This window comes from Alcanivorax sp. DSM 26293 (assembly GCF_900107995.1).
Classification (GTDB): domain Bacteria; phylum Pseudomonadota; class Gammaproteobacteria; order Pseudomonadales; family Alcanivoracaceae; genus Alcanivorax.
The window spans coordinates 198,013-614,718 of the sequence record NZ_FNUM01000002.1 but is presented as its reverse complement, the minus strand read 5'-3'; the positions used below and the strand labels follow the sequence as shown (position 1 = coordinate 614,718).

Annotated in this window: 365 protein-coding genes, 13 tRNA genes and 1 pseudogene (1 of these 379 only partly in view); 221 read left to right on the top strand and 158 right to left on the bottom strand. The window is 58.5% G+C overall.

All coding sequences use genetic code 11. From position 1 onward, the window contains the following. Positions 1-41: 41 nt before the first annotated feature. The 5 genes and pseudogenes from C4S63_RS06350 to C4S63_RS06330 all read left to right on the top strand — a co-directional run bounded on the left by C4S63_RS06350 (position 42) and on the right by C4S63_RS06330 (position 2,343). The gene (locus C4S63_RS06350; RefSeq protein ID WP_103917039.1) at positions 42-554 is read left to right on the top strand and encodes a DUF1566 domain-containing protein; all 513 of its coding nucleotides are present in this window, start codon (positions 42-44) and stop codon (positions 552-554) included. 319 nt (positions 555-873) lie between these two features. Next, positions 874-1,151 (top strand): annotated as a pseudogene (locus C4S63_RS06345) (type II toxin-antitoxin system RelE/ParE family toxin). A gap of 10 nt (positions 1,152-1,161) precedes the next feature. Continuing rightward, positions 1,162-1,449 carry a HigA family addiction module antitoxin gene (locus C4S63_RS06340; RefSeq protein WP_103917038.1) on the top strand — a complete coding sequence of 96 codons (288 nt, stop codon included), beginning with the start codon at positions 1,162-1,164 and terminating at the stop codon, positions 1,447-1,449. 15 nt (positions 1,450-1,464) lie between these two features. Beyond that, the gene (locus C4S63_RS06335) at positions 1,465-1,884 is read left to right on the top strand and encodes a hypothetical protein (RefSeq protein WP_103917037.1); all 420 of its coding nucleotides are present in this window, start codon (positions 1,465-1,467) and stop codon (positions 1,882-1,884) included. Between the two features lie 87 nt (positions 1,885-1,971). Beyond that, positions 1,972-2,343 carry a hypothetical protein gene (locus C4S63_RS06330; protein WP_103917036.1) on the top strand — a complete coding sequence of 124 codons (372 nt, stop codon included), beginning with the start codon at positions 1,972-1,974 and terminating at the stop codon, positions 2,341-2,343. Between the two features lie 65 nt (positions 2,344-2,408). Here C4S63_RS06330 and C4S63_RS06325 read toward each other — a convergent pair whose 3' ends face one another. Then, entirely contained in the window at positions 2,409-3,167 is a 759-nt protein-coding gene (locus C4S63_RS06325) for an SDR family NAD(P)-dependent oxidoreductase (protein WP_103917035.1), read from the bottom strand. A gap of 357 nt (positions 3,168-3,524) precedes the next feature. On the opposite strand from C4S63_RS06325, the gene C4S63_RS06320 reads away from it, so the two are divergent. Further along, positions 3,525-4,319 (top strand): hypothetical protein, encoded by a 795-nt coding sequence (locus tag C4S63_RS06320; protein WP_103917034.1) that lies wholly within the window; start codon positions 3,525-3,527, stop codon positions 4,317-4,319. Between the two features lie 101 nt (positions 4,320-4,420). Here C4S63_RS06320 and C4S63_RS06315 read toward each other — a convergent pair whose 3' ends face one another. The 3 genes from C4S63_RS06315 to metG form a co-directional block, all read right to left on the bottom strand. Further along, positions 4,421-5,761 (bottom strand): oxygenase MpaB family protein, encoded by a 1,341-nt coding sequence (locus C4S63_RS06315; RefSeq protein WP_103917033.1) that lies wholly within the window; start codon positions 5,759-5,761, stop codon positions 4,421-4,423. Between the two features lie 274 nt (positions 5,762-6,035). After that, a complete protein-coding gene (locus C4S63_RS06310; RefSeq protein ID WP_103917032.1) occupies positions 6,036-6,821 on the bottom strand; it encodes a class II aldolase/adducin family protein in 786 nt (261 codons plus the stop codon). Between the two features lie 202 nt (positions 6,822-7,023). Next, entirely contained in the window at positions 7,024-9,057 is a 2,034-nt protein-coding gene (gene metG / locus C4S63_RS06305) for a methionine--tRNA ligase (RefSeq protein WP_103917031.1), read from the bottom strand. Positions 9,058-9,316: 259 nt separating this feature from the next. On the opposite strand from metG, the gene C4S63_RS06300 reads away from it, so the two are divergent. Continuing rightward, the gene (locus tag C4S63_RS06300; protein WP_103917030.1) at positions 9,317-11,404 is read left to right on the top strand and encodes an ATP-binding protein; all 2,088 of its coding nucleotides are present in this window, start codon (positions 9,317-9,319) and stop codon (positions 11,402-11,404) included. Here C4S63_RS06300 and C4S63_RS06295 read toward each other — a convergent pair. Next, positions 11,371-14,169, bottom strand: coding sequence for a hybrid sensor histidine kinase/response regulator (locus C4S63_RS06295; RefSeq protein WP_234999944.1), 2,799 nt, complete (start codon positions 14,167-14,169; stop codon positions 11,371-11,373). The genes C4S63_RS06300 and C4S63_RS06295 overlap by 34 nt on opposite strands. Positions 14,170-14,299: 130 nt before the next feature. Between C4S63_RS06295 and C4S63_RS06290 the strand changes: the two genes are divergently transcribed. The 7 genes from C4S63_RS06290 (at position 14,300) to C4S63_RS06260 (ending at position 25,407) form a co-directional block, all read left to right on the top strand. Next, positions 14,300-15,712 carry an alkaline phosphatase D family protein gene (locus C4S63_RS06290; protein ID WP_103917028.1) on the top strand — a complete coding sequence of 471 codons (1,413 nt, stop codon included), beginning with the start codon at positions 14,300-14,302 and terminating at the stop codon, positions 15,710-15,712. Positions 15,713-16,054: 342 nt separating this feature from the next. Next, complete coding sequence (locus C4S63_RS06285; protein WP_063508552.1) at positions 16,055-16,369, top strand: DUF2288 domain-containing protein; 315 nt, start codon at positions 16,055-16,057, stop codon at positions 16,367-16,369. Positions 16,370-16,861: 492 nt separating this feature from the next. Beyond that, positions 16,862-21,664, top strand: coding sequence for an NAD-glutamate dehydrogenase (locus tag C4S63_RS06280; protein ID WP_103917027.1), 4,803 nt, complete (start codon positions 16,862-16,864; stop codon positions 21,662-21,664). A 166-nt stretch (positions 21,665-21,830) separates the two neighbouring features. Further along, on the top strand, positions 21,831-22,886 hold the full coding sequence (locus C4S63_RS06275) for a PA0069 family radical SAM protein (protein WP_103917026.1): 1,056 nt from the start codon (positions 21,831-21,833) through the stop codon (positions 22,884-22,886). A gap of 166 nt (positions 22,887-23,052) precedes the next feature. After that, entirely contained in the window at positions 23,053-23,814 is a 762-nt protein-coding gene (locus C4S63_RS06270) for an SDR family oxidoreductase (RefSeq protein ID WP_062816283.1), read from the top strand. A 349-nt stretch (positions 23,815-24,163) separates the two neighbouring features. Beyond that, positions 24,164-24,781: a TetR/AcrR family transcriptional regulator gene (locus tag C4S63_RS06265; RefSeq protein WP_103917025.1), complete on the top strand. Its 618-nt coding sequence runs from the start codon at positions 24,164-24,166 to the stop codon at positions 24,779-24,781. Then, the gene (locus C4S63_RS06260) at positions 24,778-25,407 is read left to right on the top strand and encodes an alpha/beta family hydrolase (protein WP_103917024.1); all 630 of its coding nucleotides are present in this window, start codon (positions 24,778-24,780) and stop codon (positions 25,405-25,407) included. The genes C4S63_RS06265 and C4S63_RS06260 overlap by 4 nt, the downstream gene beginning before the upstream one ends. Before the next feature lie 139 nt (positions 25,408-25,546). Here the strand turns inward: C4S63_RS06260 and C4S63_RS06255 are convergent, their stop codons facing one another. After that, entirely contained in the window at positions 25,547-26,020 is a 474-nt protein-coding gene (locus C4S63_RS06255; RefSeq protein ID WP_062816280.1) for a hotdog fold domain-containing protein, read from the bottom strand. Between the two features lie 130 nt (positions 26,021-26,150). Here C4S63_RS06255 and C4S63_RS06250 point away from each other — a divergent pair, with 130 nt between their 5' ends. Together C4S63_RS06250 and C4S63_RS06245 are read left to right on the top strand one after the other, a co-directional pair. Next, complete coding sequence (locus C4S63_RS06250) at positions 26,151-29,084, top strand: DUF748 domain-containing protein (RefSeq protein WP_103917023.1); 2,934 nt, start codon at positions 26,151-26,153, stop codon at positions 29,082-29,084. A 2-nt stretch (positions 29,085-29,086) separates the two neighbouring features. Further along, positions 29,087-29,833, top strand: coding sequence for a class I SAM-dependent methyltransferase (locus C4S63_RS06245; RefSeq protein WP_103917022.1), 747 nt, complete (start codon positions 29,087-29,089; stop codon positions 29,831-29,833). A 163-nt stretch (positions 29,834-29,996) separates the two neighbouring features. Here the strand turns inward: C4S63_RS06245 and C4S63_RS06240 are convergent, their stop codons facing one another. Then, the gene (locus C4S63_RS06240) at positions 29,997-31,955 is read right to left on the bottom strand and encodes a transglycosylase SLT domain-containing protein (protein WP_103917021.1); all 1,959 of its coding nucleotides are present in this window, start codon (positions 31,953-31,955) and stop codon (positions 29,997-29,999) included. A gap of 182 nt (positions 31,956-32,137) precedes the next feature. Between C4S63_RS06240 and C4S63_RS06235 the strand changes: the two genes are divergently transcribed. After that, positions 32,138-33,112, top strand: coding sequence for a methyltransferase (locus C4S63_RS06235; RefSeq protein WP_062816276.1), 975 nt, complete (start codon positions 32,138-32,140; stop codon positions 33,110-33,112). A 118-nt stretch (positions 33,113-33,230) separates the two neighbouring features. On the opposite strand, the gene C4S63_RS06230 is transcribed toward C4S63_RS06235, so the two are convergent. Continuing rightward, entirely contained in the window at positions 33,231-34,211 is a 981-nt protein-coding gene (locus C4S63_RS06230; RefSeq protein WP_103917020.1) for an SDR family oxidoreductase, read from the bottom strand. A gap of 165 nt (positions 34,212-34,376) precedes the next feature. On the opposite strand from C4S63_RS06230, the gene C4S63_RS06225 reads away from it, so the two are divergent. After that, positions 34,377-34,450: transfer RNA gene (locus C4S63_RS06225), tRNA-Gly, on the top strand. Between the two features lie 54 nt (positions 34,451-34,504). Here C4S63_RS06225 and C4S63_RS06220 read toward each other — a convergent pair. Next, complete coding sequence (locus C4S63_RS06220) at positions 34,505-34,786, bottom strand: hypothetical protein (RefSeq protein ID WP_062816274.1); 282 nt, start codon at positions 34,784-34,786, stop codon at positions 34,505-34,507. A gap of 201 nt (positions 34,787-34,987) precedes the next feature. On the opposite strand from C4S63_RS06220, the gene C4S63_RS06215 reads away from it, so the two are divergent. Together C4S63_RS06215 and umuC are read left to right on the top strand one after the other, a co-directional pair. After that, the gene (locus tag C4S63_RS06215; protein WP_062816273.1) at positions 34,988-35,392 is read left to right on the top strand and encodes a LexA family transcriptional regulator; all 405 of its coding nucleotides are present in this window, start codon (positions 34,988-34,990) and stop codon (positions 35,390-35,392) included. Between the two features lie 5 nt (positions 35,393-35,397). After that, positions 35,398-36,669: a translesion error-prone DNA polymerase V subunit UmuC gene (gene umuC, locus C4S63_RS06210; protein ID WP_103917066.1), complete on the top strand. Its 1,272-nt coding sequence runs from the start codon at positions 35,398-35,400 to the stop codon at positions 36,667-36,669. A gap of 30 nt (positions 36,670-36,699) precedes the next feature. Here umuC and C4S63_RS06205 read toward each other — a convergent pair whose 3' ends face one another. From C4S63_RS06205 to C4S63_RS06190, 4 genes are all read right to left on the bottom strand, one after another. Further along, positions 36,700-38,160 (bottom strand): DUF3336 domain-containing protein, encoded by a 1,461-nt coding sequence (locus tag C4S63_RS06205; RefSeq protein ID WP_062816271.1) that lies wholly within the window; start codon positions 38,158-38,160, stop codon positions 36,700-36,702. A gap of 170 nt (positions 38,161-38,330) precedes the next feature. Further along, entirely contained in the window at positions 38,331-38,639 is a 309-nt protein-coding gene (locus tag C4S63_RS06200) for a hypothetical protein (protein ID WP_062816270.1), read from the bottom strand. 197 nt (positions 38,640-38,836) lie between these two features. Continuing rightward, on the bottom strand, positions 38,837-39,865 hold the full coding sequence (locus C4S63_RS06195) for an AraC family transcriptional regulator (RefSeq protein WP_103917019.1): 1,029 nt from the start codon (positions 39,863-39,865) through the stop codon (positions 38,837-38,839). Further along, on the bottom strand, positions 39,865-40,566 hold the full coding sequence (locus C4S63_RS06190) for an SIMPL domain-containing protein (protein ID WP_103917018.1): 702 nt from the start codon (positions 40,564-40,566) through the stop codon (positions 39,865-39,867). The genes C4S63_RS06195 and C4S63_RS06190 overlap by 1 nt, the downstream gene beginning before the upstream one ends. Before the next feature lie 189 nt (positions 40,567-40,755). Between C4S63_RS06190 and apbC the strand changes: the two genes are divergently transcribed. Together apbC and dcd are read left to right on the top strand one after the other, a co-directional pair. Continuing rightward, entirely contained in the window at positions 40,756-41,841 is a 1,086-nt protein-coding gene (apbC, locus tag C4S63_RS06185) for an iron-sulfur cluster carrier protein ApbC (RefSeq protein WP_103917017.1), read from the top strand. Positions 41,842-41,936: 95 nt separating this feature from the next. Next, complete coding sequence (gene dcd / locus C4S63_RS06180; RefSeq protein ID WP_062816266.1) at positions 41,937-42,506, top strand: dCTP deaminase; 570 nt, start codon at positions 41,937-41,939, stop codon at positions 42,504-42,506. 56 nt (positions 42,507-42,562) lie between these two features. Here dcd and C4S63_RS06175 read toward each other — a convergent pair whose 3' ends face one another. Genes C4S63_RS06175 through purM form a run of 4 tightly spaced genes read right to left on the bottom strand, consistent with a single transcriptional unit; the run spans position 42,563 to position 45,639 of the window. Further along, a complete protein-coding gene (locus C4S63_RS06175; RefSeq protein ID WP_062816265.1) occupies positions 42,563-43,273 on the bottom strand; it encodes a DUF3108 domain-containing protein in 711 nt (236 codons plus the stop codon). A 2-nt stretch (positions 43,274-43,275) separates the two neighbouring features. Continuing rightward, the gene (locus C4S63_RS06170; RefSeq protein ID WP_103917016.1) at positions 43,276-43,998 is read right to left on the bottom strand and encodes a DUF3108 domain-containing protein; all 723 of its coding nucleotides are present in this window, start codon (positions 43,996-43,998) and stop codon (positions 43,276-43,278) included. After that, positions 43,958-44,599: a phosphoribosylglycinamide formyltransferase gene (purN, locus tag C4S63_RS06165; protein ID WP_063509133.1), complete on the bottom strand. Its 642-nt coding sequence runs from the start codon at positions 44,597-44,599 to the stop codon at positions 43,958-43,960. Before purN ends, C4S63_RS06170 begins: the two co-directional genes overlap by 41 nt. Continuing rightward, positions 44,596-45,639, bottom strand: coding sequence for a phosphoribosylformylglycinamidine cyclo-ligase (gene purM, locus C4S63_RS06160; protein WP_103917015.1), 1,044 nt, complete (start codon positions 45,637-45,639; stop codon positions 44,596-44,598). The genes purN and purM overlap by 4 nt, the downstream gene beginning before the upstream one ends. A 147-nt stretch (positions 45,640-45,786) precedes the next feature. On the opposite strand from purM, the gene C4S63_RS06155 reads away from it, so the two are divergent. The 3 genes from C4S63_RS06155 to C4S63_RS06145 all read left to right on the top strand — a co-directional run bounded on the left by C4S63_RS06155 (position 45,787) and on the right by C4S63_RS06145 (position 52,119). Beyond that, positions 45,787-46,785, top strand: coding sequence for a DUF2066 domain-containing protein (locus C4S63_RS06155; RefSeq protein WP_103917014.1), 999 nt, complete (start codon positions 45,787-45,789; stop codon positions 46,783-46,785). 3 nt (positions 46,786-46,788) lie between these two features. Beyond that, positions 46,789-47,478, top strand: a complete 690-nt coding sequence (gene hda / locus C4S63_RS06150) for a DnaA regulatory inactivator Hda (protein ID WP_103917013.1) — start codon at positions 46,789-46,791, stop codon at positions 47,476-47,478. Between the two features lie 162 nt (positions 47,479-47,640). Continuing rightward, the gene (locus C4S63_RS06145; RefSeq protein ID WP_103917012.1) at positions 47,641-52,119 is read left to right on the top strand and encodes a choice-of-anchor Q domain-containing protein; all 4,479 of its coding nucleotides are present in this window, start codon (positions 47,641-47,643) and stop codon (positions 52,117-52,119) included. Here C4S63_RS06145 and C4S63_RS06140 read toward each other — a convergent pair. Further along, positions 52,081-52,377: a hypothetical protein gene (locus C4S63_RS06140; RefSeq protein WP_103917011.1), complete on the bottom strand. Its 297-nt coding sequence runs from the start codon at positions 52,375-52,377 to the stop codon at positions 52,081-52,083. The two genes, C4S63_RS06145 and C4S63_RS06140, sit on opposite strands and share 39 nt — an antisense overlap. A gap of 147 nt (positions 52,378-52,524) precedes the next feature. Between C4S63_RS06140 and sthA the strand changes: the two genes are divergently transcribed. Further along, positions 52,525-53,922 (top strand): Si-specific NAD(P)(+) transhydrogenase, encoded by a 1,398-nt coding sequence (sthA, locus tag C4S63_RS06135; RefSeq protein ID WP_062816257.1) that lies wholly within the window; start codon positions 52,525-52,527, stop codon positions 53,920-53,922. Positions 53,923-54,076: 154 nt separating this feature from the next. Here sthA and smrA read toward each other — a convergent pair whose 3' ends face one another. Continuing rightward, positions 54,077-54,670, bottom strand: a complete 594-nt coding sequence (gene smrA / locus C4S63_RS06130; RefSeq protein WP_103917010.1) for a DNA endonuclease SmrA — start codon at positions 54,668-54,670, stop codon at positions 54,077-54,079. A 90-nt stretch (positions 54,671-54,760) separates the two neighbouring features. On the opposite strand from smrA, the gene C4S63_RS06125 reads away from it, so the two are divergent. After that, positions 54,761-55,084: a hypothetical protein gene (locus C4S63_RS06125; RefSeq protein ID WP_146063357.1), complete on the top strand. Its 324-nt coding sequence runs from the start codon at positions 54,761-54,763 to the stop codon at positions 55,082-55,084. A gap of 82 nt (positions 55,085-55,166) precedes the next feature. On the opposite strand, the gene C4S63_RS17360 is transcribed toward C4S63_RS06125, so the two are convergent. Continuing rightward, positions 55,167-55,325, bottom strand: a complete 159-nt coding sequence (locus C4S63_RS17360; RefSeq protein ID WP_156478260.1) for a hypothetical protein — start codon at positions 55,323-55,325, stop codon at positions 55,167-55,169. Between the two features lie 419 nt (positions 55,326-55,744). Further along, positions 55,745-56,503, bottom strand: coding sequence for a glutathione S-transferase N-terminal domain-containing protein (locus C4S63_RS06115; protein ID WP_103917009.1), 759 nt, complete (start codon positions 56,501-56,503; stop codon positions 55,745-55,747). Positions 56,504-56,790: 287 nt separating this feature from the next. On the opposite strand from C4S63_RS06115, the gene C4S63_RS06110 reads away from it, so the two are divergent. Together C4S63_RS06110 and C4S63_RS06105 are read left to right on the top strand one after the other, a co-directional pair. Next, positions 56,791-58,002: an acetyl-CoA C-acetyltransferase gene (locus C4S63_RS06110; RefSeq protein WP_063508727.1), complete on the top strand. Its 1,212-nt coding sequence runs from the start codon at positions 56,791-56,793 to the stop codon at positions 58,000-58,002. Positions 58,003-58,031: 29 nt separating this feature from the next. Further along, complete coding sequence (locus C4S63_RS06105) at positions 58,032-60,197, top strand: 3-hydroxyacyl-CoA dehydrogenase NAD-binding domain-containing protein (RefSeq protein WP_103917008.1); 2,166 nt, start codon at positions 58,032-58,034, stop codon at positions 60,195-60,197. 67 nt (positions 60,198-60,264) lie between these two features. Here the strand turns inward: C4S63_RS06105 and C4S63_RS06100 are convergent, their stop codons facing one another. Continuing rightward, positions 60,265-60,675, bottom strand: a complete 411-nt coding sequence (locus tag C4S63_RS06100; protein ID WP_103917007.1) for a VOC family protein — start codon at positions 60,673-60,675, stop codon at positions 60,265-60,267. A 281-nt stretch (positions 60,676-60,956) separates the two neighbouring features. Here C4S63_RS06100 and C4S63_RS06095 point away from each other — a divergent pair, with 281 nt between their 5' ends. After that, a complete protein-coding gene (locus C4S63_RS06095; RefSeq protein ID WP_062816249.1) occupies positions 60,957-61,772 on the top strand; it encodes a polyphosphate kinase 2 family protein in 816 nt (271 codons plus the stop codon). Positions 61,773-61,781: 9 nt separating this feature from the next. Continuing rightward, complete coding sequence (locus C4S63_RS06090) at positions 61,782-63,305, top strand: Na/Pi cotransporter family protein (protein ID WP_103917006.1); 1,524 nt, start codon at positions 61,782-61,784, stop codon at positions 63,303-63,305. Between the two features lie 9 nt (positions 63,306-63,314). On the opposite strand, the gene C4S63_RS06085 is transcribed toward C4S63_RS06090, so the two are convergent. Continuing rightward, positions 63,315-63,710, bottom strand: coding sequence for a response regulator (locus C4S63_RS06085; protein ID WP_062816247.1), 396 nt, complete (start codon positions 63,708-63,710; stop codon positions 63,315-63,317). Positions 63,711-63,984: 274 nt separating this feature from the next. Here C4S63_RS06085 and C4S63_RS06080 point away from each other — a divergent pair, with 274 nt between their 5' ends. Both C4S63_RS06080 and purU read left to right on the top strand, forming a co-directional pair. Continuing rightward, complete coding sequence (locus C4S63_RS06080; RefSeq protein WP_062816246.1) at positions 63,985-65,004, top strand: AraC family transcriptional regulator; 1,020 nt, start codon at positions 63,985-63,987, stop codon at positions 65,002-65,004. Between the two features lie 30 nt (positions 65,005-65,034). Next, positions 65,035-65,907 carry a formyltetrahydrofolate deformylase gene (gene purU, locus C4S63_RS06075; protein ID WP_062816245.1) on the top strand — a complete coding sequence of 291 codons (873 nt, stop codon included), beginning with the start codon at positions 65,035-65,037 and terminating at the stop codon, positions 65,905-65,907. Between the two features lie 83 nt (positions 65,908-65,990). On the opposite strand, the gene C4S63_RS06070 is transcribed toward purU, so the two are convergent. Further along, a complete protein-coding gene (locus C4S63_RS06070) occupies positions 65,991-66,662 on the bottom strand; it encodes an outer membrane beta-barrel protein (protein ID WP_160052724.1) in 672 nt (223 codons plus the stop codon). A gap of 60 nt (positions 66,663-66,722) precedes the next feature. Between C4S63_RS06070 and rlmM the strand changes: the two genes are divergently transcribed. The 3 genes from rlmM to tusA are packed head-to-tail and all read left to right on the top strand — an operon-like array spanning position 66,723 to position 69,261. Then, on the top strand, positions 66,723-67,784 hold the full coding sequence (gene rlmM, locus C4S63_RS06065) for a 23S rRNA (cytidine(2498)-2'-O)-methyltransferase RlmM (RefSeq protein WP_103917004.1): 1,062 nt from the start codon (positions 66,723-66,725) through the stop codon (positions 67,782-67,784). A gap of 2 nt (positions 67,785-67,786) precedes the next feature. Continuing rightward, positions 67,787-69,028, top strand: a complete 1,242-nt coding sequence (locus C4S63_RS06060; protein ID WP_103917003.1) for an MFS transporter — start codon at positions 67,787-67,789, stop codon at positions 69,026-69,028. Continuing rightward, a complete protein-coding gene (tusA, locus tag C4S63_RS06055) occupies positions 69,025-69,261 on the top strand; it encodes a sulfurtransferase TusA (protein WP_062816241.1) in 237 nt (78 codons plus the stop codon). Before C4S63_RS06060 ends, tusA begins: the two co-directional genes overlap by 4 nt. A gap of 163 nt (positions 69,262-69,424) precedes the next feature. On the opposite strand, the gene C4S63_RS06050 is transcribed toward tusA, so the two are convergent. Next, positions 69,425-70,111 (bottom strand): hypothetical protein, encoded by a 687-nt coding sequence (locus tag C4S63_RS06050; RefSeq protein ID WP_103917002.1) that lies wholly within the window; start codon positions 70,109-70,111, stop codon positions 69,425-69,427. Positions 70,112-70,264: 153 nt separating this feature from the next. On the opposite strand from C4S63_RS06050, the gene C4S63_RS06045 reads away from it, so the two are divergent. Then, complete coding sequence (locus tag C4S63_RS06045; RefSeq protein ID WP_103917001.1) at positions 70,265-70,720, top strand: gamma-glutamylcyclotransferase family protein; 456 nt, start codon at positions 70,265-70,267, stop codon at positions 70,718-70,720. A gap of 145 nt (positions 70,721-70,865) precedes the next feature. Here the strand turns inward: C4S63_RS06045 and C4S63_RS06040 are convergent, their stop codons facing one another. Further along, complete coding sequence (locus tag C4S63_RS06040; protein ID WP_103917000.1) at positions 70,866-72,245, bottom strand: MATE family efflux transporter; 1,380 nt, start codon at positions 72,243-72,245, stop codon at positions 70,866-70,868. A gap of 16 nt (positions 72,246-72,261) precedes the next feature. Here C4S63_RS06040 and C4S63_RS06035 point away from each other — a divergent pair, with 16 nt between their 5' ends. Further along, the gene (locus C4S63_RS06035; protein WP_103916999.1) at positions 72,262-72,858 is read left to right on the top strand and encodes an elongation factor P hydroxylase; all 597 of its coding nucleotides are present in this window, start codon (positions 72,262-72,264) and stop codon (positions 72,856-72,858) included. A gap of 239 nt (positions 72,859-73,097) precedes the next feature. Here C4S63_RS06035 and C4S63_RS06030 read toward each other — a convergent pair whose 3' ends face one another. The 9 genes from C4S63_RS06030 to arsC are packed head-to-tail and all read right to left on the bottom strand — an operon-like array spanning position 73,098 to position 81,110. After that, on the bottom strand, positions 73,098-74,408 hold the full coding sequence (locus C4S63_RS06030) for a DUF58 domain-containing protein (protein WP_103916998.1): 1,311 nt from the start codon (positions 74,406-74,408) through the stop codon (positions 73,098-73,100). After that, the gene (locus tag C4S63_RS06025) at positions 74,405-75,376 is read right to left on the bottom strand and encodes a MoxR family ATPase (RefSeq protein ID WP_103916997.1); all 972 of its coding nucleotides are present in this window, start codon (positions 75,374-75,376) and stop codon (positions 74,405-74,407) included. The genes C4S63_RS06030 and C4S63_RS06025 overlap by 4 nt, the downstream gene beginning before the upstream one ends. Further along, positions 75,373-76,680: a DUF4350 domain-containing protein gene (locus C4S63_RS06020; RefSeq protein WP_103916996.1), complete on the bottom strand. Its 1,308-nt coding sequence runs from the start codon at positions 76,678-76,680 to the stop codon at positions 75,373-75,375. Before C4S63_RS06020 ends, C4S63_RS06025 begins: the two co-directional genes overlap by 4 nt. After that, positions 76,673-78,175, bottom strand: a complete 1,503-nt coding sequence (locus C4S63_RS06015; RefSeq protein WP_103916995.1) for a DUF4129 domain-containing protein — start codon at positions 78,173-78,175, stop codon at positions 76,673-76,675. The genes C4S63_RS06020 and C4S63_RS06015 overlap by 8 nt, the downstream gene beginning before the upstream one ends. Then, positions 78,156-79,145 (bottom strand): stage II sporulation protein M, encoded by a 990-nt coding sequence (locus C4S63_RS06010; protein WP_103916994.1) that lies wholly within the window; start codon positions 79,143-79,145, stop codon positions 78,156-78,158. The genes C4S63_RS06015 and C4S63_RS06010 overlap by 20 nt, the downstream gene beginning before the upstream one ends. Further along, on the bottom strand, positions 79,142-79,822 hold the full coding sequence (locus C4S63_RS06005; protein ID WP_103916993.1) for an RDD family protein: 681 nt from the start codon (positions 79,820-79,822) through the stop codon (positions 79,142-79,144). Before C4S63_RS06005 ends, C4S63_RS06010 begins: the two co-directional genes overlap by 4 nt. Further along, positions 79,812-80,153 (bottom strand): DUF2069 domain-containing protein, encoded by a 342-nt coding sequence (locus tag C4S63_RS06000; protein WP_062816341.1) that lies wholly within the window; start codon positions 80,151-80,153, stop codon positions 79,812-79,814. The genes C4S63_RS06005 and C4S63_RS06000 overlap by 11 nt, the downstream gene beginning before the upstream one ends. A 2-nt stretch (positions 80,154-80,155) precedes the next feature. After that, entirely contained in the window at positions 80,156-80,749 is a 594-nt protein-coding gene (gene wrbA, locus C4S63_RS05995) for an NAD(P)H:quinone oxidoreductase (RefSeq protein WP_197463364.1), read from the bottom strand. 7 nt (positions 80,750-80,756) lie between these two features. After that, entirely contained in the window at positions 80,757-81,110 is a 354-nt protein-coding gene (arsC, locus tag C4S63_RS05990; RefSeq protein ID WP_103916992.1) for an arsenate reductase (glutaredoxin), read from the bottom strand. Positions 81,111-81,187: 77 nt separating this feature from the next. Between arsC and C4S63_RS05985 the strand changes: the two genes are divergently transcribed. From C4S63_RS05985 to C4S63_RS05965, 5 genes are all read left to right on the top strand, one after another. Next, positions 81,188-82,480 (top strand): YihY family inner membrane protein, encoded by a 1,293-nt coding sequence (locus C4S63_RS05985; protein ID WP_062816230.1) that lies wholly within the window; start codon positions 81,188-81,190, stop codon positions 82,478-82,480. Further along, the gene (locus C4S63_RS05980) at positions 82,464-82,739 is read left to right on the top strand and encodes an acylphosphatase (protein WP_103916991.1); all 276 of its coding nucleotides are present in this window, start codon (positions 82,464-82,466) and stop codon (positions 82,737-82,739) included. The genes C4S63_RS05985 and C4S63_RS05980 overlap by 17 nt, the downstream gene beginning before the upstream one ends. Then, positions 82,736-83,611, top strand: coding sequence for an alpha/beta fold hydrolase (locus C4S63_RS05975; RefSeq protein WP_103916990.1), 876 nt, complete (start codon positions 82,736-82,738; stop codon positions 83,609-83,611). The genes C4S63_RS05980 and C4S63_RS05975 overlap by 4 nt, the downstream gene beginning before the upstream one ends. A 328-nt stretch (positions 83,612-83,939) precedes the next feature. Continuing rightward, positions 83,940-85,442, top strand: coding sequence for a fumarate hydratase (locus tag C4S63_RS05970; RefSeq protein ID WP_103916989.1), 1,503 nt, complete (start codon positions 83,940-83,942; stop codon positions 85,440-85,442). Positions 85,443-85,518: 76 nt separating this feature from the next. Next, on the top strand, positions 85,519-86,355 hold the full coding sequence (locus C4S63_RS05965; RefSeq protein WP_103916988.1) for a hypothetical protein: 837 nt from the start codon (positions 85,519-85,521) through the stop codon (positions 86,353-86,355). A 293-nt stretch (positions 86,356-86,648) separates the two neighbouring features. On the opposite strand, the gene C4S63_RS05960 is transcribed toward C4S63_RS05965, so the two are convergent. Together C4S63_RS05960 and C4S63_RS05955 are read right to left on the bottom strand one after the other, a co-directional pair. Then, complete coding sequence (locus tag C4S63_RS05960) at positions 86,649-89,306, bottom strand: RND family transporter (protein ID WP_103916987.1); 2,658 nt, start codon at positions 89,304-89,306, stop codon at positions 86,649-86,651. A 25-nt stretch (positions 89,307-89,331) separates the two neighbouring features. After that, a complete protein-coding gene (locus tag C4S63_RS05955; protein WP_062816225.1) occupies positions 89,332-89,763 on the bottom strand; it encodes an SRPBCC domain-containing protein in 432 nt (143 codons plus the stop codon). Between the two features lie 211 nt (positions 89,764-89,974). On the opposite strand from C4S63_RS05955, the gene C4S63_RS05950 reads away from it, so the two are divergent. After that, positions 89,975-90,994, top strand: coding sequence for an AraC family transcriptional regulator (locus tag C4S63_RS05950; RefSeq protein WP_103916986.1), 1,020 nt, complete (start codon positions 89,975-89,977; stop codon positions 90,992-90,994). 97 nt (positions 90,995-91,091) lie between these two features. Next, entirely contained in the window at positions 91,092-92,156 is a 1,065-nt protein-coding gene (locus C4S63_RS05945; protein ID WP_103916985.1) for a transporter, read from the top strand. Between the two features lie 65 nt (positions 92,157-92,221). Here C4S63_RS05945 and C4S63_RS05940 read toward each other — a convergent pair. The 7 genes from C4S63_RS05940 to C4S63_RS05910 all read right to left on the bottom strand — a co-directional run bounded on the left by C4S63_RS05940 (position 92,222) and on the right by C4S63_RS05910 (position 99,304). Continuing rightward, a tRNA-Thr gene (locus tag C4S63_RS05940) sits at positions 92,222-92,297 on the bottom strand. 61 nt (positions 92,298-92,358) lie between these two features. Further along, positions 92,359-93,870 (bottom strand): 4-hydroxyphenylacetate 3-hydroxylase family protein, encoded by a 1,512-nt coding sequence (locus C4S63_RS05935; RefSeq protein ID WP_103916984.1) that lies wholly within the window; start codon positions 93,868-93,870, stop codon positions 92,359-92,361. A gap of 304 nt (positions 93,871-94,174) precedes the next feature. Next, positions 94,175-94,603 carry a peptide-methionine (R)-S-oxide reductase MsrB gene (msrB, locus tag C4S63_RS05930; RefSeq protein ID WP_103916983.1) on the bottom strand — a complete coding sequence of 143 codons (429 nt, stop codon included), beginning with the start codon at positions 94,601-94,603 and terminating at the stop codon, positions 94,175-94,177. Further along, positions 94,600-95,226 (bottom strand): peptide-methionine (S)-S-oxide reductase MsrA, encoded by a 627-nt coding sequence (gene msrA, locus C4S63_RS05925; protein WP_103916982.1) that lies wholly within the window; start codon positions 95,224-95,226, stop codon positions 94,600-94,602. The genes msrB and msrA overlap by 4 nt, the downstream gene beginning before the upstream one ends. A 156-nt stretch (positions 95,227-95,382) precedes the next feature. Next, positions 95,383-96,525, bottom strand: coding sequence for a CaiB/BaiF CoA-transferase family protein (locus C4S63_RS05920; protein WP_103916981.1), 1,143 nt, complete (start codon positions 96,523-96,525; stop codon positions 95,383-95,385). 18 nt (positions 96,526-96,543) lie between these two features. After that, positions 96,544-97,152, bottom strand: a complete 609-nt coding sequence (locus tag C4S63_RS05915; RefSeq protein WP_103916980.1) for a hypothetical protein — start codon at positions 97,150-97,152, stop codon at positions 96,544-96,546. 169 nt (positions 97,153-97,321) lie between these two features. Continuing rightward, positions 97,322-99,304, bottom strand: a complete 1,983-nt coding sequence (locus C4S63_RS05910; protein ID WP_103916979.1) for a neutral/alkaline non-lysosomal ceramidase N-terminal domain-containing protein — start codon at positions 99,302-99,304, stop codon at positions 97,322-97,324. A 244-nt stretch (positions 99,305-99,548) separates the two neighbouring features. On the opposite strand from C4S63_RS05910, the gene C4S63_RS05905 reads away from it, so the two are divergent. The 4 genes from C4S63_RS05905 to C4S63_RS05890 all read left to right on the top strand — a co-directional run bounded on the left by C4S63_RS05905 (position 99,549) and on the right by C4S63_RS05890 (position 104,758). Further along, on the top strand, positions 99,549-100,640 hold the full coding sequence (locus tag C4S63_RS05905) for an OmpA family protein (protein WP_063508598.1): 1,092 nt from the start codon (positions 99,549-99,551) through the stop codon (positions 100,638-100,640). Positions 100,641-100,663: 23 nt separating this feature from the next. Then, positions 100,664-102,085: a thrombospondin type 3 repeat-containing protein gene (locus tag C4S63_RS05900; protein WP_231866004.1), complete on the top strand. Its 1,422-nt coding sequence runs from the start codon at positions 100,664-100,666 to the stop codon at positions 102,083-102,085. A gap of 192 nt (positions 102,086-102,277) precedes the next feature. Next, a complete protein-coding gene (locus C4S63_RS05895) occupies positions 102,278-104,362 on the top strand; it encodes a transporter substrate-binding domain-containing protein (protein ID WP_063508596.1) in 2,085 nt (694 codons plus the stop codon). A 108-nt stretch (positions 104,363-104,470) separates the two neighbouring features. Next, complete coding sequence (locus C4S63_RS05890; protein WP_062816213.1) at positions 104,471-104,758, top strand: hypothetical protein; 288 nt, start codon at positions 104,471-104,473, stop codon at positions 104,756-104,758. A 105-nt stretch (positions 104,759-104,863) separates the two neighbouring features. Here C4S63_RS05890 and C4S63_RS05885 read toward each other — a convergent pair whose 3' ends face one another. Then, complete coding sequence (locus C4S63_RS05885; RefSeq protein ID WP_103916978.1) at positions 104,864-105,790, bottom strand: alpha/beta fold hydrolase; 927 nt, start codon at positions 105,788-105,790, stop codon at positions 104,864-104,866. A 210-nt stretch (positions 105,791-106,000) separates the two neighbouring features. On the opposite strand from C4S63_RS05885, the gene C4S63_RS05880 reads away from it, so the two are divergent. The 7 genes from C4S63_RS05880 to C4S63_RS05850 all read left to right on the top strand — a co-directional run bounded on the left by C4S63_RS05880 (position 106,001) and on the right by C4S63_RS05850 (position 116,257). Next, positions 106,001-107,800: a M61 family metallopeptidase gene (locus tag C4S63_RS05880; protein WP_103916977.1), complete on the top strand. Its 1,800-nt coding sequence runs from the start codon at positions 106,001-106,003 to the stop codon at positions 107,798-107,800. 132 nt (positions 107,801-107,932) lie between these two features. Then, the gene (hrpA, locus tag C4S63_RS05875) at positions 107,933-111,817 is read left to right on the top strand and encodes an ATP-dependent RNA helicase HrpA (protein ID WP_103916976.1); all 3,885 of its coding nucleotides are present in this window, start codon (positions 107,933-107,935) and stop codon (positions 111,815-111,817) included. 267 nt (positions 111,818-112,084) lie between these two features. Next, positions 112,085-113,215 carry a beta-ketoacyl-ACP synthase III gene (locus C4S63_RS05870; protein ID WP_062816210.1) on the top strand — a complete coding sequence of 377 codons (1,131 nt, stop codon included), beginning with the start codon at positions 112,085-112,087 and terminating at the stop codon, positions 113,213-113,215. 192 nt (positions 113,216-113,407) lie between these two features. After that, complete coding sequence (locus C4S63_RS05865) at positions 113,408-113,704, top strand: hypothetical protein (protein WP_103916975.1); 297 nt, start codon at positions 113,408-113,410, stop codon at positions 113,702-113,704. A gap of 17 nt (positions 113,705-113,721) precedes the next feature. Then, a complete protein-coding gene (locus C4S63_RS05860; protein ID WP_103916974.1) occupies positions 113,722-114,579 on the top strand; it encodes a DUF692 domain-containing protein in 858 nt (285 codons plus the stop codon). Continuing rightward, positions 114,576-115,346, top strand: coding sequence for a DUF2063 domain-containing protein (locus C4S63_RS05855; protein ID WP_103916973.1), 771 nt, complete (start codon positions 114,576-114,578; stop codon positions 115,344-115,346). Before C4S63_RS05860 ends, C4S63_RS05855 begins: the two co-directional genes overlap by 4 nt. A 113-nt stretch (positions 115,347-115,459) precedes the next feature. Beyond that, a complete protein-coding gene (locus C4S63_RS05850; protein WP_103916972.1) occupies positions 115,460-116,257 on the top strand; it encodes a VacJ family lipoprotein in 798 nt (265 codons plus the stop codon). A 169-nt stretch (positions 116,258-116,426) separates the two neighbouring features. Here the strand turns inward: C4S63_RS05850 and C4S63_RS05845 are convergent, their stop codons facing one another. The 3 genes from C4S63_RS05845 to dusA all read right to left on the bottom strand — a co-directional run bounded on the left by C4S63_RS05845 (position 116,427) and on the right by dusA (position 119,110). After that, a complete protein-coding gene (locus C4S63_RS05845; protein ID WP_063508589.1) occupies positions 116,427-116,864 on the bottom strand; it encodes a TerB family tellurite resistance protein in 438 nt (145 codons plus the stop codon). Continuing rightward, positions 116,861-117,835 carry a transaldolase gene (locus C4S63_RS05840; protein ID WP_103916971.1) on the bottom strand — a complete coding sequence of 325 codons (975 nt, stop codon included), beginning with the start codon at positions 117,833-117,835 and terminating at the stop codon, positions 116,861-116,863. Before C4S63_RS05840 ends, C4S63_RS05845 begins: the two co-directional genes overlap by 4 nt. A gap of 276 nt (positions 117,836-118,111) precedes the next feature. Beyond that, complete coding sequence (dusA, locus tag C4S63_RS05835; protein ID WP_103916970.1) at positions 118,112-119,110, bottom strand: tRNA dihydrouridine(20/20a) synthase DusA; 999 nt, start codon at positions 119,108-119,110, stop codon at positions 118,112-118,114. Between the two features lie 284 nt (positions 119,111-119,394). Here dusA and C4S63_RS05830 point away from each other — a divergent pair, with 284 nt between their 5' ends. The 3 genes from C4S63_RS05830 (at position 119,395) to C4S63_RS05820 (ending at position 122,273) form a co-directional block, all read left to right on the top strand. Further along, positions 119,395-120,879 carry a SulP family inorganic anion transporter gene (locus C4S63_RS05830; protein WP_103916969.1) on the top strand — a complete coding sequence of 495 codons (1,485 nt, stop codon included), beginning with the start codon at positions 119,395-119,397 and terminating at the stop codon, positions 120,877-120,879. A gap of 21 nt (positions 120,880-120,900) precedes the next feature. Next, positions 120,901-121,749: a universal stress protein gene (locus C4S63_RS05825; protein ID WP_103916968.1), complete on the top strand. Its 849-nt coding sequence runs from the start codon at positions 120,901-120,903 to the stop codon at positions 121,747-121,749. Positions 121,750-121,937: 188 nt separating this feature from the next. Next, entirely contained in the window at positions 121,938-122,273 is a 336-nt protein-coding gene (locus tag C4S63_RS05820; RefSeq protein ID WP_062816200.1) for a YnfA family protein, read from the top strand. A gap of 75 nt (positions 122,274-122,348) precedes the next feature. On the opposite strand, the gene C4S63_RS05815 is transcribed toward C4S63_RS05820, so the two are convergent. Further along, entirely contained in the window at positions 122,349-122,924 is a 576-nt protein-coding gene (locus C4S63_RS05815; RefSeq protein ID WP_063508583.1) for a DUF4399 domain-containing protein, read from the bottom strand. Positions 122,925-123,087: 163 nt separating this feature from the next. Here C4S63_RS05815 and gltX point away from each other — a divergent pair, with 163 nt between their 5' ends. From gltX to C4S63_RS05800, 3 genes are all read left to right on the top strand, one after another. After that, on the top strand, positions 123,088-124,572 hold the full coding sequence (gltX, locus tag C4S63_RS05810; RefSeq protein ID WP_103916967.1) for a glutamate--tRNA ligase: 1,485 nt from the start codon (positions 123,088-123,090) through the stop codon (positions 124,570-124,572). A gap of 321 nt (positions 124,573-124,893) precedes the next feature. Then, positions 124,894-124,969, top strand: a tRNA-Ala gene (locus C4S63_RS05805). A 5-nt stretch (positions 124,970-124,974) separates the two neighbouring features. Beyond that, positions 124,975-125,050 (top strand) — tRNA-Glu (locus C4S63_RS05800). A gap of 236 nt (positions 125,051-125,286) precedes the next feature. Here the strand turns inward: C4S63_RS05800 and C4S63_RS05795 are convergent. Genes C4S63_RS05795 through C4S63_RS05785 form a run of 3 tightly spaced genes read right to left on the bottom strand, consistent with a single transcriptional unit; the run spans position 125,287 to position 127,206 of the window. Then, positions 125,287-126,042, bottom strand: coding sequence for a TIGR01458 family HAD-type hydrolase (locus C4S63_RS05795; RefSeq protein WP_103916966.1), 756 nt, complete (start codon positions 126,040-126,042; stop codon positions 125,287-125,289). Between the two features lie 58 nt (positions 126,043-126,100). Continuing rightward, positions 126,101-126,808, bottom strand: coding sequence for an RES family NAD+ phosphorylase (locus C4S63_RS05790; RefSeq protein WP_103916965.1), 708 nt, complete (start codon positions 126,806-126,808; stop codon positions 126,101-126,103). Beyond that, the gene (locus tag C4S63_RS05785) at positions 126,799-127,206 is read right to left on the bottom strand and encodes an MbcA/ParS/Xre antitoxin family protein (protein ID WP_062816193.1); all 408 of its coding nucleotides are present in this window, start codon (positions 127,204-127,206) and stop codon (positions 126,799-126,801) included. The genes C4S63_RS05790 and C4S63_RS05785 overlap by 10 nt, the downstream gene beginning before the upstream one ends. 161 nt (positions 127,207-127,367) lie before the next feature. On the opposite strand from C4S63_RS05785, the gene C4S63_RS05780 reads away from it, so the two are divergent. Then, entirely contained in the window at positions 127,368-128,384 is a 1,017-nt protein-coding gene (locus C4S63_RS05780) for an amidohydrolase family protein (RefSeq protein WP_103916964.1), read from the top strand. 57 nt (positions 128,385-128,441) lie between these two features. Here C4S63_RS05780 and C4S63_RS05775 read toward each other — a convergent pair whose 3' ends face one another. From C4S63_RS05775 to gltA, 3 genes are all read right to left on the bottom strand, one after another. Further along, positions 128,442-129,320, bottom strand: a complete 879-nt coding sequence (locus C4S63_RS05775) for an NAD(P)-dependent oxidoreductase (RefSeq protein ID WP_103916963.1) — start codon at positions 129,318-129,320, stop codon at positions 128,442-128,444. Next, a complete protein-coding gene (locus tag C4S63_RS05770; RefSeq protein ID WP_103916962.1) occupies positions 129,307-130,419 on the bottom strand; it encodes an SMP-30/gluconolactonase/LRE family protein in 1,113 nt (370 codons plus the stop codon). Before C4S63_RS05770 ends, C4S63_RS05775 begins: the two co-directional genes overlap by 14 nt. A 263-nt stretch (positions 130,420-130,682) precedes the next feature. Further along, positions 130,683-131,966 (bottom strand): citrate synthase, encoded by a 1,284-nt coding sequence (gene gltA / locus C4S63_RS05765; RefSeq protein ID WP_062816189.1) that lies wholly within the window; start codon positions 131,964-131,966, stop codon positions 130,683-130,685. Positions 131,967-132,431: 465 nt separating this feature from the next. On the opposite strand from gltA, the gene sdhC reads away from it, so the two are divergent. The 9 genes from sdhC (at position 132,432) to sucD (ending at position 143,819) form a co-directional block, all read left to right on the top strand. Beyond that, entirely contained in the window at positions 132,432-132,806 is a 375-nt protein-coding gene (sdhC, locus tag C4S63_RS05760) for a succinate dehydrogenase, cytochrome b556 subunit (RefSeq protein WP_062816188.1), read from the top strand. Beyond that, positions 132,800-133,171, top strand: coding sequence for a succinate dehydrogenase, hydrophobic membrane anchor protein (gene sdhD, locus C4S63_RS05755; protein ID WP_062816187.1), 372 nt, complete (start codon positions 132,800-132,802; stop codon positions 133,169-133,171). The genes sdhC and sdhD overlap by 7 nt, the downstream gene beginning before the upstream one ends. A gap of 3 nt (positions 133,172-133,174) precedes the next feature. Next, complete coding sequence (gene sdhA, locus C4S63_RS05750; protein WP_062816186.1) at positions 133,175-134,950, top strand: succinate dehydrogenase flavoprotein subunit; 1,776 nt, start codon at positions 133,175-133,177, stop codon at positions 134,948-134,950. A gap of 12 nt (positions 134,951-134,962) precedes the next feature. Beyond that, a complete protein-coding gene (locus C4S63_RS05745) occupies positions 134,963-135,679 on the top strand; it encodes a succinate dehydrogenase iron-sulfur subunit (protein ID WP_063509462.1) in 717 nt (238 codons plus the stop codon). A 384-nt stretch (positions 135,680-136,063) separates the two neighbouring features. Next, positions 136,064-138,898, top strand: coding sequence for a 2-oxoglutarate dehydrogenase E1 component (locus tag C4S63_RS05740; RefSeq protein WP_062816184.1), 2,835 nt, complete (start codon positions 136,064-136,066; stop codon positions 138,896-138,898). Positions 138,899-138,911: 13 nt separating this feature from the next. Further along, positions 138,912-140,171, top strand: coding sequence for a 2-oxoglutarate dehydrogenase complex dihydrolipoyllysine-residue succinyltransferase (gene odhB, locus C4S63_RS05735; protein WP_062816183.1), 1,260 nt, complete (start codon positions 138,912-138,914; stop codon positions 140,169-140,171). A gap of 93 nt (positions 140,172-140,264) precedes the next feature. After that, complete coding sequence (gene lpdA / locus C4S63_RS05730) at positions 140,265-141,704, top strand: dihydrolipoyl dehydrogenase (RefSeq protein ID WP_062816182.1); 1,440 nt, start codon at positions 140,265-140,267, stop codon at positions 141,702-141,704. 73 nt (positions 141,705-141,777) lie between these two features. Then, the gene (gene sucC, locus C4S63_RS05725; RefSeq protein ID WP_062816181.1) at positions 141,778-142,947 is read left to right on the top strand and encodes an ADP-forming succinate--CoA ligase subunit beta; all 1,170 of its coding nucleotides are present in this window, start codon (positions 141,778-141,780) and stop codon (positions 142,945-142,947) included. Next, on the top strand, positions 142,944-143,819 hold the full coding sequence (gene sucD / locus C4S63_RS05720) for a succinate--CoA ligase subunit alpha (protein ID WP_062816180.1): 876 nt from the start codon (positions 142,944-142,946) through the stop codon (positions 143,817-143,819). Before sucC ends, sucD begins: the two co-directional genes overlap by 4 nt. Positions 143,820-143,867: 48 nt before the next feature. Here sucD and C4S63_RS05715 read toward each other — a convergent pair whose 3' ends face one another. Then, positions 143,868-144,104, bottom strand: a complete 237-nt coding sequence (locus C4S63_RS05715) for a PA3496 family putative envelope integrity protein (RefSeq protein WP_062816179.1) — start codon at positions 144,102-144,104, stop codon at positions 143,868-143,870. 414 nt (positions 144,105-144,518) lie between these two features. Between C4S63_RS05715 and C4S63_RS05710 the strand changes: the two genes are divergently transcribed. The 5 genes from C4S63_RS05710 (at position 144,519) to sixA (ending at position 150,889) form a co-directional block, all read left to right on the top strand. Then, positions 144,519-146,141, top strand: a complete 1,623-nt coding sequence (locus C4S63_RS05710; protein ID WP_103916961.1) for a hypothetical protein — start codon at positions 144,519-144,521, stop codon at positions 146,139-146,141. Further along, a complete protein-coding gene (locus tag C4S63_RS05705) occupies positions 146,138-147,040 on the top strand; it encodes a TIGR01777 family oxidoreductase (protein WP_062816177.1) in 903 nt (300 codons plus the stop codon). Before C4S63_RS05710 ends, C4S63_RS05705 begins: the two co-directional genes overlap by 4 nt. A gap of 122 nt (positions 147,041-147,162) precedes the next feature. After that, entirely contained in the window at positions 147,163-149,010 is a 1,848-nt protein-coding gene (gene htpG, locus C4S63_RS05700) for a molecular chaperone HtpG (protein ID WP_103916960.1), read from the top strand. A gap of 374 nt (positions 149,011-149,384) precedes the next feature. Next, entirely contained in the window at positions 149,385-150,416 is a 1,032-nt protein-coding gene (locus tag C4S63_RS05695; RefSeq protein WP_062816175.1) for an NAD(P)H-dependent glycerol-3-phosphate dehydrogenase, read from the top strand. Continuing rightward, on the top strand, positions 150,413-150,889 hold the full coding sequence (gene sixA, locus C4S63_RS05690; RefSeq protein WP_062816174.1) for a phosphohistidine phosphatase SixA: 477 nt from the start codon (positions 150,413-150,415) through the stop codon (positions 150,887-150,889). Before C4S63_RS05695 ends, sixA begins: the two co-directional genes overlap by 4 nt. Before the next feature lie 306 nt (positions 150,890-151,195). On the opposite strand, the gene C4S63_RS05685 is transcribed toward sixA, so the two are convergent. The 4 genes from C4S63_RS05685 to xthA are packed head-to-tail and all read right to left on the bottom strand — an operon-like array spanning position 151,196 to position 154,853. Continuing rightward, positions 151,196-152,410 (bottom strand): serine/threonine-protein kinase, encoded by a 1,215-nt coding sequence (locus C4S63_RS05685; RefSeq protein WP_200819508.1) that lies wholly within the window; start codon positions 152,408-152,410, stop codon positions 151,196-151,198. 43 nt (positions 152,411-152,453) lie between these two features. Beyond that, entirely contained in the window at positions 152,454-152,957 is a 504-nt protein-coding gene (locus C4S63_RS05680; protein WP_062816172.1) for a two-component system response regulator, read from the bottom strand. 51 nt (positions 152,958-153,008) lie between these two features. Next, positions 153,009-154,034: an ion transporter gene (locus tag C4S63_RS05675; RefSeq protein WP_103916959.1), complete on the bottom strand. Its 1,026-nt coding sequence runs from the start codon at positions 154,032-154,034 to the stop codon at positions 153,009-153,011. Positions 154,035-154,037: 3 nt separating this feature from the next. Beyond that, positions 154,038-154,853, bottom strand: coding sequence for an exodeoxyribonuclease III (xthA, locus tag C4S63_RS05670; protein WP_062816170.1), 816 nt, complete (start codon positions 154,851-154,853; stop codon positions 154,038-154,040). A gap of 142 nt (positions 154,854-154,995) precedes the next feature. Between xthA and C4S63_RS05665 the strand changes: the two genes are divergently transcribed. The 6 genes from C4S63_RS05665 to C4S63_RS05640 all read left to right on the top strand — a co-directional run bounded on the left by C4S63_RS05665 (position 154,996) and on the right by C4S63_RS05640 (position 160,056). Beyond that, a complete protein-coding gene (locus C4S63_RS05665; protein WP_103916958.1) occupies positions 154,996-155,808 on the top strand; it encodes an alpha/beta fold hydrolase in 813 nt (270 codons plus the stop codon). After that, the gene (locus tag C4S63_RS05660; RefSeq protein ID WP_103916957.1) at positions 155,808-156,656 is read left to right on the top strand and encodes an alpha/beta fold hydrolase; all 849 of its coding nucleotides are present in this window, start codon (positions 155,808-155,810) and stop codon (positions 156,654-156,656) included. The genes C4S63_RS05665 and C4S63_RS05660 overlap by 1 nt, the downstream gene beginning before the upstream one ends. Before the next feature lie 108 nt (positions 156,657-156,764). Then, on the top strand, positions 156,765-157,226 hold the full coding sequence (locus C4S63_RS05655) for a MaoC family dehydratase (protein ID WP_103916956.1): 462 nt from the start codon (positions 156,765-156,767) through the stop codon (positions 157,224-157,226). 289 nt (positions 157,227-157,515) lie between these two features. Further along, positions 157,516-158,469 carry a hypothetical protein gene (locus C4S63_RS05650; protein ID WP_063509469.1) on the top strand — a complete coding sequence of 318 codons (954 nt, stop codon included), beginning with the start codon at positions 157,516-157,518 and terminating at the stop codon, positions 158,467-158,469. Next, positions 158,462-159,550 (top strand): diguanylate cyclase domain-containing protein, encoded by a 1,089-nt coding sequence (locus C4S63_RS05645; protein WP_103916955.1) that lies wholly within the window; start codon positions 158,462-158,464, stop codon positions 159,548-159,550. Before C4S63_RS05650 ends, C4S63_RS05645 begins: the two co-directional genes overlap by 8 nt. Beyond that, positions 159,547-160,056 (top strand): DUF2505 domain-containing protein, encoded by a 510-nt coding sequence (locus C4S63_RS05640; protein ID WP_103916954.1) that lies wholly within the window; start codon positions 159,547-159,549, stop codon positions 160,054-160,056. The genes C4S63_RS05645 and C4S63_RS05640 overlap by 4 nt, the downstream gene beginning before the upstream one ends. 94 nt (positions 160,057-160,150) lie before the next feature. Here the strand turns inward: C4S63_RS05640 and C4S63_RS05635 are convergent, their stop codons facing one another. Next, positions 160,151-160,948, bottom strand: a complete 798-nt coding sequence (locus tag C4S63_RS05635; protein ID WP_103916953.1) for an SDR family NAD(P)-dependent oxidoreductase — start codon at positions 160,946-160,948, stop codon at positions 160,151-160,153. Positions 160,949-161,049: 101 nt separating this feature from the next. Here C4S63_RS05635 and C4S63_RS05630 point away from each other — a divergent pair, with 101 nt between their 5' ends. Next, on the top strand, positions 161,050-161,259 hold the full coding sequence (locus tag C4S63_RS05630; protein WP_103916952.1) for a hypothetical protein: 210 nt from the start codon (positions 161,050-161,052) through the stop codon (positions 161,257-161,259). On the opposite strand, the gene C4S63_RS05625 is transcribed toward C4S63_RS05630, so the two are convergent. The 5 genes from C4S63_RS05625 to C4S63_RS05605 form a co-directional block, all read right to left on the bottom strand. Next, positions 161,244-162,572 (bottom strand): dicarboxylate/amino acid:cation symporter, encoded by a 1,329-nt coding sequence (locus C4S63_RS05625; protein ID WP_103916951.1) that lies wholly within the window; start codon positions 162,570-162,572, stop codon positions 161,244-161,246. The two genes, C4S63_RS05630 and C4S63_RS05625, sit on opposite strands and share 16 nt — an antisense overlap. Before the next feature lie 98 nt (positions 162,573-162,670). Beyond that, a complete protein-coding gene (locus C4S63_RS05620) occupies positions 162,671-163,288 on the bottom strand; it encodes a hypothetical protein (protein ID WP_063509202.1) in 618 nt (205 codons plus the stop codon). Next, positions 163,285-164,580 (bottom strand): ammonium transporter, encoded by a 1,296-nt coding sequence (locus C4S63_RS05615; RefSeq protein ID WP_062816159.1) that lies wholly within the window; start codon positions 164,578-164,580, stop codon positions 163,285-163,287. Before C4S63_RS05615 ends, C4S63_RS05620 begins: the two co-directional genes overlap by 4 nt. 174 nt (positions 164,581-164,754) lie before the next feature. Then, positions 164,755-165,234: an EVE domain-containing protein gene (locus C4S63_RS05610; protein WP_103916950.1), complete on the bottom strand. Its 480-nt coding sequence runs from the start codon at positions 165,232-165,234 to the stop codon at positions 164,755-164,757. Next, a complete protein-coding gene (locus C4S63_RS05605) occupies positions 165,231-165,611 on the bottom strand; it encodes a hypothetical protein (protein WP_062816157.1) in 381 nt (126 codons plus the stop codon). The genes C4S63_RS05610 and C4S63_RS05605 overlap by 4 nt, the downstream gene beginning before the upstream one ends. Before the next feature lie 211 nt (positions 165,612-165,822). Between C4S63_RS05605 and prmB the strand changes: the two genes are divergently transcribed. The 3 genes from prmB to C4S63_RS05590 all read left to right on the top strand — a co-directional run bounded on the left by prmB (position 165,823) and on the right by C4S63_RS05590 (position 169,308). After that, positions 165,823-166,749, top strand: coding sequence for a 50S ribosomal protein L3 N(5)-glutamine methyltransferase (prmB, locus tag C4S63_RS05600; protein ID WP_103916949.1), 927 nt, complete (start codon positions 165,823-165,825; stop codon positions 166,747-166,749). Between the two features lie 69 nt (positions 166,750-166,818). Beyond that, on the top strand, positions 166,819-167,904 hold the full coding sequence (gene aroC / locus C4S63_RS05595) for a chorismate synthase (RefSeq protein ID WP_062816155.1): 1,086 nt from the start codon (positions 166,819-166,821) through the stop codon (positions 167,902-167,904). A gap of 258 nt (positions 167,905-168,162) precedes the next feature. Then, positions 168,163-169,308 carry an MFS transporter gene (locus C4S63_RS05590; RefSeq protein WP_062816154.1) on the top strand — a complete coding sequence of 382 codons (1,146 nt, stop codon included), beginning with the start codon at positions 168,163-168,165 and terminating at the stop codon, positions 169,306-169,308. Between the two features lie 22 nt (positions 169,309-169,330). On the opposite strand, the gene C4S63_RS05585 is transcribed toward C4S63_RS05590, so the two are convergent. After that, positions 169,331-170,206 (bottom strand): LysR family transcriptional regulator, encoded by an 876-nt coding sequence (locus C4S63_RS05585; protein ID WP_082810792.1) that lies wholly within the window; start codon positions 170,204-170,206, stop codon positions 169,331-169,333. 159 nt (positions 170,207-170,365) lie between these two features. On the opposite strand from C4S63_RS05585, the gene leuC reads away from it, so the two are divergent. The 21 genes from leuC to C4S63_RS05480 all read left to right on the top strand — a co-directional run bounded on the left by leuC (position 170,366) and on the right by C4S63_RS05480 (position 194,261). Beyond that, a complete protein-coding gene (leuC, locus tag C4S63_RS05580) occupies positions 170,366-171,784 on the top strand; it encodes a 3-isopropylmalate dehydratase large subunit (protein ID WP_103916948.1) in 1,419 nt (472 codons plus the stop codon). A gap of 10 nt (positions 171,785-171,794) precedes the next feature. Then, positions 171,795-172,433 carry a 3-isopropylmalate dehydratase small subunit gene (gene leuD, locus C4S63_RS05575; RefSeq protein ID WP_062816152.1) on the top strand — a complete coding sequence of 213 codons (639 nt, stop codon included), beginning with the start codon at positions 171,795-171,797 and terminating at the stop codon, positions 172,431-172,433. Positions 172,434-172,476: 43 nt separating this feature from the next. Beyond that, complete coding sequence (locus C4S63_RS05570; protein ID WP_103916947.1) at positions 172,477-172,917, top strand: hypothetical protein; 441 nt, start codon at positions 172,477-172,479, stop codon at positions 172,915-172,917. 26 nt (positions 172,918-172,943) lie between these two features. After that, on the top strand, positions 172,944-174,020 hold the full coding sequence (gene leuB / locus C4S63_RS05565) for a 3-isopropylmalate dehydrogenase (RefSeq protein WP_062816150.1): 1,077 nt from the start codon (positions 172,944-172,946) through the stop codon (positions 174,018-174,020). A 62-nt stretch (positions 174,021-174,082) separates the two neighbouring features. Then, a complete protein-coding gene (asd, locus tag C4S63_RS05560) occupies positions 174,083-175,195 on the top strand; it encodes an aspartate-semialdehyde dehydrogenase (protein ID WP_062816149.1) in 1,113 nt (370 codons plus the stop codon). Positions 175,196-175,321: 126 nt separating this feature from the next. Then, on the top strand, positions 175,322-176,335 hold the full coding sequence (locus C4S63_RS05555; RefSeq protein WP_103916946.1) for an aspartate-semialdehyde dehydrogenase: 1,014 nt from the start codon (positions 175,322-175,324) through the stop codon (positions 176,333-176,335). 164 nt (positions 176,336-176,499) lie between these two features. Beyond that, positions 176,500-179,637, top strand: a complete 3,138-nt coding sequence (locus C4S63_RS05550) for a FimV/HubP family polar landmark protein (protein ID WP_103916945.1) — start codon at positions 176,500-176,502, stop codon at positions 179,635-179,637. A gap of 69 nt (positions 179,638-179,706) precedes the next feature. Beyond that, a complete protein-coding gene (truA, locus tag C4S63_RS05545; protein ID WP_063509935.1) occupies positions 179,707-180,510 on the top strand; it encodes a tRNA pseudouridine(38-40) synthase TruA in 804 nt (267 codons plus the stop codon). Between the two features lie 83 nt (positions 180,511-180,593). Then, positions 180,594-181,250 (top strand): phosphoribosylanthranilate isomerase, encoded by a 657-nt coding sequence (locus C4S63_RS05540; protein WP_062816145.1) that lies wholly within the window; start codon positions 180,594-180,596, stop codon positions 181,248-181,250. Next, the gene (gene trpB, locus C4S63_RS05535; protein ID WP_062816144.1) at positions 181,243-182,454 is read left to right on the top strand and encodes a tryptophan synthase subunit beta; all 1,212 of its coding nucleotides are present in this window, start codon (positions 181,243-181,245) and stop codon (positions 182,452-182,454) included. The genes C4S63_RS05540 and trpB overlap by 8 nt, the downstream gene beginning before the upstream one ends. A 9-nt stretch (positions 182,455-182,463) precedes the next feature. Beyond that, positions 182,464-183,267 (top strand): tryptophan synthase subunit alpha, encoded by an 804-nt coding sequence (gene trpA / locus C4S63_RS05530; RefSeq protein ID WP_103916944.1) that lies wholly within the window; start codon positions 182,464-182,466, stop codon positions 183,265-183,267. Between the two features lie 12 nt (positions 183,268-183,279). Then, positions 183,280-184,161 carry an acetyl-CoA carboxylase, carboxyltransferase subunit beta gene (gene accD, locus C4S63_RS05525; RefSeq protein WP_062816142.1) on the top strand — a complete coding sequence of 294 codons (882 nt, stop codon included), beginning with the start codon at positions 183,280-183,282 and terminating at the stop codon, positions 184,159-184,161. Further along, the gene (locus tag C4S63_RS05520) at positions 184,154-185,389 is read left to right on the top strand and encodes a folylpolyglutamate synthase/dihydrofolate synthase family protein (protein WP_103916943.1); all 1,236 of its coding nucleotides are present in this window, start codon (positions 184,154-184,156) and stop codon (positions 185,387-185,389) included. The genes accD and C4S63_RS05520 overlap by 8 nt, the downstream gene beginning before the upstream one ends. Then, complete coding sequence (locus tag C4S63_RS05515) at positions 185,382-185,978, top strand: SPOR domain-containing protein (RefSeq protein ID WP_231866052.1); 597 nt, start codon at positions 185,382-185,384, stop codon at positions 185,976-185,978. Before C4S63_RS05520 ends, C4S63_RS05515 begins: the two co-directional genes overlap by 8 nt. 148 nt (positions 185,979-186,126) lie before the next feature. Continuing rightward, positions 186,127-186,612, top strand: a complete 486-nt coding sequence (locus C4S63_RS05510; RefSeq protein WP_062816139.1) for a CvpA family protein — start codon at positions 186,127-186,129, stop codon at positions 186,610-186,612. A gap of 68 nt (positions 186,613-186,680) precedes the next feature. After that, positions 186,681-188,204 carry an amidophosphoribosyltransferase gene (gene purF / locus C4S63_RS05505; RefSeq protein ID WP_062816138.1) on the top strand — a complete coding sequence of 508 codons (1,524 nt, stop codon included), beginning with the start codon at positions 186,681-186,683 and terminating at the stop codon, positions 188,202-188,204. Positions 188,205-188,233: 29 nt separating this feature from the next. Then, the gene (locus C4S63_RS05500; RefSeq protein ID WP_062816137.1) at positions 188,234-189,445 is read left to right on the top strand and encodes an O-succinylhomoserine sulfhydrylase; all 1,212 of its coding nucleotides are present in this window, start codon (positions 188,234-188,236) and stop codon (positions 189,443-189,445) included. A gap of 91 nt (positions 189,446-189,536) precedes the next feature. After that, the gene (locus C4S63_RS05495; protein WP_062816136.1) at positions 189,537-190,448 is read left to right on the top strand and encodes a MoxR family ATPase; all 912 of its coding nucleotides are present in this window, start codon (positions 189,537-189,539) and stop codon (positions 190,446-190,448) included. A gap of 2 nt (positions 190,449-190,450) precedes the next feature. After that, a complete protein-coding gene (locus C4S63_RS05490; RefSeq protein ID WP_103916942.1) occupies positions 190,451-191,407 on the top strand; it encodes a DUF58 domain-containing protein in 957 nt (318 codons plus the stop codon). Positions 191,408-191,415: 8 nt separating this feature from the next. Further along, positions 191,416-193,458, top strand: a complete 2,043-nt coding sequence (locus tag C4S63_RS05485) for a DUF3488 and transglutaminase-like domain-containing protein (protein WP_103916941.1) — start codon at positions 191,416-191,418, stop codon at positions 193,456-193,458. Between the two features lie 68 nt (positions 193,459-193,526). Next, entirely contained in the window at positions 193,527-194,261 is a 735-nt protein-coding gene (locus C4S63_RS05480; RefSeq protein ID WP_062816133.1) for a TenA family transcriptional regulator, read from the top strand. A gap of 112 nt (positions 194,262-194,373) precedes the next feature. Here C4S63_RS05480 and C4S63_RS05475 read toward each other — a convergent pair whose 3' ends face one another. Next, complete coding sequence (locus C4S63_RS05475) at positions 194,374-194,940, bottom strand: hypothetical protein (protein ID WP_062816132.1); 567 nt, start codon at positions 194,938-194,940, stop codon at positions 194,374-194,376. A 143-nt stretch (positions 194,941-195,083) separates the two neighbouring features. Here C4S63_RS05475 and hrpB point away from each other — a divergent pair, with 143 nt between their 5' ends. Then, entirely contained in the window at positions 195,084-197,534 is a 2,451-nt protein-coding gene (gene hrpB / locus C4S63_RS05470; RefSeq protein WP_103916940.1) for an ATP-dependent helicase HrpB, read from the top strand. Positions 197,535-197,731: 197 nt separating this feature from the next. Here the strand turns inward: hrpB and acnB are convergent, their stop codons facing one another. After that, a complete protein-coding gene (acnB, locus tag C4S63_RS05465) occupies positions 197,732-200,332 on the bottom strand; it encodes a bifunctional aconitate hydratase 2/2-methylisocitrate dehydratase (RefSeq protein WP_062816130.1) in 2,601 nt (866 codons plus the stop codon). A 182-nt stretch (positions 200,333-200,514) separates the two neighbouring features. Further along, a complete protein-coding gene (locus tag C4S63_RS05460) occupies positions 200,515-201,372 on the bottom strand; it encodes a lysophospholipid acyltransferase family protein (RefSeq protein WP_234999943.1) in 858 nt (285 codons plus the stop codon). A 237-nt stretch (positions 201,373-201,609) separates the two neighbouring features. Here C4S63_RS05460 and C4S63_RS05455 point away from each other — a divergent pair, with 237 nt between their 5' ends. Together C4S63_RS05455 and C4S63_RS05450 are read left to right on the top strand one after the other, a co-directional pair. Further along, positions 201,610-203,496, top strand: coding sequence for a hypothetical protein (locus C4S63_RS05455; protein ID WP_200819507.1), 1,887 nt, complete (start codon positions 201,610-201,612; stop codon positions 203,494-203,496). 96 nt (positions 203,497-203,592) lie between these two features. Next, entirely contained in the window at positions 203,593-204,201 is a 609-nt protein-coding gene (locus C4S63_RS05450) for a tRNA-(ms[2]io[6]A)-hydroxylase (protein WP_103916938.1), read from the top strand. 147 nt (positions 204,202-204,348) lie between these two features. Here C4S63_RS05450 and C4S63_RS05445 read toward each other — a convergent pair whose 3' ends face one another. From C4S63_RS05445 to C4S63_RS05435, 3 genes are read right to left on the bottom strand one after another with little or no spacing between them, the layout of a single operon-like run. Continuing rightward, positions 204,349-205,080: a UDP-2,3-diacylglucosamine diphosphatase gene (locus tag C4S63_RS05445; RefSeq protein WP_063508345.1), complete on the bottom strand. Its 732-nt coding sequence runs from the start codon at positions 205,078-205,080 to the stop codon at positions 204,349-204,351. Between the two features lie 2 nt (positions 205,081-205,082). Next, positions 205,083-205,679, bottom strand: a complete 597-nt coding sequence (locus C4S63_RS05440) for a peptidylprolyl isomerase (protein WP_062816126.1) — start codon at positions 205,677-205,679, stop codon at positions 205,083-205,085. A 4-nt stretch (positions 205,680-205,683) separates the two neighbouring features. Continuing rightward, complete coding sequence (locus C4S63_RS05435) at positions 205,684-206,181, bottom strand: peptidylprolyl isomerase (RefSeq protein ID WP_062816125.1); 498 nt, start codon at positions 206,179-206,181, stop codon at positions 205,684-205,686. Between the two features lie 160 nt (positions 206,182-206,341). Here C4S63_RS05435 and C4S63_RS05430 point away from each other — a divergent pair, with 160 nt between their 5' ends. After that, a complete protein-coding gene (locus C4S63_RS05430) occupies positions 206,342-208,024 on the top strand; it encodes a glutamine--tRNA ligase/YqeY domain fusion protein (protein ID WP_062816124.1) in 1,683 nt (560 codons plus the stop codon). Between the two features lie 50 nt (positions 208,025-208,074). Here the strand turns inward: C4S63_RS05430 and C4S63_RS05425 are convergent, their stop codons facing one another. Further along, the gene (locus C4S63_RS05425; protein WP_062816123.1) at positions 208,075-208,410 is read right to left on the bottom strand and encodes a YegP family protein; all 336 of its coding nucleotides are present in this window, start codon (positions 208,408-208,410) and stop codon (positions 208,075-208,077) included. 185 nt (positions 208,411-208,595) lie between these two features. Further along, positions 208,596-209,441, bottom strand: coding sequence for a bifunctional methylenetetrahydrofolate dehydrogenase/methenyltetrahydrofolate cyclohydrolase FolD (gene folD / locus C4S63_RS05420; RefSeq protein ID WP_063508346.1), 846 nt, complete (start codon positions 209,439-209,441; stop codon positions 208,596-208,598). A gap of 205 nt (positions 209,442-209,646) precedes the next feature. Between folD and C4S63_RS05415 the strand changes: the two genes are divergently transcribed. From C4S63_RS05415 to C4S63_RS05370, 10 genes are all read left to right on the top strand, one after another. After that, a tRNA-Pro gene (locus C4S63_RS05415) sits at positions 209,647-209,723 on the top strand. Between the two features lie 25 nt (positions 209,724-209,748). Next, positions 209,749-209,825 (top strand) — tRNA-Arg (locus C4S63_RS05410). A 43-nt stretch (positions 209,826-209,868) separates the two neighbouring features. Next, positions 209,869-209,944: transfer RNA gene (locus C4S63_RS05405), tRNA-His, on the top strand. A 368-nt stretch (positions 209,945-210,312) separates the two neighbouring features. Beyond that, positions 210,313-211,626 (top strand): trigger factor, encoded by a 1,314-nt coding sequence (tig, locus tag C4S63_RS05400; RefSeq protein ID WP_062816121.1) that lies wholly within the window; start codon positions 210,313-210,315, stop codon positions 211,624-211,626. A gap of 280 nt (positions 211,627-211,906) precedes the next feature. Then, positions 211,907-212,563 carry an ATP-dependent Clp endopeptidase proteolytic subunit ClpP gene (gene clpP / locus C4S63_RS05395; RefSeq protein ID WP_103916937.1) on the top strand — a complete coding sequence of 219 codons (657 nt, stop codon included), beginning with the start codon at positions 211,907-211,909 and terminating at the stop codon, positions 212,561-212,563. A gap of 131 nt (positions 212,564-212,694) precedes the next feature. Continuing rightward, positions 212,695-213,975 (top strand): ATP-dependent Clp protease ATP-binding subunit ClpX, encoded by a 1,281-nt coding sequence (gene clpX / locus C4S63_RS05390; protein ID WP_062816120.1) that lies wholly within the window; start codon positions 212,695-212,697, stop codon positions 213,973-213,975. A gap of 28 nt (positions 213,976-214,003) precedes the next feature. Further along, the gene (gene lon / locus C4S63_RS05385; protein WP_062816119.1) at positions 214,004-216,400 is read left to right on the top strand and encodes an endopeptidase La; all 2,397 of its coding nucleotides are present in this window, start codon (positions 214,004-214,006) and stop codon (positions 216,398-216,400) included. Positions 216,401-216,585: 185 nt separating this feature from the next. Next, positions 216,586-216,858 (top strand): HU family DNA-binding protein, encoded by a 273-nt coding sequence (locus tag C4S63_RS05380; protein WP_035244197.1) that lies wholly within the window; start codon positions 216,586-216,588, stop codon positions 216,856-216,858. 10 nt (positions 216,859-216,868) lie between these two features. After that, positions 216,869-216,945: transfer RNA gene (locus C4S63_RS05375), tRNA-Asp, on the top strand. 165 nt (positions 216,946-217,110) lie between these two features. Then, a complete protein-coding gene (locus tag C4S63_RS05370) occupies positions 217,111-219,042 on the top strand; it encodes a SurA N-terminal domain-containing protein (protein ID WP_103916936.1) in 1,932 nt (643 codons plus the stop codon). Positions 219,043-219,114: 72 nt separating this feature from the next. On the opposite strand, the gene C4S63_RS05365 is transcribed toward C4S63_RS05370, so the two are convergent. The 8 genes from C4S63_RS05365 to gloB all read right to left on the bottom strand — a co-directional run bounded on the left by C4S63_RS05365 (position 219,115) and on the right by gloB (position 229,844). After that, positions 219,115-219,915 (bottom strand): enoyl-ACP reductase, encoded by an 801-nt coding sequence (locus C4S63_RS05365; protein ID WP_062816334.1) that lies wholly within the window; start codon positions 219,913-219,915, stop codon positions 219,115-219,117. Positions 219,916-220,048: 133 nt separating this feature from the next. Further along, the gene (locus C4S63_RS05360; protein ID WP_103916935.1) at positions 220,049-221,623 is read right to left on the bottom strand and encodes an ABC transporter ATP-binding protein; all 1,575 of its coding nucleotides are present in this window, start codon (positions 221,621-221,623) and stop codon (positions 220,049-220,051) included. Further along, entirely contained in the window at positions 221,620-222,672 is a 1,053-nt protein-coding gene (locus C4S63_RS05355) for an ABC transporter permease (protein WP_063508541.1), read from the bottom strand. Before C4S63_RS05355 ends, C4S63_RS05360 begins: the two co-directional genes overlap by 4 nt. Further along, positions 222,672-223,748, bottom strand: a complete 1,077-nt coding sequence (locus C4S63_RS05350) for a microcin C ABC transporter permease YejB (protein WP_103916934.1) — start codon at positions 223,746-223,748, stop codon at positions 222,672-222,674. The genes C4S63_RS05355 and C4S63_RS05350 overlap by 1 nt, the downstream gene beginning before the upstream one ends. Then, positions 223,745-225,577 (bottom strand): extracellular solute-binding protein, encoded by a 1,833-nt coding sequence (locus C4S63_RS05345; protein WP_103916933.1) that lies wholly within the window; start codon positions 225,575-225,577, stop codon positions 223,745-223,747. Before C4S63_RS05345 ends, C4S63_RS05350 begins: the two co-directional genes overlap by 4 nt. 12 nt (positions 225,578-225,589) lie before the next feature. After that, positions 225,590-227,383, bottom strand: a complete 1,794-nt coding sequence (locus C4S63_RS05340; protein WP_234999942.1) for an extracellular solute-binding protein — start codon at positions 227,381-227,383, stop codon at positions 225,590-225,592. 16 nt (positions 227,384-227,399) lie between these two features. Continuing rightward, complete coding sequence (locus C4S63_RS05335) at positions 227,400-229,001, bottom strand: LysM peptidoglycan-binding domain-containing protein (protein WP_103916931.1); 1,602 nt, start codon at positions 228,999-229,001, stop codon at positions 227,400-227,402. 69 nt (positions 229,002-229,070) lie between these two features. After that, entirely contained in the window at positions 229,071-229,844 is a 774-nt protein-coding gene (gene gloB / locus C4S63_RS05330; protein ID WP_103916930.1) for a hydroxyacylglutathione hydrolase, read from the bottom strand. Positions 229,845-229,898: 54 nt separating this feature from the next. Here gloB and C4S63_RS05325 point away from each other — a divergent pair, with 54 nt between their 5' ends. The 3 genes from C4S63_RS05325 to dnaQ are packed head-to-tail and all read left to right on the top strand — an operon-like array spanning position 229,899 to position 231,872. After that, positions 229,899-230,675, top strand: coding sequence for a class I SAM-dependent methyltransferase (locus C4S63_RS05325; RefSeq protein ID WP_062816111.1), 777 nt, complete (start codon positions 229,899-229,901; stop codon positions 230,673-230,675). 4 nt (positions 230,676-230,679) lie between these two features. After that, positions 230,680-231,135, top strand: a complete 456-nt coding sequence (rnhA, locus tag C4S63_RS05320; protein ID WP_103916929.1) for a ribonuclease HI — start codon at positions 230,680-230,682, stop codon at positions 231,133-231,135. Then, positions 231,135-231,872 carry a DNA polymerase III subunit epsilon gene (dnaQ, locus tag C4S63_RS05315; protein WP_062816109.1) on the top strand — a complete coding sequence of 246 codons (738 nt, stop codon included), beginning with the start codon at positions 231,135-231,137 and terminating at the stop codon, positions 231,870-231,872. The genes rnhA and dnaQ overlap by 1 nt, the downstream gene beginning before the upstream one ends. Positions 231,873-231,887: 15 nt before the next feature. On the opposite strand, the gene nhaB is transcribed toward dnaQ, so the two are convergent. Continuing rightward, a complete protein-coding gene (nhaB, locus tag C4S63_RS05310) occupies positions 231,888-233,477 on the bottom strand; it encodes a sodium/proton antiporter NhaB (RefSeq protein ID WP_062816108.1) in 1,590 nt (529 codons plus the stop codon). Positions 233,478-233,974: 497 nt separating this feature from the next. Between nhaB and C4S63_RS05305 the strand changes: the two genes are divergently transcribed. The 6 genes from C4S63_RS05305 (at position 233,975) to C4S63_RS05280 (ending at position 240,540) form a co-directional block, all read left to right on the top strand. Next, entirely contained in the window at positions 233,975-235,654 is a 1,680-nt protein-coding gene (locus tag C4S63_RS05305; RefSeq protein WP_103916928.1) for a hypothetical protein, read from the top strand. Then, positions 235,654-236,460 (top strand): NAD(+) diphosphatase, encoded by an 807-nt coding sequence (gene nudC / locus C4S63_RS05300; RefSeq protein ID WP_234999941.1) that lies wholly within the window; start codon positions 235,654-235,656, stop codon positions 236,458-236,460. Before C4S63_RS05305 ends, nudC begins: the two co-directional genes overlap by 1 nt. Before the next feature lie 12 nt (positions 236,461-236,472). Continuing rightward, positions 236,473-237,120: a hypothetical protein gene (locus C4S63_RS05295; RefSeq protein ID WP_062816106.1), complete on the top strand. Its 648-nt coding sequence runs from the start codon at positions 236,473-236,475 to the stop codon at positions 237,118-237,120. A 134-nt stretch (positions 237,121-237,254) separates the two neighbouring features. Beyond that, a complete protein-coding gene (gene sohB, locus C4S63_RS05290) occupies positions 237,255-238,307 on the top strand; it encodes a protease SohB (protein ID WP_082844625.1) in 1,053 nt (350 codons plus the stop codon). Positions 238,308-238,476: 169 nt separating this feature from the next. Beyond that, entirely contained in the window at positions 238,477-239,466 is a 990-nt protein-coding gene (locus C4S63_RS05285; protein ID WP_062816105.1) for a YhdH/YhfP family quinone oxidoreductase, read from the top strand. Between the two features lie 117 nt (positions 239,467-239,583). Then, complete coding sequence (locus C4S63_RS05280; RefSeq protein WP_063508225.1) at positions 239,584-240,540, top strand: zinc transporter ZntB; 957 nt, start codon at positions 239,584-239,586, stop codon at positions 240,538-240,540. A gap of 35 nt (positions 240,541-240,575) precedes the next feature. Here C4S63_RS05280 and C4S63_RS05275 read toward each other — a convergent pair whose 3' ends face one another. The 3 genes from C4S63_RS05275 to C4S63_RS05265 all read right to left on the bottom strand — a co-directional run bounded on the left by C4S63_RS05275 (position 240,576) and on the right by C4S63_RS05265 (position 243,120). Next, positions 240,576-241,067, bottom strand: a complete 492-nt coding sequence (locus tag C4S63_RS05275; RefSeq protein WP_062816103.1) for a DUF934 domain-containing protein — start codon at positions 241,065-241,067, stop codon at positions 240,576-240,578. Continuing rightward, on the bottom strand, positions 241,060-242,706 hold the full coding sequence (locus C4S63_RS05270; protein ID WP_062816102.1) for a nitrite/sulfite reductase: 1,647 nt from the start codon (positions 242,704-242,706) through the stop codon (positions 241,060-241,062). The genes C4S63_RS05275 and C4S63_RS05270 overlap by 8 nt, the downstream gene beginning before the upstream one ends. A gap of 180 nt (positions 242,707-242,886) precedes the next feature. Beyond that, positions 242,887-243,120, bottom strand: coding sequence for a DUF2970 domain-containing protein (locus C4S63_RS05265; protein ID WP_103916927.1), 234 nt, complete (start codon positions 243,118-243,120; stop codon positions 242,887-242,889). Between the two features lie 201 nt (positions 243,121-243,321). On the opposite strand from C4S63_RS05265, the gene nfuA reads away from it, so the two are divergent. Further along, entirely contained in the window at positions 243,322-243,918 is a 597-nt protein-coding gene (nfuA, locus tag C4S63_RS05260; protein ID WP_062816100.1) for a Fe-S biogenesis protein NfuA, read from the top strand. Between the two features lie 153 nt (positions 243,919-244,071). On the opposite strand, the gene C4S63_RS05255 is transcribed toward nfuA, so the two are convergent. From C4S63_RS05255 to C4S63_RS17605, 3 genes are all read right to left on the bottom strand, one after another. After that, positions 244,072-244,863 carry a M48 family metallopeptidase gene (locus C4S63_RS05255; protein WP_103916926.1) on the bottom strand — a complete coding sequence of 264 codons (792 nt, stop codon included), beginning with the start codon at positions 244,861-244,863 and terminating at the stop codon, positions 244,072-244,074. Then, positions 244,860-245,069: a hypothetical protein gene (locus C4S63_RS17265; protein ID WP_146063356.1), complete on the bottom strand. Its 210-nt coding sequence runs from the start codon at positions 245,067-245,069 to the stop codon at positions 244,860-244,862. The genes C4S63_RS05255 and C4S63_RS17265 overlap by 4 nt, the downstream gene beginning before the upstream one ends. A 69-nt stretch (positions 245,070-245,138) precedes the next feature. Further along, complete coding sequence (locus C4S63_RS17605; protein ID WP_160052721.1) at positions 245,139-246,560, bottom strand: haloalkane dehalogenase; 1,422 nt, start codon at positions 246,558-246,560, stop codon at positions 245,139-245,141. 89 nt (positions 246,561-246,649) lie between these two features. Between C4S63_RS17605 and C4S63_RS05245 the strand changes: the two genes are divergently transcribed. Beyond that, positions 246,650-246,973: an SET domain-containing protein gene (locus C4S63_RS05245; protein ID WP_062816097.1), complete on the top strand. Its 324-nt coding sequence runs from the start codon at positions 246,650-246,652 to the stop codon at positions 246,971-246,973. A 39-nt stretch (positions 246,974-247,012) separates the two neighbouring features. Here the strand turns inward: C4S63_RS05245 and C4S63_RS05240 are convergent, their stop codons facing one another. The 3 genes from C4S63_RS05240 to C4S63_RS05230 form a co-directional block, all read right to left on the bottom strand. Beyond that, a complete protein-coding gene (locus C4S63_RS05240; RefSeq protein ID WP_063509755.1) occupies positions 247,013-247,690 on the bottom strand; it encodes a pseudouridine synthase in 678 nt (225 codons plus the stop codon). A 91-nt stretch (positions 247,691-247,781) separates the two neighbouring features. Beyond that, positions 247,782-250,154, bottom strand: coding sequence for an endopeptidase La (gene lon, locus C4S63_RS05235; protein ID WP_103916924.1), 2,373 nt, complete (start codon positions 250,152-250,154; stop codon positions 247,782-247,784). Positions 250,155-250,208: 54 nt separating this feature from the next. After that, positions 250,209-250,844, bottom strand: coding sequence for a methyltransferase (locus tag C4S63_RS05230; RefSeq protein ID WP_103916923.1), 636 nt, complete (start codon positions 250,842-250,844; stop codon positions 250,209-250,211). A gap of 96 nt (positions 250,845-250,940) precedes the next feature. On the opposite strand from C4S63_RS05230, the gene C4S63_RS05225 reads away from it, so the two are divergent. Further along, a complete protein-coding gene (locus C4S63_RS05225) occupies positions 250,941-252,227 on the top strand; it encodes an AarF/ABC1/UbiB kinase family protein (protein WP_234999940.1) in 1,287 nt (428 codons plus the stop codon). A gap of 46 nt (positions 252,228-252,273) precedes the next feature. Here C4S63_RS05225 and C4S63_RS05220 read toward each other — a convergent pair whose 3' ends face one another. From C4S63_RS05220 to rimO, 3 genes are all read right to left on the bottom strand, one after another. Continuing rightward, positions 252,274-253,224, bottom strand: coding sequence for an alpha/beta fold hydrolase (locus C4S63_RS05220; protein ID WP_103917060.1), 951 nt, complete (start codon positions 253,222-253,224; stop codon positions 252,274-252,276). 123 nt (positions 253,225-253,347) lie between these two features. Next, positions 253,348-254,193, bottom strand: a complete 846-nt coding sequence (locus C4S63_RS05215) for a DMT family transporter (protein ID WP_062816093.1) — start codon at positions 254,191-254,193, stop codon at positions 253,348-253,350. Between the two features lie 4 nt (positions 254,194-254,197). Then, positions 254,198-255,523: a 30S ribosomal protein S12 methylthiotransferase RimO gene (gene rimO, locus C4S63_RS05210; RefSeq protein ID WP_062816092.1), complete on the bottom strand. Its 1,326-nt coding sequence runs from the start codon at positions 255,521-255,523 to the stop codon at positions 254,198-254,200. Positions 255,524-255,653: 130 nt separating this feature from the next. Here rimO and thpR point away from each other — a divergent pair, with 130 nt between their 5' ends. After that, positions 255,654-256,160: an RNA 2',3'-cyclic phosphodiesterase gene (gene thpR / locus C4S63_RS05205; RefSeq protein ID WP_103916922.1), complete on the top strand. Its 507-nt coding sequence runs from the start codon at positions 255,654-255,656 to the stop codon at positions 256,158-256,160. Positions 256,161-256,251: 91 nt separating this feature from the next. Next, a complete protein-coding gene (locus tag C4S63_RS05200) occupies positions 256,252-256,881 on the top strand; it encodes a YbhB/YbcL family Raf kinase inhibitor-like protein (RefSeq protein ID WP_103916921.1) in 630 nt (209 codons plus the stop codon). 73 nt (positions 256,882-256,954) lie between these two features. Here C4S63_RS05200 and C4S63_RS05195 read toward each other — a convergent pair. Further along, positions 256,955-257,031, bottom strand: a tRNA-Pro gene (locus C4S63_RS05195). 142 nt (positions 257,032-257,173) lie between these two features. Between C4S63_RS05195 and C4S63_RS05190 the strand changes: the two genes are divergently transcribed. Continuing rightward, entirely contained in the window at positions 257,174-258,280 is a 1,107-nt protein-coding gene (locus tag C4S63_RS05190) for a methyltransferase (RefSeq protein WP_103917059.1), read from the top strand. A 104-nt stretch (positions 258,281-258,384) separates the two neighbouring features. On the opposite strand, the gene mtnC is transcribed toward C4S63_RS05190, so the two are convergent. From mtnC to C4S63_RS05165, 5 genes are all read right to left on the bottom strand, one after another. Next, positions 258,385-259,059 (bottom strand): acireductone synthase, encoded by a 675-nt coding sequence (gene mtnC / locus C4S63_RS05185; RefSeq protein WP_103916920.1) that lies wholly within the window; start codon positions 259,057-259,059, stop codon positions 258,385-258,387. 206 nt (positions 259,060-259,265) lie between these two features. Continuing rightward, the gene (locus C4S63_RS05180) at positions 259,266-259,808 is read right to left on the bottom strand and encodes an acireductone dioxygenase (protein WP_103916919.1); all 543 of its coding nucleotides are present in this window, start codon (positions 259,806-259,808) and stop codon (positions 259,266-259,268) included. A 4-nt stretch (positions 259,809-259,812) separates the two neighbouring features. After that, positions 259,813-260,448: a methylthioribulose 1-phosphate dehydratase gene (locus C4S63_RS05175; protein WP_103916918.1), complete on the bottom strand. Its 636-nt coding sequence runs from the start codon at positions 260,446-260,448 to the stop codon at positions 259,813-259,815. A gap of 4 nt (positions 260,449-260,452) precedes the next feature. Beyond that, positions 260,453-261,481, bottom strand: a complete 1,029-nt coding sequence (gene mtnA / locus C4S63_RS05170) for an S-methyl-5-thioribose-1-phosphate isomerase (RefSeq protein ID WP_103916917.1) — start codon at positions 261,479-261,481, stop codon at positions 260,453-260,455. After that, positions 261,471-261,926 (bottom strand): PGPGW domain-containing protein, encoded by a 456-nt coding sequence (locus C4S63_RS05165; protein WP_103916916.1) that lies wholly within the window; start codon positions 261,924-261,926, stop codon positions 261,471-261,473. The genes mtnA and C4S63_RS05165 overlap by 11 nt, the downstream gene beginning before the upstream one ends. Before the next feature lie 121 nt (positions 261,927-262,047). Here C4S63_RS05165 and C4S63_RS05160 point away from each other — a divergent pair, with 121 nt between their 5' ends. After that, positions 262,048-262,521, top strand: coding sequence for a DUF2489 domain-containing protein (locus C4S63_RS05160; RefSeq protein ID WP_103916915.1), 474 nt, complete (start codon positions 262,048-262,050; stop codon positions 262,519-262,521). 60 nt (positions 262,522-262,581) lie between these two features. On the opposite strand, the gene C4S63_RS05155 is transcribed toward C4S63_RS05160, so the two are convergent. Continuing rightward, positions 262,582-263,319, bottom strand: coding sequence for a DUF3108 domain-containing protein (locus C4S63_RS05155; protein ID WP_234999939.1), 738 nt, complete (start codon positions 263,317-263,319; stop codon positions 262,582-262,584). Positions 263,320-263,347: 28 nt separating this feature from the next. Here C4S63_RS05155 and C4S63_RS05150 point away from each other — a divergent pair, with 28 nt between their 5' ends. Together C4S63_RS05150 and C4S63_RS05145 are read left to right on the top strand one after the other, a co-directional pair. Next, a complete protein-coding gene (locus tag C4S63_RS05150; protein ID WP_103916914.1) occupies positions 263,348-264,025 on the top strand; it encodes a hypothetical protein in 678 nt (225 codons plus the stop codon). Next, positions 264,015-264,404, top strand: a complete 390-nt coding sequence (locus C4S63_RS05145) for a PilZ domain-containing protein (RefSeq protein WP_231866101.1) — start codon at positions 264,015-264,017, stop codon at positions 264,402-264,404. Before C4S63_RS05150 ends, C4S63_RS05145 begins: the two co-directional genes overlap by 11 nt. 56 nt (positions 264,405-264,460) lie before the next feature. Here the strand turns inward: C4S63_RS05145 and C4S63_RS17355 are convergent, their stop codons facing one another. Next, positions 264,461-265,090: a hypothetical protein gene (locus C4S63_RS17355; protein WP_160052719.1), complete on the bottom strand. Its 630-nt coding sequence runs from the start codon at positions 265,088-265,090 to the stop codon at positions 264,461-264,463. Between the two features lie 264 nt (positions 265,091-265,354). On the opposite strand from C4S63_RS17355, the gene C4S63_RS05135 reads away from it, so the two are divergent. Further along, a complete protein-coding gene (locus C4S63_RS05135; RefSeq protein ID WP_103917057.1) occupies positions 265,355-266,272 on the top strand; it encodes a 5'-nucleotidase in 918 nt (305 codons plus the stop codon). Positions 266,273-266,399: 127 nt separating this feature from the next. On the opposite strand, the gene C4S63_RS05130 is transcribed toward C4S63_RS05135, so the two are convergent. Beyond that, positions 266,400-267,197: a sulfite exporter TauE/SafE family protein gene (locus C4S63_RS05130; RefSeq protein ID WP_103916912.1), complete on the bottom strand. Its 798-nt coding sequence runs from the start codon at positions 267,195-267,197 to the stop codon at positions 266,400-266,402. Positions 267,198-267,369: 172 nt separating this feature from the next. Here C4S63_RS05130 and cysB point away from each other — a divergent pair, with 172 nt between their 5' ends. Continuing rightward, a complete protein-coding gene (gene cysB, locus C4S63_RS05125) occupies positions 267,370-268,344 on the top strand; it encodes an HTH-type transcriptional regulator CysB (RefSeq protein ID WP_103916911.1) in 975 nt (324 codons plus the stop codon). Between the two features lie 198 nt (positions 268,345-268,542). After that, the gene (gene thrH / locus C4S63_RS05120; RefSeq protein ID WP_063509563.1) at positions 268,543-269,160 is read left to right on the top strand and encodes a bifunctional phosphoserine phosphatase/homoserine phosphotransferase ThrH; all 618 of its coding nucleotides are present in this window, start codon (positions 268,543-268,545) and stop codon (positions 269,158-269,160) included. A 92-nt stretch (positions 269,161-269,252) separates the two neighbouring features. Here the strand turns inward: thrH and pabB are convergent, their stop codons facing one another. Then, a complete protein-coding gene (pabB, locus tag C4S63_RS05115) occupies positions 269,253-270,407 on the bottom strand; it encodes an aminodeoxychorismate synthase component I (RefSeq protein WP_103916910.1) in 1,155 nt (384 codons plus the stop codon). A 305-nt stretch (positions 270,408-270,712) separates the two neighbouring features. On the opposite strand from pabB, the gene C4S63_RS05110 reads away from it, so the two are divergent. The 16 genes from C4S63_RS05110 to C4S63_RS05020 all read left to right on the top strand — a co-directional run bounded on the left by C4S63_RS05110 (position 270,713) and on the right by C4S63_RS05020 (position 293,215). Further along, on the top strand, positions 270,713-271,546 hold the full coding sequence (locus C4S63_RS05110) for a DUF6160 family protein (protein WP_103916909.1): 834 nt from the start codon (positions 270,713-270,715) through the stop codon (positions 271,544-271,546). Positions 271,547-271,721: 175 nt separating this feature from the next. After that, positions 271,722-272,531: a C39 family peptidase gene (locus tag C4S63_RS05105; RefSeq protein WP_103916908.1), complete on the top strand. Its 810-nt coding sequence runs from the start codon at positions 271,722-271,724 to the stop codon at positions 272,529-272,531. A 45-nt stretch (positions 272,532-272,576) separates the two neighbouring features. Continuing rightward, positions 272,577-273,605 (top strand): transporter, encoded by a 1,029-nt coding sequence (locus tag C4S63_RS05100; protein ID WP_103916907.1) that lies wholly within the window; start codon positions 272,577-272,579, stop codon positions 273,603-273,605. A 30-nt stretch (positions 273,606-273,635) separates the two neighbouring features. Next, the gene (locus C4S63_RS05095; RefSeq protein ID WP_103916906.1) at positions 273,636-275,303 is read left to right on the top strand and encodes an OmpP1/FadL family transporter; all 1,668 of its coding nucleotides are present in this window, start codon (positions 273,636-273,638) and stop codon (positions 275,301-275,303) included. Positions 275,304-275,359: 56 nt separating this feature from the next. Then, a complete protein-coding gene (locus C4S63_RS05090; RefSeq protein WP_146063355.1) occupies positions 275,360-276,280 on the top strand; it encodes a hypothetical protein in 921 nt (306 codons plus the stop codon). Positions 276,281-276,645: 365 nt separating this feature from the next. Next, positions 276,646-278,346 (top strand): hypothetical protein, encoded by a 1,701-nt coding sequence (locus tag C4S63_RS17260; RefSeq protein ID WP_146063354.1) that lies wholly within the window; start codon positions 276,646-276,648, stop codon positions 278,344-278,346. Positions 278,347-278,443: 97 nt separating this feature from the next. Next, a complete protein-coding gene (locus tag C4S63_RS05065) occupies positions 278,444-279,139 on the top strand; it encodes a GntR family transcriptional regulator (protein ID WP_103916900.1) in 696 nt (231 codons plus the stop codon). Between the two features lie 72 nt (positions 279,140-279,211). Beyond that, positions 279,212-280,099, top strand: coding sequence for a methylisocitrate lyase (prpB, locus tag C4S63_RS05060; protein ID WP_103916899.1), 888 nt, complete (start codon positions 279,212-279,214; stop codon positions 280,097-280,099). Positions 280,100-280,185: 86 nt separating this feature from the next. After that, entirely contained in the window at positions 280,186-281,316 is a 1,131-nt protein-coding gene (gene prpC / locus C4S63_RS05055) for a 2-methylcitrate synthase (protein ID WP_062816067.1), read from the top strand. Positions 281,317-281,484: 168 nt separating this feature from the next. After that, complete coding sequence (gene acnD / locus C4S63_RS05050) at positions 281,485-284,076, top strand: Fe/S-dependent 2-methylisocitrate dehydratase AcnD (protein WP_062816066.1); 2,592 nt, start codon at positions 281,485-281,487, stop codon at positions 284,074-284,076. Positions 284,077-284,192: 116 nt separating this feature from the next. Further along, positions 284,193-285,371 (top strand): 2-methylaconitate cis-trans isomerase PrpF, encoded by a 1,179-nt coding sequence (gene prpF / locus C4S63_RS05045; protein WP_103916898.1) that lies wholly within the window; start codon positions 284,193-284,195, stop codon positions 285,369-285,371. 166 nt (positions 285,372-285,537) lie between these two features. Continuing rightward, positions 285,538-287,022, top strand: a complete 1,485-nt coding sequence (locus C4S63_RS05040; RefSeq protein WP_103916897.1) for a bifunctional 2-methylcitrate dehydratase/aconitate hydratase — start codon at positions 285,538-285,540, stop codon at positions 287,020-287,022. Positions 287,023-287,423: 401 nt separating this feature from the next. Beyond that, a complete protein-coding gene (locus tag C4S63_RS05035) occupies positions 287,424-288,743 on the top strand; it encodes a hypothetical protein (protein WP_146063353.1) in 1,320 nt (439 codons plus the stop codon). A 104-nt stretch (positions 288,744-288,847) separates the two neighbouring features. Further along, positions 288,848-289,540: a hypothetical protein gene (locus C4S63_RS05030; RefSeq protein ID WP_146063352.1), complete on the top strand. Its 693-nt coding sequence runs from the start codon at positions 288,848-288,850 to the stop codon at positions 289,538-289,540. A gap of 44 nt (positions 289,541-289,584) precedes the next feature. After that, positions 289,585-291,834 carry a DUF6160 family protein gene (locus C4S63_RS05025; RefSeq protein ID WP_234999938.1) on the top strand — a complete coding sequence of 750 codons (2,250 nt, stop codon included), beginning with the start codon at positions 289,585-289,587 and terminating at the stop codon, positions 291,832-291,834. 34 nt (positions 291,835-291,868) lie between these two features. Then, positions 291,869-293,215, top strand: a complete 1,347-nt coding sequence (locus C4S63_RS05020) for a hypothetical protein (RefSeq protein WP_200819505.1) — start codon at positions 291,869-291,871, stop codon at positions 293,213-293,215. A gap of 281 nt (positions 293,216-293,496) precedes the next feature. Here C4S63_RS05020 and C4S63_RS05015 read toward each other — a convergent pair whose 3' ends face one another. Beyond that, positions 293,497-294,315: a pyruvate, water dikinase regulatory protein gene (locus C4S63_RS05015; RefSeq protein ID WP_062816059.1), complete on the bottom strand. Its 819-nt coding sequence runs from the start codon at positions 294,313-294,315 to the stop codon at positions 293,497-293,499. A 464-nt stretch (positions 294,316-294,779) separates the two neighbouring features. On the opposite strand from C4S63_RS05015, the gene ppsA reads away from it, so the two are divergent. Both ppsA and C4S63_RS05005 read left to right on the top strand, forming a co-directional pair. Next, entirely contained in the window at positions 294,780-297,152 is a 2,373-nt protein-coding gene (gene ppsA / locus C4S63_RS05010; RefSeq protein WP_062816058.1) for a phosphoenolpyruvate synthase, read from the top strand. Positions 297,153-297,372: 220 nt separating this feature from the next. Continuing rightward, positions 297,373-297,675: a Rieske 2Fe-2S domain-containing protein gene (locus tag C4S63_RS05005; protein ID WP_063509914.1), complete on the top strand. Its 303-nt coding sequence runs from the start codon at positions 297,373-297,375 to the stop codon at positions 297,673-297,675. Positions 297,676-297,767: 92 nt separating this feature from the next. Here C4S63_RS05005 and C4S63_RS05000 read toward each other — a convergent pair whose 3' ends face one another. After that, positions 297,768-298,415 carry a lytic transglycosylase domain-containing protein gene (locus C4S63_RS05000; RefSeq protein WP_062816056.1) on the bottom strand — a complete coding sequence of 216 codons (648 nt, stop codon included), beginning with the start codon at positions 298,413-298,415 and terminating at the stop codon, positions 297,768-297,770. A gap of 360 nt (positions 298,416-298,775) precedes the next feature. Here C4S63_RS05000 and gorA point away from each other — a divergent pair, with 360 nt between their 5' ends. Next, positions 298,776-300,140, top strand: a complete 1,365-nt coding sequence (gorA, locus tag C4S63_RS04995; protein WP_103916893.1) for a glutathione-disulfide reductase — start codon at positions 298,776-298,778, stop codon at positions 300,138-300,140. Between the two features lie 63 nt (positions 300,141-300,203). Here the strand turns inward: gorA and C4S63_RS04990 are convergent, their stop codons facing one another. Beyond that, a complete protein-coding gene (locus C4S63_RS04990) occupies positions 300,204-301,547 on the bottom strand; it encodes a cytochrome P450 (protein WP_103916892.1) in 1,344 nt (447 codons plus the stop codon). Between the two features lie 473 nt (positions 301,548-302,020). Between C4S63_RS04990 and C4S63_RS04985 the strand changes: the two genes are divergently transcribed. From C4S63_RS04985 to C4S63_RS04965, 5 genes are all read left to right on the top strand, one after another. Beyond that, positions 302,021-302,803: a ParA family protein gene (locus tag C4S63_RS04985; RefSeq protein WP_062816053.1), complete on the top strand. Its 783-nt coding sequence runs from the start codon at positions 302,021-302,023 to the stop codon at positions 302,801-302,803. Next, a complete protein-coding gene (locus C4S63_RS04980; RefSeq protein WP_103916891.1) occupies positions 302,793-303,203 on the top strand; it encodes a YkvA family protein in 411 nt (136 codons plus the stop codon). Before C4S63_RS04985 ends, C4S63_RS04980 begins: the two co-directional genes overlap by 11 nt. Further along, positions 303,187-303,783, top strand: coding sequence for a DUF805 domain-containing protein (locus C4S63_RS04975; protein ID WP_103916890.1), 597 nt, complete (start codon positions 303,187-303,189; stop codon positions 303,781-303,783). Before C4S63_RS04980 ends, C4S63_RS04975 begins: the two co-directional genes overlap by 17 nt. Before the next feature lie 142 nt (positions 303,784-303,925). Next, a complete protein-coding gene (locus C4S63_RS04970) occupies positions 303,926-304,720 on the top strand; it encodes a hypothetical protein (protein WP_103916889.1) in 795 nt (264 codons plus the stop codon). An 80-nt stretch (positions 304,721-304,800) separates the two neighbouring features. Further along, positions 304,801-305,562, top strand: a complete 762-nt coding sequence (locus tag C4S63_RS04965) for a hypothetical protein (RefSeq protein WP_234999937.1) — start codon at positions 304,801-304,803, stop codon at positions 305,560-305,562. An 87-nt stretch (positions 305,563-305,649) separates the two neighbouring features. Here C4S63_RS04965 and C4S63_RS04960 read toward each other — a convergent pair whose 3' ends face one another. Continuing rightward, positions 305,650-306,774 carry an alpha/beta fold hydrolase gene (locus tag C4S63_RS04960; RefSeq protein WP_103916888.1) on the bottom strand — a complete coding sequence of 375 codons (1,125 nt, stop codon included), beginning with the start codon at positions 306,772-306,774 and terminating at the stop codon, positions 305,650-305,652. 137 nt (positions 306,775-306,911) lie between these two features. Between C4S63_RS04960 and C4S63_RS04955 the strand changes: the two genes are divergently transcribed. The 3 genes from C4S63_RS04955 to C4S63_RS04945 all read left to right on the top strand — a co-directional run bounded on the left by C4S63_RS04955 (position 306,912) and on the right by C4S63_RS04945 (position 309,256). Then, positions 306,912-307,382 carry a PaaI family thioesterase gene (locus C4S63_RS04955; RefSeq protein WP_234999936.1) on the top strand — a complete coding sequence of 157 codons (471 nt, stop codon included), beginning with the start codon at positions 306,912-306,914 and terminating at the stop codon, positions 307,380-307,382. Beyond that, a complete protein-coding gene (locus C4S63_RS04950; RefSeq protein ID WP_035244352.1) occupies positions 307,379-307,828 on the top strand; it encodes a PaaI family thioesterase in 450 nt (149 codons plus the stop codon). Before C4S63_RS04955 ends, C4S63_RS04950 begins: the two co-directional genes overlap by 4 nt. A 315-nt stretch (positions 307,829-308,143) precedes the next feature. Then, positions 308,144-309,256, top strand: a complete 1,113-nt coding sequence (locus tag C4S63_RS04945) for a ferritin-like domain-containing protein (RefSeq protein ID WP_103916886.1) — start codon at positions 308,144-308,146, stop codon at positions 309,254-309,256. 79 nt (positions 309,257-309,335) lie between these two features. Here C4S63_RS04945 and C4S63_RS04940 read toward each other — a convergent pair whose 3' ends face one another. Continuing rightward, positions 309,336-310,112 (bottom strand): patatin-like phospholipase family protein, encoded by a 777-nt coding sequence (locus C4S63_RS04940; protein ID WP_103916885.1) that lies wholly within the window; start codon positions 310,110-310,112, stop codon positions 309,336-309,338. Here C4S63_RS04940 and C4S63_RS04935 point away from each other — a divergent pair. Further along, on the top strand, positions 310,103-311,371 hold the full coding sequence (locus C4S63_RS04935; protein WP_103916884.1) for an MFS transporter: 1,269 nt from the start codon (positions 310,103-310,105) through the stop codon (positions 311,369-311,371). The two genes, C4S63_RS04940 and C4S63_RS04935, sit on opposite strands and share 10 nt — an antisense overlap. A gap of 132 nt (positions 311,372-311,503) precedes the next feature. Here the strand turns inward: C4S63_RS04935 and C4S63_RS04930 are convergent, their stop codons facing one another. The 3 genes from C4S63_RS04930 to C4S63_RS04920 form a co-directional block, all read right to left on the bottom strand. Then, on the bottom strand, positions 311,504-312,409 hold the full coding sequence (locus C4S63_RS04930; protein ID WP_103916883.1) for a DNA-3-methyladenine glycosylase: 906 nt from the start codon (positions 312,407-312,409) through the stop codon (positions 311,504-311,506). After that, a complete protein-coding gene (gene ada, locus C4S63_RS04925; RefSeq protein WP_103916882.1) occupies positions 312,385-313,482 on the bottom strand; it encodes a bifunctional DNA-binding transcriptional regulator/O6-methylguanine-DNA methyltransferase Ada in 1,098 nt (365 codons plus the stop codon). The genes C4S63_RS04930 and ada overlap by 25 nt, the downstream gene beginning before the upstream one ends. A 136-nt stretch (positions 313,483-313,618) precedes the next feature. After that, complete coding sequence (locus tag C4S63_RS04920; protein WP_062816043.1) at positions 313,619-314,287, bottom strand: OmpA family protein; 669 nt, start codon at positions 314,285-314,287, stop codon at positions 313,619-313,621. Between the two features lie 344 nt (positions 314,288-314,631). Between C4S63_RS04920 and C4S63_RS04915 the strand changes: the two genes are divergently transcribed. The 5 genes from C4S63_RS04915 (at position 314,632) to C4S63_RS04895 (ending at position 320,809) form a co-directional block, all read left to right on the top strand. Beyond that, complete coding sequence (locus C4S63_RS04915; RefSeq protein WP_103916881.1) at positions 314,632-316,239, top strand: FAD-binding oxidoreductase; 1,608 nt, start codon at positions 314,632-314,634, stop codon at positions 316,237-316,239. 12 nt (positions 316,240-316,251) lie between these two features. After that, entirely contained in the window at positions 316,252-317,751 is a 1,500-nt protein-coding gene (locus tag C4S63_RS04910) for a glycerol-3-phosphate dehydrogenase/oxidase (protein WP_103916880.1), read from the top strand. Further along, positions 317,748-319,307: an FGGY-family carbohydrate kinase gene (locus C4S63_RS04905; RefSeq protein WP_103916879.1), complete on the top strand. Its 1,560-nt coding sequence runs from the start codon at positions 317,748-317,750 to the stop codon at positions 319,305-319,307. The genes C4S63_RS04910 and C4S63_RS04905 overlap by 4 nt, the downstream gene beginning before the upstream one ends. 139 nt (positions 319,308-319,446) lie before the next feature. Next, a complete protein-coding gene (locus C4S63_RS04900; protein ID WP_103916878.1) occupies positions 319,447-320,385 on the top strand; it encodes a hypothetical protein in 939 nt (312 codons plus the stop codon). Between the two features lies 1 nt (position 320,386). Then, positions 320,387-320,809 (top strand): MerR family transcriptional regulator, encoded by a 423-nt coding sequence (locus tag C4S63_RS04895; protein WP_103916877.1) that lies wholly within the window; start codon positions 320,387-320,389, stop codon positions 320,807-320,809. A 1-nt stretch (position 320,810) separates the two neighbouring features. On the opposite strand, the gene C4S63_RS04890 is transcribed toward C4S63_RS04895, so the two are convergent. Next, on the bottom strand, positions 320,811-322,703 hold the full coding sequence (locus C4S63_RS04890) for a sodium:proton antiporter (protein ID WP_103916876.1): 1,893 nt from the start codon (positions 322,701-322,703) through the stop codon (positions 320,811-320,813). 317 nt (positions 322,704-323,020) lie between these two features. Here C4S63_RS04890 and C4S63_RS04885 point away from each other — a divergent pair, with 317 nt between their 5' ends. Next, entirely contained in the window at positions 323,021-324,226 is a 1,206-nt protein-coding gene (locus C4S63_RS04885; RefSeq protein WP_103916875.1) for a multidrug effflux MFS transporter, read from the top strand. Positions 324,227-324,243: 17 nt separating this feature from the next. Here the strand turns inward: C4S63_RS04885 and C4S63_RS04880 are convergent, their stop codons facing one another. After that, complete coding sequence (locus C4S63_RS04880) at positions 324,244-326,661, bottom strand: ABC transporter permease (RefSeq protein ID WP_103916874.1); 2,418 nt, start codon at positions 326,659-326,661, stop codon at positions 324,244-324,246. After that, positions 326,654-327,331 carry an ABC transporter ATP-binding protein gene (locus tag C4S63_RS04875; protein WP_103916873.1) on the bottom strand — a complete coding sequence of 226 codons (678 nt, stop codon included), beginning with the start codon at positions 327,329-327,331 and terminating at the stop codon, positions 326,654-326,656. Before C4S63_RS04875 ends, C4S63_RS04880 begins: the two co-directional genes overlap by 8 nt. Between C4S63_RS04875 and C4S63_RS04870 the strand changes: the two genes are divergently transcribed. Both C4S63_RS04870 and C4S63_RS04865 read left to right on the top strand, forming a co-directional pair. Then, positions 327,330-327,965, top strand: coding sequence for an arylesterase (locus C4S63_RS04870; RefSeq protein ID WP_103916872.1), 636 nt, complete (start codon positions 327,330-327,332; stop codon positions 327,963-327,965). The genes C4S63_RS04875 and C4S63_RS04870 overlap by 2 nt on opposite strands. Further along, positions 327,958-328,572: a DUF924 family protein gene (locus C4S63_RS04865; RefSeq protein WP_103916871.1), complete on the top strand. Its 615-nt coding sequence runs from the start codon at positions 327,958-327,960 to the stop codon at positions 328,570-328,572. Before C4S63_RS04870 ends, C4S63_RS04865 begins: the two co-directional genes overlap by 8 nt. 21 nt (positions 328,573-328,593) lie before the next feature. Here the strand turns inward: C4S63_RS04865 and C4S63_RS04860 are convergent, their stop codons facing one another. The 6 genes from C4S63_RS04860 to C4S63_RS04835 all read right to left on the bottom strand — a co-directional run bounded on the left by C4S63_RS04860 (position 328,594) and on the right by C4S63_RS04835 (position 334,604). Further along, a complete protein-coding gene (locus C4S63_RS04860; protein ID WP_103916870.1) occupies positions 328,594-329,070 on the bottom strand; it encodes a DUF4442 domain-containing protein in 477 nt (158 codons plus the stop codon). Continuing rightward, positions 329,063-331,627 (bottom strand): DUF349 domain-containing protein, encoded by a 2,565-nt coding sequence (locus C4S63_RS04855; protein ID WP_103916869.1) that lies wholly within the window; start codon positions 331,625-331,627, stop codon positions 329,063-329,065. Before C4S63_RS04855 ends, C4S63_RS04860 begins: the two co-directional genes overlap by 8 nt. 63 nt (positions 331,628-331,690) lie before the next feature. After that, complete coding sequence (locus C4S63_RS04850) at positions 331,691-332,581, bottom strand: acyltransferase (RefSeq protein ID WP_063509326.1); 891 nt, start codon at positions 332,579-332,581, stop codon at positions 331,691-331,693. 170 nt (positions 332,582-332,751) lie between these two features. Then, positions 332,752-333,414, bottom strand: coding sequence for a TIGR04211 family SH3 domain-containing protein (locus tag C4S63_RS04845; protein WP_063509333.1), 663 nt, complete (start codon positions 333,412-333,414; stop codon positions 332,752-332,754). A gap of 132 nt (positions 333,415-333,546) precedes the next feature. Continuing rightward, positions 333,547-333,846: a YciI family protein gene (locus C4S63_RS04840; protein ID WP_062816029.1), complete on the bottom strand. Its 300-nt coding sequence runs from the start codon at positions 333,844-333,846 to the stop codon at positions 333,547-333,549. A 23-nt stretch (positions 333,847-333,869) separates the two neighbouring features. Further along, a complete protein-coding gene (locus C4S63_RS04835; protein ID WP_062816028.1) occupies positions 333,870-334,604 on the bottom strand; it encodes a VC0807 family protein in 735 nt (244 codons plus the stop codon). A gap of 193 nt (positions 334,605-334,797) precedes the next feature. On the opposite strand from C4S63_RS04835, the gene C4S63_RS04830 reads away from it, so the two are divergent. The 6 genes from C4S63_RS04830 (at position 334,798) to rluB (ending at position 340,450) form a co-directional block, all read left to right on the top strand. Further along, entirely contained in the window at positions 334,798-335,619 is an 822-nt protein-coding gene (locus tag C4S63_RS04830; RefSeq protein ID WP_255361690.1) for a PHP domain-containing protein, read from the top strand. A gap of 101 nt (positions 335,620-335,720) precedes the next feature. Further along, entirely contained in the window at positions 335,721-336,344 is a 624-nt protein-coding gene (locus C4S63_RS04825) for an L-threonylcarbamoyladenylate synthase (protein ID WP_063509324.1), read from the top strand. Positions 336,345-336,498: 154 nt separating this feature from the next. Next, entirely contained in the window at positions 336,499-337,713 is a 1,215-nt protein-coding gene (locus C4S63_RS04820; RefSeq protein ID WP_103916868.1) for a tryptophan--tRNA ligase, read from the top strand. Positions 337,714-337,741: 28 nt separating this feature from the next. After that, the gene (locus tag C4S63_RS04815; protein WP_062816024.1) at positions 337,742-338,680 is read left to right on the top strand and encodes a ScpA family protein; all 939 of its coding nucleotides are present in this window, start codon (positions 337,742-337,744) and stop codon (positions 338,678-338,680) included. A gap of 2 nt (positions 338,681-338,682) precedes the next feature. Further along, entirely contained in the window at positions 338,683-339,612 is a 930-nt protein-coding gene (scpB, locus tag C4S63_RS04810) for an SMC-Scp complex subunit ScpB (protein WP_103916867.1), read from the top strand. Next, positions 339,605-340,450 carry a 23S rRNA pseudouridine(2605) synthase RluB gene (gene rluB, locus C4S63_RS04805; protein ID WP_062816022.1) on the top strand — a complete coding sequence of 282 codons (846 nt, stop codon included), beginning with the start codon at positions 339,605-339,607 and terminating at the stop codon, positions 340,448-340,450. Before scpB ends, rluB begins: the two co-directional genes overlap by 8 nt. A 96-nt stretch (positions 340,451-340,546) precedes the next feature. Here rluB and C4S63_RS04800 read toward each other — a convergent pair whose 3' ends face one another. Continuing rightward, a complete protein-coding gene (locus C4S63_RS04800) occupies positions 340,547-341,263 on the bottom strand; it encodes a 16S rRNA (uracil(1498)-N(3))-methyltransferase (RefSeq protein ID WP_103916866.1) in 717 nt (238 codons plus the stop codon). Positions 341,264-341,526: 263 nt separating this feature from the next. Between C4S63_RS04800 and C4S63_RS04795 the strand changes: the two genes are divergently transcribed. The 18 genes from C4S63_RS04795 to C4S63_RS04710 all read left to right on the top strand — a co-directional run bounded on the left by C4S63_RS04795 (position 341,527) and on the right by C4S63_RS04710 (position 361,714). Further along, positions 341,527-342,369 carry a MoxR family ATPase gene (locus C4S63_RS04795; RefSeq protein WP_103916865.1) on the top strand — a complete coding sequence of 281 codons (843 nt, stop codon included), beginning with the start codon at positions 341,527-341,529 and terminating at the stop codon, positions 342,367-342,369. An 18-nt stretch (positions 342,370-342,387) separates the two neighbouring features. Continuing rightward, entirely contained in the window at positions 342,388-343,566 is a 1,179-nt protein-coding gene (locus C4S63_RS04790; RefSeq protein WP_062816019.1) for a VWA domain-containing protein, read from the top strand. A 290-nt stretch (positions 343,567-343,856) separates the two neighbouring features. Then, on the top strand, positions 343,857-345,077 hold the full coding sequence (locus C4S63_RS04785) for a hypothetical protein (RefSeq protein ID WP_103916864.1): 1,221 nt from the start codon (positions 343,857-343,859) through the stop codon (positions 345,075-345,077). A 306-nt stretch (positions 345,078-345,383) separates the two neighbouring features. Beyond that, positions 345,384-346,460 (top strand): efflux RND transporter periplasmic adaptor subunit, encoded by a 1,077-nt coding sequence (locus C4S63_RS04780; RefSeq protein WP_160052716.1) that lies wholly within the window; start codon positions 345,384-345,386, stop codon positions 346,458-346,460. Further along, the gene (locus tag C4S63_RS04775) at positions 346,460-349,594 is read left to right on the top strand and encodes an efflux RND transporter permease subunit (protein ID WP_103916862.1); all 3,135 of its coding nucleotides are present in this window, start codon (positions 346,460-346,462) and stop codon (positions 349,592-349,594) included. Before C4S63_RS04780 ends, C4S63_RS04775 begins: the two co-directional genes overlap by 1 nt. Before the next feature lie 186 nt (positions 349,595-349,780). Further along, positions 349,781-351,211 (top strand): cytochrome-c oxidase, cbb3-type subunit I, encoded by a 1,431-nt coding sequence (gene ccoN / locus C4S63_RS04770; protein ID WP_103916861.1) that lies wholly within the window; start codon positions 349,781-349,783, stop codon positions 351,209-351,211. 10 nt (positions 351,212-351,221) lie between these two features. Beyond that, positions 351,222-351,857, top strand: a complete 636-nt coding sequence (gene ccoO, locus C4S63_RS04765) for a cytochrome-c oxidase, cbb3-type subunit II (protein WP_103916860.1) — start codon at positions 351,222-351,224, stop codon at positions 351,855-351,857. After that, positions 351,854-352,006: a cbb3-type cytochrome c oxidase subunit 3 gene (locus C4S63_RS04760; protein WP_062817332.1), complete on the top strand. Its 153-nt coding sequence runs from the start codon at positions 351,854-351,856 to the stop codon at positions 352,004-352,006. The genes ccoO and C4S63_RS04760 overlap by 4 nt, the downstream gene beginning before the upstream one ends. Beyond that, positions 352,003-352,914, top strand: coding sequence for a cytochrome-c oxidase, cbb3-type subunit III (ccoP, locus tag C4S63_RS04755; RefSeq protein WP_103916859.1), 912 nt, complete (start codon positions 352,003-352,005; stop codon positions 352,912-352,914). Before C4S63_RS04760 ends, ccoP begins: the two co-directional genes overlap by 4 nt. 81 nt (positions 352,915-352,995) lie before the next feature. After that, complete coding sequence (gene ccoG, locus C4S63_RS04750; protein ID WP_063525740.1) at positions 352,996-354,414, top strand: cytochrome c oxidase accessory protein CcoG; 1,419 nt, start codon at positions 352,996-352,998, stop codon at positions 354,412-354,414. Then, entirely contained in the window at positions 354,383-354,901 is a 519-nt protein-coding gene (locus C4S63_RS04745) for a FixH family protein (RefSeq protein ID WP_062817329.1), read from the top strand. The genes ccoG and C4S63_RS04745 overlap by 32 nt, the downstream gene beginning before the upstream one ends. After that, complete coding sequence (locus C4S63_RS04740; RefSeq protein ID WP_103916858.1) at positions 354,898-357,270, top strand: heavy metal translocating P-type ATPase; 2,373 nt, start codon at positions 354,898-354,900, stop codon at positions 357,268-357,270. The genes C4S63_RS04745 and C4S63_RS04740 overlap by 4 nt, the downstream gene beginning before the upstream one ends. Beyond that, positions 357,249-357,470, top strand: a complete 222-nt coding sequence (gene ccoS / locus C4S63_RS04735; RefSeq protein ID WP_082810888.1) for a cbb3-type cytochrome oxidase assembly protein CcoS — start codon at positions 357,249-357,251, stop codon at positions 357,468-357,470. Before C4S63_RS04740 ends, ccoS begins: the two co-directional genes overlap by 22 nt. Continuing rightward, a complete protein-coding gene (locus tag C4S63_RS04730; RefSeq protein ID WP_234999948.1) occupies positions 357,470-358,252 on the top strand; it encodes a sulfite exporter TauE/SafE family protein in 783 nt (260 codons plus the stop codon). The genes ccoS and C4S63_RS04730 overlap by 1 nt, the downstream gene beginning before the upstream one ends. A 66-nt stretch (positions 358,253-358,318) precedes the next feature. Next, entirely contained in the window at positions 358,319-359,692 is a 1,374-nt protein-coding gene (hemN, locus tag C4S63_RS04725; RefSeq protein WP_103916856.1) for an oxygen-independent coproporphyrinogen III oxidase, read from the top strand. A gap of 47 nt (positions 359,693-359,739) precedes the next feature. Next, positions 359,740-360,486 (top strand): fumarate/nitrate reduction transcriptional regulator Fnr, encoded by a 747-nt coding sequence (gene fnr / locus C4S63_RS04720; RefSeq protein ID WP_103916855.1) that lies wholly within the window; start codon positions 359,740-359,742, stop codon positions 360,484-360,486. Further along, a complete protein-coding gene (locus tag C4S63_RS04715) occupies positions 360,483-361,400 on the top strand; it encodes a universal stress protein (protein ID WP_103916854.1) in 918 nt (305 codons plus the stop codon). The genes fnr and C4S63_RS04715 overlap by 4 nt, the downstream gene beginning before the upstream one ends. A gap of 17 nt (positions 361,401-361,417) precedes the next feature. Next, the gene (locus tag C4S63_RS04710) at positions 361,418-361,714 is read left to right on the top strand and encodes a hypothetical protein (protein ID WP_062817324.1); all 297 of its coding nucleotides are present in this window, start codon (positions 361,418-361,420) and stop codon (positions 361,712-361,714) included. A 109-nt stretch (positions 361,715-361,823) separates the two neighbouring features. Here the strand turns inward: C4S63_RS04710 and yaaA are convergent, their stop codons facing one another. Then, positions 361,824-362,597: a peroxide stress protein YaaA gene (gene yaaA, locus C4S63_RS04705; RefSeq protein WP_062817323.1), complete on the bottom strand. Its 774-nt coding sequence runs from the start codon at positions 362,595-362,597 to the stop codon at positions 361,824-361,826. A gap of 74 nt (positions 362,598-362,671) precedes the next feature. Here yaaA and C4S63_RS04700 point away from each other — a divergent pair, with 74 nt between their 5' ends. Continuing rightward, entirely contained in the window at positions 362,672-363,154 is a 483-nt protein-coding gene (locus C4S63_RS04700; protein WP_062817322.1) for a hypothetical protein, read from the top strand. A 384-nt stretch (positions 363,155-363,538) separates the two neighbouring features. Continuing rightward, complete coding sequence (locus tag C4S63_RS04695) at positions 363,539-364,372, top strand: MBL fold metallo-hydrolase (protein ID WP_103916853.1); 834 nt, start codon at positions 363,539-363,541, stop codon at positions 364,370-364,372. Positions 364,373-364,584: 212 nt separating this feature from the next. Here C4S63_RS04695 and corA read toward each other — a convergent pair whose 3' ends face one another. Beyond that, positions 364,585-365,535: a magnesium/cobalt transporter CorA gene (corA, locus tag C4S63_RS04690; RefSeq protein ID WP_062817320.1), complete on the bottom strand. Its 951-nt coding sequence runs from the start codon at positions 365,533-365,535 to the stop codon at positions 364,585-364,587. Positions 365,536-365,598: 63 nt separating this feature from the next. On the opposite strand from corA, the gene C4S63_RS04685 reads away from it, so the two are divergent. Continuing rightward, a complete protein-coding gene (locus C4S63_RS04685) occupies positions 365,599-366,246 on the top strand; it encodes an alpha-ketoglutarate-dependent dioxygenase AlkB (RefSeq protein WP_103916852.1) in 648 nt (215 codons plus the stop codon). Here the strand turns inward: C4S63_RS04685 and C4S63_RS04680 are convergent. Beyond that, positions 366,228-367,451: a nucleoside recognition domain-containing protein gene (locus C4S63_RS04680; protein WP_103916851.1), complete on the bottom strand. Its 1,224-nt coding sequence runs from the start codon at positions 367,449-367,451 to the stop codon at positions 366,228-366,230. The two genes, C4S63_RS04685 and C4S63_RS04680, sit on opposite strands and share 19 nt — an antisense overlap. A gap of 284 nt (positions 367,452-367,735) precedes the next feature. On the opposite strand from C4S63_RS04680, the gene C4S63_RS04675 reads away from it, so the two are divergent. Next, positions 367,736-369,838 carry a carboxy terminal-processing peptidase gene (locus tag C4S63_RS04675; RefSeq protein ID WP_062817318.1) on the top strand — a complete coding sequence of 701 codons (2,103 nt, stop codon included), beginning with the start codon at positions 367,736-367,738 and terminating at the stop codon, positions 369,836-369,838. Positions 369,839-369,885: 47 nt separating this feature from the next. Here C4S63_RS04675 and C4S63_RS04670 read toward each other — a convergent pair whose 3' ends face one another. Continuing rightward, entirely contained in the window at positions 369,886-371,028 is a 1,143-nt protein-coding gene (locus tag C4S63_RS04670; protein WP_063509660.1) for an oxygenase MpaB family protein, read from the bottom strand. Positions 371,029-371,109: 81 nt separating this feature from the next. Further along, the gene (locus C4S63_RS04665; protein ID WP_062817316.1) at positions 371,110-371,880 is read right to left on the bottom strand and encodes an alpha/beta fold hydrolase; all 771 of its coding nucleotides are present in this window, start codon (positions 371,878-371,880) and stop codon (positions 371,110-371,112) included. A 148-nt stretch (positions 371,881-372,028) separates the two neighbouring features. Between C4S63_RS04665 and C4S63_RS04660 the strand changes: the two genes are divergently transcribed. From C4S63_RS04660 to C4S63_RS04645, 4 genes are all read left to right on the top strand, one after another. Beyond that, positions 372,029-373,456: an AarF/ABC1/UbiB kinase family protein gene (locus C4S63_RS04660; RefSeq protein WP_200819504.1), complete on the top strand. Its 1,428-nt coding sequence runs from the start codon at positions 372,029-372,031 to the stop codon at positions 373,454-373,456. Positions 373,457-373,856: 400 nt separating this feature from the next. Then, positions 373,857-375,089: a Re/Si-specific NAD(P)(+) transhydrogenase subunit alpha gene (locus tag C4S63_RS04655; RefSeq protein WP_062817314.1), complete on the top strand. Its 1,233-nt coding sequence runs from the start codon at positions 373,857-373,859 to the stop codon at positions 375,087-375,089. Next, entirely contained in the window at positions 375,089-375,364 is a 276-nt protein-coding gene (locus C4S63_RS04650) for an NAD(P) transhydrogenase subunit alpha (RefSeq protein ID WP_103916849.1), read from the top strand. The genes C4S63_RS04655 and C4S63_RS04650 overlap by 1 nt, the downstream gene beginning before the upstream one ends. 3 nt (positions 375,365-375,367) lie before the next feature. Further along, the gene (locus C4S63_RS04645) at positions 375,368-376,741 is read left to right on the top strand and encodes an NAD(P)(+) transhydrogenase (Re/Si-specific) subunit beta (RefSeq protein ID WP_062817312.1); all 1,374 of its coding nucleotides are present in this window, start codon (positions 375,368-375,370) and stop codon (positions 376,739-376,741) included. Between the two features lie 267 nt (positions 376,742-377,008). Here C4S63_RS04645 and C4S63_RS04640 read toward each other — a convergent pair whose 3' ends face one another. After that, entirely contained in the window at positions 377,009-377,782 is a 774-nt protein-coding gene (locus tag C4S63_RS04640) for a YdiY family protein (RefSeq protein WP_062817311.1), read from the bottom strand. An 11-nt stretch (positions 377,783-377,793) separates the two neighbouring features. Beyond that, complete coding sequence (locus C4S63_RS04635) at positions 377,794-378,612, bottom strand: mechanosensitive ion channel family protein (RefSeq protein WP_062817310.1); 819 nt, start codon at positions 378,610-378,612, stop codon at positions 377,794-377,796. A gap of 288 nt (positions 378,613-378,900) precedes the next feature. On the opposite strand from C4S63_RS04635, the gene metH reads away from it, so the two are divergent. Continuing rightward, positions 378,901-382,629: a methionine synthase gene (gene metH, locus C4S63_RS04630; RefSeq protein ID WP_103916848.1), complete on the top strand. Its 3,729-nt coding sequence runs from the start codon at positions 378,901-378,903 to the stop codon at positions 382,627-382,629. Positions 382,630-382,753: 124 nt separating this feature from the next. On the opposite strand, the gene C4S63_RS04625 is transcribed toward metH, so the two are convergent. Genes C4S63_RS04625 through C4S63_RS04615 form a run of 3 tightly spaced genes read right to left on the bottom strand, consistent with a single transcriptional unit; the run spans position 382,754 to position 386,342 of the window. Continuing rightward, complete coding sequence (locus C4S63_RS04625) at positions 382,754-383,551, bottom strand: DUF2189 domain-containing protein (protein ID WP_103916847.1); 798 nt, start codon at positions 383,549-383,551, stop codon at positions 382,754-382,756. 30 nt (positions 383,552-383,581) lie between these two features. Continuing rightward, the gene (locus tag C4S63_RS04620) at positions 383,582-385,594 is read right to left on the bottom strand and encodes a PEP-utilizing enzyme (RefSeq protein ID WP_103916846.1); all 2,013 of its coding nucleotides are present in this window, start codon (positions 385,592-385,594) and stop codon (positions 383,582-383,584) included. After that, on the bottom strand, positions 385,584-386,342 hold the full coding sequence (locus tag C4S63_RS04615) for a DUF1461 domain-containing protein (RefSeq protein ID WP_062817306.1): 759 nt from the start codon (positions 386,340-386,342) through the stop codon (positions 385,584-385,586). The genes C4S63_RS04620 and C4S63_RS04615 overlap by 11 nt, the downstream gene beginning before the upstream one ends. Positions 386,343-386,389: 47 nt before the next feature. On the opposite strand from C4S63_RS04615, the gene C4S63_RS04610 reads away from it, so the two are divergent. Continuing rightward, positions 386,390-388,078, top strand: a complete 1,689-nt coding sequence (locus tag C4S63_RS04610; protein WP_234999934.1) for an alpha/beta hydrolase — start codon at positions 386,390-386,392, stop codon at positions 388,076-388,078. Between the two features lie 113 nt (positions 388,079-388,191). Here C4S63_RS04610 and C4S63_RS04605 read toward each other — a convergent pair whose 3' ends face one another. From C4S63_RS04605 to uvrY, 21 genes are all read right to left on the bottom strand, one after another. Next, on the bottom strand, positions 388,192-389,460 hold the full coding sequence (locus C4S63_RS04605) for a hypothetical protein (RefSeq protein ID WP_103916845.1): 1,269 nt from the start codon (positions 389,458-389,460) through the stop codon (positions 388,192-388,194). A gap of 1 nt (position 389,461) precedes the next feature. Continuing rightward, positions 389,462-389,977, bottom strand: coding sequence for a type II secretion system protein GspM (gspM, locus tag C4S63_RS04600; RefSeq protein WP_103916844.1), 516 nt, complete (start codon positions 389,975-389,977; stop codon positions 389,462-389,464). Further along, on the bottom strand, positions 389,974-391,110 hold the full coding sequence (gene gspL, locus C4S63_RS04595; RefSeq protein WP_103916843.1) for a type II secretion system protein GspL: 1,137 nt from the start codon (positions 391,108-391,110) through the stop codon (positions 389,974-389,976). Before gspL ends, gspM begins: the two co-directional genes overlap by 4 nt. A gap of 68 nt (positions 391,111-391,178) precedes the next feature. Continuing rightward, complete coding sequence (gene gspK / locus C4S63_RS04590) at positions 391,179-392,228, bottom strand: type II secretion system minor pseudopilin GspK (protein ID WP_103916842.1); 1,050 nt, start codon at positions 392,226-392,228, stop codon at positions 391,179-391,181. Beyond that, entirely contained in the window at positions 392,219-392,854 is a 636-nt protein-coding gene (gene gspJ / locus C4S63_RS04585) for a type II secretion system minor pseudopilin GspJ (RefSeq protein ID WP_103916841.1), read from the bottom strand. The genes gspK and gspJ overlap by 10 nt, the downstream gene beginning before the upstream one ends. Next, positions 392,854-393,234, bottom strand: a complete 381-nt coding sequence (gene gspI, locus C4S63_RS04580; protein WP_103916840.1) for a type II secretion system minor pseudopilin GspI — start codon at positions 393,232-393,234, stop codon at positions 392,854-392,856. The genes gspJ and gspI overlap by 1 nt, the downstream gene beginning before the upstream one ends. Then, positions 393,231-393,860: a type II secretion system minor pseudopilin GspH gene (gene gspH, locus C4S63_RS04575; protein WP_103916839.1), complete on the bottom strand. Its 630-nt coding sequence runs from the start codon at positions 393,858-393,860 to the stop codon at positions 393,231-393,233. Before gspH ends, gspI begins: the two co-directional genes overlap by 4 nt. A 1-nt stretch (position 393,861) precedes the next feature. Further along, positions 393,862-394,287, bottom strand: a complete 426-nt coding sequence (gspG, locus tag C4S63_RS04570; protein ID WP_103916838.1) for a type II secretion system major pseudopilin GspG — start codon at positions 394,285-394,287, stop codon at positions 393,862-393,864. Positions 394,288-394,295: 8 nt separating this feature from the next. Continuing rightward, positions 394,296-395,516, bottom strand: a complete 1,221-nt coding sequence (gspF, locus tag C4S63_RS04565) for a type II secretion system inner membrane protein GspF (protein ID WP_062817297.1) — start codon at positions 395,514-395,516, stop codon at positions 394,296-394,298. 15 nt (positions 395,517-395,531) lie between these two features. Continuing rightward, on the bottom strand, positions 395,532-397,034 hold the full coding sequence (gene gspE, locus C4S63_RS04560; RefSeq protein WP_062817296.1) for a type II secretion system ATPase GspE: 1,503 nt from the start codon (positions 397,032-397,034) through the stop codon (positions 395,532-395,534). 1 nt (position 397,035) lies between these two features. Further along, positions 397,036-398,172 carry a response regulator gene (locus C4S63_RS04555; protein WP_062817295.1) on the bottom strand — a complete coding sequence of 379 codons (1,137 nt, stop codon included), beginning with the start codon at positions 398,170-398,172 and terminating at the stop codon, positions 397,036-397,038. Positions 398,173-398,179: 7 nt separating this feature from the next. Continuing rightward, complete coding sequence (locus tag C4S63_RS04550) at positions 398,180-398,761, bottom strand: chemotaxis protein CheB (protein WP_234999933.1); 582 nt, start codon at positions 398,759-398,761, stop codon at positions 398,180-398,182. Next, the gene (locus C4S63_RS04545) at positions 398,758-399,240 is read right to left on the bottom strand and encodes a two-component system response regulator (protein WP_063508679.1); all 483 of its coding nucleotides are present in this window, start codon (positions 399,238-399,240) and stop codon (positions 398,758-398,760) included. The genes C4S63_RS04550 and C4S63_RS04545 overlap by 4 nt, the downstream gene beginning before the upstream one ends. Before the next feature lie 13 nt (positions 399,241-399,253). Beyond that, complete coding sequence (locus C4S63_RS04540; protein WP_062817292.1) at positions 399,254-400,117, bottom strand: protein-glutamate O-methyltransferase CheR; 864 nt, start codon at positions 400,115-400,117, stop codon at positions 399,254-399,256. A gap of 18 nt (positions 400,118-400,135) precedes the next feature. Then, positions 400,136-403,807: a response regulator gene (locus C4S63_RS04535; RefSeq protein ID WP_103916836.1), complete on the bottom strand. Its 3,672-nt coding sequence runs from the start codon at positions 403,805-403,807 to the stop codon at positions 400,136-400,138. Positions 403,808-404,069: 262 nt separating this feature from the next. Then, positions 404,070-404,155, bottom strand: a tRNA-Leu gene (locus C4S63_RS04530). A gap of 22 nt (positions 404,156-404,177) precedes the next feature. Beyond that, positions 404,178-404,251, bottom strand: a tRNA-Cys gene (locus C4S63_RS04525). Between the two features lie 54 nt (positions 404,252-404,305). Beyond that, positions 404,306-404,381 (bottom strand) — tRNA-Gly (locus tag C4S63_RS04520). A 173-nt stretch (positions 404,382-404,554) separates the two neighbouring features. Beyond that, entirely contained in the window at positions 404,555-405,154 is a 600-nt protein-coding gene (gene pgsA / locus C4S63_RS04515) for a CDP-diacylglycerol--glycerol-3-phosphate 3-phosphatidyltransferase (protein WP_082810885.1), read from the bottom strand. A 246-nt stretch (positions 405,155-405,400) separates the two neighbouring features. Next, positions 405,401-407,224, bottom strand: coding sequence for an excinuclease ABC subunit UvrC (gene uvrC, locus C4S63_RS04510; RefSeq protein WP_103916835.1), 1,824 nt, complete (start codon positions 407,222-407,224; stop codon positions 405,401-405,403). Positions 407,225-407,310: 86 nt separating this feature from the next. Next, positions 407,311-407,964: a UvrY/SirA/GacA family response regulator transcription factor gene (uvrY, locus tag C4S63_RS04505; RefSeq protein WP_062817289.1), complete on the bottom strand. Its 654-nt coding sequence runs from the start codon at positions 407,962-407,964 to the stop codon at positions 407,311-407,313. A 257-nt stretch (positions 407,965-408,221) separates the two neighbouring features. Here uvrY and C4S63_RS04500 point away from each other — a divergent pair, with 257 nt between their 5' ends. Genes C4S63_RS04500 through C4S63_RS04490 form a run of 3 tightly spaced genes read left to right on the top strand, consistent with a single transcriptional unit; the run spans position 408,222 to position 411,186 of the window. Beyond that, positions 408,222-409,895 (top strand): carbon starvation protein A, encoded by a 1,674-nt coding sequence (locus tag C4S63_RS04500; RefSeq protein ID WP_063508276.1) that lies wholly within the window; start codon positions 408,222-408,224, stop codon positions 409,893-409,895. After that, the gene (locus C4S63_RS04495) at positions 409,895-410,164 is read left to right on the top strand and encodes a cory-CC-star protein (RefSeq protein ID WP_103916834.1); all 270 of its coding nucleotides are present in this window, start codon (positions 409,895-409,897) and stop codon (positions 410,162-410,164) included. The genes C4S63_RS04500 and C4S63_RS04495 overlap by 1 nt, the downstream gene beginning before the upstream one ends. Beyond that, the gene (locus C4S63_RS04490; RefSeq protein ID WP_103916833.1) at positions 410,164-411,186 is read left to right on the top strand and encodes an ArsA family ATPase; all 1,023 of its coding nucleotides are present in this window, start codon (positions 410,164-410,166) and stop codon (positions 411,184-411,186) included. The genes C4S63_RS04495 and C4S63_RS04490 overlap by 1 nt, the downstream gene beginning before the upstream one ends. A gap of 161 nt (positions 411,187-411,347) precedes the next feature. On the opposite strand, the gene C4S63_RS04485 is transcribed toward C4S63_RS04490, so the two are convergent. Next, positions 411,348-411,435 (bottom strand) — tRNA-Ser (locus tag C4S63_RS04485). 418 nt (positions 411,436-411,853) lie between these two features. Here C4S63_RS04485 and C4S63_RS04480 point away from each other — a divergent pair. The 5 genes from C4S63_RS04480 (at position 411,854) to C4S63_RS04460 (ending at position 414,525) form a co-directional block, all read left to right on the top strand. Beyond that, the gene (locus C4S63_RS04480) at positions 411,854-412,534 is read left to right on the top strand and encodes a Bax inhibitor-1/YccA family protein (RefSeq protein WP_062817286.1); all 681 of its coding nucleotides are present in this window, start codon (positions 411,854-411,856) and stop codon (positions 412,532-412,534) included. Then, positions 412,534-412,893 carry a sulfurtransferase complex subunit TusD gene (gene tusD, locus C4S63_RS04475; RefSeq protein WP_062817285.1) on the top strand — a complete coding sequence of 120 codons (360 nt, stop codon included), beginning with the start codon at positions 412,534-412,536 and terminating at the stop codon, positions 412,891-412,893. Before C4S63_RS04480 ends, tusD begins: the two co-directional genes overlap by 1 nt. After that, a complete protein-coding gene (locus C4S63_RS04470) occupies positions 412,886-413,188 on the top strand; it encodes a hypothetical protein (RefSeq protein ID WP_146063351.1) in 303 nt (100 codons plus the stop codon). Before tusD ends, C4S63_RS04470 begins: the two co-directional genes overlap by 8 nt. Before the next feature lie 4 nt (positions 413,189-413,192). After that, positions 413,193-413,444, top strand: a complete 252-nt coding sequence (locus C4S63_RS04465) for a hypothetical protein (RefSeq protein ID WP_103916831.1) — start codon at positions 413,193-413,195, stop codon at positions 413,442-413,444. A 79-nt stretch (positions 413,445-413,523) separates the two neighbouring features. Next, entirely contained in the window at positions 413,524-414,525 is a 1,002-nt protein-coding gene (locus C4S63_RS04460) for a glycosyl transferase family protein (RefSeq protein WP_103916830.1), read from the top strand. A gap of 112 nt (positions 414,526-414,637) precedes the next feature. Here C4S63_RS04460 and cysG read toward each other — a convergent pair whose 3' ends face one another. Together cysG and serS are read right to left on the bottom strand one after the other, a co-directional pair. Next, the gene (gene cysG / locus C4S63_RS04455) at positions 414,638-416,029 is read right to left on the bottom strand and encodes a siroheme synthase CysG (RefSeq protein ID WP_103916829.1); all 1,392 of its coding nucleotides are present in this window, start codon (positions 416,027-416,029) and stop codon (positions 414,638-414,640) included. A gap of 32 nt (positions 416,030-416,061) precedes the next feature. Beyond that, positions 416,062-416,706 carry the 3' portion of a serine--tRNA ligase gene (serS, locus tag C4S63_RS04450; RefSeq protein ID WP_103916828.1) on the bottom strand. It continues 648 nt past the right edge of the window, so only the last 645 of its 1,293 coding nucleotides appear in the window; the start codon falls outside the window, past its right edge; its stop codon occupies positions 416,062-416,064.

Below are 416,706 nucleotides of genomic sequence, written 5' to 3'. Positions count from 1 at the left end.
TGGACACTCAAGAGTGAATTGTGGCCTGAATTCGATGGCAGATGCCTGTTGAGGATCGTAAAAGCGAAAAAAGCGAGTTATTCAGACCTTCCCTAACCTTTGCTAGAGCTGAATGTTTTGGTGAGACCTGGACTCCTCATGACCGATTTGAAATTAACGGCAGTGAGGTGGTTGATAAAGATACGGGATTGGTGTGGAAGCGTTGCCCTGAAGGCTTTGAGTGGAGTGGGGCTACGTGCAGCGGGCACCCTGAAAAAATGACATGGGATTATGCTATGGAAAAGTATAAAAGTTCGGGTAAGGGCTGGAGATTGCCTAATAAAGATGAATTGGCGACTCTCAGGGCTGGCGATTATTACAAGAAAGTAGGCTGTTGGTTGCCGGCAATTAATGCCCGGATTTTTCCGGGGGAGGGGCAAGATAGTTGGTTCTGGACGTCATCTCCATATGTGAAAAAAAGTAGTGATGCATGGTATGTCCATTCTGGTAATGGGCTTGTTTTCAGTTTTTCCAAGCTTAATGAAGGAAGTGTTCGTTTAGTACGAGAAAAATAACGACAGAACGGTGGATTGATCAGGTCTTGCCCAGCGGGAAGCCCATGAATAGGGCGATGTCCTACATTAATCCCCGTTCTTTTCTGATATTTGGTTGCCCGTAAAGGGGCTATCTTCAAGTCATGGCTTGGCAGGGAGTCTGCGTATAAGAAAGCCCGCCATGCCCGGGTTGCCCACAAAAGACCTCTTATTAGCAATGCCTTCGCCGTTGTCTCAGACCGGCGTTTCTGTGTGACAGGGGCAATGAACAATCCCTCCTGGATCGCCCAGTTCCAATATCTCAATTGGACACCTGATACGTTACAGATCACAATTAACGGTGATACGAAGCTTCAGACATAAAGGTTTGGCCCGATTCTTTCGGTCTGGTAATACCGCAGGTATTCAGGCGGCCCATGCCAAGAGGCTTCGTCTTATTCTCGGCAGGTTGCATGCCGCATCAGATGCCCGGGACATGGACTTGCCGGGCTCAGACTGCATCCACTTATGGGCAACCGTATCGGGGTATGGTCGGTGACGGTAAGTGGTAACTGGCGAGTGACGTTCCGTTTCGAAGACGGCGATGCCGAGATCGTGAATTACGAGGATTATCACTGAGGTAGTACCCATGTTGATGCACAACCCTCCCCATCCCGGTGAAATCATCAGAGAGCTCTGTCTGGAGCCTCTTGGCTTGTCTGTGACTGCTGCTGCCGATGGGCTTGGGGTGAGCCGTAAAACCCTGAGCGCCATTCTGAACGGAAAGGCGGGTATCAGCCCGGAAATGGCGATCCGGCTGTCTATTGCCTTTGATACCTCGGCGGAAAGCTGGCTTACCCAGCAATATCAGTATGAGCTCTGGCATGCGGAGCAGCGCCGAAAAGACCTTAAGGTCAAGAAGCTGGTTGCGGCGTAGAAGCTGGTGGGATTTATGCGACTTCTTTTATTCGTGATTTTGTTCTTTTCTTCACCCATGAGTCTGGCTGAGGGTGGCCCGGCTCGGGACAAGATGTTGTGGGGATATGCCGAGTTCCTGACAGCGGTGCAAGCCGGGGACTGGGAAACCGCTGAAAGATTTGTATCCGACGAGTCCCGAATCGGTTTTGGACCAGCGGAGGGAAAAGCCGGGTTCCAGGAGCAGGTTGTTGATGATGCTGAATGCCTGAAGGATCTGGTCTTCGCTCTCAAGCAGGGCTGTCGTTTGGATACGGCTAATCAGGATTTGGTATGTGTTGCTCCTCCACAGTTTGCTGACCCTGATGTCCTTTATATGGGGCCACGAGTCAAAATGATCTACGACAAGGGCAGAGAATCTGTTTTTGTCCAGTATCTGGTATGTGGTGGTGATTGATTAGCATCGTTGTTACGCTCTGCCCGTAACGAGAAATACCCCCGCATTGTGATAAAGTCCCCACACAATCCCAACCCGGACCACGATATGCTCCTCTACCTCCTCGTCGCCTCCGATCGCCTGGATGAAAAGCAGGAAAAGAAGCTCAAGCGCAACCTGCCTGACCTGCAAGCGGCGCTGCAGGCCTATGTGGATGAGAACGAAGCAGACAACGTCACTCTGATCAATGAATGCGACAGTGACGATTGTGAGGACTGGCGGTTGGGCATCAGCCTGTCGGTGAAGAAGAAAGCCCAGATCAAGACGCCGGTGACCCTGTTTAATGACCTTGCCAGGCAATATGGCATTGATTGCGAGGTGGGCTCTATCGAGAACGGTGAGCATGACCCGGTGAGTTATTTCGGCAGCCGGGAAGGTCAGGGGGATGCGTTTCTGGTCGGGGAGTATCTGGGGCTGTAGTGGGTTTGTAAGTTTTGCCAGGCCCTGAACCACGGTCCAGTGGTTCAGGGCCTGGTGCTCTCTGGTCAGCGAGCGGTCATTCCGCCATCCACGGCCAGGGCTTGCCCGGTCACGAAGCTTGCCAGTGGCGAGGCCAGCCAGATCACGGCATTGGCCACTTCCTCGGGGGTGCCCATGCGGTTCATGGGGTGCAGGCCGGCAAACTGGCTTTCGGTTTCCGGTTCCTTGCCGGTAATCCGGTCAATCATTTCTGTTTTTATGGCGCCGGGGCAGACCGCATTGACGCGGATGTTCTGCTCTGCGTATTCCAGGGCAGCGGTTCGAGTGAGCTGCACCACACCGCCTTTAGACGCGCAGTAAGCGGGTAACCCCGCAAACCCCACCAGGCCGGCAACGGAGGCCATGTTCACAATGGCCCCATGGCCTTGTTTTGCCATCAAGCCCAGTTGGGTTTTCATGCACAGAAAGACCCCGCGCAGGTTGGTGGCAAGGGTGGTGTCGAAGTTGTCCAGTTGGCACTCCGCGGTGGGAGCCATTGCCCCCTCGATACCGGCGTTGTTGCAAGCCGCGTCCAGTCGGCCAAAGTGGGCAAAACCGCGCCGGTGTAACTCGTTCACGTCCTGCGGGTCGCTCACGTCGGCACTGACAAACAATATGTCCCGTCCGGTGGCTTCGCGCAGCGCCTCGGCGGCTTCTTCGCCACGGCGGGCATCCTTGTCGGTGAGTATCAGGTTGCAACCCGAGCGGGCAAAGCCTTCAGCGATGGCGTAGCCGATGCCGGTTGCCGACCCGGTTACCAGTGCAACCGCAGATTCACAGAACATGGAACTCTCCTGCATTCACGGGGGCTTCCCTTCACTGTATGCCCGCGTGGTCGCTGGCATTTGATCTGAAGCAAGGTTTCTTCTGATACGGCGTTGAGGACGGGCGGAGCGCTCAACGGGGACTGGCGACGACGTGAGTGATTTGGCCAGGGCGTGATTACTGGCAAAACCGCTGCGAAAGAGGATTAAGAGCCTGTCATATTCAGGTTATTTTCCGGGAGCCCTTTACGGCGGCCGGGGTGCAGCGGCGGCATGCATTTATGGTTACAGATTTCTCACCAAAGATAACGAAGCGGTTTGCCTAGCTGGCTATGCTTGTTGATGAGGGATTTTTCGAATGTATCAAAGGGGTAGGGAATGAAAACGTATCGTATTGGGTTGTCATCGGCCATAGACGGCTCGGTCATGGCTGTGAAAGTGTTGTTATTGGGCTTGAGTGCAGTGTTGACCGCTTGTGCGATGGCTCCGTCGATTGATGCGGAATCGGCGTCCAGAGCTTATGGACATATCCAGGTGAGAGGCGATGAAGGATCGAAGTCCTTGACGTCCGTAGAAGTGGTTTTTGATTCTCTGCCTGAAGGCATTAGTACCAGTGCCTGTGTGATCAATGATAATGGGTTGATCGCCATGGGCGATGCGGACTATGCCGTTTATAACCGCTCTTATGGTCGAATGCATCGCATCGGTGCCAATGCGATCCATTTCAGTACGGTCTGTTCCATTATGTCAGCGGCCTCTGATCTGGTGCATGGTCGGTCGGTTGCGCCTTTTGTGGGTATGAAAGAACAATACTGGCAGCTTAATGGCAGCTATAGCCTGAGCAGAACATACTGTGAAAACTGGTCTGGCTTCGTGGGGATGCAACCGGAAGAGATGCGCCCCCCATGCCGGGAAAAAACAGAACGTGCTGGCACTTTCACCAATAGTTGGGATGGCGAGTGGCTGAAGTATGGGTTGGGGGGTAAGTCGGTCACGGTCAGGTTTGACCAGGGGAAACAGAACGTGCCTGCTGTGGTGGATTTTCGCAATGCCGATGGAGAGTCTGTGCGTTTTGAGCGTATGAATGCCCCTGTGGCGGGCAAGGGGCTTTCCGGGGACACGCTAACGGCACGCTCATTGAGTCGGGCTATGAGTCGTGGGGAAAGCCTGTAACGGCGCAGTCACCATGATGGTGACAAAACCTTTAGACGTATAACCGATTACAGCGATAAAAAGGCCCTCATTCGATAATAAGGGCCTTTTTATGGCTGCATTCAGGCCGTTTCCCTGGTGGTTGGTTTGTACTGGTTTGCATCCGTGGTGAATTCCGCATGGCCGTAGTCTACCAGCAGCTCGTTGATGCGCCGGACCAGTATCTTGTCCGCGATCCTGTTGGCCACGGGGATGTCTTGCAGGGTCCGGTAGGCGATCAGGCGGGGCATGATGAACAGCGTGCCGATGCTGGACAGGGCGTAGTCGAGCAGGTGCGGTTCCACGCCCATTTCTTTCGCTTTTGATTTGTCATTCTTGCCAAGAAAGGCCTGGGTGAAGAACACCTTGGAGACGCTGCGCTCCACCAGGTTGTGGACCTTGCTGGTGAACTTGTTGTCCTTCGGACGATAGACGGACATGGTGGCGCGGGTGAGTTCGCCACAGGTTTCGTCGTCGTAGCCCTCGCGCAGGGTACCGGAGTAGGTGAGCATGGTGTCGATAATGTCCGGCGCCTCGGCGGGCAGCAGCTCTTCGGGCAGGCCCAGCAGGAAACACTGGTAGCGGGACAGTTCGACGATGGCCCGCTCGTTGCGGGTGAAGTGCTTGCGGCCCTTGCGCATGGCCTTGAAGGCGGCCAGGTAGGCGGGCATGGTGCCGGCGGGCATCTGGTCTACCTGGGGAATGGGGATGCCATAAATGGCCGGGTCCCATTTCTTTACCCGCTTGAGAATGTTGAAGCGGACCATTGAGTGCATCAGGCGGACCATGGCGGCGGCCTTGAAGCCGGGCCCGAAGCGTTCCAGGGCACCGGGCAGGGTGGCGGTGGTGAAGAAGCTGGCGGTTTCGTTGATGCGCCGGTTCACCGAATCGCTGGCCAGGGTGCCGGTGATGGCCATGGGCAGGCCGGAGTACTTGTTCATGAAGGTGGCCACAAAGGCGCCACGGATCACGTAGGGGGCCAGGTTGGCCATCTGGTTGCGGCTCAGGCGGGCGCCTTCACGGACCAGTTCCATGTCCACCCAGTCCGGGGTGGTTTCCATGGCGGTAATAAAGTCCACCAGTTCCTGGGGGGCATCCGGTATCGCGTCGAGTCCTTCGTCGCAGGCTTTCTTCAACATGCTGATCAGGTCACGAAAGCTGTATTCCGACATCAGGGCTGCGTAGGCATCGGCCACGGTGTCACCCAGCAGGGTGTAGGCGCGGGCCCGGTCCACTTTGTTATGGTCGGCGAGGATTTTCTTGCGGTACTTCCTGGCGAAGTGGGGCGGCAATGTACTGCGGACATCCATGGAATCCGTGAATCGCTCCGGGGTGATATCAAAGTCGATATCGCCGTAGAGAGAGGGGATCCGGGTTTTCTGGGCGCGGACCTTTTCCCAGAGAGCGTCCAGTGACTGTGTCATCGGTAACCTCGGTAGACAGTGTCTTTGAATACCCTACACATTGCGTATACCTGCATGGCAAGACAATTAACGGAAGTCGCCTTTCTGTATAGGTTGGCCGGTTTTGGCCCGCTTTGACAGGGGAAATCAGGGAAAGGAAACAGAGTTGTGTGGGGTGTTTGGGCTTGGGCTCCCCCTGTAGAAGCTATGCTTGCATGGCAAAAGGTGCGGAGTGGTTCGCCATGCAAGCATAGCTCCTACAGAGGCAGGCTTGGTGCTGCAGGAGCATGAGAATTTATTTCTCGTAGCCCGGGTTCTGGCGATCCAGTTTGCGCAGCAGGCCGGGCCAGGCCAGGTTGCCGCCCATGCCCTTGGTGACCTGGGAGGCTTGCTGCTTGATGGTGTTGACGATGCCATCCGGGATCGGGATCAGCGGGCGATTGCCGGACAGGGCCTGAAGCTGGATTTCGCAGGCGCGCTGGAGGATGAACATGCCCAGGAAGGCATCGGCAATGCTGCTGCCCACGGTGAGCAGGCCGTGGTTGCGCAGGATCATGAAGCTGGCATCACCCAGATCGGCCTGCAGGCGGGCCTTTTCGTCCTCGCGCAGGGCCACGCCTTCGTAGTCGTGGTAGGCCAGGCTGGCCAGCGGGAACAGGCTCTGTTGCGACAGAGCGAGCAGGCCTTCCTGCTGGGCGGACACGGCCACACCGGCGGTGGTGTGGGTGTGCATCACGCAGTTGGCATCGTCGCGCACGGCGTGGATGGCGCTGTGGATGGTGAAGCCCGCCGGGTTGATATCGAAGTCACTGTCATCGAGTTTGTTGCCGGCCTGGTCCACGCGCACCAGGCTGGAAGCGGTGATCTCGTCGAACATCATGCCGTAGGGATTGATCAGGAAGTGATGCTCGTCGCCGGGGATGCGGGCAGACAGGTGGGTAAAGATCAGGTCGTCCCAGCCGTGCAGGGCGATCAGCCGGTAGGCGGCGGCCAGATCCACACGCAGTTGCCATTCTTCTGCGCTGACGGAGTTTTTCTTGGACTGGATGGCATCCGGGGTCAATGTTGCCTGACGGTTCATGGTAGCGCTCTCCCTTGTTTTTCGTTTTTACAGTGTAGAGGGAAAGACCTTATCCGGGGCAAGGGGAAAGCGATTGTACGTCGTGGCTGGCCGGAAAGATGGCGGTAACGGCACAGGGGAGGGATGTGGAGGTGAGTTCGGGAAGGAAAGCATTTGCGGTGGCACCCCCGCTCCCACGAGGGGAGCGGGGATCGGTGCCGGGTTAGCGCACTTCCATACCGGGCAGGGCGCCGCTGTCCGGGCTGAGGATGTGGATGTCGTCACCGCCGGGGCCGGCGGCCAGCACCATGCCTTCGGAGACGCCGAATTTCATCTTGCGCGGGGCCAGGTTGGCCACCAGCACCACCAGTTTGCCTTCCAGGTCTTCCGGGCTGTATTTGGCCTTGATGCCGGCAAACACATTGCGCTCGCCCAGTTCGCCCACGTCCAGGGTGAGCTGCAGCAACTTGTCGGCGCCTTCTACATGGGCGGCTTTGGCCACGCGGGCCACGCGCAGTTTCACCTTGAGGAAGTCATCGATGCTGATGGTGTCGTCTGCCACGTCGTCCGCCTGTTTCGGTTCGCTTTTGTTGCCGGCGGGTTTGGCCGCGGGCACGTCTTCTTTCGAGGCATTGAGCATGGCCTCGATCTGCGCCATGTCGATGCGGTTCAATAGCGGCTTGAACTTGGCGATCTCGTGGCCCAGCAGCAGGGTGTCGCTGTCTTTCCAGGTCAGCGGTGCCACCTGCAGGAAGGCTTCCGCCCGTTCGGCCAGGGCCGGCAGTACCGGCTTCAGGTAGATCACCAGCAGACGGAACACGTTGATGGCGGTGGTGCAGATGGCCAGCACTTCCTGTTCCTTGCCGTCTTCTTTGGCCAGGGTCCAGGGCGCCTTGTCGGCGATGTAGCCGTTGGCGTGATCCGCCAGGGCCATGATTTCGCGCATGGCTTTGCCGAATTCGCGCTTTTCGTAGAACTCGGCCAGGCGCGGGGCGGCTTCCTGTACTTCGCGGACCAGTAGCGGGTTGTCCAGCTCGTCACTGAGGGTGCCGCCGAATTTCTTCACGAAGTTGCCGGTGCGGCTGGCGATGTTCACCAGTTTGCCCACCAGGTCGGAGTTTACCCTCTGGGCGAAGTCTTCCAGGTTCAGGTCGAAGTCATCCACCCGGCTGGAGAGCTTGGCGGCGAAGTAGTAACGCAGGTATTCCGGCCCCAGGTGATCCAGGTAGGTGCGCGCCTTGATAAAGGTGCCACGGGACTTGGACATCTTGGCGCCGTTCACGGTGACGAAGCCGTGACTGTAGATGGCGGTGGGCTTGCGCAGGCCGGCACCATCCAGCATGGCGGGCCAGAACAGGCCGTGGAAGTTGATGATGTCCTTGCCGATGAAGTGGTACAGCTCGGCGGTGGATTCCTTGCCCCAGTAGTCGTCGAAGTTCAGGCCTTCGCGGTCGCAGTAGTTCTGGAAGCTGGCCATGTAGCCGATGGGGGCGTCCAGCCAGACGTAGAAGTACTTGCCCGGGTAGCCGGGGATTTCAAAACCGAAGTAGGGGGCTTCGCGGGAAATATCCCAGGGCTGCAGGTCTTCGATCCATTCCTGAAGTTTGTTGGCCACCTGCTCCTGCAGCGCGCCGGAGCGGGTCCACTCGCGCAGCAGGGGCTCGAATTTGGGCAGGTCGAAGAACAGCTGGGTGGTTTCCTTTTCCACCGGGGTGGCGCCACTGACGGAGGAGTAGGGCTTGATCAGCTCCGCCGGGGTATAGGTGGCGCCGCACACTTCACAGTTGTCGCCGTACTGGTCTTCGGCCTTGCACTTGGGGCAGGTGCCCTTGACGAAACGGTCCGCCAGGAACATGCCTTTCTGCGGGTCGTAGAGCTGGGTAATGGTCTTCTCGACGATATAGCCGGCGTCCTTGTTGCGCTGGAACACCATTTCCGACAGCGCGCGGTTTTCCGGGCTGTGGGTGCTGTAGTAGTTGTCGAACTGGATCTGGAAGTCGGCGAAGTCCTTCTCGTGGTCCGCTTTCACTTGCGCAATTTGTTGCTCCGGGGTGATGCCGTTTTCTTCGGCCTTGAGCATGATGGCGGTGCCGTGGGCATCATCCGCGCACACATAGGTGCACTGCTCGCCGCGCAGTTTCTGGAAGCGTACCCAGATATCGGTCTGGATGTATTCCAGCAGGTGGCCCAGGTGAATGGGGCCATTGGCGTAGGGAAGGGCACTGGTCACCAGGATTTTGCGGGGCGTGTCACTCATGGGGTCGACGTCGTCATTCCGGAAAAAGGGTGGCCTATGATACGGGTGCGGCGGGGCTTTTTCATCCTGTGGGTGAACGGCTGTGCGGCATCTCCCACCACGGATGATTGCCGGGGCCCGCTTTGGGGGATCTTGTGCTAGGGTTTCGGCTTAAAACAATTCTTTCAAGACAATGTTACCGGGCGCTGAGCTTATGCAGGCCATGGGGCGGCCCCTTTTGCCGTCAGGCCACCCGGTCAGGGGAAGGGTGAAAGTAACGATGTCACTGAGAGTGCGCATTCGGTGGTTGCTGGTGGTTTCCGCAGCCTGTTGTGTGGTGCTGGCTACCGTGGCGCTGTATTGGGTGAACCTGTCGCTGGTGGACACGCTTACCGAGCGCAACGCCGAGCGGGAGCTGGAAAAGGTGGAGGCCGCCTTTCTGGACCAGCTGTCCATCCTTCGGGTGCGGGCACAGGACTGGAGTCAGCAGCCGGATCAACCACCCACCAATCAGGGCGGGGTGGGGTATCTGGATCTGATGATGGAGCTGCGTGGCCGCTCGGTAGTGTGGAATAACGGCGCCGATAAGGTTTCTTCCCCGGTGTTTGAGACCCTGGCGACTCGCTTTGACGAGCAGGGTTGCATGCCGATCTGGGGCGTCGTGCAGGTGGAAGGGCGTCCCCTGTTGTTCAGCACCGCGGTGGAGATGGGCTGCCAGGCCTACCTGCTTGGGGTGTGGCTGGACAGCGACTGGATGAGCTATTTGTCGGACCGGGTGGGCCATGCCTTGTATGTCCGCCAGGTGCCGGACTCGCTGAACCCGCAACGGGGCCTCACTGTGGCCGGGAGCGATCAGCTGCTGGGGCGGTTCCCGGTGCCGGATTTTCTCGGCGGCAACCCTCTGGAAGTGGTGGTGGAGCTGCCCAACGATGGGTACAAATCCCTGAACCTTTCGGTGCTGGTGATCGGTTTGATCATGGCGTTGCTGGCCGGGCTGACCGTGGTGGTGATCAATTACCGGATTCAGCCGATGCTGTTCGGGCGCTTGAATCTGGTGCATAACGCGGTGCGGTCCATTGCCCGGGGTGGGGCGCTGGATCAGCGGGTGCCGGTGCTGGGCAATGACGAAATTGGCGCCCTGGCGGAAGATTTCAATGCCATGGTGGACAGCATCAACCACGCCCAGAATCAGCTCGCGGATGCCCGTCGCCAGGCGGAGGAGGCGAGCCAGACCAAAAGCCAGTTCCTGGCCAATATCAGCCACGAAATCCGCACTCCGATGACGGCGATTCTTGGCTATACGGAGTTGCTCCGTGATGGCTCCCTGAGCCACGCAGACCAGAGCCGTTACCTCACCATCATTCAGCACAACGGGGATGCGCTGCTGGCGCTGATCAATGATGTGCTGGATCTGTCGCGCATCGAAGCGGGCCAGCTGCAGCACGAACAACGGCTGTTTTCCGTGACGGAGCTGCTGGATGAAGTGGTCGACAGCCTGACGTTACGGGCCTCGGAGAAGCAGATTGATCTGACCCTGTCCTACGTGACCGAGCTGCCGGCTACCGTCAGTGGTGATGCCTTCCGCTTGCGCCAGATTCTGGTGAACCTGGTGGGCAATGCGGTGAAGTTTACCGAGGAAGGCAGTGTGCGGGTGCGTGCCGGTTGGTCCGAGTCGGCGCAGCAACTGGAGGTCTCCGTGGAAGACACGGGTATCGGTATCAGTGAGAGTGAGGTGCAGAAAATCTTCCAGCCGTTTTCCCAGGCCGATGCGTCTCATTCCCGCCGTTACACGGGCACCGGGCTGGGCCTGAGCATTGCCCGTCAACTGGCCCGTTCCGAAGGGGGGGATATCACTGTTTCCAGCGAACTGAACAAGGGCAGTCGCTTTGCCCTTAATATGCCGTTGTCCCTGGCCTGCGAATTAGACGCCAGTGAATCCGCCGAACCGTTGCCCCAGCTGGCAGGCAGCTCCATGGCCCTGAACGGCCGGGCCCTGCTGGTAGAAGACAATACCGTGAACCGGATCTTTGTGCGCAAGGTGCTGGAAAAGGCCGGTATGCAGGTGGTGGAAGCGGAAGATGGCCGGGAGGCTTGCCGGCATTATGGCCAGGACAGTTTCGACCTGGTGGTACTGGATATGCAGATGCCGGTGATGGATGGCTACGAAACCGCCCGGGCCCTGCGCGACCGTGGCTTTAGCGGCCCGATACTGGCGCTGACGGCCAATGTGCTGGCGGTGGACCGCCAGCGCTGTCTGGATGCCGGTTGCGATGCCTTCCTGGGCAAGCCGATCCGGGTCAAGCAACTGCTTACCGTGTGTGCCGGCCTGCTGGCTCAGCCGGAAATTCCGGAGGGGCTGGATACCTGACCGCGACCCAGGGCCTCGCGAACCTGCTGCTGGGAAACCGGCTTGCTCAGATAGTCATCCACTCCGGCGTCGCGGGCTTTTTGGACATAGTCGCCGGTGGCGTGAGCTGACAGGGCGATGATCCAGGCATGGTGGTGGGTGGTCGATGCCTGTTCCAGGCTGCGGATTTCACGGGTGGCCTGGTAGCCATCCATCACCGGCATTTCGCAGTCCATGAAAATGATATCCCAGTAGCCGGGCTGTTCGCGGACCAGATCCAGGGCCTGCTCACCGTCGCTGACCAGGGTGGCATGGATACCGAGGGATTTGAGAATGCTGTCGATCACCAGCTGATTCACCGGGTTGTCCTCGGCCACGATCACATTCAGGGCGCTGCCCTTTTCCAGCACGACGGTGGGTTCTTCTGCCGCCTGTTGGGCAAGGTGCTCGTCGTGGCCGGTGAGCAGGCTGCGTTTGAGGGCCTGGCAGGAGAACGGGGTTTCGATCAGCAACAGGTCTTCGGGCAAATTGTCACTGAGCGGTTTGCCGGTGGGGTGCAGTAACACCAGTACCGGGTTACTGAAATGCTGGCGCAACCGCTGCACATATTGCGGGTTTTCCATCACCGCATGCTCAGCGATGACAAAATCCACCGGCCGGGAGGGGTTGGCCGGGTCCAGGGCACTTTCCACATCGCGGTATTCCAGGGTCTTTGCGCCCCAGCGTGTAAGGATCTGGGAAAGGCTGAGCAACTGGGCCGGAGTGTTGGAAATCAGCAGGGCGCTGCGATTCTTCAGGACCGGTTTGCTCTGGGGTTTTTCCACTTCCACCGGCAGTGACAACCAGAAGGTGGCGCCCCGGCCCAGCGAACTGGAGACCCCGATATCCCCATTGAGTAGTTCGATCAGGCGTTTGCAGATCACCAGCCCCAGTCCGGCACCGGTGTGTTTGCCCTTGCCGGAGAGTTCGTGGAATGCCTGGAACAAACTGTTTTGTTGCCCTTCGTCCAACCCCACACCGGTATCCACCACTTCAAACATCAGTACGCACAGGTTCTTTTCGTTAACCGGTTGTTTCACGGTGACATGCAGCGAGACATTGCCCCGCTCGGTGAACTTGAAGGCATTGCTGAGCAGGTTGGTGATGATCTGTTTGAGACGGATCGGATCGGTCTTGATGCGTTCCGGCACGCGGCTGTCGATATGGATATACAGCGGCAGTTTCTTCTCGCTGGAGCGCAGGGCAAACAAGCGCACGCAATCGTCCACAATGCTTTCCAGAGGCACGCTCTGGTAATCCAGCTCCAGCTTGCCGGATTCGATCTTGGAATAATCGAGAATGTCGTTGATGACCGTGAGCAGGGACTGGGTGGATTGGTAAATGGTGCCCACATACTGGGCCTGCTGCTGGGTCATGGAGGTCCGCCGCAGCAGGTCGGTCATGCCCATGATGCCATTCATGGGGGTGCGGATTTCATGGCTCATGGTGGCCAGAAATTCGCTCTTGGCATGGTTGCGGGCGCCGGCCTTGAAGGCTTCCATTTCCGCGATGGCCTTTTCGCGAATGGAGTCCGAATGGGCTTCCTTGAGGCGGCTGATGCGTCGGGCCAATGCCAGGGATAGCAGGATCACTTCCAGGAAAACGCCGGTCTGAACCAGATTTTCCGTGAGGGCGGTGCGCGGCAGTACGCCGTACTTGTTCAGCGCCATGGCCGCCACGCCGGTGATGAAGCAGGCCCAGGCAATAGTGAAGATGCGGGCATCCGGATCACCCGCGCGGGCGCGCAGCAGACCCACCACCAGAATGCTGAAATCCATCACCAGAATGGCGCTGACGGAAATCGGAATCAGAAAGCCGCGGCTGGTAAACGGAGCGGCAAGGAACAGCAAGGTGCCAATCCCCACCAGGCCTTTCAGCCATGCCGCCAGTCGCGGTGCTTTTTCCTGCAAGGACAGGAAATGCAGGGTAAACAACGGCGGCAGTAATACGATCAACGGCAGCAGATAGTGAATGATGTACTGGCTGACAAGCGGGGAGTGTGGCCACAGGTAGCGGTGGGCATAGCCGTGCAGTACCGCCAGGAACAGGGTCACCACTGCGGACCAGCACACGTACAGCAAATACACCTTCTCGCGAATGGAGAAGAACAATGACAGGTTGTAGAGAATCATCACCAGCATGCCGCCGAAAAAGATGCCCTGGATAATGGTCTGGTTCTGTGCGGAGCGGGCGAACTGTTCGTGGGTAAGCAAGCGTATCGGTAACTGGATGCTGTGCGGTGACGTTACCTTGAGATAGAAGGTGCTGTCCTTGCCACTGGGCAGTGAAAGGGGAAATGCCGGAGTGGGGTAGTTCCCCGGTCGCACGGCAAAATCCCGGTCCATGCCGGCCTGGTAATGGCTGATCAGATTGCCGCCGGCATCCAGCTGGTAGAGATCCAGTTCGCCGAGCATGGCGTAATCAACCAGCAGTTCCCAGTCGCTGTGTCGCGGGTTCTGGTTGCGCACGGCGAAGCGGAACCAGCAATGCTGATTGGTAAATCCCAGGTTGGGCATGTCTCCGCGGCTGGACTGCCAGGGAAGCGTCGGTTGTTTCTGCAGTGCGTTGATGGTCGGCGACTGCGCCGCGGGTGTGCAGAAATAATCCAGCCCTTGATAGGGCTGTAGTTCTTCCTGATTTTCGCCAATAATCTGCAGCTCGGGGCCGTTGGCCAGGACAGCCGGGGTCAGCCCGATCGAAAAGAAGGCAACAAGCAGAACAAAGGCAGTTTTCGCATCCTTGAACAACGTTTTTATTCCTGACAGAGGGTGCTGTTTATTGAGGGCCTGGAACAGTGGCCATAGCGTTTGTTTGCACCGCGTATCAGTGATGCTAGCAGCGTGGGCCGGGGGGCTCAATGCAGGGGGGACATAAGCCATGAGTCAGAGTGTAAACCGTTTTGCGGTGGGACCGGTGGTGGGTGAGGCAGGGGATTCCCATGTTCGGGTCTTCGGTGGCTTGCCGAAAGGGAAACTGTCGGCCGGAGAAAAAGGGTTGTGGGGGCGTATCCGCTGGCGACGGGCGGGGGAGATGGACTGGTCACCGCCAAGGGCGTTCCGGCTCAATGGCAACTTCGATGGCTCTGGTGTGGTGATCCTCAACCAGCTGCAGCCAGGCACCCGCTACGAGTTCCAGGCGGGCTGGGTGAACAGACAAGAGGATGTGGCGCTGGACTGGAGCGCCGTAGAACAGGGGCAATTTCTTACCAACCAGCCGGATGCCAGCGCCACCCGCTTTTTTTTCGGATCCTGTTGCTATCGCTTTGTTGGCCTTGATGGCGAGATTCAGGATGATCGGGCAGACAAGATCTTTGCCGAGATGTCATCCCGGGCAACGTCTTCGAAACCGGATTTTGTCCTTTTCGGCGGGGATCAGGTGTACGCCGATTCCATGTATAAATTTGGTGCCGCCTCCACGCGAGAGGACTTTGACGCGCTTTATCGGGAAAGCTTTTCCCAGCCCCATCTGGCCAAGTTGCTGCGCGAGACCAACAGCTACATGATCCTCGATGATCATGAAATCGAGAATAACTGGCCGGCTCGGGCCAATGCAGAGCTGTGGACCAGCAAATACCCGGCCGCGATCAAGGCCTATCAGATTTATCAGGCCTCTCACTCGCCGGCGGCCCCTCTGAACCAGGCCGGCACCTATCTGGATCGTGACCCGGACCGGTTCTGGTACACCTTCTCCCGGGGGCCGGCGGATTTCTTTGTCATGGATGTGCGTACCGAGCGGGTACTGAGCCGCTGGCCCTGGCAGCGCCGCATGATCGGTGATAGTCAGGAAAAGGCGTTTATCGAGTGGCTGGATCGTGATCCGGAGCGCATCAAGGTGCTGGTGACCTCGGTGCTCTTGTTCCCGGAACAACGCAGGCCGTTTCGTGGCAAGGATGCCTGGGAAGGCTTCATGCACCAGCGCCAGCGTCTGCTGGAAGCCATGGGCCGCAGCCCTAGCGACAAGTTGGTGGTACTGAGCGGGGATGTGCATGCCTCCCTGTATGCCTGTCTGACCTTGAAGGATGGCAAGCAGGTACATAGCTGGACCTGCTCGGGCCTGTTCTGGCCCACCGCGCTGCGGGCGTTCCGCTGGTATCGCCCGATGATCCGGGTGCCGGGCGTATTGCATGGTGGCTGGGGCAAACCCCTGGGCAAAGTGGAGGTACCAGGGGAGGTGTTTAGTGACAACGCCTTCTCCGAGGTTACGTTTGATGCCGAGGGTGCCAGCTTCCAGCTGTTCGACCGCAGGCAGCGGCCGATCAGCGAGACAAGCCAGAAGATTCGCTGGCGCTGACCCGAAGTGATGAGAGGCTGTTTTGCAGGCGCGGCGCTTGAGGCCTGGTCGGTCTGAAGGGCACAGCGCGCGCCGCTGCTATCGTCTCTTCTCCAGCGATCTGGCCAGAACGGCATTGCTTCAATGGCAAATGGCTTACAGAAACTGTAGCGAATCGCGTCTTATCTTCCGGGTGGGACTCTCCTAAAGTGGATCTCGCAAGGACGCAATCGAACATGGATGTTCAATTTCGGCCCCGGTACAGCCCGCCCGCCATCCCCAAGTGGCGGGCGTTCTTTTCCTGCACTTTGATTGCCCCCCTCCGAATACGGATAATGCACGGCCCTGAACACGGAGCCGCCCATGTCTGATCCATCCGCAGATCGCGATATTCTCAAAGCCAAACTCAACCAGGAAACCGCCAAGGCGAACTGGAAAGAACTGCAACCCTTCTTTGCCCGCGGCCAGACGGTGTATGTGGCGCCGGAGCTGGACCTGATCGAGGTGGCCCTGGCGTTTTCCGAAGACCAGGCCGATACCCTGTCTTTGTGGCGGGACAAGGGTCAGGTGGACAAGGTTGCCGATGCGCAGGCCGGCCAGTGGTTCGAGGCCGACCAGGCACTGTGGACCGTGGTGGTAATGCCCTGGGTGCTGGTACAGCCGGTGCAGGTACAGTAAGACGCCTGGGGCCGGAGCGTAGGGTGCACTGAATCTTAGGCGAACTGCACCCTACGTATTGGTAAGGCCTGTTTGGAGCCTCTGTCACTTCCCTTGTCATCCCACTGTCGCGGTCTGCTGATCTAATCACGGCACCGGGCTGGTATTGATCTCTTCCTCCGGTATAGAGTGAAAGGAGGGAGCTTCTGGACAACTCCTTGCATGCTCAGGCTTCCAGGCTGGCTCACAATCTAGGCGCAATGTTAAAGGTGTGTGTCCACCCATCGAGACATTGCAACAACGAGTGTGGGCCAGCCTGGAAGCCCCGGAGGGCGAGGCCTGAAGGGCACATCTGCTGCGCTTTGCCGCCAGGAAAGGGATCCACCCTGACCGTTACGACAAAACACAACAGCTGCACCCTTCAGGCCACGCTGAGTACGCAAGGAGTTGTCCAGAAGCTCCCAGGGCCGCTGGCGCCTTGCCGGCGCGCCTGAACGGATGCCGGAGGATTCGATGCAGGATGACGTCGCGCAGCGCCAGGCCCTGTTACAGGCCCAGCTGGAAGCACTGGTTACCGCCCACGTCGGGGTTGAGCATCAACCCCTGTTCCGCAGTTTCATGGCGGCCTATTTCGAGATGAGCAGCCAGGCCGCGCTCACCGCCAGAACCCCCGAACAGCTTTTCCATATCGCCCAGCAACACTGGATGATGGCTTTCCAGCGCCACCCGGAAGAAACCCTGATCCACCTGAAACCTCCCACCCGGTCCGGGGGGCTGGCCGCCCTGAGGACGGTGACCGATGACATGCCGTTTCTGGTGGACTCCATTGCCATGGCGGTGCGTGATGCGGGCACGGCCATCGACTGGACGATTCACCCGGTGATCCAGGTGCTCCGCGATAATCACGGCCACATGACTCGGGTGGTGGGGGTTGGCGATGGTGAGCACCCGGCGGAATCACTGATCTATGTGGAATTCGAGCCGCTGGCCGACGATGACGCCTATCAGCATCTGCAGGAACATCTGGAACAGGTGCTGGGGGAGTTGCGGGTGGTGGTGCAGGATTTTCCGGCCATGCTGGATAATCTGGAAACCACCCAGCGCAATCTCTCGGCGGAGTTTCCCAACCGGGACCAGGAAGAGCTGGCCGAAGCGCGAGCCTTCATCGACTGGCTCTCCCAGGATCATTTCACCTTTCTCGGCTATGCCCGTTCCCGGGCGGAGCCCGTGGCAGATGGCATCAAGCTGACCCTGGATGATGATGCGGGTCTGGGCCTGGCCCAGGCCGGTAGCCGTTACGCCAATGCGGAAGAATTTATCGCCCCCCATGACGAGATGGCAAAGTACATTTCCCATGGCCGTCTGGTGGTGGTGACCAAGGCCAATGCCCGCTCGCCGATTCATCATCCCCACTATATGGATGTGGTGTCGGTGAAACGCCTGGCCGAAGACGGCACGGTGGAAGGGACGGATCGCTATATCGGCTTGTTTTCCCTGGATGCCTACATCAACCGGCCCCGTGATATTCCGCTGATACGTCGCAAGGTCAACTATGTACTGGAGCGCTCCCGCCTGCCCGAGCGCTCCCACTCCGGCAAACATCTGCGCGATATTATCTATCAACTCCCCCGGGACGAGTTGTTCCAGTGCAGCGAGGAAGAGCTTTATCACACCTGCATGGGAATTCGCGCGCTGCGTGATCGCCATCATCTCAGCCTGTTCATGCGCCGTGATCGCTATGGCCGTTTCTATTCCTGCATGGTGTATCTCAGCCGCGAGCGTTATTCCCGAGAGCTGCGCGACCACGTCACCGCCGAGCTGAAAAGTCTTTGCAACGGGAATTCGGTGGAGCGCACCGTGGACTTCCTGCGCGAAGGGCTGGCCCGAATCCACTGCATTATCCGCATTCCCCAGGGCACTCGCCTGGCCATGTCCCAGGAACAGGTGGAAGAACGGTTGCTGGCGGTGACCCGGACCTGGGCGGACCAGCTTCGCGATATTCTCAAGAAGGACGGGGAAGAGGGTGCGGCGTTATCCCTGCGCTATGGCGATGCCTTTTCGGTGGGATATCAGGAAAACACCCGCCCCATGGAAGCAGCGGCAGATATTCAGTACCTGGCCCAGTTGCACGATGCCCAGCCGGTGCTGCCTTCCCTGTCGATCAACAGTCAGGACGGTGCGGCGTGTCCCACCAGTTTGCGTCTCTATAGCCAGAAGAAACCCATCGCCCTGTCAGAAGTCTTGCCGGCACTGGAAAATTTTGGACTGAGAGTGGTGAGGCAAGAGCCCACCCAGGTCATGCCCCGCGAGGGTGATGCCCAGTGGATTCAGGTTTTTGATGTTCAGGTGCATGGCGATTGCGCCCTGGGGCCGGTGCAGCAGAAGCGCTTTTTTGAAGAGGCGTTCCTGGAATGCTGGCACGGTCATACGGAGAACGATGGGCTGAATCGACTGGTGCTGCTGGCCGGACTGAACTCCCGGCAAATCGTCTGCCTGCGTACCTTGACCAAGTATCTGGTGCAGACCGGCTTGCCGTATTCCCAGGGCTACATGGAGCAGTTGCTGGCGGACCATGCCAGGATCGCCCGGTCCCTGGTGCAGCTATTCGAGATCCGCTTTGATCCTGCCGTTAGCGATGAGCGCCGTAAAAATGAGGGCATCACCCTGGCCCAGACTCTGGATCACCAGCTGGATCAGGTGGCCTCCCTGGATGCGGACCGGGTGTTGCGGGCTTTTCTCAGTGTGGTGCGGGCCGGGTTGCGGACCAACTTTTATCAGCCGGATGCCGCCGGCCGTGACAAGTCCTATGTGAGTCTGAAACTGGACCCGAGTCAGGTATCGGAATTGCCGCCGCCGCTGCCCATGTATGAAACCTTTGTCTATTCTCCCCAGATGGAGGGGATTCATCTGCGTGGCGGTCCGGTGGCCAGGGGTGGGCTGCGCTGGTCTGACCGGCGAGAGGATTTCCGCACCGAGGTATTGGGCCTGGTGAAAGCGCAGATGGTGAAAAACGCCATTATCGTGCCGGTGGGGGCCAAGGGCGGATTCGTCCTCAAGCGCGGCAACCCGGCGGACCGGGAGGCCTGGCAGAAACTGGGCATCACCTGTTACAAGGAATTCATTCGCGGCCTGCTGGACATCACCGACAACCGGGTTGGCGACCAAGTGGTGCCGCCTGAATCGGTGGTCCGTCATGATGGCGACGATCCCTACCTGGTGGTGGCGGCGGACAAGGGGACGGCGACCTTTTCTGATATTGCCAATGGTCTGGCCGAGGAATACGGCTTCTGGCTGGGGGATGCGTTTGCCTCCGGCGGCAGTGCCGGCTACGACCACAAGAAGATGGGCATCACCGCCCGTGGCGCATGGGAAAGCGTCAAGCGACACTTTCGCGAAGCGGGAAAGGATATTCAGACAACGCCCTTTACGGTGGTGGGCATTGGCGACATGGGCGGCGACGTGTTCGGGAACGGCATGCTGTTGTCCGAACAGATCAAGCTGGTGGCCGCATTCAACCACATGCACATCTTTATTGATCCGGACCCGGACCCGGCAACCACCTTTGCCGAGCGGCAGCGTCTTTTCACCACCCGCGGTACCACCTGGGAGGATTTCGATGCTTCGCTGATTTCCGAAGGGGGGGGCGTCTGGTCGCGCAGCGCCAAGAGCATCACCCTGAGCCCGCAGGCCTGTGAGGCCCTGGGGATCGAACAACGGACCCTGACCCCGGCAGAACTGATTACTGCCATTCTCAAGGCGCCGGTGGAGTTGCTCTGGAACGGCGGCATCGGCACCTATGTGAAAGGCAGCAATGAAAGCCAGGCCCAGGTGGGGGACCGGGCCAATGATGCCATCCGGATTAACGGCCGCGACCTGCGCTGCCAGGTGGTGGGCGAGGGCGGCAACCTGGGGCTGACCCAGCTGGGCCGCATCGAATACGCATTGAACGGCGGCTGTATCAACACGGACGCCATTGACAACTCCGGCGGCGTGCACAGCTCCGACCGGGAAGTGAACATCAAGATTCCACTTAACCAGCGGCTGCGCGATGGTCGTCTGGATCGGGAAACCCGGGATCCGCTGCTGGAACGGATGACCGATGATGTGGCCAGCGCCGTGCTGCGCGACAACTATGTGCAGTCCCTGGCCCTCAGCCTGCTGGAATTCAATGCGCCCAGTCGTCTCGACGAACACGCCAACCACCTGCGCACCCTGGAGCGCCAGGGCATGCTTACCCGGTCGGTGGAATACCTGCCGGATGACGAAGGACTCAGCGAGCGGCGCACCCGGGGCAAGGGGCTGACCCGGCCGGAACTGTCGGTGCTGTTGTCCTACACCAAGAACGCCCTGTTCGATGCCATGCTGGCCACCGATGTGCCGGACGATCCGTTCTTCGATCAGGACGTCCTCAACTACTTCCCCAGCGAGCTGGTGGAATCCTACCGCGAGGATTTGCTGGCCCATGGCCTGCGACGGGAACTGATTGCCACCGTGCTTTCCAATGCGGTGGTCAATCGTATGGGGTTCTCCTTTGCTCATCGTTACGCGGACGAACACGGCTTGTCATTGCATCGCATCGTCAAGGCCTACGCCATGGCCCATGCGGTGTTTGACGGTGACCTGTACTGGGCGCCGGTGGATGGGCTGGATGGCAAAGTGGACAGCCAGGTACAGCTGCGACTTTATGGCCGTGTCATCGGCCTGATGAAACACGTCACCACCTGGCTGATCCATTACAAATGGGGGCGCCGTCCGGTGGCGGAAGCGGTCAATCGTTATCGCCAGTCCATTGGCGAACTGGAAGCCATGCTGCCGGACATCCTGCCGGGCAGTTACCGTCAGGAGTGGGATCAGGCCGTGACCGGTATGGGCGACGATGGTGTACCGGAAAAAGAGGCTCGCCTGCTCGCCAACACCATGGTGCTGGGTAGCGCCCCGGACGTGATCGAGCTGGCCTCACAGGCCCAGGTGCCACTGAAGCTGGCGGCGGAAGTCTATTTCCTGGTGGGTGATCATCTGCAGATTCTCTGGCTGTTGTCTTCCATCATCGACTTGAGCGTACAGGGCCGCTGGCAGGCCCTGGCCCGCGCCAACCTGCGAGAAGACACCTATCGCCTGCACCGTCAGGTCGCGGCCAAGGTGCTGGAGCATGAGGGCGACAGCGCCACCGCCCGTTTCGAGGCCTGGGAGGACAAGGCCAGCCGCAAGGTTGCCTTCGGCATTCACCGCCTGCAAACCCTGCAGGCCGACAGCCCTCACGATTTCATGACACTGGCGGTCGGGGTAAGGGAGCTGCGCAAGCTGCGGAGTTTGTGAGGGCCCTTTATGTCCCGCCCTCATTTTATGTCCCGCCCTCATTTCCCCGTTGGCGCCTTGCTCGCAAGGCGCCAACGGAGTGGGTGGGTAGCGTTGGGTAAAAAGTATTGAGTCCGGGCTCGTCTCGATATACTGTACAAAAAGACAGTATTCGACAGGAGCCATTATGCCTGCTGTGAACCGGGGTACCCTCAGCCAGATACCGGGGCGCTTTGCCGTCAGCCACACTGACAGGGATGACGCGCCGGTGAACCGACCCACCCGCTATCACCGTGAACAGGCGAAAAGCCTGATCATGACCAACCGCAGTCCGGACCTGCCCTTCGAGCAGAGTATCAATCCCTACCGGGGTTGTGAGCATGGTTGCATCTACTGTTACGCTCGCCCCAATCATGCCTATGTGGATCTATCACCCGGGCAGGACTTCGAGAGTGAAATCTTCTGCAAGGACAATGCGGCGGAAGTGCTGCGCGATAGTCTGCGCAAGCCTTCTTACCGTTGCCGCCCCATTGTGCTGGGCACGGTGACAGACCCTTACCAGCCCATTGAAAGAGAGCGTCGTATCACTCGCGAATTGCTGCAGGTGCTGGTGGATTGTGAGCATCCCTTCAGCCTGATTACCAAGAGCACCCTGGTGCTCCGGGATCTGGATCTGATTGCGCCCATGGCTCGTCAGGGCAGGGCCTCGGTGGCGGTGTCCGTGACCACGCTGGACAACCGTCTCAAGGGGCAGCTGGAGCCGAGGGCCAGTGGTGGCCGAGAGCGGATCAAGGTGATTCGTGAGTTAAGCCGGGCCGGTGTGCCGGTGACGGTGCTGGTGGCGCCGGTCATTCCCTTTATCAATGATCACGAACTGGAAGATATCGTCGAGCAGGTGGCCCAGGCGGGGGCGCAGCAGGCAGGGTATGTGGTGCTGCGCCTGCCCCATGAGGTGGGGCCGCTGTGGCAGGAATGGCTCCATGAGCATTACCCGGAGCGGGCGGAAAAGGTGATGTCGGTGATGCGGGATCTCCATGGTGGCGCCATTTACGATAGCCGCTGGCATCAGCGACAGAGCGGTCAGGGAGCCTGGGCGCATCTTTTACGGCAGCGATTTGCTTCCGCCTGCAAGGGGGCCGGCCTGGAAGCCAGGGAAGCGCAATCCCTGGATACCAGTGGCTTTGTGCCGCCGGGCCCCCATGGTCAGCTCAACCTCTGGGGGGTGGCCGAGGGGGCGATCTGAAGCGATGGCGCTGTTGGAACTTTGCTCGCAAAGCGAAGATTCCTATGAAAACCCGGGCTCTCAAGGGGTAGTGGCAAGGCAAATGGGTTAAGTGACCAGCGGTTATTTACAGGGCAGTGAGTTTTCTCTAAATTAGTGACCACTGGTTACTTAATGGAGAGAAGACATGCAAGCAGTCGTTATTACTGGCGCCAGCGCCGGCATTGGTAAGGAATTTGCCCGGCAACTGGCGGCGGAAGGGAAGAGCCTGGTACTGGTTGCCCGGCGACTGGATCGGCTGGAAGCGCTCGCGGCTGAGCTGCGTGACGGGCACGGCATTGAGGTGGCGTGTATTGCTTCGGATCTGGCGCAGCCACAGGCATCTGCAGAACTGGTCAAGGCGCTTGAAGAACAGCAGATTGCGGTGACCGGCCTGATCAACAATGCCGGCTTCGGTGATCGGGGGCAGTTTGCCGACCTGGATCTGCAGCGCCAGCTCGATATGGTTCAGGTGAATGTGACCGCCCTGGTAGATCTGACCTGGCGCCTGGTGCCGGCTCTCAAGCAGGCTCAGGATGCGTTTGTCATCAATGTGGCGTCCACGGCGGCGTTCCAGGCTGGTCCGAACATGACTATCTACTATGCCACCAAGGCGTTTGTCCTTTCGTTTTCCGAAGGTCTTCATGAAGAGCTGAAAGCAAGCGGCGTGGCGGTGAGCGCCCTGTGTCCTGGCGCCACCGACTCCGAGTTCGCCACCGAAGCACACATGACCGACACCCTGTTGTTCAAGGCAGGCACCATGAGAACGGACGCGGTGGTGAAGAAATCCCTGGCGGCACGCCGTCGTGCCATTGTGATTCCCGGGCTGAAAAACCTGCTGCTGGTGTGGATGGGCAAACTGTCCCCCCGTATGATTACCCGCCGACTGGCAGGCATGCTGCAGGCGTAATCTGCAGACGACTTCTCCCATGGGAAGCATTGGGGCCGGGGCGAGCTGCATCCGAAATATTGAGCATTGATAGCGCGAGGGATAGTGCCGTCATTGGCTAAACCAGGAGGCCGCAGTGGCACTTTAGCGCGGCTTCCGGGTGTTCCGACCAGGCGGCGTTTGTCTCCGTGCTTATCAATGACCCAGTCCCAATGACCCATGTAAGGGTGTGGGTGTTGTTCGTCTGAGGCCAATTGCACCCTATTGTCATGCCGCCCTGCAGGGTAATGACGGGATAGCCGTTTCGGTGGAAATCAGGCCGGCATGATGCAAATGCAGGCCTGCTACCCGACTCAATCAGAGGTTCTCTATGGCCGAATGTCCTTTTCAACGCGCCCGCTCCCCGGAGCAGAAGGCGGAACGGCGAGCCCAGATTCTTGCGGCAGCGGCCACCTTCTTCGAGCAGGAGCGTTTTGAAGCGATCAGCCTCGCGTCCATTGCCCGCAAGGCGGGCGTTACCAAAGCGGCCTTGTATCGTTATTTCTCTTCCAAGGAAGCCCTGTTTCTGGGCCTCTACCTGGACGAGCTGGAGCAGGTGAGTCTGACGCCGGTGAATGACAGCCTGCCGCTGTGGCAGGCCCTGTCCGAGCTGCTGGTGGCGCGGCCGTTGTTTTGTCGTCTGACAGCGATCCTGCATTCGGTGCTGGAACAGAATCTGGAGGAAGACGCGGCCCGTGAGTTCAAACAATCGCTGCTGTCCCGTTTTACGGTCCTGGCGCAACGGATACAGCAGGCCTATGCCCTGACGGGGGATCAGGCGGCCACCTATCTCATGCAGGTGCAACAGACTCTGATCGGTTGCTGGGCGGTCAGTCATCCGGCACCGGTGGTAGAGAAGATACTTGATACACCGGGGCTGGATCTTTTCCGGGTCGATTTCAAAAGGGCGTTGCAGGCTCAGCTCAAGGCGTTGGAGATGGCGTTGTGATAGAGCTGTTGTGGAATCGTGCCGAGCAACCTTCTGCCTTGTTGTTATTGGCCCATGGCGCCGGTGCACCCATGGACAGTGACTTCATGAACCTGATGGCTGAGGCCATTGCCGGGCGGGGGGTCTCAGTGGTCCGGTTCGAGTTCCCCTACATGGCGCGCCGGCGTCAGGAACAGCGCAAGTTTCCTCCCAATCGCGCCCCCCAGTTGCTGGCTCACTTCCGGGAGGTACTGGCGGTGTTGCCGGAGGATTCTCTGCCCGTGTGGATCGGCGGCAAGTCCATGGGCGGGCGTATGGCCTCGCTGCTGGCAGCGGAAGCAGACTGTCCCCCCATCCACGGGGTGGTGGCCTTGGGCTATCCGTTTCATCCTCCGGGCAAACCTGAGAAAACCCGCACCGAGCATCTGCGGCATCTGACGGTGCCCATGCTGATATGCCAGGGTGAGCGTGACCCTTTCGGTAAGCCGGAGGAAGTGGCGGGTTATGGCTTGCCGGGGAACGTTCGGGTGCACTGGCTCGCTAGTGGCGATCATGATTTCAAACCCTTGAAGCGCAGTGGCCTGATTCAGGCAGACTTGATTGAAGAGTCCGCGGTGGCGGCAGCAGGATTGATTCAGGGAGGCTAGCGCTTCCACCAGAGGTTGGCGGAAAACGTCGCCCAGGAAACACAAGAGGCCGCGCCGGGATATCCGGGCGCGGCCTCTTGCGTTTTCACTCAACCCCGGGTGTATTGAGGGCAGGGCGGTACCTGATCATTCTCAACGATCAATTGCCCTTCTTGGGTTTCTCGCTGATCCAGAGATTGATGGTGCCTTCCACGACTACAGTGCCGTCATCACGCATGGCCTTCACGGTGACGGGCAGGTCGCCGGGTTTCCAGTCTTCCGGGTTGGCCTCGGCGGTAGCAGTGATGTCGCTGGTGGCCTTGGCGGTGTAATTCACATTCATCCCTTTGGGGATCCAGCGCAGGTGTTTGGGCACGGACGCTTCCGCCATGGCGCCCATGGCGCATTCCAGGGCGTTGCAGATAGCGATCACATGCACCGTCTGGATGTGGTTTTCCACACCTTTACGTTTCTTGAACTTTACCTCACAGAAATTGGGGCGAAGTTCGCTGATGGTCGGGGTAATAGTAGCGAAGTAGGGGGCTTTGCGGCTGAACACCATGGAAAACAGCTTGCGGCCAGCAGGCAGCTTGAGGGCTTTTTCATACATGTTCAGAAGGTAGTTGTCGCTCATGGCAGGACTCCTGTGCAAGATGCGCCCATTTTCCACAGCCGTCCGGGTGGCGCAATGGGTTTGGGGCGCCACTGGCGCGCGCAACTGCTACCATGGCGTCAACATTGAAAGGTCTTGAAAGGAGGCAGTTGTGAAGGTGCTACAGGCCTGGAAAAGCAGTAGCTGGAAAGTGAAAACCCTGATTATTCTGGCTAGCCTTTATCTGCTTTATGCCTTGCTGGGGTTTTTCCTGGCACCGGGCCTGGTCCGGGATAATGCCAGGCAGGCACTGGCAGACCTGACCGGTCGGCAAGTCACCATTGAGGAGGTGAAGATCAACCCTCTGGTGCTGAGCGCCACGGTGAAAGGTTTCTCCATTGAAGACGACCAGACCGAGGTGTTGCTCGGGTTCAACCAGCTGTATGTGAATTTCCAGCTGTCTTCCCTGTTCCGCTGGAGCTGGCATTTTGATGAGATCATGCTCGATGCCTTGACGGTGCGGGCCCAGCGCAACCCCGGTAATACCTTCAGCTTTGATGATGTGCTGAGCCATATCCAGACGCAGCTTGCCCAGACTCCGGAGGAGGAAGCCGCGGAGCCGGAGCAGGAAGAGCCGGGGTTGCCGGCCATTTCCATAGCCAGCCTCAGTCTTGCCGATGGCGATCTGCGTTTTACCGAGGCCACCGGTGACGAGCCAGAGACTTTGGTGCTGCCGCTGGCTTTCACAGTGAGCAACTTCTCTACCAAGAGCAAGGACGAAAACAGCAATGACTACGCCATTCGCCTGGAAGGGCCGGACGGTGGCGTCCTTGACTGGCAGGGCCGTTTCGAATTTACCCCCTTCAGCGCGCAGGGCCACTTGAATGTGGAAAAGGTCGATCTGGTCCCGCTGGCGCGCCTGCTCAAGAACGAAGTGCGTTTTACGGTGCCGTCTGGTGAGCTGGATGTGGAAACCGCGTATCAATTCAACGCGGAGCCTCAACCCAGGGTGCTGCTCAGCGACGGCCAGTTGATATTGCGACAGCTGCAGCTGTTAAAACCCGGCGAGGACACGCCCAGTGTCTCCCTGCCGCAGGTTCGCGTTGAAGGCGTGGCGCTGGACTCCCATGCCCAGGAACTGACGATCCCCAATGTGACCGTCACCGATCCCGGTGTCACTGTGGTACTGGATGGTCAGGGCATTGATCTGGCAACGTTGTTCCTGCCTGTTGATCGGGAGGCGGCGGAGGAGCGCGTCGAGGAAGTCAAAGAGAAGGCAGAGCAGGCGGCCCAGAAAGTTCAGCAAGGTAAAAGCGAATGGATTGTTCGCCTGGAGAACGTGCAGGTTGCCGGCAGTGGACTGCGGTTCACCGATCGCACCCTGCAACCGGCTCAGACCCTGGCGCTGTCCGACGGCACCCTGACCCTGAAAAACCTGATTATCGGCGAGCCAGCCACGTTTAGCTGGGAAGGCAGTAGCAAGATCCAGCAGAGCGGCACCCTGAACCATTCCGGTGAAGGCAATCTGACGCCTTTCAGTATGGATGCCCAGGCCGGGCTGAAAGGGTTGTCGTTGACACCCTTCTCGCCATGGCTGGAACGGGAAGCGCCGCTGGTGCTGGCCGACGGACTGTTGTCCCTGGATACCCGGGCCAGCGTGAAAGGTGAGAACGCGGATGTGTCGGTCAATGCCTCCGCCACGGTGGAAAATGTCAGTTTGCTGGAAAATGGCCAGTCCCTGCTGAAGATCAACCAGGGCCGCGTGACAGACCTGTCACTGAGCACGGCTGAACAGGTTGTGCGTATCGGTGAGGTGGGCCTCACCGGGATGGATCTGGCCAACCGGGTGGATGCCCAGGGTCGGGATGTGGCCGCACGGATTCAGGCGGGTATGCCTTCCAGTAATTCTCCGGATAAAGCCAACAGCCAGGGTCAGAGCGACCCCTGGCAGGTCACTGTGGATCGTGTGCGGCTGGTGGGCAGCCAGATTCGCCATGAAGATTTGTCCCTTAGCCCGAATTTCCGGATCGGCCTGTACCAACTGTCCGGTAATCTGCGCAATCTGGATACCCGACCGGGTAGGCGGGCCAGGATTGATCTGAGTGCGCAGGTGGATCGCTACGCACCCCTAACGGTGAACGGGTCGCTGACACCGGAGCCTCTCTTCACGGATCTGAATGTCTCCCTGCAGAACTATGAAATGACCGGATTGACTCCCTACACCGGTCAATACCTGGGCTACAAGGTGGAAAAAGGCCAGCTGGGTGTCACCACGGGAGTCTCCATCGAAAAAAATCAGCTCAGTAGTGATACCAATATTCGTGCCAATGAGTTCTATCTGGGTGAACAGGTCCCCAGCGAACAGGCGGTGAAAGCTCCCGTTAAACTGGGGCTTTCCGTCCTGCGAAACCGGTCCGGCGAAATTACCCTGCCCGTTACCATGGCCGGCAATCTGGATGATCCCAGTTTCAGCGTGGGCGGCATGGTGCTCAAGGTCTTGAGCAATATCGTGGTGAAGGCAGCCACGGCACCGTTCTCCGTGCTGTCAGCGCTGGCCGGTGGCAAAAATCTTGAGACCATTGCCTTTTCGGCAGGGGATGCCGAGATCCAGTCGGACACAGCCTCAGCCCTGGATGCGCTTGCCAAAGTGCTCAATGAGCGCCCGCAGCTCAGGGTGGGGCTGGTCGGCACGACCAATGAAGCGGACCGTACTGCGCTGGCAGCGCAGGCCATTGGACGGGATGTGGCTGATGAGGACTGGTTGGGTATCGATGACGCCTTGCTGGAGAAGAAGTGGCGCCGCAAATTGATTCGGCGCTATGAGTCCAGCACCGACCGTGACGTGGAGAGTCTGGTCAGCGACCCGCTACCCGAAGACGATGAACAGCGGGAAACGATTCTGGCCAGGGCTGCCTGGGAATCCATGCTGGCAGCCGACGCCCGGGCGCTGGAACGGGCGCAACTCACCGAACTGGCACGTCTGCGGGGTGAAAATGCCAAAGCGGCCTTGGTACAAACCCTGGGAATTGATCAGAACCGGGTGTTCCTGAACGAAACCACCGTCGATGGCAATGTGGCTGGCCTGACCCTGACTCTGGAAAAATAAGTGTGGCGTTGATCTGGAAAACCGACCTGCAAGGTGTGCATTACGAAGTGCGTCGAGCAGGCCGGACCCTGCGGCTGTATGCCAATGGCGTTCAGCATTCCGAGTTTCATCCCAAGCGCCTGCTCACTGGCAGTGTCTGGGATCTGCTCTGGCTGCCGGCTCTGCTGCATGAGCCTTCCCGGTTTCGCCGGGTGCTGGTACTGGGGCTGGGCGGGGGATCACTGATCCCGCCGATTCGACGTTTGTTGAACCCGGAGACGCTGGTTGCCGTAGAGCTGGACCCTGCCCATTTGCAAGTGGCGCGGGAGGTGTTTGGCATGGCGGCGTTCAGCGTGGATACCCATGAGGGGGATGCCCAGGCCTGGTTGCGAGCCTATCAGGGAGAACCGTTCGACCTGATTATCGAAGACCTGTTTGCCCCCAGTAATGAGCAGGTCAGCCGCGCGGTGGCAGCAGACAGGCCGTGGCTAGAGTGTCTGGCAGACAATCTGGCACCCGGCGGTACCCTGGTGATGAACTTTGGTGACTGGAAGGAATACCGGGAAAGCCCGGCGGCCACCGATGAGGCCATGGTCGGCTATGCCAGCCGTTTCCGGTTGTCATGCAGTGACTGTCACAACGCGATCATTGCCTTCACCCGGGAACCGGCTCGCAGCATCCACCTGCGCCGGCGGGTGGAGGCGACCCCGCTGCTGTCCACCCGCGATGCCCGAGCCCGGCTGGATTACCACATCCGGCAGCTGGACTGAGGGAGAAGAGGCAGAGCGAGTGACGAGTAGCGAGTAACGGAAACCGAATCGGAATTCCCGTTTTTGCCTTTCGCTTCTCGCTTCTCGTAACTCGCAACGAACCTTGCTTTGTTCGGCTTATGTCCGGGCGCAAAGAGCGGAGCGCCCCTCCGTCAAATCACGCTCAATCCAGCATCGAGACGGAATACAGAACCTGGCTTTCCTTTTCGGTGAGCAGTTGTGAGGTGCGTGCCTGGTTGTCGTGCAGCCCTACAAACAATGCCCGGTAGGTGAGTACAGCCTGGACATAATCCCGGGTTTCCCGAAACGGGATGGATTCGATCCAGACATCCGCGGGCACGGCATCGTCTTCCTCTCCCAGCCAGTTATTCACCCGATGCGGACCGGCATTGTAAGCCGCCAGGGCCAGCACCCGGTTGCCGTTGAATTCGTCCAGCAACTCTGCCAGGTAACGGCTGCCGAGCTGGATATTCAGATCAGGGTTCTGCAGGGTCTGGTTGGTGGGCCGTCCCAGATTGGCGTCCTTGGCAACCTTGCGAGCGGTGGCTGGCATCAATTGCATCAGGCCCATGGCCCCTACCGGGGAGCGAGCCTGGGGATTGAAGGCACTTTCCCGTCGCGCCACTGCCATGGCCAGCCAGGGGTCCAGGTCATGGGCCGCCGCCATCCGTTCAAAATCGTTCTGGAATGCCGGCGGGAAACGCCAGGCCAGCACATCCCAGGCCTTGGCCTGGATGGATGCCTGTACCGCCAGGTCATACCAGTGTTGTTCCAGTGCATGCTGGGCAAGCTGGCGAACCTTGGCATCATCGTTGTGCCACATCAGCCACAGCCACTCCTGACGGGCCGCATGATCCTCGCCCAGTTCCCGCAGCTGTTTCACTCTGGTGATGGCGGGAGGAGGCGTGAAATCGTCGGAGGACGCAACCCTGGCATTGGAGAAATGGTAGGGCTCGCCAAGCCGGTCGGCGGCCATAAAGGCAAAAAAGTTTCTCTGTCTGGCCGCTTGCTGGTAGAGGGCCCGGGCCCGATCGGATTGGTCCAGTTCTTCCAGGGCTCGGGCACGCCAGTAGAGCCAGCGTGAGTCCTGCTGTTCGTTTTCTGGCAAACGGCTAATCCACTGCTCCGCGCTACTCCAGTCCTGTTCAATGATGGTACGCCGGGCGCGTTGGTCCAGCAGCTCCCCATCCGGGTTGGCCACCAGCCAGTTGTCCAGCCATTGGCGATTTTCTTCAATGCCCCGGATGGTGGAATACCAGGCAATGCGTCGACCGGCTTCTGCCCGGATGGTGTCATCGCGAAGACCGTGACGACGGCTGTGCTCATCGAACCACTGGCGAGCGGCTACCGTGTCCTTGTAAGCCCACCGGTGAAGGGCTGCGGCCAGCAGTTGCTGGCGTTGTTCCGGCTTGATGGCGGTGGGCAGGTTGTCCACCTTGTCGGGATCACGATAGAGCGTTTCCAGCCAGTCACTGGCCGTTTCATAATCGGTGTCCTCGAGTTTCTGTGCCAGGTAGCGGATCAGGCCACGGCTGTTGGCCTTGAAGGCCAGCAGCTGCCTCTCCCAGATAGCGGCATCGTCAATCACACCCTGTGCCTGAGCCTGATCAAACAGGGGGTCACACTGATTGGGGCGAGATTGTCCACTGGCCCAGATTTGGGCAGCAGCTTGCAGGGCGGTGTCGTCCCCATTGGCCAGTTTGGCCTGGTAGTAGTAGCACTGGCGGGCAGTGGCAGAGGGGGCATCGCTGATGACAGCCAGCAGGGCGTCCCACTTTTTCGCCTTGCCATAGGCCACGGTAGCCAGCTGACGAATATCGTTAGGCAGGGGCGAATCCGGGTAGCGCCGAGCGTAGTCGTTGATCCTGTCCGGGGCCAGGTCCGGCAATGCCGCCCGCAGCCGATGGAAATCCAGATAGGCTTGCAGAGGATGATCGTCTCCCAGCTGTTTTTCCATCCGGGTCAGGGTATTCCAGTCATCATTGCGTGCTGCGTCCAGTGCCTGGCGGAAAGCGCCGCTATCCGTAGCGGCGGCCACCAACGAAGAAAACAGACAACAACTAAACAGTGCCACAGCGCGAAAATAGGCAACAGCGCGAATGCAGGGTCCTGCGCTTACCATTTAAGTCTCCACATCGTCGGGTTGATTCAGTGATTCTACCGGTGTGGCCGGTTCGTTGGCGTGGAGAATGTGTAAAACTTGAAGCCTAATACCAAAGGGTGAGAGCCCGTTGCGACTGACATGAAAAGGCGTGCTGCTCTATACTGCGCCGCACTTTATTCCACCGGTTCGAGCTCGCTGCTATGGAAAATACGACACAGTTATTATTGCGCCAGGCAGGGGCCCTGTCGGGCCGTCAGGTATTGGTGGTGGATGCGGATGACCCGGCACTGAAAAACCTGGATGCGGATGCCCAGGTGCATTTGCATGCGGATGATTTCACCGTAGGTGCCCAGCAGTGGGCAGCGGCACCCACGGTCCCCCCCGAGGTGGATCTGCTGGTTCTTCCCTTGCCCAAATCCATTGAGCGTTTACGGTTTCTGCTTAACTGGCTGGCCGGTGAAATCAGTCAGCCGGTGGAGTTATGGCTGATCGGACCGGCCAAGGGAGGCATCCGTGGCGCCCTGAAACACATGCAGTCACATGTGGATGATGCGGTATTGGTGGATAGTGCGCGCCACTGCAAGTTGTATAGTGGCCAATTACAGCCCGGGGAAACACAGACGCTGGCGGCCTGGGGGCAGGCGATACCGGTTGGGGATCTGGAGATCGTCAGCTATCCGGGCGTGTTCAGTCATGGCCGCCTGGACGAGGGGACCCGGCTATTGCTGGAGTTGATGGCCGCGCATCGCTTGCCTGGCCCGGGAAGCATGATCGATATGGGCTGCGGCGCAGGAGTGATCAGTGCCAGCCTGGCCAGCCAGGGATGGAAGGTGCAGGCGGTGGATGTGAGTGCCTGTGCGGTGGCGGCGACCACCGCCAGCCTGGCCCGTAATGGTTTGCAGGGGCGAGTGATTGGCGGCGATCTGTTTTCTCCGATCTCCGGTCGGGTGGACATGATTGTCACCAACCCTCCCTTTCATGACCGTCGTCAGCGCACCACGGATATCACTCGCCGGTTGATCGCCGAGGCACCGGCTTACCTGAACAAGGAGGGAGAAATGTGGCTGGTGGCAAACCGCGAGTTACCCTACGCCCAGTGGCTGGATGAGGCCTTTTCCCATGTGCAGGTGGCCGGGGAGACTACGCGTTTTCGGGTATATCGGGCGGTGGTATGAATCAGAACAGGGCATTGCTGCCCTGATGCTTTTTCCCGTAACGGTTTTTCTGTAGGAGCCATGCTTGCATGGCGAACCGCCCACACAGGCAAACAGGTTCGCCATGAGAGCATAGTGACTACAGGCGTTTCTCCTGCCTCATCCAGCGAATACAGTTTGCGATCATGGTGGCCAGTGGCACCTGATCGTTAAAGCCTAATTCCTGGACGGCTTTACTGCCGTCGGCATGCACCCGGCTGGTTACCAGCGCCACCTTTTCCGGTGTCAGACGGGGTTCATTGCCGGTAAACAGGCTGCCAATGGGGTATAGCTGTCCGGCCAGTTTCAATACTGCCGGAGGCACGGTGCGGGTCGGGGCTTTTTTGCCCAGTTGCCCGGCAATGGTCTGCACCAGTTCCAGAAAGCTGGCTTCCACTCCGGCCAGGATATAGCGCTCACCGCATTGGCCCCGTTCCAGCGCCGCCAGGTGCGCGTTGGCCACCTCTTCAACGGCGCAGAAATTGCCCCCGCCCGGTGGCACCCCCGGCAGCTTGCCGTCCTGAATCAGTTTGATCATCTGCGACCAGTTATGGGTGTCGCCGGCGCCGATAATCCCGCAGGGATTCAGGATGACGGCGTCCAGCCCCTGGCGGATACCGTTTTCCACCTCTTGTTCGGCCAGATACTTGCTGCGGTTATAGCCGATCCAGTCGTTGGCGGCATTGGAGGGTGTCTGTTCATTGATGGGGGTGTCCTGGATACCCCAGGCAGAAATCGAGGAGGTATGCACGAAGCGGCCCGCCACATTTTTCAGCGCCGCGCTGACCATGGCCCGGGTCCCCAGGACGTTATCCCGGTACTGCTGCTCGTTGCCGCGTCGCCACAAACTGGTATTACCGGCCACATGAAACACCGCGTCCGGGGCTGCCGGCATCACCAGGGCCAGCTCGGTGGCATTGTCCAGCGGAGCCTGTACCACCTGAACGCCCTTGGCCTGGAGTGCTGCCGCATCACTGTAGGGTCGGATCACGGCGGTAACTTCCCAGCCCCTGGCCAGCAACTGATCGACGATATGCCCACCGAGAAAGCCCCGGGCCCCACTCACAAATGCCATTGGCATGGCCATGCTCCTCTTTTCATTCTCATCGTTACGGGGCCCCTGAGTATGCAATGCATGATTCAGAAGCGGTTAATGCAGTGTAGCCCAACCTTTCTATTATGACGTATTTGCCCACATCAGCACTGGCAAAGACACATCCTTTTGACTATATTGCCGGTTGTCAAAGCGGGTGTAGTTCAATGGTAGAACGGCAGCTTCCCAAGCTGCATACGAGAGTTCGATTCTCTTCACCCGCTCCATATTGAAAAGCCACCCAGCGGGTGGCTTTTTGCTTATGGGGATATCGGTGTTTGTCAGATCGGATAAGCCAGAAATTTCCCGCCAAGCCGGAACAGTACCTGTACCTGCATCCCTTCTTCCAGGTCCTGAGCGGCGTCCCGCGCCAGCATGATGTAGGGGTAGCGGCGCGCCCAGGCGCATGGCTTCACATAGTGAGTCAAGGATGGGGCAGGGGCGTCGGCGACAAAGCTGTCATTTTCCCGATGATAGAGCACATAGCCCTGAAAAACGGCGTTGGCCGGCAGTCCCATTTCTTCCAGAAAGTCGGACATCCAGCCCGGGTTCCCTTCAAGCATATGACTGCATCCTGATCATGGATTCTTAATGCCAACCCTAAGGCAGCCATGGTGATGGTGTGGATATGCCTTTCTTTGCGTTTTGTTGTTTTCCTGTGTGTTCAGTCAAGGGGGTATCCGGAAATACGGGTGCACTATATAACTGTACATAAAGACAGTATTTGATAGCATGGTGCTATCGCTGTTTTCCTGTGGTGTCCCATGACTGCGTTGCCTTTTTTTACCGAACGTGTTGCCGCCGGGTTCCCGTCTCCTGCCCAGGGATATCTGGAGGCGCCGCTGGATCTGAACCAGCTGTGCATCGGCCAGCAGGAAGCCACCTTCTTGCTTCGTGTGGAGGGGGATTCCATGCGCGACGCCGGCATTTTTGCGGATGACATTCTGGTGGTGGACCGCTCTCTGGAGCCGGCCCACGGGGATGTGGTGGTGGCGTCGCTGAACGGGGAATTCACCGTGAAGGAATTGCGGTTGCGACCGCAGCCCGTATTGATGCCTCGCAACCCCTGCTATGCGCCGATACCGCTGGCCGATCAGGAGTGGGAGCTGTTCGGGGTGGTGACATTCTCGCTCCATGCGCACCGGCCAGTGGCCCGCTCCGGACGATGACTGCCATGTTTGCGCTGGTGGACTGCAACAGCTTCTATGCTTCCTGTGAGCGTATTTTTCGCCCGGACCTGCGGGGGCGCCCGGTGGTGGTGCTATCCAACAACGATGGCTGCATCGTGGCGGGATCCGCCGAGGCCAAGGCACTGGGGGTGAGAACCGGGATGCCCCTGTTCGAGGCGCGGGATCTGATCCGCAAGCATCAGGTCGCGGTGTTTTCCTCCAACTATGGACTGTACGGCGATATCTCCCGGCGGGTCATGGCGTCGCTGGCGACGCTGGTACCCGCTGTGGAGGTGTATTCCATTGATGAGGCGTTTCTGGATCTGTCTCTGATGCGACCCGAGGAGCTTCAGCCACTGGGGCAGGCCTTACGCGAGCGGGTTGGCAAGTGGGTGGGGGTCCCCGTATGTGTGGGGGTGGCGCCGACCAAGACCCTGGCCAAGCTGGCCAACCATGCGGCCAAGAGGTATCCGCAAACGGGGGGCGTGCTGGTACTGACGGATCCGCAGAGGCGTCAACGGCTGCTGGCACGTACGCCGGTATCGGCGGTGTGGGGGATCGGCCGACGTCTGGGGCGGCGTCTCAATGATATGGAGATTGAGACTGCGCTGGACCTGGCGCAGACCGATTACCGCCTGATCCGCAAGCGCTTTTCCGTGGTGCAGGAACGGGTGGTGCGGGAATTGAATGGAGAAAGCTGCCTGCCCCTGGAAACCCGCCTGGAACCCCGTCAGCAGATCATCCATTCCCGTTCTTTCGGGGAGCCGGTGGCCTCGCTGGTGGCCGTGCGTCAGGCGGTCAGTGATTTTACCGCCCGGGCCGCGGAAAGCATGCGTGCCGAAGGACTCAGTGCCGGTGCGATCAGTGTGTATCTGCGCACGGCTCCGGTGGGCAAACCACAGCAGTTATTTCCCCATTCCGCCCGGGCGACCCTGTCGCCGGCCACGACAGACACCCGGGTGATGGTTCGCCATGCCATGGAAATGGTGTCAGCCCTGTGGCAGGCCGGTTACCGCTATGGCAAGGCGGGAGTCATGCTGACGGATCTGGGCCCGGCGGGGCGTGAGCAGGTCACCCTGTTTCGCGAAGATGACAACGCAGAGAAAGGGAAGGCGTTGATGGCGGTGATGGATACCATCAACCGGAGCGGCAAGGGCAAAGTCTGGTTGGCAGGGAGAGGGGTCAATCAGGCGGCGCGCTGTGTCTGGGCCATGCGTCGGGCGCATTTGTCACCGGCCTATACTACCCGCTGGAACGATCTGCCCCGGGCCCGTTAACCCGGGCGGCGGGGCAGAGAATGACGCCTGTCAGACGGCGGTCATCGGTACCTGATCGAGCATGCGTTCCTCGATACGGTCCAGACGGGCGCGGCAGTCGCGGAAGGTGCGACTGATGGCGGTAGTGTTGGCCACCATATCGAGCTTGGGCCAGGTCGCCTTTTCCCCCTTGCGGATGTAGTTGCGTACATCCTGCAGGGTCGGGTTGCTCAAGACTCTCAGGGCGTTCATGGGCTGGCGCGGCGGGATCATGTTGATATCGCCGATGTATTTCTGGGTGACCATGCTTTTGGCCTTGTCGAACATCAGGCCCACGTCGTTGGACTCCACCCGGCGCTGCATCAGTTGTAAAGCATAGCGCAGGTTCATGGACACGTTTTTCAGGCCCCAGTCTGCCAGGGTGCTCAGGGAACTGTCGGTGTTCTCGTTACGGGACAGGAAGGGCACCACATGGGGGTTGGTCTGGCTGACAATGGAGTGGTTGACGCCATACAGTCGTGACAGGCGGCGGATGGGCAGGTCGTCGACGATGGAGCCATCCACGAACTTGCGGCCGGGGATATAGGGCACCCGCTCGCCATCGATATTCTTGGCCCACAGGGAGACCGGCGGGTAGATGCCGGGAATCGCGCAGGACGCCAGGGACGCCTTGCGGATCAGCACATTGGGCGAGGTACGCCAATTAAGCAGACGGGCGTGCTGATTGCGGTCGTAGGGGCTGACGGTGATGTTGATTTCACGACCGGTGTGGCGGTAGGCCTCCTCGAAGGTCATGTCGAGGATGTTCTCTTCCAGGCAGGCTTCCAGGTGGTCGCCGTCCAGTACTGGCGTGCCGCGCACGATGCCCTTCCAGCCCAGCACCTTGAAGGCTTCCAGATAAATGTTTTCCGGTTCCAGCTTGAGCTTCAGCTCTTCATCGTTGTGGGTCCCCACAACGGACGCAATGATGCTGCCGGCACTGGAGCCGGAGATCACGGAAGGCAGTAGGCCTTGCTCCCAAAGACAACGGGCCACGCCGATATGGAACAGTCCCAGGGCGGCGCCACCGGACAGCATCAGGCAGCTCTGGCCAAAGGCCTGGCCGGTGGTTTCGAAGAAATCCAGTTTTTCCTTGAGCCCGAATTCCTTGAAGTTGGTATCACACAGGTAATTCAGGGCGATGGTGACTTCTTCGAGATAATTCTCGATCAGACGCTTGGTGCCTACCCGGGTCTGCTGATAAAGGCGCGGGTTGGAGATATTGCCCAGGTTGCCGTGCAGGCCTTCGTGTAAATGGAACACCAGCTTGTTCACGTCATGGCGTTCACGGGCCTGACGAATCTGCCACAGGCGATTACGGATCAGCTCATAGTCGTAATGGGGCGAGCGATCGATTTCCTTCCATTCATCCGCACCGGAAAGACGGTCGTGTTCGCGGCTGGCTTCGTACCATTCTTCGTAGGTTTCTGCGCGCTCGATGGCCCGGTCCAGTTGCTTGAGAGTGCCTTTCATGCAGGTCTCCGCTCATTATTGTCATTGGCTGATGTCAGTATAGCCATGACTGGAGGCCGGGTTTAAGGCTTTGTAGGACAAAAAGAACGCGGCCGAAAAGAAAAGGCCGCGTTTATATGGGCAGAATTGCCTATCAGGCGATCAGCGCAAGCTGATGGGGGGCAGGCCGGTCAGCCGGGTAAGGCCCGGGCCACGTCTTCCAGAACCCGGATCATGTTCATGGCACGGAATGGATGGGACAGGGTGAAGGGGGCATTGGGTCGGTTCTGGGAGCTGGGGTATACCACGATGCAGGGTTTGTCCCCTTTGCCGGCGGGAAGATGACGTGCCTCACTGGCGGCGACCAATAATACGTCGGCTTGTCCGGGGTCGGCATTTTCCCAAATAACGCTGCAACGACCATTGATGATGCCCATCATGGAGACAAAGGCGCTGGCAGAGTCATGAGTCAGGCCACTGACGGAGATTTTGCGGTTCATGGTACGTCCCTGTAGAGGTTCCTGAAACCGATGGGCTCGGTGGTTTGGGGGAACGTCGCGATCCCTTGGGGACTGTTGTAGTCAAACCGTGGAGGCACGGGCAAAGCGATAACGACCGGTGGCGGTGGGGTAGATACCGAACGGGATTATGATCCAATGCGCATAAGAGAAAGCCGATAAATTTTGTAAGCTATCTCTTACAAATCGGACTTGTGCCGGGTGCGGAACTGACCCGGGGTGATGCCGGTATGTCGCTTGAAGCTGCGCTGGAAAGAGCGGATATCCGAGTAGCCCAGGGCTTCGGCAATCTCTGCCTGGGGAGCCGGGCTCTGGCAAAGCAGTTGCCGGGCCCGGTGCAGGCGCACCTCATCCAGCAGTTTTTGCCAGTTGTGGCCTTCATCGGCCAGGCGACGGTGGAGCGTGCGAACATTCATGCCAAGTCGTTCGGCGATGGTTTCCTTGCGGGGCAGGGAATGGCCAATGGCATCCTGGATGCACTGCTTGACCCGCTGGCCCAGGCTGGTTTCCACGCCCAGCTGGTTGAGTTGCTGGATCGCGTGGGCTTCCAGGGTAGACAGCAATAGTGGGTCCGGTTGACGGATGGGTTGTTGCAGCAGGTCCGGTGGGCCGATCAGGGCCGAGCAGGGCTGGGCAAACCGCACCTCGCAGAGAAACACTCGCTGGTATTCCTCCACCAGCGCCGCTCTGGGTCGGGGATGTTCCAGCCAGACCTGGGCCGGGGCCAGTTTTTCATTTCCGGTCAGCCAGCGGGCATAGCGGACCCAGGACCCCAGCACATTGTCGATCAGGTGCTGGCGTGCGGGTTGCTGGACGTAGCGGCATTGCCAACGGATGGCCGCCTGATTATCGGTGACTTGCGTGTCGGTGGTGCCCATGTCGCCTACCAGCTTTTCGTAGAGACTGACCTTGGACAAGGCCTCCTGCAACGTGCTGGCGCTCATGGCAATGTAGCCCATCACGTTATAGGAGCCGGGTTGCACGAACTCGGAAGTGTGCAGCCCGAACAGGGGGTCTCTGGCCTGGTCAATCAGTGTGTGCAGCAAGGTCTGGAAGCTGACACCGGGTATGCGGGCATCCGGCTGGCGGATCCGTTCCGCATCCAGGTTGGCAGCATCCAGTGCCGCAGCAATATCCAGCCCCCGGGCCTCACCGTGGGAGAGATATTGCTGCAGCGCCGCGCTGCAGATTTGACCCAGGTTATCCATCAATCCAGTTCGAAGGTGATCTGTACCCGGGCGGTGATGTCGGTTTCACCGGGGCGATAGCTGTCGGCGTTTCCGCTTTCCTTGCTGCGAGCCATCATGATCACCGGCTGCGGAGATTGCACGTCCTGCGCATGGATCTGGATGGCCTTGCCCAGTTCCCGGTCAGCGGCCTCAGCGATGATGCGGGCGCGCTGGCGGGCGTCGGCCACGGCTTTTTCCAGGGCCCGGTTGGCGAGCTCGTCAGCATTACTGACCTCGGTGCCAGCAGGACGAATGTCGCGTACGCCTTGTTTGGCCAGGCCTTCCAGCAACCGTGTGTAGGTGTCCAGACCGTTGGCACGGAAGATCACGTCACGGCTGACTTCATGGCCGATGAGTTTGCGTTCAGGCTGGTACTGCCATTGTGGCTGGACGTGCAGGTCACTGGCGCGGACCTGTTTCTCTTCGATGTCCAGGTCATCGGCCAGGTCAAGCATGTCGGCCACCGCGTCATCAACGCGGGACTTCATGGCGGCAATATCATCGCCTTGCTCGCGGGCCGTCGCGGCCACCCGAAAAATATCCGGCTGGGCAGCGATTTCGCCATTGCCGGAAACCGTAATACTGTCGGGTCCGGTGCTGAGCATCTGGTGTGTATCGCTACAGGCGGTAAGGGTCAACGCTCCCAGGGCGATCAGGGATGCGGCGGTGATGCGTTTCATGGACTCTCCTTGTACTGCCGTCCAATCGGCAGGATTCTATTTTGCGTATTTATCACGGGATAACCACCCCAAGGTTTGTGTTTGTGTGAGGGCGTCCATGATTTGGCGCTCAACGGATAACATCCATGGGGTGACTTGGTTGTTCCCGGCTTAGCCCCTATCATCGCAGCTCGCGAAACGGAGGCCATCATGAGTTCAGCCGAGCAACGCATTCGACAGCAATTGGGCGAATTTATTCCCGAGGATCTGGGCGTCAGCCTGGCATCGGTGAATGCCATTGAATCACTGGCGGTGGATGACCGCACCGTCCACGCCCGAATCGTTCTGGGATTTCCGATTGACGGTATCCGTGAGCAATGGATAGCGCAGATTCGGGAGTATCTGGAGCCGGTGCTGGAAGGCCGCGAGCTGGCGTTGACCCTGACGGCGAAGATCATTCCGCATCGGGCCCAGAGCAGCCTGCCGGCGCTGGACCAGGTCGCCAATGTGATTGCCATCGCTTCCGGTAAAGGCGGGGTGGGGAAATCCACAACGGCGGTGAATCTGGCGTTGGCGCTGCAGGCGGAGGGCGCCCGGGTGGGGCTGCTGGATGCGGATGTGTTTGGCCCCAGCCAGCCGTTGATGCTGGGCTTGCCGGACGGCACTCGTCCAGAGGTTCTTGAAGGCAAGTACTTCGTGCCGGTGGAGGCCTATGGGTTGCAGACCATGTCCATGGGGTACCTGACCACCAAGCAGACCCCGGTGGTCTGGCGGGGGCCGAAAGCCAGTGGCGCGCTGGTACAAATGATGGAGCAGACCCGCTGGCATGAGCTGGATTATCTGTTGGTGGATCTGCCCCCGGGCACTGGCGATATCCAGCTGACGCTGGCCCAGAAAATTCCCGTCGCCGGTGCGGTTGTGATCACCACGCCCCAGGATATTGCCCTGTTGGATGCCATCAAGGGGGTGGAGATGTTTCGCAAGGTGGATATCCGGGTATTGGGCATTGTGGAAAATATGGCGGTGCACATTTGCAGCCAGTGCGGCCATCAAGAGCATGTGTTCGGCCAGGGCGGCGGTGAAAGGATGGCCCGGGAGTATCACACTGACGTGCTGGCGGCCCTGCCGTTGTCACTGCGGATCCGCGAACAGGCTGATAGCGGCCAACCGGTGGTGGCGGCCTGCCCGGACAGCGAGGAGGCCGGGCTGTACCGGCAGGCCGCCCGCCGTCTCGCGGCCAGGCTGTCATTGACGGAAGCCGGCAAGCGGTCATTTCCCAAAGTGACACAGCATTGAGAAAGGCCGTGAACTTGGCCTGCTGCGTGCGGCGTTTCATGCTGCTACCATTGGCCGCTTGAACGCCAATTACCCCGGAACATTGAGGCGCAATAATGACGATTAAATCGGATCGCTGGATTACCCGTATGGCCGCCGAAAAAGGCATGATCGAGCCCTTCCAGGCCGGCCAGATTCGTGCCGACGAGAATGGCGAAAAAATGATTTCCTACGGCGTGTCCAGCTATGGCTACGATGTGCGCTGCGCGGATGAGTTCAAGGTGTTCACCAATATTCACTCCGCCACGGTGGACCCCAAGGCCTTCGACGAGCGCAGCTTTGTGGATATCAAGGGCGATTACTGCATCATCCCGCCCAATTCCTTTGCACTGGCCCGCACGGTGGAGTACTTCCGCATTCCCCGCAATGTGCTGACCATCTGCCTGGGCAAGTCTACCTATGCGCGTTGCGGCATTATCGTCAATGTGACGCCGCTGGAGCCGGAGTGGGAAGGGCATGTGACGCTGGAATTTTCCAATACCACTACCTTGCCGGCGAAGATCTATGCCCATGAAGGGGTGGCACAGATGCTGTTTTTCGAGTCCGATGAGATGTGCGAAACGTCCTACATGGACCGGGGCGGGAAATATCAGGGGCAGCGCGGTGTGACCCTGCCGCGGGCGTAAAGGCAGCCGGCTGAGCTTGCCATGGGAGCGTCGCCAGCGACGCTCCCGAACAGGCGTTATCCGCTGACTTGATCCGGGCCGGCGTAATCAATCATGATCAGTTCCGCCTTGAGCAGGGTGCTTTCAATGTGCCTGGCTTTCACCACCATGTAATCCAGGCTTGGCGCTACCCAGAACAGGGTGCGACGCTTTTCCTTGCTGTCTCCCTCACGCTTTTTCTCCACCAGCAGGGTATCGATCTTGCCCAGTGGGGTGTCGATTTCTTCCCGGTCGATGATTTCGAAATGGTGGGTACGGAGTTTATCGCCGTAGGCACTGGTGACCTTGTAGGCCTTGTCACCGGTGGCAAACACGCAGCGCCCGCGGAGCAGAATGGTCAGCTCATCCAGGGTGTTCTCCGGGATTTCCAGGCTTTCCTGATCGTCTTCCGACTCGTTGTGGACCATGGGCGGGTCCCACTGAAAATCCATGTGATGGTAGCGGTGCTGGCCGAAGCCCTTGAACTCGTGCACATAGTGGGTGGTCCGGGGCTGGCAGTCGCGCCAATGGAAATAGCTCTCTTCCGTGTTGGTGAGCAGGAACGACTTGGCCTTGAGCAGCATGCGGTAATAGTCTTTGCCCTCGGCAGGCTCCAGGACCAGATCGGCCTTGACGGGGGTGGGCAGTTTATTCACATAAATGCGGAATTCAGCGGCGAAGGGCGCCAGTGGTTCGGCGGAGGCAAGGCTGCTGGTTATCAATAGCAGGGCAAGTAATATCCGTTGCACCGTTATAATCCTTCCATAGATTGCAGTGTCATCACGTGGTCGCCATCACTGTTTTCCTGCAAGAGTTGCACAAGCAGGTAATCATGCTGTGGCGCAAACCACATATAGGTCTGTCGTTTGCTGTTGGCGCCCCGCTGGCGTTGTACTTTTACGGTTTCAATCCGCTGGCCGTCAATCTCCAGGGATTCTTCGCCGACTACCCGGTAACGGTGGGTTTCCAGGGAGCGCTCGTCAGCCACCTGTAACTTGATATCCTGTTGCCCTGCTTGCAGGGAGCACTGCAAGGCCAGGGAGACAGACAGCTCGTCTGTCGCTTCATCGGTGATCGGATAGCTTCGCGTGGGTTTGTCGGTGCGTTCGCTGGCGGCGACACCGGCTTCCCGGTCCAGATGCAGCTTGGCTTCCTTCACCCGGCCCAACCCGCGCCGATAGTAGCCGTAGTAGGTGCTCTCGGGAATGCACTGCTGCCAGTCAAACAGGGTGATTTCACGGATTTCGCCCAGCCAGTTCTTGGCTTGGACCTGCATTTCCCACAGGCCGTTTTTTACCGGCTTGAGCGTGCGGGTAGCGGTGACCGTAAAGGGAATGCCCTCGCTTTTGAGATGGTAATCCAGCGTGAAGGGGGCCACCGGCGGTCCGGCGTGGCTGGCCGGCGCCACCAGGGTCAGCATCAGCAGAAGGCTGCTAGACCAGTTGATAACCCTGTTCAGGGAGGGGTTTGCCATCCAGCTTGACTCCGTCGTGATCCAGTTCCAGGCGCTGTTCGGCGCGCCATTGCAACACCAGAGGATAAAGCAGGTGTTCGCGTTGTTGTACGCGTTTGGACAAGGAATCAACGGTATCGTTCGCAAGGACGTCCAGGGGAGCCTGGGCGATCAGTGGGCCACCATCCAGCTCTTCGGTCACGAAATGGATAGAGCAGCCATGTTGTGAATCGCCGGCTTCCAGAGCGCGGGCATGGGTATGTAGCCCGCGATATTTGGGCAACAGGGAAGGATGGATGTTTATCAGCTGTCCAGCATAGTGGCGCACAAACAGGGGCGAGAGAATGCGCATGAACCCGGCCAGTACCACCGTGCCGGGCTGATAATGATCCAGGGCCGTTATCATGGCCTGGTCAAAGGCTTCCCGGCTGTCGTACTGGCGGTGGTCCAGGACTTCGGTGGCAATGCCGGCATGCCGGGCACGGCTCAGGCCGCCGGCATCGGCACGGTTGGACAGCACCACGGCGATTTCCGCATTCAGGCGGCCACTATCGATGGCCGCCATAATGGCCTGCAGATTGGTGCCGGAGCCGCTGATCAGGACAGCAAGGCGGTGCGTCACTCTGCCAGGCCTTCCAGTACCACTTCCGGTTCCCCTTCACCGGCCTGTATTTCTCCCATCAGGAAGGCCACTTCGCTTTCGGCTTCCATGAGCGCCAGGGTGGCATCCACCTGGTCTGCGGGGACGGCAATGACCATGCCCACACCACAGTTGAAGGTACGGTACATCTCGAAAGCGGGTACCTGGCCTTCCTGTTGCAGCCACTGGAAGACGGCTGGGAATTCCCAGCTACGGGTATCAATGACCGCACGGGTATTCTCCGGCATGACCCGGGGCAGGTTTTCCGGCAGACCGCCGCCGGTAATATGGGCAAGGGCGTGGACCGGTACCTGCTCCAGCAGTTTCAGCAAGGGCTTTACATAGATGCGCGTGGGGGCCAGCAGGTGCTCCATCAGGGGTTGGCCGTCCAGGTCAATATTGATGTCGGACTGGGCCATGATGCGGCGGATCAATGAGTAGCCATTGGAGTGGGGGCCGGAGGAGGCCAGGCCAATGAGCTTGTCGCCAGCTTGTACCTTGCTGCCGTCCAGCACACCGTCCTTTTCCACCACGCCCACGCAGAAGCCGGCCAAATCGTAATCTTCACCTTCATACATGCCGGGCATTTCCGCGGTTTCGCCACCAATCAGGGCGCACCCGGCCATTTCACAGCCTTCGCCGATGCCGGTCACCACGCTGGTGGCGGTGTCCACATCCAGTTTGCCGGTGGCGTAGTAGTCGAGGAAAAACAGTGGCTCGGCGCCGCCGACGATCAGATCGTTGACGCACATGGCCACCAGATCGATGCCCACCTTGTCATGGCGACCGGTATCAATGGCCAGGCGCAGCTTGGTACCGACCCCGTCGGTTCCGGCCACCAACACCGGGTTCTTGTAGCGGCTGGGCAGCTCGCAAAGGGCGCCGAAGCCACCCAGACCGCCCAGCACCTCGGGACGACGGGTGCGTTTGGCCACAGGGGCAATACGTTTTACCAGCTCGTTACCAGCGTCGATATCGACGCCGGCGTCACGGTAGGTCAGCGGCCGTTTCTGATCGGTCATGGGGGGCTCCGGATTGGTGAAGGCGCGTATTTTAAGGGCGGGGGACCCATCTTTCCACCGCTGTCTTCACCTGAAAATCCGGTTCGCGTGGTGGGAGGGAATAAGTGATAATAGCGCGCTTGAATTTTCAGGTTGGAATGGGCGGTCATGCGTTTTCTTGGAATCGTGGCATTGTTGTTGGGATTGTGTCTGGTGGCCCGGGCAGAATCCCTGAATACGGTTGTGCAGTCCGTGGATGGCCGTGGCGACAGCGAGCGCCAGCAGGTCTTGCAGCAGGGGCTCAGGGATATGCTGGTACGGCTGAGTGGCAAGCAGCAGGTGCTTGATCAGCCAGTGACAGAGCAGGCACTGGCCCAGCTGGATCGCTGGGTGACCCGTTACGATTATGACGGCGACAACCTGGTGGTCCGCTATGACACCCGGGGGCTGATGGATTTCATGGCCTCGGAAGGTGCTTCGGTCTGGGGATTTCCGCGTCCCCAGGTGCTGATATGGCTGGTGGATCAAGGCGCCGGGCGCGGTGAACTGGTGGCCGGCGATCATGCCCTGCGCGAGGCACTGATCGGCGAAGCCAGACGGCGGGGGTTGTCCCTGGTGGTGCCGGAATGGGATAGCCAGGACCGTAGTGCGGTTACCGTGGCGGATATCCGTGGCCGTTTCGATGGTCAGTTACTCGCCGCTTCCGAGCGTTATCCCCATGAACTGGTGGTCGCTGCCGTGATGTATCGAGGCTCGCCGACCAAGGTCAGCTGGCGTGTACTGCAAGACCAGAAGACTCTGGATCAGGGCCGCGAGGAAAGCGCGTCCGCCGGGGAGGCTGTAAAGACGCTGGTGGATGCGGTCACTGACCAGCTCGCCCAGCGTTATTCGGTGGCCAGCAGTGCGTCCCGGGGGCTTACCCTGCTGGAGGTTGAGCGGGTGGACGCGCTGGCAGACTGGCATCAGTTGCAGGGCTTTCTGGCCGGGCTGAGCGGCATGCGGTCCGTGTCACTGGTGCAGGTGTCAGATCAGGGTGTGACCTTCGGCCTGGACTTCGGTGCCAGCGATTCCCAACTCCGCAGTTTGCTGGAGCTGTCCCGTCAATTGCGCCCCTGTCCGGACGATGCGGTCGCCGGGCCGCAGTGGCGCTACTGCTGGCGCTCCTGATTCATGAGCGCACAGCTGCCCCTGGCGCTGCAACTGCGTGAGGGAAATGATTTGTCGAACTTCCTTCCCGGGCCCAATGGGGCTGTGCTGGCCGGTGTCCGTGAAGTGGTACTGGGCGATGACCGCCAGGCCTTTGTCTGGGGGGGCGCACAACAGGGCAAAAGTCATCTGCTGGAAGGGGCCGTTCGCCTGGCCCAGCAGCAAGGGATGGATGCCTGTCTGCTGCCTGCCAGCGAGCTGCTTCCACTGGTCCCGGCGGTGCTGGAGTCCATGGAACAGTTTGATCTGTTGGCGCTGGATGACTGCCAGCGTTTTGCAGGTGATGCGGCCTGGGAAGAAGCCCTGTTTCACCTCTACAACCGTCTGATGGCGAGGGGAGGGCGCCTGCTGGTAACCGCTGATGCGTCCCCGACCGCCGCAGGCCTGTTGTTGCCGGATCTGGCCACCCGGCTGGCCGCCGGCCCGGTATACAGAATGTCCCCTTTGGTTGATGAGGACCTGCAGGCCCTGTTGCAGGCGCGAGGCAGAGCCCGTGGACTGAGAATCGAGCAGGATGTTGCTCACTATATTGCCATGCGCAGTGAAAGAAGCCCCGGTGCGCTGATGGCGCTGCTTGACCGTCTTGACCGGATGGCCCTCGCGCAACAACGCTCGGTCACTATTCCCTTTGTCAAGGATGCGCTGGGGTGGTAAAAAGGGGCGCTTAACGAAGAAGCAACAGTTTGATACGCAAGTAACCGGTATATTGATGTTTGCTTACATCAGGTTACGTTTTCGGTGGTTCGTGTATCGCCGGACTTTGGATCCAGATTAGAACAATAACGCCAGGCACAAAAAAGCCTGCAGGAGCACAACATGCGCCACATCGCGCTTTGGCAATCCCTTGTTGGCTGCGCCCTTATTCTCGCGGCCGCCTCTTCCCAGGCCACTGTCTACAAGATCGAGACCACGGATGATGTGGCGGTAACGGTTGATGAACGTCCCGGTGACGCCTCCCCTGAACAAGACCGCTATGAGGTTAATCCCACCACCAGCGGCGCCCAGTGCCGCCTGCGTGAAGCTATCTATGCCATCAATTATCAGACCCCGGTTGGAGCCTGTGAAGCGGGGACGGGTAATGACACTATTCGCCTGCTTGAAGGGAAAACCTACCTGCTTACGGAAGGTGAGCTTCCCATCGGTGGCAGTAAGATCAAGTTTGTTAATAAGACAATCATGGTTCCGGATCCTGAATGTCCCCCGGGAGATGTTTGTGAAGAGATAGAGCAAGTCGTTCTTGATAGTGAGGGGAACCCGGAGAAGGTGCCTGTGACTGATCCCGAGGACGACACTGCCATTTCCCCCAACATCAGGGTCGATGTGTTTCTCGACACCTTTGAAGAGCCGGAAGAAAAAGAGAAGCCTGTTATCTCTGCCGCCGGCAATAGCCGCTTGTTCCGCCTGGATCGCGGTTCCCTGACTCTCGGCAATCTTGTTTTGCAGGATGGCTCAGCCAATAACGAAGTCGACCCGGCAGACAGAAACGGGGGATTGATTCTGGCCAATGGTGGTCTTGGCTTCTCGGAGAATCTGGAGTTGCGCGGCGGCCAGGCAGTCAACGGCGGCGCGATCTACCTTGATAAAGGCGCCAACCTGGTTTTCCCGGAAAGCGCTCTCTTCGAGGATAATGTGGCCAGCGGCAACGGAGCTGTGATCGCCACGTCTGCCGAGTTTGCCGGTGAGATCACCGGCCATCGGTTTTACATGACAGGGAATGAGTCCCAGTCCGATGGCGGCCTGTTCTATCTGGATGGCGATGAAGACAACACGATGGCCGTTGATCTGACCAATGGCACCATCACTAACAATGTGGGTGGCGTGATTCAATTGGTGGCGCCAAAGCATCAACTGGTCATGCAAAACATGACCCTTGCCTTTAACGATGGCCTGGCGCTTTACCTGGACGAGGCGGAGCTGGACGTTCCGGAAGACCCGGAAACAGATCCACCGGAACCTACCAGCACCGCCTTTATTGTCAATACGGTGCTGGTGGGGAACAGCGGTGGAGCGTGTGCGGGAACGGCCCTGGATGGTACGGACGACGCTGACGCCAGGCTGCTCTACACCATTACAGATGATGCCGCCTGCCCCTTGCCCCGTGAGCAGACAGAGGGAACACCGGTCACATCCGATCCGAACGGAGCCACGGCAGAAGTGCTGCTCGGCTGGGATGAGACGGCCGGCGCTCGTCGCGTCTGCACCGGCACCGGTCAGGGAAGCTGTATGCCTATCCCTGCCGACGAGCTGGGCGGGAACTTCCCCGGCTTTCTGCCCAATCCGGAGCCTGCCGGCCTGGACCCGGCAATGTCGGCGGCCACTCCCAGTCTGTTTGACCGCGGAAACCCGGAAACCGTCGACCAGTGCGCCAAAGAGGATATGCGGGGTGAGTCCCGTGGTGGTGCCGGGGGGCGTTGTGATGTGGGCGCAGTGGAATTCCTCCGTGCCTTGGCGCAACCGGATGAGGTCGATCTGATTAGCGGGCGAACCGTGCTGGGTGATGTGCTGAGCAATGACATGAACGACACCCGGGTGGATTGCGGTCGTCTCGAGCCGATCATTGTTGATGAAGGCACCTGTGCCGCCAGTGATGAGGCCTGCCTGGAGCAGCAAGTGCTCAATCGCTGCATGACAATTATTGTTGCGCCTGAGCGTGGCATGGCATCGGTGGAAATCGATGATCAGGGCTACCCGCGTGTCCGTTATACCCCAGCCAGCAGTTTTCATGGTGTGGACAGTCTGGCATACATGGTGGTGGCAGAAGCCTTTGCAGGTGGAACGGATCTTGGCCTGCAAATTGGTGAAGACGTTAATTTGGTTGCGCAGCCAGCCAGTGGTCTGACGGAATCCAAGAGTATTCTGGATGGAAGCAGTGGTGGTTCCGTACCGGGTCTGACGTTGCTGATGCTGGTTGTAGGTGGATTACTGCGTCGTTGGCGTGCAGGCATCGTTGCCTGTGCGATGACTGTATCGGGCACGGCACTGGCAGCGGATATCGAGGTGAACTCCCTGCTGGATCATAACCCGCCGATTCCCAATGATGGCCTCTGCACACTGCGTGAAGCCTTGGCAAATGCCGCCACTTTCAGTAGCCCGGATTGTGAATTTGGCGCCAAAGGCGAAGATCGCATTCTCCTGCCTGCGGGGGAAATCCAGCTGGTGGATACGCTGTTGATCCAAGGTGGCAGTGTGGAGCTGGTGGGCAAAGGGGTTCGCAATGCGGACGATGCGGACCCGGCGGATGAAGATACCATCACCCGCATCATCGGCGATGGACAGAGCCGATTGTTTGAAGTTCGGGCACCGGTGAGCAACGGGCACCCCAGCGTGGCGTTTCGCTATCTGACGCTGGAAGATGGCAATGCCTCCGTACCAGGAGCGACGCCTGTTGGTGATCAGGGATTCGGTGGTGTCATCATTACCGGCGGCTCGGTGGTATTTGACCGGGTCGTTCTGCAGAACAACCGGGCAGATCGTGCTGGTGGGGTGATCTATGTGCGGGCCAATGCCGGCAATGAAAAACAGGTGTCCTTCAACCGTGCCTATGTGACCGGGAATGAGGCGGTGCTGTCTGGTGGCGTTATGGCAACCACGGCGCAGAATGGGGAGAGCTTCCGGTTTGCCGCTGTGGACACCACGTTTGAAAACAATAGTGCCGGTACTGAGGGCGGAGCCTTTGATTTGAATGTTCCTACCGGCAATTTCATAGCGTTTTCCAACTCTACGTTTGTGGATAACAGTGCACCGCAGGGGTCGGCTCTGGACTTGGGTGGCGTTGATATCAATGTTCGCCTGATGAATCTGACCTTTGTGAATAATGCTCCGGGGAATGGCATTGAGTTGGGTGATTCTGAGGCCTCGGTCAGTCTGGCTAACAGCATTGTAGCGGCCAGCGGCGCCAGTTGCTCCACAGGCACCGGGGAATTGCACGATAGCGTGTATAACCTGTTTTCCGACACTGCCTGCACGGCAAGTAATACAGATGAAAACAATGATGACGGAGCAGGTGGAACTGCGGGAGTGTCTCCTGACCTTGGTGGTGAGGCTGGCACTTCAACGGATTATACGCCCCCGTACCTTGCTGCTGAGGACCTGAGCGATCCATTGATCATTGATGCCGGCAACGATGAAGGCGATCTGCAATCCGGTACCTCCACCCCGCTGCGCTGCCGCGCGACGGACTTGCGGGGAATTGCCAGAACGTCCGGGGGGCGTTGTGACCGGGGGGCGTTCGAGTATCAACAAATTACCGCTTCAGATGATGAAGCCGATAACCAGCGTGCACCGGATCGCCGTGTTCTGGTCGACGTACTTGATAATGATTTGCCCAGCGATGGCGCAGAGATTCAGCTTCTTGATGAAAACAATGTATTCCTGAATGACCGCTTTGTTTTCTCGCCTGCCCAGATTGATATGGTTGGCGAGGACGAAGAAGTGAACCCGGCCGCCGGCTCCTACACGTACGACCCGGCCACAGGTCGTTATGTTCTGGGCGGGAGTGGCACCCAGGCTGATGGCACGACCATCGAGTTTGTCTGGGAATTTTATAGCGAATCCATTGATGGCTATGATGTGAAATGTGGCGAGCCGCTACCCCAGCGTTTCATTAATCGCAACCCGGACGACTATGAAGATGGGGACGTGGCAAAGAATTGTATCGTTCTTTATACGCCATCCAATAGTGGCTTTATTCCTACCCCGGGTGCGTCTGACGTTGATGCCACCTGCGAAACTGACACAAACCCTGTTGATCCGGAAGATGAGGATTATGAGTGGGAGGCGCCACGTATCGTTTTTCTCTATGGCTTTAGTGACAGTGAGAACGAAACTGTTCTGCCCGGTGATGAAGCGGCGGTTATGATGACTATCACCAATAAGGCACCGACAATTACCGGCCAGACCCGAGCCAGTCGCCCTGGTGAATCGGTAACCTTCAAGATCACAGCGGAAGATCCTGACGGCGACGAAAGCTCGATTAATTGGGAGTCGCTAACGCTCAAGGATAAACCCGGCTTCAGTAAGCGGGACCCTGAAACAGGAACGGTTCTGGGCACTGGTATCATTATCGACTATGACGCCCGTACAGTGACTTACATATCGGATAGTAACTTTAGTCCTTTCAAGGACAGTTTCACCTTGGAGGTTAGTGACGATTGCGGGGGCACCTCTTCGGCGGCCACATTCACCATCACCTACCCGGGTGAGCAGGAAGACAACAGCGCGGGTAGCTGGAGTCTTGGCCTGCTCTCCGGCCTGCTATTACTGTTCTGGCGTCGTCGACGCTTTGCGGCGGCGTAGCAGGCCTCGCCGCAATAGTTCCCAGATCAGTCCACCGGCCAACATGCTGGCCAGTAAAAGCAACAGTTTGGGGATGTCCACCAGTGTCCAGAAAAGGATATCGATGCTGGTGGGCTCCAGATTCTGAAGCACGATAATGGCCAACAGCAGCACTGCCAGAATCTGCAAGGCCCCTACGGGGTGGGTCACCAGCCAACGCCCTGTTGTCTTGCCACCACGGGCCAACCGAGAGGTCTTGTGTTCTCTGCGCTCATCCATGTCAGACTCCTTTTTTGATTGAATCACTCTCTTTCTTCATCCCCATCATGCCAGCCTCGATGGCTATGACCAGACCTCGGCTTTGGTCTTACTCGTACCCATTGTGCGGCATGCCTATAATAGTCGCGTGGTGGAAAGGAGAAGTGAATGGATATCAGTGCAGGTTGGGATCTGGTGGTGATTGGCAGTGGGCCGGCGGGTGAAGCGGCGGCCATGCAGGCGACAAAGAAAGGCCTGCGTGTGGCCATTGTCGAGGATCAGAAATCTCTGGGTGGAAACTGTACACACTGGGGGACGATCCCTTCCAAGGCGCTTCGTCACCTGGTACGCCAGGTGATTCGTACCCAGCGCAATCCGTTGCTGCGCGGCATCCTCAATCCCCGTGAGGTCCGTTGGCAGGATCTGATCACCCGAACCCGAGAAGTGATTGATTCCCAGGTCCAGGTGCGTACGGATTTCTATATTCGTAACCGGGTGACCGTATTCGGAGGGCGGGGAGAGCTGCTCAGCAACAACGAAGTGAAAGTGCAGGATCGGGAAGGGCGACTGCATCTGCTGAAAACCCGTAATGTGGTCATCGCCACCGGCTCAAGGCCCTATCACCCGGATGACGTGAATTTCGACCATCCACGGATTTACGACTCCGATACCATTCTGACTATGGACCATACCCCAAGGCATATCATTATCTACGGGGCCGGGGTGATCGGGTCGGAGTATGCCTGCATTTTTACCGGGCTGGGGATTCGGGTCGATCTGGTGAATTCACGCCAGCATCTGTTGGACTTTCTGGATACAGAAATTTCTGACGCGCTGAGTTATCACTTGCGTGAGCAGGGCTGCACGATTCGTCAGGATGAAGAATACAAGCGGGTTGTCGCTGATGATCATGGTGTCACTCTGGAGCTGCAGTCCGGCAAGAAACTGCGGGCGGATGCCGTGCTGTGGTGTAACGGCCGGTCCGGTAACACCCAGGACATGGGATTGGAAACCGTTGGCCTGAAAGCCAACAGCCGTGGTCAGCTGCAGGTCAATGAGCGTTACCAGACAGAAGTCGACGGGATCTATGCCGTCGGTGATGTGGTGGGGTGGCCTTCACTGGCAAGTGCCTCCTACGATCAGGGGCGTTTCTGCGCGGCGGCCATCGCCGGAGATGAAGTGCGGCAAGTGACCGATGTGCCCACCGGAATTTATACCATACCGGGGATCAGCAGCGTGGGGCGCACAGAGCAGGAACTCACCGAAGCCAAAGTCCCCTATGAAGTCGGGCAGGCCTTCTTCCGCAATCTGGCCAGGGCACAGATTACCGGTGAGCGAGTGGGCATGCTCAAAATCCTCTTTCACCGGGAAACCCTGGCCGTACTGGGCATTCATTGCTTTGGTTATCAAGCCATGGAAATCGTGCACGTGGGTCAGGCAATCATGCGCCAGCCCGGTGAGCTGAACACCCTGGAGTATTTCATCGATACGACCTTCAACTATCCGACCATGGCAGAAGCGTATCGGGTGGCAGCGATCAACGGGATCAACCGGATAAGGCGGTAGGGTAGTTAACAGTTAACAGTGAATAGTTTCGCGAAGCAGGTTATCTGTTTCGTGAGCGCAAGAGGCCGCGCCCTGAGTATGGACGCGGCCTCTTGCATTTCAGACAGGGATGCGCAGCCAAGCGCGCTATTAACTGTTCACTGTTAACTATTCACTATCTCTGCTGCTTTCCCGCCTCCATAAAGAATTCCCTATTACGCTGTCGTGACTGACTGCTTTTCCGTATCAGCACATAGGTGGCGCCACTGCCGCCCTGATTCTGGGGGGCGGAGTGGTAGGCAAGGACCAGATGGCTTTCCTCAAGCCAATGCATGACATAGCTCTTGAGAAAGCCCGGGCGTTCACTGTGCACGCCTTTGCCATGACTGATCAGGACGGAACGCAGGCCTTGCTCGTGGGCTTTCACAAGAAAGGTTTGCACCCGGTCCCGGGCGTCCATCAAACGTACCCGGTGCAGGTCCAGCACGTCCTGGGCGTCGTACTTTCCCAGTCGTAATTTACGGTAAACCCCTTCCTGAACACCGTTTTTCTTCACACCGACTATGTCGGTGGGGCCAACGGGAGGAACCTGTTCCGGTACAGTGAGGGGATTGTTGTCCTTGCGATCATCCATGGCAGCGGCGCGGCGAAGCTGTTCGCGCAGGCTGTCCGGTCGCTTGACGCGGGGCAGAGTTGCCCGATTATCCGGCTTGATCGGTGTCACATCCGCCATTTCCTGGCGGAACAGATCATCGTCATTGGTGGCCATGGGACTGCTCCACAAAACCCGTTAGTTCATGCTTGCATGGTACACAAAGCGGGCAGAAACTGGCAGTGAGCCCCTTCCCGAGAGGTAGTTATGGAGCGACGACGTTTCCGCAGGCCTCGACTGAGACTCAATGTGCAGGCTTCCATCCACCGACAGCCCGTGGGGCATGTTCTCAATCTGACCGATGAAGGGCTTTGCCTGACCGGTCGGGGCACGCCGCCACAAGGCTGCCAGCCCCTGCTGCTGCAATTACCCCTGACTTTATCGGGTTGCCGTGAATTGACGGTGATGGCGGAGCCCCGCTGGCATGATTATTTGCCCAATGGACATTGGCGTGGCGGATTCAAACTGCAGTCGGATGCAAAAACCGCCGCCGCATTGACCACCCTTGCCAGCCGTTACGGTGATAATTAGTCAAAAAGGGGGAACCAGGGCTTCATCCGTGAAGCCCGGTTTTCAGACCATGAGGCGAATGCCTCAGGGGAAGAAACGCGTTTCAGTAAGGGCGTGAATCGCGACCGTCGCGTGATTCACTTTTTTCCTCTGAATCGTGCCGATGTCGCTTGGCATCGCGTTTGCGACGTTCACGTTCGGCGCGCTTGTGCTCTTCTTTCCAATCGTCCGGTTCATAGTCATCAAAATGTCGACGACCCATGGTGCTGCTCTCTTTCCAGAATTAAAGGGGTACTCAGTGCTTTATATAGCATTAATCCAGAGAGGGGAGAAGGGGGAAACCCCTGAATAGCACCTTGCGTGCTCAGCGTGGTGTGAAGGGGGGCAGGGGCTATATTTTCTGGTGATGGACAGGGTGGTGCCCTTTCCCGGTGTCAAAGCGCCGCAGATCTGCCCTTCAGGTCACCTTTTCCGGGGCTTCAAGGCTGACCCACACCCGCTATTGCATGTTGACGTTGAAACGCTGATGGAGAGGCATCTCTCGATTCTCCTTAAGGGGGTAGCGTCAAAATTGCGCCCCTCGTTACCTGGCCGAGGGGCGACCAGCCTCAAAGACGGGGCATGCAAGGTGTTACTCAGAGGCTCCCTGGGCGCACCATTTGTTGATGCGCCGGATTGCCATTATCGACCGTAAGTCTGGTCCAGATAATCGAGAATATCCGCAGACTCGAACAGTTCAGTGCCCGTATTGGGATCGACCAAGTAAGGAACGGCGATACGGCCGGCCCGCTCCATCAGAGCGATGCGGTTTCGCTGACGGGGTGAATAGTCACTGAGAAGATGCCTGCGCATCGGCGGCAACACCCAGTCCTGCCACTGATCCCGTCCGCACTGGCGTAGCAGGTAGGGAAGCTGAAGCTCGGTGAGGCGTTCGCGAACCAGGCGGGCGAAGGGGCTGGCCTCAAAAGAGTAGAGTTCCAGCGCCTGCTCCGGCGTTTTGCTATCCAGGGCGTGCAGGCCCCGTGACGCGCGGGGGAGAGAAGCGGACACCGCCGCTGCCGTGCGCAAACTGCGTACCAGCCAGCGGCGAGGTGCCGGGCGACCACCGTATTCCCGGTAAAGGTAGTCGATGATATCCGCGGATTCGTAAAGGGCAGCCCCGGTATTCGGATCCATCAGGTAGGGGAACTGCTGGCGCCCACCCAGGCGCTCAACCAGGGGGCGATAACGCTCCCCCCCTTTGGGACAGGGGAAAATCAGCACATCCAGGTCCAGATCCGTCAATGCTTCACGGACCAGGCGGCAGAACGGACACCCTTCCATGTCATACAGTTCAAGGGGCTCCTGGGGGGTCTTGCGGTGGCCTTTGCTGGCAATGCCGCGGCCCTGTTGCAGGGCGGAAGCGGCCAGGGAGCGCAGCACCTCGGTGTTATGGGACATAGCGAATTCTCCTGAAACGAATGTCCGGACCTTAGCATCTCTGGGGCGCCCCGCATTGGCCCTTAAGACACCTTGCATATCAAGCGGTTAACCACTGCCCGTTCCGCTCACCCCGGCTGTTAACTCCTGTCATTGAGTGACGGGCGCGGGTAGGGCAATCTCTCGGGTCTACATTTGGCCGGCACCTGTCACTTTGTTACGCATGATCCAACACATGCACAGACAGGTGCTGCCCTTCACAACCCGTCAGCTGAGCTGACATCTGCCTGAGGCAAGAGGAAGGTTCCATGACCGAAGCCTATATTTACGATGCCATCCGTACTCCCCGTGGTCGGGGCAAAAAAGATGGCTCACTGCATACGGTGAAGCCGCTGGACCTGGTGGTCGGCCTGATCGATGAAGTGAAAGCCCGTTTTCCCAATATGGACACCAACCGTATTGATGACCTGTTGTTGGGCGTGGTTACCCCGGTGGGCGATCAGGGCGCCTGTATCGCCAAGACTGCGGCGCTGGCTGCGGGCCTGCCGGATACCGTGGCGGGTTACCAACTGAACCGCTTTTGTGCTTCCGGCCTGGAAGCGGTGAATACCGGCGCCCAGAAAGTGGCCTCCGGGTGGGATGACCTGATTCTGGCGGGTGGTGTCGAAGCCATGAGCCGGATTCCCATGGGCTCCGACGGTGGCGCCTGGGCCATGGATCCGGTGACCAACTACAAGACCGGTTTCGTGCCCCAGGGCATCGGTGCAGACCTGATCGCGACCATCGAAGGTTTTTCCCGCCGTGATGTGGATGAGTTTGCTGCCGAATCCCAGGCGCGCGCTGCCACTGCCTGGGAAAAAGGCTACTTCGGCAATTCTGTGGTACCGGTGAAAGACCTCAACGGCCTGACCGTTCTGGATCGTGACGAGCATGTCCGTGCCGGCACCACCGCCGATGGCCTGGCGGGCCTGAATCCCTCTTTTGCCATGATGGGCGAAATGGGTGGTTTCGATGCGGTAGCGCTGCAGAAATACCACTGGCTGGAAAAGATTGATCACGTTCACCACGCCGGTAACTCTTCCGGCATCGTGGATGGCGCGGCACTGGTCGTACTGGGTAACGAGCAGGTCGGCAAGGATTACGGCATGAAGGCCCGTGGTCGCATTGTCTGCACCGCCATCAGCGGGGCGGATCCCACCATCATGCTGACCGGTCCGGGCCCGGCTGCCAGGAAGGCGCTGGCAAAAGCCGGCCTCAAGGCCAGCGACATCGATCTGTGGGAAATCAACGAAGCGTTCGCCGCTGTGGCCATGCGTTTCATGAAGGACATGGATATCACCCCGGATGTGACCAACGTGAATGGTGGTGCAATTGCCATGGGCCACCCCCTGGGTGCCACCGGCGCCATGATTCTGGGCACCGCGCTGGATGAACTCGAACGTCGCGACAAGAAGTACGCGCTGTGCACCCTGTGTGTGGGCGGTGGCATGGGTATCGCCACCATCATTGAGCGTCTGTAAACCGCGTCGAACGAATTCGGAGAAATGAAATGAGTGAACAAACTGCTATCCGTTGGGAACAGGACGCGGACAACATCGTTACCCTGATTCTGGATGATCCCAATCAGTCCGCGAACACCATGAACGAGCTGTACGGCAAGTCCATGGCCGCCACCGTAGAGCGTCTGGAAAAAGAGAAAGACAACATTGCCGGCGTCATCATCACCTCTGCCAAGAAGACCTTCTTTGCCGGCGGTGATCTCCGTGACCTGCTCAAGGCGAAAAAGGAAGACGGCCAGGTATTCCTGGATAACGTGACGGAGATCAAGCGCCAGCTGCGTGTGCTGGAAACCCTGGGCAAGCCGGTTGTGGCAGCCCTGAACGGTACGGCTCTGGGCGGCGGTCTGGAAATCGCTTTGGCCTGTCATCACCGTGTTGCCATCAACGATAAATCGGCCCAGTTCGGTCTCCCTGAAGTGACCCTGGGTTTGCTGCCCGGTGGTGGCGGTGTGACCCGCGTAGTGCGCATGCTGGGCATCCAGGACGGCCTGATGAAGGTGTTGATGCAGGGCCAGCGGATGAAAGCCGACAAGGCCCAGAAAGTGGGGCTGATCGACGAATTGGCCGCCGACCGTGATGAGATGCTGGCCAAGGCCCGCGAATGGATCAAGGCCAACCCGAAAGCCCAGCAGCCCTGGGACCAGAAGGGTTACAAGATTCCCGGCGGGGACCCCAAGAATCCCAAGTTCGCCATGAACCTGCCGGCCTTCCCGGCCAACCTGAAAAAGCAGATCAAGGGTGCCAACTACCCGGCCCCGCTGGCGATCATGTCGGCGGCCGTGGAAGGGGCCCAGGTGGATTTCGATAATGCCTCCACCATTGAAGGCCGCTACTTCGTGTCCCTGGTCACCAGCCAGGTGGCCAAGAACATGATCACCGCCTTCTTCTTCAACCTGCAGGCGATCAACGCCGGTGCCAGCCGTCCCAAGGATGTGCCGAAATTCCGCGCCGAAAAAGTCGGTATTCTCGGTGCGGGCATGATGGGTGCAGGTATCGCCTACGTGACCGCTCGCAGTGGTGCCCAGGTGGTGCTGAAAGATATCTCCCAGGAAAACGCGGAGAAGGGCAAGGACTACTCCCGTAAACTGCTCGACAAGGAAATCTCCCGGGGCAAGATGACCGAGGAGAAGAAAGAGCAAATCCTGTCCCTGATCCACGCCACGGCGGATGCCAAGGATCTGGAAGGGGTGGACTTCGTGATTGAGGCGGTGTTCGAGAGCACCGAACTGAAGCACAAGGTCTTCCAGGAAATCGAGGATGTGGTGAAGCCGGATGCGGTGCTGGGTTCCAACACCTCGTCTCTGCCGATTACCGGCCTGGCCAAGGGTGTGAAGAAGCAGGACAACTTTATCGGTATCCACTTCTTCAGCCCGGTGGACAAGATGCCGCTGGTGGAAATTATTTCCGGCAAGGACACCAGCCCGGAAGCGCTGGCGAAAACCTACGATTACTGCCAGCAGATCAAGAAGACCCCTATCGTGGTCAACGATGCCCGTGGCTTCTTCACCACCCGCGTGATTGGCACCTTTGCCAACGAAGGTATTGCCATGCTGGGTGAGGGCATTAACGCCCAGTCCATTGAGCAGGCGGCCATGCAGGCGGGTTATCCGGTAGGCACCCTGAACCTGATCGATGAGATCAACATGGAAACTGCCCTGAAGATCGGCAAGGCAGCCCGTGATGATGCCAAGCGTGAAGGCACAGAGCTGCCGCCGGAGCATCCTGCGGAAGTGGTCATGAAGAAAATGGTCGAAGAGCTCAATCGTCCGGGCAAAGCCCAGGGCAAAGGCTTTTACGAATATCCGGAAAACGGCAAGAAGCACCTTTGGTCTGGCCTGAAAGACGCTTTTGGTGGTGACAAGGAAATCCCGTTCGAAGATATCAAGGAACGGATGATGTTCGTGGAAGCCATTGAAGCGGTGAAATGCTTTGACGAGGGAGTGATGGAATCCGTGGCGGACGCCAACATCGGCTCCATCTTCGGTATCGGCTTCCCGGCCTGGACCGGTGGCGTGATCCAGTACATTAACCAGTATGAGGGTGGCCTGCGCGGTTTTGTGGCTCGTGCCCAGGAGCTGGCCAAGCTGTACGGTGATCGCTTCAATCCGCCGGCTTCCCTGGTGGAGAAAGCGGAAAAGGGCGAAATCTACAAATAACGTGGATGTCGTCTGTTAAAAAGCCCGGCCCTGTGCCGGGCTTTTTTATGTCTATCCGTTGCTGATACTAGCGAGGTCCAACCCAGAAGTGCGGGTTGCAGGCGACTTCCCAGAGATGGCCATCCGGGTCGGCAAAGTAGCCGGCGTAACCGCCCCAGTCGGTGGGCTGGCCGGGTTTGATCCGTTGTGCGCCGGCTTCCCGGGCCTGGGCGAGCAGCTGGTCAACCTGCTGTGGGCTTTCCACATTGTGAGCCATCGCCACTCCCCGAAAACCCTCACCGGCTGCTCCAACGCCGGCATCAGCCGCCAGGTCGTCATGACCGAACAACCCCAGCCAGGTGCCGTTCAATTCAAAGAACGCCACCGGCGCATCGTCGGGACCGGGGCGGCGAGGCAGGCCCAGGCCCTGTTCATAAAAGCGGATCGCCGTAGCCAGATCCCTGACGCCAAGGGTGATCATGCTGATGCGTGGTTCCATGAAAATCTCCTGTTTGCGTGCGGGGCTTCTGGATCACGCCATGCGTACTCGCGCGGCCGATATGCCTTTCAGGCATCTTCTGCTGGCGCTTCCAGGCTGACTGGCACTCGTTGTTGCGGTTTTTCGGTGGATGGACATACACTTTCAAAACCGCGCATTCTGTGCTCTGCGAGTGGGGATTGCGACCCAGCCTGAAAGACTGAGCATGCAAGGAGTTATTCAGAGGCTCCCGAGATCACGCTGCCCATTATGCTCAATTCGGTATACCCAAGGGAGTCAGCATGGAACTGGACCGCTTTGGTTGGCCCTCAGGACCGACCCTCAACGTGCAGAGTTTGCCAACACGTTTTCCGGACTCTCCGGAGCCGTGCCTGGATACGGCACTGGCCGGCCTGCAAGAATACCAACGGCGACTGTTTGCCAATCGGCGTAATGGGGTGCTGCTGGTTGTGCAGGGTCTTGATGCTTCCGGCAAGGATAGTTTGATTCGCACCCTGGCCGGAGCAATGGATCCGGCCGCGTTCCGGGTGCATGGATTCAGTCGCCCCCTGGGTGAGGAGGTGGACCATGATTTTCTCTGGCGAGTATGGCGTCATTTGCCGGCCAGGGGGGAAGTGGTGGCATTCAATCGCAGTCATTACGAATCGGTACTGGCCGAACGGTTATGGCCGGTCACCGAGCACAGTAGTGATGACTGGCCACTGAAATATGAGGCCATCAACGCGTTCGAACAACACCTGCATCGGGAAGGCACCCGGATCATCAAAATCTGGCTGAACACCTCTCGCGAAGAACAGCGCCGCCGGCTGTTGAAGCGACTGGACAAGCCTCGCAAGCGCTGGAAGTTCGATCCCGCCGATGTGGAAAGCTGGATGGCGAGGGAATCCTATCTAACGCTGGTCAATGAGACCCTGACGGCAACCCATACCCTTCATGCTCCCTGGCATCTTATTCCCAATGATGACAAGCACCGTGCCAGAGCGGCTGTGGCACAGTTGTTGTTGTCTACGCTTCAGGAGCTGGCACCAGAATATCCCCGTGAAGACCTGCAGTGTATTGAGCACTATCGCCGGGAACTGATGAAAACGCATGATTGAGTTGCAGGTATGAACAGTGTGCTGACCATGATTGCCGGGCTGGGGTTGTTCCTGTTTTCCATGCAATTGGTGGAGCAGGCGGTGCAGACCCTTTTCAGCGAAAAGGCCTCACACTGGCTGCAACGGTCCACCAACACTACGCTGAAAGGCGTTGTGGCAGGTGCGTTGATAACTGCCGTGATGCAGAGCAGCTCCCTGGTCGGATTGCTGGTCCTGGCATTCGTGTCGGTGGGCATCCTTCCCCTGCGCCATGCCATGGCAGTGATGCTGGGTGCCAATCTGGGCACTACGGTTACCGGCTGGCTGGTGACACTGCTGGGTTTCAAACTCTCGCTCTCTGCGGTGAGCTTGCCACTGGCGGGGGCCGGTGCTCTTTGCTACGTGCTTTTGCCGAAAGGGCTGTGGCGCTCTGGCGGCCTGTTTTTGCTGGCATTCGGATTGCTGATTTTCGGTCTGGATACCATGAAGGTGGCGGTTGAAGGCGTCGGCCAGCGTTTTGATGTGAGCTGGCTGCAGGGTTACCCACCACTGGTATATCTGCTGGCCGGCGTGCTGCTGACCGCCATCATCCAGTCGTCGTCGGCGGCCATGTTGATTACGCTATCGGCGCTCAATGGCGGTTTGATCGCCTTGCCGGAAGCCCTCGCGTTGGTGATTGGTGCGGATCTGGGTACCACGAGTACCTTGTTGCTTGGCGCGATCAAGGGCTCCGTGCAGAAGAAACAGGTGGCGGCCTTTCATGTGTTATATAACGTGGGAACGGCCCTGATGGCGTTTTCTCTGATGATGCCTGTATGGCCACAAGTGGCGGTCTGGCTTGGTGTCAATGATCCGTTATATGGCCTGGTGGCCTTTCATACCGGTTTCAACCTGATCGGGATCGTCGTGTTCGCGCCGTTTCTGGCCGCCATGGAAAAGGGGATTGAGAAACACATTGGTAAGCGAGCACATCATGACCTGTTTGCCGATATCAGCCCGCAATCGGTGGAGCCGGCGTTACTGGTGCTGAGTCGTGAGACGGACAGTCTCATTGAGCGGGTCCGCAACTATTGCCGTTACCCCCTGCAGGGGCGTTCCTTGTCGCGTTTCCTGGAGGAGTATGAGCAGGTAACAGATCAGGAAATGCAGTTGGCGGATTATGCCAACCGGCTGGCTCAACAGACCCTGACCGAGGGGCAGGAACAGCGCCTCCAGCGGCTCCGGGCTCGGGTTCGTGAGGCCGTTTATGCCTTGAAAGCGTTGAAGGATGTGGCCGATGATCTGGCGCTTCTTGCAGAAAGCCGGGACCCCGGCCTGAAGGGATTCAGTGAGCAGATTTTGCTGGCGCTGGACAGGCTTTACCAGGCATCGCCCGGCGCTGAGCTGGCGGCTGAGCATCGTCTGGCCATGGAGAAACTCCAGCGTGAGGCCTATTCGCTGGTCTCAGGCGCTCGTTTACGGGGTATCAGCGTGTTGAATCTGGCCCGGGAAGTGGATGAGAGCGGGCGGCACTGGTTACGCAGTCTGGCGGTGACAAATGACGTTAGGCAATGAGGGCTGAGGTCAAGCGGAGGCGTCAGAGGGGGCAAGGTTGCCGGCAGCTAACTGGCTGAAAGCCATTTCCAGCCAGCGCCGCAATTCACTGGGTCGCAGGGGTTTGGGCATCAAGGTCTCGCCGCCAGCGTCCAGGCATTGTTGCCGATAGGATTCGCTGTTGTTGCCGGATATAAAAAGGATGGGAGTATGGCCATTCTGGTTGCGGATTTCCCGGGCGACGCTGAAGCCGTCCAGAGACGGTAGTTCCACATCCAGAATCAGCAGATCCACCTTCCGTTGTCGAAAAAGGCGAAGCGCCACCTCACCGTCGGCGGCCAGCACATATTCATGGCCCAACTCTTCAATGATACGGCAAATGATCAGACTGACAGCTTTATTGTCTTCGACAACGAGAACATTCATGGATGATTTTGTAACGTAATGACGGGTGGATAACAAGGGTGAAAGATGCGTCAAGGCGATTTTTGTTATTTCCACGTACAATGGCACGGTCGGACCGGGTAAACACTATGTCAATTATGGCGAGTTTCTTTATTATTGACGGCCCGGATTCCGTGCTGAGGATTCGAGAGACAAGCCCGTTGGACAACAATGATGAACGGGTAACCATTTCAGGATACTGAATAAGCGGTTAAGCCGTTTTTTGGCATTGCCAGCGGTGTGAGGGTGGCGGTCGATGTACCAGCGCAGAACAATCAATATCAATCGCGTCGTAAAATTGCTCCAGGGGGCGGCCCGGTCTGGTGCCAGCATTCCCGATCTGTTGGATCAGTGCGACATTCCCCGACAGTTGCTCGATGACCCGAACGGGAGCATTGAGCGCGACACCTTTATCAAGATGATGCTGCTGATCATGCAGCAGACCCAGGACGAGTTCCTCGGTTTCGGCCAGGGGCGCAAATCCAAGCCCGGCACCTTTTCCATGATGGCCCATGCGGTCATCAATTGCCCGACCCTGGGGGCAGCCGTTGAGCGGGGTATCCGTTTTTACGATTTGTTCGAGCTGAGCATGTATTCCCGCATTACGCGAGAAGGCGACATCGCCAGGTTGGTGGTTCACGCGGACCCCCGTCTGGATTTTCGGGAAGTGATCATCGAGACCTCCCTGTTTGTGTGGCTGCGCTTCATGAGCTGGCTGGTCGGCAAGGCCATTGAGCCGAAACTGGTGAAACTGGATTACACCGATGTGAGAAACGACGAAGAACATCGTTTCCTGTTTGATTGCCCGATTGAGTACAGTGCCGACGAGAGTTCGGTGACCTTCCGGGCCGACTTTCTTGATCTGCCGCTGGTGCAGAATGAGTTGTCCCTGTCCAAGTTCCTGAAGGATTCCCTGACCCAGCTGTTTAACGGCAATATTCATAATGTGGGCCTGCCAGCGCAGATACGGGCCATTATCTCCAACGAATACGGCAACAGTTTCCCCGATTTCACGGAAATCTGCGGTAAACTCAACATGACGCCGCAAACCCTGCGCCGGAGGCTGAAAGAGGCCAATACCAGCTACCAGGAGATCAAGGATTCCATCCGCAAGGATGCCTCGGTCTACTACCTGTCCAAGCCGGATCTGAGCATTGATGAAATTGCCCTGTTGATGGGCTTCAGCGAGGCCAGCTCTTTCCACCGTGCTTTCAAGAAGTGGACGGGCAAGACCCCATCCAGCTTCCGCAAGGAGCACTTCGGCGTCAGTCAGTAATTTGTGCCGACCCGTTAATCAGGACCTGCAATGACAGTGCAAGACGCCAATACGGCGCGCCTGCTGGTGACCTGTCCGGACAAGCCGGGCATCATCAGCGCCGTCAGTACCTTTCTGTTCAATCACGGTGCCAACATCACCGATTTCGACCAGCATTCCAGCGATGCCCGTGGCGGCACCTTCTTTCTGCGGCTGGAATTCCAGACGCCGGAGCTGGACTGCTCCCGGGAGGCCCTGCGTAACAACTTCGCCAGCCGGGTTGCCGAACCCTATGGCATGCAGTGGCAAATCAGCTATGCCAGCGAGAAAAAGCGCATGGCGGTGATGGTGTCACGCCATGACCACGTGATCATGGACCTGTTGTGGCGTACCTCCCGGGGCGATTTGCCGGCCACCATTCCCATGGTGATCAGCAACCATGAAGACCTGCGCGGCGAAGTGGAGCGCTTTGGTATTGAGTATCACCATATTCCTGTCAGTGGCGACAACAAGGCCGAGGCGGAAGCCAAGGCATTGGCGCTGCTCGAGGGCCAGGTGGATGTGATCGTGCTGGCACGCTACATGCAGATCTTGAGCAGCGATTTCGTTTCCCATCACCCGCACCGCATTATCAATATCCACCATTCTTTCCTGCCGGCCTTTGTGGGGGCGAATCCCTATCAGCAGGCCCACGATCGCGGCGTCAAACTGATTGGTGCCACCAGCCATTATGTGACCGAAGATCTGGATCAGGGGCCGATCATCGAGCAGAACGTGCAGCGGGTAAGCCATCGCCATTCCGCCGAGGAGCTCAAATCGCTGGGGCAGGATGTGGAGCGTCAGGTGATGCTGCGAGCGGTCCGTTGGCACCTGGAAGACCGGGTGATCGTGGATGGCAACAAGACCGTGGTGTTTGTGAAGTAGCAGCAGAGAGTGGTCTGCTGTGGGATGAAAAGGCGTGGCGCGGTTGGAGCCTTACAAGCAAAGGCACCAACCGCGTTTTCGAATCAGTTGGAAAAACGCAGCCCGACACCAAAGGTGCCATAGTTTTCGGATTCCAATTGCGTTTGGCGGTAATCCGCGGTGACGGACAGCTTGTCCAGAACCGGGATGGCCAGGCCTACGCCGAGATAAGGGGCGATACCACTTTGGCTGTCGTTCGTTGGGGCTTCGTTCACGCTGGCAACCGTGTCTGAATTATCGTCAAGAAATGCCCGTTGCTGACGGTTTTCGAGCTTGAAATCGTAGATATAAGCACCGCCTTTCAGATAGACCCAGCGTTTGGTTTGCCAAACAACTCCCACTGTAATGCCGTTAAGGCGAAGGGAGTTCTCTTCGTTGATTCGGACAGTGTCGATGGGAGTGCCATTAATCGGGGTTTCGTTGGATTCTGGGGCTCGTTCAAGCTGACGGCCGTTCGAGTCTTCGCTGTGACGCAGGAAGCCCGCCTCCAGTCCCAGCCGAGAGTCTCCACCGATATCAACGCTGTTGAGCCACATGCCCAGACGAATATCCAGGCCGTCGGTGGTATCAAAGCCGTAGGGCGCCAGGTCGGCGCGCAGCATCTGCGCCTCGGCGTAGAAATCCACATCCGGTGGCGCCAGTTCCTCTTCAGCGTGTACAAAGGGGGAGAGCAGGGCAGCGCCAAGGCCCAGGGTCAGCGGCAATATTGTTTTCATTATTGATCCAGCCGTTGTGATAAGGACAATGTGCCACATTGTAACCACCGCGAGACCGACATGCACAGTGACTTGCAGCACGCCCATGATGAAACCCTGCTGGGGTTGTGCCGACCCGGCTTCGAGAACGACCTGGCTGCGGAGCTGAATTACCATGCGGCTGAGCAGATGATCGGCGGTTATCCCCGTACCACCCCGGACAGCGGCTATGTGCTCTGGCACAGCCAGCAGGGCTCCATGGCTCCACTGCTGCAGAGTGGGCTGATTTTTGCCCGCAGTCTGAGCCTGGCCGAGGGGCAGTTTGTGAATATCGGCGATGACAGGATCGCCGAGCTGTGGCCATTACTGAAACAGGCCGCGCCTTTCCGTGAAGTGTTTCTGGAGCACCCTGACACCAACGACGGCCGGGAAATGCAGCGGTTTCTGCGTGGCTTTCGCAAGGCGCTGGAACCTCGCCTGAAAAAAGCCGGCCTGTTGAAAGCCAATGCCCGGCAACGGGTACATCTGTTCTTTAGTGATTCCCACAATGGCTGGGTGACCAGCAGCCCGACGTCGGTGCCGCTTGCCGAAGGCGGGGTGCGGCGGCTGAAACTGCCGGCCGAAGCGCCCAGCCGATCTGCCCTCAAGGTGGAAGAGGCGTTACTGCGCTTTTTCGGTAGCACCGACAGCCTCACTGCGAAAACGGCTGTGGATCTGGGTGCCGCGCCGGGAGGCTGGAGCTGGCAACTGGCCAGGCGCGGTATCAAGGTTCAGGCAGTGGATCACGGCAAACTCGATGGGCGTCTGCTGGATGAATACCCGGTAGAGCATATTCATGGTGATGCCTTTACCTGGCGGCCCCGCAGCAGTGTGGACCTGGTGGTCTGCGATGTGGTGGACAAGCCGGCACGTACCCTGCAGCAGATGGAAAAGTGGCTTACCCAGGGCTGGTCCCGGGCTGCCCTGTTCAATCTCAAGCTGCCCATGAAGCGCCGGTTCCAGGAAGCCTGGCAATTGCTGGAAAAGCTGACCGCTGCCATGGAACGTCATGAGCACCTGGGTGTACCCGAGATCAAGGCTGCCCAGCTCTATTATGATCGTGAGGAAATCACCGTCTGGGCCGCCTTCCACCGGGATTACTGATCATGTCAGCCCCCCGTGCCACCCCGGCACTCTTTGTCACTCTGGGCATGCTCTACTTTGCCCAGGGCCTGCCCGCCGGGTTGTTGGGCAAGTCCATGCCGGCCCTGGCCAGGGACGCAGGTCTGTCACCGGAATGGATTGGCCTGCTGGCGTTGCCGGCGCTGCCGTGGGTACTGAAGTTTCTCTGGGCGCCCTGGGTGGACCGCTGGGGCAGCGGCAAGCCCAATCACCGCAAGCGCTGGATTCTTGCCTGCGTGTTGGCGGTAATGCTGGTGTTGGCAGTCACCGCCCTGTTTCCCCGCGAATGGTTGTTCGGGCCCGGCTTTGCGTTGCTGGTGGTGCTACTTTTCCTGCTCAACCTGTTCAGCGCCACCCAGGATATCGCCACTGACGGCCTGGCCACGCGCTTGCTGACACCGGACCTGCGTGGGTTAGGTAACAGTATTCAGGTGAATGGCTACAAGATTGGCATGATTCTCGGCAGTGGTGCCCTGTTGATCATGGTCGGTCACTGGGGCTGGCAGGGTACTCTGGCCAGCCTGATGCTTGCCCTGTTGCTGGTGGCGCTGGTTGTCTGGCGGTTTCATGAGCCACCGGAGCAGATCCGGCCCCGCCGACCGGTGACGTTACGCTGGTGGCGCCGGCAATTGACCCTGTTCTGGTGGCGCCCGGGTATGGCCGTTTGGTTGATCATTCTGCTGGGCTACAAGGTCGGTGATGGTTTTGGTACCCGTATGATCAAACCCTTTCTGGTGGATCGGCAATGGACGCTGGAAGCCATCGGTCGTCTGGATCTGGTGTCATCCCTGGTCGGGCTGGCCGGGGCGGCGCTGGCCGGGGTGCTGATGATGCGCCTGTCGCGCAAACTGGCCCTGTTCGGGTTTGCCGGGTTGCAGGCCCTGTCTTTTTTGGGTTGGTGGGCGGTGGCCAGCAGCCCGGCGGATCACTGGATCTGGCCGGTGGCGCTCTTCGAGCAGTTCGCCGATGGCCTTTCCACCGTGGCCCTGTTTGTGTTGATGATGGACTACTGCCGCAGTGGCCATGAGGGAAGTGACTACACCATGCAGGCGTCCGTGCAGTTGTTTGCGGTGGGGGCCTTTACCCTGGCCAGCGGCTTCAGTGCGGCCTGGCTGGGATATGCTGGCCATTTCCTGCTGGCTGCGATTCTCTGCACAGCCGTTATAATGGCCGCCTTTTTCTGGCAAGCGCCCCTTGTTGGCAACGCAAAAAAGGTAACTCCATGAGCCATGACGCCCAACACCACCTCGACGCCACCGGCCTGCTGTGTCCGGAACCGGTAATGATGCTGCACAACAAGGTGCGTGACATGGACCCCGGCGAGGTTCTGGAAGTGCGAGCCACGGACCCGTCCACCGAACGGGACATTCCCAAGTTCTGTCAGTTTCTTGGCCACACCCTGCTGGGGCAGGAGCAGGAGGGGGAGCTGTTTGTGTATTGGATAAAGAAGAAGCAGTGAACAGTTAATAGTTAACAGTGAATAGTTGCGCGCCCAAGCGCATTGAAAGTTGAACGCAAAGAGGCCGCGCTCAAGCCATGGGCGGGGCCTCCTGTGTTGTGGATTCTCTCACGGATCAATCCGCGTAGCTGTTCACTATTCACTGTTAACTATTAACTGCCTTTCAACTCCTTGCCAGCATTGCCACCGCCGCCAGGGCCTCCGGATCCCTTTCCTTGAGTTTGTTGGCGATGCCGTGTTGGAAAAAATAGCGGAAGTCCGGGAGTTGCTGGGCCTGGATCAGACACCCGGCGCCTGGCAGGACCGGGGTTTCCACCAAGCCATTTTCCTCCGCCACCATGGCAGCCAGACTCCCGTCGGCGGACAGTTGCCAGCTCACCACTTCCATCAGGCTGATGGTGTGGAAGTCATCCTCGGAAAATACCGCGTGGGTGCCGATCGTGTCGGGAATTTCCTGAATCGTCTGATGCCCGGGCTGGGGCTTGCCGAAGAAGCTGATGGCCGCATCCAGTTCCTGCACCTTGTGTGCCGGGGCATCAATAAACAGGTAATCGCTTTCCGGCAGGCGGTAACCTTCCCAGCGACCGTTCAATGGATCCGCCAGGGCCATGGCGGTCACCGGCTCTTTCAGCCAGGGAACCATGGCCACGGTGTCGCCATTGGCGAGACGGGCCCAGGCCAGAATTTTCAGTGAGAAGAGTTTATCCGGGTGATGATCATTGGCGTACAACAGCTCGATGCCATCGTATTCCGGGGAGAGACGCAAAATGGGGGGCTGTGCCGCTTTGCGGCGTGGAGAGAAAGGAACCACATTGTTCCCGCCAGGGTGTTGCCGGTGAGCCTGAGTCATGGGCACCTCCCGGTACAAGTCCTTGGCGCCGCCAGCCCGACACACAGTGTTCGTTCTGCACGGCCCGTTAATTCACGTTAGCCTGTACGGGCCGGCCATGCAAGCCGCTGCAGATAACCGGCTTATCGTGGCATTCTTCTTCAGGAGGCGAGTGTGCAGTGTGAGTATTATTTTGCCTATGGCTCGAACATGAATCCGTCCCGCATGGCGGTGCGGGGGATGCAGTATCAGGATTCCATGGCGGCGCGGCTGGAAGGGTGGGCGCTGGCCTTCAACAAGCGAGCCCACGGTCTGCAGGGTATTGCCTACGCCAACATCGTGCCGACGGATGGGGTCGTGGAAGGGGTGTTGTACCGCTTGCGCGATCACCAGGAAATAGAGCGAATGGATCCCTATGAGGGCCACCCGGTGCGTTACCGGCGTGAATGCCTGCCGGTGCAGACCGGCGCCGGTGAAGTGCTCACCTGGGTTTATATTGCCAACGCCGACTGGCAGGCGGAAAACCTGAAACCGGAGCGCTGGTACCTCAACCATTTGCTGAGCGGGCGGCCCTGGTTGAGCGACAGCTATTATCGACGTTTATTGCAGGTCCCGGTCTTTGAACCCTGACAACCAAGGATTAACGTGCAAAACCTAAATGCTCAGGTTTCCTGCCCCGAAACTGTGTTCGCGTCTCGTAGGGTGCACTGAGCCTAGGGCGAACTGCACCATTCAGACGCCGGATAGGTGCAGTTCGCCTTAGGCTCAGTGCACCCTACCGAGATGCCGTAGGTGAAACGTCAGCCGTCGGTGACAGGGTTTGCCGCATCCGCCAGCGCAGCCGCCATCCCAGCAGAATGGCGGCCACGGTCAGGCCGGCTACCAGGCCGATCCAGAACCCTGCCGGCCCCATGGGTTCGCCGAACCAGTGGGTCAGGCCCAGGCCGTACCCCAGTGGCAGGCCCACACCCCAGTAAGCGAACAGGGTCATGATCATTGGCCAGGCGGTGTCTTCAAAGCCGCGCAGGCAGCCGTTGGCACATACCTGCAGGGCATCGGATACCTGGTACAACGCCGCGAACAGCAATAGATAGGTGGCCAGCTCAATGACGTCCCGGTTATTGGTATAGATATGGGGGATCCAGCCTCTTGCCAGGACCAGCGCCGCTGCCGCTGTCACGCCCACCACGGTGGTGATACAGAGTGCCACCTGCACCGCATGTCGCAGCCCCTGCTCGTCGTGGCGTCCCCTGGCATGGCCCACTCGCACGGAGGCCGCCAGGGAAAAGCTGAGCGGTACCATGAAAATCAGCGAGGTGAAATTCAGGGCGATCTGGTGGCTGGCTACGATCTGGGCGCCCAGGCTGCCAATCAGCAGGGCAATCACGGCAAAGATGCTGACCTCGAAAAAGATCGATAAGCCCACCGGCAGTCCCAGACGCAACATGTACCCCAGACTGGCCATCTCAACGTGGCGCCGGCGCAGATTCAGCGGAGCATGCTGGTACACCGGGTGGCGGTGGGTATAAAACAGCATCATCAGTGCCATGGACCACATCACCAGGGAGGTCGCCCAGCCACAGCCCACGCCGCCCATGGCGGGAAAGCCCAGCTTGCCGTAGATCAGCACATAGTTGCTGGGAATATTGATCAGCAGGCCGATCACACTGAACAGCAACACCGGGCGAGTGTGATTAATGGATTCCGTGTAGCTTCGCATGGCCAGCATCAGGGCGGCACCGGGCATGCCCCAGCTGAGCGCATCCAGATAGCCACTGACCAGCGGGCGAATGGCCGGGTCCACGTCCATCCACACCAACACCGGTGCGATGCTGCGCAGGATCATGGCACAGAGCACCCCCAGCCCCAGGCCCAGCCAGATGCCCTGCTGGGCGAGCGGGTTGATGCGATGGTAAGCTTCGCCGCCGAGATGGCGGGACAGAATCGGCGTGGCACTCATCAGCACGCCGGTCATGAACAGAAACAGGGGCACCCAGATGCTGGCACCCACCGCCACTGCCGCCAGATCATTGGCACTGACCCGACCGGCCATCATGGTATCCACGAAGCCATTGGCGGTCTGGGCCAACTGGCCGCCGAGAATGGGCAGGGCAAGGGTGAGCTGGGCGACGAGCTCCTGACGACGGGATGACATAGGCGCGACGAATCTTATGGGTGATCTTGGCGGTAAACCACAGGGCCAAACAAAGGCGGCTACCATACCGCAAAGCGCTGTTCGGGGGCATCGTAGCGAAGACCTGGACAGACTGTTTAGGGCCACTTTTTTTCATTCCCACACCACCGTGCTGGAAGGCGGCGCGGACGAACCCGTGTATCGTCCGGGCAATCCCCATCGTATCTGCTATACCCGTGACTATTTCCGCAGCGCCCTGCACGAAATCGCCCACTGGTGCGTGGCAGGTCCGGCGCGCCGTCAGCAGGAAGATTATGGCTACTGGTATGCCCCGGATGGCCGCAATGCGGAGCAGCAGGCAGAGTTCACCCGGGTAGAAGTGTTGCCCCAGGCCTATGAGGCGCTTTTCTGTGCGGCCTGTGGGCATCCGTTTCGGGTGTCACTGGATAACCTGGATGGGGAGGCGGGGGATGAGAGGGTCTTTGCAATGAAGGTGCATGATAAGGCGCTTTCCTTACTGGGAAACGGCCTTCCTGAACGTCCCCGGCACTGGTGTCAGACCCTGGTAGATTTCTACGGTCGGACGTCTATTTCCCTGGAGGAGGGGCTTGGCGAGGTTTTTGATTGCCCTTGATCAGTGGACTGGAGAGTTTCAGTTAACAGTGAATAGTTAACAGTGACGCGACCGGGCTTTTCTGGTGCTGCAACGGAAAAGGCCGCGCTCATGATGTAAACCAGTTTCGAGTAGCGAGAAGCGAGTTCCGAAAAGCCGCCAACCTTATTGTGTTGTGCCTTTCGAAACTCGCTTCTCGTACCTCGCAACTGTTTTGATCGCGCCGCCAGCGACGCTCCTACGGCGGGGCGGGATTGGATCTATAAGCGTCCGCTGCGTTTCAGCATCAGGTAAAGGTTGTTGAGCTGCGCCGGCATGTGCTGCGGGGTGGTTGCCGTGACCAGGGCGCCGGCATGACGCAGGCGGGTATGCAGGTCGTGGCGGGCCTGTTGTTCCTGAGCGTCGGCACAGACTTGCAGGGCCTGATCAAAATCATGGCCCACCGGTTGCCGTGACAGTTGTTCCTGCTCCGGCAGCAGCATGTCGGCAATCAGCACCAGATGGTGGCGACGCAGCAGCGACACGGCGCTTATCAAGTCATCCAGATCTTCCTGCTGCAGGCGGGTAACCAGAACCACCAGGGCTCGCCGGCGGCTGCGGCGGACCAGTTGCCGGGCGGCCAGGCTGAAGTCGCTGGCATGCTGGCTGGGGTGCAGATCGTAGAGTCCGTTGAGCAGGTGGTTGATACCCTGCTGGCCCTGCACCGGCGGTAGCCAGCGTGGCTGGTCACCGGAAAAGAGCATTGCCCCGGCCTTGTCCTTTTGCTTCAGGGCGCTCCAGGCGAGCAGCAGTGCGGCGTTAAGGGCGTGATCGAAACCGGTCAGTGAGCCCACCGGCATGCCCAGACGGCGGCCGCCATCCAGCATTATCAGCACCTGTTGATTCTGTTCATCCTGGTATTCCCGGCTGATCAGGCTGCGCCGTCGGGCGGTGGCCTTCCAGTCGATTTGCCGCAGGCTGTCACCCGGGTGGTATTCGCGTAGCTGGTGAAACTCCATGCCTTCGCCGCGGCGTGGTTGCAGGCGGGTGCCGGTGAGCAGGTGGGCATGGCTGGCATCCAGTCCGCTGTGGCTGAGCCGGGAAAAGTCCGGGTAAACCGGCACGGTGCAGGCGGCGTCGCACACCTTGCGTACCTGCCACAGCTTCAGGCGGCTGGGGAACCAGAACACCAGATCGCCGAACTGTACCGGGCCGCGGCGGCTGGGCCGGTAATGATAGGTCAGCTCGGTCAGTTCTTCTTTTGCGCGCGTCAGGGTGGCCGGCAGGCCGGTGTGGGGATCATCACCGGGGTGCTGGTCGGCCAGCTCCACGCTGTCTGGCAGGCTTGCCGAGGAAACCCGGACTCGTACCGGGTGCGGCTGTTGCACCGACAGGGCAGTGGGTAGTTCCCGGTGCGCCTGCGGGGCGGGCAGGCGGCGGGCGTGCCACAGATCCAGCAGCGCAATCACCAGGGCCAAGCCGCCCAGGGCCCACCACAGGGCCACGGCCAGCATGCCGGGTATGACCAGCAACGGCAGAGACAGTAGCGCCCACAGGCCGGCGAGCAGGAGAAGACGCGGCGCAGGCTTCATTGCTTCGGCGCTTCCACCTGTTCCAGCAGTCGACCCAGGGCGGTTTCCGGAGTCTGGCCTTCGATTTCCGCATCGGCGCTGAGCTGGATACGGTGCCGCAGTACCGGGCGGGCCACCTGCTGTACATCGTCCGGGGTGACGAAGTCTCGGCCCTCGAACAGGGCCTGCACCCGGCTGGCCCGGGCCAGGGCGATGCTGGCGCGGGGGCTGGCGCCGTGACTCAAACCGCTGAAGTCCCGGGTGGCGCGAACGATGCGCAGGGCATAGTCGAGCACCTCGTCATCAATCAGCACGCCGTCGCTCAGGGTCTTCATGGCTTTCAGACCGGCGGCATCGGTGACGGGAGTCAGGCTTTCCACATCCAGGCTGGCGCGGATGGTGCCGTCCAGCACCATGTTCACCAGGCGGGTTTCGTCCGCATGATCCGGGTAGTCGATCAGCACCTTGAACAGGAAGCGATCCAGTTCCGCTTCCGGCAGCGGGTAGGTGCCTTCCTGGTCCAGCGGGTTTTGGGTGGCCAGCACCATGTAGGGCTCATTCAGGGTGAACGCCTTGCCCTCGATGGTGATCTGCCGCTCCTGCATGACTTCCAGAAGCGCCGCCTGCGTCTTGGCCGGGGCCCGGTTGATTTCATCGGCCAGCAGCAGTTGCGTAAAGGCGGGGCCGCGGCGAATGCGGAATTGCTCGCTTTTCTGGTCGTACATGGCATGGCCGGTGACGTCCGTGGGCATCAGGTCCGGGGTGAACTGGATACGGTTGAAGTCCAGTTCCAGCGCCTTGCCCAGGCTGCGCACCAGCAGGGTTTTGCCGAGCCCGGGCACCCCTTCAATCAGCACATGGCCGCCGGATACCAGGGCAATCAGCACTTCACGAACCACCTGACGCTGACCGATCAGCACCTGATTGAGATGGTGTTCAATATCCTGGGCCAGGCGGGTGGCATCGGCCAGGGTGGTGGGCTGTGTCATGTTTCACTCCTTAGAGCCTGCAGCAGGCTTACTTGCTGGGTGAGCTGGTCGCGGTTTGCCGGTGGCTGTGTCAGTGCATGGTCCAGTTGTGCCACGGTGACCTTCAGATGCGCGGCGGCGCGTTCCAGGGCCTGCTGGCGCTGGTGATGGTAACGGTTGAGTCGGGCTTGTGCCTGCTGGCGCAAGGCGGTGAGCAGGGTGTCCTGCTGTTCGGTGCGCCACTGGAAATAACCACTGGCGTGTAGATGCTGCAGGTAATCCCGATGGTTGTCTTCGGCCACGGGCTGAATCGGGCCGCGGCGGGGAATCCGTGACCACAACCACAGGCCTAGCAGTAACAGCAAGGCGGTTCCCAGTTCCGGGGCGCGAAGCCATAACCATTGCAGTAGGGGGGGCATGGCCACGGAGCGCACGAACCATACCGGCTGATCGCCGGTGAGCCAGGCCAGCAGCCAGGCATGGTCGAAATAATGCAGATTCTGGTTATTCCATAGTCCCAGGTCGGTGAGCACGGTGATCTGGCCGTCGCCCAGGGATAACTGGACCAGTTGGCTGCCGTAATCATTGTCCGCATAGGCGGAGACCTCCACCGGCCACTCGGGGAGAAACTCTGCCGGGGTGTCTTCCTCGTTCCAGCTGTCGTGCCAGAGTACATGCTGGCTATGCAGCTGGATGCGTCGGGAGGGTTGATCATCACCGGCATGCAGCAGCAGTGGCTCCGGTTGTGGGGGCGCCTCGCAGGCCAGTGCTTCGCAGGTTTCCCGCAGTTCGTCGTTATCGGTCAGCAGGCAGTATTGCAGGGGATTACCGGCAAAGGCCGGTAGCGCATCCAGCAATTCGAAAAACGGGTCCAGCGCTTCGTCGACGGTTTCCTGTTCACTTTTCCAGACCGTGATTCCCAGGCTGAAGAGGAGGGGATCGTTGTCCTGCCACTCCCTCTCGGTGGCGGTATCTTCATCCCGGGATTTTGGCAATGGGCGTGCTTCGACGATCAGTTCACCGCCAGCTTCCACCCATTGCAACAGTGAGCGGACCTGACCGGTATTGAGCAAGCCGCGCTGTTTGTCGATGATCAGGGTGGTGTCTTCTTCCGGCAACGGGAACAGGGCTGCGGCACTCAGTATGCGTGTGCTGGGCTGGCCTCGCTGTGTCAGCCAGTCCTGGGCAGCGCTGTAGGGATTGCGTTGAATGGCGCTGTCCGGCGCCGCTCTCTGGATCACGGTGACCGGCTCGGTCAGTGCGTAATAAGCGATCGTAAGCGCCACTACGAGCAGGGTGCCAAGCCAGGGAAGCTTTTTACGCATTGGCGGCCTCCTCTGCGCTGATTTGCTCCCAGTCAGCCAGCAGGGTGCGCACCGTCTCGGCGTCCACCGGACGATGGGCCCAGGCCGTGCTGATCCAGGCCTGGATCAGGCGTTGCAGATAGAGAATCGGCAAGGGTTCACCATGGGCGGCCTGGAGGTTGCGCAGGCATTGCTGTTCGGTGCTGCCGGCGGCCAGTGCCACCGGATAGCGGCGCAGCAGCTCGGCCAGGGCACTGCGCAACATCAGCGACAGGGCCAGGCGAATGTCGTTGGCACCGAGCGCTTGTTCCGTGGCGTCGCGCAGGTTCTTCGGCAGGCTCTGGCGGCGAATATCCATGCCGGCCACATGGGTAGGAATCACCGGGGTGCTATCCCGATTGCGGCTCCCCAGCCCCAGCTGATCCATGACCTTGATCAGCAGCCAGATCGCCAGCCCGGCGAAGACACCCCAGAACAGTATCCATAGCACCGCATCTGGGATATCAAAGGGGCTGTCGGAGGGTTCCTGTTGCTCATCATCGTCCAGGTTATCGAAGAAGTGTTTCCAGAATTTTTCCAGCCAGCTATCGCTGTCGTCGTCTCGATCTTTCCATTGCCGTTCGGTGCGTTCTTCGAAGGGCATGTAGTCCGGGCCGGCCAGTAGTTCGATGACCTGCTGTTGCTCTTCATTATTGCGGGGGGAAGGTTGTGCCGTTACCGGTTCAGGCAAGGGCAGCAACAGGGCCAGCAGCATTAGCAGGGTGGAACCGGTGCGGCTTGCCCGGTGGCGGCCCAACCGGGTCAGGCCCAGTTGCAGGTCCCAGCCTTCCAGCCAGGTGCGCTTGTTCAGATAGAGGGCAAAGCCACAGGCCACATAGAGTGGTTCGGTGACACACATGACCAGGTACAGAGTAGCGCTGGCAATGGCCATCTGCAGGGCACCTTGATCGTAGAACCAGTCACTCCATTCCAGGCTGAATTGCCAGGGCACCAGGGTGTAAAGCAGTACCATCAGCCCCATGGCCATGAACTGCTCCAGATGCAGCACCACGATGGTCATGATGCCGGCCCGGTTGGAGGGGTAGCTGTTCAGTGCCCGCAAACGCTGGCTGAGTTGTTCTCCCTTGGCGCCCTCCAGTTGCCAGACGCAGGTGTTGAAACTGCGTGCCGGGCTGAAACGGCGCCAGGTGAGCTGGCTGGCCAGGCCGGGCAGGGCGTACTGGCGCCAACGCTGGAACAGTTGCTTGAGCGTGAGGGTTTCCGCAAACAGGGCATGGCTGTACCAGGCCAGCACCGGTCGCTCCCAGAGGGGTTTGAGCCACCAGAACAGGAACAGCGGCCACAGGGTTTCTGCCAGCAGCGACCAGCCAAGCATTAGTCCGAAAGGGACCAGCGTGAATGCCAACCATACCCATAGCACGGGGGCGGCCCATTGCCGATACAGTTTTGTGCCCAGGTCCACCGCCTGCCAGGGGCTACGTGGTGCCAGGCGGGCGCTAGCTTTCTCGAGTTCCATTACGTCCCCCGAAGAAAAGATAGAGATAAAGCAGAGCCCAGCAGGCCGCACCGACGCTGTATTTTATGGTGGCGTCGAAGTCTCTGGGCGACCAGAACGCCTCGATGAAAGCGGCCAGCAGCAACAGAGCGAAGACCCCGTACATGGTCGGCAAGGCATCCCGTGCTGCCAGGCGCAGGGCATCCAGCCGTGACCATTGTCCCGGTGCAATAATCGACCAGCCCAGTCGCAAGCCGGCGCCGCCGGCCAGCACGATGGCGGTGAGTTCCGGGGCCCCATGGGCGATGACGAAGGTAAAGAAGGCCTCATGGCCGCCGGTGTTGATCAGGTGGCCGGCGATGGCGCCAAAGAAACTGCCGTTGAACAGCATGACAAAGATGGCACCCACGCCCAGCAGCAGACCGCCGGCAAAGGTACGAAAGGCAATGCCGATGTTGTTCTTGATGTAGTAACCGAACATCAGCACATCATCCTCGCCCTCTCGCCCGGCATGGATGTCGCTGCTGCCCGAATCCTCCGGCTGATACATGAGCTCCAGATCCGAGAGCATGGCTTCGTCTACTACGGTGTAGATCATCTCCGGTTGCTGCTGCACCAGAATCCAGGCGAGGGCGATGGACAGAACGAAGCTGAGGGCGCTGACCAGGTGCCACTTCCATTGCCGTCGCACGGCGGCGGGAAAGCCATGGGCAAAGAATGCGCCAATACGATCCGCCAGGGGCGGGTTGTAGCGGTACAGCTGGCGGTGGGCGCGCAGCACCAGATTGTTCAGGTATTGCTGAAGTTCCAGACTGTAGGCGCGCTCCCGGGCCAGCGCCAGTTGATGGCACAGCTGGCGGTAATCCGCCACGAAGCGGTCCAGTGGCAGGCGTTTCTTGCGCGACACCCGCAGCGCTTCCAGTTGCTCCAATTGCTGTTCCAGCGACTCCCATAGAGGTCGGTACTGTTGTTCGAAGCGAGCCTGTTTCACCGTGCCCCCTCAAGCAAGTAACGGGTTACGGCTCGCAGGCGTTGCAATGCCTGGGACGGGTTCAGTTCCGGGAAAGCCAGTTGCGCCAACTCCTGCTGGCGGGCTTCGGAGAATTGATCCTGGCGTTCGTGGAAGGCCAGCAGAGCCAGCTGGTCCTGGGCGCTGAGTGGCCAGTCCGGCGGATTGGCCGGGCCGCTGTGTTGCTTGCGGGTGGTCCCGGTTTGCTCGATATGGACGACCAGGGTGTTGGCCGCCATGTCCCCCAGGCGCTGATAGCGCGGACTGATCAGGGTGGTGATAAAACCGAGCAGATAAAATAGCGGGAAAGCATCTGCAGTGCGCAGCAGATTCCGGATCAGACTGCCGTTAAAACTGAGTGGACTCCCGTTGGCGTGGACCACGGCAATGCCCATGGCTTTCTTGCCCGGGGTCTGGCCATGACGCAACGCCTCGAACAGGGTGGGGTAAAACCATTCCAGGGCAAAGCCGATAATCAGCAGCAGGCCAATGCCCATTTTGCCAAGCATGCCCAGCACAAACGCCAGGACCGCGAAAATCAGCAAACGAAGGAGGAGGTCGATACCGTAGGCCATGGCCCGGGTTACCGGGCCCGCCAGGGACAGGCTGAGCATGGCCCCTTCCGGTGTCTCCACCTCATACCGTTCGTCAATCAGCATTTTGCCCCTGGCGAATCTGCAGGGCAGAGAATACAAACAGCATCACCGTCAGCGAGGTCTTGGCGATGGCCAGGGTGCGCACCGGCGGCGGATCCAGTAGCTGGACAGCATAGCCGCAGAAATAGAACAGCAGAATAAAGCACAACCAGGTGGCCTGGCGCTTGTTGCCACTGATCACGGCCGGCAGCATCAGCACCAGCGGCGCGTAGAGAATCGCCGCAAAGATGATGCTGGAAAGAGGATGGACATCCGGCGGCGCCAGGCTGAACAGCCCGGTGATGCCCACAAACAGCAAGAGTGCGTAGCTGATACGCAGAAGCAGAAGATTCATTGTCAGGCCTTGAGTTGGCGGGCCAGGGTCGCCAGGCGTTTGCCCAGCGCCCGTGCCAGGGAGATTTCATGATCGGTCAGCGACGGGTCCGCATCGATACCGGCAACGTGGGTAGGACCGTAGGGAGTGCCGCCACTGCGGGTATCCAGCAGCGCCTGTTCGGAATAGGGCACCCCGGTTATGACCATGCCGTGATGCAGCAGCGGGGTCATCATGGATAGCAGGGTACTTTCCTGGCCACCATGCAGACTACTGGTGGAACTGAATACGCCGGCGGGTTTGCCGATCAGGGTGCCTTTCATCCACAGATCGCTGGTCTGGTCGACAAAGTATTTCAAGGGTGCCGCCATATTGCCGAAGCGGGTGGGGGATCCCAGCGCCAGACCACTGCATCCGGCCAGGTCATCCAGGCTGGCGTAGGGAGCCCCCTGTTCGGGTACGGCGGGTTCACTGGCTTCACTGTTGGCGGAGACTGCCGGTACCGTGCGCAGTCGCGCCTCCATGCCGGTGCTTTCGATACCACGGGCAACCTGTTGCGCCAGGTTGGCTACGCTGCCGTTGCGGCTGTAGTAAAGCACCAATACATAATCCGTCATGATGGTGTCAGTCCAGCAGGTTAAGGGCGTTTTCCGGGGGACGCCCCAGTACCGCCTTGTTGCCCCGTACCAGGATGGGACGCTCAATCAGTTTCGGGTACTGCACCATGGCAGCAATGACCTCATCGTCGTTGCTTTCCGCGGACAAGCCGGCCGTTTTATAGTCGGCTTCCTTGTTACGCACCAGATCATGGGCGCTGGGTAAGCCGAGTTTCTTGACCAGAGTTTTCAACGTGGCGGCGTCCGGGGTGTCGTCCAGATACTTTACGATAGTGGGCTGGATGCCGTTGTCTTCCAGCAATGCCAGCGTCTGGCGGGATTTCGAGCAGCGTGGATTATGGAAGAGGGTGTAGTCCGTCATGAGTTTTGCATATTCTGTGGATGAGGGTGTCATTGTAAGGCGCTTGAATCCGCTGGCAAGGAGAGGATGCCGATAGCATGGAAACTGATGAAGAGGTCATTCCGGTCCGCGCCAGGCTGGATTCCATTCGTGCCTTTTTTGCCTTGCTGGTGCGTCAGTTCAAGGAAGATGGCTGTCGGGAAAGCGCTGCCGCACTGACTTACACGACGCTCTTTGCCATCGTGCCGGTGATGACCGTGAGCTTTTCGGTACTGGCCTCGGTGCCTGCACTGAAGGGCAAGGGGATTCAGCTCCAGCAATGGGCGTTTGAATACTTTGTGCCGTCGGCGGGCAATATGCTGTTGGAGCACCTGCAGTCGTTTGCCCGCCAGGCCACCAATCTGACCGGCCCGGGGGTGATTATTCTGATCATCACCTCGGTATTGATGCTGCGGACCATCGAACAGACCGTGAATCGAATCTGGAAGGTGCGCACTGCCCGTAAGGGGCTTACCAGTCTGATGATGTACTGGGCGGTGTTGTCACTGGGGCCGATCTGTCTGGGTGCGGGGCTGGCGATCTCGTCCTATCTCACCTCCCAGGCTATTTTCAGTGACACCGTGCACTATCTGGGTGGGGTCAGGCTGTGGTTGTCGTTGCTGCCTTTCCTCTTCACCACGGCCATGCTGACGTTGCTATACACGGTGGTTCCCAACACCAATGTCCCTTTGCGTCAGGGCATGCTGGGTGCGGCCTCTGCAGCATTGCTGTTTGAACTGGCAAAAAGCGGTTTTGCCTTTTTTATCCGCCAGGCCCCCAGCTATGAAGTGGTGTACGGGGCGTTTGCGGCGGTGCCGCTGTTTCTTCTGTGGGTGTACATTTCCTGGATCATTGTGCTCGGTGGCGCGGAGCTGGTTCGGGCCCTGGTGGTATTCCAGGAGCATCGACGTCGGGTGCCGAGAATGCATGCGCTGATGCGTTTACTGCATGCTTTCTGGCTACGTCAGCAACAGGGCAAGGTGCTGCGCAGCAAGGAAGTGCGTCAGGTGATGCGCGATTGCGGAGTCAGTCAGTGGGATGAGTTTCGCAACTTATTGATGGACGCCAAGCTGATACGGCGCACGGACGAGGGCGGTTATATGCTATCCCGGGATCTGCGCAACCTGACACTGGGACAGCTGGTAGCTATGCTGCCGTGGCCGGCCCATACCCAGCTTCGGGTGCGCCTGGGCAATGATGAATCCGCCTGGGAGCAGGTATTGAAGGAAAAGATGGATCAGGCCCGTGACGGTATGATGGCGCCGCTGGATATGCCGCTGGATACACTCTTTCACCGTCGTGACAGTATTACCGACGAGGAGATTGGGGAGAGCAATGATGGCGATCACTAAACATGTACTGGTGAGCGGCAGGGTTCAAGGGGTAGGCTACCGGGCCTGGACCCAACACCAAGCCAGCCTGCGAGATCTTGCCGGTTGGGTACGTAATTGTGATGACGGTCGTGTGGAAGCCATCCTGCACGGCCCGCCGGATGCGGTATCGGCGATGCTGGACGCTATGCGCCAGGGGCCGGCCATGGCCCGGGTGGAAGAGGTAATCACCCGGGATTCAGAGGCGCCGCTGACCCGGCACTTTGAGGTAACTCGATGAAACAAGTTGAACTGGTAAACGGTGACTTGCGTTTTCCGGCGCTGATGGCCGGCAGTGGCGAGCCCGTGATTTTGTTGCATGGGTTTCCGGATACCCATGAAAACTGGGCGGTGCAAATCAATGCGCTGGCGGAGGCAGGTTATACCGCCATTGCGCCAGCGTTGCGCGGCTATGCCCCGGGCTGCCAGTCCGGAAGCGGCGATTATTCTCTGTATGCCGCAGTGGACGACCTGATGGTGTTTGCCGCTCAGCTGGGTGGCCGTGTGCACCTGATCGGTCATGACTGGGGGGCGGCGGTGGGCTACCTGGCGTGCGCCCAGTCCCCGGAAACCTTCTGCTCTTTCAGTGCTCTGGCCATACCGCCCCTGCGCCGGATTCCCCAGGCACTGCTCAAGGTTCCCGAACAGGTGCTGCTCAGTGGCTACATGCAGTTTTTCCAGTTGCCGATGGCCCCGGAGGCCTGGCTCAAGCGCGGCGATCTGAGTGGTGTGGAAACCCTCTGGCGGCGTTGGTCGCCGGACTGGGACCCGGGGCTCTACCTGGACAATGCCAAGCACACGTTGGCGGAGCCGGGGGTGATCAGTGCAGCGCTGGCCTGGTATCGGGCCATGTTCAAGCTGTGGAAGAAGGAGCAGCGTAAGGCCCTGACCTGGCTGGGGCAGGATATCGCCACGCCCACCCAGATTCTGATCGGCGAAAATGACGGCTGCATGAGTCCCAAACTGCTCGAACATACTCTGGTGGACACTGACTTCAGCGGCGGCGTGGAGTTGCAGCAGATTGCCAATGCCGGGCATTTCCTGCATCTGGAGCAGCCGGAAGTGATCAACGATCATCTGCTGCGTTTGCTCAACAATACCCGCTGCGACTGAGATGAGCTACGAGCTACGCTCGTTGGATGGGGACAGGGTGGAAAGTCCCCAAGACCTTGGCATTTCTACGAAGCCGCTGTAGGAGCGCCTGTCGAGGCGCGAACCGAGCGGCGCGAGGCAATAAGGACGATTGTCCGTCATTCTTTCTGGAGCCTGTCGAGTTCTGCGATTCCTGATCGCCCTGCGGGTGATTTCCGCGCAAGCGCGGTTCGCACCTCAAGAGGTGCTCCTACGGGTGCCTTTGGTAGGGGCGTCTAGGTAAAATTCTCAGGCTTCACACTCTGCGCTATACTACGCGCCCCCAAATTGTCCCAGCAGGAGTAATCCCATGACGGTGATTCGCCAGGATGACCTGATCCAGAGCGTGGCTGATGCCTTGCAGTACATCTCTTACTACCATCCGGTGGATTTCATTCGTGCCGTCACCGAAGCCTACGAGAAGGAAGAGAGCAGGGCTGCCAAGGACGCCATGGCGCAGATCCTGGTCAATTCCCGCATGTCTGCCATGGGCCGTCGGCCTATTTGCCAGGACACCGGTATCGTGACCGTATTCGCCAAGGTGGGCATGAATGTCACTTTTGAAGGCGACATGAGCCTGGATGACATGATCAACGAAGGTGTACGCCGGGCCTACAACCATCCGGAAAACGTCCTGCGCGCTTCGGTGCTGGCGGACCCGGACGGCAAGCGGGCCAACACCAAGGACAACACCCCGGCAGTGATCAACTATTCCATCGTGCCCGGTGACAAGCTGGAGATTGACGTGGCGGCCAAGGGCGGCGGTTCCGAAGCCAAGTCCAAGTTTGCCATGCTCAACCCTTCTGATTCCGTGGTTGACTGGGTGCTGGAGCAGGTTCCCAAGATGGGGGCCGGGTGGTGCCCGCCGGGCATGCTGGGCATCGGCATTGGCGGTACCGCTGAGAAGGCCATGCTGCTGGCCAAGGAATCGCTGATGGACCCCATCGATATTCACGAGTTGCAGGCCCGTGGCCCGCAGAACCGCTCTGAGGAGCTGCGTCTGGAACTGTTCGAAAAGGTCAATGCATTGGGCATCGGTGCCCAGGGTCTGGGCGGCCTGACCACCGTCCTGGACGTGAAAGTGGCCGATTATCCCACCCACGCGGCCAACAAGCCGGTGGCCATCATTCCCAATTGTGCTGCCACCCGCCATGCCCATTTTACCCTGGACGGCACGGGGCCAGCGGACCTGAAAGCGCCGGATCTGGAAGAATGGCCGGAGATTGCCTGGGGCAATGATGAGGGCGCCAAGCGCGTCAATCTGGATACCGTGACCCCGGAAGAAGTGCAGACCTGGCAGCCCGGTGACACCCTGCTACTGTCCGGCAAGCTGCTCACCGGCCGTGATGCGGCCCACAAGCGCATGGTAGACATGATTTCCAAGGGCGAAAAACTGCCGGTGGACTTCACCAACCGATTTATCTACTACGTGGGTCCGGTGGATCCGGTGGGCGATGAGGTGGTTGGCCCCGCTGGCCCGACCACAGCCACCCGGATGGACAAGTTCACCCGCACCATGCTGGAAGAAACGGGGCTGATCGGCATGGTCGGCAAGGCCGAGCGTGGCGATACCGCTATCGAGGCCATCAAGGACAACAAGGCGGTGTATCTGATGGCCGTGGGCGGCGCCGCCTATCTGGTGTCCAAGGCTATTCGCAAGTCACGCGTAGCGGCTTTTGAAGATCTGGGTATGGAAGCCATCTACGAGTTCGAGGTGGAAGACATGCCGGTGACCGTGGCAGTGGACTCCAAGGGCGAATCCGTTCACAAGACGGGACCGGTGATCTGGAAAGAAAAGATCGCTGCACGTTAAGGTTCTGCATGTCTCGGAGGGGGTAGTCTGGCTACCCCCTTTCTTTCTGTCCCGATGCCACAGGCGACGTTCTGTTTTGCGTATTGTTCCGGCTATTCTCATTGGGTGTCTGGCAGCCGCGGTCAGCGGTTGCAGTTCCCTGGTGCCGGCCACGGCCAACTGGCTGGGCTGGACCCGTGCCCCGACCCTGGTGGATGGTCTCGACTACGATGAGATCGACGCACTGGGTGCCCGGACAGGAGCGTGCCTTTCTCTCTATCAGCTCTATATCGACGGCCGTTACCTGAGACAGCAGCAGGGGGCGGTATGGCATGAGGAGTGTAAAGAACGCATTGCCCAGGCCCGCAAGGCCCGAGAATATGCCCGACAGGTGGATCAGGAAGTGGAGATCGCCTGGCAGGCGCTACTGGACCGCAAGGAAGCGCAGCGGCAACAGGCCCAACGGCGCCGCCAGATCCGTGAGGACATGCGTCAGGCCCAGCAAATGGCGGAAACCCTGCGAAATGCCGAAGAGGAACAGGAGAAGGCACAGAATCAGCGGTTGGAGAGGCTGGACGGGGCCAATATTCATAACCTCATGCTGGAGGTGCCCAACCTGCCACTGGCGTTCACGGTAGGGTCCCCCTCGGACATGACCCTGAAGCGCTTTCTGGCCTGTCTGGAAGTGCTATATCCCAATGAGGGCTATCAGATACGCCGCAATGGCGACAAGCTGACGGTGAAGGCCGAGCGGGCCACCATGATGCGTGGCGATGTGCTGCTGGAAAGTCGCTATACCCGGATCTGGGATAACTGGACCCTGCAGTACCTGTCGGTGGGAGAGATCCGGGCGGAGAGCGCCCAGGACCGCTACGTGCTTGCCCGGAATCTGCTGGGTTCCCAGTGTCAGCCGGACCGGCAAGACGATCAATGAGTCTGGCTGTTTCATGGTGCCAATGAATCGGCCCACTCCTTCTTTCCCTTTACCTTTCCCAATCTCGCCTTTCCGATCTATCGAATAAGTCCGGGAGCCCGGCCCCATCCCTGGGGCTACGGAGATCAATCAGGTCTTCCTGGGGTCACAGTACGAAGGCCTGGGGCCGCCCGGACAATCAATATACTGTTCATTTGGTCAGTGGTCAATTAAAGGCAGTGACGAGTCGCGAGAAGCGAGTTTCGAAAGGCGGGGTGGTTTGCTTTTCGAGACTCGCTTCTCGCAACTCGTTCCTATCCCGCCCGCAGCTTCGGTTTCACCGAGATCAGCAGTGCCGGCAGCAGCGTCAGGTTGCTGAGCAGGGCGACCAGCATGGCCAGGCCGGTGAGCAGGCCGAAGTACACCGTGGGGTTGAAATTGGAGAACGCCAGGATCGAGAAGCCGGCAATGATCGTCAGCGAGGTGTAGTACATGGCCTTGCCGATGGAACCATGGCAGCGCTTCATGGTGGCCACGTAGTCATTATCTTTCGGCAGCTCCTCATGGAAGCGGTGGATATAGTGAATGGTGTCATCCACGGCGATGCCGATGGTGATGGCGGTGATGGTAATGGTCATCAGGTCCAGCGGCAGGCCAATCCAGCCCATCAGGCCCAGCACCAGAGATGCGGAGATCAGGCTTGGCACCATGCTGATAAGCGCCACCGGCAGGCTGCGGAAGAGGATCAGCAGCATTACCAGAATGGCGGCAAACACATAGCCCAGGGTCTTGATCTGGGAATCGAACAGGCTTTGCAGCATGTTGTTGTAGAGCACCATGGCGCCGGTGAGATTCACCTGCTCGGGTTGCAGGCCAAAGTCGCTTTCCAGGTCGGTGCGGATCTTGGCCAGCAGCTCGTTGCGGTTAAGGTTCTGGTCCGAATCGATCACCCTTACGCTGAAACGCACCTGGTTGCCGTCGTCGGACAGGTAGGGACGCACCAGCTGATCACGCAGGTCCTCGGGAATAAAGCTGGCCAGCAGCATCAACTGGACATAGCTGAGCGGTCCCTCGTTGAGTTTTTCCGCCACCTTGTAGGTGGTAGCGATGGACAGCACCTTGCCGGTTTCCGGCAGGGACTGCAGGTAATTCTGGATTTCCACCAGCTGGGCCAGACGTGCCGGGGTAAACCAGTAGGCCCCTTTCAATGGATTGGGCTTGGCCTGCTGGGATTCGGCAAACGGATCGGCAGAGGGCGCGCTTGCAAAGGGATCGTCGCCGCCTGAGCCAGCGGAGAAGGGGTCGCTATCGGCAAACGGGTCCGGCTCTGCAGTGGCAAACGGGTCGCTATCGCCACCCGCCGCGAACGGATCTGTTGCGGCGCTGTCGTCCATGGATTCACCGTCCCAGCCGGTGGCAGGCCCGGATGACGCTGTCGCACTCCGGGCGTCACTACTGGGCGCATCGATGACGATGTCCAGCGGCGTTGTGCCCCCGAGCTTGCGATCAATCTGCAGCATGCCCTGATAGATTTCCGTGTCTTTCTGAAAGTAGTCGATAAAGCGGTTTTCCACCGTCAATCTGCTGATCCCCCACAGGGAGGCGACCACGGTGACAATGGCCAGCACCATCAGGGTAGGGCGGTGCCGTTCGGTAAAGTCGGCAAAGGCCAGGGTGAACTTGCGGCTGAAGTCGCGCCCCTGTTGCGGTTGGCCGGCCTTCAACGGACCCAACAGGGCCGGGAAAACCAGAAAACAGACCACCAGGGCCACGCCCAGGCCAAAGGTCATCATCCAGCCGAAGTCGATCACCGGGCGAATGCCACTGATCACCAGGGACGAGAAGCCCACCATGGTGGTGAGGATCATGTAGATCATGGGCCGCATCATATGGGCGGCGGTTTCCCGGATCAGCCATTTCTGGCTGGCCTCCGGGTTCTCCTCATGGAGCTCCCGGAAACGCACGGTCAGGTGAATGGTGATCGACATGGTGATGATCAGTAGTAACGAGATGTAGTTACTGCTGATCACCGAGACTTTCCAGTCCATCCAGCCCAGCCAGCCGGTCACGGTCAGCACGGTGACACCACAGCAGGCCAGGGGGACGACTACCCAGCGGGGTCGGCGGAAAATCATGAACAGGGTAACGATCAGGAACGCCAGCACGCCGATGCCGAAGATTTTCAGGTCCGCACGAATAAAGCGCACCAGATCCGTGGCGATCATGGGCACCCCGCCGAGGAACAGTTTTGCCTCGTCCCGGTAGCTGTCCATGATATGACGCACCTGATCAATCTCGCCGGCGGTGCGTTCCTGAATCTGACTGCTGTAGTCACTGAAGGCCTGGGAGGCCTCTTCCAGCGCCTGTTCGCCGTCTTCGTCCAGCTCGCCCTCGTGTTGCTGGGCACGCAGCTCATTACGGCGGTAAAGCAGGTCGTAATATTTTTCGTCGCGCTCGAAGCTCACCAGCAGGGCGGTGGTGTTGCCGTCGTCGCTGACCAGCAGATCTTCATAGAGCGGGTTTTCTTCGGTGAATTCCTTCTGCGCCAGTGACAGGTCCACATCCTCGTCAGTGAGGGTCCGGTAGTCGTTGGCCAGGTCACTGAACTCCACCTGGGGGCTGAACAGCAGGGGGACATCCAGCATGCTGTACACCGAACTGACCCGGTCGACCTGTTTCAGATCGTTCTGCAATGCCTGCAAGTGCGCCAGGGTATCGCGCTGGAACAGCGGCGCCTGGGACGGGGTGTAAGTGATGATCAGGAAATCACTGCCCCCGTAGCGCTTGGAAATCTTCCGGTAGTACTGCAATGCCTCATCGTTCTCGAGCACCAGCGAATCCGCCGATGCATCAATCTTGAAGTCCCGGGCCTGCCAGGCGGCGACCGAACAGATAAGCGCCAGCAGAGCCAGCCAGAAAACCGGGTGAGCCAGCACAACCCGGCAGTAGGCATTAAACAGTCGATGCGTCATGAAGGAATCCGTTCAGGGTCAACAATCAGAACATGGCAGCGTATTCTGCCGCAAAGCGGGTATCGAAGCGGTGAATCAGTTTGCCGGCGGGCCAGGCCAGCAGGGTGAGCAGCCCTTCAGTCCATTCTTCCTGGTGGACGCGACAGCCACCCTGGCCGTCATCGATAAAGGTGAATCGATGGGTGATACGCGCGAAGGGAAGATGCAAGCCCCAGGTGATACGCTCGTTTTCCTTGTATTCCATCACCCGGACCACCACCGGCGCCGGCGGCAGCCCGGGCAAGTCTGCCACGAACAGTAGCAGGGCGCCGGGGCGCCAGTTGCCATTCAGCAGTCGGGCATGACGCACCACCGAGCACCAGTTCTGCCAGTTGGTTGCGTCGGTGAACAATTTGAAGGCCTGTTTGCGCGAGGCCCGGGTGTCGGTGACCTCGTCGACCAGATAGCGTTTGAGCATAATCGATCCGGTTGTTGATTGGGGTAACAGCAGGAAGCTGAATGAGGTGTTACACCTATGCCCTGACCCGCTTAGCGAGGGGGTTATTCAGGGCTCTCTAGAGTACTCACTGTCCGAGGGAACCTCCAGTAGGTCAAACGGGCCAATCCCCGGCCGCTGGTTGACCTGCCCGATACCTTTGCCTAGTTTCTGGGGATTGCGAGGAAACACCATGAACACAACGTTGCTTCCGGCTTCCATTCTTCCCGGCCTTCTTGAAGTCTCCCTGCGCGGGCGTCTGGATGTGCAGTCCCTGTTCGAACGGGCAGGTATTGATGCGGACATTGTCGGACGCAATGACCGGTTCATCAGCCTGCTGCAGCTGGATGAACTGCTTTATTCCGCGTTCAGTGAAAGCGATGATCCCTTGTTCGGTTTGCAGGTGGGGGCCGATAATCATTACGGCAACCTGGATCTGCTGGGTAACCTGATGGCAACGGCCGACACCCTGAAACAGGGGTTGGCCATGCTGTTTCGGTACAAGGATCTGGTGGTTCCGTACCTGGATTTCTCTCTGACGACCAGCGGCGACGAAGTGATGCTGGCAGTGGCCAGCAAGGATCCGAGCCTGCGCTTTACCGCCACCCGGACCCATAATGAAGTGGTGGTGGCCACCATGGTGGCCATCGGACGCTCCTTGCTGGCGGGTGACATGCCAGTAAGGAGTGCCTGGTTTCTCCATGACGAGCCGCTGGCCGAACACGTTGCGGTTTACCAGCGGTTTTTCCAGTGCCCGCTGTACTTCGCCCAACAGCACAATGCCATCACGATTCCGGGCAGTCTGTTAGCCGAGCCGTTGCCCCGGGCCTATCCCAAGTATAATGAACGTCTGCGCAAATCCGCGGATCAGGTGTTGTCCGGTCTGTCGCGGGCTGCGGGCGTCTCCGGTCAGGTGATCAAGCAGCTGGAAATCATGCTGGGAGGCCAGACGGTGACCATGGAAGCGGTAGCCGATGCGCTCGCCATGACCCCTCGCACCCTTCAACGACGGCTTCAGGAGGAGGGCACCCGCTTCGCCCAGCTCCGCGACCAGGTCCGTCATCAGCATGCCTGTCAGGCACTGCGCGGCCCTGGCTGTGACATGCAGGCACTGGCCATGGAGCTGGGCTTTTCCGATACCGCCAATTTCTACCATGCCTTCAAGCGCTGGCAGGGTTGTGCCCCCGGGCAATATCGCAAGCAATTCTCCTGATACAGGCGCCCCTCACCGCTGCGACGTTTTGCCACATTGGTTTTGCCCGCAGCATCGTTAGGCTGCCCACTTCTGTTATTCAGTGGGGAGGCGACACATGCCCAAGACAGCGAAATTTCTCGTGGTGGCAACGGCCATGGCCAGCGTGGGCCAGGTCCAGGCTCATTATGATGGCGGTCGGGCCGACAGCCATGCGCCGATTTCCGTGATGGGGGACCACACCCATGGCAAAGGCGAATGGATGCTGTCCTATCGTTATATGGGCATGGGGATGAGTGGTGCCAGGTCCGGCAGTGAATCCCTGAGTACCAACGAGGCCTTCGACGAGATTCCCGGCATGGGCATGATGAACATGAAAGCATTGCCCGACGAGATGACCATGCACATGCACATGCTCGGGGGCATGTACGCGCCGACGGACAATCTCACCCTGATGGCCATGCTGCCGTATACCACCAACAAGATGACCACCAAAACTCGCATGACCATGATGATGAACACCATGGATGACGAGTTCGACACCGAAACCTCCGGTATTGGTGATGCCAGCATCGGTGGCCTCTACAAGTTCTTCGACCACGACGGCTATCGTCTTCATTTGAACCTGGTGTTGGGGTTGCCCACCGGCTCCATTGATGAAGAAGACTATGTGCCCATGCAGGGCAAGGAGATCCAGTTGCCATATCCCATGCAGTTGGGGTCTGGCAGCTACGAGGCACGCCCGGGCATTACCCTGAACAAGCAATACCAAACCTGGAGCTGGGGTGCGCAGGTGAGTGCCAGAATCGCACTGGATGAGAATGATCAGGGTTACAAACTGGGTTCCCGACGTTACCTGACGGCCTGGGCAGCGAAGCCAGTCAGTCCCTGGGCCTCTGTCTCTCTGGCGGCCTACAAAAGCTGGTGGTCGGACATTCATGGCCAGGCGGAAGATCTGACCATTTCACCCAACATGAATCCTGCCGCCGATCCGGACGCCAAGGGTGGGCAGCGACTGGATATCGGCTTGGGGCTGAACCTGTTGGGCAAGAACGGCACACTGAAGGGCCATCGTTTGGCGCTGGAATACAAGGCCCCGGTTCACCAATCCCTGCATGGTGTCCAGATGGAAACCGACTACACCTTCACGGTGGGTTGGCAGAAGGCCTTCGGCGGGAAATAAGAGGCTGTCGCAGGATGGACCAAAACAAAAAAGCCGCCTTAAAAGGCGGCTTTTTTATGATTCGATGGTGCCGGAACGCGGAATCGAACCGCGGACCTACTGATTACGAATCAGTTGCTCTACCGACTGAGCTATCCCGGCATGCCCGTTATTCAGAGCGGCGCTAGTTTAGCAGGACGCCCCGGGCTGGCAAGTAGCGGCGTCAAGAAACCTGCTTGATGCCGGCCAGTTTGCGGGCGTGCCATTTCTTGGCGTCCACATCCATGCCGCGCAGGATCTGTATGCGCTGTGCCTGGGGGCTCCCGGCGCCGTGCATGGATTCGGTGAGGTACCCGACGGCGTTACGACCCAGCGTCATGTTTTCGATCAGGCGCAGGATGCGCATGCGGTCTTCGGTGGGAATGTCGTCCCGCCCTTTCAGGAAACGGCGGATAATGTCGCCGGCTTCCTGGTTTTCCAGGTCTTTCTCGCTGGGCATGGTGACCATGATGCCGCCGGCCAGATCCTGTGCCAGTCGGGAGATTTCATAGGGAAAGCGGGTCACGTTGTGCTTGCACACGTTGGACAGCATGGCGTCGTTCATGAAGATGCCGCTGGGCATCTGCTTGGCCTCGTGGGAGCTGGCGATGCCTGAGGAGTAGATGGTTTCGTTCAGGTGCACCATTTCCACCAGCTTGTCGCGAATATGGCTGATTTTCTCCAGGCCGTTGTATTCGGCAATGGACGCGGCGGCACCCACCAGCACATCGCCCAGGCCGGTTTTGCACACATAGCTGGCCCGGTGATAGGCGGTGAAACGGGCCACCATGTCCTGGGCAAATTCGTACTCGCCGTCCATGAAAACATGCTCATGGGGAATAAAGACGTCATCGAAATAGACCAGGACTTCCTGGCCGCCATATTCGGCATTGCCCTGATCGATGTCGCCACCTTCCATAGCCCGGGTATCGCAGCTCTGGCGGCCGTAGATATAGGTTATGCCTTCCGCGTCGCCGGGGATCATGCCGACCACCGCATAATCCCGGTCGTCTTCAGTCAGGTTCATGGTAGGCATGACGCAGATCCAGTGCTGATTCCAGCCACCGGTCATATGGGCTTTCACGCCTTTCACGTAAATGCCCTTGTCCGTGCGACGGGTCACGCGCATGAACATGTCCGGATCACTCTGCTGGGCCGGGCGCTTGCTGCGATCGCCCTTGGGGTCAGTCATGCCGGCGGCGATGAGGATGTTCTTGCGCTGCGCTTCTGCGAGAAAATCCAGGAAACGCTGGTGATACTGTGTGCCATGCTTTTCGTCGATCTCGTAGGTAATCGAATGCAGCACGCTGATGGTGTCCAGGCCGGTGCAACGTTGAAAACAGGTCCCGGTAATCTGCCCCATGCGGCGTTGCATCTTGTTCTTTTTCACCAGGTCTGCCGGCGATTCCACGATGTGCAGAAAGCGGTTTACCTGAGCATCAATCAGCGGTGACCAGGCCGTGGCCAAGTCCGGATCCTCAATGGCCAGATCGTAACTGGCACGCAGGGCATTGATGCTGGGTTTGATGATCGGGTGGTCAGCGGGTTCGTCGATCAGCTCGCCGAACAGGAATAGGCGGGTGCCGCGGTTGCGCAGGCTAGCCAGGTAATCCTCACCGGTTTTCAGGACAGAAAAGCGATTCCAGCGCTGTTCGGCGCTTTCCTCGCGGCGCGGGGCAGGGGTCGCGGCGTTCATGTTGCCTCCTGTGATTTCCATTGTTCTGGCAGTTGCCAGGGTGTCGTGACTTGGGGGTCACTTCCGATGGTATACAGGGTGTTACAGGAGGCAATGACAGAAACTGCCGCTGTACGCTGCGGTCAAGTCAGGGGTGCTGTGGGGTAAGGGCTAATGAGTTGAAAGTTCAAAGTTGAAACGCGGATAACCGCCGTGCTGACGGAAACTCTGTGCTACGCGTTGCAACCCGCATAGGTACGCGGGCAAAGCAAGTCTGTTGAATGAGGAAGCCATCCCGCGCTTTTCAACTTTGAACTTTAAACTTTCAACTTGCCTTGAACACCATCGACGCCGAATTCAGGCAATAGCGCAGGCCGGTAGGGGGCGGTCCGTCCGGGAAGACATGCCCCAGGTGGCCGTCGCAGCGGGCACAGCGGATTTCCACCCGGACCATGCCATGGCTGGTGTCGCGCAGTTCGCGGATATGCTCCGGGTCAAAGGGCTGGTAAAAGCTGGGCCAGCCCGTACCGGATTCGAATTTGGCGCTGGCGGCGAAAAGTGGCAGCTCGCACAATTTGCAGTGGTAGACGCCATTTTCCTTGTTGTCGAGCAGGCCGCCGCAGAAGGGAGGTTCCGTGCCCTGATTGAGGAGAATGCGTCTTTCCTCGGCGGTGAGGCTTTCCGCGCGTTGCTGTTTTTCCGTGTCACTGAGAGGGGTCAGATCATGACCGCTGGCGGAATGTGTTGCGCTCATTGGGTGTCCCCCTTGAGCAGATCGGGAAAGGCGTGGATGAGCTTTTCCACCTTGGGCTTGGCCACGTGAACGATATAGCCCTGATTCGGGTTGTGACTGGCGAAGTTCTGGTGGTAATCCTCGCCCCGGTAGAAAGTTTCCAGGGGTTCCAGTGTGGTCACGATGGGAGCGGTAAAGGCCCCGGCGTTTTCCAGCTGCTGGATATAGGCCCCGGCCACCGCTTTTTCTTCCGCACTCTGATAGAAAATGGCGGAGCGGTACTGGGTGCCCCGGTCGTTGCCCTGGCGATCTTTCTGGGTCGGGTCGTGGGCGACGGAGAAGAACACCTTGAGCAATTTACCATAGCTGATCACCTTGCTGTCGTAGGCGATTTCCACCGCTTCCGCGTGACCGGTGGTGCCGCTGCAGACCGCCTCATAATTGGCGCGGGAGGCATGACCACCGGTATAACCAGAAGTGACCGCCAATACGCCGTCCAGATTGAGGTAAACTGCTTCCACACACCAGAAGCACCCCCCCGCCAATATGGCTTTGCGGATGCCATCCGTTGGCAGGTCGTCCACCGGATCCGGGAAGCGTTCCGGATGAATGGCCAGGGATGTTCCGGGTATTACTGCACTCATGGAGTCCTCCGCGGGTAAGAATGTCCCGGCACGTGGCCGGGGGCTACTGGCCTGAAACTGGCTGTTGGAGCTTTGCTTGCAAAGCGAAGGTTTCAGGTTGCACCGCACTTGATCAACCCCTTCCCCTTGCAAGCCAGGCTGCAACAGTCGCTCAGGTCAGTCCTGCTTCACTGCGCCGCTATTGATCAATCTGTCGATCTGTTCGTCACTGAAACCGGCCTGGCGCAGTACCGCCTGGCTGTCGGCTCCGGCGCTGGCCGCGGGTTTGATATCGCTGGCGGCGCTGCGCGAAAAGCGCGGTGTCGGGGCCGGCTGTACGGTGTTGCCAACAGTGACAAAGGAACCTCTTACCACGTTATGCGGGTGTGAAGGCGCCTCTTCAAGGCTCAATACCGGTGCAAAGCACACGTCGGTACCTTCCATCAACGCGGTCCATTCATCACGGCTCTTGAGTTTGATGACCGCCGCCAGTTTTTGTTTCAGTTCCGGCCATTTGGCCGGGTTCATTTGCTGAGCAAAGTCCTCGGCGGGCAACTCTGCGATGCGGCACAGCTCGGCGTAGAACTGCGGTTCGATACTGCCGATGGACACGAATTTGTCGTCCGCGGTTTCGTAGACTTCATAGAAGTGGGCGCCGGAATCGAGCATGTGGGTGCCGCGGTTTTCGCTGAACATGCCCTGGGCCTTGAGGCCATAGAACATGGCCATGAGGGCGGCGGAGCCTTCCACCATGGAGCTGTCGACCACCTGGCCTTCGCCGGAGCGCTGGGCTTCCAGGGCGGCACAGACCATGCCGAAGGCCAGCATCATGCCGCCGCCGCCGAAATCACCCACCAGGTTCAGCGGAATGGCGGGCTTTTCCCCCTGACGGCCCATGGCATGGAGGGCACCGGACAGGGAGATGTAGTTCATGTCGTGACCGGCCGCTTTGGCCAGCGGACCCGTCTGGCCCCAACCGGTCATGCGGCCGTACACCAGTTTCGGATTACGGGCCAGACACTGTTCCGGGCCAATGCCCAGGCGCTCGGTCACGCCCGGCCGGAAGCCTTCGAACAGGCCGTCGGCGGTTTCACAAAGCTTGAGGACGGTTTCGATGCCTTCCGGGCTTTTCAGGTCCAGGGCCAGGTTCTGCCGATTGCGGAACAGCACGCTATGGCCGATAGCCGCATGGGGGTTGCCGCCGGGGCGGTCAATGCGAATCACGGTGGCACCCATGTCCGCGAGCATCATGCCGCAGAAGGGGCCGGGGCCGATGCCGGCCAGTTCGATAAAGGTCAGTCCGTTCAGTGGGCCAGTCATAGTCTTGGTTTTCCGTTGTCAGGGAATTAACGCGTTTTCTTTGAGTGTTTTGCGCAGGGCCGTACATTGGCTCTTGGCAATGGCAACGGTATTGCTGGCTTCGTGGGTGGTCGCGATGCCGGTCCACAGCGGCTTGCCGTCGGCGTTGATCAGCTCGGCACCATGTTGACGCAGGGCCTCGGGCACGTCCTCCGGGGCCAGCTCGCCACCGATACCGACTTGCCAGGTCGGCGTCATCTCGCCGGCGGACTGGTCCATGGGGTTGAGGCGATTGCCCGCCGTGGGCGGCGCCGCGGCATCAATCAACAAGTGGGTCAGTTCCACCACCAGAATCCGTTGCACATCTTTGCTTTGCGCCCAGTCGAGAATGCGGTTTTTTCCGCCTTCGTACCATAGCGGTAATTCCTGGTGGCTGAGCAAAATGGTCAACGAACCACTTGAAAATATTTCCTTGCAGGTCAGTTCCCAGGTTTCGCGGGTGTTGCCTTCCGGGGTGTGGGCCACCAGCAGCAATCTGCCCTGAGGAGGGTGGCTTTCGTCGGCGGTAAAGCGGGTGGTGACCTGGGTGGTGCTGGCACAGCCGGCAACGAGAAGGGCGGGTAACAGAAAGCGAAACAGCGGGCGCATGGCGGATCTCCGGGAGAAAAACGGTGCCGTCTGGCACGGCATCAGTGTAGCAGTGCCGCGGGTTTGGCTCACCCGTTACCGCGTTACCCTGTTCGGGGTTGTGACGGTGTCGTCAGCCAGTAAGGGCCGCCTCGCAGAACCCGGCAAATCCGTGCGGTTCCGGCACGGATCAGGGCACGGGCGCGGAAAACAGCGGTTGCCTCTCGCCGGTACCGACGGCAAAGCGACAGGGCCGGGACGGCGGCTGTGTGCCGGGGTACCAGCGCACTTCATAGCGACCGGTTTCCTTTTCGGTATCGCGCAGGTGCAGAAGCTGCAGCTCGGCACTGTCATCGGTAATCACGTGATCATGGCAGTGAATCGCCAGCAGCGGACGATCCAGTGCCATCCGGTTGGCAGCTTCTGCAGACAATTCCAGGCTCCAGTAAGGGCCGGTGGTGGCGTTACCCTGATGATGCGTGGGTGCATTTACCCAGCGACGTGGGCCCGGCGCTGTCAGCATTTCAGGAAAATACTGTCGGCTCAGCAGGGAAAAGGTCTGTTGGCGCGGAATCTGGTCGATGTTGCCCTGTTGTTGTAAATCCCGGCTCAGCCTGACGCTTTGCTGTATCAGGAAATCCAGGGTGTGGGGGCCATACAGGGTGTGCCCGCCCTCGTAGTACTGAAGCGCGTATTCCTCCGGGGTCACGGCATAGCCGAAATAGCCATTGGCCAGGCTGGAAATTTCCACCTGCCAGTCGGGGCCCTCAGGCAGGGTAGCGGCTACCGCCTGTCGAATCCGGTTGCCGCTTTCCAGGGTGATTTCCCAGGGCAGGGGGACCAATACCAGCTGATTGATGCGCACGATCTGGAAAAGGGCCTGGTGGGGGAAGCGCTCGGCAGGTAATAACAATTGCAGTTTGGACAACATCCATTGCTTCACGCCCTGGCAGTTATCGGTAAAAAACCGGCGCGGCCAGTTCTCCGCGAGAAACGGCAGGTAAGACACCGGGAAAACCTCATCGCCGTTGGCTGCGCCTGCCACGGAGGCCCCGGCAATCGCCCGCTCGCAAAGCTCGAAGCGCCCCCCCTCTATGTCGTCAAGCAGGTCCAGCTGGCGACTGGCGATGGCGGTGGTCAGGGTGGGGGAGAGCCGGGTTTCGAGAGAATGAAACAGCCGGATGGCATGGTTCCCCAATGCCTTGCCGATACGTTCTGCCTCCAGGTCGCCACGTAAATCCGCCTGCCAGGCCGGGTTGTTGTCCGCATGGGTGGCCTGGGCAACCCCGTGGATGAATCGTGAGTGTTCACCGGCGAATTCTCTTTCCAGTTCTTCACTGATCCAGTGCCAGACATCTGCATGATAGGGGCGGGTGAAGGGAGGGATGGCAGTGCCATGGATGGAATAGAGGCTGAGTGCTCCGGCGGGCTCGAAACGATCACCCTGGCGTTGATCAATCCGCAACAGTGTCATGGTCGGATTGACTGCCTGCATGGGGTCTGCCGTTGATTGATCCTGATCAGGAAAGTTATTGGCCCAGGCCGCCATGGAGCGGTTGCGGGTAACGCCGAACAGGTCGCTCTGGCCCACCGCAAAGCGGGCTTCGCGCCGGGATTCATAGGCATCGATCACTGCATCGGCAATTCGCTGGCTGAGAAATTCGAACAGGGCCGGGTCGAAGCCGGGTTTATTGCTGCCAAACACGTTATAGAAGTCGCTGCCCAGATACTGGCCGGGGCCCGAGTGGGTATGGGTAACCAGAAGGGTCAGCGCATGGGCGGGCACATCAGTGCGTTCCATGACCAGTTCTGCCACCCGGTGGCGCAGCACCAGCGAGCCGGAGCCGAGGTCCAATTGAACAATGGCAAGCGGAGTCTGCCCCGGACCACTCAGATAGAACGCTCTGGCCTTGAGACGCGTGCGGAAGCCATCAGCATCCCTGGCCCAGGCGGAATAGCCGAATTTGGGCATGCCGATGGGCGGCGTAATGTCCCGTTCGGCGATACCGGCTTTCGCGACGGCCCCCTCAGCTGTTATCGGTTGTGCAGGGAAGGCGAAAGACAGGGTCTGGCGGGGGTAAAACAGGAAAGGCCAGGCGGCATGCAACGCAGCGCCAAGGATAGCGGTCCCCAGGAGGGTTAGCAGTAAAGTGCGGGTGCGGGGTTTGCGCATGGGTAGGTAATCCCTTTTATTTTGTACCATGGTGCCATATTTCGTTTCCAAAGGGACATAAATCCGCTAAAAGTGTCCTCATTGGTTGGTTTTGATACGAAAAGATACGCTCAGAAACAAATGCTGTTGCCAGCAACTATTCGGCAACATTAAAGCAACGTAACGGCACTCGTTGATGGTTTCAAAGCGCGCGCAATCCTATTTCAATAATTGCACAGATCAATCATACCCGAGGGGGGTAACCATGAAAGGATGCATTCGACTCTCTGCACTTGCACTTTCTGTGGCCGTGGCTAACCAGGCGTTCGCAGAAAACAAGTCAGAAGACACTACTCGCCAGTATCTGGCACCCATGGCCAGCTATCTGGTTTTGGACGAAGACCGTGAAATCTCTCGCAAGGGATTGGGTGCAAGCCTGATTTACGGCCGTGAACTGTCTGAACACTGGTGGTGGGAGACTGAAGGTGCCGCATACGGCCTGGATAGTGGCGTCGATGGTGCCACGGATTTTTACCAGTACACCGCCAGCACGGGTCTGGCCTATGCATTCGGTGACCGTGAAGGTTTCACCCCCTTCGTATTGGCCAATATCGGGGCGATCTACAACGATGTGGTGCCGGATGATGACGATGGCGTAGACCTGCATGCCAACGTTGGTATCGGTGCAGTAACGGGGCCCATCTTCGATAACGGCCTGAAACTGCGCGCGGAAGCGCGTTATATGTATGACGACTTTGACGGTGTCACTGGCACCCTGTCCGAAGATGAGGGCGGTTTCAACGACTGGCGTTTCTCTCTGGGTCTGGAAGTGCCGCTTGGCGTGACCAAGGTCGTTGAAGTCGAGAAGATCGTTTACGAAACCCGTGAAGTGGAAAAAATCGTCGAGAAACCCTTCGTGGACAGCGACGGTGACGGTGTGCCGGATGACCGTGACAAGTGCCCGGATACCATCCAGGGCGCCAAGGTCGATTCTGATGGCTGCATGATCACCAACCAGACCATCACCTTCAACAACATCAATTTCGAACTGAACTCCGCGGAGATTACCGCAAGCTCAGGTCCTTCTCTGAATCGTGTGGCCAAGGCGCTGCAGGCCCAGCAGAACTTCAACGTTGAGATTGCCGGCCATACTGACAGCACCGGTTCTGCGTCTTACAACGAGAACCTGTCTGACCAGCGTGCCAAATCCGTACGCCAATACCTGATTGAGCAGGGCATTGATGCCGATCGCCTTACCGCTCGCGGTTACGGTGAACTGGAGCCCATTGCCAGCAACGAAAATCAGTCTGGTCGTGCCATGAACCGTCGCGTTGAATTCCGCGTCAGTGAGAAATAGGGGATAACGATATGAACTCGCAAATGAAATTCTTGTTTGCCATTCTCCTGACCGCTCTGCTGGGCATGGGACTGGCAGGCTGTGAAGCGGAAGGTGATGGAAGCAGTGGTGGGAACAACAACCCTGTGACCCGTGATAACGACCAGGACAATGATGGTGTGCCGGATGACGTGGACAACTGTCCCGCTAACGCAAACGCCATGCAGGAAGACCAGGACGGCGACGGCATCGGTGATGTGTGTGATGACGACCGTGATGGTGACGGTGAAGACAACCCCACCGATAACTGTCCGCTGGTTGCCAACCCGAACCAGGAAGACACCGACGGTGACGGTATTGGTGATGCCTGTGACATGAACAACGATCAGGACAACGACGGTATCGATGACGGCGTTGATAATTGCCCGACGATCTTCAATCCTGAGCAGGGTGATGTTGATAACGATGGTATCGGTGATGTCTGTGATGATGATGCCGATGGCGATGGCATCGACAACAACAACGACAACTGCGTATACACCCCGAACAATGATCAGGTGGATACGGATACTGACGGCATCGGTGATGCCTGCGAAGACGATCGCGATGGTGACACCATTCTGGACCCGAATGACAACTGTCTGAACACCCCGAATACGGATCAGGCGGATCAGGATCTGGACGGTATCGGCGATGTGTGCGATGACGACCGTGATGGTGATGGCATCCCCAATGACACCGATAACTGCCCGTTCACTGCCAATGCGGATCAGGCTGATTCCGATGGCAATGGTATTGGCGATGTCTGCGACGGCGGCGGCGGTGATCCCACCGACACCGACGGCGATGGCATTCCGGACGTCAACGATAACTGTCCGATGATTCCGAATGCGGATCAGGCAGACGCGGATGGCGACGGCAAAGGTGACGTGTGTGATGACGACGGTTTCACTTGCTCCGCGGCTACCACTTACCAGCCGCTGACCAATGCGGATTTCACTGCAAACGGTGGTGTGCTGGGTGTTTGCCTCGGATGTAGCGTTGACAGCCCGGAACTGAGCATCGACAACAACAACAGTACCTTTGCCCAGATCAACATTGGCGCGGCACTGGTGTACGGCGGTGGCTTTGTGGCTGCAGTAGCCAACGATACGTCCGTGGATATTGCTGACAGCGTAGTGGGCTTTGTGGTCAGCGACCCAACGTCCCAGCTTGTAAATCTGGAACTGCTCGGCAACTTCACCACCATCCGCTTCTTCAACGATGGAGTAGAGGTTGACAGTGCAACCGTTGGTGGAGGTCTTCTGGATCTGGATCTGCTGGGTCTGGGTGCGAACTCCGATCAGCGATTCATTGCGGCTCCGGCGTCCAGCCAGGCGTTTGATTCCATTCAGCTGGATTACGCTGGCCTGGTGAATGCCAACAAGTCCTTCCGCGTACACGATGTCTGTGTCGGGACTCCCTGATTACTCACGGGAGTGAAAAAAGGGGCCTTCGGGCCCCTTTTTTTGTCTGCGCATTTCTCCAAACGGGCTTTCACGTGACCGCGGCGCAAGCATTGACAAAATAATCGCCTACTTCGTCCTGAATGGTTACCCTGTCAGTAAGCGCCTTACTGGCCGTTAAGAATGACAATCAGAGCAGTAAAGGGGGGCTCCATGCGACGCAGTATTCTCCTGACAGTGTGCCTGATGATTTCCCTGTTGACCGGTTGTGAAAAGGAACCGGGGGTCGGTGAAGTCGTCAGTACCTTCAACAACTATGAAGAAACCGGCGACTTACCTGCCTTGCAGGAACACGGCTTTATTCGCCTGCTTGCCCCGCGTTTCGATGAGCCCTCCGGCTTGCCCCGGGAGGGAGTTCCCGCCAGAGAGTACCAGGCGCAGGCTGAGGAATTTGTCAGGCACCTGGGGCTGGAGCCCCGCTGGGTTTATGCAGACAGCTTCGCGGAGCTGGGTCAGCTGATCAACGCCGGCGCTGCCGATATCATCGTCACCAACTATTCGGTGACCAAGGCACGACAGAAGGACCTGGCATTTTCGACCCCCGTCAATGCGGTTCAGGAAAAACTGATCGTGCCTGCCGATCAGGCAGGCATTGCCCTGACCAAGCTGAAAAATCTCACCATTTCAGTCCCGGAAGGGACGGCTTACCAGGAGACGGCCGAAAAACTCGCCCGTCGCCATGACAATATTTCGGTGGATGTTCTGGACGCTGACCTTTCCGATGAAGAGCTCGTTGAGGGAGTGGAGTCCGGTGACCTGGGTGCCACCATCATTGACAGCAATATGCTGGATATCCTGATTACCCCTGACTCTGCTGCGGGAATTGGTCCGGTGGTGAACCGCAAACGGCGCATTGCCTGGGCCGTGCGGCAGGACAGTACCGAGCTGTTGGATCGTATCAACCAGTTCATCACCAGCCAGCGGGTCATGTCGTCCGTCAAACAGCAGGAAAAACGCGATTGGGCGGCAATCCAGGAGCAGGGAGTTCTGCGTGTCATTACATCCAACAACCCGGCCAGCTACTTCATGTGGCGAGGAGAGTTGATGGGGTTTGACTACGACCTGATCAATGATTTCGCCAAGAAACACCGGCTCAGGGTCAGTGTGGTTGTTCGTGACAGTCCGTCTGCCATGTTTGCCGCGCTGGAAGCCGGGGAGGGAGATGTGATTGCGGCTTCCATGACCATCACTGAAGACCGTCAGCGCCAGGGCTGGATGTTCAGTGACCGCTATCTGGAGGTGAATGAGCAACTGATCGGTCGTGCTGATGAGTCGCCGCTGGAAAACATCGGGCAGCTTGCCGGTCGTACTGTGGCGGTCAATCCGGAAACGGCCTATTACGATACTCTGCAGCGACTTCGTGAGAGTGATTTCCCCTTCATCGTTCAGGAGGTGCCGGGCGCCAGCACAGAGATGCTGATCAATGCCGTCGCCAATGGAGAATACGACCTGACTATGGCTGACAGTCACCTGGCTGCCATGGAGTCCACTTACCGGGACGATATTGCGGTGTTGTTTGAATTTGAGCCTGCCAAGGAAATTGGCTGGGGCTTGCGTCCGGAACAGACCGCGTTGAAAGAGCAGCTTAACAGCTATATTGCCCGTCATTATCGTGGGCTGAATTACAATATTACCTATAACCGCTATTTCCGCGAGAAAAAAACCATTAACACCCACGAGGCGTATCGTGTGGGGTCCGGAAAAGCCATTTCTCCCTACGATGACCTGGTCAAAAGCGAGGCGCTGAAGTATGGACTGGACTGGCGCTTGATTACCTCGCAGATGTACCAGGAAAGTCGCTTCAACCCGAAGGCGCGCTCTTTTGCCGGTGCCCAGGGGTTACTGCAGGTAATGCCGAGAACCGGTCGTCAGTTTGGTTACAGCAACCTGACGCGCCCGGAAAATGGGGTTGCCGCAGGGGTGGCCTATATGGATTGGCTGGAGCAACGGTTCCCGGCGCGTCTCGACCTGGCAGAGAAACTGTATTTTACCCTGGCGGCCTACAATGCCGGCCACGGCCATGTGGAGGACGCCCGACGTCTTGCCGAGCGACTGGGCAAGGATCCGGATAAATGGTTCGGCCATGTGGAAGAGGCCATGTTGCTGCTTTCCCGGCCGGAATACGCGCGTCAGGCCCGATATGGCTATGTGCGGGGCGCCGAGCCGGTGAAGTATGTCAGACAGATCAAGAACCGTTATCTGGGCTATGTGTCTGCGCTGGAGGAAGAAGAGGGCTAGATTTAGCCGGGACGGCGACAAAGTAAAGGGATGTTTTACAAAGTTGCCATGGAAAAGCCCTTTGTCAGCCCCATGATAGAGGTACCCATTCATTGAAAGGAGATTGTGATGGATCGCAATGCTTTCATCGAAAAGATTAAAGGTAAGCTTAACGAACTGGATAATGAATTCGACCAGTTGCAAGTCAAGGCGGACAAAGCCAGTGAAGACGTTCGTCACAAGTGGGAAAGTCGCAAGCTGGAGCTGAAGGAAAAACGCCAGGAACTGGCGGCCCGGCTTGATGAGTTGCGTAACGATAGCAACGCCCGCTGGGAAGATGTGAAGGCCAGCGTGGAAAAAACCTGGGATAGCACCCTGGATGGCCTCAAGGACATCAAAAACAATTTGTTCAAGTAACGGTGTAGCAACGAGCTACACACAAAAAAGCGGGCTTGTTAAAGCCCGCTTTTTTTATGATCCATTAGCGGTGAAATGGCGCTGACCTGACGCCTGTCATCATCGCTACCCCGCCAGGGGATCAAGCCATTGGCGCAATGCATCCAGTACCTGCTCCCGGCAGTGATCATTGAGAAGTTCATGGCGTCCGTCAGGCCAGAAGTGCGCGGTCAAGGGTTGCTCCATGGTATGCAGGACTTGCTCAAGGGCCATCATGCCCTTGCCCATATCACTCATGGGATCCTGCTCACCGCCTAGCAGTAACACCGGTAACGCATCGGGGAGTTCGGCAAGATGCTGGATGCTGTGGATCTGACGTAGTCCGTCGATCAACTGGCACCAGGACTCGGTGGTGCAATCGAAACCACACAGATCATCATCCAGATAACGTTGTACCTGGTCCCGGTCGTTGCTCAGCCAGTCGAACTCACTGCTGGGGTCGGGCACGCGTTTGGCCCAGGCGCCAAACGTCATTCTGCGAATCAAGGGGCTGACACCGCGCTTGCCATTACGGCGCCGTGCCAGTTTCACGGGCAGCCCCATCAGGGTGTAAAACGTTGCCGGGTGATAGTCGCTGGCACAGAGCACCAGTCCGGCCAGGTTCTCGCCGGTCTGTTGGGCCGCTGCCAGGGCAATGAACGAGCCCATGCTGTGGCCGCCAAGCACGCAGGGAAGCCCCGGGTGGGTTTCACGGGCCATGGTGATCACGGCAATCGCATCCTGTACCAGGCAATCCCAGCCGTTTTCATCACCGATATGGCCTTTCGGGCAAGCCTCGCTGATGCTCAGGCCGTGGCCACGGTGGTCCGGGCAATACAGATGCCAGCCCTGGTCGTTCAGCGCTTTCGCCAGGGCCTCATAACGGGCACCATGCTCCGCCATGCCGTGCAGCCACACCATAATGCCCTTTGACGTGGCGGCTTCGGTGGGCCAGTGATGAATGGCGGTGGAATGGCCGTCGCCCGTATTCAGGTAGCGCATCTGCTTGCTCATAACATTCTCCGGCGGCGCGGTCAGTGGACAGGTTGGATGCCTGTGGCGTGCAGGCGTTGCTGGCGAGGGAAAACGTTCCCGCGGCAGCCTGTCGGACAGGTTGCCTGAGCCCGTCACGGACCATGGCATAATAACAGCTATGGCAACAGGGTGATGCAGCAACTACCATGCCGGACGCTGTTGCACGCTGCCCGATTTCCAGGAGAAACCATGATCGAATACCGGATTCGCCCACTGCGCCCTGAAGCCCATCTTTTTGAAGTGACGCTGACCGTGGCGAAGCCGACCCCGGAAGGGCAGGCGTTTACGCTGCCGGCCTGGATTCCCGGCAGCTACATGATCCGGGATTTCGCCCGCCATCTGGTCTATCTGGAGGCCAGTTGCCAGGGTGAGACGCTGCCCGTGGCGAAAATCGACAAGCAAACCTGGCAGGTGCCACCTTGCGATGGTCCGGTGCAGCTGCAATACCACGTTTACGCCTGGGACCTGTCCGTGCGTGGCGCCCACCTGGATACCACCCACGGTTATTTCAATGGCACCTGTGTATTCCTGGCACCCATGGGGCATGAGGATCAGCCCTGCGAAGTGGATATTGACGCACCGGAAGGTACCGCCTACCTGGGCTGGCACCTGGCTACCGGGCTGCCCCGGCTGACCGGCTCGGAGCTGGGTTTTGGCCGTTTCCGGGTGGACAACTACGATGCCCTGATCGACCATCCGGTGGAAATGGGCCCCTTCGAGTATGCCCAGTTCGAAGCCTGTGGTGTACCGCACTGGGTGGTGATGGCCGGTCGTCACAAGACCGATATGGCGCGGCTGTGCCGGGACCTGAAGCCGATCTGCGAACACCATATCCGCATGTTTGGCGAACCGGCGCCCATGGATCGCTATGTGTTTATGACGTTGGTCACCGGCAACGGGTACGGCGGTCTGGAACATCGTAATTCCACCAGTCTCATGTGTGCCCGCGACGACCTGCCCAAGCGCACCGACGAGCCCGGCAAGGTACGCGATGGCTATCGCAATTATCTGGGCCTGTGCAGCCACGAATATTTCCACACCTGGAATATAAAACGGATCAAGCCGGCGGCGTTCACGCCCTTTGATCTGTCTCGGGAAGTGCACACGGAACTGCTGTGGGCTTTCGAGGGTATCACCAGTTATTACGATGACCTGTCGCTGACCCGTACCGGCCTGATTCCGCCGCAGAGCTATCTGGAGCTTCTCGGGCAAACGCTCAGTCGGGTCTATCGTGGACAGGGCCGTCACAAGCAGACCGTTACCGAATCCAGCTTCGATGCCTGGACCCGCTTCTACAAGCAGGACGAAAACGCTCCCAATGGCATCGTCAGCTATTACACCAAGGGCTCATTGGTGGCGCTGGCGCTGGATCTGACCCTGCGAAATCTGACCGCCGAGAAGAAGTCCCTGGATGACCTTATGCGATTGCTCTGGGCCCGTTACGGCCAGACCGGCGAAGGCGTACCGGAGCAGGGCATCCAGCCCCTGGCCGAGGAAGTGGCCGGTTGCGAGATGACAGACTTTTTCGAGCAGGCGCTCTACAGCACCGAAGATCTGCCACTGGCGGAACTTTTGGCTGAGCGGGGCGTAGAGCTGAACTGGCGCAGTGCGGCCAGCCATGGTGACAACGGTGGCAAGCCGGGCAAGGAGGGTATTGCCAATCTGGGCGCGCGGCTGGTTGCCGACCCCATGGGCGCGAAGATTGCTGTCGCCTTCGAGCAGGGCCCGGCCATGGCAGCCGGATTATCCGCCGGGGATGTGATCATCGCTGTGGATGGCCTGCAGGCCACACAGGGCAATATCGACAATTTGCTGGCCAACTTCCTGCCCGGCGAAATGGTGGAAGTGCATGCTTTCCGTCGCGACGAGCTGATGAAGTTCAACGTGAAAGTGGCGCCCACCGAGCCGAGTACCGCGTATCTGACCATTGCCAAGGGCGGGTTAACCGAGAAGGGCAAGGCCTGGCTGCATTGGCAAGGCAATGAATAGCGCAAACCCTGGAGTGTGAAGTGACTGTAGGAGCGGCGCTCGAGCCGCGAACCTGCTTGCGAGGGTTTTCCCAAGTACGACCCGCGGCTCGGGCGCCGCTCCTACGACGTTTTATGGTTGATTGAATTTTTCATGTCTTTGAAGCCACTCTACAGCCAGCTGGGTAACGTTCGCAGAGCGGATCATTTTCGCTTGAAAAAGCGGATCGATGGTCTGTCTCGCTTGCCTGCTGACAAGCGCAATGACCAGGCCGTGGAGAAGGTATCCAAGGCCATTGCCGCTTCCATTGCCAATCGGGAAAAACGTCAGGCGTCCCAGCCCGTACTGAACTGGCCGGACCTGCCGGTGGTGGCCAGCCGTGAGGAGATCAAGACAGCGATCCGCGACCATCAGGTGGTGGTGATTGCCGGGGAAACCGGCTCCGGCAAGACCACCCAGCTGCCGAAGATCTGCCTGGAGCTGGGGCGGGGCATTGAGGGCACCATCGGTCACACCCAGCCAAGGCGGCTGGCGGCCCGTGCCGTGGCCAGCCGGGTAGCGGAAGAGCTCAACAGCCCGCTTGGCAGTGCCGTTGGCTTCAAGGTGCGTTTCGCCGAGCAGGTCAGCGAGACCAGTCTGATCAAGGTGCTCACCGATGGCATGCTGCTCAATGAAATCCAGCAGGATCGCTTTCTCAACCAGTACGACACCCTGATTATCGATGAAGCCCACGAACGCAGTCTGAACATCGACTTTCTGCTCGGCTATCTCAAGCAGCTGTTACCCAGGCGTCCGGACCTGAAACTCATCATTACCTCGGCCACCATCGACCACGAACGTTTTGCCCGGCATTTCGGTGAGGCTCCGGTGTTGGAGGTTTCCGGGCGGACCTACCCGGTGGAAATGCGCTACCGGCCTCCCGCTGAAGGCCAGGAACTGTCGCGTCAGATTGAAGACGTGCTGCAGGAAATCCAGCGCGAGGAGCGCCGCGAGGGCCTGCCCGTAGCACGGGATGTTCTGGTTTTTCTGGCCGGCGAGCGGGATATTCGCGATGTGCATCATCACTTGAAGCGCTGCGAACTGAGAGACACGGAAATCCTGCCGCTCTATGCGCGATTGAGCCAGGCGGAGCAACACCGCATTTTTGCGTCCCACCGGGGTCGGCGAGTGGTGCTCAGTACCAATGTGGCGGAAACGTCCCTGACCGTGCCGGGTATTCGTTATGTCATCGATGCCGGCACCGCCCGCATCAGCCGTTACAGCGTGCACTCCAAGGTGCAGCGGCTGCCGGTGGAGCCGGTCAGTCAGGCCAGCGCCAATCAGCGGGCCGGGCGCAGCGGGCGGATCATGCCGGGTATCTGTTTTCGGCTGTACGAGGAAGACGACTTCCTCAATCGTCCCGCTTTCACCGACCCGGAGATTCAGCGCACCAACCTGGCAGCGGTGATTCTGCAGATGGCCGACCTGAAACTGGGCCGGGTGGAGGATTTTCCCTTCATTGAGCCGCCGGACGGGCGCCTGATCCGTGACGGTTACCGGCTGCTGGATGAGCTGGGCGCGCTGACGCCGAAACAGACCCTTACCCCCCTGGGCCGGCAGTTGGCCCGCTTTCCGCTGGACCCGACCCTGGGGCGGATACTGGTGGCGGCGTCCCGGCAGAAGGTGCTGCGCGAAGCGCTGATCATCGTGTCCGCTCTGGCCGCCCAGGACCCCCGCGATCGGCCCCATGACAAGCAGCAGCAGGCGGATCAGGCCCATCAGCCGTTCACCGACAAGGACTCGGATTTCCTGTTTTTCGTCAAGTTGTGGCAATGGGCGGAGAACCAACGGGAGTCCCTCAGCCGCAACCAGTATGAGAAGCTGCTGAAGAAAACCTTCCTGTCGCCCACTCGCATGCGCGAGTGGCGAGATACCCACCGCCAGCTGCTGTTGCTGTGCAAGGAGCAGGGCTGGGAGCTGAACCCGCCGGCCATGAACGAGCAGGGGCTGGCCGACGGTGCCTACGGGCCCCTGCATCAGGCCCTGTTGCCCGGGTTGCTGGCCAACGTCATGCAGCGCACGGACGAGGGGGAGTGGCTGTCCACCCGTAATCGCAAGCCGCTGATCTGGCCGGGCTCGTCCCTGTCGAAAACCAAGGCCCGCTGGCTGATGGCGGCGGAGCAAGTGGAAACCAGTCGGTTGTTTGCCCGTACTGTGGCGCGAATTGAGCCGGAATGGGTGGAAGCTGCCGCCGCTCACCTGGTCAAACGCCAGTATTTCGAGCCCCACTGGTCGAAGAAGCGGGGGTGTGCCATGGCCAAGGAGCAGGTGAACCTGTTCGGCCTGATTCTGGCCAGCGGTCGGCGGGTCAACTATGCGCCCATTCATCCCCAGGAAGCCCGCGAATTGATGATTCGCGAAGGGCTGGTGATGGGAGAGTTGCACCGGGAGCCGCCCTTCGTGAAGGCCAACCGGGAGCAATTCGAAACCCTCGAGGAGATGGAACACAAGTTGCGCCGGCGCGATATCCTGGTGGACGAGGAGGCCCGGGTGGCCTTTTACGATGAGCGGTTGCCGCAGGACGTGACCAGCCTGGCCGGGCTGATGAGCTGGTATAACAAAAAGGCCTCGCCGGCCCAGAAAGAAGCACTGCTGATGCCGCGGGATTTCCTGTTGTCACGGAGCCCGGATCTGGGCAGCGACCAGTTCCCGGATCAGCTGCGCCTGGATGGCATCAGCCTGCCGCTGGAATACAGCTTCGATCCCACCGGGGAGCGCGACGGCGTCACGTTGATTGTCCCGCTCGCGGTCCTCAATCAAGTGCCGGACACACGGCTGGACTGGCTGGTCCCCGGGTTGCTGCGGGAAAAACTGGAAGCCCTGATCCGTGCGTTACCCAAGGCCCGCCGCCGTCATTTTGTTCCCGTGCCGGACTTTGTCGGCGCGCTTCTGGATACCCTGGATCCCCAGGAGCCGTTACTGTCGGCCATGACCCGTGAATTGCAACGAATGACCGGTGTGCGGATCGAACGGGAAGAGTGGCAGGATGCCACGCTGCCCGACCATCTGCGCATGTTTATCCAGGTGGTGGACCGGGTGGACGGTAACCGGAAAGTGCTGGCCCAGGGACGCCACCTGGACGAAGTCCGTGACAAACTGGCTGGTGTCACCGCTAACCTGCCGGAACCGGCGGCACAGGAACCAGTACCGCGAGGGCAGGATTGGCTGTTCGGTCGCCTGCCGGACACCCACGAACAGGATCTGGGTGGCATGGTGGTGCGCCGCTATCCCGCCCTGGAAGATGATGGCGACGCGGTGGAGCTTCGCTACCGTGATGATGTGGATGAGGCCCGCTGGAACCATCAGTGGGGTACGGCACGGCTGTTGGGCTTCAAACTCAGTATCCAGCTGCGTGACCTGCGCAAACAGGCCTCACAGATGCCCGGTTTTCAGAAGCTCAAGGGCGAGAAGGGCGCCATGGCCCGCCAGGCACTGGATCATGCGGTACTGCGTCTGCTGGCAGAGCATTTCCGGCTGGACGAGCCGGTACGCGATGAGGCTGCCTTCCGGGCCCGTCTGGATGCCCATCGGGGGGATTTCGTGCCCTGGGCAGGCCAGCAATTGAGCGCTTTCGGCAAGCTGTTCGCCGATTATCGGCAGCTGATGGGCAAGCTGGAAAAAAACTTCCCGCTGGCCTGGGCCCATGCCCACCGGGACCTTAAGCAACAACTGGGCAACTTGTTCCGCGACGATTTCCTGCTGCAGGTGCCCTGCCCCTGGTTGATGGAATACCCGCGCTATCTGGAGGCTATCAGCCACCGTCTGGACAAACTGGGTGGCCAGATTGGCAAGGACCGCACCCTGACCGCAGAGCTGGAGGCCTTTGACAAGCAATACGCCACTCGTGCTGCGGGTATGCCCCTGTGGCAGCAGCCGACGCCTCTGCAAGAGTATTTCTGGATGTTGCAGGAATACCGGGTGAGCCTTTTTGCACAACAGCTTGGCACCCGGGTCCCGGTCTCTGCCAAGCGTCTCAACAAGCAGTGGGAACTCTGCTGATCAGTCAACCCCTCTACGAAGCCGCTGTAGGAGCGCCGCTTTAGGCGCGAACCTCGCGTGCGAGGAAACACACGGAAGACGATCAGGCACAGAAGAACGTTACGCCCGATTCGCGCCTCAAGCGGCGCTCCTGCATTGACTCCGTAACAAGCATAACAACTATCCACCCACGCCCTTTGCGCTGGCCACTCCGAATCCGGATAATCGACCCATTATCCCATTTGTGGAACGGGGCCCTTTACCCCGTTCGAGTGCGAGGACTCGCTTGTGAGCTATTCTGTAGTAATCAGTGGCACCGGCCTGTGGACCCCGGAGCAGACCATCACCAACGATGAATTGGTGGAATCCTTCAACGAGTATGTGAAGCGGTTCAATGCGCGTAACGCCGAGGCCATCGAGGCCGGCGAAGTGGATGCCCTGGGTCCTTCAGACAGCGCCTTTATCGAAAAGGCCTCCGGTATCAAGCAGCGCTTTGTCATCGACAAGAGCGGGATTCTTGATCCGGACCGGATGGCTCCCCGCATCGCCGAGCGATCTGACGATGAGGTATCCATTCAGGCGGAAATTGCTGTCAAAGCGGCCAGGCAGGCCCTGGAACATGCCAACCTGACCGCGGACGATCTGGATGCTGTCCTGGTGGCCTGTTCCAACATGCAGCGCCCGTATCCGGCCATGGCCGTGGAAGTCCAGGCGGCCCTGGGCATGGAGCACGGCTGGGGCTATGACATGAATGTGGCCTGTTCCAGCGCCACCTTCGGGATTCAGGCCGGTGTGGATGCCATCCGTAATGGCAGCGCCCGTCGGGTGCTGATGGTCAATCCGGAAATCTGTTCCGGTCACCTGGCCTGGGAAGATCGCGACTGCCATTTCATTTTTGGTGACGTGGCCACCGCGGTGATTCTGGAGCGCAAGGAAGACGCCACCTCCGACAACCAGTGGGAAGTGCTGGGCACCCGGTTGCAGACCAAGTTTTCCAATAATATCCGCAACAATTTCGGTTTTCTGAACCGTGCGGATGAAAGCGGCATTGGCGCTCGCGACAAGCTGTTCCGCCAGGAAGGGCGCCGCGTTTTCAAGGAAGTCTGCCCCATGGTGGCCGAGCAGATTGCCTCGCATCTATCTGATACCGGGGTGCCGGTGGAGGCCCTCAGCCGGATGTGGCTGCACCAGGCCAACCTGAGCATGAATGAACTGATTTCCAAACGGGTCCTGGGACGCCCGGCTTCCCGTGAGGAAGCCCCGGTGATTCTGGATGACTATGCCAACACCAGTTCCGCCGGTTCCATCATTGCCTTCCATAAGTACAACGCGGATCTGCCGGTGGATACCAAAGGCGTGATCTGTTCCTTTGGGGCCGGTTACTCCATCGGTAGCGTGATTGTGAACCGAATCAAGTAACTGCGTCCGGGTTTCACGTTTGCTTCACGAAGGCCGCATTTTGCGGCTTTTTTTCATGCTGCCTGTAACGTTTACCTCACGGCTTCATCTCTATATTGTCTGAGACAGGCGCTACGCAAACAAACGTGGTTTGCCTGAGCCGCAGAGTGCGGTTTCGGATACAACCTCAATAATGATGGATGGAGACTGAACATGGCTAAGTTGAGCAAACTGAACCCCCTGGCCGCCACTGTTGGTGCCGCTGTTGTTGCTTCCGCGCTTTCCGTGCCGGTTGCTACTGCTGCTGAAAACCCCTTTGCCGCTTCCGACCTGCAAGCCGGTTACCAACTGGCTGGTGACCACGCTGAAGGCAAGTGTGGCGAAGGCAAGTGCGGTGACAAGAAAGGCGAAGGCAGCTGTGGTGAGAAAAGCGGTGAAGGCACATGCGGCGCCGATGACAAAAAAGGTGAAGGTAAATGTGGTGAAGGCAAGTGCGGTGGTGATGCCTAACAGGCAGGAGCCAACGTATGAAACCTGAGACACCAGTGTCCGGAGTGGGCCTGGGTCTTCGGCGGGCCCTCATGGGCCCGCTTTCCCCGACCCTGGATTCCCCGGAAAGTGCCCCTTTCGATTTTATGGAAGTTGCACCGGAGAACTGGATCCCCATGGGTGGGCGTCTGGCGAAGGATTTCCGTGCCTTCACCGAACGTTTCCCCTTTGTTACCCACGGTTTGAGCCTGTCATTGGGTGGGCCTGAGCCGCTGGATTTTGAATTGCTGAAAGCGGTGAAAGGGTTCCTCAAGGAACACAACATTCGTCGTTATACCGAGCACTTGAGTTATTGCAGTGACCACGGTCACCTTTACGATTTGATGCCGATTCCCTTTACCGAAGAGGCCGTTCACTACGTGGCAGACCGGGTCCGGCAGGTGCAGGATTTTCTCGAACAACCCATCGGTATCGAACACGTCAGCTACTATGCTGCGCCCGGTTCCGAAATGTCGGAAATCGACTTCGTTAATGCGGTGCTGGAAGAGGCAGATTGCCAGCTGTTGCTGGATGTGAACAACGCCTACGTGAACAGCATCAATCATGGCTATGATCCCCGTGAATTTATCAGTGCCTTGCCCGGCGAGCGTATTTGCTACCTGCATATCGCCGGTCACTTTGATGAAGCGGAAGATCTGAAAGTGGATACCCACGGCAGCGCGGTCATTGATCCGGTCTGGCAACTGCTTGAGCATGCCTATCAGGAATTTGGTGTACTACCCACCTTGCTGGAGCGGGACTTCAACTTTCCCGGTAACGATGTGCTGTTTGGGGAGCTCGGGCAGATCCGCCAATATCAGCATCAACCGTATTCAGCGACTCGGAAGCTGGGATGAGTCAGACAGATTTCCAGGCCCTGCAACGTCACTTTGCGGCGCACTTGCGTAACCCGCAGACGCACTCTGCGCCAGACGGAATTGAAGAGCGCCGCCTGGCGATTTACCGCAACCTGTTTTTCAACAACGTTAACGGGTTTATCAGCCAGGGCTTCCCGGTGCTGCATTCCCTGCTGGATGCGGAACGCTGGCATCGGTTAGTGCGGGCCTTCTTTGACCAGCACGCCTGTCAGACACCGTATTTTCTCGAAATTCCCCAGGAATTTGTCAGCTTTCTGGCATCCGGTCAGGGCAGGGAAGAGGGAGATCCGCCTTTCCTGCTGGAGCTGGCACATTACGAATGGATGGAGTTGGTGCTGGATGCGTCCACCGAGGTCTTTCCCAAAACCGGATTTCATCCCGAGGGGGACCTGCTTCGTGCCATCCCCCAGCTAAGCCCCTTGCATGTGGTGCTCAGCTATCAGTACCCGGTCCACGAAATTTGCGTGGACTTTCAGCCGCAGACCCCATTGCCACAGCCGCTCTGGCTGCTGGTCTACCGGGATCGTGATGATCAGGTTCGCTTTATGGAAATCAATGCACCTACCGCCCGGTTGTTGCAATTGATCGAGGAGAACCCGAACAGCACCGGTTTTCAGGTGGTTGGCCAATTGGCGGAAGAACTGCAATTTGCGGATGTGGAGAAACTGGCCGAGTTTGCCCGGGATATCCTGCTGCAAATGCACCAGCGGGACATCCTGGTCGGTGCCAGTCTGAAGAGCTGCTGATGCCGCTTCAGGCTGTGGGTCCGATCTGTTCACCCGCTCTCGCTGTAAAATCCGCCAGGAAGCCGGACCGTTCGGTTCGTGGCCCTGTTCGGGCATGCGACGGGCTGGCTATAATGCAGCGTCGACGACATACCGGGGTGACCGTGCGTTATTTACTGCTGACCATATTGCTGAGCATTTCCTGTACCGTGATGGCGGAAGAGGAAGACTGGGGAGACGCGTCCACTGCGTTTGATGCGCCCCAGAGCAGTCAGGCCAAGGATGACGACCCCTGGGAAGACATCAACCGCAAGATCTTTGCCTTCAACGAAGCACTCGACAAGTATGCCCTCAAGCCTGCGGCCAAGGGCTATCGCAAGGCGACGCCGGGCTGGTTCGATGACACGGTAACCCGCTTTTTTGAGAACCTGCGGGATTTTCGCAGCAGTCTCAACAGTGTGCTGCAGTGGCGCTGGGGGCATGCCGGTCACAACTTTGGTCGTTTCGCGGTCAACAGCACTCTGGGTATCGCCGGCTTGTTTGATGTGGCCAGCAAGGTGGACCTGGAAAAGCACAATACCGATCTGGGACTGACCTTTGCCCGCTGGGGGATCCCGGAGGGCAACTATCTGGTGCTCCCGTTCTGGGGGCCATCCACTGTCCGCGATGCGGCAGCGATTTTCCCGGAGGACTACATGCGCCCCAGGCACTACATCCAGCATGACCTGACCCGCTACAGCGTCACGGCGTTGTACGTGGTGGACTTGCGCGCCGACCTGCTGGATCTGGAGCGCAATATCGTCGGCGACCGCTACACCTTCCTGCGCAATGCTTACCTACAACGTCGCCGCTTCGAATCCGGTGATGCACCGTCCCTGCGTTTCCCGGACATAGAACAGCGGGATTCGGAGCCGGAGGACGAGGGGTGGTGAAGGCAATTAATAGTGCAATTAATAGTTAATAATGAATAATTAATAGTTGCGCGAGCAGCAGCGATATTGGTTCAAACGCAAGAGGCCGCGCCCATAGGTTGGGCGCGGCCTCTTGCGTTTAAAAAAGATAAAGCTGAGTCGCGAGTTATTAGTTATTCATTATTAACTATTAATTATTAACCGCCTTCATCTTTGCTCTTATATAGTCCCCATGGGACACATACAGCAGGTCACTGACCCGTCGGATCAGGTGTTCTTCGTGGACATCCACATGGCCGTCAGCGGCGGCCATGGCCCACATTTCCTCAATCAGTGTGACCCTGGGCTCCGGTCCCCAGTGGTCTCGGAGGGGACGGGTGAATTCGAACAGGTCAGTGGCCTGGTCCACACGGGTTTCCAGTTCGCTGAGGATGTCATCCATTTCCTGGGGGTCCAGATGCCAGTGCGTCTTTACTGCCTGAATCAGACGTTGTGATTCTTCCGGTGCCACGGTGCCGTCAGTACGGGCCACTTCCAGAAGCAGGGCAGCAGCCGCCCGGTGCAGGTCGTGCTCGTTTGTCTGTTGCTGGGGCTGGTCGGGGCGAAAGAGTCGGTTAAGCCAATTCAAATTACACCTTCCTCCTGCAATAGCGCTTCCAGCGCCAACTGGTCGTTGGCGAAGCGGCGGATGCCATCGGCAAGCAGGTCGCTGGCCATGGCATCGTCATTGAGTTGCCAGCGGAACGCGGCCTCGGTAACGGCCTGCCAGTCGTCCTCCGGGGCCACCAGTTCCGCATCCAGTACCCGGGTCAGACTCCCGGTATCGGCAGCCAGTTCCCTGAGCAGGGCCGGGCTGATGGTGAGCTTGTCGCAACCGGCCAGAGCTTCGATCTGGCCGGCATTGCGGAAGCTGGCGCCCATGACGATGGTTTCCAGACCCCGGGCCTTGAAGGTGCGATAGATCTGGCGCACGGACTGGACTCCCGGGTCGTCATCCGGGGTGGCAATCTCCATGCCCTGTTTACGGTGCCAGTCGAAGATGCGGCCCACGAAGGGGGAGATCAGGGTAGCGCCGGCTTCTGCCGCAGCCAGACCCTGAGCCTGGTTGAAGACCAGCGTCACATTACAGCGGGTGCCTTCCTCCTCGAGGACTTCCACGGCGCGGATGCCTTCCCAGGTGGCGGCGGTCTTGATCAGGATGCGGGATGGGTCCACGTCCAGTTCCCGGTAGATGGCCATCAGACGACGGGCCTTTTCCACCGTGGCGCGGGTATCAAAGGACAAGCGCGCATCCACCTCACTGGAAACACGGCCGGGAATCCGCTCCAGGATGGCCTGGCCGGCCAGGCAGGCATAGCAGTCGGTCAGCCAGTCCATCTCCCCGCCATGGCCCAGTGTGCGACACAGATCGGCTGCCTGTTGCAGCAATGGCCGGTAACGTTCGTCTCGTGCTGCTGCCAGCAGCAGGGAGGGGTTGGTGGTGGCATCTTCCGGTGCCAGTTCGGCGATCATGTCCAGATCACCGGTATCGGCCACCAGAGAGGTCCATTGGGCTAGCTGTTCGCGTTTGTTCACGGTATCCGTTCCTTTCAGTGTCATGGTGGGGCACGTTAAGGCGTTGCCATGACAGTATGGTGTTAGCTTGCAGTAATCATGTCCCGATGTGGGTGAAGAGAGTTGCAAGTTGAAAGTTCAAAGTTGAAACGCGGCGACGGATCGTACCAACCGACTACGATGTTGGCCGCGCTTTACCTGGGGAGTGAGCGCGGGCAGGACATTTCCCTTACTGATGGGCTTTCACGCGCTTTTCAACTTTGAACTTTCAACTTGTAACTCAACCACGATTCTTGCTAAGAATTGCGGGTTCATTACAGCCTAAGGCAGTTGTGCCAAAGCGTCCATGAGCACTTGCGGGGTGGTGCCGGGCTTGTGCATGTTTTCGCTCAGGTGACGGCGAAAACGGCGGGCGCCGGGTTCGCCCTGGAACAGGTTAAGGATATGACGCAGGGAATGTTTGGGGGCATGACCCAGCGCGTAGCGACGTTCTACATAGGGGAGAAATTGCTCGGCGATGTCCCGGCGGCTGGGCACGGGGTGATCGTCGGCAAACACGATGCGATCCGCATCGGCGAGAAAATAGGGATTTTGGTAGGCCTCGCGACCAATCATCACCCCATCCACGTCGCCCATGTGCGCATGCACTTCGTCCAGAGTCTTCACGCCACCGTTGAGAATGATTTCCATATGGGGGAAGGCCTGCTTGATGGCGTAGGCCCGCTGATAGATCAGCGGCGGAATCTCCCGGTTTTCCTTTGGGGACAGCCCGGAGAGGATGGCCTTGCGGGCATGGATGGTGAGACTGGTGCAGCCGGCCTGCTCCATGCGGGTAACAAACCGGTAGAGAAAGTCGTAATCATCCTGGTCATCGATGCCGATGCGGGTCTTCACCGTCACTGGAACGCGGACCGCCGCCTGCATGGCTTCCACGCACTGGCCCACCAGTTCCGGCTCGGCCATCAGAATGGCGCCGATCTTGCCCTGCTGCACCCGGTCCGACGGGCAGCCAACATTGAGGTTGATCTCGTCGTAACCGTATTGTTCGGCAATTTGTGCGGCTTCCGCCAGATCCTGCGGTTCGCTGCCGCCCAGTTGAAGCGCCACCGGGTGCTCTTCGTCATTGAATGCCAGAAACCGCTCACGGTCCCCGCGCAGAATCGCCTGGGCCACCACCATTTCGGTGTAGAGCAGGGTGTGGCGGGTAATCAGCCGGGCCAGAAACCGGTAGTCGCGGGTGGTCCAGTCCATCATCGGGGCGACGGACAGGCGCCGATCAGGCTGAAGCGACGGGGCTGTTTGGATCAAGGAATCATTCATGCAAGACGATAACACGGGTATTGGGTCAACTATTGTCGCATGTTGCGGCGCTGCGGCGTAGGGCGGGCGGCGGCGTTGCCTGTCAAAGGCCTGCCGGCTCTGCTAGACTCAGCGCCTTTCCGAACCACTCGAGACTGTTCATGATCCTCTCCCGGCTGAGTCCGCCCTAGTAGACAGCCCGTCTCCGGCTTTGCCGTATGGTGCCCTGCGCCATGTCATCCCGTGTTCTGTTGCCCTTGAGCAGCATCCTTGTCTGTCGTATTTGCAAAACAGGATTGTTCTTCATGCTTCGATCTATTCAGCAGGAATGGTTCAGTAATATCCGTGGTGATTTACTGGCGGGTTCCGTTGTGGCCCTGGCCCTGATTCCGGAGGCGATTGCCTTCTCCATCATTGCCGGTGTGGACCCCAAGGTGGGGTTGTATGCATCTTTCTGTATCGCCGTTGTCATTGCGTTTGTCGGCGGCCGCCCGGGGATGATTTCGGCGGCAACCGGGGCCATGGCGCTGGTGATGGTGACGCTGGTCAAAGACCATGGCCTGCAGTATTTGCTGGCGGCGACGGTGTTGACCGGGATGCTGCAGATTGTTGCGGGCTTTCTGCAGCTTGGCAATCTCATGCGCTTTGTCTCCCGCTCCGTGGTCACCGGCTTTGTGAATGCCCTGGCTATCCTGATTTTCATGGCGCAGTTGCCGGAGCTGGTCGGGGTAACCTGGCATGTGTATGCCATGGTGGTCGCCGGCCTGGCGATCATTTACCTGCTGCCGCTGCTGACCACCGCAGTACCATCACCCCTGATCTGTATTGTCGTGATGACCGGGATTGCCATGTATCTGGGTCTGGATGTGCCCACCGTCGGTGACAAGGGTGATCTGCCGGACAGTCTGCCCGTATTCCTGTTGCCGGATATCCCGCTTAACCTGGAAACCCTGAAAATCATTCTGCCGTACTCTCTGGCCCTCGCCGTGGTAGGTCTGCTGGAATCCATGATGACGGCAACCATCGTGGATGATCTGACCGATACCGATAGCGACAAGAACCGCGAATGCAAAGGGCAGGGCGTGGCCAACATTTTCTCCGGGTTCCTGGGGGGCATGGCCGGGTGTGCGATGATCGGCCAGTCCGTGATCAACGTGAAATCCGGTGGCCGCAAGCGCCTGTCCACCTTGTTTGCCGGTTGCTTCCTGCTGGTGCTGGTGGTGTTCCTGGGTGAATGGGTGTCCCAGATTCCCATGGCCGCGCTGGTGGCGGTGATGATCATGGTGTCCATTGGTACCTTCAGCTGGGAGTCCATTACCAACATGGCCAAGCATCCGGCGAGCAGCACCGTGGTGATGCTGGCTACGGTGTCGGCCACCGTGGCGACCCATAACCTGGCCATTGGTGTTGGCATCGGGGTGGTACTGAGTGCGCTGTTCTATGCAAACAAGGTGGGGCGCGTTTTCTATGTGCGCTCGGATCTTGATGAAACTAACAGCAGCCACCGCCGCTACGAGGTCCTGGGGCAGGTATTTTTCACCTCTGCGGATCAGTTCATCGCTTCCTTTGATTTCAAGGAAGCTCTGGATAAAGTGACTATTGATGTGCACCGTTCCCACTTCTGGGATATCACCGCCATCGGAGCGCTGGACAAGGTGATCATCAAATTCCGTCGTGAAGGGACCGAGGTGGAATTGATCGGTCTGAACGAGGCCAGCGCCACCCTGGTGGATAAATTTGCCGTGCACGACAAGCCTGAGGCGGTCGAAAAACTCATGGGCGGCCACTAGTCCCCTGCCAAGGAGAAAACAATGAGTGATGTTATTGCCTGTATTGATGGTTCTCCGGCCGCGGCTCGGGTGTGCGACTATGCGGTGTGGGCGGTGCAGCGGTTGAATGCCCCCTTGACCCTGCTGCATGTGCTGGATCACTCCCGCTATCCGGTGGAAAGTGATCTTAGCGGCAACCTGCTGCTGGGCGGTCGCGAAGCCCTGCTCACCGAGCTCTCCGAGCTGGATGCCAAACGGAACAAGCTGGCCCTGGAGCAGGGCAAGCTGATGCTGGAAGCCGCTGCTGCCCGTGCCATCGAAAAAGGGGTGGTTGAGCCCAAACAGCGACAGCGCCACGGCGGCCTGGTAGAAACTCTGGCCGGCATGCAGGAGCAGACCCGCATTCTGGTGATTGGCAAACTGGGTGAAGAGCACACCGGTGAGGCAGAGCAGGTGGGCGACCATGTGGAGCAAGTGATTCGCACCATGCACAAGCCGATTATGGTGGTGCCCTCGGATTTCACTGAGCCACGCAAGGTGATGCTGGCCTTCGATGGCAGCCCGACCTGCCGTGAAGGAGTGAAAATGCTGGCCGCCAGTCCGCTGTTCCTGGGCCTGCCATGTCACCTGGTGGCGGTGGGCAAGGACAAACAGCTGGGGGAGGATCTGGCCTGGGCCCGTGACACCCTGGAGCAATCCGGTCACGAGGTGGAAGTGGCGCAGTTGGAAGGGGACGTGGAGCCTTCCTTGCACCAGTACCAGCAAGACAACCATATCGATATGGTGGTCATGGGCGCCTACGGGCATTCCCGTATCCGCGAGTTCTTTGTGGGTAGCACCACCAGCAAGATGATCAAGCATGCCACGGTGCCCCATTTGCTGCTGCGATAAGTCGCCGGTCCGGCGCACCGCAAAGCGCTCAGGGAAAGGAAAATGGTGCGGGCAGAACCGCATCGCGTCGGCCTGACTTTTCTGGCAGACCGATTGGTCCCCGGGATGGGTGATTGTCCCGTCAGCGTGTGCTGTACTGAGCATGCCAGTGTCTGCGTATTGATTCGAGCCTATACCGGGAGGTTGTCTTGCCGGAATTGAAAATTCTGGGGCTGTTTCTGATCACGGCGGTCGCCGAGATCGTGGGCTGCTACCTGCCTTATCTATGGTTGCGTGAGGGGAAGTCTGCCTGGTTGTTGGTGCCTGCTGCACTGAGCCTGGCGGCCTTTGCCTGGCTGTTGTCTTTGCATCCCACGGCGGCGGGGCGGGTCTATGCGGCCTACGGCGGCGTGTATATTTTTGTGGCCATTCTCTGGTTGTGGGGCGTGGACGGTATTCGTCCCACGGGCTGGGATATTGTCGGGTCGCTGGTGGCGCTGACGGGGATGGCGATCATCATGTTTGCGCCTCGGCAGATGGGGTGATGCCAGAGGCTTGATGCCGGACGTTTGACGCTGAAAGACAAGCCCTTCTGGCGTCCGACGTCCGGCGTTTAATGCTTACTCCACCGTAATGGTGATCTTTTCGGACATTACCGGCGGTTCATGGGGCACATGCATGTGGTCTCCCAGCAGCAATTGCAGGGTGTGTGTGCCCGGCTCCAGTTCCAGTTCGGTCTGGGTCTGGCCCTTGCCGAAGTGCACCACGTTGTCGTTGGCCGGCAGCGGGAAGTCCATGGCAGGCATGGACTCCTGATCCAGGTCGATCAGCAGGTGGTGGTGGCCGGCATGCTCCTGCTGGGTGCCGGCGGGTACCACCTCCATGCCTTCCAGGCCGAACTCCACGGTAACCGGGCTGGTCACGGTGGCACCATCTGCAGGGCTGAGAATGGTGGCGCTGGCCCCTTCCGGTGCCGCGCTACGGGTTATGCCGTTGTTGCTTGCCGTTTCTTCGGTGCTTTCTTGGGCGCTCTCTTTGCTGCTTTCTTTGGCGCTTTCACCGGCATTGTCCATGGCGGGTGCTTCCGCAGCCGGGGTATCGGTTTTTGCTTCCTCTTTATTGTCAGAGCAGCCCTGGAGCAGGGTGGCACCGGCAATCATGGCTACCAGCAGGGAGTGTTGAAAGGGAATACGCATGGTCTTTTCCTTTACGTCCTGTCGAGTGGGTCAAGCCCGCCGGTGGCCCGGCGGGCGAAAGCATGAGTCGCGTTCAACCTTAGCAGAAAGCCGCCGGCCCGTGTCTATAAGCTTCCTGTTTTGACAGGTATAATCCGCGCCAGTTTGCATTATTGGAGTCAGCATGACCGTCCGTACTCGCGTAGCGCCGTCACCCACCGGTGACCCCCATGTAGGCACCGCCTATATTGCCCTGTTCAATCGCTGTTTTGCCCACCAGCACGGTGGTCAGTTTATTCTGCGTATTGAAGATACGGACCAGACCCGTTCCACCGATCAGTCCGAGCAGATGATTCTGGATTCGCTCAAATGGCTGGGGCTGAGCTGGGATGAAGGCCCGGATGTGGGTGGCCCCCATGGCCCGTACCGGCAGAGTGAACGCAAGCATATGTATCGGGAGTATGCCGAGGCGCTGATCGAGAAAGGCCATGCCTTCAAGTGCTATCGCACCAGTGAAGAGCTGGACAGCCTCCGTGCGGCACTGAAAGAGCAGGGCGAGAACCGCGCGCTGAAGCCGATGGATCTGGAACTGCCGGCGGAAGAACAGGCAAAGCGGGAGGCGGACGGGGCGCCCTACGTGATTCGCATGCGCGTGCCCACCGATGGCCGCTGCGAAATCCAGGACATGCTGCGCGGTACCGTGGAGCTGGATTGGGCGCTGGTGGATGCCCAGATCCTGCTCAAGTCCGACGGCATGCCCACCTACCACCTGGCCAATATCGTGGATGATCACCTGATGGAGATCACCCATGTGATCCGTGGTGAGGAATGGCTGAACTCCGCACCCAAGCACAAGTTGCTCTACGAATATTTCGGCTGGGAGATGCCGGTACTTTGCCATATGCCGCTGCTGCGCAACCCGGACAAGTCCAAGCTCAGCAAGCGCAAGAACCCCACCAGCATCCTGTTCTACCAGCGTATGGGCTACCTGCCGGAGGCGCTGGTGAATTACCTGGGCCGGATGGGCTGGTCCATGCCGGATGAGAGCGAGAAGTTCACCCTGGCGCAGATGCAGGACGCTTTCGATATCAACCGGGTCTCCCTGGGTGGCCCCGTTTTTGATGTGGAAAAGCTGAGCTGGCTGAATGGCCAATGGCTGCGTGAGCAGAGTGATGAGCAGTTTCTGGATACCTTGCTCGATTGGGCCTACAACCGCGATTACGCCATGAAGATCATTCCCCATTTGCGCCAGCGAGTGGAAACCCTGTCGGACGTGGCGGACAAGGCGGCATTCTGTTTCAACGGCATGCCGGCGATCAGCGAAGCCAGCTTCGAGCACAAGCAGTACGGTGGCGAGGATATGAAAGTGTGGCTCCAGTACCTGCTGTGGGCCTACGAGGCGCGCAATGACTGGAACCGTGACGGTCTGTTTGCGGATGCCAAGGCCATTGCCGATGCCCTGGACGTGAAGATCAAGGACTTCCTGTTTCCGGCCTTTGTCGCCATTGCCGGCACCAGCGCCAGCTTCTCGGTGGTGGACTCCATGGAAATCATCGGCGCCGACCTGAGCCGGGCCCGTCTGCGTAACGCCATCGAGGTGCTGGGCGGGGTGTCCAAGAAACAGATGAAGAAGCTGGAGAAGGCCTACCGGGATTTGCCGGTAGGCTGAGGCCTGAGTCGCTGGCGGCGCGATAAGACCAGTTGCGAGTAACGAGTGACGAGAATCGAAAATCATCGGGCTTTCCCGGGATTTGGGGTTTGTCTTTCGAAACTGGCTTCTCGCAACTCGAAACCGGGGTTATCGCGCCGCCAGCGACGCTCCTACGGCAGAGGCTGTGGATTTTCGCCCAGTTTTTCAGCAGCTTGTTCAGGATGTAGTCAAATGGACTTCATTCTGAAAAAAACCACAGGTCTACGCTTGACAGAGTAGGGGTGCTGGGTAGAATACGCCGCACCAACCGGGACGCACCTTGTCTTGATTGATGTATTTGGGGCCATAGCTCAGCTGGGAGAGCGCAACACTGGCAGTGTTGAGGTCGGCGGTTCGATCCCGCCTGGCTCCACCAAATACGTCCCCTTCGTCTAGTGGCCCAGGACACCGCCCTTTCACGGCGGTAACAGGGGTTCGACTCCCCTAGGGGACGCCATATAGAAAAGCCCTGCTCGAAAGAGTGGGGCTTTTTTATTGCTGGAAAGCCGATTGGTGTGACCGTTTGCCTTGGCTTGATGCGTATTGGTTCAAGCGCTCCGCGGTGCACTTTCCCGTTCCCCAGCTCCGTTTTTCCGCCCGGGTCAGTTTGCTCTCTTGATGGGCGTGTCGGCCTGAGGTGGGGAGCCTTGATGGAAGTGTCCACGCCAAACCTGTCTACGAGGATGCGCTGGATCAACGTGTTATGGATCGTGACAGGGCATCGATATCCGCTTCCAGCCGGAATGTGCCGGCAATCCTGTTTTCATCCCCATGGCGATATTTCCCGGTTTGCACCAGGCAGGCCTGCATGCCGCTGTTCAGGGCACCTTCCACGTCTCCATGGACATCGTCTCCGACCATCAGGGTGTCTTCCGGCCTTGTAGCCAGGTCGGCCAGCACCTGTTCGAAAAAGGCGGGGGAGGGTTTGCCGGTGATGATGGCCCGGCAGTCGGCGGCATACTCCAATGCCCTGACAAAAGGGCCCGCATCCAGATGCAGGCCGTCATCCAGCTGGTAATAACGGTTCTCGCCGATGGCTATCAGCGGTGCGCCGTCCTGCAGCAAGCGAAACGCCTGGTCCAGATGCTCATAATTGAATTTTCTGCCGGCATCACCGAGTAGCACTGCATTGGGTGGCTTGCCTTCCAGATCGGAAAATTCCTCTTTCAGGTTCGGATGAAACAGGCAGTAGGGCGTGAGCTGATGGCGGGTCAGGTAGTCGTGGGCTGCTTGCGGGGCGGTAAACAGTTCTGACGCGTTCACAACCAGATTCAAGCTGGCCAGGTCGCTGAGAATTTGGCTGCGGTTGCGTTGGGAGGTGTTGGTGACAAAGCGCAGGGGCAAACCGGTGGCGCGCAGCCGTTCAAGGGCGTTCAGGGCGCCGGGGAGCAGGCGCGGGCCCTGATAAAGTACGCCAGCGAGATCCAGGCAGATGGCACGCAGCGGCATGGCATTCCTCCGAGAGCGACTCTGAATAGCCTGTTAGAGCATAGGCTCGGCGGTGTGGTCAGCTCAAGCGGCGAATGGTCAGCGTGTGGGCAATTTTCTCGCCATCCCAGATGTATTCATAGTGGGCGCTGGGAGTGATGGCTTCGATCGGTTGGGGGGTGAGCAGGGCGTAACAGTGGCTGCCTGGAGCACGGACGGATTCGTAGTGAAGGCCGGTTTCGCGTAGCTGGTAAAGCTGCTGGCCGAGCTGTTGTGGGGCCTGGTAGTGGTCCGGGTCATGCCACTGTGGATAGCGGCTGGCCGGGGTGATATCGCACAGGGTGGCCGAGAAGTGGATCTTGAGGCCCCGCATGACAATGCGATCGTATTTCAGGCCCTCTACTCGCTGAAAATAGCGTTGCTGATGGTACCGGGTTTCGGCAATGGCGGTGGCCATGCGGTCTGCGCAGTAGAAAACACCGTAGGCACCATCGGAAAACCGGGAGCCGGCCGGGTTTACGTGGACAAAGGGGCCCAGGGCATAGTTGCAGCCGGGAATGCCCCAGGGACGCTCTGCGGCGGGTACCCGGTTCAGGTCGCCCACTTCGTTCTGCAGGCGCGGGTTGGTCAGGGCCTGCACGGCAAAGAGCGCATCGAAGTCAGCCTGGTCCGCCACATCATCAAAGATGGCAATGGGCGGGTATTTGCCGTTGACCAGCCGGTAAGCCGCCTGGGATGGGAAGGCTTGTCGGGGCAGGGCGTGGATCTCTGTGTCGCTCACCCCCATTGCCCGCCCCGCAGACTGTCCAGTTGACGGTGCACTTCGTAGAGACTGGCCACGCGGCCGTTGCTCATGATGTCCATGGGGGTGGCCCCGTTGAAGAACGGGTTGTGGTTGGCCATGCGAACGAAGCCATAGACGTTTTCCCGGTTGCCAAACAAGGTGCGCAGCGCCTGATGGATGTTCAGCAAGTAGCTGAGGCGCTCCAGCAGGTCGTTGCCCACCCGGGCACTGTCCGGCTGACTCTGGTACTTGTGCAGGGTGGAGCGACCCACGCCAAGCAGTGCCATCTTTTCCTTCTCGCTGCACTGCCAGTGCTCCAGCAGTTTGAGAACTGCGCGCAGTGCTGCATGGCGCGCACCGTCGTTCACTGCCAGCGTTGTCTGTTGTCTGGCTGCTTCCATAACGCCTCCTGACCTAACTCATGGTTCAATAATGGCCCTTTTTTCATTTGTTGTCTATATGTGGATATACAGAGAGATCCGGGTCGCAGTTTATGAGAATGGTCAGAACTTGAGCCGGGTTTCCCGGTCCCTGACAGCGAGATGACAGACAGGGCATTGTGATGGGAAAGACAAGGTTGTCGATATGGGTATTGCTGATACTGCTGGGCAGTCCCGGGCTTCAGGCCAGGACGCTGACAGATGCGCACCTGCACTACGTGGATTTCATGCAGGACAGTGAGGGCAGCGAGGCCATGCTGGCGGCGATGGATCAGGCCGGGGTGGAGACGGCCTGGCTGTTCGGTTTGCCGGTGATGAAGAAGTGGCAGGCGGAGGCGCCCCGCAAACCCCGCTATTACCTGGGGGATGAAGCGCCGCTGTATTACTACAGCGCCACCGATGACATTGTGGCGCAGGCGGTTCTTGCCTTGCCAGAGTCACAGCAGAAGCGGCTCAAACCTTTTGTCAGCGGCGTTAACCCCACGGACATGAATGCCGCGGATCAGATTGAGGCGCTGATACAGCGCTATCCGGGATTGTGGTTCGGCATTGGCGAAATCCTGACTCGTCATGATCAGCTGACGGCGTTGACCGAAGGCGAAACCCCCAGGGCCAACCACCCGGCTCTGATGCGGGTTTACAAGCTGGCGGCCCGCTACGATCTGCCGGTGTTGCTGCACAGTAATCTGACATCGCTGCGGGAAGAGACGCCGATTTTCCTGGAAGAGCTGGAGGCGGCGTTGTCCGCCAACCCGCAGACCCGCTTTGTGCTGGCCCATGCGGGTACCAGTGGTGGGGTGGAAGAGCGACAGGCGCCCCTGGAGACCCTGGTGCCAATCCTGCGGGCCTTACTGAGCCGTTATGCACATTTTTATGTGGATCTCTCCTGGAGCGTCAAGGATCACTATTTATTGAAGAACGACAAACCCGCATCGGAATGGGTTGAACTGATCCGGGATTATCCGGACCGTTTTGTCCTCGGTTCGGACCTGGTGGGGCACTTCGACAGCATGAAACGGCTGATGGATGACTACCAACCGCTGCTGGATGCCTTGCCCCAAAAAGTGGCGGAGCAACTGGCAAGCGGCAATGCTGCTGCGCTTGTGCCCGAAAAAGGTGCGCAATATCGGCGTGATTGAGGGGCATGAAATGTTCCGTTGTTGCCTTGGTGAAAAGGCAACAACGGCGGTGGCGGGCTACTCGGATTTTTGCAGACGGCGCAGCAGGGCGGAGGTATCCCAGCGTCCGCCACCCATGGCCTGGATCTCCCGATAGAAATCATTGACCTGGGCCGTCACCGGCAAGAGGGTGCCGTTGCGGGCAGCTTCTGCCAGGCAGATATCCAGATCCTTGCGCATCCAGTCCACCGCGAAACCATGTTCGTACTGGTCGTCGATCATGGTCTGGTGGCGGTGGGTCATTTGCCAGGAGCCGGCGGCGCCATGCTGAATGGTCTCGAAGACTTTGCCGGCATCCAGTCCGGCATTCCGGGCAAAGGCGACGCCTTCGGCGAGGGCTTCTACCAGGCCTGCCACGCAGATCTGGTTGACCATCTTGGTGAGCTGCCCACTGCCCGCCGGGCCCATCAGATTGACCGCTTTGGCATAGTGGTTCAGCACGGGAACCGCGCGCTGATAGGCCGCATCGTCGCCGCCACACATGATCGATAGCTGGCCGTTTTCGGCCCCCTGCTGGCCGCCTGACACTGGTGCATCGATAAAGTCTGCCTGGCGATCCCGGCAGGCGGCGTCCAGCTCCCGGGCCACGGCGGCGCTGGCGGTGGTGTGATCCACCAGCAGGGCGCGTTCGCTGAGCGTTTTCAGCACGCCGTCAGGTCCCTGGGTGACCTGGCGCAGATCATCGTCATTGCCCACGCAGACAAACACCATGGCAGCGCCCGCGGCGGCTTCTGCTGGCGTATCCGCGGTGCGGCCACGGAAATCCCGGGCCCACTGTCGGGCGCGGCTGGCGGTTCGGTTGTAGACGGTCACGGACAGCCCGGCCTCGGCCAGGTGGCCGGCCATGGGATAGCCCATGGTGCCGAGCCCGATAAAAGCGGCGTTAATCTGTGACATTGCGGGTGTCCTGCTCCGTTACGGTGGCGGGGTCATTGGCCGGGAGTGGATAGGCGGCAAAGCGGGGGGCGGTGAGGCTGCCCAGGTACAGGGTATTGCCGTGTTGCTCCACGCTGGTGATGGGGGCGAAGGCGTCGGCGCTGGTGTCCTGCAAGTTGTGCGTGACGTCACCCTGTTCGTTCAGGCCCAGAACGAAGCCGTGGTGGGCAGGCTGGGGCTGGAGGAAGGATGGCAGTCGGAAGGCCACCTTGCGCAGCTGGGGCTTGTCGGACATGGCGTCCAGCATGGCATTGCGCGGGCTGAACAGGGCCACCCAGAAGGTGCCATTGCCGTTGGCGGAGACGCCGTCGGGAATCCCGGGCAGGTTGTCGAAGAACACATCATGGCTGCCGGCTTTGTCGCCTTTCAGCCAGTAGCGGACGATCCGGTAACTCCCGGTTTCATTGACCAGGACAAAGTCCTCGTCCTGGGACAGTGCAACGCCGTTGGCGAATTGCAGGCCATCCAGCAGGACTTCGGCTTTCTCTGTCGCCGGGTCATAACGTAGCAGGCGGCCATGACCGCCGTGTTCGAGAATATCGTCGCGGGCGTGCAGGGCGGGACCGAATTTGCTGGATGCATCGGTAAAGTAGATGACCCCATTGCTGTCCGCGTCCACATCGTCGGTGAACCGGTAATCCACACCATTGGCCCGTTGTGACAGGGCGGCAATGGCGCCGGAGGGGCTGATGCTGAGCAGGCCCTTGTAGCCGTCGGCCACGATCAGATTGCCCTGGGGGTCGAAATCCAGACCCAGCGGACGCCCCTTGGTGTCGGCTATCAGGTCCGGGTTGCTGCCATCCGGGTCAAACCGGACGATGCGCCCGTCCACATAGCCAACGTAGAGAAAGCCGTCGTCATCAATGGCCACGTCTTCCGGGCCGACACCTTCATCCACTGCCAGAGAGCGGCTTTTTGCCAGGGCGGAGTTGCTGGCGTAGGGGCCTTCCAGTGCTGGCGCTTCGGGGGCTTGCCAGGCAACAGGGTCAATGGATACCGGCCAGAACAACAGATAGCCAACCAGAATGACGAGAATCAGCAGTGCGATGTTTTTTATCATTGGAATCCGGAAGATCAATTAACGGAAAGCTGATGCTTGCATGCACGGGGCAACCACGCAAATGCAGGGCGGTAATAGCGTGTAATCAGCGCGGTGAAGTCTGTGTTGGCTGGTGAGCGAGAAGCGAGTTTCGAGGAGCGAAAGGCGGAGTCACGAGAGGGGTTTGGGGTTCGTGGCTCGCAACATTCAACTCGTAACTGCTTTTCTTCCGGCACAAAAAAAACCGCCCGGAGGCGGTTTTTTTGTCTGGCGATAACGGGCGCTTATTTGCGCTCGTTGACCGGTACGAACTCGCGTTCGGTCTCGCCGGTGTACAGCTGACGCGGACGGCCAATCTTGTACGGGTTGGAGATCATTTCGTTCCAGTGTGCGATCCAGCCCACGGTGCGGGACAGGGCGAAGATCACGGTGAACATGGAGGTCGGAATACCGATCGCCTTGAGGATGATGCCGGAGTAGAAATCCACGTTCGGGAACAATTTCTTCTCTTTGAAGTAGGGGTCGCTCAGAGCGATCTCTTCCAGCTTCATGGCCAGTTCCAGCTGCGGGTCGTTGACACCGAGTTCGGCCAGCACTTCGTGGCAGGACTCGCGCATTACCGTGGCACGCGGGTCGTAGTTCTTGTAGACGCGGTGACCGAAGCCCATCAGCTTGAACGGATCGTTCTTGTCCTTGGCCTTGGCGATGTAGGTGTCGATGTTATCCAGGGAGCCGATTTCATCCAGCATGTTCAGCACGGCTTCGTTGGCGCCACCGTGTGCCGGGCCCCACAGGGCAGAAATGCCGGCAGCGATACAGGCGAACGGGTTGGCACCGGAGGAACCAGCCAGACGCACGGTAGAGGTAGAGGCGTTCTGCTCGTGATCAGCGTGCAGGATGAAGATGCGATCCATGGCCTTGGCCAGGGTCGGGCTGATCTTGGATTCTTCGCAGGGGTTGCCGAACATCATGTGCAGGAAGTTCTCTGCGTAACCCAGGTCGTTGCGCGGGTACATGAAGGGCTGGCCCAGCGCGTACTTGTAGCACATGGCCGCGATGGTGGGCATCTTGGCGATCAGGCGGTATGCGGTGATTTCACGGTGCTCGGGATTATTGATGTCCAGAGAGTCGTGGTAGAAAGCGGACAGGGCGCCCACTACGCCACACATGATGGCCATGGGGTGAGCATCGCGGCGGAAACCGTTGAAGAAATTGCGAATCTGCTCATGCACCATGGTGTGGTTCTTAACGGTGCTGACAAATTGCTCTTTCTGCTCAGCTGTCGGCAACTCGCCGTAGAGCAGGGTGTAGCACACTTCCAGGTAGTCGGACTTACCAGCCAGTTCCTCGATGGAGTAGCCGCGGTGCAGCAGCTTACCCACTTCACCATCAATAAAGGTGATCTTGGATTCACAGGAAGCGGTGGAGGTAAAGCCCGGGTCGAAGGTAAAGACACCATTGGCTACCAGTTTGGACACGTCGATAACGTCGCGGCCCAGGGTGGGGGAGTAGATAGGCAGGTCCAGGTCCTTACCATCTACCTTGAGAGTGGCTTTCTTCTCGGTCATGGGAATCTCTCCATTGGCGGACGAGGGAACGTTCCTCAAGGCAAGGAAGGTCCTCCAAAGCGCGGGGGAAGGTAAAGTTTTGACACACCTTTGTCAACGCGAACCCGGGAACCGGTGAGTCAGACTTTTGTAGGGTAAACAGCTTGTTACGGCCATAAACCCGTTTTGCATCAGGGTGGTGCAGGCTCTTTTCGTGGCGCTCACATCCGGTGCGGCATTGTAAATCAAGGCGTTAGGAGAAAGATACTTTGTCTTAATCGCCTGTTTAAGGTGCTCGGCGTTTGTTTTGCTCAGGGCGCGGCGATATACTGCCGCCCGGCAGAAACCTCTGACTGGGGGTTTTGTGCGGGCCCACCCCGGCCCGGGCGAGGTTGTTAAGATCAGACTTCACGTTTTGATCTCAACAACTTTGCCAAAGTTCCCGACAACCGCCCCAACCTGGGGCCCGGCTATAAGTAGGCTACCGTGAACGATAAGCGACCCGTTAACCTCGATCTGAGCACGATCAAGTTCCCGGTCACGGCTATAGCATCTATCACCCACCGTGTAACCGGCGTTGCCATTTTCCTGGCGTTGCCGATTCTGCTGTGGATGCTGGATCGCTCCCTGGCGTCTCCCGAGAGCTTTGCGGACCTGAAAGAACTGATGACCTCCCCGCTGGTGAAGCTGGTGGTATGGGCCATTCTGGCAGTACTGCTGTATCACCTGGTGGCAGGTATTCGCCACCTCGTTATGGACGCTGGCGTGGGTGAGAGCCTGGAAGGCGGCCGACGTGGTGCCAAGCTGGTATTCATCATTTCTGTAGTACTGATTCTGCTGGTAGGAGGCTGGATATGGTAACCAGTGTGACGAGCCTGGGCCGTAACGGCCTGTATGACTGGCTCATTCAACGTGTATCCGCCGTGATCATCGGGGTCTACCTGATCGGCATGCTCGGCTACCTGATGGTTGCCGGCGATCTGGACTATGGCAGCTGGAAAGCCCTGATGGGCTCTGTCTGCATGCAGATTGCCAACACCCTGCTGGTAGTTTCTGTTGCAGCACACACCTGGGTAGGTCTGTGGGGCGTAACCACCGACTACCTGACCAGCTTGACCTTCGGTAAAGCCGCCACTGGCGTTCGCCTGATTGCCCAGCTCGCAATTGCACTGGCTCTGGTGGTGTACCTGCTGTGGGGTCTGGTTCTGATCTGGGGAGGGGCGTAATCCATGTCCATTCGCACTATTACGTTTGACGCTATCGTCGTAGGTGGTGGTGGTGCCGGTATGCGCGCCTCACTGCAGATGGCCCAGTCCGGTTTCAAGACCGCGCTGATTTCCAAAGTTTTCCCGACCCGTTCGCACACCGTTTCCGCCCAGGGCGGCATTACCTGTGCGATCGCGTCTGCCGATCCCAACGATGATTGGCGCTGGCACATGTACGATACCGTCAAGGGCTCCGACTACATCGGTGACCAGGACGCTATCGAATACATGTGTAATGTGGGCCCGGAAGCGGTATTCGAGCTGGACCACATGGGTCTGCCGTTCTCCCGTACCGAAGAAGGCCGTATTTACCAGCGTCCTTTCGGTGGTCAGTCCAAGAACTTCGGTGAGGGTGGCCAGGCGGCCCGTACCTGTGCGGCCGCTGACCGTACCGGCCACGCGCTGCTGCACACCCTGTACCAGCAAAACCTGAAAAACGGCACCCAGTTCTATAACGAGTGGTACGCCGCCGAGCTGGTAAAAGACGCTGATGGCAATGTCTGTGGCGTGATCGCCATCGACATCGAATCCGGCGAAACCGTGTTCTTCAAGGCCAAGGCTACCGTCTTTGCCACCGGGGGCTCCGGTCGTATCTACGCCTCCACCACCAATGCCCTGATCAACACCGGCGACGGCGTTGGCATGGCCCTGCGTGCGGGTCTGCCGGTTCAGGACATTGAAATGTGGCAGTTCCATCCCACCGGCATTGCCGGTGCCGGTGTGCTGGTGACCGAGGGTTGCCGGGGCGAGGGTGGCTACCTGATCAACAAGGACGGCGAGCGCTTCATGGAGCGTTATGCGCCGAACGCCAAAGACCTGGCATCCCGTGACGTTGTGGCCCGCTCCATGATGATGGAAATCCTGGATGGGCGTGGTGCCGGCCCCAATGGCGATCACGTGTTCCTGAAGCTGGATCACCTGGGTGAGGAAGTGCTGCACAGCCGCCTGCCGGGCATCTGTGAACTGGCTATTACCTTTGCCCAGACCGACCCGGTGAAAGAGCCGATTCCGGTTGTTCCCACTTGTCACTACATGATGGGCGGCATTCCCACCAATGTTCACGGTCAGGCGATCAAGTTGTCCGGTGGCCATGAGGGCGAAGACCAGTTTGTTAACGGTCTCTTCGCGGTGGGCGAGGTAGCCTGCGTATCTGTACATGGTGCCAACCGTCTGGGTGGCAATTCGCTGCTGGACCTGGTGGTATTCGGTCGTGCGGCCGGTCTCTTTATCGAAGACCAGCTGCGTCAGGGTATGACCCAGTATGAGCCTTCCGATTCTGATATCGAACAGGCTCTGTCCCGTGTGCGTCGCTGGGATGAGTCCAGCGGTGGAGAATCTGTTTCTGCCCTGCGCAAAGAGCTGCAGAGCGTGATGCAGAATCACTTCGGGGTGTTCCGTAAGGGTGACCTGATGGCGGAAGGTGTGGCCAAACTGGCGGATCTGCGTGAGCGGATTTCCAAGGCGCATCTGGATGACAAGAGCAAGCCGTTCAACACCGCGCGTATCGAAGCGCTGGAGCTGGACAATCTGCTCGAGGTGGCGGAAGCCACTGCCATCGCTGCAGAAGGCCGTACCGAAAGCCGTGGCGCGCATTCCCGCTACGACTACCCGGATCGTGATGATGAGAACTGGCTGTGCCATTCCATCTTCGACCCCACTGCCAAGAAGCTGGGTAAGCGCGAGGTGAATTTCAAGCCGAAGACCGTTGACACCTTCCAGCCCAAGGCGCGGACCTACTAAGGGGAGCTAACGATGAAAGTCAGTATCTATCGCTACAATCCGGAAACGGACCGCGAGCCGACCATGAAGGAGTATGAGGTCGATACCCAGGGTAAAGACCTCATGGTGCTGGATATCCTGGCTCTGGTGAAAGAGCAGGACGAATCCATGTCCTACCGTCGCTCCTGCCGTGAAGGCGTGTGTGGTTCCGATGGTATGAACATGAACGGCAAGAACGGCCTGGCCTGTATTACGCCGCTGTCCCAGGTGGCGCCGGGTGTCCTGGAAGGCAAGAAGCCGCTGATCCTGCGTCCCTTGCCCGGCCTGCCGGTGATCCGTGACCTGGTCGTAGACATGGGCATGTTCTACAACCAGTACGAAAAGGTGCAGCCGTTCCTGCAGAACAGCACCCCGGCACCGGCCATTGAGCGCCTGCAGACTCCGGAAGATCGTGCCAAGCTGGATGGCCTGTATGAGTGCATCCTGTGCGCCTGCTGCTCTACCAGCTGTCCGAGCTTCTGGTGGAACCCGGACAAGTTCCTGGGTCCGGCGGCCCTGTTGCAGAGCTACCGCTTCCTGGCGGACAGCCGCGATACGGCCACTGAAGAGCGATTGAGCAAACTGGACGACCCGTTCAGCCTGTTCCGTTGCCATGGCATCATGAACTGTGTCAGCGTGTGTCCGAAAGGGCTCAACCCGACCCGGGCCATTGGCCATATCCGTTCCATGCTACTGGAACGGGGCATCTGACCCGAACGAAGGAGGCGGCCATGTGGCCGCCTTTTTTGTTTCTGGTGTTGAGCAATACCGCTGTCTATTCGACGTTTCGCCAATGCAGTGACAGGCATAAAAAGTGTTACCTTATTTTATCAAGACGGCGTCTAACAAAAGCGAAATAAAAGGGCTACACTAGACGTCGGTTCGAGGTAATCCCTCGTCGAGACGTGGCATAACACTCACTCTCACCAACCCGGTGAAGATGGGTGGTTTTGTTGCATCTCATGGGTGGGGCAGGGCTTAAAAGGCGCTGTCCCGGACAATACAAAGCGTACGGGAACAGGGTCGCCCCCCTGTGGTCGCAGTGACACCAGTTACCACAGAGTGTGACACCTCCCGCTGAAGGAACGAGCTGACATGCAAGACAGTTCCATGCAGCGCCAATGGCAGTCCTCCCACATTGGAGGAGCCAACGCCGCCTATGTCGACGAACTGTACGAATCCTATCTGACTGACCCCAATTCTGTGCCGGAAGACTGGCGCGTCTACTTCGAAAAACTCCCCAGTGTTGATGCCGCCGTCGAGTCCGACGTGCCCCATGCGGCTGTTCGCGAATATTTCCTGCTACAAGCCAAGAATCGCTCCCGTGTGCAAAAGTTTGGCGCCAGTGCTGTCAGCACTGAGCACGAGCGGCGCCAGGTGCGTGTGCTGCACCTGATTGCGGCGTACCGCAACCGGGGCCATCAGGTGGCCAAGCTGGATCCGCTGGGGATTATGGAGCGTGAAGCGGTACCGGATCTGGAGTTGTCACACCACGGGTTAAGTCCCGCGGACCTGGATACCGTATTCCAGACCGGTAACCTGTTTATCGGCAAACCGGAAGCCACCCTCCGTGAAATTGTTGACTGCTTGCAAGGCACCTATTGTTCCAGTGTCGGTGCCGAATATATGCATATCGTCAACACTGCGGAAAAACGCTGGTTGCAACAGCGTATGGAAGGGGTGCGCAGCCATCCGGAATACGGCGAAGACGTCAAAAAGCATATCCTCGAACGTCTCTCCGCCGCGGAAGGCCTGGAAAAATACCTGGGCAGCAAGTACCCAGGCACCAAACGTTTTGGGCTGGAAGGCGGTGAATCCCTGATTCCGCTGATGGATGAAATCATCCAGCGGGTCGGCAGCTACGGGGCCAAGGAACTGGTCATCGGTATGGCCCACCGGGGCCGCCTGAACGTGCTGGTCAACACCCTGGGCAAGAGCCCCAAGGATCTGTTCGAGGAATTTGACGGCAAGAGCTTTATTGAAACCGGTTCCGGTGATGTGAAGTATCACCAGGGGTTTTCCTCCAACGTGCAGACTTCCGGTGGCGAAGTGCACCTGGCCATGGCCTTCAACCCGTCTCACCTGGAAATCGTGTCTCCGGTGGTGGAGGGCTCGGTACGGGCCCGTCAGGACCGCCGTGAGGATTTTGAAGGCGAGCAGGTGGTGCCGATCTTGCTGCATGGTGACGCGGCTTTCGCCGGCCAGGGTGTGGTCATGGAAACCTTCCAGATGTCACAGACCCGCGGCTTCAAGACCGGCGGGACCCTGCATGTGATCATCAACAATCAGGTCGGTTTCACCACCAGCCGACGTGAGGATGCCCGTTCCACCGAATACTGCACCGACGTGGCGAAGATGGTTCAGGCGCCGATCTTCCACGTCAATGCGGACGACCCGGAAGCCGTGTACTTCGTTACCCAGCTGGCCGTGGACTACCGCATGCAGTTCAAGAAGGATGTGGTTATCGACCTGATCTGTTATCGCCGGCTTGGTCATAACGAGGCGGATGAGCCGTCTTCCACCCAGCCGTTGATGTACAAGAAGATCAAGTCTCACCCGACCACCCGTACCCTGTACGCGGAACGTCTGGTCAGAGAGGGCGTAGTCAGTGAACAGGCTGCGCAGAAAACGGCTGACGATTATCGCAACATGCTGGACGCGGGCGACCATGTGGTGAAATCGCTTGTACGCGAGCCGAACAAGTCACTGTTTGTGGACTGGTCACCGTATATCGGTCATCAGGTGGAAGATGACTGGGATACCAGCTATCCGCTGAAAAAACTGCAGGATCTGGCTACCCGTCTGGAAACGCCGCCGGAAGGCTTTGTGGTTCAGCGTCAGGTCAAGAAGATCCTTGAAGACCGACGCAAGATGACGGCCGGGGCCTTGCCGCTGAACTGGGGCTATGGGGAAACCCTGGCCTATGCCACCTTGATTGATCAGGGCTTTAATGTCCGTATCACCGGCCAGGATTCCGGCCGCGGGACCTTCTCCCACCGTCATGCGGTTCTGCATAACCAGAAAGACGGTGAGCAGTATGTGCCGCTGCAGCATCTCTATGACGAGCAGCCGCGCTTCGACATTTATGATTCCTTGTTGTCGGAAGAAGCGGTGCTTGGTTACGAGTACGGCTATTCCACCACCACCCCCAAGACCCTGGTGATCTGGGAGGCGCAATTCGGCGATTTCGCCAATGGTGCCCAGGTGGTGATCGACCAGTTCATCTCCTCCGGGGAAGCAAAGTGGGGCCGCCTGTGTGGTCTCACCATGCTGTTGCCCCATGGCTACGAAGGGCAGGGGCCGGAGCATTCCTCCGCTCGACTGGAACGTTTCCTGCAGCTGTGCGCAGAGCACAACATGCAGGTATGCGTGCCCAGCACCCCGGCCCAGATTTACCACCTGCTGCGCCGTCAGGCAGTCCGCCCGTTGCGCAAGCCGCTGGTGATCATGAGCCCGAAGAGTTTGCTGCGGCACAAGAAAGCCATCTCCACACTGGAAGAGCTGGCCGACGGTATTTTCCGTACCGTGCTGGATGATCCTGCGGAGCTGGATCGTGACAAGGTGAAACGGGTAGTGATGTGCTCTGGCAAGGTGTACTACGACCTGCTGGAAAAGCGGGACAGTGATGATTTGAACGACACTGCGCTGATTCGTGTCGAGCAGCTTTACCCGTTCCCGGAACAGCGTCTTCAGCAAGTGCTGGAGGGATACCCCAATCTGGAAACCCTGGTGTGGTGTCAGGAAGAACCCATGAACCAGGGCGCCTGGTATTGCTCGCAACACCATATGTATCGGGTGGCCCGTGAGGTCGGAGACCTGCGGGTGCATTACGCAGGTCGGGATATGGCTGCCGCGCCGGCGGCCGGGTCCATGGCCCTTCATGTGGAACAACAGCAGCGTCTGGTCCAGGACGCCTTCGAGATCAAGTAAATAAGGATTAGGCATGGCGACTGATATCAAAGCACCGCAGTTTCCCGAATCAGTAGCGGACGGCACCGTAGCCACCTGGCACAAGCAGGAAGGTGAAGCGGTCAAGCGTGATGAGCTGCTGGTGGATATTGAAACCGACAAGGTGGTGCTGGAAGTAGTGGCACCGGCTGACGGTGTAGTCAGCAAGATTCTCGCCGGTGAAGGCGACACGGTTGAGAGCCAGCAGGTGCTGGGTCATTTCGAAGAGGGCGCCAGCGGTGGTGCTGCGCCGTCCGGTGACAAGGCCGATTCGGCACCGGCGGAAGAAGAGAAAGAGGAACCGGCAGAAGCACCGGCGAAAGCCAGTGAGTCTGCCAGTGATGATGACAGCGCGTCGGACCAGGCGGGTCCGGCTGCCCGCAAGTTGATGACCGAGCACGGCGTGGCCGCGGAACAGGTAACGGGTACTGGCAAGGGTGGCCGTATTACCAAGGCGGATGTGGAAAAAACCATCAGCGCCAAGGAAGAGAAGCGGGCCAGCCAGCCGGCTCCGCAGCAGCCCGCTACCGTGGATGTGCCGGCAACGCCGGGCGAGCGCGAAGAGCGTCGGGTACCGATGACCCGCCTGCGCAAGCGTATCGCCGAGCGTCTGGTGTCTGCCCAGCAGAACTCCGCCATGTTGACCACCTTCAACGAGGTCAACATGAAGCCGATCATGGATATGCGCAAGCATTACCAGCCGGAATTCGAAAAGGCCCACAACGTGCGTCTGGGCTTCATGGGCTTCTTTACCCGTGCCTGTGTGGAAGCGCTGAAGCGTTTCCCGGCGGTGAATGCCTCTATCGACGGTGAGGATATCGTGTACCACGGTTACTACGACGTGGGTGTGGCGGTGTCCACCGAGCGCGGGCTGGTGGTGCCGGTGATTCGCGATGCGGACCAGCGTGGTCTGGCAGAAGTGGAATCACAGATCATCGAGTTCGGTCAGAAGGCCCAGAAGGGCAAGCTCTCCATTGAGGAAATGACCGGTGGCACCTTCACCATTTCCAATGGCGGGGTGTTCGGGTCACTGATTTCCACGCCCATTCTCAACCCGCCGCAGACCGCCATCCTCGGTATGCACAAAATCCAGGAACGTCCCATGGCCGTGGACGGCAAGGTGGAAATCCTGCCGATGATGTACCTGGCGCTGTCCTACGATCACCGCTTGATTGATGGCAAGGAAGCGGTGCAGTTCCTGGTGGCAGTGAAAAACTTTATCGAAGATCCGGCGCGTTTGCTGCTGGATATCTGAATGTATGCCTGCACGCATCACGTCGGCACGCAACCACGCTAAGGGCGTGCCAGCGTGTTGCGTGAAGCGTGCCAGCGATTGAAGGAATAGATCATGGCTGACAAGTACGACGTCATTGTCATCGGTGGTGGCCCCGGCGGTTATGTGGCTGCCATTCGTTGTGCGCAACTGGGTTTCAACACGGCCTGCATTGAAAAACGGATCAACAAACAGGATGAGCCGGCACTGGGCGGTACCTGCCTGAACGTGGGCTGCATTCCCTCCAAGGCGTTGCTGGATTCTTCCTGGAAGTATCACGAAGCGCAGAGCTCTCTGGCGGACCATGGCATCAAACTGGGTGATGTGAGCCTGGATCTGGATGCCATGCACAAGCGCAAGGACACCATCGTCCGCAACCTGACCGGTGGTATCGCCCAGCTTTTCAAGGCTAACAAGGTGACCTGGCTGCAAGGCTCCGGCCAGCTGAAAAGTGGCAAGCAGGTGGAGTTTACGCCGCTGGAAGGGGATGCCCAGACCTTGCAGGCCGAGAACATCATTCTCGCCGCAGGTTCTGTGCCGGTGGAAATTCCGCCCACTCCGATCGATCAGAAGCTGATCGTCGACTCGACCGGCGCGCTGGATCTGCCCGAAGTGCCCAAACGTCTTGGCGTGATCGGTGCAGGCGTGATCGGGCTGGAGCTGGGCAGTGTCTGGGCCCGGCTCGGCAGTGAAGTGGTGGTTCTGGAAGCGGTGGATACCTTCCTGCCCACGGTGGATCAACAGATCGCCAAGGATGCCCGGAAACAGTTCAGTAAACAGGGTCTGGATATCCGCCTTGGCGCCCGGGTCACCGGGTCCGAGGTGAAAAAGAACCAGGTCGTGGTCAACTTTACCGATAAAGACGGGGACCAGCAGGAAACCTTCGATCGGTTGATTGTCGCGGTGGGCCGTCGCCCCTACACCGAGGGCCTGCTCAGCCAGGATGCCGGTGTCAGCCTGGACGAGCGTAATTTCGTCTACGTGGACAGCCAGTGCCGCACGGATGTGCCCGGTGTCTACGCCATCGGTGATCTGGTGCGCGGTCCGGCGCTGGCTCACAAGGCCATCGAAGAAGGTGTGATGGTGGCCGAGGTGATTGCCGGTGAGCACACTCAGGTCAACTACGATGCCGTCCCGGGGGTGATCTATACCCATCCGGAAGTGGCCTGGGTGGGCAAGACCGAAGAAGAAGTGAAGGAATCCGGGGAAGCCTACAAGACCGGTGCGGTGCCATTTGCGGCCAATGGTCGCGCCATGGCGGCTGGTGAGACCGGGGGCATGGTGAAGTTTGTGGCGGATGAAAAGACCGACCGCATTCTCGGCATGCATGTGGTCGGTCCTCAGGCGTCCGAGTTGATCCAGCAAGGCGTGGTGGCGATGGAATTCGGCGCCACCATCGAAGATTTGCAACTGATGGTGTTCGGTCATCCGAGCCTGTCGGAAACCGTTCATGAAGCCGCCCTGGCCGTGGATTACAAGGCAATCCACGTGGCGCAGCGTCGGCGCAAGAAATAACGCCGCAGAACGGTCGCGAAGTGACGGCGTCCGGACACGGGCGCCACTCATTCATTGATATGGAAGTATTGGCATGAATCTCCATGAATATCAGTCAAAGCAGCTTTTTGCTGATTATGGTCTGCCAGTTTCTACCGGTTTCGCCTGCGATACTCCTGAAGAGGTCGCAGCCAAAACCAGAGAAATTGGTGGTGACAAGTGGGTGGTAAAAGCCCAGGTGCACGCGGGTGGCCGGGGCAAAGCCGGGGGCGTGAAGCTGGTCAACAGTCCGGAAGAAGCGGCGGAGTTTGCCAAGCAATGGCTGGGCAAAAACCTGGTCACGTTCCAGACCGATGAACACGGTCAGCCGGTGTCCAAGATTCTGGTGGAAACCTGCACGGATATCGCCAAGGAACTCTATCTGAGCGCGGTGTTTGACCGTGCCTCCCGACGAGTCGTGTTCATGGCCTCCACAGAAGGTGGCGTGGATATCGAAACCGTTGCGGAAGAGACCCCGGAAAAGATCCTCAAAGCAGAGGTGGATCCGCTGGTGGGTGCACAGCCCTACCAGGCCCGTGAGATCGCTTTCAAACTCGGCCTTGAGGGCAAGCAGGTCGGCCAGTTCGCCAAAATCTTTGTGGGCCTGGCCAAGCTGTTTGAAGACAAGGATCTGGCATTGATTGAGGTGAACCCCCTGGTGATCACGGACCAGGGCGATCTGCATTGCCTGGATGCCAAGATCAACGTGGATGGCTCAGCACTGTACCGCCACCCGGACATCAAGGCCCTGGAAGACCCCAGCCAGGAAGACGAGCGTGAGCGCCGTGCTGCAGAGTGGGATCTCAACTACGTGGCCCTGGACGGCAACATCGGCTGCATGGTCAACGGTGCCGGCCTGGCCATGGGCACCATGGATCTGGTCAAGCTCAAAGGCGGTGCGCCGGCCAACTTTCTGGATGTGGGCGGTGGCGCCACCAAGGAGCGGGTCACCGAAGCCTTCAAAATCATCCTCTCCGATGATCAGGTAAAAGGCGTTCTGGTAAACATCTTCGGTGGTATCGTTCGCTGCGATCTGATCGCCGAGGGTATTATCGGAGCCGTGGAGGAAGTGGGTGTGACCGTACCCGTGGTGGTTCGCCTGGAAGGTAACAATGCGGAGCTGGGCTCCCAGAAGCTGGCAGAAAGTGGCATGAACATCATCGCCGCGCAAAGTTTTGACGACGCTGCCGAGCAGGTAGTGAAAGCAGTGGGAGGTGCCGCATGAGCGTACTGATCGACAAGAACACCAAAGTCATCTGCCAGGGTTTCACCGGCAGCCAGGGCACCTTTCATTCCGAGCAGGCCATCGAATACGGTACCAAGATGGTTGGCGGTGTGACTCCGGGCAAGGGCGGCCAGACTCACCTGGGCCTGCCAGTGTTCAACACCGTGGCTGAAGCGGTTGCCGAAACTGGCGCCACTGCCAGTGTGATCTATGTGCCGGCACCGTTCTGTAAGGACTCCATTCTGGAAGCTGCCGATGCAGGGGTGGAGCTGATCGTCTGTATTACCGAGGGCATTCCTGCGCTGGATATGCTGTACGTGAAGGAATACATCACTCGCAAGGGCGGCGTACGCCTGATCGGCCCCAACTGCCCAGGTGTGATCACTCCCGGTGAGTGCAAGATCGGTATCATGCCCGGTCACATTCACCAGCCGGGCAAGGTGGGTATCGTATCCCGCTCTGGCACCCTGACCTATGAGGCGGTCAACCAGACCACCAAGCTGGGTTTTGGTCAGTCTACCTGCATCGGTATTGGCGGCGACCCGATTCCCGGCACCACCTTTATCGATGCCCTGGAACTGTTCCAGAACGATCCCCAGACCGAAGCCATTGTCATGGTCGGTGAGATCGGGGGCACTGCAGAAGATGAAGCGGCAGCCTATATCAAGGAGCACGTGACCAAGCCGGTAGTCAGCTACATTGCCGGTGTGACGGCGCCTCCGGGTAAGCGCATGGGGCATGCTGGCGCCATCATTGCTGGCGGCAAGGGGACTGCGGACGAGAAGTTTGCTGCTCTGGAAGCGGCCGGAGTGACAACTGTGCGGAACCCTGCGGAAATCGGCAAGGCTGTCAAAGAAGCGACGGGCTGGTAAATCGCCCCCCCGCATCGACAAAAAGGCCGGCATTTGCCGGCCTTTTTGTTAGTGGAGTACGTCGTCGTCCAGATTAAAGAACTCGTATTCATTGAGTTCCTTTTTCAGGCGCCGCTCCTCCAGGCGATCTTCGATGCGATGGCGCATGTCCATGTTGAAAGCCCTGGAGCGCGCGCTGCGCTCTTCCTGCTCCTCATCGTCCATGTCGTCATCCAGAATATCGAAATCTTCGTTCATCAGCAGATCTTCCGAATCAAGGTCTTGCTCATTACGACGGTTACTCATGGTGGCCTCCTGTGTCTGACCTCCTCAAACAACCTGTTAATCGGCTAGTCAGGCCCGGAGTACCGGTTTCCTAACGTCCTCAGCGCCTATATATCTGCTGATTTTCTGCCTTACAAGTTTTTTTTTATTTCCGATGATGAGTGGTGGTGGCAGGCGCGCCCGACGGCGCCGGGGGCGTTGCCCCGGCCGCTGCAGACAATGCCGAATGTGATGGAGATCATACCTGGCTGCCGGATAGCAAAATCAGTCACTTAAGTGCTGGAATGCCCGGGCGCGGCTTTGTAAAGTGGAGCCAACGGGCCAACGCTATGTCTGTAACCGGCAGACTCTGGTCTGAAGGTTAGTGCGGCAAACATGCTTCAAGAAGCCTGCTCAACGCTCCGTTGAGGAATCATCCGCTGAGAGAATAAGAAGATGGCAGAACTGCTGATCATTATTGGGGTAAGTGGCTTTATCATCAGCACCCTGGGACTGATGCACGAGGCCGCCAGTCGGGGGCATAGCGCCCTGTTTTTTCTGGTGCCACTGGCAAGCCTGGGGCAGGTACAGCAGCACTGGGAAGAGTACCGGTGGTGGGCGCTGGGCCGTGTTGCGTCGCTGCTGACGGCCGCGGTTGGCGTTGCCTTGTTCCTGGCAACCGGACAAACCCTGTTGGAGCCGTCTACCCGGCAGAATCTGGCGGGCCAGGCTGGCCAGGTGTTGCGGGGCGATAATATGGCGTCCAGTACTTCTTTCGTGACCTCCGAGAAAGCGGCGTTGCTGGTGGTAGAGGGGCAGGGCAAAGCCCTCTCGGGGCGCCTGCACGGTCAACGGTTTCGCTATGATCGGGTGGCATTGATTGATGGCGTGCTGACCGCCAGTCAGGGGGAAGGCTTTCTTCCCGAGTTGGAAGTGCGCATTCTGCTGGGCTGGAATCCCCAAGACATTACCGAGCGCCGTTCATTGTTGGTGAACCCGTCCGATGAAGAGGCGCCGGTAGTGCATCTTTCCTGGAAGCCAGATGGCCAGGATTACCCGGAAACCCGTATCTTTTCCGGGGGCTACCGTCTGGAACTGGCCCTGGCCCCGCTGGATACCGGCCAGCTTTCCGGGTCCATGGTCCTTGTCATGCCGGACAGTTTCAAAAGCTACCTGGTCGGCGACTTCACGGCGTATTCCAACCACCTTCGTTATCGTAATGGGGAGGTTGATCTGCACTTCGATCACGATGATACCCTGGCCCATGTGGCCGAAGAGTATCTGGTGACCCAGTTCCCGGAGGGGCTGCTGGAATCCGTCAAGGCTGAGCATGTCCAGCTGAGGCGTGCCGAGGCCAGTGGTCAGGTAATGGCCCGGGTGGTGTTGACCAATGGTGCGGTGGAGCAACGGCATGTCCGCCTGGAGAAAAGCGAGGTTGGCTGGGCAGTGGTGCCGGGCTCGATGGAAACACGGGTGATTACACCACCGTCAGAGGGTGGCGCCACGCTGGTCACCCCCACCTTCGAGAAAGCGGCACCAGAACAGCCAAAGGCGCAGCCGCCGGTGGAAAAAACTTTCCCGGAGCTGATTGCTTATGTGGACAAGAAAGTGCTGCTGGAAACCCAAAGTGGTCGACAGCTTGATGGCGTACTACGACGGGTCAGCGGTAATCGTCTGTGGCTCGTCATGAATGTTGGCAGCGGCAATGTGGAGCGTAGTGTGTCAGACGAAGAGCTCAAATCCGTGACCTTGTCCAATGGACAGCGGATTGATCTGATCTCGGAGTCGGACACTGACAGTGAGGTGGTCATTGCCCCTGACAATGAGGCAGCGCCAGTCCAGCCTGAGCGGTTGCAGCAGGAGCAGCAGCCGGAAGAGGCCATTTCCGCCAAGCTCAGGGAATTGCGTGCCCTGGTCGGCAAATCCGTGACTATTACTGCCGCCGGGGTCGCTACACGGACAGGCATCCTGCAAGCGGTGAGCGAGGATCATTTGACCTTGAGTGTGGCGATGGGAGCAGGCAACATCGAATACTTCTATGACATGAACAGCATTCAAAAAGTTGAGGCGATACGTTGAAGATACTGATAACCGGAGGCAGTGGTTTTATCGGCCAGCATTTGTGCCGGCGCCTGGCGGCCCATGGGCACGAACTGGTTGTGCTCAGTCGGCGCCCGCGCCGGGCAGCCAAGGTGCTCCCGGAGGAAACCCGTATCGTGTCGAGCCTGGACGACATTGCCGATGATGATGCCATTGACGGTATCATCAACCTGGCCGGGGAAAGCCTGTTTGCCGGTCGCTGGACGGAGCGTCGCAAAAAGGTGCTGTTCGATTCCCGTATCGGTGTCACCCAGCAGCTGGTCAGCCTGGTGTCCCGGTTGCAGCGCAAGCCGGCAGTCATGGTATCCGGCTCGGCGGTGGGTTTTTATGGTGATGCGGGCAATGCGGAACTGACCGAAGACAGCTCTGCCCGCAAGCGTGACTTCGGATACCTGCTTTGCGATGCCTGGGAGCAATCGGCGCGACCGGTTTCCCGGCAGGGTGTTCGGCTTTGTCTGGTGCGCACCGGCATTGTGCTGGGGCGTGATGGCGGCATGCTGGGCAAGCTGCTGCCGGTTTACCGCCTTGGCCTTGGCGCCATGCTCGGCGACGGTAGCCAATGGCTGAGCTGGATCCATATTGATGACATGGTCGCGATTCTGGTCCGGGCGGTAGAGACCCCGGGGATCGATGGCGTGTTCAACGCGACTGCGCCTGGCCCTGTCACCCAGCGCGAGTTTCATCGCTCGCTGGCCAGTGCCGTGAAGCGTCCTGCTTTTTTGCGCGTCCCGTCAATCGCCTTGCGTACCGGGTTGGGTGAGCAGTCAGACATCCTGCTGGGTGGGCAGCGGGTCTATCCCCGTCGTCTGGAGCAGCAGGGTTTCGTGTTCCGCTTTCCGGATTTGCAGTCGGCCCTGGCCCAGCAGATCAAACGATGACCTTCCCAGGGCGCCTCTGAAAGACCGAGCTTGCAAGGCGTTACTCAGAGTCTCCCTGGCCCTTGAAAAAAGTCCGGCTGCCCCTATTACTCCCGGGTGATTAATGCCCATAGGAGTCAGCCGTGTCCGTAGAAAAACAAACCCATGGTTTTCAGGCAGAAGTCTCCCGCCTGTTACACCTGATGATTCATTCCCTGTACAGCAACCGGGAAATTTTTCTTCGCGAACTGATCTCCAATGCCTCGGATGCTTGCGACAAATTGCGTTTCAAGGCATTGGATGAGCCGTCCCTGCTCGAGTCCGGGAGTGACCCTGCCATCAGCCTGCGGATAGACAAGGCGGCGAGCACCCTGACCATTGCCGATAACGGTATTGGCATGAACCAGGAGGAAGTGATCGAGAACCTGGGCACGATCGCCCGTTCCGGCACCGAAAAATTCCTGGCCTCGCTCAGTGGTGATCAGAAGAAAGACGCCCAGCTCATCGGTCAGTTTGGTGTGGGTTTCTACTCCGCCTTCATTGTGGCCGATCGGGTAACCGTAGAAAGCCGTAAGGCCGGTACCGATGCGTCAGCGGGTGTGCGCTGGGAAAGCGATGGCCAGGGCGAGTTTACCGTAGAGACCATTGAGCGGGCCGAGCAGGGTACGGCGGTGATTCTGCATCTACGCAAGGATGCCCGTGAGTTTCTGGATGATTTCAAGGTTCGCCAGGTGGTTCACCAGTATTCGGATCATGTGGCATTTCCGATCACGCTTGTTACCCCGGGCGATGATGGGGAAGAGGAGAAAACCGAGACTCTCAATTCGGCCACGGCCCTGTGGCAGCGCCCTCGTCAGGAGATCAGTGATGAGGAGTACCAGAATTTCTACAAGCATATCAGCCATGATTTTCAGGATGCCCTGAGCTGGAGCCACAACAAGGTCGAGGGCAAGCTGGAATACACCAGTCTGCTTTATATCCCTGCCCGGGCGCCTTTTGATCTTTACCACCGCGATGCCAATCGTGGCCTTAAGCTCTATGTGCAACGCGTTTTCATCATGGATGATGCGGAGCAGTTCCTGCCGCAGTATCTGCGTTTTATCAAAGGGGTCATTGACGCGCCAAACCTGCCTCTGAACGTGAGCCGGGAGTTGCTGCAGGACTATGGTCCGGTACAGAAAATCCGTGCCGCCCTGACCAAGCGGGTGCTGCAGATGCTCAAGAAACTGGGTAAGGACGAGGAAAAATACGCCACCTTCTGGTCCCAGTTTGGTCAGGTTATCAAGGAAGGCATTGGCGAAGACCGGGACAATCAGCAGGCGATCGCTGCGCTGTTGCGGTTTGCCAGTAGCAAACAGCCAGGCAAGGCGGCCACCTCACTGGATCAGTATCTTGAGAACAAACCCGCGGATCAGGACAAGATCTATTATCTGCTTGCCGACAGTCCATCCGCGGCGGAAAACAGTCCGCACCTGGAAGTATTCCGCAAGAAGGGCATTGAGGTGTTGTTACTCAGCGACCCGGTGGATGAGTGGATGGTCAGCTACCTGGACAGCTATCAGGACGTGAAGCTGGTCAATGCGGCCCGTGGCGAGCTGGATCTGGGGGATCAGGAGGAAAAAGCGGATAACGATAATCCGTTGATTGCCCGCCTGGGATCCACCCTGGCTGAACGGGTAGAAGCGGTCCGCGCCACCTCACGCCTGGTGGATTCCCCCGCATGTCTGGTGTTGGCCGAAGATCAGCTGGGGCCGCAAATGCGCCGCATGCTGGAAGCTGCCGGTCAGCCGGTACCGGAAAACAAGCCGGTGCTGGAGGTGAATCTGGATCACGGTCTGTTGCAGGCGTTGGCAGGGATGGAAGAGGGCGAACGGTTTGACGATCTGGCCGCACTGCTGCTGGACCAGGCCATGCTGGCGGAAGGGCAGTTGCCCAAGGACCCGGCGGCCACCGCACGACGCCTGCAGGAGCTTCTTGTCAGAGCGTTGTGATAGCCCCCTTTAGGAGCGCTGACTATTCGCTTCGCTCACCCCTTCGGGGCTGCCTTGCAGGCGTTCCTTCGCTTCGCTTGGTGAGGCGCGAACCGAGCGTAGCGAGGACAGCGGTATCTTTGCCTTGTCCTTTCTATTGGCACATGTTGAGCTCTGACAGGCTTGATCGCCTGCGGCGATTTCCTCGCTGGCGCGAGGTTCGCGCCTCAAGAGGCGTTATTCGCTTCGCTCACCCTTCGGGCTGCACTCCGTGCATTACTCCGCTGCGCTGCGTTCCTACAGGTGGTTTCGATCCAGGCTTGATGAGGCTTCCGTTGTCTCTGCTTCGATGGGCGCTTATGATGCCTCAAAAGCTGCTATACAAGGCGTTCCGTATGGAGCAGGAAAGACATAACGCAACAATTCTCGGCGGTGGCAGCTTTGGCACCGCCATGGCCAGTATCCTGGCCGCCAACGGTCATCGAGTGAATATCTGGGTGCGAGACCCGGAAACCGCTGCCGCGATCAATATGGACCGCGAGAACAGCCGTTATCTGCCCGGCGCAGAACTGCCCGCCGGAGTGAACGCCACTGATAGCCTGGAAGAGGCCTTGCACCAGGCCTCTCTGGTGTTTGTGGCGATCCCCAGCAAGGCGTTCGTTGAGGTTTTGCGTCAAGCGAAAGAGTGGGTCCCCGCCGATACCCTGGCCATCAGTTGTACCAAAGGCATATATGCAGAAGGTTTTCTGCTGATGAGCGAAGTGCTTCAGCAGGAGTGGCCCCACGCGCGAATCGGTGCTCTCAGTGGTCCCAATCTGGCAAAGGAAATCGTGGAGCAGAAGTTCAGTGGTACCGTGGTGGCAAGCCCGGATGAGACGCTTTGCCAAGTGGTGCAGACAGCCCTCAGCTGCGATTACTTTCGGGTTTATGACAACCCGGATATCTACGGCGTGGAGCTTGGTGGCGCGTTAAAGAATATTTATGCAGTGGCGTCCGGCATGGCTGCGGCCATCGGCGTCGGTGAAAACAGCCGCAGCTTCATGATTACCCGCGCCCTGGCGGAAATGAGCCGTTTTGCTGTGGAGCTGGGTGCCAACCCGATGACGTTCCTGGGTCTTTCAGGGGTGGGGGATTTGATTGCCACCTGTAGCTCCTCCCTGTCCCGCAACTATCAGGTGGGGTTCCAGCTGGGGCAGGGCAAGACCCTGGAAGAGGCGATAGAAAGCCTTGGCCAGACCGCAGAGGGTATCAATACCATCAAACTGGTGGCGGACAAGGCCGCCGAGCTGGGGGTCTACATGCCGTTGGCCACGGCGCTCTACCAGATCGTCTACCATGGCCAGCCACTGGAACTGGTAATCCAGCAGCTGATGAGTGGGGAATACAAGCACGATGTGGAGTTCCAACTGGCGGGACCCGGGTTGTGAGGTTGTATCTCAGCCGACATGGCCAGGCTGTTTCCCAGGCCCCCACCGATGCTGAGCGGCCATTGACCGAAACCGGCAGGGCAGCCTTGCTGGCGCATTGGCAGCAGATGCGCAGCAGCGGCATTACCGTTTCAGCGCTGATTGCCAGTCCTTATGTGCGGGCCCAGCAGACGGCTGACTGTATCCAGCAGGTCTATGGTGATCTGCCACGAGTCACCTGTGAGCAGTTGGTTCCGGATGCCCACCCCGGAGAGCTGTTCGATTGGCTGCTTGCGAATCCCCCCGCGGAGAATACCGCGCTGGTCAGTCATATGCCGTTAGTGGCGCAGCTGACGGCAAGCTGGACCGGTTCCGCAGAGCGTATTGGTTTCAATGTGGGAACGGTCGCCAGCCTGGATGTGGACGTGGCTGCCGCAGGGGGTGCCCGACTGTTGTGGCTGCGTAGCCCGGGAGAGGCGGTGGCTGGCCGCTGATCCGCCAAACGCTACCCCTGATAACACACTCTCTACCGTTCGCCGTAATCCGCTGGTCAGGCCCGTTGTGATTGTCCTAGTCTGACCCTGATGGCACCGGAACGCATGGCAGACTCCTGAAGGGTGTCATCGGAACCACCTAAGGGGGGGAATGCGATGTCTCCTTGCGTCGCATCAACTTAGGCAGATCCTAGAGCACCAACCCGTGTTGGTGCTTTTTTTATGTCCGCAGTATTGTCCGTTATTCCCTGACCCGTCAGCGACGAAGCTTACAGCGCCTTGTGCGGCAAGGATTCATGAGGTGTGCTAACCCGATTCGGATTCCGGCTCCCAGGCCAGCCTCTCGATGGGTTGGCCATCGGCAGCCACCAGGTTTAGCTGCATTGGCAGGCGGCCCAGGAACGCCAGATCATCGGACTGGCGAAGTTCCTTGAGATACTGTTTTACCCGGCCGCTGATCCAGGGGTGCAGGGTCGCTTTGATCGTGACGCTCTTGCAGCGTGAGCCTCTTTGTTGATGCCAGTCCTGAAGGGCGGAGCGCAGTACCGGGAAATGAGACTGGAATTGCTCGAAGTCGTCGGCAACCAGATAGATGTCGTACTGGTAGAGATTGCCTCTCCAGCTCATTCCCGCCTTGGTTTCCTTGAGTCGCAGGCGAGGCGCCAGGGCACCGTTGATGCCCGTTTCCTGTGGCCGGTAGCGGGCCCGTTCCCGGGTGTAATGTTCCGGTGACTCCAGATTATCGAGCAGCTCGGTAATGGCGGTGCCACTTTGTGGTCGGTCCGCGGGCGACTTGGCCAGTAACTGGCGGAGTAACGGCTGATAGTGGCGGAGTTTGACCGGTAGCAGGGGAATGGGCTCGCGCTGATGGGCCTGGGCCATGGCGCTGGCATCATCCCCCGTGTAGGGCGGCTTGCCAGTGAGCATTTCGTAGAATACGCAGCCCAGAGAGTAAAGATCGGATTGTGGTGTCAAAGGCTGGCGGCGATGCTGCTCCGGGCTCATGTATTTGGGCGTGCCCATGACGCTGGTGCTGCCGGTGACGGAGGTATCACGAAGGATGTTTGCGGCGATACCGAAATCCATCAACAGGGCAGAGCCGTCGGCCCGGAACATCACATTGTCCGGCTTCACATCCCGGTGAATAAAACCGTGCTGGCCGGCATAGTCCAGTGCGCCGGCCAACTGACGGAGAACCGTCTCAGCCTGCCGGGGCTCCAGCCCGTCCCGGATGCGCTGTTTCAGGCTGCCCCCGGTGACGTACTCCATGCTCAGATAATAATAGCCCTCGTGTTCGCCCACATCGTAAACCGGCACGATATGCGGGTGATTAAGGCTGGCAACGGTGCGGGCTTCCTGCATGAAGCGCTCGGCAAAACTCGGCTCCAGGGCAAGGGAGGGGGAGAGAATCTTGATGGCAACCTGGCGTTCGAAGGAATGCTGTGTTGCCAGAAACACATGGGCCATTCCGCCCTTGCCAAGGCGCTCGGTAATGCGGTATCCGGGAAGTCTGATGGCCATGCTGTTTTTTCGGGTCGTCCTGACCGTTTGTTGTGGGGCCCGTTTACTCGGGCGGCTCGCCGTAAAGCGCTTTCATCTCGGCTTCCGAGCGACGGGCCTGGGCCAGTTTCGCTTCCAGCCGCTTCTTCTGTTGGTCAAGGCTGAGGAAAAAGCTGACCTTGCTTTGCAACAGTTGAGGATCGATGGGCTTGAACAGATAGTCTACGGCACCACTGCGATAACCTTGCTGCACAAAGCGTGTTTCTTTCGAGATGGCAGTCACAAAAATGATCGGCACAGTCTGGGTACGCTGGTGAGAGCGCATGATATCTGCCACCTCAAAACCGTCCATTTCCGGCATTTGTACGTCCAGCAGAACCAGGGCGTAATCGTGCTTGAGCAGCTTGGCCAGGGCGGCATTGCCACTGGTGACACTGTCCAGATCGCAGTCCATGTCTTCCAGCACAACTTCCAAAGCGACCAGATTCTGCGGGGTATCATCCACAAGCAGAATGCGGGAGCGAGGCAGTTGCAGATTGTCGTCGCTGGATTCGGTGTTGGTGCTCATGCTGTGATCCGGTTGGCGTAGCCGCTGAGACTTTAGTCCTAGACGATGGTATCAACTTTTTTCGGGGCCGTCTTGCTCTTCCAGCTTCCATTGTTGCACGGCTATCTGGGCTTTTACCTGCTCCAGCACATCCATCAGGGTATCGCGGATCAATTGATCCAGCTGCTCCCCTTCGCCCTTGGCGGCGCCGATCAGGTCATGCAGCAGTTGCTCCAGTTGTTGCCGGTTGGCCGGTGAGGCCAGGTCGTCGACCAGCTGGTCCACAAAGGCGGTACCGGTTTCCCGGACGGCTTCGCCAAGCAGTGCGATGGCGCGGGGCCCGGCGACCGGTATGGCCGCCAACCGCTTGCCCGCCTGGGTGCGTGTCAGTGATTCGTCGGTAAGATGCGCGAAATATTCCGCCAGTTGATCCCGGTACTGGCCGTGGCTTTTCTGGGTAGCATCGGCGATGCGCGTGGCGATGAAACTGACCAGTTTGTCCTGGCGTGGGGCCAGCACCTGGGACTCAATGCGATGAAGCAGGGGGCTGCCACCCCCAATTTCCCGTTGCGCGCCGCTCAGGACATTGATCACTACCCGGTCAGAAATCTCCTCCACCACAATGTTGTAGTACTTGAGAATGGTCTGGCCCAGCCAGGTTTGCGAGAGGTCGATGATTCCCATGCGCTGCAAGCGCATGAGCAGGCCAACCACCCTCAGGATCCGCAACCAGCGGAAGCTGCCCACCGGGATACAACCAAGCAGGTCGTACCAGTGGGCAAAGGGATAGAAAAACCAGCGGTGGTAGGTGCCCCTGGCAATGGCGACGATCCAGCGGATCACGAACTCCGTCAGGTAGACGGCCACGAAACAGAGGTCGTAGAACAGGACGTTGCTGTGAATCGTGTCCCGGTAGAAAGCATGAAACCCTGGCGTCATCCCGGCCAGGAATTCCTGGACAGGGGGAACCTGGAAAAGCCAGTCAAATAGGATCAGCCCGAGGTTGAGTATCACCAGACCGATCATGAACAGGTCGATGATAAAACCGAGGGTATCCAGATTGAGCTTGAGCTTTTCCGGGTACAATTTGATTTTCATGGTTCAACCGCGAAACCGTGCCCAGACCGGGCAGTGATCAGAGGGCTTTTCCATGCCGCGTAGCTCGTAGTCAACGCCGGTGCTGTCCAGTTTTTCCAGCAACGGCGCGGTGGCCAGCACCGTATCAATGCGCAGGCCCCGGCGTGGTTCTCGCTCGAACCCCCGGGAGCGATAATCAAACCAGGAAAAAATATCATCGGTGTGCGGATTCTGATGCCGGAAAGTGTCAGTCAGACCCCAGTCAATCAGGCGCTGCCACCATTCCCGTTCCTCCGGCAGGAAGCTGGTTTTGCCTTCGCGAAGCCAGCGTTTACGGTTGGCCTCGCCGATGCCGATATCCCGATCGGTGGAGGAAATATTGAAATCGCCCATCACCGCCACCTGCTCGCCGGGTTGGTGATGGCTATCCAGGTATTGCTGCAAGTCCTGGTAGAACTTTTCCTTGGCAGGAAATTTGGTCGGGTGCTCGCGGTTTTCCCCCTGGGGGAAATAACCATTGAGTACCGTTATGGCAGAGCCATCGGTGTGCCGCAGGGTGCCGATGATCATACGACGTTGGGCGTCTTCCTCGTCGGAGGGGAAGCCGTACTGCACGGATTCAAGAGGCTCACGGGTTATCAGTGCCACGCCATAATGGCCTTTCTGCCCGAAATAGTAAGGGTGGTAACCCATGTCGCGGACAGCCTGTTCGGGAAATTCCGGGTCATGGACCTTGGTTTCCTGCAGGCCGATAACGGCCGGCTGATATTTATCGATGACGGCCTGCAATTGGTGCAGACGGGCGCGAATACCATTGATGTTGAATGAAATCAGGGTCATGGAGCCTCCTTTGTGCCGGCATTGTACACCAACAAAAGATGGCGAAGGCAGGCAACGCTGTGGCGTTTTCGGACATGGTCGAGGGTGAACAGATGGGGCTATGATGTCTCTTTTTATTCGATCCGCAACCCAGGGAGACACCATGTCAGCAGTTTCTGCCGGTCGCCAGACGCTGGTCTTCGCCCACGCCAACGGTATACCCGGACACAGTTACGACACCTTCCTGGCGCCATTGGCGGATGAATTTGATATCACCATCATCGATCGCCTGGGCCACAACCCGGCGTATCCGGTGGATACGGGTTGGCACAGTCTGAGCCTGGAGTTGGAAGCCAGCCTGGCATCGTTGCCCAAGCCGTTGGTTGGCGCAGGACACTCGCTGGGTTCGGTGGTGATGTATCTGGTCGCGCAACGGCGGCCGGAGTGGTTTTCCGCGCTGATTATGCTGGACCCACCGATGATGAATGGCTGGCACGGGACCTTGATGCAGGTGGCCAAGCTGACCGGCATGATTGACCGGGTAACCCCGGCGGGCAAAAGCAAGGGCCGCCTGGATTACTGGCCGAATTGGGACGCCGTGGAAAGTTACTTTTCCACGCGTGGCCTGTTCAGGGCCTTTGATCCCCGTTGCCTGGCAGATTATTTGCGTGCGGGTCTGGAGCCTTGGGAGGGCGGTTGGCGATTGCGTTTTCGCCCGGAGGTGGAAGTCGATATTTTTCGCCATACCCCTACGACTGCCACCCGTATGCCAAGGCTGAAAGTGCCGGGGGCGATTATCACCGGCAAGGGATCGCCATCTCCCTTCCTCGACAGTGCCAGGCGGCATGTGCGCCGTCACGGCATGCTTCACCGCATTGCAGAGGGATCGCACATGTATCCACTGGAGAAGCCTGAACAGACCCTGGCCCTGTTCCGTGAAACCCTGCAAACGCTTCAGCAGGGGGAGGCGAGTTAATGGCTGCAAAAGAGAAGAAATTTCACGTTTTCGGACAAACCCTGGCTGCCCTCAGCTGGGACGGCCAGGGTGAGCCGGTGTTGGCTCTGCATGGCTGGCTGGATAACGCCGCGTCCTTTATGCCGCTGGCAACACAGTGGCAGCGTCCCATGGTGGCCCTGGATTTCTCCGGCCATGGTCATTCTGATCATCGTCCGGATGGCGTAGTGACGCACCTGGTGGACCATGTGCGCGATGTGCTGGCTGTGGCCGATCAACTTGGCTGGCAGCGATTCACTCTGGTGGGACATTCCATGGGAGCCGGGATTGCCTGTCTGTTTGCCGCGGCATTGCCGGAACGGGTCTCCCGGTTGGTATTGATTGAAGGGCTGGGGCCTCCCACCACCCCCGCTGAAGATGTGGCCAAAACCCTGCGCAAGGCACTGGATGACATGATGGCGCTGGCCGACAAGCGCAAACCGGTGTACACGGAGATTGCCGATGCGGTCGAGGCTCGCACCCGGGGTTTTGGAGGCTTGAGTCGGGATGCATCCGCATTACTGAGCGAGCGGGGTTTAATGCCGGTGGACGGTGGCTGGACCTGGCGGGCGGACAGCCGCCTGCGGCTTACCTCATCGCTGCGGCTCACTGAAGAACAGGTGGAGGGGTTTGTGCGTGCCATTCAGGCCCCCGTCTGCCTGATTCTTGGCGAGCAGGGGATGGGGGGCAACGGTATGTTTGATCACCGTCTTGAGTGGCTGTCGAATGCCACGGTGGTGCGCTTGCCGGGCCGACATCATTTGCATATGGAAGCCCCGAAAGAGGTGGCGCATGCAATGAATGTTTTTCTTGATAACAACAACGGTTGACTGACCAAAAGCACCAGACCGGATCGGGCTGATATCTGAAAGGGTCATGTATTGACTTGCTGAGGAAGGCTAAGCTTCGGGAAAAACACATTTGAGGAGCGCGTTACGATGAAAGTGGTTGAGGTTGCCTCGCTGACCGAATACGTAGGAAAGGAATTGGGCGCGTCTGATTGGTTTCAGATCGATCAGGACAGAATTAACGCTTTCGCCGATGCGACTCTGGATCATCAGTTTATTCATGTGGATCCTGAACAGGCAAAGAACACCCCGTTTGGCACCACCATTGCCCATGGTTATCTGACCCTGTCCCTGCTGCCTTACCTGCAAGCGTCCATCGACGATTTTCTTATGCCCAAGGGCATGAAAATGGCAATGAACTATGGCTTCGACAAGCTGCGGTTCATGGCTCCGGTAAAAGAGGGGAAGCGGGTTCGTGCCGTGGCGACCCTGCTGGATGCGAAAGAAAAACGCGATGGCCAGTGGTTGCTGACTTTTTCCTTTACCGTTGAGATTGAAGGCGAAGACAAACCCGCACTCATTGCAGAATGGTTGTTGATGTACTTCGTCTGACCGAAAAATCCCTTCCAATAGTCGTATCCCCCTCTCCTGGTCAGGCCTGTCGTGTTGCGCGCGTCAGGCCTGTTTTTTTCGCTCGGGCGGGTTTAAATTCCTGTCATCGTTTGCCGTGCAAAGTTCGGGTTCTACACAAGGTTGATCAAATAAGCTGCTGATTTGGCTCAGTTTGATTTTCTGTTTTGGCCACTTTTGCTGCTGGCAAAAGACCGCATTTCGACGTACTGTAAGGGGGAACTTTCGTAGTAGGGCGAGTTTGCCGCCACCCTTTTATCAGGGCTTTCCCATGTTGCATCGTCCCCGACAATGGCTTCGCCGTCTGGTAGACAACCGATCTGCCATACGCCGCGATTTGCGCCTCAGCCTGACCCATGCGGCGGATATCCCGCGCATGGTGCTGCCTGTTGGCCGCGAGCCGGGTATCCGCTCGGAACTGGCCTGGTCGTCTTATACCAGCCGCGGTGAAGCGGTATTCTCGCTACTACAGTTGTTGGTGCCTGCCACGCGCGAATCCATCAGCCAGGGTACCCTGGTGTGTCATCCTCCGAGAGCTACCGCTGAAGCCCGTTCTTCACGCTGGTTCTTTATCAATGGCATGGGCACAGCGGGACCGGTGGCATTGCTCAATGCCAGCGAGATCGCGCGTATTTTCCGACGTCCGGTCCACCTGATTCATACTCCCACCTGGGGGCTGATTCGCGATGTGGCGGAATCCATCACTGCGCGGACGTTGCGCAAGGATGGCAAGTTGTCCCGCCCGGCACTGAATATCCTCGTGGAAGCACTGGAACACAACGATCAGGTGGTACTGCTCTGCCACTCTCAGGGCACCATTGTGGCCAGCTATATCGTTCGTAAACTGCTCCGCCACCCCAGTGCCCGGGAACTGGTCAAGAAGCTGGAAATCTATTGCATCGGCGGCGTGGCTGACAGTCTGGAAATTGATCCGCAACTGACCCTGGCGGCAGGACATCCCGTGCCCTATGTGGAGCACTTTGCCAACGGCCGCGATTATCTGGCGCAGATCGGCATTCTCTCGCATCTGGACAGTACCGCCGGGACCGTTTACTGCCTTGCTGATCGACCGGGCCATCTTCTCAACGAGCATTATTTGCCAGCCATTGCGCGCGGTGATTTCTGCCAGCGCCGCTCCCGGCTTTACGGGTATGTGCGAGGACGGGAACCCGGCCCCAAAGGGGCGCTGTCTGTATTCAACAAGGAAGTGAAATTACATGGATAACAATAACAAACCGGTACTGTTGTTTGTCGATGACTCCAAGGTGATGCGTCTGGCAGCCGACAAGATGCTGGGCAGGGAATTTCGCGTGGAGGTTGCGGAAAACGGGGTCGCAGCCTGGGAGATGATCTGCCATAACCCGAGCATCAGCGTGGTCTTTTCGGATCTGGCCATGCCGGAGATGGATGGCTTTACGCTACTGAAAAAAATCCGCACCAACGAGGATGACGGCATTGCCGGGTTACCGGTGATTATCGTCACCGGTGCCGAGAATGATGAGGAAGCGCGTAGCGAAGCCCTGCGGCTGGGGGGGACCGATTTTATCAGCAAGCCGTTCAATTCCACCGACTTGTTGGCCCGCGCGCGCGCCCATGCCCATTATCAGCGTGAGCGCAAGGAGCTGGTCCGCCAGGCCATGATCGATCCGTTAACCCGGCTTGGCAACCGTCGCTATCTGCAACATCGCCTGCGTCAGGAGCTGGCACTGGCCAGTCGGCAGCAAATCCCCCTGTCGGTTGTGCAACTGGAGATTTACCAATTCAATCAACTTTTCGTACAGCTCGGTAAACGCAGAATCGATATGGTGCTGATGAAAATGGCGCAGCTGATGCGGGGAGTGGTGCGCAAGGAAGATTCGCTGGCGAGAAGCAGCGTGGCCCAGTTCACCATTCTGCTGCCCAGTGCCGGGGCGAATGGTGCGCAGCGATTTGTGGAGCGAGCGTTGAAAGTCAGTGAGAAACTGGCCTTCCAGTTCCGTGGCAAACCGCAGCAGCTGCCTTTGTCGGTGGTGATCCACACGCCCACCGCGCACACCGGCCTGATACCTCGTCAAGTACAGGCGGTACTGGATCAACAAATGAAGAAGGCCCGTCTGGCGGGGCCCGGAGCAGTGGTGACGGATGGTCCCGACGAGCCTCTGGCCACCGCCCGGGCGGTGCCCTCGATAACCATAGAGCAGGCACTCACCCTGTTGCGGGCAGGCAAGTCCCGTGTGGTGGTGAATGCATTGCCGGATTTGAAACGCCAGCTGGCGCCACTGCTGAAACTGATAGAGCAGACGCCGGCGGGTCAGGAGACAGCATGAAGGTAATGGTTGACCGGGAATTTCCTGTCGGCGTGGACCGGCTTTATGAAATTCTCACCAGCAAGGCCTATTTCGAACAGCGTTTCGAGTGGGGCAAGGTAAATGACTACCGTTTCCAGGCATTTCAGGATACCGCGGAAGGGTTGTTGATACAGATCGTTCAGCCGATCCAGATTCGCACGGACAAGGTGCCGTCATTTGCGCGGCGGTTGCTGCCTGGTCAGGCAGATCTGTTAACCGAGTTTCTCTGGCAGAGCACGGGGCAGCCGGGATCTTATCAGGCCCGCTATCGCTTTCAGCTTGGTAATGTTCCGTTAAAGATCAGTGGGACCATGCGGCTCAGCGCTGACAGTGAAAACCAGTCGATTCAACAAACCCAGGTGGAAATCACCTCATCGGTTCCGCTGGTGGGCAAGAAACTGGTGGATCTGGTGGCCCCCAAAATTGATGACGCACTGGCCGGGGATTACCGGCACACCCTGCGTTATGTGGAGCAGTTCGCCTGACAGTCAGCCGTTGCGAGACGCGGGATTCGGGTCACAAAACCGGCACAGGGCCCAGGATCCTCGCAAGCCCCCTGCGGTTCCGGCGCTTGTCTCCCTAGCGCCGGTATTTGGCGCCCAATGCCCGTAAGCCTCGCTCCCAGCGTTCCCTGAACCAGCGTTTGCGTCGCCACTTGCTCCGGGTGTGGCCCGAGGCAATGTGCAGGGCGCTGTCACTGTCCAGTGCCCGCAGAATTTGCTGGCTGAGTTCCTGGCGGGTGACCGGGCTGCGGGCAAGCTTGCGTTGGAAGCGGGCGTCGCTGAGCGGGTCCGTGGCGCACAGGTTATTGGCCTGTTCCGCATACAGGGGAATCACCACGGTGGTTACCTGGATACCGCTGCTGTGCAATTCGCTGTTAAGACTTTCTCCCATTGCCACGATGGCGGCGCTGGCGGCGCTTTGTGCCGCAGCCAGCGGGCCCGGCAGAATGCCGTATTCCGGCACCACATTGAGAATCCTGCCGCCTTCCTGGCGGTGCATGGCGCTGATCGCACTCTGACACAGGTTCACCGTATCCATCAGTTGCTCATCCAGCACCCGCTGCCAATGGGAGGCCTGGGTGGCCTCGAAGGGCCCCAGGGTCAGCGGGGCCGGCAGGTTGATGACGGTGTCCAGTTGCTGCCAGCGACGTAAAACCCGCTCCACGCCCCGTTGCCGGTCTCGGGCGCTGCCGGGCAGGCAGTCCAGGAAAAGGGCTTCCCGGCCGTTACCGTGCAGGTCGGCACACAGCTGGTTTCCGAGCTGCCCATCAGCGTCTGCCAGGGCCACCCGAAAATGCGCTGCGGCGTCACTGACCAGGGTCTGGCCAAGCTCGGAACAGGCATTGCTGATAAGCAGGGTAGGCTGATGTTTCAAGGGATCTCCGCGGCAAATCGATCAATAGTGAACAAGTGTTGACTTTCTCTTTTTGTGAGTTAACATGTGTTCACTAAAACAAGTTCAGAGGAGCATTTCCCATGACTATTATCTCTCGTCTCTGCAAAGATGTTTTCGCTCTGGTTGTGGCTGTTATGTTCACCGTGCTGATGGTAGCCGGTCTTGCCGATCAGGGGAAAAGTCTGTTTCCAGCCATGCTGGCGTTTGCCGCCATGGTCCCGGTAGTGGGCAGTGCGGCGGTAGCCATCAAACGTGACTGGGACAACCGCGACCATCACCTGTCAGTCTGACCCTCGCTGGCGCGGGCGCCTGCCGCCTGCGCCGCTCTCTCTGCTTCGGCCACTGACAACGTCAGCACCTTCTCTTCCCCTTCGCTGCGAGCCAGCAACACCGTGACGACACTGTCCCCCCACACGTTGACGGCGGTGCGGAACATGTCCAGCAGACGATCCGTGACCAGAATCAGGCCAATGGCTTCCGCCGGCAGGCCGATGGCGGCCAGTATCACCGTAATTGCCACCAGCGAGGCGGCGGGAATGCTGGCCACGCCAATGGAGGTGAGTACCGCGGTGATCACAATCATGAATTGTGTGGCCAGTGACAGATCCATGCCATAGGCCTGGGCAATGAACATGGCCGCCACGCACTCGTACAGGGCGGTACCATCCATGTTCACGGTGGCCCCCAGGGGGAGCACAAAGCTGCTGCTTCGTTGGGACACGCCGGCACGATTCTGCACGCATTCCATGGTCAGCGGCAGGGTGGCTGCGGAGCTGGCCGAGGAAAAGGCGGTGAGCAATGCCGGGGTCATGGCCTGAAGGTGTCGAAGTGGGGAGCGGCGGGCCAGGAAAAACACCAGTGCCGGCATGAAAACAAAGGCATGGAGGGTGAGCGCCACCACCACAGAGACAAAGAACCAGGCCAGCGGCTCAATGGCATCCAGGCCGGTACGGGTCACCGTAGCGGCAATCAGGGCAAAAACCCCTATTGGTGTGAAGCGAATCACCAGCATGGTGATTTTCATCACTACCTGGTATATCCCCTCGATCAAATCTCGCAGGCTGCGGCCGGCAGCATTGCGTTCCGTGCGCAGGAAATAGCCGAAAAGAAGGGCAAATACGATCAGGCCTAGCATCTGGCCTTCTGCGGCGGCGGCGATCAGATTGGGCGGCAGCATTTGCATGAGAATCTGGGTGAAATCCCCGGCACCACGCCCTTCGATCCCCGCCAGTACGGCCTCGGTGTCGCTGGCCAGGCCAAGCATGTCCCTGGCCGGTTCACCATTGACGACGCCGGGGGTCAGCAGATTGACGATGACCAGACCGATGGTGACCGCGACCACGGTGGTGGTCATGTACAAGGAGACGGTCTTGAGCCCCATGCGCCCCAGGTTCTTGCCATCACCAACGCTGGTCATGCCATTGATGATGGCCGTGACAATCAGCGGCACCACCACCATTTTCAGCCCATTGATAAAAAGACTGCCCACCAGATCGTAACCGGCCAGTACCGGGACCCCGAACAGGGTGGTGGACTCGCTGGTCAGGCTGCCGGCCAGGGCGCCGGCCAGCATGGCAATAAAGATCTGGTGGTGTAGCTTCATGGTGCTCCCTATCGGTTGTTGTCGGGTTCAACGCGCGAACAGGATTACAAGCCTACCTGATCCTTGTTGGTGTCACAGGGGGGAAATGGCGGGAACGGTTACAGGAGCTGGCGAAGTGCCGCCGGCGCAACCTGGCGTGCCAGGGCCTTCTGGTAAGCCGCCTTCAGCTGTTGATCGGCTTCCACCGGGCCGAGTCGTTCGCACAGCAGGACATAGGTTCGGTTCAGTTGGTCACGCAGGGGGGGCAGTGCCAGTGGCGCCAGTGGGCGCTCCGGCGATTGCAGCCAGTATTCCATGGTCAGACGGACCTCGGCACCTACCTGCTGACTACGAAGCTGGGCGGCCAGGTCCAGGCGAAGCTGGCTGGCAGCTGCAGCCCCGATGCCCTCCCACAACGCATGCATCATCTGTTCAAAAGCCCGGCTGCAAGGGTGCTCCTCCACGGGGCTCTCGTCGCTGCTGGCCAGGGGATCGTCGGCCAGTTCCTGTTCGGAGAGTGTCATGGCCTGTACCAGACTCATATGAATCTGGTGACGCCGTTCACCCAGATCAAACAGCTGGCACAGCTCACTGACGAACCCTTGCAATGAAAACCGTGGCCGTTCGGCATAGTTCTGCTGCCAGAGGCTGATAGCCTCAAGCAGCAGGGGCTCATTCATGTAGGGCATGAGTCCGGTGACAATGGCACGCCGTCGGCGTTGCAGTTCCTGACTCATGAACGCGACTCCACAGGGTTGCTCATATCACTGTTGTAGAGGGTGTTCTGGGGAAACTCCGGATAGCCACTCTCGGCATGTTCGCTCAGGTCCAGGCCTCGCTGTTCATGGAGCGCGGGAGCGCGCAGGCCGGCCAGCAGTGAAACCAGCATATACATGACCAGGGCAGTGAAGAATGCCCAGCCAAACGCCACCACGATGCCGAGCAGTTGCACGGTAATCCGTTCCGGGTTGAACAGGTCGCCTTCGTAGAAGAGGCCAGCGGCCAGGGTGCCCCAGGCGCCGGCGAAGGCATGCACCGGTACCGCGCCGACCACATCATCCAGGCGAAATGCCAGCAGGACTCTGGCACCGAACGCGGCCAGGGCCCCGGCCACCAGGCCGGTGAGGACCGCAAACCCCGGGGTCATGACTGCACAGCCGGCCGTCACTGCTACCAGACCGGCCAGGCTGCCATTGACGGTTTCCGTCAACAGAATCGGGCGGCGGCTGACCATGCGGTAGACCACGCTACCCACTGCGCCCGCGGCGGCAGCGAGCTGAGTGTTCAGGTTTACCTTGGCGATATCCACGCTGGCCGCCAGGGTGGAGCCACCATTAAAGCCGAACCAGCCGAACCAGAGGATAAAACCGCCCAGGGCCACGTAGGACAGGTTATGGCCAGGGATTGTGCGAGGTTGGCCGTGGCGGTCGAAACGGCCGAGCCGTGGCCCCACCACCAGTACCCCGGCCAGGGCGCACCAGCCACCAATACTGTGCACGACAGTGGAACCGGCAAAATCGATAAAGCCCAGTTTTGCCAGCCAGCCATCACTGTTCCATGCCCAGTGGCCGTATAGCGGATAGATCAGACCGGTGATAATCACCGCCCCGCACAGGTAGCCCACGTAGCGGGTGCGTTCGGCCATGGCCCCGGAGGCGATGGTAGCGGCGGTGGCCGCAAACATGATCTGGAACAGCAGCATGGCCCAGGTGCTGGCATCCGCCTGGCTGAGCATAAACTGGTTCTCGCCGAACCAGCCGGTGCTACTGGTGCCAAACATCAGCCCGAAACCCACCCCCCAGAACACCAGCGTCCCCACGCACAGGTCCATGTAGTTTTTCATCACCACATTCAGGGCGTTTTTGGCTCGGCTCAGGCCGCTTTCCAGCAAGGCAAAACCGGCCTGCATGAAGAACACCAGGGCAGCGGCGACGGCAATCCAGACCGTGTCGACGGCGCTGAGTGAGTCGGCTCTGGCAAGCCCGGGCAAGAACAACAGGACACACCAGGGTAGGCGGCGCAGCGGCATGAGATGAACCTCATTCGTGGATAGTGACGAAGGGTCAACTGCAACGGCTGTGCCAAGCCGGGCGGACGAGGAAATCCGCGGGGTAGTCGTTCTTTTTTCGTATCTCCCGGCCCTGTTTTGGGGCGAAGCATCACAATGGTGCGCGGTGATGCGCCGTAATGATTCCGCTGACAGTCAGGCGCTGGCGCGCGTGGACTGACAGCATTGCTGGATATGCTGAAATTGCCGCTCAGTGACTTTCTGTACTGACAGGCGAGGACGAACGACCAGTTCCATATCGGCAAATTCCGGATCCTGGCGCAGGGTTTTCAGGGGTAGCGGCTGTGGATACATGCATACAAAGCGAATATCCACCTGACACCAGCGTGGGGTGTCCGGTGTACTGCGGGGATCGTAGCCCGTTGAGTCGGGATCAAACTGGCTGGGATCCGGATAGGGGGCACTGGCGACCTGGGCTTCGCCGACAATGGCCGGTTCGGCGCAACTGGAGTGATAGATCAGCACGGCATCGCCGTTGCCCATTTCGTCGCGCAGTCGGTTGCGGGCCTGATAATTGCGCACTCCGTCCCAACCGCTGGTGCCATCCGGGCAGGCTTGCAGGTCTTCAATGGAAAAGGTGTCAGGTTCAGTTTTCAGTAGCCAGATTTTGCTCACTTTTCCCCCGGGGCGTAGTTTTCCTGCAGCCAGGCCTTGGCCTGGCTGAGGCTGCCGCAGACGTGGACCGGAAACTGCGGTTTATTGAGCGTCAACATCATATTGGCAAAAGTCCGGTTTAGCATGTTTTCCAGTACCAGGACTTTGGCCTCGGTAATTTGTTCAAAATCTTCACCGCAGGCGTAGCGGGCGGCAGTGAAATCCAGTCCACGGATACGACCCAGATAGATGGCAAGCTGTTTGCGCTGGCGATTCATGTTGAACAGGGTCAGCCGCTGCCGATAAATGGACAGTTCCACACGCATGTCTACCAGGGTGCCGTTTTTCAGATCTACCAGGGTGAAAGGGCCATCTTGTGACACGGTAACTGCAGTCATGCTTATCCTTTCATAAAGTCTATCCGCACTTTATACGCAATCCTTGCTCGGCTGAAAATGATGGCACTGAATTCTGTTCGGATGGCTGAAGAGAATACCTGCGTGACCATCGACGCCCCCTGTGTCTTTAAACGGGCCAGCAAGGCATTCTCTGGCAGGTCCTCCTCATGGATTCTGTGCTAACCTTCGCCGCCTGCTTGAGGAGGATGCCGTGATTAGCCCGCAACAACACCAGGAAGCCGTGACGGCGCTACAGACAGTGAGGGATTGCCTGCGCTTCGGTGAAAGCGCGCTGCGTGCCGGTGACGTCTTTTTTGGCCATGGTAATGATGATCCCTGGGATGAGGCCCTGGCCTTGCTGATGCACACCCTGTCGCTGCCGTTGCAGAGCGACCCGCGTATCCTGGATGCCCGCTTGCTGCCCTCCGAGGTCAGTGACTATCTGGACCTCTTGTCACGGCGGGTAAATGACCGGGTCCCGGTGCCGTATCTGACCCATGAAGCCTGGTTCTGCGGGTTGCCCTTTTACGTGGACGAGCGCGTGCTGATCCCCCGTTCGCCGCTGGCGGAGCTCATCGAGCAATCTTTCACTCCCTGGGTGGACCCTGAGCAGGTCCATGCGGTGCTGGATCTGTGTACGGGCAGCGGCTGTATTGCCATTGCCTGTGCCTATGCGTTTGAGCAGGCGAGGGTGGACGGCAGCGATATCAGTGAAGAGGCCCTGGCGGTCTGTGAAGAGAATATTCGCCGTCACGGCCTGGCAGGGCAGGTGAGAGCATTGCATTCCGACGGTCTTGCCCAGGTGGACGGTCCCTATGACCTGATTGTCTCCAACCCCCCCTACGTGGATGCGCAGGATATGGCCAGCCTGCCGGATGAATACCGCCATGAGCCGGAGTTAGCGCTGGCCTCCGGAGAGGATGGGCTGGATTTTACCCGCCGCTTGCTGCGTGAGGCCCCGGATCAGCTCTCCGACCATGGTGTGTTGATCGTGGAAGTGGGCAACAGTTGGGAAGCCATGGTCAATCAGTGGCCCCAGGTGCCGTTCTTCTGGTTCGAATTCGAGCGCGGCGGTCACGGGGTATTCATGCTTACCCGCCAACAGCTGCTAGAATACCGCCAACAGTTTTCTTCCTGAGCCTCTGATGCTCCTTTCATCCGACCGGTGAAGGGAGTCAGCAATGGCCCAATGCTTTAGAGGATCCGCATGTCCGGCAACAGTTTCGGTGAACGTTTTCGCATCACCACCTTTGGTGAGAGTCATGGCCTGGCATTGGGGGCCATTGTGGATGGCTGCCCGCCAGGGCTGGAAATCAGCGAGGAAGACCTGCAGGTGGAACTGGACCGGCGCAAGCCCGGCACCAGCCGTTATACCACCCAGCGTCGGGAACCGGATCAGGTGAAGATCCTTTCCGGGGTGTTCGAGGGCAAGACCACCGGCACGTCCATTGGACTGTTGATTGAAAACACGGATCAGAAGTCCAAGGACTATTCCGATATCGCCACCACCTTCCGGCCCGGGCATGCGGATTACACCTATACCCAGAAATACGGCTTCCGGGATTACCGGGGCGGTGGTCGTTCCTCTGCCAGGGAAACGGCCATGCGCGTGGCCGCCGGCGCCATTGCCCGCAAGTACCTGGAACAGACACAGGGTATCCGCATTTACGGTGGCTGTACCCAGATCGGGGCCATCAAGGCCGAGCAGTTCGACTGGTCAACGGTAAACCGCAATCCGTTTTTCTTCCCGGATGCCGACAAGGTGCCGGAGCTGGAAGCGCTCATCAATGCCCTGCGCAAGGACGGTTCTTCCATTGGCGCGCGGGTGGAAGTGTTTGCCGACGGTGTCCCGCCGGGTTGGGGGGAGCCGGTATTCGACCGCATCGACGCAGACCTGGCCAAGGCGATGATGTCCATCAACGCAGTCAAAGGTGTGGAAGTGGGCGATGGCTTTGCGGTCGTCAACCAGCGTGGCGAAGAACATCGTGATGAGATGACGCCGGACGGGTTTCTCAGCAACCATGCCGGCGGGGTCCTCGGGGGGATCAGCTCCGGGCAGACCATTCGTGTGGCCATGGCACTCAAGCCCACTTCCAGCATTCTGATTCCCGGCAAGAGCATTGATCTGCAAGGGAATCCGGTGGAGGTGATCACCAAGGGGCGTCACGACCCATGCGTGGGGGTGCGTGCCACCCCCATCGCCGAAGCCATGCTGGCCCTTGTGCTGATGGATCACTGCCTGCGCCATCGGGCCCAGAACGGCGATGTGACGCCACCGTTTCCGGCGATTTAAATGACGAATGCCTGATGCCAGGTCAAGGCGCCGGGATTCGTAGGGCGGAAATGGCCGTCAGCCCATTTCCGCCGATCTCGTGCCATAGTGAGTAGGGTGTACTTAGCCCAAGGCGAACTGCACCATCAAGCGCCGGATCGATGCAATTCGCCTTGGGCTCAGTGCACCCAGCAAAAAAAACGCGGGACTGCCCGAACAAAAAAGCGGCCGCCGCACAATGTCTCGCTCACGTTCCAAGCCAAGAGCAAGGTTCGCTCCATGCCCTATTACTGGCGACTGTCAGGCTTCTATTTTCTCTATTTCGGACTGCTGGGCACCCTGGTGCCTTACTGGTCCTTGTATCTGAAAGACCTGGGATTCAGTGCTGCTGCCATCGGTCTGTTGATGGCGATTCCGCAACTGACCAAGATCGGCGCTCCCAATCTTTGGGGCTGGCTGGCGGACCGCAGCGGCCAGCGTCTTCGTATCATCCGGGCCGGCAATCTGCTGGCGGCAGTGGTATTCCTGCCGGTGTTCTGGATCGATCAGTTCTGGTCCATGGCCGCACTGCTGGTGTCGTTCAGCTTCTTCTGGAACGCGGTGCTGGCCCAGTTTGAAGTGCTCACCCTGCAATCTCTCGGGCGTCAGTCTCATCGCTACAGTCTGGTACGCCTGTGGGGCTCGGTGGGTTTTATCCTGGCAGTGCTGGTGCTTGGTGAGGCTCTGGACCGGTTTGGTACTGAGCTGCTGCCCTGGGTGTTAAGCGCTCTGCTATGGCTGCTGTGGCTGGGTACGCTGACGTTGCCGGCCGGTGACGGGGTGGCGCGTCAGCGGAAACAGGGCGAGCCCTCTGTATGGCGCGTATTGCGCCGTCCCGCCGTTTCCCTGTTTCTGGTGTCGGCGTTTCTGATGCAGCTTTCCCACGGGCCTTACTACACCTTCTACAGCATCTATCTGCAGGATCTGGGGTTCAGCAAGTTTGTGGTGGGGAGTCTGTGGGCGTTGGGCGTACTGGCGGAAGTGGGGCTGTTTCTGGTCATGCACCGGTTGATGCGGCGTTTCTCCATACCCTGGATTCTGGTGGCCAGTCTGTTTTTGGCCGCCCTCCGTTGGCTGCTGATTGGCGTGGTGGCCGATTCCCTGTTCTGGCTGGCCTTTGCCCAGCTGCTCCATGCGGCCAGTTTCGGCAGCTTCCACGCGGGCAGTATCGCCTGGGTGCACAAACAGTTCGGGGCGTCACTGGGCGGTCAGGGACAGGCTCTCTATTCCAGCCTGGGCTTTGGTGCAGGGTGGGCCGCCGGGGCCGGACTGTCCGGTTTGCTCTGGCAGCAGTGGGGAGTCCATCTGTTCTTCGGCGCTGGGCTGGCCGCCGTGCTGGCGGCCATGTTGCTGATGGTTGGCGGTGTAACGCGTTCCCGCGATTAGCGGGACGCTGCGGTGGTAAGGGTTATAGCCCGGACGCCTCAAGGGCCTGCAAAAACGCCTTGGCGGCGTTGGAACGGGTGCGGGCCGGGTGGATCACCACGCCCAGTTCCCGTTCCGGCAAGGGCACGTCCACGGCCAGTTCCACCACCGAACCATCCACCATGGTGGCGGGCAGAACACTCCAGCCCAGGCCGATGGAGACCATCATGTGGATGGTTTCCAGATAGTTGGTGGACATGGCGATATTGAGCTTCAGGTTATGCTCGTCAAACAGCCGCTCCACAATGCCGCGGGTAAAGGTGACCGGTGACGGCAGGATGGCGCTGTAGCCGGTGAGGGTTTCCAGGGTGATATTCTCCACCTTCGCCAGCGGATGCTCCGGGGCGCACATGAATACCAGTGGATCGCGCCAGATCACGTCACTCTGCAGACGGTCATCCGGTTGCGGGGGCAGGGTGACCACACCCATTTCCAGTTCCCCGTGCAGCACCCCCTCCCAGGCTTCCTCCGAATCAATAAAATGGATATCCAGCTCCACCTTTGGATAATCCCGGGAAAACTGGCGCAGTACCGGTGGCAGGCGATGCAGGCCGATGTGGTGGCTGGTGCCGATACGCAGTTTGCCGGTGACGGAACCGGACAGATCATGGATGGCCCGGGCCATATCTTCCACATCCATCAGCACCTGGCGGGCGCGGGGCAGCAGGGATCGGCCGGCTTCGGTAAGCTGAATCTGGCGGCCCACCCGGTCAAACAGACGGGCGCCAAGCTGCTGTTCGAGCAGGGCAATACGCTTGCTGATGGCGGGTTGGGTGATGTAAAGGCGCTCTGCGGCAGCAGAAAACGAGCCGGTTTCGGCCACCGCCATGAAGGCGCTGAGAGTCGGCGTGTCTATCATTCCCGGTGCGTCCAGTTATTCGGTTGCGAGATAATAATTGGTTATCTTAAAAATGAAAAATATGAATTGGATTTATTGATGGGTGAACCCTACATTAATAGTTATTGACAAACCAGTCGCAATGGTGAAGTTGCTGCACCGCGACACAGGGAGAGACACATGGCCGGCAAAACCCTCTATGACAAATTGTGGGACGCTCACCTCGTCACCGAGCGTGAGGATGGCTCCGCACTGATCTATATCGATCGTCAGATCATTCATGAGGTGACGTCGCCACAGGCCTTCGAGGGCTTGCGTCTGGCGGGTCGCAAACCCTGGCGTACGGGTGCCAGCGTGGCCACCATCGATCACAACGTGCCGACCACCCCATTCAAATCCGCAGCGGAAATTGTGGATGAAACCTCCCGCATCCAGGTGCAGACCCTGCAGGACAACACCAAGGAGTTCGGCATTACCGAATTCGGTATTGGCGATGTTCGCCAGGGCATCGTCCATGTGATGGCCCCGGAACAGGGCGCAGTTGTCCCCGGGATGACGGTGGTCTGCGGTGATTCGCACACCTCTACCAATGGCGCGCTTGCCTGTCTGGCCCATGGTATTGGCACCAGCGAGGTCGAGCACGTGTTGGCTACCCAGACCCTGGTGGCGAAAAAAATGAACAATATGCGTGTCAGCGTGGAAGGGGAGCTGGGTCCCGGTGTCACCGCCAAAGATGTGGTGTTGCATATCATCGGGATTATCGGCACCGCCGGGGGTACCGGGTATGCGCTGGAATTTGCCGGCAGTGCCATTCGCAGTCTTTCCATGGAAGGCCGGATGACGATCTGCAACATGTCCATTGAAGCCGGTGCCCGTGCCGGCATGGTGGCGGTGGATGATGTCACCATTGATTATGTGAAGGGCCGTCCCTTTGCCCCCAGCGGCGCAGACTGGGACAAGGCCGTGGAATACTGGCGCACCCTGGTTTCCGATGCCGATGCGCAATTCGACCAGGACATCACCATCGATGCGGCGGACATCAAACCCCAGGTTTCGTGGGGGACCAGCCCGGAGATGGTCGTGCCAGTGGATGCCAATCTGCCGGATCCCGCCGCCGAGAGCGATGAGGTGAAGCGCTCGGGCATGACACGTGCCTATGCCTATATGGGGCTCAAGCCGGGTATGCCGGTGACGGATATCAAAGTGGACCGGGTGTTTATCGGTTCCTGCACCAACTCCCGTATCGAGGATTTGCGTGCCGCTGCCGAAGTGGCCCGGGGCCGCAAGAAGTCAGCGTCGGTTAAGCAGGTGCTGGTGGTGCCCGGTTCCGGCCTGGTCAAACGGCAGGCGGAGCAGGAAGGTCTGGACAAGATCTTTATCGAAGCCGGCTTCGAGTGGCGTGAGCCAGGCTGTTCCATGTGTCTGGCCATGAACCCGGACCGTCTGGAAGCCGGGGAGCATTGTGCATCCACGTCCAACCGTAATTTTGAGGGACGCCAGGGCAACGGCGGCCGCACGCATCTGGTGAGCCCTGCCATGGCAGCCGCCGCGGCAGTGGCCGGTCACTTCGTCGATATTCGCGAACTCGACCGGGCCTGAGGAGAACATCATGGAAAAATTTATTCGTCAGGAAGGGCTGGTCGCACCGTTGGATCGTGCCAATGTGGACACCGACCAGATCATTCCCAAGCAGTTTCTCAAGTCCATCAAACGCACGGGTTTCGGGCCGAATCTGTTTGATGAGTGGCGCTATCTGGATGAAGGCTTTCCTGGCCAGGACAGTAGCCAGCGGCCGAAAAACGAAGACTTCGTGCTCAACCAGGCACGCTATCAGGGCGCCAGCATTCTGCTTACCCGTCGCAACTTCGGGTGCGGCTCCAGCCGTGAGCATGCCCCCTGGGCGCTGATGGATTTCGGTTTCAAGGCCATCATCGCGCCGAGCTTTGCAGATATCTTCTACAACAACTGCTTCAAAAACGGATTGTTGCCCATTGTGTTGTCTGAGGATAACGTGGAAGCCCTGTTCAGAGCGGTGGAAGGGAAGGAAGGCTTCCGGATCACCATTGATCTGGAGCAGCAGCAGGTAATCCCGGAAAACGGAGAGCCACTGCCGTTCGAGATTGATGAGTTCCGCAAGCATTGTCTGCTCAATGGTCTGGATGAAATCGGCCTCACACTGAATGAGGCGGACACCATTCGTGCCTATGAAGCACGCCGCGCCGAGCGTGAACCCTGGATTTTCCAGTAACAGAGTCCGGGACCATTAAAAGAAAAAACCAGGAGGCGACACCATGTTGCGAATTTTATCTCTGCTGTCAGTACTGACTCTGGCCGGTTGTGCGACCGGTATGTACAACGAACCGGACGCAGGAGATGCGGCCAAACTGAGCGTGGATAACCAGCTCTCCGTCGCGTCTCAGGATGAGAATGCCGGTGGTTGGCAGATGCCTACCAGCAGCGCCGCCAAGGCAGAAATCTTCAAGGTCGATGGTGACCGGATTTCCGAGCAGGGCGGGGTGGAATCGGTGTTCATTGATGCCGGTGAGCGTTCCGTTGAAGTGTTCGCCGATCAGGGCGGCATTCTGCGGTTCGGTAAATTCCGCCATACCTTTGAAGAAAAGGGTATCTACCAGGTGCGGATCAAGCCGTCTTCCGGCACCAAGGGCGATTACACCCTGGAGCTGGTCAAGGCCTCCGCACCGAATGATGTGCTGGTAAGCAAAAACTTTTAACCCCAGAGAGTAAACAGGAAGCAGGAATGAGCAAGGTACTGGTGTTGCCCGGCGACGGTATCGGCCCGGAAATCGTGAATGAAGCGGTGAAAGTGCTGAATGTCGCCAAGCAGAAGTTTGGCCTCGAGGTTGAGCTGGATGAGGCCCTGGTGGGCGGCGCGGCGGTGGATGCGGAAGGTGATCCGCTGCCGGAAGGTACCCTGGACAAGGCCCGCGCTGCGGATGCGATTCTGTTTGGCTCTATCGGTGGCCCCAAGTGGGACACCATTGAGCGGGACAAGCGCCCGGAGCGGGGGCTGCTGCGCCTGCGTTCCTCGTTGGGCCTGTTCGCCAATTTGCGCCCGGCGATCCTGTTTCCGCAACTGGCGGATGCATCCAGCCTCAAGCCTGAAGTGGTTTCCGGTCTGGATATTCTGATTGTGCGCGAGCTGACCGGTGGCATCTACTTCGGTCAGCCCCGCGGAATCAGGGAAGAGAACGGCGAGCGCGTGGGTTTCAATACCTATGTCTACACCGAGTCGGAAATGCGCCGCATCGCCAAGGTGGCGTTCGAGCTGGCCATGAAGCGTGGCAAGCGAGTCTGTTCGGTGGACAAGGCCAATGTGCTGGAAGTCACTGAGCTCTGGAAAGAAGTGGTCACCGAGGAGGCCAAGGCCTATCCGGAGATCGAGTTGTCTCATATGTATGTGGACAATGCGGCCATGCAGTTGGTGCGTGCGCCGAAACAGTTTGATGTGATTGTCACCGGCAACCTGTTTGGTGACATTCTCTCCGATGAAGCCGCCATGCTCACCGGCTCCATCGGAATGCTGCCCTCCGCGTCCCTGGACGAGAACCGCAAGGGCTTGTACGAACCCTGCCATGGCTCGGCACCGGATATTGCCGGCCAGGGTATTGCCAACCCGCTGGCGACCATCATGTCGCTGGCCATGCTGATGCGTTACAGCCTGGAGCGCGGCGATGTGGCGGATGCCATCGAAGCGGCGGTAGAGCGGGTACTGGATCAGGGGTTGCGTACTGCGGACATCTACACCGAGGGCACTCGCAAAGTGGGCACTGAAGAGATGGGTAGCGCCGTGGCCGAAGCTCTGGCCCAGGCTTAATAACGCGTTCACCCGTTTATTCACAGATAGAAAGGGCAATCCTTTCAGGAGACTGTTTTCCAATGAAGAAAGTCGGTTTTGTCGGCTGGCGTGGCATGGTGGGTTCCGTTCTGATGGAACGCATGATTGCCGAAAATGATTTTGCAGATATCGAACCGGTCTTTTTCTCGACCTCCCAGGTCGGACAGGCGGGCCCCGATGTGGGCAAGGACATTCCTGCCCTGGGTGATGCCAAGAGCATTGATGAGCTGAAAAGCCTGGATGTGATCGTGACCTGTCAGGGCGGCGATTACACCAATGAGGTCTATCCCAAACTGCGTGAAGCTGGCTGGGACGGTTACTGGATTGATGCCGCTTCGGCCCTGCGCATGGCGGACAACAGCGTTATCGTGCTGGATCCGGTGAACCGCAAAGTGATTGATAGCGCCCTGGAAAAGGGTGTGAAGGATTATGTGGGCGGCAACTGCACCGTGAGCCTGATGCTGATGGCCCTCGGTGGTCTGTTCAATGAAGGCCTGGTGGAATGGGCCAGCGCCCAGACCTATCAGGCGGCATCCGGTGCCGGCGCCCAGAACATGCGCGAGCTGATTGCCCAGATGGGCAAGATCCACGGCGATGTGGCAGACAAGCTGGCGGATCCGGCCAGCGCGATTCTGGATATCGACAGCCAGGTGGCGGCCACCATGCGTAGCAGCGATCTGCCTGCAGAACATTTCGGTCACTCCCTGGCGGGCTCTTTGCTGCCCTGGATCGACAAGGAAATGGAGAATGGGCAGAGCAAGGAAGAATGGAAGGCTCAAGCGGAAACCAACAAGATTCTGGGTCGTGGTGCGGATCCCATTGCTCTGGACGGTACCTGTGTGCGCATCGGTGCCATGCGTTGCCATGCCCAGGCCATCACTGTGAAGCTCACTCGTGATGTGCCGCTGGAGGAAATCTACCAGATCATTGGCAAGGCCAATGACTGGGTGAAAGTGGTGCCCAATGAGAAAGAGGCGACCCTTCGGGATCTGACCCCCACGGCGGTGACCGGTACCCTGAGCATTCCGGTGGGCCGGCTGCGCAAGCTCAACATGGGCGGCGAGTACCTGAATGCCTTCACCGTGGGCGACCAGCTGCTGTGGGGCGCCGCGGAGCCGCTGCGTCGCATGCTGCGCATCCTTATGGAGCGCTAAAAAGCAGTTAAAAGGTGAAAGTGGAAAAGCGCGGGCAGGGCCGAGGTAGTATCAAGGCCGTGCCCGCGTTTGTATTTGTGGGGGACGTGATCCGCGTTCCCGCAGCATCGTTGTAGCGGGGTTTCTATGCGCTCTATCAATCTTGCCATTGTCGGTGCAACCGGACTGGTCGGTGAGGCGATTCTCAAATTGCTTGCGGAGCGACAGTTCCCGGTCGGCGAGCTTTTTCTTCTGGCGTCAGACAATGGTGCGGGCGCCAAGGTGTCATTTGCCGGAAAATCGGTGATCGTCAAAAAAGCCGAAGATTTTGACTTTTCCCGGGTGGAGGTGGCGCTCTTTGCTGCGGGTGCCAGCGTCAGTCAGCAGCTGGCTCCCCGGGCCGCAGAGGCCGGGGCCGTGGCGGTGGACCTGTCACCGGCGTTTCGATACGAATCCGACGTGCCGTTGCTGGTTGCCGACGTCAATGACGAGCTGCTGGCCCAGGCCCGGGAGAACAACCTGGTTGCGTGTGCCGATGCGGCCACCGTCCAGCTGGTCCGCACACTCAAGCCCCTGGCCGACCTGGCTCCGCTCCAGGAAGTGGTGGTGACCCAGTTTCAGGTGGTGTCCGCCACGGGCAAAAGCGGGGTGGATCAGCTTGCACAGCAGAGCGTACGGTTGCTCAATGGCCTCTCTCCCAGCGAGGCGGCCCAGGCCCAGATCGCGTTCAATGTGCTGCCGGTCAGTGGCCAGGTCCAGGAAAATGGCTTTACCAGCGAAGAGCTCAAATTGATGCTGGAAACCCGCCGCATTCTGGCTGACCAACCCCTGTCGGTGCAGGTCACCACGGTGCGGGTGCCGGTTTTCTATGGGCATGGCCAGAGTGTGTCGGTTCGTAGCATCCAGCCGCTGGCCATGGCGCAGGCGCTTACCGTCTGGGAAGCGCAGAACGACGTGGATGTGCTGGACAATGAGGATCCACAGGCCATGTCTCCGGTTGCCTCGGTGGAAGGGGAGCCGTGCCTGCGGATTTCCCGAACCCGGGAAGACATGGAAGGCAGCGGCGGTTTGAGCTATTTTAGCGTCGCCGACAATGTCCGTTGGGGGGCCGCGCTGAATGCGGTGAAGGTGGTCGAGAAGTTGCTAAAAGACTATCTGTAATGGATACTTACTGACATTATGTGACGCGGTTTCTAGGTTTTGACCCCAGCCTGGGGCAAAATGTGTGACCAGCGTCATAGGACTGCTTGCCGCCTCGGGTTCGTCCGGTAGCGCCCGCGGGATCGGGCTGAGCGCGGGAAACATAATAAATAAAGGGTTCGACCATGCTTCGAAAACTTGGGTTTGGCTTAACCGCACTGGTCATCATGTCACCAGGCGTTGCGGCAGCTTTAGGGGTTGGGGAATACGAGCTGAATTCCTACCTTAATCAGCCCCTGGATATGGAAATTTCCTTGCATGAGGTTGGGGATCTGACCGAAGAGGAAATTCTCGTGAATCTGGCGTCGCAGGCCGAATTTGATGCGGCGGGGGTGGATCGCGCCTATTTTCTCAACCGTATGGATTTTGCGGTGGAGAAGCAGGGGGCTGACAAAGCACGACTGCGTATCACCACGGACCAACCGGTTCGTGAGCCCTACCTGAATTTCCTGGTGGAATTTCTCTGGCCTACCGGCCGACTGATGCGTGAGTACACGGTGTTGCTGGACCCGCCCAGCTACGCGGACAGTGCAGCGACCACCGCGCCAACGATCAGTCGTGCGCCCCAGCCGGTTTCTCGAAGCGAGCCGCAGGTGCAGCCCTCTCCCCAGCGCCCGGTTTCGCCGGCTCCGGCACAGCCCGCGCCAGCCGAACCGGCCGCACAGCCGTCTGTACCGGCTTCACCGATGGCCGACAGCGGTGCTCGTAATTCGTACACGGTGAAAGCCTCTGACACGATGTGGCGTATTGCTCTGGATAATCGTCCGGCTGACAGTGTCTCCGTGCAGCAAATGCTGGTCGCCATCCAGACCATGAATCCGGATGCGTTCATTAACAACAATGTGAACCTGGTACGGGAAGGCACCGTGCTGCGCATTCCCAACGAGCAGGAAGTGCGCACCATCTCAACCCGCAACGCCATCGTTGAAGTGGCGGACCAGAACCGCAAATGGCGCGAAATGCTCGAGGCCCGTGGCATTCAGGCCCCCCAGCAGCGCGCCCAACTGGATGGCAGCCGTCAGGTTGCCGATAGCGATGAAGATGACCGGGGCCCAACTACCGGCCAGGTGAAACTGGTTTCCCCGGAGTCTGCGGCCGGTGTGGATGACGGTGACAGCACTGGCTCTGCCAGTGACGGGAATGCCAACACGGCGGTGCTTGAGAATGAACTGGCCATTCGCGATGAAAATCTGGACCGTCTTGATCGCGAAAACGCAGAACTGAAATCCCGCCTGGGTGACCTGGAAGAACAGACTCGTACCAGCGAGCAGCTCCTGAAACTGCGTAACGACCAGATTGCCCAGTTGCAGGAAGAACTCCGCAAGCTGCGTGAGCAGGAAGGCGTCGTTGTGGACGGGGAAGACCCGCTCATGGAAGCGCCTGCCGAACCGGAAGTGGTTGAAGTGGAAGCGGGCACTGATGGCGCGGCTGACAGTGATGTCGTTGCGGGCACTTCCGAACCGGAATCCGCAGAAACCTTGCAGGGTGGTGATTCTTCGGACGCAGGCCTCGACGACAGCGCCTCTGCGGCGGCAGCGGATACCGGGGCAGCGAATCAGGATGAAAGCGTTGACGGCAGCGAGTCGGCAGAAGGGGACGCCACGGTTGTTGCCGACGGCGAGCCGACAACGGCAAAAGCACCGGAAGTGGCAAAACCCGAACCGGTAGCCCCGGCACAGCCTCCGGTTCAGCAGCAGGGCGGCATTGTATCTCTGTTGCTTGATAACCTGATGTATATCGCCCTGGCTCTGGTTGCCATGCTGCTGCTGGTATTCGTGCTGCTTCGCAGCAAGAAGAAAGACGATGCTGACCAGGATTCTGAGGGCGCCCTGTTCGAAGATCTTGATGATGAGGGTCAGGATGAGTTTGGCCTGAACCTGGATGATGACAACGCGGCCACTGGCGCCATCACGGATCATGATGATGACGACGATGCGCCGGAGCAGGGTGGCAGCCAGGATCCGCTGGAAGACGTGGAAGTCTATGTGGCCTATGGCCGTTACCCGCAGGCCGTGGATTTCCTGCGCAATGAAATCAACAAGCACCCCCAGCGAGATGACCTCAAGGTCCGTTTGCTGGAGCTGCTCAAGGAAATGAATGACGATGCTGCTTTCCAGCAGCAAACCAGCATTTTTGCCGGCACCTCCCCCGAGGTCGATGATGCTATCGCCCGCCTTGGTGGTAGCGTGGCGTCAGACGCTTCTGCAGCGGATGATGACGCCTTGTCTCTGGACGATCTGGAAATGGGGCTTTCTTCCGGTCTGGACGACGATGTGCCGACCATGCAGGCGGATGAGCCTGAATCCGGCACCACGGACCAGGACCCGGAGCCGCAGGGTGATGAGCTGGCTGATTTCGATTTCGAACTCGATGAGAACGGCGACGACGAAGATCACACCGTGATGCTGGACTCTTCCGAGGAGAATACCGCTTCGCTGGATGACGACTTCAGCCTGGATTTCGAAGACGACAGCAAGCCGCAAACCGAGCAGGAAGAGGAAGCACCGCTTTCCGATGCCGACAAGCAGTCTCTGGGCGCCAGCCCGGTGCTGGAGCTGGACGATGTAAGCAGCGCCTCCATGGGCGACGATGACACCGAGTTCGGCGATTTCAACCTGGACGACATGAGTCTTGAGTTCGATGAGTCCGGTGACAGTGAAGACAGCAAGGAAGAACTGGACCTGTCCCTGGATGATCTGGATCTGGATGGTGGCGCGGATGACAACGCGGATGACACTCTGACGGATCTGGACCTGGAACTGGATGAGGCCGAAAAATCGCTGGCCGAATCGGCGGGAAGTGGCGTTGAGGCTGATGCTGCCAAGGATGATCTTGCCGATCTGGATCTGGACGAGCCAGCAGAGCCGGAGGCGCCGGCTGCCGACAAGGCCGATTCACTGGAAGACCTGTTGGGCGATGACGATCTGGAGATCGAGGAACAGGGCGAGAGCCTGTCTCTGGAAGAGGAGCCTGCCCGGGAAGATGCGCCGGTGGCAGAACCGGAAATCCCTGCCGTCCCGGTGCCGCAGGCCGATGAGCTGGGGTCGTCTGCACCGCAAGAATCCGCTGACGTCCTGGGTGACGAGGATGATTTCGATTTCCTCGGCGAAACCGACGAGAACGCCACCAAGCTGGACCTGGCCAAGGCCTACATCGATATGGGGGATACCGAAGGTGCCCGCGATATCCTTAATGAGGTGATCTCGGAAGGCAATGATCAGCAACAGGCGGAAGCCCGTGAGCTGATGTCCCAGGTCGGCTGATACTGGCTGAGCTAGGAAAAAAGGGGGCGATGCCTTAAGGTATCGCCCCCTTTTTGTTTTGGTGGAACCATGGCCCGCATCGCCCTGGGAATTGAATACGACGGTACTGATTTTCGCGGCTGGCAGACCCAGCAGCCCGGCGTCAGAACCGTGCAGGAATGCCTCGAGGAGGCATTATCGAAAGTGGCGGATCATCCGGTATCGGTGGTGTGTGCCGGACGCACCGATGCGGGTGTCCATGGCACCGGGCAGGTGGTGCATTTTGACTCTGATGCGCCCAGGGAAATGAAGAGCTGGATCATGGGCGGGAACACCAACCTGCCCCGGGACGTGACCGTGCGCTGGGCGAAACCGGTAAGCGATGAGTTTCATGCCCGGTTTTCTGCGGTCAGCCGACGCTATCGATACGTGATCTACAATCACTCGCGACCGCCAGCCCTGTACCGCAATCAGGTGACCTGGAATTACCGGCCACTGGATCTGGACGCCATGCGTGAAGCTGCGTCTTGTCTGGTCGGCAGTCATGATTTTACCGCTTACCGAAGTGTGCACTGTCAGGCCAAGTCTCCCCACAAGACACTACACAGTCTGAAACTGCACCAACACGGCAAGGTCATCGTGCTGGAAGCCCATGCTAACGCCTTCTTGATGCATATGGTGCGTAATATGGCGGGTGTATTAATGACAATCGGTGCCGGCAAGAGGCCGGCCACCTGGGCCCGCGAAGTCCTGGAATCCCGAGATCGTCGCAAGGGGGCAGCCACGGCGCCCCCCTATGGTTTGTATCTGGTGGAGATCGAATACCCGGATCAATTCGATTTGCCCAGAGAGCCGCTTGGTCCTCTGTGGTTACCCGATTCCCTTGAGGCATAATGGCAGAGGGTGAGTACAGTCTGGCTCGCTCACGCCCCGGAAATATCCCTAATCCATCGGGCTTTTGATACACTGGAGAACCCATGACCATACCCCGGGTCAAAATCTGTGGCATTACCCGCATTGAGGACGGACTGGCGGCGGCAAACGCCGGTGCCGATGCCATTGGTCTGGTTTTTTACGAGCCCAGTCCCCGTTTTGTGACGGTCGCCAGGGCAGCAGCAATTTGTGCCAGCCTGCCTCCGTTCGTGACTACCGTCGGCCTGTTCGTGAATGCCACACAGGCGGATATAGAGAATGTGCTGAGCCAGGTACCGTTGGATCTGCTGCAATTTCATGGCGACGAGCCTGCAGAGTTCTGTTCCCGTTTTTCGCGCCCCTGGATCAAGGCGGTACGCATGAAAGACGATGTGGATCTGTATCAATGCGCGGTTCAATACCGGCAAGCAGCTGGGTTACTGGTGGATAGCTATGTGGCCGGTATTCCGGGGGGGACCGGTGAGACGTTCAATTGGGACAGGTTGCCTAAGGACCTGTCCCTCCCCGTGGTGCTGGCCGGTGGCCTGCAACCGGGTAATGTGGCCGATGCCGTAGCACAGGTGCGGCCATGGGCGGTGGATGTGAGTGGTGGCGTTGAACAGAAAACTGTTCAGGGTGGCCGCAGTGGCGGGATCAAGGATCCTGCCGCCATCCGCGCCTTCATCAAAAGTGCGAAAACACGAGGAGTAGCTGGTGTCTGAACGCCCTGATTTTTCTGCTTTTCCTGACGCCCGAGGCCACTTCGGCCAATTTGGCGGCTGTTTTGTATCCGAGACCCTGATGGGGGCTCTGGACGATCTGGCCGCCATGTATGAGCGTCTCAAGGATGATCCGCAGTTCCGTGCGGATTTCGACTATGATCTGGCCCATTATGTCGGCCGCCCGTCTCCACTGTATCTGGCGGAGCGATGGTCGAAGCAGCTCGGCGGCGCAAAAATCTGGCTCAAGCGTGAGGACCTGAACCACACCGGGGCCCACAAAGTGAACAACACCATTGGCCAGGCGCTGCTTGCCAAACATATGGGCAAGCCACGGGTGATTGCGGAAACCGGGGCAGGGCAGCATGGGGTGGCAACTGCCACCGTGGCCGCCCGGCTGGGGCTCAAGTGCCAGGTGTATATGGGCGCCGAGGATGTGGAGCGACAGAAGCTCAACGTTTACCGCATGAAGTTGCTGGGTGCCGAGGTGATTCCGGTCACCTCCGGTTCGAAAACCCTGAAAGATGCCATGAACGAGGCCATGCGTGACTGGGTCACCAATGTGGATGACACCTTTTACATCATCGGCACCGTGGCAGGCCCGCATCCTTACCCGTTGCTGGTGCGCGATTTCCAGTGCGTGATCGGTCGTGAAGCCCGTGAGCAGAGCCTGAAGCAGGCCGGTAAGCTCCCGGATGCATTGGTGGCCTGTGTCGGTGGTGGCTCCAATGCCATTGGCCTGTTCCACCCCTTCCTCAATGATGATGGGGTGGCCATGTACGGCGTAGAAGCGGCCGGCGACGGGATTGAAACCGGTCGCCATGCGGCTCCGCTGAGTGCAGGGCGCCCGGGTGTGCTGCACGGCAACCGCACTTATCTGATGGAAGACGACAACGGCCAGATCATTGAAACCCATTCCGTGTCTGCCGGCCTGGATTACCCGGGTGTCGGTCCCGAGCACGCCTGGTTGAAGGATCTGGGACGGGTAAATTATGTGTCAGCAGACGACACGGAAGCCCTCTCTGCGTTTCGTGAGTTGACCCGGGTGGAAGGCATCATGCCGGCTCTGGAATCGGCCCATGCGCTTGCCTACGCTCGCAAGCTGGCTCCGACCATGACCCCGGATCAGGACATCGTTATCAACCTGTCCGGTCGAGGGGACAAGGATATTCTGACTGTCGCTGCCATCGATGGCATTGAATTTTAAGGAGCAGTAATGCGTCGTATTGAAAGCTGTTTTCAGCGGCTGGCCGAGCAAAAACGCAAGGCATTGATTCCTTTCGTGACCGCCGGTGACTCCAGTAAGGAAGTGACGGTGCCACTGATGCATGCCATGGTGGAAGCCGGTGCCGACATCATCGAGCTGGGTGTGCCTTTTTCTGACCCCATGGCTGACGGGCCGGTGATCCAGAAGGCCTGCGAGCGGGCCCTGGCCCATGGCACTTCCACTCATGACGTGCTGGCAATGGTAAAGGCATTCCGTGAGCGCGATAGCGAGACACCGGTGGTCCTGATGGGCTATCTGAATCCGGTGGAAGCGCTCGGCTATGAAAACTTTGCCAAGGCGGCCTCACAGGCCGGCGTGGATGGCATCTTGCTGGTGGACTTGCCCCCGGAAGAGGCCCTGGAAATCAAGCCGGTGATGGATGCCTACGAGCTGGACATGATTTTCCTGGTGGCCCCGACCACCTCGGATGCCCGTATCAAGCTGATTGGCAAGGCCGGTTCCGGCTACCTGTATTACGTCTCTCTCAAGGGGGTGACAGGCTCGGCCTCCCTGAATGTGGACGAAGTGGCCGGTCGGGTTGAAACAATTCGCAACCTTGCTCAATTGCCCATTGGTGTCGGCTTTGGTATCAAAGACGCTGAATCTGCACAGGCGGTAAGTCGAGTGTCTGATGGTGTGGTTGTCGGGAGTGCCCTGGTGAATCAGATTGCGGCCAATCCGGACAACCCGGAAGCGATCAACCAGTCCATCAGTGACATTCTGGCCGCCATGCGTAACGCTATGGATCAGTAACGGGACCTTTGCATGAGCAACAGCAACTGGCTGGAAAAAATCCTGCCTGCAGTACGCCGCCCCCAGGAAAATCGGCGCAACAGCATTCCCGAGGGGTTGTGGCGCAAGTGCCCACGCTGCGACGGGGTGGTGTATCGGCCCGAACTGGACCGCAACATGGATGTTTGCCCGAAGTGTGAGCATCACCTGCGCATCAATGCCCGGCGGCGGCTCAAGCTGTTTCTCGATGAAGGCGTGCAGACGGAAATCGGAGCGGAACTGGCCCCGGTGGATCGTCTCAAGTTCAAGGACTCCAAGAAATACAAGGATCGCCTGGTCGCTGCCCAGAAAGCCACCGAGGAAAACGACGCCCTGATAGCCTTGAAAGGGACGTTGCACGGGGAACCCCTGGTGGCCTGTGCCTTCGAATTCAACTTCATGGGCGGCTCCATGGGCTCTGTGGTCGGTGAGCGGTTTGTCCGTGCCGTAGACGTATGCCTGGAGCAAAAGCTGCCGCTGGTCTGTTTTTCCGCCAGCGGTGGGGCGCGCATGCAGGAAGCCCTGTTCTCCCTGATGCAGATGGCCAAGACCAGCGCGGCGCTGGAAAAGTTGCGGCAGGCGGGTCTGCCGTTTATCTCCGTACTCACCGATCCGGTTTATGGTGGCGTGTCCGCGTCCCTGGCCATGCTGGGTGATGTGAACGTGGCTGAGCCCAATGCCCTGATCGGTTTTGCCGGACCTCGGGTCATTGAACAGACCGTGCGGCAGAAATTGCCTGAAGGTTTCCAGCGTAGCGAGTTCCTCTTGGATCATGGTGCCATCGACATGATCGTGGCTCGCCACGATATGCGCGATACCCTCCATCGCCTGCTGGCGAACATGATGGGCTGGTCCCTCCAGACTGTCGATGACTGACGATCCTGCCGCATCCGCTCTGGCCGCCTGGCTGGAGCGGATCGAGGCCATGCATCCCACCGAAATTGAACTGGGCCTGGAGCGTATTCGCCAGGTGGCCAGTCGTCTCGGGGTGAGCACAATGCCTGTGCCGGTGATCACCGTGGCTGGCACCAATGGGAAAGGCTCCACCCTGCGCCTGATGCAGGTTCTGGCGGAGCGTCATGGCCGAAGAGTCTGTCTTTATACCTCCCCTCATCTGCATCGTTTCAATGAGCGCGTTCGCCTGCCTGATGGTCTGGCGTCTGATCAGCAGCTCTGTGAAGCGTTTGAACAGGTGGAGCAGGCGCGCCAGGACATTTCCCTGACCTATTTCGAGTTCAGTACCCTGGCGGCGCTGTGGCTGTTCCGGCAGAGCGGGGCGGATCTGGTACTGCTGGAGGTGGGCCTCGGGGGCCGACTTGATGCGGTCAATATCGTCGATCCGGATGTGGCGGTGGTCACCTCGGTGGGGCTGGATCACCAGGACTGGCTGGGTGAGACCCGGGAAGCCATTGCCGGTGAAAAATGCGGGATTGCCCGATCCGGCAAGCCGCTGGTCTTTGGTGAGGCAGACTGGCCGCAAAACCTGCTGGAGCTGGCAGGACAGTATGCCGCGGTGCCGGTGTTTGCCGGCCGGGATTTCCGTCTTGCCCGGCAGGGAGTCACTCTCTGTGATGGGCGTGACCTGGGTTTTCCCGACCGGGTAGTGCTGGGTCGGGATAATCTGGCGACGGCTTGCCAGGCCCTCAGCCTGGCGGGGGTGCAGGTCGACACAGCGGACTGCCAGGCCGTGGCTGAAGTGACCCTGTTCGGGCGCTGTGAATTCCGACAGATTCAGGGCCGTGCCTGCTGGTTTGACGTGGGCCATAATCTGCCCGCGGTTGCGCGTTTCCTTCAGATGCTGCCCCACTGTGAGGGGGCGCGACACCTGGTGTTCGGGATGATGGCCGACAAGCCGATCGATGACGTGGTGGCGCTCTTCACCGGACAGCCGGTGAGCTGGCATCTGGCCGCGCCTGCGATTGCCAGGGCCGCCCCCGCGACCAGGCTGGCCGCTGCCTTGCCGGAGCAGGCATCCTGCCGCCAGTACGCTAGTGTCCGTGAGGCGTTGCAGGGTGCCCTTAACGCTGCACAGGCCGACGATCAGGTGCTAATCTTCGGGTCTTTCTATACCGTTGCGGAAGCGAGGGGAGAGCAAGGTGGATAAACGAACCCGTCAGCGCATTGTCGGCGTTGTTCTGTTGTTGGTCCTGGCGGCTGTGCTGGCACCCTTTGTGTTCCGGTCGCCGGAACAGATCCGCAATGCCCTGGATATGCAAATTCCTGATCAGCCGGAGATGACGGCGGTCAACGTGGATCCTGTGGTGACAACCGAGATGGAGGAGGCCGCGGCGGAGCGCATTGAGTCGGAGAGAGAGGCGGTCAGAGCTGCTGCGCAGGAGCATTTGCAGGCGAATCCAGACAGTGCCGAGCCGCCGCCAGCCAAGGATCCTGTGGTGACGGAGGATGCGCCAGTGCCACCGCCGGCAGATCCGGATGACGGTCCGGTGCTGGCCGGTTTTGTGGTTCAGGTGGGCAGCTATTCCAGTGTCGATAACGCCGAGGCCGTGGTGGAGAAGCTGAAAGCCGCCGGTTACCGGGCATACAGCGAGACTGACAGCCACCAGGGCAAGGTCGTTCACCGTGTCATGGTGGGGCCGGAAATCCACAAGAAAGATGCCGAACGAACCCGCCAGCAGCTGGCGGATGACAGCCGTTTCGGCTTCAAGGGGCTGGTACGGATTTACGCCCCCTGATTGCCGCCATCCACGGGCTGTATCCATGGGCAAGTGGGTCAGCCTCTGTTAAACTTCGCGCTCTGAATTTTCCGGGTGTCCCGCCGCTGGCTGCAGCGCAAGGGCACCCCCGGACGAGCGTTTATCCGCCGGTGAGAGCACGCTTTACATGAATCTGGCAGACGCCATCATTCTGATTGTCATCGCAATTTCCGCTTTGCTGAGCGTGCGCCGAGGCTTCACCCGTGAAGCCTTTTCGTTGCTCACCTGGGTGGCGGCCTTTATCATCGCGCGCCTGTTCAGCCCGGCCCTGGATCTTCTTCTTCAGGACCAGATTACCACTCCCAGCCTGCGTGCCGCTGTTGCTTTCGGCCTGCTGTTTGTCTTGACGCTGGTGGTCGGTGCCCTCATTAACCATTTGCTCGGTGAGTTGATTCGTGTCACCGGGCTGAGCAGTACTGATCGATTGCTGGGTATGGTCTTCGGCGCCATGCGAGGTGTGCTGCTGATGGTTGTGCTGGTAGCCCTGGGGCGGCACCTGTTTGGTGCCGATCCATGGTGGCAAGAATCCACCCTGGTTCCGCATCTGGTCATGATGGAAGCGTGGACCCGGGACATGGGCGAAAAACTACTCGCTCTGGTCATGAACGTATAAGCAACGAGGGGCTGCAAGACATCGTTCAGATGAATGCGGTTAACAGCCCCTAACGAGAGGAAAGTACCATGTGCGGCATTGTGGGCATTGTCGGCCATAGCTATGTGAACCAGGGTATCTATGATGCGCTGACAGTCCTTCAGCATCGGGGGCAGGATGCAGCCGGTATCGTTACCTGTGACGGGGATCGTCTTTATCTGCGCAAGGACAACGGCATGGTGCGTGATGTGTTTCGCACCCGCCATATGCGCCGTCTGGTGGGCAACATGGGCATCGGTCATGTGCGCTATCCCACTGCGGGCAGCTCAAGTTCCGCGGAAGCCCAGCCGTTCTATGTCAACTCTCCCTACGGCATCACCCTGGCCCACAACGGCAATCTCACCAATGCCGAGGAATTGGCCGAGCATATCTTCCGGGCGGATCTGCGCCATATCAACACCACCTCCGATTCCGAGGTGCTGCTGAATGTGTTTGCCCACGAACTGCAGAGTCGTGGCAAGTTGCAGCCGGAGCCGGACGATATCTTTGACGCCGTCGCCGCTGTTCACAAGCGGGTGGAAGGGGCCTATGCGGTGGTGGCCATGATTACCGGCTATGGCATTCTGGCGTTTCGTGATCCCCACGGCATTCGTCCGGTCTGTTTCGGTCGCAAGGACACCCCCAATGGTCCCGAGTACATGGTGGCGTCGGAATCTGTGGCTTTGTCTTCCCTGGGTTTTCATATCGAACGGGATCTGGCGCCTGGTGAAGCCATCTACATTACTGCAGAAGGGGAGATGCACACCCGTCAGTGTGCCGACAATCCCAGTCTGCATCCCTGCATTTTCGAGCAGGTTTACCTGGCCCGGCCGGACTCCATCATCGACGGTATTTCGGTGTACAAGGCGCGCCTGCGCATGGGCGAGAAGCTGGCGGAGAAAGTCGAGCGGGAATGGCCGGACCACGACATCGACGTGGTGATCCCGATCCCGGATACCAGTCGTACGTCTGCCCTGCAGATGGCGAACCATCTGGGCGTCAAATACCGTGAGGGGTTCATCAAGAACCGCTACATTGGCCGAACCTTCATCATGCCGGGCCAGCAGCAGCGCAAGAAATCCGTGCGCCAGAAACTCAATGCCATTGAGCTGGAGTTCAAAGGCAAGAATGTGCTGTTGGTGGATGACTCCATTGTCCGCGGGACGACCTGTAACGAGATCATCCAGATGGCCCGGGAAGCCGGCGCCCGCAAGGTCTATTTCGCCTCTGCGGCGCCTGCGGTGCAGTATCCCAACGTCTATGGCATTGATATGCCGGCCGCCCAGGAGCTGATTGCCCACGGCCGCACCACTGAGGAAATCGGCAAATTGATCGGTGCCGACAAGTTGATTTACCAGGATCTGGAAGATCTGGTGGAGACGTGCAAGGAAGGTAATCCCGGGGTGGAGTCCTTCGACTGTTCCGTGTTCAATGGAACCTATCTGGCGGGCAACATCACCCCGGAATATCTGGCCGGTCTGGAAGCCCGTCGTAACGATATGGCCAAAGGCAGTAGTGAGAAAACCCGCGCATTGGCAGATAACGAGATTATCGATTTGCACAATCCGAACTGAGCAAGACCGAAGGAAAACCGAGGCTATCAATGAACGATCTGGATCCGACACAACTTGATGTGGAAACCCTGGCTATCCGCACGGCACAGTTGCGTACGGACGAGATGGCACACTCGGATCCGATTTTCCTGACCTCGAGTTTTGTCTATGAGAGCGCCGCCCAGGCTGCGGCCCGATTCGGAGGCCAGGAGCCGGGTAATATCTATTCCCGCTTTACCAATCCCACGGTACGCGCCTTCGAGCAGCGGCTGGCAGCGCTTGAAGGGGGCGAAGCCTGTGTGGCGTTTGCTTCTGGCATGGCCGCCATCAGTGGGACTTTCTTTTCGCTGTTGTCTCCGGGCGATCACATTGTCAGCTCACGCAGTGTGTTCGGTACCACCAATGTGGTGTTCGACAAATACCTGGCCAAGTTCGGTATCGAAACGTCATTGGTGGATCTGAGTGACTTGCAGGACTGGGAAGCGGCAATACGGCCGGAGACCCGGATTCTCTATCTGGAAACCCCGTCCAACCCGCTATCGGAAATTGGCGATATTCGCGCCCTGGCCAAGTTGGCCCATGACAATGGCGCACTGCTGGTCGTGGATAATTGCTTCTGCACCCCTGCGCTGCAAAAGCCCCTGGCGCTTGGCGCTGATATCGTCATCCACAGTGCCACCAAGTATCTTGATGGCCAGGGGCGTTGCCTCGGTGGTGCCGTGGTAGGCCCGAAAGCCGAAATGGAAGAAGTGCTGGGTTTTGTTCGTTCCGCCGGTGCCTGCATGAGCCCCTTCAACGCCTGGGTATTTCTCAAGGGCCTGGAAACACTATCCCTGCGGATGGAAGCCCAGAGCGCCCGTACCCAGGAGCTGGCCGAGTGGTTGGAAAAACAGCCTGGCATTGTGCGGGTGCATTATGCGGGCCTGAAACATCACCCTCAGCATGCTCTTGCCGGAAAACAGCAGTCCGGTTTTGGCGCTGTCATGTCCATTGAAGTGGAAGATGCTGCGGGAAACCGGGACCGGCAAGCAGCCTGGCGCTTTATTGATGCCACCCGGCTGATTTCCATCACCGCCAACCTGGGTGATGTTAAAACGACGATTACCCACCCGGCATCCACAACCCACGGGCGGGTTAAAGAGGAAGAAAAACAGCGGGCAGGGGTCACTGAAAACCTGATTCGTCTGGCCATTGGTCTGGAATCGGTGAACGACCTGAAGGCAGACTTGAACCGGGGTCTACAGGCGATCGCCAGCGCATAACAACAAGCGCCGGCGTAGGCTGGCCAATCGGGTTAAAAAGACGCCTGTACTTCATCTGTCGCGCCCGCAATAAATAGAATCAAGGGGAACCATGCAGGCACTGGATAAAGTTCTGGCCCAGGTGGGCCGTGTTGTACTGGGCAAAGAAGAACAACTCAAGCTCGCACTTACCTGCATGCTGGCCAATGGTCACCTGCTTATCGAAGACCTGCCCGGCATGGGTAAAACCACGCTCGCGCATGCCCTGGCCAGGGTCTTCAAGCTTGAGTACCGACGGGTGCAGTTCACCAGCGACATGCTGCCTGCGGACATTCTTGGCGTCTCTGTGTTTGACCCTGCCACACAGCAATTCTCCCTGCGCGAAGGGCCGGTTTTCACCCAGTTGCTGCTTGCCGATGAGATCAATCGCGCCACACCGAAAACCCAGAGTGCATTGCTGGAAGCCATGGAAGAGCGACAGGTGACTCTGGATGGGGTGACCCGGGATCTGCCACAACCATTCTTCGTTGTCGCCACCCAGAATCCGGTGGACCAGGCCGGCACCTTCGTGCTCCCGGAATCCCAACTTGACCGTTTCTTGATGCGAATTTCCCTGGGCTATCCCGCGCCGGAAGTGGAGCTGCAATTGCTGGCCGGTGGCGACTTGCGCGAACAGGTGCGGGAGTTGCAGGCCGTCATAAACAGTGAAGGCCTCATCAAGCTGTCACGGGTCGTGGGGAAGGTGCGCGCCAGCCACGAACTGCTGGACTATGTACAACGGCTACTGGATGCCACCCGATCTGATGACCGTTTTGTCTCCGGGTTGTCTCCCCGGGCAGGTCTGGGGCTGCTCAAGGCGGCCCGTGCCTGGGCCCTCATCAGTGGGCGTGATTATGTCTTGCCCGAGGATGTACAGGCAGTGTGGCCCTCTGTGGCGGAGCATCGTCTCAGTGCCCGGCAGGGTGGCAGTGTGGCCGCCACCACCCAGTCTTTGCTGCAGTCCGTTCCCGTTATACGCCGTTAGCCATGCTGATGCCGGCGCCGATACGGAACCTTTATGAACGCTGGCTGGCGCGGCGCTTACCGCCGGCCAGACAGGTGGTGCTGGATCAACGGCGCATCTTTATTTTTCCCACCGGCTACGGTTTCTTCTATCTGTTGGTGTCCGCCCTGTTGTTCATCGGCGGCATCAATTATGAAAACAATCTGATCCTGGCCCTGGCGTTCCTGCTTGCCAGCCTGTTCATGGTGGCAATTCTGCATACCTTCCGGAACCTGTCCGCCCTGGGCATGCGTAACGGTGATAGTGAATCCGGCTTTGCGGGGGAAGAAGGGGCACTGGAAATTGTGCTGTTTGCCCAACGTCGCGATCACCATTGTGTCTGGCTACGCTGGCCGGACCAGGATGCTCAACAGATCAGCATCCGCAGGGGCGAGGAAGAAAGCCTGTGGCTGAACCTGCCGTTGCCCGAACGGGGCAGGGTGACGGCGCCCCGGTTAAGGGTAGAAAGCCGCTTCCCGCTGGGACTGCTGCGAAGTTGGTCCTATGTGTCCATGGACCATTACTGCCTGGCCTGGCCGCGCCCGCAGGAAAGCCCGGATTGCCCGGCCGATGGCGGCAAGGAAAATCAGCAGTCATTCAGTAGTGGTCAAACGGGCAATGACGAATTCCAGGGGTTGCGAAACTACACAGCGGGGGACTCCCTGCGACGGGTCGACTGGAAAGGGTACGCGCGGGGCCGTGGGCTGAATACCAAGCAGTTCGAGGAACCGGTCGGTGGTCGTCTGTGGCTGCGCTGGGACCGTCTGCAGGGCCTGGGGGAGGAGCAACGCTTATCCATATTGTGCTACTGGATTTTGCAACTGGATCCGCAGCGCCAACCCTATGGTCTGGAGTTGCCCGGGCTGACACTGGCTCCGGATACCGGTGACGTGCATCGCTGGCGGCTGCTGGATGCATTGGCCAGTTATCCGGATTTCTGAGGTTCTCCATGGCGCGCATCTATCAGGTTCCATCCCATACCCGACTCTGGCTGGCTCTGGCTGTCGTGCTGTGCTCCATCCCGCAACTGGTCAAAGGCGTTCTCTGGCAGACCGGTTTGCTGGCGTTGGTGATCCTGATCCGCTGGCTGGTGGATCATCAACGTCTGACACTGCCGGGCCGGATAGTGCGTTCCCTGTTGTTGATCGGTGCTGTCGGTCTGACGTTTTTCAGCTTCGGTCGACTGTACGGGCCCGAAGCCGGGGTCGCTCTGCTGGTGAGCCTGTTCGCGCTGAAGTATCTGGAAGTGGTGCAGCAGCGTGACGCCTATGTGGTGATTGTGCTCGGTTATTTTGTCTGTGCAACCGCGCTATTGTTTTCCCAGACCCTGGGCATGTTTCTCTATGTGCTGCTGTGCATGATGGTCCTTACCACCTGCCTGGTCGGGATCAACCACAGTGATACCCGTGCCAGTGGCTGGGTACATGGCAAGCGTGCGGCGATGATGACCTTGCAAGCGATTCCCATGATGGTGGTGCTGTTCCTGTTGGTACCCCGGGTCGCGCCGTTATGGAATATGCAGGTGGGGGGAGACAAGGCCCGCACGGGGATGAGCGACAGCATGTCGCCGGGACAGATCAGCGAGTTGTCGGAGTCGGCGGAGCTGGCGTTTCGGGTGGACTTTGAGGGAGAGATGCCGTCGCGGGGCCAGCGTTACTGGCGGGGCCTGACGCTGAGCCACTATGACGGTCGAACCTGGCAGCAGGCGATCCCCCAGGGGATCCCGGAATCGCAGTACCTGTACCGGCCAGGCAATAACAAACCGGACTGGTACCAGCGGATAGCAGAGCAGCGGGAGTCAGGGCTGCCCGGTTACCGCTATCAGGTGATCGCGGAACCCACCCAGCGGCGCTGGTTGTTCAGCCTGGATGTGCCTTTCCCGATCTATGGCGATGTGGCCCTGGCCAAGGATATGCGTCTGGTGGCCAACCGGCCGGTTTCCGAGCGATTTGCCTATCGCGTGGAAAGCGTGCCTGCCGTGGCCGAAGAGATTGACCTGACCCGGCTGGAGCGACAATTGATGTTGTCGATACCGGAGGACGCCGGGGTCAAGGCACGTGGCCTGGCGCAACAGTGGCGTCTGGAAAGTCCTTCGGCGGAGGGCATCGCCCAGCGTGCCCTGCAATACTTCCGGGAGCAGCCTTTTCACTACACCCTGCGGCCCCCACGGCTTGCCATGGATCCGGTGGATGATTTTTTATTCCGAACCCGGCGGGGGTTTTGTGAGCACTATGCGTCCAGCTTTACCTTTCTGATGCGCGCTGCAGGGGTGCCGGCCAGAGTGGTGGTTGGCTACCAGGGGGGTGAGCGTAACGAGCTGGGCTCACATTTACTGGTGCGCCAGTATGACGCCCATGCCTGGAGTGAAATCTGGCTTGAAAACAAAGGGTGGACCCGTGTGGATCCCACCGCCGCGGTTGCCCCCGAGCGCATTGAGTTTGGTCTGAGAGAGGCCCTGGAAAACAGCGAGGAGGGCAGCGATCTGCTGGATGATCTGGGGCTGCGTCGTTTCTCGGATGGCGGCGTACTGGCGCTGGTCAGCCAGTGGATGGACTATGTGGATTTCCGCTGGCAGACCTGGGTGTTGGGCTACGACAGTGTCTTCCAGTCCGAATTTCTCGGAGACCTTCTCGGCGCGGTTTCGCCAACGCGCATTGCCATTGCCCTGATTGTCTCTGTCGGCGTGCTGATGGGGCTCTATGCGCTGTTTCTGCTTTGGCGAACCGGCAAGGCAAAACAGACGCTGATGGAGCGGGAATACTGGCGGTTACATCAACGGGCCAGTGAACGGGGGCGCCCCCTGGTAGTCGGCCTGAGCCCCATGCAGCTATGCGATGCGATCAGCGAGCAATGGCCCCAGGCGGCTGGCGCTGCCCAAAGTTGGGCAAAATACTACCAGAAGCTCCACTACGATCCCGCTTCGCCACCGAATAAACAGCAACGGCGTCATTTACGCAGGCTCCGAAATCGCTTATACAAATTATTGGACTAGTGTGTTATCTGTATAGGATAGCTCTCTGATCCAACGCTGCGATAACTGGTTGTTATGGAGAACGACAAATGCGCGCCGCAAATTATAAGAAAGGGCTCGAACTCACCGATCACAGCCCCTGGGCCCAAACTTTCTGGGACGATCTGGTACCGTTGAAAAATCAGGTGGTGGAGCATCCGGTCTTTGTGGAAATGGGGGCCGGGACACTCAGCTTGCCCCGTTTCCGCAGTGCCTTGCTGAATTTCTATCCGCTGGTGGAAAACTTTCCCAAGTACATGGGGCTGAATCTGGCCAAGACCCAGCCAGGCCGGTATCCCGGCCACGAAGAAAGCAAGAACTGGTTGATCAGCAATATCAAGGTCGAACAACGCCATGCGTACTGGTATCAGGACTGGGCCATGGGCTTTGGTATTACTCTGGAAGAGCTGGAGTTTGTCACGCCGCCGCCAGCCATGGATGCGGTAAACCATTATCTCTGGCACATGGGCAGACAGGCCAGCCTGGAAGAAGGCATTGCCGCCACCAATCTGGCCATAGAGTGGGCCACGGGGGAGTGGAGCCAGAGCGTGGTCAAAGGCATGCAGGCCTATCAGGAAAACGGGGTGGCCACCATTAACCGCCATTCCATGGCCTGGCTGCGAGCCCACGCCTCCTACGATGATGCCCATCCCCACGAGGCCATGGAGCTCATCAAGCTCACCTGTGTCGATCAACAGAGCCGGGAAAGAGCCTTTGCGGCAGCGGTGAAAGGGCTGGAGTACTATGTCCTGGCACTGGACCACTGCTACGCTCAGTCAGACTGAATAGACTTGATCACGTCTACACATCCGGGAAAGCCATCTCTGGTGTTTGGTGGTTCTTCCCGGTCCGGTTTGTTTTCGCTGTTAACTCTTCACTATTAGCGGTTCACTGCCGTTACATGTACACCTTCAGCTTGTCGCGGATGACGCGCTGTATGGCTTTGATTTCCATGGGCGAGCGATCAGACAGTCTGGAGGGTTGAATACGATGCAGGTGGAGGCAGGGAAAATCCTTGCGAAAGGCCCGTAAATCCCCTTTGGTGATGACCGGGAGGAAGGGGATGGTAGTGGATTCCTTCTTCATCAGCGCCCACAGGCCCACTTTCAGAGGCACCGGTTTGATAACCCGCTTGCCATACTTCAGTAGCCGTAACGTCAGAAAAAGCCCTTCCTTACCGAACAAATCTCCAGGCACGATATACATGCCGGTGGCGTGAACACTATGATCCCCAATACTGTTGAACGTATCGTGGTATGCATAGGGATTGGGCAGAATCACCAGTGAGCGATCGTCATCCGGTGGTATGGAAATATCGTAATTGGTATAGAGCTGTTCCACCGGCGCACTGTATACGCACAGCGTATCCTGAAACTGTTTGATGAAATTGACCGCCCGCTGGTGGTTGTCAAAGTCATTCAACTTCCAGATCAGGTGCTCAGGAATCCCCAAGTCATTCAGCATATATCACTACAGAAAGTCATTATTAATTATTAGTCGATGATGAGCAGAATATAGCATAGGTCCGTTTCCCCACCAGCGGTATTGATTCACCAAGTTGACCAGAAGTGACCGCCGTCACGGCGCCTCAGCAATGGACGTAACAAATGCAGAACGAATTTCCCGTCGATGATGTGGTGGCGCCACTCCTTGAAGCCCTGCAGCAATCCGGCTGTGCCATTCTGGAAGCGCCTCCGGGGGCCGGGAAATCGACCCGTGTGCCGTTGTCACTGCTCGAGCGTTTCGGCTCCCGCCCGGGGCGCATTCTGATGCTGGAGCCCCGTCGGGTTGCCGCCCGTTCCGTGGCGACCTTTATGGCTTCCCAGCTCGGTGAGCCGTTGGGGCAGACTGTTGGTTACCGAACCCGGACCGATACCCGAGTCAGCGCGGCCACCCGGCTGGAGGTGGTCACGGAAGGGGTGCTGACCCGCATGGCGTTGAGTGACCCGGAGCTCCAGGGTATTGCGCTGGTCATCTTTGATGAATTTCATGAACGATCCCTGAATGCGGACCTGGGGCTGGCTCTGGTCAGGGAAATCCGAGAGGCCTTCCGCCCGGATCTGGGGTTGCTGGTCATGTCCGCGACGCTGGACTGTGGGCCCCTGGAGGCCATGCTGGAGGCGCCGGTCATTCGCAGTGAAGGGCGCAGTTACCCGGTGGAGGTTCTCTATCGCCCGCCGGCATCACGTCAGGATTGGCGCGACCACTGCGTGCAGCAAATTCTGTCCGTGACGGCTGACGCCCAGGTGATACTGGTGTTTCTTCCGGGCCGGGGGGACATTCGCCGGGTAGCCCGGGGTTTGTCCGAATCCGGATACGGTTTGCCAGTGAGAGAATTGCATGGGGGGTTGCCGCTGGCGCAGCAACAACAGGTGCTGGAAGCAGCCGCAAACGGTGAGCCTCTGGTGGTGTTGGCCACCAATGTGGCGGAAACCAGCCTCACCATTGAGGGGGTTACCCATGTGATTGATAGTGGCCTGGCCAGGGAGCCCGTCTATGACCCGGCCCGCCACCGTAGCCGTCTGGTGACTCGCAGGATCAGCGAAGCCAGTGCTCGTCAGCGTAGCGGTCGGGCGGGGCGGTTAGGCCCCGGCTGCTGTGTGCGGCTATGGTCAGCCTCAGAGGTCATGGCCAGCCACCAGAAGCCGGAGATTGCCCGGGTGGCGCTGGACCCTCTGGTGCTGGATCTGGCCCGCTGGGGATGCCGGGAACCTCAGCAGATGCAATGGCTGGACCTGCCCCCTGTGGCAGCCTGGAACAGTGCGGTGGCGAGGCTGCGCGACGGTGGGGCGCTGGATGCTCAAGGTGGGCTTACCACGTTTGGCGCTGCGATTGCCGGCCTGGGTGTTGAACCCGCTCTGGGGATGCTGATTCTGGCCGGCCGGGAGCAGGGGCTGCCCGTTTGTGCCGCCCGGGTCGCCGCGTTGCTTTCAGAGCGAGACATCCTGAGCCAGGGTGTGGATTTGCGCAGCCGGCTGCAGGCCCTGGAAACCAGTCCGGATCGTCACCGTTCGCTGCTGCTCGAAGCACAACGTCTGCTAGCCGGCGACCCACAGGATCGACAGGACTGGCGCCAGAGTCTGGGGGCGTTGCTGGCCCGGGTATACCCGCGACAGCTGGCTCGACTGCGCCAGGGAGAGGGTAACCGCTACCAGATGATGGACGGCCCGGGTGTGCAACTGCCCCCCGGGGACAGTTTGTCCGGGACATCATGGTTACTGATTCTGGACACCGACGGCCAACCCCGGGATGCCCGTATCCGGCTCGCCATGCCGCTGGATGAGACGGACCTGGACTCGGTTCTGGGGGACCATGCCCAGTGGCACGAACAGATCGGGTGGGATCGTCAGCGTCAGCGGGTAACGGGCTGGCGCCAACGGCGTCTTGGCGCCATTGTCCTGCACAGTCAGCCCATGGCGTCGCTTACCGCTGGGCAACAGGTACAGGGACTGCTGGAGGGGCTGCGGACGGATGGCCTGGGGTTGTTGCCCTGGTCCGAGGACTGTCGGCAGTGGCAGGCCAGGGTGGCAACGCTGGCGGCGGTGGAGGGAGAGCATTGGCCGGATGTGAGTGATGAGGCTCTGCAGGAAAACCTGGAAAGCTGGTTGGCGCCTTTTCTCGCCGGGATGCGTACCCTTCAGGATCTCAAACGGGTGCCGCTACGTGATGCCCTGAACCTGCTATTGACTGCGGATCAGCGCAAGCAGCTGCAAAGGGATATGCCGGAGGCGATCACCATTCCCACCGGACGACGGGTGTTGCTGGATTACACGGGGGAAACCGTGGTTCTGGCGGTCAAGTTGCAGGAATTGTTTGGCCTTACCCGCTTGCCAGCCATTGCCGGAGGAAAGCGGACCATCAGCGCCCATCTCCTCACCCCGGCGGGACGGCCTGCCGCCATTACCGATAACCTGGAACGATTCTGGCGGGAGAACTACCCGGCTGTGCGCAAGGATCTGCGTGGCCGATATCCCAAGCACCCCTGGCCGGAAGATCCTCTGGCGGCAGATGCAACCGCGCTCACCAAACGGCGCCTGAGTGGCAGTGGTGGTCAGTAGTCGGTTGAAATGACGGCAAGGAAGGTGGGTGGCCCTGGATAGGGCAAAGTGCGGATGGAGGTTGCTGCTGGAACAGGATTGCCTCAAGCGTTGATGCGATGGCCGCCAATTCGTGCTGAATCCATTTATTTCCTGTTAAAACGCGAAACGCCCGGCACAGGCCGGGCGTTTCGGGTTCGCAAAGCGATTATCCGGTCTTAGACAGACTGGGCAACCGGGATCTTCACGGTATCGGCCACGTCCTGGTACTCCGGCATCTGGTCGAAGTTCAGGTAGCGGTAGATGTCAGAAGACATGGAGTCGATGGTGTTTGCATACTCCATGTACTCTTCCGGGGTCGGCAGCTTGCCGAGGATGGACGCCACAGACGCCAGCTCAGCCGATGCCAGGTACACATCCGCACCCTGACCCAGACGGTTCGGGAAGTTACGGGTGGAAGTGGATACCGCCGTGGACTTGGGCGCGATGCGAGCCTGGTTACCCATGCACAGGGAGCAGCCCGGCATCTCAGTACGCGCACCGGCGCTGCCGAAGATGTTGTAGTAGCCTTCTTCGGTGAGCTGGTGCTGATCCATCTTGGTCGGCGGTGCGATCCACAGACGGGTGGGCATGGTGCCGCTTTCCACTTTCTGCAGCAGTTTACCCGCCGCGCGGAAGTGACCGATGTTGGTCATGCAGGAACCGATGAATACCTCGTCGATCTTGGCGCCAGCCACCTCGGACAGGGTCTTGGCATCGTCCGGATCGTTCGGGCAGCACAGTACCGGCTCCTTGATCTGATCCATGTCGATTTCGATGACGGTGTGGTACTCGGCATCGGCGTCGGCACGCATCAGGCTCGGGTTGGCCAGCCACTCTTCCATGCCCTGGATGCGACGCTCGATGGTACGGGCATCGCCGTAACCGTTGGCAATCATCCACTTGAGCATGGTGATGTTGGACTTCAGGTACTCGGTCACGCTGTCTTCAGACAGGGTGATGGTACAACCGGCGGCAGAACGCTCGGCGGAAGCATCAGACAGTTCGAATGCCTGCTCCACAGTCAGATCGTCCAGACCTTCGATTTCCAGGACCCGACCGGAGAACACGTTGACCTTGCCGGCTTTGGCAACGGTCAGGTGACCGTCTTTGATCGCCTGCAGCGGGATGGCGTGTACCAGGTCACGCAGGGTGATGCCCGGCTGGCGCTTGCCCTTGAAGCGAACCAGTACGGATTCCGGCATATCCAGCGGCATGACACCGGTGGCGGCAGCGAAGGCTACCAGGCCAGAACCTGCGGGGAAGGAAATGCCCATGGGGAAACGGGTGTGGGAGTCACCACCGGTGCCCACGGTGTCAGGCAGCAGCATACGGTTCAGCCAGGAATGGATGATGCCGTCGCCCGGACGCAGGGACACACCGCCACGGTTCATGATGAAGTCGGGCAGGGTATGCTGGGTTTCGACGTCAACCGGCTTGGGGTAAGCGGCGGTGTGGCAGAAGGACTGCATCACCAGATCCGCCTGGAAGCCCAGACAGGCCAGATCTTTCAGCTCGTCACGGGTCATCGGGCCGGTGGTGTCCTGGGAACCCACGGTGGTCATCTTCGGCTCGCAGTACATGCCGGGGCGAACGCCTTCCAGGCCGCAGGCCTTGCCGACCATCTTCTGGGCCAGGGTGTAGCCCTTGTTGGAGTCACCGGGCTGCTCCGGCTTGCGGAACAGGTCAGACGGGGCCAGACCCAGCGCTTCGCGGGCCTTGGTGGTCAGGCCGCGGCCAATGATCAGGTTGATACGGCCGCCGGCGCGCACTTCGTCCAGCAATACCTGGGAGCGCAGTTCGAATTCGGCAATCACTTCGCCGTTCTTCTCGACCTTGCCTTCGAACGGATAGATGTCGATCTGGTCGCCGGTTTCCATCTTGGAAACGTCACATTCAAAGGGCAGGGCGCCGGAGTCTTCCATGGTGTTGAAGAAGATGGGGGCGATCTTGCCGCCAATGCAGACGCCGCCGGCGCGCTTGTTAGGCACGTACGGAATGTCTTCACCGAAGTGCCACAGCACGGAGTTTGTGGCGGACTTACGGGAGGAACCGGTACCGACAACGTCACCCACGTAGGCAACAGGGAGACCTTTGGCTTTCAGTTCTTCCATTTGCTTGAGCGGGCCGATTTCGCCGTCTTTCTCCGGGAAGATGCCTTCGCGGGCATTCTTCAGCATGGCGTTGCCGTGCAGCGGGATGTCCGGGCGGCTCCAGGCGTCCTGGGCGGGGGACAGGTCATCGGTGTTGGTTTCGCCGGTTACCTTGAACACGGTCAGAGACATTTTCTCTGCCAGATCCGGGCGCTTGGTGAACCACTCGCCTTCGGCCCAGGACTCGATCACTTCCTTGGCCTTGGCGTTGCCGGCTTTCATCTTGTCTTCCACATCGTGGAAAGCATCGAAAACCAGCAGGGTGTGCTTGAGTTCGTTGGCGGCGATTTCTGCCAGTTCGGCATCGTCCAGGGCTTCCACCAGGGTGGCGACGTTGTAGCCGCCCTGCATGGTGCCCAGCAGCTGCACGGCACGCTTGCGGTCGATCAGGGGAGAGCTGGCTTCGCCTTTCACAATCGCGGTCAGGAAGGCAGCCTTCACGTAGGCGGCCTGGTCCACGCCGGGCGGAACACGGTTAACGAACAGGTCCTGGATGAATTCTTCTTCGCCAGCCGGCGGGTTTTTCAGCAGTTCGACCAGCTCGGCAACCTGCTGCTCGTTCAGCGGCTTGGGCGGCACACCTTCGGCGGCGCGCTCTTCAACATGTTTGCGATAGGCTTCTAGCACAGCGTGTCCCTCTTTACTCGAATTGGCTGATTTCTTTTGGAAATCAGTCTTTTAGGGTGTTACTGGGGGTTGGAATTGCGCGCGGAGTATAGCCGAAACGCCATCAACTGTTAAGCCAAACCGCGGTTACAGCCATTCATGGGATGAATACTCGCAATCACTGAAAGCGAGATCCGTTGGCGTCAATAGGGGGCCTGGTGCCCCGGGGGCGGTCGCCGGAAGCGTTTATAGCTCCACAGATACTGGGCGGGCTCCTCGTCAATCAGGTGTGCGATGGAGCGGTTCATGGCGGTGAGAGCAGTGTCCAGATCGTCATCAGCCACCTGCGGGTCCGCCGGTCGCACGCGAATCTCGAATCCCTTTCCGTTCGGTAAACGGCGAGCCCAGGCCATAAAAGTGACTGCACCGGTCTGGCGGATCAGCTTGCAGGCCAGGGTGCCGGTGTAGGCAGGTTGGCCGAAGAAGGGGGCGTGCCGACCACTGCGACGATCCGGTACCTGGTCCGGCAGGATGGCGGTGAGCGCCCCTTTCTTCATGGCCCGGACCAGACCGGCCACTCCCCGGGCGGTGGTGGGGTACATGGTAGAGCCGAAGTGCTCGCGCCCGGAGCGTATCAGGTCATCCACTTCCGGCAGTCCTGACGGGGCAAACATGGCATGCAGACCGAACTCGGTGGCCAGCCAGAAATTAAGTACCTCCCAGCATCCCAGGTGAGGAGCCAGAATCATCACCGGTTTGCCGTCCTCCACTGCCTGCCGCAGGGGGCCGTCACCGTCCACTGCCACGATGCGTTTCAGTCCTTGCTCCGGTCGTCGCCAGAACAGGGCGATCTCGAAGGTATTGCGAGCGCTTTCCAGAAGCGATTGCCGGGCCAGATGATGACGCTGGACCTCGCTCAAATGGGGATAGCTGAGGGAGAGATTGATCCGGGACACATGTCGGGCCTCGCCGGGGAGTCGGGCCAGGATCGCACCGAACAGGGAGGCGATGGCACGGTTCACAGCGTAGGGGAGCCAGGCGATCAGTCGCAGTAATGACACTGCGATCACACCCTTGATGCGTTGAATTGTCGGATTGGTTCGTCGGCCCATGGCGGCAGAGTATAAGGGGCAGAAGGCTCGGTCGCAGCATTCTTCTCGACGACTGCCCCACAGTGCGGAACATTTTCTGTGTGTCTTCGTGTCATGTTTTGTGACATGACGTGCGGTTGACCCGATGTTCACTGCCCGAGGAACACTGTCGATCCATCTCATGCGGTGTTGGTAGGGAGAAACATCATGGTCAGCGTCATCAGTAACAGCCGGTTCAACAAACATTCCGCCGGATCGCGGCGGCGGCGGGGAAGGTTGGAGCGTTCAGCCATTGCCCGTCGCTTACCCGGAGTCCCGGCATTCCTTCTTGTGCTCGCCGGACTGGGGCTGGCCGGTTGCGGTGGCGACGACACGACCCGCTTTGTGGATCGCCCGGTTGAAGTTGTTGTCGGAGACGATCCGGTTTCCGAAGGCAGGGAGGTGTTTCGCTTCGAAACCTTCGGCAACGAACGCTTCTGGACGGATTTCATGCAACTTCCCCAGGGCATTGCCCAGGCTGAGGTAACCCCGCTGACAGCGTTGTCTCTTGGTTTGAACGTCAATGTGGAGGCACTGAGTCCTGGAACAGCTGCCGCCTTGCTGGATGCACTGGCAATGATAGAAGACGGAGCCAATCCTCAGGATACGGTCCTCAGCAATCCCCAGGTGACTCTCGCGCTGATCAATGAAGGGGCCGTCATTGGCGTTGTTCCCTTCGCCGCGGATGGCAGCCGAAAACCGCTGGGGAGTGACGCTGACTTCAACGCCAACGACAGTCTCGATCTGGCACGGGGTGATAAAGTCGGTGTGACCTGTGCCCTTTGCCACGCACGAACGGATGATTCCGTTGTTCCGGCCGGTTTTGCGGGCCCCGGTTCAGTGGGTGTGCAAGTGGATGGTGTCGTCGCTGAAGGCATTGATGTGGGCAATATCTTTGCCGCATCCGCGAATCCTTTGGCGTATTTGCCTTTACTGCAGCTTGAGTTTGACGCCCTGGACGGAGCAACCATTGGCAATGGTGATTTCACCGGCATACCGTCTGATGGCACCATTGACGACCTCAATCAGGTTGCCAGGGAATACCTGACCGGCGTGAACGAGGAAACCGGTATTCGCTACTATGCGGTGACTTCGTTTGACGCCACTCCGGACGGCATTGGCAACGCGACCTATGTGCCTCCGTTCTTCCGCACGGATCTGGCGGCGCCGTGGGGCCACAGTGGATCTTTTGCGCGCCTGAATGACTTCAACAATCTGGTCTATACCGTGGCGCTGGACCCCACCAGCCTGCTCACCGATGAGGGCAAGGCCTTCCTGAATGTGCTTGCAGGCCCGGTCGGTGACGAAATCACGCAGCGATATCAGCAAATTCTGGAAGACAGTGGTGTGCTTTCCTCCGGTATGGCGCTGGATGATCAGGTGCCGCTGGTAGACAGCGAAACCACGGGGATTGCTGCCGGGGATCCGACGGGTCCGGTGGGAGTGAGAGTCTCCGATGACAAACTGGATGCCCTCAAGGCATACACGGATCAATTGGAATCCCCGGCTGCTCCGCAAGGGCTGGATGCTGAGATGGTGGCAGCCGGGGAGGCGATCTTCCGCAATTCCCGTCCCGAGGGTGCCAACTGCGCTGCGTGCCACACGCCCAACCCCAATGACCCTGTGGCCAACATCATCGTGTCGATCACCACGCTGTACCGTGATTATGAAGACGATCTTCTGGTTCTCCTGGAGCGCGATGACCCGCTCAGTAATGTTCAGACCACCTTGGCCGGCCCCACACCGGATTACGACAACACCCTGGTGGTACTGGATGCCAGCGTGCGACAGCAGCAGCGAGGTTTTTCGAAACCGCTATTGCTGGGCCTGGCGGACAAGGATGAGTTTCTTCATAACGGTTCGGTGAAGGGTGAGGATGCGGCAGAGGCATTGAATAACCTGTTCAACCCGGCCCGGGGGGAAGACGAGATGGGGAATCCTGTAAATTCACCGCATCCTTTCTACTTCCCGAGATCGGTTGCTGATGAAACCCCGGCAACGGAGGAGGGCCGTGCGGCACTGGTCGAGTACTTGCTGAGTCGGACCACCCTTTAATCACGACGACCTTGGCGGGGCCTGCCTCTGGCCCCGCAAATGATGCACAGGCTTTGGCGCCGCTCTATACTTATCCCCCCGCGGCGCGAGAGTCCCATGCAAGATATCAGTTTCATTCACGAATTCCTGCCCTGTTCAACGCCATCGGCCTGGATCGACTGGGCGTTGCAGCATCCGGACATTCTTCTTATTGATCATGCCCATTGTGAGAAGAAAGCGGCCAGTACGGCCCTGAATCTCATGTTCCGTTATGTGGATCGGCCGGAATTACTGGATGCCCTGAGCCAGCTTGCCCGCGAGGAACTGCTGCATTTCGAGCAGGTGCTGCAGATCATGCGTCAGCGTGGCGTTACCTATGACCATATGACGCCGGCGCGTTATGCCAAGGGCCTGCGCCAGCATGTGCGCACCAGCGAACCCGGGCGTCTCATCGACACCCTGATTGTCGGGGCCCTGATTGAAGCGAGAAGCTGCGAGCGCTTTGCGGCTCTGGCTCCTCATGTGGATGAGGAGTTAGGTCGCTACTACCGTTATCTGCTGAAAAGCGAATCACGACACTTCGAGGATTACCTGACCTTGGCCGAACAATATGCCGGTGGGCCGATCGAGGAGCGGGTGGGTTTCTTCAAGGAAGTGGAGCGGGAGCTGGTGGAATCGCCGGATTCGGAGTTTCGGTTTCATTCTGGAACGCCGGAAGGGAATTAATAGTTAATAATGAATAATTAATAGTTGCGCGAGCAACAGCTGTAATGGTTCAAACGCAAGAGGCCGCGCCCATAGGTTGGGCGCGGCCTCTTGCGTTTGAATAAGACAAAGCTAAGTCGCGAGTTATTAATTATTAACTATTCATTATTAATTAATTTCAAAGCTTTCCAACCGCAGCCCCTTCTCACTGTCCGCCACAATCTGCCAGCCCAGCTTGCCCCAATCACCCAACACCCAGCGTTTTCCCTGGCCATCGGCCAGCGCGACGTCATGGATGTTGGGACGGTGGGTGTGACCGTGGATCAGGTGTTTGACGCCAGCTTCGTCCATCACCCGGACGACTTCTTCCGGGGTCACGTCCATGATGTTTTCGGCCTTGTTGGCGTTATTGCCCTGGCTTTGCATGCGCATGCCCTGGGCGATCATACGGCGTTCTTCCAGGGGTTTGGCCAGCATACCCTGCTGCCACTGGGGGCTGCGGGCCATGGTGCGGAATTGCTGATAGGCCGTATCCAGGGTGCACAGGCTGTCACCGTGCATCAGCAGGGCAGAGGTGCCATACAGATCGACCACGGTGCCTTCTTCCAGCAGGTTGCCACCACAGGCGGCAGCGAAGCCCTCACCGAGCATGAAATCCCGGTTGCCATGCATGAAATAGAGCTGGCTGCCGTTGTCGCTGAAACTGCGGAAGGCACTGATGGCTTCCTGATTGAACGGCGTGTCATCGTCATCGCCGATCCAGGCCTCGAACAGATCGCCCAAAACATAGAGCGCGTCTGCCTTGCCGGCATGGGCTTCCAGCAGTTTGCCCAGAGCCTCCAGATGTTCCGGTCGGGCCGGGTCCAGATGCAAGTCGGAAATAAACAGGGTGTAGCTCATGGTTACTGAGGGCCTTTCTCTGTATCACCGGCTGCATCCAGGCGGTAGGCCCGGGTAATCAGAATGGGCACTTCCGGCACATCCCGTGCCATCATGCCATTCAGGCGCTGGCTGGTGGTGCGCTCGCGGGCGATATTGTCCACCACGGACATGCCGTCCGTGACTTTGCCGAATACGGCATAGCCCCAGCCGCGCGCGTTCTTGCCGGAAAAATCCAGATTGCCGTTGTCGACCAGATTGATAAAGAACTGAGCAGTGGCGGAGTGCGGGTCGCCGGTACGGGCCATGGCCAGAGTGCCACGCTCATTGCTCAGGCCGTTGTCCGCCTCATTCTGGATCGGGGCGCGGGTCGCCTTGCGTTGCCCGTTCTGGTCAAAACCGCCACCCTGAATCATGAAACCCCGAATGACCCGATGGAACAGGGTGCCGTCGTAGAAGCCCGCATCCACATATTTGAGGAAGTTGGCGACCGTCAGTGGGGCCTTGTCCTCGTAGAGTTCCACGGTGACAGGCCCGGCAGAGGTTTCCAGGCGAACCTGCGGGTTGGCGAGCAGCAGGGTCGGTACCAGGGTAAGCAGGGCGATGGCCAGAACGCGCATGGGCTCAGTCCTCGATCAGTTCAGCGGATTCGATCAGCACGGGTTCCACCGGCACATCCTGGTGGAAGCCGCTGTTACCGGTGGGCACATTGCGGATCTTTTCCACCACGTCCATGCCCTCGACCACAGCACCGAAGACCGCATAGCCCCAGCCATCCTGGCTGCGTTCCTTGTCCAGGAAGTGGTTATCGGCCACGTTGATGAAAAACTGGGCGGAGGCGGAATGCGGGTCCGGTGTGCGCGCCATGGCGATGGTGCCCACCTTGTTGGACAGACCATTGCCCGCCTCGTTCTGGATAGTGTCGCGGGTGGGTTTTTGCTGCATATCTTCGGTGAAACCGCCGCCCTGGATCATGAAATTGCTGATAACACGGTGGAAGATGGTGCCGTCGAAGTGGCCATCCTTGACGTATTGTACAAAGTTCTCGGTCGTGATCGGCGCCTTCTCTGCGTCCAGTTGCAGGGTGATTTTGCCGTAGGTTGTTGTCAGCACCACTTTCATCAGGTTTTCTCCGCAAGATGGGGCCGCTGGGCTTTTTGTTCCCGGGCTGGCCCTGAGTCTTTGACTGTTGGGGGGCGTACAGTACACTAGCGCACCTTCATTTTCACCGTGAGAGCCTGCCCATATTGAGGCTCTCAGCCTTCCGGACTGGCCAAGACCCATGAGCGAAACGAAAGCGCCCAGCAATTTTATCAGACAGATCATCGACCGTGACCTCGCAGAAGGTAAAAACGACGGCCAGGTGGTGACCCGGTTTCCGCCGGAACCCAATGGCTACCTGCATATCGGTCATGCCAAATCTATTTGTCTGAACTTCGGTATTGCCGAAAGCTATAACGGTACCTGCAACCTGCGCTTCGACGATACCAACCCGGAGAAGGAAGAAGACGAGTACATCCAGTCCATCAAGCAGGATGTGCAATGGCTGGGCTTCACCTGGCATGGCCAGGAACGGTTTGCCAGTGACTATTTTGATCGGCTTTATGAGCTGGCAGTGGAGCTGATCCACAAGGGGCTGGCCTATGTGGACAGCCTGAGCCCGGAGCAGATTGCCGAGTACCGGGGCAATTTCACCACCCCGGGCAGGCCAAGTCCCTACCGCGAGCGAAGCGTGGAAGAAAACCTGGCGCTGTTCGAGCAGATGCGCAGCGGCGAGCTGGATGAAGGGGCGGCGGTACTGCGTGCCAAAATCGACATGCAGAGCCCCAACCTGACGTTACGGGATCCGATTCTCTATCGAATCCGCAAGAAAGTGCATCACCAGACCGGTGACAAATGGGTGATCTACCCCATGTACGATTTTACCCATCCGCTGTCCGATGCCCTTGAGGGGATTACCCACAGCCTTTGTACCCTGGAGTTCGAGGATCATCGCCCCTTCTATGACTGGATCATTGAGAACACGTCGGTGCCCGCCAACCCGCGCCAGTATGAGTTTGCCCGGCTCAACCTGAATTACACGGTGACCAGCAAGCGCAAGCTCAAACAGTTGGTGGATGAGGGCCATGTGGAAGGCTGGAACGACCCCCGCATGCCGACCATCAGTGGCCTGCGGCGTCGCGGTTACACCCCGGCGTCCATCCGTACCTTCTGTGAGTCCGTGGGCGTCAGTCGAGCGGATTCCGTGGTGGATATGGGCATGCTGGAAGCGGCCATTCGCGATGACCTGAATCACCATGCACCCCGCGCCATGTGTGTGCTGCACCCCTTGAAAGTCGTCATCGAAAACTGGCCGGAAGGGCACGAGGAGTCCCTCACTGCGCCGGTTCACCCGCAGAATGAGACCATGGGAACCCGGCAGGTGCCCATGACCCGTGAGGTGTATATCGACCGGGAAGATTTCCGCGAAGAGGCCAACAAGAAATTCAAGCGTCTGGTGCTGGGTGACCGGGTGCGCCTGCGCTATGGCTATGTGATTCGTGCCACGGACGTTGTGCGCGATGACAATGGCGAGATTCTGGAAGTACGGTGTACCTATGACCCGGATACCCTGGGCAAGAATCCGGAGAACGCGGAGGATCAGGGCAAGCTGCGGGGGGTGATCCACTGGGTCAGCGCCAGCAAGGGAGTGCCTTGCGAAGTGCGTCTTTACGACCGCCTCTTCACTGCCGCGAATCCCAACAAGACCGAAGAAGGGCAGACCTTCCTTTCCCACATCAACCCTGATTCCCTCAACGTGCTGGAAGGTTGCTGGGTGGAGCCGGGGCTGCGAGGGGCGCTGGCAGAAACCCGCTACCAGTTCGAACGTGAGGGCTATTTCTGCGTGGATCAGGAGAGCAAAGAGGACAAGCTGGTGTTCAACCAAACGGTGGGACTGCGTGAGTCCTGGCCCAAGGAGGCCTGATTCCGGCGACAGTCTGAAAAAAGGGGCCGCACAAGCGGCCCCTTTTTGTATCAATCAGTCAGATCGTCTACGGGGGCATCCGGGGCATTGTTTTTGACGGACTCAATGCCGTTTTCCATGCCACTGGTGCTTTTGTACATCTGGCTCTGGCCAATGATCTGGTGGTTGGCCGCTTTCAGGGAAAAATAATGCCTGCCGTCCTTGGCCTCCTTGCGTTCGTAGCGGCTGTCGTCCGGGGCATTCTTTTTTACTGAGTCCACACCGTTCTCACAGGCACCTTTGCTGGTGTACTGCTCACTGGAGAGAATAATTTCTCCGTTACCGGCTTTCAGGCGGAAGATGTACTGCCCGTTGCTGGCCTTATCGATCTCGAATTTCCCTGCCATTGTCGTTCTCCCTGGGGCGATTGAAGGGCCTCGCGGATGAGGCTCGAGAAACTATAGGCCGCGGGAGAAGACAATAATGTTACCGCCGGTCGTGACTGCGTAGCGTAGCGTTGCTTTGCTGGAGGGTATCGCAAACAGGGAGAGGACGGTGCCGCCTTTGGCGGCACCGCGGAGCGGGGAGGGGGTTAGCCGAGCGCTTTCTCGCCAGACTGAAGGGTCTGGAAAATCAGGGTATTGATCGTCATTGGACCCACGCCGCCGGGTACCGGGGTATAGGCGCTGACCCGGTCCACCAGAGGCGTCAGCTCGATATCGCCACATTTCTCCGGGTGGAAGCCGGCATCCACTACGACGGCTCCATCCTTGATCCAGTCCGCCTTGATGAATTCCGGCTTGCCCACGGCGCCGACTACAATATCCGCTTGCTTGACCAGGTCCGGCAGGTTGCGGGTGCGGCTATGGCAGATGGTCACGGTGGCGTTGGCTTCCAACAGCATCATCGCCATGGGCTTGCCCAGGATGGCACTGCGCCCGACCACCACGGCGTGCTTGCCTTCCAGCTCAACCCGATAGTGCTCCAGCAGGCGCATGATGCCTTTCGGTGTGGCGCAACCGTAGGCCGCTTCGCCCATACTCATGCGACCAAAACCCAGGCAGGTGACGCCGTCCACATCCTTCTCCAGGCTGATAGCGTCGAAACAGGCCCGCTCGTCAATCTGCTCGGGCACGGGGTGCTGCAGCAAAATGCCGTGTACATCCGGGTTATGGTTCAGTTCACTGATCTTGGCCAGCAGTTGTTCGGTGGTGGTCTCCGCGGGCAGCTCGATGGCTTCGGATTCCATGCCGACACGGCGGCAGGCGTTCCCCTTCATCTTGACATAGGTGGCCGAGGCCGGGTCGGCGCCGACCAGGATAGTGGCCAGAATAGGAGTGCGGCCGCCGGCCTTGGCCTTCAGGGCGTCAACACGCTCACGCATTTCCTCTTCAAACTGCTGGGCCAGGGCTTTGCCATCAAGAATCTGGGCGGTCATGATCGGGTCTCTCTAACATTGGCTGAAAATAGGCAAGGGAGTTGGGGCGAAAACGGCGCGATTCTCGCACGCACCGGCCATGGGCGCAAAAGTTGTCTAAAATCTGTACGTTAGGCATATTTTTGTTGCCAGGTCCGTTGACGCTCCCGGGGGTGCCGAGTATTATGCGCGCCTCGCTTTCAAGCTATGTAGGCGTGAAGAACATCGGGGTGTAGCGCAGCCTGGTAGCGCGCCTGCTTTGGGAGCAGGATGTCGGGGGTTCGAATCCCTCCACCCCGACCATTTTAGAGAAGGCGAAACCTGCAATGCGCCTGTAGCTCAACCGGATAGAGCAACGGCCTTCTAAGCCGTCGGTTGCAGGTTCGAGTCCTGCCAGGCGCGCCATTAGCCATTGCGGCGACGCGCAGGACAAACAATGTGGTTTATGGTGACTGTAGCTCAGTTGGTAGAGCCCCGGATTGTGACTCCGGTGGTCGGGGGTTCAAATCCCCTCAGTCACCCCAATTGAAAAGCCTCCGGGAACTCCCGGAGGCTTTTTCGTATGGGCCCCGGTAGAAGCTATCGCCGGGCTCTGTAGGCACAGTGGGCGCCTTTTGATTATAATCTGCGCCCGCTGAGCCTGATTGGGATCTGTACACAGCGTTTTAGCGACAACCGGAAGGGCCGGGCCCCTTATTGCCGCCAGGCTGCGATTACGATTGTTTATGTAGAGTGACTACAGCGCGCAATCGTAACCACGACCTGGCGACACACTCTAACGGGTGAAGAGGGACGCCGGCACGGCTGTGTATAGATTCCAATCAGGCTCATTCAGGCCGTCTGCTCTATCATGCGACGGCGAGCAGCAAAAAGTCTTTTTAAAGAGGATGTTATGCAGGTTTCTGTTGAAACGACTTCAGGTCTTGAGCGCCGTCTGACGGTGGGTGTGCCGGCGGAGAAAGTGGACTCTGCAGTAGAAGGCAAGCTCCAGGAAGCCCAGAAGAATGTCCGTCTGGACGGTTTCCGCCCGGGCAAAGTGCCCATGCGTGAAGTAAAGCGTCGCTTTGGCAGCGCCGTGCGTAACGAAGTGCTGGCCGATGTGATGCGTGAAGCGTTCATCGAAGCCGTGGAGCAGGAAAAGCTGCAGCCAGCGGGCATGCCGGGCTTTGAAGCCACCAAGAACGAAGCGGGCCAGGATCTGGAATTTGTTGCCACCTTCGAGGTATACCCGGATGTGGAGCTGTCTGCCTTTGATTCCATCGAAGTGGAAAAGCCCCAGGCAGAAGTCACCGACGCTGACGTGGACACCATGATCGAAACCCTGCGTCAGCAGCGTGCCCAGTTTGAAGAAGTGGACCGTGCTGCGGAAAGCGGTGACCGTGTCAACATCGACTTCAAGGGTCTGAAAGACGGTGAAGCCTTCGACGGCGGCAGCGCCGAAGGGCAGAACCTGGAGCTGGGCTCCGGTCAGATGATCCCCGGTTTTGAAGACGGTATCGTCGGCATGAAAGCCGGTGAGGAAAAGGATATCGATGTGACCTTCCCGGAGGACTACCAGTCCGAAGAGCTGAAAGGTCAGGCCGTGGTCTTCCAGATCAAGGTCAACAAGGTAGAGGGCAAGGCCCTGCCGGAAGTGGACGCCGAGTTCATGAAGGCCTTTGGTGTTGAAGATGGCGATGAGGCCAAATTCAAGGCGGAAGTGCGCAAGAACATGGAGCGCGAGCTGAAGAATGCGGTCACCGGCAAGGTGAAAGAGCAGGCGATGGATGGCCTGGTCAATCTGCACGAGTTTGACCTGCCGGGCGCCCTGGTCACCCAGGAAATCCAGCGCATGCGTCAGCAGATGATGCAGCAGTTCGGTGGCGGTCAGCAGTTTGACGCCTCCATCCTGCCGGATGACCTGTTCAAGGAACAGGCTGAGCGCTCCGTTCGTCTGGGTCTGGTGGTTCGCGCGATTCTCGACAAGCACGAGATCAAGGCTGATGCCGACAAGGTCAAAGCCCGTGTAGAAGAGATCGCCGAGCAATACGAGAAGCCGGAAGAAGTCGTTAACTGGGTGTACAGCAACCCCCAGCAGCTGCAGCAGATTGAAGGTGCGGTGCTGGAAGAGCAGGTTGTCGACCTGGTACTGGATAGTGCCAAGGTGGAAGAAAAAGCCATGTCCTACCAGGACGCGGTGAAGCCTCGCGAGCAAGCGCAAGGCTGATTCTTTCCGCTTTTTGACACCAAAACGGGGCCTTCTGGCCCCGTTTTGCGTTATTTATGCACAATTTGCGCAAGTTTTGCGCATTCAGACCCCGCCTGAGCCCACTTTTATAGACGCCCCCCATACACCGTCATAAGATGCTGGAAGACCTGTTCGTCCGGCCTGCCTTGTTTTCGGCTATGCCAGCCCCCATTGCAGCAATCAGGATGAGGTCGGCTACAGCCGATACCAACAAATCACAAGAGCGTCCCCGGACGATCGACGAGAAGGAAAGCGCTACATGATCGACTTGAGCCGTATCAACTCCATGACCCCGGAAATGCAGCAACTGAGCAAGGACCCCACCAATCTGGGTCTGGTGCCGGTGGTGATCGAGCAGACCGCCCGTGGCGAGCGTTCTTTTGATATTTATTCCCGCCTGCTCAAAGAGCGGGTGATTTTCATGATCGGCCAGGTGGAAGACCACATGGCGAATCTGATCGTGGCCCAGATGCTGTTTCTGGAGTCCGAAAACCCGGACAAGGATATTCACCTGTATATCAACAGCCCGGGTGGCTCTGTGACGGCGGGTATGTCTATTTATGACACCATGCAGTTCATCAAACCGGATGTGTCCACCATGTGCGTCGGGCAGGCTGCCAGCATGGGCGCCTTCCTGTTGGCTGCCGGTGCCGCTGGCAAGCGTTATGCCTTGCCGAATGCGCGGGTGATGATTCACCAGCCGCTGGGGGGGTTCCAGGGCCAGGCGTCGGATATCGAAATCCACGCCAAGGAAATCCTCAAGATCAAGGGGCAGCTCAACAGCTTGCTGGCGCACCACACCGGTCAGCCGCTGGAGCGGCTGGAGAAAGACACGGACCGTGATAATTTCATGGGCGCTGAAGAAGCCCAGGAATACGGCATCGTTGACGCGGTGTTGCGTCAACGTCCGGTGTAATTCGGTAAGCGTCGTACAAAAAGTGTCCTAACGGAAGGCCTGAGAGGCCCGGCGGGCTTGAAAAACCCCCCGTCTCCCTGCATCTTCAAAGAGACGCAAATACTCAAATACACAGGTTTAGAGGCGATTCAATGACCGACTCCACTGGCAAGGGCGACGACGGCAAGCTGCTGTACTGCTCTTTTTGTGGCAAAAGCCAGCATGAGGTCCGCAAACTGATTGCGGGGCCCTCGGTCTTTATCTGCGACGAATGCGTGGATCTGTGTAATGACATTATCCGCGAGGAAGTGCAGGAAGACACCGGAGATACCGGCGGAGAGAGCCTGCCGAAGCCCAACGAAATCAAGGAAACCCTTGATGAGTATGTCATTGGGCAGGAGCGAGCCAAACGTGTTCTCGCTGTAGCGGTGTACAACCATTACAAGCGTCTGCGCAGTACTGGCAAGGGCCGTGATGAAGTGGAGCTGGGCAAGAGCAATATTTTGCTTATCGGCCCCACCGGTAGTGGTAAGACACTATTGGCAGAGACCCTGGCCCGACTGCTCAATGTGCCTTTCACCATTGCGGATGCCACCACCCTCACCGAAGCCGGTTACGTGGGTGAGGATGTGGAAAACATCATCCAGAAGCTTCTGCAGAAGTGCGACTACGATGTGGACAAGGCCCAGCGCGGCATTGTCTATATCGATGAAATCGACAAGATTTCCCGCAAATCCGACAACCCGTCCATCACCCGTGATGTGAGCGGGGAGGGTGTGCAGCAGGCTCTGCTCAAACTGATTGAAGGCACGGTGGCTTCCGTGCCCCCGCAGGGCGGTCGCAAGCATCCCCAGCAGGAGTTCCTGCAGGTGGACACCTCCAACATGTTGTTCATCTGTGGCGGTGCGTTTGCCGGGCTGGACAAGGTGATTCGCGAGCGTTCCGAGAAAGGCGGGATCGGCTTCTCCGCAGAAGTGAAGAGCAAGGACGATGCCCGCAACCTGGGCGAGCTGCTGGTGGATGTGGAGCCGGAAGATCTGGTCAAGTATGGCCTGATTCCCGAATTTATCGGCCGTCTGCCGGTGATTGCCACACTGGAAGAACTCAGTGAAGAGGCTTTGGTGCAGATCCTGACCGAGCCTCGCAACGCCCTGACCAAGCAATACGCCCGCCTGTTCGAGATGGAAGGGGTGGAGCTGGATTTCCGCGATGATGCCCTGCGGGCCGTGGCCCACAAGGCCATGGAGCGCAAGACCGGGGCTCGTGGCCTGCGCTCCATTCTGGAAAGCGTGTTGCTCGATACCATGTATCAGGTTCCGTCCATGGACTCTGTCGCCAAGGTGGTTATCGACAGCCCCACCATCAAGGGTGAATCCGATCCGTTGTTGATTTACGAAAACAACGAGCAGTCTTCCAAGGTGGCACCGGATTAAGGTGCCGCCACGGCAATAGAGGCAATACGTGCTGAAAGATATCCCGCTTTTACCACTGCGTGACGTAGTGGTGTATCCCCACATGGTGATCCCGTTGTTTGTTGGCCGGGAAAAGTCCATTGCTGCGCTCGAAACAGCCATGGCCGACGACAAACAGATCATGCTGGTCGCCCAGCGCAATGCCTCCGACGACGACCCGGGCGTGGATGACATCTACCGGGTTGGTACTGTTTCGACCATCCTGCAGCTGCTGAAACTCCCTGACGGTACCGTCAAGGTGCTGGTGGAAGGCGGGCAGCGCGCCCACGTGGTCAAGGCCGAGTTCGGTGATCAGGGTGGTATCGCGGATGTGCGAGAGCTGGAAGAGGGGCTGCCTGAAGAGGGCGAGCAAGAAGCCCTGTCCCGTTCGTTGCAATCCCAGTTTGAGGATTACGTAAAACTTTCCAAGAAAGTCGCGCCGGAAGTCACCGGTTCCGTGTCTTCCATCGATGAAGTCAGCCGTCTGGCCGACACCATTGCCGCGCATCTGCAGCTGAAACTGGAAGAAAAGCAGGATGTCCTGGAGATGGTGGATGTCCGTGAGCGTGTCGAGCATCTGATTGCCCTGATGGAATCCGATATTGACGTGCTCAAGGTGGAAAAACGTATTCGTGGCCGCGTCAAGAAACAGATGGAGAAAAGCCAGCGCGAGTACTATCTGAACGAACAGATGAAAGCCATCCAGAAAGAGTTGGGTGATCTGGACGACAGCGGCAACGACCTGGAAGACCTGGAAAAGAAAATTGAAAACGTGGGCATGCCCAAGGAAGCCCTCGAGAAGTCCATGAATGAGCTGAACAAGCTCAAGATGATGTCACCCATGTCTGCGGAAGCCACGGTAGTAAGAAGCTATCTTGACTGGATGACATCGGTGCCATGGAAAAAACGCAGCCGCGTTCGCCATGATCTGGCCCATGCCAAGGAAGTGCTTGATCGTGACCACTATGGTCTGGAAGAAGTGAAAGACCGTATTCTGGAATTTCTGGCCGTGCAAAGCCGTGTGGGCAAGGTCAAGGGGCCGGTATTGTGTCTTGTGGGCCCTCCCGGTGTGGGCAAAACCTCCCTGGGGCAATCCATTGCCCATGCCACCAATCGCAAGTTTGTGCGAATGGCCCTCGGCGGGGTGCGCGATGAGGCGGAAATTCGTGGCCACCGTCGCACCTACATTGGTTCACTGCCGGGCAAGGTGGTCCAGAAATTGTCCAAGGTCGGCGTAAAAAACCCGCTGTTCCTGTTTGATGAAGTCGACAAGATGGGCATGGATAACCGTGGTGATCCGGCCTCCGCGTTGTTGGAAGTGCTCGATCCCGAACAGAACGATACCTTCAGCGATCATTATCTTGAAGTTGACTACAATCTGTCGGAAACCCTGTTTATCTGCACCTCTAACTCCATGAACATTCCGGCACCCTTGCTGGACCGCATGGAAGTGATCCGTCTGCCAGGCTATACGGAAGACGAAAAGGTCAATATTGCCCTCCAGTACTTGGTCCCGAAACAGATCAAGAACAATGGCCTGAAGAAAGACGAAGTGGTTTTCGACGAGAGCGTGCTGCGCTATGTGGTTCGTCACTACACCCGTGAAGCCGGGGTTCGTGGGCTGGAGCGGGAAGTGAGCAAGATTTGCCGCAAGGTGGTCAAGGAGCACTTGCTGGCGAACGAGGCCAAGACCGTTACCTTGTCTGAAGAGCTGATCGAACATTACCTTGGTGTGCGCAAGTTCAGTTTCGGTCGTGCGGAAGAGCAAGACCAGGTTGGACAGGTTACCGGGTTGGCATGGACCTCCGTTGGCGGCGAGCTGCTCACCATCGAAAGTGTTTCCACTCCGGGCAAAGGCCGCGTAATCTCTACCGGTTCCCTGGGTGATGTGATGCAGGAGTCTATTCAGGCTGCATGGACAGTTGTGAAAAGCCGTGCCGGTACCCTTGGAATTCGACGCCGCACACTGGAACGCAACGATCTGCACATGCATGTGCCAGAGGGTGCGACTCCGAAAGATGGGCCCAGTGCGGGTATTGGCATGTGTACCGCCATGGTTTCTGTACTGACCGGGATCCCTGTCCGTGCGGATGTGGCCATGACCGGTGAAATTACCCTGCGCGGTCAAGTGCTTCCCATCGGTGGCCTGAAAGAAAAATTGCTGGCCGCTCACCGTGGTGGCATCAAGACGGTATTGATACCGGAAGAAAATGAGAGGGACCTCAAAGAGATCCCTGACAATATCAAGTCGTCCCTGGATATCCGTCCTGTCAAATGGATTGACCAGGTGCTTGATGTGGCGCTAACTCATCAACCCAGCCCGCTGAGCGAAGCGGAACAGGAAGAGGATTTGGCGCTCGCAGAAGAGAAAAACCAGGAAGGCACAAAGCGTCCCAGTACACATTAACGGGTCGGATTTGAAGCTTTTTAAATTATTGATCTATATGGTTTTTCATTTTTTTTAACTTGGGTGCGATGATACCTTTCCTTTCTTGACGCTCCTTATACCCGTTGGTATAAAGGCGGCTTGCTCAGGAGGAGAGTACATCACGCCTCGACCATAAAACCGGGAAAAACAGAAAGGGGAACTTTGTGAATAAGTCAGAGTTGATTGATGCGATTGCCGCTAGCGCGGATATTTCCAAGGCCGACGCAGGCCGTGCACTGGATGCTACTTTGGAAGCGGTAACTGGCGCCCTGAAAAAAGGTGACAGCGTTTCTCTGGTAGGTTTTGGCACTTTTGCTGTGAAAGAGCGCGCTGCTCGTGAAGGCCGCAACCCGCAAACTGGCCAGACCATTCAGATCGCCGCCGCCAAAGTACCGGGCTTCAAAGCCGGTAAGGCACTGAAAGACGCGGTGAACTAAACTGTTTGCGGGAGCGGTAGTTCAGCTGGTTAGAATACCGGCCTGTCACGCCGGGGGTCGCGGGTTCGAGTCCCGTCCGCTCCGCCAGTTTGAGGAAGCGCAGCCGTAAGCGGGTGCGCTTTTTTCCGTTTAGGGAACCTGCAGTCATTATTGCGGTTCTCATATAACAAGATTGAATTCGACAGTTTTTACCTGACGCCATGTTGAAGTGACCGGCTCAGGTTTTAATAAGAGTCCCTACGGAGTATTTTCATGCAGGAGTTCAGACGGTTTGTCCGCGGTCCCGTGGGCAAGGTCCTGCTTGCCGCGATTATCCTTCCTTTTGTCATTTCCGGCTTCTATGGGTATTTCACCGGAGGCGGAAGCGGAGATGTGGTTGCCGAAGTGGAAGGCAACAAAATCACCCGAAGTATGGTCAATCAGCGCGTTGAACGCGTTCGTGACATGCTGCGACAGCAAAGTCCGAACATTGACCCCTCCATGCTGGATTCCTTTGTGCGTCCTGAAATGGTTCTTGAGGGGCTGGTCAATGAACAGCTGATTCTGGCAGCAGCACAAAATGCCAACCTGGCATTCAGTGAAACCCAGGCCGCACGCGATATTTATCAGATCCCCCTGTTTCAGGAAAATGGCAAGTTTTCCGAAACCCGTTTCGAGCGGGAGCTGCGTAGCCGGGGCATGACTCCGCAGAGCTACATTCAGGGCCTGCGTCAGGATGTGATCAAAGAGCAGTATCGTAGTGGCTTCGTGGCGACCAATTTCGCGCTTCCTGCGGAGTTGAGCGAACAGCGCCGCCTGGGCGAACAGGTTCGTGATATTCGCTATGTGGCCCTGGATATGAATGCCCTGCGTAGCGAGTTCACCGTGACCAGCGAGGACGTTCAGGCCTACTACGATGAAAATCAGGCAGAGTTCATGCGCCCGGAGGAATTCCGCATCAGCTATGTGAGGCTGGCGGTTGAGGATTATGCGGATCAGGTCTCTGTCAGCGACGAGGACGTGGCGGCAGAGTATCAGGTGCGTCGTTCCATCATGGAAGAATCCGGAGCCGGTGCGGCCCGTAAAGTGGCGCATATTCTGGTGGAAATTAACGGCGACCGGGACCTGCAGCAGGCGCAGGCGCGTGCCAGCGAGGCGGCTCAGGCTATCGCTGCGGGGGCATCTTTTGCTGATGTGGCTGCCGAGTATTCCGACGATCCGGGCTCCGCCAATGCTGGCGGTGATCTGGGTGTGGTCTCCAAAGGCGCGCTGCCGGAAGAGATGGAAGAGGCCATTGCCAGTCTTGAGCCCGGGATGGTTTCCGAGCCGGTTGTCACCGATGCGGGTGTTCACCTGATCAAGGTGTCCGAGGCCGTTCGTGAGCAGGACCTGCCCACACTGGAGGCGCTTAGCGAACAGATTCGTGCTGATCTCAAGCAGGGTCGTGCAGAAACCCTGTTGAATGAAGATGTGGCGCGTCTTGAAGAGCTGCTGTACGAACACAGTGATATGGCTGTTCCGGCCGAACAGGTGGGGGCAGAAGTCCAAACCACCGAATGGGTTGCCTTGTCAGCCCTGCCAGCGCCGCTGTCTGCGCCCCAGGTTCAACAGGCACTTAACAGCGATCAGGTGCGTAAGGATCGCCATAACAGTGATCTGATCGAAACGGCGCCGGGTGAGTATCTGGCGGTTCGCATTGCTGAAGAAAAGCCTGCCGAAGCTCTGCCACTGGAGGACGTCGCCGCTGTGATTCGCGAGCGGCTCAAGGCCGAGCTGGCAGCGGACAAGGCCCAGCAGTTGTCCGCCCAGGCAGAGGAGCAATTACAGCAAGGGGCAACACTGGATGAGATCGCCTCCCTGTTTGGTAGCGAAATCGAGGAACAGGAAGGGCTTCAGCGCGGTGGCGCCGAGCCGTTCATGGAAGTGGTCAACGGTGCTTTTGCCTTGCCCAAGAGCAATGAAGGTGCGCCTTCCTCCATCGAGCTGACTCGGGTGGGAGATGGTTCCCTGGTTGCTTATCAGGTAACCCGTGTGGAAGACGGTAACGTTGAGCCTCTGTCCGAAGTCCAGCAACAGGCTGCGCTGCTTCAGCTTGGTAATATTGAAGGGCAACGCAGTTTCCGCCAGGTGGTGGCACTGCTGCGCGATGAGGGCGACGTGGACCTCAACCTGGGACGGCTGAGCAGTAACACTGCCGATCAGTAGCCTGACCAGGGCACAAAAAAAGCTCACCAGCGATGGTGAGCTTTTTTTTGTGCTGAATGGTCTGTTTCGGGGTTACTCGCTATCCATTTCGAAAGGCATGGATACGGTGCTTGCCCCGGCATCGACGTAGGTGATTTCACCGGTAATGCCGGAAGCCAGATCAGAGCACAGGAAAGCGGCTACGTTACCCACTTCCTCGATGGTCACATTGCGACGCAAAGGCGCTTTGGCGGCATTGTAGTCCAGCATGCTGCGAAATTTCTTGATACCGGATGCTGCCAGGGTGCGGATCGGGCCGGCAGAGATGCCGTTCACGCGGATGCCATCCGGGCCCATGCTGGAAGCCAGATACCGGACAGAGGCTTCCAGGCTCGCCTTGGCCAGACCCATCACGTTGTAGTTCGGCACGGTTTGTCGGGCGGCATGATAGGTCAGGGTCAGCAGGGAACCATTGCGGTTGGCCATCATCTGGCGGCCGGCCTTGGCCAGGGCAACGAAGCTGTAGCTGGAAATATCATGGGCGATACGGAAGCCTTCCCGGGTGGCCACGTCGGCAAAGTTGCCATCCAGCTCATTGCCGGGGGCAAAGCCCACCGCATGGATAATGCCATCCAGACCGTCCCACTGCTTGCCCAGGGAGGTGAACACTGCCTCGATTTCTTCATCGCTTGCCACATCGCAGGGGTAGCACAGGGCTTCGCTACTGCCATAGCGTTCGGCCGCTTTCACGACCCGGCTTTTCAGTTTCTCGTTCTGGAAGGTAAAGGCCAGCTCAGCACCCTCGCGATGCATTGCTTCGGCGATACCTGTGGCAATGGAGCGGTCACTGGCGACGCCGACAATCAGGTAGCGTTTGCCTGCTAGAAATCCCATGGTCATCCCTCGTGGTTCTGGTTGTTCCGATTGGTGGCCAACATAACGACTGGGCCAAGTATAGGCAATTAAAGCGGGTTTGACGTCTCTTCACGGGCTGACAAATGCAACGGTGTGTTTCCCGGTGCCTTCTTCAGGCGAAGGCGGCGGACATCAACTTAAGGGTGTAACCGTGTTGCGGCTGGTCGAAAACGGCCTCGGTCTCGCCGTGTTCCACCACTTTGCCATCTTTCATCACCATGACCCGGTGACAGATGGACCGTATGACTTTCAGATCATGGCTGATAAACAGATAGCTGAGATCATGTTTCTTCTGAAGAGACTTCAGTAGCTCGAGAATCTGATATTGCACGCTCCGATCCAGGGCGGAAGTGGGCTCATCCAGAATCAGCAGCTCCGGTTCCATGATCAGGGCCCGGGCGATGGCGATACGCTGTCGCTGGCCACCGGAAAACTCATGGGGGTAACGGCCCTGTGCCGATGCCGGGAGATCCACTTCCTCGAGGATCTGCGCCACCTTCATGTCCCGTTCCTGGCGGGACAGGTTGCTGGCATGTACTGCCAGGCCTTCCGCCACAATCTGGCCCACGGTCATGCGGGGGTTGAGGCTGCCGAACGGGTCCTGAAAGACCACCTGCAGGCGACGGCGCCAGTCACGCATCTGGCGCTGATTCAGGCTATGCAGGTCGTGGCCGTCCATGATGATGCGCCCCTCGCTCCTAATCAGCCTCAGTAGCGCCAGGGCCAGGGTGGACTTGCCCGAACCGGACTCGCCGACAATGCCCAGGGTTTCCCCGCGGCGAAGGTTGAGATCAATACGATCCACGGCATGGAACAGTGGGGCAGGTGAAAAGAGGCTGCGTCGACGTTCCTTGAAGGTCACGGCGATGTCACTGGCATCGAGCAGGAGAGGGGCGTCATCATTCAGCGGGGGCATCTTTCCCCGCGGCTCCGACTCGATCAAATGACGGGTGTAGGCTTCTTTGGGTGACTGGAGCACCTGAGCGGTGGGCCCGGCCTCTACCTTTTTGCCGTTATGCATAACGACAATATCATCGGCAAAACGGCTGACGACGCCCAGGTCATGGCTAATCAGCAGGATGGAGAGTCCCAGCTCATTCTGAAGGCGTTTGATCAGGGTAAGGATGGTTTCCTGAACCGTCACATCCAGTGCCGTGGTGGGCTCGTCGGCAATCAGAATCTGGGGATCGTTGGCCAGCGCCATGGCGATCATGACACGTTGCCGTTGGCCGCCGCTGAGCTGATGCGGGTAGCGCGCCAGCATCTCGTCGGTGGTGGGCAGCTCAACCTGCCCAAGCAGTTCCAGGCAGCGCTCACGGGCTTTCTGCCGACTCATGCCCTGGTGGACGAACAGGCTTTCACTGATCTGCTTTTCCACCGTGTGTAACGGATTCAGCGCGGTCAGCGGTTCCTGGAAAATAGTGCCGATACGGCCCCCACGCAGGGAACGCTTGCGATTCTCGTTGAGACCCAGCAGGTTCTCACCGCCCAACGTCAGCGTCTCGGCTTCCCAGATGGCGCTCTCGGGCAGTAAATCGAGCAAAGACATGGCAGTGAGCGACTTGCCGGAGCCGGATTCTCCTACCAGTGCCAGCATGTGGCCTGGCTCGAGATCCAGTGACATATCATCGACAACCCGCTGTTGCCCAAAGCGGATGGTCAGGCCACGTAAGGTCAGCAAGCTCATTGCAGGAACTTCCTCGTGTCGAAGGCATCCCGGACGGCCTCACCGATGAAGACCAGCAAGGTCAGCATCAGCGTCAGTGTGGCAAACACACTGATACCGATCCACGGAGCATGCAGGTTGGCCTTGCCCTGGCCGACCAGGCGTCCCAGTGAAGGGGCATCGGGTGGCAGCCCGAAACCGATAAAATCCAGGGAGGTGAGGGTGACCACCGCGCTATTGAGAATGAACGGCAAGAAGGTCAGCGTTGCCACCATGGCATTGGGCAGCATATGGCGAAACATGATGACCGGTGTCCCTACGCCCATGGCTTTTGCGGAACGGACATAGTCCATGTTGCGACAGCGAAGAAACTCCGCCCGTACCAGATCGACCAGTGTCATCCAGGAGAACAGCAGCATGATGGCCAGCAGTGTCCAGAAACTGGGAATCAGGAAGCTGGAAATAATGATGATCAGGAAGAGGGTGGGCATGCTTGACCAGATTTCGATGAAACGCTGCCCGAACAGGTCCAGCTTGCCGCCATAGTAACCCTGGATAGCGCCGACAATGATCCCCACGATGCTCGAGAGGATGGTCAGTATCAGCCCGAACAATACCGAAATACGAAACCCGTAGATCAGACCGGCAAGAATATCGCGGCCCTGATCGTCAGTGCCCAGCCAGTTTTCTGAAGAGGGCGGTGCCGGGGCGGGAACGTCCAGGTCGTAATTGATGGTGTTGTAGCTGAAACGAATGGGAGGCCAAAGCATCCATCCCTTGTCGTTGATCAGGTCCTTGACCACCGGATCCCGGTAGTTGGCTTCGGATTCGAAAAAACCGCCGAACGTGGTTTCCGGATAAACCTTTGCCACCGGCACATAGAACTCACCCTCGTAGCTAACCAGTAATGGCTTCTCATTGGCTACCAGCTCGGCGCCCAGGCTGAGGATAAACAGAAACAGAAATAACCACAGGGACCAGTAGCCACGCCGGTTACTGCGGAATGCCTGCCACTGCCGAGCCCACACGGGATTCGACCAGGCTGGCTTGAGGAACGTGGACAGAGGCATCAATGATCCCTCCGCTCGAAATCAATACGCGGGTCCACCCACATATAGGTCAGATCACTGATCAGTTTCATCACCAGACTGAACAGGGTGAAGATGAAGAGGGTGCCGAACACCACCGGGTAATCCCGACTGATCACCGATTCGAACCCCAGCAGTCCGAGACCGTCCAGCGAGAAGATATATTCGATCAGCAGCACACCTGTGAAAAACATGCTGATAAAGGCCGCTGGAAAGCCGGCGATGATGATCAGCATGGCATTGCGAAACACATGGCCGTAAAGCACCTGTTTTTCGGTAAGTCCCTTGGCACGGGCGGTCTGCACATATTGCTTGCGAATCTCGTCCATGAAGGAATTCTTGGTCAGCATGGAGAGGGTGGCAAAGTTGCCGGCGACAATGGCGATGGTGGGGAGGGTAATGTGCCAGAGATAATCGCCCACCTTGCCCAGAAAGCTCAGTTCATCGAAATTATCCGAGGTCAGCCCCCTCAGCGGGAACCACTCGAAGTAGGAGCCGCCCGCGAAGAGGACGATCAGCAACAGGCCGAGCAGGAAGCTGGGAATGGCAAAACCGATGATGATGGCGGTGCTGCTCCACACATCGAAGCGGCTGCCGTCCTTCACTGCCTTGCGGATGCCCAGCGGTATGGATACCAGATAGGCGATCACGGTGCTCCACAGACCGAGAGAAATGGACACCGGCAGACGCTCCAGGATCAGTTCGGTCACCGAGCGATCACGGTAATAGGATTCACCAAAATTGCCGGTGAAGTAATTCTTGATCATTAACCAGAAACGCTCGTGGGCGGGCTTGTCGAAGCCGTACATTTTCTCGATGCGTTCCACCAGCTCAGGGGGCAGACCCTTGGCATTCTGGTAGTTGCCCCCCGTCATGGTGTCGGCGCTGCTGCCGGCAAAACTGCTGCCGGCACCGCCGGTGCCAACCCCCTGGAGTTCGGCCAGTGTCTTTTCAACCGGGCCGCCCGGAGCGGCCTGGATAACGACAAAGTTCAGCAGCAGAATGCCGAACAGGGTCGGCAGCACCAGCAGCAGGCGTTTGCTGATATAGAGTTTCATTTCGCGGTGCTATCCCACCAGGTATCCAGTGAGGTATCGAGTGGGACGTACTTGCCAAACTCCGGGTGTCGCAGCCGCGACTGGTAGGCGATACGGTGCTGATCCGTGTACCAGTTAAGCACACTGTAATAATTCCATTGCAGCACCCGGTCCAGGGCCTGGCAGCTGGTAACCAGTGCCTCCCGGCTCGGAGCGGCAATAATCTTGTCTACCAGAGCGTCAACCACCGGGTTCTGGATGCCGATCAGGTTGCGGCTGTCAGTCTGTTTGGCGGCTTCCGAGCTCCAGTATTCTTTCTGCTCGTTACCCGGGGAGCTGGACTGGCCGATACGGCCCACCACCATATCGAACTCAAAGTGCCGAAGGCGTTCCACGTATTGGGCGGAATCAATGGTAACCACATTGGCCTTGATACCGAGGGCCTTCAGATTGCGGGAGAAGGGCAGCACGATCCGTTCAAACGCGGGGGAACCCAGCATGATTTCAAATTGCACCGGTTTACCATCGGGCGTGTACAGGGTGCCTTCACGAAATTGGTAACCGGCGGCTTTCAGCAGCTCCTGCGCCGTGCGCAGGTTTTCCCGGGGCCTGCCTGAACCGTCGCTTTTCGGGGGTTGATATTCCCGGGTAAAGACTTCTTCCGGGAGTTGGTCGCGGTAGGGTTCGAGCAGGGCCAGCTCGGCTTTGGAGGGAAGTCCGGTGGCTGCCATATCGGAGTTTTCAAAGTAGCTCCGGTTACGCTTGTACTGGCCGTAGAAGAGATTGTTGTTGGACCATTCGAAATCAAAGGCATAGCCGATGGCCTTGCGCAACGTCTTGTCCTGAAAAAGCGGCTTGCGCAGATTGAACAGGAAGCCCTGGGCGCCCCAGGGATTATGATGCGTGACGGATTCGGTCTTGATCTCACCCTTGGCGAACGCGGGTCCCTTGTAGGCGGTGGCCCACAGTTTGGAATTGTTTTCGTGGCGCCAGTCGTAGTTGCCGCTTTTGAAGGCTTCCAGTGCCACGTTGCCTTCCAGATAGTAATCATAGGTGATGGTGCCGAAGTTATTCCGGCCTTTCATTACGGGAAGGTCCCTGGCCCAGTAATCGTCGCGGCGCTGATAAACGATCTGTTTGCCCGGGTCTGCCTTGATAATGCGGTACGGGCCGGACCCCACGGGAATGGCCATGCCGTCCTTGCCGAATTCTTTTTCCTCCCAGATATGCTTGGGAAGAATCGGTAACTGGCCAATGATCAGTGGCAGCTCCTTGTTGACGCTGTCGTTGGCGAAGTGAAAGGTCACGGTAAGCGGGTCCTGCACTTCCACCCGGTCCACTTCCGCATAGTAGTAGCTGTAGAAGGGGCGCCCTTTTTCTAACAGGGTATTGAAGGTCCAGGCCACGTCTTCTGCGCGCACCGGGTGGCCATCCGAGAAAGTGGCCTCTTCGTGCAGGTGGTAGCGGACCCAGCTGCGGTCATCGGGCCATTCGATGGTTTCTGCCAACAGGCCGTACTGGGTGAAAGGTTCATCTTCGCCACGAACGGTCAGTGAATCGTAAAGGTACGAATTGTCGGTGGCGCCCATGCCGGCGGCAGGCCGTCCCTTGGGCACAAAGGGATTGAGCGAGTCAAAGCTGCCGACAACGTGCAGGCGCAGCTCGCCGCCCTTGGGGGCATTCGGGTTGGTGTAGTTGAAGTGGGTAAAATCAGCGGGGTAGAGCGGCTCGCCATGCATGGCGATGGCATGCCCCCTGTGAATCTCGGCATTTGCCAGGCCGGTGCAAACACACAGACCAAGAAACAGCCCACGCAGCATTCGCGTGCGAATGGTGCCGTGAATGGCCATATCGACTCCTTGTTATTGTTTCATCCACCAGGTATCGAGACCCAGGCCATAGGGGATTGGTTCCGGGGGCCTGGCGAACTTGTCCCACCAGGCGATCCTGTGATGGCGGATATGATAGTTCAGTACACCGTAGTGCTGGTAGCGTAAACGACGGTCCAGCGCTTTCAAGGCAAGGGTATAGTCGGCTTCGGTATCAGCCGCCAGCGCACGTTTGACCAGGAAGTCCACCACCGGGTCGGCAATGCCTGCCAGGTTACGGCTGCCGGAAATGTCAGCACTGCTGGACAGGAAATAGTCTTTCAGTTCCGGGCCGGGGTAGTCACGCATGGGAAGCACGAAGAGCACCACGTCGTACTGGAAATTATCCAGTTTTTCCTTGTAGGCCGAGGGGTCGACCTCCCGATAGTCGGCATCGATTCCCAGGCGCTTCAGGTTGCGAAACCAGGGGGCCAGAATGCGGTAGATGCCGGGATTGTGGTAGTTGAGAACCGTAAAACGCAGCGGTTTGCCGGCATCATTCACCAGTCGGTTACCTTGCAGCTGCCAGCCGCTCTCTTTCAGCAAGGCCAGCGCTTCACGCATGCGGTTGCGAATCTGGCCGCTACCATCATTGACCGGAGGGGTAATGTCTGCGGAAAAGTAGTCCGCCGGCAGCGTCTTGCGGAAGTCCTCCAGCAAGGCCTGCTCTTCGGCGCTTGCCGGAATATCGGCAGAGTAGGGGCTATTGGGAAACCAGCTCACCGTGCGTGTGTAGGCATCGGCAAACAGGTTGCGGTTGGACCATTCAAAGTCGAACAACAGGGCGGCAGCTTCACGGACATTGGGGTCGTCAAAGGGGGCCCGCCGAGTGTTGAAGAAGAAGGCCTGCACCGGTCGAGGCACGCTGTGGGGAATTTCCGCCCGTTTCACTCTGCCATCCTTCATGGCCGCAAAGTCGAAGGCAGTGGACCAGCGTTTTGAGCTGTAGGTGTAGTGAAGGTCATAGGCACCGGATTTGAAGGCTTCGAATCCCACATCCGCATCCCGATAGAATTCGAATACCACTTGGTCAAAGTTGTACCGTCCCCGGTTCACCGGCAGGTCTTTGGCCCAGTAATCCGCCACCCTCTGGAATGTGACCTGCTTGCCGCCCTGAACGTCGGCAACCCGGTAGGGCCCACTGCTCACCGGCGCTTCCAGGGTAGACCGTTCAAAATCATGGGTCTGCCAATAATGGCGGGGCAGGATCGGGATGGCTCCCACCAGCAGAGGCAGGTCGCGGCGGCCCTCGGTAAAGGTGAACCTGACCGTGCGTTCGTCCAAGGCTTCAACGCTGTCCACATCCGCCAGGCGAAGACTGTATTCGGGGTGACCCTTTTCGCGCAGGATATTGAAGGTGAATACCACATCGTCAGCACGGATCGGCTCACCATCATGGAAACGGGCCTGGTCACGGAGGCGGAATACGCACCAGCTCCGGTCCTCGGGGTATTCCAGCCACTCAGCGATCAGACCGTAGGCGGCACCGGCTTCATCGCCCAGGGGGTTATGTGGCTGGCTGCCCATCAGCAGGCTGTCCGCCAATTCGGTCACCCCGTACATCTGCATGCCGGGGGTGTCAGCAGGGCTGCGACCCTTGAGGATATAGGGATTGAGGCTGTCGAAGGTGCCGTTGCCGAACAGGGTGATGGAGCCCCCTTTCGGGGCGTCGGGATTCACGTAGTCGAAATGGCTGAAATCGGCGGGATACTTCAGGTCCCCGAAGGGATGATAGCCGTGGCTGCGGGTTACCTCGGCGTGGCAGACCACGCCGAGGAACAGGGCCACAAGGGCAAGGAAGGGTCTAGAACGTTTTGCGAATATCAACGTAGAGTGTCAGCCGTTGCCCGGGTTGAATGTAACGATTGCTGGCAACGCGGTCGTTCCAGCTCTTGATGTCATTGACCGATACATTAAAACGGTCTGCGATGGCATACAAGGAGTCACCATTGCGAACAGCGTAGCGCAGCTTGCGGACCATCTTGTCGTTTTCCGGTGGAACGGCGCTGGCGGCCTGGCGGGATTCGCTCCACACAGCCAGGGACTGGCCGATACGCAAGCTGTCGCCGGGAGCCATGTTGTTCCACTTGGCCAGCTCTTTTACGCCCACGTTATAACGTCTGGAGATATCCCAGAGTGTATCCCCGGACTGTACCGTGTAATTGATCCGTTGCCGGCCTTTGCGCTCCCGGGACTGGTTGGCAGTCAAGCGCGCCTCTTCACTCAGGCTGTAGTCGTCATCACCGGAAGAGGGGCCCGGAATCAGCAAGGTTCGCCCGGCGATGATGGTGTTGCCGTTGAGTTTGTTGATGCTGCGCAGTACCTGGGGGGTGGTGCGGTGTTTGCGGGCAATGGCGCCCAGGTTGTCACCGGGACGAATTTCATAGCGAGCCCAGCGCATACGCTGATCTTTCGGTAATTCGGCCAGGCCAGCCAAAAAGCGTTCCTCCCGGTCTGCCGGGACCAGAAGCCGGTGAGGGCCATCCGGGGAGGTGGCCCAACGATTGTAGGCCGGATTCAGCAGGTAGAGTTCTTCCACGGAAATATCAGCCAGTCGCGCAGCCTGAGCCAGATCAATCTGGCCGCCCGTATCCACGGTACTGAAGTAGGCCTCGTTGCGGATCGGGTGCAGGGTCACGCCGTAGCTGTCCGGGTCCTGAACGATCTGGGCAATGGCCAGAAGCTTGGGAACGTAGGCGGTGGTTTCCCGTGGCAGGCTCAGGTTCCAGAAATCCGTTGGTTTGCCGGCTTCTTCGTTGCGGCGAATGGCCCTGGATACCGTACCGCCGCCGGCATTGTAGGAGGCCAGCGCCAGCAACCAGTCACCCTCAAATCGGTCGGACAGCTGCTGAAGGTAATCCAGTGCGGCATTGGTGGACTTGAGAATGTCCCGTCGCTGGTCCTGCCACCAGGTACGCTTCATGCCGAAATAGTCGCCAGTGGAAGGAATAAACTGCCAGGGCCCGGCGGCACGACCATGGGAATAGGCGAAGGGGTCGAAAGCGCTTTCCACGATAGGCAGTAATGCCAGCTCGAGAGGCATATCGCGGGCTTCGGCTTGCTCGATGATGTAATGCAGGTAGCGTTCGGAGCGGGTGGTGACGCGGGTGAAATACTGCGGGTGGCGGGCGTACCAGTCTCGTTGTACGCGGATACGATCGTTTTCTATCGACAGATCAAGGCCATAACCCTGTCGAAGCCTAACCCATATATCATTGTTTTCCTGCGTTTTTTCCTTTTTTCTCTCCAGAGGAGAGGGTTCTGTCATGCCGTTGGCGAGATTGACATCGTCCACCGAAGGCTCGGCGGCTGGCATGGGCGGGAGTTCATCCAGTGACTGTTTCGAGGCACAACCACTGAGGACTCCCAGGCCCACACAAAGGGCGAGAGTAATAATTCTTTTCATAAATATAACGACAGCAAAATGTTTCAATCATTCTAGGGGCAGGGTAAGGGGCGCCACAAGCCGTGTCGGTCAAAAGTTGTCTTTCCAGCGACGCAAGGTGGCAAAACACTGCATATCACTGTTGCCAGCCCCGGGTTCCCATGCCTCACAGGCATGCTTGAGGGCCGGTTCATGGGCACGCAGGAAAGGGTTGCTGCGTGCCTCTTCGGCAAGCGTCGATGGCAGGGTGATTTGCCCGGCGTCACGGGCCTCTTTTACGGCCTCAAGCCGTTGGGTCACTGCCGTGTCATCCGGCGTCACTGCGGCTGCAAAGGTGAGGTTGGCGAGGGTGTATTCGTGGGTGCAGTACACCAGGGTGGAGGCGGGCAGGCTGGCCAGACGTTGCAGTGAGTCATACATCTGCTCTGGAGTGCCCTCGAAAAGGCGTCCACATCCCCCGGCGAACAGGGTGTCGCCGCAAAAAAGCCAGTTCAGTTCAGCATTGTGGAAGGCGATATGTCCAAGGGTATGGCCGGGGACTTCCATGACTCTCAAGCTGATGTCGAGTCCGGCGGGTTGAATGACATCGCCTTCAGCCAGGGGGTGGGTCATTGCGGGGATGGTTTCCCTGGCAGGCCCATACACGGGGATCTCCCGTTGCTTGAGCAGAGCCGGAATGCCGCCCACATGGTCCGGGTGATGATGGGTAATCAGAATACTGGTGAGTTGCAGACCGTTTTCCTGCAGGAACTGCTCCACCGGTTCTGCATCGCCAGGGTCCACGACCACGCAGCGGTCTTCCTGGCGAATGGCCCAGATGTAATTGTCTCTGAATGCGGGGATGGCAGTAGGGCTGGGCAACATGTCGTGCTACGCTCCTGATAAAACGGCAATCTTTTGTGGGAGTCATTGTCCGTCATGCAGCTGCCTCCACTCAACCGTATTTCCTATAACGCCTCTTCCCCGGAGCTGGGGCGCAATTTTGATAACTGGCTGGACAGTGAGCCCGGTCAGGCCTTGCTTGCAGCGGAGCGTGAAATGCTCGGTGAATGGTTGCGCAGTCAGGCGGGCCAGCGAGCGGTCGCCCTGTACAGCGGCACGGGGAGAGATTTGCTGGCGGAAAGCCCGCTGCCCTGGCAAACCAGTATTTCCACAGAGGGCTTTGGCGGCACCCGGGTTCAGGCCCGTCTGGAGTTGTTACCCTTGGCGAAGGCCAGTGTGGATCTACTTCTGCTGCATCATGTCATGGATTTCAGCCAGGACCCCCATCAGGTGCTACGAGAAGCAACGCGCAGTATCGCCCCGGGTGGCAAGGTGGCCATCATCGGCTTCCATCCGGTCAGCTTGATGGGGCTGGCACGCTGGTTTTTCTGGCGGAAACGGCCGGGCTGGTCCGGGCGGTTTTATCGCCCCAATCGTCTTACCGACTGGTTGCAGGTATTGGGATTTGAGGTCGATGGCATGGCCAGCGGCTTCTATACTATGCCGCTTTCCGGTCGCGGCCGTGAGCGTCTGCGGCTGCTGGAATGGTTGGGTAGCCTGCTTTGGCCTCGCCATGGCAATACCTATCTGCTGGTTGCCCGCAAGCGGGCCGGTATGGCCAAGTTATTGCCCAACCGGCAAAAAAGGGTGCCGCGAAATACCGTTGTCCCGGTACCGGTTGCCCGCTGGGGGCAGCAAAACAAGGAGTCCTGATTCATTGAAGCAAGTGATGATATTTACCGACGGCGCCTGCCGCGGCAATCCCGGCCCCGGTGGCTGGGGCGCCGTGCTGCGTTATGGCAGTACCGAAAAGACCCTTTCCGGTGGGGAGCCTGATACCACCAACAACCGGATGGAACTGATGGCGGCGATCATGGCCCTGGAGGCCCTGACGCAGCCCTGTCAGGTGGTGCTGACCACCGATTCCCGCTATGTCATGGATGGCATCACGCAGTGGATGGCCAACTGGAAAAAGCGGGGCTGGAAAACGGCGTCGAAACAGCCGGTAAAGAATGCGGATTTATGGCGGCGTCTGGATGCGGCCTGCAGCAAGCACACCATTGAATGGCAATGGGTGAAGGGGCACAGCGGTCACCCCGAGAATGAAAAAGCCGATGCGCTTGCCAATCGTGGCATCGATGAACTTCTCCAGAAAAAAGGAATGCCAAGCTGATGCGTCAGGTAGTACTGGATACGGAAACCACGGGTCTTGAACCCAACGATGGCCACCGGGTGATCGAAATTGGCTGTGTGGAAGTGGTCAACAGACGTCTGACAGGCAATAGCCTGCATTTGTATCTCAATCCCCAGCGAGAGATTGATGAGGGCGCCCTGGCGGTCCACGGGATCAGCACCGAGTTTCTCGCAGACAAGCCGACGTTCGACAAGGTGGTGGATGAGTTTCTGGCCTTTGTGGACGGTTCGGAACTGGTGATCCATAACGCGCCGTTCGATGTGGGCTTCCTGAACCATGAATTACGTCGCCTGGGCAGCCGTTATGGCACCATCGAGCAACGCTGTGGTGTCCTCGATACCCTGGTGATGGCACGCCAGAAACACCCTGGCCAGAAAAACAACCTGGATGCGCTGTGCCGCCGCTATGGGGTCGAGAACAGCCATCGTGAGCTGCACGGCGCCTTGCTGGATGCGGAGATTCTCGCCGATGTGTACCTGGCCATGACCGGCGGGCAGACCCGCTTGTCACTGGATGGTAGTGACGGTGCCAGCCAGGGCGGGGAAATGGCTGCTGAGGCGATTCGCCGCCTGGATGGTCAACGCCCCGGGCTGAAGGTTGTACGAGCCTCTGACCAGGAGCTGCAACGGCATCGCGACAAGCTGGCCGCCATTGCCGACAGCAATGGTGAAACCACGTTGTGGGACCGCCAGAAGGAAGAAAGCCCGCTTCATTAAGCGGGCTTTCCGGGGTCAGTGGCTCTTGTTCGGTGACAGCTGGAACTCGCTCACATCGTGGTGTTCGATCCACTCATTCTCGTAAAGGTAATCCGTGGCCGGCCCCAGTGCCATCATGGACATCAGTAAGCCGGTAATCGACATGACGATGGTATAGGGCAGGGCCATGACCACCATTCGTCCGTAAGAGAGCCGCACAAGGGGAGCCAGTGCCGAGGTGAGCAGGAACAGGAACGCGGCCTGGCCATTGGGGGTGGCCACCGAAGGAATGTTGGTGCCGGTGTTGATTGCCACCGCCAGCAGGTCAAAAGTGTCCCGGTCGATCTCGCCTTTCAACAGTGCCTGGCCAACCTCATCCACATAGACCGTGGCCACAAAAACGTTGTCGGAAACCGCCGAAAGCACCCCGTTCGCCACATAGAATGCCGGCCCCTGGATCTGCTTCTCCAGACTCAGCACATACTCAATGACCGGGGCAAAGAGCTGTTGGTCTGCAATAACCGCCACCACGGCGAAAAAGACCGTCAGCAGGGCGGTGAAGGGGAGGGCCTCCTCAAAAGCGGCGCCGAGTCGGTGTTCCTCAATGATGCCGGTAAACGAGGTAGCGAGAATAATCACCGTCAGGCCCACCAGCCCCACTGAGGCGGCGTGGGTGGCCAGGCCGACCACCAGCCACACAGCGGTGAGCGCCTGTATGACCAGCGCAGCCCGATTTTGTACGGTGCGTTTGCGGTCCTGCTCCAGCGCGTACTGGCGCATAATGCCGCGCACCTTTTCCGGAATGTCCTCGCCGTAGCCGAAGCTGCCGCTGATTTCCAGGAAGACACAGGTCAGCAGGCCCATTACCAGGACAGGCAGGGTAATCGGCGCCATGCGCAGGAAAAACTCACCAAATTCCCAGCCGGCCTTGTTGGCGATAAGCAGGTTCTGGGGTTCGCCGACCAGGGTGCAGACTCCACCAAGGGCAGTGCCTACTGCGGCATGCATCAGCAGGCTGCGCAGGAAGGCCCGGAAGCGGCGCAGGTCTTCCCGGTGCAGGTCTTCGACGCTGGTATCGTCGCCATGATCATGCTTCTGCTGAAAGGTCTTGCCGGAAGCCACTTTGTGGTAGATCCCGTAGAAGCCGGTACACACCGCGATGACCACGGCGGTGACGGTGAGCGCATCCAGAAACGCGGAGAGGACGGCCGCCGCGACACAGAACAGCAGGCTCAGGCGAACCTTGGACTTCACCCCCAGAAGGATGCGAGTAAAGAGGAACAGAAGCAGATCCTTGAGGAAGAAAATCCCCGCCACCATGAAAATCAGCAGCAGCATGACTTCCAGGTTGCTTTCTACCTTGTGCAACACGGTCTCAGCGGAAGTCAGCCCGATCAGCACGGCCTCAATGGCAAGCAGCCCGCCCGGCTGGAGCGGGTAGCACTTGAGGGCCATGGCCAGGGTGAAGATAAACTCGGCCAGCAGCAGCCAGCCAGCGACAACGGGGCCCAGTGTCAGAAAAATCAGCGGATTGACGGCCAGAAAGGCAATGATGGTGTATTTGTACCAGGCAGGGGCTTGCCCAAGGAAATTGTGCAGAAAGGCACGGCCAAGCGTGGCGGACATGGCGAAATCCTGTGCGAGGGATGAACGGAGTCGAGGCGGCGGCAATCATACGGATTTGCTGTGCCCCGGTACAGTGCAGAAAGGCAAGAAGTGGCCAGGACCATGGTCGGGATTGACAGGGTTATGGCGGGATTCGGGTTAGGGGCCGATTAAGTGCCGTTTCCAGAGTGTGGCCAGGTTAACAAATAGCCAATAAATCAGTTGCTTACAAATGAAAGTTGACGCATTGTTTGATGACGTGCAAAAGTTGATGCGCCTTTCGCGGTGGGTGTCGAAAGTGGGCTTCAGGCCTTTTCGACCCGCCTTATTGGTAGATTCTGCCCACGCTGAACAGAGTCAATTGCGATGACTCTGTTGATGGGGAAGGGGCCTTTTTCTTGTCTGCCAAGTGGGTTTAAACCCTATGTCGACACTTCTATGATGAGAAATGCGGCGTATGCGGGGGTTGCACGGCGTACGACCGATGATAATAACAGTTGGGTGCTTGCGGAGAGTCCATGGTCGCCATAACGAATACCACCTCCCTGACTTTTCTCAAGGAAGCGATTGACGCCACCCTGACGGAAGCGGAAACCAGCCTGGAGGCGTTTTCCGACGATCCCTCCCGTCAGGAAGAGCTGGCACGGTGTGCCGAAGACTTCCAGCAATTACGGGGTATCTGCCAGGTGGTTGAGCTGCCTGCAGCGGCGCTGATGAGTGAAGAAATGGCACTCGCCGCCCGGGAGCTGCGTGAAAAGCAGTCCGACGCCCGCGTTCAGGCCCTCAGTAATGCCATTGTCCTGCTGACCCGCTATTTCGATTACGTGCAACTCAAGAACCGCACGCTGCCGGCGTTGCTGATCGGCGGTATCAATGAATTACGTCGCGCTGGTGGCAAAGCACTGATTCAGGAAAGCCATTTTTTCAGTGCCAATCTGTCTCGCCCGCGCACACCGCCCGCTCCCGAGAGTGACTTGCCCCGCGCCGAACTGCCGGCCCTGGCCCGGCGCCTGCGGCATATGTATCAAACCGGGTTGTTAGGCGTACTCCGGGACCTGAATCCCTCGGTCAACCTGCGTCTGATGGGCCGCGCCATGGTGCGCCTGGACCGCGCTGCCGGCGACTGTGGCCTGAGTCGTTTCCTGTGGATTGGCCAGGCGGTGATTACGGCCATGGTGGCGGACGACATGGCCCTCACCCCGGCCAGGAAGGCCTTGCTCTCCCAGTACGACAGGCAATTGAAGAAGCTGGTTTACGGTGGCGATCAGGCGCTCAGCGAAGAAGCGCCGCTGTTGATGATCAAGGAAAGCCTCTACCTGGTGTCCCTGTCTTCCCTGAATTCCGGGGTTGTCGGGCAAGTGAAGCAGGCGTTTGCCCTGGACAGCGATGTGTCCGATGCCATCCTGCAGCGTGAACTGGCGTTGATGACCGGAGCCAGTGGTTCGGTGATCCGGTCGGTTGCCAGTGCCATGCGTGATGAAATCAGTGAACTCAAGGAAAGCCTGGATATGGCATCCCAGGGTGTGGCAGATACCAATTACCAGTCTGTGGCCGCCAGCCTTAATCGCCTCGGCAGTACCCTGGCCATGATCGGCAAGGATGATGAGGCCGGTGTCATCAAACAGCAGGCCACCAAGGTCAATGACTGGCAGGCGGACCAGAATGTGGAGAGCGACGCTTTCCACTCGCTGGTGGATGACCTGCTGATGGTGGAGAACGTTGCCGCCAATCTCGAGCGCAGCATCAGCCCGGAAGATGATATCCACCGTGGCAGCAACAACAGCGGCATTTCCCTCTATCAGCTGGACGATGCCCGGATGACCGTGGTGGGGGAGTGTCGCGCCGGCCTGGCCCTGGCAAAACGCTCCATCAGCTCGTTCATGGATAACAACTGGGATGCCATGCACCTTTCCAATCTTCCGGGTACCTTCGCATCCATTGCCGGGGGGCTGATGTTCCTGGAGCTGCAGCGGGCCCGTGGTGTGACGCAGGCCTGTCATCAATATATTGTTCACCAGCTCATCGAGGGGGGCACGCCTCCTACGAGAGAGAACATGGAAACCCTCGCGGACGCTCTGACCGGAGTCGATTACTACCTGGAAAGCATGGAAGAGCAGAAGCCTATCGGTGACGGCGTGCTGGAAGTTGCCGAAGAAAGCATGAAAGCGCTGGGTTACCCGGTTGCCAAAGTGGCCTGATGCCCATGATTGATCTGTCCAGCCCCGAACCGAAGCACGCCGAGCACGCACGCTGCTATGTGATTCATGAACAGAATATCCTGATTGCTGCGGATCCGTGGCAATTACCGGTCTTACCGGCGTACATGCTGCGTCAGCACCCGCATTACTATTATCTTGGCCTTCTGAATGGCGAGCCCTGCTACGTCTGTGAGCTGAGCAACCACGAGCTCGACGACGGCTCCCTGCAACCGGTGCCGTTGCGGCGGCTGATCGCCGGTGGGCTCGATGAAGCCGGGTTTACCATGGTCAGTCGGGCCCTGCAGTTCTTGAGTTGGCAGAAAAATCACCGGTTCTGCAGTCGTTGTGGTTCGCCCACCGAGCCCCATCCCCGTGATCTGGCCATGACGTGCCCGGCCTGTGGCTATTTTCAGTACCCGAGAATCACGCCTTGCATCATTGCACTGGTGACGCGCGGGGAACATGCCCTGTTGGGGCGTTCGACACGCTTCCCGGAGGGCATGTATTCCTGTTTGGCCGGTTTCATGGAAGCCGGGGAGTCCGCTGAGCAGGCTCTGGCCCGGGAAGTCCGGGAAGAGAGCGGTATCGAGGTGACCAACCTGCAATATCTGAGCAGTCAGTCCTGGCCGTTTCCTCACTCCCTCATGTTGGGATTCCATGCGGATTATGCCGGCGGGGAAATCTGCATTGATGATGACGAAATTGTCGCGGCGGACTGGTTCCACTACCAGTCATTGCCGATGATACCGCCCCCGGGCAGTATTGCCCGGACACTGATTGACCATTGGGTAGCGCGCTTCCAATAAGGGATAGAATCAATGAATTACACACTCGCGCCTCTGGTAATTTTTATTTTCAGCCTGGTGTTCGTATTGCTGGGCGCCTGGGTGCTGCTGCGACAGCAATGGCTGCTGCAATGGCTCAAAGGCACAGCCGGCCTGCTAATGGTGGGGCTGGCCATTTATCTCAGCCTGTTTGCCCTGAATATCTACGGTTATCGGGAATACGCCCAGGAAGTCTCCGTAGCCACAGTGAGCTTCCGCCAGTCAGGTGATCAATCCTTTATCGCCACCGTGACCCGCACGGACGGAACCACCGAAGATTTCCGCCTGAAAGGCGATCAATGGCAACTGGATGCCCGCATCATCAAGTGGAAGATGCCATTCAGCCTGCTGGGCCTGCAGCCGGGCTATCAACTGGATCGCATCTCAGGCAGATACTATGCCCTGGAAGATGAACGCTCCCGTGATCGAACCGTCTACAGTCTCCATCGTGACCCGGTGGGCATTGATGTCTGGGAAATGGCGCGAGAGGGCTGGAGCCTGCTGGTCGATGCCAGCTATGGCAGTGCCGCCTATTTGCCCATGGCTGAAGGGGCCTTGTTTGAGGTCAATGCAGGCCCCACTGGATTGGTCGCTCGCCCCATGAACGGCAGTGCCCAGCAGGCCATCTCCGGCTGGGATTGAGGTTTTCCGTCACCACAGGCCCTCCCTGTGGTGACTGCCATACCCCATTGGGGCTCTGTTAGGTAGAATCACCCCACTTCTTTTCATCTGTCGATATTGGGCAGGTGCCAATCCCACGGACAAGCAGGTAACCAGTGATCGCGTTTTTATCCGAATACGGCATGTTTCTGGCCAAGGTTGCCACCCTGGTGGTGGCAATCTTGTTTGTGATCGGCGGCATCGCCGCCACCGCGTCCCGTGGCCGGCAAAAGGCCGGCCAGGACGGGGAGCTGAAGGTGCGTCACCTCAATGAGGAATTCGAGGACCTGAAGGATTCCCTGGAGGCAGAGATTCTCCCCGAGGCCCAGCGCAAGAAAGCGCACAAGGCAAAGCGCAAACAAGAGAAGCTGGAGGCCAAGCAGAAGAAAAAGGCCGGAACGGAAGACAAGGTGGAGCCGCGTCTGTTTGTACTGGATTTTGATGGCGATGTGCAGGCCAGTGCGGTGGATCATCTGCGCCGTGAAATCAGTGCAGTGCTGCAGGTTGCGACCCAGAATGATGAGGTGCTGGTACGGCTGCAGAGCCCGGGTGGGCTGGTACACAGCTATGGATTGGCCGCGTCGCAATTACGCCGTATCCGCAATAGTGGCATCAAACTGACGGTCACCGTTGACGAGGTGGCTGCCAGTGGCGGTTACATGATGGCCTGCATTGCTGACCGCATTGTCGCTGCGCCATTCGCCGTCATCGGTTCCATTGGCGTGGTTGCCCAGATTCCCAACTTCCACCGGTTGTTGAAGAAAAACGATATCGACGTGGAGTTGATGACCGCTGGTGAATACAAGCGGACCATGACCATGCTGGGGGAAAATACCGAAAAAGGCCGCGCCAAGTTCCAGGAAGAACTGGAAGAGACTCACCAGCTGTTCAAGTCCTTTGTCCGCGATAACCGCCGTGGTCTGGATCTGGACAAGGTGGCCACCGGCGAGCACTGGTTCGGTTCTCAGGCCAAGGAGCTGGGCCTGGTCGATGAGATCATGACCAGTGATGAATTGTTGCAACTGCGGCAGAGTTCCCATGCACTCTATCAGGTACAGTGGGAAGCCAAGCGCAAGCTGGGAGAGCGACTTGGATTCTCCCTGGAGAGCAGCCTGCAACGTGCTGTGGAGAAATTCTGGCACCGTGGCAGTCAGCGCCAGATTCATTAACGCTTAGCCTTAGCGAGTTATCCCTTGTTGTAGGAGCGTCGCTGGCGGCGCGATAACCCGACAGTCACGAGAGACGAGCAGCGAGTTTCGAAAACCAAAACCCGGAAGTCGGAAAAAGTCAGGTTTTCGCTGCTCGCTCCCCGTCTCTCGCAACGCAAAGGAGTCGACCATGAGTTTCCAAGCCCTGCTGACCCGTGAAACCGAGAACGGCTATGAAAACGCGGTTGAAGAACGCGAACTGGCCGATCTTGGGGAGGAGGGTGTGCTGGTGCGGGTGCACTGGTCATCCCTGAACTACAAGGATGCCCTCTCCGCCACCGGCAACAAGGGCGTCACCCGCCAGTTCCCTCACACGCCGGGGATTGACGCGGTGGGTGTGGTGGAGGAAACCTCTGACGGCCCATTCAGTGTGGGTGATGCCGTAATCTGCACCGGTTATGACCTGGGCATGAATACGGATGGAGGTTACGGCCAGTATATCCGTGTACCGGCCGAGTGGTTGGTTCCTTTGCCCGAAGGTCTGGCTCCCCGTGATGCCATGGTGCTGGGCACCGCTGGACTGACCGCAGCCCTGTGCGTGGAATCCTTGCTCGATACCGGCCTCAATCCGGACCAGGGCCCGGTGTTGGTAACCGGTGCCACCGGTGGTGTGGGGAGCATCACTGTGGCCATCCTGGCCAAGCTGGGCTTTTCCGTCAGCGCCGTCAGTGGCAAACAGGCATCCCATCAGTGGCTTCAGTCCCTGGGCGCCAGTGAGGTGATTGACCGCGACCGTTTTCTGGAAAATACCGGCAAGCCCATGCTCAAAGAACAATGGGCCGGGGCCGTGGATTGTGCCGGTGGTGACATGCTGACCACGGCACTGAAAAGCCTGAAGTATGGTGGCTCTGCCGCCTGCTGTGGTCTGGCGGCGTCCCCCAAGCTGGAAATGACCGTATTACCGTTTATCCTGCGCGGCGTGAACCTGCTGGGTGTGGACAGTGTTGAGCTGCCCTGCGAGATAAAGCAGCAGATGTGGCAGTTGCTTGCGGACGAATGGATGCCCGCGGATCTGGCCTTGCTGGAAGCGGATGAGGTAGCGCTTGATGGCGTCAATGCCTGGGTGGAAAAAATCCTTCAGGGCGGTGTTCAGGGGCGTGTCGTGGTGCGGTTGCCTTGATTCATTGATGTGGTGCCAGTGAAAGTAAAAAAGCGCGGATTACCGCGCTTTTTTATTTGTCTGACGAAATCTGCTCACGCATTCTATGGGTAACAGAACACAGGGGCATAGGCCGCAATGAGTGACAACAACTGGCTGAAAATTGCACTTCAGTTGACCGGAAACGGGGGCGCACAGCCACTGGACCCCCAGCAGCAACTGGCTGACACCACGGGCTACTGGGTTCACCTGGATTATACCCGGGAAGAGAGCGAGCAGTGGCTGCAGAACGAAGCCGTTCCCCAAGCCGTCATAGATGCCCTGACCGCCGCGGAAACCCGTCCCCGGGCATCGGAAGTCGCCGGGGGGGTGTTGGTGTATCTGCGGGGTGTGAATCTTAACCCGGGGGCACGGCCGGAGGACATGATTGCTTTGCGCATGTGGGTGTCACCGGGAGGATTGATCAGCACACAGAAGCGCACCTTGCTCAGTGTCGAGGCGGTCCGGAAGACTCTGGACAGTCAGCAAGGGCCGGAATCCATTAGTGCGCTGGTGGCAGAGTTGATCGACCAACTTATCTGGCGAATGGAAGAGGTCATTGAGAATCTTGAGCTGGAGGTGGAGGCCTGTGCCCAGCAACTGGAGGAATCGCCCACCGCCAGCCTGACGTCACATTTGAGTTTGCTGCGTCGCCGGGCGATTACCCTGCGGCGATACCTGGCGCCACAGCGGGAAGCTCTGATCAAGCTGCAGAACGAAAGTCTCTTTGCGGCAGCCGATACCCTGTTGATCCGTGAAGCCACGGACAGGCTGCAGCGCTTGCTGGAAGATCTGGATGCGGCAAGAGAGCATGCCACGCTGCTTCAGGAAGAAGTGTTCTCGGTACAGAACGAGGCGATCAATGATCGCATGTATCTGTTGGCAATTATTTCGGCTTTATTTTTGCCGTTGGGGTTTCTCACCGGTCTGTTCGGCATCAACGTGGGCGGTTTGCCCGGTGTCGAGGATCCCAATGCGTTCTGGTGGTTCTGTTCCGGTGTCGCAGTGATTGCCCTTGGAGTGGGTGTCTGGATGCGAAAACGCCGCTGGTTGTAACCAGCGGCGTTTCAGAATCTACCGTCAGAGCCTGATCAGGCACGTCGATAAATTGGTCTCGGGTCGTTCACGTCAGCCTGGTAGGTGACACTGAAGTCCTTGAGGCCTTGTAGTGCTTCTTCAATATTGCGATCTGCACGAACCTCGAAGGCATTGAATCCGCAACGGGTCATGTAGAACAGCTGGTCACGGAGTACGTCGCCAGTGGCGCGCACCTCACCGTCAAATTTGTAGCGGGTACGCAGCTCCCGGGCGTAGGAGTAGCCGCGTCCGTCCTTGAAGGCAGGGAAGTGGATTGCCACCAGCGGCAAAGCGGCAAGATCGTCTTCAAGGTCTTTCGGCTCCTCGCCGGGGGCCAGCCAAACCGCCACGTCGCCACGAGCGATCAGGGCTTCGCGATTTTCCTGCCAGTAGGCCAGCGGCACAATGATCTTGCCCTGTGCCGGGACGCCATTTTCCAGCGCATCTGTTTCCAGACGCTGCCACTGGTTGTCCACGATGGCGCCATCGATGATCAGCTTACCCATAGATGCGCTCCTTGAACGGTTCCATGCCAATCCGCTCGTAGGTGTCGATGAACGGCTCGTTTTCGAGGCGTTTTTCCACGTAGAGCTTGATGATGTTTTCTACCACATCGGTGATCTGGTCAGACTCGAAGGACGGGCCCAGTTTCTCACCCACCCGGGATTCCCTGTCACCACGACCGCCCAGGGTGATCTGGTAAAACTCCTTGCCTTTCTTGTCCACGCCGAGAATGCCGATGTGACCAATGTGGTGATGACCACAGGCGTTCATACAACCGGAGATGTTCAGGTCAATGGGGCCGAGATCGTGAACATAATCCATATTGTCGAAGCGACGCTGGATGGATTCCGCCACTGGAATGGATTTGGCGTTGGCCAGGGCGCACAGATCGCCGCCGGGGCAGGCGACGATATCGGTGATCAGACCCAGGTTGGGGGTGGCGAAACCCAGGGCATCCAGGGCTTTCCACAGGTCGTAGAGATCCGAGGCAGCCACATCCGCCAGCACCATGTTCTGCTGATGGCTGTTACGCAGCACCCCGAAGCTGTACTGGTCTGCCAGGTCGGCGACGGCTTCCAGCTGCTCATCGCTGATATCGCCGGGAATCCGACCGGTTTTCTTCAGGGTCAGGGTCACCGCACGGTAACCGGCCTGTTTGTGCGCACGGGTGTTGGTGTGATACCAACGATTGAATGCCTTGTCTTCGGCCAGTTTGCTGTCCAGGGCTGCAGTGTCCACTGCCTGGTAGGCCGGAGCGGTAAAGCAGGACTGGATGCGCTCCACTTCTTCCCGGGTCAGCGTCATGGGGCCATCTTTCAGCTCGGCGAACTCCTGTTCTACCAGTTCCCGATACTTGTCGGCACCCAGGGCTTTCACCAGGATCTTGATGCGCGCCTTGTACTTGTTGTCCCGGTTACCGTACTTGTTGTACACCCGCAGGATGGATTCCAGGTAGGGCAGCAGATCCTGCCAGGGAACAAACTCGCCGATCAGCGAGCCCGTCATCGGGGTACGGCCTAGGCCACCACCGGCCCAAACCTGGAAGCCGGTCTCTCCGTCGGCACCGTGAACCAGTTGGACACCGATGTCGTGAACGCCAATCAGGGCCGGGTCCGCATCGGGCACCGCATTCACGGCAATCTTGAACTTCCGTGGCAGGTAGGCGAACTCCGGATTGAACGTGGACCACTGGCGAATGATTTCACACCAGGGGCGAGGATCTTCAATTTCCTTCGGGTTCACACCGGCGAATTCATCGGTGGTGATGTTACGGATACAGTTGCCGCTGGTTTGGATGGCGTGCATCTGCACCTCGGCCAGCTCGGCAAGAATGTCCGGCACTTCCTCTACGGACGGCCAGTTCAGCTGAATGTTCTGACGGGTGCTGACGTGGCAGAAGCCCTTGTCATAGGTGCGCACAATATGAGCCAGACGGCGCAACTGACGGCTCGCCAGTAAGCCATAAGGAACGGATATGCGCAGCATCGGCGCATAACGCTGAATATAGAGGCCGTTCTGGAGACGCAGGGCGAGAAACTCGTCTTCGCTCAGTTCTCCAGCCAGATAACGACGGGTCTGGTCGCGATACTGCGCAACCCGCTCTTCCAGCAATCGCTGGTCATGTTCCTGATAGACGTACATGGGACCGATTCACCGTCCTTTATGCTTGAACCCGAATCCATGGCAAATCACAGATTCGGGTTAGAATTCAACAGGTAAGCGCCTCCCTCGGGGGAGGGAGAGCGGCACTCTAACAAAGCGCCCTTATAGTGAAAAGAAATATCTTGGCATATCGCTATAACGGCGGGCCATTAGAAGGGCTTACTTTGCGGCGGCGTCCAGCACCATATTGACCGTGACCACCATGCCGATGACCAGTGCCAGAACCAGCAGCACATAGACACCGATATAGTTCCCGGCATCGCCCTTGGTAAAGTCGCGCTCGCGGTTTTTGGCGCTCTGGACCCCGAACAAGGCGGCCAGAATACTGCTGATGGTCTGAATCAGGGTGGGTTTCTTGTCCTGATTGGCGGGGTTGTGATGTTGCTCGGACATGGAAAATCCTGCGTTTTGGCGTTGGGCTAAACGTTGATGCTACTGGCATCTATTGTACGCTTGCCGGGGCCCGGGTAACAGCGCAGAAAGGCAGGGTTGAATTCGCTTCACAACGGCACCATTGCAACTGGGGAGTACCTGACTAAAATAGTCAGGAAAGCATTACCACCCCCAGGTGGCCATTCATCCCGAACAGGAATCATGATGGCAGAGCAGTTGATCAACATTACCGAAACCGCCCAGGACTACTTGCGTGACCTGTTGGGCAAGCAGGATCAGGGCAATATCGGCGTGCGCATTTTTGTAGAGCGTCCGGGTACCCCCCATGCGGAGTGCTGCATGGCTTACTGCCCGGAGGGTGAGCAGGAAGAGAGCGACGTTCGCTATGACTACGAGGGCTTTCATGCCTGGGTGGAAGGCAAGAGCGTGCGCTACCTGGAAGATGCGGTGATCGACTACAAGAAAGACAGCATGGGCGGTCAGCTCACCTTCCGCGCCCCGAAATCCCGGGTGCCGGACATCAGTGAAGATGCCAGCATCGAAGAGAAGATCAATTACGTGCTGTATGCCGAGATCAACCCCAACCTGGCGGCCCACGGCGGCAGCGTCCAGCTGCTGGAGCTGACCGAGGATAACGTGGCGGTGCTGGAGTTCGGTGGCGGCTGCCAGGGTTGCTCTGTGGTCGACGTAACCCTGCGAGATGGCGTGGAGAAGACACTCAAAGAACGCGTGCCGGACCTGACCGGTGTCCGCGACAAGACCGACCACTCTGTCACGGATAACGCTTACTACAGTTAAAAGTGGCAAGTTCAAAGTTGTAACACGAGTAAGGCGATTCAATAGCCCGAAAGCAAAAAGGCCGCGCCCAAAGTCTGGACGCGGCCTTTTGCATTTCAGGACAGAGTTAACCTGTCCCGCGCGCTATTCACTGTTAACGGGTAATTGCTTTCCTCACCCACACTGCGGTTTACGACCCGCAGCCTGGGCCTGCTGATACAGCGGCATCACTTCCGGTATACGCGCGCGCAGACCTTCAATCCGGGTGGAATTGGACGGGTGAGTGGACATGAATTCCGGTGGCTCGCTCCCCCCATTGGCCGCGGCCATGTTCTGCCACAGGCCCACGCTCTCACGGGGATCGAAGCCGGCCTGGGCCATCAGCTGCAGGCCAATGATATCGGCTTCGGCTTCATGCTTGCGGCTGAAGGGCAGGGCGAGACCGTATTCTGCGCCCACACCCAGGGCTGCCATTATTCCCTGTTTAGCGGCGCTGTCCTGGCCCGCCAGGGCGCCCAATAGCTGCATGCCACTTTGGGTAGCATATTGCAGGGACATGCGCTCGTTGGAGTGCTGCGCTTGCACATGACCAATCTCATGGCCGATCACAGCCGCAAGCTGACTCTGGTTATCGGCCACTTTCAGCAGCCCGGTATGAACGCCGATCTTGCCACCAGGCAGGGCAAAGGCATTGGCACTGTCTTCCTGGAATACGGTCACTTCCCACTGCTGATTCCCATCCAGGGTGCTGGTGATGGCATTGCTGACGCAAAGGACATAATTCACTTCACGGCTGTTCTTGCTCTGGGGCTTTTCTTGCTTCATCTGGGCGTAGGCGGTGCTCCCCATCTCATCCATCTGGTCCGCTGGCATCAGCAGGAACTGGTTGCGTCCCAGTGGTGAGGTGGCGCAGGCCAGCAGACCGGCGGTGAGGACGGAAACCGTGATCAAACGGCGACATTTCATTGTTCAGTTACTCCCATTCCCGCAGAAAACGGCGGGATACAAACATAAGCCAGCCTGCCCAGCCGGCGCTTCCGGGGAAGATGATAAGGCCAAACAGGGAAATTTCCCATGGTGCCGGGAGCCAGCATCAGCCCGAAGCCGGTAAAACCGGCTGATACCTGCAGGCCTGCAGCAGATGATATTTGGCCGGATTGCAGGCATGACATCAGCCTCTCCCGATGGTGCGGATCGATATACCTTTCTTTGGGGCGGCCGTTTGCCGGTATCAGGGATTCTCATGGGGTATGTCCTGCTGTGGTTCGCTCCTGCTCCAGTAATTGCTGTTTCAACTCTGCGCCCCAGTAAAAGCCGCCCGCACTACCATCGGCACGGGTAACCCGGTGGCAAGGTACCAGTATTGCCAGGCGGTTCTTGCCCACCGCTTGCCCGACAGCCCGCGCCTGGCTGCCTATTTGCCGGGCAATGTCACCATAGTGCCGGGTGCTGCCGGCGGGGATGTCGAGCAAGGCGTGCCAAACCTGACGCTGGAATGAGCTTCCGCACAGATGCAATGGGGCGTGCGAGGTGCCCGGGTTTTCCAGGGCCGAGAGCAGTGCAGGGGTCGGCTGCTCGTTAAGGCACGCATCCGGAAAGCGCTGCTTCAATCTGGTCACAGCGTCGTCCTTGTGGTCACAGAAATCGAAATGGATCAAGCCATGAGGCGACTCGGCGACCAGGGCGTTGCCGTAACCGCTTTCACCGTAGTACCAGGTTAGTGAATCCGCATAATCATCGGACTGATAAATGCGGTGAGCGGCTGACGCGGGCGATTGCCCAGTGTCAGTTTGTGCAGGGGGTTGAAGCCATTGCCCGATCGCCTCGGCGATGGCCTTGGGGTTATCTTCCTGCACATAGTGTAGTCCGCGTCCGCAATCGGAAATATCCAGATTGGGGATCTGGTCCAGCAACCAACGGATTCGAGCCGGGCCGAGTACTGCGCCAGGGCGAAAACGCAATAAAAGCATGGGCTGCGACATGCGTCTGAGGCCCTTTTCAATCTGCTCGATGGCTTGCCAGGTTTCATCCTGACGATCATTGATCGGCAACTGGTTGGGCCAGACATACACCGGATAGCGGGACTCGCGCTGACGAAAAGGACGTTGATAGATACGTCTGACACTGCGTGGCAGATGGCGGATAACCCCGAAGGGCAGCACCATCCTGACAAACAGGTTACGGTTGATGATCAGAAACCGGCCCAGCCGTTCCTGCCGAAAGGCAAAGAAAACGGGCCGCAAGGGCAGGGGGAATTCATCCCAGTCAAAGGTGAACGGGAAGGTTTCCATAAAACACAGACGGCTGACCTTCCCGGGATGCTGTTGAGCCAAACGGAAGCCCAGCGGACCGCCCCAATCGTGCAGAACCAGGGTGATATCGGTGAGTGCCAGGGCGGCAACGAACTCTTCCAGGTACTGGTAATGGGTGAGAAAGCGGTAATCCAGGTCGGGCTGGTCACTTTTGCCGAAACCGATCAGGTCCAGGGCAATACAGCGGTATTTGCCGCGCAGGGGTTTGATGACATTACGCCACAGATAACTGGATGTGGGGTTGCCATGGATGAACAGAATAAGCGGTCCTTCACCTTCATCGATGTAATGCAGGCGATGCCCATTCAGCGTGACGAAACGTGACTCAAATGGAAAATCCGCAAAACCCATGACATGCATCCCTTGCATCGAATTTTTCAACTGTTAGCGCTTTTCTGGCAAGATGCCATGGCCGTGTTATCAACGTAAAGTGCAAAAAAATGCCAAAACCCTACCTGCGTGACGATTTACTGGAAGTGCGCCGAAGCGCAGTCCATGGCCGAGGCCTCTTTGCCAGCCTGCCTATCAAGAAGGGGACCGAGCTGGGTCTGTGTAAAACCAAGCCTGCCAAAAAAGATGGCCCCTATGTGTTATCGCTGGATGACGAGGGCAATGAGCGCTACCGGGTGCTGTGCGATCTGCGTTTCATCAACCACGGCAAGAAGCCCAACGTAGCTTACTATGACGACCTGACCGTGGTGGCCCTCAAGTCCATCAAGCCCGGCGAAGAGCTGCTCCACGACTACGGCGACGATTGGGATTAACCGCAGGAGCTATGCGTAGGGTGCACCGATTGGGTCGCCTCAGAACGGGCAGGGCGAGGTGAATTCCTGCCAGAGCCCGGTCAGCGGGTGGTTGAAGGCCAGCCACTGGGCGTGCAGCAGCAATCTCGGGCTTAGTGCTTCAACCTCCGGCGGCGCATACATGTCGCAGCCGATGATGGGGTGGCCAAGCTCCCGGCAGTGAATACGCAGTTGATGGCTGCGGCCGGTGACCGGACTTAACGCCAGCCGCGTGCGGTTGTGGACTTCGTCCCGTTCCAGCACCTGGTAATGGGTCAGGGCGGGCTTACCGGTCTCGTAGCAGACTTTCTGCAGCGGACGGTTGGGCCAATCCGCGATCAATGGCAATTCGATGCTTCCCTGATCCTTTTCGACCAGACCGTGTACTACTGCCTGATAACGTTTCTTGACGGTCCTTTGCTGAAACAGTCGGCTCAGTTGGCTTTGTGCCTGACGGGTCAGGGCGAACACCATGATGCCGGAGGTATCCAGATCCAACCGGTGTACCAGTCGTATATCCGGATCCTTGATCGCCAGCCGTCTAACCGCACAATCCTTATTTTCCGGTGCCCGCCCGGGCACACTCAACAGATAGGCTGGTTTGTTGATCAGCAGAACATGATCATCCCGGTATATTGTGCCGACCCGCTCATGGCAGGTGGGCACAATATAGTAGGGTTTGTCGGCGAGGGAACTCATGAGGCAATTCGCCGTAGGGAGTCGCAAGTGTCGAGTGACGAAGCACCGGCCCGGTTTTGCCTTTCGCTATGCATTACTCGCTTCTCGCCACTTATTTTCCCCAGAGAATCGCAAACACGTCGTCATATCGGCTGGCGAAGTGCACGGTGAGGCCGGCTTTCAGATACTGGGGCAGCTCATTGAAATCACGTTGGCAAGCGTCCGGAAGGATTACCTCACGGATACCCACCCGCCGGGCGGCGATGACTTTCTCGCGGATGCCTCCCACGGCCAGTACCTGACCGGTGAGGGTCAGCTCGCCGGTCATGGCGACCTTGCGGGGCAGACGCTTTTTCAGTAACAGAGACAGCAGGGCAGTGGCCATGGTAATGCCTGCACTGGGGCCATCCTTGGGAGTGGCTCCCTCCGGCACATGAAGGTGAATGAAGGCCTCATCCAGCTGCTCCTCGCTGAGACCGTATTCCTTCAGATGGCTGGCCACGTAACTATAGGCAATCTCCGCGGACTCCTTCATCACATCGCCCAGCTGGCCGGTGAGTTTGAAACCGCGCTGTTTGCTGTGGACCAGGCTGGCTTCCACCGAGAGGGTGGCGCCGCCCATGGAGGTCCAGGCGAGCCCGGTGACCACTCCGACACCACGTTGGGTTTTTTCCGTCTGGAAGTAGGGCTGGCCCAGAAAATCCGCCAGGTTCTTGCCGGAGATACTCAGTTTCTTTTCACCGGCGAGCAGTTTGACGGCTGCCTTGCGGATAATCTTGTTGAGCTGCTTCTCCAGGTTTCGAACCCCGGCTTCGCGTGCGTAGCCCTCGACAATTTGCCGAAGTGCACTGTCGCTGATGCGAAGTTGTCCCGATTTTACGCCGGCACATTCAAGGGCCCGGGGCCACAGATGCTGGCGAGCAATTTGCACCTTCTCTTCGGTGATGTAACCGGACAGACGGATCACTTCCATGCGATCCAGCAACGGCCCCGGAATACTGTCCAGCGTGTTGGCAGTACAGATAAACAGGGCGTGGCTCAGGTCCAGCCGTTCATCCAGGTAGTGGTCGAGAAAGTCCTGGTTCTGTTCGGGATCCAGGACTTCCAGCAGGGCCGAGGCCGGGTCACCCTGAAAAGACTGGCCCAGTTTGTCCACCTCGTCGAGCATGATCACCGGATTGGCGGTGCCGGCTTCCTTGAGTGCCTGCACCAGTTTGCCGGGCATGGCACCGATGTAGGTGCGCCGGTGGCCCTTGATCTCGGCCTCATCGCGCATACCGCCAAGACTGAAACGATAGAACTGCCGACCGAGGGCATCGGCTACGGATTTGCCGATACTGGTCTTGCCCACACCAGGCGGGCCCACCAGCAGAATGATGGAGCCTTTCACTTCACCACGCAGGGCGCCGACGGCCAGGAACTCGACAATACGGTCCTTTACATCATCCAGACCACTGTGGTGCGCTTCGAGAATGCGGCGGGCGTGTTGCAGATCCAGGTTGTCGTCACTGTACTGCCCCCAGGGCACACTGGTGAGCCAGTCCAGGTAGTTGCGGGTAACGCCATATTCCGGGGAGCCGGTTTCCAGCACCGATAGTTTCTGTAACTCGTCCTCAAATCGCTTCTGTACCGGTTCCGGGGGAGCCAGCGCGCTCATGCGCTCACGGAACTCCTCGGCTTCGGCGGTTTTGTCGTCCTTGCTCAGGCCCAATTCACGCTGGATGATCTTAAGCTGCTCGCGCAGGAAAAACTCACGCTGGTGCTGACTGACTTTCTCGTTCACCTCTTCGGAGATCTGGCTTTGCAGGCGAGCGACTTCCAGTTCTTTTTTCACCAGGGTGAGCACTTTTTCCATGCGTGGTTTCAATGGCACGGTTTCCAGAATGGCCTGGAGCTCCGAACCATTGGCACTGGTCAGCGCTGCGGCAAAGTCGGTAAGCGGTGACGGTTCGCTGGGGGAAAAGTTCTGCAGATAGTGCCTCAGCCCCTCATTGTAGAGAGGGTTCAACGGCAGCAGTTCACGAATGGTATTGATGATGGCCATGCCAAAGGCGCGGATGGTTTCATCCGCCTCGGCGCGGGGTTCCGGGTAGCTGACCTCGGTCATGAAAGGCCGCTTGCGGTTCAGCCAGTGCTCAATTCGGAATCGAGTGGTGCCCTGGGCCACCATCTGGAACTGGCCGTTCTCCTCATTGAGGGCATGGACCTTGACCAGGCACCCGTATTCCGGGAAATCCTCCTGGGTGACCGTATTCGGGTCCTTGTCACCCACGTAGACCAGGCCCAGAGACTGGTGGGGTGTCTGGCTCACCCGTTCCAGGGTGGCTTGCCAGCGTTCCTTGTCCAGCATGACCGGTTGCACCAGCCCGGGCATAAAGGGGCGATGCTGCACGGGGATCAGGTATATTCGCTGGGGTTTCAGCTGGTCGGGCAACGCCAGGCTGCCCGAGGATTGCTCAACAGTATTGGTGTTGTCTTGGCTCATAGTGTTGTCACTTCCATTCAGCGTGGAAACAACATGGTGGCGATGGGCAAAAAATCAATTGTTGATGATCAACAGGTCGGCTGACAGGGATTTCGGGGTTTTGGTGCGGCGCTCCACCACACGGGCGTCCATCCCCGCATTCTCACACTTTTCTGCCAGGGCATAGAAGGGCGAACGTCCCGGGTCGGCAATGATTACCTGCTTGACCCCGCTGCGCAGTCCCCGGCGTATCAGGTTGAAGAGCACCGGGGTCAGTTCATCCCAGAAGCAGATATCGGCGCCAGCGATAATATCCACGTCCGCCAGCCGTTTTTTAGTCAGTTTTTCAAAGCGATCCTGCTGCCGGGTTATCTGGACCTTGTTGATCTGGGCATGCAAATCCAGATAGGGGAAAACGTCCGGGTCCGCATCCACAGCGGTGACCCGGCAGCCGAAACGTTTGGCGGCAAAGATCGACAGAGGCCCCCAGCCGCAACCGATATCCATCATGTGCTCATCGGCGGACACTTTTCGTCGCGTCAGATGGTCCATGATCAGGAAGCTGGAGTTCCAGACCTTGTTGCCATGAATGGACGGTGTGTGATTGGCACGTTTCAGGCGGCGGATTTTCCGGTGGCCGGAACGCAGCAGGGTGATGCCGCGAGTGCGAATGGTATGCGGCTCTCCGGCGCGTATAACTGTTCCTGACATAATCGCTCACCAGCGGCAAAGCTAGAAACAGTAAGGTCAAGCCCGGCGGGATTCAAGCCGTATTATGCAGGCATACTATGGGCAGACAGTTTCTGGATGAATAACCATAACGATTACACCCAGATGATGAGAGAAAGTATTGCCGGTGTCAGTGGTCTCGCCGCCGGAAGAACCCGTTATTTACGTGCCCTGACAGCCATGTCTCGTGTGGCGGCTGTCTATGCCGGGGGGGTTGGCAAGGACGACCGACATCAACGGCATTGCCGGGGCGCAGATATTCTGGCGGCTCTGTGTCGTCGTAATGGTGCGTTCTGGGTCAAGGCGGCCCAGTTCTTCAGTTGCCGACCGGACGTGCTGCCGCAGGAATATATTGAAGCGTTCCAGGCGTTGCAGAATGACGCGGCGCCGGTTTCCTTTGCACGCATCGAAAAGGTGTTGAGGAAATCCTGGGGCCGGGACTGGCGTGAGCGGTTTCGCTGGATTGAAGAAACCCCGGTGGCGGTCGCATCCATAGCCCAGGTGCATCGCGCACGCCTCGAGGATGGCACGGATGTGGCCGTGAAAGTGCGCCTGCCCGGTGTCAGCAAGCTGTTCGAGCAGGATGCAAAGGTATTTCAGGTTCTGGCAGCGATTGCGGCGCCCCGATTCCGTGAGTTCGATCTCAAACAAGCCATCGAGCAACTGTTGATTATGACCGCCATGGAATTGGATTTTCGTAACGAGGCGGCCAATACCCGGCGCTTTTCGCGCCAGCCCCATCATGACCGTATCCGTATTCCTGATTTGATCGATGGGCTGTGCTCGGAACGGATTCTGGTTACCAGCTGGGAGCAGGGCCAGCGATTGCGCAACCATCTGGATGCGAATCCGGAACAGGCAGAAGATCTGCTCTCGGTACTGTTGACCAGTTACTTGCAGCAGGTGACCCGTTTCGGGGTCTACCAGGCAGATCCGCACCCGGGCAATTTTCTGGTCAACGATCAGGGTCAGGTAGTGATACTGGATTTCGGTGCCATCGGGGTGCTGACGCCGGATCAGGTCCGTCGCTACTCACGACTGCTTTACGGTCTGATGGGCTTTGAGGGCGAGGTGGATATTGGCGAACTCTTTGTTCAGGCCGGTTTTAAAGGCGGGAGCCCGGAAACACTGAAAGAGCTGGCACTCTTTGTGCTGACTGACAAGGTCAATCAGCAGGGGCCGGTGGCCGCCATGGGCGAGCTGATGCAGCGGTTCCGGGAAGAGCGAATCAGTATTCCCGATTCCTATATCGGCATCTCCCGGGTATTGATTACCCTGGGGGGCTTTCTGATGAGTTATCAGGTGCCCTTTGACTGGACCCCGCCAGAGCAGCGGCGGGTCCCGTCAAAGGGAGCCTCTGAATGACTTTTCCCGGCTCAGTTTTTCAGGCGGGCTCCCCGTGCGGATCAGATCAGGATTCCGACTGGGCTTCGCGCCAGAACACCCGGAACGCATCGGCACTTTTGGTGGGCGCTTCTGCCATGGGCACATGACCAATGCCATCCAGAATCACTGCCCGAGCGCGGGGTAACGCTTCCAGGAACGCCTCCACGTTGTCCACGCCCAGCAGTCGGTCTTCACGGCCCCAGAGAATCAGCGCCGGCTGATTCAGGGTCGCCAGTGTACCGGTGCCCTCAAGGCTCATGCCCGGGTCCGTGTCCATGTCTTGCCAGATCTTGTCCGCCACCGGGGCATTCTCGGCCTTCTTTGCGCCCATGATGTCGATAAAGAATTCGGGAATATAGGGGGCATCTTCCATGGCCCATTTGAGCGTGGTGTGGAACTGTTCAGGGCTACGAGGGATCAGGGGATTGCTGTCACTGGAGGCGAGTATAGCCTTGAATTCCTCCGTCTGGCGGGTCAGGCCGGCGGAATCCACCAGCCCCATGGAAAGCACCCGCTGCGGTGCTGCCTGCGCCAGCGCCAGGGTGATGGCGCCGCCCATGGAATTGCCGGCCACGTGATAAGCCGGAATTTCCAGGGTTTCCATCAGGTTAACCAGACGCTCGGCCTGTGCGGCCATGGTGTAGTCCAGAGTGGTAGTGCGGGTGGTTTCACCGTGGCCCGGCAGGTCCGGCACCACAAAGTGGAAGTCGCCCTCCAGTTCGTTGACAAAGCGCACCCAGTTACTGGAATCGGCGCCAAAGCCGTGGATCAACAGCACCACCGGTTTGTCCAGCTGGCCTTCACTGCGCAGCAGGTGCCATTGAATGCCATCAGCGGTCTCTACGGTCTGATCTGTCAGGCCGGCACGACTTTTTTCCAGACCCAGGCCGGTTTCATAGGCCCATTTTGCCAGGCCGTCACAGCCGGAAAGAAGAAGGGTGCTGACCAACAGCAGGCTGAGTTTGAATGTATGCATGCAGGAATCCCGTTTGTTGTTTTGCCGAGCCATGAGGATAGGGGATTTTGTGGTCGAGTGTCCTTCCCTGCGGGCCAATATACCGTGCGTCGTTAATGGTTCTGAAATCAGCCTGCAGAGACCCTATCGACTCTTCAGATTCCAGACACCGGCGGCGACGATCAGCAGCGTGCCAATGAGGGTGGTCAGGATCAGGGTTTCTCCCCAGAACATCCAGCCGAGCAGAGCGGCCCAGACTACGGAGGAATAGTTGTAGACGCCTACCTGGCCCGGACGGGCGATTTGATAGGCGGTGGTCATGGCATATTGCCCGCCGGTGGCCACCAGGCCGATGCCGAACAGCCACAGATAATCCGTGCCAACAGGCAAGGTGCTGGCCCAGGGCAGGGGCAGGGCGGAAAACAGGGTGGCGAACAGGGCAAAGTAAAACACCACGCGCTGGGCCGGTTCCGATACCGCCATACGCCGAATGCTCACCTTGGCCACGCTCATGATGGCGGCACCGGCCAATGCCACCCACATCACCGGGTTCACGCTGCCACTGCCCACATCCATGATCACCGCAACCCCGGCAAACCCGCCGATGATGGCCAGCCAGGTGTGCAGACTGATGACTTCGCGCAGCCATAACCAGGCCACGATGGGCAGGAAAAACGGCACGGTCATCTTCACCAGTACGGCTTCCGCCAGGGCAATATGCCCGATGGTGTAGAAAAAGCAGAACATGGCGGTGACGCCGGTGAAGCCGCGGATCATGTGCAGATGCAGAAAGCGGGTGCGCAGCTGGCCGAAGCCGCCACGGGAGGCAATGATCGGAATCAGAATCAGCAGGCCGAACAGATTGCGGGCAAACACGATCACCTCGGTATCGAGGTGATCGGACAGGTGCTTGATCATGGCGGCCATGACCGCCAGCAGGCCCTCGCCAAGGACCAGTAGCAGGGCGCCTTTAAGAGGCTGGTCGTTCACGGGATTACTGGCTGGCCGGCAAGGGAGTGCCCCACAGGTCGTGCTCGTCAGCGTGTTCGATATTGACCTTCAGGCGCTGGCCAGGTTTCAGATCGCTTTCCCCGTTGAGATAGACCAGCCCGTCGATTTCCGGGGCATCCGCCTGGGAGCGGGCAATGGCGCCTTCCTCGTCCACTTCATCCACCAGGACTTCCAGGGTACGGCCGATTTTCTTTTGCAGCTTGGCAGCACTGATGCGTGCCTGCACATTCATGAACCGCTCGCGGCGCTCTTCCGCCACGTCCGGGTCCACCGGGTCGGGCAGGGCGTTGGCCGGCGCGCCTTCCACCGGGGAGTAGGTGAAACAACCCACACGGTCCAACTGGGCCTCCTCCAGCCAGTCCAGCAGTATTTCGAAATCCGCGTCGGTTTCACCGGGGAAGCCGGTGATGAAGGTGCTGCGCAGGGTAATATCCGGGCAGATTTCCCGCCAGCGACGAATGCGTTCCAGGGTGTTTTCGGCATGGGCTGGGCGCTTCATGTTCTTGAGAACACTGGGGCTGGCATGCTGAAAAGGAATATCCAGATAAGGCAGGATATGACCTTCGGCCATCATCGGGATGATGTCGTCCACATGCGGGTAGGGGTACACATAGTGCAGTCGTACCCAGGCACCCAGTTGGCCCAGCGCCTGACACATCTCCAGCATGCGGGTCTTTACCGGCATGCCTTGCCAGAACCCGGTCTGGTACTTGCGGTCCACTCCGTAGGCGCTGGTGTCCTGGCTGATAACCAGCAACTCCTGAACACCGGATTTCACCAGTCGTTCGGCCTCATCCATTACATCGCCGATGGGCCGTGAATCCAGTTTGCCACGCATGCTGGGGATAATGCAGAAACTGCACTTGTGATTGCAGCCTTCGGAAATTTTCAGATACGCGTAGTGACGGGGTGTCAGCTTGATACCCTGTGGCGGCACCAGGTCCAGGAAGGGGTCGTGGTTCTGGCTGGGTGGCACCACCTGGTGAACCGCGTTGACCACCTGTTCATATTGCTGGGGGCCTGTGACAGAGAGTACCGAGGGATGCACCTTGCGGATGGTATCCTCTTCCACGCCCATGCAACCGGTGACAATGACCTTGCCATTTTCGCTCAGGGCTTCACCAATGGTTTCCAGGGACTCCGCCTTGGCATCGTCGATAAAACCACAGGTGTTGACCACCACCACATCCGCATCGTCGTAACTGGGTGTGACCTCGTAGCCTTCCGTGCGAAGCTGGGTCAGAATACGTTCAGAGTCCACCAGGGCCTTGGGGCAACCCAGGCTGATGAAACCGACTTTACCGGACATAGTGATACCTCGAGATTGGCTGCCGTTCGCTGATGGCTGACACTGGCTGGGCGAACGGGGGCGCAATTCTACCGCCGTCACCGCTTTGAAGCCATGCCACAGGGCTGGTCTATCAGACAGGAGGTTTTTGATGCGCTGTTTTGTCGGCGTACCGGTGACCGGGCCCCTGGCCCGGGAATGCAAGGAGCTTGCCCTGGGGTTGCCGCGTGCCACCCCTCGACCCAATCTGCACATGACGTTGGCCTTTCTGGGGCAGTGCACCCCGGCTGGAGTGGCCCGGCTGTCTGCAGAATTACGGTCGTTGGCCGACCGCTTCGCGGCCTTTGACCTGACCTTTGATCGTTGTGAACCCTTCCCCGCAGAGCAGGGGCCATTCCTGGCGCTGACCGCTACCTGTTCAGAGGCGCTCAGCGCGCTGCATGAGGGGCTATGGGAATGTCTTGGCCGACAGGGCATTGATCGCGAACAGCGCGCCTTTCGCCCGCACATTACCCTGGCGAAGCCGGGGCTGGCCCTTGCGACGCAAACCGGCGCCTGGCAGTTGACCGTAGACCAGTTATGTTTGTACCAGAGTGAGTTGATCCAGGGGGAGGTTCCTACCTATCGGCCTCTCTCCCAGCACCCTTTGGCGGGGTGACAGGAAGCGGAATGAGGGATTGCCGGTTGAATTTTTCCTCGGCACCTGCAAGGTTGGAGCCTCTGCAAAACCGGACCCAAGGAGTCTTACCATGGAGCTAGTCAGTAACAGTCTCACCGATCAGGCTCCCATAGCTGAAAAGTTTGCCTTTGCGGTGATTGACCCGGACAACCATGTGGCCTTGTCCAGCAACATCAATCCTCATCTGGCCTGGAAAGGCGAGCCTGCAGGAACCCGTTCCTTCGCGGTGATCTGTCACGACCCGGATGTGCCCAGCGCCGGGGACGATGTGAACCAGGAAGACCGTGAGGTGCCTGCGGACTTGCCCCGGGTGGATTTTTATCACTGGACCCTTTTCGATATTCCCGCAGACCAGAGCGAAATCATGGAAGGCAGCCATTGTGAGGGGATCACCCCGCGGGGCAAGTCGGGACCGTCTGCTCCCCAGGGGCTGCGACATGGTCTCAATGACTACACCAGCTGGTTCGCCGGCGATGGTGAGATGGAGGGGAACTACTTCGGTTATGACGGCCCCTGTCCGCCCTGGAACGACAGTATCGTTCATCGCTACGTCTTTACTGTCTATGCCCTGGATGTGGACAAGCTGCCGGTGGCAGATGACATGAGCGGAGCGGCGATTGTGGCCGCCCTTGAAGGGCATGTGCTGGACAAGGCCAGTATCACGGTGAGCTACACACTGAATCCGCGACTGGCGGACTGAACCTGCCATGTGCAGACACAAAAAAGGCCGCTTTCGCGGCCTTTTTTGTAGACCCTTCGGCGAGGGTCTGAATTGGTCGGAATAGCAGGATTCGAACCTGCGACCCCTACGTCCCGAACGTAGTGCTCTACCAGGCTGAGCTATATTCCGGATCTTGTGCTGGCGCATTCTAGCAGCGAAATTTCAAAATACCATACCTAAATAACCGTCGCCGGCCTGTTTGCGCAGATTCTGGTCAACGACGGGCAGGGCAGGCAGAATGCGCCGCCTGAACGACACAACCGGGAACGGCATGACAACCTTTGAGCACCCCTGGGGCCGATTGACACTGCAGCGCTGGCCCCGACGCCGCAATGACCCTCTGCAAGCCTGGGATAATGCGGATCTCTACCTGCTGAATACCTTGAAAGCGCGGGCGCTTGGGCCGTCCACGCTGGTGGTGAATGATCAGCAGGGAGCATTGGCATTGGCTTCACTTCAGCAGGGGCCTGTGGTGAGTACCGGCGATTCTTTTCTGGCCCGGCGGGCCCGCTGTCATAACCGGGATCTGAACGGGCTGCCGGAGGAGGGGAGGCATCTGTGGCCCTTCGATCCTCTCCCGGAGTCTCCGGATCAGGTGATCATGCGGGTTCCCAAGTCATTGGCATTGCTGGAATGGCAGTTGCAGTGGCTGAGTGAGCAGCTGGCAAAAGACACGCCGGTCTGGCTGTCGGGGATGGACAAGCACCTGCCTCGCCAGCTGGTGCCGTTGATGCAACTGTATCTGGGCAATGGTCGGGCAGAGCTGGGCTGGAAAAAAGCCCGCTTGTTCAGTGCCGTGGCGCCTGGTGAGCGGCTGGCCGAGGCGCCGTACCCCACCGCGGTGGAGGGCCCCATGGGGCCGTTGACGGTGCATGCGGGCGTGTTTGCCCAGCAGCAGCAGGATATCGGGGCGCGGTTTTTCCTCGAGCACCTTCCCGGCACTCTGTCAGCGGGGACCAAGGTGGCGGATCTTGGCTGCGGCAACGGGGTGATCGGGCTATCGCTGCTTCAGGCACATCCGAGCAGTCATCTGGTGTTCTGCGACGAATCCTGGCTGGCCCTGCAAAGCGCCCGTGACAATGTGGCCAGGTATTGCCCGGAAAGCACCTGCGACTTTCATCTTGGTGATGGCCTGGCCGAGTACGATGAGCGTTTTGATCTGATCCTTCTCAACCCGCCGTTTCATGAAGGGCATGTGGTCGGTGATCACGTGGCGCGGCGGTTGTTCCGGCAATCGAAACAGGCGCTGAACACTGGCGGAGAACTGCGGGTGATCGGTAATCGCCATCTGGGCTACCACAAATTACTGGGCAAGCTGTTTGGCAAGGTAGAGGTGTTGGGCAGCAACCAGAAATTCGTCGTTTGGCGCTGTTCGTAGGGTGCACTGAGCCTGGGGCGAACTGCACCGAACCGGCGCTCGAATGGTGCAGTTCGCCTTAGGCTCAGTGCACCCTACATTTTCCGATTCCCCGTTGTGCGGCCCTATAGGACGATTTCTTCAAACGAGCTCACTACCCGGTGCTGGCTTTCCCCCTGACTGCCTTCCCGGTCCAGTCGGATTGTCTGGAATCCAGCTTCCGCGGCCGCATCAAGCTCTGCTTCTATATCCGACAGGAACAGCAATTGTTCCGCCGGCAAACCGATGGCCTGCTGAATCGTGCGGTAGCTGTCTACTTCCTGTTTATGCCCGGAGGTGGTGTCGAAATAACCGGAGAGCAGGCCTGTCAGATCCCCCGCATCGCTATAGCCGAAGAACAGCTGCTGGGCGGCAATGGAACCGGAAGAATAGACATACAGGTCCAGTCCCTGCTGCTTCCAGGCTCGCAGGGCCGCGGCGGTATCCGGGTAGAGGTGAGCGGTGTAATCCCCATTTTGATAGCCGGCCTTCCAGATCATTCCCTGCAGGGCTTTTAGCGGTGTGGCCTTGCGGTCCTCACTGATCCACTGCTGGAAGAGGGCATTGGCGGCGGCCGGACTGCCCAGACTCTGGCCGCTTTCCTGCTCGGCCGCTCGCAGCTGAGCCTGTACCTCCGGTTTGTCCCAGTGCATTTCCAGAAACCGCGGGAATTGCCTGGCAGCATAGGGAAACAGCACTTCCTTGACGAAGGAAATGCTGCTGGTGGTGCCTTCAATGTCGGTGACAATTGCCTTGATCATGGGGATCCTTACTTTCAAGCCTCAACAGGCTCTGCAGGGGCGGAGCGTTGCGAACAAGCACTGAAGTGACGAGTGATCCGGTGCAAGTTTCGAAAGGCAAAGGTCTGATGCTCGTGTTTGGATTTCGCAACTCGCAACTCGCAACTCGCAACTCGCAACTCGATCGCTTCGCGACTCAAGCGTCGCTCCTGCAGGCAGCGAGGTGATTAGCCCAAACGGTTGAACCGCTGTGCGATATCGCTACCGGTAAAATTGGCCACCCAGCCCTCCGGATTATTGAACAGGCGGATGGCCACGAAGCGCGGATTGGACCCCATATCAAACCAGTGCGGCGTGTTGGCAGGAACGCTGATCAGGTCCCCCTTGGTGCAGAGCACCTCGTAGACACGCTCGCCGATGTGCAGGGTAAACAGGCCCTGGCCTTCCACGAAAAAACGTACCTCGTCTTCACTGTGTCGATGTTCTTCCAGAAACTTCTGACGGAAAGCCGCCTTTTCCGGGTGATCGGGCACCATGCTGACCACGTCCACAGTCTGGTAGCCTTCATCCGCGATCAAGCGATCGATATCTGCCTTGTAGGCGGCAATCACTTCTTCCTGCTGCGGATTATCCGACAACTCTTGTGTGGCCTGCCATTGCTCATAGCGAATGCCTGCATCGGCCAACACTTTGGCCATGGCTGCCTTGTCAGTCAGGTGTTGTTCAAGGGTGTCAGGCTGACTGTCTTGAAAGATTTTCAGTTCGCTCATGGGGTCATACTCCTTGCAAACGGCGACGATCCAGCTCTACGGCGAGCAAGGTCTCCAGCGCTTCAAGTTGACGGTAACAGGTGGGTAAATCCCGTGCCCAGGTGTAAAGGCCATGACCGCGGATCAGGTAGGCATGGCTAATGCCATCGTCCGCCATGGCGGCATCCACCTGATCGGCCAGGGTGGCGATGTCCTGGGTATTATCAAACACAGGAATCCGTAGCCGGCTGTCATGGGTGGTATAGCCGTCCAGAGCCTTGAGCAGCTCATAGCCTTCCAGGGTGATGCTGTTGGCAGGCCAGTGCATGGTCAGCACGGTACTGGCATGGCTGTGGGTATGCAGGACAGCCCCCACGTTGTCATGGCGACGGTAAAGCTGTGTGTGCAGCAGGGTTTCGGCCGAGGGTTTGCCATCGCTGACGGACTGGCCATCCATGTCCACGGCCATGATATCGGTTTCCTGCAGCAGGCCCTTGTCCTTGCCGGAACGGGTAATGGCAGCATGGGTGGCATTCAGGCGCACGGAGTAGTTGCTACTGGTGGCCGGCGACCAGCCATGTTGATAGATACGCTGTCCCACGGCGGCCAGAGCCCGGGCAGCTTCACGGTAATCGGCAGTAGAGTAGGGGCGATCAGTCATGCGGTTATCCACGAAGATGGGCCATCAGTGTAGCGGTGCTGGGGTTCTGGATCACGCCTCGCTCGGTGACGATGGCGGAGATCAACGCAGCCGGGGTGACATCAAATGCCGGGTTGTACACGGGACAATGGGCTGGCGCCAGGGTCTTGCCCTGAATGCTTCGGACTTCGCTACCGTCGCGCTCTTCGATGACAATATGGCTGCCGTCCGGGAGTTCCGCATCCAGAGTCGACAATGGCGCTGCCACGATAAAGGGAATGCCATGGTGACGCGCCAGGACGGCCAGATTGTAGGTGCCGATCTTGTTGGCCGTATCGCCATTGGCAGTAATGCGGTCTGCGCCCACGATCACGGCCTGTATCTTGCCCTGCTGCATGAGCTGACCTGCGGCACTGTCTGCCACCAGGGTAACGGGAATGCCATCATTGAGCAGCTCCCAGCTAGTCAGGCGACTGCCTTGCAACCAGGGCCGGGTTTCTCCGGCGTAGACTTCCTGCAGGTTTCCCCGCGCCCACGCCGTACGGATGATGCCGAGCGCTGTCCCATGGCCGCCGGTCGCCAGGGCACCGGTGTTGCAGTGCGTGTAGACACTGGCGTTGTCTGGGAGCAGGTCTGCACCCAGCTCGCCCATGCGCTGATTGGCTGCCAGGTCTTCTTCGTGGATGGCCTGGGCATCCGTTTTCAGGGCGTTGACCAGGGCTTCTCCGGACTGTTCACCGGCCAGCCTCTGCAGGCGCTCAAGGGCCCAGAACAGGTTGACGGCGGTTGGCCGGCTGGCGGCCAGAGTGGCAATGGCCGGGGCCAGCGCTGCTGCTGATGCACTATCACCCAGGCGTGCGGCTTCCAATGCCAGGCCATAGGCGGCGGTAATGCCGATGGCAGGTGCGCCGCGGACCACCATGTCCCGAATGGCGCTGGCGGCATCATCGCTGCCATGCACAGGCAGCCAAACGGTCTCCGCGGGCAGTCGCCGCTGATCCAGTAACTCAAGGTGGTCGTCATGCCAACGGATGGCAGCGCTATTAATCGCCATCGGTGATGTCCTCATCGTGTCCGTCAGGGTGTTTCAGCGGTGTTCTGTGGTATTTGCGACGTATCCAGTTGGCAGCCCGGAACACCCCAGGGCGGCGCATGATAGCGCGTTCCAACCGGTATTTCCCTGGAAAGGTGCTGGCCATCAGGGCGATCAGAATGGTGAGCAGCCCTTGCCCGGGAAGCACCAGCATCAGGATGCCGGCTACCAGCAATACTACCGCGATCACGTTTCGAATCACCCAGAAAAACCAGGCAAGAGGGCCGCGATGAGCGTGTGGCAAGTAGCTTTCGGTGAAGTAATTCGCAGGCATGCGCAGCAGCAGCCAGGGAATGGCAACACAGGAGGCCAGAGCCATGATAAACCCGGTGATTGTGAGTGCGGGCACCCAGGGTTCCAGTTGCTGGGCCAAGGGCGCCAGCCAGGCAGGTAACTCTGCGTTCAATGGGCCTCCGGTTTGCGGTGCTGTGCAGAGAGAGTGTGCCGCGTACAATGCGGCTATGCTCGGGGATTTTCAATCCCGCAAATGTCACTTTTATCCTCACATACCCCTAGGAGAATCTGTTATGGCCCAGGCCGGACAACTCATACTGGCAGCGCTCATCGGGCTGTTGATTGGCGCTATGCTGGGTTTGGGGCTCTGGCGGTTATGGTTGGCCCGTCGCCAGGCAAGGGAAACGCGAGCCCAGCAGGTGCATATCATTGAGAGCCTGGAGGTGTTATGTCGCGCCGTAGAGCAGAAACAGGTGGAGCTGAGTGAAGCCTCCATTCGCATCAGCGCGTTGCTTGACTGCCTGCCTGACAGCATTGAACCGAAGGTAGATCTTGCTGCCATTCACCAGTTTGCCGAGACGTGCCGCCAGTTTGACCGTGGTGAGCAGCGGCAGGAACTCACGCCGCGAGCCCGTTTCCAGCAGGACTCCCGTCGCTGGCAAATGGAAGAGGACCAGAATGAAGTAATCAATCAGGCGACTCGGCGGTTGGCCAAGGTGCTGCCGGCCTGGCGCAGTGGATTGGGAATCCAGGGAGGCGCTGAATAATGCCTTGTTTACCCAATCTCTGAGGCATGACACGCAAGGTGTAATTCAGAGGCTACCGGGTTACGGGGTGCTCGCGAGATATCTGAATGAGGTCATTTCAATACGCCCCCGTACGAACAGATTCTCCTGATGATCCATGCGGACCATGAAGTAATCCAGCTCTCTGGCGGCCCAGAATCGTGAACGTTTGCTGCGCTCAGGGTAATCCCTCTCGATGCTGGCTGCATCCCACTCGCCAGCGGGGGTCTCCAAGCTTTCCTCTCCCAGAGAGCGATACTGATAGTGCGTCATGCCATCAGGTTCCGCCACCTGATAGCTGAATGCGGTATCGCCTCTGGCCATATTGCAGCGTGCCATCATGGCCACGCTGAGTGCATCCAGCGCATTGTCCACTAAAGGGTAAACGGCCTTGCTTCCTTGCGCTTGGCCTTCTTTCCAGTCAAAGCGGATTTCGCCTTCCCGGCGCATGCCAAAACCGGCGCTGGCATGACGATAGTGATACGGACGGGCACTACAGTCATGCCAGCGGAAGGTGGCAATTTCTTCATGTTGAAATAGTCGGTTTTCAATTTGGAAGTGCAGTTGGTAATCCTGATCACTCTGCGTCAGGCGAATGGTGGCATCGAGGCCTAGCGGGATACCATTGACGACAACCCGGTACTGGGCTTCAGCGGGTTGCAGTGTCATCGGGAAGGACGAGATCGGGGGCTCTGCTTCCGCGAAAAGTGACTGGGACGCCAGAAGAACCAGGCCCGTCAGCAGCCGTAAGGGCCTGAAAATTACAGTAAGATTCGCCACTTTCCCTGTGTCCGCCAGTTAAACGAATATGGATCATAGCACGCTACACATCGCCTTCGAGGCATCACCTCCGCTTCAGCAATCCATTGAGCAATTTATTGATGGCATGCTGGCTGCCCCGCACCGTTGTCATCTGGCACAACTGGATGCGCTGGTCGCGCCTTTTGTTGATGAGGTGCTGTCGGTGTTCTTCAAAGGTCCCCTCGAAGCCGCTCAAGCAAAGGGCGCTTCGGCAAGGCTGATTCTGGGTGCCATGCGTGTCATCAACCGCTCGGCGGACAGTCTCATTGGGCGGTTGCTGAAAAATACCACCGTCGCTGAACAGCTTGCCCTGGCGCGGTACTTTTCGAATTTGCGCTATTACCAGCAGGACAGGCTGTATGTGGCCTATCCGCTAAGCCCATCAATGGCTGAAAAAGCCAGCCTGGTGTTCCAGGCCAGCCTGCAGGGTGAAGAGGACATGGCGGCACTGCTTGACGTGTTGCAGGCCATCAATGACGGGGCGATCACTCATTTTATGGATAACTCTGTAGCTTGTCTGGCATTGGGGCGAGTAAACCGTGCACTCGTCGCCGCTGCTCGTGTTACAATTTGTAAAGCTACATCGTCCGCCACCCACAAAGGGCTGCCGGGCATGGAGGCCAGCGCCAGGAAGGCGGTGGTACATTATTTTGATCAGATGCTGATACGGTTCGATGATGGATAGCAGGGAAAATCGCGGCGCCAATCGTCGCAAGCTGGCACGAATCCACACCCAGATGCGGGTGGACATCTTTCGACATCGCCTGATTGGTGGGTGGCGCTTTCTTACCCGCGCCAAGGCCATGGACTATAACCGTTACGGCGTTGGACTGACGTCTCCGGTGAGTTTGTCGCCGGGAACCCGCCTCAAGCTGGATCTCTATGCGCCGGGCATGATCTTGCGACAGGTCTCTGCCGAGGTCGTCAGTTGCCAGCGGGTAGGGCAGGCGTACCGTATTGGGCTTCGCACCTACTCCAATCTGCGTGAACTGGCGGGCGATGCTCGCCAGCATCAGATTCGCTATCTGGCAGGTATGGAAGAACAGCTTTTACCCCAAGGGTAACCGCTTCATGAAAACAAAAAAGCCGCCCTTGGGCGGCTTTTTTGGTTGCGGGCAGCTTAGCTGCCGGAGGAGGGCGCTGCTGCTTTCTTCTTGGCAGGTGCGCGCTTGGCAGCCGCTTTCTTCTTGGTTGCTGCTTTCTTGGCGGGGGCCTTTTTGGCAGCGGATTTCTTTTTCGCAGGTGCCTTGCGAGTGGCGGCTTTCTTCGTTGCAGCGGCCTTTTTCTTGGCAGGCGCCTTGCGGGTAGCTGCCTTCTTGGGGGCGACTTTGCGTTCGATTTCCTTGGCCCGCTTTTCCAGGTCTTTTTCGTACTGGCCGATCACCCGTGACAGGCTGTGTGCCTGTTTGGCGGTGGCTTTCAGCACGCGAACCTCGGTTTCCAGAATACGCTTGCGGCCTTCTGAGGCTTCAACCTGCTTGCGGGCATCCTCGGCTGCCTTGCGAGCCCGCTCAATCTGCTTCTTGACGGTAGCAGTGGCTCGTTCACGGTATTCAGCCTGGAGCTTTTCAAGCTTGGCGAAGTACTCCCGTTGGCGCTTCATTTCCTGGTTCAGGCGATCGCGCACCTTCTCCAGTTGTTTCTCAAGTTGACTGATCTGTTTCTCGCGTTCCTTGTCGAAGCGCTCAGCCAGCTTGCGAATCTGAGCCTGAAGTTCCTCGACAGTATCTTTCACCTTGCTAGCAGCCATGGATGACTCCCTTTCCCCTTCGGATTGTTCGTAGTGGCTTTGTGCCGGAGAGCAGCAATGCCCTGTTTCAATGCTAACGTGCAACGCCGTTGCTGTAGCAACTTTATGCCACATCCCAGCACTGAACAACCATTGATCAATTTCCTGATCACGCGAATGGCAATTTTTCTCGATCAGTAACCTTTGAATGACGGTGAAAGGGCTGTTGCGAATTGCTGACCTGCACAGGATACTGGGCTAAATACTCTGACCATGAGAGCCATGATGCCGGTTTCCTTTGATGGCAAGTTGGTTGTAGCGATCAGCTCACGCGCCCTGTTCAACCTGGCTGACAGCCATCGGGTCTATCTGGAAGAGGGGCTTGAGGCCTTTCAGGATTACCAGACCCGCCACGAGGATGATGTACTGGAACCGGGGGATGCCTTCCCTCTGGTGCAGAAATTGCTGGCCATCAATGAGCTGAAGGAAGGCAAGGGCCGGGTCGAAGTGATCCTGTTGTCACGCAACAGTTCGGATACCGGGCTGCGGGTCTTCAATTCCATTGAACACTACGGGCTGCCCATTACCCGCGCTGCCTTCGCAGGGGGGCAGAGCCCACACCGCTATGTCTCTGCCTTCGGCGCGCATCTGTTTCTCTCAACCGATCCGGACGATGTGCAGCAGGTACTTGAAGCGGGTTACGCCGCCGCGACGATCCTTTCCGGCGGGCAGTGCCAGCGCCCGGATGGCATCTTGCGGATCGCCTTTGACGGTGATGCCGTGTTGTTTTCCGATGAGTCTGAACAGATTTTCCAGAGTGATGGACTCGAAGCCTTTACCGAAAACGAGAAGCGCTCGGCCCGCCAGCCGCTGGACGGGGGGCCTTTCAAACCCTTCCTGGCGGCCTTGCATCAACTCCAGAACAGTTTCCCAGTGGAATCTTGCCCGATCCGTACCGCGCTGGTGACCGCTCGGGGCGCCCCCGCCCATGAGCGCGTGGTACGAACCCTGCGCGACTGGAATATCCGTCTGGATGAAAGCCTGTTTTTAGGCGGGTTGGCGAAAGGGGATTTTCTGCGGGCATTCGGTGCGGACGTGTTCTTCGATGATCAGCAGGGCCACTGTGAATCAGCTGCCCACCATGTGGCCGCCGGGCATGTTCCCCATGGCGTGGCAAATCGGCGCAAAAGCGGCGAGGGCTGAAGCCTGTGTAGCCTTCCGGTTTTTCGGATTCCCGTAGGAACCCAGGCTTGCATGGCGAACAGCTGCCATCGCAAGCCGGTTCGCCATGCAGCATGGGCTCCTACGTCTCTATTACTGGGGCTTTCCTTCAAAACACCGCATATTTGACCCCCAACGCCAACAGCACTGTGACCAACAGCGGATGCATGATATGGCTGGGTACCCGGTGCCCCACGTGGGTACCGATATAAATTGCCGGCAGGGACCCCATCAGCAGGGCTAACAGCAGACCCGGATCTACATGCCCCAGTGCCAGGTGGCCCAGGCCGGCGACGAGAGTCAGCGGGACCGCATGGGCCAGATCGGTGCCCACCACTTTAACGGGTGCCAGGGCAGGGTAGAGAATCAGCAAGACGGCTGTACCGATGGCGCCGGCACCCACAGAGGACAGGGTCACGAAAACCCCCAACAGAATCCCCATGGCCACCGTCCATGCCTCGGCCCGCTGCTGTACGGCCCTCATTAAGCTGGCCGATTGCGGGTTCGCCAGGGCCTGCAGACGATGCTTGAACAGTAGCACCAGAGCGGTGACGATCAGGGTGATGCCCAATGCCGTTGTCAGTAACGGGGCATAGTCACCAGCATCAGATGCCAGTAACCACAGCGCTGCAGCGGTGAGCAAGGCGGCCGGGATGCTGCCGGCAGCCATGCGCTTCAAAATGGTCCAGTCAACGTTGCCGCGACGGGCATGTATGACCATACCGGATGACTTGGTAATAGCGGCATAAAGCAGGTCGGTGCCAATGGCAACCTGGGGCGGGAAACCGAACAGGAGCAGCAGTGGCGTCATCAACGACCCGCCTCCGACTCCGGTCAGGCCAACGGCAAAACCGACCAAGGCACCGGCGCCTATATAGAGAAACAGCTCCGGTTGCAGTAGCGGCATAAAGTGACTCCATATGGGGAGAATGACTTGACGGGGACACTGTAAAGACGGTTATCTATGCTTTGAACGAATAATTATTCATATTTTTATAACCAGGTTAGGTTGCCGTTACGAAAACCCCACACCGGGTGGCGACGGATCCGGGAGCCGTGTTCAGATTGCGGAGGCAAGGATGAAATTGCAGCAATTACGCTACATTTGGGAAGTGGCCCGCCATGATCTGAATGTATCTGCCACTGCCGCGGCCCTTTTCACGTCCCAGCCGGGAATCAGCAAGCAGATTCGCATGCTTGAGGATGAACTCGGCGTTGAAGTCTTTGCCCGCAGCGGCAAGCATTTGACCCATATCACCCCGGCAGGCCAGGCGATCCTGAAGATTGCCGGAGAGATTCTTCAGCAGACAGAATCGATTCGTCGTGTCTCCCAGGAATTCCGTGATGAATCCCGCGGTGAACTGAGCATCGCCACCACCCATACCCAGGCCCGTTATGCGCTGCCGCCGGTGATACAGCAGTTCACCGGGCGGTTCCCGGATGTTTCCCTGCATATGCATCAGGGCACGCCGATGCAGATTTCCGAGATGGCCGCCAATGGCAGCGTGGATTTCGCCATTGCCACGGAAGCCCTGGATCTGTTCACGGACCTGGTCATGATGCCCTGTTATCGCTGGAACCGAACCGTGGTGGTGCCGGAGGGACACCCGCTGACCAAGGTCAAACCGTTGACCCTGGAAGCGCTGGCGGAGTACCCCATTGTCACCTATGTGTTCGGTTTCACGGGGCGCAGCAAGCTGGACGATGCCTTTGTCGATAAGGGGCTGGAACCGAAGGTGGTGTTCACCGCTGCAGATGCGGACGTGATCAAAACCTACGTCCGCCTGGGCATGGGGGTGGGTATCATCGCCCATATGGCCGTGGACCCGGTGGAGGACAAGGGCCTGGTCGCGCTGGATGCCGGCCATCTGTTCGAATCCAGCACCACACGCATTGGTTTCCGTAAGGGCACCTTCCTGCGCGGGTTCATGTATGACTTTCTGGAGGCCTTTGCTCCCCACCTCACCCGTGATCTGGTGGATGCTGCCATCAAGGCCCCCAACCGGGAAGAAAGAGAGGCGCTTTTCGAGGGCATTGAGCTGCCCATACGCTAACCCCTCAGAACTGCTCAAGGTTGCCGTTGGTGTCCTGCCTGCAAGGTGAAGAGTCTCGGCAGCACTGGCGGCCTTCCCCGTGCCAGCCTGGCCAGCAAGGCTCTCACAGGCTAAACCAGGCTGAATGTGGCCAGTCGTTGCAAAGCGCATCGCCCGCCGCTACATTGTGCGCGCCTTATTCACCCAAAGGGGAAAACCGTGGAATTGCTGTGCCTGGACCTGGAAGGGGTGTTGATCCCCGAAATCTGGATCAACTTTGCGGAAAAGACCGGTATTGACGAGCTTCGAGCCACCACCCGGGATATTCCTGACTATGATGAGTTGATGCGGATGCGCCTGCGGCTGCTGGACGAGCACGGCTATGGCCTGCCGGATATTCAGGCGGTTATTGATACCCTGGAGCCTCTGGAAGGTGCCAGGGAGTTTGTCGAGTGGGCTCGCGAGAACTTCCAGCTGATCATTCTTTCCGACACCTTCTACGAGTTCGCCAGGCCGCTGATGAAGAAGCTTGGCTGGCCGACCCTGTTCTGCCATCGCCTGGAAGTGGACGGCAATGGCCGGATCACCGACTATAAATTGCGCCAGAAAGACCCCAAACGGGCATCCATCAAGGCATTTCATTCCCTGAATTACCACTGTATCGCGGCAGGTGATTCCTACAACGATACCACCATGCTGTCAGAAGCGGAGCAGGGGATCCTGTTTCATGCTCCCGACAATGTGATAGCCGAATTTCCCCAGTTCCCTGCCGTGCACAGCTATGAGGACCTGAAGAAGGAAATCGTCAAGGCCAGCCCCCGCGATATCCCGCTGTAACACCGCGGCCTTGGCCAGGATGGTAGAGTCAAAAAAGCCGCGCCCAGAATTGGGCGCGGCTTTTTTTCGAGGGCTGAATGCAACGGTGCTTTCTAGAGAAATCGTTCCTCCAGTGCCCCCATCAGCTTGGCGACCTTAAAGCGGCTTTCCTCATACTCGGCCTCTGGCACGGAATCGAACACAATCCCGCCTCCGCCATGGCAGTAGAGCCTGTCACCATCGGTCTGCAGCGTGCGAATCAGGATGTTGCTGTCCAGATTGCCCTGGTTGTCCATCCAGAAGAAGCTGCCGCAATAGGCGCCGCGGGGCACGGGTTCCAGTTCGGCAATAATCTCCATGGCTCGTTTTTTGGGGGCGCCGGTAATGGAACCACCGGGAAAAGCGCCAAGCAGGGCGTCCAGGGGCGACAGGTCCTGGCGCAGGGTGCCGGTCACGGTGCTGACCAGATGCTGAACATTGCTGAAACGCCGTAACTCGAACAGGGGGTCGGCCTGGACGCTGCCCGGTTCACAGCAGATTCCCAAGTCATTACGCAGCAGATCCACAATCATCAGGTTTTCGGCCCGATCTTTCGGGTTGGACAGCAGTTCCGCACCGAACGCCTGGTCTTCCTCAGGGGTTGCCCCCCGTGGCCGCGATCCCTTGATCGGTTCGGTCACTACCTGCCTGTCGCGGATGGACAAGAACCGTTCAGGCGAGACACCGAATACCTGGTTATCACCCGCATCAAAGTAACAACTGTGCGGGGCAGGGTGGGCGTCCCGCAATCCCAACCAGGCAACCAGGGGGTTCCCCGTGAACTTGGTGCAGAAGCGCTGGGACAGATTGACCTGGTAGCAGTCCCCGGCGGACAGGTAGTCCTTGATCTGACTCAGGCTATGCAGATATTGCTCCCGGCGCTGCTCTTCCCGAAAGGCTCCACAGAGGCTGAACTGGCCTTTGAGAGCGGCATCTGAACCGCTTAAGGCCGTTGGCAATTCCCGGTAAAGGTGGATCACTGCAGGCATCACCGAAGGGGCAGACTCACCACTCTCGGTCACGGCGGACGTTGCGCTAACCTCTCTTAACCAGGCGCCGGCCTCATAGGGCAGAATGCCGGCAGCAAAAAGAAACCCGTCCGCCAGCGCCTCTTGAGTGTCAGCCACACAGCGCATGAGTTCCGCCTTGTTGTTGGCAGTTAACGTCAGATCCGGTTGCTGGAGCGCGACCAGACCGTCTGTGCTATTAAAGAGGCAGCTCGGTGTCATTGCGGTAACCCGGTGAAGGAGCGAGCTAGTCTACCTGCCATGGTCGGACTTGCCCAACCTTGTTACCGCGCGTAACAGGTAGACTTATTGTTTTTCATTGTTTACATGCGTTCATGGCTGTGACGGTGGTTCCAAAAACAATATTAGCGAATAAAAACAGAGAGATACGGGTTTTTTCTAGAAGTCACAACTTTTGTAACGGGAACATTTGTTTTTGTAACTGTTGTGTTAACTTAGAGGCGTGCCCTGACAAGCGTGGCACCCGAACGATTACAACAAAACGTTGTGCACACGAGGAGATTACAATGAAATTCAAGAAGCTTGCTCTGGCGGCCGCCGTTGCAGCCCTTCCGGCTACCGGTTTTTCCATGGAAGCCATGGAAGATAGCGCGCTGTCCGGTGTAACTGGTCAGGATGGTATTAGTATTGGCCTATCTTTGAATGCAACGCTGGATGTGGGTATTGAAGATACCGATGGTCTTGGTGCGCCCTCTACCAATTCCGGTTTGATTATCATGGATAATGTGGGTTTGGCAGGCGATATTTCAATTGAAGTTGACGCAGCCAGTACCGCCAGTGGTGGGGGTGTGCTTGAAGTCGGTGTTTCCATTCCTACCCTGACAATTCAGACGGGTGATTTGTATGTTGGCCAGGGTACGGACGGTTCTGATGTGAGTGCGGGCCTGACTAACCTTGGCACTGAAGTAGCGGCGGTTTCAGCGGGTGACCCGTTGCTCGATAGTGTTAGTCTTACCCTGAATGACGTGGATCTCACCATTCAGCTGGGTAGTGAAGCAAGCAACTTCTTGTCTCTCGCAACGACTTCAGTTCTTGATATTGATATCGGTACCCTCAATGACGGTACTGACAACCTTACACTGCGCGACCAAAGCGCAAGTGGTGGCGGCGCTCTGATTGCTGATCAAGTTGCCATTCGTAATGTCGATGTAAACGGTATCACTGGTTCCATTACGAATGCCGGGCTCGCAATTGCAACTAATTCGGCACTGTCAGGTATCGATGTTGCCATGATGGGCCTGGCCCTTGGTGCAGATGACGGGACTGCTCCCGCAATTGGTAATGTATACATTACTGGTCTGGATTTGTCTGGCCAGACAATTACGATCTCTGGCCATTAATCTCCAGCTTGATCTCGTTAAAGCCCGGCCTCGGCCGGGCTTTTTTATGAGTCAACCATTGGCCGAATCGCATCCATTGGTTGTCAGAATAGGTGGTTGCCTGCCTACGGGTACATGGTTAACATGTCTGCCTATGTTAGAAACAAACAATAACAATAATAGCGGATAACTTGCCATGCTGACGTCCATGCTGGGTGTAGCGCTGATCTACTTTGCGGCCAACGAGTCGGTTGTGGTGGAGCCCCCTGAAAAAGGCGTGATCTACTACGAGCACCCGACTGGTGCCGGTCCTCTCCGTGAGCGGGGGTTACCCGTCAAACCGGTTTCCGAATTCCGTTATCACAATGTCACACGCCAGGCGTACGATTATTCCTGCGGCTCCGCCGCCTTGACCACCGTGTTGAATCAATATCTTGGGCGCCAGTTCCAGGAGCGGCAGATCATGGAGGGGCTTCTGCGGTTTGGCGAAACCGAGAAGATTGTCCAGCGGCGAGGCTTTTCGTTATTGGATATGAAACGATTGGCAACGGCTTTGGGTCACCCCAGTGGTGGTTTCAAGGCGGAAATGAAAGACATTAAAACGCTGGACCACCCCGCCATCGTGCCTATCGCCTATGGGGGCTTCAAGCACTTCGTCGTTTTGAAGAAATACCAGAATGGCCATGTGTTTGTGGCTGATCCTGCACTGGGAAATATCAGTTTTACCGAATCCAAATTCCTTGAGGTCTGGGACCAGAACGTCCTCTTTATTGTCTTCCCCAATGGCTTTGAGCCTCAGGATGGTCTGGAATTAACAGATTACGACCTCCGTTTGCTCGACGAGCGGACTGTCAATCGGTTGGCGTTCCAGGAGTTTCCTGTATTCACCAATACCATTGAGAACTGGGCTGACAAAGCCAGCACGCTTCGCCGAGTATTGATTGAGGAACAGGATGGCACAGAGAGGGTCATCAATGTGCCAACCCGTACCTATTTCAGAAAATAAGAGCCTGCAGTGGCAAATAACAAACAGAATAAAGGAAGGCTTTGCATGAACATGAAGTCTGGAAAAGTGGCAGCCCTGGCTGCTCTTCTGCTTGCCCAGCCCGTTGCCTGGGCGGCTGAAAGCGTTGAGGAAGCGCGTGATGCCCTGCAGACCAAAGAAGACGATGTAACCGAAGAAAAGAACCTGGAAGAGGTGTTTCAGGCCGCAGAGAAACAGTACTCCCTGCTGCCCAGTGGCCAGATGTCGCTGAATTTCTCTGCCAACTATAATTATTTCCGTGATGACCGTATTGATATCGCTCTGGACGAAGACAGCGGTGACATCAGCCGGTTTCGCATTGAACAGGACGCCCAGCATTCCTTCGGCTCGTCCTTGTCCTTTGACTACGGGATCTGGAACAACCTGACCTTCAATACCCGCCTGCCGGTTTCCTACAAATATGACACCGAAAAAGATGTGTCCCAGGCTGCCCTGGGTGATGTTTCCTTCGGTTTGCGTTATCAGCCTTTCCCGGTGCGACCGGGTGCGGTTAACACCACCCTTTACACCACATTGACCACTCCTACCGGTGACAGTCCATACGAGATCAACGTCAATAGTGAGGTGTCCAGTGGCTCCGGCTTCTATTCCCTGGGCGGTGGCGTGAGTATGAGCAAGGTTGTTGATCCGGTCGTACTCTACGGTTCCTTGGGCTACACCATGGCCTTTGATGTGTCCGGGTTGAATCAGCCGAGAGGGCGTTCTGATCTAAAAGAGGTGCAACCGGGTGACAGCATAAACTTCTCTCTGGGGTTGGCCTATGCTTTGTCTTATGAAGTTTCACTGAGTGCCAGTTACCAGCAATCTTATAATTTCACCACGGATTTTATTTTCGAAGACAAAGACGGGAACAAAATAATTGCTCCATCTGAAGACTCCACCTCCAGTGTGGTAAACACCTCCATTGGCCTGCGTACTTCCAAGAACCGAATCATTAATTTCAGTTTCGGCTTCGGTCTCACCGAAGACTCTCCCGATGTGTTGCTTGGGTTGTCAATGCCGATTGATTTCAGTGCTCTGAAACCCGGTGCCTAAGCCGACATTTGCAGTTGTGAGAGGCATGCCATGAAAAATAACAAGAAGGCGTTGGTCTTTGGCCTGGTGGCTCTGCTGGGTGGGGCGTTTGCAACGAGTGTCAACGCCCAGCTGGCGAACAACCTGGCGATTGATGTGCGGGCCATGAGCATGGGCCACGCAGTCACGGCCGATCCACCGGGGATTATGGCTATTCACTTTAACCCGGCGGGTCTTGCCAAACTGGATGGTCGCAGGGTTGATTTGCAGTTCCTCGCTGCGGACTTCAGCTTGAACTCGGAGTTCTCCGCGCCACCGGACTATAACGTTTTCGGCTTTTCCGATGATCCGGTGGTTTGTAATGATGCCCCCAATGATGGTGTGGATTTCTGTCGGGATTTTAAAACCGCGAACAGTACTATTGAGGGGATTTCTCTCTATGTCCCCTTTATTAACGATACCGTGGATCTGCCGCCGGGGCCGTTGATTGCCGGCCCGTTGCCGGCATTTTCCATTCGCCCTGCAGGCTCCAAATTTACCTTCGGCACAGCCACGTATTTGCCCATGGCGGCCGGTTTTTATCGCGATGAAGATGACGTCGGTAACTTCATGGGGGAAAGGGTTGCCCTGGAGCGTATTACCTATCTTTCCCCATCGGTGGGCTACCGGGTGAATGATGAGCTTTCGATCGGTGCCTCCATCGGCATGAGTTTTCAGGCGGTTGCACTGGAGCAGGATTTTCGTGCTCCCAACGAGCTTTTGGGCTTTGCACGAGTGCTGGATGAAAGCATCTGTGCTCCCTTCAAAGGGGAATCAAATATTGCTCTCGATCTGATCCTGTTCGGGATCTGTCGCCCGGAGGAAGGCCTGGGTCCGTTCAAGAATCTGGCATCCCTGGACGTCAAAATGGATCAGCGGTTCAGTCCCTCTTACAACCTGGGTGTTCTGTGGGAGCCTAATGACCGGTTTGCCTGGGGGGCCGTATGGCGCTCAGCGGCCAAGACGCATATGCGCGGTGATTACAAAATCAGCTACTCCAATGCTGCCCAGGAAACCATTAATGGTATTGGGAGTTCTGCCACCGGTGCCATTGCCCTGGCGGTGCTTGGAATTCCTTCTCGTGTTGCGCCAGAGGAAGTGGGCCGAGTCAGCATGGATTTGACCATGCCGGCGTCATTTCAGACCGGCATCAAAATTCGCCCCACCGAAAGACTGCAGTTTAATATCGATGCGGTCTGGGCGGATTACAAAGAGTGGGATTCCTTCGAGTTTGCCTTTGACCGCAGCTCAGCGGTGCTTAGTCTGGCGCGTCTGTTTTCACCGGGTTCTACCTCAACGCGTTTAAATTATCCGCTGAACTACCAGTCCACGTGGAATCTGGCGTTTGGTGCTTCCTATGATCTCACCGGTCGTATCCAGCTTCGTGCCGGCTACGAGCCGCGGGCGTCGGCCATTCCTGAGGACCGTCGCAGCCCGCTGGTGCCGATCAACGAGGCCAAATACTACAGCCTCGGCCTTGGCTACAAATGGGATAAGGATACGGATATCGACCTGGGGATTGCCCAGCTTCGCAGCGAGGATGAAATCCCGGCGAATTCAAGCTGTGCGGCAAACTGTACGGGTATCGACAATGTGGTGTACAACCCCTATGCAGGGCTGGATATCAAAACCGAAGCGACAGTCACGATTATGGGGCTGGCGTTCAGAACCCGTTTCTAATATTGCATACAACGAACGCTGCCAGGTTGGCTTGCGAGGAGTCCTGCAGAATCATCATGGGTGCATGCAGTCGTGGAGAACAGAAGAAGATGCAGGGTGATGGCGTGAAACCAATACTGCATACCTTTGCATTGGTAATGACCTTTTGCCTGCTTCTTTCTGCCTGCCAAAGCAACCCGGGGCAGGGTGAGTTTTACGTTTACACGGATGCCCAGGGGAACCTGGTTACCATTGAAAAGCCCCTGTCGGAGCAAGCCGCGGAAGAGGCCAAGGAAGACAGTGTTGAAACTGTCGACACTATCGACACTATCGACACATCCGGTGGTGATTTGCTGTCTGCACCCCTTGAGGATTACCGGCCCAGTGAAGAGATTGACCAGGAGCTTGCAGCGAAAGAGCGAGACCGCTTCATCACCTATATGGATGAAAGCGGCCAGCTAGTGAGCCGTCCGGTGGATATGGTGGCAGAGAAAGAAGCCAAAAACCGGGTTGAGCCTGACTATGCGGAATTATCCGGCGGCGATGGGTTCCTGGAAACCTATCGGACGATAAGGCAGGATTGCTGCCTGCACTTGCTTGACGAAAGCGAAACCCTTGGCGCCGGGCAGGAAATACTGATTACGTTTGCCCCGGACAGTCCGGTCTTGCTTGGTGATCAGCCATTCAAGGCCAAGGCGCTTAAGTTTGCCGAAGATGTGAACAGTCTTGATCTGAAGGCATTTATCCGGAAAAAAGACTATGTGGCTGCCCAGCTTCTCTGGCTGGATGAGCAGGGGCGGCCACTGCTTCTTGTCGATCAACCGTTCAGTCGAAAATACCCGGAGACCTGGTACCGTTACGGCTATCTGCAAGGAACCTTTCCGCGTGAATCCGGTCAACGCCACTTGGTGGTTTTCCTGCCTTATCAACAAGAACAGCCAAGCACTGATGGGTTGCAGGCAGTACTGAACGGCGAGTTGCTGCTATCCGCCCAATGAATTCAGTCGGGGCCTTCCCGGCTTGAGATGACAGGTAAAGAATTATGCGACATCTAACATTAATGGCTTTTGCTGCCCTGGCGCTGGCTGGCTGTAATGGCGGCGAGGATTTTTCTGATGCTACGGTTCCGGGGTGTCCGCTAGGGGCTACCTGTAACATCAACCCTCGTGGGGAATCTCTGGTCGAGCTACAGGGTCCCAGAGTTGCCAACTTGGGCTACCGATGTGGCAGCTCTAACGGCTTCACTAGGGGCAGTGACACCCCCATTGGTGATATCGAGGTGCCCGCATACCATGCATTGTGTCCGGCAAGCTCACGCTCTATCGAGTTTTATATCGGGAACGGAGTATTCGAGGGGAATCGTGTGACTTTAGGGGAATATGTATTCCCTCTTGAGCAACGTAAAGAGCTTTATCAGGTAACGATAGCCGATTTGCTGGATCCGCCTCGACGGTTGGCCGTTCAGGAGGGGCAGCTGGGCACAGCAAGCTCCGTATTGAATCGCTCGGCCTTGCTTCATGCTCTCAACGAACAGGGCAATGACTCTGACGAAGCCATCATTATTCCAGGAGAGCCCGATGAGAATGGGGATGATGGCGATCCGAATACTATCATTGATGCTCAGCCGCAATTGATTCCTGCGGATGGCTTTGCATACTCTGATTATGCTGCATTCAAGGATGCCTGGCAGGGATTGATTGATAACGTTAATGCGAGCCAGTTGTACAACGTGGATGGTTTTGACCCTTCCAGTACCGAGTCATACCAGGAAAATGTCGAGTTCGCCAATGACCGCACACGTTCCGGTCTTTACGCCCTCAGCGTTTCAGAGGAATGCATACTTCAAGGGGTTGAACTTGAAGCGTGTGACTATGGTGGGGCGCCCGGCACGAATATTTCTCTATCATTGAATGCATTGGTTTTACCAGACGGTCAAATCCTTGGTGGTGGACTGGGTCTTAGAGCTACAAGTCAGCAAGATAGCACATTTGATTATGTGGGTTTCAGATCCAATGCCAGCTTGTCAGATTTGCTTGAGTTTCAAGAGCAGGGGGCGCCTTCAAATTTGTTTGTCGGCCTTTTGGGCCGTGGTATCGGCGATGCCGATGAACTTGATACCGTTGCAGATCTCTCTGGTCGATTCCTTGCCAGTGGGCTTTATTCTGGTGTAACGGTTGAAGGCCGCAGTGATTTCAATCTGGATTTCCCCAGTGGCGTTGAGCCGCTGGCAGACTCGGAAAAAGGCAAGGTGACGGGTACTCTGCTTACCCAGAATCTGGCCGATGATAAACCTTTGCCGTTTCGGGCAAGCAAAACTGCCGTTGTTCAAGCCAGACCTGATGGTTCCATTGTCTCAGATCTTGTGGGAGTTTATACACTTCGTCTGATGCGTGCCTGTGTCGGTGAAGATGATGACGATGCGGTATGCTCAGAAATTCCCAGCCCTGATGACGACAGTCCGGAAGAGAACGAGGAAGTTACCCCGGTCTCCTGTGATCGCAATGGCGAAAACTGCTTTGTTGCTGGTAATTATCAGCAAACAGGCGATGGCCCGACGGATGAGCGTATTCGTCTTGATGAAGGTCTCGGGCCAGATGGCCCGGTTGGCGAGTTCTGTTTATCAGTCAAGAGCGATGGTTTTATTGAAGTTGGAACCTGGAACCAAGCCAAGGATAGCTGCCAGCTCAGTAACCATGATGTGGGCTTTGTGACGCGTACTTTTGAGACCCCTAGAAGTGCCAATGTGTCATTGATGTTGGCCCCCGGTCTTGACGTTCGAAGCGCTATTCCTCACTACAATACGGCGATTGAAGGTCGAATTGATTTGAGGGAAGAGGCTGATGAATGTGCGCCAATGTACCGACTGGGTGACGAAAATTTCGAAATCGGTCTTCGTGCAAAGTGGGTAGAGCAGAGCTATCTTCCCCTCATAATGCGGGAAGAGACGTTCCAGGATCCCCCCACTGAGTTAGAGAGTAAGGTTTTTAACTCACTGACCGTGGGCGCCGTGCAATTCTTCAAGGGAGCCCCTGGCGACCAGAACTGTGACCCAATGGCGCCTTAGACTTAACGCTAATTGTCAACAATGCCTCTTGAAACATCCTGTTTAGGGGCGTAAAGTCCAGCCCGGTTGTTCAGATTGTCAACAATCGGGCTGTTTTATGTCTGTTGCTTCCCCGGGCTCCTTGCCTGAAAACACTCGCACACTGGCAGATCGGGTCTTCGCCCGGCTCCAGGACGATATTGTGCGTGGGGAAATCCTGCCTGGTTCCAAGGTCAGCGAAACCGAGCTGGCCAGCCGCTATGGCGTCAGCCGCGGCCCCCTTCGTGAAGCGATACGCCGCCTGGAATCCCGCAAATTGCTTGAAAGAGTGGTGCATGTGGGGACTCGCGTGGCCTCCCTCAGCGTCAACGACCTGATCGAAATCTACCATGTGCGCGAAGCCCTGGAAGGCATGGCTGCCAGGCTGGCCGCCGAGCACATGACCGCTGAGGAAGTACGTGGCCTCTATGATGTGCTGGCCCAGCATGAGCAGCAGCAGGATCTGCGCGAAGATGTGGCTTATTTTCAGCGCGAAGGGGACCTGGATTTTCACTATCGCATTATCCAGGGCAGCCACAATGCCACGCTAAGCCAACTGCTGATCGGGGAGCTGTATCACCTGGTGCGTATGTACCGCTATCAGTTCAGCACCGTGGCTAATCGACCCCAGAAAGCCCTCAATGAACACCGCCGAATCGTAGAAGCCATCGAGGCCCGGGATGCGGAAATGGCCGAGCTGTTAATGCGTCGCCATATCAGCAGTGCGCGCAAGAATATCGAAAACCAGTACACCACACCGGCTAATACCCCGTAGGAGCCATGCCCGCATGGCGAACGTAGTTCGTTTGGAAACAAGCTCCCTGGGCTCATAACGAGGAGATTTACCATGAGCAAACTCACCGCCGGCGGTCGTTTCCGCAAGGCACTGGCCGAAGAAAAACCGCTGCAAGTGATGGGCACCATCAACGCCTATGCGGCAATGATGGCAGAGCAGACCGGTTACCGGGCTATTTACCTGTCAGGCGGTGGCGTGGCGAATGCCAGCTACGGCATGCCGGATCTGGGCATGACCAGCATGAATGACGTGCTGGAAGACGTGCGCCGCATCTCCAGTGCCGTGGAAACCCCGTTGCTGGTGGATATCGATACCGGTTGGGGTGGGGCGTTCAATATCTCCCGTACCGTCAAGGAAATGATCAAGGCCGGCGCTGGCGCGGTGCACCTGGAAGACCAGGTGGCCCAGAAGCGTTGTGGGCACCGTCCGAACAAGGAAATTGTTTCCCAGGAAGAAATGGTTGACCGAGTCAAGGCGGCCGTAGACGGCAAGACCGATGATGATTTTTTCATCATTGCCCGTACCGACGCCTTCCAGAAAGATGGCCTGGAGGCGGCCATCGAGCGTTCCAGAGCCTGTATTGATGCCGGAGCAGACGGCATCTTTGCTGAGGCTGTGCACACCCTGGAAGATTACAAGGCCTTCAAGAAAGGGCTTGGGGATGTGCCCCTGTTGGCCAATATCACTGAATTTGGTGCGACGCCACTCTTCACCCGCGAAGAGCTGGCAGAGGCTGGCGCCGACATGATCCTGTATCCGCTGAGTGCCTTCCGTGCCATGAACCAGGCGGCGTTGAAGGTGTACCAGAGCATCCGCGAGCAGGGTCATCAGAAGGATGTGGTAGACATCATGCAGACACGTATGGAACTGTACGATTTCCTGAACTACCACGATTACGAACAGAAGCTGGATGCGCTCTTCGCCAAAGGCAAGGGCTGAGAGATTTTATCTGGGAGCGGCTTGAAAGACGTTCCCACAGAGCAGAATTCGTATTGCTGAAAATGAGTTTCACAAGGAGATAAACAATGGCAGAAGGCAAAAAACTCGGTGGCGCAGGCCTGCGCGGCCAGGTAGCAGGTAAAACCGCACTCTCCACCGTTGGCAAGAGTGGCTCGGGGCTGACCTACCGTGGTTATGATGTGAAAGATCTTGCCGAGAACTGCGAGTTCGAGGAAGTGGCACACCTGATCCTGAAAGGGGAGCTGCCTACCCAGGATCAGCTGGCCACCTACAAGGCCAAGTTGAAAAGCCTGCGCGGTCTGCCTGATGCGCTGAAAACTGTTCTGGAGCAAATCCCCAAGGATGCGCACCCCATGGATGTGATGCGCACCGGCTGCTCCATGCTGGGTAATCTGGAAACGGAAACCGATTTCAGTCAGCAGGAAGATGCCACCGACCGTCTGCTGGCCGCTTTCCCCAGCATCATCTGCTACTGGTACCGTTTCAGCCACGATGGCGTGAAAATCGATCCGGAAACTGACGACGAGTCCATTGGCGCCCACTTCCTGCATCTTCTGCGCGGCGAAAAGCCCAACGAGCTGCACGAGCGGGTAATGAACGTATCTCTGATTCTCTATGCAGAGCATGAGTTCAACGCGTCTACCTTCACTGCCCGTGTTTGTGCATCCACCCTGAGCGATTTGCACAGCTGTGTCACCGGTGCCATCGGTTCTTTGCGGGGTCCGTTGCATGGCGGCGCCAACGAAGCGGCCATGGACATGATCGAGAAGTTTTCCGATGCGGAGCATGCCGAGAAAGAAATGATGGGCATGCTGGAGCGCAAGGAAAAGATCATGGGCTTCGGCCACGCGATCTACACCGAATCCGATCCGCGGAATGCCATCATCAAGCAATGGTCCGAAAAGCTGGCCAAGGATGTGGGCGATACGGTGCTGTATCCGGTATCCGTGCGTTGTGAAGAAGTTATGTGGCGCGAGAAGAAACTGTTCTGCAACGCGGATTTTTTCCATGCATCTGCGTATCACTTCATGGGCATTCCCACCAAACTGTTCACCCCTATCTTCGTGATGAGCCGTCTGACTGGCTGGGCCGCCCACGTGTTCGAGCAACGTGCCGATAACCGCATCATCCGTCCCAGTGCGGAGTACACCGGTCCGGAACTGCGCAAGGTAACCCCGATCGCCGAGCGCGGCTGATTGACCGCGCCGGGCGTCTGATGTCGGACGCCCGGCGCTCAAGCCGATGCGGATCGAGGTGGCTTGATTGTCAACATTCGATACCCATTTGAGCGCAGCAGAAATTGTTTAAAGCGTCTGACGTGCGACTGTAAGACGTCCCCAGGATTGACTAAAGAGTCCCAGGCTATGAACACCGAATACCGCAAAGCCCTTCCCGGCACCGAGCTGGAGTATTTCGACACCCGTGCGGCCGTCGATGCGATCCAGCCTGGGGCCTACGACAAACTGCCGTACACTTCACGGATTCTCGCCGAACAGCTGGTTCGCCGCTGTGCGCCGGAAGCATTGACCGACTCGCTGAACCAGCTGATCGAGCGTAAACGCGATCTGGATTTCCCCTGGTATCCGGCCCGGGTTGTCTGTCACGACATCCTGGGCCAGACCGCATTGGTGGATCTGGCCGGCTTGCGCGACACCATCGCCGAGCAGGGCGGTGATCCGTCCAAGGTTAACCCGGTGGTACCGACCCAGCTGATCGTCGATCACTCCCTGGCTGTGGAACACCCGGGCTTTGAAGATAATGCCTTCGAGAAAAACCGGGCGGTGGAAGAACGCCGCAACGAAGACCGTTTCCACTTCATCAACTGGACCAAGACCGCCTTTGATAACGTGGACGTGATTCCGCCGGGTAATGGCATCATGCACCAGATCAACCTGGAGAAAATGTCGCCGGTGGTCCAGGTGCGCGATGGCGTTGCCTACCCGGATACCTGTGTCGGTACCGACAGCCATACGCCCATGGTGGATGCGCTCGGCGTAATTTCTGTTGGTGTCGGTGGTCTCGAGGCCGAGAACGTGATGCTGGGCAACCCGTCCATGATGCGTCTGCCTGACATCGTCGGCGTGGAGCTCACCGGCAAACTGCGTCCCGGCATTAACGGTACTGATCTGGTACTGGCGATCACCGAGTTCCTGCGCCGCGAGCGTGTTGTCGGTGCCTACCTGGAATTCTTCGGCGAAGGCGCTGACAGCCTGTCCGTGGGCGATCGTGCTACCATCGCCAACATGACGCCGGAATATGGCGCCACTGCCGGCATGTTCTTCATCGACGATAACACCCTGGAATACCTGAAGCTCACCGGCCGCGAAGACAAGCAGGTGTCGCTGGTGGAAACCTATGCCAAAGCCACCGGCCTGTGGGCAGACAGCCTGAAGACCGCCGAATACGAGCGCGTTCTCAAGTTCGACATGACCAGCGTCGGCCGCAACCTGGCAGGCCCTTCCAACCCTCATGCCTTGCTGCCGGCCTCTGAACTGGCCAATCGTGGCATCTCCGGCAAGTGGGAAGAGAAAGAAGGCGAAATGCCGGATGGCGCGGTGATCATTGCTGCCATCACCAGCTGCACCAACACCAGTAACCCGCGCAACATGATCGCTGCCGGCCTGATTGCCCGCAACGCCAACAAGCTGGGCCTGATCCGCAAGCCCTGGGTGAAATCCTCCCTGGCGCCGGGCTCCAAGACCGTCAAGATGTACCTGGAAGAAGCGGACCTGCTGCCGGAACTGCAGCAGCTGGGCTTTGATGTGGTGGCCTTTGCCTGCACCACCTGTAACGGCATGAGTGGCGCGCTGGATCCCAAAATCCAGAAAGAAGTGATTGATCGCGACCTGTACGCCACCGCGGTACTGTCCGGTAACCGGAACTTCGATGGACGTATTCACCCTTACGCCAAGCAGGCCTTCCTGGCTTCGCCACCGCTGGTGGTGGCCTACGCCATTGCCGGTACCATCCGTTTCGATATCGAGAAGGATGTGCTGGGCCACGACCAGGATGGTAATCCGATCATGCTCAAGGATATCTGGCCGGCTGACGAGGAAATCGATGCCATCGTCAAGGCATCCGTAAAGCCGGATCAGTTCCGTAAAACCTACATCCCCATGTTCGAGAAGAAAGGCGACGGCGCGCGCGCAGCCAGCCCGCTATACGACTGGCGCCCGCAGAGCACCTACATCCGCCGTCCGCCGTACTGGGAAGGCACCATGGCCGAGGCCCGTGCCCTGAAAGGTATGCGTCCGCTGGCGATCCTGCCGGACAATATCACCACTGACCATTTGTCGCCCTCCAACGCCATCCTGCTGGACAGCGCTGCCGGTGCCTACTTGCACAAGATGGGCCTGCCGGAGGAAGACTTTAACTCCTACGCCACGCACCGTGGCGATCACCTGACGGCCCAGCGTGCCACCCTGGCCAACCCGAAGCTGTTCAACGAGATGGTCAAGGACGAGCAGGGCAATGTGATCCAGGGCTCCCTGGCCCGGGTTGAACCGGAAGGCGAAGTGAAGCGCATGTGGGAAGCCATTGAGACCTACATGGACCGCAAACAGCCGCTGATCATTATCGCCGGCGCCGACTACGGCCAGGGTTCATCCCGTGACTGGGCGGCTAAAGGTGTGGCTCTTGCGGGTGTGGAAGCCATCGTTGCCGAAGGCTTCGAACGCATCCACCGTACCAACCTCATCGGCATGGGTGTCATGCCTCTGCAGTTTGAAGAAGGTACTACCCGCAAGACCCTGGGTCTGGCCGGCACAGAGATCTTCGACGTGGAAGGGGAGCGCGCGCCCGGGTCCACCATGACCCTGGTGATCCACCGCCAGAATGGCGATGTGGAACGTGTACCGGTCAAGTGCCGCCTGGATACTGCCGAGGAAGTCTCCGTGTATTCCGCTGGCGGCATCCTGCAGAAGTTCGCCAAGGACTTCATGGCAGAGGCGAGTTAAGTCGTTCTTTAATGTGAGCCAGGCTTCAGCGAAATTGGTTGGAGCCTTGCTCGCAAGGCGAAGAATCTGAAACCCCGATGGCTTCGCTCATCGGGGTTTTTTGAAGGAGAAAACGCATGACTCATGCACCTCAAATAAAAGTCCCGGCCACCTACATGCGTGGGGGCACCAGCAAAGGCGTGTTCTTCAGTCTCACGGATCTGCCGAAGGTGGCCCAGGTCCCGGGCGAGGCCCGTGACAAACTGTTGCTGCGAGTGATCGGCAGCCCGGACCCCTACGGCAAACACACTGACGGCATGGGTGGTGCCACATCCAGCACCAGCAAAACAGTGATTCTGGCCAAGAGCGAGAGCGCCGATCATGACGTGGATTACCTGTTCGGTCAGGTCTCCATCGACAAGCCCTTTATTGACTGGAGCGGCAATTGCGGCAACCTGACCGCGGCGGTAGGGGCTTTTGCCATCAATAATGGACTGGTAGCTGCCGAACTCATTCCTGAAAATGGCATCGCGGTGGTGCGCATCTGGCAGGTGAATATCCGGAAAACCATCATCGCCCACGTACCGATCACCAACGGGGAAGTCCAGGAAACCGGTGACTTCGAGCTGGACGGGGTGACCTTTCCGGCCGCGGAAGTGCAGGTGGACTTCATGGATCCGGCAGACGGCGACGGCGCCATGTTCCCCACGGGCAATGTGGTTGATGAGCTGGAAGTTCCCGGCGTCGGCACCTTTCCGGCGACCATGATCAATGCCGGTATTCCTACGGTTTTCGTGAACGCAGAAGATATCGGCTACACCGGTACCGAGCTGCAAGGGGATATCAACGAAAACAAGGACGCGCTGCAGAGATTCGAGACCATTCGCGCTTACGGTGCCGTGCGCATGGGACTGATCGAGAATATCGAGGAAGCAGAAGCCCGCCAGCACACCCCCAAAATTGCTTTTGTGGCAAAACCGAAGGCGTATACCGCATCCAGTGGCAAGCAAATCGGAGAAGGGGAGGTGGACCTGCTGGTGCGGGCCTTGTCCATGGGCAAGCTGCACCATGCGATGATGGGCACCGCCGCCGTGGCCATCGCCAGTGCCTCGGCGGTGCCGGGCACCCTGGTTAACCTGGCCGCCGGAGGCGGCGAACGTGACAGTGTAACCTTCGGCCACCCCTCCGGCACCCTGCGCGTCGGTGCCGGCGCCCAGCAAGTGAACGGCCAGTGGACTGCCACCAAAGCCAGCATGAGCCGTAGTGCACGTGTGCTGATGGAAGGCTGGGTGCGGGTCCCCGGCGACTGCTTCTGATTCGCTTGGCCGACTTCGCACTGCGAGCAAAGCTCCAACAATAGCCACCCCCGTTGGAGCCTTGCTCGCAAGGCGAATATCCGCTGATTTAGTCTTCTCCAACCCTTGACCCTCTGTCACCCCGGGGCGACCCTGAAGGCCAACCCATCAACGGGGAGGCGTCACCATGCCCAGCAATGTGGATAGTAACGAACGCCCGGACTATGACCCGGAAATTCAGGCCATTGCGGACTATGTGTTGAATTACCGCATTGATTCGCAAGAAGCCTGGAATACGGCGCGTCATTGCCTGATGGACACCCTGGGCTGTGGCCTGCTGGCGTTGCGCTTTCCCGAGTGCACCAAACACCTGGGCCCCCTCGTGGAGGGCACCCTGGTTCCCCATCCTGCCCGCGTACCTGGCACCTCACACCGTCTTGACCCAGTCAAAGCTGCCTGGGACATCGGCTGCATTGTCCGCTGGCTGGACTATAACGACACCTGGCTGGCAGCAGAATGGGGACATCCGTCGGATAACCTGGGAGCTATTCTGGCGCTGGCAGACCATCTATCCCAGAAAAAGATGGCACAGGGCAGGGCGCCGCTGACCATGAAGGACGTGCTTGATGCCATGATCCGAGCCCATGAAATTCAGGGCGTACTGGCACTGGAGAATGCCTTTAACCGGGTAGGGTTGGACCACGTGGTGCTGGTGAAAGTGGCGTCCACGGCCGTGGCAGCAAAAATGATGGGCGCCAATCGCGAACAGCTGCTTTCCGCCATTTCCCATGCCTGGGTTGATGGTCAGTCTCTACGTACCTACCGCCATGCCCCCAATGCGGGTTCACGAAAATCCTGGGCTGCCGGCGATGCCACCAGCCGGGCCGTGCGACTGGCCGATATCGCGCTGAGAGGGGAGATGGGGATCCCCGGTGCGCTGACGGCCAAGCAGTGGGGCTTCTACGACGTACTGTTTTCCAAGACCAACAAGGACCAGCAGATCAAAACCGAGGCAGAGCGCAGATTCCGCTTTCAGCGAGAGTATGGCTCCTATGTCATGGAGAATATTCTCTTCAAACTCAGTTTCCCGGCAGAGTTCCATGCCCAGACGGCCTGTGAAGCGGCGGTAACGCTGCACCCTCAGGTAAAGGATCGTCTCGACGAAATCGACAGGATCGAGCTTACCACCCACGATTCCGCTATTCGTATCATCTCCAAGGAGGGCAAGTTGGCCAATCCGGCGGACAGAGACCACTGTCTGCAATACATGGTCGCCGTACCCCTCATATTCGGTGAACTGACTGCCGAACACTATGAGGATGATTTCCATGCTAGCCACCCCAGGATCGACAGCCTGCGCGACAAAATGATCGTCCGGGAAGACAAACAGTACTCGTCCGATTATCACGACCCTGATAAGCGGTCCATCGCCAATGCCATCCAGATAGTTTTCAAGGATGGTTCCCGCACGGACAAGGTGGCGGTGGAATATCCCATTGGACACCGCCGTCGCAGGGAGGAGGGGATCCCTGTACTGGAAAGCAAATTCCGTCGTAACCTGCTTACCAGCTTCCCCTTGGCGCGATCAGAGAAAATCCTGGAACGCTGCCAGGACCGTGATGGGCTTGAAGCCATGCCGGTCAATGACTTCATGGATATGCTGGCTTTGTAAGAGCTCGGCAGAAAAGTCGGAGCATTTCGTCAGCACGACGCAACCCCCGAATTTCCTGTTGGGGCCATGCTTGCATGGCGAACCGCCCAACCCCGCACCTCATCAGCACAGTTAATGATGCTCTTGCTGCGATTCAGCATCCACAATCTCCCCCAAAGTGTGCATATTTGTAACAGGCGGAGTGAATTCCTGGCGCACGAATATTCATATACTGAGTAAACCTGGTGTATATAGGCTTCAACTTGTTGAAATTCATTAAATTTTAAATCTGACATAGTGTAGTGTTTCTGTTAACACATGTTGTGGCGCGTTAACAGCATGTGTAACCTTGTGGCATAAGTAACCAGTCCTGCCCAAAGACCCTTCACGGCCAGACTGATAACAACAAGACAGAGGTCACAGTGCGGCGCAACAACTCCCTTTCCCACATGCTGCTGGGAGCGGCCCTCACCCTCGGCGCTTCCCAGGCAATGGCTCTTAAAGAGCTGGATGATTCTTCGCTCTCTGAAGTTCAGGGGGCGGGTTTCGCCTTTGCGCTAGATAATTTCAGCATGCGCTTTGCACCCACCAGCTTTATCGAACTGACCGGCGCGTCGGTAAACGGCGTCGGCTGGCAGCGCGGTGATGCCCGCTACTATGGCCTTTCCATGACAAACGGTTCTCAGGCCGGTGGCACGGACTGGTACGCCACGCTGAATGGTGGTGGCGGTGGTTGTGGTGGAAACAGCCTCTATGGCAACAGCTTCCTGGCTTGTCCGTTAGGTAATGGAAATAACCCTTCCCTTGGGCAAACTGGCAATGAATATGGCATTGGTGCCATGGCATCAGTCTATGACCCCTATGTATTGCGTGTCTTCGATTATGAGGGCTATGACTATCAGGGGAATTATCTGGATGGCACTGGTGGCACAGAAAAGCCAACCATTCTCGAGCTTATTGGCCCCAGTCAAACAGAGGATTGGCGTTGGAGCTTCTGGGGTGAGCTGGAGGTGGACCGGCTCAATAATGATGCTGCTATTGGCGCGTGTAACAAGAGTGATCCCGCTTGCTCTGGTGGTGCGGATTTTCTGCAAAGCCAGACGATAATTCATGGCAAGCCAGTAACCAAAGATGGTAAGCCGGCCATTTTGCGGCTAATGCAGACGGAAAATACTGCTGACAAGACCTTGGGTATTACCTACCAGAGTGCAATTTCCGGTGATTTTCGCTTTTCCGTTCGTCAAAAAGATACAGATGTATTAGCAGATACGCTTCACAACGTGCCGGATTTTGATGACAACGAAGGTGTGTACTTCAAAAATGTGGATGCGTTTCTGCCGCTGGGAACTCTGCATTATCAGACAATTACCCTCGATGCGCTCAGAGATGGCTCCGGCAATGCTGCAGGTGATTTTGTTATTGAGTTGACTCGAATTCCCAATACCTCAGTAATATACGAAGATTTTTATTGCGATGGCGCGTGCAATATCGTTGGCGGGGAAATCCAGAACCCCAACGAAGGCACCCGAGGCTATGTTCGTTGGGGGGATTTCTCCGGCGTTAATATTGGCACCGGGGTAGGGCTGCCGGGACCGAATGATACGGATAATGGTATTTACTTCGTTAGCCCGCCCACCGGCGGATCAGCCCCTAGCCCTAGCGATGTTACCAATATTGGTATTTCCCGAATCGAAGGCATGCGAATTCATCACATGAAAATCACTACATTGGGGGCCAATTAATCATGAGATATTCATTTGCAGCCTCCATGTTGCCCTCCCGGGTAACGGCCCGCCCGACCGTGAAATCCCTCCATGCTTTCGCTACCCTAATTGTAGGAGCATGCTTGAACGCGAATCCAGTCTTGGCACTCGAAGCCTTGGACGACGAAGAAATGGATGCGGTCACCGGCCAAGCGGGCATCCTGTTGAGCTTTCAGTACTACTTCAACAGTAATCAGGCAGATAACCCAGGAACCCCGGATTTTAACGAAGCGGGTGCGCGGCTGACCGGTGCTACGGGCTGTGCTACTCCTAATGGTGGTGCCAGCTTGGGAAACATGAACTGTCGTTTTGCTATGCAGTTAAAAAATCGCGAATCAGAATGGCTGGTCTTTAAAAATGGCCATGCTTCTATCGATCTTCGCCGTTTGTCACTGGACGCCTCTGAGTTAGGAGACTCTTATGGTTCTGGTGCCGCGTTCAATAGCTTCTTTAATGCAGAAAAATTTCAAGAGGTAGACGGCACGTGCCTTCTTCCTAGCGGCGATTGCTCTAGTGGCGCCTCATCCGGCCTAGCGAACATGGCTGGCCTAAGGCTCAGTTATCCGGAAGCGAGTAATGATGGTCAGGAGTTCAATGATGTTCGCTTTGGTCTTTACTTTGAGGGATTGGCAGTGGAACCAAATTCATCGCCTCTAATACAGGATGGCTGGAGTAGGAACATTAACGGTTCCTTTATGGGGTTAAATATTGCCGACAACAATGGCTACCAGGCGGGGATCGCCTTTGGTGGTGACTTTTATCTGTACGGATTTTAGGCGCGAGCGGTCGGCTACCGTCGGGTGAGTTTATGTGTGCAGAAATGAAAAATAATAAATGGATAGAGCGCAGTTTTATCGCAGCACTACTTTTGTGGTCGCTGAACAGCTATGCCCTGGAAGCGCTTTCCGAACAGGAAATGGGTGCAATCCAAGGTCGTGACGGAGTAACAATCGGACTGGAAGTCCCGCAAAACGATGCCATTACGGCTGAACAGATTCGCTGGGAACTGGACAATGGGGAAGTAGACGCTAACAGCGATTCGATCCAGAATCACATCATTATCGGTGGCACAGCCATTGATGCTAGCCAATTTGCCATAAAACCGATTGACCTCGATGGCAGCGAAGCCAGCCAGGCGTTGGACTTTGCCTTGGCCATTGATGCTTATACCAATGATCAGGGCCGACCAGGACTTGGCCTGGATGCCACCTGGAATCGTATGCGAGTGCAGGCCGATAGCCTGTCAGTGACAGATGAGTCCCGCTCATTTGGTGCCGTGGCGCTGGATTCCGGTGGGCGCTTTGCCGTCTTCGGCGATGGTGGCTTTGCCAATATCAGCACAAACCAGGCACGGGTTATCGTGAATGTCGGTGATATCGATAATAGTGATCCTGATCCAAATACATGGACCATGGCCAACCCGGGTCGGATGTTTTACCGAATGGGGCCGGCAGGAAGTACTGAAATACAATTGGATAATTTGGGCTTTCTGTTTGATATGCATCAGGGCACGGTGGGTGTCGATGCCGACGGTTTAGTGGTAAGAAGTGCGCTAGGTTCACGTACTGACTTGAATCTCACCTTCGATATTTTCGCCAATGTGGCCAATACGGCCTCTACGGCTTTCCAACTCAATGAACAATCCATTCCCATGCTGCTGTTCGGTTGGCGCGGCGGGATTGAGGATTTTGACTTGCACTTGCTCCCGCAAGGCACATGGTTGCCTGATGATGGTACTTTCACTCAGGGGCTTACGGCCTCGCTCGGTTTGAACCTTGCAGACAATTTCCAGTTTGTCCTAGGCGAGGCGAAATATGAAGATACTGGTGACCAGAAACAATCTTATCTGGAATTTACCCAGCCAATCAGCATGCCCACTACGCTTGGGCAGACCCGTAAAGATGTCGAGTTTGGTTATCTGACATTGGATACTGTCTCAGCCGGGCACCAAAGTATTGGCGGTATCTGCTTCGGGGGTGGCAACACTTATGGGAGTACACCTTCCGGTTGTACCACATCAACAGGAGGTGTTTTGCCAACGGAGCTTTTGGAGATTGCTCCCTCTGACACGGGGCTTGCCATTATAAACCGAGAGTGGGGCCTTCATGCTTACTCTTCCAGGGTTGTCTATCGCGATGGTGTCTCTGCAGCGAATAACATCGATGAAGGTTGGGCGCTAATCTATACCTTGGGTGATATCAGCACAAATTGGTATCTCTATCCACAGTCAGGTGATGGCTCAACTCTTGGCTCTCCCGGCTTCAGCATGGATGTGGTCACCGCTATCCAGACAGAGGGTGGTGCTGATGCCAATGGGAGGCCGGATCGTTCGCGCTGGGAAAATGGCACCCATCTTATGATCGGTGATACTGATTTTCAAACCAGTTATCACGACCCGCTGAATCCAACAGCAGATGGATTGGCTATTGGTCTGATGGGTGCGGATCTTCTGTTTGCCGCCAATGACATGGGGGTTGGCTTGTCTCTTGCAGACGGCCTCAATCTTTCTTCTAATGAAGTTCGCTTACAACTACGCGGTATGTTTGGAGGGGGGGATGTGCCTCGGATGGAATCCCCTGTTTACGGTAGTTACATCGATATTAATCTAGAGTTGGACGATTTTCTCTTCAAAATTTTCCCGTCTTCGAATGGTGATGCAATTAATTTTGGTGGCTTCCTTAGTCTTGCCAAATTGAATGACATCCCTGGCAGTGAAATCACTGGCAGTGCGGATGGCACATATATTTCTTTTGCTGAACCCAATCTCAATAAATTGGATGTGGATGTACGTTTGGCTGATATTGTCGGAGATATTGAAATTCCTACAAACGCGATTCTAGCCGGTGGCGGTGGGAAAATTGATTTATTGACAGCAACGGAAGAGGCGGACGGCAAACCAAAGTTGCGGATCGCGACCAATATGAATATTGGTGCCTTGGCGAGTAAGCCAGGCGGTGGCGCTGGAGACCCACTTGAGATTAGAAGAATCGAATTTGGTGGTAAAGATCTAGGATCTATGATTGTACCTGCTGGGAAAATTTATACCTCACTTACACTGGAGCAGCAATAATTTCACTAATGAAAGCTGGGGTGCGGAGTTACGGATGTCAACAATGAAAATAACAGCACGTATTGTATTTGGAAAGACAATGTCGGCAGCTTTCTCAGGGATGCTTTTTCTGCTGAGTCTTTCTTATTCGTTGTCTGTATCAGCAATGATTGAGATGGGTGATGAGCAGCTTTCTAAAGTGACGGGCCAGGCTCTGTTGCAGATGAACAAGGTTGTAGGCGACGACCTTGATAATGGCACCCAAGGGGTGACTTTTTATACAGCAGGCTTGGACGCCTTGCTGGACCTGAACCTGAATATTGAAAAGCTTCAGTTGGGTTGTGGGGGTGTAAATGGTGTGGGCTGTGACCTTGATATTGATAATTTTTCATTGGGTTGCATTACAAACAGCTCAGGAAATTGCATAACACTATCCCCAGCTCCTGGTACTAATCAAAAGGTTGGAGCAGTTAATGAAGGGCCTCAAGCTGGCATGGAAGACTTTTCCATTGAGCGGCCTTTTTTCCAATTTGCAATCAAAAATGATGACACCAAAACACTAAGAGAAGTTGTGGGAATACGTTTGGGTGGAGAGAATGTGTCAGGTCCGCTCAGTTTCGGTAGTTTGAACTCTTTTAGCGGCTACTTGAATGGCGAGGCAGACGTTTTTCTGCGAGGGGAAACGGATGTTGCAGCAACATGCACCAGTCCGGATACTTGCCCTAATGCGGGTGGTCGAACACGTTACTCCGATGCGAGCGCTTTTCTCGGTCTTAATGATGGCAATGTTCTTAATCTTGGAATCTACAGAATATTTTATCGAAATCTGACTATCGATTATGGCGGTCAATCACGAGAAAACATTGCTGCGGAGGTTTTTGGAAATCGAGTAACTCAGGTTCCAATTGAGGGCTTGGCTCTTGCCGATTTGGTTGATGATATTGTTGATGATGTTTCGATTAATCGGATCTGTGCACTAAGAATTTCTGGGAGTTGTTCTTTCATCATTGGTGATGGCCTTGCTAACGCGTTGTTGCCCCTTTTGAAGGGTGGGGTTGGTGATTATATTAAAGGGCAATTGGCTAATGGGTTGAATATTACTCCTGGCGAACTTAATGATTATGTCCTTCCATACAACTTGAAAAATATTCATCAGCTTGATGTCGCAACTGAGTTATTTGGGTTGTCCTTCCAGAAAGAGTCTATACGCTATCCTGGTTATAAAAGAGCAATGGCTGCAGGTTGGTCGATGTATGCGCCAGATGCTTTTAATCTTGTTATCGACGATAAGGTATCCAATTTTGTTCAGGGCATTGCTGGCAGTAGTAATGCGCGTGACGGGAATATTGTTGGTTTGCCTGCGCCATATCGCAATTGTTGGGGCAGTGCCCGTTTTTGCTAACGGAATTTGCCCTGAGGCTTGACTCAGAGGCATATGCTTCTCTTGCTAAGCAAATGAGGAAACTTCAGCCATTTCCTGCCCCCCCCCCCCGATTCGCGAATCATTGAGGGCAATTACAATCAGGAAAATCTCTTTCGATGTTGAATAGTGTGAGCGTCTTGTAATCTCGTGCTTTGAAAGGAATGCTCACCAATGGAAACTTTTCTGTCAGCGTCAGGGTACCTCTACGGGCTAGCTTGAATGAGAAATGTGGCTGACTGGAATGGTGCCAGGATCCAGGTTTACTGCAACCGACGCTTCAATCCCTTCATTGCCAGCACCCGCGTGCTGATTTCCTCGATCGACAACTCCGTGGCATCCAGGTACGGGATGTTGTGCTTGTTGTACATGGCTTCCAGGGCTCTTAACTCCATATCGCACTGACGGAGGGAGGCATATTTGCTGCCGGCTTTGCGTTCGCTGCGGATAGCGCTGAGGCGGTCAGCGTTGATGGTCAGGCCGAAGAGTTTGTGTTTGTGCTCCATGAGCGGCTTGGGTAGACGAAGGTCGTCAAAGTCGTCTTCGGTGAGCGGGTAGTTGGCGGTGAAAAGACCGAACTGCAAAGCCAGGTAGAGGCAGGTCGGCGTTTTGCCCGAGCGGGACACGCCAATGAGGATGACGTCTGCCTGGTCGTAATGACGGGTGCGGGCACCATCGTCGTTGTCCAGGGCGAAATGCACGGCGTTGATACGGATTCGGTAAGACTCCGCATCGCGGATGGCGTGACTTTGATTGATCTTGTGGCTTGAGCGCACCCCCAGCTCGTCTTCCAGGGGGTTGAGAAACGCCCCGAACAGATCCAGTACCAGGCCGTCACAGCCGTGGAGCAGAGTTCGGTGGTCACTGTTGACCAGGGTAGAGAACACCACGGGCTTTTGGCCATCTTCACGAGACGCCTGGTTGATCCGTGCCACGGCTTCACGGGTCTGCTCATCCGACTGCACGAAGGGCAGGGTGATCTGCACGAACTCGATATCGCCGAACTGGCTGAGCATGCTGTGGCCGAGGGTTTCAGCGGTGATGCCGGTGCCGTCAGAGAGATAAAACGCCGTTCTTTTCATGGGGGTCAGCCGTTTTCTGTGCCGCAGGAGCGGCGCTTGAGCCGCGTATTGACTTGCAAAAAGGCGTTGCCAGTCGTTCGCAGCTCAGGCGCCGCTCCTGTGGGGGTTCGTAAGTCATTGTTTTCAATGATGACAGTCTAGAGCTCGCCGTTGTCCGGGGCCAGTGCTATCTGCGAACTATTGGCCGGCAAATTCGGGAAATACCGCCTGGGGCGTTGTCCCTGCCTTCACATCCTTCTAAACTGCGCCGCACAGGCTGGCCCACTGGTTAAATACCCTTTCATTTTCAATGGGATAGACAGGCCAGGCAAGTCGCAGCTCGCTACTGATGCAGGGATTGACCAAAGTCGTACCCAAATTACGACGAGGGGCGGGCAAACTGTGCGGGTTTTGAGTAGAATGTCGGCTCGATTAGCGCCGGCTCAGGCCAGTAATCAACGGTAATACGTAAAAAGGAGACGACCTTGGCGGAATATGTAGTCTGGTTTCAGGACCTGGGGAAAAATGACGTTGAACGCGTAGGCGGCAAAAATGCATCCCTCGGTGAGATGATCAGCAATCTGTCGGCAGCGGGTGTCTCCGTTCCGGGCGGTTTTGCCACCACCGCTGAAGCCTTTCGCGAGTTCCTCGAGCACAACAATCTGACACAGAAGATCAATGACGCCTTGAGCGCCCTGGATGTGGATGATGTGGTCGCCTTGGCCAAGACCGGTGAGCAGATCCGCCAGTGGGTAGTGGATGCACCTTTCCAGCCTGCTCTGGATAGCGCTATCCGCGACGCCTATGCACAGATTGGTGAAGGCAATGCGGATCTGCCGGTAGCGGTTCGTTCTTCCGCTACCGCAGAGGACTTGCCGGATGCGTCCTTCGCCGGCCAGCAGGAAACCTTCCTGAATATTCGCGGCATCGACAGTGTGATGATTGCCGTCAAAGAAGTGTTTGCCTCCCTGTTCAATGATCGCGCCATCAGCTATCGCGTGCACCAGGGTTTTGACCACAAACTGGTGGCCCTGTCTGCCGGCGTGCAGCGCATGGTCCGCTCAGAAACCGGCGCCGCCGGGGTTATGTTCTCCATGGACACTGAATCCGGTTTCCGTGATGTGGTCTTTATCACTGCCTCCTACGGTCTGGGTGAAATGGTTGTGCAGGGCGCGGTTAACCCTGACGAATTCTACGTTCACAAAAAGACTCTCCTGAACAAGAAGCCTGCCATTCTTCGCCGTAACCTGGGCAGCAAGATGCAGAAAATGGTTTACGGTGCTGAAGCCTCTGCGGGCAAGTCCGTCAAGATTGTGGAAGTCGATACGGCAGAGCGCATGACGTTCTGTCTGAACGACGAGCAAATCGAGAACCTGTCCCGTCAGGCCATCGAGATCGAAAAGCACTACGGCATGCCCATGGATATTGAATGGGCGCTGGATGGTGACGACGGCAAGCTGTACATCGTGCAGGCCCGTCCGGAAACCGTGAAGAGCCGCTCCGATGTGAATGTGATGGAGCGCTACCTGCTCAAACAGACCGGCAAGGTATTGGTGGAAGGCCGCTCCATTGGCCAGCGTATTGGTGCCGGTAAAGTGCGCATCGTTACCAATATCAAGGAAATGGACAAGGTCCAGCCCGGCGACGTGTTGGTCACCGACATGACAGACCCGGATTGGGAACCGGTCATGAAGCGTGCAGCAGCGATTGTCACCAACCGTGGTGGGCGCACCTGCCACGCGGCGATCATTGCCCGCGAACTGGGTGTTCCCGCCATTGTTGGCTGTGGCGACGCCACCGAAGTCCTCAGCGACGGTCAGGAAGTTACGGCCTCCTGTGCGGAAGGCGATACCGGCAAGATTTACGAGGGGCAGCTGGAATTCGATATTCAGCGCAACTCCATTGAATCCATGCCCAAACTGCCATTCAAGATCATGATGAATGTGGGCAACCCGGACCGTGCCTTTGACTTTGCCGGTTTGCCGAACCAGGGCGTCGGTCTGGCCCGTCTGGAATTTATCATCAACCGCATGATCGGTGTGCACCCGAAAGCGCTGCTGAACTACGATACCTTGCCCAAGGATGTGAAGCAGAATGTGGACAAGCGCACCTCCGGTTACGGTGATCCGGTGGATTTCTACGTGGAAAAGCTGGTCGAGGGGATTTCCACCCTGGCCGCGGCTTTCCATCCGGAGAAGGTGATTGTTCGTCTGTCCGACTTCAAGTCCAACGAGTACGCCAACCTGATCGGCGGCAAGCTCTACGAGCCGGAAGAAGAGAACCCCATGTTGGGCTTCCGGGGTGCCAGCCGTTACATCAGCGAAAACTTCCGGGATTGCTTCGAGCTTGAGTGCCGCGCCCTGAAGAAAGTGCGTGACGTCATGGGCTTCACCAATGTGGAAATCATGGTGCCCTTCGTCCGGACTGTTGGCGAAGCCGAGCAAGCGGTTGACCTGCTGGCCAAGAACGGACTGAAGCGTGGTGAAAACGGTCTGCGCGTGATCATGATGTGCGAGCTGCCCACCAACGCGCTGCTGGCCGATGAGTTCCTGCAGCACTTTGATGGCTTCTCAATCGGTTCCAACGATCTGACCCAGTTGACGCTGGGCCTGGACCGGGATTCCGGTATCGTCAGCCATCTGTTTGACGAGCGCGATCCGGCGGTCAAGAAGTTGCTGAAGATGGCTATCGATGCCTGTAACGCCCAGGGCAAGTACATCGGCATCTGTGGCCAGGGGCCATCTGATCATCCTGATCTTGCCAAGTGGCTGATGGAGCAGGGCATCTCTTCCGTGTCCCTGAACCCGGATTCCGTCCTGGATACCTGGTTCTACCTGGCGGAGAAGCATGGCAACTGATTAGCCTGCTTGATCCATCTGGTGCCTCACGGCAAAGTAAAAAGCCCGCTATTGCGGGCTTTTTACGTTAGTGGCAATGTTGGCGACAAGGTGCTTTGCAGCCGCTCATGCCTTTTGAAAGTGACAGCCTGATTGGAGCCTGATTCGGCGATGGGTTGAGGTGGCGTTGAGGCCGCCAGTCAAGGTCGCCGGGTGTATCGAATCGGAGAGAAGGGAAGCCATGTTTCATCGCCTGATCAGGACGCTGGATTTATATGATGGCTTGAGATTGCCCGTAAAAGTCGGTCGGCTTGAGCTTTTGCTGGTCCATGAAGAGGGCGAAACCCGGTTAATGCAGCGTCGCTGTCCCCATGCAGACTTTGCTCTGGATCGCTGCACCATCAGTCATGGGGAGCTTCGCTGCCCAGGGCATGGATTGACCTTTTCCCTGCGGAGTGGCCGCTGTCTCAATGGCAACTACCAGCTGCAGCAATACCGAATTGACTACGACGGCCCCTGGCTGGGTGTGGATTTGTCTCCCTAACCACTGGCTTCAACACAGAAAATCGGGCTGACTGAACAGGACGACTCTCTCTTCTTTTGACGGCGCGGCACGTGCCAGAAGGGCCAGGCATCTTATTGAGGGATGGGGGAGGCGTAGACCACTTTCTCGTCACCCAGGCCTGCGACAAAGTGGCTGCTGTAACGATGGCGCAGTTGTTTGACCTTACGCACATAGGCCTGGGTCTCCTTGAAGGGAGGGATGCCACCGTAGCGGCGCACATTCCCTTCGCCGGCGTTATAGGCCGCCAGGATATGATCCAGGGTAGAGAACTTGCCTTTCAGGTAGGCCAGAAAGCGGGTGCCGCCAAGAATGTTTTCACGGGCATCAAACGGGTTGCTGACTTTCAGATAGGCCGCCGTTTCGGGCATTAACTGCATCAGACCCTGAGCGCCCACACGGGAGATGGCCTTCGGGTTAAACAGGGATTCCGCATGGATCACGGCTTTCACCAGCGCCGGATCGACCCGGTGCTGGCTGGCTGCGAAAGTGATCAGGGTATCGTAACGGTCACGCTCTGCATCGCTTAGCGCACGGGGCTGATAATTCCATCCCTTGCGGATGGACAGCAGGGTATGGCCACTGCCAACCCGGTCTTGGGGCTGGTCTGTGAACAGAATGGTGCCATCGGCGGCGCGATACTTGTAAATATCGCTTGCCGCAGCACTTGAAAAACTGATCATGCCGCTCAATAGCAGAGCCAGCAGCCCGGTCAGTCGCATTGTGTCCCGTTCCCCATTGAATGCGCGCTGTTTGAGGCGCGTTATTGTTTTCGTGAAATGCCTTACCAGTCTACATCCAGACTATATAGCAACAGATTAGCATTTCTGATGGACGTTACCCCCATGGTACCGCTACGCCCGTTGATGTTGACCCCTGTTCGATAAAGGGTCATTTTCACGTGCTGAGCGTCGCGACTAGTCCAGCTCAATCATACTATCGCTGCGGTCATTGCCCAAGTGACCTGGCACACATTCCGGTTTGTCCCTGCTATTGCCGTTGGCTATGAGCGGTATCAGCGGGGACGCCTTGTGAATCTTCCCGCGCTGCGCACAATAGGGTCAAACTTGAAGGAGTCAGCAGTGACAAAAGAATTCGATCTGGTGGTAATCGGGGCCGGTTCCGGCGGTGTTCGAGCGGCCCGTATGGCGGCAAGTCACGGTGCGCGGGTTGCCATCATTGAAGAGCGGTTTTTTGGCGGTACCTGCGTGAATGTGGGTTGTGTCCCCAAGAAGCTGTTTTCCTACGGGGCGCATTTTCCTCAGGAATTTGCCTTGGCAGAGGATTTCGGTTTTACGATCAAGGGCTGGTCCTTTGATTGGGCAACCCTGAGAGATAACAAAAGCCGGGAAATCCAGCGTTTGAATGGCATTTACCAGCGAATTCTTGACCAGGCCGGGGTGACCGTTTTTGAGGGACATGGCACGGTGCTGGGCCAGGGCCGCGTCGCGGTGGATGACCAGGAACTGAAAGCGGCGAATATCCTCGTCGCCACCGGCGGCAAGCCTTATGTGCCGGAGTTCCCGGGCTCAGAATTGGCCCGAATCTCTGACGACCTTTTCTACCTGGAGGCGCTGCCTGACAAGGTGGCAGTGGTAGGAGGAGGCTATATCGCTACCGAATTCGCTGGCATCTTGCACGGCCTGGGCTGCCAGGTAACCCAGATTTATCGCGGGGACCTTTTCCTGCGCGGATTTGACGGCGATATCCGGCAGTTTGTGGCAGAGCAAATGCGCGGGCAGGGCGTGGACCTGAAGTTCAATGCCGACGTGAGCCGTCTTGACGTCGTGGGCAGCGGCAAACAGGTCACCTACCAGGATGGCAGCCAGCAAACCTTCGATGAAGTGTTTTACGCCACCGGCCGTGTACCGAAGCTGGATGGCCTGTTTGTAGACGGCGCTGTTCCGGCATTGACGGATAAAGGGGCGATCCAGGTCGATGCCGGGTTTGCCACGTCCATTCCCGGGCTATATGCCCTGGGGGATGTGATTGACCGTGTGCAGCTGACACCTGTGGCACTATCTGAAGGGATGTGGCTGGCTGCAAAATTGTTCGGAGAGAACAAGCCGTCATCGCCCATGGATTACCGCCATATTGCTACCGCCGTGTTCAGCCACCCCAACATTGGCACCGTCGGCCTCACCGAGGAAGAGGCGTTGCGGCAGACTCCTGCCGTCCGGGTTTACAAAAGCGGTTTCCGCCCCATGCGCTATACCTTGGGTGACAAACAGGAGCGCAGCTTTATCAAGCTGATCGTGGACGATGAAAGCGACAAGGTGCTCGGGTTGCATATGGCCGGGGAGGACGCGGCGGAAATCACTCAGGGATTTGCCGTGGCCATCAAGATGGGGGCCACCAAGGCCGATTTTGACGCCACGGTGGGCATACACCCCACGGCGGCGGAAGAGCTGGTCACCCTGCGTCAGGGAGAAAGAATCACCGCCTGACGATCAACCTATCGTTTCCCGAGACGTAGGCGCGTCGCTGGCGGCGCGCCTGCGGTCCGGGTGTCAGATTCTCTCCAGTGTTACGGGTAACCCATCCCCGGGAACCGGCAGGCTGGTGGTATCCACTGGCATTTCGTAATTCTGTGGCACACTCCAGCGGTAATTGAGCAGCACCTGGTGAAGAATGGCCTTCACCTGCATCTCCGCAAAGTGCAGACCGATACATTTGTGGGCGCCGCCCCCAAACGGTACCCAGGCATAGGGATGCACCTTGTCTTCACGGCGAGCATCGCTGAATCGCTCAGGATCAAACTTTTCCGGTTCGGGCCAGTATTCCTCCATGTAGTGCGTGAAGTAGGGCACCACGTTAATGAAGCTGCCGCGGGGGATAAAGAACCCCTCGTACTCCACATCCTTCACTGTCTTGCGAGGCAGGGAAGGTACCGGAGCACAGAGTCGAAGCGCCTCTTTCATGGCCATGCCGATGCCCTCCAGCCGGGGCAGATCCTCGTAGTCCAGACAGGTTTTGCCGAGGGCCTGGCTTTCTTCGCGCAGACGTTCCTGCCATTGCGGATTCTTGGCCAGATAGTAGAAGAGGGTGGAAAGCGTGATGGTGGAGGTGTCGTGTGCCGCCATCATCAGAAAGATCATGTGGTTGACCACGTCGTCATCGCTGAACTGCTCACCGTCTTCGGTTTCGGCGTGACACAGAACACTGAACAGATCGGAATCCCGGCTTTGGCGTTTTGCGGCAATTTCCTTGCGGAAAAAGGCTTCCAGAACCTTTCGGCCTTTCAGCCCTTTCGACCAGCGCAAACCAGGCACACTGGTGCGCACGATCGCCGTGCCGGCGCGAACGGTATCCACAAAGGCGCGATTGATGTCGTCAGCCTCCGGGCCCAGCTCATAGCCCATGAACACATCCGTGGCCAGGTCCAGAGTGAGTTGTTTTACCGCATTGAGCACGTGGAAATCGGGGATCGATTTCCAGGGGGTGATCCCGGTGGTGATGTGCGGACCCATTCTCTCCAGGTAGCCTTTCAGCACCTCCCGGTTGAAGGCTTGCTGCATGATCTTCCGGTGCCAGCGATGTTCCTCGAAATCCAGCAGCATGATGCCGCGATGAAAAAACCGGCCGATAAAGTAATCCCAGCCCTGATGATTCGAGAACAGATCGCCGCGGTTGAGCATAACGAACTGATTGGCATCAGGACCAAGCAATTGCACCATTTTCAGACCGAAAACGCTGGTCCAGGACACGGGGCCGTATTGGTCATACCGCTTGCGCATCAAGCCGATGGGGTCGCGCATGAAGGAGAGGGTGTGGCCAATGAGCGGCAGCCCCTTGTCACCGGGTACGGCCCGAAGCGGGCTTTGGGTGGGCACGGGGCAAAACGGTTGCGACATGGGGCTTTCCTCATAAACAGTGCGTTTACTATTAGCCCGATAGCGCTTGAAGCTCAACACCACTAAACAGATTTCGTGTTGGCATTTCCTTGCCGGCATTTAATTGTCACTGGCGCGGGTTTGAGCCTGTGGTGTGGTGTTTTTTTGATCGGCCGGACTCGGGCAGCCCAAGGGGTGCGGCCGTGGGCAATCACTAAAGGGTTATGCACCCGGTTATCCACAGAAACTGTGGATAGAAAAAGAGGGCCCATGGACACTGGGAGAGCCAGTACGGCCTGTGTATGATTCGGCAACAAACCAAAATTCCTGCAGATGCCTGCCTGGTTCGCGTTGAATCGTCTTGCCGGTCAAAGGGGCCTGTCGCCTGATTCGAATCGAATCCGGGCCAGGGCGCCAATGCCCGAACGCGCAAGCCCCGGTGGAACGGGTTCTGCAGTTGATCTGCAAGTCTGCTGTATTAAGGAGAACAAGGAATGCGTCGTGTGGTCTTTAACCAGAAAGGGGGCGTGGGGAAATCCAGCATCACGGTAAACCTGGCTGCCATCAGTGCTGCCGAAGGCAATCGCACCCTGGTGGTGGATCTGGATCCGCAGTGTAATGCCAGCCAATACCTGCTGGGGATGCCTGCGTACAGCAATGGGGAAGGCCCCAAACCCAATATCGGTACTTTCTTTGCCCAGACGCTGTCGTTTCGGTTGAAAGAGAAGGACGCTCGCGAGTACGTGCATGCCACTCCTTTCGAGAACCTGTTTGTCTTGCCGTCGGATGGGGAGCTGGGCGAAATCGAGCATATGCTCGAATCCAAGCACAAGATCTATAAGCTCCGGGGCCTGCTGAAAAGCCTGGCAAAGGATTTTGACGCGATCTTTGTGGATACTCCGCCGGCCTATAACTTTTATACCCTCTCCGCCTTGATTGCGGCGGACCGGGTGCTGATTCCCTTCGATTGTGATGCCTTCTCCCGCAAAGCACTGTACACACTGCTGGAAAATATTCAGGAAGCCCGTGAAGACCATAACGACGAGCTTCAGGTGGAAGGAATTGTGGTCAATCAGTTCCAGCCCCGCGCCCGATTGCCGCAGGAGCTGGTGGCATCCCTGGAGGAAGAGGGCCTGCCCATGTTGAGCAGCAAGCTCTCTGCCAGCGTGGTCATGCGGGAATCCCATGAACAGGCCACACCGCTGGTGAATTTGCAGCCCAAGCACAAGCTGACCGAGGAATACCGCGCACTGTTCCACGAGCTCAATGGCCGCTAATCCATTTCGTCGCCAGGCCACCCGCCGCGCCGAGCGCATATTGCGTTCGGCCACTGCCAGTCGCTGGTTGGCCAGGGCGGTGTTCAGCCGCTCTGATCAGTTGCAGCAACGGCTGGGCGAGGCCGCAGGGCAGCTTAAACTCCTGGCCGCGATGCTGCTTGATTGGGCCTCAGGACGCTATCGGCAGGTACCCTGGGCAACCCTGCTGACTATCACCGGGGCGTTGGTGTACTTTCTGATGCCTCTGGACGCCATTCCTGACCCGATTATCGGCCTGGGCTTGCTGGATGATATGGGGGTGCTTGCCAAATCCTGGCAATTTGCCCGACAGGACATTGAAAACTATCGAGAGTGGCGTGATACAAAGGGGGATATCCGTGCCGATGAGAAGCAGGACTGACGACAGCGACGCCATCTTCAAGCCGGGTTTTAATGGCCGCGGCAACCTGGTTTACGAACCCTTGTCAGTGCTTAGCCTCAGCCAACGGCTGGGACGGCTGCGGTATGCCTGTTACCAATTTGCCGCATGGTTCACCGGGTTTTTGCTGATTGCCCTTGCCATGCTGCTTTCCGTGGAGCTTGTCCCTGACCTTGTCGGTATTGGTGTCACGCTGATAGTGGGGCTGCTGTTATTGCTCTACACGGTGGGGCTGATGGTGCGCCGGCTTCATGATATGGATATGAGCGGCTGGTGGGCTCTGCTGTCCCTGGTCCCTGTGCTGAATCTGCCCTTTCATCTATTCCTATACCTGGGTAATGGCAGCAGCTCCATGAACCGTTACGGCACGCCCAACCCGCTACCGAGCGGTATTGTTATGCTGTTCGGCGGACTGTTCTGGTTTATTAATGTGCTTTCGATTATAGCTACCATCGCCTTCATGGTAATTGCGTGGCTGGCTCCGGAATGGTTGCTGCCCTACCTGTCACAAATACCGGATAGTTGGCCGGCTGCGGGTCGCAATTGGATGGAGGTATTTTGATATCAATGTCAGGTTCCTCTCTCTTACGAATTTTGTGATAGTGTTTACTATAATTTCGTCATTGCTTGCCCGGGGCAGGCTTGATCAGAGCAAAAACAAACAACACACAACAACAATTAGCGATCTGGAAAAGGGAGTAGTTATGGGCAAGCGTCTGCTGGGGAGCCTTTTGGCCATCGCCTTGCTGCCAGTGCAGGGGATGGCAGCCATCACCAATGCCGATCTTGAAGAACTCGAATTATCACTGTGGAAAGTGCGCACAAACTTTCATATGCTGACAGTGATGACAGGCAGTGACATCTACGCCTCAGAACTGAACAAGACGATCTCACAGGCCAGTCAGGCGCTTTCCGCTTTGAAAGCCAGTGCGGAAGGCAGTGAAGAGCGTCAGTTTGTCATGGATCTGGAAAAGGACTGGGCTCTCTACATGGACGCTGCCAAGGGCAATACCATGGCAGAGCAAGGCTACACCAATGCCTACGTCATCAAGGACGTGAATGAGCTTCCCGCTATCATGGCGGAAAAAATGGATACCTTCGGGAATGCCTCAGATGGACAGTACGATGAGATTCGTGAGCTCTCCGCCTATTTGCAGCGGATGACATCGGAATACCTGAATGTGGCAGCAGATCCGGCCGGCGGTATGGCTTCAGGTTCCGATGAGGGGCGGCTGGATTTCAAAAATGCCGTACCGGAATTCGAGAAGATGCTCAAAGCGGCCCAGGCCCAGTATGCCGGCGATGAAGCCATGACCCGGGCACTGGATCAGGTAGCGGTAAAATGGAAATTCATTCGTCAGTCCATGGTGAAGTTCTATGAAAATGCGGTGCCGTTTCTTATCTACCGCTATACCCGGCAGATGGTAGATACCATGGAGCAGGCGATCAGCCTGGCTTCAACGGATATGGCCAAGCCCACCTTTGGGCCCGTTGAATAGTCACAACGGCCATTATTCAGATACATTGTGCCCCCGCTAACGGCGGGGGTTTTTCATGGGGTTGAAAAGAGGATATCGGGGTGAAAAAACAAGGACTGTGTGTGTTTGCGGGTGCACTGATGTTGGCTGTTTCCGGCGCACAAGCGGCACTGTCTGCAACGGAGCTTGCAATGCTCGAAGCGGATGCCTGGCGTGCCAGGATGGGATTTCATCTGCTCTCGATCCGTGGTGACAACCCGGAAGATCGTGCGGCCCTGCGCCAATTGCTGGAAGCCGGCGAGGGCCGTGTGGCTGAATTGAAATCCCAGGCTGAGGGTGACGAGGTGTCTCAGGTTAACGCCTTTGGCCAGGCCTGGAACGATCTTTCCCGCCGGGCCATGGATAACCCGCTGGCGTCTCTCGGCTATGCCGATTACGGTGCCATGAGCGAGATGAATACCACGACGCTGGCGGTGGCCGAATTGGCAGAACAGGCGCAAAGTGCCCCTGACGCCCAGTATCTTGATATTGCGGATTTGTCGGTATCCATGCAGCGGCTGGCCAGTGAGTATCTGGCATTGGCTGCCTTCCCGTCAGCGGGGCTGCCCACCGGTACCGGGTTGGCGCCGCTGGACTTTGCCCTTGAAGCAAAAAGTATCGATGACACGCTGAGCCGCCTCAAGAGCCGCTATGCCAGCGATCCGCAAGCGAAGGAGGTTCTGGCTTTTGTCGAGCAGCGCTGGGTTTTCGTTCGGGGCACCATTCCGCGAATGAACGAGCAGGATACCAACAAGGTGCCGTACCTGTTTTACCGATATGCCACCCAGATAGCAGAGCGGGTGGATGAGTTGGTCGCGCCCTGAAGCCTCGCGCCGTTGTTTGGCAAGGGACTATTGAGACAGGCACTCCCTTTTACAGCGCGCCCGTCTCGCTGCTGAAGAGATCCAACATCAATCAGAACGGGTGGCCAGCCAGTCTGCACTGATGCGCCAGGCATGGCTCGGCGCCTTGGAACCGGAGAACACCCCGGCGTGACCGCCGGGGACTTCCTCGAATCGCTTCTCCTGGCTACCGACTAGCCGCAAGACCTCCCTGGCCGCGCGCAGGCTGACGATATTGTCAGTGGTTCCGGCAAACGCCAGCAGATCCTGGTGAATGCCCGAGAAATCTACGCTTCGCTCTCCAACGCGGATTCTCCCCTTGGCCAGGCTGTTGGCCAGAATCATCTTCTCGATCACTTCCCGCACCACCGCGCCCGGGTAATCCACCATATCGTTGAACCACTGGCCCATGGTCATGTACTCGGTAACGTATTCCCGGTCGGCGAGATTCTTTACCAGATCCAGGTAAGCCTGAACCACCCCGGGAGGGTTGGTCATCTTGAATCCGAATCTGAGCAATCCCGCCGGGATATGGAACAGCTTGTCGTCCAGCGGGGAGAGACGCACCTTGAACCAGTCGTGGGCTTGCATGGCCGGAATCGAGGCCAGGCCAAGGGCCTTGCCAAAAGGGCCGCTCTTGTGGAAATTCACCGGGCTGGCAATCGTGATCAGGCTCCGCACCGGCGCATCCGGGTGCCCGCCCAGATACATCAGGCAAAGCAGGCCTCCCATGCAGTACCCCAGCAGATTGACCTGTTCCTGACCGGAGTGGACTTTCACCGTGTCCACCGCCGCCGGCAACCAGCGGTTCACATAGGTATCCAGATCCAGGCTTCGCTCCGCCTGAGACGGCTTGCCCCAGTCCACCAGGTAGACGTCATAGCCTCGGGCCATCAGATAGCGGACCATGGAGCGGTTCGGCATCAGATCGTAGGTCCAGCACTGGATGCCCAGTGCCGGTACCAGAATCAACGGGGTGCGGTATTTGTTGCGCTCTACCGGCATCATTTCGTCGTTGACCGGGATTTCGCTCATGGGCGGCAGGCTATAATGGCGAACGGCCATGATGCCGTCCCGGTAGATTTCATCCCAGGGGCACTTGTCGATCTGAATAAACCGTTGCGGATGCCGTCGACGCTCGACGATATGTCCAACGGCACGCAGACTGGTCTTCAAACGGGATGACGTCGCCATGGATGGCCTCCGACAATGAGGGGGCTGGGGATACTATCGGGAAAGCAACGCATTACCATGGTGAAAAAGTAACACTTTGCAGATTAATGTCGACTCGCTAATCTAGCGCGCCCGACGCACAGGAGGCATTGGCCGTCGTGACAACTTCATCGCAATCCTTTACTCGTCTGGATGTCTGTAACCGCTTTCTGGAGTCGGTCAGGCACTCTGTTGTACTGGGGCTGGAAGTGCTCAGCGCCGAAGAACACGCAGTCCGGGTAAGGGTGCCCTGGCGGGAAGACCTGGTGGGCAACCCGGAAACCGGTGTCATGCATGGTGGCGCCATCTTCGCCATGATGGACCATGCTGGCGGTATGGCAGTGACCTGTCGCACCTTTCCCACGTTCGAAATCACCCCCACCATCGACTTTCGCGTCGACCACCTTCGTGGACCGGCCAAGGGCGCTGCGGTGGTTTGCGAAGCCACCTGTTACCGGCTCACCAACCATGTGGCCTTTGTCCGCATCACCACCTGGGAGGAGGGCACCGAGGACGAGCCCATCGCAACCGGTCTGGCAACCTACACCCGGTTGAAAATTGAAACTGCTGGCAAGGTGGTGGGGCAATGAAAGCACTGAAAACCCTGATTGAAGAATGCCGAGCCGGCGAAGCGGACTACCAGAGCCTGATTGACCGGGTGCCCTATGCCCGCTTTCTGGGTATCCAGGTGGTGGCACAAGGGGACGAGCTGACCTTTGTATTGCCCAAGCATGACAATGTGGTGGGCAATCCGACTCTGCCAGCTTTGCATGGCGGGGCCGTGGCAGGCTTCATGGAGCAGGCAGCGATTATCTTTATCCTGTTGCAAATGGGGGAACCACGGGTCCCCAAGACCATCGATTTCACCATCGATTACCTGCGCGCCGGGCTTTTCCGTGACACCTATGCGGAATGCAGCGTCACCCGACTGGGGCGACGGATCGCCAATGTGCATATCAGCGCCTGGCAAAAAAACCGCCAGGAGCCGATCACCATTGCCCGGGCACATTTCCTGCTGTCCGATGATGCGGGCTGATCCTGACGGATCGAGGCCTGCTTCTTTATCCAAGAAACCGCGCCCTAAGGTCGGGCGCGGCGCTTGGCTCCGTAATCAACACGACTCGCCTGTCCGTTATTCATGTTCGGGTACCGGATGCATCCCCACACTGCTTGCCCCCGTTAGTCTTCCCCGGTCCATGCTGCGATTGTGATTTTGCGCCAGCCCGTAACCCGATTGTCATAACGCGACATTGTTCCGGCAAACACTTCCGCCTAGCGTTTAAGTGAACCTGTTCGGAGCGCACCGATGCGTTCCGGGGTGTGCGCTACAACGCTAAAAAAGGGTGTATCCATGAAAATAACCAATGTCACCTCGCCACCAACTTCCGTGAGCATCTACGACAACTGGGACGGCCCCGGCTCCGAGGACATCGAAGACAAGCTGACACCGGGCCACGTGCAGGATGTGGTGGAAATCTTCCAGACCCCGCTTACCGGTCACTACAACTGGGATTATTCCAGTGCCGATGGCCGTATCCGCAAGTTGTATCGCCTTGGCAAGGAGCTGAACTGGAATGCAGACATGGATCTGGACTGGACCCAGACCTTCCCCAGGAGCGAGGTTCCTCTCGATCAGGCCTTTAATCCGTTCAACGGCTGGCCCACGTTCGAGGCACTGAGCGATGACGAGAAGCTGCGTTTCGGCTGGCACAACCTGGCCTGGATGCTGGCGCAGTTCATGCACGGGGAGCAGGGCGCACTGCTGGTGGCATCGCAATTAGCCAGTTGCGCGCCGTCCTACGATGCCAAGCTCTATGCGGCGAGTCAGACTTTTGACGAGGCCCGACACGTTGAAGTGTTCACCCGGTACCTGCAGGAAAAAATCGGCATCCTGTATCCGGTGAACCCCAACCTGAAGGCACTGCTCGACAAGATCCTTTCCGATCCGCGCTGGGACCTGAAGTTCATCGGCATGCAGATCATCATTGAGGGCCTGGCTCTGGCGGCCTTCAACACCCTCAAGCTGACCGCCCATGACCCGCTTCTCAAGCAGATTATCCATTTGGTGATTCGTGATGAAGCACGCCACGTTACCTTTGGTGTCAATTACTTGGAGGATTTTGTTGAGACTCTTTCTGAGGAAGAGAGGGAGGAACGCGCCCACTTCGCGTTTGAAGCCTGTGTGGTCATGCGCGAACGGCTGATTAGCACCGAGGTCTTTGAGCACTTTGGCTGGGATGTGGAAGAGGCCCGTGAGCAGGTGCTGTCTTCCACCATCATGGCCCAGTTCCGCAATCTGCTATTCACCCGCATCATGCCCAACCTGAAACGTATCGGCCTGCTCACCGAGTCAGTGCGTCCCCGTTTCGAAGAGCTGGGCATCCTGCAGTTCGAAAACCTGGTGGATGATGGTGAAGTGGACTGGGCAGAGCTGTCGAAACCTCTCTACGACGAAGCCTCCTGAGGGCTGTGTCTATAGGCTCTTACAAAAGCCCATAGACAGCGTAGGGAGCAGTTCGCTTAGGCTCAGTGCACCTTGCGTTTCAATACACGCTGTCGACGTTGACCATTCCCTGCCGAACCGGTTTGGCCAGTGCCTGAGTGGTCGCGTCATAGGCCTGCTGTAACGCCACGGGCCCCTGTTCCAGCTTCCCCGGACCGCTGCGGGCCAGGCCGTCAATGGCCAGGGTGATCAGGTTGTGGCGCAAAGGCGCCTGCAAGGCAGGGCTATTGGCCCGACGCCACGGGGATCGGGATTGCAGATGGTGATAAAGTACACGCTCGCCGGGCCAGGTGCCGGCCAGACCGTGGCGATCCGCGATGCCGCCATCCCAGTAATACCCTCCATCGATGCGTGCGGGCTGGAAAAGCAATGGCACCGCACAGGACGCATAGACAGCTTCCACTGGGTCACCGGTTTTCAGCACCCGGGTGCGCCGACTGGCGGCGTGCCAGGCGGAAAGGGCAACCGGGGTAGGGCTGTGGGCCAGGTCTGTTAGCGGGACCAGACCCTGCAACAGGGTCCGAAAACGTTTGCCGGCCAGCAAACCGAGGCCGGGTGCGGGGTCCCAGAAATGATCTCGAGACAGCCCCAGCAGGGTGCGTTCCATTTTCTCCGGGCACGCCTGACTGGCCATGCAGGCCGCGACCAACGCACCGGCACTGGAACCGCAGTAGCGGGCCGGGTGCAATTCATTTTCTTTCAAGGCTTTGACGACACCAAAATGGGCAAAAAAACCAAAAAATCCGGACGACATGGCCAGGGTGAAGGGGCGATCTGCCAACCATTCAGCCAGGCTCGGGGCGGGATATGTCTTCATTGAATGCTTCCTCTGCGGCGACAAACCCTAACCCGGGCACCCTCAGCCACACAATCCTGCTGACCGCCGTGGCCGTGACGGCCCTGGGCCAGACGCTGGTATTCACGCTGCTGCCCTCTCTGGGGCGTGCCACGGGGCTCGCGGAAATGCAGGTGGGGCTGATTATCAGTTGTTCCTCACTGGTTTTTGCGCTGGCCAGCCCGGTGTGGGGCACCCTCAGCGAATCCCTGGGCCGCAAGCGGGTGCTGGTGATCGGGTTGAGCGGCTACTCCCTCGGCACCTTGATGTTTGCGGTGGTATTCGATATTGGCCTGCACGGCGGACTGGCCGGCGGGCTGCTGGTGGCAGGCCTGGTGCTCAGTCGTATGGTGCAGGCAGCCATTATGGCGGCCACGCCAGCAGCGGCGGCGGCCTATACCGCTGATATCACCACTCCCGAACAACGGACCCAGGGCATGGGCCGAATCGGTGCTGCCAATAATCTGGGCACGGTGATCGGCCCGGTATCCGGCGGCATTCTGGCGGCGGTGGGCCTGGTCTTTCCGCTTTATGGGGTGGCAGCCCTGACCGCGCTGATGGCCATTGCCACAGCGTTGTGGCTGCCCCCATCGCCGCACCAGCCTAGGGCCCGCACAGTGTCGCTGGGCAAGGTGCTGCGCAGCGGACTCGGCGCCTATGCGGATCCGCGCCTGCGCGACTTACTGCTTACCGGGGTGATGCTGTTCATGAGCTTTGCGCTGATTCAGCAGACCCTGGGATTCCTGTTTCAGGACCACTTCGGGCTGTCACCGGCGGCGGCCGCCCGCGCCCTTGGCCTGACCATGATGGCAGCGGCCGTCACCTCATTGTTCGGCCAGATTGTGGTGGTGCAATGGCTGCGAGCCCCTGCCACGCTGTTGGTCGCCCTGGCGGTGCCTGCGCTTGGCGCGGGGGCGCTGATTCTGTGGCTGGCAGACCGGCAATGGGTGATGAGCTTTGCGGTGCTGCTGGTAGGTCTTGGGCTGGGTTTTGGCATGCCGGCGATCATGTCTCTGGCCAGCCTGCGGGTCAGCAGTGAAGAACAGGGCAGGGTGGCCGGGCTGGCCAGCGCTTGTCCGGCGCTGGGGTTTATTCTCGGGCCGTTGGTGGGCACCGGGCTGTACACCCTCGACCATCGTTGGCCCTATTTGCTGGTGATGTCCCTGATGGTGCCACTGGCCTGGCTGGCCTGGCGGCTGGTGCGTTCCGCGGCTGATAGCAAAGCAATTGATAATGGATAATTGAGAATTGATAGCACGCAGGACAGCCAACCCTGCTTCCACACCCAACAGGCCGAGCCCAATCCCTGGACGTGGTCTTTGCGTTTTCAGATCCGTCTCGACGTTGATCGTGCCGTTATCAAGTATCCATTCTCAATTATCAATTAAGGATAACGATTTCCATAGATGAGCCGCCAGCAGGCTGCGCCAGGGGCGGAAGTCTGCCAGCCAGGCTTCGGCTTCCCGGGCGGTCGGCGGAGTGGCACCACCCTGTAATTGTTGGATTGCCCGGCGCACGGCCACATCCCCGTGGAGGCTGCCGTCCATCCGGGCATAGCCTCGCAGCAATGCATAGTGAACGCTCCAGGGGCCGAGCCCGCGGATGTCCAGTAATGTCTTCTGTAGTGTTTTCAGGCGGTTCTCTGGGATGCCGATCTGCGGTAGCAGGGATTCAGCAAGACAGGCTTGAGCCACGGTCAGCAGGCAATCTGCCTTGCTGCGCGAAAACCCGCAGGCTTTCAATGTTTCCACGTCGGTGGCAATCACATCGCTGGCATCGGGGTAGCAGTACAGGCCGCTACAGTGCTGGCGGCCAAGTGCCAGGATAAAGCGTCGACGAATGGAAACCGCAGCGGCCACACTGATCTGCTGGCCGATGATTGCCCAGCTCAGTGCCTCGAAAGGTGATGCGGATTGCGGCACCCGCAACCCGGCCTGGGAGCGCACCAATGCGCCCACCAGAGGATGATCGGCAACCTTTGTTTCGAATTCCTGCGTTGGCTGATCCAGGCCCAGCAGATGTCGCGCAAAGGCGGCCAGTGAAACACCGGTTAACGGCACGTCACTGTCCGGCTGCAGCACAACCCGGGCCTGGCCGGGTTCGCTGAATTCCACGACCAGCAGGGCCGGTATCTGCTGCCAGATCAAGGCCTTGTCGAGCCTCTTGGCATCAACTCTCTCGGCTACCGCTTGAACATCACGCCGGTGAAAATCCAGAAACGCCTCGCGATCAAAATCCACCGGCAACGGCAGAACTACCTCCGCTGTTTTTTTTCGCACTCACTCTCCTCGTGCTCACGTTCCAGCAAGGCCCGTTTGCGCTCCACGCCCCAGCGATAGCCGGACAGGCTGCCATCGCGGCGAACAATGCGGTGGCAGGGGATGGCCACGGCCAGGGTATTGGCGGCACAGGCCGAGGCCACCGCCCGGGCCGCAGCCGGCTGGCCGATTTTTTCGGCCAGCTCCTGATAGGACAGGGTGGTGCCCGGCGGTATCTGCTGCAGCGCCTGCCACACACGCTGTTGAAAAACGGTGCCGCGAATGTCCAGCGGTAACGACAGGTTCCGGTGCGGATCTTCCATCAGTGCAATAACCCGGGCCACCTTGTCATCAAACGCCGGATCCGGGGGAAGCAGGTCGGCGCCGGCAAAGCGGGCCTGGAATTCCAGGAGTAACGGCTCCGGCTCATCACCGAGGCTGATGGCACAGATACCCTGCGCCGTTTCCGCCACCAGCAGGCTTCCCAGGCTGCATTCGGCCATGGCAAATCGGATGGTGATTCCCGCACCGCGGGAACGATACTGGCCGGGCAGCATGCCCAACATCTGCTTGCCCTGGGTATAAAGCTGACTGCTGGACTCCATGCCGGCGTCCTCCATGGCTCGAAGGATGGAGCTGTGGCGCTGTAAATTTCCGCACAGGCGTCGTCGGCGCACCGCCAACGCATACTCCCTGGGAGTCAGACCGGTGATGGCCTTGAACTGGCGTTGCAAATGGTAGCGCGACCAGCCGCATTGTGTGGCCAGTTCTTCCAAAGTCGGGAGACTATGGCTGTGTTCAATGTGCCGGCACAGGGCGGTTACGGTGGCGGTTACCGGCGAGCCTGCCACAGAAAGGGGGTTGCAGCGACGACAGGGGCGAAATCCTGCCTGCAAGGCTGCCGTGCCATCAGGAAAAATCCGCACATTTTCCACATTGGGACGTCTTGCCGGGCAACTGGGGCGGCAAAAAATGCCGGTAGTGATCACCCCATAGATAAAACGCCCATCCGCGTTCCGGTCCCGTTTCAGGATGGCCTGCCACTGTGTGTCTGTCACCGGCTGAGAGGCTGTCACCACGATCTGTCCCTTCATTGTTTCCGTCATGAGTCTGAACGGATCGTGGCGCGAAGGAAATCGTGATGCACTCTGGATGTTGCGGGGGAATTGAAAAAAGCGGCGGGAATGGGAGGTGGGTGAGGGCACCCACCTCCAGACGAACCCGACTACCTTACTCGGTGTAGGGCAGCAGGGTCAGTTCAACGCGGCGGTTCTGTTCACGACCGCTGGCGGTGCTGTTGCTGGCAATAGGCTGGGTTTCGCCGAAACCGACGGTGTCCAGACGCACTTGCTCAACGCCGAAACCGCTGAGAATGTTGGCCACGGACTGGGCGCGCTGCTGGGAAAGCATCAGGTTGTACTTGTCACCGCCGGTGCTGTCGGTGTGACCGGCCACCTGGATCATGGTGGACTTGTATTCCTTGAGGACCTCAGACACCGCATCCAGTACCGGACGGAAAGAGGGCTTCACCGTGGTGCTGTCGGTATCGAAGGTCAGATTGCCCGGCATATTCAGAATGATATTGTCGCCATCACGGGTCACAGAGACGCCAGCACCTTCCATTTTTTCGCGCAATTTGGCTTCCTGGACATCCATGTAGTAGCCCACGCCACCGCCGGCAACGGCACCAATACCGGCCCCTTTCAGAGCCCGCTCCTTGCGTTCCTTGGCACTGTCAGACGTGGCGATACCGATCAGGGCACCGGTTACAGCGCCAATACCGGCACCCATGCCGGCTTTGGAGGTCTGCTTCTCACCAGTATAGGGGTTGATGGTGCTACAGCCTGCCTGCAGGGAAACAGCACCTGCCAGTGCCAGGCAGCCAATAAAACGTTTCATGGAAACTCCTTGTAAATTATATAAGGTATTGGTTTTAAAATGGTTTGAGAGTGTAGAGACAATAGCCCTGCAAACAGGATCGGTAAAGCTGCGTCTTCACGAGTTTACGAATTTGTACGAAAAAATCCGGTTGCCAATCTAGATATGCGCATACCGGATCCATGATTCCGGTAACGGCGAGGGTAATACTTTGCGTGTCCGAAATAGTCCATCAGGTGTCCCCCTGCGCCAGTGAAAACCTCACTCTGCAGGTCTACCATGGGGCATGAGTCAGGTCCGATCTGCCCCTGTCCATCCTCTTTCATTCGGGGCCGACGGATTCCCAACATCAAGGAGTACGCTGCATGCGACGCTGGAACGGCTGGGGCGACAGCGCCAACCATTATCCGCTGAAGGCCTCTGGCCTGACTTTCCTACAATCCCGCCTTGGTTCCGCTACACCCTTGCCTGATGCGGAAATCACCACGGTATCCCAGGCGGTTCCACGGTCCCGTCTGCCAGCCCACCCGCTGATCCGAACTGATGCGGAAACCCGGATCCGCCACGCCCGAGGCCAGAGTCTGCCGGACTGGCTAGCCATGCGCTCCGGGGATTTCGGCCGTTTCCCCGACGGTGTTGCCATACCCACTAAAAGCGCTGAGGTGAAAGCCTTGCTGGTCTGGGCGCAGGAGCATGATGTGCTGGTTATCCCCTATGGGGGCGGCACTTCCGTAGCAGGGCACATCAACCCGCCAGCCAGCGACAAGCCGATCCTGACCCTGTCCCTGGCGGCCATGAATCGGCTACTGCATCTGGACAAGGAAAGCCAGATTGCCACTTTCGGAGCCGGTACACCCGGACCGGAAGTGGAAGGCCAGTTGCGGGAAAAGGGATATATGCTGGGGCATTTTCCGCAATCCTGGGAGCTTTCTACCGTGGGAGGCTGGGTCGCCAGCCGTTCCAGTGGCCAGCAGTCCATGCGTTACGGTCGCATCGAGCAGATGTTCGCCGGTGGCCGTGTTGAAACCCCCAGGGGGACCCTGGATATCCCCACCATTCCGGCGTCGTCCGCCGGGCCGGATTTGCGGGAAATCATCATGGGCTCGGAAGGGCGCATGGGTGTCATTACCGAGGTCAAGGTCCGGATTACGCCTTTGCCGGAAATGGAAACCTTTCAGGTGGCCTTTGCACCGGATTGGGAAACAGCCAAGACCTTGGTACGCAGCCTCACCCAGGCAAAGCTGCCGCTTTCCATGCTGCGCTTGTCCAATGCGGAAGAAACCCGTACCCATCTGATGCTGGCCGGACATGAAAAAATGGTCTCTGTGTTGCACCGCTACCTGGCATTACGCGGTTGCCGGAATGAAAAATGCATGATCACCTTTGGTGTCACCGGCGAAAGGGCACTGGTGCGCCATACACTGGCCACCGTCAAGAAACGCATTCGTGCCGCTGGCGGCACAGTGGTGGGTGAGCTGCTCGGCAAAAAGTGGGAAGAGTCCCGTTTCCGCTCTCCCTATCTTCGCCATGGCCTCTGGGAGCATGGTTACGTGGTGGACACGTTCGAGACCGCAGTGGACTGGAAGCAGGTCACCCCGGCCATGGAGGCCATGGAACAGGCGGTGCGTGACAATGTGGGGGAGGGTGAGAAGGTGCATGTCTTTACCCATCTGTCACACCTGTATCCGCAGGGTTCCAGTATCTATACCACGTATGTGTTTCGCTGCTCCGACACGTATCAGGCGACCCTGGAACGTTGGCAGGCCATGAAACAGGCGGCCAGCAATGCCATCGTGGCCCATGGCGGCACGATCAGTCACCAGCACGGGGTAGGGCGCGACCACGCTCCCTGGCTTCATCATGAGAAAGGGGATCAGGGCATGGCAGCACTGGGGTCGCTGGTAAAGCACTTTGATCCCCAGCAACGGTTGAACCCGGGTTGTTTGGTTGAAAACGCAACGTCCCGGACTTGAGAAGGAATATTGATGTTAGGCAAACGCCAATCCCTGGACGCCCTGGCTGACGAAAATTGGGATCTTGTTGTCATCGGTGGCGGAATCACCGGTGCCGGCGTGCTTCTGGAAGCGGCGCGCCGCGGGCTCCGTGTGTTGCTGCTCGAACAGACCGATTTTGCCTGGGGGACGTCCAGCCGCTCCTCGAAGATGGTCCATGGGGGGCTGCGATACATTGCCCAGGGGGACATTCGCCTGACGCGCCATTCCCTGCTGGAACGGGAGCGCCTGATCGACGAATTGCCGGGGCTGGTGGAGCGGGCAACCTATCTCTTCCCGTTGCGCAAAGGGGTGTTCCCGGGCCGTTGGCCCATGAAAGCCATTCTCTGGCTCTATGACTTCCTGGCGGGCATCCGTGACCATCGCTACCTGAGCCGCGAGCAATTGCTGGAGCGGGTGCCCGGATTGAATCGTCAGTCGCTGACCGGCGCAATGAGTTATACCGATGCGCTCACCGATGATTGTCGTCTGGTGGTGCGGGCGATCCTGGAAGCGGCCCGCCATGGCGGGGTGGCGCAGAATTATTGCCGGGTGGAGCAGGCGATGGCCGATGGAGACAAATTTGCCATCACCGTCACAGACCGTACCAGCGGGCAGACCGCCACTCTCTCATCACGTCGGGTGGTCAGTGCGACGGGGGCCTGGGCAGACCGATTTTCCGGTAGCGACCCGCGTGTGCGGCCGCTCCGTGGCAGTCACCTGTTTGTCGACCCTGAACGCCTGCCAGTGAAGGATTGCCTGACGGTGATGCACCCGGATGATGGCCGCCCGGTCTTTGTCTTCCCCTGGGAGGGAGTGACCTGTGTGGGCACGACGGACCTGGATCATCCCCAGGACATGGACATCGAAGCCGCCGCCAGTGGCCAGGAAGTGGACTACTTGCTGCGCCTCATCAACAGCCAGTTCCCTGACGTCAAACTCGACCGCAAGGATATCTACGCCACCATTGCCGGTGTCCGACCGGTGATTGCCTCGGGGAAGGGGCTGGACCCCTCCAAAGAGCGCCGCGACCATGCGGTGTGGGGGGAAAACGGCATCGTCACTGTCAGTGGCGGCAAGCTCACTACCTTTCGGCTGATCGCCCTGGATGCCTTGCTTGCCACCGGACTGATTGACAGCGCCACCCACCGACGCGGCCAGAAAAGCCGAGAACCCGGCTTTACGCCCATCAGCGATGCGCCCGCAGCCGTGGATGCTTTCCTCCATGCGGACCAGGGTGACCCGGATTTCATTCAGTGGATTCTGGATCACGAAGATGTGGTGCACCTGGATGACCTGATGTTGCGCCGGACCCGCCTGGGTTTGCTTTTGCCGCAAGCAGGCAAAGCCAAGCTCGATGCCTTGCAACAACAGATTCAGCAAAGTCTGGGTTGGGATGACGAGCGCTGGCAGGAAGAAAGGGCCCGTTATCTGGATATTCATCAGCGATATTACGGTGTGCCCGCGTCTCCATTACAGCAGGCCACAGCATGAGTGCGCCATTACTGCTGGCTCTGGATCAGGGCACACAAAGCGCCCGGGCCATGCTGTTTGACGGCCACGGCGAGCTTGTGGCCCGGTATCAGCAACATATTGAGCCCTACGTGGTGGATCAGCCCGGTCACGCGGAGCAGGATGCCAATTATTTTTGGGAGCAGTTGGGCCAGGCTTGTCAGGGGCTGTGGCTGGAGCATGCCGAGCTGCGCTCCCGGGTTGTGGCTGTCTCCCTGACCACCCAGCGAGCCTCGGTAGTCTGCCTGGACAAGGCGATGAAGCCACTTCGTCCGGCTGTGATCTGGCTGGATCAACGCCGCACGCCGGACTTTCCCCGACTTCCCTGGTGGTATGAGGCGCCGGTGAATTTGTTGGGCCAAGGGGAAACCCTGCGCCAGTTCCAGGCCAAGGCAGAATGCAACTGGCTGGCCCAGGACGAGCCGGAAATATGGCAGCGAACTGCGCATTTTCTGCTGCTCTCCGGCTATCTGAACTTCCGGCTTACCGGAGAAATTCGCGACTGTACGGCCTCCCAGGTCGGCTACATTCCGTTTGATTACAGGGGACAGCGCTGGGCGCCGTCCCATGATCTGAAATGGAAAGCCCTGCAGGTGACACGCGAACAGTTACCTGAGCTGATTCCGCCGGGGGAGACCCTGGGCAAGGTGACTGCCGCCGCCAGTCGACACACCGGCATTCCTGCCGGGTTGCCGGTGATCGCCAGTGGGGCTGACAAAGCCTGTGAAGTACTTGGGTCGGGTGCCTTTACCCCGGACATCGGCAACCTCAGCTACGGCACCACTGCCACCTTCAATACCTGCAACGAACGTTATGTGGAGCCTATCCCCTTTGTGCCCGCTTACAGTGCCGCGGTCCCGGGGCGTTTTAATTCGGAGATCATCGTTCAGCGCGGTTACTGGATGGTGAACTGGTTCAAGCGGGAGTTCGCCCAACAGGAAGTGCAGCAGGCGCAAGAGCTGGGCGTCAGCCCGGAAACCCTGTTCGAATCCTTCCTGAATGAATCGCCACCGGGTGCCATGGGGCTGGTGCTGCAACCTTTCTGGAACCCCGGGGTGCGCATACCCGGTCCCGAGGCCAAAGGGGCCATTATCGGTTTTGGTGACGTGCATACCCGCGCCCATCTCTACCGAGCGATCATCGAAGGTATTGCCTATGCGTTGCGCGAGGGCAAGGAACGCCTGGAAAAACGTAACCGGGTTGCAGTGCAGTCGTTAAGGGTGTCCGGGGGTGGCTCACAGAGCGATGCCATCATGCAGATCACGGCCAATATATTCGGCTTGCCCGCCGAACGCCCGCATACCTCGGAAACCTCCGGTCTGGGTGCAGCGATTAACGCGGCCGTGGCCATGGGGCTGCATGCGGATCATGCCAGTGCAGTGGCGGCCATGACACGGCCGGGCAAGCGCTTTGAGCCTGACACGGAAACGGCGCGTCAATACGATGCGCTTTTCCGTCAGGTCTACCGCAAAATGTACCCGCGCCTGTCTCCCTTGTATCGTTCCATCCGGCAGATAACCGGCTACCCGGCCAGATAGGACTGTTCGCCGGCATGGCGGGATCCCTTGGCAGCCCGACTCGCACTACAGAGACCGAATCCGCCCGTTTCATTCTTCGTCCGTTGTGGCTTGTGTCCGTTTTTTTGCCTAGGCTGTGCCGGACTGAATGAGGTTTTCCATGGTTTTCCGATTCTGGGCCGCATTGTTGCTTTTCTGTCTGGCATCCTCTGCGGTTGCTGGCAGCGCCACCCTGCAGGCGTTAAGGGCGGACCTGGCCAGCGGATCGCTCAAGCCGCTGCTGGCCCGCCAGGCGCTGGTATCCATTCCCGACAAGCTGCTGGCCCGCTGGGTGCAGGACACCCCCATCGAACAGTTCGCCATCACCGGATTCAATCAACACCGGGCGCGTTTTGCCGCCCGCGTCAGGCTGCATTTCGTTGATGGCAGGGTGGGGTTTTTACGGCTGGAGGGTGAGCCCGGGCCAGACTACCGGTTGACCGGATGGTATGACTACAGCAGCGGCCTCGAGCTGAGTGAGTTGATCGCCTACGGTGATCAATTTAACCGCGGACAGGGCAAGGCGTTTCTGACCATGCTGCACAAGCGCCCTGATTCTCCGGAACTGGCCAGCCTGGCCGCGGACCATCCCGTGCTGCAGGCGTTATGGCTCGCGCAATGCAGCGGCAAACCCTGCGAGGAGCAGGCCCTGGCGGCCCAGGTCGTCTCTGACAAGCCGGCCCTGTGGCAACTCGAGAAGGCTCTGAACGCTGATCTCGAGAATTACCGGCAAATCAGCCAGACGCTTCATGGTGCCCTCGGCGATGATCCCTATCTATGGTGGCTGGAAGGGCAGCAGACGTTGCTTCAGCGGCGATGTGAATGGGTGCAGGCCGATCTGGCGCTGGCCTGGCAACGGCACACGGAACATCGCTTGCTGGCCGACGTGGCGCTGCAATGTTTTCTGGCGGTAGAGCCGGGCGGGACGGCGTTTCTCGATCAGCTTTCCGCTGCTTTGGGGGCTGACACCCTGTCGGCCGCCATCCGGAATTATTACCAGCTGCAGGGTACCCCGGTACCCACACTCTACCAACCCTGGACTGTGCCGGGAGACTATTGATATGCGTGTTTCCGATCTGGCCCGCAAGACGGGAACTACCACCGAAACGGTTCGGCATTACACCGACATTGGTTTGCTGCAACCGGTCAGGGACCCGAATAACGGTTATCGCCGTTACGGAAATACGGATCTACGGCTGCTGCGGTTTGCCCTGAAGGCGCGCTCCCTGGGGTTTACGCTTGCGGATATCCAGGCTCTGGCAGAGGCATCCCGGCATGGAGAGACCCCTTGTGGTCAGGTGCGTACGCTGATTGAAACCCGCTTGCAGCAGGTGGAGGATCGTATTGCCGAGTTGCAGTCACTGAGCCAGAGAATGCGTACCGCCATGGCCGAATGGCAAACAGTCCCCGACCAGCGTCTTGACGATGGTCGGGTTTGCGGCCTGATTGATACCTTTGCGGATGATGCCGGTGAAACCGGCTAGATCAGTCTTTCTTGGCGGCCTTGTCGGCACCTTTCTGTTTGTCTGCGGCCACTTTTTCCGCAGCCGCTTCAGCGCGGGCTTCAGTACGGGCCTCTTCCTTGGCGGCATCTTCCTTCACCAGACCCAGTACATGCCAGCCCGCCTTCGGTGCCGGCTGGCTTTCCTCGCTGAAGACATAGATACGATCACGGGGGTCGATGGCAAACAGCGGCCATACCCGGCGGTGAGGGGTCTGCAGGTAGGTGTTGAAGTCGAATTCCTCGGTGAGCCGGGTCTTGCGGATTTCCGCCCCCTGACTTAACAGGCTGGCCAGGCGGGCATAGGTCATTTCCGCACCAAATAACGTGGCGCCCCGGTGTTCAGGGGCCACTTCATGCTTCACTTCCTTGTCGCTGCGCTGGGTCGGCAGGCTGAAGATGTTGGGTTCCCCGAATTCCAGGCGATAGCGCATGGTCGCCATGGTGTTGAGCTCTCGCCGTGGGCTCAGGCCCAGCAGTTTTCCGTAACCCACCAGATCCATATATTGGTCTGCATGCTGGGAGACCGGATTACCGTAGAAGGTGCTCAGGCCTTCCATGCGCGCCAGACGGATGGACTCCCAGCTGGAATCGGTAACCATCACCGGGAACTGGTTTTTCTGCAGGGAAGACCCAATGGCCCGGGCCACCGGGTTGGCTCCCACAATCAGGAAACCTCGCGGTGCCGGCTCGGCGACTTTCAGTAACCGTGCCAGCGGCCGGGCAGTCAGGCTTTGCAGGGCCACCGTGCCAATGATGACCATGAATGTGAGGGGGACCAGCATTTCCGCACCAGCCACACCGTTTTGCAGCAAGCGTTCGGCAAACAGGGCGGAGATAGCCGCAGCAACAATCCCCCGTGGGGCAATCCAGGCAAGCAGGGACTTCTCCCGCCAGTTCAGATTGGAGCCAAGGGTTGCCACCAGCACCGAGGCAGGGCGGGCCACCAGCTGGATAATTGCCAGCAGCACCAGTGCCATCAGCCCCAGCTGCTGCAGCTCCTGCATTTCCAGTCGCGCGGCCAGCACAATAAACAGGCCGGAAATCAGAATGACCGACAGGTTTTCCTTGAAGTGAAGGATGTCGTTGGTCCGTACTCCCTTCAGGTTGGCCAGCACGATGCCGGTGGCAGTGACGGCCACCAGGCCGGATTCCTCACTGAGCGCATTGGCAAGCACGAATTCGCCGATCACCAGAGACAGCACCAGAAAGCTGCGCAGATATTCCGGCACCAGATGTCGACGCAGCAGCGCCGCCAGTGCCATGGCAACCACAACCCCGATGGCGGTGCCCACGGTAATGGTCTGGATAAACAGCCACAGGGTGTGGAGCAGGGCGCCTTCCTGGCCACTGGCCACCACCAGCTCATAGGCCAGTACGGCAAAAATGGCGCCCAGCGGGTCAATCACGATGCCTTCCCAGCGCAACAGCCGGGCCACGCTGCTCACCGGGCGTACGCTGCGCAACAACGGCACGATCACGGTAGGCCCGGTGACCACGACGAGAGCGCCGAACAGCAGGGCCAGGTCAAAAGACAGCTTCAATAACCACCAGGCAGAAATGGCCACGATGGACCAGGTCACCAGTGCCCCCCAGGTCACCAGGCGACGCACCGTTTTCTCGAGGCCGCGGATCTCGTCGAAGCGCAGGGTCATGGCCCCTTCGAAGAGAATGATAGAAACCGCAAGCGACACGCCGGGAAGAAGCAAATCGCCCAGCAGCTCTTTGGGCTCCAACACGCCAGTGAGTGGTCCCAGAGCCAGACCGGTCAACAACAACGGGAGAATGGCAGGGAGTTTGATGCGCCAGGAAACCCACTGGCAGAGGAAGGCCACGACGGTAATGATGGCCAATTGGTAAGCGATCTCTAAATCCATGCAGTTTCCGTTTGGTAATGACGGCAGGTTGGGCGGGCAGCGTTATTCATGGGGCCGATGGCAGCATGCAGTGGCAAACAATCTGCGGGGCATCTGCGCCGGTCCGTTGGTTGTATTGTCATCACTGGCATCCATCGCGGTTTTTCGCCCCAACGGTGAGACTCGTGCCAGGCCCACCAAAGCGGCTAATGGTCACAGGACATCCCGGTGGCCGCAACCCGTTTTTCATAAGCATACTTGAATCCGGTTCAGAAAATCACTGAACCTGGCTTTGACATGCGTTACCATCGCGCTCTTACTGCCTGACTGGACATCGCATGCAAGCCCGAATTTCCCCGCGCCGACTGGCGCTTCTGCTCGGTACCCTGGTTGCTCTGGGGCCGCTGGCCATTGACACCTATCTTCCTGCGCTACTCGCCATGTCCGAACATTTCGCCGTGCCGATTCATGATGTGGAGATTTCGGTGAGTGTTTATGTGCTGGGCGTGGCGCTGGGCCAGTGGCTAGGCGGGCCCTTGTCGGATCACTTCGGGCGAAAGCCGGTGGCTTATGCAGGTCTGCTGTTGTTTATCAGCTCCAGCCTGATGATTCCGTTCAGTGCGGATATTCAGGCGCTGTATGTCCTGCGCTTTCTGCAGGCGGTGGGTGGCGGCGCCTCGGTGGTGATTGCTGCTGCGTCGGTGCGGGACCATTTTACCGGCCAGCAGGCCGCCGGCGTGCTGACCAGTATCGGCCTGGTGATGTTGATTGCCCCCCTGGTGGCCCCGGCAGTGGGCGTGGCGTTACTCAATCTGGCGGGTTGGCAGAGCATTTTTTTCATGCTGGCAGGCTACGGGGCACTGCTGATGCTGCTGGTGCGTTTTCCCCTGCCCACGGTGCCACCCCGTCAGGACAGTGAAACCCTGTGGCATCGGTTGTTCCATGCCTATGGGCGGGTGCTGCGCAATCGCCCGGCCATGGGATTCATTCTTGCCAACGGGCTGGCATTTTCCGCCCTGTTCGTCTTCATTACCGATGCGGCCTTTTTGTACATGGATTATTTCGGTATCAGCCCGGAGCAGTTTCCACTCTTTTTCGGCGCCAATGTGGTGACCATGCTGGGTCTGAACCGCTTGAATGTGATCCTGCTGCGCCGTTATGCCAGCGCCGACATCATGCGTGCGGGTTTGATCCTGCAAGCGTTGGCGGGAGTGGCCTTGTTGGTGCTGACGCTGACAGACACTCTGGTGCTGTGGGCTGTGGTGCCATTGATCATGGTGACCGCGGGCATGGTGGCTTTGGTGATTCCCAACGGTATTGCCAGTTTTCTGAGCCTGTTCGATCGTGATAGCGGGGCGGCGACCGGCCTCAACGGCACCCTGCAATTTCTGTTGGCTGGCCTAATCGGCACCGTGCTGGGTGCCTGGCATGATGGCACCCCGGTCCCCATGACCATGCTGATGGCAGGCAGTAGCATCACCGCGCTCATCGTTTTCCTCTGGCTGAGGAAGGGGGCGGAGCACCCAGCCTCCCCGAACACCTAGAGCTAGGGGGTGTCCAGTCAGGCTTTTCCTCCCCGGGGGGCGGGCTGCAGTGGTGGCGCGATCTGGGCCGCCAGCACCAGTACCAGGGTGACAGCCCAGGGCAGCAGCAACCAGAGACTCAATGGCAACTGCCCATCAAACAACCTCTGCCCCAGAGGAAACAGTGAGCCAAAGTGAATCAGATTGGCCAGCAATGCGGCCCCACCGATCAGGAACAGGGCCTGCAGAGCCGCGGTGCGACGCAATAGACGCTGACGGGCACCGATGACGATCAGCAGATGGTTGTCCTTACGCATCTGATCGGCACTGGCCAGCAATGCCGCCGCAAGCACCAGCAGGGCTGCCAGCATCAGCAGCAGACCGACGAAGAACGCGGCTCGACTGGCCTGGGTCACAATCTCTTGCAGCGTGGCCAGAATCGCATTCACATCCAGCAAGCTGATCTGAGGGAATTGCTGTACCAGACTGCCAAGGGTTTTGCTTTTCTCCGGTGGCAGATAAAAACTGGTGATCCAGGTGCGGCTTTGCGCCTCCAGGGTGCCGGGGGCAAACATAAAGTAGAAGTTGGGGGCAAAACTCTCCCAGTCCACGTCCCGCAAGCCCACCACTTCCGCGTTGATGGGGGTGGCAGCACCGGTAAAAGTCAGCCGGTCGCCTACCTTCAGCCCCAGGGATTCGGCCAGCTTGCTTTCCACTGTGACCTCGCCGGGGTTGTCGGCCCAGCGACCTTCCTGCATGAGGTTGCTATCCGGCAAGGCGTCAGCTTCGGTCAGTGACAGGTCCCGATTCAATGCTCGCTCGCCCCGGCCCTGCTCTTTGGTCACCGCCTCACGAACCGGTTCACCATTAACCGCCGTCAACCGGGCACGTACCACCGGGTAGAGCGGCTGGCTGTCGCTGTTATGTGCCGCCAGCCAGTCTTTGAACGGGGCCAGATCCTGATCGAACAGGTTGATGACAAAATAGTTGGGGGCGTTCTCGGGCAGGGTGGATCGCCAGTCGCTCAACAGCTGCCGACCGGTCTGTATGGACATGGATAACACGGCCAGGGATACCACCAGGGCGGCAAGCAGGGGCAGGGTGGTGGCCTTCCGGCGACTCAGCCGTCGCAAGGCAAGGCGGGCTGCCAGTGGCAACTTGCCGCTGGCACGATCCAGCAGGGACACCAGCGGCCAGAGCAGCAATGGCAGTCCCACTGCGATGGCGAAGGTCAGCAACAGCAGGGGCCACAACGCGGTCAGTGAGCCGCTCATCATGGCCGCAATCGGAACCGGAGTCAGCAACGCGATCAACAGGGTCCAGCGCTGGCGGCCAGGCGAGTTTTCCCGTTGTTGCAGCAGGGCGGTGGCCGGCAACCCCAGATGCGCCCACAGTGTGGGGGCGGCAAATCCCATCCAAAGCAGTACCGGGCCGATGATACCCAGCAGCGGCGCCATGGCGGGAAATGCCATATTGCCGCCCATCAGGGCGATCAGGTAAAGCCCAGTGGCAGCGGCCAGCGCGATGCCGACCAGAGCCGGGATCAACAATGCCAGGGCATCCCCGCCCAACAAACGGCGTACGATGGCGCCCTGGCTGGCGCCCACGGTTTTCATCACCGCGCAGAGGGTTTGCTGGTGTCGCGCCCGGTGGCTTGAGGTCAGGTAAATGGCTGCCGCGCAAAGTAATACCACCAACATTACCGCCAGTTGCGACCACAGGAAAAGCTGTTCCACCGGACCGCGGGTGCGCAGGTCGGTATTGGCCACGGTTTCCAGTTCCTGGTCCGGGCGCAGCGCCGGGGTCAGACGATCCTCCAGCTGCTGGCGAGTGGCATCATCCGCCGCGACCAGCAGGTTGTGTCGGTAGCGGCTGCCTTCACCCAGTACGCCCGCATCCTGCAGATCATCAAGATGGATCAGGGCGCGGGGGTTCATGCTGTAGAAACCGGCCTGCTGGTCCGGTTCCTGGACAATTACCTTGTCGATCAACAGGCTGCGCTCGCCCAGGGTGATGAACTCCCCGGTTTGCATGCCCAGACGGTCCAGTCCGGTGCCGGCAATCCAGACATGGCCGGGTTTCGGGCCGTGGCTCACCGGATACGGGTCAGCGAATCGGCTGTCACTGATGCGGATTTCCCCATACAAGGGGAAGCCGGCGGAAACCGCACGGATACTGGCCAGCAAAAATCGCTCGTCATGGATCAGTACGCTGGAAAACGTCACGCTCTCGGCCTGGCGGGTGCCTTCCGCGTTTGCCAGCCATTGCCGTTGTTCCGGTTTCGGAAAACGACTGCCTTCCAGGATCAGGTCCGCCCCCAGGGCCACGGCGGTTCGCTGATTGAATCGTTGGTCCACGGTGTCGCGCAGGATCAGCATGGCGGTCATGGCAAAGGCTGCCACCAGCACGGCCAGTGCCTGCACGCGGAATGCGGGGGAACGCCAGGGTTTAAACACCGAGACGGCCCTCCACCAGCGACATAGCTCGACTGCAACGGCGAGCCAGGGTCTGGTCGTGGGTGACCAGCACCAGGGCGGTGCCCTGTTCCCGGTTCAGGGAAAACAGCAGGTCTGCCACGTGCTCGCCGTTGGCATAATCCAGGCTTCCCGTGGGTTCATCAGCAAACAGCAAGGAAGGGGCGACCGCGAAGGCCCGGGCCAGGGCTACTCGCTGCTGTTCACCGCCTGACAGTTGGGCGGGGAAGTGGTGGCAACGCTTGCCCAGTCCCACCTGGCCCAACCAATGTCGGGCGGTATCGCGGGCCTTGTCACGGCCAAGAATTTCCAGCGGCAGCATCACATTCTCCTGGGCGGTAAGATCCGCCACCAACTGGAAATGCTGAAAGACAAAGCCGCAATGCTCGCCGCGCAGGCGTGCACGTTGATCTTCACTGCCACTGCTGAAGGGGGTGTCTGCCAGCAGCACCTCGCCACGGGTGGGCACATCCAGGCCGGCCAACAGGGAAAGCAATGTCGACTTGCCGGAACCTGACGGCCCGGTGATGGCCAGACTATCACCGGCATTCACGGTCAGCGTGATATCCTGCAACAGGTCCAGTCCGCCCTCTGGTCCCAGGACACGTTTGCCAAGGTTTCGGGCGCTCAATACGGGAGACTTTGTATTCATGATTCGGCTTCTTTTAGTGACAGTTCTGGCAATAACGTCGTTGTCGGTGCAGGCCGGTGGCTTGCTGGTGCTTGGCGATAGTATCAGCGCGGCCTACGGGATTGAAAAATCCGCCGGCTGGGTCGCCCTGTTGGAGAAAGAACTGGAACAGCGCTGCCGTGATTTCCCCGTGATCAATGCCTCGGTCAGTGGAGAAACCACCGCCGGGGGTAATAGTCGCCTTGAGGCCCTGCTGGACACGCATTCGCCAGACATCGTGATCATTGAGCTGGGCGGTAATGATGGACTGCGCGGCCTGTCCCCGGTGGCCATGGCGAACAATCTGACACAGATGATCGAGAAAAGCCGTGCGGCCAATGCGACGCCTGTGCTGCTGGGCATGCGGATACCCCCCAATTACGGGCAACAGTATACCCGCCTGTTCGAACAACAGTTCCGTCAGGTATCCGACGACAAACAGGTGCCATTGTTCCCGTTTTTCCTTGAGGGCGTGGTAGAAAAGGGCTGGTTGCAGAAAGACGGAATTCATCCCACCGAAGAGGCGCAGCCATTGTTGAAGCGCCATGCGGTTTCCGTGCTTGAACCGGTGTTGCCCGCACGGTGCGGCAACGGCAAAGGGGACGAGGATGTTTGAGCTGACGCCACCCTGGCAGGAGGTACTGGATTACTGGTTTGAGGATGGCCTGAGCCAGGATTGGCCGGCGTCATCGGTGACCCGGAAATGGTTTCGGGCCAGCGCCGGGGATGATGCGGAGATTGAGCACCGCTTCGGCGCCTGGGTGGAGGCGGCTCTGCAGCAGGAACTGGTGGACTGGGAGCGCCAGCCCCAGTCGCGCCTGGCCCTGATTCTGCTACTGGATCAGTTCACCCGCCATATCGATCGAGGCCAGGGAAAAGCGTTTGCTGGCGATCACCGGGCAGCCACGCTGGCAGTGGAGGGTGTCTCCAGGCAGATGCACAGCAAGCTGCCCTTGTGTAACCAGGTGTTCTTTCTGATGCCACTGATGCATGCCGAAGATGAAGATCTTCAGGATCTCTGCCTGAAGAGCATGACCGACTTGCTGGAGCGCGCACCCGCTTCCTGTCGCGACTCGGTTCGCAGCAGCGTCAATGCCGCCAGGCAGCATCGGGAGCTGATTAGCCGCTTCGGGCGCTTCCCCCATCGCAACAAGGCGCTGGGGCGGGAAAGCACGTCTGAAGAGCTTGCTTATCTGGAAAAATCAGGGGGCTTCGGACAGTAATTGGAAACGCCATGCGAGGGATCAGGTCCGGGGCTTCTTGCGGATATAGAGAGTCTTGTTGATTTGTGCCACGGTCTCGCCATCGTCATTGACGATGGTCACCGGCCAGCAGGGCAGGTATTTGTTGCCATCAGCGGTATGTCGCTGGATATCGTCCAGCATGACATCAGTTAGCTGGAAGTGCGCGTGGACCCGTCCTGTGCCCGGTTTGATAAAATCAATCTCTGCGGCCTTGTCCCAGACGATATAGTCTCGACCCAGCACGTTCATCACCATGAGCATGTAGAACGGGTCCACCATGGAATAAAGGCTGCCGCCAAAATGGGTGCCCACGTAGTTGCGGTTGTACCAGTGCAACCCCATGGACACCCTCAATTCGCGGAAATCCTCAGCCAGGAAATCCACCCGCACGCCGGCCCCGAGATAAGGCCCGTATAAGTTGAGAAACCAGCGCAGGCCTCTTGGCGTGCGGGCGAAACGGGTGAGAAAATTACTCACTGCCGGGCTCCAGCACGGCCAGGGCCTGATGAAGGCGGTTACGCACAGCAGTAGAGACGGGTTGGTCGTGGGCTTTCAGTAGACGGCTCATCTCATCCAGGGCGGCAAATTCCTGCTGCTTCATTGCCGACGGCAATGTCTCCAGTTGCCACTGAAGGCGCCGCTGACGCTCGGCTTCAGGGCTGGGCACCCCGGCCAACGCTTCGAAGGCCACCGCCAGTGTCAGTGACGCTTCGCCACACTCAGTCACCTCGGCAAGGTTTTCCACCTTCTGTTGCAGCATTTGCCAGTTTTCCCATTCAGACTGGCGATCAAGCCTTTCCCGGGCGCGACGGCGCAGTTGCTGGGCCTGGCGGTTGAGTGATTGGGGCAGGGCGGCGCTGTGGAATTGCTCAACAGCGCGTAAGGCGTCCTTCAGATCGTCGGCGCCATCTGTTGAGAAAGGGGCATCCAGGCTGATTTGCAGGTGTTCAACGGCACCCTGTGCCTCCTGCGAACGGGCCTCCTGTTCCGCCTTGCGCTCGGCGTGCTGACGATTGCGCTCCGCAAACAGGCCATCCATGATTTTCTTGAACTGCTTTTGCCCGGCACGGTGCTGAGCCGGTGGCAGCCATGGCGTGTCTCGCCATTGTTTCTGCAGTTGCTGGGCCTGGCGGGTAGCTTCACCCACATCGGTCTGCTCGGTCAGCGCTGCCGCTTGGTCGATCAGGGCTTGCCGGGCCGCTTCCGCCTGTTCCACATAGTCTTTCAACTTGTCATCCAGGTCAGAAAGGATGGCGGAGAAGCGTTTCTGCACCTCCCGGGCATCGGTGAACCGCACCGGCTGGATGGCCTTCCAGTCCTTCGGTGCCTGTTGGCGGATTTGCCAGATGCCTTGCCAGTCTGCCCGGCTCCAGTCCTGGGCACTGATAAAACCTTCCAGCTGTTCGCAAAGCTGGCGGCGCTTTTCCAGATTCTGCTGGCGCAGTGCGTCCTGTTCGGCGAAATGGGCCTTGCAGGGCTCATAGGCGCGATCGGAGGCGGCCTTGAACCGGTCCCAGAGGGCCTGGTCCTCATCCTGATCAGAACTCATCAGGGCCCGCCATTCGTCATGAAGCGCCTGGATGGCCGATGCCAGTTGCGGGGCATCCATGGCGCTGTCGGCAAGGGCTTCCATGGATTCACACAGCGAGACTTTCTTGGGCTCAGCAGCAAACCGGTGCCAGTCCTGCAGTTCGGCGCGTCGGGATTCCAGCTTCTTCAGCTGGTTGGCCAGCGCCGGATCATCGCCTTCCTCGACAATGGCCTGGGCCTTGTGCCAGAGACGATTGGCATGGCGCAGGTTGCCTTCACGGAGTTCCCGTTTCAGGGCAACCAGCAGCCCTTGATGGGGACTGGCCGTCGGCCGGCCGGGAGCGGAAGCGGGCTTCTCTTCGCGGGGTTCTGTTGCCAGTGCACTCAGCAAGGGCGGCTTGGGATATCCCGTCGGCCACTGTTCTGACAGGCTGCGCAGACGAGCGGGATCATCCCGTGCGTCGAGAATCTCCGTAGCCAGGCTCAACATGCGCTCGAAAGCGCTCACCAGGTCGTCGAAGGCCTGCCGGTCATTGTCAGGCGCTGGCGCTTGCTCATTGGCGCTGTCCCAGCGCCGTTTCTGGGTGGCCAGGGCAGAGCGCAATTCGCCGAGTTGAGCTTCCCAGGCTTGCGGTTCGGTGTGGCTGAGGAGTTGATACAGGTTGTGAGCGGCGGCCTCGCGCTCTGCACGGGCGGTATCTGCCAATGCCTGGCGATGGGTTTCTTCCTGCAGGGTCGCCAGTTGATGCCGGCAGTGTTGCAGGGCCTGTTGCACCCGCTCGGCCAGGTCCGGTGTCGCCCGGTTACGGCTTTCCTGCCACTGTTGCTCAAATTGTTCCAGGCGCGGGCCATACAGCGCATCCACTGAACGGCGGGCATGTTGTTCCAGTCGATCGGCCAGTTGGGCCACCCGTGCGGATTCGGCTTCTTCCAGCTGAATTTTTTCCTGCAACGCCCTGGCTTGTTCCCTGGCCAGCCGGGTCACGCGTTTATCGCGGCCTTCGCGGCTCAGACGCTTGAGCAGGGACAGGCTGCGCAGTTGCTGGGCAGCCTCCAGACGCAGGGTTTCTGTCTTGCTCTCCAGCGCCAGTTCGAACAGCAGGCTGTCATCGTCCAGGCGCTCGATGGCGGCCTGTTGGCACATTTCCTCGGGGCTGTTGCGGGCAATATAGGCCAGAGCGTCCCGGTTGCCGGTGAGGCGGATCAATCGCAACCGGGTTTCACTGTTGGGAGCGCCTTCGGCGGTGCCGGCCAGTAACGCCATGATGCGTAGTGAGGCGGCCTCGCGCACGGAGGGCTCCTCATCACGCTGATGGATTTCATCCAGCAGGGAAAAATCGGTAATCCGACCACTGGCAGCGGCTCGCACCAGGGAATTGGAATCCCCCCGGGCGAGGCGGGCCAGGGTGGCCTCGTCATCACTGGGGGAAAGTTGCTCGACGGCCTTCAGCCGTATATCGGGATTGGCGTGCTGCCAGCGTGGTTTCAGAAATCGGCCAAACATAATGTCTCGCCCGGGTGCTTCCCGGGTCCCTGTTTTTTGTGGGCCGATATGCCGAACTCTGGCTTATCGGTCCATTTTCGAAGTCAGTAAGGCATCCTTTTCCGCCCAGAGCTCGCCAATCCATTGCTGGAATCGGGCGCGGAATTCCGGGTCCGATTCATAGTCGCCTTCCGAGGCCCAGGCAGGAATAACACGCTGTTGAACGATCACGTCGATGTCGTTCATGGCGCCGCCGAGAAAAGCCAGCAGAGAGCGAGGAGCCTCCGGGGGGTAAATAATGGTCACATCAAGCAAATTTCGCAAATGTCCTGACATGGCATTGAGGGTAAAGGCGGCGCCGCCGGCCTTGGGTTTGAGCAGGTGTTTATAGGGGGATTGTTGCTTGGCATGTTTTTCCGCGTCGAAGCGGGTGCCTTCAAAAAAGTTCATCACCGAGGTGGGAAAGTAGGCAAATTTCTCGCAGGCCTTGCGGGTGGTTTCCAGGTCCTTGCCCTTAAGCGACGGGTTCTTTTCAATTTCCGCCTTGCTGAAGCGCTTCATAAAGGGGAAGTCCAGCGCCCACCAGGCCAGTCCCAGCAGGGGGACCTTGATCAGTTCCTGCTTGAGGAAAAACTTCAGGAACGGAATACGGCGGTTGGAAATGCGCTGCAGCACGAGAATATCGGCCCAGGACTGGTGGTTGCAGGTGACCAGGTACCATTGATCCCGGTCCAGGCTCTCCATGCCAGTGATGTTCCATTTCACCTGACTGGTCAGGCCGATAATGGCGTTATTGATGCCGATCCAGGTTTCGGCGATGAACACCAGGATTCTAGACAAAACCACCTGGGCTTTTTCCCCGCGCAGGACCAGGCGCAGCAGGGCAAAAAAGTAAAGCGGCAGGCAGAGAAGCAGGGTGTTGACCAGGATGCCCAGCAGGGCCAGTGCGCCACGAATCTTGTGCCAGAGAGTCATAACTGTCGTCATCAATATCAGGGTAAACACGCATGCTACCCAAAGGCTGTGGGCATGTCCCGTGTCCGTTTCGGTCATTTTTGCCGAAAATACAGGGTGTTGGACCGTTTATGCATAAAAAAGGCCATGCGGGTATGGCATGGCCTTTATCAGGATTGCGGGGGCAGGGGTCAGTTGGCCCAACCACTATTGCGACGGCGCCCGGAACGGGAGCGCATGATCATGCCGGCAATCAGGCCAAGCAGCAGAATGCCGACCCCGGTGATCCATTGCTGGGAGGTATTGTTGTTGCGGAGCATCACATTCTCGCCCTTGACCTGATCCAGCTCGGATCGAAGCAGGCTCAGCTCCTCGTTGAGGCGACGGTTGGCCTGGTCCAGGCGGATCGGATCCGAGGCCACGTCCTGCAGTTGCTCCAGTTCATTACTGCGGGCGCTGAGGGCATTCTTCAGTTCGGATGACTGTTCGGAAAGGGCCTGGTGCTGACCTTTTAGCTCTGCCAGCTGGGTCCGAAGTTTGGCCGCTTCCGCCTTGGCCTGTTCGCTGGCCTGATTGGCCCGTTCCAGCAGGATCTCGGCGGTGGGGCTCTGGCTCAGGTATTGCTTGCCGATGTAGCCTTCAATGTCCTTGTAGCGGATCTTCGCCCAGTCCCCGTCAAAACCGAGAAACTCAATGCGGGTACCGCTCTTGATACCCCGGTGCAGGATTCGTCCAGCCGGGTTGGCGGATGAGCGAATGGGCACATAAATACTGTCATCCACCCAGGCAGTCGAGGCAACCGCCGTATGGCTGGCTACCATTATTGCCAGGAAACAAACCAGTCTTGCGAGCATGGGGGTCATTACTCCTTCGTATCAGGCCGCGCAGTCTAAAGAAGTCATCAGGGTTGCGGCGCTACCATAATCACATTTCGCGCTGTGGGCCGTGGTGTCTTTGTAAAAAATGGCAATCTGCCCGCCATCAGCTCAGGGCAGCACCTTCTTGAACGGTTTTACCGTGACGCCGGCATACACACCGGCAGCAATGTAGGGGTCCGCATCAGCCCATTGCTGGGCCGCTTCCAGGGACGGGAATTCGGCCACGACCAGCGATCCGGTAAAACCGGCGTCGCCGGGATCGTTACTGTCGATGGCCGGGTGCGGGCCGGCGAGAATAAGTCGCCCTTGTTCTTTCAGGCTTTCCAGGCGGGCCAGGTGGTCCGCCCGGGCCTGTTTGCGCAAGGGAAGGGAATTGGCCACATCCTCACTGATAATCGCGTACAGCATGGTTTCGCTCTTTCGTTTGGGGGTTAGCGGTGGTGTGCGGCCATGATCTCTTCCAGCTTCAGGCCGGTGAGTTTGCCGATGCGGCGAAACAGAAAGACCATGGCGAGGATCAGTACAATCATGGAGGGCAAGACAATAACCGGGTAACTCAGGGCTGTCATCTTGCCGAGTTCAGCGTTGAAGGCTTCGGTGCCGGGAGGGCTGGTCAGTATCAGCATGGCCAGGAAGTAATTCAGCACCGAGGACAGAAAAAACGAGGCGGCCACCATCCAGGAGGCCTGTTTCAGGGTTTGCTCGAAGGCGGACACGCTATTGTTCTCGGCCAGTCGGGACGCAATTTTCTCGGTATCGAGCACCTTGTCGTTGTAGAGGAACGTTTTCACCAATGGCCAACGCGTGCGCAGGGATACAATCGTCGCAAAACCCAGTAGCGCCGGAATGGCTGCTTCCTTGATCGCAATGTATTTGGCGTCCAGCTCCATCAGGCTGATGCCACCGGTCAGCAGAATGCTGATAATGCCGAGCCCGGAGAAAAAATTGGCCCTGCCGGTCTTGAGAAAGTCCCGCAGGCCATAGAGCAGGGGGAATGCCAATGCGACCACAATGGCCCATTTGGTGCCCAGCCAGTCGTCCCCGGAGAGTTTCGCCAGGATCAGGGCAGGAATGATGATGTTGATCAGCAGATTGGCCAGCAGGCTTTCCTGTTTCGCCGGCGCAGTGGGTTTGCGGGTCTGTTCGGGGGTATCGCTGTCGGTCATTGCTGATTCCGTTTGATCGATGGGGGCGGCCTGGCGCCGTTAAAAATGCCGGTAACGGGGACAAAAATGCTACCCTGCGCCTTGGCCCAGTGATCCGCCGACCTTTCCGGGCCATTTGGCGGATTTGGCGTCATAGCAGAAACATCAAGAACCCTGAGAGGATCTGGCTATCTCCTGTAACCATACAATCGACTTGCACAGTCACAGCACGGCGTCCGACGGTATTCTAAGCCCTGCAGCGCTGGTGTCGAGGGCTGCAGACTACGGAGTGACCTGCCTGGCTCTGACCGACCACGATACTCTGGCAGGACTGCCGGAGGCGGATGAGGCTGCTCGCCAGCATGGCATCAGGCTGGTGAACGGGATCGAGCTGTCCGTGCGACACGAAAACCGTGAGTATCATGTGTTGGGGCTATGGCTGGATACCGATTGCGCCCAGCTGCAGGAAAGGGTGGCTGCCCAGCAGGCCGCACGGGTCAATCGTGCCCGGGAGATAGGCCGTCGTCTGGACCGGGCTGCCACGCTGGCCAATAGCTATGAACGCACCTGCGAGCTGGCAGGCACCGATGCCCCGGGTCGCCCCTTGTTTGCCCGGTTTCTGGAGGAGGCGGGCAGGGTGCGCAACCAGCGACATGCCTTTAACCGTTACCTCAAGCAGGGCCAATCCGCGTTTGTGGCAACGCCCTGGTGTTCGCTGCATGAGGCCATTGCGGATATCCATGCCGCAGGGGGCTCGGCGGTGCTGGCCCACCCGCAAGCCTATGGCATGACCCGCAAGAAACTGCGCCAGTTTCTTGCCAGCTTCAAGGAGGCCGGCGGCGATGGCCTGGAAGTCGCCATGCCGGGACTGTCCCCGCAACAGACCGCGTTGCTGGATGAGTGCTGGCAGCACTTTGATTTGCAGGTGTCCGCCGGGTCGGACTTTCACTCACCAGAGCAGAAATGGCTGGCCCTGGGGCGATTGCCGCCGGTGCCGAAGGGGGCCAGGCCGGTGTGGGAAGGGAGGCTGGCTTGAGTTAACAGTTAATAGTGAACAGTTGACAGCTAAAACAATAGGTTGCGGCAATGTTTTGGCGTTAGCTGTCAACTGTCAATTATCAACTATCAACTGAAGTTATGACCGAAATCCTCTATATCCATCCTGAAACACCCCAGCCTCGCCTTATCCGGCAAGCTGTGGATGTGATTCGCAACGGCGGGCTGATCGCCTACCCGACGGATACCACCTACGCGCTGGGCTGCGGTATCGGCGAAAAGAATGCGCTGGATCGGCTGATCCGCCTGCGGCAGCTGGACAAGAAGCACCAGTTCACCCTGTTGTGTCATGACCTGTCCGCGCTGGCCATCTATGCCAAGGTGGAAAACCCGGATTACCGTTTGCTCAAGTCCCACACGCCGGGCCCCTATACCTTCATTCTCAAGGGCACTACCGAGGTGCCACGGCGGCTGATGGACCCGAAGAAGCGCAATATCGGTATCCGGGTGCCGGATCATCCCATCTGCCAGGCGTTGCTGGCCGAGCATGGCGAGCCGATCATGACGTCGACCTGCCATCTGCCCAATGATGAATTTCCTCTCACCGATCCCCAGGATGTCCGTGATTTCCTGCAGGGGCAGGTGGACCTGGTCATTGACGGGGGCTTCTGTGGTGTCACCGAAACCACCGTCATCTCGCTGGCCGATGGCGATGGCCCCGAAGTGGTGCGTGAAGGGGCAGGGCCGGTGGACAGTATTTACTGATCATCGCCGTGACTGGTTATCTTTTGCCCGGACTGCCGTAAAGAGCCCGCTTGCCACTGTCCCTGATGGCCCGGTTCACCGTATAATCCCGGGCTTTCCTCCGTGCCTTGCCAATGGCAGCGCACGGATCGTCGGGTTTGTTAAGGAGTAGGCTTTGAGTTCCGTGGTTCCCTCCCAGCGAGTTGTTTCAGGCATGCGCGCCACCGGCCGTCTGCATCTGGGTCATTACCATGGCGTGCTGAAGAACTGGGCGCGTCTGCAGCACGAGTACGAGTGCTTTTTCTTCGTGGCAGACTGGCACGGACTCACCACCGAATACGAAAACCCGCACAAGATCGAACAGCACGTCTGGGATCTGGTGATCGACTGGCTGGCCGCCGGTGTGAACCCCGGTTCCGCCACCCTGTTTATCCAGAGTCAGGTACCGGAGCACGCAGAGTTGCATCTGTTGCTGTCCATGATGACCCCCCTGTCCTGGCTGGAACGGGTGCCTACCTATAAAGATCAGCAGGAAAAGCTGCGCGAGAAAGACCTCAGCACCTATGGGTTTCTGGGCTATCCGCTGCTGCAATCCGCCGACATTCTGGCTTACCGGGCCGGTCAGGTACCGGTCGGTGCTGATCAGGTGGCCCATGTGGAGCTCACGCGGGAAGTGGCGCGCCGTTTCAATCACCTCTATGGCCGTGAGCCGGGCTTCGAGGAAGCCGTGGATGCCGCCATCAAGAAAATGGGCAAGAAACAGGCAAAGGTCTACCTGACCCACCGTCGTCAGTACCAGGAAAAAGGCGATGAATCCTCCCTGGAAACCGCCCGCGCCCTGGTGGAAAGCCAGCAGAACATCACCCTGGGTGACAAGGAACGATTGATGGGCGATCTGGAGGGCGGCGGCAAGGTGATCCTGCCGGAACCCCAGGCCCTGCTGACACCGGCCTCCAAGATGCCCGGCCTGGATGGGCAGAAAATGTCCAAGTCCTACGGCAACTTCATCACCATGCGTGAGGAAGAGGCGGATATCGACAGCAAGATTCGTCGCATGCCGACCGACCCGGCCCGGGTTCGCCGTACCGACCCGGGCAACCCGGATAACTGCCCGGTATGGCAGTTCCATATGGTCTATTCCGATGACAACACCCGTCAGTGGGTGAAAGAGGGCTGCACCAGTGCCGGTATCGGTTGTCTGGACTGCAAGAAGCCGGTCATCGAAGCGGTTCAGGAAGAGCTGGAACCGATCCGCAAGCGCGCCGAAGAACACCTGCGCAACCCGGATCTGGTCCGTACCCTGGTCGCTGAAGGTTGCGAAGAAGCCCGCGAGGCTGCCCGCGCCACCCTGGAAGAAGTCCGTGCCGCCATGGGGCTCAATTACCGCTGAGGCGCAGCTGCGCACTCGGGAGAGAGACATGACTGAACCGGCAGAACCCACAGCCACACCCGTCATGAAGCCGCTGCATCCCAGCCAGGCTGAGATGCCGTTTGGCCTGATGTATGGCAAGGCCATCACCAAGCTGCCGGACGATCTGTACATTCCTCCGGATGCACTGGAAGTCTTCCTGGAAGCGTTCGAAGGCCCCCTGGATCTGCTGCTGTACCTGATCAAGCGCCAGAACCTGGACATTCTCGATATTCCCGTCTCCACCATTACCACCCAGTACATGGAATACGTGGAGCTGATGAAGGCGATGAACTTCGAGCTTGCGGCGGAATACCTGGTGATGGCCGCCATGCTCGGTGAGATCAAGTCGCGGATGCTGCTGCCCCGTCAGAAGGATGACGAGGAGGATGAAGAGCACGATCCGCGGGCTGAGCTGATTCGTCGTCTGCAGGAATACGAGCGTTTCAAGCAGGCAGCAGAAGACATTGACGAGCTGCCAAGGCTGGAAAGGGATATCTTCCCCGCCGAAGCAAAGCGCCCGGAGTTTACCCGCGAAAAGGCGCAGCCGGACGTGGATATGCGCGAGCTGCTGTTGGCTCTGAAAGAGGTGATGCACCGGGCGGATATGTTCGAGAGCCACCAGGTGTCCCGCGAGAAGCTGTCGACCCGGGAGCGGATGGCCAACGTCCTGGACAAACTCAAGGGCCGCGATTTTGTGCCTTTCGTGGAGTTGTTTAACCCGGAAGAAGGGCGCCTTGGTGTGGTGGTCACATTCCTGGCCACCCTGGAGCTGGTTAAAGGCAGCCTGATCGAGCTGGTGCAAAACGGGCCTTTTGCCCCGATTCATGTGAAGGCGAAGACCCTGGTGCTGGAAGAATCCGACGTGCTGGCTCAACTGGAACTGGAAGACGAACCCGATGACGGCGTGGATGATGAAACCGATGCCCATGACGGAACCAAGGGGTAAGCGTGGAAGCTGAGCAGATAAAAAAAATTATTGAGGCCGCCATCCTGGTGGCGGAAGGCCCGCTGGACCGGGATGCCATCCTGTCCCTGTTTGACGAGGAGGATCGTCCCAGCAAGCAGGATCTGGGTAAATACCTGGAAGATATCGATGCGGCCTATGCAGACCGCGGCATCTTTCTGAAGGAAGTGGCCTCCGGTTTCCGTTTTCAGGCTCGCCCGGAACTGGGGCAGTGGGTCAGCCGGCTGTGGCAGGAGAAGCCGCCGCGATACAGTCGGGCGATTCTGGAAACCCTGGCACTGATTGCCTATCGCCAGCCTATTACCCGTGGCGAAATCGAAGAAATTCGTGGTGTTTCGGTAAGCTCGCATATCGTCAAGAGTTTGCTGGAGCGAAACTGGGTACGCGTGGTGGGCCACCGGGATGTACCGGGCCGGCCGGCCATGTTTGCCACCACCAAACAGTTTCTCGACTACTTTGATCTGAAGAGCCTGGAAGACCTGCCCCCGCTGTCAGAGATTCGTGATCTGGACAAGATCAACGAGGAGCTGGCCCTCAGCGATGTACCTCCCGCCAATGCGGCCCCCGGGGATATGGACGAGGCCCCGGAAGGGGAGGACGGCCATGGCATGCTGGAAGGCGAACGCGAAGCCCGGCTGCCGGGCGATCAGGAGGCTTTCCCGGGGCTCGAGCAGGAACCGGAAATTGACGACGCCACCCTGATGAGCATGGACAAGGTGGATTCGGTGCTGAGCAGCTTTGAGCAGGAGTTCCGCCGCAAACCGTCTGCCGACAGGGATGATTCGGAGAGCCCGGCTGAAGACGCTGCGGCCGACCAGGCAGAACCGGCTGACAATGACCCCGATAATGACGCTGACGGCACCGATGCCGCTGCGAACGAGAATGCAGAGGACAGCCAGACCCGTCATGAGTGAGACTGAAAAATTGCAGAAAGTGCTGGCGAGAGCCGGCCTTGGCTCCCGTCGGGAGCTGGAAAAATGGATTGCCGATGGCCGGGTTTCGGTGAACGGCACAGTGGCAACCCTGGGTGACAGGGTTGGCAATGACGACACCCTACGTGTGGATGGCAGGATTATTAAAGTGAAGCCGGAAGAAGACATTGTTCAGCGCGTGATCATGTACCACAAGCCACCCGGCGAAGTGTGTTCGCGCAACGATCCGGAAGGACGCCCCACGGTGTTTGATAATCTGCCACGCCTGCAGGGCATGCGCTGGGTGCAGGTAGGGCGTCTGGACATCAATACCACCGGGCTGCTGCTGTTCACCACCGACGGGGAGTTGGCGCATCGCCTGATGCACCCGTCCAATGGCTTCGTCCGTGAGTACGCAGTGCGCGTCCGTGGCGGCATGACCCCGGAAAAGCGCCAGGCCATGCTCGATGGCGTGTTGCTCGAAGATGGTGTGTCCAAATTCGACAGCATCGAAGATGCCGGCGGCGCGGAAGAGGGCGCCAACCACTGGTACAAGGTGACGCTGACCGGGGGTAAATACCGGGAAGTGCGCCGTCTGTTCCAGTCCCAGGATCTGGATGTGGCCCGACTGATGCGAATTCGCTTTGGCGATCTGACACTGCCGCCACAGCTGCGTCAGGGCCGCTGGATGGAACTGGAAGCCGAGCAAATCCAGGCCCTGATCGGCAAGGTGGAGCTGAAGGGCAAGAAATACACCGGCCTCTACGGCCGTGCCCGCCTGCGCCATCAGCGTACCGGCAGCAAACCGCCCCGCAAGGCCCGCGGCCCTTACCGCCGTTAAGTTGCACCTGTAGGAGCGCCTCTCGAGGCGCGAATCGCCGAATTGTGCCAATCGGGGTTCGCGCCTCACACCCGCAGAGCACAGTGAGCGGCGCTCCTACGGCAGCCTCATCAAGCGTCCGACCAGCGCGGGCAGCGCAGTCTCCACTCTGAGAATTCGCGTCCCGAAGCTGTGGCAGGCAAATCCCTGCCGCTGCAGCATTTCCACTTCGTAGTCAGTCCAGCCGCCCTCCGGGCCGATGGCCAGAGTGACAGGCTCACTCAGATCACAGGGCATGGCCGGGAAGTCGCCGGGATGGGCAAGCAGACGCCGGCCGGGCCCGGCCCAGCGGTCCAGCTCATCTTCCACGAAGGGTTTGAAGCGCGGCGCCAGGATCAGTTCGGGCAGGGACGTGTCCCGGGCCTGTTCCAGCCCGAGCAGCATCTTTTCCCGGAGCAGGCCGGCCTTCAGATTCGGGGTTTGCCAGTAGCTCTTGTCCACCTTCCAGCTATTGATCAGCACAATACGTTTGATGCCCAGACTGGTGGCGTCGATGAGGATGCGTTTGAGCATCTTTGGCCGGGGCAGGGCCAGCAAAAGGGAAAGCGATGGGGCAGGAGTCGGATGAGACTCTACATTAAATAAAATCGTTATCTCATTGTTTTTAATTGACTCTACCCGTGCCATTCCCACGCCGCCATCGAGAATGCCTGCCCGGAAAGTGTCTCCCTCTGCCAACCCCAGAATATCGCGCACATGACGACCCTGGCGCTCGTCCAGGCACCAGAGATTGTCGTGAAGATATTGATGAGGGTGTAGCAGCAGCAGGTTCATGGGGCGGATTATGGCACAGCCTGGGCGCTAATCCGCCCTCAATTCCTCACCGCATAGTGACGCAAATCGCTGTTTACTTGGCTGTTCTCGCCCTTTGCGGGTGGTGGCAGCCTTGCTAAATTGCCCCTCTGTCATATCGCCTGCAGGCGGGATCCTGCGTTGAAAGGGGATTGGCCTGCTGGTAACTGGCGACGTCTTCGGGGCGCTGGTAGAGTGTGCCGCCCGTTCACCCGTTCGATTAACTGTTTAGTGTGGAGAGTTTCATGCAGTTTCAGGGTACTGACCAATATGTGGCCACCGACGACCTGAAAATGGCCGTTAACGCAGCGATCGCCCTCAAGCGCCCGTTGCTGATCAAGGGTGAGCCGGGTACCGGCAAGACCCTGTTGGCAGAACAGGTGGCCGAGTCCCTGGGCCTGCCACTGCTGTCCTGGAATATCAAATCCACCACCAAGGCCCAGCAGGGCCTGTACGAGTACGATGCGGTGTCGCGCCTGCGTGACTCCCAGCTCGGCGCCGAAGGGGTGGAAGATGTGTCCAACTACCTGAAAAAAGGCAAGCTGTGGGAAGCCTTTACCCATGACGGCCAGGTGGTGCTGCTGATCGACGAGATCGACAAGGCCGACATCGAGTTCCCCAATGACCTTCTGCAGGAACTGGATCGCATGGAGTTCTTCGTCTACGAGACCGGGGAAACCATCCGCGCCGAGCAGCGCCCGATCGTGATCATCACCTCCAACAACGAGAAAGAGCTGCCTGACGCCTTCCTGCGTCGCTGCTTCTTCCATTACATCAATTTCCCCGATGCCCAGACCATGCAGGCCATCGTGGATGTGCATTTCCCGGAGATCAAAAAGAACCTGGTCACCGAGGCCCTGGAAATCTTCTTCGACCTGCGCAAGGTGCCCGGGCTGAAGAAGAAGCCGTCCACCAGTGAGCTGATCGATTGGCTCAAGCTACTCATGGCCGACGATATTCCGGCGGATATCCTGCGTAACCGGGATACCAAGAGTGCCGTGCCGCCGCTTTATGGCGCGTTGCTGAAAAACGAGTCGGACGTCCAGCTGCTTGAGCGCCTGGCGTTCATGAACCGTCGCGAAAGCTAACCGCAGCGCTGACTGATTATGCTGATTGGTTTCTTCGAAAATCTGCGCCGCTACCGGGTCCCGGTGACCCTGCGTGAGCTGCTGGACCTCTTTGATGCCCTGCAGGCCCATGTGGCCTTCGGTTCTGTTGAGGATTTCTACTTGCTCAGCCGGGCGGTGATGGTCAAGGACGAAAAGTTCTATGACCGCTTCGATCAGGCCTTTGCCAATTACTTCGAAGGGCTGGAAAACCTGGAGCCGGACTGGCTCAACAAGGTGATTCCGGATGAGTGGCTGCGCAAGGAGCTGGAGAAGAACCTGAGCCCGGAAGAGTTCGAGAAACTCAAGGGCCTGGGTAGCCTGGAAAAAATCATGGACGAGCTGCGCAAGCGGCTCGAAGAGCAGGAAAAACGGCACCAGGGCGGCAACAAGTGGGTCGGTACCGGTGGCACCAGCCCGTTTGGCGGCTACGGCGCCAACCCTGAGGGCGTGCGCATGGTCGGCCCGTCCCGCAACAAGCGGGCGGTGAAAGTTTGGGAAAAGCGGGAATTCCGCAACCTGGACGATTCCGTGGAACTGGGCACGCGCAACATCAAGCTGGCCCTGCGTCGTTTGCGCAAGTTTGCCCGCACCGGGCGCGAAGAAGAGCTGGATATGGATGACACCATCCGCTCCACTGCGCGCAATGCGGGTCTGCTCGACATCAAGATGCGTCCGCAGAAGGAAAACCGGGTCAAAGTGCTGATCTTCTTTGATGTGGGCGGCTCAATGGACCCCTATATCAAACTCTGCGAAGAGCTGTTCTCCGCCGCCCGGCTGGAGTTCAAGCACATGGAGTATTTCTACTTCCACAACTTCATTTATGAATATGTGTGGAAGGACAACCGCCGTCGCTGGGACGAGAAGATTTCCACCTGGGACGTGCTGCACAAGTACGGCAGCGACTACAAGGTGATTTTTGTCGGCGATGCGGCCATGAGTCCCTACGAAGTCAATTCCGTGGGCGGTAGCGTGGAGCACTGGAACGAGGAGGCCGGGGCCGTCTGGTTCCAGCGCGTCATGGAAACCTACGAGAAAGTGGCCTGGCTCAACCCGGAACCGGAGCGGGCCTGGCAGATGACCACCTCCACCCAATGGATCAAGCAGCTCAGTGAACACAAGATGTACCCGCTCACCATCGAAGGCCTGGAAAAGGCCATGCGTTATTTGAGCAAGTAATAGACCGCTGACAGAAAACTGCCTGCCGTCGCGCCGACATCGTCGGGTTCGGCGACAGGCAGGTTCCTTGACGACCCATCCCGCAAAAACCTGCATTCCATCCGTCCGCCCAGAACAAGATTTTGCCGAAATAAACATTTCGTCTAGTAGCGAACCGCGATTGAGATCCGTATCCTCCGCGCCTTTCGTGTTTTACCGCCCCGGACAGCCCACAAGGCACGGAAGCCCGGGACGTTGAAGCAACACATTGAACGCCCACCGTGATCCGGTGGACTTCAGGAGAAATTGTCATGTCCAGGGTGCGAACCACCATCTGGACGACGGCTTTCAGCACTAGCGCTCTGGTCTCGGCGGGCCTTTGTGCGGATACCACCGAAGCTGAAATCCGTCGTCTGCAACAGGAGCTGAATCAGCTCAAGGCCAGCCTCAGCCAGGATGCGCCAACCCGTCCCCGGTCCAATGATCCGCAGTGGCCCAGCTTCGCCGTCTTCGGCAAGGTCAGCGTGGACGCCATCTACGATGACAAGAATGCGGGCCTCAACGATCTGTTGATCCCCAGCACCATCCCTGCCGGCGACACCCACCAGCAAAACGTTGAGCTTCACGGAAAAAACAGCCAGCTTGGCGTGCGGATAGGAGAGGGCGGTGGTGCCCAAGCCGTGTTTGCCATGGATCTGTTCGGTAGCGTTGACGGTTATGAATTGCGGGTGCGCGATTTCTATTTCGAATACGGTGCCCTGCGTGCCGGCTATGGTTATACCGCCTTACTGGACGGCACCGCCTGGCCGCTGACCCTGGATTCCCAGGGGCCAAACAGTGCCATCTTTGCCCGTCAGACAGGGGTGCGTTGGCAGGGCGAGCATCTCACCCTGGCGCTGGAAGATCCCAATCCGGAAGTGTATGACCCGGAGAATCTGAGCAGTGCCAGCGGTCGCCGCCCCGATGTCATCGCTGCCTGGACCCAGTCCCATGGCCGCGGCCATGGACGAGTAGGGCTGGTGCACCGGGAAATCGGGGTGGAATTCGCCGATGGAGATCAGCAATTTGCCAGTGCTACCGGGGGTGTAGTCAGTGGCACACTGGCCCTGGGTGGCACGGTCACGCTACTTGCCAGCGCCAGCTACGGCGAGGCCATGGCCCATTACTACAATGACCTGTCCGGCTTCGGCGATGGGGGCATGGATGGCTATGTCTTTGCTGACAGGGGACTGGAGCCGCTACTGGCCCAGGGCGGTTATCTGGCCGGGCAATGGCGGTTCCGACCGGACTGGACTCTGGCTCTGGTCGGCGGTGAGATCACCCTGGAAAATGACAGGGATCTGCCTGCGGATGCCATGCGACGTACTCGCTACGGCACCCTTAGCCTGGTTCGCCAACACGACGACCATCTCAGTTACGGGGCCGAGTTCGCCTACGGCATGCGGGACAATCAGGCAGGGGATCGCAGCGAAGCGCCACGGGTGCAGTTAAACCTGACTTACCGGTTTGAGCATAACCGCAGCGATGGATGAGGAGATGCCAACCATTGCGTTCTGGCACTGTCAGATCTGTAAACGGGGATAAACGCGTATGGGCCACGCCATGGACGGCGGCACAGCTCAGCAGCAATAACCATCCACCATGCGAGGGGCAATGCTTTCAGACCAATTGTGATGCTGGTTATTCCTCTATTTAACATAATATACATTATGCGTAGTTATAGTGGTCTTGATCCAGGCAGCGTCGCTACAATCCTTACGCCCGATTCACTCGGACTTGCCTTTACCCTGCTAAAGTATGCGCTGTCGTTAAGTCTGAAAATAACCACAAGGACACGTATGCCGTCACTGTCCCTGCTATCTCATCGTCTTTTCCGGGTTGTGTTGCTGTTGTCATTCGCTGTTTCTGCACAGGCGGATGATCGCAAGCCAGTCTCTCTTGAGACGGTCACTCTGTCACGCTCCCAGGATGCGCTGCTGGTGAACGGCACGCTGGTGGCAGATCGTGCCGCCCGGCTTTCCGCGTCGGTGTCGGGTCTGGTGAGCAAACTGCTCGTGGATATCGGCGATCAGGTAGAGGCAGGCGCCGCACTGATTGAGCTGGATGCGGAGCTCAATCGACTGGAATTGCAACGTGCCCGGGCCAACTATCAGCAGCAACAGGCAACGCTGGCCGATGCCCGTCGGCGCCTTGAGGAAGCCAATAGTCTGGTCGCCCGGCGCAGCATTGCCGCCAGTGAGGTCCGAAGTCTGGAATCCGAGGTTCAGGTGGCCGAGTCTTCCCTGGCGGCCAGTCAGGCGGAGATGGCACGCCAGCAGGCGCTGATCAAGCGACATACCCTGCGAGCACCCTTCAGCGGCGTAATCAGTGCCAAACTGAGTGAGGTTGGCGAATGGGTCACTCCCGGGACCACCGTTTTCGAGCTGGTCGGCAGCGACACGCTGCACGCGGATTTTGCCGTGCCACAGCGTTATTTTCCGCAGCTTTCCCCCGATACGGCTATCGATGTCTGGCTGGCAGACCAGAACGACCCGAACAATGCCATGAGCGCAAAAATCACGGCCATTGTGCCGGTGAATGATCCCACGGCGAGAACCTTTACGGTACGCGCCAGCATTGATGAAAAGGGCCTGACCCCGGGGATGGCGATCAATGGCCGGCTGCGCATGTTATCCGCGGATGCCCGCCCCACGGTGCCCCGTGATGCCCTGCTCCAGGACAGCCAGGGCAATGTGACCGTGTGGCTGGCTGAGGGTGACGGTGACGATCTGGTCGCGCGCCGCAAGGTCGTCAAGGTTGCATCCGGGCAGTCACCGCAGGCTTCGGTGCTTGAGGGCCTGTCGAGCGGTGATCGCGTGGTTGTGCGTGGCAATGAAAGTCTGCGCGATGGTGACACGCTTCGGGTGGTGGACTGATGTTCGACAAGATCGTTCGCCATGGCACCTTGATGACCGTTGTGGTGCTGATCATCACTCTGCTCGGGGTGCTGGCAGCCTTGCGCATCCCGGTACAGATGATCCCGGATCTGGAGGTCCGCACCATCTCGGTTGTCACCAGCTGGCCAGGGGCAACCCCCCAGGATGTGGAAAAGGAAATCCTTATTGAGCAGGAGGAATACCTGCGCAACCTGCCCAACTTGAGGCGTATGACCTCTTCCGCCGGCAGCGGCGAAGCGGAAATCGAACTGGAATTTCCGTTCGGTGTGGATATCACCGATGCGCTGATCCGGGTCAATAATGCCCTCAGTCAGGTGCCCGCCTATCCCGACAATGTGGATCAACCGCGGATTCTGTCCAGTTCGTTTTCCAGTAACGCTTTCATGTATTACCGCGTCTCTCCCCTGCCCGACAATCCCCGCGGGCTGGACATGGACATGATGCAGGACTTCATTGATGACGAAGTCCGCTCGCGAATGGAGAGCGTACCCGGGGTGTCCCAGGTGGAAGTCCGCGGCGGCGCGGAACGACAGGTTCAGCTGCTGCTGGATGCGCAGAAGCTGGCCCAGTTCGGCCTGGGTGTGGTGGATGTGCGCGATGCGCTGCGCGAACGCAACCGGGATGTCTCCGGTGGCGAGCTGGAAAGCGGCAAGCGCCGATATTTGCTGCGTACGGTGGGGCGTTTCAAGGATATCGACAGCCTCAATGCGCTGATTCTGGCCCGTAACGGTGATTCCCTGGTGCGTCTCGGGGACGTGGCCACGGTGGTCCTGGATCACTTCCCGGTTCGCAGCCTGTCGCGGGTGAATGGTGAGCCGGTGATCAGCCTGGCGGTGCGCCGGGAGACCGGATCCAATGTGATCGATATCAAGTACGCCATGTTTGATCAGGTGGCTCAGATCAATCGGGAGGTGCTGGAGCCGGCCGGCATGCGGATCGCGCTGATCGCCGACGACGTGCGTTACGTGGAAGCATCGGTGGCCAATGTGTGGACCAACCTGGCCATTGGCGCCGCCTTTGCCACCCTGGTCATGTTCCTGTTTTTGCGCTCGGTGAAGATCACCGCCGTGGGCGTGATTGGTATTCCCATCTGTACCATTGCCGCGTTTCTGGGGCTGCTACTGGCCGGGCGCACCATCAATGTGATTTCCCTGGCCGGGATCGCCTTTGCCATCGGCATGACCCTGGATAACTCCATTGTGGTGCTGGAAAGCATCGAGATGGAAAGACGCAAAGGGCTCGATCGCTTTCGCGCGGCAGTGAGCGGTATCCAGAAGGTATGGCCGGCGGTGTTCGCCTCTACCATGACCACGGTGCTGGTGTTCCTGCCGGTGGTGTTTATCCAGGAAGAGGCCGGCCAGCTCTACTCGGATATCGCCATCGCCGTATCTGCGTCGATTCTGGTCTCCATGCTGGTGGCCATGACAGTGATCCCCACCCTCTCCGCCCGTCTGGATTTCAGTGCGGTGGTGGCCCATGACGGCCAGCACAGTCGCTGGATGACCGCCCTGCACCGGCTTTCCGCCCGCCTCTCCAGCAGCCGGCCCCGGCAAGTGGCCACCCTGGTGGCAACCGTGTTGATCGGGGGCGCTATTGTGCTGTTCCTGACGCCGCCGGCGGAATATCTGCCGGAGGGCGAGGAGCCGAAAACCTTTGCCAGTATGAGCGCACCACCCGGCTACAACCTCAGCACCATGGCAGCCATTGCCGACGAGGTGGAAGCGGAATTCTTGCCGCTGGTGGGCGCGGCCCCGGCAGACTATGACGCTGGCAAACTGGCCATGCCACCCCTGAAATACCTGAATATGGGCGTGGATGCCGAGCGCTTGCGCATCATTGCCGAGCCGGTGGACCCGGCCCATATGGAAGCGATGATGGACAGCATTACCCAGGTGTATCGCCGCTATCCCGGCATGGGCGCTTTTGCCGCCCGGGGCTCGATTATTTCCAGTAATGATGGGGGGACCCGCAGCGTCACGCTGGATGTGGCCGGGGCGGACCTGGCGGAAATCTACACGGTGGCCTCGCGTCTTGAGCGAGAGGCCGAACGGGTTTTCGATAACCCGCGTATCCAGTCGCAACCCGCCAGCCTGTCCTTGGCCCAGCCGTTGATAGAGGTCCATCCGCTCTGGAGCCGTGCTGCCGAAGTGCAGTTTTCCACGCAAGCTCTCGGCTTTACCGTGGCCGCGCTCACCGATGGCGCCTACCTGGATGAATTTTTCCTGGGTGACGACAAGATCGACATTTATGCCTACAGCCAGCGTACCGGCACCCGGCCAGACCTGGCCGCCCTGCCCGGCCTGCCGGTTCACACGCCCATTGGCGCCACCGTGCCGCTGTCTTCGCTGGCCACCCTGAAAGAAACCGTGGACACCAGTGTGGTACGGCGGGTCAACGGTCGACGCACGGTGACCCTGAATATCATCCCGCCCCGTGGTGTGGCCCTGGAAACCGGTGTCAGCCGGGTGCGCGCCATGATCCAGCAGTTGCGTGATGCGGGGGAAATTCCGGATACCATCAGCATCACCCTGTCCGGTGCCAGCGACCAGTTACAGGCCACCCAGGAATCCCTGTCCGGAAATTATGTGGTCGCCCTGTTGCTGGTCTATCTCTTGCTGGTGGCGATTTTTACCCACTGGGGCTTCCCGTTGCTGATCATGACCACGATTCCACTGGGTATTGCCAGCGGCCTGCTGGGCCTGGCGATGATGAATGGCGTGGGCGCGCTGCTTCCGCTTCTCGGTCTGCCGCCGCTCACCCAGCCCTTCGACATGATTACCATGCTCGGTTTCCTGATTCTCATGGGCACCGTGGTGAACAACCCCATCCTGATCGTCCATCAGGCAACACTGAATTTCCGGGAAAAGGCCATGAGCGCCGTGGATGCCGTCAACGACGCCGTGTCATCACGGTTGCGTCCCATCGCCATGACCACCATTACCACGGTCTGCGGCCTGGCGCCGCTGGTGCTGATTCCCGGTGAGGGCACCGAACTCTATCGGGGCGTCGGCGCCATCGTCCTGTTCGGGCTGCTTGGCACGGCCATTGTGACAATCACCTTCCTGCCAGCGCTCACCGCTCTGGTGCTTTCCCTTTTCAGAAAGAGGACCTGATCCCGCAACGTTTCCTTCCGACGGTTGACGACAGCGCCAAAATTATCCACAAAGGTCATGTGCCTATCCCAGGATGGGTGAGACATTTTGTCCCAGGGTTACGAACGGCGCAGTTGATCTATATCAAGAAAGCCGGGGAACACGCTTGGTATCGTCTCCCGGCGCATCATTCGGAAGGGAACGCACATGGAACACTCCGCGGTTTCACCATCGTATAACTACACGGTGGTTCGGCAATTCACCATCATGTCGGTTGTCTGGGGGATTGTGGGTATGCTGGTGGGGGTCATTATCGCCGCCCAGCTTGCCTGGCCTGTCCTCAATTTTGAATTACCCTGGTTCAGCTTCGGCCGGTTACGGCCGCTGCACACCAATGCGGTGATTTTTGCCTTTGGTGGCTCGGCCCTCATCGGCACCAGTTACTATGTGGTGCAGCGTACCTGCCAGGCAACCTTGGCGTTTCCCAAGCTGGCCGCTTTCACTTTCTGGGGCTGGCAGGCGGTGATTGTGGCCGCGGCCATCACCTTGCCCATGGGCTATACCAGCAGCAAGGAATACGCCGAGCTGGAATGGCCCATTGATATCCTCATCACCCTGGTCTGGGTGGCCTATGCCATCGTTTTCTTCGCCACCATTGCGCGACGCAAACAACCCCATATTTACGTGGCCAACTGGTTCTACGGCGCCTTTATCATTGCGGTAGCCCTGCTCCATGTGATCAACAACATCGCCATTCCCGTCTCGGCGATGAAGTCCTACTCCGTCTACTCCGGGTCCATCGATGCCATGGTGCAGTGGTGGTACGGGCACAATGCGGTGGGCTTTTTCCTGACCGCGGGCTTCCTGGGCATGATGTACTACTATGTGCCGGTACAAGCCCAGCGCCCGGTCTATTCCTACCGGCTTTCCATCGTCCATTTCTGGGCCCTGATCGCCGTGTATATGTGGGCCGGCCCCCACCACCTGCACTACTCCTCCCTGCCCGACTGGGCCCAGTCCGTGGGCATGGTGTTCTCTATCGTCCTGTTGGCGCCCAGCTGGGGCGGCATGATCAACGGCATGATGACCCTGTCCGGGGCCTGGCATAAGTTGCGCACGGATCCGATCATCCGCTTCATGATCGTGGCCCTGTCCTTCTATGGGATGAGCACCTTCGAAGGCCCGATGATGTCCATCAAGACGGTCAACGCCCTGAGTCACAATACCGACTGGACGATCGGCCATGTGCACTCCGGCGCGCTCGGCTGGGTGGCCATGATCACCATTGGTGCCATCTACGTGATGATTCCCCGCCTGTTCGATCGCAAACAGATGTATTCCGTTGGCTGGATCAATGCCCACTTCTGGTTGAGCACCATCGGTACCGTGTTGTACATCGCCTCCATGTGGGTGTCCGGGATCATGCAGGGCCTGATGTGGCGGGCAGTCAATACCGATGGCACCCTCACCTACAACTTCGTGCAGGAACTGGTAGAGCGGCAACCGTTCTACGCCATCCGTCTGCTCGGCGGGGTGGTGTTCTTCGCCGGCATGGTGCTGATGGCCGTCAATGTCTACAAGACCATCGTTGGCGAACGTGACACCCGCGGTGACAACAACGTGCTGCAGGCTGCCTGAGGAGACCGACATGTCCAATGCCCATGAAAGAGTGGAAAAGAATGTCGGCCTGATGATCGTGCTGACATTGATCGCGGTAAGTTTTGGTGGCCTGGCGGAAATCGTGCCCTTGTTCTGGCAGAAAGCCACCACCGAGCCGCTGGAAAGCCTGGAGCCTTACACCGCCCTGGAAATGGAAGGCCGGGATATCTATATCCGCGAAGGCTGCCACGTTTGCCACACGCAGATGGTTCGGCCCCTGCGTGCAGAAACCGAACGCTATGGCGCCTATTCCGTGGCTGGCGAAGACGTGTGGGAGCATCCCTTCCTCTGGGGCTCCAAGCGTACCGGCCCGGATCTGGCCCGGGTGGGACTGCGCCCGATCACCGAGCAATGGCACCGTGAGCATCTGCGTGATCCGCGCCAGGTCGTGCCGGAATCCAATATGCCCGCTTACCCCTGGTTGCAGGAAACGCCGGTGGACTGGAGTGATACCGAACGCACCCTGCAACTGTTCAAGGACACCTTTGGCGTCCCCTACAGCGAGCAGGACATTACCGAGCAGTTGAACAAGATCGAGGGCGAATGGGCCGATGCCACGGAAGAAGATGCCCTGGTTGCCTATCTGCTTTCCCTCGGCCAGGAACGTAAGGAGGCCTCACAATGAGCTATCAAGCCCTGTTCACGCTGGTCTTCTTTGTGGCGTTTATTGCAATGACCCTCTGGGTGTACCGGCCCAGCCGCAAGAAAGACTACGAAAAACTCGCACACATGGCCCTTGAGGCTGATCGCCGCAAAGAGAGGGATGAGCAATGAGTGATTTCTGGAGCTGGTTCATCATCATTATTGTTGCCATCAATCTGCTCGGCTGTGCGGGGCTATTGCTGTGGAACAATCAGATTTCTCCGGAGGAAGCGGCCAAGGAAACCACTGGCCACAGCTTTGACGGGATTCAGGAACGGAATGCGCCCCTGCCCCGCTGGTGGCTGTTCCTGTTCATCGGCACGCTGATCTTTGCCTGCATCTATCTGGCGCTGTACCCGGGCCTGGGCAAGTTCGAAGGCCTGTTGGGCTGGAGCAGTTCCGGCCAGTATGAAAAGGAAGTCACCCTGGTAGCGCGGCAAACCGACCCGTTGTTCGAAGAGTTTGCCAAGGTGCCGGTGGAAGAATTGATCGAGTACCCGGAAGCCCTGGCTGTGGGGGGACGGCTGTTTGCCAATAACTGCGCCATTTGTCATGGCTCGGATGCCCGTGGGGCCAAAGGCTATCCGAACCTGGCAGATAACGACTGGCTCTATGGGGGTGAACCCAAGCAGATCATTACCAGCATTGCCCAGGGGCGCACCGGCATGATGCCCCCCATGGCCGCGGCCATCGGCAATACCGATCAAGCCGTGCGCGACATGGCCATTTATGTGCAAAGCCTGAGCCGACCGGATCTTGCCAGGGATGCGCAGAAGGCCGCCGCCATTGAGCGGGCGAAGCCTAAATTTGCCGTCTGTGCCGCATGTCACGGGCAAGACGGCAAGGGGATTCAGGCCATGGGCGCGCCAAACCTCACTGACACCACCTGGCTCTACGGTCCACGACTGGAGGATATCGAAACGACGATCCATGAAGGCCGCAAAGGGGAAATGCCCAAGCATGAGAATCTGCTCAGCGATGAAAAGATTCATGTGATTGCGGCCTACGTTTACAGCCTGTCCCACAAGCCAGCTCCGTAACGACAGGCCATTGTCGCGGCCCCACAGGGGCCGCCGACAGGGCCAGTCGGTGGATCACGCCAGCCCCCTTAGAGGTGCGTAATGAGTGAACGCGACCGCATCAAAACCGTTGATGACAGCCCGGAAGCGCAGGGGCCCATCAGTCTCTATGCCAAACGCAAACGGATACAGGTCAAATCCATCAGCGGTCGTTTCCAGCGTATTCGGGATTTCACCATCCTCAGCACCATGGGGCTCTACCTGGCTCTGCCCTGGGTTCGCTGGGACGGGCAGCAGGCGGTGCTGTTCGACCTGCCCAACCGGCAGTTCCATATTTTCGGTCTGACGCTGTGGCCGCAGGATTTCCTGTTCCTTTCCTGGACCTTGATCATTGCCGCTTTTGCCCTGTTCTTCTTCACGGTTCTGGCCGGACGTGTCTATTGCGGCTATGTGTGTCCGCAGACGACCTGGACTCGCTTTTTTCAATGGATTGAGCAGTTATTTGAAGGTGACCGGCACAGCCGCATCAAGATGGATGAGGCTCCCTGGACCCTGAGCAAAGTGCTGCGCCGTGGCAGCAAGCATGTCATGTGGCTGGCCCTGGCATTTCTTACCGGTCTCACTTTTGTCGGTTACTTCTCCCCCATCACGGATCTCACCGTGCGCATCTTCAGCTTCAGCTGGGGAGGCTGGGAGCTGTTCTGGGTGGCTTTTTTTACCGTCGCCACCTATATGAATGCCGGGTTCATGCGCGAACAGGTGTGTCTGTACATGTGTCCCTATGCCCGTTTCCAGAGCGTCATGTTCGATCGCGAAACCCTCATCGTTTCCTATGATGAAGCCCGGGGCGAACCCCGTGGCAGAGGCAGCAAAAAGCGGCAACAGGGCACACAGGAAGTAGAAAAAGGCGACTGCATAGACTGCGGGCTGTGTGTCCAGGTTTGCCCTACCGGCATTGATATTCGCGATGGTCTTCAATATGAATGCATTACCTGCGCGGCCTGCATCGACGCCTGCGACGATGTGATGGACCATATCGACAAGCCCCGGGGGTTAATCCGCTATACCACCGAGAATGCCCTGGAGGGCAAGGAATCCCGGGTCATTCGTCCGCGTCTGGTCGGCTATGGGATGGTGTTGTTGGCCATGGCCACCCTGTTCATGGTCACTCTCTATAATCGGGTGCCCCTGCAGGTCGATGTATTGCGCGATCGTAATCAGCTGTTCCGGGTTGCCAGCAGTGGGCGCGTGGAAAATGTCTATCGACTGGAAATTCTCAACAAGGGTCAGGATGCCCACCGCTACACATTGACTCTGGAAGGCCCTGAGGGGCTGCGCATGGAGAACCGTACCGAATTTACCATTCAGCCCGGCCAGCATTTATCCTTGCCGGTCACCGTCAGTTACGACCCCTATGAGGTGGAGATGCCCTCATCCACCATCTGGTTTTCAGTAAGGTCACTGGACGACCCGGACCTGGAGAAGCAGCATGAATCACGTTTCATCACCCCCCGTGGATGATCGCCCCTGGTACCGGTATCCGCTGTTATGGCTGGCCATTCTGCTGCCCGCCAGCTCGGTGGTTGCCGGCCTGACCACCCTGTATATCGCTGTGATCAATGCAGACGCTCCCGTGGTGGACGAGTGGTACAAGGAAGGCCGCGGCATCAACCGCTCCATGGAGCAGGAACAGATTGCCGCGCGCCTGGGCATTGGCCTGGTACTGTCCCAGGTGGGTGCAGGGGTGCAGGCCAGGTTGACCAGCGACGCCGGCATCCCGGCGCCGGCGATGATCAAGGTGGCACTTCGTCACCCTACCCTCAAGGAAAAGGATGTCTTGCTGACGCTGCATCATCAGGGCAGCGGAGTATTTCGGGGCGATGGTGTCCTGCCTGCGTCCGGGCGTTTCATCGCTACCGCATCCACGCCGGAGGGCCACTGGCGTTTGTACCAGAACGGCACCATTGAAGACGGCACCGTGAGTCTGGGTCACGTTACGACACCATGAACCAGCGACTCGCCCCACCCTGCTGGCACTGCGGGCAACCTGCCCCTTCTGGCGCCTTCATTGCGCGCACCCCGGAAGGAAAGCGCGATGCCTGCTGCCCGGGCTGTGCGGCCGCCATTGAAACCATTTATGGCATGGGCCTGGATGATTACTACCGAATCCGCCAGGACGATGCTCCGGCGCCGGATGCTCGCCGTGCTGAACTGGATCTGGCCCTGTTCGACATTGCCGATCTGCTCGCGCCACACTGTACCCCGCTACCGGATGGCCAGCGTCTGCGACTGCAGCTTAGCGGGCTCACCTGTGCCGCCTGCAGCTGGCTGATCGAAAAAACCCTTTCCGCACAACCGGGTGTGAAGCGCGCCAGCGTCAATCTGGCGGGCATGACACTGACCGTGGACTATCAGGGCACTCCCGAGGCCCGTGAAACCGCCCGTCGAATCCAACAGTTGGGTTATGGCGTGAGCCTGCCCGGCGACCCCGCTGCCAGTGCCGCCAACCGGCGGGAGCACAAACGGCTCCTGGGCCGGCTGATACTGGCGGGTCTGGGCGCCATGCAGGCCATGATGTATTCCATGGCCCTGTATATCGGCGTGTTTGATGGCTCCGATGCGATTTATGAGTGGGTCTTCCGGCTGGCCAGTTTCCTTGTCGCAACGCCGGTGGTGTTTTACGCCGGCTGGCCTTTCTTTCAGGGCGCCTGGCGAGGACTGCGCAATCTCAACCTGACCATGGATACCCCCATCGCGTTGGCCCTGTTTCTGGCCTGGGGCGGCAGCCTGGTTGCCATGTTCGCCGGTGGTAGCCATGTTTACTTCGACTCCGCTGCCATGTTCGTTTTCTTTCTGTTGATCAGCCGCTGGCTGGAGCACCGGCAGCGCCAGGCGATCCATGCCGGGTATGCTCGGCTTGGCGATACCCTGCCCCGGGCGGTTCGGCGACTGCGTGGGGATCAGCCAGAGTGGGTCAGCCTGCGTCAGGTGAGGGCCGGTGACCGGTTGTTGCTGATACAGGGGGATGTGATTCCGGTGGATGGGCGCATTGTCGATGGCCAGGGCAGTTTCGATGAAGCGGCACTCACCGGGGAGTCCCTACCCGTGAATCGGGGCCATGATGCCCGGCTGGTGGCCGGCGCGCGCCTGCAAGAGGGGGCAATCACTCTGGAGGCCGAGTGCGCTGCTGATCACAGTCAGATTGCCCGTATCGCCGAGCAGGTGGAGTTGGCCAGCCGCGAGCGTCTGGACGTGGTCCGCGACTGGCATCGTATTGCCCCGCTCTTTACCGCTGCCGTGTTGTTCCTGGCCACCTTTACCCTGGTGTGGCATTGGCCCGCCGGGCCTGGCGAGGCCTTTGATCATACCCTGGCGGTACTGGTGATTACCTGCCCCTGCGCCCTGGCCCTGGCGGTGCCACTGACGCTCTCGGCCACTTTGGGGACCGCCTTGCGCGAAGGCGTGCTGGTGGCATCCCCTCGCCAGCTGTTGCGACTGCCACAGATTGGCGGCGTGCTGTTCGACAAGACCGGCACCCTGACCAAGGGCGCCTTTTCCTTGGTAGAGAGCCAAACACTCGGCAGCGTTTCGGAGGCCGAGCTGCTTGCCATTGTCGCCGCCCTGGAATGGAATAACCCGCATCCGCTGGCACAGGCTTTCCGTGACATGGAGCGGGATCCCCAGGTCACCGCTGTCCAGCCGGACGGCAACGGTATCAGTGGTGTGCGTCACGGACAGCAATGGCGTATCAGTGGTGCGCCAGAGCAGGCGCGCCCGGGCACCACCTGCCTGCAACTCACCTGTGACCACACAGTGCAGTTGTATCTATGGCTACAGGACAGTCTTCGCCAGGAAAGCGTGGCGGTTACCCGGGCACTCCGGGCTCAGGGTCTGCAGGTACGCATGGCAACCGGCGATACCGCGGCTGCCGCCGAGCCGGTAGCTCGGGCATTGTCGCTGGAGCAGTGGCATGCCGGCATGCAACCCGCGGACAAGACCCGCTGGCTCACGGAACTGCAAGCCGACAGGCCCCAGATGATGGTCGGTGACGGCATCAACGATGCCCAGGCCATGCTCGCTGCAGACGTGTCGGTGGCCACTGCCAACGCCACCAGCCTGGCCCAGCGGGCGGCAGGCCTGTATCTGCTTCAGGATAACCTGCATGCCATTCCTGCCCTGCCCGCGCTGGCCCGCTGTTGCCGACGTATCGTTCGGCAGAACCTGACCTGGGCCCTGCTCTACAATCTGCTGGCGGTTCCCTTTGCTGTCGCCGGCTGGATTCCGCCCTGGGCAGCAGCCCTGGGCATGTCTGCCAGCTCGCTACTGGTCACCCTCAACGCAACACGGGTTAGCCGATGGAAATTGTCCTCCTGTTGATACCTCTGGCCTTGCTGTTTCTGGGCGGAGCTATCTGGGCGCTCTTCTGGGCCCTGCGCAAGGATCAGTTTGATGACCTGGAGAATGCCTCCTGGCGCGTGGTGTTCGAAGACCGGGAGCAGCGCAAAAGCGTCCCGGGGACACGTGATGACACGGCGGCTGACAGGGACGAAAGGAATGAAAGGGGCGACGGGGAGTGATGATGCCGGAAGCCTCGCAGTCCCTGCTGGCATTGCTGGCCAGTGCCATGCTGTTGGCCAGTGCCGGCAGTGTTCACTGCATCGGCATGTGTGGCGGCATTAGCAGTGCCCTGACTTTCTCGATTCCGGAGCCACAACGACGGGGCAAAGCCCTCTGGGGCTGGCAGTTACTGTTCGGCACCGGCCGGGTATCCACCTATGTTCTGCTCGGCAGCCTGGCAGGAACGCTGGGCAAGACCCTGCTGGACTGGCTGCCCGGGCCCTCCATGGCGGTGGGTCTGGCCCTGTCCGGGATCCTGATGCTGCTGCTCAGCGGGTATCTGTTAGGGCGCGGCGTGTTGCTGAAGAAACTGGAGGGTGTCGGTGCCGGATTATGGCGTCGCCTGCAGCCGCTGACCCGTCGTCTGCTGCCCGTGGATCACCCGATAAAAGCCCTGGCACTAGGCGGGCTATGGGGGCTGCTGCCCTGCGGGCTGGTGTACACGGCGCTGGCGTTGTCCATCACCTCTGGCAGCGCGTTGTCAGGCGCCCTTGTCATGCTCTGCTTTGGCATCGTCACCGTGGTGCCGGTGGCCACCACTGGCGTTATCGCCTCCCAGCTGCAGCGCTTTCGTTCCGGGCCATGGCCCAAGGTAGCGGCGTGCCTGACTCTGATGCTGGCCCTGGTGTTCTTCTGGCAGGCCTGGTCCATGGGTCAGGGCGGTCACGCTGGCCATCATGGTGCCACAGGGCCCGCCTCCGATATGTCTCACCACCATCAGCACCATCATTCCGACCCTTGATCCAGGTCAACATTGGGCCCTGACAGCTGGCCATAATGGGCAAAACCACTCAACAGGAGAGAGAGTGTGGCCACCTGGGACAAAGCATTGATCAGCCAGTATGGCGGTCCGGGACCGCGTTACACCTCTTATCCCCCTGCGCCGCAATTCCATGAAGAGATCAGTGAGGAAGAGTGCTCCCGGGCCATTGCCGCCGGAAATACTGCCCGTCGCCCTCTTTCCCTGTATGTGCATGTGCCCTTTTGCAGCACGGTCTGTTACTACTGCGCCTGCAACCGTATCGTCACCGCCAATCGCGGCCGGGCGGGGGAATACCTGAGCCGGCTGAAGCAGGAAATCGGCCGTCGCGCTGCCCGGGTGGATAGCCAGCGTCCGGTGACCCAGATCCACTGGGGCGGTGGCACTCCCACGTTTCTGAGCGATGCCCAGATCACCGAACTGGTCTATTACATGGCCCGGCACTTCACCCTGCGCGAAGACGACCGTGGTGACTATGCCATCGAGATTGATCCACGAACCGTGGATCAGGCGCGCCTGGGCCTGCTGCGTGGTCTGGGTTTCAATCGCATCAGTCTGGGTGTCCAGGATCTGGATCTTCGCGTGCAGCAGGCCGTCAATCGCGTCCAGCCCTATGAAATTATTCGCCAGACCATGGAATGGGCACGGGACTTCGGCTTCAAATCCATCAATACCGATCTTATTTACGGTCTGCCCTGGCAGTCAGAGTCCAGTCTGGCCAGGACCCTGGAGCAAATTGCCGATCTGCGACCGGATCGTATCTCGCTCTACAATTACGCCCATCTGCCGGCGCGATTCAAGATTCAGCGTCAGATTCCCGACATGGCTCTGCCGAGCCCGGATGAAAAGCTGGCCATGTTTGTTCGGGCCGGCAGGATTCTGCAGGATGCCGGTTATGTGTTTATCGGTATGGATCACTTTGCCCTGGAAAATGATGAAATTGCCGTCGCTCAACGTAATGGCCTGCTGCATCGCAATTTCCAGGGATACACCCTCCATGGCGATGCGGATCTGCTGGGTTTTGGGGTCAGCGCGATCAGTCAGATCGGCAACCTTTATGCCCAGAACATGAAATCATTAAGTCAGTGGTCTGACGCCATTGATCAGGGTCATTCTCCCATTGAGCAGGGCTATCTGCTGGATCGCGACGACCAGATGCGACGGGATCTGATCATGCGACTACTGTGCGACCTGTATGTAGATATGAAGCTGTTCAGCGAACAGTGGCAGATCAATTTTCCCGACTACTTTGTGGACGCTCTGGGGGCATGGGTGGAATTCGAGGCGCAGGGGCTGGTCCGGGTCGATCAGCACCGTCTGGTGATCACGGACCGGGGCCGACTGGTCAGCCGGGCACTGGTGATGCCGTTTGACCGTTATACCCAGAACGAAGCCAGACATCGCTTCAGTCGTATCATCTGAACCTTGTACGTTTGTTGTTCACCCTGCCCTATACTGTAAGGTGAAATTTGCACTACGCAGCCATCAACCGGAGTCGCACCGTGTCCCACCATGTTTCCTGCAATGATTGCAGTCTGAGCCCCATCTGTCTTCCCCTGGCAGTGGCGCCGGCACAGCTTGACGAGCTGGATCGCATCATTCACCGGGGCCGCCCCCTGAAGCGCGGCGAGCACCTGTTTCGCGCGGCGGATGATTTCCAGGCGGTCTACGCGGTCCGCTCCGGCGCGCTGAAAACCTATGTGCTCAGCGATGAAGGCGACGAGCAAGTCACCGGGTTTTATCTGCCCGGGGAAGTGCTCGGTATGGATGGCATCAGCACCGCTCACCATGTTTCCAACGCCAAGGCCCTGGAAACGGCCACGGTGTGCGAAATCCCCTTCTCCAAACTGGAAATGTTGTCCCAGCGGATTCCCACGCTGCAACACCATTTCTTCAGCTTGATGAGCAACGAAATCCGCTCCGACCGTGAGCTGCACATGCTGCTCAGCAAGAAGAACGCGGATGATCGTGTGGCATCGCTACTACTGTCCATGTCAGCGCGCCACCAGCGGCGCGGGCTCAGTGAGCGGGTTTTTCGCCTGCCCATGTCCCGCTACGACATCGCCAACTACCTGGGCCTGGCGGTGGAAACGGTCAGCCGTATTTTTACCCGTTTCCAGCAGAACGAATGGCTGCGCGTGGAAGGCCGGGAAGTGGAAATCCTGGATCGCCGCAGCCTTTGCGGTGAGCGGCAAAATCTGGAGGCCAGTCTGTGAACGCCCCCGTTCTGGCCATTCTCGATAGTGACCTGAAAGCGCCCCAACCGGCGCTGCACAAGGCGCAGCAAATTGCGGATGCCAGTCAGCGGCCACTGCATGTGCTGGTCAATGCCTATTCGTCTGCCATGGTTCGGGCTGTCGGTATCGACCAGGAGCGGCAAAACGCCGCCAGGCAGCAAATTCATGGCGCCTGGGAGAAACGGATCCGCCATCTGACGGACCGGGAGGATGGCGAACTTTCCATTCTCTGGCAGAAAGACAGCATGGAGGCGCTGCGCGATAGCATTATTGCCCTGCAACCCGGCATGGTCGTGGTCCACACCAGCGCGGAAACCGGGCTTCGCCGGCACCTGTTTACCCCCCGGGATTGGCAGCTGATCCGCAAGGCACCCTGTCCGGTGCTGTGCGTCCATGGTCGTGCCTGGTCCTCATCGCCGAGGGTGCTGGCTGCCCTTGACCCGGGCAACGAGGCGCAGCAGGACGACCCGCTGGCCATCCGGGTGCTTGATGCGGCAAATGAGATTGCCCTCCACCTGGGTGGGAGCCTGCGCGCTTGCCATGTCCTGGATGAAATGGACGACAGCATGATTATGCTGGTGGGCGAGGCAATCCCGGATTACGCCGGTGGCATGGATGAGGTGCGTCGCTTCTACCGGGAGCGCTTTCTGAAATTCGGCGCCGCCCATGGGCTTGGGCCGGATCAAATGACGACCCTTACCGGCCCGGTCGCAGCAACCCTGGGCAAATATTGTGACGACCAGGACATGGATGTGCTGGTGGTCGGCACCGTGCACCGCAACCTGCCGGAGCGGGTATTGCTGGGTGCCACTGCGGAATCTGTAATTACCCGTGCCAGCGCCGATGTGCTGGTGATCAAACCCGAAGGCTTCCAGGGTCCCTGGCAAGCCTGATTCAGGAGAACCTTACGATGACAGACAAGAAGGATTTTGCCGACAGCATTCGCCAAAAGCTGGAAGACTGGGATTATCAACTGGATCGGCTGACCGCGCGACTGGGTGACAAGCGAGACGAGTGGCGCGCGGAAGCCAAGCAGAGAATTGCTGACATTGAAGAACGCCGCGACGCGCTGGAAGCGAAACTGGAAAAACTGGAATCCCACGGCGAGGATGCCTGGCAAGACATCAAAGCCGGTGTGGAGCTGGCCTGGGATGGTTTGAAAACCGGCCTTCTTGCCGCCCGTAGCGAATTCGAAGACGGGAAATAATCATTTCTAGGTTCGAGTTACGAGGTTCGAGGTTCGAAATGCAAAAGCCACAATAGAACCCGTTTTTTGCCTTTCGTAACTCGAACCTCGCGACTCGCAACTGAAATCCCTACTGCTCTTGCCGCCGAAATACCGGTTTTTCCGCTGTGGATTCCTCCGCGCAGAAACGATAACCGGCCACATCAAAATTCTTCAGCTTTGCTGGATCCTTGATGCCCTTCTTGATGACCCACGCCGCCATTAATCCGCGGGCCTTCTTGGCGTAGAAACTGATCACCTTGTACTTGCCGTTTTTCTCGTCCTGGAACACCGGCTCGATGATACGGCCGTTGATGGATTGCTTTTTCACCGATTTGAAGTACTCATTGGATGCCAGATTCAGCAGCACGTCGGTTTTTGCCGTTTTCATATCCTTGTTCAGCTGTTCGGTGATAATGTCACCCCAGAAGGTGTAAAGGTCCTTGCCGCGAGGATTGTCCAGCCGGGTTCCCATTTCCAGCCGGTATGGCTGCATCAGGTCCAATGGACGAAGCACACCATACAGTCCCGACAGCATGCGAAACGAATTCTGCGCTTCCTTGAGCTGGTTATCGGTAAAGGTGTCGATTTCAAGGCCGGTATAGACATCACCCTTGAAAGCAAATGCTGCCGGTCGGGCGTTACGCTTGTTGAACGGTCGTTGCCATTGGGCAAACCGTTCCACGTTCAAATGTGCGATTTTGTCACTGACACTCATCAGACTGCTGACATCGGCCGGGGAAAGCTGGCGCGCGCGCTCGATCAGCACTTCGCTGTCGTCCAGCAAACGGGGCTGGGTCGTTTTCAGCGCTGGCAATTCGCTCTCGTAATCCAGGGTCTTTGCCGGGGATACGACAATCAGCATGGTCTACTCCTTTACATATGACTCCCGGGATTATATGAATCAGGGAGTGCGAGGTCTGCAATTCTGGAGAATAAATGCGCCTATTACTGGTATTGACTGTCATTATCGCTGTGACTGTTCTGCTGTGGGGAAGCTGGCAGTGGGGACGCCGACCGTTTTATCTGGTGCTGAGCCTGGTGTTGGCAGGACTGCTGGTGCTCGGCATTGGCGTTTGGCACGGTGGCCGTGATGATCAGGTTCGCCTTCCTCCGGACGGCATCGTGGTGACATTGAAAGGCAGTCTCGCTTCCGAATCCGGCGTACGGCTCACCGGTAATCTGGCCAATCGCAGTGAAATGAATGTGGCGGCCGTCACCCTTCTTGCCCGGGCCCTGTCCTGCCCGGAGACAGGGAGCGAGTGCACGGTGATCTACCAGCAGCCGATTGATCTGCAAATGTATGTACCCGCCGGCAAGGACTATCCCTTTGCCGTGGTCAGTCGCCACCCGGACGAGGACACCCCGGTGGACCGCTGGGAGCTGGAAGCCATCGACAAGCTGGCCTACCCCAACCGGTAATCCTGGCTGCTACTGGCATCCTGCCGAGCGAATCGTCACAATGCTGCCTCGACAGGCTGTTGAAAAGCCGCTTGCGTGTCAGTCTTTCAGGCTGGCTCGCAATCCAGGCACGGTGTTGAAAATGTCCCCTCAAGGGGAATCGAGATATGACAATCCATCAGCTCTTCACCTTCAACACGCAACAACGAGTGCGAGTCAGCCTGGAAGACCCGGGAGTACTCGCAGAGCATAAAGGCGTGGCCTGAATGGCCCATCTACTGCTCTTTGTCGCCAGGAAAGGGAGCCACCCTCTCCGTCGCGACAAAACACAACAGCTGCACCTTTCAGGCCACGCTGAGTACGCAAGAGGCGTTTCATTAGCCTGCTAAACTCCCAGGAGTCACTATGGCATCACTGATTGCCGGCCAGCTCACCCCCATTGGCGACCATGCCTGGCGGGTCCTGGCGCGCAACCCGGGCATGATGACCGGGCCAGGCACCAACAGTTATCTGTTTGGCAAGGAAAGCCTGACTGTCATTGATCCCGGTCCGGAGGATCAGCAGCATCTGCAGGCATTGCTGCAGGCCTCGCGTACCCTGGGAAAACCCATAGAGCAGATCATCGTCACCCATACCCACCGTGATCACTCCCCCGGGGCGCTGGCCTTGGTGGCAGCAACCGGTGCCCGTTGCCTGGGCCCCGCCGTGCCCGACGACGGGCTGCAGGATGAAAGCTGGCAAGCAGACCGGTTATTGGCCGAGGGTGACCGGGTTGATTGTGGCGGTGTATCGCTGCAGGTAATCGAAACCCCGGGGCACGTGGGTAACCACCTGTGCTATCTCAGTGAAGATGGCCTGCTGTTTACCGGTGATCACCTGATACAGGGCTCGACAGTGGTCATCGCCCCACCCTCCGGCTCCATGCAGGCCTACTTCGCCTCTCTGCGTAAACTCCAGCACCGCGGCATTACCCGCATGGCACCGGGCCACGGGGATGTGATCGGCGATCCGGAGACCACCCTGAGCCAGACGCTGGCACACCGGCAGAAACGGGAAGACAAGGTCCTGGAGGCGCTTTCCAGCGACGCACAACCCCTGGCCATATTGGTTAAGGATGTCTACGACGATGTGCCCGAGTTCCTCCACGGCGTGGCGCAATTCTCACTCCAGGCCCACCTGATCAAGCTGGCAGAAGACGGCAAAGCCCAGGAAACCGGTCAGGGCTGGCACAGAACCTGATTGCGCAGCCTCTTGGTAGGAGCGCCTCTTGAGGCGCGAAGTCGGCAAGGAGGCTTACGGGGTACGAGAAGCGAGTTTCGAATGGCGAAAAGCAAACCAGCGACGATTCTGGTTTGCGCGACTCGTTGCTCGCTTCTCGCTCCGCCTCTTTCGCACCTCAAGCGGTGCTCCTACAGGTGCACCAATACAAGGTTTTCGCTGTTAACTGCTTTTCACAGCCACCCTTTGCGCTTGAAGAACCAATATGGCGTCAGGCCGGACAGGAACATCAGCCCGATCGCCATGGGATAACCAAAGCGGAAATCCAGCTCCGGCATGATCTCGAAGTTCATGCCATAGATGCTGGCGATCATGGTCGGTGGCAGGAACACCACCGCGGCAATGGAAAAGATCTTGATGATCTGGTTCTGCTGAATATTGATAAACCCCTGCGCCGCATCCATCAGGAAGTTGATCTTGTCGAACAGAAAAGTGGTATGCGACATCAGCGTGTCCAGATCGTGCTGCACCTCGGCACAGGTCCGGCGGCGGACCTTGTCGGTTCTTACATAGCGCTGAATAAAGGAGATGGAGCGCTGGGTATCCATGAGACACAGGCGGATTTTGCCGTTGGTATCCTCCAGCCGGGCCAGCTTTTCGATATCGTCTTCCAGCTCCCCGTTTTCCTCTTCCAGGACGCTGTAACCGACCTGCTCCAGATCCCGATGCACATCCTCCAGGGCATCGGCCAGGTTCTCCACTTTCTGTTCCAGAATGCTCAGCAGAATATCAATGGGCTGTTGGGTCTTCACCCAGCCGCGACGCACACGCAGACGCAACAGGCGAAAGTCCGGCAAGCGGGAATCGCGGAATGACAGCAACCGCCCTTCCTGTACCACAAAGGCGACCGTGGAGGTGCGGGCACGACCTTCTGACTGGAACAGGAACAGGGAATGGACATGCAGGCCCTGCTCGTCGCTGAAAAATCGGGCGGAGGCTTCAATTTCTTCCATATCATCGGACGCTGGCAGCTCCGCTTCCAGAAACTGCTGTACCAGCTCCCGTTCGCTGTCTTCCGAATCGACCAGGTCAATCCAGCTGGCGTCGTCCGCCAGGGTTGGCAGAATGCTTTCTGTGTCCTTTTCACGCAGAACACCGTTCTCGATACGGAAGATATGCAGCATGATGTTTCCCTGATCATGGTCGCCGGCAAGCGGCCGGCAGCAACTTGATAATGCACCAGACTTATGACTGTCAACGATCCCGACTTCGGGAATCCAAACAAGGCTCCGGAATTGATCACATTGGCCGGTGACGCCCGCCTCTGGCTGTGGCGCGATGCCCTGCCCGCTTCGCTGTGCGGATCGCTACAGGCGGCATTAAACGCGCAACTGGACTGGCAACAGCCTCAGGTACAGGTATTCGGCCGCAGCTATACCGTACCACGGCTAACCGCCTGGCATGGCGATGCGGGCATTCCCTACCGTTATTCAGGCCATCAGCATGTGGCGGAGGGCTGGCCGGCGCCCCTTTTGCCTGTGCGGGATGCGGTCAGTGCACTCTGCGGACACCGGTTCAACTCGGTGCTTGCCAATCGCTATCGGAACGGCAGGGACTGCATGGGCTATCACAGCGATGATGAACCGGAATTGGGACCGCAGCCATGGATTGCCTCCTACAGCCTTGGCGCTGAGCGGGATTTCGTTTTTCGCCCCCGTGGTGGTGGCCGACAGTGCCTGAGCCTTGCCTTGCCCGACAACAGCCTGTTGCTGATGAGTCCGGATGTGCAGCGAAGGTTTCAGCATGCGTTGCCACGCCGTCAGCGCGTTCAGGCAGAGCGCCTCAATCTGACCTTTCGCCAGATAATCCCCCGCGGTCAACCCCAGAACGCATAGCTGAGCAGAATCGCAGCAATCAGCCCCGCCGCATCTGCCGCCAGGCCACACCAAAGGGCATGGCGGAAATCGCGAATACCGACGCTGCCAAAATACACTGCCAGAACATAGAAGGTGGTTTCCGTGGAGCCCTGCATCACCGCGGCCATTCGGGCAGCCAGCGAATCTACCCCCTGGGTCTGCATCACATCCACCATGGCCGCCCGCGCCCCGGAGCCGCTCAGTGGTTTGAGAAAGGCAACCGGCAGTGCCTCCACAAAGCGGGTATCCCAACCGATCGCGGCGGCGGCAAAGCGAATGCCATCAAGAAACAGGTCCAGCACGCCGCCAGCTCGCAACATGGCGATCGCCGCCAACATGGCCACCAGATACGGAATCAGCCTGACGGCAAGGGTGAAACCTTCCTTGGCCCCCTCCACAAAGGTGTCATAGCTATCCACGCCCCCACGCCAGGCGGCGATAAAGAAGGCGCTCAACACCAACAGCAGGATGCCATTGCCCAACAGACTGGAGAGCGTATTGGCCAGCTCGGCCGGAGCCAGCCAGACAATGGTGCCCAGGACCCCCAGGATGGCCAACCAGAGTCCACCCACCAGCAGCAACAGCGGGTCGGCTAGGGAAATACGCTGAACCCGGGCGGTCACCAGTATCCCCGCCAGGGTGGAAACGGTGGTTGCCATCAGCAAAGGCAGGTAGACCGCTGCCGGGTCGGCGGCGCCCTGTTGCGCCCGAAACAGCAACACCGTCACCGGGACCAGGGTCACTGAGGAGGTATTGAGCACCAGAAACATGATCTGGCTGTCCGTGGCCCGAGTCGGCTGCGGGTTGCCCACCTGCAAGCGCTCCATGGCTTTCAGCCCCAGCGGAGTGGCCGCGTTATCCAGGCCCAGCATATTGGCTGCCAGGTTCATGGAGACGGGGGCGGATGCCTGCGGAGTGCGCTTGACACCGGGCATCAGTCGAGCCAGCAGCGGCTCCACCCAGGAGGATAACCGGGCGGCCAGGTTGCTGGCCTCCGCCATCTTGAATAGCCCACTCCACAATGCCAGCACCCCGATCAGCCCCAGGCTGACCTCCACGGCAAGGTCTGCCGCGGCCCACAGCGCATTGATTAATCGGCCCGGGGCCTCCATATCACCACTGATCAGCTGGATTACCGCTCCGGCGATACCCGCAAGGAAAAACAGGCTGAAGAGTCTGTGCAAAGCTTCCCCCGTACGCTAGGGTCTTGTTTGGATTGCTGAAAACCGTAATGGAGTGGCTTTTCTGACAGTGCAACTTCGCACCGTCACAATAGTCTACAGGTCAGGGCACCCCTGGATAACTCCTTGCATGCCCGTCTTTATAGGCTGGTTCGTGATCGAGACGCAATTTTGAACGTGTGTGTCCGGCGCGCTTACCGTCAAGAACGGCAATAGAGTACGGGCCACCATGAATGACCACCCACGGGCGGTCGTCTATACTGCAGGTAAACCGTTTGAGATACAGCATGTCATTAGTCCGTAAACTCTTCCCCCTGGCGCTGGCGCTGGTCCTGTTGGGGGGCGCCATTCAGGGAGTGAGTGGCCTTCGTTCCGAGCCGGAGGTTCAGGGTGACCTGAAGCCCACCAGCGATCAGCTGGATGCCGCCGAGGAAATCGCCGCCAAGCTGAAGCATCACTACCGGCGACTGGAGTTTGACGACACCCTCTCCAGCCAGGTTCTCGACAGCTATCTCAAGGATTTGGACCCCAATCGGCAGTATTTCCTGGCCACGGATATCCGCGAATTCGAGCGCTATCGCGATCAGCTGGACGACCAGCTGAGCCGAGGCCAGCTGGAAGCCGGTTACACCATTTTCAACCGCTTCCAAGAGCGTCTGGAAACACGCCTGGGCAAGCTCCTCGATACCATCAAGAATGATCTGGATTCGCTGACTTTTGACGACCAGGAAACCGTGGTGGTGGACCGCGAAGATGCGCCCTGGGCCGCCAATGAAGCGGAGCTGGATGCCATCTGGCATCGGCAGCTGAAAAATGCCGTCTTGTCCATGCGACTCAATGACAGCTCGCTGGAAGATATCCGTACCCGGCTCACCCGTCGCTATGAAAGCCAGCTCAAGCGCATTACCCAGAATACCCCGGAAGATGTGTTCCAGGTGTACATCAATGCCTTGACGCAAACCTTTGATCCCCATACCACCTATTTCACGCCCCATAATTCGGAAAATTTTGACATCAGCATGAGCCGCTCACTGGAAGGGATCGGCGCGGTGCTGCAGTACGAGGACGGTTATACCAAGGTGGTGCGTTTGGTCCCCGGCGGCCCGGCAGCGAAAAGCGGCCAGTTGAAACCCGCCGACCGGATTGTTGGTGTTGGCCAGGATGGTGAGACCCCGGAGCCCGTGATCGGATTGCGGCTGGACGAAGTTGTGGACCAGATTCGTGGTCCCAAGGGCACCAAGGTCAATCTGGAAATCATCCCGGCGGGCAGCGCCAGTGAGCACGATACCCGCACCATCACCATAGAACGGAACAAGGTGGTGCTGGAGGAACAGGCTGCCAAGAAAGACGTGATAACCATCGACCGTGATGGCGAAACCCTGAAGCTGGGCGTTATTGAAATTCCTGCCTTCTATCTTGATTTCGCCGCTTTCCACCGGGGAGATCCCAACTATACGAGTACCACCAGTGATGTGGCCAAGCTGCTGGTTGAGCTGCGCAAGGAAAACATTGACGGTCTGGTAATCGATCTGCGCAACAATGGTGGTGGCTCACTGCTGGAAGTCAACAAACTGGTCAGCCTGTTTATTAACCGTGGCCCCACCGTGCAGGTGCGCGAATCCAGCGGCCGGGTCAGCATCGAGGGAGACAAGTTCCCCGGGGTACTCTACGCCGGCCCCATGGCAGTGATGGTCAACCGCTTCAGCGCTTCCGCTTCGGAAATTTTCGCCGGCGCCATGCAGGATTACGGTCGCGCCCTGATTGTCGGCGATCAGACCTACGGTAAGGGCACGGTACAAACACTGCTGGACCTGAACCACGGCAAACTGAAGATGACCAATGCCAAGTTCTACCGGGTTTCCGGGTCCAGCAACCAGAACCTGGGGATCGTGCCTGATGTGGACATGCCGTCGTTGATCGACAAGGACGAGGTGGGCGAAAGTTCCTTGCCCAATGCCCTGCCCTGGGATGAAATCGAATCGGCCAAATACCAACGGGTGAGCGATATTGTTCCCTATTTGCCCGAGCTGCGTGAAAAACATTCCCATCGCATCAATAAGGACCCGGAGTTTGTTTATGTGGAGTCCCTGCGCAAGCTTCTGGACGAAAACCGTAACCGGGTTGAATTGTCACTGAATGAAGATAACCGCACCGCCACGCAAAAGGCGCTGGATCGCGAACGTCTGGCAATCGAAAACCGTCGTCGCCAGTCCCGTGGGGAAGAGCCGCTGGCCAGCATCAAGGAACTGCGTGAGCTGGAGGAACAACGGGCCCTGGATCCGGAAAGTGATGAAGAGGCTATCGATGAAGACCCCTATGTGCGAGAAACCGGTGAAATTCTGGTGGACTACATGAGTCTGATTCGGGACAACCAGGTGGCTCGCAAATAGAGCTGCGGCAACAACAAAAAAAAACCGGCTTTCGCCGGTTTTTTGTTTCAGGCCAAGGCCTTGAATCCCCAGCGGGCGGGGTCGTCCCCCAGCCCGGCTTTCAATGTACGCTTGCCCAACCGGTGATTCAGGTCTTCCAGAGCGCGCTTGGCCGGATCAGGCAGGAAGCGCACACCAAAACTGGCGGCACTGACAGCCGTCTTCACCACCCTAACCGCGGTAGCCGCGGAGACGCTGCTGTGGATATTCAGGTCATCCGCAACCTTGTCACCGATCAGGTAACGACTGAAGCCCAGCAATACCTCGTAGGACAGGTTAAAGGGGGGCTTGCCGGCCATATCCCGCAGCAGGGCCTTGGCCAGTGATTCGCTGTCTGCAGTGGGCTCATAGAGATGCGAGGTCAACTGCATGGCAAGGATTTCCTGCTCCTCCAGTGTGGTGGTCAGCAATGCCTCGTCGACGCCGAGCAGATAGCCGGCATAGCGCCAGAAATAATGCATGGACTCATGCTCACGGCGACTGATTTGAAGACCAAGACGCTTGAGTCCCCGGACCACCATGAAATCGAACTCCAGGATGGTGCCCGCCATGTCTTCCTGATTGATTGGCAGGTCGTATTTGGCATTGTCCCAACGGGGATTGTTGGCAAGAAATTGTCTCACTGCCGCATGCAGCAACCGTACTTCCATCAAGGTGCGATGCCCCAGGCTGCCCGGGCGGATCCCGTCATCACCGACGATGTTGTGGAGCATCTGTCCGGTTTCGTAAATCCGACGGGAAACATCTTTCTGCAATCGCCCTGTAGCCACCAGTACCTGGGAAGGTTTGTTGTGGGCATAGCCCTCTACCAGGCTTGAACACATCAACACCAGACCCTGCAATGCACCGTTACGGCGGTACATACGCCGTCCCAGCTCCATGGCGTCAAAATCCACCCAGGCTGGAACGCTGTAACAATGGTCCAGAAAGGCCTGGAAATCACCGCCCTCTTCCCTGGCCCGTTTCTCCACTTCCTCAAGCAAGCCCGAGGGCCGGGTAAACTTGATTTGCGCCGCGCAACGATCCGCCAGCGGATCCTGCACCTGCCGCCAGGCATTCAGTCGCTCATGGGAATAGCGATCCCACCAGACCCGCTCACGGGGATTTTGTGGGCCAGATTCGAAGCGGGCCAGTTCCTGCGGTGTTGCCATAATTACCCCACGGTTGTTGTTATCCTGGAACTCACGAGTTCTCGAATAACGCTAGGCCAGCGAGGATAGGGGGTCAACACACTAAACAGAGAAATCTGTTACCCCTTCAATCAAGGTATTGATAAGCCACCGGGGGGCATCGAGGGGAAGATCATGGCCCGCCTGAGGGTGACTCTTGATCGGCAAATCCCAGGCCTGGGCAAGTGTCTGCGAGCAGGCCGGGCTGACAAGGCGGTCCCCTGCCCCGTTGATGATCAGCACCGGGACACTTTCCGGCAAGGCCGCCGGGGCCCGAAAACGCATGGCAGCCAGTAACTGGCGCAGACTGTTTGCCAGGGAAACCGGGCGTTCCCGCGCGTAACCGGCCCAGGTGTCAGCCAGTTGATGAAGATAGTCTGCCTCACGCAGATTGGACGTGATTTCCAGGATGGCAACCTCCTTGCGCAACCGGTCACGACTGAACACCGCATCACTCAGTAAACGGCGGTAATTCGCCGGGCGCAGGCGTCGCCAGAATGGGCTGTAGCGACTGGCACTGGTGTTGATCAAGCCGGCAAACGCCACATCACCAGGAGCCTGACACAACCACTGCACCGCCACCATGCCCCCCAGAGACAAGGCCACAAGATGATAAGGGCCCTGATGCCCCTGCCGGGCCAGCTGGTCTCTGAGATGGGCAACCATGGCTGCAACCCGTGTCGGGCTTTTGTCTCGATAAAACTGGCCATTTCCAGGCAGATCCACCGTCAGCACCTGATCTTGTGGCACACTGGCCTGAAACTGCTCGGGAAAATCCTCCCAGTGCCTCTGCTCACGAACCAGGCCACGCAACAACACCCAGGTTCTACCCATGCCCGCATTCCTCCCGAGATATAGAAAAATCAACCTGTTGCTTTCTGTAAGGGGGTATCCACAGGCTCCTTCAGCCAATGACCCGCTATCTAATACCGGCTAGAATGCCACCGGCACTCAGGATCGCAAACGGAGTTTCCTCACGACTATGACACGAAAAACCGTAAAACGGGTTAAGACGGGCTCGGTTGAGCGACGCTTTTCCATGGCCAAAGCCGGTTTTCTGGCCGGCGCCAAGTATGCGACCGCAAGCGCTGGCTCCATCTTCACCCCAAAGGACCAGCGTGAGGCGCGCCGCAAGGAAAACCTGTCCTCCCGCGCCCAGGAACTGGTAGAGGAACTGGGCAGACTGAAAGGCTCTGTGGTCAAGATTGGCCAGATGATGGCCCTGTTTGGCGAACATTTCCTGCCGGAGGAAGTCACCGAAGCGCTTCATACCCTGGAAAACCAGACCACCGCCCTGGAATGGCCCTCCATTGAACGCCATCTCAAGCGAGAGCTTGGAGAGGTGAAAATGGCGGAGCTGGATATTGAAGAAACGCCGCTCGGCGCAGCCTCCCTAGCCCAGGTCCACAAGGCCATACGCAAATCCGACGGCAAGGAGCTGGTTCTCAAGATCCAGTATCCGGGCGTGGCCGACGCCATTGATTCGGACATGCGCGCCCTGGTCCGGCTGCTGAAGCTGAGCCGACTGGTGCCGATCACCGAGCAGTTCAATCTCTGGCTCGATGAAGTCCGCGAAATGCTCCAGCGCGAAGTGGATTACGACCTGGAGGCTCACACCACCCGACATTTCCGCCAGATTCTCGCCGAGGATACCCGCTTTGTGGTGCCCGAGATTGTGCCGGAATACTCCAGCCATAACATCATGTGCATGACCTTCGAGCATGGTATCAGCGTCACCGATCCGTCCGTGCTTAAGCTCTCCCAGGAACGTCGCAATTTCATTGGTCGCGCCATCATGGAGTTGTGCTGCCGGGAGGTTTTCGAATGGAGCAAGATGCAAACCGACCCGAATTTCGGCAATTACCTGCTGCGATTTGGTGACAGCCCGGAAAATGACCAGATTGTCCTGCTGGATTTCGGTGCCATTCGGGATTTTGACAATGAGGTGCTGGGCCCCGGCCGGGAAATGATCCGCGCTTCCTTTCATCACGACAGTGATCGCCTGATCCGCGCGCTCAACGCCCTGGATTTTCTTGCCCGCGGAGCCCCTCGGCGGTTGCTGGATGATTTCTGCGCGCTTTGCTTCGAGGCCATTGAGGTTCTTCAGGATCCGGACCGCTTTCCGCCCCCGGCGGAGGTACTCAACGACAAGGGCGAGTATTGCTGGGGCAAAAGCAATTTGCCGAACCGCATCATGAATCGGGCCAGCCGCAATGCCCTGTCCGTTCATTTCGATGTGCCGCCCAAAGAGTTTATTTTCCTGGCCCGCAAGTTGCTCGGTGCGTACACCTTTTTGCACGTCATCGAGGCAGAAGTGCGCGGCAACACCATTCTGGAGCCATTTATCCACATGCAGGAAGACGCGGATGTGATCCTGGTTGATCAAAAAACCATCAGCCCGGTCGATTAATGGCTCCGATAGTGACAAAAATGCCCTTTTGTCACCCGCTTATCGGTGCGATAACGAATTGTCATTTGCCAAGGTGGCATCGCCACAATAAGGTTAGCACCCTGCTGAGAGCCTGTTTCAGGCCTTTGCGCTACCGAGGGGGTTAGCCTCCGGCTTGTCTCATTGCCCACACTGCGGCAATGGGGCCACCGGCGGTATTCGACCTTCGCAGTGTGATGGAGACAGTGGCGGCCTTCGGGTCATTACCTTCCACCCCACGCGGTACGCAAGGGCCTGAGACAGGCTCTTGTCGGTCGGCTCCCATGAAGCGACCGTTTAACGAGGCTTTCAAGGTGCCGGGTTGCCAACTCTGCTGCCCTGATAGCCGATTATTTGCGAACCACAGACGGGGGTAACGCAGGTGATTATCGGTGTTCCCAAAGAAATCTGCCCTGGCGAGCAGCGCGTTGCTCTAACGCCTGCCAATGTCAGCGCACTGCTGAAAAAACAAGGTGTCGAGATCATCATCGAGCGTGGCGCTGGTGAGATTGCCGGCTACCCGGACAGCGCTTTTGAAGCTGCCGGTGCCAAGCTGGTTGATCGCGACGAGGTTTTCAACGCCGCTCAGGTGGTCCTGCAGGTACAAACGCCTGGCAGTAACACCCAGAACGGCAACGACGACCTGGAAAAACTCAAGCAAGGCCAGATCGTAATCGGCATGACCGATCCGCTGGCCAACCCGCAATTTGCCCAGACCCTGGCCGACAAGAAAGTCACTGGCCTGGCGCTGGAACTGGTGCCGCGTATCACTCGCGCCCAGGCCATGGATGTCCTTTCTTCCATGGCCATGATTGCCGGTTACAAGTGCGTATTACTTGCCGCCAACGAGTCCCAGCGCATGTTCCCCATGAACATGACCGCTGCTGGCACCATGAATGCGTCCCGCGTGTTCGTTATGGGTGCCGGTGTGGCAGGCCTGCAAGCCTGTGCCACCGCCAAGCGCCTGGGTGCCGTGGTGGAAGCCTATGACGTGCGCCCTGCTGCCCGCGAGCAAATCCTCTCCGTTGGCGCCAAGCCGGTGGAACTGGATCTGGATACCGGCGAAGCCGAGGGCAGCGGCGGTTATGCCAAGGCCCAGGGCGAGGACTTCCTGAAGCGCCAGCGCGAGCTGATGACCGAAGTGATCAAGGAAATGGACGTGGTAATCACCACGGCTGCCGTTCCCGGCGCCAAGAGCCCGATCCTGGTCACCGAAGACATGGTCAAGGCCATGAAGCCCGGCTCCATCATTGTGGATCTGGCGGCAGAGCGTGGCGGCAACTGTGATCTGACCGAATCCGGAAAGACCGTTGTCAAACACGGCGTTACCATCGTCGGACCTGAGAACGTTCCCTCCTCAGTGGCCTATCACGCCAGCCAGATGTTCGGCAAGAACATGGAAAACCTGCTCAACCTGCTGCTGGACGATAACGGCGATCTGCAACTGGACTTCGAAGATGAAATCGTTGCGGAAACCGTGATCAGCCATGATGGCGACGTACCCCAGGCCCGCCTGCGTGACCTGCTCGGCCTGCCTGCTCTTGCCAAGCCTGAGCCCGAGGCCGAGGAACCCGCCGAAGCGGACTCCGACGCCAACAAGGAGGAGGAGAAATAATGGATTTCGTAGCCCAACTGACCCTGTTTGTGCTGGCGATCTTCCTCGGTGTGGAGCTTATCACCAAGGTCCCGCCCACCCTGCACACCCCGCTGATGTCCGGTTCCAACGCGATCTCCGGTATTACTATCGTGGGCGCCCTGATTGCCGCCGGGTCTGACTCCAGCATGCTGATCAATGTGCTGGGCTTTATCGCTGTGGTGCTGGCCACCATCAACGTGATTGGCGGCTTTATGGTCACCAATCGAATGCTGGCGATGTTCAAGAGGAAGTAATTCATGCAGAACTGGATTGATATCGCCTACTTGATCGCCGCCTGCCTGTTTGTGCTGGGCATCAAGGGGCTGACCAAGCCGAAAACTGCCGTGCGCGGGAATTTGCTGGCTGCTGCCGGCATGGGTATTGCCGCCGTGGTCACCCTGCTCAATGAGCATATTGTCACCTATGAAATCATTATTGCCGGCGTAGTCGTTGGTGGCCTGATTGGTGCCGTCATGGCCAAGAAGGTCCAGATGACCGCCATGCCGCAGATGATTGCCCTGCTGAACGGTTTCGGTGGTGGTGCATCCTTCTCGGTGGCTTCTGCGGAATTTTTCCGTGGTTCTGCCACCGATACGGTATCCATCATTGCCACCGGTGCGGCCGTACTCATCGGTGCTGTGACCCTGACCGGTTCCCTGGTCGCATTCGCCAAGCTGCAGGAGCTCATCGACGGCAAGCCCATGGGCTTCCCGGGCATGAAGCTGGTTAATGCGGTCCTGTTTATCGGTTCCATCGTTGGCATTGGCTACCTGGTGCTGAACCCGGGCAATGAAATGGTGTTCTGGGGTCTTGTGGCGGCGGCCATGGTACTCGGCCTGTTGCTGGTTCTGCCGATTGGCGGCGCCGATATGCCGGTTGTGATCGCCCTGCTGAACTCCTATTCCGGTGTGGCTGCCTCTGCGGCCGGTTTTGTCATGGGCAACAGCGCCCTGATCATCACCGGGTCCCTGGTGGGGGCTTCCGGTCTGATTCTGACCAGCATCATGTGTAAAGCCATGAACCGCTCACTCACCAACGTTCTGTTTGGTGTGATGGCCGAAGCTGGCGAAGCCATGGACGAAGACGAGGTTTACGCCGGCAAGGTGAAATCCACCTCCGCCGAAGAAGTGGCCATGCTGCTGGAAACCGCCCAGCGCGTTGTTATCGTCCCGGGCTTTGGTCTGGCAATGGCCCAGGCGCAGCACGCAGTGCGTGATCTGGCAGATACCCTGGAAGCTGCCGGCATCGAAGTGGCCTACGCCATTCACCCGGTTGCGGGCCGTATGCCCGGTCACATGAACGTACTGCTTGCAGAAGCGGAAGTGCCCTACGATCAGCTCAAGGATATGGATGCCATCAATCCGACCTTCGAGCAGACCGATGTGGCCATCGTGCTGGGCGCCAACGACGTGACCAACCCCATGGCCCGTGAGGACAAAGGCAGCCCGATTTACGGCATGCCTATCCTCAACGTGGACAAGGCCAAGACCGTGGTTGTGGTAAAACGCTCCCTGAGCGCCGGTTTCGCCGGCCTGCCCAACCCCCTGTTCGCCAAGGACAATACCCTGATGTTGTTCGGCGACGGCAAGGGTGCGGTGCTGGATATCACCACCGCCCTGAAAGAAGGCTGATCCTCTGCGGGTCAGCAAAAAGGGGAGCCTCGGCTCCCCTTTTTTATGCCTGTTTTCCCTCTGCTTCCGTCATTGCAGACAACAGGTCCGGGCACTTTCCCCCCTCAAGCACGTAAACCGCCTTCCCTTGCCTCCACCGGCCACCGCCAACCTGGTATTGACGCGATAAATGCAAGTGCCCTGCTACGGCGGCTGCGGGGGCGATCTTCCACAAAAAAGCCCGCATTACGCGGGCTTTTCTGCATTCGTTGCGATGAAACAACAGGACTAGTTGAAGGTATACACCACGCCAACCGTTACCTGGTGATCCGTCTCCTTGGTCCCTGCCGGCACCTTGGATTCATGCTCCAGCAAGTGGCGCAACCGCAGTGCAAAATGGCTGTTGATCTTGCTGGTCAGCGAGGTTTCCATCCGGGTACTGGTGGAGTCTTCGCCCACTTCACTGCTGATTTCTTCCTGGAATTCAGCGCTGTCACTGATCTTCCAGTGGTATTTCAGCGCCAGACGAGCAATGGCACTTTCTTCCGTGTCCGCACAATCGCTGTAGGAGTCTTCCGGCTCCAGGCACTGTACGCGGTAACCGGGACCCGCTTCCAGATCCAGGGTATGGGCATCGTTTTCAATAAAACGACGACCCAGACCGATGGCGTAACTGGCCTGATAGTGGAACCCGGAGAAATTGTCTTTCTCGTAAGTGGCCACGTTGAACAGATAATTACGGGATTCCTCGCCGAGCTTGCGATCAAGCTTGTAGGAAGCAAAGTAATTTTCATCGGTACGGTTGTATTCTTCCGTCTCCGGATCGCGCTCTTTCTCGTTGTTGGCGTCTGCCTTGAAGTGGTGGCGCCAGAAGGCACTGTCACGGCTGGCGTTGGCGTGGGCGTTCACCGAATCGGAATCGGTATTGCCGCGTTTGAAAAGCAGGCCAACAGAAATATCCCCGGACCACTTGCTTGCTTCACTGGTGCCTTCCTCGGCCGCCACTGATACCGCCGGCAAGCCGGCGGCAATCAGCATGGCAGCGAGATACTTACTGCGCATGAATCTCTCCTCTACTCACTCTTGTCCAGATGCACATCCATCTGCGGAAACGGAATGCCAATCCCTGCTTCATCGAAGCGGCGCTTCACGGTTTCCGTGGTGTCCCAAAGCACCGGCCAGTAATCCGCGCTTTTCACCCAGGGGCGACAAAGGAAGTTCACAGAGCTGTCAGCCAGCTCACCCACAACAATGGTCGGGGCGGGATCCTTGAGAACGCGTTCGTCAGCGGCCAGAACCTCTTCCAGCACTTTCTTCACCACGGAAAGGTCCGCATCGTAAGCAACACCGAACACCATATCTACCCTGCGAGTGGGCAATTCAGAATAATTGGTGATATTGCCGGACATGATTGACCCGTTAGGCACGGTAATCACCTTGTTGTCCGGGCTGTTCATGATGGTGGCAAAGATGCGGATTTCCTTGACGGTACCCGAGGTGCCACCGGCTTCCACGTAATGCCCCACCCGGAAGGGCTTGAACATGATCAGCATCACGCCGGCAGCGAAATTGCCCAGGGAGTCCTTCAGCGCCAGACCTACGGCCAGACCCGCCGCACCGAGAATGGCAACCAATGACGTGGTTTCTACCCCGAGCTGGTCCAGCGAGGCGATGATCACGAAGACAAACAGCAGTACATGGATGATATTACTCAGAAACTTGGCCACTTCCGTGTCCAGCTTCTTGTCCATCACCCGGCCAAGCCATCCAGCAATTTTCCCGACGATCCATTTACCGACAATAAAGATGACCAGCGCGGCAATGATATTCCATGCGTAGGGCATCAGGTTTTCGTTGGCAAAGGTTTCCAGTTGAGACAGATATTGATCCATTAAACGTACTCCTCATCCAGTGAGCGCGAATTATGCCCATTCCTGCTTCCAGCCCAAGATGGCGGGTTGCCCCGAAGCAGAATTTTACAAAGGTTTCACCTGAGGCAAACGAAGCACAGACCCCTGCCCGCTGCCGGCTTGCTGCACATAATGAAACCTTCACGCGTCCATGACCAGTCTCAAGGTCCCCATAAGGCGGATTTCCTCATCAATTCATGCACATGTCTGGGTATCTGCCGGGCTGGCCGGTATAATGCCCGGTCACATTTCTGCCTGTCGGAGTCTTCAATGTCCAAGCGCGTGCGTGCCTCCCTGACCGCCCAATTGCAAGAACGCATCCTGATTCTGGATGGCGGCATGGGCACCATGATTCAGGGCTGCAAGTTCACCGAGGAGGACTTCCGGGGGAGCCGTTTTGCCGACTGGCCAAGCGACCTCAAGGGTAACAATGATCTGCTCTGCATGACGCAACCGGAACGGATCAAGGCCCTTCACAAGGGCTATCTGGACGCCGGCGCTGACATTATCGAGACCAACTCCTTCAATGCCACCTCCATCGCCATGGCCGATTACGACATGCAGGACCTGGCGCGGGAAATCAATGTGGCCGCCGCCCGGGTGGCCCGTGAAGCCGCTGACGAGGCGTCGACGCCTGACAAGCCCCGCTATGTCGCAGGGGTATTGGGTCCCACCAACCGTACGGCCAGCATCAGCCCGGACGTGAACGACCCGGGTTACCGCAACACCAATTTCGACAAGCTGGTTGAAGCCTACCTGGAAGCGCTGGATGGCCTGGTGGAAGGCGGCATTGATCTGATCCTCATCGAAACCATCTTCGACACCCTTAACGCCAAAGCGGCTGTCTTTGCCGTGGATCAGTACTGCTACGAAAACGGCCTGGATCTGCCGGTCATGCTCTCCGGGACGATCACGGACGCCTCCGGCCGGACACTCACCGGCCAGACCACCGAGGCGTTCTACAACTCCCTGCGCCATGCCCGTCCGATCAGCGTCGGGCTCAACTGTGCGCTGGGCCCCATGGAGCTGCGCCCCTATATCGAAGAGCTGTCACGGATTTCCGAGACCTACGTGTCCGCTCACCCCAACGCTGGCCTGCCCAACGAAATGGGGGAATACGATCTTGATCCGGCCACCATGGCCAGGGAAATCCGCGGTTGGGCCGAAAAGGGGTTCCTCAACATCATCGGTGGCTGCTGCGGCACCACCCCCGAGCACATTGCCGCCATGGCGGAGGCCGTGGAGGGATTGCCGCCACGACAGATTCCCGATATCGAGATCGCCTGCCGGTTGTCGGGCCTGGAGCCCTGCACCATCAGCAAGGACTCCCTGTTCGTTAACGTGGGCGAGCGGACCAATGTGACCGGCTCCAAACGCTTTCTGCGCCTGATCAAGGAAGAGGATTACGACGCTGCCCTGGACGTGGCCCGTGACCAGGTGGAGAACGGCGCCCAGATCATCGACATCAACATGGATGAGGGGATGCTGGAATCCGCCGAGTGCATGGTGAAGTTCCTTAACCTGGTGGCATCTGAACCGGAGATCTCCAAGGTGCCGATCATGATCGATTCCTCCAAGTGGGAAGTGATCGAGGCCGGTTTGAAATGCATCCAGGGCAAGGGGGTGGTGAACTCCATTTCCATGAAGGAAGGTGAAGACGCCTTCCTGCACCAGGCGCGACTGCTGCGTCGTTACGGTGCGGCAGTGATCGTCATGGCCTTTGATGAGGAAGGCCAGGCGGAAACCCGTGAGCGCAAAGTGGAAATCTGTACCCGAGCCTACAAGCTGCTCACTGAAGAAGTGGATTTCCCGCCGGAAGACATTATCTTCGACCCCAATATCTTTGCCATCGCCACCGGCATTGAAGAGCACAACAACTACGCCGTGGACTTCATCGAAGCCGTGGCGGACATCAAGCGTACCCTGCCCCACGCCATGATTTCCGGCGGCGTTTCCAACGTGAGCTTTTCCTTCCGCGGCAATGACACTGTCCGTGAAGCGATTCATGCCGTGTTCCTCTACTACGCGATTCGCAATGGCATGGACATGGGCATCGTTAACCCGGCCATGCTGGCGATTTATGCGGATATTCCTGAAGAACTTCGCAACGCCGTAGAAGACGTGGTGCTTAATCGCCGTGAGGATGGCACCGAAATTCTGCTCGATCTGGCCGAAAAATACCGGGGAAGCGGCGCCGAAAAAGCCAAGAAAGAGGATCTGGCCTGGCGTGAATGGGACGTGGAAAAGCGTCTCGAACATGCCCTGGTGAAAGGCATCGCCGATTACGTGGACGAGGATACCGAACTGGCACGCCAGAATGCCGCCCGGCCCCTGCACGTGATCGAGGGGCCGCTCATGGATGGCATGAACGTGGTCGGCGACCTGTTTGGTGAAGGCAAGATGTTCCTGCCCCAGGTGGTGAAATCCGCCCGGGTGATGAAAAAGGCCGTGGCCTACCTGCTCCCCTTCATGGAAAAGGAAAAGGAGGAGCTTGGCACCCAGGACGAGGCCAACGGCAAGATCCTGATGGCCACGGTAAAAGGCGATGTACACGATATCGGCAAGAATATCGTCGGCGTGGTACTGCAGTGTAACGGCTACGACGTGGTCGATATGGGCGTGATGGTACCCTGCGAGAAGATTCTGGAAACGGCCCAGGCAGAGAAGGTGGATATCATTGGCCTGTCCGGTCTGATCACGCCGTCTCTGGATGAAATGGTTCACGTGGCCAGTGAAATGCAGCGCCTGGGCATGGATCTGCCGTTGATGATCGGCGGCGCCACCACCAGCCGCATCCACACCGCCGTGAAGATCGACCCGGCCTACGAGCAGGCAGTGGTGCATGTCGCCGATGCCTCCCGGGCGGTGGGTGTCGCCTCCAAATTGCTCTCCAAGACGGCCAAGGCTGATTATGTGGCCGAATTGAAGGAAACCTACGAAGGCCTGCGCGTGCGCCGGAAACAGCAGCAGGTTGACCGCAGCCTGATTTCCATTGAGCAGGCCCGGCAGCATCGCTTCCAGCCAGACTGGTCCAGCTATACCCCGCCCGAGCCAAAGGTGAAAGGTCTGAAGGTGTTCGACGATTACCCGCTGGAGGATCTGGTGCAGCGTATCGACTGGACCCCCTTCTTCCGCTCCTGGGAGCTTGCCGGTAAATTTCCGCGCATTCTGGAAGACGAGGTGGTCGGTACTGAAGCCACCAAGCTTTACCGTGATGCCCAGGCAATGCTTGAGAAAATCGTTGAAGAAAAGTGGCTAACTGCCCGTGCAGTAATAGGTTTTTGGCCTGCAAACTCGGTCATGGACGATATCGAGCTGTACCGTAACCCCGGTGACAAGGAGGCCTTCATGACCCTCCATCACTTGCGCCAGCAGCTCGACCGGACCAAGAGCCATCAGCAAGGAAGTAAAGAGCGCAAGCCTGACTTCTGTCTCAGCGACTTTATCGCGCCCAGGGAAACCGGCCTCACCGACTGGCTGGGCGGCTTTGCCGTCACCGCCGGCATCGGCATCGACGAACACGTGGCACGTTTTGAAGCGGACCACGATGACTACTCTTCCATTATGCTCAAGGCGCTGGCTGACCGGCTGGCAGAAGCACTGGCCGAGCGCATGCACGAAAAGGTGCGTAAGGATTACTGGGGCTACGCCAGCGATGAAGCCCTCAGCAACCAGGACATGATCAGTGAAAAATACCGGGGTATTCGCCCTGCCCCTGGCTACCCGGCGTGCCCGGACCACACTGAAAAAGCCTTGCTCTGGGAGCTGCTGGAGCCGGAGAAGAATGCTGGCATGACCCTGACGGAAAGCTACGCCATGCTGCCTGCTGCGGCGGTGTCCGGTTGGTATTTCTCTCACCCGGAAGCCAAGTACTTCGGCACCGGCAAGCTGGCCAAGGATCAGATGGATGACTATGCCGCCCGCAAGGGAATGACTCGCAAGGAAATCGAGCGCATGGTGCCGCATCTATTGGGCTACATGGACGAAGAGCAAAGCTGAACCAGGACTGCAAAGGCGCAAGAAGCCCCATGGCAACGGCAGTGTTTCGGGACCGGACGCCCCACGCTGCCGGCCGCGCCTGCGAGTCGGGAGAATTTTGAGTGCCACGCCCCCACCCGTCTCTTCAGTGATGCTCCTGCGGAAGTTCGAAGCGGGCCTCCCATGCACTGGCATCAATCGATTCCCGGTAGCCGTGCCAGGTGGCATAGCCGAGCACCGGGAGCAGCACAGCAAGCCCCAGATAGGCCGTCAGCAATCCTGACAGCAAGCAGACGCCAATAAGGCTGGCCCAGACAAACAGCGCCAGCTTGTTGCGCAACACCGCATTGATGCTCGTGATCACGCCGGTCACCATGTCCGTGCGGCGATCCATGATCATCGGCAAGGAAAACACGCTGGCAGTGAAGATAATGGCACAGAACACGGCACCGACACTGCTGCCCACTCCGAAGAACAACACGATATCTTTCCAGTGCCATTCGTTGACCGGATAGAAAATGTAAATCAGGTTGGCGGCACGAGCCCAGATCAGGAAGACCACAATCATGATCACCGTGTAGGTCAGCGCATCGCCCATGCACTGCCTGGCCTGGCGCAGACTCTCCCTCAGCGTGGGCACCCGGCCCTGCTGCAGCTGAATGCTGATGTTATAGAGGTTCAGGGCAAGAATGGGTCCCAGGAAGACAAAGCCGGAGATCAGCCCCAGATACAGCCCCATGTTGCCAAACCACCAGGTGGCGCCAGTAATCAAGTAGCTGAGGCCCACCATCATCAATCCGTAGATCAGGCTCGGCCCCGGAGCCGCACGAAAATCCTGCCAGCCCTTGCGTAACCAGCGCAAAGGCGCAGACGGGGCGATGGTACGACAGGGTGCCACAAAGGGGCGGGTATCCTCTTCCTGCGGGTTATTATCGTTATTCATCACTGGGCCATGGGGTGAGATGTGACCCGGTCAATCTTCTGCAATCTCCGCGGACACATCAAGCCTGCCGTGGGTGGCATCCAGGTGCCCGGGCAACTCATCCTGGACGCTGTGCATGACGTCATTGGCTGACCAAATCGCAGGAATCCCGTAAGTGACGGCCAGGCTGGCGGCGCCATTACAGGGATCCTTTTCGGCAATGACCAGGCCCCCGGCCTGGACCAGCCAGGGCAGCCAGGCGGGTTCTACCTGATCAACCACCACAATATCCCCCGGGCATATCCGGTTCAGGCTCCAGGCACTGCACACCCGCCGTATCGGCCCCTCTGCCCTGCCCGGCACCAGCGATACCCCGCGCAGCAAAGGACTCAGGCGTTGGCCGCCGCCAAAGCCGTAACCGATTTGATCCATTTTCCAGTCAGGCGCTCCCTGTAAGCCATCATCGAGGTAGCGGAGTTTCCGCTCCCCGATCACCTCGCGACTGGCACTGGCAGGCAGTTGCTGGCCCATCCATAACTGCCACAACTCATCGAAATAGAGGAAATAGATGTCATCGGGGTGTTGCAGTCGCCCCTGATTGACCGCCACCGCCCCCATGGCGCGCAACAGGCTGCGCAACCGGTTACCGATGGCAAAACGCAACCCACGAGCCTGACGGGCCAATGCCAGCCAGCGCGCATCCTCCGTGGAGGGCTCGGCACACGTCACCGAAGGCTCCCCGCTGGTGATCGCGTAAAGCGTATGCAGGTTGCCGGCCTGGGCCGGATTCTCGCTCAGGGGCGCATGAACCGGATCGGCCCCCGGACGCAGGCCGGTCTCTGCCAGGACGTCGCTACGCCCCGCCACCAGCGCGTCGATGGCATCCTTTTCTGCACCGCTGACCAACCACGATAAAGGGAACGGCGCCGTGTAATGTTGGCTGCGGTCCGGCAAGGCCAGATATCCCACCTCGCCTTCAACGCCACTGAGTCGCTCCCCCATGCCATCAAGCTGCATGAAGCCACGCCATAGCCCTTCCTGGGTCGCGGCAGGCTGTTGCCAGCGTTTCAGGTCCCGGCTGACACGGGCCAGTGTCAACTGGTGCCGGTAAACCGCCACCCGGTCAGCCAGGCGACCCGGTGAAACCGGCCCCGGTTCGGCCTCCAGCTGCTGCCATGCCGGTGGCAGAAAACGGCTGACGCCGGCATGCTGGCCCTGTAATTCACGGAAAAACGCACAGTTGGTGTAAAGATGGCTGTGCTGCCGCCGATAGGGCTCCACCTTGGCCAGGGATTGCCAGCCATGTTGCCCCACAAGGGGCTCCCAGAAGGCCGTCTTCAGCCACCGCCCCTGCAAGGTGTACCAGAGCGGCGTCTCCACCTGGATAAATAACCCACTGCCGGCCCGACGCGTCCATGCCTCCCGGGGCATGGGAAGAGAGCCGACCGGCAGGGTCTGCAACAGCCACAGCTGCTGCCCATCAAACACCCATTCCCCGGCCTGGGGCCGTTTGAAATTCTGCTTCAGCTGCTCATGGAGCCCGCGCAACAACGGTTCGCCCACCTGATCACCCAGGGCATTGTCTCCATGAGAAGCATGCACCAGGCGCCCATCCTCATCGAAGATCAGCCGCTGGCGGTCATTACTGCCGTCCAGGACCCCTTCCACCACCATGTGAGGCAGGTCTTGTCGGAGCGGATGACGGGTAAACAGAACACCAGCAGCCTGCTGGCGCGGTAATGCCTGAATCACCACATGATCCGGCCCCTGCTCACGCTGAAAAATACTCCGCAACGCTGCCGCCAGGGACTCATCAGAATCCAGGTTGAGCAAGCTTTCCCGGCGGGAGTCCGGGTTCATTGGCCCCTGTTGCAGGACCCAGTAACGGTCTTCGCTAAACATGCGTGGCAACGCACGCAGTTGTTGTGCCAGGGATTCCGGCGAATTGTCTTGTACCACTTCCCGGCCCACTCGCCAGCTCGGCGGCACAGGCAGCCCCATGGCCGCCCAGCGCTGCAGGTTTTCGCTGCCCTGCGCGTCAGCAGTCAGTACTTCAATGCCCATGACCTGATTCTTGTTTGACGATGTTTTTCGACAGCCGCAGCCCCAACCCGTACAACACCGGCGTCAGCAGCAGTGCCCCCAGAGCGATTGCCGCGGCAATTCCCCCGAACAGTACCGGCGCTTTCATCAGAGTGCTCATCAGCGAATCCTGCCAGTAGAAAAACCATTGGTTCTCCGCAGGAAACAGCCAGACGTGAAACTGATAAAAAATCTGCGTCGGCCCGACAATGGCCAACCACGCTATCATAGCCCCCAGTGCGAAAACAGTTATCAGAATTCGCTGGCGCATGGGCGGTATGGCCAGGCGGATACACAACAGGGACAGCAACACCCAGAGTGGTGCCAGGGCAACCATCAGCCAGCGGCCGACATCGATCAGATCGGCCACGTCCTGCAGATGACGAATCTCTGCCTCATGCAGTAACGGCACCGGTTTCCGGCCAGGCAAGGTGTAATGAATATCCGCCAGGCCTTCGCCCTGCTGATGCACGGCATCCCGTATTTGCTCAAACGCCTGGATATGCTGTTCGCTCGGCAATTGCTCAAAACCGTATCGAAAGCGATTCTTGGGGCCGTATTCCTGTATATGCGTATCAATGTCTAATTGCTGGTACCAGAACCCGTACCCGTAATTGGCCTGGCTGTATAATGCCCAACTGATAAGAACGGAAAGCAATACAACCGTGACAGCGTAGAAGAACCACACTAAAGTGGCAGCGACCCGGCTTTTTTGTACTGTTTTTTTCATAATATCCCCAAGCATAAACCAGAATAATAAACAGAGGACGTAGCGCCATGCGACCGCTCTTCATGTCGATAGCCCTTTTTCTGGGCGCCTTCGCCATTACCGGCTGTGCCACCACCAGCCTTCCCAAAACCAATGATCGCCTTACCACCCAGGCCCTCGAAGCGGATTACTACCAGGTTCGCATCCCCACACGGGATGGCAAGAAACTGGCCGCCACGGTCTATCAACCGGCGTTGCAGAGCGGCCAAAGTGCGCCGCTGGTCATTGCCACCCACGGTTTTGGCGGTTTCCGTGCGAAGCGCCCGCTGTCCGTCTACGGCAAGGCAATCCTCACCGGGGAGGCCGCCATTGCCGCCTGGAAAGCCGGTTATTGGGTGGTCTTCTATGACCAGCGAGGCTGGGGCCAGTCCCAGGGCCGGGTTCACATGATGGACCCGGACTACGAAGTGGCTGACCTGAGCCAGGTCATTGACTGGTCCCTGGCCCATCTGCCCGGAGTCAAGCGGCTGGAAGACGGCAGCCCCGCCATCGGCATGATAGGCGAATCCTACGGAGCCGGCCTGCAAACCCTGGCGGCTTTCACCGAACCCCGTTTAAAAGCCCTGGTGCCGCTTACCGGCTGGTATGACATGAACAGCATCGCTCCCAATGGCGAATTCCGCACAGCCTGGGGGGCAGTATTGCTCGGATTCGGAGGGATCAATAGTGGTTTTGATATTGGAGAGATGTTTGCGGATCCCTGGCGCAGCGCCTTTGATGGCACGGTAAGCCGTGACATGCAGGCACTGATGTATGAGCGCAGCGCCGCCAGGTACTGCGATCAGGGCAAAACTCCCCATGCGGACGCCCTCTTTATCCAGGGTTTCAGCGACAGCCTGTTCCCTTTCCAGCAGGCAGAAAAAAATTATGACTGCTGGCAGGCACAAGGACGTGACGCGCGCATTATCGGTATGGAAAGCGGCCATGTCATGCCCTGGCCAATTCAGAAATGGCGCGGCTGGGTGCCCTTCTACCAAACCGATGACATGGTGCACTGTGGCGACTACAGCGAAACAACCGTTGATACCATTATCAACTGGTGGGACGAAAAGCTGCGTGGAGAAGACGCCACTGTTCCCCAATACTGCATCAACGTGACCCGCGACCGCGGGATAGCCATGGAAGAAAACGGCATCCTCGACGGGGGTAGCCGTTATGCCCTCTCCCCCACCCGCGTCACTATCCCCCTTGCCGGAGCCTTTGAATGGCTGATGGCCGGGTTCGATATTGGTGGCGATATGTTCCGGGCCATGTGGCCCGGTGCAGACCTTCGCGAGCTGGAACCCAATGGCGGTTTCGGGCGTCCGAAATTCGTGCCGCTGTATGTGGCCCGGGGTGACGATGAGGTGCTGTTGGGCAAGCCCCGCATTGCGCTGAGCCTGGCCGGCACCTCAGGCGGCAAAAGCATGCCGGTCTTTGTCGGGGTCGGCATTCAACACGCCAACCGCCGCCGGGTACACGTGGCCAGTGAGCAATTGACGCCCCTGCCGGAAAAAGGCATCCACAATATGGAGTTGCCGGCGGTGAGCCAACCCCTGAAAGGAGGCGATCGTGTCGGGCTGGTGATTTACGGATTTACCACCCAGTTCCCGCTCAATTCCGCTTTCCTGGCGAGAAATGCCACAGTGAAGGGGGATGTCTGGTTGCCGCTGACCCGGGAAGAAGCCATTTCACTGACGCCGGAACGGCCATTCTGAACAACACAGCACGATTTCCGTGCCGACAAAGACGGCGACCTGCAACGGGCAGCGAAACCGTCTTTGTCTTGTATCACGCCGGCAGACACTGAATAGGCAGGCCTTACCGCCTGTTAACGGTCCCTTACCTGCACCGGGACCTCGGCGGACCGCCTCGTGGCGAACTGGTCTGCGGCAAAACCTTTCAAACCCTCTTCGAAATACAGGCTCACGGTAAACCGCAGCTCCTCCGGCTGCGGCCAGCCATGCAGGGAGTAACCCAGGTTGGGAAGCTGGCCGGGAAATTGTTCCGGCTCCACCGTCAACGAGGCATCATCCTGATAAATGAGCGCCAGCGGCGTTTCCATGAGCTCATCAGGCACGGTGAGATGGGTGAGCAGCGCAAAATCCCGCTGGCTGTCAAACAGGATCCAGTTGGCATCCATGGTGAGCGCCTGGTCAGCAAACGCCTGATCATCCGGTTTGCCGTCGACAATCACCGGAGAGTCGACAAAATTTGCTGTGTACACAGCGGCGCCTGACTGATTGTTGCCATCCACAGTCACCGACACTTCCGGCTCTTTCAGGGTCGCTCGATAAAGGTCGGGAATTTTGGCGTAGGTATGCGCTTCATAATGCGCCGCGTAGCGCATGGCCTGTACCTGGATGGTCATCACGGGAATACCGGCCAGTACCACCTTGGTACGCAAATGCATCACCGAACGAATCGGCCCCACAGAAAACCCCACCCGTTTGGGTCTGAGGTTGTGATTATCCAGGGTCATGCGGGTAAACCGGGACAGTACACCGGCACTCATGCGCATTTTCAGGGTATCGATGATTGACCCCTCGCCCAGATAGCCCCGATAACCCAGATAGCGCCAGTTCAATTCATTATCCGGATCCACATCCAGCTGATAAAGCGCCGTGCGGGTTTCGCCACTGTCGATATCGTGGGCTACATAGTAATTGTCACTTCGTTCAGGATTCCCCTGGACCAGATAGAAATGGCAATCCTCTGCGACGGTCAGCCTGGCAATGAGCTCACCCTGTTCCGGCTTGAGGTCTGCCGGCGCCCGCGGGCCTGCATCTGTCAGCATCATGAGCAGCTGGTCTTGCCCATCCAGTTGGCCTGGAGAACCTGCCAGCTCGAAGCCTGAATCCGCAAACCAGACCATGCCCTTCTGGTCCATTTCATCGAACTGGTAGGCCACCGGGATAAAGCGCCCTTTCTCCACCCGCATGACCGAAAGACTGGATAGCGACATGCCGGATGCGGCGGGCAGCTGCGCGCCGGAAATTTTCACCACGCGGCCTTGATCCAGCGGATCGAAGCGACATTGCGCCTCCGCCGTGACGGTGAAACCCAGAGTGCAAAAAGCCAGAAGAAGGCGAAGGGTCATATTATTGCTGCAGGGTTGCCCGAACGGTGGCAGTGCCGGACTTGCCACCCGGCGTCATTTCCAGATTGCCCAATTGCACGCCTTTTTGCTGCAGGGACTGCAGCCATAGCACGGCCTGCGCAGCGGACTGATCTTCCAGCTGGATACGGACGGAGCGATTCCCATCCGGCGTGAAGTTACGCAAGGTGAGACCGAAATCATCCGCACTGCGGCTCACGTCACTGACCCAGTTGTCTGGCAACCGGCTACCACTGCTGGTGCCAGCGCGAGCGGCCATTACGGCACCGCTGTTGGCGTCTATCCATTCCAGTGTCTGCATGTTGGCCACATACTGTTGGCGAGCCTGATTACGGGCCGCCCATGACGGTGCCCAGATAACCCAGTAGAGCACCACAAACAGCGCCACCACCGCGAGCACCTTGAGCACCTGCTGTTCGCGGGCTTCACGACTGGCATACCACTGTTGCAGTTGCGACCAGCGCTGGCCGGCCAGTTTCTTCAATTCGGCAGATGTCATCCCGGTTGCTCCACCTTGATGCGGGCACTGACGCCCTGGGCGCCGTTGCGGTAATTGGCGATGGAGGCATTGCCCCCCTGCTTTCTTATGGCGTTCTGCAGGGCTTCAAGCTGGGCGTAATCCTTGGCCCCCACATCCAGCAGCAACACATTCTGACGCTGGTCATACTGCAGCCGTTTGGGCTCCACCTTCATGTCTTTGAGCACCTGGGCAACCGGCGCGAGCAACGGGAAAAACGCTGCACCACCGCCATCAACGCCACCGCCAAGGCGCGCCAGACGGCCCTGGAACTGACGGTTCAGGGCCGAGGTCGCCTTGTCGCCGGGGAACAGCTGTTCATAACGCTGTTTCGCCTGCGCCAACGCCTGGTCCGCTGCCTGCTGATAGCGCCACTGCTGTATCCAGAGTGCAACCACCGCAACCAGAAACACCGCGGCAGCCAGGTAGGCAACAGGACGCCAGGGTCCCAACAATGCGTTTTTCTGACGGTCCTGTTTGGGGGTATAGGGGCCGGTCAACAGCTCCTGGCCGTGATACTGACGCAGTTCGTCAAAGAGGGTTGGCAAATCAACCTGTCGAGCCTGATCCAGGCTGTCTCCCAGCAGGGGGGCAAACGCTTCCTGCTGGTCCGCATCAATGACCAGACCCTGCTCGCGATCTATCAACAGCAGCTGCTGACGATTGCCCAGGTCCGCCGTCAGCGGCAGCACCGCCTGCAGACAGTCGCCATCCACCTGCAAGGATGCCATCTGCGCGCCTGCCTCCCTGGCCCATTGCTGGAGCCGGGTAATCAGCTCCCTGCGTACCGCTGATACCTGATAATCGTCCCCACTGCCCTTGCGGGACACGAACCAAAGGTCATCCGGGTTGTCGAGCAGCTGCTCTTCCAGCAGGTATGGCAGGACGCGCTGAAGATGACGGGCCTGCTTGCGACTCAGGGAAACGTGGGTCAATCGGGCGCAGGAGACACTGATGACCACCGCCACGTTGCGCCCCTGGCAGGCCGCCAGCGCCTCGCCCAGGCCGAGCCATTGCACCGCCTCACCGCGGTGGGGCTGGAACAGCACGGGGCTGTCCGGTTGCCATTGGGTTTCCCCGGCACCGGCGAGATAAATCAAGGGAGCATCTGCCACGCTATCTGTCCTTCCATCATTATTCTTGAGCATGCGACCCGCCACACCGGGTTGCATCTGGCTTTCTGTTAGCTGCCGTCGGCATTGTAGAAGGGATTGCACGCCGGTTCGAGGGGTGTCAGCAGCGGACTGACCTGACGGCTGAACACGGCGGTTGTTTCCCCTTGGCCCGTGGCCCTGCGAAGCCGGCTGACCAGCCGGCTGAGCTGACCATCCACTTCCACATCTACCATTACCTGAAAATACTCGCTGCTGACACCCAATAAACTGGCAAGATCGTTCTTTTCGTCGGCGGAAAGGTCATCAAGGGGGGGCAGTTTCATCAGTTCACTGATTTCAGTGACCGGCTTCTCCTGACGCGCGTCGAGTACCGCCTGCACCGCGGCTGTCCCTGCCATGTCGCCTATCACCGCATCAAGCACCTGGGGAGGCGCGGTATTCACATTCAAGGTGGTCCCTAGTGGCAGGGCCGTCAACAATCCCCACGCTTGCGGCTCCGCAGGTTGATCCGCAACCCGAAAGCTGAGCAATGCCCGCATTTCGGATTCATGGGCGGCCGGCAAATTGGGGGTGCGGCGATTACGGTATTCCGGGTCTTCTGCCCCTTCCACGCTGTCGACAATATTGTTGCTGTCCAGCCAGTCAGCCATTTCATTGGCCAGCCGGCTGGCATTGGCTTCGCCGGGGAATGTCTGCTCGATCAGGCGGGTCAGTTGTGCGATAGCTCTGGGATTACGGATAAACTCGTCGCCGGAAGCGGTGATCAGCCAGTTCAGGTTAAAGCGACCCTGCAGATCCTGAACGCTGGCGCTGAGCATGGCATCTTCGTAGGGAGTGGGCGGCAGCTGGACCGCCCACTGTTCTTCCACGCAATCGTCCACCATGGCATTGTTGTTGCGGTCATCCTCCAGATCGTCGATCAGCCCCTGCTGGGCCACCACTTCCGCGGCCATGGCGTATTGATAGCGTTTATCCCATTGCAGCAGGTTGTCTGCCCGGGTCAGGAACCGATCCTGCCGGAAGACAATTTCCAGCGTGATGGTGGCAAGGATCGCGAACAGCATCAGCACGATAATAAGGGCTACACCCCGCTGTTTTGCGTTGCGGGTCAGGACCATGGGTTCACCACCGTACGGTAGAATCGGTGAATGGTGTCGCCATCTTCCAGCTCAATTTCCACTTCGATGCTTTTCGGTAATCGCTGCTGCCAGACAGGAACGGCAGCCAGGGCCACATCCGGCCACAGCTCCAGCCATTGCCACTCTCCCTGTGGAGTCTTGTCCAGATAACGCACCGTAAAGCGGGCCACATCGTCGATCAGCACATCTTGTTGATACTCGGTGGCCACATTGGTATCCAGCACTGGCCAATAACGACGATAGAGTTTGCCGTCTTCCAGCGTATAGATAACCCGCTGCATCTCACTGCGCTGGCGCAACCCGAAGGGGTTGGACCAACCCAGCCGGGTAAATTCCACGTAATTGTCGCGGCCAACGATGGCGGGTTGCGGGTCGCCATAGGGATCGCGGACCGGGCGGCTGATCAGTTGCTCGAAATCCAGGGTCAGGTAGGTGATGGCGCGCTGGTTGCGTTCCATGATGCCGGCATCGGCATTGAGTTGCTCACGGCCCTGCAGGGCCGTGCCAAGAAAACTGGCCACCCAGACGTAGATAAAGGCAAAAATGGCGATGGTGACAACCATCTCCAGTAGCGTGAAACCGCGTATCCTGCCGCGCTGTGACATCAGGACGCAGGCTTTCCAATCAGACTGGCCAGGCGATAGGCCATGCCGCCTTTGTCCTTGCCCCGCAGCGGTCCGACTTCAATGTCCACTCGGCGGGTATCCGGATAAGGCCCTTCAGAAACGGTGGTTTCGATCCACCAGTCACGGCCATTGCGGGACAGTTCACTGTCCGAGGTGCCGGTAGAAGGCCATTGCTGATACACCTGCATCTCCACCAGTTTGTCGGACGCAACCAGGAACCCCAGATGGGTCTCGTTGATGTTGGTGTAGGCCCGGGCCGTGGCTCCCATGCTCTGCCCCAGGGTAACCATGACCAGCGCCAGGATGGAGACGGCAACCAGCACCTCCACCAGGGTAAACCCCTTCTGCTCACCACTCACGGTGCGGCCTCCTCGTCATTGCCGGCATCCGGGTCACTGAATTGCCCCAGTGCCGACACGCGCAAACGTTGTTCAGCATCCACATCATCGTAGGCGCGCAGGGTCAGGGTCACCGGGGATACCTCGCCGCTGGGAAAGAAAAATACCTGGGGGAAATCCGCTTCCTCCTGGTCGCTTTCATCGCCCTCTTCCTGGTCGACCAGGTCGTTGCCTGCGCCGGCCATGACGTCGTCTTTGACCAGGTTCTCGGCCACATCACTGAGGCTGGCCTGATCTTCACCGAGCTCATCCAGTTGCCAGACCAATTCCAGGGATGGCGGTAACCTGTGTGCCTTGAGCGCGGTGTCATCCACGGGCAGGAATTCCCCCTCAACCCTGTCGTAGGCCAGCGGTGTCCAGCCGGTGGTTTCCAGTCGCAGCGCCATCAACTGGCCCGAGAAAAGACTGCGCTCGTTCAAGAGCGCCAGCGTGTCCTGCAAACGGGCGGTTTCCTGCTCCAGTTGGCGACCATCACTGGTCCAGTTGCCCTGGGACACCAGCACTACGGTGAGCAACCCCATCAGCATCACCACAACCATGATTTCCAGCAGGGTGAATCCGGCCTGAATGACGGGGCGCAAGCGCATCTTAATGAATGTCGCGCCAGTTGATGTCGGCATCGGTCCCTTCGCCACCTTCGGCACCGTCAGCGCCCAGGGAAAGCAGGTCGAAGGGCCCGTCTACACCGGGGCTGATATAGACATAATCATTATTCCAGGCGTCCTCGGGCACACTGGAGAGGTACCCGCCATCAGGCCATTTACGGGCGGATGCGGGGCGCTCAACCAGCGCATTGAGGCCTTCTTCACTGGTGGGGTAGCTGCCATTGTTGAATTTGTAGAGGTCCAGCTGCTGGACGATTTTCCCCATGTTGGCCTTGGTCAGGTCCACTTTGGCGCCTTCACCCTGCCCGATCACATTGGGAACAATCACGGCGGCCAGCAGACCGATAATGGCAACAACCACCATAATTTCCAGCAGGGTGAACCCTGACATGGTGCCTTTCGTTTTCATTCCTTCACCTATCCAGCTAGTAAGTTGTTCATCTGCATGATGGGCAGCATCACAGACAGTACGATCAATACCACCACACCCGCCATGAATAGAAGCATGATGGGCCCCAACAGCCCCACCATGGTATTGACCGTGCTGCTCAATTCCCGTTCCTGGTAGTCGGCTGCGCGGGTCAGCATGTGGTCCAGCTCCCCGCTGGCCTCGCCACTGGCGATCATCTGCACCAGCATTGGCGGGAAATAGCCACTGGCGTCCAGGGCCCGGCTCAGGCTGCCGCCCTCGCGGACCTTGGCCGCGGCATTCTTCACCGCGTTTCTGACTTCAAGATTGCCCACCACCTGGGCGGCAATAAAAAGGGCATCCACCAGCGGCACCCCGGAACGACCGAGGATACCCAGTGTGCTGGCGAGACGGGCGCTGTCGGCAGCCCGCAACATGGTGCCGACCATGGGCATGGTGACCATTTTCCGGTGCACCCGCAGGCGGAAACCGGGATCGCGCATGGCGCGCATGAAGGCCACAACAGCCACAACGACAACCAGTAGCAGCAACCAACCCCAATCGCGGGCGAAATCACTGAGCGCCATGACGATACGCGTCAACAGGGGCAGAGTCTGGTCACGGCCTTCAAACACCGCCACCAGCTTGGGGACCACAAAGGTCATCATCAGCATGATGACAATGGTGGCGAACACCATGATAAAGGCCGGATAGATCATCGCCTGCGCCACCGAGCGACCAGTGTCGTGACGGGTTTCCAGGTAATCTGCCAGTTGCTCGAGAACCTGCTCCAGGTGTCCGCTCTGCTCACCCGCAGCCACGGTGGCCCGGTACATCTCCGGGAAGGCACGGGGAAAGGATTCAAAGCTGCTGGCCAGGCTGAAGCCCTCGCGCACCTTGGCGCGAACCGCCAGAACAATGCGTTCGATTCTGTCATTGGCGGCCTGCTTGGCCACCGCGGACAATGCCTGCTCCACAGGCAGGCCGGACTTGAGAAGAGTCGCAAGCTGGCGTGTCAGCAGGGCCTGCTCTGCCCCTTTCAGCTTGCCAGACGCGGAAAATTGCCCGAGACCGCCGGAACGGCCGGAGTCATGGGCTTCATGCACTTCAATGGGCACCCAGCCCTTGTCACGGAGCTGCTGACGCACCTGGCGGGCACTGTCCGCTTCCAGAGTGCCTTTCTTGATTTTGCCCCTGTGATCCAGGGATCGATATTCGAATGCAGGCATGGATCAGGGGTCCGGTCAGTCCTCGCGGGTCACACGCAGCACTTCTTCCACGCTGGTGTGTCCAGCCAGTACTTTACGCCAGCCATCCTCACGGATGCCACTGGTGAGGGTACGGGCATGTCGGTTCAGTTCCAGCTCGCCGGCCCGGTCATGGATCAGCTGGCGCATTGTTTCATCAATCATTACCAGCTCATAGATACCGGTTCGCCCACGGTAGCCCTGCTGATTACAGGCATTGCAGCCCTTGGGGTGATAGAGGGTACAGGATTCATCCTCCGGCAATCCCATCATTTTCAATTCGCTGGCACTGGGCTGATAGGGGGTCTTGCAGTCATCGCAGAGAACCCGCACCAGTCGTTGCGCCAGAACCCCCAGCAGGGAACTGGAGAGCAGAAAGGGCTCAATCCCCATATCCTGAAGGCGGGTTACCGCGCCCACGGCGGTATTGGTGTGCAAGGTAGACAGCACCAGGTGACCGGTCAGGGATGCCTGGACGGCGATTTCTGCGGTTTCCAGATCGCGGATCTCCCCCACCATGACCACATCCGGATCCTGGCGCAGGATGGCGCGCAATCCGCGGGCAAAGGTCATGTCCACTTTACTGTTGACCTGGGTCTGACCGATGCCTTCAAGCTGGTATTCGATCGGGTCTTCTACCGTCAGGATATTGCGGGTGCTGTCGTTCAGGTCCGCCAGTGAGGCATACAGGGTGGTGGTTTTACCGGAACCGGTGGGCCCCGTCACCAGGATAATCCCGTGGGGCTTGTGAATCAGCTCGCGCATATGCTGGTCACAGACATCTCCCATGCCCAGGTGCGATAACTGCAAACGCCCTGCCTGCTTGTCCAGAAGACGCAGCACCACCCGCTCGCCATTGCTGGAAGGCATGGTGGATACCCGCACATCCACATCTCGCCCACCAATACGCAGGGAGATACGGCCATCCTGCGGAATCCGCTTCTCGGCGATATCCAGCCGGGCCATTACCTTGATCCGGGAAACCAGCAGGGGCGCCAGTTCGCGCTTGGGAGTCAGGATTTCACGCAGTACCCCATCTACCCGCAGGCGCACTACCAGGCGCCGCTCGAAGGTTTCGATATGGATATCGGAAGCATCCTCACGGATGGCCTCCTGCAGCAGGGCATTGATCAGCCGGATAATCGGCGCATCGTCTTCCTGTTCCAGCAGGTCGGAGGTTTCCGGCAGGGAATCCGCCAGACTGGCAAGGTCCAGACCTTCCAGGTCGTCAGCGGCCTCCGCGGCAGCCCCCCGCTGCTGCTCATAGGCTATCGCCATGGCTGCGGTAAATGCGGCGTCATCCATGGGAACCAGGGTGGGCAACCGGCCGATGTGACGCTGCACTTCACTCAGGGCGGAAAGGGGGACGTCCTTGCGATAGCATAATTCGCGGCGCCCATCCTTTTCACGCAACAACACACCGTAGCGCCGGGCGAACCCATAGGGCAGCAATGACGGGGGAAGGTCCTGATTTTCCGGCGTCTCGATGTGCTCGTTCATTTCAGTATTTGTCCATCAAATTCTCGATCACATTGGCGGTGATCTCTGTCAGTGCCAGAAACTGGAAACCCACCTGATACTCTCCGGGAGCGTCCAGGACTTCCGACCACACTACTCTGGCGTCAAAGCTGATGGTGTTGACCCCGGAAATTTGATCCGGCAGCACCATTCCCATCTGCAACACCTCACCCTGAGAGATTTCCCGGCGGGTAAACAGCTTGAACCCGTCCAGGCTGATATTCATCAGGCGGCCCACGTTACCACCGGTGCTTCGATCAAACACCACCATTTCCCTAAACAGTTTCTTGCGGGGGTGGCGTCGGTGGTCCTTGCGGCTGTCGCGGACATCATTCTCGTCATCCGCCTTGCGCAGCACAATAACCACACCCGTGAAATTGCCGGCATCGTCATTGATGGCATTACCCCGTACTGACAAGGCTACCAGTCCGTCCTCGTCCTGTGTGTACAGGCTGTGTTCGTTTTTCCAGCCTTCACCCTGCTGGCAGGCCTGCCGCAGGGGGGATTCCTGCCACTCCCAGCGGCGCTTGCCGGTATCATCATTGAAAATCAGCGCGGCAATATCCCGGCCTATCAACTCATCACGGGGGCGACGCAGCAGCGCACAGGCGGCTTCATTGCAGAACGATACCTTGCCGCCGGCATCGGCACCGATCAGTGCCTCACCCAGGGCATGAAGCAGCCGCTCATTCTCGTCTTTCAGGCGTTTCATCTGCACCACTGCCTGCTGCAGTTTCTTTCGCTGGCGATCCAGCTCCAGAAACACATTGACCTTGGCTTCGAGAATTTTCTGGTCGATGGGCTTGAACAGATAGTCCACAGCGCCACATTCGTAGCCCTTGAAGACATACTTCTGCTCTTTGGAAATGGCCGTCACGAAGATAATGGGGATATGGCGGGTTTTCTTGTTTTTGCGCATCAACTCCGCGACTTCAAAACCGTCCATCTCCGGCATTTGCACATCAAGTAACACCAGCGCGAAGTCGTACTTCAGCGCCAATGACAAGGCTTCATTGCCTGATTGTGCCATGACAAGATTTCGCCCTTCCCCGTCAAGAATAGCCTCGAGGGCGATAAGATTTTCCCTGTGATCATCCACAACCAAAATGTTTTGCTTCATAGGTCTACTACCCTGCAACCTGTTCTGCCAGAAAGGTCCCGATTGCTTCAAGGTCGAGCACTCTGGAAACTGCACCTGTTTTTATTGCCGCTTCGGGCATGGCCGGTGCTTCTGCGCTTACCGGTGACTGGGCAATGGTGAACCCGCCACGACGGTGAATGTAGTCAATTCCTTTTGCTCCATCTTCATTGGCGCCGGTAAGGATAACCCCTGCAAGCTGTTTTCCGTAGACCGCCCCGGCGGAAAGGAACAGCTCGTCTACCGACGGCCGGGAAAAGTGTACGGGCCTTCCCGCAGACAATGCCAGCGTCTCGTCCTCTTCCACCAGCATGTGGTAACCCGGTGGTGCCACATAGACACAACCCGGCTGAATCTCTTCCTTGTCTTCCGGCGCGATCACGGGCAACTGGCAATAACGGGCCAATAGCCAGGGCAGCCGGTTTTCAGCACTGGCGTGCTGGTGCTGAACCAGCAGAATGGCGGCCGGAAACCCCACAGGCAATGCCGACAAGATGGTCGTGTAGGCATTCAACCCTCCCCAGGAGGCCCCCATGACGATCGCCTTTACCGGTCCGATCCTGTTTATCACGATGGGTTACCACTGCCCTCCCCGCGCTGGCTCTTGCCCGCTTCATAGGCGGCGCGGTGTGCCTGGGCCTCACGCAGTTTTTGCTGAAGTTCCCGCCTCTGCTTATCCAGGCTGAGAAAGAAATCCACCTTGCTCTTCAGGATCAACGGGTCCAGGGGCTTGAACAGATAGTCCACGGCGCCTGCCTGGTATCCCTTGAAGACATACTTCTTCTCTTTACTGATCGCCGTCACGAAGATAATCGGGATCGTCTGGGTATCTTTTCTCTGACGCATCAGCTCGGCGACTTCAAAGCCGTCCATACCGGGCATCTGCACATCCAGCAGCACCAGGGATATATCTTCCTTGAGCAGAATCTTCAATGCTTCCTGGCCGGAATGCGCCTTGATAAGGGTGCGCCCCTCGCCTTCCAGCACTGCCTCCAGCGACACCAGGTTGGCGGGTTGGTCATCCACGAGTAGCAGCTTCTGCTCTATCATTGGTTGTCTCTAATCATGCGTTGTGAGGGAATTGCCGTTTGCGAAATATCCGCAGCGGTGTATTGATCACATCAAAGGTCTCTTCCTGACCACTGAAACGCAGGCTTTCCTTGGTACCCAGACAAAGGTAACCCCCCATGTCCAGGCTGTCGCTGAACAGCCGTATCACCCGGGCCTGCAGGGCACGATCGAAATAGATCAGCACATTGCGGCACAGGATCACATGCATTTCACCAAAAACCTGGTCCGTTGCCAGGTCGTGGTCGGCAAAAACGATATTGCGCTTGAGGCGCTGCTCCATGATCACGCTGTCGTAGCGTGCGGTGAAATAGTCGGACAGGGAATGACGGCCTCCAGCCCGGCGATAGTTGTCGCCATACTGCTTCACCGCCTCAATGGAATAAATGCCCTTTTTGGCGGACGCCAGCACATTCTTGTCGATATCGGTGGCATAAATCATGGCGCGATCGTAGAGCCCCTCTTCCTCCAGCAATATGGCCATGGAATAGATTTCTTCGCCGGTGGAACAGCCGGCATGCCAGATCTTGATGAAGGGGAAGGTTTTCAGTACCGGCACCACCTCTTCACGGAAGGCGCGATAGAACTCCGGGTCACGGTACATCTCTGTCACATTGACCGTCAGATCATTGAGCAGGGTCACGAAGAACGGCCGGTCCCTGAGCACTTTATCCGTCATCTCCATGATCGAGGCGAAGCCGGACATGGTCATTCTGTGCATCACACGACGACGAATGGAGGCCTTGCTGTAGGAACGGAAATCGTAGCCGTACATCTGGTAGATAGCCTCCATCAGCAGGCGGATTTCAATATCCTCCACATTGACCTCATCATCATCGATGGGATAAGGCTCAGCCATTCATTGATCCTCCAAGACCTACTTGTGGAGCCAGACCCGCAACAGCGAGGTAAGTTTTGCCATATCAATCGGTTTCGAGCAGTAGTCATTCGCCCCGGCCTGGATACATTTGGCCCGATCGTCTTTCATGGCCTTGGCAGTGAGGGCCAGGATCGGCAGCTTCTGGAAACGGCTTTGCTCACGGATAAGACTCATGGCCTCATAGCCATCCATTTCCGGCATCATGATATCCATCAGCACGATATCCATTTGCGCATTCGCTTCCAGCACATCCAGGGCTTCACGGCCATTATTGGCAATGGTGATGTCGAAACCCAGCTCTTCAAGCTGGGCCGACAGCGCATAAATATTGCGCATGTCATCATCTACCAGTAGCAGCTGTTTGCCCTCGAAAATGTCATCGCGATGCTCGATCGCATCATTGCCGGGACGACGGTTGGCCGGCAATGTGGACTCCAGCCAGTGCAGGAACAGGGAGGCCTCATTCAGCAGGCGTTCATGGGAGCGTTCTGTCTTGAGAATGATTCGATCCGCGTATTTGCGCAGCTTCGCCTCTTCCTCACGGGTCATGTCCTTGCCGGTATAGATCACCACCGGAACGCTGTCATAACTCTCGCTGGCGTGCAGGGTTTCCAGTAATTCAAAACCACTCATGTCCGGCAGGGTCAGATCCAGGATCATGCAATCGAAAACGGTTTCCCGAAGTGCTGTCAACGCTTCCTCACCACTGGTGGCGGCGGTAATTTCCACCCCTTTCTGGTCAAACAGCTCGCGGATACTCTCGTGCTGTATCTCACTGTCTTCCACTACCAGCAGGCGCCGAACATTGGTCTCAATGGCCCCTTCAATCTTGGCGAAAGCAGAAAGGATGTCATCCTGCTTGGCAGGTTTGGTGAGAAAGTCGATGGCTCCCAGCTCCAGCGCCTTCTTGCGCTCATCCCGACCGGACAGGAAATGAACGGGGATATCCTTGGTGCGGGGATCCGCCTTGAGCTTCTCCATGACCTCCCATCCATCAATACCGGGAAGACCGATATCCAGAATGATGGCACTGGGACGGTAGTGACTGGCGTATTCCAGACCGGCCTCACCATCAGAACAAATATGCCCTTCGAGCCCGTAGTCCGCGGCCAACTCCAGGAGGACATTGGCAAATTCAATGTCATCCTCAACGATCAATACGGTTTTTTCCCGCACCACAAAATCGTCTCGACCCGACTCATTCGGGGTCAATGCGGCGGTGTGGGCCTCCGCGTTGCTGCCAATATCTGCCTCACCGGACACATCACCAGGAGTGGCATCCATGGATTCCGCAGAACCTTCAGGCAGATACAGCATAAACGTGGAGCCGGTGCCTTCCCCGTCACTGTAAAGGCTGATCTCCCCGCCCAGCAGGCGGGCAAGTTCGCGGGAAATCGTCAGCCCCAGACCCGTACCGCCGTATTTGCGGCTGGTGGTGCCATCCGCTTGCTGGAACGCCTCGAAGATCAGTTTCTGTTTTTCGGCCGGTATGCCGGCGCCGGTGTCGGTAACCGCAAATTTGATGGTCTTCTCGGGCAGAAGATGGCGGGACGGCAGGGTCTCCCCCTCTTCCGGGCGGGCAATGGTCAGTGTCACTGAGCCCTGCTCGGTAAATTTCAGGGCATTGGAAAGCAGGTTCTTGATGATCTGCTCAAGGCGCTGACGATCCGTGTAGAAATAATCAGGAAGGTTATCGCCCAGATTGACATGGAAATCCAGATTGCGGCTTTCCGCCACGTGGGCAAAGTTACGCCGGAAATGTTCACCAATTTCCTGGGCAGACAGGTCATCAATGATGACATCCATCTTGCCTTCTTCAATCTTGGAAATATCGAGAATATCGTTGATCAGACTGAGAAGATCCGAGCCCGCGGAATGAATGACCTGGGCATGCTCGACCTGCTTGTCATCCAGATTACCCTTCTTGTTCTGGCCCAGCGCATTGGAGAGAATCAGGATCGAGTTGAGCGGTGTCCGCAGTTCGTGGCTCATGGTTGAGAGGAACTCGGACTTGTACTTGGACGACATCTCCAGTTCGCGGATCTTGTCCTCCAGCTCATGGCGAAGCAACTCAAGTTCGTCGTTCTTCTGCGCCATTTCCGTTTTCTGTTCGGTCAGCAGGCGTGCCTGGGCTTCCAGCTCCTCGTTGGTGACCCGGAGCTCTTCCTGCTGGGCCTGCAGACTCTCCTCTGAGGCTCGCAAGGCCTGCGTCTGGGATTCCAGTTCCTCGTTGATTGCCTTGAGCTCTTCCTGTTGCTGCTGCAGTCGGGATTCGGAGGCAGACAACTCCATGGCCTGTTCTTCCAGATCTTCATTGACCTGTGCCATTTCCTCTTTCTGCCGCTCCAGGGCCTCAGCCTGCTCCTGGGTTTGTTCCAGCATCTGTGCCAGCCGCATACGGCTTTGTACGCTGTGCACGGATACCGCAATCACCGAAACGCACTGTTCCAGGAATGTCAGGTCTTCATCACTGAATTCCCGGAAAGCACCGATCTCGAGAACCCCCTTGATTTCGTCATCATGAACAACCGGCATTACCATCACATTGCGGGCCTGCCCGGTACCGGTTCCCGACGCGATACTGATGTAATCCTCCGGCACCTGCTCGAGCAGAATGCTCTTGCGCTCCAGGGCGCACTGGCCAACCAGGGACTCGCCCAGACGGAACGTATTCGCCAGATGTTTGCGGCGCTGCATGGCATAGGAGCTACTTAACGTGAGCTGCTCGGTGGCAGGATCGAAGCTGTAAAAGGCCCCCACCTGGGCTTCCAGCACCGGCACCAGGAAACTGAGCATATTGTTGCCCAGCTGCTCGAAGCTCATCTCCCCGCGCATGCGGTTGTTAAGCTCGGCCAGATGGTTCTTGATGGTTTCCTGTCGACGATCCTCGGTATGGCGTTTTATCAGCGAATCTCGCATCTTGCGAATGGCGTGCAGCAAGTGTCCGGTCTCATCACGACCGCCCTTCTCGATCTTGGTATCCCACTTGCCGTTGGCAATATTGTCGGCAGCGTTTACCGCGCCTTCCAGCGGCAAGGTAATGGCACGGGTAACCCGCAGGGCAATGAGAGCCAGCAGCGTAAAGGCCACCAGGCCGAGAAAGAGGCCGATTTTCTGGGTGCTGAGATTGTCCGAGCGGCTGGCATTCAGTGTGTCTCGAAACGCCTCGTAGCGCTGCTTTTCGAAGGCTTTCTGGTGCGTCTCGTAGGCGTCCTGGAGGCCACGAACGTGGCTGATGCGTTGATACAGATCATCGGCGGCGGCATCGCTGTTAATCAAGCTGCGCGCCAGGGTGGTGGCTTCGCCGATATAGGCGCTGAAGCTGCGACGCAAATCCTCCACACTGCCCGACAGGCTCGGGTCGGTGCGACGAATATCCGCCAGCCGCTGCTCGAACTCGGCGGCACGACTTTGCGCTTCCTGCAACAGATCCGGGTCAGCCTGGGTGATGGCAGCAATAAAGGATTCACTGATGGCAATGAAATCCACATTGTTGGCATTAACCAACTCCAGAACGGGAAAGTCCTGGCTTTCAATACGTTTCAGATGATCAATATTGGTTTCGGCGATATAAAAGCTGTAGGCCGCATAAACGACGAACAACACAATCCCCAGCCCGGCCACAGACAGGATCTTCAGCCGCACTGACAGGTTCTGGAACCAGTTCATTCAGATAGCCCTCTCGCCTTTCCGGCTTTTTGTTCTCATTGCCCCCCGAAAGGGCCATGCCTGTATCCGTGATGGGATGGCGGACCAGGCTAAGACTAAAGTGTGAGGCTACCAGAAAGCGGGCTGATACGGCAATAAAGTGCCTGAAGTTGCGTAACCAGATAGTTGATTTGACTGGGATTTTTTCTGACTAGCGGCAGGTGCAGACTCGGGCCGAGTCAGAATGGGTATAACCAGGAGGGGGAAAGCAATAACAGGAAGCTGGTGCCCGGGGCGGGACTTGAACCCGCACGACCAAAGGTCAACGGATTTTAAGTCCGTTGCGTCTACCAATTTCGCCACCCGGGCGGTGACCGTGCAGGTCGAAAATTGGAGGCGCGGGTCGGAATCGAACCGGCGTACACGGAGTTGCAGTCCGCTGCATAACCACTCTGCCACCGCGCCTTTAAACTGATTTACCAAGAAAAAACCTCGGCGGAACCGAGGCTTTTGAAAACTTGGAGCGGGAAACGAGATTCGAACTCGCGACCCCAACCTTGGCAAGGTTGTGCTCTACCAGCTGAGCTATTCCCGCTTGTCTTGCTTTGAAAAGTCGCCGCGAAGCATGCTTCGTTGCGGGGAGAATTCTACCCATCGCCCCCTCACTGTCAACCCGGCCCGGCTGGTTTTTTCTGATTTTTCAGCACTTTGACTAAAAAACCCTCGATTCTGCCAGGGCCAGACTCGCGCGGGCCGGCTTAACTCCGCTCAGTCACCACTTTTCAGCAATTCCGGGGCGGCAGCGCGCAAATATGCGCCCATGGACCACAGGGTCAATGCCGTGGCCAGGTACAGGAGACCGTAGCTGAGCCACAACCAGGGAGTCATCATGATATCGCCCAGGGCATCGAACTCGGGCTTCTGGGCCAGTAACAGGGTGATGGCTGTCATCTGGGTCACCGTCTTGATCTTGCCCAGCTGACTGACTGCCACCCTGCCCCGCTGACCCAGCTCCGCCATCCATTCACGCAGGGCGGATACCGCGATCTCCCGGGACACAATCACCATGGCGGGCACCGCCAGCCAGGCCGTGGCATGCACCTGCACCAGCATGACCAGGGCCACCCCGACAATCAGCTTGTCTGCCACCGGATCGAGGAAGGCACCCAGAGGGCTGGTCTGGTTAAGGCGACGGGCCAGGTAGCCGTCCAGCCAGTCGGTAATGCCCGCAGCCAGAAACAGGGCCGCCGCACACATATCGCTCCACTTGAAGGGCAAGTAGAACACCAGAACCAGAACGGGAATTGCCAATACACGAATCATGGTGAGGATATTGGGCAAATTCAGGATCGGGCTCGTTTTCTGCATAGGTACTACCGCCAAAATAAGGGCCTGTTGATACCCCGCTGCTCCGTCGAAATCGTTGCAAAGAGCATAAAAAGACACGAACGCAGGGCATGGCCAGCCATAATGTCTGCCGCTGTCGATCAACGCAGGCAATAACAGGCCGAAAGAGTCAGTATAACGGAAAGGCCACGGTGACTCATTGCCGATTTATCATCAGCCCAGGCCACCCTGACTCAGCGCACGTGGCGATTCTGCCTGTTAGTGCCCCTAATCATGAAACCAGTCATACAGGGTTTGTGCCATCTGGGCATTGATCCCCGGAACACGGGCCAACTCCCCGGCCGAGGCATTGCGTAGCTGTTTCAGGCCACCAAAGTGCGTCAACAGCGCCTTGCGACGCTTTGGACCGATGCCGGGAATTTCGTCCAGGGAGGATTGCTTGCGCGCCTTGCCACGCCGGGCGCGATGGCCGGTGAGCGCAAAGCGGTGGGCCTCATCGCGAACCTGCTGCAACAAGTGCAACGCGGAGTGGGACGGCCCGGGCACCAGTTCCTTACCATCGGGCAGGTACAGCACTTCAAAGCCGGGACGCCTGCTGGGCCCCTTGCCAATACCCATGACCCGAACGCGATCGTGCAAGGCAAGCGCCTGCATCACACTCCAGGCGCGCTGCATCTGGCCCTTGCCGCCATCAATCAGCAGCAGATCCGGCAACCTGCCCTGCTCCTTGAGCACCCGCTGATAGCGCCGGCGCACCGCCTCTTCCAGCGCTTCATAATCATCACCGCCATGGGCCGGGGACACATTGAAATGGCGATAATCGGTTTTCCTGGCGCCCTGCTGGTCGAACACCACGCAGGACGCCACGGCTTTTTCGCCCTGGGTATGGCTGATATCAAAGCACTCGATCCGGCGAACCGGCTCATCCGCCCCGAGCAAGGCCTCGAGGGCCAGAAAGCGCTGCTCCATGTGCTCGCGGGCGGCCAGCTCGGCCGCCAGAGATTGCTGGGCATTGGTCTGGGCCATGGCAATCCAGGCAGCACGCTCTCCGCGAACCCGCCAGGCCAGACGCACCTTCTTGCCCCAGTGCTGGCTTAATGCCTGCTGTAATGCCTCAGCGCTGGCAGGCTCCAGGCCCAACAGGATTTCCTGGGGTTGCACCGGGTCCTCCCGGTCCCCCAGATAGTATTGCGCCAGGAAGGCCTCGAGAATATCGTTCTGATCTTCCTCGCCGCGGGTATCCGGGCGAAACGTCCGGTGGCCGAGAATCCTGCCCCCGCGAATCATCAATACTTCCAGTACAGCCAGGCCATGGCGGCTATCGATGGCCACCACATCCAGATTCCCCTGCCCGGTTTCCGCATACTGCTTTTGCTGAACAGCCTGTATGGCTGCCAGCTGATCGCGAATAATGGCGGCCCGCTCAAAATCCAGTGACTGGGCCGCACTGTTCATTTCCCGGCTGAGCTGTTCCACCACTTCCCGGCTGCGGCCATCCAGAAAATCCATGGCCAGCTTCACCTGTCGGGCATAGTCCTGTTCGCTCACCAGCCCCACACAGGGTGCCGTACAGCGATTGATCTGGTGCTGCAGACAGGGTCGGGTGCGGTTGCGAAAATAACTGTCGCTACAGTTACGTACCTGGAAGACCTTTTCCACCAGGGACAGGGCTTCACGAACTGCGCCACCACTTGGATAAGGACCAAAGTAATGGCTGCCACTGCGGCGACTGCCGCGGTGAAAGGTGATGCGCGGGAAGCGGTCAGCGCTGGTAATACGGATGTAGGGGTAGGATTTATCGTCCCGCAGGAGAATGTTGTAGGGCGGCCGTAGTTCCTTGATCAGCGACTGCTCTAGCAGCAAGGCCTCCGCCTCACTGCCCGTCACTGTGGTCTGGACACTGGCGATACGCCCCACCAGGGCCCGGGTTTTCGGGCTGGTAATATTCTTCTGGAAGTAACTGCTCAGACGGGCCTGAAGATTACGGGCTTTACCCACATAGAGGACATCACCCTCATCATTGAGCATGCGATAGACGCCCGGCTTGCGAGCGCAATGATCAAGAAAATGTTGCGGGTCAAACTCTGACAAGGGAACAATCTCGGCCGGTTACTGCCCACAAAGTGTAACAGTTTCGCCCAGCCAGTTGTCTGTTTCCCGTGACCGCCCTGTTGCCATCAGGGAACGGTATTCTCAACCGCATCCAGCATGCCATGGCGTACCGCAAGCAGTGCCATTTCCACATCACTGGTCACGCCCAGCTTATCGAAAATGCGATAGCGGTAGGTATTGACGGTTTTCGGTGACAGGCACAGTTTGTCAGCCACATCCTGCACCTTGTGGCAGTTGACGATCATCATCATGATCTGCAGCTCGCGCTCGGAGAGCATATCCAGCAGCGTGGCATCCTCACCGGTGTAGGGCTTCAGCGCCATGGTCTGGGCAATTTCCGGGCTGATGTACCGCTGCCCGGTGGTCACAACCTTGATGGCCCTGACCATTTCTTCCAGGCCAGCCCCTTTGGTCATGTAGCCGGCGGCGCCGGCTTTCATCAGCCGCGAGGGAAAGGGTTCCTCCTCGCACATGGTTACCGCGATCACGCGGATGCCCTCGTCCACACGCAGCAATTTGCGAGTTGCCTCAAGGCCGCCGATGCCTGGCATCTTGATATCCATCAACACCACATCCGGCACCGTTTCCTTGGCCAGTTGCACGGCCTGTTCGCCGGAGCTGGCCTCACCAACAACCCGCAAACCTTCAACCTCGTCCAGCATCCTGGAGATACCGGTTCTGACCAGATCATGGTCGTCCACTACCAATACTTTGATCATTGCTGCTTTCCCCCGGGTAATCCTTTACCCACTTCTTTTTCAGTATGTTCCGAAGAGTAGCGTCTGTGCACCCGCATGCATAGGGCAAGATGAACAAACGATGACATAGCGCACGTGCCCCGAATATTTACCGCCCGCGGGCCAGCCTGCATAAAACGGGTTAGCCATTGGTCGCGTTGACGCTGGCAGCAAAACCGCTAACCATAGGCTGCATGCCCGAACGGGCCCATCATAGCGACAATGACAAAGGGCACCCCATGAGCGCAATCGTTTTACTTTTGCTCGGTCTGGGTGGCATGGCCGCCGGATATCTATTCTACTCCCGCTTTATTGCATCCCGCATCTACAAGCTGGACCCTGCTTTTCGGACACCCGCCCACGAATTTGAGGATGGGGTGGATTTTGTGCCGACCAACCGTTTTGTCCTGTGGGGCCACCACTTCACCTCCGTTGCCGGCGCCGCCCCCATTGTCGGGCCGGCCATCGCGGTGATCTGGGGATGGTTGCCGGCCTTTGTGTGGGTAGTGCTGGGCACGGTTTTTTTTGCCGGGGTTCATGACAGCGGTGCGCTCTGGGCCAGTGTCCGCAACCGGGCCAAATCCGTAGGCGCCCTCACCGGCGAGGTGGTGGGTTATCGAGCCCGCACCGTGTTCATGATCGTTATTTTCCTGGTGCTGTTGATGGTGAATGCCGTTTTCGGGGTGGTCATTGCCAAGCTGCTAATCAACAACCCGGGGTCCGTGGTCCCGGTATGGGGTGCCATCGCGGTAGCACTGATCATCGGCCAGCTCATTTACCGCCGCATCATTGGCCTGGGACTGGTCTCCGTGCTGGGGGTGATCGCCCTGTACAGCCTGATTTATGTGGGTCCCCAGGTCCCTGTGACATTACCGGAACAGGTCATGGGCCTGTCCGCCAACGCCAGCTGGATTCTGCTGTTATTCGCCTACGCGGCCATCGCCTCCCTGCTGCCGGTCTGGGTATTGTTGCAACCCCGCGATTACATCAATGGGCTACAACTTTTCGTGGGGCTGATTCTGCTCTATGGCGCTGTGCTGATTGGCAATCCACAGGTCGTCGCCCCCATGATCAATAACGATGTGCCTGCAGGGACCCCTTCCCTGTTACCCCTGCTGTTCGTCACCATCGCCTGTGGTGCCATTTCCGGCTTCCACGGACTGGTGGCATCCGGAACCAGCTCCAAACAGTTGGACAAGGAACCCGATGCCCGTTTTGTCGGGTATTTCGGCGCCGTGGGTGAAGGCGCCCTGGCTCTGGCGGCCATCATCGCAGCCACTGCCGGCTTCGCCACTCTGGCGGACTGGCAGGCTGTCTATACCGCTTTCGGTAATGGCAGTCTGAGCGCCTTCGTCAACGGTGGCGCCAATATTCTCGCCGGTGGTACCGGCATGGATGTGGGCGTGGCGGCCACACTCCTCACCGTCATGGCAGCCCTGTTTGCTGGCACCACCATGGATACCGGCCTGCGCCTGCAGCGTTATATCTTCCAGGAGTGGGGGGAAATCTATCAGCAGAAGTGGCTGACCCGCCCTCTCCCCGCCACTCTGCTGGCAGTGGCCAGCTGTTTACTGCTGGCCTTTGGAGCCGGAGGGGCTGACGGTTCCGGCGGCCTGCTGATCTGGCCTTTGTTTGGCACCACCAACCAGTTGCTGGCCGGACTAACCCTGCTGGTGATCACCATCATGCTGGTGAAACGGGGACGCCCTGCCATTTATACTCTGGCGCCCTTGGTATTTCTGTTGGTCATGACCCTGTACGCCCTGCTGATTCAGCTGAAAAGTTTCTACGACCAATCTGACTGGTTCCTGCTGGGGCTGGATCTGGTCGTGCTGGTAGCCGCCTTGCTGGTGACCCTGGAGTGTGCAGCGGCCTTGAAACGCGCCTTTAGCGCCCCACCGGAGAACATCTGATGTCCGGCAAGACTCGGCTGCTTTTTCGCCGTCTGGGCGAACTGGGCGCCCAGTACTACAACGCGCCCTATCGGGCGGCCATCGCTCGAGCCAAACGGGACGAGGAAGACCTGTTCATGCTGCTGGTATTTGCCGAAATGATGGGTGTACCCAACCCGGCGACCTGGAGCACGCTGGAACTGCAACCGCTACTCATGGACCGTTTCCACGATTGGCATACCCGCATGGGCATGGAACGTTCCCCGCTCGACCATTTCCGCTGCTGCTGATGGCTGAGACCGCTCTGGATCTGGATCGACTGCTGGCGGAAAAGTCCCTGCTGATGGTTGGCGGCAAGGGCGGCGTAGGGAAAACCACGACCGCCTCGGCACTGGCCCTGCGCGCCGCAGAACAGGGGCGCCGGGTATTGCTGGTATCCACCGATCCCGCCCACAGTCTGGCCGACGCCTTCGACCGGCCCATCGGCAACCACCCGACCCGCATGGCTCCCAATCTGGTCGCCCTGGAGCTGGACCCGGATCAGGAAGTGGAGGCATATCTGGATCGTGTCAGTGCCCAGATGCGGCGCTTTGCCGGCCCGGACCAGGTGCGGGAGCTGGAAAAGCAATTGCGTCTGAGTCGCCAGTCTCCTGGTGCCCAGGAAGCGGCTCTGCTGGAACGCATCGCTCGCACTATCGATGAAGACAGCCGCGACTATGACCTGGTAATTTTCGATACTGCACCCACCGGCCACACTCTGCGACTGTTGAGCCTGCCGGAAGTGATGGCCGCCTGGACCGATGGTCTGTTACGCCACAATGAAAGAGCACGAACCCTGGGCAAGGTGGTCGGACACCTGACTCCCGGCAAGGACCTGGACAGCCCGCTGCAGGACCCCACCGAACACGCCACCGCAGATCTGGACCCGCGCAGTCGAGAAGTGGCAGAAACGCTGATGACCAGACAGCGCCTGTTCCACCGCACCCGACGGCAGCTCAGCGACCCGGACCACACCGCCTTCCTGTTCGTACTGACCCCGGAACGCCTGCCCATCCTGGAAACCGCCCGCGCCGTAGCCACCCTGCGCGACAGCCATATCCCGGTGGCAGGGGCCATCGTCAACCGGGTACTCCCGGATGCCGCCGACAGCGCCTTCTTCGCCGCCCGCCTGGTGCGTCAGCAACGACACATGATCGAACTGGATGAGGCGCTCAAAGGACTACCCAGAATCCAGCTACCGTTGCTGGAGGATGATATTCAGGGACTGGACGGGCTACAGGAATTTGCGGCTTTGCTGGAACCAAGGATATAGACACGCAGGTTTTCGAGTTACGATTTACGAGGAGCGAAAATCAAAACCAGCTTCGACTTTTGCTCCTCGTAACTCGTAACTCGCTACCGCTCCGTCGTCGGTTTCGTCGCCCGATTGGCCATAAAAAAAGCCCGCGCTCTTGCGAGCACGGGCTTCTTGTTTGGCGGAGGGGGTGGGATTTGAACCCACGGACGGTCTCCCGTCGCCGGTTTTCAAGACCGGTGCATTCGGCCACTCTGCCACCCCTCCAGACAGGCCCGCAATAATACATGAGCAATGAAGTCAGTCAATCGCGCTTCGCAAATCCTCGCTGCAACTGGTGGAAAGTTAATCAGCTGCGGGGCCAACTCAATCATCTCCTCACTAAATCGGGAACAATCAGCCACACTGCACATGGGTAGCCGCCTCATCAACGCTTCCCTGTCTTTGAGAGACTGCCACTGCCGATCAGCATTTGTTCAGTCATAGCAAAACCCGATGCCTTTGCCGATTCGGATCAACCCCGTTGCGGCGCCGTTTTGGTCGAAAAACGGCTGTAGCGCCCGCCCTGCCCTGATCCCCCGTCGGACCCATAAAAAATCGACCTTTATGCCTTGTTTCTTCGCTTGATTTTGGCGTTACCGCCCTTATTATCACAGGGACAATTCCTAAGGATGAGTGCAAACACATGAATAACCAGACCAACCCCTATTCCGTCTCTCCGCACGGCGTAGCCGTCACCGGGGAGCGCGCGGCCCAGGTATTGAAGAACACCTACATGCTGCTGGGGCTGTCACTGATTGTGGCCACCGGCGCCTCCTGGTTTGCCATGGCCAGCAACATCGGCTTTGTTAACGTCTGGCTGACCCTCGGCGTGTACTTTGGTCTGCTTTTCGCTACCAACATGCTCCGCAACAGCGCCTGGGGCATTCTGGCCGTATTCGGTTTGACCGGCTGGCTGGGCTTTACGACTGGCCCGATCATCAACATGTACGCGCAAATGCCGGGCGGCATGGAAATCGTAACCATGGCCCTGGGCGGCACTGCAGGCATCTTCGTGGCCATGTCAGCCATCGCTCTGGTGACCAAGAAAGACTTCAGTTTCATGACCAATTTCATCATGGTCGGTATTCTGGTGGCTTTTATTGCGGCAATCGCCAATATTTTCTTCGCCATACCCGCACTGGCCCTGGCGATCTCCGCCGCTTTCGTATTGCTGTCCTCAATGCTGATCCTGTGGCAGACCAGCGCCATTATTCACGGCGGCGAGACCAACTACATCATGGCCACGGTAACTCTGTTCGTGTCCCTGTATAACCTCTTCATGTCTCTGCTGCACCTGCTCACCGCCCTTGGTGGCGATGATTGATGCGGTTTGCCCTTCTGGTCAATGCGGCGGCGGATTCCGCCGCCGCACTGACTGCCCTTGATACTGCCCGGGCATTACTGGCCCACCCCAACTTCCATCTGTACCGACTTTTCTTCTACCGTGACGCCGTGCACCTGGCCAACCGTCATGCCTGGCGTGGCGACGGCGATCAGGCCTGTGCCGCGCAACAATGGCAGCAATGGCTGGCTGAAAACCCTGTTGATGCAGTGGTTTGTGTAGGCGCAGCCCAGCGACGGGGCGTGGTACCGGATACCCTGGCAGAGGGCTTTACTCTGGCCGGTCTGGGCCAGTGGGCCGATGCTCTTATCAACAGCGACCGGGTCATTCAGTTTGGCTAACCCGATTCTCTACATCGCCACCGGCAGTGCGCCGCTTTCCAGCCAGTTTCAGGAAACCCTGGATATGCTGTTAACCGGGGCAGCCTTTGGCCAGCCCACGATCCTGTGGCTCACCGAAGCGTCCCTGTCTCAGCTGCAACGGGCACCCAGCGACGCTCTGGCACAGCTCCCCGACTTTGGCGTACGCTGTGTCACTGACAGTCTTGCGCCAGTGACGCCAGTCCCGGTAGAGACGCTGGACTCTCAATCCTTGCTGAGGCTGCGCGACCAGTGCGCTCAGGTTGTGGTGTTCTGAAGCGATGATTCATCTGATCGGTTTTCCCCCGCACAGTCCCCAACGGCAGACATTCGAGACCCTGTATCGTGACGGCGATATCTGCGTGTTCAGCGATGCCGGCCTGCTGTGCGCTTCCGGCTTCGCACTGAAAGGCGAAGGCTATTTGCTGCAGCACTCCGCACTGGCTCTGCCGGACAACACCTTGCCTGTTATTGACCACGCCCGGTTGCTGGAGCTGGTCGCCGAACATGGCCCCTGTACCAGTTGGTATTGATATCGCGCTCACTCGTCGTACGCTTCACGCAACATGCACCCTTCCCAGCCTGAAGTGACGGGCATCCACGAGGCTAACCATGACTGAACATGCTTTTGCCCCTTTTGTACGCACACTTGGCCGCGGTAAACGGGCACGGCGCAGTCTCACGCGGGAGGAAGCCCGGGAAGCCATGCAGGCCATTCTCGATGGCCAGGTGGAAGACATTCAACTTGGCGCCTTCCTGATGCTGCTACGGGTAAAGGAAGAAACGCCCGAGGAGCTGGCCGGCTTTCTGGATGCCTGCCGTCCGGTGTGTTACCGGGCGCTGGCCGACCTGCCGGACGTGCAGCTTGACTGGCCCAGCTACGCGGGCAAGAAAAAGCACCACCCCTGGTATCTGCTGGCAGCATTGTTACTGGCTAGCCAGGGCATCCGCACCCTGCTTCATGGCGGGCCCGCCCATACCCCGAACCGGGTCTACAGTGACCAGCTGTTGCCACAACTGGGGCTGCCGGTGGCCGATTCTCCACAGGCCGCCGCCGCCCATCTGGATCAGTATGGCCTGGCGTATCTGCCGCTGGAGACTTTCTGCGCGCCACTATCGCACCTGCTGACCCTGCGCTACTTACTTGGCCTGCGCTCCCCCATCAATACGCTGGCGAGAAGTCTCAATCCGGCCAAAGCGCCCCTGTCCATGCAGAGCGTTTTCCATCCCGCCTACATCGAGCTGCACCAGGGTGCCGCCGACCTGGCGGGTGATCAGGACCTGCTGTTATTCAAGGGCGAAGGCGGCGAACTGGAAATCCGCCCGGATGCGCGCACCCAGATCACCGGCATCCGACATGGCGAACATCTGGAAGGCGCAGCCGTTCTGGATAACGTCATGCCACGGCAAAGCCCCCCTGGCGAGCCGGATGCACAAACCGTGCTGGCGGTATGGCGTGGCGAGCAGAGCGATGACTATGGCGAAAACGCAGTGATCCAGACCGTAGCGGTAGCGCTATGGGGACTGGACCGGGCGGCTTCGCTGGAAGAAGCACAGGAGCTGGCACGTGAGTTGTGGCAGAACAGGAAAAGGCAATTAATAATGAATAATTAATAACGACGAGAGATGGCCCGTCTGTTTTGAAAGCAAGAAGCCGCGACCATGGCTATGGTCGCGGCTTCTTTGTCTGAAAACCCCATACGCGTGACCGCGTAACTATTAACTATTAATTACCCTTCCCGAACCATTCAAACTGCGAATGCAGGCTCACCACACTGCCAACAATGATCAAGGTCGGCGCATGAACCTCGCGACCTTCAATCTGATCCGGCAGGCTATCGAGGGTACCGGTGATCACTTCCTGCAGGTTGGTAGTGCCGCGGGACACCAGGGCGATGGGCGTGTCGCCGGCTCGACCGTGTTCCATCAGCTCAGTGCAGATCTGTCGCAGCCCCACCAGCCCCATGTAGAAGACCACGGTCTCCGTTTCACTGACCAGGTGCTCCCAGTCAAGGGTAACGGTCCCATCCTTGCGATGGCCGGTAACGAAGCGCACGGACTGGGCATGGTCACGGTGGGTCAACGGAATACCGGCATAGGCGGCACACCCACTGGCGGCAGTAATCCCCGGCACCACCTGAAAGTCGATGCCCTCCGCCACGATCAGGTCAATTTCCTCGCCGCCGCGGCCAAAGATAAAGGGGTCTCCCCCTTTCAGCCGGCACACTTTCTTGCCCTGTTTGGCGTAATGGACCAGCAGTTCGTTGATATTGTCCTGGGGCAAGGCGTGTTTGTCCCGTGCCTTGCCCACGTAAACCAGTTCCGCATCCCGCCGGGCCAGATCCACGATGCCCTGTCCCACCAGACGGTCATAGAGGACCACATCGGCTTTCTGCAACAGGCGCAGGGCGCGGAAAGTAAGCAGGTCCGGGTCGCCGGGACCGGCGCCCACCAGGTAGACCTCACCACGGCTCAAGCGGGCTGCATCGGCCTGCTCGATGGCTTCGCTGAGCATGGCTTCGGCTTCGCTGTCCTTGCCGGCCATGACTTTTTCGACCAGGGGACCTTCCAGGGCCTGCTCCCAGAACAGGCGGCGGGCGCCCACGCTCTTGAGTTTGTCCTTGAGGGGTTGGCGGAACCGGGCCATCAGGTCAGCCAGGCGGCCCCAGCGAGCCGGCAACGCAGACTCCAGCTGATTGCGCAGCTTGCGCGCCAGTACCGGCGAGGCCCCGGAGGAACTGATACTGATCAGCACCGGGGAACGGTCCACGATAGCCGGAAAGATGAAATCTCCCAGAGACGGGTTATCCACCACATTCACCGGCAGGCCTTTTTCCTGGGCCAATTGTGCCACCGAGGCATTCACGGACCCATCGTCAGTGGCACAAATGACCAAAGCCTGACCGGTCAGATCGCCGGATTCAAAGGCACGCTCAACACACTCACCGCCACTCTGCGCCACGATGTCGCACAATTCTGCGCACACTTCAGGCGCAACCACATTCACCTTTGCGCCAGATCGGTGCAGGAGACGCCCCTTACGCAGGGCCACTTCGCCGCCCCCCACCAACAGGGCCGATTTGCCCTGCAGACGCCAGCTGATTGGCAGGAATTCCATGATTGCTCCCTGTTTCAATGACCGGGAGCGTGCTACTGCAACCGCTCCAGGCCTCTCATGTAGGGGCGCAGTGCCTCCGGTACGGTTACGGAACCATCCTCATTCTGATAGTTCTCCAGAATCGCCACCAGTGTACGCCCTACTGCCAGACCCGACCCATTCAAAGTATGTACCAGTTCGGGCTTGCCGGTTTCCGGGTTACGCCAGCGGGCCTGCATGCGGCGGGCCTGGTAGTCACGGAAATTGGAACAGGAGGAGATTTCCCGGTAGCGCTGCTGGCTGGGCAGCCATACCTCAATGTCATAGGTCTTGGAGGAAGAAAAGCCCAGATCGCCGCCACACAGGATCACTACCCGATAGGGTAAATCCAGCTTCTGCAGAATCGCTTCCGCATGGCCGGTCAGGGCTTCCAGGGCCGCATCCGACTCTTCCGGGCGCACCAGCTGCACCAGCTCCACCTTCTCGAACTGGTGCTGGCGGATCATGCCGCGGGTATCCTTGCCATGGCTGCCAGCCTCGGAGCGAAAACAGGGGGTATGGCAGGTATAGCGCCGGGGCAGCGCCTCCGCATCGATAATCTCGTCAGCGGCCAGATTGGTTACCGGGACCTCGGCGGTGGGAATCAGGTACAGCTCGCGCTCCCCTTCCATCTTGAACAGGTCATCCGCGAACTTGGG

What these genes read in the sequence shown, in the direction of transcription:
- C4S63_RS06350 (WP_103917039.1), top strand. Translation starts at nt 42, where the DNA reads ATGCCTGTTGAGGATCGTAAAAGCGAAAAAAGCGAGTTATTCAGACCT.
- C4S63_RS06340 (WP_103917038.1), top strand. Translation starts at nt 1,162, where the DNA reads ATGTTGATGCACAACCCTCCCCATCCCGGTGAAATCATCAGAGAGCTC.
- C4S63_RS06335 (WP_103917037.1), top strand. Translation starts at nt 1,465, where the DNA reads ATGCGACTTCTTTTATTCGTGATTTTGTTCTTTTCTTCACCCATGAGT.
- C4S63_RS06330 (WP_103917036.1), top strand. Translation starts at nt 1,972, where the DNA reads ATGCTCCTCTACCTCCTCGTCGCCTCCGATCGCCTGGATGAAAAGCAG.
- C4S63_RS06325 (WP_103917035.1), bottom strand. Translation starts at nt 3,167, where the DNA reads ATGTTCTGTGAATCTGCGGTTGCACTGGTAACCGGGTCGGCAACCGGC.
- C4S63_RS06320 (WP_103917034.1), top strand. Translation starts at nt 3,525, where the DNA reads ATGAAAACGTATCGTATTGGGTTGTCATCGGCCATAGACGGCTCGGTC.
- C4S63_RS06315 (WP_103917033.1), bottom strand. Translation starts at nt 5,761, where the DNA reads ATGACACAGTCACTGGACGCTCTCTGGGAAAAGGTCCGCGCCCAGAAA.
- C4S63_RS06310 (WP_103917032.1), bottom strand. Translation starts at nt 6,821, where the DNA reads ATGAACCGTCAGGCAACATTGACCCCGGATGCCATCCAGTCCAAGAAA.
- metG (WP_103917031.1), bottom strand. Translation starts at nt 9,057, where the DNA reads ATGAGTGACACGCCCCGCAAAATCCTGGTGACCAGTGCCCTTCCCTAC.
- C4S63_RS06300 (WP_103917030.1), top strand. Translation starts at nt 9,317, where the DNA reads ATGTCACTGAGAGTGCGCATTCGGTGGTTGCTGGTGGTTTCCGCAGCC.
- C4S63_RS06290 (WP_103917028.1), top strand. Translation starts at nt 14,300, where the DNA reads ATGAGTCAGAGTGTAAACCGTTTTGCGGTGGGACCGGTGGTGGGTGAG.
- C4S63_RS06285 (WP_063508552.1), top strand. Translation starts at nt 16,055, where the DNA reads ATGTCTGATCCATCCGCAGATCGCGATATTCTCAAAGCCAAACTCAAC.
- C4S63_RS06280 (WP_103917027.1), top strand. Translation starts at nt 16,862, where the DNA reads ATGCAGGATGACGTCGCGCAGCGCCAGGCCCTGTTACAGGCCCAGCTG.
- C4S63_RS06275 (WP_103917026.1), top strand. Translation starts at nt 21,831, where the DNA reads ATGCCTGCTGTGAACCGGGGTACCCTCAGCCAGATACCGGGGCGCTTT.
- C4S63_RS06270 (WP_062816283.1), top strand. Translation starts at nt 23,053, where the DNA reads ATGCAAGCAGTCGTTATTACTGGCGCCAGCGCCGGCATTGGTAAGGAA.
- C4S63_RS06265 (WP_103917025.1), top strand. Translation starts at nt 24,164, where the DNA reads ATGGCCGAATGTCCTTTTCAACGCGCCCGCTCCCCGGAGCAGAAGGCG.
- C4S63_RS06255 (WP_062816280.1), bottom strand. Translation starts at nt 26,020, where the DNA reads ATGAGCGACAACTACCTTCTGAACATGTATGAAAAAGCCCTCAAGCTG.
- C4S63_RS06240 (WP_103917021.1), bottom strand. Translation starts at nt 31,955, where the DNA reads ATGGTAAGCGCAGGACCCTGCATTCGCGCTGTTGCCTATTTTCGCGCT.
- C4S63_RS06235 (WP_062816276.1), top strand. Translation starts at nt 32,138, where the DNA reads ATGGAAAATACGACACAGTTATTATTGCGCCAGGCAGGGGCCCTGTCG.
- C4S63_RS06230 (WP_103917020.1), bottom strand. Translation starts at nt 34,211, where the DNA reads ATGCCAATGGCATTTGTGAGTGGGGCCCGGGGCTTTCTCGGTGGGCAT.
- C4S63_RS06220 (WP_062816274.1), bottom strand. Translation starts at nt 34,786, where the DNA reads ATGCTTGAAGGGAACCCGGGCTGGATGTCCGACTTTCTGGAAGAAATG.
- C4S63_RS06215 (WP_062816273.1), top strand. Translation starts at nt 34,988, where the DNA reads ATGACTGCGTTGCCTTTTTTTACCGAACGTGTTGCCGCCGGGTTCCCG.
- umuC (WP_103917066.1), top strand. Translation starts at nt 35,398, where the DNA reads ATGTTTGCGCTGGTGGACTGCAACAGCTTCTATGCTTCCTGTGAGCGT.
- C4S63_RS06205 (WP_062816271.1), bottom strand. Translation starts at nt 38,160, where the DNA reads ATGAAAGGCACTCTCAAGCAACTGGACCGGGCCATCGAGCGCGCAGAA.
- C4S63_RS06200 (WP_062816270.1), bottom strand. Translation starts at nt 38,639, where the DNA reads ATGAACCGCAAAATCTCCGTCAGTGGCCTGACTCATGACTCTGCCAGC.
- C4S63_RS06195 (WP_103917019.1), bottom strand. Translation starts at nt 39,865, where the DNA reads ATGGATAACCTGGGTCAAATCTGCAGCGCGGCGCTGCAGCAATATCTC.
- C4S63_RS06190 (WP_103917018.1), bottom strand. Translation starts at nt 40,566, where the DNA reads ATGAAACGCATCACCGCCGCATCCCTGATCGCCCTGGGAGCGTTGACC.
- apbC (WP_103917017.1), top strand. Translation starts at nt 40,756, where the DNA reads ATGAGTTCAGCCGAGCAACGCATTCGACAGCAATTGGGCGAATTTATT.
- dcd (WP_062816266.1), top strand. Translation starts at nt 41,937, where the DNA reads ATGACGATTAAATCGGATCGCTGGATTACCCGTATGGCCGCCGAAAAA.
- C4S63_RS06170 (WP_103917016.1), bottom strand. Translation starts at nt 43,998, where the DNA reads ATGGCAAACCCCTCCCTGAACAGGGTTATCAACTGGTCTAGCAGCCTT.
- purM (WP_103917015.1), bottom strand. Translation starts at nt 45,639, where the DNA reads ATGACCGATCAGAAACGGCCGCTGACCTACCGTGACGCCGGCGTCGAT.
- C4S63_RS06155 (WP_103917014.1), top strand. Translation starts at nt 45,787, where the DNA reads ATGCGTTTTCTTGGAATCGTGGCATTGTTGTTGGGATTGTGTCTGGTG.
- hda (WP_103917013.1), top strand. Translation starts at nt 46,789, where the DNA reads ATGAGCGCACAGCTGCCCCTGGCGCTGCAACTGCGTGAGGGAAATGAT.
- C4S63_RS06145 (WP_103917012.1), top strand. Translation starts at nt 47,641, where the DNA reads ATGCGCCACATCGCGCTTTGGCAATCCCTTGTTGGCTGCGCCCTTATT.
- C4S63_RS06140 (WP_103917011.1), bottom strand. Translation starts at nt 52,377, where the DNA reads ATGGATGAGCGCAGAGAACACAAGACCTCTCGGTTGGCCCGTGGTGGC.
- sthA (WP_062816257.1), top strand. Translation starts at nt 52,525, where the DNA reads ATGGATATCAGTGCAGGTTGGGATCTGGTGGTGATTGGCAGTGGGCCG.
- smrA (WP_103917010.1), bottom strand. Translation starts at nt 54,670, where the DNA reads ATGGCCACCAATGACGATGATCTGTTCCGCCAGGAAATGGCGGATGTG.
- C4S63_RS06125 (WP_146063357.1), top strand. Translation starts at nt 54,761, where the DNA reads ATGGAGCGACGACGTTTCCGCAGGCCTCGACTGAGACTCAATGTGCAG.
- C4S63_RS17360 (WP_156478260.1), bottom strand. Translation starts at nt 55,325, where the DNA reads ATGGGTCGTCGACATTTTGATGACTATGAACCGGACGATTGGAAAGAA.
- C4S63_RS06115 (WP_103917009.1), bottom strand. Translation starts at nt 56,503, where the DNA reads ATGTCCCATAACACCGAGGTGCTGCGCTCCCTGGCCGCTTCCGCCCTG.
- C4S63_RS06110 (WP_063508727.1), top strand. Translation starts at nt 56,791, where the DNA reads ATGACCGAAGCCTATATTTACGATGCCATCCGTACTCCCCGTGGTCGG.
- C4S63_RS06105 (WP_103917008.1), top strand. Translation starts at nt 58,032, where the DNA reads ATGAGTGAACAAACTGCTATCCGTTGGGAACAGGACGCGGACAACATC.
- C4S63_RS06100 (WP_103917007.1), bottom strand. Translation starts at nt 60,675, where the DNA reads ATGGAACCACGCATCAGCATGATCACCCTTGGCGTCAGGGATCTGGCT.
- C4S63_RS06095 (WP_062816249.1), top strand. Translation starts at nt 60,957, where the DNA reads ATGGAACTGGACCGCTTTGGTTGGCCCTCAGGACCGACCCTCAACGTG.
- C4S63_RS06090 (WP_103917006.1), top strand. Translation starts at nt 61,782, where the DNA reads ATGAACAGTGTGCTGACCATGATTGCCGGGCTGGGGTTGTTCCTGTTT.
- C4S63_RS06085 (WP_062816247.1), bottom strand. Translation starts at nt 63,710, where the DNA reads ATGAATGTTCTCGTTGTCGAAGACAATAAAGCTGTCAGTCTGATCATT.
- C4S63_RS06080 (WP_062816246.1), top strand. Translation starts at nt 63,985, where the DNA reads ATGTACCAGCGCAGAACAATCAATATCAATCGCGTCGTAAAATTGCTC.
- purU (WP_062816245.1), top strand. Translation starts at nt 65,035, where the DNA reads ATGACAGTGCAAGACGCCAATACGGCGCGCCTGCTGGTGACCTGTCCG.
- C4S63_RS06070 (WP_160052724.1), bottom strand. Translation starts at nt 66,662, where the DNA reads ATGAAAACAATATTGCCGCTGACCCTGGGCCTTGGCGCTGCCCTGCTC.
- rlmM (WP_103917004.1), top strand. Translation starts at nt 66,723, where the DNA reads ATGCACAGTGACTTGCAGCACGCCCATGATGAAACCCTGCTGGGGTTG.
- C4S63_RS06060 (WP_103917003.1), top strand. Translation starts at nt 67,787, where the DNA reads ATGTCAGCCCCCCGTGCCACCCCGGCACTCTTTGTCACTCTGGGCATG.
- tusA (WP_062816241.1), top strand. Translation starts at nt 69,025, where the DNA reads ATGAGCCATGACGCCCAACACCACCTCGACGCCACCGGCCTGCTGTGT.
- C4S63_RS06050 (WP_103917002.1), bottom strand. Translation starts at nt 70,111, where the DNA reads ATGACTCAGGCTCACCGGCAACACCCTGGCGGGAACAATGTGGTTCCT.
- C4S63_RS06040 (WP_103917000.1), bottom strand. Translation starts at nt 72,245, where the DNA reads ATGTCATCCCGTCGTCAGGAGCTCGTCGCCCAGCTCACCCTTGCCCTG.
- C4S63_RS06035 (WP_103916999.1), top strand. Translation starts at nt 72,262, where the DNA reads ATGGGTGATCTTGGCGGTAAACCACAGGGCCAAACAAAGGCGGCTACC.
- C4S63_RS06030 (WP_103916998.1), bottom strand. Translation starts at nt 74,408, where the DNA reads ATGAAGCCTGCGCCGCGTCTTCTCCTGCTCGCCGGCCTGTGGGCGCTA.
- C4S63_RS06025 (WP_103916997.1), bottom strand. Translation starts at nt 75,376, where the DNA reads ATGACACAGCCCACCACCCTGGCCGATGCCACCCGCCTGGCCCAGGAT.
- C4S63_RS06020 (WP_103916996.1), bottom strand. Translation starts at nt 76,680, where the DNA reads ATGCGTAAAAAGCTTCCCTGGCTTGGCACCCTGCTCGTAGTGGCGCTT.
- C4S63_RS06015 (WP_103916995.1), bottom strand. Translation starts at nt 78,175, where the DNA reads ATGGAACTCGAGAAAGCTAGCGCCCGCCTGGCACCACGTAGCCCCTGG.
- C4S63_RS06005 (WP_103916993.1), bottom strand. Translation starts at nt 79,822, where the DNA reads ATGCTGATTGACGAACGGTATGAGGTGGAGACACCGGAAGGGGCCATG.
- C4S63_RS06000 (WP_062816341.1), bottom strand. Translation starts at nt 80,153, where the DNA reads ATGAATCTTCTGCTTCTGCGTATCAGCTACGCACTCTTGCTGTTTGTG.
- wrbA (WP_197463364.1), bottom strand. Translation starts at nt 80,749, where the DNA reads ATGACGGATTATGTATTGGTGCTTTACTACAGCCGCAACGGCAGCGTA.
- arsC (WP_103916992.1), bottom strand. Translation starts at nt 81,110, where the DNA reads ATGACGGACTACACCCTCTTCCATAATCCACGCTGCTCGAAATCCCGC.
- C4S63_RS05985 (WP_062816230.1), top strand. Translation starts at nt 81,188, where the DNA reads ATGGAAACTGATGAAGAGGTCATTCCGGTCCGCGCCAGGCTGGATTCC.
- C4S63_RS05980 (WP_103916991.1), top strand. Translation starts at nt 82,464, where the DNA reads ATGATGGCGATCACTAAACATGTACTGGTGAGCGGCAGGGTTCAAGGG.
- C4S63_RS05975 (WP_103916990.1), top strand. Translation starts at nt 82,736, where the DNA reads ATGAAACAAGTTGAACTGGTAAACGGTGACTTGCGTTTTCCGGCGCTG.
- C4S63_RS05970 (WP_103916989.1), top strand. Translation starts at nt 83,940, where the DNA reads ATGACGGTGATTCGCCAGGATGACCTGATCCAGAGCGTGGCTGATGCC.
- C4S63_RS05960 (WP_103916987.1), bottom strand. Translation starts at nt 89,306, where the DNA reads ATGACGCATCGACTGTTTAATGCCTACTGCCGGGTTGTGCTGGCTCAC.
- C4S63_RS05955 (WP_062816225.1), bottom strand. Translation starts at nt 89,763, where the DNA reads ATGCTCAAACGCTATCTGGTCGACGAGGTCACCGACACCCGGGCCTCG.
- C4S63_RS05950 (WP_103916986.1), top strand. Translation starts at nt 89,975, where the DNA reads ATGAACACAACGTTGCTTCCGGCTTCCATTCTTCCCGGCCTTCTTGAA.
- C4S63_RS05945 (WP_103916985.1), top strand. Translation starts at nt 91,092, where the DNA reads ATGCCCAAGACAGCGAAATTTCTCGTGGTGGCAACGGCCATGGCCAGC.
- C4S63_RS05935 (WP_103916984.1), bottom strand. Translation starts at nt 93,870, where the DNA reads ATGAACGCCGCGACCCCTGCCCCGCGCCGCGAGGAAAGCGCCGAACAG.
- msrB (WP_103916983.1), bottom strand. Translation starts at nt 94,603, where the DNA reads ATGAGCGCAACACATTCCGCCAGCGGTCATGATCTGACCCCTCTCAGT.
- msrA (WP_103916982.1), bottom strand. Translation starts at nt 95,226, where the DNA reads ATGAGTGCAGTAATACCCGGAACATCCCTGGCCATTCATCCGGAACGC.
- C4S63_RS05920 (WP_103916981.1), bottom strand. Translation starts at nt 96,525, where the DNA reads ATGACTGGCCCACTGAACGGACTGACCTTTATCGAACTGGCCGGCATC.
- C4S63_RS05915 (WP_103916980.1), bottom strand. Translation starts at nt 97,152, where the DNA reads ATGCGCCCGCTGTTTCGCTTTCTGTTACCCGCCCTTCTCGTTGCCGGC.
- C4S63_RS05910 (WP_103916979.1), bottom strand. Translation starts at nt 99,304, where the DNA reads ATGCGCAAACCCCGCACCCGCACTTTACTGCTAACCCTCCTGGGGACC.
- C4S63_RS05905 (WP_063508598.1), top strand. Translation starts at nt 99,549, where the DNA reads ATGAAAGGATGCATTCGACTCTCTGCACTTGCACTTTCTGTGGCCGTG.
- C4S63_RS05900 (WP_231866004.1), top strand. Translation starts at nt 100,664, where the DNA reads ATGAAATTCTTGTTTGCCATTCTCCTGACCGCTCTGCTGGGCATGGGA.
- C4S63_RS05895 (WP_063508596.1), top strand. Translation starts at nt 102,278, where the DNA reads ATGCGACGCAGTATTCTCCTGACAGTGTGCCTGATGATTTCCCTGTTG.
- C4S63_RS05890 (WP_062816213.1), top strand. Translation starts at nt 104,471, where the DNA reads ATGGATCGCAATGCTTTCATCGAAAAGATTAAAGGTAAGCTTAACGAA.
- C4S63_RS05885 (WP_103916978.1), bottom strand. Translation starts at nt 105,790, where the DNA reads ATGAGCAAGCAGATGCGCTACCTGAATACGGGCGACGGCCATTCCACC.
- C4S63_RS05880 (WP_103916977.1), top strand. Translation starts at nt 106,001, where the DNA reads ATGATCGAATACCGGATTCGCCCACTGCGCCCTGAAGCCCATCTTTTT.
- hrpA (WP_103916976.1), top strand. Translation starts at nt 107,933, where the DNA reads ATGTCTTTGAAGCCACTCTACAGCCAGCTGGGTAACGTTCGCAGAGCG.
- C4S63_RS05865 (WP_103916975.1), top strand. Translation starts at nt 113,408, where the DNA reads ATGGCTAAGTTGAGCAAACTGAACCCCCTGGCCGCCACTGTTGGTGCC.
- C4S63_RS05860 (WP_103916974.1), top strand. Translation starts at nt 113,722, where the DNA reads ATGAAACCTGAGACACCAGTGTCCGGAGTGGGCCTGGGTCTTCGGCGG.
- C4S63_RS05855 (WP_103916973.1), top strand. Translation starts at nt 114,576, where the DNA reads ATGAGTCAGACAGATTTCCAGGCCCTGCAACGTCACTTTGCGGCGCAC.
- C4S63_RS05850 (WP_103916972.1), top strand. Translation starts at nt 115,460, where the DNA reads ATGCAGCGTCGACGACATACCGGGGTGACCGTGCGTTATTTACTGCTG.
- C4S63_RS05840 (WP_103916971.1), bottom strand. Translation starts at nt 117,835, where the DNA reads ATGACACTGAAAGGAACGGATACCGTGAACAAACGCGAACAGCTAGCC.
- dusA (WP_103916970.1), bottom strand. Translation starts at nt 119,110, where the DNA reads ATGAATGATTCCTTGATCCAAACAGCCCCGTCGCTTCAGCCTGATCGG.
- C4S63_RS05830 (WP_103916969.1), top strand. Translation starts at nt 119,395, where the DNA reads ATGCTTCGATCTATTCAGCAGGAATGGTTCAGTAATATCCGTGGTGAT.
- C4S63_RS05825 (WP_103916968.1), top strand. Translation starts at nt 120,901, where the DNA reads ATGAGTGATGTTATTGCCTGTATTGATGGTTCTCCGGCCGCGGCTCGG.
- C4S63_RS05815 (WP_063508583.1), bottom strand. Translation starts at nt 122,924, where the DNA reads ATGCGTATTCCCTTTCAACACTCCCTGCTGGTAGCCATGATTGCCGGT.
- gltX (WP_103916967.1), top strand. Translation starts at nt 123,088, where the DNA reads ATGACCGTCCGTACTCGCGTAGCGCCGTCACCCACCGGTGACCCCCAT.
- C4S63_RS05795 (WP_103916966.1), bottom strand. Translation starts at nt 126,042, where the DNA reads ATGCCGCTGCGTGCCATCTGCCTGGATCTCGCTGGCGTACTTTATCAG.
- C4S63_RS05790 (WP_103916965.1), bottom strand. Translation starts at nt 126,808, where the DNA reads ATGGGGGTGAGCGACACAGAGATCCACGCCCTGCCCCGACAAGCCTTC.
- C4S63_RS05785 (WP_062816193.1), bottom strand. Translation starts at nt 127,206, where the DNA reads ATGGAAGCAGCCAGACAACAGACAACGCTGGCAGTGAACGACGGTGCG.
- C4S63_RS05780 (WP_103916964.1), top strand. Translation starts at nt 127,368, where the DNA reads ATGGGAAAGACAAGGTTGTCGATATGGGTATTGCTGATACTGCTGGGC.
- C4S63_RS05775 (WP_103916963.1), bottom strand. Translation starts at nt 129,320, where the DNA reads ATGTCACAGATTAACGCCGCTTTTATCGGGCTCGGCACCATGGGCTAT.
- C4S63_RS05770 (WP_103916962.1), bottom strand. Translation starts at nt 130,419, where the DNA reads ATGATAAAAAACATCGCACTGCTGATTCTCGTCATTCTGGTTGGCTAT.
- gltA (WP_062816189.1), bottom strand. Translation starts at nt 131,966, where the DNA reads ATGACCGAGAAGAAAGCCACTCTCAAGGTAGATGGTAAGGACCTGGAC.
- sdhD (WP_062816187.1), top strand. Translation starts at nt 132,800, where the DNA reads ATGGTAACCAGTGTGACGAGCCTGGGCCGTAACGGCCTGTATGACTGG.
- sdhA (WP_062816186.1), top strand. Translation starts at nt 133,175, where the DNA reads ATGTCCATTCGCACTATTACGTTTGACGCTATCGTCGTAGGTGGTGGT.
- C4S63_RS05745 (WP_063509462.1), top strand. Translation starts at nt 134,963, where the DNA reads ATGAAAGTCAGTATCTATCGCTACAATCCGGAAACGGACCGCGAGCCG.
- C4S63_RS05740 (WP_062816184.1), top strand. Translation starts at nt 136,064, where the DNA reads ATGCAAGACAGTTCCATGCAGCGCCAATGGCAGTCCTCCCACATTGGA.
- odhB (WP_062816183.1), top strand. Translation starts at nt 138,912, where the DNA reads ATGGCGACTGATATCAAAGCACCGCAGTTTCCCGAATCAGTAGCGGAC.
- lpdA (WP_062816182.1), top strand. Translation starts at nt 140,265, where the DNA reads ATGGCTGACAAGTACGACGTCATTGTCATCGGTGGTGGCCCCGGCGGT.
- sucC (WP_062816181.1), top strand. Translation starts at nt 141,778, where the DNA reads ATGAATCTCCATGAATATCAGTCAAAGCAGCTTTTTGCTGATTATGGT.
- sucD (WP_062816180.1), top strand. Translation starts at nt 142,944, where the DNA reads ATGAGCGTACTGATCGACAAGAACACCAAAGTCATCTGCCAGGGTTTC.
- C4S63_RS05715 (WP_062816179.1), bottom strand. Translation starts at nt 144,104, where the DNA reads ATGAGTAACCGTCGTAATGAGCAAGACCTTGATTCGGAAGATCTGCTG.
- C4S63_RS05710 (WP_103916961.1), top strand. Translation starts at nt 144,519, where the DNA reads ATGGCAGAACTGCTGATCATTATTGGGGTAAGTGGCTTTATCATCAGC.
- C4S63_RS05695 (WP_062816175.1), top strand. Translation starts at nt 149,385, where the DNA reads ATGGAGCAGGAAAGACATAACGCAACAATTCTCGGCGGTGGCAGCTTT.
- C4S63_RS05685 (WP_200819508.1), bottom strand. Translation starts at nt 152,410, where the DNA reads ATGGCCATCAGACTTCCCGGATACCGCATTACCGAGCGCCTTGGCAAG.
- C4S63_RS05680 (WP_062816172.1), bottom strand. Translation starts at nt 152,957, where the DNA reads ATGAGCACCAACACCGAATCCAGCGACGACAATCTGCAACTGCCTCGC.
- C4S63_RS05675 (WP_103916959.1), bottom strand. Translation starts at nt 154,034, where the DNA reads ATGAAAATCAAATTGTACCCGGAAAAGCTCAAGCTCAATCTGGATACC.
- xthA (WP_062816170.1), bottom strand. Translation starts at nt 154,853, where the DNA reads ATGACCCTGATTTCATTCAACATCAATGGTATTCGCGCCCGTCTGCAC.
- C4S63_RS05665 (WP_103916958.1), top strand. Translation starts at nt 154,996, where the DNA reads ATGTCAGCAGTTTCTGCCGGTCGCCAGACGCTGGTCTTCGCCCACGCC.
- C4S63_RS05660 (WP_103916957.1), top strand. Translation starts at nt 155,808, where the DNA reads ATGGCTGCAAAAGAGAAGAAATTTCACGTTTTCGGACAAACCCTGGCT.
- C4S63_RS05655 (WP_103916956.1), top strand. Translation starts at nt 156,765, where the DNA reads ATGAAAGTGGTTGAGGTTGCCTCGCTGACCGAATACGTAGGAAAGGAA.
- C4S63_RS05650 (WP_063509469.1), top strand. Translation starts at nt 157,516, where the DNA reads ATGTTGCATCGTCCCCGACAATGGCTTCGCCGTCTGGTAGACAACCGA.
- C4S63_RS05645 (WP_103916955.1), top strand. Translation starts at nt 158,462, where the DNA reads ATGGATAACAATAACAAACCGGTACTGTTGTTTGTCGATGACTCCAAG.
- C4S63_RS05640 (WP_103916954.1), top strand. Translation starts at nt 159,547, where the DNA reads ATGAAGGTAATGGTTGACCGGGAATTTCCTGTCGGCGTGGACCGGCTT.
- C4S63_RS05630 (WP_103916952.1), top strand. Translation starts at nt 161,050, where the DNA reads ATGACTATTATCTCTCGTCTCTGCAAAGATGTTTTCGCTCTGGTTGTG.
- C4S63_RS05625 (WP_103916951.1), bottom strand. Translation starts at nt 162,572, where the DNA reads ATGAAGCTACACCACCAGATCTTTATTGCCATGCTGGCCGGCGCCCTG.
- C4S63_RS05620 (WP_063509202.1), bottom strand. Translation starts at nt 163,288, where the DNA reads ATGAGTCAGGAACTGCAACGCCGACGGCGTGCCATTGTCACCGGACTC.
- C4S63_RS05615 (WP_062816159.1), bottom strand. Translation starts at nt 164,580, where the DNA reads ATGCCGCTGCGCCGCCTACCCTGGTGTGTCCTGTTGTTCTTGCCCGGG.
- C4S63_RS05605 (WP_062816157.1), bottom strand. Translation starts at nt 165,611, where the DNA reads ATGACTGCAGTTACCGTGTCACAAGATGGCCCTTTCACCCTGGTAGAT.
- aroC (WP_062816155.1), top strand. Translation starts at nt 166,819, where the DNA reads ATGTCCGGCAACAGTTTCGGTGAACGTTTTCGCATCACCACCTTTGGT.
- C4S63_RS05590 (WP_062816154.1), top strand. Translation starts at nt 168,163, where the DNA reads ATGCCCTATTACTGGCGACTGTCAGGCTTCTATTTTCTCTATTTCGGA.
- C4S63_RS05585 (WP_082810792.1), bottom strand. Translation starts at nt 170,206, where the DNA reads ATGATAGACACGCCGACTCTCAGCGCCTTCATGGCGGTGGCCGAAACC.
- leuC (WP_103916948.1), top strand. Translation starts at nt 170,366, where the DNA reads ATGGCCGGCAAAACCCTCTATGACAAATTGTGGGACGCTCACCTCGTC.
- leuD (WP_062816152.1), top strand. Translation starts at nt 171,795, where the DNA reads ATGGAAAAATTTATTCGTCAGGAAGGGCTGGTCGCACCGTTGGATCGT.
- C4S63_RS05570 (WP_103916947.1), top strand. Translation starts at nt 172,477, where the DNA reads ATGTTGCGAATTTTATCTCTGCTGTCAGTACTGACTCTGGCCGGTTGT.
- leuB (WP_062816150.1), top strand. Translation starts at nt 172,944, where the DNA reads ATGAGCAAGGTACTGGTGTTGCCCGGCGACGGTATCGGCCCGGAAATC.
- asd (WP_062816149.1), top strand. Translation starts at nt 174,083, where the DNA reads ATGAAGAAAGTCGGTTTTGTCGGCTGGCGTGGCATGGTGGGTTCCGTT.
- C4S63_RS05555 (WP_103916946.1), top strand. Translation starts at nt 175,322, where the DNA reads ATGCGCTCTATCAATCTTGCCATTGTCGGTGCAACCGGACTGGTCGGT.
- C4S63_RS05550 (WP_103916945.1), top strand. Translation starts at nt 176,500, where the DNA reads ATGCTTCGAAAACTTGGGTTTGGCTTAACCGCACTGGTCATCATGTCA.
- truA (WP_063509935.1), top strand. Translation starts at nt 179,707, where the DNA reads ATGGCCCGCATCGCCCTGGGAATTGAATACGACGGTACTGATTTTCGC.
- C4S63_RS05540 (WP_062816145.1), top strand. Translation starts at nt 180,594, where the DNA reads ATGACCATACCCCGGGTCAAAATCTGTGGCATTACCCGCATTGAGGAC.
- trpA (WP_103916944.1), top strand. Translation starts at nt 182,464, where the DNA reads ATGCGTCGTATTGAAAGCTGTTTTCAGCGGCTGGCCGAGCAAAAACGC.
- accD (WP_062816142.1), top strand. Translation starts at nt 183,280, where the DNA reads ATGAGCAACAGCAACTGGCTGGAAAAAATCCTGCCTGCAGTACGCCGC.
- C4S63_RS05520 (WP_103916943.1), top strand. Translation starts at nt 184,154, where the DNA reads ATGACTGACGATCCTGCCGCATCCGCTCTGGCCGCCTGGCTGGAGCGG.
- C4S63_RS05510 (WP_062816139.1), top strand. Translation starts at nt 186,127, where the DNA reads ATGAATCTGGCAGACGCCATCATTCTGATTGTCATCGCAATTTCCGCT.
- purF (WP_062816138.1), top strand. Translation starts at nt 186,681, where the DNA reads ATGTGCGGCATTGTGGGCATTGTCGGCCATAGCTATGTGAACCAGGGT.
- C4S63_RS05500 (WP_062816137.1), top strand. Translation starts at nt 188,234, where the DNA reads ATGAACGATCTGGATCCGACACAACTTGATGTGGAAACCCTGGCTATC.
- C4S63_RS05495 (WP_062816136.1), top strand. Translation starts at nt 189,537, where the DNA reads ATGCAGGCACTGGATAAAGTTCTGGCCCAGGTGGGCCGTGTTGTACTG.
- C4S63_RS05490 (WP_103916942.1), top strand. Translation starts at nt 190,451, where the DNA reads ATGCTGATGCCGGCGCCGATACGGAACCTTTATGAACGCTGGCTGGCG.
- C4S63_RS05485 (WP_103916941.1), top strand. Translation starts at nt 191,416, where the DNA reads ATGGCGCGCATCTATCAGGTTCCATCCCATACCCGACTCTGGCTGGCT.
- C4S63_RS05480 (WP_062816133.1), top strand. Translation starts at nt 193,527, where the DNA reads ATGCGCGCCGCAAATTATAAGAAAGGGCTCGAACTCACCGATCACAGC.
- C4S63_RS05475 (WP_062816132.1), bottom strand. Translation starts at nt 194,940, where the DNA reads ATGCTGAATGACTTGGGGATTCCTGAGCACCTGATCTGGAAGTTGAAT.
- hrpB (WP_103916940.1), top strand. Translation starts at nt 195,084, where the DNA reads ATGCAGAACGAATTTCCCGTCGATGATGTGGTGGCGCCACTCCTTGAA.
- C4S63_RS05455 (WP_200819507.1), top strand. Translation starts at nt 201,610, where the DNA reads ATGGTCAGCGTCATCAGTAACAGCCGGTTCAACAAACATTCCGCCGGA.
- C4S63_RS05450 (WP_103916938.1), top strand. Translation starts at nt 203,593, where the DNA reads ATGCAAGATATCAGTTTCATTCACGAATTCCTGCCCTGTTCAACGCCA.
- C4S63_RS05445 (WP_063508345.1), bottom strand. Translation starts at nt 205,080, where the DNA reads ATGAGCTACACCCTGTTTATTTCCGACTTGCATCTGGACCCGGCCCGA.
- C4S63_RS05440 (WP_062816126.1), bottom strand. Translation starts at nt 205,679, where the DNA reads ATGCGCGTTCTGGCCATCGCCCTGCTTACCCTGGTACCGACCCTGCTG.
- C4S63_RS05435 (WP_062816125.1), bottom strand. Translation starts at nt 206,181, where the DNA reads ATGAAAGTGGTGCTGACAACAACCTACGGCAAAATCACCCTGCAACTG.
- C4S63_RS05430 (WP_062816124.1), top strand. Translation starts at nt 206,342, where the DNA reads ATGAGCGAAACGAAAGCGCCCAGCAATTTTATCAGACAGATCATCGAC.
- C4S63_RS05425 (WP_062816123.1), bottom strand. Translation starts at nt 208,410, where the DNA reads ATGGCAGGGAAATTCGAGATCGATAAGGCCAGCAACGGGCAGTACATC.
- folD (WP_063508346.1), bottom strand. Translation starts at nt 209,441, where the DNA reads ATGACCGCCCAGATTCTTGATGGCAAAGCCCTGGCCCAGCAGTTTGAA.
- tig (WP_062816121.1), top strand. Translation starts at nt 210,313, where the DNA reads ATGCAGGTTTCTGTTGAAACGACTTCAGGTCTTGAGCGCCGTCTGACG.
- clpP (WP_103916937.1), top strand. Translation starts at nt 211,907, where the DNA reads ATGATCGACTTGAGCCGTATCAACTCCATGACCCCGGAAATGCAGCAA.
- clpX (WP_062816120.1), top strand. Translation starts at nt 212,695, where the DNA reads ATGACCGACTCCACTGGCAAGGGCGACGACGGCAAGCTGCTGTACTGC.
- C4S63_RS05370 (WP_103916936.1), top strand. Translation starts at nt 217,111, where the DNA reads ATGCAGGAGTTCAGACGGTTTGTCCGCGGTCCCGTGGGCAAGGTCCTG.
- C4S63_RS05365 (WP_062816334.1), bottom strand. Translation starts at nt 219,915, where the DNA reads ATGGGATTTCTAGCAGGCAAACGCTACCTGATTGTCGGCGTCGCCAGT.
- C4S63_RS05360 (WP_103916935.1), bottom strand. Translation starts at nt 221,623, where the DNA reads ATGAGCTTGCTGACCTTACGTGGCCTGACCATCCGCTTTGGGCAACAG.
- C4S63_RS05355 (WP_063508541.1), bottom strand. Translation starts at nt 222,672, where the DNA reads ATGCCTCTGTCCACGTTCCTCAAGCCAGCCTGGTCGAATCCCGTGTGG.
- C4S63_RS05350 (WP_103916934.1), bottom strand. Translation starts at nt 223,748, where the DNA reads ATGAAACTCTATATCAGCAAACGCCTGCTGCTGGTGCTGCCGACCCTG.
- C4S63_RS05345 (WP_103916933.1), bottom strand. Translation starts at nt 225,577, where the DNA reads ATGGCCATTCACGGCACCATTCGCACGCGAATGCTGCGTGGGCTGTTT.
- C4S63_RS05335 (WP_103916931.1), bottom strand. Translation starts at nt 229,001, where the DNA reads ATGAAAAGAATTATTACTCTCGCCCTTTGTGTGGGCCTGGGAGTCCTC.
- gloB (WP_103916930.1), bottom strand. Translation starts at nt 229,844, where the DNA reads ATGTTGCCCAGCCCTACTGCCATCCCCGCATTCAGAGACAATTACATC.
- C4S63_RS05325 (WP_062816111.1), top strand. Translation starts at nt 229,899, where the DNA reads ATGCAGCTGCCTCCACTCAACCGTATTTCCTATAACGCCTCTTCCCCG.
- dnaQ (WP_062816109.1), top strand. Translation starts at nt 231,135, where the DNA reads ATGCGTCAGGTAGTACTGGATACGGAAACCACGGGTCTTGAACCCAAC.
- nhaB (WP_062816108.1), bottom strand. Translation starts at nt 233,477, where the DNA reads ATGTCCGCCACGCTTGGCCGTGCCTTTCTGCACAATTTCCTTGGGCAA.
- C4S63_RS05305 (WP_103916928.1), top strand. Translation starts at nt 233,975, where the DNA reads ATGGTCGCCATAACGAATACCACCTCCCTGACTTTTCTCAAGGAAGCG.
- nudC (WP_234999941.1), top strand. Translation starts at nt 235,654, where the DNA reads ATGCCCATGATTGATCTGTCCAGCCCCGAACCGAAGCACGCCGAGCAC.
- C4S63_RS05295 (WP_062816106.1), top strand. Translation starts at nt 236,473, where the DNA reads ATGAATTACACACTCGCGCCTCTGGTAATTTTTATTTTCAGCCTGGTG.
- C4S63_RS05285 (WP_062816105.1), top strand. Translation starts at nt 238,477, where the DNA reads ATGAGTTTCCAAGCCCTGCTGACCCGTGAAACCGAGAACGGCTATGAA.
- C4S63_RS05280 (WP_063508225.1), top strand. Translation starts at nt 239,584, where the DNA reads ATGAGTGACAACAACTGGCTGAAAATTGCACTTCAGTTGACCGGAAAC.
- C4S63_RS05275 (WP_062816103.1), bottom strand. Translation starts at nt 241,067, where the DNA reads ATGGGTAAGCTGATCATCGATGGCGCCATCGTGGACAACCAGTGGCAG.
- C4S63_RS05270 (WP_062816102.1), bottom strand. Translation starts at nt 242,706, where the DNA reads ATGTACGTCTATCAGGAACATGACCAGCGATTGCTGGAAGAGCGGGTT.
- C4S63_RS05265 (WP_103916927.1), bottom strand. Translation starts at nt 243,120, where the DNA reads ATGTCCGAGCAACATCACAACCCCGCCAATCAGGACAAGAAACCCACC.
- nfuA (WP_062816100.1), top strand. Translation starts at nt 243,322, where the DNA reads ATGATGGCAGAGCAGTTGATCAACATTACCGAAACCGCCCAGGACTAC.
- C4S63_RS05255 (WP_103916926.1), bottom strand. Translation starts at nt 244,863, where the DNA reads ATGAAATGTCGCCGTTTGATCACGGTTTCCGTCCTCACCGCCGGTCTG.
- C4S63_RS17265 (WP_146063356.1), bottom strand. Translation starts at nt 245,069, where the DNA reads ATGTCATGCCTGCAATCCGGCCAAATATCATCTGCTGCAGGCCTGCAG.
- C4S63_RS17605 (WP_160052721.1), bottom strand. Translation starts at nt 246,560, where the DNA reads ATGGGTTTTGCGGATTTTCCATTTGAGTCACGTTTCGTCACGCTGAAT.
- C4S63_RS05245 (WP_062816097.1), top strand. Translation starts at nt 246,650, where the DNA reads ATGCCAAAACCCTACCTGCGTGACGATTTACTGGAAGTGCGCCGAAGC.
- C4S63_RS05240 (WP_063509755.1), bottom strand. Translation starts at nt 247,690, where the DNA reads ATGAGTTCCCTCGCCGACAAACCCTACTATATTGTGCCCACCTGCCAT.
- lon (WP_103916924.1), bottom strand. Translation starts at nt 250,154, where the DNA reads ATGAGCCAAGACAACACCAATACTGTTGAGCAATCCTCGGGCAGCCTG.
- C4S63_RS05230 (WP_103916923.1), bottom strand. Translation starts at nt 250,844, where the DNA reads ATGTCAGGAACAGTTATACGCGCCGGAGAGCCGCATACCATTCGCACT.
- C4S63_RS05225 (WP_234999940.1), top strand. Translation starts at nt 250,941, where the DNA reads ATGAATAACCATAACGATTACACCCAGATGATGAGAGAAAGTATTGCC.
- C4S63_RS05220 (WP_103917060.1), bottom strand. Translation starts at nt 253,224, where the DNA reads ATGCATACATTCAAACTCAGCCTGCTGTTGGTCAGCACCCTTCTTCTT.
- rimO (WP_062816092.1), bottom strand. Translation starts at nt 255,523, where the DNA reads ATGTCCGGTAAAGTCGGTTTCATCAGCCTGGGTTGCCCCAAGGCCCTG.
- thpR (WP_103916922.1), top strand. Translation starts at nt 255,654, where the DNA reads ATGCGCTGTTTTGTCGGCGTACCGGTGACCGGGCCCCTGGCCCGGGAA.
- C4S63_RS05200 (WP_103916921.1), top strand. Translation starts at nt 256,252, where the DNA reads ATGGAGCTAGTCAGTAACAGTCTCACCGATCAGGCTCCCATAGCTGAA.
- C4S63_RS05190 (WP_103917059.1), top strand. Translation starts at nt 257,174, where the DNA reads ATGACAACCTTTGAGCACCCCTGGGGCCGATTGACACTGCAGCGCTGG.
- mtnC (WP_103916920.1), bottom strand. Translation starts at nt 259,059, where the DNA reads ATGATCAAGGCAATTGTCACCGACATTGAAGGCACCACCAGCAGCATT.
- C4S63_RS05180 (WP_103916919.1), bottom strand. Translation starts at nt 259,808, where the DNA reads ATGAGCGAACTGAAAATCTTTCAAGACAGTCAGCCTGACACCCTTGAA.
- C4S63_RS05175 (WP_103916918.1), bottom strand. Translation starts at nt 260,448, where the DNA reads ATGACTGATCGCCCCTACTCTACTGCCGATTACCGTGAAGCTGCCCGG.
- mtnA (WP_103916917.1), bottom strand. Translation starts at nt 261,481, where the DNA reads ATGGCGATTAATAGCGCTGCCATCCGTTGGCATGACGACCACCTTGAG.
- C4S63_RS05160 (WP_103916915.1), top strand. Translation starts at nt 262,048, where the DNA reads ATGGCCCAGGCCGGACAACTCATACTGGCAGCGCTCATCGGGCTGTTG.
- C4S63_RS05150 (WP_103916914.1), top strand. Translation starts at nt 263,348, where the DNA reads ATGGATCATAGCACGCTACACATCGCCTTCGAGGCATCACCTCCGCTT.
- C4S63_RS05145 (WP_231866101.1), top strand. Translation starts at nt 264,015, where the DNA reads ATGATGGATAGCAGGGAAAATCGCGGCGCCAATCGTCGCAAGCTGGCA.
- C4S63_RS17355 (WP_160052719.1), bottom strand. Translation starts at nt 265,090, where the DNA reads ATGGCTGCTAGCAAGGTGAAAGATACTGTCGAGGAACTTCAGGCTCAG.
- C4S63_RS05135 (WP_103917057.1), top strand. Translation starts at nt 265,355, where the DNA reads ATGCCGGTTTCCTTTGATGGCAAGTTGGTTGTAGCGATCAGCTCACGC.
- C4S63_RS05130 (WP_103916912.1), bottom strand. Translation starts at nt 267,197, where the DNA reads ATGCCGCTACTGCAACCGGAGCTGTTTCTCTATATAGGCGCCGGTGCC.
- cysB (WP_103916911.1), top strand. Translation starts at nt 267,370, where the DNA reads ATGAAATTGCAGCAATTACGCTACATTTGGGAAGTGGCCCGCCATGAT.
- pabB (WP_103916910.1), bottom strand. Translation starts at nt 270,407, where the DNA reads ATGACACCGAGCTGCCTCTTTAATAGCACAGACGGTCTGGTCGCGCTC.
- C4S63_RS05110 (WP_103916909.1), top strand. Translation starts at nt 270,713, where the DNA reads ATGAAATTCAAGAAGCTTGCTCTGGCGGCCGCCGTTGCAGCCCTTCCG.
- C4S63_RS05105 (WP_103916908.1), top strand. Translation starts at nt 271,722, where the DNA reads ATGCTGACGTCCATGCTGGGTGTAGCGCTGATCTACTTTGCGGCCAAC.
- C4S63_RS05100 (WP_103916907.1), top strand. Translation starts at nt 272,577, where the DNA reads ATGAACATGAAGTCTGGAAAAGTGGCAGCCCTGGCTGCTCTTCTGCTT.
- C4S63_RS05095 (WP_103916906.1), top strand. Translation starts at nt 273,636, where the DNA reads ATGAAAAATAACAAGAAGGCGTTGGTCTTTGGCCTGGTGGCTCTGCTG.
- C4S63_RS05090 (WP_146063355.1), top strand. Translation starts at nt 275,360, where the DNA reads ATGGGTGCATGCAGTCGTGGAGAACAGAAGAAGATGCAGGGTGATGGC.
- C4S63_RS05065 (WP_103916900.1), top strand. Translation starts at nt 278,444, where the DNA reads ATGTCTGTTGCTTCCCCGGGCTCCTTGCCTGAAAACACTCGCACACTG.
- prpB (WP_103916899.1), top strand. Translation starts at nt 279,212, where the DNA reads ATGAGCAAACTCACCGCCGGCGGTCGTTTCCGCAAGGCACTGGCCGAA.
- prpC (WP_062816067.1), top strand. Translation starts at nt 280,186, where the DNA reads ATGGCAGAAGGCAAAAAACTCGGTGGCGCAGGCCTGCGCGGCCAGGTA.
- acnD (WP_062816066.1), top strand. Translation starts at nt 281,485, where the DNA reads ATGAACACCGAATACCGCAAAGCCCTTCCCGGCACCGAGCTGGAGTAT.
- prpF (WP_103916898.1), top strand. Translation starts at nt 284,193, where the DNA reads ATGACTCATGCACCTCAAATAAAAGTCCCGGCCACCTACATGCGTGGG.
- C4S63_RS05040 (WP_103916897.1), top strand. Translation starts at nt 285,538, where the DNA reads ATGCCCAGCAATGTGGATAGTAACGAACGCCCGGACTATGACCCGGAA.
- C4S63_RS05025 (WP_234999938.1), top strand. Translation starts at nt 289,585, where the DNA reads ATGAAAAATAATAAATGGATAGAGCGCAGTTTTATCGCAGCACTACTT.
- C4S63_RS05020 (WP_200819505.1), top strand. Translation starts at nt 291,869, where the DNA reads ATGTCAACAATGAAAATAACAGCACGTATTGTATTTGGAAAGACAATG.
- C4S63_RS05015 (WP_062816059.1), bottom strand. Translation starts at nt 294,315, where the DNA reads ATGAAAAGAACGGCGTTTTATCTCTCTGACGGCACCGGCATCACCGCT.
- C4S63_RS05005 (WP_063509914.1), top strand. Translation starts at nt 297,373, where the DNA reads ATGTTTCATCGCCTGATCAGGACGCTGGATTTATATGATGGCTTGAGA.
- C4S63_RS05000 (WP_062816056.1), bottom strand. Translation starts at nt 298,415, where the DNA reads ATGCGACTGACCGGGCTGCTGGCTCTGCTATTGAGCGGCATGATCAGT.
- C4S63_RS04990 (WP_103916892.1), bottom strand. Translation starts at nt 301,547, where the DNA reads ATGTCGCAACCGTTTTGCCCCGTGCCCACCCAAAGCCCGCTTCGGGCC.
- C4S63_RS04985 (WP_062816053.1), top strand. Translation starts at nt 302,021, where the DNA reads ATGCGTCGTGTGGTCTTTAACCAGAAAGGGGGCGTGGGGAAATCCAGC.
- C4S63_RS04980 (WP_103916891.1), top strand. Translation starts at nt 302,793, where the DNA reads ATGGCCGCTAATCCATTTCGTCGCCAGGCCACCCGCCGCGCCGAGCGC.
- C4S63_RS04975 (WP_103916890.1), top strand. Translation starts at nt 303,187, where the DNA reads ATGAGAAGCAGGACTGACGACAGCGACGCCATCTTCAAGCCGGGTTTT.
- C4S63_RS04970 (WP_103916889.1), top strand. Translation starts at nt 303,926, where the DNA reads ATGGGCAAGCGTCTGCTGGGGAGCCTTTTGGCCATCGCCTTGCTGCCA.
- C4S63_RS04960 (WP_103916888.1), bottom strand. Translation starts at nt 306,774, where the DNA reads ATGGCGACGTCATCCCGTTTGAAGACCAGTCTGCGTGCCGTTGGACAT.
- C4S63_RS04950 (WP_035244352.1), top strand. Translation starts at nt 307,379, where the DNA reads ATGAAAGCACTGAAAACCCTGATTGAAGAATGCCGAGCCGGCGAAGCG.
- C4S63_RS04945 (WP_103916886.1), top strand. Translation starts at nt 308,144, where the DNA reads ATGAAAATAACCAATGTCACCTCGCCACCAACTTCCGTGAGCATCTAC.
- C4S63_RS04935 (WP_103916884.1), top strand. Translation starts at nt 310,103, where the DNA reads ATGTCTTCATTGAATGCTTCCTCTGCGGCGACAAACCCTAACCCGGGC.
- C4S63_RS04940 (WP_103916885.1), bottom strand. Translation starts at nt 310,112, where the DNA reads ATGAAGACATATCCCGCCCCGAGCCTGGCTGAATGGTTGGCAGATCGC.
- ada (WP_103916882.1), bottom strand. Translation starts at nt 313,482, where the DNA reads ATGAAGGGACAGATCGTGGTGACAGCCTCTCAGCCGGTGACAGACACA.
- C4S63_RS04920 (WP_062816043.1), bottom strand. Translation starts at nt 314,287, where the DNA reads ATGAAACGTTTTATTGGCTGCCTGGCACTGGCAGGTGCTGTTTCCCTG.
- C4S63_RS04915 (WP_103916881.1), top strand. Translation starts at nt 314,632, where the DNA reads ATGCGACGCTGGAACGGCTGGGGCGACAGCGCCAACCATTATCCGCTG.
- C4S63_RS04910 (WP_103916880.1), top strand. Translation starts at nt 316,252, where the DNA reads ATGTTAGGCAAACGCCAATCCCTGGACGCCCTGGCTGACGAAAATTGG.
- C4S63_RS04905 (WP_103916879.1), top strand. Translation starts at nt 317,748, where the DNA reads ATGAGTGCGCCATTACTGCTGGCTCTGGATCAGGGCACACAAAGCGCC.
- C4S63_RS04900 (WP_103916878.1), top strand. Translation starts at nt 319,447, where the DNA reads ATGGTTTTCCGATTCTGGGCCGCATTGTTGCTTTTCTGTCTGGCATCC.
- C4S63_RS04895 (WP_103916877.1), top strand. Translation starts at nt 320,387, where the DNA reads ATGCGTGTTTCCGATCTGGCCCGCAAGACGGGAACTACCACCGAAACG.
- C4S63_RS04890 (WP_103916876.1), bottom strand. Translation starts at nt 322,703, where the DNA reads ATGGATTTAGAGATCGCTTACCAATTGGCCATCATTACCGTCGTGGCC.
- C4S63_RS04885 (WP_103916875.1), top strand. Translation starts at nt 323,021, where the DNA reads ATGCAAGCCCGAATTTCCCCGCGCCGACTGGCGCTTCTGCTCGGTACC.
- C4S63_RS04870 (WP_103916872.1), top strand. Translation starts at nt 327,330, where the DNA reads ATGATTCGGCTTCTTTTAGTGACAGTTCTGGCAATAACGTCGTTGTCG.
- C4S63_RS04875 (WP_103916873.1), bottom strand. Translation starts at nt 327,331, where the DNA reads ATGAATACAAAGTCTCCCGTATTGAGCGCCCGAAACCTTGGCAAACGT.
- C4S63_RS04865 (WP_103916871.1), top strand. Translation starts at nt 327,958, where the DNA reads ATGTTTGAGCTGACGCCACCCTGGCAGGAGGTACTGGATTACTGGTTT.
- C4S63_RS04855 (WP_103916869.1), bottom strand. Translation starts at nt 331,627, where the DNA reads ATGTTTGGCCGATTTCTGAAACCACGCTGGCAGCACGCCAATCCCGAT.
- C4S63_RS04850 (WP_063509326.1), bottom strand. Translation starts at nt 332,581, where the DNA reads ATGACTCTCTGGCACAAGATTCGTGGCGCACTGGCCCTGCTGGGCATC.
- C4S63_RS04845 (WP_063509333.1), bottom strand. Translation starts at nt 333,414, where the DNA reads ATGCTCGCAAGACTGGTTTGTTTCCTGGCAATAATGGTAGCCAGCCAT.
- C4S63_RS04840 (WP_062816029.1), bottom strand. Translation starts at nt 333,846, where the DNA reads ATGCTGTACGCGATTATCAGTGAGGATGTGGCCAATTCCCTTCCCTTG.
- C4S63_RS04835 (WP_062816028.1), bottom strand. Translation starts at nt 334,604, where the DNA reads ATGACCGACAGCGATACCCCCGAACAGACCCGCAAACCCACTGCGCCG.
- C4S63_RS04825 (WP_063509324.1), top strand. Translation starts at nt 335,721, where the DNA reads ATGACCGAAATCCTCTATATCCATCCTGAAACACCCCAGCCTCGCCTT.
- C4S63_RS04815 (WP_062816024.1), top strand. Translation starts at nt 337,742, where the DNA reads ATGACTGAACCGGCAGAACCCACAGCCACACCCGTCATGAAGCCGCTG.
- rluB (WP_062816022.1), top strand. Translation starts at nt 339,605, where the DNA reads ATGAGTGAGACTGAAAAATTGCAGAAAGTGCTGGCGAGAGCCGGCCTT.
- C4S63_RS04800 (WP_103916866.1), bottom strand. Translation starts at nt 341,263, where the DNA reads ATGAACCTGCTGCTGCTACACCCTCATCAATATCTTCACGACAATCTC.
- C4S63_RS04795 (WP_103916865.1), top strand. Translation starts at nt 341,527, where the DNA reads ATGCAGTTTCAGGGTACTGACCAATATGTGGCCACCGACGACCTGAAA.
- C4S63_RS04790 (WP_062816019.1), top strand. Translation starts at nt 342,388, where the DNA reads ATGCTGATTGGTTTCTTCGAAAATCTGCGCCGCTACCGGGTCCCGGTG.
- C4S63_RS04785 (WP_103916864.1), top strand. Translation starts at nt 343,857, where the DNA reads ATGTCCAGGGTGCGAACCACCATCTGGACGACGGCTTTCAGCACTAGC.
- C4S63_RS04780 (WP_160052716.1), top strand. Translation starts at nt 345,384, where the DNA reads ATGCCGTCACTGTCCCTGCTATCTCATCGTCTTTTCCGGGTTGTGTTG.
- C4S63_RS04775 (WP_103916862.1), top strand. Translation starts at nt 346,460, where the DNA reads ATGTTCGACAAGATCGTTCGCCATGGCACCTTGATGACCGTTGTGGTG.
- ccoN (WP_103916861.1), top strand. Translation starts at nt 349,781, where the DNA reads ATGGAACACTCCGCGGTTTCACCATCGTATAACTACACGGTGGTTCGG.
- ccoO (WP_103916860.1), top strand. Translation starts at nt 351,222, where the DNA reads ATGTCCAATGCCCATGAAAGAGTGGAAAAGAATGTCGGCCTGATGATC.
- C4S63_RS04760 (WP_062817332.1), top strand. Translation starts at nt 351,854, where the DNA reads ATGAGCTATCAAGCCCTGTTCACGCTGGTCTTCTTTGTGGCGTTTATT.
- ccoP (WP_103916859.1), top strand. Translation starts at nt 352,003, where the DNA reads ATGAGTGATTTCTGGAGCTGGTTCATCATCATTATTGTTGCCATCAAT.
- ccoG (WP_063525740.1), top strand. Translation starts at nt 352,996, where the DNA reads ATGAGTGAACGCGACCGCATCAAAACCGTTGATGACAGCCCGGAAGCG.
- C4S63_RS04745 (WP_062817329.1), top strand. Translation starts at nt 354,383, where the DNA reads ATGAATCACGTTTCATCACCCCCCGTGGATGATCGCCCCTGGTACCGG.
- C4S63_RS04740 (WP_103916858.1), top strand. Translation starts at nt 354,898, where the DNA reads ATGAACCAGCGACTCGCCCCACCCTGCTGGCACTGCGGGCAACCTGCC.
- ccoS (WP_082810888.1), top strand. Translation starts at nt 357,249, where the DNA reads ATGGAAATTGTCCTCCTGTTGATACCTCTGGCCTTGCTGTTTCTGGGC.
- C4S63_RS04730 (WP_234999948.1), top strand. Translation starts at nt 357,470, where the DNA reads ATGATGCCGGAAGCCTCGCAGTCCCTGCTGGCATTGCTGGCCAGTGCC.
- C4S63_RS04710 (WP_062817324.1), top strand. Translation starts at nt 361,418, where the DNA reads ATGACAGACAAGAAGGATTTTGCCGACAGCATTCGCCAAAAGCTGGAA.
- yaaA (WP_062817323.1), bottom strand. Translation starts at nt 362,597, where the DNA reads ATGCTGATTGTCGTATCCCCGGCAAAGACCCTGGATTACGAGAGCGAA.
- C4S63_RS04700 (WP_062817322.1), top strand. Translation starts at nt 362,672, where the DNA reads ATGCGCCTATTACTGGTATTGACTGTCATTATCGCTGTGACTGTTCTG.
- C4S63_RS04695 (WP_103916853.1), top strand. Translation starts at nt 363,539, where the DNA reads ATGGCATCACTGATTGCCGGCCAGCTCACCCCCATTGGCGACCATGCC.
- corA (WP_062817320.1), bottom strand. Translation starts at nt 365,535, where the DNA reads ATGCTGCATATCTTCCGTATCGAGAACGGTGTTCTGCGTGAAAAGGAC.
- C4S63_RS04685 (WP_103916852.1), top strand. Translation starts at nt 365,599, where the DNA reads ATGACTGTCAACGATCCCGACTTCGGGAATCCAAACAAGGCTCCGGAA.
- C4S63_RS04675 (WP_062817318.1), top strand. Translation starts at nt 367,736, where the DNA reads ATGTCATTAGTCCGTAAACTCTTCCCCCTGGCGCTGGCGCTGGTCCTG.
- C4S63_RS04670 (WP_063509660.1), bottom strand. Translation starts at nt 371,028, where the DNA reads ATGGCAACACCGCAGGAACTGGCCCGCTTCGAATCTGGCCCACAAAAT.
- C4S63_RS04665 (WP_062817316.1), bottom strand. Translation starts at nt 371,880, where the DNA reads ATGGGTAGAACCTGGGTGTTGTTGCGTGGCCTGGTTCGTGAGCAGAGG.
- C4S63_RS04660 (WP_200819504.1), top strand. Translation starts at nt 372,029, where the DNA reads ATGACACGAAAAACCGTAAAACGGGTTAAGACGGGCTCGGTTGAGCGA.
- C4S63_RS04650 (WP_103916849.1), top strand. Translation starts at nt 375,089, where the DNA reads ATGGATTTCGTAGCCCAACTGACCCTGTTTGTGCTGGCGATCTTCCTC.
- C4S63_RS04645 (WP_062817312.1), top strand. Translation starts at nt 375,368, where the DNA reads ATGCAGAACTGGATTGATATCGCCTACTTGATCGCCGCCTGCCTGTTT.
- C4S63_RS04640 (WP_062817311.1), bottom strand. Translation starts at nt 377,782, where the DNA reads ATGCGCAGTAAGTATCTCGCTGCCATGCTGATTGCCGCCGGCTTGCCG.
- C4S63_RS04635 (WP_062817310.1), bottom strand. Translation starts at nt 378,612, where the DNA reads ATGGATCAATATCTGTCTCAACTGGAAACCTTTGCCAACGAAAACCTG.
- metH (WP_103916848.1), top strand. Translation starts at nt 378,901, where the DNA reads ATGTCCAAGCGCGTGCGTGCCTCCCTGACCGCCCAATTGCAAGAACGC.
- C4S63_RS04625 (WP_103916847.1), bottom strand. Translation starts at nt 383,551, where the DNA reads ATGAATAACGATAATAACCCGCAGGAAGAGGATACCCGCCCCTTTGTG.
- C4S63_RS04620 (WP_103916846.1), bottom strand. Translation starts at nt 385,594, where the DNA reads ATGGGCATTGAAGTACTGACTGCTGACGCGCAGGGCAGCGAAAACCTG.
- C4S63_RS04615 (WP_062817306.1), bottom strand. Translation starts at nt 386,342, where the DNA reads ATGAAAAAAACAGTACAAAAAAGCCGGGTCGCTGCCACTTTAGTGTGG.
- C4S63_RS04610 (WP_234999934.1), top strand. Translation starts at nt 386,390, where the DNA reads ATGCGACCGCTCTTCATGTCGATAGCCCTTTTTCTGGGCGCCTTCGCC.
- C4S63_RS04605 (WP_103916845.1), bottom strand. Translation starts at nt 389,460, where the DNA reads ATGACCCTTCGCCTTCTTCTGGCTTTTTGCACTCTGGGTTTCACCGTC.
- gspM (WP_103916844.1), bottom strand. Translation starts at nt 389,977, where the DNA reads ATGACATCTGCCGAATTGAAGAAACTGGCCGGCCAGCGCTGGTCGCAA.
- gspK (WP_103916842.1), bottom strand. Translation starts at nt 392,228, where the DNA reads ATGGTCCTGACCCGCAACGCAAAACAGCGGGGTGTAGCCCTTATTATC.
- gspJ (WP_103916841.1), bottom strand. Translation starts at nt 392,854, where the DNA reads ATGTCACAGCGCGGCAGGATACGCGGTTTCACGCTACTGGAGATGGTT.
- gspH (WP_103916839.1), bottom strand. Translation starts at nt 393,860, where the DNA reads ATGCGCTTGCGCCCCGTCATTCAGGCCGGATTCACCCTGCTGGAAATC.
- gspG (WP_103916838.1), bottom strand. Translation starts at nt 394,287, where the DNA reads ATGAAAACGAAAGGCACCATGTCAGGGTTCACCCTGCTGGAAATTATG.
- gspF (WP_062817297.1), bottom strand. Translation starts at nt 395,516, where the DNA reads ATGCCTGCATTCGAATATCGATCCCTGGATCACAGGGGCAAAATCAAG.
- gspE (WP_062817296.1), bottom strand. Translation starts at nt 397,034, where the DNA reads ATGAACGAGCACATCGAGACGCCGGAAAATCAGGACCTTCCCCCGTCA.
- C4S63_RS04555 (WP_062817295.1), bottom strand. Translation starts at nt 398,172, where the DNA reads ATGAAGCAAAACATTTTGGTTGTGGATGATCACAGGGAAAATCTTATC.
- C4S63_RS04545 (WP_063508679.1), bottom strand. Translation starts at nt 399,240, where the DNA reads ATGATAGAGCAGAAGCTGCTACTCGTGGATGACCAACCCGCCAACCTG.
- C4S63_RS04540 (WP_062817292.1), bottom strand. Translation starts at nt 400,117, where the DNA reads ATGGCTGAGCCTTATCCCATCGATGATGATGAGGTCAATGTGGAGGAT.
- C4S63_RS04535 (WP_103916836.1), bottom strand. Translation starts at nt 403,807, where the DNA reads ATGAACTGGTTCCAGAACCTGTCAGTGCGGCTGAAGATCCTGTCTGTG.
- pgsA (WP_082810885.1), bottom strand. Translation starts at nt 405,154, where the DNA reads ATGCAGAAAACGAGCCCGATCCTGAATTTGCCCAATATCCTCACCATG.
- uvrY (WP_062817289.1), bottom strand. Translation starts at nt 407,964, where the DNA reads ATGATCAAAGTATTGGTAGTGGACGACCATGATCTGGTCAGAACCGGT.
- C4S63_RS04500 (WP_063508276.1), top strand. Translation starts at nt 408,222, where the DNA reads ATGAGCGCAATCGTTTTACTTTTGCTCGGTCTGGGTGGCATGGCCGCC.
- C4S63_RS04495 (WP_103916834.1), top strand. Translation starts at nt 409,895, where the DNA reads ATGTCCGGCAAGACTCGGCTGCTTTTTCGCCGTCTGGGCGAACTGGGC.
- C4S63_RS04490 (WP_103916833.1), top strand. Translation starts at nt 410,164, where the DNA reads ATGGCTGAGACCGCTCTGGATCTGGATCGACTGCTGGCGGAAAAGTCC.
- C4S63_RS04480 (WP_062817286.1), top strand. Translation starts at nt 411,854, where the DNA reads ATGAATAACCAGACCAACCCCTATTCCGTCTCTCCGCACGGCGTAGCC.
- tusD (WP_062817285.1), top strand. Translation starts at nt 412,534, where the DNA reads ATGCGGTTTGCCCTTCTGGTCAATGCGGCGGCGGATTCCGCCGCCGCA.
- C4S63_RS04465 (WP_103916831.1), top strand. Translation starts at nt 413,193, where the DNA reads ATGATTCATCTGATCGGTTTTCCCCCGCACAGTCCCCAACGGCAGACA.
- C4S63_RS04460 (WP_103916830.1), top strand. Translation starts at nt 413,524, where the DNA reads ATGACTGAACATGCTTTTGCCCCTTTTGTACGCACACTTGGCCGCGGT.
- cysG (WP_103916829.1), bottom strand. Translation starts at nt 416,029, where the DNA reads ATGGAATTCCTGCCAATCAGCTGGCGTCTGCAGGGCAAATCGGCCCTG.